General features: G+C 73.6%; 359 protein-coding genes, 8 tRNA genes, 1 other RNA gene, 11 pseudogenes and 2 riboswitches (2 of these 381 running past the window's edge). Of the genes and pseudogenes, 167 read left to right on the forward strand and 212 right to left on the reverse strand.

Features of this window, described 5'->3' with window-relative positions:
• Nucleotides 1–140, forward strand: partial view of a type I methionyl aminopeptidase gene (gene map / locus O7609_RS04730; protein ID WP_269733651.1) — the 3' portion only. It extends 718 nt beyond the left edge of the window; the window shows 140 of its 858 coding nt (coding positions 719–858); its start codon lies off the left edge, out of view; it ends in the stop codon at nucleotides 138–140.
• Between the two features lie 213 nt (nucleotides 141–353).
• The gene (locus tag O7609_RS04735; RefSeq protein ID WP_269743112.1) at nucleotides 354–1,280 is read left to right on the forward strand and encodes a hypothetical protein; all 927 of its coding nucleotides are present in this window, start codon (nucleotides 354–356) and stop codon (nucleotides 1,278–1,280) included.
• 72 nt (nucleotides 1,281–1,352) lie between these two features.
• Here the strand turns inward: O7609_RS04735 and O7609_RS04740 are convergent, their stop codons facing one another.
• Both O7609_RS04740 and O7609_RS04745 read right to left on the reverse strand, forming a co-directional pair.
• Nucleotides 1,353–2,024 carry a response regulator gene (locus O7609_RS04740; protein ID WP_269733653.1) on the reverse strand — a complete coding sequence of 224 codons (672 nt, stop codon included), beginning with the start codon at nucleotides 2,022–2,024 and terminating at the stop codon, nucleotides 1,353–1,355.
• 18 nt (nucleotides 2,025–2,042) lie between these two features.
• Complete coding sequence (locus O7609_RS04745; RefSeq protein WP_269743113.1) at nucleotides 2,043–3,236, reverse strand: sensor histidine kinase; 1,194 nt, start codon at nucleotides 3,234–3,236, stop codon at nucleotides 2,043–2,045.
• Between the two features lie 271 nt (nucleotides 3,237–3,507).
• Here O7609_RS04745 and O7609_RS04750 point away from each other — a divergent pair, with 271 nt between their 5' ends.
• Nucleotides 3,508–4,026: a peptidoglycan-binding domain-containing protein gene (locus tag O7609_RS04750; protein WP_269733655.1), complete on the forward strand. Its 519-nt coding sequence runs from the start codon at nucleotides 3,508–3,510 to the stop codon at nucleotides 4,024–4,026.
• A gap of 152 nt (nucleotides 4,027–4,178) precedes the next feature.
• On the opposite strand, the gene O7609_RS04755 is transcribed toward O7609_RS04750, so the two are convergent.
• Both O7609_RS04755 and O7609_RS04760 read right to left on the reverse strand, forming a co-directional pair.
• Nucleotides 4,179–4,907, reverse strand: coding sequence for a bifunctional DNA primase/polymerase (locus O7609_RS04755; protein ID WP_269733656.1), 729 nt, complete (start codon nucleotides 4,905–4,907; stop codon nucleotides 4,179–4,181).
• Between the two features lie 167 nt (nucleotides 4,908–5,074).
• A complete protein-coding gene (locus tag O7609_RS04760; RefSeq protein WP_269743114.1) occupies nucleotides 5,075–5,689 on the reverse strand; it encodes a TetR/AcrR family transcriptional regulator in 615 nt (204 codons plus the stop codon).
• 146 nt (nucleotides 5,690–5,835) lie between these two features.
• Here O7609_RS04760 and O7609_RS04765 point away from each other — a divergent pair, with 146 nt between their 5' ends.
• A complete protein-coding gene (locus tag O7609_RS04765) occupies nucleotides 5,836–6,012 on the forward strand; it encodes a DUF6243 family protein (protein WP_269733658.1) in 177 nt (58 codons plus the stop codon).
• Between the two features lie 131 nt (nucleotides 6,013–6,143).
• Entirely contained in the window at nucleotides 6,144–6,953 is an 810-nt protein-coding gene (ddaH, locus tag O7609_RS04770) for a dimethylargininase (protein ID WP_443072058.1), read from the forward strand.
• Between the two features lie 135 nt (nucleotides 6,954–7,088).
• Here the strand turns inward: ddaH and O7609_RS04775 are convergent, their stop codons facing one another.
• From O7609_RS04775 to O7609_RS04790, 4 genes are all read right to left on the reverse strand, one after another.
• Nucleotides 7,089–8,066, reverse strand: a complete 978-nt coding sequence (locus O7609_RS04775; RefSeq protein WP_269743115.1) for a small ribosomal subunit Rsm22 family protein — start codon at nucleotides 8,064–8,066, stop codon at nucleotides 7,089–7,091.
• A 41-nt stretch (nucleotides 8,067–8,107) separates the two neighbouring features.
• Nucleotides 8,108–9,187, reverse strand: a complete 1,080-nt coding sequence (locus O7609_RS04780; RefSeq protein ID WP_269733660.1) for a serine hydrolase domain-containing protein — start codon at nucleotides 9,185–9,187, stop codon at nucleotides 8,108–8,110.
• Nucleotides 9,169–10,548 carry a multidrug effflux MFS transporter gene (locus tag O7609_RS04785; RefSeq protein WP_269733661.1) on the reverse strand — a complete coding sequence of 460 codons (1,380 nt, stop codon included), beginning with the start codon at nucleotides 10,546–10,548 and terminating at the stop codon, nucleotides 9,169–9,171. The genes O7609_RS04780 and O7609_RS04785 overlap by 19 nt, the downstream gene beginning before the upstream one ends.
• 144 nt (nucleotides 10,549–10,692) lie before the next feature.
• On the reverse strand, nucleotides 10,693–12,327 hold the full coding sequence (locus O7609_RS04790; RefSeq protein ID WP_269733662.1) for an alkaline phosphatase D family protein: 1,635 nt from the start codon (nucleotides 12,325–12,327) through the stop codon (nucleotides 10,693–10,695).
• 109 nt (nucleotides 12,328–12,436) lie between these two features.
• Between O7609_RS04790 and O7609_RS04795 the strand changes: the two genes are divergently transcribed.
• From O7609_RS04795 to O7609_RS04805, 3 genes are all read left to right on the forward strand, one after another.
• Nucleotides 12,437–13,243 (forward strand): SDR family oxidoreductase, encoded by an 807-nt coding sequence (locus tag O7609_RS04795; protein WP_269743116.1) that lies wholly within the window; start codon nucleotides 12,437–12,439, stop codon nucleotides 13,241–13,243.
• Nucleotides 13,244–13,445: 202 nt separating this feature from the next.
• The gene (locus O7609_RS04800) at nucleotides 13,446–14,864 is read left to right on the forward strand and encodes a glycoside hydrolase family 5 protein (protein WP_269743117.1); all 1,419 of its coding nucleotides are present in this window, start codon (nucleotides 13,446–13,448) and stop codon (nucleotides 14,862–14,864) included.
• Nucleotides 14,865–14,937: 73 nt separating this feature from the next.
• On the forward strand, nucleotides 14,938–15,183 hold the full coding sequence (locus O7609_RS04805) for a hypothetical protein (protein WP_269733665.1): 246 nt from the start codon (nucleotides 14,938–14,940) through the stop codon (nucleotides 15,181–15,183).
• Nucleotides 15,184–15,270: 87 nt separating this feature from the next.
• On the opposite strand, the gene O7609_RS04810 is transcribed toward O7609_RS04805, so the two are convergent.
• A complete protein-coding gene (locus O7609_RS04810; protein WP_269733666.1) occupies nucleotides 15,271–16,161 on the reverse strand; it encodes a PhzF family phenazine biosynthesis protein in 891 nt (296 codons plus the stop codon).
• Nucleotides 16,162–16,240: 79 nt separating this feature from the next.
• Between O7609_RS04810 and O7609_RS04815 the strand changes: the two genes are divergently transcribed.
• A complete protein-coding gene (locus O7609_RS04815; protein ID WP_269743118.1) occupies nucleotides 16,241–16,399 on the forward strand; it encodes a hypothetical protein in 159 nt (52 codons plus the stop codon).
• Nucleotides 16,400–16,484: 85 nt separating this feature from the next.
• On the opposite strand, the gene yaaA is transcribed toward O7609_RS04815, so the two are convergent.
• Complete coding sequence (gene yaaA / locus O7609_RS04820) at nucleotides 16,485–17,306, reverse strand: peroxide stress protein YaaA (protein ID WP_269743119.1); 822 nt, start codon at nucleotides 17,304–17,306, stop codon at nucleotides 16,485–16,487.
• Nucleotides 17,307–17,370: 64 nt separating this feature from the next.
• Here yaaA and O7609_RS04825 point away from each other — a divergent pair, with 64 nt between their 5' ends.
• The 3 genes from O7609_RS04825 to O7609_RS04835 all read left to right on the forward strand — a co-directional run bounded on the left by O7609_RS04825 (nucleotide 17,371) and on the right by O7609_RS04835 (nucleotide 19,940).
• Nucleotides 17,371–18,822, forward strand: a complete 1,452-nt coding sequence (locus O7609_RS04825) for an RNB domain-containing ribonuclease (protein WP_269743120.1) — start codon at nucleotides 17,371–17,373, stop codon at nucleotides 18,820–18,822.
• 25 nt (nucleotides 18,823–18,847) lie between these two features.
• Nucleotides 18,848–19,254: RNase P RNA component class A (gene rnpB / locus O7609_RS04830), an RNA gene on the forward strand.
• An 80-nt stretch (nucleotides 19,255–19,334) separates the two neighbouring features.
• Nucleotides 19,335–19,940, forward strand: coding sequence for a hypothetical protein (locus O7609_RS04835; protein WP_269743121.1), 606 nt, complete (start codon nucleotides 19,335–19,337; stop codon nucleotides 19,938–19,940).
• Between the two features lie 180 nt (nucleotides 19,941–20,120).
• On the opposite strand, the gene O7609_RS04840 is transcribed toward O7609_RS04835, so the two are convergent.
• The 5 genes and pseudogenes from O7609_RS04840 to O7609_RS04860 all read right to left on the reverse strand — a co-directional run bounded on the left by O7609_RS04840 (nucleotide 20,121) and on the right by O7609_RS04860 (nucleotide 24,265).
• Nucleotides 20,121–21,041, reverse strand: coding sequence for a protein kinase domain-containing protein (locus O7609_RS04840; RefSeq protein ID WP_269743122.1), 921 nt, complete (start codon nucleotides 21,039–21,041; stop codon nucleotides 20,121–20,123).
• A 103-nt stretch (nucleotides 21,042–21,144) separates the two neighbouring features.
• Nucleotides 21,145–21,366 (reverse strand): annotated as a pseudogene (locus tag O7609_RS24695) (protein kinase domain-containing protein); the annotation flags it as partial.
• A gap of 147 nt (nucleotides 21,367–21,513) precedes the next feature.
• Nucleotides 21,514–22,659, reverse strand: a complete 1,146-nt coding sequence (locus O7609_RS04850; protein ID WP_269733672.1) for a bifunctional RNase H/acid phosphatase — start codon at nucleotides 22,657–22,659, stop codon at nucleotides 21,514–21,516.
• Between the two features lie 8 nt (nucleotides 22,660–22,667).
• Nucleotides 22,668–23,411 (reverse strand): zinc ribbon domain-containing protein, encoded by a 744-nt coding sequence (locus O7609_RS04855; protein ID WP_269737014.1) that lies wholly within the window; start codon nucleotides 23,409–23,411, stop codon nucleotides 22,668–22,670.
• Nucleotides 23,408–24,265 (reverse strand): Nif3-like dinuclear metal center hexameric protein, encoded by an 858-nt coding sequence (locus tag O7609_RS04860; RefSeq protein ID WP_269743124.1) that lies wholly within the window; start codon nucleotides 24,263–24,265, stop codon nucleotides 23,408–23,410. Before O7609_RS04860 ends, O7609_RS04855 begins: the two co-directional genes overlap by 4 nt.
• 245 nt (nucleotides 24,266–24,510) lie before the next feature.
• Between O7609_RS04860 and O7609_RS04865 the strand changes: the two genes are divergently transcribed.
• Both O7609_RS04865 and O7609_RS04870 read left to right on the forward strand, forming a co-directional pair.
• Complete coding sequence (locus tag O7609_RS04865; protein WP_443072059.1) at nucleotides 24,511–25,929, forward strand: hypothetical protein; 1,419 nt, start codon at nucleotides 24,511–24,513, stop codon at nucleotides 25,927–25,929.
• 114 nt (nucleotides 25,930–26,043) lie between these two features.
• Nucleotides 26,044–26,196, forward strand: coding sequence for a hypothetical protein (locus O7609_RS04870; RefSeq protein WP_269733674.1), 153 nt, complete (start codon nucleotides 26,044–26,046; stop codon nucleotides 26,194–26,196).
• A gap of 28 nt (nucleotides 26,197–26,224) precedes the next feature.
• Here the strand turns inward: O7609_RS04870 and O7609_RS04875 are convergent, their stop codons facing one another.
• Nucleotides 26,225–27,088: a MaoC/PaaZ C-terminal domain-containing protein gene (locus O7609_RS04875; protein ID WP_269733675.1), complete on the reverse strand. Its 864-nt coding sequence runs from the start codon at nucleotides 27,086–27,088 to the stop codon at nucleotides 26,225–26,227.
• 193 nt (nucleotides 27,089–27,281) lie between these two features.
• Here O7609_RS04875 and O7609_RS04880 point away from each other — a divergent pair, with 193 nt between their 5' ends.
• The 3 genes from O7609_RS04880 (at nucleotide 27,282) to O7609_RS04890 (ending at nucleotide 29,857) form a co-directional block, all read left to right on the forward strand.
• On the forward strand, nucleotides 27,282–27,923 hold the full coding sequence (locus O7609_RS04880) for a class I SAM-dependent methyltransferase (protein ID WP_269733676.1): 642 nt from the start codon (nucleotides 27,282–27,284) through the stop codon (nucleotides 27,921–27,923).
• A gap of 1 nt (nucleotide 27,924) precedes the next feature.
• On the forward strand, nucleotides 27,925–28,830 hold the full coding sequence (locus tag O7609_RS04885; RefSeq protein WP_269733677.1) for an N-acetylmuramoyl-L-alanine amidase: 906 nt from the start codon (nucleotides 27,925–27,927) through the stop codon (nucleotides 28,828–28,830).
• A 220-nt stretch (nucleotides 28,831–29,050) separates the two neighbouring features.
• The gene (locus O7609_RS04890; RefSeq protein WP_332330036.1) at nucleotides 29,051–29,857 is read left to right on the forward strand and encodes a hypothetical protein; all 807 of its coding nucleotides are present in this window, start codon (nucleotides 29,051–29,053) and stop codon (nucleotides 29,855–29,857) included.
• A 79-nt stretch (nucleotides 29,858–29,936) separates the two neighbouring features.
• On the opposite strand, the gene O7609_RS04895 is transcribed toward O7609_RS04890, so the two are convergent.
• The 3 genes from O7609_RS04895 to O7609_RS04905 all read right to left on the reverse strand — a co-directional run bounded on the left by O7609_RS04895 (nucleotide 29,937) and on the right by O7609_RS04905 (nucleotide 33,200).
• Nucleotides 29,937–31,004 (reverse strand): prenyltransferase, encoded by a 1,068-nt coding sequence (locus tag O7609_RS04895; RefSeq protein ID WP_269733679.1) that lies wholly within the window; start codon nucleotides 31,002–31,004, stop codon nucleotides 29,937–29,939.
• Complete coding sequence (locus O7609_RS04900) at nucleotides 31,001–31,741, reverse strand: class I SAM-dependent methyltransferase (protein WP_269733680.1); 741 nt, start codon at nucleotides 31,739–31,741, stop codon at nucleotides 31,001–31,003. Before O7609_RS04900 ends, O7609_RS04895 begins: the two co-directional genes overlap by 4 nt.
• A gap of 109 nt (nucleotides 31,742–31,850) precedes the next feature.
• Nucleotides 31,851–33,200 (reverse strand): glycosyltransferase family 4 protein, encoded by a 1,350-nt coding sequence (locus tag O7609_RS04905; RefSeq protein ID WP_443072060.1) that lies wholly within the window; start codon nucleotides 33,198–33,200, stop codon nucleotides 31,851–31,853.
• 362 nt (nucleotides 33,201–33,562) lie between these two features.
• Between O7609_RS04905 and O7609_RS04910 the strand changes: the two genes are divergently transcribed.
• From O7609_RS04910 to O7609_RS04935, 6 genes are all read left to right on the forward strand, one after another.
• The gene (locus O7609_RS04910; protein WP_269743125.1) at nucleotides 33,563–34,222 is read left to right on the forward strand and encodes a TetR family transcriptional regulator; all 660 of its coding nucleotides are present in this window, start codon (nucleotides 33,563–33,565) and stop codon (nucleotides 34,220–34,222) included.
• A 102-nt stretch (nucleotides 34,223–34,324) separates the two neighbouring features.
• A riboswitch (cobalamin riboswitch) is annotated at nucleotides 34,325–34,417 on the forward strand.
• A 163-nt stretch (nucleotides 34,418–34,580) separates the two neighbouring features.
• Nucleotides 34,581–35,846, forward strand: a complete 1,266-nt coding sequence (locus tag O7609_RS04915) for a prenyltransferase/squalene oxidase repeat-containing protein (protein ID WP_269733682.1) — start codon at nucleotides 34,581–34,583, stop codon at nucleotides 35,844–35,846.
• A complete protein-coding gene (locus tag O7609_RS04920; RefSeq protein WP_269733683.1) occupies nucleotides 35,846–36,541 on the forward strand; it encodes an SCO2322 family protein in 696 nt (231 codons plus the stop codon). The genes O7609_RS04915 and O7609_RS04920 overlap by 1 nt, the downstream gene beginning before the upstream one ends.
• Nucleotides 36,538–37,707: an energy-coupling factor transporter transmembrane component T gene (locus tag O7609_RS04925; RefSeq protein ID WP_269733684.1), complete on the forward strand. Its 1,170-nt coding sequence runs from the start codon at nucleotides 36,538–36,540 to the stop codon at nucleotides 37,705–37,707. Before O7609_RS04920 ends, O7609_RS04925 begins: the two co-directional genes overlap by 4 nt.
• Nucleotides 37,704–39,413: an ABC transporter ATP-binding protein gene (locus O7609_RS04930; RefSeq protein WP_269733685.1), complete on the forward strand. Its 1,710-nt coding sequence runs from the start codon at nucleotides 37,704–37,706 to the stop codon at nucleotides 39,411–39,413. Before O7609_RS04925 ends, O7609_RS04930 begins: the two co-directional genes overlap by 4 nt.
• On the forward strand, nucleotides 39,410–40,396 hold the full coding sequence (locus tag O7609_RS04935; RefSeq protein WP_269733686.1) for an ECF transporter S component: 987 nt from the start codon (nucleotides 39,410–39,412) through the stop codon (nucleotides 40,394–40,396). The genes O7609_RS04930 and O7609_RS04935 overlap by 4 nt, the downstream gene beginning before the upstream one ends.
• Here O7609_RS04935 and O7609_RS04940 read toward each other — a convergent pair.
• Nucleotides 40,368–42,401, reverse strand: coding sequence for a bifunctional glycosyltransferase 87/phosphatase PAP2 family protein (locus tag O7609_RS04940; protein ID WP_332328032.1), 2,034 nt, complete (start codon nucleotides 42,399–42,401; stop codon nucleotides 40,368–40,370). The two genes, O7609_RS04935 and O7609_RS04940, sit on opposite strands and share 29 nt — an antisense overlap.
• A gap of 159 nt (nucleotides 42,402–42,560) precedes the next feature.
• Here O7609_RS04940 and O7609_RS04945 point away from each other — a divergent pair, with 159 nt between their 5' ends.
• The gene (locus O7609_RS04945; protein ID WP_269733687.1) at nucleotides 42,561–42,887 is read left to right on the forward strand and encodes an antibiotic biosynthesis monooxygenase family protein; all 327 of its coding nucleotides are present in this window, start codon (nucleotides 42,561–42,563) and stop codon (nucleotides 42,885–42,887) included.
• A 7-nt stretch (nucleotides 42,888–42,894) separates the two neighbouring features.
• Here O7609_RS04945 and O7609_RS04950 read toward each other — a convergent pair whose 3' ends face one another.
• Nucleotides 42,895–43,491, reverse strand: a complete 597-nt coding sequence (locus O7609_RS04950) for a GNAT family N-acetyltransferase (protein ID WP_269743126.1) — start codon at nucleotides 43,489–43,491, stop codon at nucleotides 42,895–42,897.
• An 87-nt stretch (nucleotides 43,492–43,578) separates the two neighbouring features.
• Nucleotides 43,579–44,202, reverse strand: coding sequence for a DedA family protein (locus O7609_RS04955; protein WP_269733690.1), 624 nt, complete (start codon nucleotides 44,200–44,202; stop codon nucleotides 43,579–43,581).
• 182 nt (nucleotides 44,203–44,384) lie between these two features.
• Between O7609_RS04955 and O7609_RS04960 the strand changes: the two genes are divergently transcribed.
• Complete coding sequence (locus O7609_RS04960) at nucleotides 44,385–44,993, forward strand: superoxide dismutase family protein (protein ID WP_269733691.1); 609 nt, start codon at nucleotides 44,385–44,387, stop codon at nucleotides 44,991–44,993.
• Between the two features lie 73 nt (nucleotides 44,994–45,066).
• Here O7609_RS04960 and O7609_RS04965 read toward each other — a convergent pair whose 3' ends face one another.
• Nucleotides 45,067–45,744 carry a GmrSD restriction endonuclease domain-containing protein gene (locus O7609_RS04965; RefSeq protein WP_269743127.1) on the reverse strand — a complete coding sequence of 226 codons (678 nt, stop codon included), beginning with the start codon at nucleotides 45,742–45,744 and terminating at the stop codon, nucleotides 45,067–45,069.
• 201 nt (nucleotides 45,745–45,945) lie between these two features.
• A pseudogene (locus O7609_RS04970) lies at nucleotides 45,946–46,425 on the reverse strand (Type 1 glutamine amidotransferase-like domain-containing protein); the annotation flags it as partial.
• A gap of 369 nt (nucleotides 46,426–46,794) precedes the next feature.
• On the opposite strand from O7609_RS04970, the gene O7609_RS04975 reads away from it, so the two are divergent.
• The 3 genes from O7609_RS04975 to O7609_RS04985 all read left to right on the forward strand — a co-directional run bounded on the left by O7609_RS04975 (nucleotide 46,795) and on the right by O7609_RS04985 (nucleotide 51,044).
• Nucleotides 46,795–47,379, forward strand: a complete 585-nt coding sequence (locus O7609_RS04975) for a TMEM165/GDT1 family protein (protein WP_269733693.1) — start codon at nucleotides 46,795–46,797, stop codon at nucleotides 47,377–47,379.
• A gap of 309 nt (nucleotides 47,380–47,688) precedes the next feature.
• The gene (locus O7609_RS04980) at nucleotides 47,689–49,752 is read left to right on the forward strand and encodes an MDR family MFS transporter (RefSeq protein WP_269733694.1); all 2,064 of its coding nucleotides are present in this window, start codon (nucleotides 47,689–47,691) and stop codon (nucleotides 49,750–49,752) included.
• A 74-nt stretch (nucleotides 49,753–49,826) separates the two neighbouring features.
• Nucleotides 49,827–51,044, forward strand: coding sequence for a choice-of-anchor A family protein (locus tag O7609_RS04985; RefSeq protein WP_269733695.1), 1,218 nt, complete (start codon nucleotides 49,827–49,829; stop codon nucleotides 51,042–51,044).
• A 121-nt stretch (nucleotides 51,045–51,165) separates the two neighbouring features.
• Here the strand turns inward: O7609_RS04985 and O7609_RS04990 are convergent, their stop codons facing one another.
• From O7609_RS04990 to O7609_RS05010, 5 genes are all read right to left on the reverse strand, one after another.
• Complete coding sequence (locus O7609_RS04990; RefSeq protein WP_269733696.1) at nucleotides 51,166–51,825, reverse strand: TetR/AcrR family transcriptional regulator; 660 nt, start codon at nucleotides 51,823–51,825, stop codon at nucleotides 51,166–51,168.
• A 10-nt stretch (nucleotides 51,826–51,835) separates the two neighbouring features.
• Nucleotides 51,836–52,834: an NADPH:quinone oxidoreductase family protein gene (locus O7609_RS04995; protein WP_269743128.1), complete on the reverse strand. Its 999-nt coding sequence runs from the start codon at nucleotides 52,832–52,834 to the stop codon at nucleotides 51,836–51,838.
• Nucleotides 52,835–53,240: 406 nt separating this feature from the next.
• Nucleotides 53,241–53,771, reverse strand: a complete 531-nt coding sequence (locus O7609_RS05000; RefSeq protein ID WP_269733698.1) for a flavoprotein — start codon at nucleotides 53,769–53,771, stop codon at nucleotides 53,241–53,243.
• A gap of 467 nt (nucleotides 53,772–54,238) precedes the next feature.
• Nucleotides 54,239–54,751 (reverse strand): hypothetical protein, encoded by a 513-nt coding sequence (locus O7609_RS05005; protein WP_332328035.1) that lies wholly within the window; start codon nucleotides 54,749–54,751, stop codon nucleotides 54,239–54,241.
• A 119-nt stretch (nucleotides 54,752–54,870) separates the two neighbouring features.
• A tRNA-Val gene (locus tag O7609_RS05010) sits at nucleotides 54,871–54,942 on the reverse strand.
• 152 nt (nucleotides 54,943–55,094) lie between these two features.
• On the opposite strand from O7609_RS05010, the gene O7609_RS05015 reads away from it, so the two are divergent.
• The gene (locus O7609_RS05015; protein ID WP_269743129.1) at nucleotides 55,095–56,360 is read left to right on the forward strand and encodes a hypothetical protein; all 1,266 of its coding nucleotides are present in this window, start codon (nucleotides 55,095–55,097) and stop codon (nucleotides 56,358–56,360) included.
• A 20-nt stretch (nucleotides 56,361–56,380) separates the two neighbouring features.
• Nucleotides 56,381–56,602 carry an FmdB family zinc ribbon protein gene (locus O7609_RS05020; RefSeq protein WP_269733700.1) on the forward strand — a complete coding sequence of 74 codons (222 nt, stop codon included), beginning with the start codon at nucleotides 56,381–56,383 and terminating at the stop codon, nucleotides 56,600–56,602.
• 39 nt (nucleotides 56,603–56,641) lie between these two features.
• Here O7609_RS05020 and O7609_RS05025 read toward each other — a convergent pair whose 3' ends face one another.
• The 3 genes from O7609_RS05025 to O7609_RS05035 are packed head-to-tail and all read right to left on the reverse strand — an operon-like array spanning nucleotide 56,642 to nucleotide 61,115.
• Nucleotides 56,642–57,451, reverse strand: a complete 810-nt coding sequence (locus O7609_RS05025) for an HAD family hydrolase (RefSeq protein ID WP_269733701.1) — start codon at nucleotides 57,449–57,451, stop codon at nucleotides 56,642–56,644.
• Complete coding sequence (locus O7609_RS05030; RefSeq protein ID WP_269743130.1) at nucleotides 57,448–59,892, reverse strand: phosphoribosyltransferase; 2,445 nt, start codon at nucleotides 59,890–59,892, stop codon at nucleotides 57,448–57,450. Before O7609_RS05030 ends, O7609_RS05025 begins: the two co-directional genes overlap by 4 nt.
• A gap of 23 nt (nucleotides 59,893–59,915) precedes the next feature.
• Nucleotides 59,916–61,115, reverse strand: a complete 1,200-nt coding sequence (locus tag O7609_RS05035; protein WP_269733703.1) for an HpcH/HpaI aldolase/citrate lyase family protein — start codon at nucleotides 61,113–61,115, stop codon at nucleotides 59,916–59,918.
• Nucleotides 61,116–61,337: 222 nt separating this feature from the next.
• Between O7609_RS05035 and O7609_RS05040 the strand changes: the two genes are divergently transcribed.
• The gene (locus O7609_RS05040) at nucleotides 61,338–62,240 is read left to right on the forward strand and encodes a TerD family protein (protein WP_269733704.1); all 903 of its coding nucleotides are present in this window, start codon (nucleotides 61,338–61,340) and stop codon (nucleotides 62,238–62,240) included.
• Nucleotides 62,241–62,301: 61 nt separating this feature from the next.
• Here the strand turns inward: O7609_RS05040 and O7609_RS05045 are convergent, their stop codons facing one another.
• The 6 genes from O7609_RS05045 to O7609_RS05070 all read right to left on the reverse strand — a co-directional run bounded on the left by O7609_RS05045 (nucleotide 62,302) and on the right by O7609_RS05070 (nucleotide 67,893).
• Nucleotides 62,302–63,297 carry a zinc metalloprotease gene (locus tag O7609_RS05045; RefSeq protein ID WP_269733705.1) on the reverse strand — a complete coding sequence of 332 codons (996 nt, stop codon included), beginning with the start codon at nucleotides 63,295–63,297 and terminating at the stop codon, nucleotides 62,302–62,304.
• A 543-nt stretch (nucleotides 63,298–63,840) separates the two neighbouring features.
• Complete coding sequence (locus O7609_RS05050) at nucleotides 63,841–64,602, reverse strand: Tellurium resistance (protein WP_269733706.1); 762 nt, start codon at nucleotides 64,600–64,602, stop codon at nucleotides 63,841–63,843.
• Between the two features lie 135 nt (nucleotides 64,603–64,737).
• Nucleotides 64,738–65,886, reverse strand: coding sequence for a DUF475 domain-containing protein (locus O7609_RS05055; RefSeq protein ID WP_269733707.1), 1,149 nt, complete (start codon nucleotides 65,884–65,886; stop codon nucleotides 64,738–64,740).
• A 200-nt stretch (nucleotides 65,887–66,086) separates the two neighbouring features.
• The gene (locus O7609_RS05060) at nucleotides 66,087–66,662 is read right to left on the reverse strand and encodes a TerD family protein (protein WP_269733708.1); all 576 of its coding nucleotides are present in this window, start codon (nucleotides 66,660–66,662) and stop codon (nucleotides 66,087–66,089) included.
• A gap of 194 nt (nucleotides 66,663–66,856) precedes the next feature.
• Nucleotides 66,857–67,324, reverse strand: coding sequence for a peroxiredoxin (locus tag O7609_RS05065; RefSeq protein WP_269733709.1), 468 nt, complete (start codon nucleotides 67,322–67,324; stop codon nucleotides 66,857–66,859).
• Nucleotides 67,325–67,452: 128 nt separating this feature from the next.
• Complete coding sequence (locus tag O7609_RS05070) at nucleotides 67,453–67,893, reverse strand: DUF3052 domain-containing protein (RefSeq protein WP_269733710.1); 441 nt, start codon at nucleotides 67,891–67,893, stop codon at nucleotides 67,453–67,455.
• A gap of 438 nt (nucleotides 67,894–68,331) precedes the next feature.
• Between O7609_RS05070 and aceE the strand changes: the two genes are divergently transcribed.
• The 4 genes from aceE to O7609_RS05090 all read left to right on the forward strand — a co-directional run bounded on the left by aceE (nucleotide 68,332) and on the right by O7609_RS05090 (nucleotide 74,119).
• Nucleotides 68,332–71,064 (forward strand): pyruvate dehydrogenase (acetyl-transferring), homodimeric type, encoded by a 2,733-nt coding sequence (gene aceE / locus O7609_RS05075; protein WP_269733711.1) that lies wholly within the window; start codon nucleotides 68,332–68,334, stop codon nucleotides 71,062–71,064.
• 108 nt (nucleotides 71,065–71,172) lie between these two features.
• On the forward strand, nucleotides 71,173–71,847 hold the full coding sequence (locus O7609_RS05080; RefSeq protein ID WP_269733712.1) for a TetR family transcriptional regulator: 675 nt from the start codon (nucleotides 71,173–71,175) through the stop codon (nucleotides 71,845–71,847).
• An 88-nt stretch (nucleotides 71,848–71,935) separates the two neighbouring features.
• On the forward strand, nucleotides 71,936–73,150 hold the full coding sequence (locus O7609_RS05085; protein ID WP_269743131.1) for an alpha/beta hydrolase: 1,215 nt from the start codon (nucleotides 71,936–71,938) through the stop codon (nucleotides 73,148–73,150).
• Nucleotides 73,151–73,195: 45 nt separating this feature from the next.
• Nucleotides 73,196–74,119 (forward strand): DUF4429 domain-containing protein, encoded by a 924-nt coding sequence (locus O7609_RS05090; protein ID WP_269743132.1) that lies wholly within the window; start codon nucleotides 73,196–73,198, stop codon nucleotides 74,117–74,119.
• A 162-nt stretch (nucleotides 74,120–74,281) separates the two neighbouring features.
• Here the strand turns inward: O7609_RS05090 and O7609_RS05095 are convergent.
• Both O7609_RS05095 and O7609_RS05100 read right to left on the reverse strand, forming a co-directional pair.
• Nucleotides 74,282–75,223, reverse strand: a pseudogene (locus O7609_RS05095) (aldo/keto reductase).
• Nucleotides 75,224–75,324: 101 nt separating this feature from the next.
• A complete protein-coding gene (locus O7609_RS05100; protein ID WP_269733715.1) occupies nucleotides 75,325–75,876 on the reverse strand; it encodes a MerR family transcriptional regulator in 552 nt (183 codons plus the stop codon).
• Between the two features lie 71 nt (nucleotides 75,877–75,947).
• Between O7609_RS05100 and O7609_RS05105 the strand changes: the two genes are divergently transcribed.
• The gene (locus tag O7609_RS05105) at nucleotides 75,948–76,760 is read left to right on the forward strand and encodes a serine hydrolase domain-containing protein (protein WP_269743133.1); all 813 of its coding nucleotides are present in this window, start codon (nucleotides 75,948–75,950) and stop codon (nucleotides 76,758–76,760) included.
• A 78-nt stretch (nucleotides 76,761–76,838) separates the two neighbouring features.
• Here O7609_RS05105 and O7609_RS05110 read toward each other — a convergent pair whose 3' ends face one another.
• Nucleotides 76,839–77,513 (reverse strand): pirin family protein, encoded by a 675-nt coding sequence (locus O7609_RS05110; protein ID WP_269733717.1) that lies wholly within the window; start codon nucleotides 77,511–77,513, stop codon nucleotides 76,839–76,841.
• Between the two features lie 78 nt (nucleotides 77,514–77,591).
• Here O7609_RS05110 and O7609_RS05115 point away from each other — a divergent pair, with 78 nt between their 5' ends.
• The 5 genes from O7609_RS05115 (at nucleotide 77,592) to O7609_RS05135 (ending at nucleotide 82,513) form a co-directional block, all read left to right on the forward strand.
• Nucleotides 77,592–78,797, forward strand: a complete 1,206-nt coding sequence (locus O7609_RS05115; protein ID WP_269743135.1) for a PucR family transcriptional regulator — start codon at nucleotides 77,592–77,594, stop codon at nucleotides 78,795–78,797.
• A gap of 94 nt (nucleotides 78,798–78,891) precedes the next feature.
• Entirely contained in the window at nucleotides 78,892–79,821 is a 930-nt protein-coding gene (locus O7609_RS05120) for an ACP S-malonyltransferase (protein ID WP_269733719.1), read from the forward strand.
• 13 nt (nucleotides 79,822–79,834) lie between these two features.
• Complete coding sequence (locus O7609_RS05125; RefSeq protein WP_269733720.1) at nucleotides 79,835–80,839, forward strand: ketoacyl-ACP synthase III; 1,005 nt, start codon at nucleotides 79,835–79,837, stop codon at nucleotides 80,837–80,839.
• 78 nt (nucleotides 80,840–80,917) lie between these two features.
• Nucleotides 80,918–81,166: an acyl carrier protein gene (locus O7609_RS05130; protein WP_219092272.1), complete on the forward strand. Its 249-nt coding sequence runs from the start codon at nucleotides 80,918–80,920 to the stop codon at nucleotides 81,164–81,166.
• Nucleotides 81,167–81,247: 81 nt separating this feature from the next.
• Nucleotides 81,248–82,513: a beta-ketoacyl-[acyl-carrier-protein] synthase family protein gene (locus O7609_RS05135; protein ID WP_269733721.1), complete on the forward strand. Its 1,266-nt coding sequence runs from the start codon at nucleotides 81,248–81,250 to the stop codon at nucleotides 82,511–82,513.
• A 209-nt stretch (nucleotides 82,514–82,722) separates the two neighbouring features.
• Here O7609_RS05135 and O7609_RS05140 read toward each other — a convergent pair whose 3' ends face one another.
• Nucleotides 82,723–83,217, reverse strand: a complete 495-nt coding sequence (locus O7609_RS05140) for a DUF3145 domain-containing protein (protein ID WP_269733722.1) — start codon at nucleotides 83,215–83,217, stop codon at nucleotides 82,723–82,725.
• Nucleotides 83,218–83,480: 263 nt separating this feature from the next.
• Between O7609_RS05140 and O7609_RS05145 the strand changes: the two genes are divergently transcribed.
• Both O7609_RS05145 and O7609_RS05150 read left to right on the forward strand, forming a co-directional pair.
• Nucleotides 83,481–84,413 carry an SGNH/GDSL hydrolase family protein gene (locus O7609_RS05145; protein WP_269733723.1) on the forward strand — a complete coding sequence of 311 codons (933 nt, stop codon included), beginning with the start codon at nucleotides 83,481–83,483 and terminating at the stop codon, nucleotides 84,411–84,413.
• Nucleotides 84,414–84,579: 166 nt separating this feature from the next.
• Nucleotides 84,580–85,605 carry an alcohol dehydrogenase catalytic domain-containing protein gene (locus tag O7609_RS05150; protein ID WP_269733724.1) on the forward strand — a complete coding sequence of 342 codons (1,026 nt, stop codon included), beginning with the start codon at nucleotides 84,580–84,582 and terminating at the stop codon, nucleotides 85,603–85,605.
• 68 nt (nucleotides 85,606–85,673) lie between these two features.
• Here the strand turns inward: O7609_RS05150 and O7609_RS05155 are convergent, their stop codons facing one another.
• The gene (locus O7609_RS05155) at nucleotides 85,674–86,099 is read right to left on the reverse strand and encodes an organic hydroperoxide resistance protein (RefSeq protein WP_269733725.1); all 426 of its coding nucleotides are present in this window, start codon (nucleotides 86,097–86,099) and stop codon (nucleotides 85,674–85,676) included.
• 99 nt (nucleotides 86,100–86,198) lie between these two features.
• Nucleotides 86,199–87,215, reverse strand: coding sequence for an NADP-dependent oxidoreductase (locus O7609_RS05160; RefSeq protein ID WP_269743136.1), 1,017 nt, complete (start codon nucleotides 87,213–87,215; stop codon nucleotides 86,199–86,201).
• Nucleotides 87,216–87,307: 92 nt separating this feature from the next.
• On the opposite strand from O7609_RS05160, the gene O7609_RS05165 reads away from it, so the two are divergent.
• The gene (locus O7609_RS05165) at nucleotides 87,308–87,739 is read left to right on the forward strand and encodes a MarR family winged helix-turn-helix transcriptional regulator (RefSeq protein ID WP_257578886.1); all 432 of its coding nucleotides are present in this window, start codon (nucleotides 87,308–87,310) and stop codon (nucleotides 87,737–87,739) included.
• A gap of 129 nt (nucleotides 87,740–87,868) precedes the next feature.
• On the opposite strand, the gene O7609_RS05170 is transcribed toward O7609_RS05165, so the two are convergent.
• Nucleotides 87,869–89,077, reverse strand: coding sequence for a helix-turn-helix domain-containing protein (locus O7609_RS05170; protein ID WP_269743137.1), 1,209 nt, complete (start codon nucleotides 89,075–89,077; stop codon nucleotides 87,869–87,871).
• Nucleotides 89,078–89,082: 5 nt separating this feature from the next.
• On the reverse strand, nucleotides 89,083–89,532 hold the full coding sequence (locus tag O7609_RS05175) for a hypothetical protein (protein WP_269744405.1): 450 nt from the start codon (nucleotides 89,530–89,532) through the stop codon (nucleotides 89,083–89,085).
• A 298-nt stretch (nucleotides 89,533–89,830) separates the two neighbouring features.
• On the opposite strand from O7609_RS05175, the gene O7609_RS05180 reads away from it, so the two are divergent.
• From O7609_RS05180 to O7609_RS05240, 13 genes are all read left to right on the forward strand, one after another.
• Nucleotides 89,831–90,778, forward strand: a complete 948-nt coding sequence (locus O7609_RS05180) for a DUF3068 domain-containing protein (RefSeq protein WP_269733728.1) — start codon at nucleotides 89,831–89,833, stop codon at nucleotides 90,776–90,778.
• Nucleotides 90,779–91,090: 312 nt separating this feature from the next.
• The gene (locus O7609_RS05185) at nucleotides 91,091–92,308 is read left to right on the forward strand and encodes a glycosyltransferase family 4 protein (RefSeq protein ID WP_269733729.1); all 1,218 of its coding nucleotides are present in this window, start codon (nucleotides 91,091–91,093) and stop codon (nucleotides 92,306–92,308) included.
• Nucleotides 92,309–92,313: 5 nt separating this feature from the next.
• Entirely contained in the window at nucleotides 92,314–93,054 is a 741-nt protein-coding gene (locus O7609_RS05190) for a class I SAM-dependent methyltransferase (RefSeq protein ID WP_269743138.1), read from the forward strand.
• Complete coding sequence (locus O7609_RS05195) at nucleotides 93,038–97,333, forward strand: alpha-(1->3)-arabinofuranosyltransferase domain-containing protein (RefSeq protein WP_269743139.1); 4,296 nt, start codon at nucleotides 93,038–93,040, stop codon at nucleotides 97,331–97,333. The genes O7609_RS05190 and O7609_RS05195 overlap by 17 nt, the downstream gene beginning before the upstream one ends.
• A complete protein-coding gene (locus tag O7609_RS05200) occupies nucleotides 97,333–98,652 on the forward strand; it encodes a condensation protein (RefSeq protein ID WP_269733732.1) in 1,320 nt (439 codons plus the stop codon). Before O7609_RS05195 ends, O7609_RS05200 begins: the two co-directional genes overlap by 1 nt.
• Entirely contained in the window at nucleotides 98,652–99,395 is a 744-nt protein-coding gene (locus tag O7609_RS05205; protein WP_269733733.1) for a class I SAM-dependent methyltransferase, read from the forward strand. Before O7609_RS05200 ends, O7609_RS05205 begins: the two co-directional genes overlap by 1 nt.
• A gap of 2 nt (nucleotides 99,396–99,397) precedes the next feature.
• Entirely contained in the window at nucleotides 99,398–100,510 is a 1,113-nt protein-coding gene (locus tag O7609_RS05210; protein ID WP_269733734.1) for a DMT family transporter, read from the forward strand.
• Nucleotides 100,500–100,712 carry a Trm112 family protein gene (locus O7609_RS05215; protein ID WP_269733735.1) on the forward strand — a complete coding sequence of 71 codons (213 nt, stop codon included), beginning with the start codon at nucleotides 100,500–100,502 and terminating at the stop codon, nucleotides 100,710–100,712. Before O7609_RS05210 ends, O7609_RS05215 begins: the two co-directional genes overlap by 11 nt.
• Nucleotides 100,709–101,497, forward strand: a complete 789-nt coding sequence (locus O7609_RS05220; RefSeq protein ID WP_269733736.1) for an FkbM family methyltransferase — start codon at nucleotides 100,709–100,711, stop codon at nucleotides 101,495–101,497. The genes O7609_RS05215 and O7609_RS05220 overlap by 4 nt, the downstream gene beginning before the upstream one ends.
• Nucleotides 101,494–101,967: a GNAT family N-acetyltransferase gene (locus O7609_RS05225; RefSeq protein WP_269733737.1), complete on the forward strand. Its 474-nt coding sequence runs from the start codon at nucleotides 101,494–101,496 to the stop codon at nucleotides 101,965–101,967. Before O7609_RS05220 ends, O7609_RS05225 begins: the two co-directional genes overlap by 4 nt.
• Before the next feature lie 104 nt (nucleotides 101,968–102,071).
• Complete coding sequence (locus O7609_RS05230; RefSeq protein WP_269737020.1) at nucleotides 102,072–102,656, forward strand: Uma2 family endonuclease; 585 nt, start codon at nucleotides 102,072–102,074, stop codon at nucleotides 102,654–102,656.
• Nucleotides 102,657–102,695: 39 nt separating this feature from the next.
• Nucleotides 102,696–104,654, forward strand: coding sequence for a DNA primase (gene dnaG, locus O7609_RS05235; RefSeq protein WP_269743140.1), 1,959 nt, complete (start codon nucleotides 102,696–102,698; stop codon nucleotides 104,652–104,654).
• 280 nt (nucleotides 104,655–104,934) lie between these two features.
• Nucleotides 104,935–106,065, forward strand: coding sequence for an RNA polymerase sigma factor (locus tag O7609_RS05240; protein WP_443072061.1), 1,131 nt, complete (start codon nucleotides 104,935–104,937; stop codon nucleotides 106,063–106,065).
• Nucleotides 106,066–106,133: 68 nt separating this feature from the next.
• Here the strand turns inward: O7609_RS05240 and O7609_RS05245 are convergent, their stop codons facing one another.
• The 3 genes from O7609_RS05245 to O7609_RS05255 form a co-directional block, all read right to left on the reverse strand.
• On the reverse strand, nucleotides 106,134–107,585 hold the full coding sequence (locus O7609_RS05245; protein WP_269733739.1) for an FGGY family carbohydrate kinase: 1,452 nt from the start codon (nucleotides 107,583–107,585) through the stop codon (nucleotides 106,134–106,136).
• A gap of 185 nt (nucleotides 107,586–107,770) precedes the next feature.
• Entirely contained in the window at nucleotides 107,771–108,178 is a 408-nt protein-coding gene (locus tag O7609_RS05250) for a rodlin (RefSeq protein WP_269733740.1), read from the reverse strand.
• 190 nt (nucleotides 108,179–108,368) lie between these two features.
• A complete protein-coding gene (locus O7609_RS05255) occupies nucleotides 108,369–109,199 on the reverse strand; it encodes an SAM-dependent methyltransferase (RefSeq protein ID WP_269733741.1) in 831 nt (276 codons plus the stop codon).
• Between the two features lie 186 nt (nucleotides 109,200–109,385).
• Between O7609_RS05255 and O7609_RS05260 the strand changes: the two genes are divergently transcribed.
• The 3 genes from O7609_RS05260 to O7609_RS05270 all read left to right on the forward strand — a co-directional run bounded on the left by O7609_RS05260 (nucleotide 109,386) and on the right by O7609_RS05270 (nucleotide 116,019).
• Nucleotides 109,386–111,554, forward strand: a complete 2,169-nt coding sequence (locus O7609_RS05260; RefSeq protein ID WP_269733742.1) for a SpoIIE family protein phosphatase — start codon at nucleotides 109,386–109,388, stop codon at nucleotides 111,552–111,554.
• Between the two features lie 127 nt (nucleotides 111,555–111,681).
• Nucleotides 111,682–113,439, forward strand: a complete 1,758-nt coding sequence (locus tag O7609_RS05265) for an ATP-binding SpoIIE family protein phosphatase (RefSeq protein ID WP_443072062.1) — start codon at nucleotides 111,682–111,684, stop codon at nucleotides 113,437–113,439.
• A gap of 984 nt (nucleotides 113,440–114,423) precedes the next feature.
• On the forward strand, nucleotides 114,424–116,019 hold the full coding sequence (locus O7609_RS05270) for a M4 family metallopeptidase (RefSeq protein WP_269733743.1): 1,596 nt from the start codon (nucleotides 114,424–114,426) through the stop codon (nucleotides 116,017–116,019).
• A 222-nt stretch (nucleotides 116,020–116,241) separates the two neighbouring features.
• Here O7609_RS05270 and O7609_RS05275 read toward each other — a convergent pair whose 3' ends face one another.
• A complete protein-coding gene (locus O7609_RS05275; RefSeq protein WP_269733744.1) occupies nucleotides 116,242–116,487 on the reverse strand; it encodes a hypothetical protein in 246 nt (81 codons plus the stop codon).
• Between the two features lie 305 nt (nucleotides 116,488–116,792).
• Between O7609_RS05275 and O7609_RS05280 the strand changes: the two genes are divergently transcribed.
• The 3 genes from O7609_RS05280 (at nucleotide 116,793) to O7609_RS05290 (ending at nucleotide 119,558) form a co-directional block, all read left to right on the forward strand.
• Nucleotides 116,793–117,719: an NADP-dependent oxidoreductase gene (locus O7609_RS05280; RefSeq protein ID WP_269733745.1), complete on the forward strand. Its 927-nt coding sequence runs from the start codon at nucleotides 116,793–116,795 to the stop codon at nucleotides 117,717–117,719.
• 142 nt (nucleotides 117,720–117,861) lie between these two features.
• Complete coding sequence (locus tag O7609_RS05285) at nucleotides 117,862–118,821, forward strand: AraC family transcriptional regulator (protein WP_269743141.1); 960 nt, start codon at nucleotides 117,862–117,864, stop codon at nucleotides 118,819–118,821.
• Between the two features lie 83 nt (nucleotides 118,822–118,904).
• A complete protein-coding gene (locus O7609_RS05290) occupies nucleotides 118,905–119,558 on the forward strand; it encodes a LuxR C-terminal-related transcriptional regulator (RefSeq protein WP_269733747.1) in 654 nt (217 codons plus the stop codon).
• Between the two features lie 158 nt (nucleotides 119,559–119,716).
• On the opposite strand, the gene O7609_RS05295 is transcribed toward O7609_RS05290, so the two are convergent.
• From O7609_RS05295 to O7609_RS05315, 5 genes and pseudogenes are all read right to left on the reverse strand, one after another.
• On the reverse strand, nucleotides 119,717–119,953 hold the full coding sequence (locus O7609_RS05295) for a hypothetical protein (RefSeq protein WP_269733748.1): 237 nt from the start codon (nucleotides 119,951–119,953) through the stop codon (nucleotides 119,717–119,719).
• A gap of 10 nt (nucleotides 119,954–119,963) precedes the next feature.
• Nucleotides 119,964–126,911: a polymorphic toxin-type HINT domain-containing protein gene (locus tag O7609_RS05300; RefSeq protein ID WP_269743142.1), complete on the reverse strand. Its 6,948-nt coding sequence runs from the start codon at nucleotides 126,909–126,911 to the stop codon at nucleotides 119,964–119,966.
• Between the two features lie 108 nt (nucleotides 126,912–127,019).
• Complete coding sequence (locus O7609_RS05305; protein ID WP_269743143.1) at nucleotides 127,020–130,670, reverse strand: LamG domain-containing protein; 3,651 nt, start codon at nucleotides 130,668–130,670, stop codon at nucleotides 127,020–127,022.
• Nucleotides 130,671–130,723: 53 nt separating this feature from the next.
• A complete protein-coding gene (locus tag O7609_RS05310) occupies nucleotides 130,724–132,076 on the reverse strand; it encodes an FG-GAP repeat protein (protein WP_269744311.1) in 1,353 nt (450 codons plus the stop codon).
• Between the two features lie 63 nt (nucleotides 132,077–132,139).
• Nucleotides 132,140–132,895: pseudogene (locus O7609_RS05315) on the reverse strand (D-Ala-D-Ala carboxypeptidase family metallohydrolase); the annotation flags it as partial.
• A gap of 547 nt (nucleotides 132,896–133,442) precedes the next feature.
• Here O7609_RS05315 and O7609_RS24700 point away from each other — a divergent pair.
• Both O7609_RS24700 and O7609_RS24565 read left to right on the forward strand, forming a co-directional pair.
• Nucleotides 133,443–133,700 (forward strand): annotated as a pseudogene (locus O7609_RS24700) (peptidoglycan-binding domain-containing protein); the annotation flags it as partial.
• A gap of 75 nt (nucleotides 133,701–133,775) precedes the next feature.
• Entirely contained in the window at nucleotides 133,776–134,336 is a 561-nt protein-coding gene (locus O7609_RS24565) for a peptidoglycan-binding domain-containing protein (RefSeq protein WP_443072228.1), read from the forward strand.
• 76 nt (nucleotides 134,337–134,412) lie between these two features.
• On the opposite strand, the gene O7609_RS05325 is transcribed toward O7609_RS24565, so the two are convergent.
• The 3 genes from O7609_RS05325 to O7609_RS05335 all read right to left on the reverse strand — a co-directional run bounded on the left by O7609_RS05325 (nucleotide 134,413) and on the right by O7609_RS05335 (nucleotide 137,005).
• A complete protein-coding gene (locus O7609_RS05325) occupies nucleotides 134,413–135,456 on the reverse strand; it encodes a helix-turn-helix domain-containing protein (RefSeq protein WP_269733752.1) in 1,044 nt (347 codons plus the stop codon).
• A gap of 277 nt (nucleotides 135,457–135,733) precedes the next feature.
• Nucleotides 135,734–136,273, reverse strand: a complete 540-nt coding sequence (locus O7609_RS05330; RefSeq protein ID WP_269743145.1) for a hypothetical protein — start codon at nucleotides 136,271–136,273, stop codon at nucleotides 135,734–135,736.
• Nucleotides 136,274–136,342: 69 nt separating this feature from the next.
• The gene (locus O7609_RS05335) at nucleotides 136,343–137,005 is read right to left on the reverse strand and encodes an NADPH-dependent F420 reductase (protein WP_269743146.1); all 663 of its coding nucleotides are present in this window, start codon (nucleotides 137,003–137,005) and stop codon (nucleotides 136,343–136,345) included.
• A 305-nt stretch (nucleotides 137,006–137,310) separates the two neighbouring features.
• On the opposite strand from O7609_RS05335, the gene O7609_RS05340 reads away from it, so the two are divergent.
• Nucleotides 137,311–138,303, forward strand: a complete 993-nt coding sequence (locus O7609_RS05340; RefSeq protein ID WP_269733755.1) for a phospholipase — start codon at nucleotides 137,311–137,313, stop codon at nucleotides 138,301–138,303.
• Between the two features lie 324 nt (nucleotides 138,304–138,627).
• Here O7609_RS05340 and O7609_RS05345 read toward each other — a convergent pair whose 3' ends face one another.
• The 7 genes from O7609_RS05345 to O7609_RS05375 form a co-directional block, all read right to left on the reverse strand.
• Nucleotides 138,628–139,023, reverse strand: a complete 396-nt coding sequence (locus O7609_RS05345; protein WP_269743147.1) for an ArsR/SmtB family transcription factor — start codon at nucleotides 139,021–139,023, stop codon at nucleotides 138,628–138,630.
• A 97-nt stretch (nucleotides 139,024–139,120) separates the two neighbouring features.
• Nucleotides 139,121–140,284 carry an acyl-CoA dehydrogenase family protein gene (locus O7609_RS05350; protein WP_269743148.1) on the reverse strand — a complete coding sequence of 388 codons (1,164 nt, stop codon included), beginning with the start codon at nucleotides 140,282–140,284 and terminating at the stop codon, nucleotides 139,121–139,123.
• A 19-nt stretch (nucleotides 140,285–140,303) separates the two neighbouring features.
• Entirely contained in the window at nucleotides 140,304–141,116 is an 813-nt protein-coding gene (locus O7609_RS05355) for a maleylpyruvate isomerase family mycothiol-dependent enzyme (RefSeq protein WP_269743149.1), read from the reverse strand.
• Entirely contained in the window at nucleotides 141,113–141,775 is a 663-nt protein-coding gene (locus tag O7609_RS05360) for a cutinase family protein (protein ID WP_269743150.1), read from the reverse strand. Before O7609_RS05360 ends, O7609_RS05355 begins: the two co-directional genes overlap by 4 nt.
• Nucleotides 141,772–142,197 carry a hypothetical protein gene (locus O7609_RS05365; RefSeq protein WP_269743151.1) on the reverse strand — a complete coding sequence of 142 codons (426 nt, stop codon included), beginning with the start codon at nucleotides 142,195–142,197 and terminating at the stop codon, nucleotides 141,772–141,774. The genes O7609_RS05360 and O7609_RS05365 overlap by 4 nt, the downstream gene beginning before the upstream one ends.
• Before the next feature lie 63 nt (nucleotides 142,198–142,260).
• Nucleotides 142,261–143,385, reverse strand: coding sequence for a serine hydrolase domain-containing protein (locus tag O7609_RS05370; RefSeq protein WP_269743152.1), 1,125 nt, complete (start codon nucleotides 143,383–143,385; stop codon nucleotides 142,261–142,263).
• Nucleotides 143,386–143,490: 105 nt separating this feature from the next.
• Nucleotides 143,491–143,859: an ArsR/SmtB family transcription factor gene (locus tag O7609_RS05375; RefSeq protein ID WP_269743153.1), complete on the reverse strand. Its 369-nt coding sequence runs from the start codon at nucleotides 143,857–143,859 to the stop codon at nucleotides 143,491–143,493.
• Nucleotides 143,860–143,966: 107 nt separating this feature from the next.
• On the opposite strand from O7609_RS05375, the gene O7609_RS05380 reads away from it, so the two are divergent.
• From O7609_RS05380 to O7609_RS05445, 14 genes are all read left to right on the forward strand, one after another.
• On the forward strand, nucleotides 143,967–145,430 hold the full coding sequence (locus tag O7609_RS05380; RefSeq protein WP_269743154.1) for an NAD(P)-binding domain-containing protein: 1,464 nt from the start codon (nucleotides 143,967–143,969) through the stop codon (nucleotides 145,428–145,430).
• 39 nt (nucleotides 145,431–145,469) lie between these two features.
• Nucleotides 145,470–146,939: an MFS transporter gene (locus O7609_RS05385; RefSeq protein WP_269743155.1), complete on the forward strand. Its 1,470-nt coding sequence runs from the start codon at nucleotides 145,470–145,472 to the stop codon at nucleotides 146,937–146,939.
• A gap of 80 nt (nucleotides 146,940–147,019) precedes the next feature.
• Complete coding sequence (locus O7609_RS05390) at nucleotides 147,020–149,563, forward strand: molybdopterin-containing oxidoreductase family protein (RefSeq protein ID WP_269743156.1); 2,544 nt, start codon at nucleotides 147,020–147,022, stop codon at nucleotides 149,561–149,563.
• Nucleotides 149,564–149,973: 410 nt separating this feature from the next.
• Entirely contained in the window at nucleotides 149,974–151,119 is a 1,146-nt protein-coding gene (locus O7609_RS05395) for a glutamine amidotransferase-related protein (protein ID WP_269743157.1), read from the forward strand.
• Complete coding sequence (locus O7609_RS05400) at nucleotides 151,116–151,892, forward strand: SDR family oxidoreductase (RefSeq protein WP_269743158.1); 777 nt, start codon at nucleotides 151,116–151,118, stop codon at nucleotides 151,890–151,892. Before O7609_RS05395 ends, O7609_RS05400 begins: the two co-directional genes overlap by 4 nt.
• A 53-nt stretch (nucleotides 151,893–151,945) precedes the next feature.
• Nucleotides 151,946–153,265 (forward strand): 3-phosphoshikimate 1-carboxyvinyltransferase, encoded by a 1,320-nt coding sequence (gene aroA, locus O7609_RS05405; protein WP_269743159.1) that lies wholly within the window; start codon nucleotides 151,946–151,948, stop codon nucleotides 153,263–153,265.
• Entirely contained in the window at nucleotides 153,262–154,809 is a 1,548-nt protein-coding gene (gene gpmI / locus O7609_RS05410) for a 2,3-bisphosphoglycerate-independent phosphoglycerate mutase (protein WP_269743160.1), read from the forward strand. The genes aroA and gpmI overlap by 4 nt, the downstream gene beginning before the upstream one ends.
• 3 nt (nucleotides 154,810–154,812) lie before the next feature.
• On the forward strand, nucleotides 154,813–161,769 hold the full coding sequence (locus O7609_RS05415) for a type I polyketide synthase (protein WP_269743161.1): 6,957 nt from the start codon (nucleotides 154,813–154,815) through the stop codon (nucleotides 161,767–161,769).
• A 33-nt stretch (nucleotides 161,770–161,802) separates the two neighbouring features.
• Nucleotides 161,803–162,957: a ketoacyl-ACP synthase III family protein gene (locus O7609_RS05420; protein WP_269743162.1), complete on the forward strand. Its 1,155-nt coding sequence runs from the start codon at nucleotides 161,803–161,805 to the stop codon at nucleotides 162,955–162,957.
• Nucleotides 162,954–164,072: a phosphonopyruvate decarboxylase gene (gene aepY / locus O7609_RS05425; protein ID WP_269743163.1), complete on the forward strand. Its 1,119-nt coding sequence runs from the start codon at nucleotides 162,954–162,956 to the stop codon at nucleotides 164,070–164,072. Before O7609_RS05420 ends, aepY begins: the two co-directional genes overlap by 4 nt.
• 119 nt (nucleotides 164,073–164,191) lie before the next feature.
• On the forward strand, nucleotides 164,192–165,139 hold the full coding sequence (locus O7609_RS05430) for a phosphate/phosphite/phosphonate ABC transporter substrate-binding protein (protein WP_269743164.1): 948 nt from the start codon (nucleotides 164,192–164,194) through the stop codon (nucleotides 165,137–165,139).
• 47 nt (nucleotides 165,140–165,186) lie between these two features.
• Nucleotides 165,187–165,942: a phosphonate ABC transporter ATP-binding protein gene (gene phnC, locus O7609_RS05435; RefSeq protein ID WP_269743165.1), complete on the forward strand. Its 756-nt coding sequence runs from the start codon at nucleotides 165,187–165,189 to the stop codon at nucleotides 165,940–165,942.
• Nucleotides 165,939–167,678 (forward strand): phosphonate ABC transporter, permease protein PhnE, encoded by a 1,740-nt coding sequence (phnE, locus tag O7609_RS05440; RefSeq protein ID WP_269743166.1) that lies wholly within the window; start codon nucleotides 165,939–165,941, stop codon nucleotides 167,676–167,678. The genes phnC and phnE overlap by 4 nt, the downstream gene beginning before the upstream one ends.
• Nucleotides 167,679–167,835: 157 nt before the next feature.
• Complete coding sequence (locus O7609_RS05445) at nucleotides 167,836–168,189, forward strand: ArsR/SmtB family transcription factor (RefSeq protein ID WP_269743167.1); 354 nt, start codon at nucleotides 167,836–167,838, stop codon at nucleotides 168,187–168,189.
• 31 nt (nucleotides 168,190–168,220) lie between these two features.
• Here the strand turns inward: O7609_RS05445 and O7609_RS05450 are convergent, their stop codons facing one another.
• Nucleotides 168,221–169,522, reverse strand: a complete 1,302-nt coding sequence (locus tag O7609_RS05450; protein ID WP_332330037.1) for an MFS transporter — start codon at nucleotides 169,520–169,522, stop codon at nucleotides 168,221–168,223.
• A gap of 419 nt (nucleotides 169,523–169,941) precedes the next feature.
• Here O7609_RS05450 and O7609_RS05455 point away from each other — a divergent pair, with 419 nt between their 5' ends.
• The 3 genes from O7609_RS05455 to O7609_RS05465 are packed head-to-tail and all read left to right on the forward strand — an operon-like array spanning nucleotide 169,942 to nucleotide 173,270.
• Nucleotides 169,942–170,778 carry a phosphate ABC transporter substrate-binding protein gene (locus O7609_RS05455; RefSeq protein ID WP_269743169.1) on the forward strand — a complete coding sequence of 279 codons (837 nt, stop codon included), beginning with the start codon at nucleotides 169,942–169,944 and terminating at the stop codon, nucleotides 170,776–170,778.
• Between the two features lie 21 nt (nucleotides 170,779–170,799).
• Entirely contained in the window at nucleotides 170,800–172,593 is a 1,794-nt protein-coding gene (gene pstC, locus O7609_RS05460; RefSeq protein ID WP_269744312.1) for a phosphate ABC transporter permease subunit PstC, read from the forward strand.
• Nucleotides 172,581–173,270 (forward strand): phosphate ABC transporter ATP-binding protein, encoded by a 690-nt coding sequence (locus tag O7609_RS05465; RefSeq protein WP_269743170.1) that lies wholly within the window; start codon nucleotides 172,581–172,583, stop codon nucleotides 173,268–173,270. Before pstC ends, O7609_RS05465 begins: the two co-directional genes overlap by 13 nt.
• A 199-nt stretch (nucleotides 173,271–173,469) precedes the next feature.
• On the opposite strand, the pseudogene O7609_RS05470 reads toward O7609_RS05465, so the two are convergent.
• The 3 genes and pseudogenes from O7609_RS05470 to O7609_RS05480 all read right to left on the reverse strand — a co-directional run.
• Nucleotides 173,470–173,623, reverse strand: a pseudogene (locus O7609_RS05470) (thioredoxin-disulfide reductase); the annotation flags it as partial.
• A 423-nt stretch (nucleotides 173,624–174,046) separates the two neighbouring features.
• A tRNA-Ile gene (locus O7609_RS05475) sits at nucleotides 174,047–174,120 on the reverse strand.
• Nucleotides 174,121–174,299: 179 nt separating this feature from the next.
• Nucleotides 174,300–174,372, reverse strand: a tRNA-Asn gene (locus O7609_RS05480).
• A 157-nt stretch (nucleotides 174,373–174,529) separates the two neighbouring features.
• Between O7609_RS05480 and O7609_RS05485 the strand changes: the two genes are divergently transcribed.
• Nucleotides 174,530–174,832 carry a YtxH domain-containing protein gene (locus O7609_RS05485; protein WP_269733757.1) on the forward strand — a complete coding sequence of 101 codons (303 nt, stop codon included), beginning with the start codon at nucleotides 174,530–174,532 and terminating at the stop codon, nucleotides 174,830–174,832.
• A 42-nt stretch (nucleotides 174,833–174,874) separates the two neighbouring features.
• Here the strand turns inward: O7609_RS05485 and O7609_RS05490 are convergent, their stop codons facing one another.
• The 3 genes from O7609_RS05490 to O7609_RS05500 all read right to left on the reverse strand — a co-directional run bounded on the left by O7609_RS05490 (nucleotide 174,875) and on the right by O7609_RS05500 (nucleotide 178,659).
• Nucleotides 174,875–176,134, reverse strand: a complete 1,260-nt coding sequence (locus O7609_RS05490; RefSeq protein ID WP_269733758.1) for an NAD(P)/FAD-dependent oxidoreductase — start codon at nucleotides 176,132–176,134, stop codon at nucleotides 174,875–174,877.
• 128 nt (nucleotides 176,135–176,262) lie between these two features.
• Entirely contained in the window at nucleotides 176,263–177,612 is a 1,350-nt protein-coding gene (locus O7609_RS05495) for a deoxyguanosinetriphosphate triphosphohydrolase (protein ID WP_269743171.1), read from the reverse strand.
• Between the two features lie 183 nt (nucleotides 177,613–177,795).
• Nucleotides 177,796–178,659 carry a sirohydrochlorin chelatase gene (locus tag O7609_RS05500; RefSeq protein ID WP_269743172.1) on the reverse strand — a complete coding sequence of 288 codons (864 nt, stop codon included), beginning with the start codon at nucleotides 178,657–178,659 and terminating at the stop codon, nucleotides 177,796–177,798.
• Nucleotides 178,660–178,821: 162 nt separating this feature from the next.
• Between O7609_RS05500 and O7609_RS05505 the strand changes: the two genes are divergently transcribed.
• Entirely contained in the window at nucleotides 178,822–180,966 is a 2,145-nt protein-coding gene (locus O7609_RS05505) for a molybdopterin oxidoreductase family protein (RefSeq protein WP_269743173.1), read from the forward strand.
• Between the two features lie 75 nt (nucleotides 180,967–181,041).
• On the opposite strand, the gene O7609_RS05510 is transcribed toward O7609_RS05505, so the two are convergent.
• The gene (locus O7609_RS05510; protein WP_269743174.1) at nucleotides 181,042–183,804 is read right to left on the reverse strand and encodes a SpoIIE family protein phosphatase; all 2,763 of its coding nucleotides are present in this window, start codon (nucleotides 183,802–183,804) and stop codon (nucleotides 181,042–181,044) included.
• A gap of 655 nt (nucleotides 183,805–184,459) precedes the next feature.
• Here O7609_RS05510 and O7609_RS05515 point away from each other — a divergent pair.
• Entirely contained in the window at nucleotides 184,460–185,647 is a 1,188-nt protein-coding gene (locus tag O7609_RS05515) for a GDSL-type esterase/lipase family protein (RefSeq protein ID WP_269743175.1), read from the forward strand.
• Nucleotides 185,648–185,729: 82 nt separating this feature from the next.
• Here the strand turns inward: O7609_RS05515 and O7609_RS05520 are convergent, their stop codons facing one another.
• Nucleotides 185,730–186,179, reverse strand: coding sequence for a VOC family protein (locus O7609_RS05520; protein ID WP_269733764.1), 450 nt, complete (start codon nucleotides 186,177–186,179; stop codon nucleotides 185,730–185,732).
• A 177-nt stretch (nucleotides 186,180–186,356) separates the two neighbouring features.
• Here O7609_RS05520 and O7609_RS05525 point away from each other — a divergent pair, with 177 nt between their 5' ends.
• Nucleotides 186,357–187,508 (forward strand): S8 family peptidase, encoded by a 1,152-nt coding sequence (locus tag O7609_RS05525; protein ID WP_269733765.1) that lies wholly within the window; start codon nucleotides 186,357–186,359, stop codon nucleotides 187,506–187,508.
• Here O7609_RS05525 and O7609_RS05530 read toward each other — a convergent pair.
• Entirely contained in the window at nucleotides 187,492–187,920 is a 429-nt protein-coding gene (locus O7609_RS05530) for a gamma-glutamylcyclotransferase family protein (RefSeq protein ID WP_269743176.1), read from the reverse strand. The two genes, O7609_RS05525 and O7609_RS05530, sit on opposite strands and share 17 nt — an antisense overlap.
• Nucleotides 187,917–188,237, reverse strand: a complete 321-nt coding sequence (gene cutA, locus O7609_RS05535) for a divalent-cation tolerance protein CutA (protein WP_269733767.1) — start codon at nucleotides 188,235–188,237, stop codon at nucleotides 187,917–187,919. The genes O7609_RS05530 and cutA overlap by 4 nt, the downstream gene beginning before the upstream one ends.
• A gap of 87 nt (nucleotides 188,238–188,324) precedes the next feature.
• On the opposite strand from cutA, the gene O7609_RS05540 reads away from it, so the two are divergent.
• Entirely contained in the window at nucleotides 188,325–188,738 is a 414-nt protein-coding gene (locus O7609_RS05540; RefSeq protein ID WP_269743177.1) for a VOC family protein, read from the forward strand.
• A gap of 3 nt (nucleotides 188,739–188,741) precedes the next feature.
• Here the strand turns inward: O7609_RS05540 and O7609_RS05545 are convergent, their stop codons facing one another.
• Nucleotides 188,742–189,470, reverse strand: coding sequence for a helix-turn-helix domain-containing protein (locus tag O7609_RS05545; RefSeq protein WP_269743178.1), 729 nt, complete (start codon nucleotides 189,468–189,470; stop codon nucleotides 188,742–188,744).
• Nucleotides 189,471–189,475: 5 nt separating this feature from the next.
• Nucleotides 189,476–190,432, reverse strand: a complete 957-nt coding sequence (locus O7609_RS05550; protein WP_269743179.1) for an AraC family transcriptional regulator — start codon at nucleotides 190,430–190,432, stop codon at nucleotides 189,476–189,478.
• Nucleotides 190,433–190,547: 115 nt separating this feature from the next.
• On the opposite strand from O7609_RS05550, the gene O7609_RS05555 reads away from it, so the two are divergent.
• The 10 genes from O7609_RS05555 to nirD all read left to right on the forward strand — a co-directional run bounded on the left by O7609_RS05555 (nucleotide 190,548) and on the right by nirD (nucleotide 202,054).
• Nucleotides 190,548–191,441, forward strand: a complete 894-nt coding sequence (locus O7609_RS05555) for an NAD(P)H-binding protein (protein WP_269733771.1) — start codon at nucleotides 190,548–190,550, stop codon at nucleotides 191,439–191,441.
• A 170-nt stretch (nucleotides 191,442–191,611) separates the two neighbouring features.
• A complete protein-coding gene (locus O7609_RS05560) occupies nucleotides 191,612–193,606 on the forward strand; it encodes an ATP-binding protein (protein WP_443072063.1) in 1,995 nt (664 codons plus the stop codon).
• Entirely contained in the window at nucleotides 193,603–194,049 is a 447-nt protein-coding gene (locus O7609_RS05565; protein WP_269733773.1) for a roadblock/LC7 domain-containing protein, read from the forward strand. The genes O7609_RS05560 and O7609_RS05565 overlap by 4 nt, the downstream gene beginning before the upstream one ends.
• Nucleotides 194,046–194,423 carry a DUF742 domain-containing protein gene (locus O7609_RS05570; protein ID WP_269733774.1) on the forward strand — a complete coding sequence of 126 codons (378 nt, stop codon included), beginning with the start codon at nucleotides 194,046–194,048 and terminating at the stop codon, nucleotides 194,421–194,423. Before O7609_RS05565 ends, O7609_RS05570 begins: the two co-directional genes overlap by 4 nt.
• A gap of 73 nt (nucleotides 194,424–194,496) precedes the next feature.
• Entirely contained in the window at nucleotides 194,497–195,042 is a 546-nt protein-coding gene (locus tag O7609_RS05575) for an ATP/GTP-binding protein (protein ID WP_269737024.1), read from the forward strand.
• Entirely contained in the window at nucleotides 195,039–196,430 is a 1,392-nt protein-coding gene (locus tag O7609_RS05580) for a cytochrome P450 (RefSeq protein ID WP_443072064.1), read from the forward strand. Before O7609_RS05575 ends, O7609_RS05580 begins: the two co-directional genes overlap by 4 nt.
• Nucleotides 196,427–197,671: a cytochrome P450 family protein gene (locus O7609_RS05585; protein WP_269743180.1), complete on the forward strand. Its 1,245-nt coding sequence runs from the start codon at nucleotides 196,427–196,429 to the stop codon at nucleotides 197,669–197,671. Before O7609_RS05580 ends, O7609_RS05585 begins: the two co-directional genes overlap by 4 nt.
• A gap of 77 nt (nucleotides 197,672–197,748) precedes the next feature.
• Nucleotides 197,749–199,068 carry an NAD(P)/FAD-dependent oxidoreductase gene (locus O7609_RS05590; protein WP_269743181.1) on the forward strand — a complete coding sequence of 440 codons (1,320 nt, stop codon included), beginning with the start codon at nucleotides 197,749–197,751 and terminating at the stop codon, nucleotides 199,066–199,068.
• 2 nt (nucleotides 199,069–199,070) lie between these two features.
• The gene (gene nirB / locus O7609_RS05595; RefSeq protein ID WP_269743182.1) at nucleotides 199,071–201,671 is read left to right on the forward strand and encodes a nitrite reductase large subunit NirB; all 2,601 of its coding nucleotides are present in this window, start codon (nucleotides 199,071–199,073) and stop codon (nucleotides 201,669–201,671) included.
• The gene (gene nirD / locus O7609_RS05600) at nucleotides 201,671–202,054 is read left to right on the forward strand and encodes a nitrite reductase small subunit NirD (protein WP_269733778.1); all 384 of its coding nucleotides are present in this window, start codon (nucleotides 201,671–201,673) and stop codon (nucleotides 202,052–202,054) included. Before nirB ends, nirD begins: the two co-directional genes overlap by 1 nt.
• A gap of 112 nt (nucleotides 202,055–202,166) precedes the next feature.
• Here nirD and O7609_RS05605 read toward each other — a convergent pair whose 3' ends face one another.
• Nucleotides 202,167–202,640, reverse strand: coding sequence for a protease inhibitor I42 family protein (locus O7609_RS05605; protein WP_269733779.1), 474 nt, complete (start codon nucleotides 202,638–202,640; stop codon nucleotides 202,167–202,169).
• Between the two features lie 152 nt (nucleotides 202,641–202,792).
• Here O7609_RS05605 and O7609_RS05610 point away from each other — a divergent pair, with 152 nt between their 5' ends.
• The 3 genes and pseudogenes from O7609_RS05610 to O7609_RS05620 all read left to right on the forward strand — a co-directional run bounded on the left by O7609_RS05610 (nucleotide 202,793) and on the right by O7609_RS05620 (nucleotide 205,425).
• On the forward strand, nucleotides 202,793–203,071 hold the full coding sequence (locus tag O7609_RS05610; RefSeq protein ID WP_269744406.1) for a hypothetical protein: 279 nt from the start codon (nucleotides 202,793–202,795) through the stop codon (nucleotides 203,069–203,071).
• Nucleotides 203,011–203,463: pseudogene (locus tag O7609_RS05615) on the forward strand (AAA family ATPase); the annotation flags it as partial. The gene O7609_RS05610 and the pseudogene O7609_RS05615, both read left to right, overlap by 61 nt.
• A 479-nt stretch (nucleotides 203,464–203,942) precedes the next feature.
• Nucleotides 203,943–204,115, forward strand: a riboswitch (cyclic di-AMP (ydaO/yuaA leader).
• A gap of 65 nt (nucleotides 204,116–204,180) precedes the next feature.
• The gene (locus tag O7609_RS05620) at nucleotides 204,181–205,425 is read left to right on the forward strand and encodes a transglycosylase family protein (RefSeq protein ID WP_332328043.1); all 1,245 of its coding nucleotides are present in this window, start codon (nucleotides 204,181–204,183) and stop codon (nucleotides 205,423–205,425) included.
• Between the two features lie 361 nt (nucleotides 205,426–205,786).
• On the opposite strand, the gene ppdK is transcribed toward O7609_RS05620, so the two are convergent.
• On the reverse strand, nucleotides 205,787–208,531 hold the full coding sequence (ppdK, locus tag O7609_RS05625) for a pyruvate, phosphate dikinase (protein ID WP_269733781.1): 2,745 nt from the start codon (nucleotides 208,529–208,531) through the stop codon (nucleotides 205,787–205,789).
• A 750-nt stretch (nucleotides 208,532–209,281) separates the two neighbouring features.
• Here ppdK and O7609_RS05630 point away from each other — a divergent pair.
• Complete coding sequence (locus O7609_RS05630; protein WP_443072065.1) at nucleotides 209,282–210,844, forward strand: MGH1-like glycoside hydrolase domain-containing protein; 1,563 nt, start codon at nucleotides 209,282–209,284, stop codon at nucleotides 210,842–210,844.
• Here the strand turns inward: O7609_RS05630 and dusB are convergent.
• The 5 genes from dusB to O7609_RS05655 all read right to left on the reverse strand — a co-directional run bounded on the left by dusB (nucleotide 210,790) and on the right by O7609_RS05655 (nucleotide 215,216).
• A complete protein-coding gene (gene dusB, locus O7609_RS05635) occupies nucleotides 210,790–211,923 on the reverse strand; it encodes a tRNA dihydrouridine synthase DusB (RefSeq protein ID WP_269743183.1) in 1,134 nt (377 codons plus the stop codon). The two genes, O7609_RS05630 and dusB, sit on opposite strands and share 55 nt — an antisense overlap.
• A gap of 45 nt (nucleotides 211,924–211,968) precedes the next feature.
• Nucleotides 211,969–212,397 (reverse strand): Fur family transcriptional regulator, encoded by a 429-nt coding sequence (locus O7609_RS05640; RefSeq protein WP_269733783.1) that lies wholly within the window; start codon nucleotides 212,395–212,397, stop codon nucleotides 211,969–211,971.
• Between the two features lie 95 nt (nucleotides 212,398–212,492).
• Nucleotides 212,493–213,377 (reverse strand): metal ABC transporter permease, encoded by an 885-nt coding sequence (locus O7609_RS05645; RefSeq protein WP_269733784.1) that lies wholly within the window; start codon nucleotides 213,375–213,377, stop codon nucleotides 212,493–212,495.
• Complete coding sequence (locus tag O7609_RS05650) at nucleotides 213,374–214,162, reverse strand: metal ABC transporter ATP-binding protein (protein ID WP_269733785.1); 789 nt, start codon at nucleotides 214,160–214,162, stop codon at nucleotides 213,374–213,376. The genes O7609_RS05645 and O7609_RS05650 overlap by 4 nt, the downstream gene beginning before the upstream one ends.
• 19 nt (nucleotides 214,163–214,181) lie before the next feature.
• Nucleotides 214,182–215,216, reverse strand: a complete 1,035-nt coding sequence (locus O7609_RS05655; protein WP_443072066.1) for a metal ABC transporter substrate-binding protein — start codon at nucleotides 215,214–215,216, stop codon at nucleotides 214,182–214,184.
• Nucleotides 215,217–215,392: 176 nt separating this feature from the next.
• Between O7609_RS05655 and O7609_RS05660 the strand changes: the two genes are divergently transcribed.
• On the forward strand, nucleotides 215,393–216,775 hold the full coding sequence (locus O7609_RS05660) for a glycine--tRNA ligase (protein WP_269733787.1): 1,383 nt from the start codon (nucleotides 215,393–215,395) through the stop codon (nucleotides 216,773–216,775).
• Nucleotides 216,776–216,865: 90 nt separating this feature from the next.
• On the opposite strand, the gene O7609_RS05665 is transcribed toward O7609_RS05660, so the two are convergent.
• The 4 genes from O7609_RS05665 to O7609_RS05680 all read right to left on the reverse strand — a co-directional run bounded on the left by O7609_RS05665 (nucleotide 216,866) and on the right by O7609_RS05680 (nucleotide 219,448).
• A complete protein-coding gene (locus O7609_RS05665) occupies nucleotides 216,866–217,363 on the reverse strand; it encodes a YcxB family protein (RefSeq protein WP_269743187.1) in 498 nt (165 codons plus the stop codon).
• A gap of 11 nt (nucleotides 217,364–217,374) precedes the next feature.
• Nucleotides 217,375–218,199 carry an isoprenyl transferase gene (locus O7609_RS05670; protein WP_269733789.1) on the reverse strand — a complete coding sequence of 275 codons (825 nt, stop codon included), beginning with the start codon at nucleotides 218,197–218,199 and terminating at the stop codon, nucleotides 217,375–217,377.
• A 138-nt stretch (nucleotides 218,200–218,337) separates the two neighbouring features.
• A complete protein-coding gene (gene recO, locus O7609_RS05675; protein WP_269733790.1) occupies nucleotides 218,338–219,087 on the reverse strand; it encodes a DNA repair protein RecO in 750 nt (249 codons plus the stop codon).
• A 106-nt stretch (nucleotides 219,088–219,193) separates the two neighbouring features.
• On the reverse strand, nucleotides 219,194–219,448 hold the full coding sequence (locus O7609_RS05680; RefSeq protein WP_269733791.1) for a protealysin inhibitor emfourin: 255 nt from the start codon (nucleotides 219,446–219,448) through the stop codon (nucleotides 219,194–219,196).
• A 239-nt stretch (nucleotides 219,449–219,687) separates the two neighbouring features.
• Here O7609_RS05680 and leuA point away from each other — a divergent pair, with 239 nt between their 5' ends.
• Both leuA and O7609_RS05690 read left to right on the forward strand, forming a co-directional pair.
• Nucleotides 219,688–221,406, forward strand: coding sequence for a 2-isopropylmalate synthase (leuA, locus tag O7609_RS05685; protein WP_269743188.1), 1,719 nt, complete (start codon nucleotides 219,688–219,690; stop codon nucleotides 221,404–221,406).
• Between the two features lie 194 nt (nucleotides 221,407–221,600).
• Nucleotides 221,601–222,305 (forward strand): TerB family tellurite resistance protein, encoded by a 705-nt coding sequence (locus tag O7609_RS05690; RefSeq protein ID WP_443072229.1) that lies wholly within the window; start codon nucleotides 221,601–221,603, stop codon nucleotides 222,303–222,305.
• 51 nt (nucleotides 222,306–222,356) lie between these two features.
• Here O7609_RS05690 and era read toward each other — a convergent pair whose 3' ends face one another.
• The 7 genes from era to O7609_RS05725 form a co-directional block, all read right to left on the reverse strand.
• The gene (era, locus tag O7609_RS05695) at nucleotides 222,357–223,289 is read right to left on the reverse strand and encodes a GTPase Era (RefSeq protein ID WP_269733793.1); all 933 of its coding nucleotides are present in this window, start codon (nucleotides 223,287–223,289) and stop codon (nucleotides 222,357–222,359) included.
• 145 nt (nucleotides 223,290–223,434) lie between these two features.
• Nucleotides 223,435–223,785 (reverse strand): cytidine deaminase, encoded by a 351-nt coding sequence (locus O7609_RS05700; protein ID WP_269733794.1) that lies wholly within the window; start codon nucleotides 223,783–223,785, stop codon nucleotides 223,435–223,437.
• Between the two features lie 87 nt (nucleotides 223,786–223,872).
• Complete coding sequence (locus O7609_RS05705; protein ID WP_269733795.1) at nucleotides 223,873–224,643, reverse strand: hypothetical protein; 771 nt, start codon at nucleotides 224,641–224,643, stop codon at nucleotides 223,873–223,875.
• Between the two features lie 74 nt (nucleotides 224,644–224,717).
• Nucleotides 224,718–226,031: a hemolysin family protein gene (locus tag O7609_RS05710; RefSeq protein ID WP_269733796.1), complete on the reverse strand. Its 1,314-nt coding sequence runs from the start codon at nucleotides 226,029–226,031 to the stop codon at nucleotides 224,718–224,720.
• A 13-nt stretch (nucleotides 226,032–226,044) separates the two neighbouring features.
• Complete coding sequence (gene ybeY, locus O7609_RS05715) at nucleotides 226,045–226,542, reverse strand: rRNA maturation RNase YbeY (RefSeq protein ID WP_269733797.1); 498 nt, start codon at nucleotides 226,540–226,542, stop codon at nucleotides 226,045–226,047.
• 45 nt (nucleotides 226,543–226,587) lie between these two features.
• Nucleotides 226,588–227,619: a PhoH family protein gene (locus tag O7609_RS05720; RefSeq protein WP_269733798.1), complete on the reverse strand. Its 1,032-nt coding sequence runs from the start codon at nucleotides 227,617–227,619 to the stop codon at nucleotides 226,588–226,590.
• A 146-nt stretch (nucleotides 227,620–227,765) separates the two neighbouring features.
• Nucleotides 227,766–228,884, reverse strand: coding sequence for a carbohydrate kinase family protein (locus tag O7609_RS05725; RefSeq protein ID WP_443072067.1), 1,119 nt, complete (start codon nucleotides 228,882–228,884; stop codon nucleotides 227,766–227,768).
• On the opposite strand from O7609_RS05725, the gene O7609_RS05730 reads away from it, so the two are divergent.
• On the forward strand, nucleotides 228,871–230,169 hold the full coding sequence (locus O7609_RS05730) for a family 4 glycosyl hydrolase (protein ID WP_269733800.1): 1,299 nt from the start codon (nucleotides 228,871–228,873) through the stop codon (nucleotides 230,167–230,169). The genes O7609_RS05725 and O7609_RS05730 overlap by 14 nt on opposite strands.
• A gap of 54 nt (nucleotides 230,170–230,223) precedes the next feature.
• On the opposite strand, the gene O7609_RS05735 is transcribed toward O7609_RS05730, so the two are convergent.
• The 7 genes from O7609_RS05735 to hrcA form a co-directional block, all read right to left on the reverse strand.
• Nucleotides 230,224–230,862 carry a maltokinase N-terminal cap-like domain-containing protein gene (locus O7609_RS05735; RefSeq protein ID WP_269733801.1) on the reverse strand — a complete coding sequence of 213 codons (639 nt, stop codon included), beginning with the start codon at nucleotides 230,860–230,862 and terminating at the stop codon, nucleotides 230,224–230,226.
• A 28-nt stretch (nucleotides 230,863–230,890) separates the two neighbouring features.
• Nucleotides 230,891–231,799, reverse strand: coding sequence for a ribonuclease Z (locus O7609_RS05740; protein ID WP_269733802.1), 909 nt, complete (start codon nucleotides 231,797–231,799; stop codon nucleotides 230,891–230,893).
• A gap of 16 nt (nucleotides 231,800–231,815) precedes the next feature.
• The gene (locus O7609_RS05745) at nucleotides 231,816–232,169 is read right to left on the reverse strand and encodes an HIT domain-containing protein (protein WP_269733803.1); all 354 of its coding nucleotides are present in this window, start codon (nucleotides 232,167–232,169) and stop codon (nucleotides 231,816–231,818) included.
• Between the two features lie 238 nt (nucleotides 232,170–232,407).
• Nucleotides 232,408–233,145, reverse strand: a complete 738-nt coding sequence (locus O7609_RS05750; RefSeq protein WP_269733804.1) for a 16S rRNA (uracil(1498)-N(3))-methyltransferase — start codon at nucleotides 233,143–233,145, stop codon at nucleotides 232,408–232,410.
• A complete protein-coding gene (locus O7609_RS05755) occupies nucleotides 233,142–234,245 on the reverse strand; it encodes a nitronate monooxygenase (RefSeq protein ID WP_269737028.1) in 1,104 nt (367 codons plus the stop codon). The genes O7609_RS05750 and O7609_RS05755 overlap by 4 nt, the downstream gene beginning before the upstream one ends.
• A 67-nt stretch (nucleotides 234,246–234,312) precedes the next feature.
• Nucleotides 234,313–235,440 carry a molecular chaperone DnaJ gene (gene dnaJ / locus O7609_RS05760; protein WP_269743190.1) on the reverse strand — a complete coding sequence of 376 codons (1,128 nt, stop codon included), beginning with the start codon at nucleotides 235,438–235,440 and terminating at the stop codon, nucleotides 234,313–234,315.
• Nucleotides 235,441–236,457, reverse strand: a complete 1,017-nt coding sequence (hrcA, locus tag O7609_RS05765; RefSeq protein WP_269733806.1) for a heat-inducible transcriptional repressor HrcA — start codon at nucleotides 236,455–236,457, stop codon at nucleotides 235,441–235,443.
• Nucleotides 236,458–236,657: 200 nt separating this feature from the next.
• Here hrcA and O7609_RS05770 point away from each other — a divergent pair, with 200 nt between their 5' ends.
• From O7609_RS05770 to hemW, 3 genes are all read left to right on the forward strand, one after another.
• A complete protein-coding gene (locus O7609_RS05770) occupies nucleotides 236,658–237,413 on the forward strand; it encodes an MBL fold metallo-hydrolase (RefSeq protein ID WP_269733807.1) in 756 nt (251 codons plus the stop codon).
• A gap of 116 nt (nucleotides 237,414–237,529) precedes the next feature.
• Nucleotides 237,530–238,381 (forward strand): DUF3097 domain-containing protein, encoded by an 852-nt coding sequence (locus tag O7609_RS05775; protein WP_269733808.1) that lies wholly within the window; start codon nucleotides 237,530–237,532, stop codon nucleotides 238,379–238,381.
• An 82-nt stretch (nucleotides 238,382–238,463) separates the two neighbouring features.
• A complete protein-coding gene (hemW, locus tag O7609_RS05780; protein WP_269733809.1) occupies nucleotides 238,464–239,696 on the forward strand; it encodes a radical SAM family heme chaperone HemW in 1,233 nt (410 codons plus the stop codon).
• Between the two features lie 262 nt (nucleotides 239,697–239,958).
• Here the strand turns inward: hemW and rpsT are convergent, their stop codons facing one another.
• Complete coding sequence (gene rpsT / locus O7609_RS05785) at nucleotides 239,959–240,225, reverse strand: 30S ribosomal protein S20 (protein WP_269733810.1); 267 nt, start codon at nucleotides 240,223–240,225, stop codon at nucleotides 239,959–239,961.
• A gap of 220 nt (nucleotides 240,226–240,445) precedes the next feature.
• Between rpsT and lepA the strand changes: the two genes are divergently transcribed.
• Both lepA and O7609_RS05795 read left to right on the forward strand, forming a co-directional pair.
• Nucleotides 240,446–242,314 carry a translation elongation factor 4 gene (lepA, locus tag O7609_RS05790; protein ID WP_269733811.1) on the forward strand — a complete coding sequence of 623 codons (1,869 nt, stop codon included), beginning with the start codon at nucleotides 240,446–240,448 and terminating at the stop codon, nucleotides 242,312–242,314.
• 385 nt (nucleotides 242,315–242,699) lie between these two features.
• The gene (locus O7609_RS05795) at nucleotides 242,700–244,592 is read left to right on the forward strand and encodes an AMP-dependent synthetase/ligase (RefSeq protein WP_269733812.1); all 1,893 of its coding nucleotides are present in this window, start codon (nucleotides 242,700–242,702) and stop codon (nucleotides 244,590–244,592) included.
• A gap of 105 nt (nucleotides 244,593–244,697) precedes the next feature.
• Here O7609_RS05795 and O7609_RS05800 read toward each other — a convergent pair whose 3' ends face one another.
• Both O7609_RS05800 and O7609_RS05805 read right to left on the reverse strand, forming a co-directional pair.
• A complete protein-coding gene (locus O7609_RS05800) occupies nucleotides 244,698–245,162 on the reverse strand; it encodes a pyridoxamine 5'-phosphate oxidase family protein (RefSeq protein ID WP_269733813.1) in 465 nt (154 codons plus the stop codon).
• Between the two features lie 142 nt (nucleotides 245,163–245,304).
• Nucleotides 245,305–245,550 carry a hypothetical protein gene (locus O7609_RS05805; protein WP_269733814.1) on the reverse strand — a complete coding sequence of 82 codons (246 nt, stop codon included), beginning with the start codon at nucleotides 245,548–245,550 and terminating at the stop codon, nucleotides 245,305–245,307.
• A 70-nt stretch (nucleotides 245,551–245,620) separates the two neighbouring features.
• Between O7609_RS05805 and holA the strand changes: the two genes are divergently transcribed.
• Nucleotides 245,621–246,613, forward strand: a complete 993-nt coding sequence (gene holA / locus O7609_RS05810; protein ID WP_269733815.1) for a DNA polymerase III subunit delta — start codon at nucleotides 245,621–245,623, stop codon at nucleotides 246,611–246,613.
• Nucleotide 246,614: 1 nt separating this feature from the next.
• Here the strand turns inward: holA and O7609_RS24570 are convergent.
• The 13 genes and pseudogenes from O7609_RS24570 to O7609_RS05875 all read right to left on the reverse strand — a co-directional run.
• Nucleotides 246,615–249,071: pseudogene (locus O7609_RS24570) on the reverse strand (ComEC/Rec2 family competence protein); the annotation flags it as partial.
• Between the two features lie 5 nt (nucleotides 249,072–249,076).
• A complete protein-coding gene (locus O7609_RS05820; RefSeq protein WP_269743191.1) occupies nucleotides 249,077–250,234 on the reverse strand; it encodes a ComEA family DNA-binding protein in 1,158 nt (385 codons plus the stop codon).
• 287 nt (nucleotides 250,235–250,521) lie between these two features.
• A complete protein-coding gene (locus O7609_RS05825; protein WP_269733817.1) occupies nucleotides 250,522–251,367 on the reverse strand; it encodes a DegV family protein in 846 nt (281 codons plus the stop codon).
• 87 nt (nucleotides 251,368–251,454) lie between these two features.
• The gene (locus tag O7609_RS05830) at nucleotides 251,455–252,057 is read right to left on the reverse strand and encodes a hypothetical protein (protein ID WP_269743192.1); all 603 of its coding nucleotides are present in this window, start codon (nucleotides 252,055–252,057) and stop codon (nucleotides 251,455–251,457) included.
• Between the two features lie 116 nt (nucleotides 252,058–252,173).
• On the reverse strand, nucleotides 252,174–255,044 hold the full coding sequence (gene leuS, locus O7609_RS05835) for a leucine--tRNA ligase (protein WP_269733819.1): 2,871 nt from the start codon (nucleotides 255,042–255,044) through the stop codon (nucleotides 252,174–252,176).
• A 319-nt stretch (nucleotides 255,045–255,363) separates the two neighbouring features.
• Nucleotides 255,364–255,436 (reverse strand) — tRNA-Ala (locus O7609_RS05840).
• A 109-nt stretch (nucleotides 255,437–255,545) separates the two neighbouring features.
• Nucleotides 255,546–255,779 (reverse strand): hypothetical protein, encoded by a 234-nt coding sequence (locus O7609_RS05845; protein WP_269733820.1) that lies wholly within the window; start codon nucleotides 255,777–255,779, stop codon nucleotides 255,546–255,548.
• A gap of 208 nt (nucleotides 255,780–255,987) precedes the next feature.
• Nucleotides 255,988–256,060: transfer RNA gene (locus O7609_RS05850), tRNA-Ala, on the reverse strand.
• 192 nt (nucleotides 256,061–256,252) lie between these two features.
• Nucleotides 256,253–256,888: a histidine phosphatase family protein gene (locus O7609_RS05855; protein WP_269733821.1), complete on the reverse strand. Its 636-nt coding sequence runs from the start codon at nucleotides 256,886–256,888 to the stop codon at nucleotides 256,253–256,255.
• Nucleotides 256,888–257,304, reverse strand: a complete 417-nt coding sequence (gene rsfS / locus O7609_RS05860) for a ribosome silencing factor (RefSeq protein ID WP_219091544.1) — start codon at nucleotides 257,302–257,304, stop codon at nucleotides 256,888–256,890. Before rsfS ends, O7609_RS05855 begins: the two co-directional genes overlap by 1 nt.
• A 153-nt stretch (nucleotides 257,305–257,457) precedes the next feature.
• Nucleotides 257,458–259,275 carry an LCP family protein gene (locus O7609_RS05865; protein ID WP_269743193.1) on the reverse strand — a complete coding sequence of 606 codons (1,818 nt, stop codon included), beginning with the start codon at nucleotides 259,273–259,275 and terminating at the stop codon, nucleotides 257,458–257,460.
• 13 nt (nucleotides 259,276–259,288) lie between these two features.
• Nucleotides 259,289–259,924, reverse strand: coding sequence for a nicotinate-nucleotide adenylyltransferase (gene nadD / locus O7609_RS05870; protein ID WP_269733823.1), 636 nt, complete (start codon nucleotides 259,922–259,924; stop codon nucleotides 259,289–259,291).
• 41 nt (nucleotides 259,925–259,965) lie between these two features.
• Entirely contained in the window at nucleotides 259,966–260,136 is a 171-nt protein-coding gene (locus tag O7609_RS05875) for a hypothetical protein (protein WP_219091608.1), read from the reverse strand.
• Nucleotides 260,137–260,305: 169 nt separating this feature from the next.
• Here O7609_RS05875 and O7609_RS05880 point away from each other — a divergent pair, with 169 nt between their 5' ends.
• Nucleotides 260,306–261,406, forward strand: a complete 1,101-nt coding sequence (locus tag O7609_RS05880) for a M48 family metallopeptidase (protein WP_269733824.1) — start codon at nucleotides 260,306–260,308, stop codon at nucleotides 261,404–261,406.
• 81 nt (nucleotides 261,407–261,487) lie between these two features.
• On the opposite strand, the gene O7609_RS05885 is transcribed toward O7609_RS05880, so the two are convergent.
• The 5 genes from O7609_RS05885 to proB form a co-directional block, all read right to left on the reverse strand.
• Nucleotides 261,488–262,606, reverse strand: a complete 1,119-nt coding sequence (locus O7609_RS05885) for an SCO2583 family membrane protein (RefSeq protein WP_269733825.1) — start codon at nucleotides 262,604–262,606, stop codon at nucleotides 261,488–261,490.
• A 54-nt stretch (nucleotides 262,607–262,660) separates the two neighbouring features.
• Nucleotides 262,661–263,251 carry an SCO2584 family spore wall biosynthesis protein gene (locus O7609_RS05890; protein WP_269733826.1) on the reverse strand — a complete coding sequence of 197 codons (591 nt, stop codon included), beginning with the start codon at nucleotides 263,249–263,251 and terminating at the stop codon, nucleotides 262,661–262,663.
• 121 nt (nucleotides 263,252–263,372) lie between these two features.
• Nucleotides 263,373–264,677: a glutamate-5-semialdehyde dehydrogenase gene (locus O7609_RS05895; RefSeq protein ID WP_269737029.1), complete on the reverse strand. Its 1,305-nt coding sequence runs from the start codon at nucleotides 264,675–264,677 to the stop codon at nucleotides 263,373–263,375.
• Nucleotides 264,678–264,821: 144 nt separating this feature from the next.
• Nucleotides 264,822–265,214 (reverse strand): hypothetical protein, encoded by a 393-nt coding sequence (locus O7609_RS05900; RefSeq protein WP_269744314.1) that lies wholly within the window; start codon nucleotides 265,212–265,214, stop codon nucleotides 264,822–264,824.
• 272 nt (nucleotides 265,215–265,486) lie between these two features.
• Nucleotides 265,487–266,563: a glutamate 5-kinase gene (proB, locus tag O7609_RS05905; protein WP_443072230.1), complete on the reverse strand. Its 1,077-nt coding sequence runs from the start codon at nucleotides 266,561–266,563 to the stop codon at nucleotides 265,487–265,489.
• Nucleotides 266,564–267,063: 500 nt separating this feature from the next.
• Here proB and O7609_RS05910 point away from each other — a divergent pair, with 500 nt between their 5' ends.
• The gene (locus tag O7609_RS05910) at nucleotides 267,064–269,253 is read left to right on the forward strand and encodes a hypothetical protein (RefSeq protein ID WP_269743194.1); all 2,190 of its coding nucleotides are present in this window, start codon (nucleotides 267,064–267,066) and stop codon (nucleotides 269,251–269,253) included.
• Between the two features lie 12 nt (nucleotides 269,254–269,265).
• Here the strand turns inward: O7609_RS05910 and obgE are convergent, their stop codons facing one another.
• The 11 genes from obgE to O7609_RS05965 all read right to left on the reverse strand — a co-directional run bounded on the left by obgE (nucleotide 269,266) and on the right by O7609_RS05965 (nucleotide 283,030).
• On the reverse strand, nucleotides 269,266–270,711 hold the full coding sequence (obgE, locus tag O7609_RS05915; RefSeq protein ID WP_269733829.1) for a GTPase ObgE: 1,446 nt from the start codon (nucleotides 270,709–270,711) through the stop codon (nucleotides 269,266–269,268).
• Between the two features lie 162 nt (nucleotides 270,712–270,873).
• Nucleotides 270,874–271,131 carry a 50S ribosomal protein L27 gene (gene rpmA, locus O7609_RS05920; RefSeq protein ID WP_219091535.1) on the reverse strand — a complete coding sequence of 86 codons (258 nt, stop codon included), beginning with the start codon at nucleotides 271,129–271,131 and terminating at the stop codon, nucleotides 270,874–270,876.
• 14 nt (nucleotides 271,132–271,145) lie between these two features.
• Nucleotides 271,146–271,466: a 50S ribosomal protein L21 gene (rplU, locus tag O7609_RS05925; protein WP_191207956.1), complete on the reverse strand. Its 321-nt coding sequence runs from the start codon at nucleotides 271,464–271,466 to the stop codon at nucleotides 271,146–271,148.
• Nucleotides 271,467–271,747: 281 nt separating this feature from the next.
• Nucleotides 271,748–275,482, reverse strand: a complete 3,735-nt coding sequence (locus O7609_RS05930) for an Rne/Rng family ribonuclease (protein WP_269743195.1) — start codon at nucleotides 275,480–275,482, stop codon at nucleotides 271,748–271,750.
• A 241-nt stretch (nucleotides 275,483–275,723) separates the two neighbouring features.
• Nucleotides 275,724–276,482 (reverse strand): TIGR03936 family radical SAM-associated protein, encoded by a 759-nt coding sequence (locus O7609_RS05935; RefSeq protein WP_269743196.1) that lies wholly within the window; start codon nucleotides 276,480–276,482, stop codon nucleotides 275,724–275,726.
• Between the two features lie 121 nt (nucleotides 276,483–276,603).
• Nucleotides 276,604–277,161, reverse strand: a complete 558-nt coding sequence (locus O7609_RS05940) for a GNAT family N-acetyltransferase (RefSeq protein ID WP_269733832.1) — start codon at nucleotides 277,159–277,161, stop codon at nucleotides 276,604–276,606.
• A 98-nt stretch (nucleotides 277,162–277,259) separates the two neighbouring features.
• The gene (locus tag O7609_RS05945; RefSeq protein ID WP_269733833.1) at nucleotides 277,260–277,883 is read right to left on the reverse strand and encodes a hypothetical protein; all 624 of its coding nucleotides are present in this window, start codon (nucleotides 277,881–277,883) and stop codon (nucleotides 277,260–277,262) included.
• The gene (locus O7609_RS05950) at nucleotides 277,880–279,385 is read right to left on the reverse strand and encodes an ATP-binding protein (protein WP_443072231.1); all 1,506 of its coding nucleotides are present in this window, start codon (nucleotides 279,383–279,385) and stop codon (nucleotides 277,880–277,882) included. The genes O7609_RS05945 and O7609_RS05950 overlap by 4 nt, the downstream gene beginning before the upstream one ends.
• Before the next feature lie 2 nt (nucleotides 279,386–279,387).
• Complete coding sequence (locus tag O7609_RS05955) at nucleotides 279,388–280,071, reverse strand: response regulator transcription factor (protein ID WP_269733834.1); 684 nt, start codon at nucleotides 280,069–280,071, stop codon at nucleotides 279,388–279,390.
• A gap of 47 nt (nucleotides 280,072–280,118) precedes the next feature.
• Nucleotides 280,119–281,750: a murein biosynthesis integral membrane protein MurJ gene (gene murJ / locus O7609_RS05960; RefSeq protein WP_269733835.1), complete on the reverse strand. Its 1,632-nt coding sequence runs from the start codon at nucleotides 281,748–281,750 to the stop codon at nucleotides 280,119–280,121.
• Nucleotides 281,751–281,866: 116 nt separating this feature from the next.
• Entirely contained in the window at nucleotides 281,867–283,030 is a 1,164-nt protein-coding gene (locus O7609_RS05965; RefSeq protein ID WP_269737032.1) for a lipid II:glycine glycyltransferase FemX, read from the reverse strand.
• Nucleotides 283,031–283,268: 238 nt separating this feature from the next.
• Here O7609_RS05965 and O7609_RS05970 point away from each other — a divergent pair, with 238 nt between their 5' ends.
• Nucleotides 283,269–284,438: a L,D-transpeptidase gene (locus tag O7609_RS05970; protein WP_269744316.1), complete on the forward strand. Its 1,170-nt coding sequence runs from the start codon at nucleotides 283,269–283,271 to the stop codon at nucleotides 284,436–284,438.
• A 159-nt stretch (nucleotides 284,439–284,597) separates the two neighbouring features.
• Here the strand turns inward: O7609_RS05970 and O7609_RS05975 are convergent, their stop codons facing one another.
• The 9 genes from O7609_RS05975 to folC all read right to left on the reverse strand — a co-directional run bounded on the left by O7609_RS05975 (nucleotide 284,598) and on the right by folC (nucleotide 295,848).
• Nucleotides 284,598–286,523, reverse strand: a complete 1,926-nt coding sequence (locus tag O7609_RS05975; protein ID WP_269743197.1) for a TIGR03960 family B12-binding radical SAM protein — start codon at nucleotides 286,521–286,523, stop codon at nucleotides 284,598–284,600.
• A gap of 161 nt (nucleotides 286,524–286,684) precedes the next feature.
• Nucleotides 286,685–287,872, reverse strand: coding sequence for an FtsW/RodA/SpoVE family cell cycle protein (locus tag O7609_RS05980; RefSeq protein ID WP_269743198.1), 1,188 nt, complete (start codon nucleotides 287,870–287,872; stop codon nucleotides 286,685–286,687).
• The gene (gene mrdA, locus O7609_RS05985; RefSeq protein WP_269733838.1) at nucleotides 287,872–290,028 is read right to left on the reverse strand and encodes a penicillin-binding protein 2; all 2,157 of its coding nucleotides are present in this window, start codon (nucleotides 290,026–290,028) and stop codon (nucleotides 287,872–287,874) included. Before mrdA ends, O7609_RS05980 begins: the two co-directional genes overlap by 1 nt.
• A 16-nt stretch (nucleotides 290,029–290,044) precedes the next feature.
• Nucleotides 290,045–290,794, reverse strand: a complete 750-nt coding sequence (gene mreD, locus O7609_RS05990; RefSeq protein WP_269733839.1) for a rod shape-determining protein MreD — start codon at nucleotides 290,792–290,794, stop codon at nucleotides 290,045–290,047.
• Nucleotides 290,795–290,797: 3 nt separating this feature from the next.
• On the reverse strand, nucleotides 290,798–291,904 hold the full coding sequence (mreC, locus tag O7609_RS05995; protein WP_269733840.1) for a rod shape-determining protein MreC: 1,107 nt from the start codon (nucleotides 291,902–291,904) through the stop codon (nucleotides 290,798–290,800).
• Between the two features lie 131 nt (nucleotides 291,905–292,035).
• On the reverse strand, nucleotides 292,036–293,055 hold the full coding sequence (locus O7609_RS06000; RefSeq protein ID WP_219091778.1) for a rod shape-determining protein: 1,020 nt from the start codon (nucleotides 293,053–293,055) through the stop codon (nucleotides 292,036–292,038).
• Between the two features lie 313 nt (nucleotides 293,056–293,368).
• Nucleotides 293,369–293,782, reverse strand: coding sequence for a nucleoside-diphosphate kinase (gene ndk / locus O7609_RS06005; protein WP_269733841.1), 414 nt, complete (start codon nucleotides 293,780–293,782; stop codon nucleotides 293,369–293,371).
• Between the two features lie 186 nt (nucleotides 293,783–293,968).
• Nucleotides 293,969–294,298, reverse strand: coding sequence for a DUF4233 domain-containing protein (locus O7609_RS06010; RefSeq protein WP_269733842.1), 330 nt, complete (start codon nucleotides 294,296–294,298; stop codon nucleotides 293,969–293,971).
• Nucleotides 294,298–295,848, reverse strand: coding sequence for a bifunctional tetrahydrofolate synthase/dihydrofolate synthase (gene folC, locus O7609_RS06015; protein ID WP_443072068.1), 1,551 nt, complete (start codon nucleotides 295,846–295,848; stop codon nucleotides 294,298–294,300). Before folC ends, O7609_RS06010 begins: the two co-directional genes overlap by 1 nt.
• A 109-nt stretch (nucleotides 295,849–295,957) precedes the next feature.
• Here folC and O7609_RS06020 point away from each other — a divergent pair, with 109 nt between their 5' ends.
• Nucleotides 295,958–296,446, forward strand: coding sequence for a ribose-5-phosphate isomerase (locus tag O7609_RS06020; protein WP_269743199.1), 489 nt, complete (start codon nucleotides 295,958–295,960; stop codon nucleotides 296,444–296,446).
• 56 nt (nucleotides 296,447–296,502) lie between these two features.
• Complete coding sequence (locus tag O7609_RS06025; RefSeq protein ID WP_269733844.1) at nucleotides 296,503–297,324, forward strand: Fpg/Nei family DNA glycosylase; 822 nt, start codon at nucleotides 296,503–296,505, stop codon at nucleotides 297,322–297,324.
• Here O7609_RS06025 and O7609_RS06030 read toward each other — a convergent pair.
• Nucleotides 297,312–298,544 carry a GNAT family N-acetyltransferase gene (locus tag O7609_RS06030; protein WP_269733845.1) on the reverse strand — a complete coding sequence of 411 codons (1,233 nt, stop codon included), beginning with the start codon at nucleotides 298,542–298,544 and terminating at the stop codon, nucleotides 297,312–297,314. The genes O7609_RS06025 and O7609_RS06030 overlap by 13 nt on opposite strands.
• Nucleotides 298,545–298,657: 113 nt before the next feature.
• Between O7609_RS06030 and O7609_RS06035 the strand changes: the two genes are divergently transcribed.
• Complete coding sequence (locus O7609_RS06035) at nucleotides 298,658–299,812, forward strand: PP2C family protein-serine/threonine phosphatase (protein WP_269733846.1); 1,155 nt, start codon at nucleotides 298,658–298,660, stop codon at nucleotides 299,810–299,812.
• Nucleotides 299,813–299,819: 7 nt separating this feature from the next.
• On the opposite strand, the gene O7609_RS06040 is transcribed toward O7609_RS06035, so the two are convergent.
• Nucleotides 299,820–300,980, reverse strand: a complete 1,161-nt coding sequence (locus tag O7609_RS06040) for an acyltransferase family protein (RefSeq protein WP_269743200.1) — start codon at nucleotides 300,978–300,980, stop codon at nucleotides 299,820–299,822.
• Nucleotides 300,981–301,323: 343 nt separating this feature from the next.
• On the opposite strand from O7609_RS06040, the gene O7609_RS06045 reads away from it, so the two are divergent.
• The gene (locus O7609_RS06045) at nucleotides 301,324–301,518 is read left to right on the forward strand and encodes a hypothetical protein (RefSeq protein WP_269733848.1); all 195 of its coding nucleotides are present in this window, start codon (nucleotides 301,324–301,326) and stop codon (nucleotides 301,516–301,518) included.
• A 64-nt stretch (nucleotides 301,519–301,582) separates the two neighbouring features.
• Here O7609_RS06045 and O7609_RS06050 read toward each other — a convergent pair.
• Nucleotides 301,583–301,653: transfer RNA gene (locus O7609_RS06050), tRNA-Gly, on the reverse strand.
• A 115-nt stretch (nucleotides 301,654–301,768) separates the two neighbouring features.
• Here O7609_RS06050 and O7609_RS06055 point away from each other — a divergent pair.
• From O7609_RS06055 to clpX, 5 genes are all read left to right on the forward strand, one after another.
• A tRNA-Pro gene (locus O7609_RS06055) sits at nucleotides 301,769–301,845 on the forward strand.
• Nucleotides 301,846–302,106: 261 nt separating this feature from the next.
• Nucleotides 302,107–303,519, forward strand: coding sequence for a trigger factor (gene tig, locus O7609_RS06060; RefSeq protein ID WP_269733849.1), 1,413 nt, complete (start codon nucleotides 302,107–302,109; stop codon nucleotides 303,517–303,519).
• 265 nt (nucleotides 303,520–303,784) lie between these two features.
• Complete coding sequence (locus O7609_RS06065) at nucleotides 303,785–304,390, forward strand: ATP-dependent Clp protease proteolytic subunit (protein ID WP_219091777.1); 606 nt, start codon at nucleotides 303,785–303,787, stop codon at nucleotides 304,388–304,390.
• Nucleotides 304,391–304,475: 85 nt separating this feature from the next.
• Complete coding sequence (locus O7609_RS06070) at nucleotides 304,476–305,156, forward strand: ATP-dependent Clp protease proteolytic subunit (RefSeq protein ID WP_269733850.1); 681 nt, start codon at nucleotides 304,476–304,478, stop codon at nucleotides 305,154–305,156.
• Nucleotides 305,157–305,306: 150 nt separating this feature from the next.
• A complete protein-coding gene (gene clpX / locus O7609_RS06075) occupies nucleotides 305,307–306,593 on the forward strand; it encodes an ATP-dependent Clp protease ATP-binding subunit ClpX (protein WP_269733851.1) in 1,287 nt (428 codons plus the stop codon).
• Between the two features lie 82 nt (nucleotides 306,594–306,675).
• Here clpX and O7609_RS06080 read toward each other — a convergent pair whose 3' ends face one another.
• The 4 genes from O7609_RS06080 to O7609_RS06095 form a co-directional block, all read right to left on the reverse strand.
• On the reverse strand, nucleotides 306,676–307,863 hold the full coding sequence (locus O7609_RS06080; protein WP_269743201.1) for a VanZ family protein: 1,188 nt from the start codon (nucleotides 307,861–307,863) through the stop codon (nucleotides 306,676–306,678).
• A gap of 168 nt (nucleotides 307,864–308,031) precedes the next feature.
• Nucleotides 308,032–309,021: a hypothetical protein gene (locus O7609_RS06085; protein ID WP_269733853.1), complete on the reverse strand. Its 990-nt coding sequence runs from the start codon at nucleotides 309,019–309,021 to the stop codon at nucleotides 308,032–308,034.
• Between the two features lie 153 nt (nucleotides 309,022–309,174).
• Nucleotides 309,175–310,125 carry a hypothetical protein gene (locus O7609_RS06090; protein WP_269743202.1) on the reverse strand — a complete coding sequence of 317 codons (951 nt, stop codon included), beginning with the start codon at nucleotides 310,123–310,125 and terminating at the stop codon, nucleotides 309,175–309,177.
• A gap of 146 nt (nucleotides 310,126–310,271) precedes the next feature.
• The gene (locus tag O7609_RS06095; RefSeq protein WP_269733855.1) at nucleotides 310,272–311,327 is read right to left on the reverse strand and encodes a hypothetical protein; all 1,056 of its coding nucleotides are present in this window, start codon (nucleotides 311,325–311,327) and stop codon (nucleotides 310,272–310,274) included.
• 136 nt (nucleotides 311,328–311,463) lie between these two features.
• Between O7609_RS06095 and O7609_RS06100 the strand changes: the two genes are divergently transcribed.
• The gene (locus tag O7609_RS06100) at nucleotides 311,464–314,094 is read left to right on the forward strand and encodes a valine--tRNA ligase (RefSeq protein ID WP_269743203.1); all 2,631 of its coding nucleotides are present in this window, start codon (nucleotides 311,464–311,466) and stop codon (nucleotides 314,092–314,094) included.
• Between the two features lie 102 nt (nucleotides 314,095–314,196).
• Here the strand turns inward: O7609_RS06100 and O7609_RS06105 are convergent, their stop codons facing one another.
• Nucleotides 314,197–314,796, reverse strand: a complete 600-nt coding sequence (locus O7609_RS06105; protein ID WP_269733857.1) for a biotin transporter BioY — start codon at nucleotides 314,794–314,796, stop codon at nucleotides 314,197–314,199.
• A gap of 264 nt (nucleotides 314,797–315,060) precedes the next feature.
• On the opposite strand from O7609_RS06105, the gene O7609_RS06110 reads away from it, so the two are divergent.
• Entirely contained in the window at nucleotides 315,061–316,488 is a 1,428-nt protein-coding gene (locus O7609_RS06110; RefSeq protein ID WP_269733858.1) for an amino acid permease, read from the forward strand.
• A gap of 141 nt (nucleotides 316,489–316,629) precedes the next feature.
• Nucleotides 316,630–317,274, forward strand: a complete 645-nt coding sequence (locus O7609_RS06115) for a superoxide dismutase (RefSeq protein ID WP_269733859.1) — start codon at nucleotides 316,630–316,632, stop codon at nucleotides 317,272–317,274.
• Nucleotides 317,275–317,422: 148 nt separating this feature from the next.
• Here O7609_RS06115 and O7609_RS06120 read toward each other — a convergent pair whose 3' ends face one another.
• The gene (locus O7609_RS06120) at nucleotides 317,423–318,052 is read right to left on the reverse strand and encodes a mycothiol-dependent nitroreductase Rv2466c family protein (protein ID WP_269733860.1); all 630 of its coding nucleotides are present in this window, start codon (nucleotides 318,050–318,052) and stop codon (nucleotides 317,423–317,425) included.
• Nucleotides 318,053–318,220: 168 nt separating this feature from the next.
• Between O7609_RS06120 and pepN (O7609_RS06125) the strand changes: the two genes are divergently transcribed.
• The 3 genes from pepN (O7609_RS06125) (at nucleotide 318,221) to pepN (O7609_RS06135) (ending at nucleotide 324,615) form a co-directional block, all read left to right on the forward strand.
• Entirely contained in the window at nucleotides 318,221–320,824 is a 2,604-nt protein-coding gene (gene pepN, locus O7609_RS06125; protein WP_269743204.1) for an aminopeptidase N, read from the forward strand.
• Nucleotides 320,825–320,952: 128 nt separating this feature from the next.
• Nucleotides 320,953–321,960 (forward strand): hypothetical protein, encoded by a 1,008-nt coding sequence (locus tag O7609_RS06130; protein WP_269733862.1) that lies wholly within the window; start codon nucleotides 320,953–320,955, stop codon nucleotides 321,958–321,960.
• Nucleotides 321,961–322,044: 84 nt separating this feature from the next.
• Nucleotides 322,045–324,615, forward strand: a complete 2,571-nt coding sequence (pepN, locus tag O7609_RS06135) for an aminopeptidase N (protein WP_269733863.1) — start codon at nucleotides 322,045–322,047, stop codon at nucleotides 324,613–324,615.
• A 167-nt stretch (nucleotides 324,616–324,782) separates the two neighbouring features.
• Here pepN (O7609_RS06135) and O7609_RS24705 read toward each other — a convergent pair.
• From O7609_RS24705 to O7609_RS06180, 10 genes and pseudogenes are all read right to left on the reverse strand, one after another.
• Nucleotides 324,783–324,992: pseudogene (locus tag O7609_RS24705) on the reverse strand (LysR substrate-binding domain-containing protein); the annotation flags it as partial.
• Nucleotides 324,993–325,029: 37 nt separating this feature from the next.
• Nucleotides 325,030–325,161 (reverse strand): annotated as a pseudogene (locus O7609_RS24710) (LysR family transcriptional regulator); the annotation flags it as partial.
• A 159-nt stretch (nucleotides 325,162–325,320) separates the two neighbouring features.
• A complete protein-coding gene (locus tag O7609_RS06145; RefSeq protein WP_269737304.1) occupies nucleotides 325,321–325,557 on the reverse strand; it encodes a hypothetical protein in 237 nt (78 codons plus the stop codon).
• Between the two features lie 59 nt (nucleotides 325,558–325,616).
• Nucleotides 325,617–327,740, reverse strand: coding sequence for a 4-alpha-glucanotransferase (gene malQ, locus O7609_RS06150; RefSeq protein ID WP_269733864.1), 2,124 nt, complete (start codon nucleotides 327,738–327,740; stop codon nucleotides 325,617–325,619).
• Entirely contained in the window at nucleotides 327,740–328,018 is a 279-nt protein-coding gene (locus tag O7609_RS06155) for a hypothetical protein (RefSeq protein ID WP_269733865.1), read from the reverse strand. The genes malQ and O7609_RS06155 overlap by 1 nt, the downstream gene beginning before the upstream one ends.
• 241 nt (nucleotides 328,019–328,259) lie before the next feature.
• On the reverse strand, nucleotides 328,260–328,805 hold the full coding sequence (locus O7609_RS06160; protein WP_269733866.1) for a MarR family winged helix-turn-helix transcriptional regulator: 546 nt from the start codon (nucleotides 328,803–328,805) through the stop codon (nucleotides 328,260–328,262).
• Between the two features lie 47 nt (nucleotides 328,806–328,852).
• The gene (locus O7609_RS06165) at nucleotides 328,853–329,596 is read right to left on the reverse strand and encodes a sulfite exporter TauE/SafE family protein (protein ID WP_269733867.1); all 744 of its coding nucleotides are present in this window, start codon (nucleotides 329,594–329,596) and stop codon (nucleotides 328,853–328,855) included.
• A 34-nt stretch (nucleotides 329,597–329,630) separates the two neighbouring features.
• Complete coding sequence (locus O7609_RS06170; protein ID WP_269743205.1) at nucleotides 329,631–330,668, reverse strand: N-acetylglucosamine kinase; 1,038 nt, start codon at nucleotides 330,666–330,668, stop codon at nucleotides 329,631–329,633.
• The gene (locus O7609_RS06175) at nucleotides 330,659–331,969 is read right to left on the reverse strand and encodes a family 4 glycosyl hydrolase (RefSeq protein ID WP_269743206.1); all 1,311 of its coding nucleotides are present in this window, start codon (nucleotides 331,967–331,969) and stop codon (nucleotides 330,659–330,661) included. Before O7609_RS06175 ends, O7609_RS06170 begins: the two co-directional genes overlap by 10 nt.
• 165 nt (nucleotides 331,970–332,134) lie before the next feature.
• Nucleotides 332,135–333,097, reverse strand: coding sequence for a mechanosensitive ion channel family protein (locus O7609_RS06180; RefSeq protein ID WP_269737035.1), 963 nt, complete (start codon nucleotides 333,095–333,097; stop codon nucleotides 332,135–332,137).
• Nucleotides 333,098–333,305: 208 nt separating this feature from the next.
• Between O7609_RS06180 and O7609_RS06185 the strand changes: the two genes are divergently transcribed.
• The 8 genes from O7609_RS06185 (at nucleotide 333,306) to O7609_RS06220 (ending at nucleotide 344,605) form a co-directional block, all read left to right on the forward strand.
• Entirely contained in the window at nucleotides 333,306–333,845 is a 540-nt protein-coding gene (locus O7609_RS06185) for an HNH endonuclease (RefSeq protein ID WP_269733870.1), read from the forward strand.
• 172 nt (nucleotides 333,846–334,017) lie between these two features.
• Nucleotides 334,018–335,466 carry a hypothetical protein gene (locus O7609_RS06190; protein WP_269733871.1) on the forward strand — a complete coding sequence of 483 codons (1,449 nt, stop codon included), beginning with the start codon at nucleotides 334,018–334,020 and terminating at the stop codon, nucleotides 335,464–335,466.
• A gap of 17 nt (nucleotides 335,467–335,483) precedes the next feature.
• On the forward strand, nucleotides 335,484–336,695 hold the full coding sequence (locus tag O7609_RS06195) for a glutamate ABC transporter substrate-binding protein (protein ID WP_269743207.1): 1,212 nt from the start codon (nucleotides 335,484–335,486) through the stop codon (nucleotides 336,693–336,695).
• An 85-nt stretch (nucleotides 336,696–336,780) separates the two neighbouring features.
• A complete protein-coding gene (locus tag O7609_RS06200; RefSeq protein ID WP_269733872.1) occupies nucleotides 336,781–338,187 on the forward strand; it encodes a hypothetical protein in 1,407 nt (468 codons plus the stop codon).
• A complete protein-coding gene (locus O7609_RS06205; protein WP_269743208.1) occupies nucleotides 338,184–340,715 on the forward strand; it encodes a serine/threonine-protein kinase in 2,532 nt (843 codons plus the stop codon). Before O7609_RS06200 ends, O7609_RS06205 begins: the two co-directional genes overlap by 4 nt.
• A 278-nt stretch (nucleotides 340,716–340,993) precedes the next feature.
• The gene (locus O7609_RS06210) at nucleotides 340,994–342,118 is read left to right on the forward strand and encodes a PP2C family protein-serine/threonine phosphatase (protein WP_332330038.1); all 1,125 of its coding nucleotides are present in this window, start codon (nucleotides 340,994–340,996) and stop codon (nucleotides 342,116–342,118) included.
• A 29-nt stretch (nucleotides 342,119–342,147) separates the two neighbouring features.
• The gene (locus O7609_RS06215) at nucleotides 342,148–343,530 is read left to right on the forward strand and encodes a vWA domain-containing protein (RefSeq protein ID WP_269733875.1); all 1,383 of its coding nucleotides are present in this window, start codon (nucleotides 342,148–342,150) and stop codon (nucleotides 343,528–343,530) included.
• A 25-nt stretch (nucleotides 343,531–343,555) separates the two neighbouring features.
• Nucleotides 343,556–344,605 carry an FHA domain-containing protein gene (locus O7609_RS06220; RefSeq protein ID WP_269733876.1) on the forward strand — a complete coding sequence of 350 codons (1,050 nt, stop codon included), beginning with the start codon at nucleotides 343,556–343,558 and terminating at the stop codon, nucleotides 344,603–344,605.
• Here O7609_RS06220 and O7609_RS06225 read toward each other — a convergent pair.
• Complete coding sequence (locus O7609_RS06225) at nucleotides 344,544–345,617, reverse strand: methyltransferase domain-containing protein (RefSeq protein WP_269733877.1); 1,074 nt, start codon at nucleotides 345,615–345,617, stop codon at nucleotides 344,544–344,546. The two genes, O7609_RS06220 and O7609_RS06225, sit on opposite strands and share 62 nt — an antisense overlap.
• A 78-nt stretch (nucleotides 345,618–345,695) precedes the next feature.
• Here O7609_RS06225 and O7609_RS06230 point away from each other — a divergent pair, with 78 nt between their 5' ends.
• The 3 genes from O7609_RS06230 to O7609_RS06240 all read left to right on the forward strand — a co-directional run bounded on the left by O7609_RS06230 (nucleotide 345,696) and on the right by O7609_RS06240 (nucleotide 348,106).
• Nucleotides 345,696–346,427, forward strand: a complete 732-nt coding sequence (locus O7609_RS06230; RefSeq protein WP_269733878.1) for an ABC transporter ATP-binding protein — start codon at nucleotides 345,696–345,698, stop codon at nucleotides 346,425–346,427.
• Complete coding sequence (locus O7609_RS06235) at nucleotides 346,424–347,617, forward strand: ABC transporter permease (RefSeq protein WP_269733879.1); 1,194 nt, start codon at nucleotides 346,424–346,426, stop codon at nucleotides 347,615–347,617. The genes O7609_RS06230 and O7609_RS06235 overlap by 4 nt, the downstream gene beginning before the upstream one ends.
• An 87-nt stretch (nucleotides 347,618–347,704) precedes the next feature.
• Nucleotides 347,705–348,106, forward strand: coding sequence for a globin (locus O7609_RS06240; RefSeq protein ID WP_269733880.1), 402 nt, complete (start codon nucleotides 347,705–347,707; stop codon nucleotides 348,104–348,106).
• Nucleotides 348,107–348,190: 84 nt separating this feature from the next.
• Here O7609_RS06240 and O7609_RS06245 read toward each other — a convergent pair whose 3' ends face one another.
• The 7 genes from O7609_RS06245 to O7609_RS06275 form a co-directional block, all read right to left on the reverse strand.
• Complete coding sequence (locus tag O7609_RS06245) at nucleotides 348,191–348,859, reverse strand: hypothetical protein (RefSeq protein ID WP_269743210.1); 669 nt, start codon at nucleotides 348,857–348,859, stop codon at nucleotides 348,191–348,193.
• Complete coding sequence (locus O7609_RS06250; protein WP_443072069.1) at nucleotides 348,819–349,256, reverse strand: acyl-CoA thioesterase; 438 nt, start codon at nucleotides 349,254–349,256, stop codon at nucleotides 348,819–348,821. The genes O7609_RS06245 and O7609_RS06250 overlap by 41 nt, the downstream gene beginning before the upstream one ends.
• 1 nt (nucleotide 349,257) lies before the next feature.
• On the reverse strand, nucleotides 349,258–350,922 hold the full coding sequence (gene ettA, locus O7609_RS06255) for an energy-dependent translational throttle protein EttA (RefSeq protein WP_269733883.1): 1,665 nt from the start codon (nucleotides 350,920–350,922) through the stop codon (nucleotides 349,258–349,260).
• A 140-nt stretch (nucleotides 350,923–351,062) separates the two neighbouring features.
• A complete protein-coding gene (locus O7609_RS06260; RefSeq protein ID WP_269733884.1) occupies nucleotides 351,063–352,541 on the reverse strand; it encodes a TQXA domain-containing protein in 1,479 nt (492 codons plus the stop codon).
• 177 nt (nucleotides 352,542–352,718) lie between these two features.
• The gene (locus O7609_RS06265; RefSeq protein ID WP_269733885.1) at nucleotides 352,719–353,126 is read right to left on the reverse strand and encodes a single-stranded DNA-binding protein; all 408 of its coding nucleotides are present in this window, start codon (nucleotides 353,124–353,126) and stop codon (nucleotides 352,719–352,721) included.
• 226 nt (nucleotides 353,127–353,352) lie between these two features.
• Entirely contained in the window at nucleotides 353,353–355,695 is a 2,343-nt protein-coding gene (locus O7609_RS06270) for a GTP-binding protein (protein ID WP_269733886.1), read from the reverse strand.
• On the reverse strand, nucleotides 355,692–357,278 hold the full coding sequence (locus O7609_RS06275; RefSeq protein WP_269733887.1) for an ATP-binding protein: 1,587 nt from the start codon (nucleotides 357,276–357,278) through the stop codon (nucleotides 355,692–355,694). The genes O7609_RS06270 and O7609_RS06275 overlap by 4 nt, the downstream gene beginning before the upstream one ends.
• 304 nt (nucleotides 357,279–357,582) lie before the next feature.
• Here O7609_RS06275 and O7609_RS06280 point away from each other — a divergent pair.
• A tRNA-Arg gene (locus O7609_RS06280) sits at nucleotides 357,583–357,658 on the forward strand.
• Nucleotides 357,659–357,798: 140 nt separating this feature from the next.
• Here O7609_RS06280 and O7609_RS06285 read toward each other — a convergent pair.
• Together O7609_RS06285 and O7609_RS06290 are read right to left on the reverse strand one after the other, a co-directional pair.
• Nucleotides 357,799–358,197 (reverse strand): DUF2267 domain-containing protein, encoded by a 399-nt coding sequence (locus O7609_RS06285; RefSeq protein ID WP_443072232.1) that lies wholly within the window; start codon nucleotides 358,195–358,197, stop codon nucleotides 357,799–357,801.
• A 91-nt stretch (nucleotides 358,198–358,288) separates the two neighbouring features.
• Nucleotides 358,289–358,717, reverse strand: coding sequence for an Hsp20/alpha crystallin family protein (locus O7609_RS06290; protein ID WP_269737038.1), 429 nt, complete (start codon nucleotides 358,715–358,717; stop codon nucleotides 358,289–358,291).
• A 160-nt stretch (nucleotides 358,718–358,877) separates the two neighbouring features.
• Between O7609_RS06290 and O7609_RS06295 the strand changes: the two genes are divergently transcribed.
• The gene (locus tag O7609_RS06295; protein WP_269743211.1) at nucleotides 358,878–359,606 is read left to right on the forward strand and encodes a type III effector protein; all 729 of its coding nucleotides are present in this window, start codon (nucleotides 358,878–358,880) and stop codon (nucleotides 359,604–359,606) included.
• Nucleotides 359,607–359,668: 62 nt separating this feature from the next.
• On the opposite strand, the gene mnhG is transcribed toward O7609_RS06295, so the two are convergent.
• The 9 genes from mnhG to O7609_RS06340 all read right to left on the reverse strand — a co-directional run bounded on the left by mnhG (nucleotide 359,669) and on the right by O7609_RS06340 (nucleotide 368,420).
• Nucleotides 359,669–360,115: a monovalent cation/H(+) antiporter subunit G gene (mnhG, locus tag O7609_RS06300; protein WP_269733953.1), complete on the reverse strand. Its 447-nt coding sequence runs from the start codon at nucleotides 360,113–360,115 to the stop codon at nucleotides 359,669–359,671.
• Nucleotides 360,112–360,378 (reverse strand): monovalent cation/H+ antiporter complex subunit F, encoded by a 267-nt coding sequence (locus O7609_RS06305; RefSeq protein ID WP_269733954.1) that lies wholly within the window; start codon nucleotides 360,376–360,378, stop codon nucleotides 360,112–360,114. The genes mnhG and O7609_RS06305 overlap by 4 nt, the downstream gene beginning before the upstream one ends.
• Nucleotides 360,375–360,911, reverse strand: coding sequence for a Na+/H+ antiporter subunit E (locus O7609_RS06310; protein WP_269733955.1), 537 nt, complete (start codon nucleotides 360,909–360,911; stop codon nucleotides 360,375–360,377). The genes O7609_RS06305 and O7609_RS06310 overlap by 4 nt, the downstream gene beginning before the upstream one ends.
• A complete protein-coding gene (locus O7609_RS06315) occupies nucleotides 360,908–362,458 on the reverse strand; it encodes a Na+/H+ antiporter subunit D (RefSeq protein WP_269743212.1) in 1,551 nt (516 codons plus the stop codon). Before O7609_RS06315 ends, O7609_RS06310 begins: the two co-directional genes overlap by 4 nt.
• On the reverse strand, nucleotides 362,455–362,886 hold the full coding sequence (locus tag O7609_RS06320) for a Na(+)/H(+) antiporter subunit C (RefSeq protein ID WP_269733957.1): 432 nt from the start codon (nucleotides 362,884–362,886) through the stop codon (nucleotides 362,455–362,457). Before O7609_RS06320 ends, O7609_RS06315 begins: the two co-directional genes overlap by 4 nt.
• Entirely contained in the window at nucleotides 362,883–365,726 is a 2,844-nt protein-coding gene (locus O7609_RS06325; protein WP_269743213.1) for a Na+/H+ antiporter subunit A, read from the reverse strand. Before O7609_RS06325 ends, O7609_RS06320 begins: the two co-directional genes overlap by 4 nt.
• A 152-nt stretch (nucleotides 365,727–365,878) precedes the next feature.
• Nucleotides 365,879–366,889, reverse strand: a complete 1,011-nt coding sequence (gene ligD / locus O7609_RS06330) for a non-homologous end-joining DNA ligase (protein WP_269743214.1) — start codon at nucleotides 366,887–366,889, stop codon at nucleotides 365,879–365,881.
• The gene (locus O7609_RS06335) at nucleotides 366,886–367,278 is read right to left on the reverse strand and encodes a DNA polymerase ligase N-terminal domain-containing protein (RefSeq protein WP_443072070.1); all 393 of its coding nucleotides are present in this window, start codon (nucleotides 367,276–367,278) and stop codon (nucleotides 366,886–366,888) included. The genes ligD and O7609_RS06335 overlap by 4 nt, the downstream gene beginning before the upstream one ends.
• Before the next feature lie 17 nt (nucleotides 367,279–367,295).
• Nucleotides 367,296–368,420, reverse strand: a complete 1,125-nt coding sequence (locus O7609_RS06340; RefSeq protein ID WP_269733960.1) for an enolase C-terminal domain-like protein — start codon at nucleotides 368,418–368,420, stop codon at nucleotides 367,296–367,298.
• A gap of 57 nt (nucleotides 368,421–368,477) precedes the next feature.
• Here O7609_RS06340 and ku point away from each other — a divergent pair, with 57 nt between their 5' ends.
• Together ku and O7609_RS06350 are read left to right on the forward strand one after the other, a co-directional pair.
• Nucleotides 368,478–369,425 carry a non-homologous end joining protein Ku gene (gene ku / locus O7609_RS06345; RefSeq protein ID WP_269733961.1) on the forward strand — a complete coding sequence of 316 codons (948 nt, stop codon included), beginning with the start codon at nucleotides 368,478–368,480 and terminating at the stop codon, nucleotides 369,423–369,425.
• Nucleotides 369,426–369,658: 233 nt separating this feature from the next.
• A complete protein-coding gene (locus tag O7609_RS06350; RefSeq protein WP_269743215.1) occupies nucleotides 369,659–370,570 on the forward strand; it encodes an alpha/beta fold hydrolase in 912 nt (303 codons plus the stop codon).
• A gap of 42 nt (nucleotides 370,571–370,612) precedes the next feature.
• Here the strand turns inward: O7609_RS06350 and O7609_RS06355 are convergent, their stop codons facing one another.
• Nucleotides 370,613–371,815, reverse strand: coding sequence for a sensor histidine kinase (locus O7609_RS06355; RefSeq protein WP_269733963.1), 1,203 nt, complete (start codon nucleotides 371,813–371,815; stop codon nucleotides 370,613–370,615).
• Nucleotides 371,812–372,486, reverse strand: a complete 675-nt coding sequence (locus O7609_RS06360; RefSeq protein ID WP_269733964.1) for a response regulator — start codon at nucleotides 372,484–372,486, stop codon at nucleotides 371,812–371,814. The genes O7609_RS06355 and O7609_RS06360 overlap by 4 nt, the downstream gene beginning before the upstream one ends.
• A 213-nt stretch (nucleotides 372,487–372,699) precedes the next feature.
• On the opposite strand from O7609_RS06360, the gene O7609_RS06365 reads away from it, so the two are divergent.
• Both O7609_RS06365 and O7609_RS06370 read left to right on the forward strand, forming a co-directional pair.
• Entirely contained in the window at nucleotides 372,700–374,391 is a 1,692-nt protein-coding gene (locus O7609_RS06365) for a sigma-70 family RNA polymerase sigma factor (RefSeq protein WP_269733965.1), read from the forward strand.
• A gap of 518 nt (nucleotides 374,392–374,909) precedes the next feature.
• On the forward strand, nucleotides 374,910–375,881 hold the full coding sequence (locus tag O7609_RS06370) for a recombinase family protein (protein ID WP_269743216.1): 972 nt from the start codon (nucleotides 374,910–374,912) through the stop codon (nucleotides 375,879–375,881).
• Here O7609_RS06370 and O7609_RS06375 read toward each other — a convergent pair.
• Genes O7609_RS06375 through O7609_RS06405 form a run of 7 tightly spaced genes read right to left on the reverse strand, consistent with a single transcriptional unit; the run spans nucleotide 375,871 to nucleotide 408,784 of the window.
• A complete protein-coding gene (locus tag O7609_RS06375; RefSeq protein WP_269743217.1) occupies nucleotides 375,871–376,674 on the reverse strand; it encodes a thioesterase II family protein in 804 nt (267 codons plus the stop codon). The two genes, O7609_RS06370 and O7609_RS06375, sit on opposite strands and share 11 nt — an antisense overlap.
• Nucleotides 376,671–387,482, reverse strand: coding sequence for a non-ribosomal peptide synthetase (locus tag O7609_RS06380; protein WP_269743218.1), 10,812 nt, complete (start codon nucleotides 387,480–387,482; stop codon nucleotides 376,671–376,673). Before O7609_RS06380 ends, O7609_RS06375 begins: the two co-directional genes overlap by 4 nt.
• Complete coding sequence (locus tag O7609_RS06385; RefSeq protein ID WP_269743219.1) at nucleotides 387,479–393,193, reverse strand: type I polyketide synthase; 5,715 nt, start codon at nucleotides 393,191–393,193, stop codon at nucleotides 387,479–387,481. The genes O7609_RS06380 and O7609_RS06385 overlap by 4 nt, the downstream gene beginning before the upstream one ends.
• A gap of 9 nt (nucleotides 393,194–393,202) precedes the next feature.
• Nucleotides 393,203–396,580 carry an amino acid adenylation domain-containing protein gene (locus tag O7609_RS06390; protein ID WP_269743220.1) on the reverse strand — a complete coding sequence of 1,126 codons (3,378 nt, stop codon included), beginning with the start codon at nucleotides 396,578–396,580 and terminating at the stop codon, nucleotides 393,203–393,205.
• Nucleotides 396,577–399,903, reverse strand: coding sequence for a type I polyketide synthase (locus O7609_RS06395; protein WP_269743221.1), 3,327 nt, complete (start codon nucleotides 399,901–399,903; stop codon nucleotides 396,577–396,579). Before O7609_RS06395 ends, O7609_RS06390 begins: the two co-directional genes overlap by 4 nt.
• A complete protein-coding gene (locus tag O7609_RS06400) occupies nucleotides 399,900–407,021 on the reverse strand; it encodes a type I polyketide synthase (protein ID WP_269743222.1) in 7,122 nt (2,373 codons plus the stop codon). Before O7609_RS06400 ends, O7609_RS06395 begins: the two co-directional genes overlap by 4 nt.
• Nucleotides 407,021–408,784 (reverse strand): fatty acyl-AMP ligase, encoded by a 1,764-nt coding sequence (locus tag O7609_RS06405; protein WP_269743223.1) that lies wholly within the window; start codon nucleotides 408,782–408,784, stop codon nucleotides 407,021–407,023. Before O7609_RS06405 ends, O7609_RS06400 begins: the two co-directional genes overlap by 1 nt.
• A gap of 436 nt (nucleotides 408,785–409,220) precedes the next feature.
• On the opposite strand from O7609_RS06405, the gene fabG reads away from it, so the two are divergent.
• Entirely contained in the window at nucleotides 409,221–409,970 is a 750-nt protein-coding gene (gene fabG, locus O7609_RS06410; protein ID WP_269733974.1) for a 3-oxoacyl-[acyl-carrier-protein] reductase, read from the forward strand.
• A 46-nt stretch (nucleotides 409,971–410,016) separates the two neighbouring features.
• Here fabG and O7609_RS24575 read toward each other — a convergent pair whose 3' ends face one another.
• The 4 genes from O7609_RS24575 to O7609_RS06430 form a co-directional block, all read right to left on the reverse strand.
• Complete coding sequence (locus O7609_RS24575; RefSeq protein ID WP_332328047.1) at nucleotides 410,017–410,667, reverse strand: helix-turn-helix transcriptional regulator; 651 nt, start codon at nucleotides 410,665–410,667, stop codon at nucleotides 410,017–410,019.
• Between the two features lie 166 nt (nucleotides 410,668–410,833).
• Nucleotides 410,834–412,231, reverse strand: coding sequence for a cation:dicarboxylate symporter family transporter (locus tag O7609_RS06420; RefSeq protein ID WP_443072071.1), 1,398 nt, complete (start codon nucleotides 412,229–412,231; stop codon nucleotides 410,834–410,836).
• 180 nt (nucleotides 412,232–412,411) lie between these two features.
• Nucleotides 412,412–413,164 (reverse strand): helix-turn-helix domain-containing protein, encoded by a 753-nt coding sequence (locus tag O7609_RS06425; protein WP_269733976.1) that lies wholly within the window; start codon nucleotides 413,162–413,164, stop codon nucleotides 412,412–412,414.
• 101 nt (nucleotides 413,165–413,265) lie between these two features.
• Complete coding sequence (locus tag O7609_RS06430; protein ID WP_269733977.1) at nucleotides 413,266–414,603, reverse strand: cation:dicarboxylate symporter family transporter; 1,338 nt, start codon at nucleotides 414,601–414,603, stop codon at nucleotides 413,266–413,268.
• A gap of 236 nt (nucleotides 414,604–414,839) precedes the next feature.
• Here O7609_RS06430 and O7609_RS06435 point away from each other — a divergent pair, with 236 nt between their 5' ends.
• The 3 genes from O7609_RS06435 to O7609_RS06445 all read left to right on the forward strand — a co-directional run bounded on the left by O7609_RS06435 (nucleotide 414,840) and on the right by O7609_RS06445 (nucleotide 418,304).
• A complete protein-coding gene (locus O7609_RS06435) occupies nucleotides 414,840–415,589 on the forward strand; it encodes a response regulator transcription factor (protein ID WP_269733978.1) in 750 nt (249 codons plus the stop codon).
• Nucleotides 415,580–417,043, forward strand: coding sequence for a sensor histidine kinase (locus tag O7609_RS06440; RefSeq protein WP_269733979.1), 1,464 nt, complete (start codon nucleotides 415,580–415,582; stop codon nucleotides 417,041–417,043). Before O7609_RS06435 ends, O7609_RS06440 begins: the two co-directional genes overlap by 10 nt.
• 64 nt (nucleotides 417,044–417,107) lie before the next feature.
• Nucleotides 417,108–418,304, forward strand: a complete 1,197-nt coding sequence (locus tag O7609_RS06445) for a helix-turn-helix domain-containing protein (protein WP_269733980.1) — start codon at nucleotides 417,108–417,110, stop codon at nucleotides 418,302–418,304.
• Here the strand turns inward: O7609_RS06445 and O7609_RS06450 are convergent.
• From O7609_RS06450 to mgtE, 3 genes are all read right to left on the reverse strand, one after another.
• A complete protein-coding gene (locus O7609_RS06450) occupies nucleotides 418,301–418,774 on the reverse strand; it encodes an ASCH domain-containing protein (protein WP_269733981.1) in 474 nt (157 codons plus the stop codon). The genes O7609_RS06445 and O7609_RS06450 overlap by 4 nt on opposite strands.
• A gap of 23 nt (nucleotides 418,775–418,797) precedes the next feature.
• Nucleotides 418,798–419,631: a metallophosphoesterase family protein gene (locus tag O7609_RS06455; RefSeq protein WP_269733982.1), complete on the reverse strand. Its 834-nt coding sequence runs from the start codon at nucleotides 419,629–419,631 to the stop codon at nucleotides 418,798–418,800.
• A 74-nt stretch (nucleotides 419,632–419,705) separates the two neighbouring features.
• Nucleotides 419,706–421,073 (reverse strand): magnesium transporter, encoded by a 1,368-nt coding sequence (mgtE, locus tag O7609_RS06460; RefSeq protein ID WP_269733983.1) that lies wholly within the window; start codon nucleotides 421,071–421,073, stop codon nucleotides 419,706–419,708.
• Between the two features lie 625 nt (nucleotides 421,074–421,698).
• On the opposite strand from mgtE, the gene O7609_RS06465 reads away from it, so the two are divergent.
• The 9 genes and pseudogenes from O7609_RS06465 (at nucleotide 421,699) to O7609_RS06505 (ending at nucleotide 430,695) form a co-directional block, all read left to right on the forward strand.
• The gene (locus O7609_RS06465; protein WP_269733984.1) at nucleotides 421,699–422,616 is read left to right on the forward strand and encodes a lysozyme; all 918 of its coding nucleotides are present in this window, start codon (nucleotides 421,699–421,701) and stop codon (nucleotides 422,614–422,616) included.
• 100 nt (nucleotides 422,617–422,716) lie between these two features.
• Entirely contained in the window at nucleotides 422,717–423,388 is a 672-nt protein-coding gene (locus tag O7609_RS06470) for a peptidoglycan recognition protein family protein (RefSeq protein ID WP_269733985.1), read from the forward strand.
• Nucleotides 423,389–423,441: 53 nt separating this feature from the next.
• On the forward strand, nucleotides 423,442–425,289 hold the full coding sequence (locus O7609_RS06475; protein ID WP_269743224.1) for a glycoside hydrolase family 3 protein: 1,848 nt from the start codon (nucleotides 423,442–423,444) through the stop codon (nucleotides 425,287–425,289).
• Nucleotides 425,286–426,623 (forward strand): exo-beta-N-acetylmuramidase NamZ family protein, encoded by a 1,338-nt coding sequence (locus O7609_RS06480; RefSeq protein ID WP_443072072.1) that lies wholly within the window; start codon nucleotides 425,286–425,288, stop codon nucleotides 426,621–426,623. Before O7609_RS06475 ends, O7609_RS06480 begins: the two co-directional genes overlap by 4 nt.
• Before the next feature lie 28 nt (nucleotides 426,624–426,651).
• Nucleotides 426,652–428,454 (forward strand): serine hydrolase, encoded by a 1,803-nt coding sequence (locus tag O7609_RS06485; RefSeq protein ID WP_269743225.1) that lies wholly within the window; start codon nucleotides 426,652–426,654, stop codon nucleotides 428,452–428,454.
• A 97-nt stretch (nucleotides 428,455–428,551) separates the two neighbouring features.
• Nucleotides 428,552–428,734: pseudogene (locus O7609_RS06490) on the forward strand (ABC transporter ATP-binding protein); the annotation flags it as partial.
• A 147-nt stretch (nucleotides 428,735–428,881) separates the two neighbouring features.
• A complete protein-coding gene (locus tag O7609_RS06495) occupies nucleotides 428,882–429,433 on the forward strand; it encodes a SigE family RNA polymerase sigma factor (protein WP_269733988.1) in 552 nt (183 codons plus the stop codon).
• A complete protein-coding gene (locus O7609_RS06500; RefSeq protein WP_269733989.1) occupies nucleotides 429,426–430,010 on the forward strand; it encodes a hypothetical protein in 585 nt (194 codons plus the stop codon). Before O7609_RS06495 ends, O7609_RS06500 begins: the two co-directional genes overlap by 8 nt.
• A gap of 124 nt (nucleotides 430,011–430,134) precedes the next feature.
• A complete protein-coding gene (locus tag O7609_RS06505) occupies nucleotides 430,135–430,695 on the forward strand; it encodes a hypothetical protein (RefSeq protein ID WP_269743226.1) in 561 nt (186 codons plus the stop codon).
• 138 nt (nucleotides 430,696–430,833) lie between these two features.
• Here O7609_RS06505 and O7609_RS06510 read toward each other — a convergent pair whose 3' ends face one another.
• Together O7609_RS06510 and O7609_RS06515 are read right to left on the reverse strand one after the other, a co-directional pair.
• Nucleotides 430,834–431,394: a GNAT family N-acetyltransferase gene (locus O7609_RS06510; RefSeq protein WP_269733991.1), complete on the reverse strand. Its 561-nt coding sequence runs from the start codon at nucleotides 431,392–431,394 to the stop codon at nucleotides 430,834–430,836.
• A 207-nt stretch (nucleotides 431,395–431,601) separates the two neighbouring features.
• The gene (locus tag O7609_RS06515; protein WP_269743227.1) at nucleotides 431,602–432,204 is read right to left on the reverse strand and encodes a DUF1203 domain-containing protein; all 603 of its coding nucleotides are present in this window, start codon (nucleotides 432,202–432,204) and stop codon (nucleotides 431,602–431,604) included.
• A 321-nt stretch (nucleotides 432,205–432,525) separates the two neighbouring features.
• Between O7609_RS06515 and O7609_RS06520 the strand changes: the two genes are divergently transcribed.
• Nucleotides 432,526–433,677 carry a DUF3103 family protein gene (locus tag O7609_RS06520; RefSeq protein ID WP_269733993.1) on the forward strand — a complete coding sequence of 384 codons (1,152 nt, stop codon included), beginning with the start codon at nucleotides 432,526–432,528 and terminating at the stop codon, nucleotides 433,675–433,677.
• Between the two features lie 214 nt (nucleotides 433,678–433,891).
• Here the strand turns inward: O7609_RS06520 and O7609_RS06525 are convergent, their stop codons facing one another.
• Entirely contained in the window at nucleotides 433,892–435,025 is a 1,134-nt protein-coding gene (locus O7609_RS06525) for a winged helix DNA-binding domain-containing protein (protein ID WP_269733994.1), read from the reverse strand.
• A gap of 329 nt (nucleotides 435,026–435,354) precedes the next feature.
• Here O7609_RS06525 and O7609_RS06530 point away from each other — a divergent pair, with 329 nt between their 5' ends.
• Both O7609_RS06530 and O7609_RS06535 read left to right on the forward strand, forming a co-directional pair.
• Entirely contained in the window at nucleotides 435,355–436,119 is a 765-nt protein-coding gene (locus tag O7609_RS06530; RefSeq protein ID WP_269733995.1) for an RNA polymerase sigma factor, read from the forward strand.
• A 65-nt stretch (nucleotides 436,120–436,184) separates the two neighbouring features.
• Nucleotides 436,185–438,056: a M48 family metallopeptidase gene (locus tag O7609_RS06535; protein ID WP_269743228.1), complete on the forward strand. Its 1,872-nt coding sequence runs from the start codon at nucleotides 436,185–436,187 to the stop codon at nucleotides 438,054–438,056.
• Here O7609_RS06535 and O7609_RS06540 read toward each other — a convergent pair.
• The 4 genes from O7609_RS06540 to O7609_RS06555 all read right to left on the reverse strand — a co-directional run bounded on the left by O7609_RS06540 (nucleotide 438,019) and on the right by O7609_RS06555 (nucleotide 447,014).
• Nucleotides 438,019–442,821 (reverse strand): DNA repair ATPase, encoded by a 4,803-nt coding sequence (locus O7609_RS06540; RefSeq protein WP_269733997.1) that lies wholly within the window; start codon nucleotides 442,819–442,821, stop codon nucleotides 438,019–438,021. The two genes, O7609_RS06535 and O7609_RS06540, sit on opposite strands and share 38 nt — an antisense overlap.
• Nucleotides 442,822–442,983: 162 nt before the next feature.
• Nucleotides 442,984–444,963 (reverse strand): flotillin family protein, encoded by a 1,980-nt coding sequence (locus O7609_RS06545; protein WP_269733998.1) that lies wholly within the window; start codon nucleotides 444,961–444,963, stop codon nucleotides 442,984–442,986.
• A gap of 56 nt (nucleotides 444,964–445,019) precedes the next feature.
• Complete coding sequence (locus tag O7609_RS06550) at nucleotides 445,020–445,685, reverse strand: OB-fold-containig protein (protein WP_269737040.1); 666 nt, start codon at nucleotides 445,683–445,685, stop codon at nucleotides 445,020–445,022.
• Between the two features lie 219 nt (nucleotides 445,686–445,904).
• Nucleotides 445,905–447,014, reverse strand: coding sequence for a PucR family transcriptional regulator (locus O7609_RS06555; protein WP_269743229.1), 1,110 nt, complete (start codon nucleotides 447,012–447,014; stop codon nucleotides 445,905–445,907).
• A gap of 314 nt (nucleotides 447,015–447,328) precedes the next feature.
• On the opposite strand from O7609_RS06555, the gene nhaA reads away from it, so the two are divergent.
• Entirely contained in the window at nucleotides 447,329–448,732 is a 1,404-nt protein-coding gene (nhaA, locus tag O7609_RS06560) for a Na+/H+ antiporter NhaA (protein WP_269734000.1), read from the forward strand.
• Here nhaA and O7609_RS06565 read toward each other — a convergent pair.
• Both O7609_RS06565 and O7609_RS06570 read right to left on the reverse strand, forming a co-directional pair.
• The gene (locus O7609_RS06565; protein WP_269734001.1) at nucleotides 448,716–450,038 is read right to left on the reverse strand and encodes a hypothetical protein; all 1,323 of its coding nucleotides are present in this window, start codon (nucleotides 450,036–450,038) and stop codon (nucleotides 448,716–448,718) included. The two genes, nhaA and O7609_RS06565, sit on opposite strands and share 17 nt — an antisense overlap.
• A gap of 45 nt (nucleotides 450,039–450,083) precedes the next feature.
• A complete protein-coding gene (locus O7609_RS06570; RefSeq protein ID WP_269743230.1) occupies nucleotides 450,084–452,183 on the reverse strand; it encodes an FUSC family protein in 2,100 nt (699 codons plus the stop codon).
• A gap of 292 nt (nucleotides 452,184–452,475) precedes the next feature.
• On the opposite strand from O7609_RS06570, the gene O7609_RS06575 reads away from it, so the two are divergent.
• Both O7609_RS06575 and O7609_RS06580 read left to right on the forward strand, forming a co-directional pair.
• Nucleotides 452,476–452,676, forward strand: a complete 201-nt coding sequence (locus O7609_RS06575) for a helix-turn-helix transcriptional regulator (RefSeq protein ID WP_269734003.1) — start codon at nucleotides 452,476–452,478, stop codon at nucleotides 452,674–452,676.
• Between the two features lie 145 nt (nucleotides 452,677–452,821).
• The gene (locus tag O7609_RS06580) at nucleotides 452,822–453,040 is read left to right on the forward strand and encodes a heavy-metal-associated domain-containing protein (RefSeq protein WP_269734004.1); all 219 of its coding nucleotides are present in this window, start codon (nucleotides 452,822–452,824) and stop codon (nucleotides 453,038–453,040) included.
• Nucleotides 453,041–453,447: 407 nt separating this feature from the next.
• Here the strand turns inward: O7609_RS06580 and O7609_RS06585 are convergent, their stop codons facing one another.
• Nucleotides 453,448–454,767 carry a citrate synthase gene (locus tag O7609_RS06585; protein ID WP_269734005.1) on the reverse strand — a complete coding sequence of 440 codons (1,320 nt, stop codon included), beginning with the start codon at nucleotides 454,765–454,767 and terminating at the stop codon, nucleotides 453,448–453,450.
• A 168-nt stretch (nucleotides 454,768–454,935) separates the two neighbouring features.
• Nucleotides 454,936–457,176, reverse strand: a complete 2,241-nt coding sequence (gene recD2 / locus O7609_RS06590) for an SF1B family DNA helicase RecD2 (RefSeq protein WP_269743231.1) — start codon at nucleotides 457,174–457,176, stop codon at nucleotides 454,936–454,938.
• Nucleotides 457,177–457,402: 226 nt separating this feature from the next.
• On the opposite strand from recD2, the gene O7609_RS06595 reads away from it, so the two are divergent.
• Nucleotides 457,403–458,341 carry a ribokinase gene (locus tag O7609_RS06595; protein ID WP_269737041.1) on the forward strand — a complete coding sequence of 313 codons (939 nt, stop codon included), beginning with the start codon at nucleotides 457,403–457,405 and terminating at the stop codon, nucleotides 458,339–458,341.
• A 225-nt stretch (nucleotides 458,342–458,566) separates the two neighbouring features.
• On the opposite strand, the gene O7609_RS06600 is transcribed toward O7609_RS06595, so the two are convergent.
• The 3 genes from O7609_RS06600 to O7609_RS06610 all read right to left on the reverse strand — a co-directional run.
• Entirely contained in the window at nucleotides 458,567–459,508 is a 942-nt protein-coding gene (locus O7609_RS06600; protein WP_269734007.1) for a carbohydrate ABC transporter permease, read from the reverse strand.
• Nucleotides 459,505–460,491 (reverse strand): carbohydrate ABC transporter permease, encoded by a 987-nt coding sequence (locus tag O7609_RS06605; RefSeq protein ID WP_443072233.1) that lies wholly within the window; start codon nucleotides 460,489–460,491, stop codon nucleotides 459,505–459,507. The genes O7609_RS06600 and O7609_RS06605 overlap by 4 nt, the downstream gene beginning before the upstream one ends.
• Before the next feature lie 192 nt (nucleotides 460,492–460,683).
• Nucleotides 460,684–461,373 carry the 3' portion of a sugar ABC transporter substrate-binding protein gene (locus O7609_RS06610; protein ID WP_269743234.1) on the reverse strand. The gene runs 552 nt beyond the window's last position, so the window shows 690 of its 1,242 coding nt (coding positions 553–1,242); the start codon falls outside the window, past its right edge — the gene reads right to left on this strand; its stop codon occupies nucleotides 460,684–460,686.

Genomic DNA, 461,373 nt, shown 5'->3' on the forward strand with positions numbered 1-461,373 from the left:
TGCTGACGCTGGGCACCCACGAGTGGGACATGTGGGAGGACGGCTGGACGGTCGTCACCAAGGACCGCAAGCGCACGGCCCAGTTCGAGCACACCCTCGTCGTCACGCCGGCCGGCGCGGAGATCCTCACCCTCCCCTGACGCAGCCGGGCCGGCGGAAGCGCCACCCCGCGGCGCAGCCGGCCACCCCCGGCCCGGCGGGTCGGCCGGTTCCGTCGGGCCGACCCCGCGCCGGTGCGCGGGGCGGGGACGGGTAGGGTGCCGCCTGCGAGGACGGAACCGGGGGCTCGGGGAGGGCACGGGCACATGTGGGCGTGGGTGCGTGCGGCGGCGGTCACGACCGCGTTGGCCGGCATGCTGGTGGGACTGACCGGCTGCATGACGGTGCACGGTGAGACGGCGGTCCTGCCGGCCACCACCGAGGCCGAGGCCGAGAAGGTGCTGGAGAACTTCGTCGACGTCCGGAACACCGCGCACCGCTCGTTCGACGCCGACCTGAGCACGACCGTCCAGCACGGCCCCCTGGGCGACAGCGAGCGGGCCGCGCTGACCGCGCTGAAGGCCGTGCACCCCGAGGGGGACGAGGAGTTCAAGCCGCTCGAACTGCGGGACGCGGAGTTCCACATCCCGCGGCAGGCGGGCTGGCCGAAGTACTTCCTCGCCTCCGCCCCCGGGCAGGTCGGCGACGTCCGGGCGCACTGGCTGGTCATGTTCTCGCGGGACGGCGTCGAGGCCGACTGGAAGGCGTCGTACCTGTCCGTCGTCGAGCCGGACGCCGCCCCCGAGTTCGCCGCCGACGAGGACGGCCACGCCCGGCCCCTGCGCAAGGACGCCACGGACCCGCTGGCGGTCGAGCCCGCCCGACTCGGTAAGTCCTACACGGAGTTCCTCCAGAAGGGCGAGGGCGAGGCCTTCGCGCCCGGCCGCTTCACCACCGAGCGGCGCAAGACCCGTGCCGAGTCCGCCAACCGGCCGGCGGCCCGCAACGAGTGGGCGGACACCCCGGCGGACCCCGAGCGGTACCCGGTGATGGGCCTGTACACGCAGGACGGGGGCGCGGTCGTGTTCTTCGCCGTCCACCAGCACACCAAGCAGACCGTGGCCGAGGGCTACACCCCGGCCGTCGACCCGCTCGTCAAGCCGCTACTCAAGGGGGAGGCACGGCAGACGCTGACCAAGGCGTACCTGTACCAGCAGCTCGTCACCGTGCCCGAGGCCCAGGACGCCCAGGTCGACTTCCTAGACCAGCGCGCCGGTCTCATCTCCGCCGAGGGCTCCTAGGCACTGTCGCCGAGGGGCGTCTCTTCGGCGCCCCTGGGGCCGTGCCGCGGTGGGCGGGGACGGCACGCGCGGTCAGCCCCCGGGGACCACGAGCCCCGTCTCGTACGCGAGCACCACGGCCTGGGCCCGGCTGGCCAGGTTCAGCTTCGTCATCGCGCGGTTGAGATGCGTCTTGACCGTGGCCTCGGATATGACCAGCCGCTGAGCGATCTGCCGGTTGGACAGGCCCCGACCGGTCAGCCGCAGCACCTCCGTCTCGCGGGCCGTGAGCTGGTCCAGCTCCGGGTGCCCGCCGACGGGCTCCGTGGCCGGGGCCGTGCTCGTGAACGCCTCCACCAGTCGCCGCGTCACGCTCGGCGCGAACAGGGTGTCGCCACCGGCCACCGCGGCCACCGCCGTCAGCAGGCGTTCGGGGCCGGTGTCCTTGAGCATGAACCCGGAGGCTCCGGCACGCAGTGCCCGGTAGACGTAGTCGTCGAGGTCGAACGTGGTCAGGATGAGGATGCGCGGTGCCGGGTCCGACGCTGCGGCCAGGATGCGCCGGGTCGCCTCGATGCCGTTCATCCCGGGCATCCTGATGTCCATGAGGATGACGTCCGGGCGGCACCTCGCGGCCTGGAGCACCGCCTCGGGGCCGTCCGCCGCCTGGCCGACGACCTCGGTGCCGTCCGCCGCTTCCAGCAACCCCACGATGCCCGCCCGGACGAGGAACTGGTCGTCGGCCACAAGGACCCGGGTCGTCATGGTCGGCGCCTGTCCCCTTCAGCCTTCGGCCCTCTCCTCCGGTGCCGGTGTGGCGGAGGTCGGCAGCGCAAGGCGCACCTGGAAACCCCCCTCCGGGCGGGGTCCGATGGTCACGGTGCCGCCGTAAAGCTTGGCGCGTTCGCGCATGCCGATCAAGCCGTGGCCCTCGCCGGTCCCGGTTCTGGCCGAATCCGTCCGCTCTCCGTCGTCGGTGACGCTGACGTGAAGGCTGTGCGGCCGGTAGCGGACGCGTACCTCCGCGCGGGCGGGGCGTGCGTGCTTCAGCACGTTGGTGAGGGCCTCCTGCACCACGCGGTACGCGCACAGCTCCACGCCAGGCGGCAGCGGCCTGGCTTCGCCCTCGACGATCAGGTCCACGGGCACTCCCCCGGCACGCACCCGCTGCGCCGCCTCCGCCAGCGAGCTCAGCCGCGGCATCGGGGCGTACGACTCGGGGTCGTCGGAGCCCCGGCGCAGCAGGGTCAGCATCCGGCGCATCTCCTCGAGCGCCTCGCTCGAGGTGTCCGCGATGGTGCCGAGTGCCCGGCGGGCGGTGGCGGGGTCGGTGCGGTAGACGTACCGGGCCAGGCCGGACTGGACGGAGATCACCGACATGTGATGGGCGATCACGTCGTGCAGCTCGCGCGCTATGCGTGCCTGCTCGTCGGCGACCGCCCGGCGCGCCTTCTCGTCCCGCTCCGCCCTGAGGTGCGCGGCGAGTTCCGCCAGCCGCTCGCCGCGCCGCTCGGCCTGGTGCGCCGAGCGGCCGAACCGCACCAGGACCGCCGGGACGACGACGCCCATCGCCGCGGCCGCCGGGACCGAGCCGTGGGGTGAGACGAACGCGGAGTACGTCCAGATCATGCCGAGTACCGCGGCGACGGCGACGGCGACGGCCAGCCGGCGGGCGGCGGCGACGGTGTACAGGGCGAGCAGCGCGACGAGGCTGTTGACCACCGGCCAGTATCCGAGGGCGATGTACGCCGCCCACAGGGCGAGGACGCCGGCGGCCACCGCGACCGGGGCACGGCGCCGGACACACAGCAACAGGCCGACGGCGGTGCTGAGCGTGTAGCCGACGGCGTCGAGCGGCGGATATCCCTCAAGGGTGTCCTGTTGGCCCATCAGCAGCGCACAGCCCAGCATGGCCAACGCGATGCCGATGTCGACGGCCAGGGGGTGCCTGCGCATCGAAATCCGCGGCAACTGCATCGCCGCAGCGTATCCGGGGGCGGCCGGGCGCGGCGTCACACTTCCGCGGTACCGCCGAAGTCGTAGGGTCCGGGCCGGTACCGCGAGTCTCACGCCCCGGCTCCACCCCGTGCCGGACGCGGTGCCGCGCACCGCGCCCTAGTGTCAGGGCTGTTCACGGGGGCGGCTGCCATAGCGGGAGCGGGGGGACGGCCGCCCTCGTGACGAGCCGCGGGCCCTTCGGGCGCCCCATCCGGGGGCACTCGCCCGCGGCCCGGGAGGAGGGGAAGAGATGTCACTGCGCAGGAAAGCCGCCTCGGCCGCCGTCGTGATCGCCATCGGCGGCGCGGCGGCCCTCGCATCGTCGCCGGCGGTCGCGAGCAACAGCTACAACGGGAACGCCTACATCAAGGGCGGCGGTTGGTTCGGCGACGACTGGGGTGACGAGGGCGTCCTGACGACGAGCACGAACGCGAACTCCAACGCCACCTGCCTGTGGCAGAAGGTGCTGTGGGCGGACGGGTTTCTCCCGTGGAGCGGGATCGACGGGGTGTTCGGCAAGAACACGCGGGCCGCGACGGTCGCGTGGCAGCAGTACCACGGGCTGCCGGATGACGGTGCCGTCGGCAAGGACACCTTCGGTATGGCCGACGGGGGGCTGCTGGACACCAACGGCAACGGTGCGGTCGACACGTTCGGCGGATACGCTGGCTCGTTCAACGTCTGGCGGGACTCGCAGGGCCGCTACGCCTTCTACGACGGGAGCGGGAACGCCCGTCGCGCGGGGTACGACTACCGGACCTGCAGCTGACGCGGCCCACGGTCCTCTCGCCGTACCGTCCCGGCAGGCGCGTGGGCGTGTAGGCGCAGGGGCCTGATCTCTCGGCCCGCCCGGAACTCTCTTCGGGCGGGCCGTTCCGCGTGCCGGCCGGGTGGCGGCGGCTGGGGGGAGAGAAAGACGGCTCAGCGGACGGGCCAGGCGGCGGAGCCGGGGACGTCCTGCCCGGCGGCGGAGTCGGCATAGGCGGCGCAGGCGTCCGTCAGCGCCTCCAGCAGGGTCAGCGGGTCGGGCAGGGGGCGTTCGGGGGCCCGTACCCAGGCGACCTCGGGGGAGGTGACGCCGGGCAGCCTGGCCGGCGGGAGGAGGACGTAGCTGCCGCGGCAGTGCCAGCGCATGCCGGGATGCTCGTCCATCGTCTCCGGGTGACAGTCGAGCTCGCAGGGCCACCACTCGTCCTCGTCCTCGGGGGTCCCGCGGGTGGCGGTGAAGAAGAGCATCCGCTCTTCCCCGAGCACGGCCACCGGGCCCGTCTCGACGCCCTCGCGGTCGAGTCGCTCCAGGGCGGCGCGCCCGGCCTCGTGGGGGACGTCCAGCACGTCGTGGGTGATCCCGGTCGCGGTGATGAAGTTGGCCTGCGGGCGGCCGCGGGCCCAGCGCAGGACGGTCTCCGGGTCGCTGCTGGCCTGTGTCAGCCAGGCGAAGGAGACGGGGTGCCGGGCGGGGGTGGGGCAGCCGATGCGTTCGCACGAGCAGCCGTAGCCCTCGGGGTGGGCGGCGACGGCGAGCGGGAACCCGGCGGCGGCGGCACCGAGCAGCAGAGCCTCCCGGGCGCGGGCCGCCTCTTCGGCCCGGCTCTCGGCGCCGCGCGAGCGGCGGCGCAGCCACCCGGAGAGTTTGCTTTCCCGTTCCATCCGCTCTCCTTCGCTGCCGTGGCGCCCACATCCCGCTGAGTCCCGCGAGGACCACTGAATCCTCCGAGGATACGGAACGTCGGGCCATGTCCGGGAATCCGGGGCCATGACCACCGGCTCCGCCGGGTCCCGTACCGGGTTCGGCCGGGTCCCGCGGTGGTTTCCGGTCAGGCGTCGCGCGGGCGCAGCCCGGCGAGGACGGTGTCGACGAGCGCGTCGGCGAAGGCGTGGGTGAGCGGGCCGCCGCGGGTGAGCCAGCGCTGGAAGAAGGGGCCGGTCAGCAGGGCGACGGCGAGGTCCAGGTCGACGTCGGAGGCGAGCTCTCCGGCCTCCCGGGCGGTGCGCAGCCGGTCGCGGTAGGCGGCCAGGCCGGGCCCGGTGAGGCGCTCCGCGAACTGCCGGGAGAGTTCGGCGTCGGCGGCCCCGGCGACGGCCAGGGCGCGGTAGGGCGCCTCGAAGCCGGGGTCGGTGAACTCGTCGGCGGTGGCCCGCAGGACGGTCTTGAGGTCGGCGGCGAGGTCGCCGGTGTCGGGCAGGCCCGCGGCGTACTCCGGGTCCTCGACGCGGGCGGTGAAGGCGTCCAGCAGAATCGCCGCCTTGGAGGGCCACCAGCGGTAGATGGTCTGCTTGCCGACGCCCGCCCGGGCGGCGATGGCCTCGATGGTCAGCTTCTGGAACCCGGCCTCGCCGACGAGTTCGAGGCTGGCTTCGAGGATGGCGCGCCGCGAGCGCTCGCTGCGGCGGCTGGCGTCGGGGGTGCGCGGGGTTGGCGTCGGGGGCATGGGGACACCGTAGCAACGAAGGAGACGAGACGAACCGTCTTGACAAGACGGACCGTCTCGTCTCACAGTGGATCCGTCCGGAACGTACGAACCCCGGACCGGAACGGACGACGACGGCACGGACGGACGACGATCAGGAGGCCCCGATGAGCAAGGGACGCGACGGAAAGCCGCTCGGCGTCGGAGGTCAGCGCACCCGCCTCTCGCGCAAGGCCCTCTCGGGCGCCGGAGGCGCCGGCGGGCCGGGCGGACCGCCGGGAACGCGGGACGTCATGGCGGCGCGGCGGGAACTGCTGCGCAGACTCCGGGAGGAACGCGGGTGACCGCCTGGGGCACCGGCCACCCGGGGGGTTCTCCGGGGCGGCTGTGAATCCCCCGGAAGGATCATGCGGAACTCGTGCCCCACGGTGGACGATGTGGCCACCAGTCCACGGCGACCCCGTGAGGAGCTCTCGTGTACGCAGCCAGACGCTATCTGATGTGCCGACCCGTGCACTTCCGAGTCACCTATTCCATCAACCCCTGGATGGACCCCGGCAAGCCCGTCGACCTCCCGCTCGCGATCGCCCAGTGGGAGGCCCTGCGGGACCGCTACCGCGAGCTCGGCCACACCGTCGAGGAGCTGGAGCCGGACCCCGCGCTGCCGGACATGGTCTATTCGGCCAACGGCGCGACGGTGGTGGACGGCCGGGTGCTCGGCGCCCGGTTCGCCCACCCCGAGCGGGCCGCCGAGGCCGCCGCGCACCGCGCCTGGTACCGGGCGCGAGGCTTCACCGAGATCCACGAGCCCGAGCACGTCAACGAGGGCGAGGGCGACTTCGCGGTGACGAGGTCGTGGCTGCTGGCGGGCCGCGGCTTCCGCAGCAGCCCGCTGTCCCACCCGGAGGCCCAGGAGTTCTTCGGCCGCCCGGTCGTCGGCCTCGACCTGGTGGACCCGCGCTACTACCACCTGGACACCGCGCTGAGCGTGCTGGACGACGGGTCGGACAGCGAGGTCATGTACTACCCGCCGGCCTTCTCGCCCGGCAGCCGGGCCGTGCTCGCCCGGCTGTTCCCCGACGCGATCATCGCCGAGCGGGCCGACGCCCTCGCGTTCGGGCTCAACGCCGTCAGCGACGGCCATCACGTGCTGCTCCCCCAGGCCGCCTCCGGGCTGTTCGAGCCGCTGCGGAAGCGCGGCTACGAGCCGGTCCCGGTCGACCTGACGGAGCTGCTCAAGGGTGGTGGCAGCGTCAAGTGCTGCACCGCGGAGCTGCGCGCGTAGGGCTCCGCGTGCCCGGAGCCCGGCGCACCTCCCGTGCCGCCGGGCCCCGGGCACCTGGGCCCCGGAGCGCCCGGTCGGGCCCGGCCCCGGCTTTGGCTCTGGCCCTTCCCTGGCCCCGTCCCGGCCCCGGCCAGGTCAGTCCGCCGGTGGCCAGGTGTCGCCCCAGTCGGTGTCGCGGGCCGCGCGGTAGGCGTCCCGGTCCCGCTTGGTGACGGTCGTCCGGCCGAGCCCGTCGGCGGGCGTGCACAGCTCCAGCAGCACCTGCCCCTTGCGGATCTGCGGCCGGCGGACGACACGGGAGTGCCCGGCCCCGCCCTCGGGGGCCAGCTCCGGCCGCACCGCGGCGACATAGCTGAACTTCTCGTCCTCGTAGGGCAGCGTCCCGCCCTTGACCCGGCGGTGCAGGGAGGAGCGGCTGACCCGGGCTGCGAAGTGGCACCAGTCCTCGCCCGGCACGATCGGGCACTCCGCGCTGTGCGGGCAGGGCGCGACGACCCGCAGCCCCGCCTCGACGAGCCGTTCGCGGGCGGCCCTGATCCGCAGGTACCCCTCCGGCGTGCCCGGCTCCACGACGACCACGACCCGTCCGGCCCGGGCCGCGGACGCGACCACCGCCGTCCGGTCGGTCTCCGTCAGCTCGCCCAGCACGTAGGAGACGGTGACGAGGTCGGTCTCCGCCCGCTCCCCGTCACCGCCCAGCCTGCCGCGCCGCCAGCGCACGTCGGGCAGCGCGGTGCGGGCGAGTTCGGCCCCGAGCGCGAGGGCGGGCTCGGCCCAGTCGAGCACAGTGCTCGCGCACGTCCCCGGCCAGGTTCCGGCCACCGCCCAGGTCGCGGCGCCGGTGCCGCCGCCCAGGTCGGTGTGGGTGGCGGGGGCCCAGCCCGGCAGCCGGGCGGCCGTGGCGGCCAGCGCGGCGGCCGCGGCACCGTGGGTGGCCGGCATCCGGTAGGCCGCGTAGGCGACGGCGTCGGCCCGGTTCCGCAGGACGGGGGCGTGGGTCTGGGTGGCACCGCGGTAGCTGGCGATGAGCCGCTCGACGGCCGCCGTGGCCTGCCGGGGCGGCAGACCGGTCAGCAGCGCGTCCAGCGCAGCGCGGAGGTTCTGCTCGTACACGCTGTAAGGGTAGGCCGGACGGGTGGGGCCGGCGGCGCCGGTCAGCGCACGGCGCGGGCCAGATGGCTCGCGGCCACGGCCCGGGGCCCGCTGTCGGGGCGCCGCGGCCGGACGGGGTGGACGGTGGTGGCGAGGAGGACGAGGAACGTGTCCGTCGCGCGGTCCAGCACGAGGCTCGTGCCGGTGAAGCCCGTGTGCCCGGCGGCGCCGCGCCCGGCCAGCTTGCCCATGAACCAGGGCTGGTCGACGGCGAAGCCGAGCCCGGGGGCGTCCAGCAGCAGCCCCACCGACTCCGGGGCGAGCAGCCGGACGCCGTCGACGGTCCCGCCGGCCAGCAGGGCCCGGCACAGCGTCGCGAGGTCGCGGACGGTGGAGAACAGGCCCGCGTGCCCGGTGACGCCGCCGAGCGCGTGGGCGTTCTCGTCATGGACGACGCCGCGCAGCATGCCCCGGTCGGCCTTGGCCACGGGACGCCGCTGGTCCTCGGTGGCGGCGGCCTCCGGTACCGGGCCGAAGCGGGTCGAGGTCAGGCCGAGCGGGCCCGTGACACCGTCCCGGACCAGGGTGTCGAGCCGCCGTCCGCTCGTGCGCTCCAGCACGGCCTGGAGGGCGAGCAGGTTGAGGTCGGAGTAGCAGGGGCCGCCGCGGGTGGGCGGTTCGGCCCACAGGAGTTCCAGGCCGTGTCCGTCGTGGAAGGGCAGCTCGGGACGGAGCCCGGAGGTGTGGGTGAGCAGCTGGCGCGGGGTGATGTGCCCCTTGCCCGCGGCACCGAACTCGGGCACGTGCGCGGCCACGGGCTCGTCCAGCGCGAAGGCGCCGCGCTCGAGCTGCTGGACGGCGACGACCGCGGTGAACAGCTTGGTGAGGGAGGCGAGGTCGAACGGGGTGTCCGGGGTGGCCGGCACCGGGTGGGCGGCCGGTTCCGTGGCGGAGGCCCAGCGCACCGCCCAGCCCGTCGCGTGCTCGACCACCAGGTGCGGACCCCGCCCGGCGGCCACGACGGCCCCGCCGCACCAGCCGCGGGCGGGCAGGGCGTCCACGGCGGCCACGAGGCCGGCGAGCTCCACGGCGTCCAGCCCTGCCTGCTCGGGCGTGCCGGGCGTCAGCGGTCGGCGCGCCACGGGCGGCACATCCCCACGAAGCAGACGGCGGCGAGTGTCAGGGTGGCGACCTGGACGACGGCCATCGGCACGGCCGTGTCCTCGCCGGCGACGCCCACGAGCGGGGAGGCGACGGCGCCGACGAGGAACTGCGCGGTCCCGAGCAGCGCGGAGGCGGAACCGGCGGCGTGCGGTGCCCGCTGAAGGCCCTGCGAGTTGGCGTTGGGCAGCACGAGGGCCATGCCGGACATCAGCACGAACAGGCCGGTGGCGATGGCGGACAGCCCCGGCTCGCCGAACGTCCCGGATGTCATCAGCAGCAGGGCGAGGGCCGCGGCGCCGGTGATGCCGAGACCGAGCAGCAGGACGCGGTCGAGGTCGAAGCGGCCGACGAGCACCTTGCCGTTGAGCTGGCCCACGGCGACGAGTCCGATGGAGTTCACCATGAACAGCAGGCTGAACGTCTGCGGGGAGGCGCCGTAGATCTCCTGGACGACGAAGGGCGAGGCCGCGATGTAGGCGAACAGCCCGGCGAAGGCCAGCGAGCCCGTGAGCAGGTAGCCGCTGAACACCCGGTCGGCCAGGAGGCCGCGCATGGCCCGCAGGGCCGTGGGCAGGCCACCGCTGTGCCGCCGGTCCCGGGGCAGGGTCTCGGGGAGGAGGTTCGCGGTGACGACGGTGAGCGCGAGGCCGACGACGGCGAGGACGAGGAAGACGCCGCGCCAGTCGGTGACCCGCAGCAGCTGGCCGCCGAAGACGGGCGCGAGGACCGGGGCCGTGCCGGAGATGAGCATGAGGGTGGAGAAGAACCGGGCCATGGCCAGCCCGTCGAACAGGTCGCGGACGACGGCCCGGGCGATCACTATCCCGGCGGCACCGGCGAGCCCCTGGAGGAGGCGGAAAAGCGTCAGCGTCCCGATGGTGGGGGCCACGGCGCAGGCGACGCTGGCGACGACGTAGCACACCATGCCCACGAGCAGCGGACGGCGGCGCCCGAACTGGTCGCTCATCGGGCCGACGACGACCTGGCCGAGGGCCAGCCCGAGCAGGCAGGTGGTGAGGGTCAGCTGCACGCCCGCCGCGCTGCTGCCCAGGGCCTCGCCGACCTGGGGCAGCGCCGGGAGGTACAGGTCCATGGAGAGCGGCGGCAGCGCGGTGAGGCTGCCGAGGATCAGGGTGAGGAGGAGACCGGCCCGCTGGTTGCGGGTGAGCCGCGGCCCCTCCGCCGCGGCCGGGGGGCTCGCGGCGTCCGGGGAGCCAGGGGTGGCTGGGGCGCTCGGGGCGGTCGGGTTGCTCCCAGCGGCTGGCAGGCTCGGGGCGGTCGGGTCGTCGGGGCTCGTGGGGGCGGGGGCAGCCGGGCAGGACGGGCCGGGTTCGGACATGCACCTCTCCGGAGATTGTTGACGGCTCACACATTCTCCCAGGCGCCCGGCCCGGCCCCGGCCACCACGCGCATGCCTCCGCTCACAGCGGCGCCCGCCGCCGGTGCGCCGATGTGAGCCGGGCCTTCCGGCGACGCCGGGCCGTCAAGCCGGGCGCAGGCCCGGCTCTCCGGCGGCCGAGACGAGGGACGCCGCCGTCGTCACGGGTGCGCCGGGCGTGGTGACGTGCGGGACCGTGCGGTAGTCGGCCCGCAGCCGCCGCTCGTCCAGCGTGAGGACGACGTAGCCGCGCCGCCCGTCGTACAGCCTCAGATGCGGGTTGGCGGCGGTGAGGCGGTCCCAGTTGCCGGGGCGTTCGCGGCCGTCGCCGCCACTGGAGACGGAGGAGGTGACCACCTCCACACCGGCGGTGCGGGAGGCCGGGTCGTCGGCGTCCCGCTTGATGTCCAGGCCGTAGTGCACGTGGACGTCGCCGGTCAGCACGGCCAGGTTCTCGATCCCGGCCGCGTCCGCCGCGCGCAGGACCCGCTCCCGGGCCGCGGGGTAGCCGTCCCAGGCGTCCATCGACAGCGGCGAGGGGCTCTCGACGCGGCTGCGACGCCGGGAGAAGACGACCTGCTGGGCGAGGACGTTCCACACCGCGTCCGAGGCGTGCCAGCCCTCGGTGAGCCAGCGCTCCTGGGTCGCGCCGAGGAGCTGCCGCGCGGGGTCCTCGGACTCGGGGGTGGGCGGCTTCCAACCGTCCCCGTTCACCTGGTCGTCGCGGTACTGCCGGGTGTCGAGGACGTCGATCTGGGCCAGCCGGCCGTAGTGCAGCCGCCGGTAGAGGGCGAGGTCGGGGCCCTCGGGGCGCTGCGGCCGGCGCAGCGGCATGTTCTCCCAGTACGCGCGGTAGGCGGCGGCCCGGCGCAGGAGGAACTCCTCGGGCGGGACGCCGTTCTCCGGTAGGGCGTCGGCGTAGTTGTTCTCCGTCTCGTGGTCGTCCCAGGTGACGATCCACGGGGCGGCGGCGTGCGCGGCCTGGAGGTCCTCGTCGCCCTTGTAGAGCGAGTAGCGCAGCCGGTAGTCCTCCAGCGTGACCGTCTCGCGGCGGAAGAGGCCGGGCAGCCGCGCCTCGCCGGTGTAGCCGCGGGCTCCCGCGGCGGCGTCCACCGCGTACTCGTACAGGTAGTCGCCGAGGTGCAGGACGGCGTCGAGGTCCGGCTCGGCGGCCAGGTGCCGGTAGGCCGTGTAGTAGCCCTGGTCGTAGCGCTGGCAGGAGGCCAGGGCGAAGCGCACCGCCCCGGGGGCGGAGCCGGCCGCCGGGGCCGTGCGGGTACGTCCGACGGGGCTGAGGTGGCGCCCGGCGCGGAAGCGGAACCAGTAGTCGGTGCCGGCTTCCAGACCGCGCGGCTCGGCGTGGACGGCGTGGTGGTACTCGGGGTGGGCGACGACGGTGCCGCGGTGGGCGATGCGGCGGAAGTCCGCGTCGTACGCCAGCTCCCAGTGGACCGGGACGGGTCGGGCCGGCATGCCGCTGTCGGGCTCGAAGGGCTGCGGCGCGAGGCGGGTCCACAGGACGACGGAGTCGGGCAGGGGGTCGCCGGAGCCCACACCGAGAGTGAAGGGCTCCCGGGTGAAGCGCGGCTCGCGGGCGGCGGCCGCCGCCCGCGAGGTGTCGGGGAGGTTGGTGCCGAAGGCGAGTGCGGTGGCGGCACCCGTGACCGTCAGAAACCGGCGGCGGCCCAAGTGACGGGCAGCGGCCCTCAGTTCGCTGTCTGCGCTCCCAGAGTGCGTCATGAGGACGAGTGCAGCGGGCCAGAGCGGCGCGGCGTTGGCACGTACGCGTCACCGGAGTGGCCATCGGGTGACGCCGGGAAGCGCTCGGCACCTCGCGTACGCTGCGGACATGACGGACATCAACGAAACGTTGAAGCGTGGTGGGCGAGAGCCGGCCACGGGCGCATCGCGCAGCGCCGTGGTGACGGGAGCCGGCTCCGGCATCGGCCGCGCCGCGGCCCTCGCCCTGGCGGAGGCCGGCTGGTCGGTGACGCTGGCCGGGCGCCGGGCAGCGGCCCTGGAGGAGACGGCCGCCCTGGGTTCCGCCGAGGCCGCCGGACGCATGGCGGTCGTCTCCACCGACGTCACCGACCCCGGGGCCGTGACGGCACTGTTCGACACCGCCCTCATCCGCCGGGGCCGCGTCGATCTGTTGTTCAACAACGCCGGCACCTTCGGCCCCGCCGTCCCGCCCGACGAACTCTCCCACGCCGACTGGCAGTCCGTCGTCGACGTCAACCTCACCGGCGCGTTTCTCTGCGCCCAGGCCGCGTTCCGCGTCATGAAGCGCCAGCGCCCCCAGGGCGGGCGCATCATCAACAACGGCTCCATCTCCGCCCAGACCCCCCGCCCGCACTCCCTCGCCTACACGGCGACGAAGCACGCGATGACGGGCCTGACGAAGTCGCTCTCCCTGGACGGGCGCCCCCACCGCATCGCCTGCGGCCAGATCGACATCGGCAACGCCGCCACCGAGATGACCGAACGCATGCGCAGCGGCATCCTCCAGGCCAACGGCTCGACGGCCGTCGAGCCCGTCATGGACGCCGCCGACGTCGCCCGCACCGTCGTGCACATGGCGGAGCTCCCGCTGGAGGCGAACGTCCAGTTCGCCACCGTCCTGGCGACGACGATGCCGTTCATCGGCCGCGGCTGAGCGCAGGACGGTTTCCGGCGGCCGGTTCCGGCGGGCGCGCTCCGGCGGGGCGCGCTCCGGCGGGGCGCGCTCCGGCGGGGCGCGCTCCGGCGGGCGGCGGCGCGCGAAGTTTGTCACGACGGACTCTTGATGGCCCGTCCGGCGGCCTGGTGGGATCTCCGGCACCGAGGAACCACCGTACCGACGTACCGGAGGTCCGCCCGTGTACCGACGCCTGATCGCCGCCCTCGCCGCGCTCCTGTGCTGCGTCGTACTCGGCGCGGGGACCGCACCCGCGACCGCCGCCGGCCAGGACCCCGGGCCGCGGGGGCCGCCCCGTCTCACCGACGACCGCGGCCGGGTGCTCACCCTGCGCGGCTGGAACGTCGAGGACAAGGCGAACCGGGGCGAACAGGCGCTCTCCGCCATCACCGAGCGCCACTTCAGGGACCTGCGCGACCGGGGCTTCAACTTCGCGCGGCTGCTGGTCTTCTGGGACGATCTGGAGCCCCGGCGCGGCCACTACAGCGAGGCCTACCTGAACAAGATCGAGCGCGTGCTGGACTGGGCGCACCGCTATCGCATCCATGTGCTCATCGACGCGCACCAGGACGTCTTCGGGCCCGCCTTCGGACACCGCGGCATCCCCGAGTGGGCCACCAGGACCGACGGCCTGCCCTTCGAGCCGCACCCCGACGACTGGTTCTCCGAGTACTTCGAGCCCGCCGTGCAGCGCGCGTTCACCCACCTCTACACCGACCCCGACCTACAGCGGTCCCAGACCGGGATGTGGCGGGTCCTGGCCGAGCGGTTCGCCGGCCATCCGGCCGTCCTCGGCTACGACCTGATCAACGAGCCCATGGGGGAGATCCGGCCGGGCGAGGACCTGCCGACGGCGGCCCGGCGCATCGAGGCCGAGTACCTCACCCCGATGTACAACCGCCTCGCGGACGCGATCCGCTCCGTCGACGAGGACAACTGGATCTTCTTCGAGCCCACCCCCATCGTGGGCGAGGGCGTGCCCACGGGGCTGGGCCGCGTCCACGACCCCAAGGCCGTCTACGCGCCGCACTTCTACAACACCGCGATGGAGGCGGGCACCGACTACGACCCCGAGGCCGGCTGGATCGAGGCCTACGAGGCGGCCGTGACCGTCTACCCCGAGCGGTACGGCGTGCCCATCGTCGTGGGCGAGTGGGGGCCGCTCAACACCACCCTGCCCAACATGGGCCTCTTCTACCGCGACGCGCTCGTCTCACTGAACCGCTACAGCTCGGGCTGGGCGGGCTACGTCTGGTGCTACGGGGCCGGCTACTGCGCCGTGGACGAGGAAGGCCGCTTCCGCGCCAACAAGGAGCAGACGGCGGCCCCCTACGCCCCGGCGGTGGCGGGCACCATCAGCGCGGAGGAGCAGGCGCCGGACACCGGCGCCTACCGGCTGGTGTACCGGGCGGGGCGCGGCCTCACCGAGGTGCGGGTGCCGCCGCGCCGGGGCGGCTGGCGGGTCCGGGTGACCGGTCACGCGGGCACGCCGACGCCCTCGCTCCCCTCGGACCGGGCGGCGACGGCACGGGTGCACGCCCGGCCGGGCGCGACGGTGACGGTGGTCGTCACGCCCCGGAGCGCGTGCCGGGCCGGGTGACGGCGGGCCGCGCCCGCCACGATCGGCGGCTTCCGGCATGCGCGCTGCGGTGAAGCGTGCTCACAGTGGACCCATGGACACGGAACGCCCGGACGAGCCGCGCTACCGGGTCGTGGTCGGGTCGTTCGGCGACGGCGACCACGGCTACCGGCTCGTCTGGCTGCGCGGCGTCGGCTGGGAGCCCGTGGCCGAGAAGGACCTGGAACGCCGCGTCCGCGAGGTCTTCCCCGACATCGACCTCTCCGACCCGGAGCAGGTGCACTGGGTCGGAGCGGACGAGTCCTGGCCGGCCGCCCCCCGCCCGGAGGACGAGGGCTGATCCACGGCCCTCCAGCCACCCGGCGGCGGGCGCCGGCGCCGCACGTGGCCCCCCGTGTGCGCGGCGCTCACGGCATGGGCGGGGCGGTCACGGTATGCGCACGGCCGGGCCCGAGACGTGGACGCGGGTGTCCCCGTGCCGCAGCTCCACCGTCAGGACGCCCGGACGGCCCAGCTCCGTTCCCTGGTGCAGGGTCAGCACCGCGCTGTCCGGCGCGAGGCCCAGCTCCCGCAGGTAGCCGCCGAGCGCCGCCGCCGCGGCCCCCGTGGCCGGGTCCTCGACGACGCCGCCGACCGGGAACGGGTCCCGGACGTGGAAGACCGTGGCGTTCTCCGGATCGCGCCACACCAGCTGGAGCGTCACCAGGTCCAGCCGGAGCATGAGGGCTTTGAGCCGCTCGAAGTCGTACTCCAGCCGGGCGAGACGGTCACGGGTGCCGGCGGCCAGCACCAGGTGGCGCGCTCCGGCGTAGGCGATGCGCGGGGGCAGCGCGGCGTCCAGCTCCCCGGCCCGCCAGTCGAGCGCGGCCAGCGCCTCCGCCAGGTCCTCCCCCGCCATCTCCTCCGTGTGCGGAGGCACGCTCGTCAGCGTGGCACGCAGCTCCCCCGACGGGCTCCGGACCACCCCGACGGGCACGGCGCCCGCCCGCGTCTCGAACAGCAACTCCCCCGGGCCGGCCCGCTCGGCGACGGCCACCGCCGCGGCCACGGTGGCGTGGCCGCAGAACGGCACCTCCGCCAGCGGGCTGAAGTACCGGACGGTGAACGTCCGGCCCGGCCCGTCCGCCTCCGGGGCGGGGGTCAGGAAGGCCGTCTCCGAGTAGCCGACCTCGGCGGCGAGGGCGAGCATGGCCGCGTCGTCGAGCCCCGCCGCGTCGAGCACGACGCCCGCCGGGTTGCCTCCCCGCGGATCGGCCGAGAAGGCGGCGTACCGCAGGACTTCGGTCTCTTGCCGGTGCGGCTGTGCGAGGTTCCCCATGCCCTCCCCAACCGTCCGGCACAGCCCCCTATTCCGGTCGCGCGGCCACCCCTTCGGGTGACGTGCGGGTGAACGCGGCATGATGGGCGACACCACCGGCGCGGGGCTGCGCAAGGCCGTGCTCAAGGCGATCGGCCCCAAGGCGCCCGGCCGCACCGGGGCCGTCGACGTCGACCAGCTCGTCTGGCGCGCCGGCTTCCTAAAGCGCCTCCCGGAACGCCTGCCCGTCCTCTGGTGACGGCCCGGGCCCGGTCACCCGAACGGGCCCAGGCCCACCGAGGCGGCGCCCCACCGCCCCACCGAGGCGGCGCGGGGCAGCGCCCTCAGCGCACGTCGGTGACGATCACGTCCAGCCGGGCCGGGCGGCCCGCCCGTTCCGCCGGCTCCAGCTCCACCCGGTGACCGAGATCGCCCAGGGCCTCGGCCAGCTCGGCCGCCGAGGCGGGCTCGGTGCCCTCGGTGAGCAGCGAGCGCACCAGGCGCCCCTTCGTCGCCTTGTTGAAGTGGCTCACCACCGAGCGCTTCTCCACCCCGTCCACCAGCTGCGACTGGAGCACCCGCACCGCGACCGTCCGCTCGGCCAGCTCGCCCTTCGGCTTCCACATGGCCGCGTACGCCGACGAGCGCAGGTCCAGCACCAGCCCGTCCCCGGCCGCCCCCGGCAGCACCTCGGCCAGCGGACCGCGCCAGAACGCCCCCAGACCGCCGAGGCCCGGCAGCTTCACCCCGCCCGAGCACCGGTACGACGGAATCGGATCGTCCACCCCGACGGCGCCCCACAGCCCGGAGAACACCAGCAGCGCCCGTCCCGCCCGACGCCGCGCCACGGCGTCGAGCGAGCCCAGGCCCAGCGCGTCGTAGAGCACCCCGGTGTAGATCTCCCCCGCCGGACGCACCGGCGCCTCGCGCAGCCCGGCGTTCTTGGCGATCTCCCCGCGCAGGCCCTCGCTGAGCCCCAGCACCTCGCGGGCCTTGGCGTCGTCGCCGTCCACCGCCTCCGCGCACAGGGCCACCAGCTCGGCGAGCACCCGCTCCCGCGCCTCCGTCAGCCCCGGCAGGGACAGCGCGTCCAGCCGCAGCGGCTCCCCGGCCCCACCGGGCGCGGGCGGGGCCTTCCCCTCGGACGGCGGCAGCAGCACGAGCACGGTCTCTTCTCCTCACGGTCCGACAAAAGCGGCGACCAGCAGCCTACGGCCCTAGGCTCGCCGTATGCCCAGCCGCCATCTCCAGGTCACCGGCGGTGACGGTGCCGCCCTGCGCAGCGCACTGGACGACCTGCGCCACCGGACCGGCGTCCCGCACGCCTTCCCCGCCTCCGTCCTCGCCGACGCCGTGCGGGCCGCCCGCAGCCCCCGGCTGCCCGCCGAGGACGCCACCCACCTGCCGTTCTTCAGCCTCGACCCGACCGGCGCACGGGACCCGGACCACGCCCTGTACCTCACGCACCGGCCGCACGGCGGCTACCGCGTCCGCCACGCCGTCGCCGACATCGCCGCCTTCGTCACCCCGGGGCGCCCCCTGGACACCGAGGCCCACCGCCGCGTCACCACCCTGGCCTACCCCGACCTGCGCGTCCCCCTGTTCCCCCACCGGATCGGCGAGGACGCGGCCGCCCTGCTCCCCGACGTGCCCCGCCCCGCCCTCCTGTGGACCCACGACCTCGACGCCGACGGGGTCCCCACCGCCACCCACGTCCGCCGTGCCCTCGTCCGCTCCCACGCCCGGCTCGACCACGCCACCGCACAGCAGCGGATCGAGGAGGGCACCGCCGAGGAGTCCCTCGCCCTGCTGCGCGTCGTCGGCCGGCTCAGGGAAGGGCAGGAGCGCGCCCGCGGCGGTGTCTCCCTGCCTCTGCCCGGGCAGCAGGCCGTCCCGCACGGCGACGCCTACCGGCTCGCCTTCCGCCCCCCGGCCCCGACCGAGGTGTGGGCCGCCCAGCTCTCCCTGCTCACCGGCATGGCCGCCGCCGAGCTGATGCTGCGCTGCGGCACCGGCCTCCTGCGCACCCTCCCCAGCGCCCCGCACGGCGCCGTGGCCCGCCTCCACCGCGTCGCCCGGGCCCTTGACGTCCCCTGGCCCCGGCACACGTCCTACGCCGAGCTGATCCGCTCGCTCGACCCCCGCGAACCCCGGCACGCCGCCTTCCTCCAGGAGTGCACGGCGCTGCTGCGCGGCGGGAGCTACACCGTGCTCGGGGCCGGCGCCCCGCCCCCGGACCACACCGTGCACGCCGCCGTCGCCGGGCCGTACACCCACTGCACCGCGCCCCTGCGCCGTCTCGTGGACCGCTACACCGGCGAACTGTGCCTCGCTGCCGACGCCGGCCGGGAGGCCCCCGAGTGGGTGACCGCCCACCTGGCGGCCCTGCCCGCCGCGATGGCCGCCGGGGAGCGCCGCGCGGCGGCCGTCGAGCGGGACTGCGCGGAGCTGCTGGACGCCGCCGTGCTGTGGAACCACGTCGGCGAGGTCTTCGACGGCCACGTCGTCGACGTCGACGAGGACCACCCGCACGAGGGCACGGTCCATCTCGCGTCCCCACCCGTCCCCGGCCGCGTCTCCGCCCCGCCCGACGGGCCGCCCCTCCCCCTCGGCGAGCCCGTGCGCGTCCGCCTCCTGCACGCCGATCCCGGCAGGTCACCGGTGCGCTTCGCCCCGGCGTGACCGCGTAGGATGGCGGCACGGCAGACGAGCCGTGCGGGCGGTCGCGGTGTGGCCTCGCAGCCACGTCGAGGAACGTCCGGACTCCGCAGAGCAGGGTGGTAGGTAACACCTACCTGGGGCGACCCACGGGAAAGTGCCACAGAAAGCAGACCGCCGGAGCCTTCAGACGGCATCCGGTAAGGGTGAAACGGTGGTGTAAGAGACCACCAGCGCCCAGGGTGACCTGGGCGGCTCGGTAAACCCCACCCGGAGCAAGGTCAAGAGGGGCCGCCGCGAGGCGGCCCTGCGCGGACGCACGAGGGCTGCTCGCCCGAGTCCGCGGGTAGACCGCACCGAGGTCGATGGTGACATCGGCCCCAGATGGATGACCGCCTCCCGAGGGCCCGCGAGGACCCCCGGAGACAGAATCCGGCGTACAGCACGACTCGTCTGCCGCTCTCCGCTCCAGCGCGGTGCGGAACCGACCGCCACCGGGCCGTCGCTCCGCCCCGACCCCCACGGGCCGCGCCAGCATGCGCGCGTTCAACGCGCTGCTCCCCGAGGTCAGTCCCTACCGGATCGATGCGTCCCTGCCGCCTGAACCCTTCCTCGGGCCTCACGACGCCGCGGTGGTCATGCTGCTGGCGAATCCCGGCCGCTCCGTCGAGGACCAGGCGGTCTACGCCCGCCGGGGCATCACCGAACGGGCCCTGGCCAACGCCGCCTCCACGGACGGCATGCCCATGCACTACCTCGATCCCGCCCTCGGTCTCGAGACCACCCCCGGTGGCCGGTGGTGGCGTCGTACCCTGGGCGGCCTCCGGAGTCTCGGCTACACCTACGGCCAGCTCGCCGCGCGCGTCCTGGCCGTGCAGTTCCACGGCTACCGCGCGGAAGCGTGGAAGCCGCTGCCCATCACCCTGCCGTCCCAGCGACACGGCTTCCGGCTCGTGCGCAAGGCCATCGAGCGGGACGCGGTCATCGTCCTGACCCGGGCCAGCGCGCAGTGGCTGGTGGCCGTGCCCCAGCTGGCCGACCACAGGCATCTGCTGCGGACGAACTCCACCAGGAACCCGGCCCTGAGCGACAGGAACCTCAGCCACAAGGGGTGGGAGAAGGTCCGCCGGGCCCTGCGATAGTGCCTCATCAGGCAGGCAACGCCTGGTAGCCGGGGGCGTGGTCCACGCAGGGGAACTGTCGCCTGCTGCCCGGCATCGGCGCATGCCGGGCAGCGGAACTCACGGCCGCCCGCGCCGTCCGCATCGAGGTCGACGAGCACGGCCGCGTCGACCTCGACGGCCTGGCCGCCTACCGAGGCGCTACGGCTGGGGGCTGGGGCGGCGGGTGCGGCGGTCGCGGTAGACGTACGTGGCGATGGCCAGCGCCGTTGTCAGGTAGAAGAGCCATGTGCCGTAGAAGAGCTGGTCGGTGATGTCGTCGTAGTGGGGCGGGGAGGACGTCGCCTGCCAGCCGAGGCAGAACACGGTGAGCAGCACTGCGCCATAGCCCGCCAGTCGCTGCGGGAGCCGGGCGTGTGGGGCGAGTGCCACGGTCATGGCCAGGACGGCCGCCACCCCGACGAACGCTCCGAGCGTGGTGACGACTCCCCAGGCCGAGTCGTTCCACAGGATGACGTCGTCCTCTTCGGGTTCCAGGATCTGGATGGCGAAGAACCGGATGACGGGTCTGCTCCAGTCCGCGTCTCCGTAGCCCGGCAGAAACAGGACGATCGCGTACAGCACCAGCAGGACCGCGGGCGGGACGAGCCGTTCCCGCTTCTCCGCCCGGGTCATCGGCGTGCCTCGCGGCGTCGCCGGCCTAGCCGGCGCACGCAGTTGTTCGGCGCATTCGGCGGCGCTGGGCCGCTGCTCGAGCTGGGCCGAGGTCATCCGGGCAAGCAGGGAGCGCAGCGGCTCGCCGATGGCGGAGCGGACCTGGGGCATGAGCTGGGCGACGGGCAGGCGGTGGCCGGTGAGCTTCTCGACCAGGACGATGCCCAGCGCGTAGACGTCGGAGGCGGGCGTCGCGGCTCGGCCCTGCAACTGTTCGGGTGCCATGTAGGCGGGCGTACCGAAGTACCTCCCGGTGGCGGTGGCGGTACGGGTGAGGGAGTCGTCGTCACGGGCTATGCCGAAATCCATCAGCACGGCGCGCCCGTCCGGGCAGACCATGATGTTGGCGGGCTTGACGTCCCGGTGCACGATCCTCGCCTCGTGGACGTGCGCGAGGACGTCCGCCACGCGCGCCGGTCTCCACAACCGACTCCACGTGGGCGAACTCCCACGTGACACCGTCCAGCAGCTCCATGACGAGGTAGGGCAGGGGCTGTTCGTCATGCTCGGCCGTTCCGGCGTCGTGGACGGTGACGATGCTGCCGTGGCGCAGTGCGGCGAGCGTGCGGGCCTCGCGCGCGAACCGTCTGGCCGCCTCCGGGTACTGCCGGACGCCGGTGACGAACTTGACGGCGACCCGGCGGCCGAGCGTGGCGTCCACCGCCTCCCACACCTCGCCCAACCCGCCTCTTCCCAGGAGGCGTTCAACCCGGTAGCGGCCCCCGACGGTCATGCCCTCACGCACCCGGTTCCCCCTGTCACCCAGGTCGGCTAGGCCGCCACCTTAGAGCAGGGGGCCGCGTCCCGTGTAGGTCCCACCGAGGTGGCCTGGGTGGGCTGGGCCGCGTGCGCCGTGGACGAGGCCCCGAGCGGGCCGGGGTCAGCGGAGGTGGGAGGTGTCGTTGAGGAGGCGGAGGGAAGCGTTGCCGTCGGCGTAGTAGGCGACGGCCGAGAGGGACGCGGCGGACAGCTCCATGCGGAACAGCGACTCCGGCGGGGCGCCCAGGGCCAGCCGGACCAGGGTCTTGACCGGGGTCACGTGGGTGACCAGGAGAACCGTGCGGCCGGCGTAGCGGGCGACGAGCTTGTCGCGGGCGACGGCGACGCGGCGGGCGACGTCGGCGAAGGACTCGCCGCCGCCGGTCGGGGCGACGGTGTCGGAGGCCAGCCAGGCGTCGAGGTCCTCGGGGTGGCGCTCCCTGACCTCGGCGAAGGTGAGCCCTTCCCAGGCCCCGAAGGCGGCCTCGCGCAGCCCGTCCTCGGTGCGGACGTCGAGGCCGAGCCGGGCGGCGACGGCGGCGGCCGTCTCCTGGCAGCGGCGCAGCGGGGAGCTGACGACGGCCTGGACGGTGCCGCGGGCGGCCAGCGCGGTGGCGGCGGCCTCGGCCTGGCGGCGCCCGGCCTCGGAGAGCTCCGGGTCGTCGCCGCCGCTCCCTGAGAACCGTTTCTGCGGGGTCAGGGCCGTCTCCCCGTGCCGCAGCAGCACGAACGTCGTGGGGGCGCCCAGGTCCGCCGACCAGCCGGGCGGCGGCGCGGCGGGGGCGGTGACGCCGACGTCTTCCCGGGAGGGGGCCGCTGCGGGCTCGGGGACGCCGGAGGGGCGCCACTGCTCGCCTCGCCGCCCGGCGTCCATGGCCTCGTTGGCCAGCCGGTCGGCGTGGCTGTTGCGGGCGCGCGGCACCCACTCGTAGCGCACGGCGTCGAGCGGGAAGATCTCGCGGGCCTCGGCCGCGAGCGGGCGCATGGCCGGGTGCTTGATCTTCCAGCGCCCCGACATCTGCTCGACGACGAGCTTGGAGTCCATGAGGACGTGCACCGAGGCCTCGGGGTCAAGCTCGCGGGCGGCGTGGAGCCCGGCGACCAGGCCCCGGTACTCGGCCACGTTGTTGGTGGCGTGGCCGATGAACTCCGCCGTCTCGGCCAGCACTTCACCGGTGACGGCGTCCTTGACCACCGCACCGTAGCCGGCCGGGCCCGGGTTGCCCCGGGAACCGCCGTCGGCCTCGATGACGAAGCGTCGTCCCATCGCCCGTGTCACAGCCCCGACTCGGGGGTGCGCACCAGGATGCGGCGGCAGTTCTCGCACCGCACGACGGCGTCCGGCGCGGCCTCGCGCACCTCGTTCAGCTCGGTGATGTTGAGCTCCAGCCGGCAGCCCTCGCAGCGGCGCTGGTAGAGCCTGGCGGCGCCCACGCCGCCCTGCTGCCCGCGCAGCTTGTCGTAGAGCCCCAGCAGATCGGCCGGTACGGCGGCGGCCACGACCTCGCGCTCCTTGCGGACGGCGGCGACCTCGCCGTCGATCTCCTCGCTGGCGGCGGTGCGGCGGGCCTTGGCGTCCTCGGCCTTCTCCTGGACCGCGGCGACGCGCTCGGTCAGCTCGGCGACGCGCCCCGCCGCGGCCTCGTTGCGCTCCATGACCTCCAGGACGACGTCCTCCAGCGTGCTCTGCCGCCGGGCCAGGGAGGCGATCTCGCTCTGCAGGCTCTCCAGGTCCTTGGGGTTGGTGACCATGCCCGAGTCCAGCCGCTCCTGGTCGCGGGCGGCACGCTTGCGCACCTGGTCGACGTCCTGCTCGGCCTTGGTCTGCTCGCGTGCGGTGTCGCTCTCCTCGGTCTGGGCGGCCACCAGCAGGTCCCGAAGCTGCGTCAGCTCCTCTTCCCGGGTGCGGACTTCGCCGTGCTCGGGAAGGGTCTCGGCTCGGTGGGCGAGCTGCGTGAGCCGGATGTCCAGGGCCTGGACGTCGAGAAGGCGGATCTGGTCGGCGGGCGCGGCGTTCAGTTGGGGGCTCCTGAGTGGTCGGGGTGGACCCCGGAGGCCGCGTGGGCCGTCCAGGGATCGGTGACGGCGTGCGAGACGTGCGTGCGCAGATCCCAGCCGTTGCGCTGCGAGACGGCGTCGAGCTGGGCCGCGGCCTGCTCGCACCAGGGCCACTCGGTGGCCCAGTGGGCGGCGTCCAGCAGGGCGAGGTGCGAGTGCTCGCGGGCCTCGGAGGCGGGGTGGTGGCGCAGGTCGGCGGTGAGGTAGGCGTCGACGCCGGCCGCCCTCACGGCGTCGAAGAGGCTGTCCCCGGAGCCGCCGCACACGGCGACGGTGCGCACGACGGCGTCCGGGTCGCCGGCGGCGCGGACGCCCTGCGCGGTGGCGGGGAGCCGCTCGGCGGCGTACTGGGCGAAGGCGGCGACGGAGAGCGGGGTGGGCAGTTCGCACAGGCGGCCCAGGCCGCGGCGGCCGGCCGGATCGTCCGGGTCGGGCACGAGCGGGCCGGTGACGCGCAGGTCGAGCGCCTCGGCGAGCGCGTCGGAGACGCCGGGGTCGGCGCGGTCGGCGTTGGTGTGGGCCACGTGCAGCGCGATCTCGTGCCTGATGAGCGTGTGCACGACCCGGCCCTTGAAGGTGTGGGCACCGACGGTCGTGGTGCCCCGCAGGTAGAGCGGGTGGTGGGTGAGGAGGAGGTCGGCGCCGAGGGCCACCGCCTCGTCGGCCACCTCCTGCACCGGGTCGACGGCCACCAGGACCCGGGACACCTCGGCGTCCGGCTCTCCGCAGACCGTGCCGACGGCGTCCCACGGCTCCGCCCCGGCGGGTGGCCAGAGGGTGTCGAGCGCGGCGATGACTTCGGATAGTGCGGGCACGGGAAAAGGCTACCGCCCGCACCCGGGCCTCCGGCCAGGGCGCTGCCCCGGTACCGGACGGGCGGCGGAGCGGAGCAGGCGTCGGGGCGGGGACCGGAGGGGGACGGGACAGCCGTCGGCAGCACACAACGCCGCGGCGAGTGCGGCAAACCCCGCCATAGCCACCCGAACGAATGAAGCCGGACACCTCTCCCCGTTCGGAACGACGTTCCATCCCTAGCGTCGGGACCCGGAGGTGATCGCAGTTGACAGTCTGCGCAGTCGGGTCCGGAACGGTGGAGGAACGCGGCACGGTCGCGGAGGGCGACGACGCACCGGGCGGTGCGGCGCCGCGGGGCGGCTCGGCAGACAACCCGAGGACCGGCAACCCGAGGACCGGCAGCCCGACGACGGACAGCCCGACCACCGACAGCCCGACGACGGACACCGCGACGCCCGGCACCGCGACGCCCGACACCCCGGTCATCCCCCCGCCGCCGCCCTACCGGCCCCTGGCCTGCGTGCTCTCGGCGGACGGCGGCTACGCGGCGCGGCTCGCCGCGCCGGGCGGGGCCGGGCGCTGGTGCCCGGAGCGGTGGACGCTGGACGGCCCCGAGCCGTACGCCGTCTCCCTCCCGGGCAGCCAGCCGGAGGACCCGCACAGCCAGCTCCTGCCGCTGGCCGACGGGCGGGTCCTGATCCTGCGCCGGGCGGACGGACGGTACCGCCCCTCGCTCCTGTACCCCGCGGGCCCGGGCACCGGTGAGGTGCCGCTGGGCGCCGTGGCGGCGGAGCAGCTCGCCCTGCTGCCCCCCGCTCCGGACGGGTCGAGCGCGTGGGCGCTGGCGGCCGGCTCCGGGACGACCGCGGTGTGGCGGCTGACGGGCGGGGCCGAGGGGCCGCAGCGCGTGGCGGTGGTGCCGGGGCACTGCGCGGACGGCGTCTGGCTGGGCCGGGACGGGCGGCTGCTGGCGCTCAACCGGCGCGGCGCGGACGGGGTGGTGAAGGCCGTCGTGGTGGACCTGGGCCGGGGCGGCGCGGTCTCACCGCTGCTGGAGATCGCGGAGGGCAGCAACGACCGGCTGCTGCTGGCCGATCCGGACAGCGGCCTGCTGCTCCTGCGGTCCGACGCGCCCGGGGCCGACCGGGTCGGCTGGGGCGTGCTGGGCAGCCACCGGCCGGTCCGCTTCCCCGCGGCCCTGCACCAGAGAGACGTCACCGTCACGCCGTTCGCCGTCCAGCCGGGGCAGGCGCTGCTGCCGGAGCGGTGCGCGGTGGCGCTGCGGGTCGAGGGCGCCCCCCGCTCGGGTGAGCCGTGCGGGGCCGAGCTGCCGTGGTTGGCGGTGTGGCGGCCGGGATGGCGGGGGCTGAGTTACGTACCGGCGCCGAACGGCTGGCTGCGCACGGGCCGGTTCACCGCCGGCGGCGAACTGCTCCTGCCGTACGCCGCGGAGGGCGTGCGCTGCGGGCTGGCCAGGCTGCGGCTGGAGGAGCGCGAGGACGGGCCCCGCCGCGAGTCGGCCCCCGGGGCCGGGAAGCACCGGGCGGCCGGGTCCCGGCCGAAGCCGGGGCGGGGACAGGAACCGGGGCAGACGCAGGAGCAGAGGACACCGGAGCCGGACGCACAAGTGACGTGTAAACCCGTTCCGTTGGGGAAGGCACCATTGGCCATGGCGGCACGCTGAGGTGCCCGCCGTCGTCCGCCCCCCGGCGGGCAGGACCGGCCCTGCGGTCCGACGCGACGACTAAGATCATCTCGGCCGCAAACGATCAACCCAGCACTTCGGAGCCCAACCAGCATGTCCGACCAGCACACCGACACCAACGGCGAGCAGAGCGCGGCACCGGGCCGTCACCGGGGCCGGGCGGCGACCGCCGAGGACTCCGGGACCCCGCCGCACGGGCGGCACCGCAGGCCCGGCGACGACGGGGACGGGGCCTCGGCGAACTGAGACCCACGGGCGGCCCGGTGGCCGGACGTCAGGTGTGCTCGATCACGGTGTCCGTCAGGGCGGGCGCGTCGTCACGCTCCGCCGTCGTGACGGAGACCTGGATGCGCCCGGCGTCCAGCCGCCAGGCCCGCACCCGCAGCGTCTCGCCGGGGAAGACGACCCCGGCGAACCGGGTGCCGTATCCCGTCACCCGGGAGACGTCGCCGTCCAGCGCGGCGTCCACCACGGCTTTGAGCGTCATTCCGTAGGTGCACAGGCCGTGCAGGATCGGCCGGTCGAAGCCGGCCAGCTGGGCGAAGTCCGGGTCGGCGTGGAGGGGGTTCCAGTCCCCGCTGAGCCGGTAGAGGAGGCCCTGCTCCTCCCGGACGACGCGGTCCAGCGTGAGATCGGGGGCCCGCTCCGGCAGCGGGAGGCGTTCGCTCGCGCCGCGCTCCCCGCCGAACCCGCCCGCGCCGCGCACGAAGAGGCTCGTGTCGCAGGACCACAGCGGCCCCGCGTCGTCCTCGACGTCCATGCGCAGGACGACGACGGCCGCCTTGCCCTCGCCCTTGTCGTGGAGGGCGGCGACGCGGGAGCGCTGGGTGGCCGTGCCCCGGACGGGGACGGGCCGGTGGAGCTCGATGCGCTGCCCGCCGTGCAGGATGCCGGCCAGGTCGACGTCGATGCCGGGCGCGTCGATGCCGTCGACGAACGCCATGCCGCCGCCCGCCACGGTGACGAAGCTGGGCAGGACGTGCAGCCTGCTCTCCAGCGTGTAGCGCAGCTCGGCCGGGTCCGTAGCGGGGACTCCGGCTCCCAGACCCAGGTGGTAGAGCAGGACGTCCTTGTGGTCCCAGGCCAGCGCGGTGACCTTGGGCGGGGCGGCGAGCGCGGTGGCGGCGTCGATGGGCATCTGGCGTGTCTCCCTTGGGGCGGACCCGGGGCGTGTGGACGCACAGGAACGTGTTTCAGTTTCTTGTCGACTCCCTGTATAACGCACCGGGTTCCGCCTTGGGAACAGCCCGTCGCCGGCGGCCGTCCGGCGACCGCGTGGACGGCGGCACCCGGGCCCGCGGCGCACGCGGCCATGCGGCAGCATGGGCGGCATGACGACACCCAAGCCGGAGATCATCGCCGCGTTCGAGGCAGCGCAGGGCTTCATGCCCCGGGACGAGGGCCTCGCGCTCTACGCGGCGGCCGCCGACGCGGCCCGGCTCGGGCACCCGCTGCTGGAGGTCGGCACATACTGCGGACGGTCCACGATCCTACTCGCCGACGCGGCCCGGCAGGCCGGGGTCACCGCCGTCACCGTCGACCACCACCGGGGCAGTGAGGAGCAGCAGCCCGGCTGGGAGTACCACGACCCGGAGCTGGTGGACCCCCGGGTGGGCCGCATGGACACGCTGCCCGCCTTCCGCAGGACCCTGCACGCCGCCGGACTGGAGGACCACGTCCTCGCCCTCGTCGGCCGCTCCCCGCAGGCGGCGGCGCTGTGGCGCACGCCGCTCGGCCTCGTCTTCGTCGACGGCGGCCACACCGACGAGCACGCGAGCGCCGACTACACGGGCTGGGCCCCGCACCTGGTACGGAACGGCCTCCTGGTGATCCACGACGTCTTCCCCGACCCGGCCGACGGCGGGCAGGCGCCGTACCGGGTGTACCGGAGGGCGCTGGAGTCGGGCGCGTACACGGAGGAGCCCGGCACCGGTTCGCTCCGCGTGCTGCGCCGCACCGCACCCGGGAGCTGAGGTGTCACCGGCCCGCCGTGCCCTGCTCGTCGCCGCCGTCCTGGTGCCCTGCTGCGTGCTCGGCCTCGTGGGATGGCTGGTGGCCCGGCCCGCTCCCGAGAGCGCCGGACGCGACACCGAGCGCCCCGGACGGCCCGGCAAGGCGGCCTCCGAGGCGCCGGGGAAGCCGAGCGGGCCGTCGGCGCCCGAGCCGTCGGCGGACGGCGGCCCGCTGGCCGGCACCGTCGTCCTGATCGACCCCGGCCACAACCCCGGCAACCGGAACCACCCGGAGGCCATCGGGCGCCAGGTCGACGTCGGCACCCACCGCAAGGACTGCGACGCCGTGGGCGCCGAGACGAACGCCGGTTACCCCGAGGCCGAGTTCACCCTGGACCTGGCCCGCGGGGTGCGCGACCGGCTGGAGGCGCGCGGGGCGACCGTCGTCCTCACCCACGACGGCGACCGGCCGCACGGACCGTGCGTCGACGAGCGGGCCCGCATCGGGAACGAGGCCGGAGCCGACGCCGCCGTCTCGCTGCACGCGGACGGGGCGGCCGAGGGCGAGCGCGGCTTCCACGTGATCCTCCCGGCGGACGTGACCGCGGGCGCGGCGGACACCCGGAGCATCACCGGGCCCTCCCGGCGCCTCGGCACCCACCTGGTGGAGCACTTCGCCGGGGCCACCGGCACCCGTCCGGCGGCGTATCTGGGCCCGGACACGGCCGAGTCGGGGCTCGACGTGCGCGCCGATCTCGGCGGACTGAACCTCTCCACGGTGCCCAAGGTCTTCCTCGAGTGTGGCAACATGCGGGACACCGACGACGCCGCCCTGCTGACCGACGACGGTTGGCGGACCCGCGCGGCCGACGGGATCGCCCGGGGCGTCACCGCCTTCCTCACCGATCGTGACGCGGACGCCCCGTAGCAACTGGCAAGGGGGAAAAGGCTTTTTGACGCCGCCGCGAGGCCACCGCGGGCGTCTGCGACATCCGGACTCCGCCCATCCCCGAATTCGGGGGGTCGTCCGCACGCTGACCAGAGTGTCCGTACGATGGGGGCCGCCCCCGTGATGACCGGACCATGACGACGAGATCGACAAGGGATCTGACGTGAACAACCGCTCGCTCCAGCGAGGCGATGCAGTGGTGATCGGAGCAGCGGTCCTGCTGTTCATCGCCTCATTCCTCGACTTCTACAGCTTCCCCGGCCAGTTCGGGCAGGACGACGACAGCCGCAACGGCTGGTCGAACTACTTCTGGCCGGTCATGCCGACCATCTTCCTGGGCGGCCTCCTCGCGACGGTCTTCATCGTCGTCTCCCGCTTCGTGAACTCGGAGCTGCGGGTCGCGGGGCTGAAGCTCGACCAGTGGGGCATCGCCTTCAGCGTCATGGCCGTGTGGGCGGGCTTCTGGACGCTGCTCGCCAACCCGATGGGCATCGAGGAGGCGCTGGACGTCGGCGCCGGGCAGGTCATGGGCTTCATCGCGGTGATCATCATGGCGGCCGGTGCCATCGCCACCGTCTACCTGCCGCCGCTGCAGGCCGCGCTCATCCCGGCCGGCGGCATGAAGCAGCCGCAGGCCTACGGCCAGCAGGGCGCCTACGGCTACACCGGTGCCCCGCAGCAGACCGGTCAGCCGCAGGCCGGCTACGGCTACCCTGGCGGCCCGCAGCCGGGCCCCCAGGACCAGTCCTTCGGCGGTCAGCCCGGCGCCCAGCCGCAGCCCCAGCCCCAGCAGGGCGCGGCCGACCCGAACTTCCAGCCGTTCTGGTTCGCGGTTCCGGTCGCCCGTCCGCTGACCGGTGAGGACGGTTCGCCGACCCCGATCGCCGAGCTGGCTCCGGGTACCTGGTACCTGGCGGTCGAGCAGCGCGGTCAGGCCCTCATCGCGCAGACGCAGGACGGCCGTCGCGGTCTCCTGGCCGACACCTCCGGCATCCAGCGCGGCTGACGGTCCCGCTCCACGGCGAGACCCCCGCCACCGGGCTTGCGCCACGGTGGCGGGGGTCTCGCCGTCCCGCAAGGGGAGTTCAGCAGCAGGAGGCGGTCAGACCGACGGGGGTCGCCGGGGCGGTGAAGACCTCGACGGTGGCCGGGTCCCCGCCGAGGGCCGCGACGGCCAGCAGCAGCGCGCCGGCGGTCCAGGCCGTCTGCTCCCGGGGCCACACGGCCTCGTCGGCGAAGACGTACCCCGTCCAGTACATGCCGTTCGGGGCGCGGAGGTGGGCGATCGAACGCAGGATCTCCACGGCGCGGCCGGACTCCCCCATCACCCACAGGGCCAGGGCGAGTTCGGCGCTCTCGCCGCCCGTCACCCAGGGGTTGGGCGTCACGCAGCGCACGCCCAGGCCGGGGACGACGAAGCGGTCCCACCCGGACTCGACGCGCTCCTTGGCCGCCGTGCCCGTGACCGCCCCGGTGAGCACCGGGTAGTACCAGTCCATCGAGTAGCGGGACTTGTCCGCGAAGCGCTCGGGATGGTGCGCGATCGCGTGGCCGAGCCGTCCGAAGGCCAGCTCCCAGTCGGGCTGCGGCTCCTCGCGGTGCTCGGCGATGGCCAGGGCGCAGCGCAGCGCCTGGTACACGGAGGAGCAGCCGGTGAGGAGTGCGTCGGTGAGCACGGTGCCGTCCGGCTCGCGCTTCCAGGCGACGGTGCCGTCGGGCTGCTGGAGGGAGAGGACGAAGCCCGTCGCGGCGGCCACGACGGGCCACATGCGCTCCAGGAACGTGTCGTCGCCGGTGGACAGGTAGTGGTGCCAGACACCGACGGCGACATAGGCGCAGAAGTTGGACTCCCGGCCGGTGTCGGTGGGTTCGCGGGCGTCGCCGTCGGCGTAGGCGGCGTACCAGGAGCCGTCGGGGAGCTGGTGCTCGGCGAGCCACAGATAGGCCGCCGCGGCGCGGGCGTGCTCGCCCGCGGTGTCGAGGGCCATGGCGGCCTCCACGTGGTCCCACGGGTCCAGGTGGTGGCCGCGGAACCAGGGGATGGCGCCGTCGGGGCGCTGCTCGGCGGCGATTCCGGCGACCGTGGCGGCCGCCTGCTCCGCGGTGAGGACACCCGGCAGGACGAGGAGTTCGGTGCGCTCCGGGCTGGTCACGCAGTCGTCTCCGGGGTGCGGGGGAGGTGGGGCTTGGTGGCGTAGGCGACGAAGCTCTTGCCGATGAGGGGATCGAGGGCCCGTTCCGCGAGGCGGGTGGCGAGTGGCTTCTTCATGATGTCCCAGACCAGCAGCTTGTGGTAAGCGCGCACGGGGAGCGCCTTGTCGTTGTCGACGCCGAAGGCGCACTTGAGCCACCAGTACGGCGCGTGGAGGGCGTGGGCGTGGTGGCTGCCGTAGGGGCGCAGTCCGGCCTCCCGCAGCTTGGCGAGCAGTTCGGTGGCCCGGTAGATGCGGATGTGGCCGCCCTCCACCTCGTGGTAGGCGTCGGACAGCGCCCAGCAGACCTTCTCCGGCCCGTAGCGCGGCACCGTCACGGCGAGGCGCCCACCGGGGCGCAGGACGCGGACCATCTCGGCGAGCACGCCCTTGTCGTCGGGAATGTGCTCCATGACCTCGGAGATGATGACGACGTCGAAGCTGTCGTCCGGGAACGGCAGGGCGAGCGCGTCGCCCTCCATGGCGGTGGCGGTGGCGGAGGCGGGGGCCTCGCCGGCCTCCTCCATCGCGGCGAACCAGGTGGCCACCTCGCGGATCTCCTCGGCGTTGCGGTCGAGCGCCACGACGTGCGCGCCACGCCGGTAGCACTCGAAGGCGTGACGGCCGGCGCCGCAGCCGAGGTCGAGGACGCGGTCGCCCGGGGCGAGCGGGAACCGGGAGAAGTCGACGGTCAGCACAGGGGGTTCTGCTTTCGGTCCGGGGGCAGGACAGGGCGGGCTGGTCGGGGGCGGTGCCCCGGGCGGGGCGTGGGTCGTGGGCCGTGCCGCGGGCGGATACGCGCCGCGGTCAGCGGTGGGCCGCGGCGGTGCGGGAGCGGTCGACGGCCTCGCGGTAGTGCTCGGCGGTGCCGATGGCCGCCTGCCGCCAGGTGAAGCGGCTCAGGACCCGGGCCCGCCCCGCGGCGCCGAGCCGCTGTCGCAGCGGGGCGTCGGCCAGCAGCCGGGTGAGCGCGGTGGCGAGCGCGCCGGGGTCACCGGGCGGCACCGCGAGGCTGGTCTCGCCGTCGGGCCCGGCCACCTCGGGCAGGGCGCCCCCGGTGGTGGCCACGAGCGGGGTGCCGGTGGCCATGGCCTCGGCGGCGGGCAGGGAGAAGCCCTCGTAGAGGGAGGGGACGCAGGCGATCTGGGCGCCGCGCACCAGGTCGGCGAGCTCCTGGTCGCTGATGCCCTTGACGAACTCGACGGGCCGGTGGCCGCCGGGCCCGGGGGCGTCCAGCCCGAAGCGCTCGACCGCCTTGGCCACCGGGCCGCGTTCGGGGCGCCGTCCGACGACGACGACGTGGGCCTCGGGGTGCTCGGTGCGGACCTTGGCCAGCGCCTCGACGAGGTGCACGAGCCCCTTGAGCGGGACGTCGGCGCTGGAGGTCGTCACGATGCGCCCCGGCACCTCGGGCACCGACGGGTCCGGACGGAACAGCTCGGTGTCGGCGCCGATGTGGACGACGTGCACCCGGCCCTCGGCCACGCCCAGGTGGTCGACGATCTCCTGCCGGGAGGAGCCGGAGACGGTGAGCACCGAGGGGAGGCGGCGGGCGACGCGGCGCTGCATCCGGGTGAAGCCGTACCAGCGGCGCACGGACAGGCGGCGCCGCAGGGTGGGCGCGGCGGCCAGGTCGAGCTTCCGGTCGACGGTGATGGGGTGGTGGATCGTGGTGACGAGCGGGGCTCCGAGTGCCCCGGTGCCGCCCAGCAGGCCGTAACCGAGGGTCTGGTTGTCGTGGACGACGTCGAAGTCACCGCGCCGGGCGGCCAGGTGGCGGCGGGCGCGCAGGGAGAAGGTCAGCGGCTCGGGGAAGCCGCCGGTCCACATGGTGGCGACCTCCAGGGCGTCGACCCAGTCCCGGTACTCGCTGAGGCCGGGGGTGCGGAAGGGGTCGGCGGCGCGGTAGAGGTCGAGGCTGGGCAGCTCGGTGAGGGTGACGCCCTCGTCGACGACCGGGTAGGGCTGGGCGCCGATCACCTCGACCTCGTGCCCCAGCCGGACCAGCTCGCGGGAGAGGTGCCGGACGTAGACGCCCTGGCCCCCGCAGAACGGGTTCCCCTTGTAGCTGAGCAGCGCGACGCGCAGCGGGCGGCCGGATTCCGTACCGCCCCGCCGGGGCCCGGTCGCCGCGTCCCGTATGGCCTCTGCGGTCACTCGCGGTCCCCTTCTCGCCGGACTTTCGCGGGAGCGTAACGGCTCGCGCCGAGGTAGAACAAGTTTCAGCTGTTCGGCTCCTCGCGGGAGCGCCTCTGAATCTACCGGCCGGTCACTTGCGCGTTACGGGCGGGCGCGGTGATTCGCACCACGACGTACCTCCTGACAGGATGCACGGGCCGGGGGCGGCCCGCCGCCGGCGCACCCGCCGTCCGGACCACCACGACGAGCCCGGCTCACGACCACCGCAGCCGACGAGCCCGGCTCACGCACCGCAGCCCACGCGTCCAGCCCAGACGACCGCAGCCCACGACGACAGCAGCCCACGCGCCCAGCTCCGTGAGACCGACGCCGAACACGCCATGAACCCACCGCAGCCAACACCCCCGCCGACACCCCCGCCGGCCCGCCCGACCGGGACCCCGCCGGCCGGGGCCGTCCCGGCGGAACCGCCCGCGCTGACCGAACGCCAGGAGGAGCGGCGCCGCCGCATCCTGAGGGCCGCGACGCAGTCGGCCCGCAGGGGCGGCTTCGACGCGGTGCAGATGCGCGAGGTCGCCGAGACCGCGCAGGTCGCCCTCGGCACGCTGTACCGCTACTTCCCGTCCAAGGTGCACCTGCTCGTCGCGATGATGCAGGACCAGTTGCGGCACCTGCACACGACCCTGCACCAGCAGCCGCCCGCGGCGGACGAGCCCGCGGCACGGGTGGCCGAGACACTGAAGCGGGCGTTCCGGTCACTCCGGCGCGAACCGCACCTCGCGGACGCGATGGTCCGGGCCCTGACCTTCGCCGACCGGTCGGTGAGCGCGGAGGTGGACACCGTCCTGCGGCTCACCACCGCGATCATCCTGGACGCCACGGGCCTGGAGGGAGAGCCGACGCCGCAGCAGCTCTCGACGGTCCGGGTCATCGAGCACACCTGGCTCCTCGGCCTCATCAACTGGCTGGCCGGACGGGCCTCGCTCGAACAGGTGGAGGCCGACCTCGCGACGGTCTCCCGGCTCGTCCGCGACGTCTGACCAGGCCCCGAGGACGCCTGTGGCCGAGGCGGTGTGACCGGCGGCATCCCGGCGCGGTGCCGGAGCGCCGTTAGAGTGTCCGGTGCAAACCCGCCCTGGCCGGGGAAAGACCGGTGCGAATCCGGCACTGACCCGCAACCGTGAGCGGTACCGCACGGCCGCCCGTGGCGTGCGGAACCGCGAGTCGGAACACCCGCGCCCAGGCGCCTCTCCCATGAGAGGCCCAAGGCTCCCGGCTGCACGCCCCGGTGTGCCGCCGGCTCCGTCGAGGTCTGCGGATGCCGAGCCCCCGGTGCCGCGCGCCCAGCGCGGCCCGCCGTGGTGCCCGGTGTGCGCGACCGCCACCGAAAGGCATCCGATGTACCTGCGCCGCTGCGCCACGGCCCTGGCCGCCGTCACCGCCCTGAGCGCGTCGGTGGCCCCCGCCGCCCTGGCCGACGCCTCCCCCGCGCCGTCCCCCTCGCCCTCCGGCTCGCTGCCCGCCGGGCTGTTCGGGACGGCCGACCCCCAGTACGACGGGGTGTGGCGGCAGTCCATAGCCCTGCTCGCCCAGGACGCCGCCGGCTACGCCCCGGCGGACTCGGCCGTCGAGTGGCTGGCGGCCCAGCAGTGCGACGAGGGCTCCTTCCTCCCCTACCGCGCCGACGGCGACGCGGCGTGCGGCACGGACCGGCCGGGCGACACCAACGCCACGGGCATCGCGGTCCAGGCCCTCGCCGCCGTGCGGGGCGCGGACAGCGAACCGGTCAAGGACGCGGTGGCGTGGCTGGAGTCGGTGCAGAACGAGGACGGCGGCTGGGGCTACAACGCCGGCGAACCGACCGACGCCAACTCCACGGCCGTCGTCATCGGAGCGCTCACCGCCGCCGAGCGCCAGCCCGGGGACGTCACCCGGGAGGGCGCCTCCCCCTACACCGCCCTGGACGGCTTCCAGCTCGGCTGCGACGCGGCGGACGAACAGGCCGGTGCCTTCGCCTACCTGCCCGGCGAGAACGGTGAACTGGTGGCGAACGGGCTGGCCACGGCCGCCGGGGCGCTCGCGGCCTACGGCCAGGGCCTGGCCGCCGACCCGGCGCAGGGCGACGCGGGCAGGCCCACCCTCCCGGACTGCGGCGCGGACGACCGGTTCGACCGGGGGGTGTCGGCGCAGGCCGCGGCGGCCTACCTCAGCGCGGCGATGGAGCGCAACGGCGGCTACCTGCTGTCGGCCGCCCCGGGCGCCGAGCCCCAGCCCGACTACGGCAGCACCGCGCTCGCCGTCATCGCCCTGTCCGTCGGCGGGTTCCATGCCGCGGCCGAGGAGCCGCTGAACTGGCTGGCCGAGCACCACACCGAGTGGCAGGGGCTGCCGCAGCAGCCCGCCGGGCTGGGGCAGTTGCTCCTGGCCGTGCGCGCCGGCGGCGGCGACCCCGAGGACTTCGGCGGCAGCGACCTCATCGCCCAGCTCAACGCCACCGGCCCGGAGCCGCGGCTGATCGAGGACGAGGGCTCGGGCATGCCCTGGTGGGCCGTCGGCGCCGGACTCGCCGTGGGCGCCGGTCTCGGCGTGGTGGTCGTCGTCCTGCGCAAGCGGCGCGGCGACGCGGCGGGCGACGGGGCTCCGGCCGAGGGGAACGCGGGCTGATGCCGGCGGCGCGCGCCCTCGCCGTGGCGGCGCTGGGTCTCCTGGTGCTCCTGACGGGCGCGGGGCCGGCTCACGCCGACGGCTACCGGTACTGGTCCTTCTGGACGGCGGAGGAGGGCTCCTGGGTCTACGCCACCCAGGGCCCGGCGACCCTGCGTCCCGCCGACGGCGACGTCGTGGGCTTCCGCTTCACCGTGAGCGCGAGCGCCGGCGAGGGCGCCCGGCCCCGGCAGCGCGCCGACTTTAAGGCCGTCTGCGCGGACACCGCGCCGCGCGAGGGCCGCAAGCGGGTGGCTCTCGTCATCGACCCCGGGACCCCCGAGGACGCGCCCGGCGGCGAGACGCCGCCGCGGCCGTGGCGGGTGTGCGCCTCGGTCGCGCCGGACGCCTCGGTGGGCGACGCGCTGGCCGCCGCCGCCCCGCCCCTGCGCTACGACTCCTCCGCCCTGCTGTGTGCCATCGCCGGATACCCCGAGACGGAGTGCGGCGCGCGGCTCGGCGGGACGGAGGGCGGCGCCGACGGTGCGCGGGACGGCGGGACGGACGCGGGGGACGCCGCCGAGGAGGACCGGAACGAGGCGGACGGGGACGACGGCGGTTCCGGGTTCCCCTGGGCGATCGTGGGCGAGGTACTCGTCGTCCTCGCGCTGGGTGCCGCGGGGGTGTGGCAGGCGAGGCGGCGACGGGCGTCATGACGCGGGCTCTCCTCACCGCACTGCGCGCGCCCTCCGCGCGCCGGGGCAACGCCCTGCACGCCGGGGCCTGGTGGCTCTGGGCGCTGGGTCTGGCCGCCGCCGCGTCCCGCACCACCAACCCGGTGGTGCTGGCGCTGCTGGTGGCCGTGGCCGGGTACGTCGTCGCCGTCCGGCGCACCGACGCGCCCTGGGCGCGCTCCTACGGCGTCTTCCTGCTGCTCGGCCTGGCGGTCCTCGTCACCCGGCTGCTCTTCGCGCTCGTGCTGGGCTCCCCCGTGGGCGGCACGACGGTGCTGTTCACCCTGCCGGAGATCCCGCTGCCCGAGTGGGCCCAGGGCGTGCGGATCGGCGGCCGGGTCACGGCGGAGGGCATGTACTTCGCGTTCCGCGACGGCATGCGGCTGGCCGCACTGCTCGCCTGCGTGGGTGCCGCCAACGCGCTGGCGAGCCCGGCCCGGCTGCTGAAGTCGCTGCCGGGCGCGCTCTACGAGGCCGGGGTCGCCGTCGTCGTCGCGATGACGTTCGCCCCGCACCTCGTCGCGGACGTGCGGCGGCTGCGGTCCGCCCAGCGGCTGCGGGGGCGCCCGGACACCGGCGTGCGCTCGATCCTGCGCGTCGCCCTGCCCGTGCTGGAGGGCGCCCTGGAACGCTCCGTCGCCCTGGCCGCCGCGATGGACGCCCGGGGGTACGGCCGCACGGCGCGGGTCTCCCCCGCCGTGCGCCGGGCCACCACCGGGTGCACGCTCGGCGGGCTGCTGGGCGTGTGCGTCGGCGCCTACGGGCTGCTGACCGCGGACGGCGCCGCCTTCGCCCTGCCCGTGCTCGGGATCGGCCTCGCCGCCGCCCTGGCCGGGCTGCGGCTCGGCGGGCGCCGCACGGTCCGCAGCCGGTACCGGCCGGACCGCTGGGGCGCCCGGGCCTGGCTCGTGGCAGGCTCCGGGGCGGCCGTCGCCGCCGGGGTCATCGCGCTCGCCGCCGCCGACCCCACGGCCCTCAACCCGCCCGCCGTCCCGCTGACGGCCCCCGAAGCGCCCCCGGCGACGGTGACCGTGTGCCTGCTGGGCCTGCTGCCCGCCGTCGTCGCCCCGCTGCCCGACCGCGCCCCGGGCCGGGCCGCGCGCACCGCCACCACCGAGAAGCCGAGGCCGGGGAGGGCCGCGCCGTGATCCGATTCGAGAACCTCCGCGTGACCTACGCCGAGGCCGCGGCCGACGCAGTCACCGGGCTCGACCTCACGGTCCCGGAGGGCGAGCTCGTGCTCGTCGTCGGGCCGTCCGGGGTCGGCAAGTCGACCGTCCTGAACGCCGTGTCCGGGCTCGTGCCGCACTTCACCGGGGGCACCCTCCACGGCCGCGTCACGGTGGACGGCCGCGACACCCGCACCCACAAGCCGCGCGAACTCGCCGACGTCGTGGGCACCGTCGGCCAGGACCCGCTGGCCCACTTCGTGACCGACACCGTCGAGGACGAACTGGCCTACGGCATGGAGTCGCTCGGGCTGCCTCCCGCGACGATGCGCCGCCGGGTCGAGGAGACCCTCGACCTGCTGGGCCTGGTCGAGCTGCGTGACCGCCCCATCACCACGCTCTCCGGCGGACAGCAGCAGCGGGTGGCCATCGGCTCGGTGCTGACGACCCATCCGAGGGTGCTGGTCCTGGACGAGCCCACCTCCGCCCTCGACCCGGCCGCCGCCGAGGAGGTGCTGGCCGTCCTCCAGCGCCTCGTCCACGATCTGGGCACCACCGTGCTGATGGCCGAGCACCGGCTCGAACGCGTCGTCCAGTACGCCGACCAGGTGCTGCTCCTGCCCGCGCCCGGGGAGCCCGCCCGGCTCGGGCCCCCGGCCGAGCTGATGGCCCACTCGCCGGTGCGGCCCCCCGTGGTGGAGCTGGGGCGGCTGGCGGGCTGGTCCCCGCTGCCGCTGTCCGTCCGGGACGCCCGGCGCCGTGCCGGGGACCTGCGCGAGCGGCTCGCGCCCCCTGCCGCCCGACTCCCGGCGGACGCCGCGGAGGCGGACGGTGGTTCCGGTGGCGCCGGTGGTATCGGTGGTTCCGGTTCCCGGCGCGATGGCGGTCCCGGCGAGGGTTCCGGCCAGGACGGCGCCCGGGGCGCGCCGGTCGCCGAGGTCGCGCGGCTGGGCGTGCGACGGGGCCGCGCCACGGTCCTGCACGACGTCTCGCTGACCGTGCGGCCCGGCGAGACCCTCGCCCTCATGGGCCGCAACGGCTCCGGCAAGTCCACCCTGCTCGGCTCGCTCGTCGGGCTGCACCCGCCCGCGGGCGGCACCGTCTCCGTCGGCGGGCTGACCCCGCACCGCAGCAAGCCCGGGCCGCTGCTGCGGCACGTCGGCCTCGTTCCCCAGGACCCGCGCGACCTCCTCGCCGCCGAGACCGTGGCCGCCGAGTGCGAGGACGCCGACCGCGACGCCGAGGCCCCGCGCGGTACGTGCCGCGCCCTCGTCGCCGAACTGCTGCCGGGCCTGGCCGACACCGTGCACCCGCGCGACCTCTCCGAGGGCCAGCGGCTCGTCCTGGCGCTGGCCGTCGTCCTCACCGCCGCACCGCCCCTCGTCCTCCTCGACGAGCCGACCCGCGGGCTCGACTACGCCGCCAAGCACCGCCTCACGACACTCCTGCGGGAGCTGGCCGCCCGCGGCCACGCCATCGTCCTGGCCACCCACGACGTCGAACTCGCCGCGGAACTGGCCGACCGCGTGCTCGTCCTGGCCCAGGGCGAGATCGTCGCGGACGGACCCACGGCCGAGGTCGTCGTCTCCTCGCCGGCCTTCTCCCCGCAGACCGCCAAGATCCTCGCCCCGCAGCCCTGGCTGACGGTGTCCCAGGTGCGGCGGGCCCTCCGGGAGGCGCCGTGAGCGGCGCGCACCGGGACCGCCCGGTACGGCTCGGCCCGCGGGCCGCGGCGGCGCTCGCCCTCGTCTCGGCCACCGGCCTCGTCGCGTTCGGCTGGCCCCTGCTGGCCGACTCCGCCTCCGGGCTCGCCCACTCGGCCGACGCACCCTGGCTCTTCGCCGCCCTGCTCCCGCTGCTCCTGGCCGTCGTCGTCGCCACCATCGCGGACTCCGGGATGGACGCCAAGGCCGTCGCCATGCTCGGCGTCCTGGCGGCGGCCGGGGCGGCCCTGCGCCCGCTCGGGGCGGGCACGGCCGGGCTGGAGCCCATGTTCTTCCTGATGATCCTCTCCGGCCGGGTCCTGGGCCCCGGGTTCGGCTTCGTGCTCGGCGCGCTGGCCATGTTCGCCGGCGCCCTGCTCACCGGCGGGGTCGGGCCCTGGCTCCCCTTCCAGATGCTCACCCTGGGCTGGGTCACCATGGGGGCGGGCCTGCTGCCGCGCCCGCACACCCTGCGCGGCCGCGGCGAGCTGTGGCTGCTCGCCGTCTACGGAGCACCGGCCGCCATGGCCTACGGCCTGGTCATGAACCTCCAGGGCTGGCCCTACATCGGTGGCCTGTCGACCGGTATCTCCTTCGTCCCCGGCGACCCGGCCGCCGAGAACCTCGCCCGGTTCACCGCCTACTGGCTCGCCACCTCGCTGGGCTGGGACGTGCCCCGCGCCGCCCTGACCGCCGTGCTCACCCTCGCCGTCGGCGGCCCGGTGCTGCGCACCCTGCGCCGGGCCACCCGCCGGGCGGCCTTCGCCGCGCCGGTCACCTTCGCCTCCGGTACGGCCGACGCCGTCCGCGAGCGCGGCGACGTCCCCGGACCGGCCGATGCCGTCGGGCCGGCCGGTGCCGAGCGGCCGGACGCCGAGCGCCCCGACGCCGGGCGGTCAGCCGACGCGGGCCCGGCGCCCGGTGCCGTCGGGCGCGTCAGCGGACGGCCGCACCCGGGTCGGTGAGCGGCTCCGCGCGCCCGGCCGGCGCCCGGGCGGCGGGCGGAGCCGCCACGGCACCGGCCCCGTGGGCGTTCGCCGGGGCCCCGGACTCCGCGGCGCCGGCCGTGTGGTGCCGCCACAGCGCCGCGACGCCGAAGCCCCCGGCCACCACCGCGGCGCCTCCGACCGCGTCCAGCAGATAGTGGTTGGCCGTGCCCATCACCACCACCGTCGTCAGCACCGGGTACAGGACGGCCAGCAGCCGCGGCCACAGCGCCGGCGTGACCCGGACGACCACGACGGCGGCCCACAGCGACCAGCCGACGTGCAGCGAGGGCATCGCCGCGTACTGGTTGGAGATGCCGGTCAGCACGCCGAAGTCGGGATCGTCGAAGTCCTGCGGACCGTGTGCGGTGTCCACGTAGCCCAGGCCCGGCATCAGCCGGGGCGGCGCGAGCGGGTAGAGCCAGAAGCCCAGGAGGCCGAGCAGGGTGGCGAACGACAGCGCCGTCCGCGCCCAGCGGTAGGTGGCCGGACGGCGCAGGTAGAGGACGCCCAGCAGGGCGATCGGCACCAGGAAGTGGAAGGCGCCGTAGTAGAAGTTCATCGTCTTCGTCAGCCCGTCGGAGGCCGCCACGAGTTGGTTCAGCCCGTGCTCCACGTCCAGCCCCAGCGGGCGTTCCAGCGCGAGGATCTGCGCGCCGTGGGCCTCGGCCGCCTCCCGGCCCCCGGCCGCGAGCGAACGCACGTAGGAGTAGACGAAGTAGCCGACGCGGATCAGCAGCAGCTCCAGCATGAGGTTGGGGCGGCTGAACACTCCCGAGGGCTCCGGACGCGCCCACACCGCGGAGCGCCGGGAGACGAACGGCAGCCCGCAGGCGGCGAGCAGGGCCGCCAGCAGCGTGACGTTCTCACCGAACGGCGCGAGCCAGGCGATGTGCGGCACGAGCGCCGCACCGTCCATCGTCAGGACCAGGACGACGAACACCGGCCACACGTAGCGGTCCCCCTTGCGCCGCCCCACCCGGCCCACGGCCGCGAGCAGCACCCACAGGTGCAGGTGCGGCCAGGCGACCGGGGAGACGGCCACCGCGGTGCACCCGGTGACGGCGGCCGCCAGCAGCCACTGGCCGTCCCGCGCGTAGTGCCCGGCGCGGCGCAGGCCCAGGGCCGCGGCCACACCGGCCAGCACCGCCCACAGTGCCGGCTCCAGCGGGCCGGTGAACCCGAGCCGCAGCAGCAGCCCGTGCAGCGACTGGTTGGCCGCGTCGCCCGGCGCCGCCCCCAGCCCCGCCCCGGCGAGGTGGTGCACCCAGTACGTCCACGAGTCCGAGGGCAGCGCGGCCCAGGCCAGCACGGTGCCGGCGGCGAAGGTGGCGCCGGCCCACAGCGCCGCCGTCCGGCGCCCGGGACCGGCGCCCCGGACCGAGGCCCACCACAGCACCGCGGCGAACAGCAGGAGGGGCGGCTCCAGCGCGGCGGCGAGGCCGAGCAGTACCCCGGCGAACCGCCCGTACCGGCCGGCGGCGAGGAACCCCGCGAGCGCCAGCAGGACCGGCACGAGCCCGGTGCCGCCTGCCGCGAAGGCGTCCCGCACCGGCAGCGACACCATGAGCAGGGTGACGACGGCGGGCAGCGGAAGCAGCGCCCAACGCCGGGAACGCGGACCGGGCAGGGCCAGGACGACGAGCATGCCGAGCCCGGCGACGAGCAGCAGGCCCAGCCCCGTCCAGACGACGCCGAGCCCGGGATCGTCCCCCGCTCCGGCCAGCGGTCTGAGCACCAGCCCGGCGAGCGGCGTGCCGGTGAACCGCCCGTCGGAGTACAGCAGGCCGTCCCCGCTGAGCGCACCGCGCTCGCCCAGCCACGCCACCAGGTCCGTCAACCGCCGCTCGGGCGGCAGCCGCAGCACCGCGACCGCCTGCCGCGTCAGCAAACCCGCCGCCAGCAGCCACAGCACCACCGCGGCCACCGGCGCCACGCCCTCAAGCGGCCGCCTCTCGGCCCGCTCCCCGATTTCCGCCGTCACACCCGCCCCGTTCGTACGTCCTGTCCGGCGCTATTCTCGCCGACGCCGCCCCGATCGTTTCCCCCGCGTTTCCCCCGAGAGCAGACGCGGCTCACGCGGGGACCACCTGAGCCACGGCGCACCCGGTCCGGACGGCCGCCGGTGGGGCAGGATGGGGTCATGAGCATCGTGAAGATCAACGTTCTGACGGTTCCGACCGAACAGCGTGAGGTGTTGGAGCAGCGCTTCGGCGCGCGGGCCGGCGCAGTGGAGAACTCGGACGGCTTCGAGTGGTTCGAGTTGCTGCGCCCGGTCGAGGGCACCGACCAGTACCTCGTGTACACCCGCTGGCGCGACGAGGCCTCGTTCCAGGCCTGGATGGAGGGCCCGATGAAGGCCGCCCACCAGCGCGGCGGCGAGGACGCCCCGCAGCAGAAGCCCGCGGCGGCCGGTTCGACGCTGTGGTCGTTCGAGGTCGTCCAGCAGGCCGCGCCCAAGCAGGGCTGACCCCCGCTCAGCCCGCCGGGCTTCCCGGCAACCGGGAGACCGCGCCCCGCGCGCGGTCTCCCGCCGTCGTCAGAGGCCGAAGGCGGGCGGGTAGGTGACGGGGCCGGCGGGGGGGCGGGGCCGCGGTGAGGGGGAGGGCGAGGAACGCCTCGGCGGGCCAGTCGTGGCCCGGGGGCGGCGTGATGCCGAACTCGGCGCAGGGCCGGAAGCCGAAGCGCGGGTAGTAGTCGGGGTGGCCGAGCACGACGACGGTGCTCTCCCCGGCTTCGCGGGCGGCGTCCAGGGCTGCCTGGACGGCGGTGGCACCCGCGCCGCTCCCCTGCCGCTCGGGCAGCGTGGCGCAGGGGGCGAGGGCCAGCGCCTCGGCGGTGCCGATGTGACAGCGGCTCAGCAGGACGTAGGCCACGGGCTCGCCGTCCGGCGTCTCGGCGAGCCAGGACAGGTGGGGCAGCCACGCGGGGCCGTTCCGCAGGGCGTCGACGAGTTCGGCCTCGTGCGGCGAGTCGAAGGCGGACCGCAGGATGCGGCGGACGGTGGCGGCGTCCAGGGTGTCGCCCGGCACCTCGGTGCGGGTGTGCCAGGTCTGCTGAGGGTCGTCGGGCATGGCAGGCATCGTCCCATGTGACGGCCTCGTCGGCGGTCTGCCGCTGGCCGGACGGGTCTGACGTCGGACGGGCCGGACGTCGGAGGATCAGCCGGGGGCGCCGTCGGCGTGGCCGCGCAGCAGGCGGGCGGCGATCGCGCCGGCCGCGCACAGCGCGGCGACGGAGACGGCGGCGCCGCCCCAGCTGACGCCGAGCACCCGGCCGCCGAAGTAGCCCAGGGACACGCTGTATCCGGCCCAGGCGAGGCCCGCCACGGCGGACCAGATGACGAAACCGTGGACGCCGCGGCGGGTCGCGCCGGCCGCGATGCTCGTCACCGTCCGGCCGGCCGGGGCGAAACGGGCGAGCACCATGAGAGGGCCCCCGCCCCGGCGCAGTGCGCGGCCCAGCCGGCTCTGCGCCGTCGAGAGTCTTCGTGAGCGGGCCACGAGGGCGGCGAAGCGGTCGCCGCCGCGCCGGGCCAGGAAGAAGGCGGCGACGTCACCGAGGACGGAGGCGGTGGCCGCGCACAGGATCAGGAAGAACGTTTCGGGCAGCCGGGCCCCGGGAGCCGCGCCGGACTCGGTGAACCCGGCGGCCGCCGCGGTGGCGGCGGTGACCAGCAGGACACCGCTGGGCAGCACCGGCAGGAACACGTCCAGCAGGACGGAGAGCACGACGAGGACGTAGATCCACGGCTCGTAGACCAACGTCCCCAAAGATTCCAGCACCTTCGCTCCCGGTCCGGCTCCTCGGACGGGAGCTGCCTTCCGCCGTACAGCGTACGCGCGGTTCCCCCACACGGATCGCAGGGGTTCGCGTGGCGCCGCACTCGTCGCGGATCTGCACCGGGGACGGGGCACAGTGTCCGCGATACCGCTCGAAGGGGACTCGAGAGACGAGGGAGAACGACATGGTCACTGGCCCGGCCACGGCGGCGATGGCCGCCGCGCTCGCGGTGCTGTCCACCACGGGGGCGAGCCCGGCGACGAAGGCGGCGCCCCACACACAGGGCGTGGTCCAGATCACCCGGGCCGCCGGCTTCGTCGCGGCGGAGGCGCACCCGGGAGCTACAGCCGTGACGTACGCGCCGGATCTCGTGCCCGAGGGCGCCGGGGTGCGGGTGCGTCAGCAGCTGGACGACGAGGGGATGACGGTGGCTCTGGCGGTCCACGGGCTGGAGCCGGACCACACCTTCGGGGCGCACGTCCACACCCGGCCCTGCGGTCCCGGACCGGCGGACGCCGGCCCGCACTACCAGCACGTCGTGGACCCGGTGCAGCCCTCGGGCGATCCGGCCTACGCCAACCCGTGGAACGAGGTCTGGCTTGACGTCACCACGGGTGCGGACGGCACCGGGACCAGCCGGTCCCGCAAGACGTGGACGTTCCGCCCGGGCGAGGCCCGCTCGGTGACGCTGCACCGGCACCAGACGCGCTCGGAGCGCGGTGAGGCCGGCTTCGCCGGGGAGACCGTCGCCTGCTTCTCGGTACCCTTCGTCCCGCGGGCGCCCGTGGCCTGACGGGGGAACGGCGGAGGAACGGCGGGGGCCCGGGGCCGCGTGGCACCCGGGCCCCCGCCGTTGCGCGCAGGCGTCAGCAGCCGTTGAGGACCGAGCGCAGGGCGGACTTCTCGGCCGGGTCGATCTTCATGTAGTAGTTGTACTTGACCCATACCCAGGAGCGGGCGTACAGGCACTGGTAGCTCGAACGCGGCAGCCACTCGGAGGGGTCCCGGTCGCCCTTGGATCGGTTGGAGCTCGCGGAGACGGCGATGAGCTGGGCGGCGCTGAGGTTGTTGGCGAAGGAACGCCGCTTGGAGTAGGACCAGGAGTGAGCGCCGGAGCGCCACGCCTCGGCCAGCGGGACGACGTGGTCGATGTCGAGGTCCGAGGAGTCGTACAGCGTGACGCCGTCGTACTGGGAGTACCAACGGCCACCGGTCGCACGGCACTCGGAGTCCGTCGTGACGTTGTAGCCGTCGCGCTGCAGGACGACCTCACGGGTGTTGCAGTTGTCGCCCTGCGAGATCCAGTGCGGGAAGAGGTCGCGGTCGTACCCGCTCAGCGAGTCCTCGCTGTCGACGGTGAGCACGTCGAGCATGTAGAGCGCCGTCGAGGTGCTCGGCGGGGTGGGGGGCGCGGCCTGTGCGGTCGGGGCCGTGGCCAGCAGTCCGGCGGAGAGGCCCGCCAGGGCCACGGAGGTGGCCAGGGCCAGTCGGGTGCGACGCGCGTAGAAGCGCGCCTTGAGGGCGGACAGGCGTATGCGGGGCATACGGACTCCCTGGGGTGAGGGGATGCGGCTGGTGGGGGTCGTACCGGTGGCGCCTCCGGCATGCTGCTGCCGCCGGGTAGCGCCCCGGCGGGCCGCAGGTAACAGATTGACGACATGAACACGTCAGTTCAAGACCCGCGCACACCCCGGCTTCCACCACGGCCCCCGAAACCGCGCGGAAGTACGCGCGGCCCGCGGACCTCACACCGGAGAGCCGGGGCGCCGGCCGACGTGGAGCACGCGACAGGGCACCGCCCGCTCCTCGACCCCGCCGCGCTCACCCCGCTTCAGCCGGTACAGCCGCGCACGCGGCCTGCGCGTCACCGCGTCGGTCAACAGACCGTCGGTGAAGAGGGCGCCGACACCGTCCTCCAGCGCCCACCCCGCCGGGAGCGCGCCCGCCTCCACGGCTGAGCGACAGGACGAGCGGCGGCCCGGCTCACCGTCGTAGCGGGGGCAGACCGAGCCGGGCAGCAGCCCCAGCCCGTCGGACAGACGTGTCAGCGGGCCGAAGGAATCCGTATGCGAGCCCTCGGCCCGGCAGTTGGCTCCGGCGCGGATGCCGCACAGCACCGTTCCGCGCGCGCAGGCCTCGCGCAGGATCTGGTCCACGCCGTGCGTGCGCCAGACGGCCCGGAGGTTCGCGGTGTTGCCCCCGCCCACGGAGACGACGTCCTGGGCCGGCACGCCGCTCCGGCACGACAGCCATGTGAAGCCTCCCACACCTGCACGGTCACGCGGACGGAGCGCCGGGCCCCTCCGAGGGGGCGCTGCCAGGCCGAAGGCGGCGCCCGCAAGCGCACAAGCCCGGCCACGGCCCGAAGCGGGGCCGGGGCGCATGGCCTAGGCTGGGGGGCCTGAAGGGGAGTAGCCCTCCGCCGGACCGTCGACATACTGGGCGGCTCACACACCGCCCCGGCGCCCGGAGCGCCACCGCGAACCACGCGGTGCGCCGGCGAGACCTTCGGCCGCAGTGTCCCGTACGCTGCCGCGCCGAAGCACGTCTCACCGCAGGCCTCGGCGCGGCCCGAGCCCACGAGGTATCCATCCGTGTTCAGTGTCACCGTCGCCGCCGTCGTGTTCGGCGTCGTCTTCCTCGCCGAGCTGCCCGACAAGACCGCCCTCGCCGGACTCGTCCTCGGCACCCGTTACCGCGCGTCCTACGTCTTCGCCGGGGTCGCGGCGGCGTTCGCCGTCCACGTCGCCCTCGCGGTGGCGGCGGGCAGCGTGCTGACCCTGCTGCCCGAGAGGGTGCTCGCGGCCGTCACCGGGCTGCTCTTCCTGGGCGGTGCGGCGATGCTGCTGTGGCACCAGGGCGCGGACGAGCAGGAGGAGTCGGTGGAGCGCCCCGCCGATCCCTCGTTCTGGAAGGTGGCGGGCAGCGGCTTCAGCCTGATCATGATCGCGGAGTTCGGCGACCTCACCCAGATCATGACCGCGAACCTGGCCGCCCACTACGAGGATCCACTCTCCGTCGGGATCGGCGCGGTGCTCGCCCTGTGGTCGGTGGCCGCGATCGGGATCCTCGGCGGCCGGGCGCTGATGCGCCGCGTGCCGCTGCGCCTGGTCACGCGCATAGCGGCGGGCGTCATGACCGCGCTCGGCGCGTGGAGCCTGTACGAGGCCCTCGCCTGAGGCCCCGGGGCCCGACGCCGGCGGGGCGCGACGCGCGGGGGCCGGGGGCGGGGCTCTCTCGCCGAGCGACCCGGAGGGCGCCGGGAGGGAGGACGGGGAAGGCCCCCGGACGACACAGAGCGGCCCCGCCCGCTGGTCAGGGATCCCACGTCGGTTGTGGGAACGGGCGGAGCCACTTTGTTTTGTCATCGTACAAAACAAAAACGGCCAGCGCCAGCCCTCCGCACGCCGGAGGGTCCACGGAGCACGCGCGCCGAACCGCCGTCGGCTCGACAGGACGGCGGGCGGAAGGTCCCCGACCATGGATCCATGACGCAAGCGCCGACCGCCGGGCCCACCACCGGCCAGGACAAGCGCACCCTCTACCTGGCCCTCAGCGCCCTCCTCATGGGCATGCTCCTCGCCGCGCTCGACCAGACGATCGTGGCCACCGCGCTGCCCACGATCGTCAGCGAACTCGGCGGCATGAACCACCTGTCCTGGGTCGTCACGGCCTACCTGCTCGCCGCCACCGCGGGCACCCCGCTGTGGGGAAAGCTCGGCGACCAGTACGGGCGCAAGCGCCTCTTCCAGGGCGCCATCGTCCTCTTCCTCGCCGGCTCCGCGCTGTGCGGAGCCGCCCAGAGCATGGGGCAGCTGATCGGCTTCCGCGCCGTGCAGGGGCTCGGCGGCGGCGGGCTCATGGCGCTGTCCATGGCGATCGTCGGCGACCTCGTGCCGCCCCGGGAACGCGGTCGCTACCAGGGCGTCTTCGGCGCCGTCTTCGGCGTCACCAGCGTGCTGGGCCCGCTGCTCGGCGGCCTGTTCGTCGACCACCTGACCTGGCGCTGGGTCTTCTACGTCAACCTCCCGCTCGGCGCCCTCGCGCTGCTCGTCATCGCGGCCGTCCTGCACCTGCCCGCGCGGCGCGAGCGGCACCGCATCGACTACCTGGGCACCGCGCTCATCGCCGGCGTCGCCGCCGCCGTCGTACTGGTCACCTCACTCGGCGGCACCACCTGGCCCTGGGGCTCGCCCGAGATCGTCGGGCTCGCCGCCCTCGGCGCCGTCCTGCTCCTCTGGTTCGTCCAGACCGAGCGCCGCGCGGCCGAGCCCGTGCTGCCGCTGAAGCTGTTCCGCATCCGCACCTTCACCCTGTGCTCGGTGATCGGCTTCGTCCTCGGGTTCGCCATGTTCGGCTCCCTCACCTACCTGCCGACGTTCCTCCAGGTGGTGCACGGCATCAGCCCCACCCTCTCCGGGGTGCACATGCTGCCCATGGTGCTCGGCATGCTCGTCACCTCCACCCTTTCCGGGCAGCTCATCACCCGCACCGGGCGCTGGAAGATCTACCCCGTCACCGGCACCGCGCTGACCGTCGTCGGCCTGCTGCTCCTGCACACCCTCGACGCGGACAGCGGCGGCTGGCGGATGAACCTGTACTTCCTCGCCTTCGGGCTGGGGCTCGGGCTCGTGCTCCAGGTGGTCGTCCTGGCCGCGCAGAACGCCGTGCGCTACGAGGACCTGGGCGTCGCCACCTCCGGGGCCACCTTCTTCCGCTCCATCGGCGCGGCCGTCGGCGTCTCCGTCTTCGGCGCGATCTTCGCCGCGCTGCTGGAGCCCCGGCTCACCGACGCCCTGGCCGGCCGGCCCCTGCCACCCGGCGTCACCCCCGACGGGCTGGCCGAGGACCCGCGCGGCCTGGGGCGGCTCGACCCGGCCGGGCAGGCTGCGGCCCGGGAGGCCTACGCGGACTCGATCACCGACGTCTTCCTCTGGGCCGCGCCGGTCATGGCCGTCGCCTTCGTGCTCGCCTGCCTGCTCCACGAGACTCCGCTGCGGGCCAGCGTCCAGGCCCCCGACACCAGCGAGACCCTCGGCCTCAACCCCGTCGAGCGCTCCTCGCGGGAGGAGCTGTGCCGCGCGCTCTCCGTGCTCAGCACCCGCGAGGGCCAGAAGGACCTCTACGCCCGGCTCGTCGCCGACGCGGGGCTGGAGCTGCGTCCGGCCGCGGGCTGGCTCCTGCTGCGCATGTACCGCGACGGCACCGTCGAGCCCGCCCTGCTCGCCGACCGGCTCCACATCGACCGGGGCGTCATCCTCGCCGGGGCCCGGCAGGCCGAGGAGCGGCACCTCGCCGACCGCGAGGGGCCCGGCCTGAGCCTCACCGCCCGCGGGCAGGACGCCGCGGCCCGGCTCGCCGCCGCCCGCGAGGACGCGCTCGCCGCACTCCTCGGCGACTGGTGGACCCCCGAGCGGCCCCGCGACCTCACTTCCCTCGTCCACGAACTCTCCCTGGAGCTGGGCGGCTCCGAGACGGAGACGCCGCACCGGGACGACGGCCGCCCGCCCCGCGGCCGGGCCCACGGCCCGGGCTGGGACAAGGGTTCGTGACGGCTTCATCACGGTCTCGCCCACGCGCCCAATCCACTTGACCGGCTCCTTGCGCGCTGGCGATCATGCCTCGCATGCGGCCCCTCCCCCCACGCGCTGCCCTCGTCCCCGCCTTACTGGCGGCCAGCGGCCTCCTCGTCGCGACGTCCGCACCCGCGGCCGCCGCCCCGGCCTGCGGCCCGCAGCTCGGCGCCGCCGGGGCGTTCACGGAGTTCGTGGAGGGTGACGCCGCACGCTTCGGCAGCACCGGGGGAGCCGTCGCCGTCGGCGGCGACGCCGACTTCACCCGTGGCTTCCGCCTCGCCGCCCACCCCGCCTCCGGCGACGTGCCCGACGACACCACACTCGTCGTCGGCGGCACCCTGCACAACGGCCCGGCGGGCAGCGCCACCTTCACCGTTCTGGAGCGTGGCACCACGGTCTACGGCGAGCTCGACGGCCGTCCCCCCGTCCTCAAGTCCGGCCTGGAGGCCGTCCAGGGCGGCTCCGCCGTCGACTTCGCCGCCGAGTTCCAGGGCCTGCGCGACCTCTCCGAGCGGCTGGACGCGCTCCCGGCCCGCGGCAGCGTCACCGTCACGACGGCCAACGGGGGCGCCGTCGTCCGGCTGCTGGGCGCCGACGAGGCCCTGAACGTCTTCCCGGTCAGCGCGGAGCAGCTGGCCTCCGCCCGCCGGGTCGAGCTCACCGTGCCCCGCGGCGCGACGACGGTCGTGAACGTCTCCGGGCACGTCTACGCCGACGGGGCCCCGCGCATCGAGTCCCGGCCGACGCCGGAGGGCTCCACCGAAGGGGACGGCGGCGACCGCGCGGGGGCCGGGGGCCTCGCGCCCGGCAAGCTGCTGTGGAACTTCCCCGACGCCGCGAAGGTCGTCCAGCCCGCCAAGGCCGACTGGCCCGGCACCCTGCTCGCCCCGCACGCCGACGTCGAGCTGGGCTCGGGCGGCCAGGTCAGCGGCACCGTGATCGCAGCCTCGCTCGACGGCCCCGGATCCGACACCCGCCGGGCGCCCTTCACCGGCTGCCTCGACACGCCGCTCACCCCGCCCACGAGCCCCTCCGGGTCCACCGGGTCCGCCGGGTCCACCGACGAGGACCTGGCGGGTACCGGCTCCGACGGCAACATCCACGGCCGCGCCCTGCTCGCTGCCCTCGTCGGCGCGCTGGCCGCCGGTGCCGCCGGGCTCTGGACCACCGCCGGCCGCCGCAACCGGGACCGCGGGCCCGGGCACGGCCCCGCCCGGGCCTGCGAGGGCGGGCGGCTCGACGTCAGCGCCGACACCGGGCGCGGCTGACTCCGCCGCCGCGACCCTCCGGCCCGCACCCTTCGGCGCCGGTCAGCTCCGGTCGGCGCCGGTCAGTTCCGGTCAGCGCCGGTCACCCAGGCCGGTCCCGGTCAGCCACCGTCGGCGCCGGTCAGTCCCCGTGGAGGCCCAGGTGTGTGACGAGCTCCGCCGGCAGCTCCGTCCTGATCCCCGGCTCCGCCGTCGTCACGAGGGCGGGCAGCGCCTGGGCCAGCAGCAGCACCACGTCCTCCCGGGGCATCGGACGCTCCCTCGCCCAGGCCAGGGCGGTGTCCTCGACGAAGCTGAACCAGCCGCGCAGCACCAACTCCGTCCGCGGCGTCCGGCTGACCGGCCCGAGGGCCGCGGCCGCCCGCTCCACGAACGCGCCCCGGATCTCCTCGTAGATCTCGACGACGTAGTCCGCGCCCCCGGCCGAACCGCGCAGCAGGGCGACGTACGGCTCCCTGCGGCGTTCGAGGAACCCCAGGTAGCCGTCGAGCGACTGCGTGAGCTGCTCGGCGAGCGGGGCCTCCGGATCCGGACGTGCTGCCCGCAGGATGCGGCGGGCGGCGGCCCGGACCACGGCGACGTAGAAGTCCCGCTTCGTGGCGAAGTAGTGGAACAGCAGCCCACGCGAGATCCCCGCCTGCGCCGCGATCTCGTCGATCGACAGCTCGTGGATCGGCCGTTCCGTCAGCATCCGCAGCCCGATGCCGACGAGTTGGCGACGCCGGTCCTCGGCACTCAGGCGCGCACGGGCGGAGACGGGCCGGGAGGGGGAAGCGGGCATGCCCGCCATTCTAGGAAGGGTCCTCGGAACCGCCCTGCGACGCCACCTCCAGCACGACCTTCCCCAGCGCCGTCCGCGCCTCCAGCGAGGCGATCGCCTCGGCCGCCCGCTCCAGCGGACAGCGCACCGGCTCCGGCACCGACACGGCCCCCGAGGCCAGCAGCGGCTCCAGCTCGGCCCACTGCTCGGCCAGGTAGCCGGGGTTCGCCAGCCACCAGCCGCCCCAGCTCACGCCGCGCACGTCCACGTTGTTCAGCAGCAGCCGGTTCACCCTGACCGTCGGGATCTCGCCACCGGTGAAGCCCACGACCAGCAGCCGCCCGGCCGGGGCCAGCGAGCGCAGGCTGTCGGTGAACCGGTCACCACCCACCGGGTCGACGACGACGTCCACGCCCCGGCCGTCGGTCAGCTCCCTGACCCGGGCGAGCCAGCCCTCGGTGAGCACGACGTCCGTCGCTCCGGCCGCCTTCGCGACCTCCGCCTTCTCCTCGGTGCTCACCACGGCGATCACCCGCCCCGCGCCCAGCGCCCCGGCCAGCCGCAGCGTCGACGTCCCGACCCCGCCCGCGGCGCCGTGCACGAGCACCGTCTCGCCGTCCCGGAGTCCGGCGCGCTCGCGCAGCGCGAAGTGCACCGTCAGGTCGTTGAACAGCAGCCCCGCGCCCGCGGTGAGGGAGACCGCGTCCGGCAGCCGGAACGCCATGTTCGGCGGCACCGCGGCCACCTCCGCCATGCCGCCGCCGAAACCGGTCAGCCCGACCACCCGGTCACCCGCCGCGAACCCGGAGCCCTCCGGCGCCCGGCGCACCACTCCGGCCACCTCGCCACCGGGCACGAACGGCAGCTCCGGCCGGTACTGGTACAGCCCCCGGGACAGCAGCACGTCGGGGAACGCGACCCCCGCCGCGTGCACGTCCACCAGGACGGCACCGGGATCGTCCGGCACCGCCGCCTCGCCCAGTTCCACGGCCTCCGGCCCGTCCAGCCGCGTGATCCGCACCGCCCGCATACGCCCCTCCGCTGTTCCGGTCTTATTGAGCAATGCTCGATAAAGTACCAAGCGCGTTCCCCGCTGTCCCCCCTCGCCGGGATCGCATCGGTTCACGGGAACTCACTCGCCGTACAGCCCCGCCGGCTCATCTCCAGCCTGCCCTGCGCATCACCCTCGTCGAGGACGTACGGCCCCCGCGCCCGCTTCGCCGCCCCACCGGCCAGGTCCGACAGCAGCCCCTGCCGCGACGTGGCGCGCCGGCCGGCGGGAGGCTGTGACGACGGTCCGCGCGGCGGGCTCGGTGCACGAGTCGTCGACGGCCGTCATGCCGTCGACCGTGAGCCCGGCAGCGGTCACTGTGCAGGTTCGGGTTGAGCGTCCGAGCCCGCCCGCGGTCGCGGTTGCCGTCTTCACGAAGCCACCCTCAGCTCAACGCCGCAGCAAGTGCCAGGTGCCACGGGTAACCTTCGGCGTCCCCTCGCCCCGGCGGGTCGGGCACGAAGCCGTCCGGCTCGCCGTACAGAACGCGCACCCCGGCGCCGCGCAGCGTCTCCAGGCTCAGGCCGAACTGCGGGTGGCTGGCGTAGGCGCTGTTGACGCACGGCATCACGACCAGCGGCCAGCGCTTCCCGATCGCCTCGACAGCATGCCCCGCAAGCCACGTCGAGGTCAGCCCGAGCGCGACCGCGTTGACCGTGTTCAGCGTGGCGGGGACGATCGCTGACACGGTCGCCTCAGGCCAGCTCGATGTTTCGCCCAACCGTCGCTGAGCGTGCCGCACCGGGTGCCCCGTCAGCTCCTCCAGGGCCGGGACGCGGTCGCTCATCCACTCGGCGGCCGTCGGCGTCAGCCCCACGCACACCTCCCACCCCTCGGCTTGCGCCGCTCGAACGGGTCGGTCGATGTACTGCACGGGCGGGGCCGCGCAACCGAGGAGGTACAGAACTCGCGTCATGGCCGGCAGTTCACCACACCCGGCCACCCCGACCGGGTGTGGCCGGACGGTACGCGGGTGCCGTTTCGCGGCGGAAGCACGGAGCGGAGTACGGCCGTTCAGTCCCTGCAACGGGGCCCGGCCTCAGCGCCGTACGGCCGCCACGGCATCGGTGTACAGCTCAGTCCTGCGGTACCGGACGACGAGGGCCGCGACATCACCTCGACGGCACGGCAGTCGCTGCGCATCGGAGACGGTGAGCGCCCGGTCCAACGCCGCGGGTTCCTGGTCCCGTAGCGGCGCCTCCCCAACCCGCAGAGGGCTGGCCCGACGTGCTCAGGCCCGGCCACCCTGCGGAGGCCGGGCCTGACGGGGCACCGCACCGGCTCGGAGCCGCCGCAACGCCTGACCGTCCGGGCCGCCCGCCGGTGCGCTGCCTGCCCGCGTGGCCGACCGGCGTGGGCTCCGGTCTTCGGCCACCCCCGCCGTTACCGGTCCGTGCCGTCGCGCGTCGGGGCTGTGCGCCGCTGCCGGAGCGCGTAGACCACTGCCACGATCGACATCAGCAGGAAGAACACGGCCGCTCCCCCCGACATCACCGCCAGCACGGCGGCCCCGCCGCCCCCCACGTCCGCTTCGCGCACGGCCACCCGTGGATCGCCGGTGTGGTAGCGGACGGTCATCTCGGCCCCGACCGAGCTCTTCCCACCACCGCTGCCCGACGGCAGGTCCGCCACCACGGTCCTGCCGTCGACCTCGAACTCGACCCGGCACCGGCCCAGCATGCACGAGCCCTCCGTATGCAGCGTCGCAGCAGCCCGCTCGGCGTCCTGGAAGGAGCGCAGATGCTGTGCCGCCGGAAGCATGACGAGTACCGACAGGGCGGCCGACAGGAGCGTGAGAGCCGACAGCGTCACCACCGCCGCGACCGGCCGCCCGCTGCCCGCGACCGCGTCCGGGTGCCGCTCGCCGGCTGTGCTCGCGCCTGGTGTTCCGTCCAACGCTCACCGTCCGTTCCGCCGGGAGTGCCGCGACGCCGCCCGGCCGGGGGCGCCCGCCGCTGCCCAGCATGCCGAAGACCCCCGGCGTGATGGTGATCGGCTGGGGGTCTTCGTACCGGTGGGCGCAACAGGGATCGAACCTGTGACATCTGCCTTGTAAGGGCAGCGCTCTACCGCTGAGCTATACGCCCGGGACGTGCGCGCGCCCCGTGGACGGGGCGCATGACGAGGGTAAAGGATAACCGCCGCCGTGCGGTGCCGTGGACGGTGCGGGTTGGGCGGGCGGTGGGACAATGGGCGCCGGGCCACTGTCGAGAGCCGGGGAGAGGATTGCGTGGCGGCGATGAGCGGGGGCGGCGTGACGCGACGGTGGGGCTTTGGCGGTGGGCGTGCGCAGCAGGCCCGGGCCGAGGCGCAGGCGGCCAAGGACGCGGCGGCGGCCGCGTTCTACGAGCTGGACACGGCGCAGCGCGAGTTGGGCATCTCGGTGGAGACGATCACCGCGGTGGACGGCTCACCGGCGGGGCGGCGGGTGGCCGGGGAGTTCGCGGAGTTCGGGCGCCGGGTGGACGAGGTGAGCCACGCCTACATCAGCGCGGTGGACCGGCACGACCTGGATCGGGAGGGGCTGGAGCCGGGGGCGGCGCAGGAGGCGCGCCGGGACCTGGAGGGGGTCAGGGGCGAGCTGGAGCGTGCGAAGGGTGAGCTGGAGCGCTTCGGGCGGGGGCTGGCCCCGCTGCTGGAGCGGGCCGAGAGCCAGCTGGCGCAGGTGGCGCCGGCGGTGGAGCGGGCGCGGCAGGCCCTGCTGGCGGCGACGCGGGAGCTGGACGCGGCCCGGGAGGCGGGGTTCGGGGCGGACGAGTTCGCGGCGCGGCTGGCGGCGCTCGGCCCGGAGCTGACGAAGCTGAACGAGGGCGCGGGGCGGCACGGCGTCGGGGAGACGATCCGCCGGGCGGAGGACGTGCAGCGGCGGGCGGGGGCGGTGCGCGAGGAGGTGCGGCGGCTGCCGGAGCGGGCGGCGGAGATCGACCGCAGGCTGGCGTCGCTGCGTACCCGGGCGGAGGCGCTGGCGACGCGGGCGGACGGGGTGGAGCCCGTGCTGAGCGAGCTGCGGAGGCGGTTCAGCGCGGCGTGCTGGGAGGATCTGCAGCGGGTGCCGGAGCAGGCGCGGGACGCGGCGGGGCAGGCGCGGCACAAGCTGACGGAGGCGGGGGCGGCCCGGCGGGAGCAGCGCTGGGCGGACGCGACGGTGCTGCTGGGCACGGTGCGGGCGCTGTTGAACAGCGGGGACAGCGCGGTGGCGGCTGCCTCGGAGCGGCTGGAACGGTTGACCGAGGTGGCGTTCAGCCACGAGCGGGAGACGGAGCGGGCGCGGTTCGCGCTGCGGGACGCGCAGAAGCTGGCGATGGCGGGGCGGAGCACGCCGGATCCGCGGCACGCCCGTCCGCTGGACGACGCCGTCGAGCGGTTGGACCGGGCGGTGGGGGCGCTGGAGGGGGGTGGCCGGCATCCGGACTACTGGCACTTCCTGACGGAGCTGGACGCGATCCGGGAGTCGGTGGCGGCGGTGGTGCGGGATATCAGGGAGAGCCGGGGCGGGGCGGGCTGAGCCGCGGTTATCCTGCGGGTATGCCGAGGTATGAGTTCCGTTGCCGCGAGTGCGGCACGTCGTTCGAGGTCAGCCGCCCGATGGCGGAGTCCGGTGCGCCCGCGTCCTGCCCGGAGGGGCACGCGGACACGGTGAAGCTGCTGTCGGCGGTCGCGGTCGGCGGCACGGCGTCGGCGGGTGCGGCGGCGGCCGCTCCGTCCGGGGGCGGCGGGGGCTGCTGCGGAGGCGGCTGCTGCGGCTGAGGCCCGGGACGGGCGCCGGGGACGGGGGCCGCCGGGAGCCTAGCCCGAGACGGCGTGCAGGGCCTCGCGGAGGATGCGTTCGCCCGCGCTCACCCCGCGCTCGGGCAGGGCGGTGATGTGGGGGGCGGTCCAGCCGGTGTCGGCGAGTTCGCCGTGGCCGGGGCGCCAGCCGGCGTCGGCGGCGAGGAGCAGGTCGGCGTCGAGGAGTGAGTCCCCGGCGGCGAGGGTGCGGGTGGCTCCGGTGCGCCGGGCGACCTCGGCGACGGCTGCGCTCTTGGTGAGCGGGCGCGGGACGGCGTAGACCTTGCGGCCCTGGACGGAGACGGTCCAGCCGCGCGGTGCGGCCCAGGCCTCCAGTTCCTTGACCCAGGTTGCCGGCATGAGGGCGCGGTCGACGACGAGGTAGGCGAAGAGGTCCTCGGCGGTGCGTTCCTTGAGCAGCCAGGCGGGGTCGGCCGTGCGACGGAGGTGCTCGCGGACCTCGTCGAGGGGTGCGCAGGCGTCGTCGAGGCGGGTGCGGACGGTGCGGTGCCAGTCGTGGTCGGTGTGGCCGTCGACGAGCAGGTGGCCGCCGTTGGCGCAGATGGCGAAGGGTGCGGTCGGTCCGGGCAGGTGGATGCGGCGGTACTGCTCGCGGGTGCGGGTGGTGGTGGGGACGAGGACGGCGCGTCCGGCGAGCTCGGCGAGCAGTGCGGCGGAGCGTTCGGTGAGGTAGGACAGGGGCGCCGCCTGGTAGACCTCGACGCACAGGAGTCGGGGGGCCTCGGCGTCGGGCATGGTGAGGCCGAGCGCGGCGGCGGAGTAGATGAGCGTGCGGTCGAGGTCGCTGGCGACGAGTACGGGGGTCATGAGACGGCCTTTCCGTCGCCGCCGGTGGCGCCGCGGGTGTAGCGGGGGTGGATGAGCCCGACGCAGGTGTAGGGCAGGTCGTCCGTCTCCTCGACGGGGACGCCGCGCTGGTGGGCGAGGAGGCGGACGTGGTCGAGGTCGGCGCCGGCGTCGCGGCGGGCGAGGACGCGCCAGGGGACGCGGCGCAGCAGCACCCGGGTGGTCTCGCCGACGCCGGGTTTGACGAGGTTGACGTCGCCGATCCCGTACTCCTCGCTGAGGCGCTCGACGGCGCGCCAGCCGTCCCAGGTGGGGGTGCGGTCGGCGGCGAGCAGGACGCGGGCGTCGGCGGTGGCCTCGGCGGTGACGTCGGGGAAGTGGGCGGCGACGGTGTCGAGGAAGTGGCCGGAGAGGTCGTCGGCGGCGAGGTCGCGGTAGAACTTGGCGCCGTGGAAGTCGCCGGGGCCGACGAGGTCGGTGCGCAGGACGGTGCGCGAGACGAGCCCGGAGACGGTGGAGTTGAGGCAGGCGGAGGGGATCAGGTAGTCCTCGCGGGTGCCGTAGGTGCGCACGCAGCCGCCGGGGTCGGCGAGGACGGCGAGTTCGGGTGAGAAGGCGGGGAACGGGCGCAGGGCTTCGGTCAGTTCGCGGGTGATGGCGCCCTTGCCGGTCCAGCCGTCGACGAAGACGACGTCGGCCGGGTCGTGGTGGGCGGCGAGCCACCGCAGGGCGGTGGTGTCGATGCCCCGGCCGCGGACGATGGAGACGGCGTAGTGCGGCAGCTCCAGCCCGTGGGCGTGCCGGGCCCAGCGGCGCATGAGGACGCCGACGGGGGTGCCGGCGCGGGCGAGGGAGACGAGGACGGGGCGCGGGCCGCGTTCGGCGAGGACGGTCTCGGTGACGGCTCCGACGGCGCGGGCGACCCGGGCGGCGGAGACGTCGAGGGCCGCGTGGAAGAGCCGCTGGTATTCGGGGCTGGGCCGGTACTCGACGGGCAGCGACTCGGCGTAGTGGGCGCCGCCTCGCTGGATGGCCTCTTCGCGCTCCTCGGTGGGCGCCTCCAGGGTGACGTCGGAGAGGTCCTGGAGGAGCCAGCGGCAGTCCTGGGCCGGGTAGGAGGAGAAGTCCGGGCCGTGCAGGGGCGGCGGCAGCGGGGCGGCGGAGGGCAGGGCGGCCCAGACGACGCGTCCGGTGCGGGCGGCGAGACGGGCCAGCAGGCCGTCGGACGCGTGGAGGGCCGGGGTGTCGCCCGCGGTGTCGGTGAGGAGGACGACGGCGTCGAAGGCGGGTTCCCGGTGGTGGCCGCGCGGGGGGACGTTGTAGGCGTACCGGGGGCCGGGGCCGTCGGCGGGGGTGTCGTGCGCGGGGAAGGTGATCCGGTGCCGGATGGCGTACCCGGGGTCGTCGACGGCGAGGACCGGGGAGCGGGTGGTGGTGGAGTACCTGACCTCGACGTCCTCGCCGACGCCGCCGCCTCCGCCCCCGGCACCCGCCGAGCCGGTGAGGGCGTCGGCGAGGCGCAGCGGGGCGTACATCAGTTCCTCGGTGCCGAGGACGAGGACGCGGCGGGCGCCGGGGGGCAGGGCGGCGGCCAGGCGGTCGGCGAGGGCGGGCAGGGCCGCTTCGAGCCGGGCGCGGTGTTCGGGTGTGAAGCCGTGGCGGCCGCCTTCGGGCAGTCCGGCGGGCCAGGGCAGCTCGACGCGCACGACGTCGCCGGGGGCGCTGGAGGCGTCGGGCGTTCCCTGGGCGGCGGCCGCCGGCGCGGACGCCTCCGCCTCGGCGATGAGGGCCGCGGCACGGTCGAGCGCGTCGGGCGGCAGGGTGAGCGTGCCGTCGGCGAGGGCCACGACGTCGATGCGGGCCCCCAGTTCCGCGGCGAACTTCTCCAGGGCCGCGGTGTCCTGGGCCGAGCGCATGTCGGTCAGGGCGACGACGACGTACCGGTCGCGGGCGTGGTGGCGGTGGAGCGCGGCGATGGTGTTGCGCACCGTGCGGCCGGTGGAGAACTCGTCGTCGACGAGGACGAGCGGGCCGTCGCCGGTCAGCAGCTCCGGGTCCGCGGGCAGCAGCAGGTGGGAGGTGTGGTGGGAGTGCTCCTCCTCGAACCCGGCGGCCCGCGGGCGGCCGGGGACCGGGCGGCGGGTGGAGTGGAGGTAGGGGGCGTGGCCGAGGCCGTCGGCGACGCAGTGTCCGAGGCCGGTGGCGGTCTCGGCGTAGCCGAGGACGACGGCGCGGGCGGTGTCGGCCTCGCCGAGAAGCTCCCTGACGCGGTGGCCGAGGCCGAGCCCGGTGCCGTAGACGACGTCGGGGCGTTGGGGGACGTGCTTGCCGAGCACCTGGGAGACGAGCAGGTGGGCGCGCTTGGGGTTGCGGCGCACGGCGAGTCCGAGGAGGTCGCGGATGCCCTCTCCGCTCAGCTCGACGCCGAGCCGTTCGGCCGTCCAGGTGCCTGTCCAGATCACGTGTTCGTCCCGTCCTGTTCCGTTCACCGGCGTTCGTGCGTGGCCGCGGCGAGGAGGTCGACGAAATCGACGCCCTCGCGGGCGACCCCGAAGACCTCGGCCCGCAGCAGGGTGCGCTCGGCCCAGGACCGGTGGGGTTTGACCTCGTTCATCTTGTTCGTGTACGCCGAGCGCAGCACTCCCCCGCCGTGGCGTTCGGGGTGCAGGATGTCGGTGGCGTCGCTGTACTCCTCGTGGGTGACGACGGAGAGGGCGTGCACCGGGGCCACGTGCGAGGGGTGGATGCACGTCTTGCCCTGGAGGCCGTTGGCGCGGTCGAGCTGGATCTCGCGCAGCAGCCCGTCCATGTCGTGCTCGATCAGCTCGGCGCGCAGTTCGTCGGCGCCGCGGCCGCGGAAGGGCGAGCTGCGAAGCTGCGGCTTGAACATGCGCTCGGAGAGGCGGAAGTACTCCCACACGGGGCCGGTGATGGTGCATCCGGTGCCGTCGTCGCGGCCGAGCACGTTGACGACGTCGGCGATGACGGTGGCGACGAGGCCGACGTCGTACGCGGTGATGTGCGGGGTGCGGCGCAGGCCGTAGACGGAGCAGAAGTCGGTGACGCCGAGCCGCAGGGCCAGCACGCGGTCGCGGTACTTGTCCACGGCGCGGGCGATGCCGGCCAGCGTCACGGCGCGCGTCTCCAGGTGGAGCAGTTCGGGGGACTCCAGGACGGGCATGGCGAACAGCCGGACGCCGTGCTCGCCCTCGGCGCGGGTGAGCGCCTCCAGGAACGGGACGCCGCGGTCCTCGGTGAACTTCGGCAGGACGAAGCCGGAGAGCAGGCCCACCGCGGGGCCGAGCTGTTCGGTGAGGGTGGTGATCTGTCCGGGTTCGCGGACCCGGACGAACAGCAGCGGCAGCGGCGCGGAGCTCTCGGTGGACCGCACGGCCCCCGTGGCTCCGCGGTGCAGGGTGCGGAGTTGGCGCACGAGGTTCTCCTCGGCCTCCGCCACCTCGCCGTCGGCTATGGAGTCCTCCAGGCAGAGCACCATGGAGACGACGCCGCGCCGGGCCAGCCGCCGGACGTCGTCGGCGAGCCGCGGGCGGGTGGCGGGGCTGTACAAGGTCGCCCCCAGCGCCACGGCGAGCGTCCGTGCCGTGGACTCGCGGGTGAACTCGACGGGTTCGTGGTGGAAGAGCGCCCGGCGCTCGGACGGTGAGAGGTGTCCGAAGTGGCGCATGGATCCCCCGTATCGCAGGTGCTCACCGGGTGGTGCGGCGGCCCCGGCCGGTTCATCGTACGTGCGGGACCCGTTCGGGAGTTCCCCTGACCGTGAATATCACGGTACCGCAGGGCGAATCCCCGGTTTCCGGACGGCGGGCTTGGCCGTCCTCGCCGGCCCGGGGACACCGGTGGCCCGTCCGGCTTGCCCTGCCGGTCACGGGCTCGGCAGGATGGCCGTATGACGCAGGTGATGGCGAAGGGCTCCAACATCGAGTTGCGGGCCGCCACCGTGCAGGCCGTGCTGCGCTGGTCGGGCGCTCCGGCCGGGTTGGACATCGACGCCTCGGCGCTGCTGCTGGGCGCCGACGGCCGGGTGCGGTCCGACGACGACTTCGTCTTCTACAACCAGCCGCGGCATCCCTCCGGGCTGGTGCGCCACCTGGCCAAGACCCGGGAGCCGGAGGGGCTCGCGGACACCGTGGAGGCAGACCTCGCCTCGCTCGACCCGACGGTGGACCGGATCATGCTCACCGCCTCGGCCGACGGCGGCACGTTCGCCGAGGTGGCCGGAGGGCTGCGGCTGCTGGTGCGGGAGTCGGCCGGGATGACGGCCATCGCGTCCTTCGACATCCGGCCGGAGACGGGGTCGGAGACGGCCCTGATCTGCGGCGAGCTCTACCGGCGCGGCGGCGGCTGGAAGTTCCGGGCGCTGGGGCAGGGCTACAGCAGCGGGCTGGTGGGCCTGGCGACGGCGTTCGGCGTCTCGGTGGACGAGGGCGGGGGCGCGGAACCGCAGGCCGAACCGGTGCCACGGCCCCGGGAGTCCGAGCCGCGGGCCGGGTCGGAGCACGGCACGGTGCCGACGCCGCCGCCGGAGCCGGACGTTCCGGAGCCGGAGCCGGTGCCGCCGCCCAGCCCGGAGCCGTCTCCCCCGTCCCCCGGGCCGGCCCCCGAGCCGGAGCCGCCGGGCCCGGTGCCGCAGCCGCCGTCCCCACCGCCGGAGCCGCCCGCGTATCCGCCGGTGCCGCCCCAGCAGCCGGGCGCCGGGCACCGCCCGGGTTACGGCTCTCCGCAGCCGGTGGGCGGCTCGGCGTTCACCCTGCCCCCGCAGGGACCGCAGTTCGCTCCCCGGTACGGCTGAGCACGGCCCGAGGGCGGCCCGGCCGGGCTCGGCCGGGCCGCCCTCGGGCTCTGGGTGAGCGTCAGGCGCGGTACGCCGTCCAGTGCTCGTTCATGCGCACGACCTGACCCTGCGTGAACTGGTACATGCAGGAGTCGTAGGTGTAGTCCATGAAGTTGTGGATGGGGTCGAGCCCTTCCTGGCGCTTACAGGAGTCACGGCCCTCGGGGCACTGGTAGGCCGGGTCCCGCTCCGCCGCGGTGTCGTCGACGTAGTCACCCTTGCCGTTGCAGCCGTTGCCCTGGAACGTGTGGTACAGCCCGAGCCAGTGGCCGACTTCGTGGGTGGCGGTGTCACCCTCGTTGTAGTTGGCCGTGGAGCCGCCGGGCAGGGACGAGTGGAGCAGGACGACGCCGTCGTCGGACGGGTTGCTCTGGTAGGAACTGGGGAAGGTCGCCCAGCCGAGGAGGCCGTCCGCGTCGGTGGAGTAGATGTTGAGCGACTCGGGGCCGCCCTGGCGCAGGGCGGCCTTCATCTCGGCCTCGGTCTGCGAGCCGTAGCCGGCGCTGAACCAGGTGGCGTTGTCCGTGAAGTCGGTGGCCTGGAGCGAGAACTGGAACGGCGAGGCGGCGTTGCCCTCGCCGACGCCGGCGAACGCGTCGTTGAGCACGTCGATCTGGGCAGCGACGTCCTGCTCGCTGATCAGACCGGTGTTGCCGTCGTGGATGACGTGCCAGTAGACGGGGATGGTGACGGACGCGGAGGCGGCCATGGCGCCCTGGCGGCCGTCGAGCCGCCGCTCCCCGAGCCGCTTGCGCAGGTCCTTGTCCATGGCCGCGGCCTTGGCGGCGGACACCTCGTTCGGCTCGGCCTTGCCGTTCCCGCCCTGCTCGTGGCCGGGGGCGGGCTTGCGGGCGTCGCTGTGGGCGCCGGGGGTCTCGACGCAGTCCTCGGCGGCGGGGGCCGCGGCGGCGGTCTGCCCCGGAGCCGTGAGGGGGGTGAAGGCCAGGGCGCCGGCCACGGCGAACGCGGCGGCGAGGGTTCTGCGCGAGCGGGCTGTGCGCAGGGAGCGTGCCATGAGCACTCCTTGTGGGGTAGGGCACGCGAGGGATTTCCTCGGTGCCGCCCCGGAGGCTATGGCCTGTTCATGTCATTCGGTCAGAACCGAACAGGCCCGATAAGCGAAGGGGTCAAAATGGACGCAGAGCAAAGAAGTTACAGCGTGGAAACATCCTGGTGCGGAATTTTCTTGACCGTTGAGCGGTTCACGCCATTTTCGACAGCGCGCCGAATGCACAGCGTGGACATGCCACGCACTCGGTAGCGGCCAGAAGGTGACTGAAAATCGCCTGTACGGTGACGCGCCTCCGTGCAGCACGACGCCGCCCCCGCGGAAGGACCGGCGGGGGCGGCGCCGCTGGGGCAGCGGCGGGCACGGCGTCGGCACGGACGGCGGGGGGACGGCAGGGAGCGGACGGCAGGGAGCGGACGTCGCGAGAGAGGTGCGCGAAGGACCCCGGAGGTCGGCAAGGGCGCGGGCGCGGCAAGGCGGCGTGCACGAGGCCCGGGGACAGCGGCAACCGGGCCGGGAGACGGGCGGACGCGGGACGGCTGGCCCGGGTCAGCGGCCCGAGGGCGACTTGTAGCCACGCCCCCAGGTCATGCCCCAGCCGTAGAGCCGGTCCAGGTCGGCCTGGAAGCCGTAGACGTAGCGCACCTCCCGGCGGGCCACCAGGTCGCCGTTGCGGTCCCGCTCGATCATCAGCACGGCGCAGGACCGCGCGTCGGGCGCCCGTTCGTCGAGCCCCACCTCCACCTGCGGGCCGTTGCTCGGCACGAGCGTGACGACGGCGTGGGTGCGGTCGAACGCCGGGGTGCCGTCGTAGATGTAGACGAAGAACAGGAGCCGCTTGATCTCCTCGACGTGGTCGAGGTTGACGTAGATGATCTCGCCGGAGCCGGTGCCGAACCGGTCGTCGCCGCTGAGCTTCACGTACGGCGGCTCGTGCATGGCGCCCAGGAAGCCGCCCAGCGGCTGGACGACGCCCTTGGAGCCGTCGGTCAGCTCGTACATGCAGGCCAGGTCCAGGTCGACGTTGACCATGCCCTGGGTGTGCGCGTTGACCGGTTCCGGCCTGAGCAGCTGGAGTGGATTGCGCAGGGAGAACCGCCGCCGCGTCCGTTCCTCCAGGTCGGAACTGCGCATCCGCCAGGAGAGGGTGACCCGCAGCGTGCCGCTGTCGGCGCCCTCCTGGGAGAGCGAGACGCGGGGATGCCTGCGCGTCAGCTCCACGGCATAGCTCAACGGGCCGCCGACGGTGTCGAACTTCGGCCCGCGCCCTCGGCCGACACCACTGCGCCAGTGCTCCCACAGGGAGACCATCCCTGCCCCCAATCCCGGTCCCGACTCGTCGATCACGAAGGGGGCGGCCGTCCGGTGCGGACGGCCGCCCCGCTCAGAGGCTTCCGCGATCCGGCCGCCGCGACACCCGCCGCGGGCGGCCGGATCGAGCGGTGCTCAGACTCCCGAGGTGACGCGCTCCTCCTGCGACGGGCTTCCGCCCCCGCCGCCCGCCTCACCGCGGTGGAGGCGGTTGTAGCGGACCGAGGACCAGAACGAGAGCCCGATGAGAGTGACCCCGATCAGGCCGGTGATGACCTCGTGGATCTCGTAGCGGATCGTGACCAGCAGGATGGCCGCCAGGGCGCCGATCGCGTAGTGGGCGCCGTGCTCCAGGTACACGTAGTCGTCCAGCGTGCCCTGACGGACCAGGTACACGGTGACCGAACGGACGTACATCGCGCCGATGCCCAGACCCAGCGCCATCCAGAAGATGTTGTTGGTGATCGCGAACGCGCCGATGACGCCGTCGAAGGAGAAGGAGGCGTCGAGCACTTCGAGGTACAGGAAGAGGAAGAACGCAGCCTTGCCGCCGACCCCGACGGCGGTGACCTTCTTCCCGGAGCGGCGCGCGGCCTCCTCGGCCTCGTGCTCGCGCTCCTCGTCCTCCTCCAGCTTGTTCTCGAAGAATCCGGAGAGCCCGCCGACGATGAGGTAGGTGATCAGACCGGCGATCCCGGAGAGCAGCACCGTCGTCGTCTTGTCCGCGTGGCCGGCGTACTGGTGGGCGTGCGGGGCGAGCGCGGTGGCCGAGGCGAGGAGGGCGATCAGGGCCAGGCACACCGACAGCGCGTTGACGCCGCTCAGCTTGCCGAGCGGGCGCTCCAGCCAGCCGATCCACCGGTGCTCCCGCTCGTCGAACAGGAACTCCAGGAAGATCATGAGCAGGAACATGCCACCGAAGGCGGCGATCGACGGATGCGCGTCGGTGACCATCTGCTCGTAGGTGTCCGGCTCGCTGATCGCGAGATCCACGGCCTCGACGGGACCGACACCGGCCGTGATGGCGACGATGGCCACGGGGAAGACGAGCCGCATGCCGAACACGGCGATGAGGATGCCGATGGTGAGGAAGATCTTCTGCCAGAAGGCGTTCATCTTCTTCAGCACACCGGCGTTCACGACGGCGTTGTCGAAGGAGAGCGAGATCTCCAGGATCGAGAGGATCGCGACGACGGCGAACCCCTCCCAGCCCCAGAAGAAGGCCGCGAAGGCCAGGCCTACGGCTGTCACGCCGAAGGACCACCCGAAGGTTCTCAGAACCACTGCTTACCCAATCTGTCGCACGGAGGTCTTCCGTGCCAGCCCCTAGGCCCGAGCACGGCTCACGGTCCGCGGCCCGGAACGCGTGAGGTTCACGCCGAAGTGTAGGAGGGCACCGCGAGGGGGTGACGCCTGCCCCGGGCACGGGGAAGCGGCGCCCCGGGCCGCGGTGCCCACCACGCCGTGGGCGTCGGCGCCGGGCGTCAGACGTTGACGCCGAAGTCCTGGGCGATGCCGCGCAGGCCGGAGGCGTAGCCCTGGCCGATGGCGCGGAACTTCCACTCCGCGCCGTGCCGGTAGAGCTCGCCGAAGACCATGGCCGTCTCGGTGGAGGCGTCCTCGGTGAGGTCGTAACGGGCCAGCTCCTTGCCGTCCGCCTGGTTGACCACACGGATGTAGGCGTTGCGCACCTGGCCGAAGCTCTGCTGCCGCGTCTCGGCCTCGTAGATGGAGACCGGGAAGACGATCTTCTGCACGTCGGCCGGGACGCCGGCGAGGTTCACCTTGAGCGCCTCGTCGTCCCCGTCGCCCACGCCCGTGGTGTTGTCCCCGGTGTGCTCCACGGAGCCGTCGGGGCTGGTGAGGTTGTTGAAGAAGACGAAGTGCTGGTCACTGAGGACCTTGCCCTGGCCGTCGGCCAGCAGGGCACTCGCGTCGAGGTCGAAGTCGGCGCCCGTGGTGGTGCGGGCGTCCCAGCCCAGGCCCACCAGGACGGCCGTCAGGTTCGGGGCTTCCTTGGTCAGCGAGACGTTGCCGCCCTTGCTGAGGCTGACTCCCACGCGTCCTCCAGAGGTGCGAGGCCGGGAGTTCCCACCCCGGCCGCTGTCGATGGGGTTTCGGGCTGGTGGCCGGCTCGGCGGGGGCCGACCGGGACCGGGTGCCGTCCGGGACGACAACGATCCGGGGCCGGTGCCGGTTCCCGAGCCGCCCAGAGGACGGCGGCCGGGAACCGGCCTACGGCTCAGGGGGGCCGTCAGCCCTGGGCGATGGCGTCCAGGGCGCGGACGTACTCCTGGAGGTCGCGCGCGTCGGGCAGACCGTTCACCACGGTCCAGCGGACGGCGCCCTCCTTGTCGATGATGAAGGTGCCGCGCACCGCGCAGCCCTTCTCCTCGTCGAAGACCTCGTAGGCCCGGGAGACGTCGCCGTGCGGCCAGAAGTCCGACAGCAGCGGGTAGCCGAGCTGCTCCTGCTCGGCGAAGACGCGCAGGGCGAACGGCGAGTCGTTGGAGACGGCGAGGAGCTGCACGTCGTCGTTGACGAAGCGCGGGAGCTCGTCGCGCAGGGCGCACAGCTCACCGGTGCACACACCGGTGAAGGCGAACGGGTAGAACATCAGGACGACGTTCTTCTCCCCGCGGAAGTCGCTGAGGGAGACCGTCTCGCCGTGCTGGTTCTTGAGCTGGAAGTCCGGGGCCTTGGTGCCGACCGCGATGGCCATGGGGCGTGATCCTCCGATGGGAGAAGACGATGGAACGTGCCTCGCCACACCCTATGCCCTGTGCCGCACGGACCCCCGTCCCACCCGGTGCGGGCCGGGGGAACGGGGGGCTTCGGCACCGCCGGGGCTCAGCCCTTGCCGGCGCGGCTCGTCTTCGGGGTGACCAGCCGGCTGCCCGTCCAGTCCTTGCCGACGTTCATGGGCTTCGTCTGCTGGAGGCCCGCCGTCTGCACGGCCTCGCCGATCTCGCTCGCCTCGACGTAGCCGTCCCGGCCCGTCTTCGGCGTCATGAGGCAGATCGGCGCCCCGTCGTCGACCAGCGAGATGGCGTCCACCAGCGCGTCCGTCAGGTCGCCGTCGTCCTCGCGGAACCACAGCAGCACGGCGTCGGCCAGGTCGTCGTACTCCTCGTCGACCAGCTCGGTGCCCGTGACGGCCTCGATGGCCTCGCGAAGTTCCTGCTCGGTGTCCTCGTCGTAGCCGAGCTCCTGGACCACCTGCCCGGGCTGGAAACCCAGCCTTGCGGCGGGGTTGGTCCGCTCCTCCGCGTGGTCCGCGGTCGCGCTCACGGATTGCCTCCTGTCTTGGTTCCTACGTCATGGGCCCCCGCGAGTACGCGAGGTACTTGGCCGTAGTCCACACGTGCGGGGCGGATCGCGCAAGTACCTGGCCGTTCAGTCGGCCCAAACGGTGACGTGTCGCCGCAGTTCGGACAGTGACGGCGACGCCGGACGGCGGCGGGGGCGCCGGTGGAACCGGCTCCACCGGCCCCCAGGGGACCCGGTAGGCCACGATTGCTCCCCTACCCGCTCATAAGCGAGACAAGACCCCCGTGGGCGTATCGTTGCGATTTGGCCGACCGGTGCGGCCGGCCGCGGCCGCCGACGCGCCGCCCGGCGCGGGAACCCACCGGTTACCTCCGAGTAGAGGTGACGTGGACGGGCCCGCGATGGACGATGGAGTCGGCGCGACACCAGCAGTGCACTACCGAGCAGCGAAGGAACAGCGTGGCTTCCGCATCCGATCGCAACCCGATCATCATTGGCGGCCTTCCCAGCCAGGTCCCGGACTTTGATCCCGAGGAGACCCGGGAGTGGCTCGACTCGCTCGACGCGGCCGTCGACGAGCGGGGCAGGGAACGTGCCCGCTATCTCATGCTCCGTCTCATCGAGCGCGCCCGCGCCCGCCGGGTGGCCGTGCCGGAGATGCGCAGCACGGACTACGTCAACACCATCGCCACCAAGGACGAGCCGTTCTTCCCCGGGAACGAGGAGATCGAGCGCAAGATCCTGAACGCCACCCGCTGGAACGCGGCCGTCATGGTCTCGCGCGCCCAGCGTCCGGGCATCGGGGTCGGCGGCCACATCGCCACCTTCGCCTCCTCCGCCTCCCTCTACGACGTGGGCTTCAACCACTTCTTCCGGGGCAAGGACGAGGGCGACGGCGGGGACCAGGTCTTCTTCCAGGGTCATGCCTCCCCGGGCATCTACGCCCGCGCCTTCCTGCTGGACCGGCTCACCGAGGCCCAGCTCGACGGCTTCCGGCAGGAGAAGTCGGCCTTCCCGAACGGCCTGTCGAGCTACCCGCACCCGCGCTCCATGCCGGACTTCTGGGAGTTCCCGACGGTCTCCATGGGCCTCGGCCCGATCGGCGCGATCTACCAGGCGCGGATGAACCGCTACATGGAGGCGCGCGGCATCGCGGACACCTCCCGCTCCCACGTCTACGCCTTCCTCGGCGACGGCGAGATGGACGAGCCCGAGTCGCTCGGCCAGCTCTCGCTGGCGGCCCGGGAGGGGCTGGACAACCTCACGTTCGTCGTCAACTGCAACCTGCAGCGGCTCGACGGGCCGGTGCGCGGCAACGGCAAGATCATCCAGGAGCTGGAGTCGCAGTTCCGCGGGGCCGGCTGGAACGTCATCAAGCTGATCTGGGACCGCTCCTGGGACCCGCTCCTGGCCCAGGACCGGGACGGCGTGCTGGTCAACCGGCTCAACACCACGCCCGACGGCCAGTTCCAGACGTACGCGACCGAGACCGGCGCCTACATCCGCGAGCACTTCTTCGGCGACGACCACCGGCTGCGGGCGATGGTCGAGGACATGACCGACGACCAGCTCCTCCACCTGGGCCGCGGCGGCCACGACCACCGCAAGGTGTACGCGGCGTTCAAGGCGGCCCGGGAACACAGGGGCCAGCCGACGGTCATCCTGGCGCAGACGATCAAGGGCTGGACGCTGGGACCGAACTTCGAGGGCCGCAACGCCACCCACCAGATGAAGAAGCTGACGGTCGACGACCTCAAGCACTTCCGCGACCGGCTGCACCTCCCGATCGCCGACAAGGACCTGGAGAACGGCCCGCCGCCCTACTACCACCCCGGCCGGGACTCCGAGGAGATCCAGTACATGCACGACCGCCGCCACTCCCTGGGCGGCTACGTGCCGACCCGGGTGGTGCGGGCGAAGCCGCTCGCGCTGCCGGGCGAGGAGGCCTACGCGGCGCTGAAGAAGGGCTCGGGCAACCAGCAGGTCGCGACGACGATGGCTTTCGTCCGGCTGCTGCGGGACCTGATGAAGGACAAGGCGATCGGCAAGCGCTTCGTGCCGATCGCCCCGGACGAGTACCGCACGTTCGGCATGGACTCGCTCTTCCCCACGGCCAAGATCTACAGCCCGCTGGGGCAGACGTACGAGTCGGTGGACCGCGAGCTGCTGCTCGCCTACAAGGAGTCGCCGACCGGGCAGATGCTGCACGACGGCATCTCCGAGGCCGGCTGCGCGGCCTCGCTGATCGCGGCGGGCTCGGCGTACGCGACGCACCACGAGCACCTGATCCCGGTCTACGTCTTCTACTCGATGTTCGGGTTCCAGCGCACCGGGGACCAGTTCTGGCAGATGGCCGACCAGCTCACCCGGGGCTTCGTCCTCGGGGCGACCGCCGGGCGGACCACCCTCACGGGTGAGGGGCTTCAGCACGCCGACGGTCACTCCCAGCTCCTGGCGTCGACGAACCCCGCGTGCGTCGCCTACGACCCGGCGTTCGGGTTCGAGATCGCGCACATCGTCAGGGACGGGCTGCGGCGGATGTACGGGGAGGAGTCGGAGGACGTCTTCTACTACCTCACCGTCTACAACGAACCCATCCACCAGCCCGCCGAGCCCGAGGGCGTGGACGCCGAGGGCATCCTGCGCGGCCTGTACCGCTACCGGGCCGGGGAGCGCGGCCAGCAGCCGGCCCAGATCCTCGCCTCGGGCGTGGCGATGGGCTGGGCGCTGGAGGCCCAGCGGATCCTCGCCGAGGACTGGGGCGTGCGGGCGGACGTGTGGTCGGCCACGTCCTGGAACGAGCTGCGCCGGGATGCGGTCGCGGCCGAGGAGCACAACCTCCTGCACCCGGAGGAGGAGCAGCAGGTGCCGTACGTGACCCGCGCCCTGCGGGACGCGGAGGGCCCGGTCGTGGCCGTCTCGGACTGGATGCGCTCCGTTCCGGACCAGATCGCCCGCTGGGTGCCGGGGACGTACCAGTCGCTCGGCGCGGACGGCTTCGGCTTCGCCGACACCCGCGGCGCGGCGCGGCGCTTCTTCCACATCGACGCGCAGTCGATCGTGCTCGCGGTGCTGACGGAGCTGGCGCGGGCCGGCCAGGTGGACCGCTCGGCGCTGAAGCAGGCCATCGACCGGTACCAGCTCCTGGACGTGCGGGCGGCCGACCCGGGTTCGGCCGGCGGGGAGGCGTAGGCCTCGCCCGGCGGGGGCGCGGCGCGCGGCCCCCGGTGCCCCACGCGGTGGGGGCGCCGGGGGCCGTTCCCGTACCCTGAGCTGCTCGAACACTCAGGAGGTGCCACCGTGACCGGACTGCGCGAGCGCAAGAAACAGCGCACCCGGGACGCGTTGCTGCGGGCGGCGAACGAGCTGTTCGTCTCGCGGGGGTACGAGGAGACGACGGTCGACGAGATCGCCGCCGCCGTGGAGGTGTCCCAGCGCACGTTCTTCCGCTACTTCTCGGGCAAGGACGAGGCGGCGTTCGCGATCCAGATGATGATCGAGGAGCGCTACATCGAGGCCCTGCGGGCGCGTCCGGCGGACGAGGCCCCGGTCGTCGCGCTGCGCCAGGCCGTCGAGGACGGCTGGGACGGCATCGGCGAGGCGATCGAGCGCATCGTGCCCATCGACCTGCACATGCGCATGTGGCACCAGATCGAGACGACCCCGGTGCTCACGGCCGAGCACCTGCGGCGCTCGCTGGAGCTGGAGCAGCGGCTGGCGCAGATCATCGCCGCGCGGGAGGGCCTCGACCCGCGCACCGACCCGCGGCCACGGGTACTGGTCGCCGCCTTCTCGGCGGTCGTCCACGTCGCCATGCACCAGTGGGCGCAGGGAGAGGACGTCACCGTCGAGAGCGCCCGGCAGGACGCGCGGCGCTGTCTGGACGAGCTGAACCCGGAGCTGTTCGCCGAGTGGGGCGGCACCCGCGCCGCCGCGGAACCGCGACGGATCTGCCGTTCGCGCCGGCGGAAGTGATCGCGGGCATCGCGGCCCCCTCAAACGTGAGGTACGTCACGGAGCCCCGTGATCACACCCACGCGTCTTCTAGGGTGTGGCTCCAGTGATGTCCTTTTCGCACCCGCACACTCCGGCCGCCGGCACCCCGGCCGCCGTGCCGTCCCCCGACGGCACGGCGGGCGGCTTCACCCTCTCGCGCTTCCTGCTGGCCGTGGCCGTCGTCTTCGTGCTGCTGGTGACGACGGGCTGGACGGCCCGGCAGATGCAGAACGGCACCCCCGGCGCCCGGACCGCGGCGTTGACGGCCTGGGAACAGGGCACGATCGCGGGCCGCGACCTGCCCGACGTCGACGCCGCTCCCACGCGGGTCGCCGCGTTCTTCGACGCGCTCACCCCCGGGCAGCGGCGGCGGCTGGCCGACCGGCACGCCCTGGTGGTGGGGAACCTGAACGGTGTCCCCGTGGGGCTGCGCTACCGGGCCAACCGGGTCGCGCTGACGGAGGCCGCCGAGCGGGAGCGCCGCCGGCACGCCGACGAGCGGCTGAGCCCGACGGGCCGGCACACCGCGGGGCGCAGGATGCACCGGTTCGACTCGATGCTGGAGGAGGGGCGGCAGATCCTGGCCTTCGACCCGACCGGACTCGGCCGGGCCGCGGAGGTCTTCGGCGATCTGGAGCGGGCGGAACGGATCTCGGTCGTGGTGCCGGGGGCCGACGTGGACCTGCTGACCTTCGAGCGCACCCGGATGAAGTACGCGGCGCCCGCCGGGATGGCCGAGGCGCTGCACGAGGAGCAGCGGGCGGCGGCACCGGCGATGCGGACGGCGACGATCGCCTGGGCGGACTACACAGCACCCCGGGGGACCAGCGTGGACACCGCGACCGGGGAGCTGGCCCGGGCGGGGGCGGGGCGGCTCCTCGCCCTGCTGTCCGCCCTGCCGGGCGAGGGCGGGGTCGCGCTGCTGTGCCACAGCTACGGGTCCGTCGTGTGCGGGCTGGCCGTGCCCGACGCGCCGGGCCGGATCACCGACGTCGCGGTCGCCGGCAGCCCGGGGGTGCGGGCCGGATCGGCCCGTGACCTGGGCAGAGAGGTCCGGGTGTGGGCGATGCGCACGTCCGACGACTGGATCGGCGACGTCCCGCATCTGAGCCTCGGCGGCCTGGGGCACGGCCCCGACCCGATGTCGGAGTCGTTCGGCGCGCGGCGGCTGACGACGGACGGCGCCGAGGGGCACACGGGCTACTTCGTGCCGGGCACCGGCAGCCTGGAGAACCTGGCGGCCGTCGGAACCGGGGCCTACCATTCCGCTGAACTGCGCTGATTCCGCCGCGCGGTACACGGGACGGGCGGGCTCCCGCCGCTTACGATGGGCCACATGGGTGATGTGCTGGCCGGAATCCACTCCGCCTGGGAGTTCGACACCGACTCCGTGCTCATCCGCTTCGAACGGGGGATTCGCACGCCGAAACTGTTCCAGGTGCTCCGTGAGCGCCGCGTGCCGTACGCGGCGCTGGCCGGCGTGGAGCTGAGCCCGGGCGCGCGGCGGGGCACGGTGGCGCTCCGGGTGGTGCTGCGCGAGGGGGCCGACCCGCTGCTGGAGGCCGCGGCCGGCCAGCTCAGGACGGGCTGCGACCCGTACCGGCTGGTCCTTCCGGCCGAGCGCGAGGCGCCGGCCGACTACTACGCCACGGAGCTGCGCGGCGTGCTGACCCCGGACGCCGGACACCCCGCCGACGAGCACCTGGTCCGGGCGCCCGAGCCGCCGTTGCAGTTCAAGGCGTACGACGGCAAGGCGGCGTTCGACGGCACGACGGTCTCCTTCCGCTGGTTCTGGACCGGGGCCTCCTCGGCGAAGTGGAAGGCCGGGGACCAGTTCTTCGACGTGAGCGAGCTGGAGGGTGTGGAGTGGCGCTCGCCGGAGGTGCTGGGCGGCCACCTCAGGCTGCTGCGGCGCGCCGGGGAGGGCCGGGACGTCCGCCCCGGCGAGCCCGACCAGGACCCGGCCGCCGTGGTCTTCGGGCTCGGGTACGGGCTGGTGCACGAGTCGCTGCCGCTGGCCGCCGCGGTACTGGCCGCCGTCCGGTCCGAGCGGGGCGCGGAGCGGGAGCAGCGGGCCGCGGGCGCCCGGGGCGGCTCCGGCGCCCGGAGCGCGGGGGCGCCGGGCGCGCTGCGGGCCGACCCGGCCGACATCGCCGAGCGCATACGCCACCTCGGCCGCCTGCACGAGGCGGGTCTGCTCACGGAGGAGGAGTTCTCCGTGAAGAAGGCGGATCTGCTCGCCGAACTGTGAGCGGCGCGCGCTGGGGAGGTCCGCGCCGGAGGCGCAGGCCGGCAAGCGCAGCCCACGGCACCGGGCGTCCCCGGGCAGAAGGGGCGCCCTGCCTGCGCGTCACAGACCCAGGGCGCGCTCCGGCCGGGTCCGCGGTGCCCGCGCCCCTCCGGGGCGGCGGAGCTACTCGCGCCCGGCGCTGGTGAACGCCATGTCCGCGTACCGGTCCCCGGCGACCTGGGCGGCCAGCGGCTCCAGCGCGGCCAGCTCGGCCGCCGTCAGCTCGACGTGCGCGGCCGCGGTGTTCTCCGTCACGCGCTCGGCCCGCCGGGTTCCGGGTATGGGCACGACGGTCAGCCCGTGGACCGTCGCCTGCCGGTGCACCCAGGCCAGGGCGACCTGCCCGGGGGTCAGGCCGCGGCGGGCGGCGATGGCCCGCAGCGGCTCCAGCAGCGCGGCGTTGGCGGTGGCGTTGTCCCCGGTGAAGCGCGGCAGGGTGCGGCGGAAGTCGTCGCTGGTCAGCTCCTGGTCGGCGCGGACGAAGGAGCCGGTGAGGAAGCCGCGGCCCAGCGGGGAGTACGGCACGAAGGCGACGCCCAGCTCGCGGGCGGCGGGCACGGCGGTGCGCTCGACGTCGCGGCTGAAGACGGATCACTCGGACTGCAGGGCGGCGATGGGGTGGACGGCGTGCGCGGCGCGCAGTTCGGGGCCGGTGACCTCGCTGAGGCCCAGGGCCCGCACCTTGCCCTCGGCGACGAGCTCGGCCATGGCCCCGACCGTCTCCTCGATGGGCGTTCCCGGGTCGCGGCGGTGCAGGTAGTAGAGGTCGATGACGTCGACTCCCAGCCGGCGCAGGCTGCCCTCGACGCAGGCGCGCAGGTAGGCACGGTCGTTGCGGATGCCGCGGGTGGACGGATCGTCGCGGTCGAGCACGATGCCGAACTTGGTGGCGAGGACGATCTCGTCGCGGTGGGCCCGGACGAAGGGGGCGAGGAACTCCTCATTGGCGCCGAAGCCGTACATGTCGGCGGTGTCGAGGAGGGTGACGCCGCGTTCGAGGGCGCGGGTGAGGGCGGCCTCGGCCTGGGCGGCGTCGGTGGGGCCGTAGGCGAAGCTCATGCCCATGCAGCCGAGGCCCTGGGCGCCGACGGCGAGCCCGCCGCCGAGCTGGACGCGGGGCAACGGGGGCTGCTGGGCGGCCTCGGGGGGCTGCGGGGCTGCGGGGTTCATCGGTCGGTTCCCTGCCTCTCCTGCGGGCCCTGCCGGGCACCGGCGTAGATGTCGATCTTGAAGTCGAGCACGGCGAGCGTCTCCTGGAGTTCGGCGACCCGGCGCCGGACGTCGGCGCGGGTCGCGACGAGCAGCTCCAGGCGCTCGGCGTAGGTGTGGGCGCCCGCCCGGACCAGCTCCGCGTAGCGGACCATGTCGGCCACGGGCATCCCGGTCAGCCGGAGCTTGCCCACCAGCGAGAGCCAGTCGAGGTCCCGGTTGGTGAAGCGGCGCTGCCCGGTGTGGGAGCGGTCGATGTGCGGCATCAGGCCGATCCGCTCGTACCAGCGCAGGGTGTGGGCGCTCAGGCCGGTCAGCGCGGCGACCTCGCTGATGGTGTAGCGGTCGGCGCCGTCGGGGCGCGGGTGCGGGAAGTCGTCGGCCGGGCAGGGTCGGCCCGGGGCGGCCCGGCCGTCGGGCACGGCGTCCGTCGCGGTGTCGGGCGCGGCGGCCGGCACGGCGTCGGGCGCGGTGTCCTGGGTGGTGTTCTCCGTCTCCAGCACGGTCATGAACGGAACGCTAGGACCTTGGAGTGCACTCCAGGCAAGCGTGTTCGGACCCGTCCCGTAACCTCGGTGCCATGGACAGCCTGCGGATGATCGACAACTGGCCGGTGACGACGGCGGCGGCCGTGGTGGTGCGAGGCGACGGCACGGTGGCCGGCGGCCACGGCCCGACCGGGCACCGGTTCGCGCTGGCCTCCGTGACGAAGCCGCTCACCGCCTACGCCGCGCTCGTCGCCGTCGAGGAGGGCGCGGTCGAGCTGGACGAACCGGCCGGCCCCCGGGGCTCGACGGTGCGCCACCTGCTCGCGCACACCTCGGGGCTCGCGTTCGACGAGCATCGCGTCATGGCGGAGCCCGGCACCCGCAGGATCTACTCCAACGCCGGTTTCGAGGTCCTCGGCGACCACGTCGAGAAGGCGGCGGACATCCCGTTCGCCGAGTACCTCCGGCAGGCCGTGCTGGAGCCGCTGGGCATGGCCGCCACCGAGCTGGACGGAACGCCCGCGGCGGCGGCCGTCTCCACCGCCGAGGACCTCGCCCGGTTCGCGGCGGAGCTGCTCTCCCCGACGCTGATCGCACGGCAGACGCACGCCGAGGCGACGAGCGTGGCCTTCCCCGGGCTGCGCGGCGTGCTGCCCGGCTACGGCAACCAGTCCCCCAACGACTGGGGGCTCGGCATGGAGATCCGCGGCGACAAGTCCCCGCACTGGACGGGGGCCTCCTCCTCCCCCGCCACCTTCGGCCACTTCGGGCAGGCGGGCACGTTCCTGTGGGTGGACCCCCGGGCCGGCGCGGCCTGCGTGGCCCTGGCCGACCGGGACTTCGGCGAGTGGGCGGTCGAGGCCTGGCCGCCCTTCACCGACGCCGTGCTGGCCGAGCTCGGCTGAGCTGGGCCGGGTCTCTGGGGATCACCCGAACGTGTCACGACGCGGGCGCCGTGTTCTCTCCGGCACGGCGGCGCGGCGTCACCCGTAGGACGGTTCGGCGTGCATCTCCCACACCAGCAGCTCGGCCCCGGTGGGCCCGGCCGTCGCCACGAGCCCCTCGGCGCCCTTGACGCGCGCGGCGTCCGCCGCAGCGAGCCAGGAGCCCTCCAACTCCAGGCTGCCCCGCACCACCTGGAGGTACGCCCAGGGGGCCGCGGGCAGGACGGTGTGCCGCCGGGCGGGCAGCCGGCGGACGTGCAGGACGGCCTGCGAGCGGTCCAGCGCGTAGGGGGTGCCGTCGGCGATGCCGCGGACGACCTCGTACTCCGGCGTGCCGCCGAAGGTGTCGGGCACCAGCCACATCTGCCAGAACCGCAGCGGGCCCGAGCCCTCGTTGCGCTCGGCGTGCCGCACGCCCGCGCCCGCACTGAGCCGCTGCAGGTCGCCGGGGCGCACGACGGTGCGGTGCCCGGCGGAGTCCGTGTGCGTGAGCTCGCCGTCCGTCACCCAGGTGACGATCTCCAGGTCCCGGTGGGGGTGCTCGGCGAAGCCCGCTCCGGCGGCCAGCCGCTCCTCGTTGCAGGCGACGAGCAGCCCGAAGCCCGTGTTGTCGGGGTCGTAGTGGCCGGAGAAGGAGAAGGCGTGCCGGGTGTCGATGCCCGCCGCGGCGTCCCCGCCCCGGTACCGGTCGGCCGCTCTGCGCACGTCAAGCATGCGCTCAACCGTACTGGCCGCGGTGGGGGCGGGAGGGCCCGGTCCCGGTACCGCGGACCGATAAGGCAGGCTTGTCCCGTGCCCGAACCTGCTGAGATCCCGCCGAACCACCTGTCCGACCACCCGCACGCCGCCACCCTGCGGCGGCTGCAGCAGCACTCCGGCAAACTGGCCGCCGCCGCCATCGCGCGCATGGACGAGCAGCTGTCCTGGTACCGGGCGATGCCCCCGGAGAACCGTTCGTGGATCGGGCTGGTCGCGCAGGCGGGCATCGCGGCGTTCACCGAGTGGTTCCGGCATCCGGAGACCCCGCGGGCCATCAGCACGGACGTGTTCGGCACGGCCCCGCGCGAGCTGACCCGGGCGGTCACCCTGCGGCAGACGGTGGAGATGGTCCGCACCACGATCGAGGTCGTGGAGAGCGCCATCGACGAGGTGGCCGCGCCCGGCGACGAGGCGGTGCTGCGCGAGGCCCTCCTCGTCTACGCGCGGGAGATCGCCTTCGCCACCGCCCAGGTGTACGCGCAGGCCGCCGAGGCGCGGGGCGCCTGGGACGCGCGGCTGGAGTCGCTCGTGGTGAACGCGGTGCTCTCCGGCGAGGCGGACGAGGGCGCGGTCTCCCGGGCCGCGGCCCTCGGGTGGAACTCCCCCGACCACGTGTGCGTGGTCCTGGGCAACGCGCCGGACGGGGACAGCGAGCTGACGGTCGAGGCCATCCGCCGGGCCGCGCGGTACGCCAAGCTGCAGGTGCTGACCGGGGTGCTGGGGAGCCGGCTGGTCGTCGTCGCGGGGGGCTCCGAGGATCCGCTGAAGGCCGCCAAGTCGCTCATCGGGCCGTTCGCCGCCGGTCCCGTGGTGGCCGGTCCCGTCGTCGGCGACCTGCTCTCGGCGCCGCGTTCGGCGCGGGCGGCGGCAGCCGGGCTGCGGGCCGCCGCGGCGTGGCCGGACGCGCCGCGTCCGGTGCTGGCGGACGATCTCCTGCCCGAGCGCGCGATGGCCGGCGACCCCACGGCGCGGGAGCTGCTGGTGGAGGAGATCTACAGACCGCTGGAAGAAGCCGGCTCCGCGCTCCTGGAGACGCTGAGCGTGTATCTGGAGCAGGCGAGCAGCCTGGAGGGCGCCGCCCGGATGCTCTTCGTGCACCCCAACACCGTGCGCTACCGGCTGCGACGTGTGACTGACGTCACCGGATGGTCGCCCTCCGATGTGCGATCCGCGTTCACCCTGCGTATTGCGCTGATTCTGGGGCGTCTCGCCGAGCGGACATCATCAGGTCGTCCTTGACGTGCGCCTTTGTGCGAGGTCCACAATTCCCTTCACCGTTCTTCGTCTCGGTCCCCACCGGCGGGGACCTTCGCCCTCAAGAGAAAGTGGAAGGGTGCTCGTACTCGTCGCTCCCGGCCAAGGCGCCCAGGCGCCCGGCTTCCTGAATCCCTGGCTCGAACTTCCCGGCGTCCCGGACCTGCTGAAGCAGTGGTCCGAGATCACCGGTCTCGATCTCGTGCGCTACGGCACCGAGGCGGACGCGGAGGAGATCCGCGACACGGCCGTCGCCCAGCCGCTGCTGGTCGCCGCCGGGCTGGTGTCCACGCGGGCCCTCCTGGAGGGCACCGACCCCGCGCGCCTCGGCGCCGTCGCGGGCCACAGCGTCGGTGAGCTGACCGCCGCCGCGACGGCCGGTGTGCTGTCGGACGACGACGCCATGGCGATCGTGACGCGGCGGGGCCAGGCCATGGCCGAGGCCGCGGCCGTCGTGGAGACCGGCATGTCGGCGGTGCTCGGCGGGGACGCCGACGCCGTCGTGGCGCACCTGGAGAAGCTCGGGCTCACGCCCGCGAACGTCAACGGGGCCGGCCAGATCGTCGCGGCCGGGACCGCGGAGCAGCTCGCCGCGCTCGCCGCCGACAAGCCCGAGAAGGCCCGGGTACGCGAGCTCAAGGTGGCGGGCGCGTTCCACACCCACCACATGGCCCCGGCGGTGAGCGCCCTGGAGCAGGCCGTCGCGGACGTCGCCGTCGGCACGCCCTCACCGCGCCTGGTGTCCAACAGGGACGGGCGGGTCGTCACGGACGGCCCGGACTTCGTGCGGCGCCTGGTGGGCCAGGTGGCCAGCCCCGTCCGCTGGGACCTGTGCATGGAGACGTTCCGCGAGCTGGGCGTCACGGCGCTGATCGAGGTGTGCCCCGGCGGGACCCTGACCGGGCTGGCCAAGCGTGCCCTGCCCGGCGTCACGACCCTGGCGCTCAAGACCCCCGAGCAGCTCGACGCAGCACGTGAACTGATCGCCGAGCACGGCACCGCCGAATAGGAGCACCGAGCCCATGCCCGCGAAGATCAAGCCCGCCCAGGGCTCCCCGTACGCGCGTGTCGTCGGCGTCGGCGGTTACCGCCCGACGCGCGTCGTGCCGAACGAGGAGATCCTCCGGCACATCGACTCCTCCGACGAGTGGATCCGGTCCCGCTCCGGCATCGCCACCCGGCACTGGGCGGGTCCGGACGAGACCGTCACCGAGATGACGCTGCACGCGGCGGGCAAGGCCATCGCGGACGCGGGGCTGACCCCCGAGCAGATCGGCGCCGTGATCATCTCCACCGTCTCGCACTTCAAGCAGACGCCGTCGGTGGCCACCGAGATCGCACACCGGCTGGGTGCCACCGGGGCGGCGGCCTTCGACATCTCCGCCGCCTGCGCGGGCTTCGGCTACGGTCTGACCATTGCCAAGGGTCTGATCGTCGAGGGCAGCGCGCGGCACGTCCTCGTCGTCGGCGTCGAGCGGCTCTCGGACCTCACCGACCTGACGGACCGCTCCACCGCGTTCCTGTTCGGGGACGGCGCGGGCGCGGTCGTCGTCGGCCCGTCCGACACCCCGGCCATCGGGCCGACGGTCTGGGGCTCCGAGGGCGACAAGCACGACACCATCACGCAGACCGTCCCGTGGGACGTCTACCGCGAGGGCACGCCGGAGAAGTACCCCGCGATCCGCCAGGAGGGCCAGACGGTCTTCCGGTGGGCCGTCTTCGAGATGGCCAAGGTCGCCCAGCAGGCGCTGGAGGCGGCCGGAATCACCTCCGACGACCTGGACGTCTTCATCCCGCACCAGGCCAACATGCGGATCATCGACTCGATGGTGAAGACCCTCAAGCTGCCGGAGCACGTCACCGTCGCCCGGGACGTGGAAACCACCGGCAACACCTCGGCCGCCTCGATTCCGCTCGCCATGGAGCGGCTGCTGGCGACCGGGAAGGCCAAGAGCGGCGACACGGCGCTCGTCATCGGCTTCGGGGCGGGTCTCGTGTACGCGGCGACGGTCGTTACGCTCCCCTAGTCGGTTACCCCCGCCGGTCGCCCGACCGGCCACTCTCACCGCAACACATCAGCGCAAACAGCAGAAGGAGCGCCCAACATGGCCGCCACGCAGGAAGAGATCGTCAAGGGTCTCGCCGAGATCGTCAACGAGATCGCCGGTATCCCCGAGGAGGACGTCGAGCTCGGCAAGTCCTTCACCGACGACCTGGACGTCGACTCGCTGTCGATGGTCGAGGTCGTGGTCGCCGCCGAGGAGCGCTTCGACGTCAAGATCCCGGACGACGACGTCAAGGAGCTGAAGACCGTCGGCGACGCGGTCAACTACATCCTCAAGCACCAGGACTGAGTCCCGCTCGTTATGCGTGTGTCGCCACCCGGGCCTGCCGGGTGGCGGGTCACAACCCCTACCCGTGGAGACAGGAATTCCGTGAACACGACCAATCGCACCGTGGTCGTCACCGGTATCGGCGCAACCACACCGCTGGGTGGCGACAGCGCATCGACCTGGCAAGGTCTGCGAGACGGCCGGTCCGGCGTCTCGCCCATCGACGCCGACTGGGCCGCCGAGATGCCCGTCCGCATCGCCGCCCAGGCGGCCGTCGACCCGACCGACGTGCTGTCCCGCCCGCAGGCCCGCAAGCTGGACCGCTCGGCGCAGCTGGCCCTCATCGCCAGCCGCGAGGCCTGGGCCGACGCGGGCTTCGAGGGCCGGGCCGGCGAGCCCGGTGCCGCGGTGGACCCGGCCCGTGTGGGCGTCGTCGTCGCCTCCGGCATCGGCGGCGTGACGACGCTGCTCGACCAGTACGACGTACTGCGGGAGAAGGGCGCCCGCCGCGTCTCCCCGCACACCGTGCCGATGCTCATGCCCAACGGACCGGCGGCGAACGTGAGCCTGGAGGTGAACGCCCAGGCGGGCGTGCACACGCCGGTGAGCGCATGTGCCTCGGGCGCCGAGGCCATCGGCTACGGCATGGAGATGATCCGCACCGGCCGCGCCGACATCGTCGTCGCCGGGGGCACCGAGGCGTGCGTCCACCCGCTGCCCGTAGCCGCCTTCGCCAACATGATGGCGATGTCCAAGAACAACGAGGCGCCCGAGCAGGCCTCCCGCCCCTACGACACCGCGCGCGACGGCTTCGTCATGGGCGAGGGCTCGGGGCTCGTGGTGCTGGAGTCCGCCGAGCACGCGGCGCGGCGCGGCGCGCGGGTGTACTGCGAGGCGGTGGGCCAGGGCCTGTCGTCGGACGCGCACCACATCGCCCAGCCCGAGCCGACCGGCCGGGGCATCGCCGCGGCCCTGCAGAACCTGCTGGACAGCACAAACCTCACTCCGGAGCAGTGCGTGCACGTCAACGCGCACGCCACCTCCACCCCGCAGGGGGACGTCGCCGAAATCAAGGCCCTGCGCAAGGTGCTCGGCGACAAGCTGGACCAGGTGGCGATCTCCGCCACGAAGTCGATGACGGGGCACCTGCTGGGCGGGGCCGGCGGCATCGAGACGGTGGCCACGGTGCTCGCGCTGTACCACCGCACGGCTCCGCCGACGATCAACATCGACGAGCTGGACCCGGAGGTGGACGCGGACATCGTGCGCGGCTCGGCCCGGGCGCTCCCCGAGGGCACGATCGCCGCCGTCAACAACTCCTTCGGCTTCGGCGGCCACAACGTCGTCCTGGGATTCCGCACGGTCTGACCGCGGCGGCCGGCACCGGGACGGCCGCAGAACACGGGGAAGGGGCCACACCCTCGGTGTGGCCCCTTCCCCGTGGGCCCGCCCCTCCGGGCTTCCGGCAGGTCGCCACCGGAGGCGCGGGGCTGGCGGAGCGGCCCCGGAAGAGGGCGAGTGCCCGTCGTCGTCACCGATCGGCCGTCACCCGTCGGCCCGTCGGCCTACGCCCGTCGTCAGACGACCTGGTGCAGCCAGCGCACCGGGGCGCCCTCGCCGGCGTGGCGGAAGGTCTCCAGCTCGTCGTCCCAGGGCTGGCCCAGCAGCCTGGACACCTCCTCGGCCAGGTCCGTCTCGCCCCGCGCCGCACGCTCCATCGCGGCCCGCAGCCGGTCCTCGGGAATCAGGATGTCGCCGTGCGGGCCCGTGACCGCGTGGAAGATCCCGAGCTGCGGGGTGGAGCTGTAACGTTCGCCCTCTGCTCCCGCGCCGGGCTCGGCCGTCACCTCGAAGCGCAGCAGGTGCCAGCCTCTGAGGGCGGAGGCCAGCTTGGAGGCCGAGGCCGGATCGCCCTGCCAGCTCAGCTCCGCCCGCCAGGTACCGGGAGCCGCGGGCTGTCTGATCCAGTCGAGGCTGACGCGGGTGCCGAGCACACCGGCCACCGCCCATTCGACGTGCGGGCACAGCGCGCGCGGCGCGGAGTGCACATAGAGAACGCCACGTGTTGTCACCGGGACCTCCCGTGCGGTTCGAAGTCCGCCGCCTGCCATTGTTCCCCATCAGCAACGGGGCCAGCAGCTTCTGGGTTACGAACAGTAAACACCATAGGCGATCATTCTCCTCAAAACGGACGACACATGACATGCCGTAAGTGTCGCAGCACTGATCGCTTCCGTTCCCCCGACGGGGAGGTCACCGCCGCCGCCGGCGGCACCGGGGCATCGCGTACCGTCGGGGAAAACGGTGGGAAAGCATCGCGGAACGAGGGCTGCTGATGACGCGTGGGACACGGCACCGGGGTGGACGCACGGGCCGGGCAGGCGTGGTCGCCGCGGCACTCGCCCTGCTCCTGGGCGCGGGCGCGTGTACGTCCGAAGCGCCGTCAACCGAGAAGAGCGACACCCGAAAGAGCTACGTGGAACGGAGCCCCTCGCCGAGTCCGACCCCCATCTGGGACACCAGTCCGGATTCGATAGCGGCGCTCGGCGACTCGATCACCACGGCCTTCGACGCCTGCTCACTGCTGACCGACTGCCCGGAGGTGTCCTGGGCGACGGGCACCTCGCCGGAGGTGGACAGCCTCGCCGACCGGCTCCTGGCGGACCCCGAGGGCCGCACGTGGAACTACGCGGTGGCCGGTTCCGTGATGGCCGACCTGCCGGGGCAGGCCGCACAGGCCGCGGCGCACCGGCCGGATCTGGTCACCGTGCTGATCGGGGCCAACGACGCCTGCGCCGACGACGTGGCCGGGATGACCCCCACCGACACGTTCCGGGCGGATTTCCGGGCCGCGCTGCGCACGCTCGAGGAGAAGTCGCCCTCGACGCAGGTGTACGTGGCGAGCGTGCCCGACCTGCGGCGGCTGTGGTCCTTGGGCCGGGACAACGCCCTGGCCGCCCGCATCTGGCAGTTCGGCATCTGCCCCACGATGCTGCGTGACCCGGCCGCCGTGGACGAGGCGGCGACCGCGCGGCGCCGGCAGGTCTCGGACCGCGTCGACGCGTACAACGACGTGCTCCACGAGGTCTGCGCCGCCGCCGAGCGCTGCCGCTACGACGGCGGGGCCCTACACGACTACCGCTTCACGCTGCGCGAGGTGAGCGGCTGGGACTGGTTCCATCCCGGCGAACAGGGCCAGGCCGTGCTGGCGGAGCTGGCCTACGCCGGGGTGACGTCGCCTCAGCAGCCCGGTACCGGGGGCCGGTAGCACAGCCCGGGGGCCGGTAGCACGGCCCAGCAGCCGGTAGCCCTGCCCAAGGCCGGCAGCACGGCCCGGGTGCCCGGCCGCGAAGGGCTCGTGGGCCGGGCGAAGGATGGCCGGAAGCCGACGGTGGGCCCGTACCCGTGTGCGGGGCCGACGCACAATGGTCCGCGTGAGTCCGCCCGTCCGCACCGCACGCGCCGTCGTCGTCGACAAGCCCGGAGCACATCGGCTGGTGAGCGGGCCGGTGGCCGAACCGGCCTTCGGCGAGGTACGGATCGCGGTCACCGCGGCCCTCGTGAGCACGGCCGACCGCGCGCTCTACGCGGGCACGGCCCCCGGCTGGCCCGACCCCTACCCCGTCACCCCCGGTGGCGAATGGTCGGGCACGGTGGAGGCGATCGGCGAGGGGGTGGCGGCCGGACTGCTCGGCCGGAAGGCCGTCGGCGAGCGGGCGCCCGGCGGCTGTCTCGCCTGCGCCCGCTGCCGGGAGGACGAACCGCACCTGTGCTCGGAGCCCTCCGGCCGGCCGGGCGCCGGGGCGTTCGCCGACGTGCTGAACGTCCCGGCCCGGCTGCTGCACGTCCTGCCCGACGACGCCGATCTGCGGGCCGCCGCCCTGCTGGGGCGGGCGGCCGTGGCGGCCACCGCCGTGCTGGCCGCCATGCCCGTCCCCGGGGAGCGGGCGGCCGTCGTCGGGGCGGGGCCGCTCGGGCTGCTGACGGTGCAGCTGCTGGCCGCCTCCGCCCCGGGGGAACTGGTGGCCGTGGACTCCCGGCCGCTCGCCGGCGAACGTGCCCTCACGCTGGGCGCGGGCCGGGCGGTGTGCCCCTCGGAGGCGGTGGAACTGCACGGCCGCTGCGACCTGGTGGTGGAGACGGCCGGGGAGGCGGAGAGCGCGTACGACGCCTGCCTGCTCGCGCGGCGCGGCGGCCGGGTGCTGCTCGCGGCGGCCCCGGAGCCGGGTGGCGCCCGGGGCCTGGACCCGGCGCGGCTGCTGGAGCAGGCGCTGACCGTGCGGTGCGCCCCCGGTGCCACGCCGGCGGCCTGGGCCCACGCCGTGCGCGCCTTCCGGCTGGGCCGGCTCAGCTCAGCGCCGCTGGTCAGCCACGAGTTCGGGCTCGCGGACTTCGACGCCGCGATGGCGACGGCCACGACCCGGGACCCTGGTACGGGAGCCGTTCTGCTGCGGCCCTGACAGGGCCCCGGGCATGCGGCGAGGGCCGCCACGGCGATGCCGTGACGGCCCTCGTTTCCACGCTCGGCTCAGACCGAGAGCGCGACCTCGATGTTGCCCCGGGTGGCGCTGGAGTAGGGGCACACCTGGTGCGCCTTCTCCACGAGGGCCCGCGCGGTGGCCTCGTCCACGTTCGGGATGGTCGCCTTGATGGCGACCTTCAGACCGAAGCCGCCCTGCGGCGTCTTGCCGATGCCGACCTCGGCGGTGACCGTCGAGCCGGATATGTCCGCCTTCTCCTGGCGGGCGACGACGCCGAGCGCGCCCTGGAAGCAGGCGCTGTACCCGGCGGCGAAGAGCTGCTCCGGGTTGGTACCGGCCCCGCTGCCGCCCATCTCCCTGGGCGGGTTGACGACGACCTCGAGCTGGCCGTCATTGCTGGCGACCTTGCCGTCCCGGCCGTTCTCGGCGGTGGCCACGGCCGTGTAGAGGACGTCGACGGGCTGGATGGACATACGGATCCTCCTGTTGGATGCGTCACCGGAGGGCTCGCGCCCACGACCCGCCCGGCGGGTCGCAGTCTAGAGCCTCACGCGGTGGGGGCTGGGGGAAGGTCAGTCGGCGAGACGGACGATCATCTTTCCGGTGTTCCGGCCGCGGAGCATGCCGAGGAAGGCGTCGACCGCGGTCTCGATGCCCTCGGTGGCGGTCTCGTGGTACTTCAGCTGGCCGGAGGCGATCCAGCCGGCGGTCTCCTCCGCGAAGCGCGGCATCAGCTCGTCGTGGTCGCTGACGAGCATGCCGGTGATGCGCAGCCGCTTGCCGATGACCTGGACGAGGTTGCGCGGGCCGGGCGCGGGCTCGGCGTCGTTGTACTGGGCGATGGCGCCGCACAGGGTGATGCGGCCCTGGGGCCGCATGGCGTCGATGGCGGCCTCCAGGTGGTCGCCCCCGACGTTGTCGAAGTAGACGTCGACACCCTCGGGTGCGGCCTCGCGCAGCTGCTCGCCGACGGGGCGCTCCTTGTAGTTGAAGGCGGCGTCGAAGCCGTACTCCTTGGTGAGCAGTTCGACCTTCTCGGCGGAGCCGGCGCTGCCGACGACCCGCGCCGCCCCCTTGATCCGGGCGATCTGGCCGACCTGGCTGCCGACGGCACCGGCGGCTCCGGAGACGAAGACGGTGTCGCCCTCCTGGAACGAGGCCACCTCCAGCAGGCCGGCGTAGGCGGTGAGCCCGGGCATGCCCATGACGCCGAGGTAGGTGCTCAGGGGCGCGAGGTCGGGGGAGACCTTCTGCGCGTGGGCGGCGTCCAGCGTCGCGTACTCCCGCCAGCCGAGGAAGTGCAGCACGTGGTCGCCGACGGCGAAGCCCTCGGCCTCGGACGCGACGACGACGCCGACGGCTCCGCCGTCCATCGGCCGGTCGAGCTGGAAGGGCGGCACATAGGACTTGACGTCGTTCATCCTGCCGCGCATGTACGGGTCCACGGACAGGACGAGGTTGCGTACCAGGATCTGCCCCGCCTCCGGAGCCGCCACGGGCTCCTCGCGCAGCGCGAAGTCGGCCGGGGTCGGCCAGCCGTCCGGGCGGGCGGTCAGGTGCCAGGCGCGGCCGGTGGTGGGCAGGGTCATCTGAGCTCTCCTCACGAGATTTACTTCATGACGTGAAACAACAGTGCACCTGGATATTTCATGTTGTCAAGTAAATGGCTATGCTGGTGCCCATGACCCGTCCCAAGCCCCCAGGCGACCAGCTCACGCTCGAGGTGCTGGAGCTTCTCGGCGACGTGGTGGCCCGGTACTACGAGGAGTACGACAAGGCAGCCGCCGAGTTCACGCTGACCGGCTCCCAGGCCCGGGTGCTGGCGCTGCTCGCGCTCGGCCCCCTGCCCATGCGCCAGCTCGCCCAGCGCCTCAAGTGCGAGCCGTCCAACGTGACGGGCATCGTCGACCGGCTGACCGCGCGCGGGCTGGTGGAGCGCCGGGCCGACGAGTCGGACCGGCGGGTCAAGCTCGCGGCCCCGACGGAGGAGGGCCTGCGGACGGCGGCGTCCCTGCGCGAGTCGCTCGGCGAGTTCGCCCGTGAGCCGCTCGGGCGGCTCGACGAGCCGAGCCGCCGCCAGTTGCGCGAGCTGCTCCGCCAGATGCTGGCGTAGGCCCGCGCCGTGCCCCGCGCTGGCGAGGTCCGCGCGAAGGCGCAGGGCTGGCAAGCGCAGTCCCGGCACCGGATCCGGCCTCGCCCGGGAGTGCCTCTTCCCGCGCCTCTGCGGGGCGCGGGGCGCGGATCAGCCCAGTTCGCCGCGGAGGCGGCGGGCCCGCAGGACGAGCTCCAGCTCGAAGCGGCGGTCGGGGTCGTCGACCGCGTCGCCCCACATCTCCCGGATCTGCCGCAGCCGGTAGCGGACGGTCTGCGGGTGCACCCCGAGCCGGCTGGCCACCTCGGGTGCCCCGCCCCTGGCCTCCAGCCAGGCCAGCAGCGTCTCCGCCAGCCGGCGGCCGTGCGTGGGCCCGCATTCCTCCAGGGGCGCCAGCAGCCGGCGGCCCAGATCGTCGATCAGCTCCTCGGGCGGCAGCAGCACTAGCGCCTCGGTGTGCTCGGTGCAGTCCAGCAGGCCGCCGGAGGGCAGCAGTCCGCGCTCCATGAGGGCCACCGCCGACTGCGCCCAGCGCAGGGACTTGGCGGCCTCGGCGATGCCCACCGGCGGGCCGATGGCCCCCGACCAGCCCGCCGTGGCCCGGCGCAGCAGCTCGCCGCGCCCGGCGGCGTCCGGCTCGGGAACGACCATGAGCGGCTGCTCGCGCTCCATGTCGAGCAGGACCTCGGGCCCCAGCGCCGGGGGCAGGGCCTCCCGGGCCGGGGGCACGAGCACGGCGACGGCCACCGACCGGGGGACGGGCCAGCCGATCCGGGCCGCGCGCTCCGTCAGGACGGATTCGAGCTGACCGCCGTGCCCGCCCTCGTCGAGCAGGAGGTCCAGCAGGCGGCGCTGGAGGCGGAGCCGCTCCCCCGCCTGCCGGGCCGCGGCCTCGGCGTAGCCGCGCACCGACTCGGCGACCAGGCCGTCGAGGTACTGGAAGCCCGACTCGGCCAGCTCGTACATCGCGGGTGCCGGGATGTCGGCCTGCTGGCCGATCTCGGCGAGCCGGCGCCAGGCGAGCCGGACGCCGAGCCGGTAGATCGCCTGGAGCGAGTCCAGGCTGCGGCCCTGGAGCAGCTCGCCGCGGCCGAAGTCCTGGAAGACCGTCGGGTGCACGTGGGGGCTGCCGAGCCCGGTGGCCAGGTGCTCGACGAAGTGCTCCAGTGCCCGGCGGATACCGACGAGCGACATCGGCTCGCCGGTCGACTCGTCGACCACGACGGGCAGGCTGGGGTACTCGGTGCGGATCTCCCGCAGGATGTCGCCCGCGAGCACGGGGATCTCCTCCCGCGCCCGCTCGGCGAAGGCCAGCAGCTGGTCCGCGGGCACCGCCCGCCAGGCCGATTCCACGGTCACCGCCGTCACGAGGAGCCGCCGACGTCCAGCGTGACGGACAGGGTCGGGATCTCCGTGGGCGTCGCGGACGTGTCGTCTTCGGGGCGGTCGGGCTTCTGCGAGGGGGTGTCGCCGTCGTTCCCGGCCTCGTCGCCGGGCGCCTCGGTGGCGCTGCCGCCGTCCTCACCGTTCCCGGCGTCCTCGCCCACGCCGTCCTCCGGGGCCTCGGACGGCCGGCCGGAGGAGTCGGCGGGAGCCGACGGCCTCGTCCCCTCGGCGGGGTCCGTGGTCTCGGAGGGTGAGGACGCGTCCGACGGGGAGGCGTCCACCTCGGGCTCGTGGTGCGGGAAGTGCACGATCGGCACGTTCGGCTGCTCGGGAGTGGCGTTCAGCATCGAGACGATGCCGACCCCGGCGCCGACCGCGAGCAACGCAGCGAGAACGCAGGTCAGAGCTGCGGCGAGGAGTCTGTGCATGGCGCGGGGGACCTCTCTGAAGACTGCACGGGACCAGCAGTCGCCCCCGACACCGGTTCGTGGTGTGAAGTCTGGAAGGGCATTGACGCGCTGTCAAGGGTTCGCTTACCGTCACCGGCCCAGGGGGGCCTGCCCGGACGACCGGGAGCGGGCCCACCACCGTTCGCGCCCCGGCCGGGACCGGCTTCGGGCGCCGCGCGTCACACCGCTCCGCGCGCACGTAGCACACCCCTCGCACGTCGCCACCGCACGCGGTACGGAGAACGCGCACCACCCACCTTCCACGGGAGCACCCGCCATGCGCCGTTCCGCCTCACCCCTCTCGCTGACCCTGCTGGGGCTCGGCGTGTTTCTGCTGGTCCTGGCCTCGATGCTGGCCTGGTACGTGGAACCGCGGGCCAAGCGAACCCCCATCGACACGGTCTCGACGACGGTCATGAAGGGCACGGGAAGCTACTTCGACCAGCAGTCCGTCACCGAGAAGAAGGACGAGCCCCTCACCGTCACCCGCCGCGTCCTCGGAAACGTCGCCGCCAGCGAGCGCCACGACGTGGCCGTCTGGGACGTCTCACAGACGATCGACACCGAGACGACACTGAAGCGGGAGGACCCGCGCAAGTCCTTCCAGTGGAAGACCGAGAGCTGGGTGACCGACCGGGAGACGAACAAGCCCGTCCACTGCTGCGGCGAGGCACCGGGGAAGTTCGCCGGCGAGGCCTACCTCAAGTTCCCCTTCGACGTCGAGGAGCGGGGCTACACCTGGTGGGACTCCAGCCTGGGTAACACCGTCGCGCTCACCTACGACCAGCGCGTGAAGGTGCAGGGCTACGAGGGGATGCGCTTCACCGGAACCGTCGACGCCACCAAGGTCGGCACCCGTCAGGTGCCCGGCATCCTGGTGGGTCTCCCGGAGACTCCGCAGGTCATGGCCGAGGAGTGGTACGCCAACACGAACCTCGAGTTCGTCGTGGACGAGGCCACCGGGCGCATCCTCAAGGCGACCACCGGCCCGAAGGTGACCCTCCGCGCCCCCGGCTCCTCGAAGGACGCCGTCACGCTCCTTAGGAGCGACGGGCTCACCTTCACCGAGAAGACCCAGGAGGAGCAGGTCAAGCTGGCCGAGGACGGCAGCGGCAAGCTGCGGATGGTCGGCACGACCGCCCCGGTCGGGCTGGGCTCCGCCGGGCTGCTGCTCGCCGCGGCCGGGACCGTGCTCCTGGTGCGCGGCCGGCGCCAGGAGGCGTGACCCAGCCCACATCACCGACGGGTACCCGCACCGGTGCTTTGCGCTCCGGTGCGGGTACCCGTCGGTAAACCCGAGGGTAATTTGTCACATGGGTGAGTAGCCGCATCGAACGTGGCGACGAAAATTGAGCCATCCGATCGCCAGCCACCGCCCCCGGCTCACGGCTCTCGGTCCATCACCGTCACCCCGGTGGACGCAATCCCCCGCGAGAACCCCTCGCGCCCGCAGCACCCCGCTCCCGTCCCACCCTCATCACCGCACGTCAGCCGTACCCGCAGCACCCACCGCACCCTCCCACGAGTGGAGCGCTCCATGCCCCAGCAGGTGCCCCCGGTGGCTCCCCACGCCGCCTCCGTCCCGCAGCAGCGGCTCGCCCCGCGTGCGGTCACGACGGCTGCCACCAGCCCCGCCGACGCGGTCCCCTCCCGGTATCCCCGCCGCATCGTCTTCCTCGCCCGCCGCGACATCGGCAATCCGGCCGCCGGCGGTTCCGAGCTGCTCATCGACCGGATCGCCTCCGGACTGTCCGCCCAGGGCCACGAGGTGACGCTCGTGTGCGGCGGGCCCGCCGCGGAGCGCGACTACCGGGTCGTCTCGGCCGGCGGCGACGCCGGCCACTTCCTGCGCGCCCGGCGCACCTTCACCCGCGAGGTCGGCGAGACCGACCTGATGGTCGAGGTGTGCAACGGCATGCCGTACCTCACGCCGATGTGGTACCGCGGACCGACGCTGAACTTCGTCAACCACGTCCACACCGAGCTGTGGGGCATGCGCTACCCCGCGCCCGTCGCCCGGATCGGACGCCGGCTCGAGCACTGGGCGCTGGCGCGCACCCACCGCGACAACCTGACGGTCGCCGTCTCCGACTCCACGGCCCGGGCCCTGCGGGGCATCGGCGTCCGCGGCGACCTGATCCGCATCGTCCACAACGGCGTCGAAGAGCCCTCCGCGCCGATCACCGCGAAGTCGGCCGAGCCGCTCTTCCTGGCCATGGGCCGGCTCGTCGAGTACAAGCGGATCGACCTGCTGCTGCGGCTGTGGGAGCGGGTGCGCCCGGTCACCGGCGGCCGGCTCGTGATCGTCGGGGACGGCCCGGAGCGGTCCCGGCTCGAAGCGATGGCCGGCGAGTCGGTGACATTCGCCGGGCATGTCTCCGAGGCGGAGAAGCACCGGCTGCTGTGCTCGGCCTGGCTGCTGCTGCACCCCTCGATGGTGGAGGGCTGGGGGCTGGTGGTCATGGAGGCCGCGGCCCGCGGCACCCCCGCCATCGGCTTCGACATACCCGGGCTGCGCGACTCCATCGCCGACGGCGAGACCGGCGTCCTGGCCCGCGGCGAGAGCACCTTCGCCTCCGCCTGGTGCACCCTCGGCCTCTCGAACCCGCGCCGCGCCGCCCTGGGCGAGGCCGCCCGCGGGCGGGCCGCCGAGTTCGGCTGGGCCCGCACGGTCTCCGCCTTCCGCGAGGTGGCGGGCGAGGCGTGGACGCGCGCCGGCGCCCCGCCGGGCAGCTACACCGGGACGCCGAGGTGACCGGTGTGAGAGACCCGTCCATCCGGCGGTCGGTGACGCTGTTCCGCGCCTTCATGAACGAGCCGAAGGACCCCGGGACCTGCTACGGCCTGCTCGCCCGGGACGCGGCCGACCAGATCGAGCGGTACACGCCCCTGAATGGGGCGACCGTCATCGACGTCGGCGGCGGCAGCGGGCACTTCACCGACGAGTTCCGGCGGCGCGGCGCGCGCGGCTTCCTCTTCGAGCCCGACCCGCACGAGCTGCACGGCCGCGGGCGCCGCCCCGAGGGTGCCGCGCTGGCCGACGGCTACCTGCTGCCCGTCGCGGACGGCACGGCCGACGTCACCTTCTCCTCCAACGTGCTCGAACACGTCGACGACCCGCAGACCTTCCTCAGCGAGATGGTGCGGGTCACCCGGCCCGGCGGGCTCGTCTACGTCTCCTTCACCAACTGGTACTCGCCGTGGGGTGGCCACGAAACCGCCCCCTGGCACTACCTGGGCGCCGAGCGGGCCCGCGCCCGCTACGCCCGGCGGCACGGCCGCCCGGCCAAGCACACCCTCGGCGAGAACCTGTTCGCCGTCCACGTCGGCCCCACCCTGCGCCACGTACGGTCCCGCGACGACGTCGAGATCCTCGCCGCGCGCTCGCGCTACTGGCCGTTCCTCGTCCATGCCATCACCCGGGTCCCGGTCCTCCGCGAGATCGCCACCTGGAACCTCCTTCTCATCCTCCGGCGGTGCCCCCATGACGACGACCACTGACCGCACGCTCGAACTGAGCGCCGTCGGGCCGGACCCGACCGGGCCACCCCGCTCACGGTGGTGGCTGCTGGGCGCCTATGTGCTGGTCCTGGTGGCCTTCGTGCTGGCGGCGCCCGGCAACATGACGTTCGAGACGAAGCTGGGCGTCGTCCGCGACCCCTGGATGTTCCTCGGCGAGCTGGGCAGCCTGTGGTCCGACCGCTCCAGCTTCGGCGGCATCGCCGACCAGTACATCGGCTACCTCTTCCCCATGCTGCCGTTCCACGCGGCGCTGTCCTGGCTGCCCGTGTGGCTGGTCGAGCGGCTCTGGCTGGCCCTCGTCGTCACCACCGCCTTCTGGGGCGCGCTGCGGCTGGCCGAGCGGTTCGGGGTCGGCACCAGCGCGACCCGGCTGCTGGGCGCCGCCACCTACGCCCTGTGGCCCACGTTCACCATCATCGTCGGCTCCACCTCGGCCGGTGCGCTGCCCGGCGCCATGCTGCCGTGGGTGCTGCTGCCGCTGGTGCCCCGGGCGGACGGCACCGCACCCATCGCCCGCGTCGCCGCGGCCCGTTCGGCTTTGCTCATCCCGTTCATGGGCGGCGTCAACGCCGCCTCCACCCTCGCCGCGCTGCTGCCGGTGGGGCTGTACCTCATCACCCGCACCGGCCGGCGGCGCGTCTCGCTCCTGCTGTGGTGGACTCCCGGCGTGATCCTGGCGACGCTGTGGTGGATCATCCCGCTGCTGCTGCTGGGCGCCTACGGCGAGGACTTCATGCCGTACGTCGAGCAGGCCACCGCGACGACGTCCACGATGTCGGCGTTCGAGATGCTGCGCGGCGCCGGCAACTGGGTCGCGTACCTCAACTTCGGCGAGGCCTGGCTCCCGGCCGGCTGGATGATGGCCACGGGGCTGCTCGCCGTCGCGGGCAGTGCGCTCGCCGCCGCCGTCGGCCTGGGCGGCCTGGCGCGGCGGGACATGCCCGAGCGCCGCTGGCTCGTGCTGACCGTCGTCACCGTCACCCTGGTCATGCTGGCCGGCTACGCCGGAGCGCTCGGCGCCCCGTTCGCCGAGGGTTTCCAGGGCTGGCTGGACGGCTGGCTCAAGCCGTTCCGCAACATCTACAAGTTCCAGCCCGGCCTCGCGCTCGCACTCGCCCTCGGCCTCGCCCACCTCACCGCGGTGCTGGTGGCCCGGCGCCGCGGGGCCCGCGCCGCCGGCAAGGACCGGGTCGGCTTCCTGCGCAGCGCCCGGCTCGTCCCGGCGCTGACCGCGCTGCTCGTCCTGCCCGGCCTCGCGCTGCCGTACGTGACCGGCGCGGTGCTCCAGCCGGGCGCGTTCGAGGACCTGCCGAAACACTGGAAGAACACGGCGAACTGGCTGGAGGAGAACTCCGGCGAGACCCGCGCCCTGGTGGTCCCGGCGACCGCGCACGGCGTCTACACCTGGGGCTCGCCCATCGACCAGCCGTTGCACGTCCTGGCCGACTCCCCCTGGGCCCAGCGCGACTACGTCCCCTTCGGGCCGCCCGGTGAGCGGCGCATGCTGGACGCCGTCGAGCAGGCCCTGCTGAGCGGCGGCGCCGTCCCCGGGCTGCAGCAGTACCTGAACCGGGCCGGGCTCCACTACGTCGTCGTGCGCAACGACCTCGACCCGGACCAGATCGGCTACGTGCCGCCGCAGACCGTCAAGCGCACGCTGGAATCCTCCGGCTACGAGAAGACCAAGGGATTCGGTCCGCTGACCACCGGCGGCCGCATCCCGGCGGACACGCCGATCATGCTCCAGGGCTTCTACCCGCGGCAGCAGTCCGTGGAGATCTACGCGCCCGCCGGCGCCTCCGCGCCGAGCATCCCCGAGCAGGTGCGGGCCCAGGACGTGGCACGCACCGCGCGGGTCAGCGGCGGCCCCGAGGCGCTGCTGCCGCTGTCGGCCGACCCGGCCTTCGGGGACCGGCCGGCCGTGCTGACCGGTGACGCCCACCCCGGCGTCGACGCGCCGGACCTCCACGTGACGGCCGACGGCCTGCGCCGCGCGGACACCCGCTTCGGCCTGCTCAACAACAACACCTCGTACACCTACACGGCCGAGGAGCGGAACCACCCCGAGAGCCTCCAGGACGCGGGCGAGGAACCGAAGCAGATCCTCCCCGTCGACGGGGTGCGCCACCAGACGGTCGCCACGCTGCGCGGCGCCCGGAGCGTCACCGCGTCCAGCAGCGGAAGCTGGCTGTTCCACCTGCCGCAGTTCGACCCCGTGCACGCCTTCGACGGCGACCCGATGACGGGCTGGGCCGAGGGCAGCGCGGACGACAGCAGCGGCCAGTGGATCCGGGTCGAGTTCACCGAGGAGACCGACATCCCCGGTGAGCTGGAGCTGACCCCGCTGCCGGACGACGGGCTGCGCCCGGCCCCGACCCGGGTGGAGATCGAGACCGACCGGGGCGAGGCCGTCGAGTCCACGCTGCGGCCCGGCGCCGGGAAGCAGACCGTGGCCGCGCCCGAGGGCCCGGCGACGTGGCTGAAGCTGAGCATCCTGGACACCGAGGAGCGCCGTCCCGGCCTGACCGGGGCCGGCTTCTCCGAGATCGCGATCCCCGGCGTCCAGGTCGACCGACTGCTCTCGCTGCCCGACGACGCGCCGGAGGACAACCCGGCCCGCTCCGAGATGGTGTCGCTGCACCGCGACGCCGACCCGGGCGCGCTGCGCCCCGTCGGCGACGAGCGGGCACTGCGCCGCCACTTCTCCACCCAGGCGGCCGGTGACTACACCTTCCGGGCCACCGCGCTGCCCGTCCCGGGCACGGCCTTCGACGAGCTGCTGGACACGGTCGCTCCCGGCACGGAGAACCGGCTCACCGCCACCGCGGAGTCGACGAGCCCCACCGGGCTCTCGCTGAGCCCGCGCAACCTCGTCGACGGCGACTTCACCACCGCGTGGATCGCCGGGAACGATCCCGTCATCACGCTGACCTGGCCGGTGAAGCGGGACGTCTCCTCCGTCGTCCTGTCCGCCGCCGGCGGCGTCTCGGCCCGGCCGACCGAGGTGACGATCACCTCGCCGGACGGCGCGGTCACCACCGCCGTCGACGAGAACGGCTGGGCCCGCTTCGAGACGATGAACACCGACCAGCTGCGGATCACCGTCACCAAGACGGCCGAGCTGACGGTCGCCAACCCGGTTGCCGGGGACAACCTCCAGCTCCCGGTGGGCCTCAACGAGATCTACGTGCCCGGGCTGGACGAGTTCCGGGTCAAGGCCCCGCTGAAGGACAGCCCGTTCGCGCTGGAGTGCGGCGAGGGACCGGTCGTCACGGTGGACGGCACCACGTACCGCACCAGCGTGTCCGGCACCGTCCGCGACCTCACCGACCGCCGTCCCGTCGAGGTCACCCTCTGCGGCGCGGAGGACGGGGCGATCGCCCTGGACGCCGGTGAGCACACCGTGGAGTCGCCCGCCGACCAGGCGCTGGCGATCACCGACCTGTCCCTGGCCCGCGGCGACACCGGGGCCGGCGGCACCGACCGCCCGGTCACGACCACCGACTGGGACGGGGACGAGCGCAGCGTCGAGGTGGAGACGGGCAACGCCTCCTACCTGCGCACCCACATGGCCTTCAACGAGGGCTGGGAGGCCACGCTGGGCGGGGAGAAGCTGGAGCCCGTCCGTCTCGACGGCTGGCAGCAGGGCTTCCTCGTCCCCGAGGGCGAGGGCGGCACGGTGAAGCTGGAGTACGGACCGGCCACCACGTACACGGTGGGCCTGTTCGCCGCGGGCGCCGCGCTCCTGGGTCTGCTCGCGCTCGCCCTGGTCCGCCGGCGCGACGTCGACGAGGAGGCCGGTGCCGCTCCGGTGCCCGCCCCGGGCTGGGTGCTCGGCGCGCTGGCGCTGACCGTGGTGCTGGCCCTGGTCGCCGGACCGTACGCGCTGGTCGTCCCGGCCGTGGCGGTGCTCGCCTGGTGGCGGCCCGGGCTGCTGGTCCCGGTCGCGTTCGGCGCCATGGCGCTCGCCGCCGTGTTCGCCCTCCCGTCCGCGGACTCGGGCTTCGCCGAGGGCACCGGCGCCTACGGGCACGCCGCCCAGGCGCTGGCCCTGCTGGCCCTGGTCGCCGCCGTGGTCACGGTCCCGGCGCGCAGGGGCCCGGGCGGCCGGCACCGGGAGCACGACGGCGGGGACGCCGGGCACACCGGGTACGGGCACCCGGTGCCGGCCCAGGGCACCGTGCCGCCCGCCCAGGCCCCCGGCGGTCCCGCCCGGCCCGGCGGCCGTCCCGGCGACACGCGGGAGGGTCCGGCCTGATGCCCACCGAACGCGTCCCCTTCCCGGTCGTGGACGAGATCTCCCGGCACGGGCTCGACGAGCGCGAGCCGGAGACCGTCCACATCGAGATCCACCTGCCGGGCCGGCTCGACGAGGAACGGCTGCGCAAGGCGGTGCGGGACGCGTTCGGGCGGCACCCGCGCATCCTGATGCGCCAGGCCCCCGCCCGGTGGTGGCACCGGGGGTACTTCTGGGAGCTGACCGGGGAGCCGGAGACCGAGGCCGTCCGCTTCCCCGGCGACACCCTGGAGGACGCCCGGCGCCGGGCGCTGGACGAGGAGCCCTCGCTCAGCGCCTCGCCGCCGGTGCGGATCGAGGTGGTGGACGCGCCCGAGGGCGAGGGCTGCGTCCTGCTGGCCACGCTCCACCACGCCGCACTGGACGGTCCCGCCTGCCTGCGGGTGCTCGCCACGGCGGCGGAGCTGTACGGCGGCGCGGACAACTCCCCCGCTCCGGCCCCCGTCCGCGCCCCCCGGCCGGGCGGCGGGCCCGCCCCCGCGGAACCCGTGAGCGGCTCGGTCCTCGCCCGCCCGGCCCGGTTCGGCGCCGACCACGGCGAGGGCCGCCCCGGGCCGGGCAACGGCATGCACATCGCGGACCTGCCGCTGCCCACCCGGCCGTCCGGCTCGCCCTACACCGTCAACGACCAGCTGCTCGTGGCCACCTGTCTCACGGTCCTGCGCTGGAACCGGGAGCACGGGCTGCCCGGCCGTCCGGTGCGCGTCACCATGCCCGTCGACGACCGGCCCAGGACCGCCGACATGCCCATCGGCAACGGCACCCGGCTGGTGGAGGTGCCCTTCGGCCTGCCCGCGGACGCGGCCGACGGCGACCCGGACGCCGTCGAGGCGCTGCTCCGGGCCACCGGGACCCGGACCCGGGCACTCAAGGCCGTGCCCCGGCCGCAGCTCGGCCGCAGCGGCGCGCTGCTGACGACCCCGGTCCTGCCCATCGGCGTCCGCGCGGCCACGGCCCGCGCGCTGCGCAGGGCGGCCGGGCCCTGGGCGTCCACGACCCTGCTGTCCAACCTGGGCCGGCTCCCCTACCCGATGGACTTCGGGGACGCGGGCCGCGCCACCGCCGCCTGGTTCTCCGCCCCCGCCCGCATGCCGCGCGGGGTCTCGGTCACCACGATCTCCACCGGCGGGCGGCTGCAGCTCGCGCTGCGCTGGTCCCGGGGGCGGCTGGACGACGCCGCGGGCCGACGGCTCGGCGAGCTGTTCGCCCGTACCCTGGCGGGAACCGGGTCCGCCGACGGCCCCACGGCCCCCACGCGCCCGAACGGGCAGGAGGCATGATGAGCCCACAGACCGACACCCTCCAGGAGCTGTACGAGGACCCGGCCACCCCGGTGGCCTCGGGCGCCGACCGCTCCCGCCGCCAGGCCGCCATCCTGGCCCGCGCGCTCGGTCCCGGCCCCGGCACCGTGCTGGACGTCGGCTGCGGCGACGGCACGGCCGCCGCCGTCGCAGCCCCGCTGCTGCCCGGGAAACGGCTGATCGGCAGCGACTGGTCCCAGGACGCCCTGCGCCGGGCCAACGCCCACCTGCGGGCCGTGCGCGGCGAGCTGGGCGCGCTGCCGTTCGCCACCGGCTCGGCCGACGCCGTCCTGTTCAGCGAGGTCATCGAGCACCTGGTGGACCCGGACTCCGCGCTGGACGAGCTCCACCGGATCCTGCGGCCCGGCGGCCACCTGCTGCTGTCCACGCCCAACCTCGCGGCCTGGTACAACCGCGGGCTGCTGCTCGCCGGGGTGCAGCCGGTCTTCTCCGAGGTGTCGATGCGCGGCATCCACGGCCGCCCCGGCTCCCAGGTCGTGGGCCACCTGCGGCTCTACACCGCGCGGGCGCTGCGCTCCATGCTCCCGGCCGCCGGGTTCGAGATCGTGCGGATGACCGGCGCCCCGTACCACGACGTCCCCGCTCCCCTGCGTCCGCTGGACCGGCTCGCCTGCCGGACGCCGTCGCTCGCCTCGATCCTGCTGGTGCACGCCCGCCGCCGCGACCGGGCGGGCGGGGGCGCCGAGGGGGAGGGCGGCTGACCGTGTGGGTGGGCGTCGCGGCGGCACTGCTGGCCAACCTGCTCTTCAGCACAGGCTTCGTGGTGGAGAAGCGCGCGCTGTCCGGGCTGCCCCCACTGACCGCCGGGCGGCCCTGGCAGGTCGTGGGGCACCTCCTGCGCAGCCCCCTGTGGCTCGTCGGGGCCGCGGCGCTGGGCCTCGGCTTCTTCGCCCAGCTCGCGGTCTACCGCACCCTGCCGCTGGTGGCGGCGCAGGGGCTGTTCGTCACCGGGCTGGTGATGCTTCTGCTGCTCTCGCCCGTGTTCCTCGGCGAGAAGTCCTCGGGCCGCGAGCGGCTGGCGATGATCGCCATCCTGCTGGCCCTGGTGATGATCGTGCTGTCGCTGCGGGGCGGCGGGGACACCATCAGCCACGCGGCGCCGACCCCGCTGCTCGTCGGCATCTGCGTCCCGGCGCTCGTCACCGGGCTCGCCGTGTTCGCCACGGCCGAGCGGCGCTCCCGGCGGCGGCACCGCATGCCCACCGCGGGGGTGCCCTACGGCGTCGCCGTCGGCTTCCTCTACGGCGTCAGCTCCCTGGCCATCAAGGGCGTGGCCGGGCTGCTGGAGGGCAACGATCTCGGGGGCTGGCTGCTCGACGTCCTGCGCTCGCCGTTCCCGTACCTGCTGATGTGCACCGGCTCCGCCGGCCTGGTGCTCTCCCAGACGGCGCTGCAACGGTGCCGCGCCTCGCTGATCGTTCCGGTGTGCACCACCGTGACGTTCCTGTTCACCGTCGCCGCGGGCACGATCGCGTTCGACGAACCCCTGCCGGAGGAACCGCTCCGGCTCGCGCTGCGGCTGGGCGGCGCGCTCCTGGCCGTCACCGTGCTGCTGGCGCTGCCCCGCCACGACGACCTCCCCGACACCGCGCAGCCGCAGGCCGCGCGGCCGGACGTCCCGAGGCCCGGCACGGCGCACAACCCGCAGACCACGCACCCGCGGGCCACGCGTCCCGACGCCGGCCCCCCGTACGCCGCAGGGCTCGACCAGCCCGAGGCCGACTGGCCCCGCCCCGTCCGACCGGACGAGCCCGGCCCGTGGCCCGCGTACGTCACCTCAGACCCTCACCCGGAAGGCACCTCCCATGTCTCCTGACGACCCGCTGCTCACCATCCTGGCCTGCCCCCTCGACAAGGGCACGCTGATCCTGCTGGAGCGCGAGGAGGCCCTCTACAACCCGCGGCTGCGCCGCCGCTACCCCATCGTGGACGGGGTGCCCCAGCTGCTGCCCTCCTCGGGCGAACCCGTGAGCGAGGACGAGCACACCCGGTTCAGCGACCGGGCCGGAGCCGTATGACCGTCGCCGCGCGCCTCGGTCCGCACCTGCCGGTGCGGCTCGTCGCGGGGGCCGCGGCCCGGCTGTACCCGCGTTTCGAGCCGGAACTGCGTCGGCTCGCCGACTTCGTGCCGCGCGGCGGCACCGCCGTGGACGTCGGCGGCTGGTACGGCCCGTGGTCCCGGGCGCTGGCCCGGCGGGCCGAGCGCGTCGTCGCCCTCGAACCGGTGCCACGGCTCGCCTCCGCCCTGCGGGCCACGGCCCCGGCCAACGTCGAGGTCGTGGAGGCGGCGGCGGACGAGCGCGAGGGCACCGCGACGCTGTGGCTGCCCTCCGGCGACGGCGGCGAGCGCGGCGTCTCCTCCCTCCTGCGCCGCGAGCGGGTGCACGGGAGCGCGCTGCGGATCGGCACGGTGAGCGTCGACGGGCTGGGCCTGGAGGACGTCCGGCTCGTCAAGATCGACGTCGACGGCAGCGAGCTCGCCGTCCTGCGCGGCGCCGCCCGGACCGTCGAGCGGGACCGCCCCGCGCTCCTCGTCGAGCTGGAGACCCGCATCCAGCCGCCCGGCCCCGTGCTGGAGCTGCTCGCGGGCCACGGCTACGAGGGCTGGGTCCTGCCCGCGGCGCACTGGATTCCGCTGGCCGCCTTCGACCTCGCCGGGCACCAGGAGCAGGTCGCGCACGTCGCCGAGCACGGCCTCCTGCGCCGGAGCCTGCTGCCGCGCCGGCGGTACGTCAACTCCGTGCTCTTCCTTCCCGAAGGCCACGGCCCCGCGGTCCCGGACCGCCGTAGGGTGAGGCCATGACCGCCATGGCCATCCCCACCGCCGTCGTTCCGCTCACGGACGTCTTCACCCTGCGCTGGGAGGTGCTGCGGCCCGGGCTGCCCCGGGAGTCCGCCCCGTTCCCGGAGGACGCCGGCCCGGGCGCCTTCCACGTCGCCGCCTACGGCCCCGGGCCCGCCGGCACCGAGGTGCTGGGCTGCGCCAGCTTCTACCCCGAGCCCTTCCCCGGCCCCGACGGCCCGCCCGGCACCGCGTACCGCATCCGCGGCATGGCCAGCGCCGCCTCGGCCCGCGGCCTCGGCTACGGCACCGCCGTCCTCGCGGCGGGCACGGCGGAGGCGGCGGCGCGCGGTGCCAAGGCCCTGTGGTGCAACGGCCGCACCGAAGCCCGCGCCTTCTACGAACGGCACGGCTACCGTGTGTACGGAGAGGAGTTCGTGATCGAGGGCGTGGGTCCCCACTACGTCCTGGCCCGAGAACTGTCCGATTAACGCCTCATCCGTCTGAATGATCACGGCTTCTGGGGCCGCTGCGAACGGCACTACGTTGAGTGACGTAAGCAACCGGGTGAGCATCGGAGGAAAGCGTGACCATCATGCTTGAGCAGCCGCATGCGCCGAACGACCTCGGTGTCGACGAGTACGAGGAGCTCCTGAGGGCAGCCGAGGAGCTGGACACACCCGATGGCTTCGAGGCCGAAGTCATCGGAGGAAGGATCGTCGTGTCACCTTGGTCACGGCCGTACTTCATGCGGGCGCTTCGCTTCATGCGGCAACGGCTGGAGGAAAACGCTCCCACGGGATACCTCGCTGACGTGGCCCCCTTCCTCTTCTCCTTTCCTGGAGCGAGACGAGCCTATGGTCCGGATCTCTACGTGGCGGAGGCCACGGCATTCGACTCCGACGCCGGTCACATGGATGGCAAGTCGCTCTGCCTTGTGGCCGAAATGACCTCACCGTCCACCAGGAGCGAGGACTGGCACGACAAGCTGGCCGTGTACGGGCGGCAGGTACCCGTCTACCTCCTCCTGGACATGCAAGCGCGGGAGGCTTCCGTGTTCTCGCGCCCTTCCGAGTCCGGCTATCGCACACGCCAGACCGTGCCTTTCGGCCAGACGCTGCACCTTCCGGCGCCCTTCGACTTCGATCTCGACACCTCGGAGTTCGGCCCCGTCGACTAGCCGGACGTGCCCGTCCCCGCGGACCGTAGACTTACCGGCGTGGCGGGAAGGATCAACGACGAGGACGTGCGGGCGGTGCGGGACGCGGTCCCGATCGACTCCGTCGTCTCCGAGTACCTCCAGCTCCGCCCGGCCGGCGGGGGGAACCTGAAGGGGCTGTGTCCCTTCCACGACGAGAAGTCGCCCTCGTTCCACGTGAGCCCCGCCAAGGGGCTCTTCCACTGCTTCGGCTGCCAGGAGGGCGGGGACACCCTGGCCTTCCTGATGAAGGTCGACCACCTCACGTTCTCCGAGTCCGTCGAGCGGCTCGCGGCGCAGGCGGGCATCACGCTGCGCTACGAGGAGGGCGGCTACGGGCGGGCGAGTCAGCAGGGCGAGCGCACCCGCCTGGTGGAGGCCCACAAGGTCGCCGTCCAGTACTACGCGGAGCAGCTCGACTCCCCGGAGGCCGAGGCCGCGCGCCGGTTCCTGGGCGAGCGCGGGTTCGACCAGGCCGCCGCCCTGCACTTCGGCGTCGGCTACTCCCCCGCCGGCTGGGACCACCTCACCCGCTTCCTGCGCGGGCGCGGGTTCACCGACAAGGAGCTGGTGCTCTCCGGGCTCGCCCAGGAGGGGCGGCGCGGGCCGATCGACCGGTTCCGGGGGCGGCTGATGTGGCCCATCCGGGACGTTTCGGGCGAAGTGGTCGGCTTCGGGGCCCGCAGGCTGCGCGAGGACGACAACGGGCCCAAGTACCTCAACACCCCGGAGACGCCGGTCTACCGCAAGTCGCAGGTGCTCTACGGCATCGACCTGGCGAAGCGGGACATCGCCAAGGAGGGCCGGGCCGTCGTCGTCGAGGGCTACACCGACGTGATGGCCTGCCACCTCGCGGGCGTGACGACGGCCATCGCGACCTCCGGCACGGCGTTCGGCGAGGGGCACATCAAGATCCTGCGGCGGCTGCTCATGGACAACTCCCGCACCGAGGTGATCTTCACCTTCGACGGGGACGCCGCCGGGCGGAAGGCCGCGCTGCGGGCCTTCGAGGACGACCAGAAGTTCGCCGCGCGCACCTCCATCGCCATCAGCCCCGGCGGCATGGACCCGTGCGAACTGCGCATCGCCCAGGGCGACACGGCCGTGCGGGAGCTGATCGACAGCCGGACGCGGCTCTTCGAGTTCGCGCTGCGCTCCGTCGTCGACGAGCACGACCTGGACTCCGCCGAGGGCCGCTCGGCCGCCCTGGAGGCCGCGGCGCCCATCGTGGCGCAGCTGAAGGACCCCTCGCTCCAGCACGAGTACGCGGTCCGGCTGGCCGGGCTGCTCGGGGTGCTGGACACGCAGTTCGTGGTGCGGCGCGTCGGCCGCATCGCCCAGTGGAAGCGGGCCGGCGGCCAGGGCGGCCCCGGCGGCCAGGACACCCCCGCTGGCCACCCGGGCGCGGGCCGGCGCGGGGCGGGCGCGGGGCGCGGCGGGCCGGTGCCGCCGTCCACCCCGGCGGTGGCGGGCCGCCCGGCCGGGCGCGGGCCCGCGCTCCATCTGCGCAACCCCGCGCAGCTGGTGGAACGGGAGCTGCTCAAGCTCGCGTTGCAGCATCCGCACCTGGTGGCGCCCGCGTTCGACGCCTACGGGGCCGACGAGTTCACCGCCGAGCCGTACGCCGTCCTGCGCGGCCTCATCGAGACGGCGGGCGGCACCGAGGCGGCCGACGACGGTTATCTGGACCGGGTGCGGGAGGCCGCACCCGACGACACCGTGCGCAAGCTGATCAACGAGCTGACGGTGGAGCCGCCGCGGAACCCGGGCAACGGGGCGCCGGACGAGGCCTACGCGGGCGAGCAATTGGTGGCGGTGCGGCTGGCGGCCGTCCGCGCCCGGGTGGCGGAGCTGGAGGGCGGGGCCCGGCGGCTGGACGCGCAGGGCCGCGCCGAGGAGTCGGCGGCGGTCTGGCAGGAGCTGTGGGTGCTGGAGCAGTACGCGACGGCACTGCGCGCCAAGGGCGCGGCGGCGCTCTAGCTTGATCTTCGACCGGTGCGGCGACGTCGCCCCGCTGTAGTCCTACTGCCGCGTCGCGTAGCGAAAAGCAGAAAAACTGTGCGCAGACCTCTACTGAGCGCAGTGTGTCGTACTCCACACTGTTGACGGTGTCTCAACCCGTTGTCGAGCGCGACGCACGCCGCGGACCGGTCGCGCTCTCTTCCCCGGGGACGGACGGCGGCGTTCGGGCCACCGTTGCCGTCCTCGTCTCGCACGCCGTTCCCGCAACTGGCAGCGATCACTCCTGGAGGTCGCCCTCGTGCAGACCCAGACCCTGACCGGCTCGGCGCGCCCGGCGGCGGCCGCCCGCGCCGTGTCCCCCGGCCGTCCCGCGACGCCGCCCGCGCACCCCGAGCACGTCCCCGGGCCGGGCACCCGGCCGCCGCTGGGGCTGGTGGAGCCGGTCCCCGCGGAGAGCCCCGGCCCGCCCCCGGTGCTCGTCCCGCAGGCCCCGTACGCCGCGTCCGGGACGCCGGGCAGTCCGTCGGCGGACCTCTTCCGGCAGTACCTGCGCGAGATCGGGCGCATCCCGCTGCTCAGCGCCGCCGAGGAGGTGGAGCTGGCCCGGCGCGTGGAGGCGGGGCTGTTCGCCGAGGAGAAGCTGGCCGACGCCGCCGCCCTGGACACCGAACTGGCCCTCGACCTGGACCGGCTCGTCGTCCAGGGGCGCCTGGCCAAGCGCCGGTTGATCGAGGCGAACCTGCGGCTGGTCGTCTCCGTCGCCAAGCGCTACGTCGGCCGGGGGCTGACCATGCTGGACCTGGTGCAGGAGGGCAATCTCGGGCTGATCCGCGCGGTCGAGAAGTTCGACTACGCGCGTGGATTCAAGTTCTCGACCTACGCGACGTGGTGGATACGCCAGGCGATGTCCCGGGCCCTGGCCGACCAGGCCAGGACGATACGGGTGCCCGTGCACGTCGTGGAGCTCATCAACCGCGTGGTGCGGGCCCAGCGCACGATCCTGCAGGAGCGGGGCTACGAACCAGCGCCCCAGGAGGTCGCCGCCCTGCTCGGGCTGACCGAGGAGCGGGTGAGCGAGGTGCTGCGGCTCGCGCAGGACCCCATCTCCCTGCACGCGCCGGTCGGTGAGGAGGAGGACGTCCACCTCGGCGACCTCATCGAGGACGGCGACGCCCCCTCCCCGGTGGAGTCGGCCGCGTTCCTGCTGCTGCGCCAGCATCTGGAGGCGGTGCTCTCCACCCTGGGCGAGCGCGAGCGCAGGGTCGTGCAGCTCCGGTACGGGCTGGTCGACGGGCGGCCCCGCACGCTGGAGGAGATCGGCCGGCTGTTCGGCGTCACCCGTGAGCGCATCCGGCAGATCGAGTCGAAGACGCTCGGGAAGCTGCGCGACCACACCTACGCCGAGCAGCTGCGCGGCTATCTGGACTGACGTGCCGGCCGCCCGGTGCCGGGCCGGTCGGCGGGGCGTGCGGCCCGGCGGGGCCGCACGCCCGGCGGTCAGGCGGGGAAGGCGCCGGGGTGGGTCTCGTCCCGCACGGCGCCGTACTGCTGCCGCACGGCCTGGCCGACGGGCAGTTCGTCGCCGGGGTCGCAGAGGGTGGCGACGGGCGCGGGCCACTGCGGCGGTGCGGACGGCGTGGTGTGGCCGTTCGCGACGGCGAGGGCCCAGGCGGCCTGCCGGGCGGCGCCGAGGGTCGTGTAGTCGGCGGGCTCGGGGACGACGACCTGGGCGCCGAAGAGCGCGGGGGCGATGGTCTGCACGGCGGACAGTTCGGCTGCCTGGCCGAGCAGGAAGACGCGGTGGACGGCCACTCCGCGCCGGCGCAGGACGTCCAGGGCGTCGGCGAGGCCGCAGAGCATGCCCTCGAAGGCGGCCCTGGCCAGGTGCTCGGGCTTCATCGACTCCCGGCGTAGGCCCGCCAACGTGCCTGCGGTGTGCGGGAGTTCGGGGGTGCGCTCGCCCTCCAGGTACGGGAGCAGGACGAGGCCGTAGGAGCCGGGGGACGACTTCAGGGCGAGCGCCGCGAGGCCCTCCAGGTCGCAGCCGAGCAGTTCGGCGGTGCCGCGCAGCACCCGCACGGCGTTGACGGTGCGCACGACGGGCAGGTGCATGCCCGTGGCGTCGGCGTAGGAGGTGATGGTGCCGCTGCCGTCGGCCAGGGGTTCGTGGTGGATGGCCGAGACGGAGCCGGAGGCGCCGAGTGAGACGACGGCGTCCCCGAGACCGAGGCCGAGCCCGAAGGCCGCGGCCATGGTCTCCCCGGTGCCGGCGGAGATCAGCAGGCCCTCAGGCGTCTGCCCCGCGGCGTCGGCGGGCCCGAGCACCTCGGGCAGGGCCACGTGGCGGCCGAGCGCCAGCTCGGCGAGGTCGGGCCGCCACGCGCCGGTGGCGGCGGACCAGTAGCCGGTGCCGGAGGCGTCGCCCCGGTCGGTGGTGCGACGGGCGGGGCGGCCGAGGAGCTGCCAGGTGAGCCAGTCGTGCGGCTGGAGGACGGCGGCGGTGCGGGCCGCGGCCTCGGGCTCGGTGCGAGCCAGCCGGCGCAGCTTGGTGACCGGGGTGCCGGACTGGGGGACGAGGCCGACCGCCTGCGCCCAGGCGGCCCGGCCGCCGAGGCCGTCGACCAGGTCGGCGGCCACCGTCTGGGCGGCGGGGTCGTTGCCGACGAGGGCTGGGCGTACGGCGTTGCCGGCCTCGTCGAGGAAGACGGCCCCGTGCTGCTGGGCGGAGACCCCGATGGCCTGGACGCCCTCCAGCAGGCCGCCGCCCGCCGCCTCACCCAGGGACAGCAGCCAGGACTGCGGGTCGATCTCGGTGCGGCGCCCGCCGTCCTGCGGGGGCGGGGCGGGATGCGGGGCGTACCCCTGTCGGATGACGGCACCGGTGTCGGCGTCGCAGACGATGATGCGGGTGTACTCGGACGAACTGTCCAGACCGGCTGCTATCCCCATGGGCACGATGATGCCGTATGGACGGGGGGACACGACCGAGCCCCCGCCCGTTCCCCGAAGGGGACGGGCGGGGGCTGACGGAGGAGAGTCGCGGAGCACCGGTCAGAAGGAGGTAGACCCCGGCCTCCGCTGGTCCTGCGGCTCCGGGTGGCCGGACCTCGTCCGGCCACCCGGCGTCCGGGACCTCAGCCCTCGGCGGCCAGAGAGGCGTTCTCCGACAGCAGGGACAGGTCCGACAGGATGTGCGACAGCGGGTCGTCGCCGTCGACCTGCGTGGAGTTCTCGGTGCAGGTCTGGTAGTTCTTGCTGGTCAGGATGTCCTCGACGTTGACACCGACGAGGCCGATGCCCTTGAGGGCGTCGACGTCCGGAACGGCGACGCACGGCTTGTTGAGGGAGCCGTTGACCAGGCTCATGTTCGGGCTCATGTAGCCGCCCGTGGTGGTGTTGCCGTAGACCTGCTTCGAGCCGTTGCCGCTGGCGGTCTCGTGGCCCCAGTCGTCCCCGGTCGCGAGGGCGGGGGACGCGGCGACACCGGTAACGCCGACGACGGAAGCCGCCACAGCAGCCGTAGCGAGCACCTTCTTGATCACGAGTTTTCCTTCCGAATCTGGAATGCCCCGCTGCCGGAGCAAACTGGTCAACTCGCGATCTGGGCAGAAGTTCTCTTGCTTCACTCGACCAGAGGATTGATCCGATGCTCGGATTAATCCTCCCCGGTCAGGCGCGTCGCAGGTGGAAACGTTTCTGTGCCCGAATTCCCCTTGCACGCGCCCAAACGTGTCAGGGCTTGCGGCCTACTCCGCCGTAGGAGTCCACGGCCACCGTCGTGCCGATCCGGGCCGGGTCCGGGCGCCACATCGGGCAGGAGACGACCCCCGGCTCGACGAGCTCGAAGCCGGCGAAGAACTCGGCGATCTCCTCCGGACTGCGCAGCTGGTACCGCACCTGGCCGCCCTCGTTGTGCTGGGCCTGGGCGGCGTTCAGCGTCTCGTCCGTGTTCGTGCCGTCGCAGATCACCAGGTAGCTGCCCGACGGCAGCGCCGCCACCAGTTCGGCGACGATGCCGCGCGCCTCGTCGCCGTCGATGACGTGGCCGAGGATGCCGCTGAGGATCAGCGCGACCGGCTGGTCGAAGTCGAGCGTCTCGCGGGCCTGGGCCAGGATGGCGGCGGGCTCGCGGAGGTCGGCGTCCAGATAGGCCGTCGCGCCCTCGGGGGTGCTGGTGAGCAGCGCACGGGCGTGGGCCAGCACGAGCGGGTCGTTGTCGACGTAGACGATGCGCGACTCCGGGGCCACAAGCTGGGCGATCTCGTGGGTGTTGTCCACGGTCGGCAGGCCCGTGCCGATGTCCAGGAACTGGCGGACGCCCGCCTCGTCGGCCAGGTGGCGGATGGCCCGGGAGAGGAACGAACGGAAGGCGCGTGCGTTGGCCGCGATGGCCGGGAAGGCCGCGGCGAACTGGTCCGCGGCGATCCGGTCGGTCTCGTAGTTGTCCTTGCCGCCGAGCCAGTAGTTCCACATCCGCGCCGAGTGCGGGACGCTGCTGTCGATGACCGGTGCCGGCTCCGCACCGGACGACTCGCCTGCGGCTATGGGTCCGCCGTCTGCCACGTTCCACTCCTGTACGCCCTGGCCAACGCCACGTGTGATCAACGGGCCCCAACGTACCGTCCCGCCCCGCGCCCGGCCAGCGGTGAGACCGCTCCCGCCGGGACGATCGCCCCCGGAACGCCGTGCGGATGGCCCCGATGTGGCGGATCATGGGGGCGCAGGCCGAAGGCGGGGTCAGGACGTGACATGGCACAAGCCCTGAGCGGAAAGTTCGCGGACGCGCTCGTGCGCCTGCTGGCCTGCCCCGACCCGGACCACCTGCTCGCGGAGGCGGCCATCGCGGTCGCCCCCGACCGGCGTCATGCCGCCGGGGTGCTGCACTGGCTGGACCAGGCGGGTTCCCTGACGCTCGTCGCGGCGGCGGGGCTGCCCGACGCCTACCTCGACGCCTACCGGGTCGTGCCCGTGGACTCCTGGATCCCGTGCGCACGCGCCGTCCGGGAGAACCGTCCGATCTACACGACCGTCGCCGACTACCCGCTCCCGGACGTGTACCCCGCCGACCTCGGGCTCCAGCCCATGGGGGCCGACGCCGAGTTCGTCTCCGTCCCGCTGCTGCTGGACAGCGTCTGCCTGGGCGCCCTGAGCCTGCGGGTGCCCACGGGCAGCGCGCTCGACTCGGCGAACGAGCATCGGCTCATGGCCCTGGCCACCGCCTGCTCACACCGCTGGGACCGCATGCGCCGCGGCAGCGGCGGCCTCGGCGCCGACACCACCGGGGAACACCGCCTCCCTCCCCCGGCGCTCGCCGCCGGCCAGCAGCGCACCACGATGCTGGAGAAGGCGCTGTCCAACGCCGGTCTCGGCATGTTCGACTGGGACTTCCCCTCCGGCCGCGTCGTCTGGGACGAGCGCAGCTGCCGTCTCTTCGGGGTGCGGCCCGAGGAGTTCGACGGCCGGATCGAGACCTTCGACGCCCTGGTCCACCCCGACGACCGGACCCAGGTCGAGGCCGCCGTCGAGGAGAGCCACGAGACCGGGCGGTACGAGGTCACATACCGGGTCACCCGCCCGGACGGCGCCGTCCGGTGGATCCACGCCGAAAGCCGCCTCGTCTACGACAGCGAGGGCAGGCCGCTGCGGATGACCGGCATCGCGCAGGACCGCACGGAGGAGCACGAGCGGGCCGCGGCCCGCCGGGCGCGCAGCGAGTTCATCCTCGCCCTCACCCGCTCGCTGGCCGCCGCGCTGTCCACCGAGGACGTGGTGTCGGCCGTGGCGGCGACGACGCTGCGGGAACTCGGCGGCGCCACGATGGCCGTCTTCCTGCGGCGGGAGAACGGCGTGATGCGGCTGGCCGGCTCCCGCGGCTACGACCGCGAGCAGGAGGAGCGGCTGCGCTCCCTCGGTGAGGTGATGAGCGGCCATCCGCTCTACGACGAGGTCTGGGAGGGCAACCCGCTCTTCCTCGAGTCCCAGCGGGAGTACCGCGAGCGCTTCCCCGACGCGGCGCTGGCCTCGCCCCGGGGCGGGGCCACCCACGCGTGGGCGATCCTGCCGCTGATCTCGGCCCAGGGGCTCGTCGGGACGTGCGTCTTCGGCTACAACCGCCCCCGCGCCTTCTCCCCGGACGACCGGACGGTCTACACCGCGGCGGCCGGCATCATGGCCCAGGCGCTGACCCGAGCCCGGCTCTACGACGCCCGCCGGGAGGACCTCACCGAACTGCAGGAGCTGATGCTCCCGGGCGCGCTGCCCGAGCTGCCGGGGCTGGAGGTGGCGGTGCGCTACCGGCCGGGCGACGAGGGGCTGGACGTCGGGGGCGACTGGTACGACGTCCTGCGCCTGCCCGAGGGCCGCGCGGCCCTCATCATCGGCGACGTCCAGGGCCACAGCGCCAGGGCCGCCGCGGTGATGGGCCAGATGCGCACGGCCATGCGCACCCGCGCGACGGAGAACCACGCCCCCTCCGAGCTGATGGCGGGGGCGAACCGCACCCTGTGCGAGCTGGACACCGACTTGTTCGCGACCTGCGCCATCGCGGAGGTGGACCCGGCGGCGGGGCGGCTGCGGCTGGTGCGGGCCGGTCATCCCCACCCCATGGTCGTCCGGGCGGACGGCACCGTGCGGGAGGTCGAGGTGCGGGGCGGCATGCCGCTCGGCTGCTTCCCCGACGACGAGTACCCCGTGGCCGAGACGGAGCTGGCCCCGGGGGACGCCCTGCTGCTCTACACCGACGGACTGGTCGAGGTGCCCGGCATCGACTACACGGCCGGCGTGCGACGCCTGGCCGAACGGCTGTCCCGCCACCACCGCGGCCCGCTGGAGGAACTGGCCGACCGCCTGGTCGCCCCCGCCGTCGCCCGCTCCCCCAAGGACGACATCGCGGTGGTGCTCCTGCGGCTGGGCGGCTGAGCAGATCCCCCGCACTTCCGGAGGCCGTTCCGGCCGTCGCGGGGCAGAATTGGGTAGCGCCGTGTTGCGGACAGCGGATGATCGCCTCGGAGGTGGTGCGGTGGCGCACGAGGGCAGGCCAGCGGCATTGCGGAGGTTCTCCGCGACGGCGCGTGGCGCCGCGGAGGCCCTGCGGCGCCGGCGTGCCGCCCTGAGCACGACGCCGTCCTCCCGCGACCGCCTGGCCTGGCTGAACGCGGCCGGCACCAGGATCGGGACGACGCTGGACCTGGAGCGCACCTGTCAGGAGCTGGCCGACTACTGCGTGCCGGAGCTGGCCGACGGCGCCGCCGTGGACCTGCTGGACGCCGTCCTGCGCGGTGAGGACCCCACGCCGGCGCCCGACGGGGAACTGCCCGTCCTGCGCGCCATCGCCATAGCGGAGGTCTCCGGTCTCGGCCAGCTGGAGCCGGACCCGGTGGGCGACATCTCCGTGAACCGCCCCGGCGGGCTCCTGGAGGACTGCGTGATCACCCGGGAGCCCCTGCTCGTCAGCCGCATCGCCCCGCACCAGTTCGAGCTGATCGCCCCCACCCGCAGCGCGGCCCGTGCCATGCGGCGCGCGGGCGTGCACAGCTATCTCGCGGTTCCGCTGGTGGCCCGTGGCGTGCTCCTCGGCATCGCGGACTACATCCGGGTGGGCAGTCGTCCGGGCTTCACCCGGACGGACATGGCCCTGGCGGTGGAGCTGGCCGCGAAGGTCGCCGTGGCCGTGGACAACGCCCGGCTCTACGGCCGCGAGCGGCAGGCCGTGGTCTCGCTCCAGCGCAGCCTGCTCCCGCGCGCCACCCCGGAGACGCCGGGGCTGCTGGTGGACACCTGCTACGCGCCGGCGAGCGAGCCGCACGGAGTCGGGGGCGACTGGTTCGACGTCATCGGCCTGCCCGGGGGGCGCACGGCCCTGGTGGTCGGGGACGTGATGAGCCACGGCCTGGCCGCGGCGGCCACGATGGGCCGGCTGCGGGCCGTGTCCCGCACCCTGATGAACCTGGACATCGAGCCCGGGCGGATGCTGGCCCGGCTGGACCTGGCCGCCCGCGACCTGGAGGAGGACCAGGTCGCGACCTGCCTGGTCGCCGTCTACGACCCGGTGGAACGCAGCTACACGATGGCCGCCGCGGGGCAGGTGCCGCCGCTGATGGTGGAGGCGGGCGGGCACACCCGCTATCTGGATCTCCCGGTGGGTGCCCCCCTGGGGTCCGGGGTGATCCCCTACGACTCGGTGACGGTGCGCGTCGAGGACGGGGACCGCCTGATCCTGTACACCGACGGGCTGGTCAAGACCCGCCAGGACGACCTGGACGAGTGCTTCGACCTGCTGCGGAAGACGGCCGGGGACCTGCTCGCGGCCCGTGAGCTCGTCGCCGACCAGCTCGTGCGGGCGGCCCCGACCGGTACGCAGCGGTTCGACGAGGCCGTCACCGTCATCTCCGCCTCCCGGCACGACGGGGCCGGCGTCCTGCTGCGGCAGTGGGAGCTGCCCGGTGACGGCTCGGCGGCGTCCACGGCCCGTCGGCTGGTGCGGGAAGAGCTGGCCCGCTGGCAGCTGGAGGACCTGGTCGACACGGTGGAGCTGGTGGTCAGCGAGCTGGTCGGCAACGCCTTGCGGTACGGGGAGGGCCCCGGCACGATGCGACTGCTGCGGACGAGCCGGCTCGCCGTGGAGATCTCCGACACCGGGCCCGATCTGCCCCAGATCCAGCACGTCTCGTGGAGCGACGAGGGCGGGCGCGGCCTCCAGCTCGTCAACCTGCTCTCGCGGCGGTGGGGTTCGTGCCGCACCGCCGGCACGGGCAAGGTGGTCTGGGCCGAGTTGGACGTGCCCCTGCCCCCGGGCGTGGACTGACGCGGGGACGGAACCGGGACACGCGCACGGAAAAGGGTCCGAGGCGAGAACGCCCCGGACCCACACGCATCAGCAGTCCTCGGTAGCCCGCCCTGACGCCATCCGCCCCAGTCGTCGCCGGGGTTCCGACGCCCACGGACTGCCGAGGGCCTAGCCGGAGCCTGCCAAGGGTCTCCTGCCGACGGACGTCTCCGCTGACGGTGCTGGCTCTCCGACCATCCGGCTTATCCACCAATGTGCACCTTTTTCCCCCGCGCGTCAACCCCTCCTCCCCGCTGGGCGCATACGCGACGCGGGCCGCCGGGTCAGTACCGGTGCGCGCCGAACGCGGCCGTCCACCGCCCGGCACGCGCCGCACTCGTCAACGCCTTCGCGTCCGGCGGCACCAACGCGTACCTCGTGGCCCGCTCCCCAGCGCGTCCGCCGGGGCGCCGCCCGCACGCACTCCACCAAACCGGCCCCGTCCGCCGATGCCTCCGCCACCGTGCCCGGTGGCCGGAACGCGCCCCGCCGGCGCCGTCCCGAACGCCGCGCCGTCCACGACACCCCGACGAGCCGGCGCGTCTGAGCCGTCCGGGGCGGAGCCTCCGCACACCCGCCCCGGACTCCCGGGCCACCTCACCCACCGTCCCCGGGGCCCCTGTTCGACCCACCGGCCGAGGCCGCACGGCGCCCCGACGAGTCGTCACTTTTGCAACCCGTCACCCCCTCCTTCCCGACTGGCTCTGATTTCCCATGAGTTGCCCTGCTTAGCCCGACCTATTGCACCGAATATCGGACGCTTTCCTTCACTGAACGGTCAAATCCTCGAGTCAACGCGCGTCAATTCGCGCTTTCCCGATGACATGAACACGACTGCGTGGCAGTGTTCCCCCGCGCCCCGGACCACAGTTCGAGGGGCGCGGCTCACAACCCGTTCTGCCTGGAACCGGCGGCTCCCCCGGCCGCCTGCTTTCCGGCCCCCACGCAGGAGGAGAACACCGGGTGACATTCACCAACAGGAAGCACCGGATATCCGCTCTGGCCGTCACCGCGGCCTTCGTCGCCGCCGGACTGACCGCGGGAACGGCGGGCGCCGAGCCCGGCGACACCAACGGGTTGAACAAGGGCGCGATGCCCGCCTCCCTGTCGGCCTCCGCCTACACGGACCTGGTCCGCGCCGCGGACTCCCCGGCCGCCAAGGCGAAGACCGCCCAGGAGATCGGCCTCGGCGCGCAGGAGGGGCTCGAGGTCAAGAGCGTCGTGAAGAACCGCGACGGCTCCACCCACACCCGCTACGCCCGCACCTACGACGGCCTGCCCGTCCTGGGCGGCGACCTCATCGTGCACCGCGACGCCGACGGCGAGAAGAAGGGCGTGACCAAGGCCGTCTCGGCCCGCGTCACGGTGCCCTCCACCCGCGCGGCCGAGGAACACAGGCCCGCCACCCCGCAGGCCGAGGGCAGCGTCGCCCCGCGCAAGGTCGTCTGGGCCACCGACAAGAAGGCCGTCCTCGCCTGGGAGACCGTCGTCGGCGGCCTGCAGGACGACGGCGCCCCCAGCGAGCTGCACGTCATCACCGACGCCCGCAATGGCAAGACGCTCGCCGAGTGGCAGGGCGTGCACAAGAGCACCGGCAGCGGCGACAGCATGTACGTCGGTGAGGTCCCCGTCGACACCGACGGCACGTCCGGCTCCTACACCATGACCGACACCGTCCGCGGCGGCCACCAGACCCAGGACGCGGACAACGGCAACCAGGTCTTCACCGACGCCGACAACCTCTGGGGCGACGGCACCCCGCAACACCCCCAGACCGCCGCCGTGGACGCCCACTACGGCGCCGCGCTCACGTGGGACTACTTCAAGCTGGTCCACGGCCGGGACGGCATCCGTGGCGACGGCGTCGGCGCCTCCAGCCGCGTCCACTACGGCGACGCCTACGTCAACGCCTTCTGGCAGGACTCCTGCTTCTGCATGACCTACGGCGACGGCGAGAACAACGAGAAGCCGCTCACCTCGCTGGACGTCGCCGCCCACGAGATGACCCACGGCGTCACCTCGCACACGGCGGGCCTGATCTACCGCGGCGAGTCCGGCGGCATCAACGAGGCCACGTCCGACATCTTCGCCGCCGCGGTCGAGTTCTACGCCGCCAACCCGGCCGACCCCGCCGACTACCTGGTCGGCGAGAAGATCGACATCCGCGGCAACGGCACGCCCCTGCGCTACATGGACCAGCCCAGCAAGGACGGCAACTCGCTGGACTACTGGAGCCGCGACGCCCGGCGCGTGGACGTCCACTACTCCTCCGGCATCGGCAACCACTTCTTCTACCTGCTCGCCGAGGGCAGCGGGCAGAAGACCGTCAACGGGGTGACCTACGACAGCCCCACCTACGACGGCTCGACGGTGACCGGCATCGGCGTCGACAAGGCCGCCACCATCTGGTTCAAGGCCCTGACCGAGCAGATGACGTCCCGCACGGACTACGCGGACGCCCGCGACGCCACCGTGACCGCCGCCACCCAGCTCTACGGCGCCGGCAGCACCGAGGTGGCCGCCGTCGAGGCCGCCTGGACCGCCGTCAACGTGAAGTGACGCCGTAGCACCCCTGGCGGGCCGGGCCCTCGGGCCCGGCCCGTCCTGTCTCCCGGCCCCGACCCCCCGGCCGGAGCACCAGGGCTGGCCCGTGCGTCCGTCCCGGCCGAGGATGCCGAGCAGGCGGCGGCGGTCGTGCGTCGGCGCGTTCCAGCCCCCCGGGGGCGGGCCCCTACCCCGCATCCACTCCGCCGGACGAGCGCCGGGGGCCGCGTGGGTGCGTCAGGCCCGACGGTGGCGGCGCAGCACCTGGTAGCCGTTCCAGAGCAGCATGCCGAGCGGCACGCCGCCGAGCGTCATGACGGCGATGGCGATCAGGACGTTCTGCACGCGCTCGCCGTCGGCGTCGGACGCGTCGGCCTCGCCGACGACCCGCCCGTCGATGACGACGTTGCACCGCACCGTCTCCGAGGGCACGCAGTCCGGCTCGGTCTGCCCCAGCAGGCTCACCCCGAAGCCGACCACCACCGCCGCCGCGACGGTGCCGAGGATCCACCCGACGACCTTGGCCCCGGCCCCGGCCCGGGCCCCGTTCCCCGACCGCCGCCCCCGGACGCCCCCGCTCCTGCCCGCGCAGCCACGAGCCCCTCCCCTCCTCGGCAACCACCCTGGCGGGACAGGGTAGTTGCCGAGCAAGAGACCCCCAACCACTCCGTCCGGGCACCAGGTAGACGATGAGACATTTTTTCGCGGCCCATGGATATTCATCCGCTCAACGGATCTTTCTAGAGTCGAAGACGTCAACCACCCCGAACTCTTGAGGAGTCGTCGTCATGCGTGCTGTTGTGCAGAAGTCCTTCGGTGGACCGGAAGTCCTCGAGGTCGCCGAGACCGACAAGCCCGCCCCGCTCGGCGGCGAGGTGCTCGTGCGGGTCCACGCCGCCGGGGTGAACCCCGTCGACGTGGCCGTCCGCTCGGGCATGCTTCCGCTGCTGGGCGAGCCCCCGTTCGGCGTGGGCTGGGACATCTCCGGTGTCGTCGAGGCTGTCGGCCCGGGCGCCCGGTTCCGCCCCGGGGACGAGGTCTTCGGCATGCCTTTCTTCCCCCGGGCCGCCAACGGGTACGCCGACTACGTCGCCGTCCCCTCCCGTCAGGTGGCCCGCAAGCCCGCCTCCCTCGACCACGTGGCCGCCGCCTCCGTGCCGCTGGCCGCGCTGACCGCCTGGCAGGGCCTGGTCGACGCGGCGGCCCTGGGTGAGGGGCAGCGCGTCCTCATCCACCGCGCGGCCGGCGGCGTCGGCCACTTCGCCGTCCAGATCGCCAAGGCCCACGGCGCCCACGTCATCGCGCTGACGAGCGCCGCCAACGAGGGCTTCGTCCGGGAGCTGGGCGCCGACGAGGTCATCGACTACCGCACCACCGACTTCACCGAAGCGGTGTCCGGCCTCGACGCCGTCCTCGACTCCAACTCCGAGGGCGAACGCTCGCTGAGCGTCCTGCGGCCGGGCGGGACGCTCGTCAGCATCATGGAGCACTGGAACACCGAGCTGGCCGCCCGCGTCGAGGCGGAGGGCCGCCGCTTCGCCGGGGTGAGCGTCGAGCCCGACTACGCCTCCCTGGAGGCGATCGCCGTCCTGATCGACAAGGGTCTCGTCCGCCCCCACGTCTCCGAGACGGTACCGCTGGAGGAGGCCGCCCGGGCCCACGAGCTGGTCGGCTCCGGCCGCACCCGCGGCAAGGTCGTCCTGACCGTGGCGTGACGACTCGGGCCTGTGTCGGGGGACGGCCGGGCGCCGCACGACCCCACGGTCGGCGGCCCCCGGCCGGGCCGGCTCCCGGCCGACGGGCCTATCGTGGGCACTCGCGCCGACGAAGGGCGGCGGGGACGAAGGGGGCGGACGGGTGGACATCCTGACCGAGGCGCTGGGATCGATGCGGACGGGGTCGCCCGCCTCCGTCCGCACGACGGGCCACGCTCCCTGGGGGCTGCGCCTGCCGCCGGTGGCCGGTGCAGGGTTCCACGTCGTCCTGTCGGGCGCCTGCTGGCTGGTGCCGCTGCGGGGCGCACGCGGTTCCGGGGCCGTCCGCCTCGACACCGGTGACGTCGTGTTCCTGCGGGACGGGCGCGGTCACATCCTGGCGGACCACCCCAGCACCCCGGCCCAGGACGAGAACGACTGCCGGTTCACCCCGGGCTCGCCGCTCGGCACGGTCACCCTCGGCGGCGACGGCCCGCCCACCAGCCTGCTGTGCGGCAACTACCACCTCGACCAGTCCCGCCCGCACCCGCTCGTGCACCAACTCCCCGAGCTCGTCCACCTCTCGACGGCGGACGGCCGGCACGCCGACCTCGCCGCCGCCGTCAGGCTCCTGCGCGCCGAGCTGGACCAGCCCCGCATCGGGGCGGCCGGGATCGTCCCGGCCCTCATCGACTCGCTGCTCCTGTACATCCTGCGGGCCTGGTACGAGGGCCAGCCGCCGGAGTCCGCCGAGGGCTGGGCGGCAGCGCTCCGGGACGCCGCCATCACCCCGGCCCTCGCCGCCCTCCACGCGGACCCGGCGGCGCCGTGGACGGTGGAAGGGCTGGCCGCGCGGGTCGGCCTCTCCCGCGCGGGCTTCGCCCGCCGCTTCACCGCCCTCGTCGGTGAGCCGCCCATGGCGTACCTGACGCGCTGGCGCCTGACCCGTGCCGCGCAGCTGCTCCGCGAGTCCCCGGCGTCCCTGGCCACCATCGCCGCCCGCACCGGCTACGGCTCCGAGTACGCCTTCGCCAAGGCCTTCAAGCGCGCCTACGCCCAAGCCCCCGGCGCCTACCGCCGCGCGTCCCGTGGCGGCCCCCGGCCCCTCGACCTCGCGGGGTGACCCGATCGTTCGGCGCCTGGAACCGGCGACAGGTAGGTTCCCCTAAGAACTTGAGGCTCGCAGCGAGGTGAAGGGGCGTCATGATGCCCGGTGACACAGTGCGGGTGGCCCTTCTCGACGCCCACCCCGTGGCCCTCGCGGGGCTCGAGGCCTGGTACGCGGCCTCCGGGAAGCCGATCACGGTGTGCGCCAAGGGTGGCGACGTCTCGCTGGCACTGGCCGGACCGGGCCGCGAGGCCCACGTCGTCGTGCTCGACCTGCACCTGTCCCCGGGGCGGTTCGCCTACGAGGAGCTGAAGACCCTGGTCGCCCAGGACCGCCAAGTGATCGTCTACGCCCCGCAGGACAGTCAGGCCGCGGCCCAGACCAGCCTCGACCTCGGCGCGTTCACTTTCCTCACCAAGGCCGAGGGGGAACGCCACCTGGTGGAAGCCACCCTCGCTGCGGCCGAGGGCGCCCCCTACACCTCACCGGCGCTTGCCGCCACGCTCGGCGGCGCTTCCCAACCAAGTCGGCCGATGCTCGCGCCCCGCGAGGTGGAAGTCCTCCTGGAATGGTTCCAGTCGGACTCAAAGACCGAGGTGGCGGCCGCGCTCGCCATATCCGTACGCACGGTCAACACGTACCTCGACCGCATCCGCGTCAAGTACGCCGACGCAGGCCGCCCAGCCCGCACCAAGGCCCACCTCATAGCCAGAGCCGTCCAAGACGGCCTCGTCGCCCTCGACGAGCTATAAGCCCTGCAGCGCCGACGCCATTGACCCCGACGGCCCGACCAACCTCACCCACCGCCTCCGCAGCTTCCTCCGCCAGGGCGTCATTCCCTGCATCCTGAAAATAAAGCCGGGTGTGTCGCTCACAACAAAAGCAACACACCCGGCAATGACTAGTCCGGTCAGACCAACCTCTTCGCCGCCTCCTCAATTGCCCATTGCACGAGCTTGGCACTCACAGGTTGATCAACGAGCCGTACAAGCAACTCCTCGGACCCTTCCCTTCGGAAAACCTCAAGGATTTCCACAATGACACCACGATCATCCCTGGAGCGAAACTCGATAATAATCTCATCCGAATCAACCGGCGAGAACTCCACGACTTGAATTTCACATCCGGGATGACTGTCGAAATCCACGAAATCGCTCCTAGTCGAGGAAACCCATGAAACCGAGCCTTCCATCGGTGACCCAATACCTGATTCCTCTGCGATCAGTGCTTCGCAGCTCCAGAAGGCTACTCTTGTACTTTCGTGAGTAGTAGTGCTCTACCGTGTCGAGGCTGGCAAATATCTCATCCTGCACCTGCCTGCCAAGGGCGTTCCACGCCTGCGGGTTACGCTTCCCCTCAGGAACCGGCCACCTACCAGGAACGTAGGATCTACGCCCTGGCCCTGAGTGCTTCTCAAGCGCGCGTCCCGCATACTCGTATTGCCCTCGCTTGTCCTTCGGGTCGATTTCGTGACCGCGTCCCCGTGCTTCTGAGAGAAGGTCATCGTAGATGTCGCCGCAGTTATGGACCAGGACCGGCGTAGCGCCCGCCAGGGCGTAGTACGTGTGGAGGTCGCTGACGGTGAGGTTGTGGACCGTGGCTTGCTGGGTCCAGCGCTGGACCGCGGTGATCTGGACGTAGGTGCCCGCGCTGGTCTGGAGCCACTGGCCGCGCTGGAGGTCGGTGGCATCGAGCCACTCGCTTAGCTCGGGGACCCAGAACGGGTGGCCGTCGGTCGCGGTGACGGAGGCTGTCTCCTCGTCCCGGTCGCCGTCGAGGTCGATGGTGACCTTGACGAGGTTCTTGGCACCCGAGCCGGTGATTTCCGCGGTGACCGTCTCGACTTCGGTTTCGCCCGTCTCCGGGTCGGTGGCAATGACCTTGTCGCCGAGTTCGACGTCCTCGATCGGCTTCGTGGAGCCGTCGGCCATCAGGACCTGGGTTCCGGGGACGAAGCTGTTGCCGGCGGGGCAGCTACCGCCTTCGGGGCCGTCCGGACTCTCAGCTCTGTCCGGGCGGTCCGGGCTGTCGGGTTCGTCGCCCCTGGAGGACCGGTTGTCCCTCGCTCGCTTCTTGGCCGCGGCGAGTTTGTCCTTGGCCTTGCTGAGCGCCTTGGAGTGCTTCCACATCCCCTTGACGCCGGAGGTCAGGTCGCCCAGCAGCCCCCAGACACGCTTGACCATGCGTGCGCCCTTGGCCCACTGCCAGGGTGCGCCGTACTTGGCGAGGATCTTGCCCGCCAAGCCGCCGACGAAACTGCCTGCGATGTTGAGTGCCGTCTCGCCGCACGCCGCCAGGTCACCGCTGGAGAAGCAGTCCATCGCGGCGTTGATGCCGAGGACGTCCTTGGCGATCTCGACAAGTTCCGCGGCCGCGTCGATCGTCTGCTGCCGGGCCGAGTTGTACTGGGTCTGGGTCCGGGTGACGTCTCGCTGGGCGTCTCTCTCATCCTCCGTAGGGCCGCTGTTGCTGCTCTTGTTCCTCCACCAGTCCATCGGCATCGGTGCATACCCCGAGCCCGCACCGATCCCGATGTACAGCAGACCCGACGGGTCGGAGTTGGTGACCGGGCTGTTGTTGGCGTAGGCGTAGCCGTTGACCTGTTGCGGGTCGGTGTAGTCGATGATCGGGTCGACCGAGATGAACTTGCCCAGCTCGGCGTCGTACTGGCGTGCCCCGATGTGGGTGAGGCCGGTCTGGCTGTCGATCGTGCCCCCGACGTAGCCCTTCTCGCCGGGCCACGTGCCCGTGGGCGTGCCCCGCTTCTGCCCGTAGGGGTTGAAGCGGCGCTGCGCGACCTGGCCGGTCTCGGAGTCGACCGCCAACTGGGCCGTGCCCTGGTGGTCGGAGGCCAGGAAGGACAGCTTGCCGTCGTCCGTGCGAACGGCGACGGTCTGGCCGCCGTAGGAGTAGTAGCGCGTGGCCTCGACCGTCGTGGAGCCGTTGGCCAGCCGCAGCTCCATGCCGGGCAGGTAGACCGTGGTCGAGGTGGCGTCGCGCCGCAGGACGCGACTGCCGCCGGCGTTGTAGACGTAGGTCGCCTCGTCGCCGCTCGCCTCGGTGGACTTGCTCAGCTTGCCCTCGGCGTTCCACTCCAGGGTCTGGGTGTCGCCACCGATGACGCGTTGCGTGGTGTTGCCGGTCGCGTCGTAGGCGTAGGTGAACTGCTGGTCGACCGTGGGGCCGTCCTCGACGACCTTGGTGACCGCGTGCGGGCCAGCGTCGCCCTCACCGTAGGTGTAGGTGCGGGTGACGTCCTGGGCCGGGTCGAGACCGGCGTCGTGGTGGACCTCCTGGGTGCGGTTGCCGATGGAGTCGACGGTGTACGACGTCCAGTAGGGCGCCGGGCCGCCGAGGGGGGCCGTGCCGGGAGACGCGTCGCAGGCGGTCGGGCTGGTGCCGCCCAGCTGGCCGCCGACGGTGCCGGAGCCCACCGCGGTCTGGGCGTCCGCCGACGGGGTCCACGCCTCGGTGAGACGCCGCCCGGTGTCGTAGGCGAAGCACTGGACGTCGGGGAAGGCGCCCGCGGAGTCCGCGATGGACAGGATGTTGCCCACCTGGTCGTAGGCGTAGTCCGCCGAGCGGACCGGGGGCTCCTGCGAGCCCAGGTCGAGCTGTGAGCGGGTCAGCCGGTCGGTGCCCTTCTCGTAGGAGAAGGTCTGCCACAACGTCTCGTCCCCCGCCATGTTGAGGGTGAGCTGCTGGAGCAGGCTGGTCGGCGAGTACCTGCTCTCCTCGACCAGGGGGACGTTGTTCACCGACATGCTGGACGCGCGCTGGAGCTCGTCGTAGTCGTAGGTGAGGGTCTCCGCTTCCAGGCCACCGACCGCGGGCATGCCCGAGCTCTGGAGGGTGCCGTCGCGGTTGTAGTTCTCGGTGAAGGTGTAGACGCCGCCGAGGGCACCCTCAGAGTCGGGGACCTGGTAGGCGGTCTTCAGCGGGCGGTAGTACTCGTCCACGGACTGGACGACGGAGGCGAAGTAGTCGCTGCCGCCGTTGACGTAGCGCAGCGAGGCGTACGGCTTGCCGAGCCAGCCCGCCTTGTCGTAGCGGGTCTCGGTCAGCTTGGTGCCGGTCTCCGGGTCGCCCTCCCAGGTGGAGGTGGCCCGGCCCAGCTGGTCGTAGACCGTGGAGGTCTTCGTGCCCCGGGCGTCGGTGGTGGAGACGAGCTGGTCCAGCTCGTCGTAGGCCATCGTGGCCGTCCCCGCGTCCGGGTCGACGCTCTTGACCTTGCGGCCGAGCTGGTCGTACTCGTAACTCCAGGTGTTGCCCTGGGCGTCGGTGACGGTTTCCAGGCTCCCGGCCGGGGTGAAGGTGTAGGACGTGAGGTCGTAGCCGTTGCCCGGTCCGGCCGCGCCACCCGGGTTCGGGGTGTCGCCGTCCCAGTGCCGGATCTCGGTGGTCTGGCCCGCCGCGTTGGTGACGGTGGTGGTGGGGACGCCGCCCTCGGGCGGGTCGACGTGGGTGTACTCACCGTCGTAGGTGGTGGTGGAGCTCCACTGCTCGGCCCCGGCGACCGCGAACGTCTGCTTCGTCGGGCGGCCCAGGCCGTCGTACTCGGACAGCGTCTGGGCACCGACCTCGCCGTCGGAGACCAGCAGCAGCTCCGAGGACGGGGCGCCGAGGGCGTTGTAGGTGGCGGTGGTCTTCCAGACCTTGCCGGTGCCGTCGTAGTGGGCGTCGGCGACCATGCGGGTGCCGTCGGGCCCCTCGGTCTGCTTCTGCCGGGGGCGGAGCAGGCCGTCGTAGAGCTGGTACTCGACGCCGTAGGTGCCGCCGATCTCCAGTTTCTCGGTCTTCACCGCGACGGGCTTGTCGGCCCGGACGTCGTAGGAGTACTTGATGCTCGGGGTCTGGGACGTGGCCCGGTCCGGCATCCACACCGAGACCAGGCGGCCCATCGGGTCGTAGGCCAGGTCGGTGCGCTTGCCGTTGGGGTCGGTCTGACCGCTGGACTGGCCCCAGGCGGGGGCGTAGTCGGTGGTGGTGACGTGCCCGAGGGCGTTGGTGACCTTCGTCTGCGAGATCAGACCGCCCACGTCGGTGTACTCGGTCGTGGTCGTCGCGCCGCCCGCGTCCGTCTGGGAGGTAGGACGACCGAAGGCGTCGTACGCGGTGGTGCCGGTTTCCTGGTAGGTGGCGGTGGTGCCGTCGTGGGACGTCAGCCGCTCGGTCGTGGTGGGGTCGCCCTTGGTGGGGGCGTCACCGAACGCGCCGCCGTCGTAGGCGGTGCGCTCGTCCGCGAGGACCTGGGTCGCGCGGTCCGGGGTGGCCGAGCAGGCGACGGACACTTTCTCGCTGCGCGAGGGGAGCTCGTACATGTTCTGCGCGGGGTTGTCCGCGTACCACATGCGGGTACAGGTGTCGTCCTCGGTGGTGGAGACGTCACCCAGTTCCTCGATCTCCGTCGCACGTCCGGTGCGGACGGAGGTGTCGAAGGTGGTGGTGGCCTTCGTCTCGCGCCAACTGCCGTCGGACAGCAGCTTGTAGCCGCGGTTGACGCGCGGGCGGACGATCGTCGCGTCGGTCGTCTTCCACGGCTTGGTCTGGGTGGCGGTGACGTGCTTCCACGGCTCGGAGATGGTCTTGGCCACCACCTCGCCGCCGTCGTACGTCGCGGCCTCCAGCTCGAAGCCGCTGTACTCCTTGTGCCCGGTGTAGGTCTTGCCGGTGGAGTCGGTGACGGTCTCGGTGCGCGTGCCGCCGCCGGGCTTCTTGTCGCCGTCGAGGCCCTGGAGGAAGGTGTAGTCGATCCGGGTGGGCATGGTCTGGCCGTCGCCGCTGGTGACGGTGACCTTGCCGTAGCCCTGCCACTGGTCCCAGGTCAGCATCTCCTCGTCGGTGATGCCGTCCTTCTCGCCGTGCCGCCAGCCGGCCGGGCCCTGGTAGTCGTACCGGGTCACGAGGTCGCGGGCGCCGCCGGTGCGGTCGGTCTGGATGATCTCGGCGACGACGTACTTGTGGAACCAGTCGGTGATCGGGTCGATGTAGCCGGGCGGGGCCCAGCGCACGGGGTAGCAGCGCTTGGTATGCTCACCGGGCTCGGGCAGCGCGTCGGCGGTGCACTCGGTGGGTGCGTAGTTGACGTCGAGCTGGGTGCCCGTCTCGGTGAGCACGTTGCTCAGCCGGAAGCGGTGGAAGGGGGCGATGTTGTCGCCGTCCTTGTCCACACGGTTGACGAGCTGCTCGCCCTGGAGTTCCAGGGAGGGCAGCGCGGACTCGCCGCCGACCTTGCCGGCGTGGTCGATCTTCGACAGCCACAGCGTCTTGGAGTCGTCGCCGTTGTCGGTGAACAGGTGGGTGAACGTCCAGGCGTCGACGTCCTGGTAGGCACCGTCGCCGGTGTGCATCTGGGTGGTGATGCCGGTCAGCCGCTTGCGGGTCCAGAAGGTGGCCGATGCCTGGCTGGCGTCGCACTTGGTGTCGGCCTTGCAGTAGCGGTCGACCGGGGTGTCCGGCCAGTGCGCGGCGTTGTCCTCGGTGAACTTGCCCGCCGCGCAGTCGAAGTCGGCCGTGGGCAGGCAGCGCTCGGCGGTGGTGAAGACGACGCGGGCCGCGGGGTCGCTGGTGAAGACCTCACCGTCGCGCTGGCCGTAGTCGATGCGCTTGAGGTAGCCGCCGCGCGTGTAGGCGGTGCCGTTGACGTCGGTCTTGCCGTTCAGCGCGTAGCGGTTGGTCTCCTTGCCGTACACGTACGACATCACGTTGCCGTGCGTGTCCTTGACGTAGTCCAGGTTCCAGCGCCACGCCTGCTTGCAGTGGGCGTCGGCAAAGGTGGCGTCGTAGCACGGCTCGCCGGAGTCGTCGCCGAAGACGGGTGTCGTCCAGGTGGAGTTGGTCACCTCGTCGCCGGAGGACCAGCCGGGACGGCGGTTGAGGCCGAAGTGGTACTCGGTGCCGTCGGTGGTGGTGACCTTCCAGTGCTCACCGTTGTCGTCGCCGTTGGTGGCGCCGGTGAGCTTCTCGATCCGGGCGCCGTTCTCGCCGGTGAGGTGCCACTTGCCGGTGTCGTCGTCCTTGATCAGCTCACCGGAGGCGCCGTCGAGCATGATGGTGGCGTTGTCGAACGCCCAGCACTGCTCGGCCGAGTTGTCGTGCCCGTCGTCCTTGCAGGGCTTGTAGCGGCGCTCGATGTAGCCGGGTTCGTAGGAGAAGCCCTCGCCGATCCAGGAGCCCTGGTTGTTGGTGGCCGAGGTGCGGCCGTCGACGGCCTGGGAGGAGTAGCTCAGCCCGATGCTGGGCTTGAGCCCGCCCGGGGTCGGGACCGTCCGGAAGGGGTAGTTCCAGGAGAACCCGCCGGAGGACTTGGCCACCGACCACTCCGCCGACGGCGAGAGCGGGGTGGCCTTGTAGTCGCCCTGCGCGGAGGAGTCGCCCGCGCTGACGGCCAGCAGGGGCGTGGGCTCGACGGCCTGGGTGGACAGGCCGTCCTCGGCGCCCTGCGCCTCGACGGTCGCGGTGAGGGTGCGCTCGCCGGTGTCGTTGCGGGTCGGCAGGGGCTTGGGGAGGTCGGGGCACTTCTCGCTGCCCGGGGTGGCGAACACGGCGCACTCGGGGAGTTCGACGAGCCGCAGCCGAGCGCTGTAGCCGCCGCCGTAGGCCTCGGCGAACTCGCTGTAATTCACGGAGAGTTCGACGGGCGCGGCGTCCGCCTCACCGTCGGTGCGGGTCACCTTCAGCAGCGCGGCGCTGCCCGTCTCGGCGGCCTGCTCGCGGCCCAGGGAGGAGACGCGGACGCTGGCCGGGTCGGCCGCGTCCGTGTCGGCGGTGGTGACGGTGACGGGGAGGCCGCCGATCACGGTGGGGTCACCGTTCCCGGCACCGACCCGGACGGTGGCGCTGGCGGCCTCGGGCCAGTCGGCGTCGCCGAGGGTCGTGACCGCGGCGTCCCGCGCGGGGTCGGAACCGCGCGGTTTCGCCTCGGCGTTCCTGCCCTCGGCCGGGTCGCCGAGGTCCTGGACGTCGGGCCGGCCGTCGCCGGAGTCGTCGAAATAGACGAGTTGCACCAGCCCCGTCGTCACCGCGAGGCTCAGCCCGATCGCGATCGGGCCCACCGCGCGGCGCGGTATGCGCCGGGTGAGCAATCGTCCTCTGAAGGACTTCACTGGGTTTCCACTCCCTGAGTCTGCCTGTGCAGGGCGTTGCGTGAGAGGGGGACGGCGGCCGGGCGGGCCGGGACCGTCGGGTGACGGCTCCGGCCCGCCCGGGCCGCGTCAGAGGTCCGGCGTGGCGGTCAGCGACGCCATGTGCCGGACGGCGACGGGGTCGGCGGCGCCCGCGTAGACCCGGACCTCGTCCAGGGCCCCCGCGAAGTACTCGCTGCCGCCGCCGGTGGCCGAACGGCCGACCTGCAGGCCGCCGGTGGCCGCCCACAGCGTGTCGTCGGTGGCGATCGCCGTGTCGGCGAGCTGGCCCTGGACGTACAGCCGCAGCTCGTTGGCGAACGCGTCGTAGACGACGGCGAGATGCTGGCCCGAGCCGCCCGTGGTGGGCAGCTGCTGGTCGTCGGTGACCTTCACCGTCGACGCCGTGGCCGCGTCCTCCTCGGCCACCTCCAGCTCCCACTGTCCGGTGGCCGCCTGGTAGCGCACCGCGAACCGGTCGGCCGCGGCGCCGGGCAGCGAGATCACCGTCTGGGACTGGGCCGGGTCCAGCGTGGTGGGCTGGGCCCGGACGGCGACGGTGAAGCTGGTGTCGCCGCCGACGGGCGGGGCGCCGGTGGCCGCGTAGGCGCCGGTGCCGTCCAGCTCCAGGTGCCCGTCGCCGACCAGCGCGGCCTCGTCGAAGAGCGGGTCGGCGGGCTGGTAGATCGCCGCGTTCCCGGCCAGGTTCAGCGGCCCGCCGCCCTCGTGGACGTTGGGCGAGGCGCCGTCGGTCGCGCCGTCCAGCATCCAGTAGCCCTTGCGCTGCGCCTTGACGGTCATCAGCTCGGCCACCTGTGCGGCGGGCAGCACGCGGGTGAAGGCCCGCACCTCGGCCAGGTCACCGTGGAAGTGGTCCCGGTAGCCGACGCGGTCGAGCGACCGGCCGATCTGCAGCGGACCGTAGGAGGTCCAGGACGAGTGGCGGCGGGCGCTGCCGCGGTCCTGGTCGTTCACGTAGAGCCGCAGTTCGGGGCCGCCGGTGGCGTGCGGGTCGTAGACGCCGGTCAGCAGCACCCACTGGTCCAGGACCGGGGTGACCCCGGCGCTGACCTCCCACCGGCCGAGCGAGTCGATGTCGGAGACCGGGGTGGAGAAGGTCCAGCTGCCGGCGGCGGCGTCGAAGCCGAGGACGAAGCCCGGCTCGCCGGTGCCGTCCTGGCTGACGACCGTCATGTCGCGGTCGAGGGAGGCCGGGCGCGCCCAGGCGCTGACGGTGAAGCCCTTGCCGGTGTCGACCACCGAGTTGCCCGCGTCCAGGTAGGCGCCGGCGGTGCCGTCCAGCCGGGCGGCGTAGTCCGCGTGGCTGCCGGGGCCCGGCACGCCGAGGGTCACGCCGTCACCCACGGTGGCGGGGTGGCGGCCGGACTCGTCGTGCGCGTCGGGCGTGCCCGGCGCGTCGGCCAGGTTCCACTGTCCGGCGGCCGGCTCGCCGTCGGTCACCAGGAACTCGTGCTGCGCCCGGGTGCTGGAGTTGTTGGCCTTGTCGTACGCCTCCACGGTGACCCAGTGCCGGCCCGCGGACTGCGGGGTCCACGTCACCGAGACCGCGCCGCCCGCCTGTTCGGGCGCGAGGCTCTGCATGGGCTCGCCGTCGAAGGCGTAGCGGTACTCCACGACGTCGCTGTCGGGGCCCGCGTCGTCGGGGTTCGGGGTGAAGGTGAAGGTTCCCGCGGTGCCGACGCCGTGGTGCCAGATCCCGTCGTCCGGGTACTGCTCGGAGTCCACGATCGGGGCGCCGGGGCGTGAGGTGTCGTAGACGAACTCGCAGCGCTGCGGGGTGCCGTCGCTGCTCCAGCCGCCCCAGGCGTCGCCGTCGTAGGCGCGGGCGGACCAGTAGATGACGGTGTTCTCCGGGATCGTCTCCTTCACCTCGTGGGCGAAGGTCGTCCCGGGGTTGGGTGCCTTGTAGACCGTGTCGTAGGTGTACGACTGGTCAGTGCCGGAGGCGTCCTGCCACGCCAGCTTGAACTGGACCTTCACCTTGTCCGTGTGGGACGAGGAGTGGTCCGGGTCGCGGGCCTCGGCCCGCAGGACGGGGGGCCGCTCGACGTAGGGACGGCCCTCGCCCCAGACACAGGCCCCACCGGGGTCGGACGACATCAGCGTGTGGTCGACCTGCCTGGGGACGGTGTTGTACTGCACCGACAGATACGCGTTGCCGCAGATCCGCTTCCACTCCGCGACCCGGCTCTCGTCCGCGGCACGCAGCCCGAGCGACAGCGATGACCAGTCGCCGTCGGCCGCCGCCTGCACCTCGTCGGTAAGCTCGCCGCCCTCGAAGTGGAGGTTGGCCTGGCTGGAGCAGGACGTCGGGGAGATCTTCTTGTCCACCGTCGCCAGGTGGTCGTCCCAGTCGTCGTGGGTGTTGGACCAGTCGCTGGAGGAGGTGACCTTGTAGTTCTTCCCGCCGATCCGGTAGAGGCGGATCGGTTCGGCGCTCGCGTCGGCCCAGTACACGTGGGCGACCCGGGCGGAGAAGGTGGCCTTGATGATCTGCTTGCCCTGGAACGCGGACACCGGCATGGTGAACAGCCCCCGGCGCACGCCGACGCCGTTGCAGCCCACCGGGTTGTAGTCCGTGGGGCACTTGCCGACGCCCTGGCTCCCGGAGTACTTCCAGGCCTGCGCGGAGGGCTTGCCCGACATGACGTTCGTCCACGCCGAGCGGCTGGCGGTCTTCTGGATCGGGTCGATGACGACGGGGAAGACCGTGTCCTTGCCGCCCAGCAGCTTCTGGTCGGGGATCAGGGCGAGTTCGCCCTTGCCGACCTCGACGTCGACCGGAGCCGTCCGGCCACCGTCTCCCGGGCCGCGCAGCGCGGCCTCCGCGGCGGCCCCGTCCACCTTGCCGGTCTCTCCCGTGGTCGCCGCGGTCGCCGCAGCCGTCTTCGGCGCGGCGGGGACGGTCGCGGGCTTCTCGGCCGCCGCGGGCTGAGACGTGGCGGTGGTCCGCGGTGCGGCGGAGTCCCACATCACCGGCTGGCCGGCCTCGAAGACCGTGCCGCCGACCGCCGAGTCCGTCATGCGCAGGGCGCCCGAGGCGTTCTCCTCGACCTTCACCCCCTGGGTGCCCATTCCCAGCTCGATCCGCTTCAGCGCGGGGTTCCGCGCCGCCTCGGGCGTCTTGACGACGAGGAAGTGCCCCATACCGTCGACCTCCGCCCGCACGAGCAGGTCGACACCGGGCAGCACGTCGGTGTAGGTGGCGGTGTCGCCCTCGACGCTCGGCTCGGGCAGTCTGCCGCCCGGCCAGGTCAGCGAGAACTCCCGGCCCGCCTTGCGCATGCGGGCGAACGGGCCGTCGCCGCCGTCGGAGAACTCCAGCTCGACGGTGGACGCCTTGGGCGACCACCCGCCGTCCTCGCGCTGGGTCAGGGTGGGGTCGACGTCCACCCAGGCGCCGTCCTTCACGGTCTGGACGGGCTCGGTGTACTCGACGGCGGTGAACGTGCCGTCCGGGTCGGCGAAGACCTTGCGGCTCTCCTGCCGCAGGGCCGTCACCTCCACCCGTTTGCCGCTCTTCTCCGCCTCGGCGCGGGCCTCGCGCTCGGCGTCCGTCACCCCGGCGTCGGCGGCGGCCTCGGCGACCGGCTGCTGGCTGGGCAGCGTGGTCATACCGGTGCCGAGGACGGCGAGGGCGGTGGCGGCGGTCAACGCGATGCGTACGGTGCCGCCGAGGCGTCCGCGTCTGCGGCCGCCGCTTCGTCTGGGTCTGGTCACGAGAGTGCTTTCCCGGGTCGTCACGGTGTCATCGCCTGGCCTGTGGTCGTGCATCAGCGCACCACCGCGCCGAACGCCTGCCGCTCGGCGGGCAGTCCGCCCTCCCCGGGCTTCCACGAGACGGCGGCTTCGGTGCCACCGACCAGCACGTTGCTCCAGGGCAGCGCGTGGACGCCGTGCCGCTCGGCCGTGCCGTAGGGGGTGGCCACGTAGAGGTGGTCGGTCGTGGTGTGGAGGCTGGAACCGACGTACTCCCGCAGGCCGTACGGTCCCGGCAGGCCCTTGCGGCCGGCCTGGATCCACTGGTCGCCCGCGCCGGGCACGCCCGTCATCGGGAAGACCTGGACGGCGCCGGTGTCGCGGATGCCGGCCAGGTCCTCGCCGGGCACGCCGACGGCGACGGTCACGGTCTCGGCGCTGTCCGCCGCGCCCGGTGCGAGGTTGGCCATCGCCAGGTGCTGGCCGAACTGGTCACCCGCCTCGCTGTCACCGATCACGTCCGCGACGTCCTGGCTGAGCTCCGCCCGCTGCTGGACGCCGCCGGACGCCGTCACCTCCAGCAGGACGACCCGGCCCGCGGCCTCGGCCCCGGCGACCTCCTCCCCCGGCACGCCCACGGCGAGCAGGGAGCGGCCGGCGGAGGTGCTGCCCGCGGGCCGGTACGTGGTCATGGCCAGCGCCGCGCCGAAGCGGTCGTTCGCCTCCGCGGCGCCTCCGACGCCCTCGGTGTTCTGCTCGACGCCCGCCAGCGGGGTGGGGATGCCGTCGCCGTTGATCGTGTGGCCGAGGAGCTGCACACCGCCGGAGAAGGTCTCCGTACCGATGGCCTCGCCCGGCGCGCCCACGGCCAGGTGGTGCCCGGTGGCCGCCACCGCGTACCCGAAGCGGTCGTTCGCCTCCACGATGCCGGGGACCCCGGGCTTGTCCTGGTTGACGCCCGTGTTGACGGTGCCGCTCAGGTAGTGGGCGTGGCCGGCGTCCACGACGGAGCCGAGGTCCTCGCCCGGTACGCCGATCAGCAGGTAGGGCGCGCCCTGAGCGGTCTCGCCGGCGGCCAGCGCGTAGCCGAACCAGTCCCCCGCCTCGGGCGCCGCACCGCCGATGCTGCCGCCGCCCTGGCCCTGCGTCAGCTCACGTGTGGCCTCGCCTGCGCCCAGCCCGTCGGCGCTGCCGTAGACGACGTGCACGGTTCCGGCGTCGGCCTCGCCCGCGACGTCCGCGTACGGGGAGCCGACCACCAGGTCGTCGTAGCCGTCCCGGTTCTCGTCGTAGACCGCCAGCGCGCTGCCGTAGCCCTCCCCGGGCTGCGGGTCGCCGGGGACGCTCGCGGAGCCGCGGGAGAGCTCGGCGGTGCCGCCGTCTCCGTAGACGATCCGGACCAGACCCGCCCCGTTCGTCCCGGACACCGCGGCCTCCGGGTCGGCGATGGCGGTGTCCTGGGTCCCGTCGCCGTCGAAGTCGGTCGTGGCGCACGCGGGCGCCGTCCAGGTGCGGTCGGCGCGGCCGTCGAGGTGCAGCCGCGCGCCGTGGCCGGCCTCACCGGGGGCGAGGATGCCGTTGAACCCGTGGTTGCGGGCCTGCTCGGCCAGGGTGCACAGCTCGTGCGGGTCGGCGGCCAGGTCGGCGGCGTCACCGTACAGGTGGCGGCTGTCGGCCTCCCCGCCCTGGGCCGTGTTGCAGTCCGCTGAGCGGAATCCGTCGGTGACGGTGATGGGCTGGTCGCCGAGGGAGTGGCGCAGCGCCTCCAGCTTCCACATCAGGCGCTTGGTGTTCTCCCGCGCCTCGGTGGCGGGGACGCTGCCGCCGCTGTAGTCGGCGTTACAGGTGTTGAGCTCGCTGAAGGTGAAGTGGGCGGGAGCGCAGTCGGCGCTCTGGAGCTCGTAGATCTTGTCGAAGGTCTCCGTGCCGGCGATGCCGTCGGCGGCCAGCCCGTAGGCGCTCTGGAAACGCTTGACGGCCTGGGCGGTGGCGGGGCCGTACTCGCCGTCGATGTCGAGCGTCCTGCCGTAGCCAGGGTAGCCCGCTACGCGGATCTGGAGTTCGGTCACGTCCGCGCCGGACATGCCCTGGTTGAGCGTGCGGTCCCAGGTGAAGCAGGTGTCCGCGTAGGCCACTTCCGTCGTCGCGGCGGTGCCCGCCGGCACGGCGACGGCGAGGACCACCACCGAGAGCAGCGCTCCCGCCGCCCGTCTGAGCCGGTGTCTCGAAGCTGATGTGTGTGCCATGAGGGGGTCAGCAACTCCCTTGGATCGGTGGGGACTGGTCCGTCGACGGACGGGTCCGCGCAGGGCGGACCGCGGTACCGGCGAAGCCGGCGGTGTGTGGACGTGCCGCCACCTCTCCCCGTCGGGCGCGACAGCCGTGGGCCGCGGCGGGGCCCGCGCCCGGTGGCTGGACGGGCGCGGTACGCGTGGCTGAGGTGGGCGAACGGCACGTCCGCTCACACCCGTTGGGCGGAGCGGACGCGGCGTGAGGAACGTACAGGTGGTTTTCGCGAGCTTGTGACGGTCAAACGACCCTCACCTTCACAGAAGTCTGTCGATACTCCGGTGTCCGCCCCCTCGCGGGACGCGTCCCGGCGGTGGACATCCCGTCCCGCGGTGTCCCATGTCCCGTCACCGTCCCGCGAGAGTGGACGTCTTTGCTGGTCAGAGCCTACGAATCAAGATCTTCATCCCGCGTTTTCCCGCCTTGCCATGGAGACGGCGGCGGTCCGGTCCGGGTCAACGACACTGAGCCGCGTTCCGAAGAACCAGAAAGAAAGAAGTCCGCATGAGACGCCTCCCGGCAGTGGTGGCCGCCGTACTGACCGCCGTACTCGCGACGCTGCTCTCCTCCCCCACCGCGCAGGCGGCCGACTGGCCCGTCGTCGGCAGCGGCAGCACCGGCCCGAACGTGACCGCCGTACAGCACCTGCTCACCGCGCAGGGCTACGGCACGGCCGCGGACGGTGTCTTCGGCAGCGGCACGACGGCCGAAGTCAAGAGCTTCCAGAGCGACCAGGGCCTCACCGCCGACGGGTACGTCGGCCCGGACACCTGGCCCGAGCTGGTCGTCACCGTCTCCGGCGGCCACGACGGCAGCGCGGTGAAGGCCGCGCAGGTCATGCTGAACAAGTACGGCTACGGCCTGGTCGTGGACGGCGACTTCGGCCCCGGCACCGACTCCGCCGCCCGGGACTTCCAGTCCGACCAGGGGCTCGCCGTGGACGGGATCGTCGGCCCCGACACCTGGCGCGCCCTGGCCTCCGGGTCCGGCTCCGGCGGCACCGACGAGAAGCTGACGCACGCCCAGGCGGCCGCCATGTTCCAGAGCGCGGGCATCTCCTGGTCCTCCTCCGGCAACTGCTCGAACCGGTACAACAGCAGCTGCACCTCGTTCGACCAGCTCCGCCGCACCAGCGCCGACGGCGTCATCGCGTTCCAGCGGGCGAGCGGCTGCACGGTCCACATCACCGGCGGCACCGAGACCGGCCACGCCAGCGGCACCTACAGCCACTGGAACGGCTACAAGATCGACTTCGCGCCGTACTCCTGCGTCAGCGACTACGTCACCGGGACGTTCGACTACCTCGGCACGCGCTCCGACGGCGCCGCGCTGTACGAGTCCGCCTCCGGCAACGTCTACGCCCACGAAGGCAGCCACTGGGACGCCACGTACTACTGAGGGGAACGGGGGTGGCCAGGCGCCTTTGGCCCCGCGGCCGCCCCCGTCCTCGGCGCCGCCTTCCGGTGAGAGCGGGTCAGCCGTCGCGCACCGACTCGTCCTCAGGCTCCACCGGAAGCGGCGACGCCCCGCCCTGGCGCGTGCAGATCTCGCGCCCGTCCAACAGCTCCGCACAGGCCCGGACCGCCGCCGGGTACGGCGCCTCCACCATCGGCGAGTAGGTGTCGCTGTCGTAGCTGATCGCCCGCTCCTGCGTCCCCCCGTCCGGACCGACGACGCGCGCGACGTCCCCCACCTGCGCATCGGTGACCCGGGCCCACGCGGCCCGGCAGGCGGGGCTCCAGCGCAACTCCACGTACGCGCCGTCGACCTTCTCGGCCGCCGCCGTCCAGACCCCGACGTGGCAGCCGAGCCGCTGCGGGTCCTTCGACCGGCACTCGAAGTCGGTGCAGCCGGGCAGTTGCAGATCCCCTGCCTGCGCGGCCTCGCTGCTCCCCGTGGGCAGCCAGCCCGCCACGAACCCGGCGGCGAAGCTGAGCGCGGCGACGCCGCCGATCACGGCTGCCCAGGGCCACCGGCGCCGCCGGGCCCTCGGCGGCGGGCCGGGCGTCACTTCCGTCCCCGGGGCCGGGGCCGGGACTTCGGCCTGAGCCGACGTCACTGCCTCGCCTCCGGACCGCCCCGCGCCCGGCGTCTGGGCCGGGGCTTCGTCCCGCGTCCCGGTCGGAGCGTCGCCCCGCGCCTCACCCCGCGCGCGGGCCGGAGCCTCGCTCTGCGCGTCGCCCCGCACCCCGGCCTGCGCGTCACCGCGCCCGTCGCCGCTCTCGCCCTCGGGCCGCTCCTGGTCCCCCTGTTCGGTCCCGGCTCCCGCTGACCGCTCCGCCAGAGCACGCAGAGCCAACAGCGACTCCGGAGGAACCCCGGTGGCTTCGGCGAACGCGGTCACGGCCTGCTCGGGCGGCAGGGCCTTGGCGTTGAGGTAACGCTCCCAGGACGACTTGCTGTAGCTGGTGCGGCGAGCCAGGGCCGCGAGGGTCAGACCGCTGGCCTTGCGCAGCCTCCGCAGTTCCCCTGACAGTTCCGGCGCCACCGTGCGCGCACTCCGGCGCTCCGCCCCCATGTTCCCACCTTCGCGTATCGCTCCGGCATGCGCGACGACAACATCCTGCCCCTTCACAGGGTCCTGCTATCGCGTCAAACGATTCTCATCCTAGCCACCAGCCCGACCACGCGACCAACGTGGTGCTCCGACCTGGCCGATGCCCCACGGCACCGGGAGTCGGGTCCACGCGAGGCTCCGCGGCGGCTCCGCCGAAGACGACGGGCGCCTCGCGCGCGCACCTTGCCCGTACCGACGAGGCACACACATGAGCAGGGGTGCTCACTCCGGGGCCTGACTACGAGCCCGTCCTCTCCAGCTCCGCGAGCCGGTCGAGAACCCGCCGCGAGAGCTCGGCCGCCGTCAGGCGGAACGGAGCCAGGCGGAACGGCGTCCAGCGGTCCCCGGAACCGGGCTTCAGCGACGCCGAGAATCTGAGGCGCCCTCTGCTGTTGGGTTCGCCCGCCATCTCGCCGAACGCGCGGCTCGGCACCAGCCACGCGGTCATGATCGCGCCGCGCTCCACGTCCACCGCGACGAACAGCATGTCCAGGTCGGAGCGGGCCGTGAAGGTCTGGGACCGCACGTTCGCCAGGAACCGGCCCTCCCGGACCTGTACGCCGGTGGACATGCGGGCCTTCACCTGTACCGCAAGCGTCGCCGAACTCCCGCGCCGGTGGAAGACGAGGTCCACGCCCTCGTCGTCGACCAGGGACGTCGAGACGTTCAGCTCCCCCTCCGTCGCGAGGATGCAGGAGGCGGCGACCAGATGCTCGGCGGCCTTCCCCATGCGTGCCGCGGACGGGCTCTTGTCGAGGTACGCCGCGTCGTCACTCATGGTGGGCAAACTACCCGACCCGGCGCGGCTGAACGACTGTGGGGCAGAACGAAGTTGACCGGCCGGCACTCAGCCGCTGAAGGCGGCCGGGCGCTCCGGAGCGGCCTCGGCGAGCGCCTTCACCACAGCCTCGGCGCCGGCCCGCAACCCGTAGACCGGGGTGCCGGGCTGCTGGCGCCAGGAATCGTCGGTGCCGCCGCCGTCCACGGTGTCGAAGCCCAGCTCGTCGACGAGCGCCCGTACGGTCGCCTTGGCCGCCTCGTCGTCACCGGCGACGGGCAGAGCCATGCGCTCCGGGCTCCCGGCGGGGCGGGGCTTGTCGAGGATGTCCTCGGCATAGGTGCCGTTGAACGCCTTCACCACGGGGTGGCCGAGGTGCCGCTCGACCCAGCGGCTCTCCGTGAGCCCCTCGTCCTCGACGGCGCCGATCCGGCCGTCGCGCTGCCGCGGGTAGTAGTTGCACGTGTCGAGGACGGCGAAGCCCTCGGCGGCGCCGTCGAAGAGGTTCTCCGGCAGGTCCGGGACGTTCTTGAACGGGATGGTGACGACGACGAGTTCGGCGCCGCGGGCGGCCTCGTGGGCGCGGACGGGCGCGGCGCCGGTCTCCTCGGCGAGTGCGCCGAGGGTCTCGGGGCCGCGCGAGTTGGCCACCCGCACCTCGTGGCCGAGGGCGGTGAGGCGGCGGGTCAGGTTGCCGCCGATGTTGCCGGCGCCGATGATTCCGATCTTCACGTGGACCTCCGGGGGCGCTGCTCGACGTCGGGTGGGACGAAGCACCGAGGGCCGTGCACGCACCCTCGGCGGCTTCAGTACCTTCAGGCGCGGGTTCCCCTCCCGCCGGGCGACATGCGTCCCGTCAACGGCGGCACGGACCGGGGGCAGTCGCCCACGGACGGCGACCAGAAATTACCCGTGGGTAATTTAACGTACAGTGCTGCGCGCGGAGCCGCGTACCGCCGGCTGTACGACAGACGGCCACCGCACGACAGACGGGCTGCCGGAACGGTCAGCCCGGGCAACGGAAAGGACCCGTCCCCATGGCCGCCCCACGTCGGCTGCGCACGCTCCTGCTCCCGCTGGCCCTGGTCGTCGCCACGGCCACGCTCGGCACCGGAGCCGCGAAGCCCGTGCCGCAGCACGTTTCGCCGAGGACCGCGCCCGGCCCCGCCGAGCAGCGCCCCACCTGGGCCATCGCCCACCGGGTGCTGACCACGGGCGGGGTGACCGCGGCACTCGCACACGGGGCCAACGCGTTGGAGATCGACGCCACGGCCTGGCGTGACGGCTGGTGGGCGGACCACGACGGCACCCTCACCAGCTACGGGGACTCCCTGCCCGACATGTTCGACCAGGTGGCCACGGAGCACCGGGCCGGACGTCACGTGTCCTTCGTCTGGCTGGACATCAAGAACCCCGACTGGTGCGACAGCGACGATCCCGAGTGGCGCCACTGCTCCGTCGCCGCACTGCGGGACCTGGCGCGCGAGAAGCTGGAGAGCGCGGGCATCCGCGTGCTCTACGGCTTCTACGGCGAGGAGGGCGGCGCCGGCTGGAAGGAGGCCCTCGGCGATCTGAACCCCAGGGAAGCCGTGAGCTTCAGCGGCGACTACCCCGAGGTCCGGGACGGCTTCGCCGAGCACGGTCCGGACCTCCCCGCCGACCAGCGGGTGATGGACAGCGGCCTGTTCGCCATGGCACTGAAGTTCGACGACATCCGGGAGGCGCTGGAGGCGGGCGGCCGGGCGCGGGACGCCGGCGAGCTCGCACGGACCGTCGGCTGGACGGTAGGCAAGGGGGACGGCGAGCGCGCGGGTGCCCTGCTCGACACCGCCGACGGGAAGGCCGCCGTCGACGGCCTGATCTACGGCAGACGGCTGTCGTGCTACCCGGACGGCGACAGCGGCCCGAGGGGCTGCGGCACGGACGACAGCGGGGTGCGGGAGTCGCTCTCCTACATCACCGACTACGTGGACACCCACCCGGAGACCCGCCGCATGGCCACCCCACGGGACATCCCCTTCGGCGGTTGACGCGGACGCACCCCGTCGGGTCGCCCGGAGCCGGGCCGGGCGACCCGGCGGCCCGTCCCGGCGCACCCTCGCGCACCACGCCCTCCGCCCGGCCTCTTCCGTCGTGCGTCGGCTCGGACGGGACGGAACGGGGCGGGACGCTCCGGGGTCACTCCTCGCGTTCGGCCTCCCGCGCGGCCACCCCATCCTCGTGCGCGGACACCGAGGTGAGGGCCGCCGACCGGTACATTGCTCGCCGTGCTCGACAGCGAACGGCTGCGAGACACCGTCAGCTGACAGCGCACCTGTCCGCGGCACGGCCGCAGCCGGGTGCCCTTGCGGAAGTCACTCCGAACGTCTCAGGCCCATAGTCCGGGTGAGCTGCGCGGGGAGGACCTCTGCGAGGGGTGCCAGGGCAGCGGGTACGACCTTGTAGTACACGGACGTGCCGCGGCGCTCGGATATCAGCAACCCCGCTTCCCGGAGCTTCTTGAGATGGTGGCTGACGGTGGGCTGGGAGACGCCCACGTCGGCCACCTCGCAGACACAGGCTTCCCCGCCCTCATGGGCGGCGACGTTGGAGAAGATGCGAAGACGGACGGGATCGGCCAGGGCCTTGAACACCGCCGCGACGCGGACCGCGTCGGCCGCGGAGAAGGACTCGGGGAGAATGGTGGGCACACACACGTCTTCGTCGGCCCGCTGGATCCCGACCTCGCCCGAAGTCTTCAATTTCGACATGTGTCAATGTTGACACCGGATCAGGACAAGTAACAACGGACCCCTTGCCCGCCGGTCAGGGAATGGCCGACGGGCAAGGGGTGGCGATGCTTGCCCGTCAGCCGCGCCGGGGCTCGGGGAGCACATAGCGGTTGAACATCAGTTCCCTGAGGACCGCGTCGCCGCCCTCAACGATGGAGACGTACCGGACGTCGCGGAGCAGCTTCCCGATCACATGCTCGCGGGTGAAGCCATGGCCGCCGAACATCTCCGAACCCTCGCTGGCGATCTGCCATCCGGCCCGTCCGCAGTACATCTTGGCGGCCAGTGCCGACCTGAGCGTGCCCTGCCGGACGAACGTCGATGCCGCGTCGGTGCCCGCCATGATGGCGTCGAACTCCCGGGCTGCCGCGCGGCACTGGCTCTTCATCACCTCGATCCTGGTCTCCATGTCCCCGAGGCTGTTCATGAAGACGGGGTTGTCGACCAGGTAGCCGTCGTAGAGGGGTTTGGCCTCCGCGTACTCCATGCACAGGTCACGGACGCGCCGGGAGACGCCAATGGCGGTGGTGGCGATGAGGATACGGCTGGCGTTGAGTGCTACCTCCAGCAACCGCAGCCCCGGGCCGTGCAGGGCGTTGGCGGCGGGGACCCGGCATCCTTCGAGGGCGACCTCGTAGGTGCCCGAAGCGCGGAGGCCGATCATCTCCCAGCGTTTGAGCTCGCGCACGCCAGGCGTGTCCCGCGGGACCAAGACGGCGAGGAACTCTCCCGGGTTCTCCGCAGACCTTCCGACGACGATGAGGAAGTCCGCGAACCCGGTATTGGTGGAGAAGTACTTCTCCCCCTCGATGACCAGTTCGTCACCGTCCCGCGAGATGGTGGTGCTGATCTTCGCCAGCTCGCTTCCGGCCACCCGCTCACTGCCGAGGGTCGCGCAGAAGCCGCCGTTCCCGGCCAGGGCCGTCAGATAGCGCTCACGGAGTTCTTCACTGCCGTAGAGCTGGACCATGCTGGTGCCGAGGATCGAGATGAAGAGTGTGAAGGCGGCGCCAGCGTCGCCGTAGGCCAGTTCGGAGACGATGTCCACGCTGTCTTCGAGGCTGATCCCCGACCCCCCGTACGCCTCGGGAAGCCACCAGTTGGCCAGGCCCTGGTCATGGAAGCTCTTGTAGAGGGGCAGCGGGGCTTCTTCGAACCCGTCGAGGTAGTCCTGTTGCCCGAGCAGTTCCCGTTGAGCGAAGGAGCGCACGCTGGGAAGCACGTCGTGTGAGGTGTTCACGTGAAGGGCCCCGCCTTGCTCAGATCCGGTAGAAGAGGTTCAGATAGCGGTCGGCGATGTCCCGGTCGCCTCGGCAGGTGCCGGTGTTGGCCCGGCCGAAGGCGGCCAGTACGAGGCTGGCGGGGTCGAACTCGAGCACCGTGGCCAGGTCGTCGACGCTTCCGGGAGTGAACTCGACGCCCGACTCGCTGACGGCGGCCCGCGTCTCCCCGGCGTTGGGGCCACTGGTGACACGAATGCCGATGGTGAACGGCTCTACGCCGACCGGGTCGTTGGTGTTCTGCCACATCAGGAAGCACACAGGGACGAGCATGTCGGCCGCGTCGGCCTGGAGGACGTGACTGCGGCCGAGCCCCTGGCGTATGTCCCAGGTGTGCACGATGTAGTCAAGCATCTGACAGACGGGCAGGAAGCACGCGGGTACCGGCCCCATGTACTTGTGCGGAACGAGCAGTTGGGTCCACTCGTCGTCGCCCAGCCCGTTCACGACATCGAGGATGCGGTCCAAGTCGCGGCGGAGCCGGGTCAGCAGTTCGTCCTGGCTCACGTCCCTCATGGCCAAGGCGTCCTTGTCCATGAGGGTGGACATGTCACGCACCCCGAGCGGCTCTCTGGACTCCGCCTCACCGCGTGCGGCGGCGAAGGAGTGCAGATAGACCTCCGTCGTGTCGACCATGTGCGCGATCACGTCGCGGACCTGCCAGTGTCCGGCCGCGGTCGGTGCCTGCCACACGGCGGGGTCCGAGGCCAGTTCGAACATGCCCTCGGCCTCGCGACGCCATATCTCGTCGAGGTTCTTGCGGCCCGCGGGCTCCATGAAATTCCAGCTCATGTCCGGTCTCCCGTTGGTTGGTGGGCGCCGAGCCGTCCCAGGGCGAACGTGGCGCCTTCTTCACGCATGGAGTTCGTCAGATAGGCCAGGTGGGCCACATAGGTTCCACCGTTGCCCTGGCAGGCGATGTCGCCGACGGCGCAGTAGTTCTGCATGCGGTCGGCGTATTCGGCCAGTTGGCCGACAGGGCGCGGGTTCTCGCTCTGCCGGTCCGCTTCGAAGGTGCCGGCGTTGAAGGGCTCGCCCGCGGTGAAGCGGGGGTCCCCGTAGAAGAGGACCGCGGCGACCCGGGACGCGGCGGCTGCGGAGAGTTCCGGGGCCGCACGTCCCATGTCACGCAGAGTAGGAGCGACGAGTGCCTCGCCGATCACCCAGGCCCCCTGCGAGTAGCCCATGAGCACATGGCGGCGTTCGGGGTACTCGCTCGCGGCGTCGTTGAGAAGCCGCACCAGGGTGTCGACTCCGTGGGGAACGCTGGCCGCGAACTCGAAGTCCGCGGGGTAATCGAGTTCGGTGTAGGTGGTGGGCACGGTGAGCCCCGCGCTGATCAGCTCTCCCACCGGCATGAGCAGTCTGCTGCCGCTCTGGGGCTCGGTTGTGCCTCGCACCGCGATGAGGGCGACGTCCGAGGACTGCACTTCCTGAGGTGAACCGGTCATGCGCTGGAAACGTTGTTCCCGGTCAGAGCGTTCTCGACGTCCTGACGTGTGAACGTTCCGCTGGCCACGATCCGCCCGTCGATCATGACCATGGGTGGGCGGGCGCTGCCGCGGGCGAGCTGGCTCTGGATCTCGGCGAGGATCTCCTGCGGAAGCGCGCCGGCCAAGGCGTCGGTCGCCGAAACCAACCGGGAGCGGGCCGTGGAACCGACGGCCGCGATGGCGGCGTCGACCGTGCGGACCGCCTGCTCCTCAGCCGAGGCGGCGGAGGGGTTGCAGCAACTGTCGCTGATGACGAGCACCTCGATGGGCGCGGCAGTGGCCGGTGCCGCCGTGGGGTTCTCGCCCGCGGCCGGTCCGCAGCAGCTCACGTTCGGAGCGGCCTCGTTCCCGGGGTCGGCGGAGGTGTCGTTCGCGGTCATCGGTTTCTCCGTTCGTCGTTCGGTGACTCGAAGTTGGTCGGATGGACGTACCGGGGAGGTGTGTCAGGCCAGGCAGCCGAGCGCGGCGTAGACCTCCTGCGCCACAGAGCGGGCCGCCTGGTCGGCCGGCCCCACGGTCAGCCTGTTCTTCGTCAGGGCGAAGGCGATGCCGTGTGCGGGGTCGGCGAAGGCCGCGCTGCCGCCGCTGCCGGTGTTGCCGAAGGATGTGGCCGAACCACCGGCCCAGGTCAGGCCGTGGAAGTAGCCGAGGGTCTTGGCGCTGTGGTGACCGAGCATCCGGTCGTTCCCCGAGAAGGCCAAAGCTGCCACCTGGGCGGCGCGCTCGGGGGAGATCAGCCGCACGCCGTCGACGTCGTCGAGCAGCGCGGCGTACATGCGGGCGAGCGCGGCGGCGGACATGGTTCCGGCGGCGGGGACGTCGGCCCGCAGGTATTCCTTGTCGTTGCCCAGCCCGGAGCAGGCGACGACCGGGCGCGGCGACGCCTGGAAGATGGGCGCCGTGTCCGGCATCGCCGCGATCGCGGCGTCCCAGTTGCCCGCTTCCAGAACCGCCATCCGAGGCAACTGACTCTCGGGGACGCCGAAGAACAGCGAGTCGGCCACGCCTAGGGGATGCGCCACTTGTTCGTACAACGCTTCGGACATCGGCTTGCCGGTGGCCCGGCGGACAACCTCACCGATGATCCAGCCGAAGGTCCAGCCGTGGTACCCCATCTCGGTACCCGGCTCCCACAGGGGCGCGAGGCCGGCGATGCGCTCGCACGTCTCGTCCCAGTCACACATGTGGGCGGGCAGTGTGTCCGGGGGCAGATGCGGAACGCCCGCCGTGTGGGTGAGTACCTGGCCCAGCGTGATGTCCTGCTTGCCGTGGGCCGCGAACTCGGGCCAGTACGCGGCGACCGGGACGTCGTAGCCGATGACACCCTGCTCCGCGAGGACGTGCGCGAGGGTCGCGGTGACCCCCTTTCCCGCGGAGAAGCCGTGGAAGAGGGTGTCCGTCCGCACGGCCGTGCGACTCAGCGGATCGGTGACCCCGGCCGCGGCGTCGGCGACGAGTTCACCTCTGTGGTACGCGGCCGCCTGGAGCCCTGTCTCATGGCCCGCCTCGACAAGTTCGTCCAGTACGCGCTGCACGCGCGGCTGCACATCACCGGTGTCGACCGTCATGAGACAAACTCCTCCCGTCACCCGGCGCCGACGCGCGGGCCTTGCGTAGTGCTGCGAGTCGTGCCGACCGGGCTAGGACGAGGCCTTCTGGGGCAGCGCCCCGCCCTACTCGCCTGCCCCGGCGGAGCCCTCTTGCCCCACGTCGGGGAGGGCGGCGAGCGTGGCGAGCAACTGAACTGGCTGGAGAAGGGCGTCACAGCAGAGCGAGTAGATGTTGCTGCGGCCCTTGGGGGTCGCGACGACCAGCCCCTGCTCACGCAGTGGCGTGAGGTGATGACTGACCAGCGTCTGCGCCATGCCGGTGGCCTCCGTGAGCTCTCGGACCGAACGGGGGTGCTCTGCGAGCAGCAGCATGAGCGTCAGCCTGGTCTCATCGGCCAGGGCCTTCAGCAACGGCGCCAAGCGCCGCGCCCGCTCTGCGGCCGAGGGCAGCGCAGACACGTCCCAGAGCTCGATGTCCAGTTCCCGTCCCATGACTCCATTGAACCACAGCTCATTGTCATCAACAATATCTACTGGTATTACTCGGGGATGCTGATGATTGGCGCGGCACGCGGGCCACGCCGGACGGAGAGGGCGCAATGTCGGACAGGCACAGTTCGAAGAAGACCGTCGCAGTGATCGGGGCGGGCCCGGTCGGGCTGGCGGCAGCGGCGCACCTGCTGGAGCGGGGGCTCGAGCCAGTCGTCCTGGAGGCCGGGGTCCAGGCCGCCGACGTGGTCCAGGAATGGGGGCACATCCGACTCTTCTCCCCGTGGCGGTACAACATCGACGCCGCCGCCCGGCGGCTTCTCCAGCAGACCGAGTGGAAGGAACCGGACACCGACGTCCTGCCCACGGGTGCGGAGCTCGTCGAGAACTACCTGCACCCTCTGGCTGGGACCCCGCAACTCGCCCCCAGGATCCACACCGACCGCCGGGTGCGGGCGGTGACCCGTACCGGGATGGACAAGGTCCGCAGCCTGGGGCGCGAGGAGCAGTCTTTCCTCCTGCGTACCACCTCCTCCACGGGAGAGGTCCACGACTTCACCGCCGACGCCGTGATCGACGCGTCCGGGGTGTGGGGCCAGCCGAACCCCCTCGGCACGGCCGGGCTGCGGGCCCCCGGCGAGGAGGCCGTCGGCCCATACCTCACGGGCGCCTTGCCGGACGTGCTGGGACGGGGCCGCGCCCGCTTCGCCGGCCGGCACACGCTCGTGGCCGGGATGGGCCACTCGGCGGCCAACACCCTGCTAGCACTCGCGGAGCTGGCGGACACGGCGGAGGGAACCACCATCACCTGGGTGGTCCGCGGCGCGTCGCCGACGCGGCTGTACGGCGGTGGCGACGCGGACGGCCTGCCCGCCCGCGGGGCGCTCGGCAGCCGGCTGAAGGAGCGGGTCGAACGCGGGGATATCACCCTGATCCCCGAGTTCACCATCACCGGCTTCGAGGTTCCGGCCGCATGCTGCGGCTCCCCGTCGGGCCCGCTGAGCGTGCGGGGCCAGACGCCTAAAGGGGCCATGAAGATCGACGTCGACAACGTCGTGGACGCCGTCGGGTTCCGCCCGGACCTGGAGATGCTGCGCGAGATCCGGCTGGGTCTCGACCCCGCGGTCGAGGCCCCCGTCGCCATCGGCCCGATGATCGACCCGAACGCGCACAGTTGCGGCACCGTGCCCCCGCATGGCGAACGCGAACTCGCCCACCCCGAGCCGGACTTCTACATCGCTGGCGTCAAGAGCTACGGGCGCGCGCCGACCTTCCTCCTCGCCACCGGATACGAACAGGTGCGCTCCGTGGCGGCGGCCCTCGCGGGCGACCGCGCGGCCGCCGACGCCGTCGAACTGGAACTGCCCGAGACGGGAGTCTGCACGACCGACCTGCCCTCGGCCGACGGTGCCACGGACGAGGGAGCCGGTTGCTGCGCCCCCGGGCCCGCCCCCGCGCAACAGGGATTCCCCACCGGGTTCGAGCACGGATACGCGGGTGACGCGGCCCGGAACGAGGCACAGTCCGAAGCCTCGTGCTGCGCCCCCGAGCAGGACTCGGAGCCGGGCAAGTAATCCGTTCCCACATCTCACAGAGAGAGCATCAGTTTCCTCATGTCTGAAACCGATACCGCGCAGGACGTGCGCTGGACCCCCAAGATGTGGGGGCTCCTCTCGGTGCTGTGCTTCGCCCTCCTCCTAGACGGTCTCGATGTCACCCTGGTCGGCGTGGCGCTGCCCTCCATTGGCGCAGACCTCGACATGTCCACGTCCGACCTGCAGTGGATCGTCAATGGCTACCTGCTGGGCTACGGGGCGCTTCTCCTGCTGGGCGGACGCACGGCGGACCTGGTCGGCCGGCGAACCGTCTTCCTCGTCTCCCTGACCGTGTTCGCCCTCGCATCGCTGATGGGCGGGCTGGTCGACGACGGAACGCTGGTCATCATCAGCCGCTTCATCAAGGGTGTGGCCGCCGCCTTCACGGTGCCCACGGGCCTGTCCATCATCACGACCACGTTCCCCGAGGGCCCGCAGCGGAACAAGGCGGTCGCGATCTACACGGCCTTCGGCGCTGCCGGATTCTCGTCCGGTCTGATCATCGGTGGCCTGATGACCGAGCTGCACTGGCGCTGGACGTTCCTGTTCTCGGTTCCCGTCGCCGCGGGCGCCCTGATCGCCGGTTTCTTCCTGATCCCGAAGGACCGGCCCAGCTCCACCGGACGCTACGACTTCCCCGGTGCCCTGACGCTCACGGCCGGCATGCTGCTGCTCGTCTACGCGGTCGTCGAGGCGCCGTCCGTCGGCTGGACCGACCCGCAGACGATCCTCGCGTTCGTCGGCGTGGTCCTCCTGCTCGGTGGATTCGCCATGGTGGAGCGCAAGGTGAGCAGCCCGCTGGTGCCGCTCGCTATCTTCCGGCGCGGCGCCCTGATGCGGGCGAACCTCTCGTTCATCGCGCTGCTGGGCTCCTACTTCAGCTTCCAGTTCCTGATCACCCTGTACCTGCAGGAGACGTTGGACTGGACGCCGCTGGAGCTCGCCCTGGCGCTGCTGCCCATCGGGCTGATCGTGGCGTTCGGCGCACCCATGGCCGGCAAGCTCATCGGCCGGTTCAGCACCGCGACGCTGATCGTCTTCGGACTCGCCTCGGAAGCACTGGGCTTCCTCCTGCTGCTCCGCATGGACACCGAGCCCTCCTACGTCACGATGATCCTGCCCACCGTGGTCCTGGTAGGCATCGGGTTCGCCTTCGTCTTCCCGTGCGCCAACGTGCAGGCCGTGACCGGCGTGGAGCCTCGCGAGCAGGGGCTGGCCGCGGGCATGATCCAGGCGTCCGGCCAGGTCGGCGCGGCCGTCGTCCTGGCGGTTACCACGGCGATCATCGCCACCGAGCCCACCGCCGGGACAGCGCCCTCTCCGCAGGAGGTCCTCGACCAGTTCCAGCCGGGGCTGGTCTTCGGTGCCGCAGTCGCGCTGGCGGGAACCGTGCTGGTGCAGATCAAGCGCCGCACACCACGAAACGCCGCGACGACTTCCGCGGGCACCGAGGCGGAGCAGGCCAAGGCCGAGAGCAGCGTGAACTGATGACTCACCGTTGGGGGCACGCCCGACGTGCCCCCAACGGTGAGCCCATCTCCACCACACCACGGGGGAAGGAAAAGCACATGTCGACTGAGATACCGCCGACCAGACCGTCACGCCGCGGTGTCGTTGCGACAGCGGGCGGTGCGGCGCTCAGCACCCTTGCCGCCGGACCCGCTGCCGCGCGTGAACGTCACACGCCGGAGGCGGCGTCCCCCCGCGCCGACGCGACCGCCCAGGCACCAGGCACGGTGCCCCGCGGTGACTTCGACTTCACCGACGGCTCCGCGGCTCTCACCCCCGACCGCACGGTTGCCACGGCATGCCAGTTCTGCAACGCCAACTGTCGCCTGCACGTCGACCTCAGGGCCGGCCGGATCATCGGCGTCCGCGGTGAGAAGAATGATCCGGTCCAGGACGGCAAGGTGTGCCTCAAGGCCGACCTGATGCCCGAACTCGTTTACAACGAGACGCGGCTGACGTCACCCCTGCGCCGCGTCGCCGGGAAGAAGGGCTCGGACGAATCCCGGTTCGAGGAGATCGGCTGGGACGAGGCGCTGCGGACGATCGCCGAGAAGCTGCTGGACCTCCGCGACCGCGGCGAGGCACATGCGATCGCCAACCGCACCACGGGCCGCATGCCGCGCGGAACGGACGCACTGGTCTCCCGCATGTTCGCGATGCTGGGGAGCCCCAACGACAGCGACGTCGGACCGGTCTGCAACGACGCGGGCGGCGACGCGCTCGCCACGACCTTCGGCCTGGGCGCCTTCACCAACGGCTACGGCGTCGACGCCGCCACCGGGGCCGAGGACCTCGGCGCGGCCCGGCACCTTCTCTTTCTCGGCACGAACCAGGCCGAGACTCACCCCGTCACCTTCGAGTACCTGCTCCGCGAGCGCCGGAAGACGAACGCGACCCTCACCGTCGTCGATCCGCGACTGACCCCCACGGGCAGGGAAGCAGACCGCTGGGTGGCCCCCAAGCCGCACACCGACTTCGCACTCGTGCTGGGCATGCTGCACCACGTCGTCGAAGCGGGTCTCTACGACAGCGCGTTCGTCGACCACTGGGTACTGGGCTTCGACGCACTGCGCGTACACCTGGCCAGACACCGATACACACCCGGATGGGCCGCGGAGGTCACTGGCGTGCCCGAAGCCACGATCGTCGAGATGGCCGAGGAGTACGCGCGGGCCAAGCCTGCCGCGATCTTCTGCAACGCGGGTATCTCCCACCAGCTCGGGGCCTTCGACACCTACCGGGTCCTCGCCTTCCTCGCCGCGGTCACCGGCAACATCGGCATACCAGGCGGCGGCTGCAACTTCATGCACAACACCTGGCCGGGGGCGTTGTCACTGCCCGAACTCACCGTCGAGACACCGGAACGACGCGAGACGCTTCCCGTCGGCCCCGACTACTTTGCCGAGTCCATCCTCACCGGCCGCCCCTACCGGCTCAAGGCCGTCATCACCCAGGGCAACCCGCTCGTTGCCTCCGCCAACTCCAGGAAGGTACGCGAAGCCTTCGAGAAGCTCGACTTCTACGTGTACACCGGCCTGTTCATGGAAGAGCCGGCGAAGTACGCGGACATCATCCTCCCCGTCTGCAGCGGGCTGGAGATGGAAGGCGTCTACATGCGCCGCGACGACCGCGCGATCCGCTGGCAGGACCAGGTCGTGCCCGCCGTCGGCGACTCCAAGCCGGACTGGGAGATCTGGGTCGAGCTGGCCCACGCCCTCGCCCGCCTGGACACGAAGCGGCCTTCAACGGACTGGACCAACGCCTTCCCCAGGGAATGGACCGACTACCAGAAACTCTGGGAGCAGTTCGTCGAGCACACACCCGGCATGGGCGGCATGAGCCGTGAGCGCATGCGAGAGCGGGCCGAGCCGCTGCGGTGGCCCTGCCCTGGCCCGGAACATCCCGGGGTGAGCACGCTCTTCGCCGACCACCCGAGCTGGTACGAGGCCGCGGAGTTCCTTGACCCCGTGAACAAGGGCAAGAGGTTTCTGACGCCCAGCGGGAAGATCGAGATCACCACCCGCGACCTGGACCGGCGGCTCAGGGAAGCCGGACACAGCGCGCTGCCCGTCTTCTACACCCACCCCGAAGTCACGGGCGCTCATCCCACCGTGCGTTACCGCAAGAAGACGTTCGTGACCAACCCGGTCAACCCGCACGCCGTCACCCATCCGGTGGAGCTGGGAGTACCGGGGAACGACGACGTGCATCGCAGGTTCCCGCTGATGGGCGTGACCGGCCGGCCCAGTGTGGTGCATTTCGCCGAAGTGACCCACTGGACGCGTACGGGCAAACAGCTCAACGGAGTCCGCCTGGTGCAGATTCACCCACGTACCGCGCGCCTGAGCGGCATCGGCAACGGGGACGAAGTCACCGTGGAGAGCCCACGAGGCACGGTGTGCGGCACGGCCCTCCTGTGGGAGGGAATCCGGGAGGACACGGTTTTCGTGCCGAACACCTTCAGCCCGTCCCAACAGGTCGGGGACCTCTTCGAAGCACGCCGGTACGAGCCGGTGAACGCACTGCCGGACGACGGCTACTACGACAATCTCTCGGGGCAACAGGCCTACAAATGCTTCGCCTGCCGGGTCGTCAAGTCCTGACGGCCCGGCTGACCGGCCGTCGACGTGAAGGCCCTCCGGGGCCCGTGGCTGCGCGCGAACGTGGTCCGCTCCCGCAACCACTCGCGATCTCGTCTGACCGACCTCGGACCGACTCGATATCGACATGAATCTAACTTGACAAGCATCGAAACAGCGGCGCAACCTGTTTCCGGGCAACTACACGCTGTTGAAAGGGAGTTGAACCTCACCGGTTCAGGCTTCCCCAGACGACACCAGCACGACCACAGACTTCATGACCATCACGGGGGGAGTGGGCAAGGCATGCAAGCGGCAGCTTCCGTCCGTGCCAGCGATTCCCGCCCCGAAGCCCTTGAGTTACCGCACCGTCACCGCTCCCCGCGGTCGCGGCGCGTCTTCATGCCCTCAAAGTCATCTGCATAAGAGTTCTCGTGTCCGCTGCGCGCAGGCCTCTTCTGGCCCTGGTAGGAGACCAGTACAACCACCAGGAACCGGCACACCCCCGGATCGAGCCGCTCATGCCCGCCCTGGGCGTCGAGACCGAGTGGGTGCCCACGTCCGAGATCGATGACAGCACGGACTTCACACGCTTCGACGGCATCTGGGTCGTGCCGGGCGCCCCTTACCACGCGCAGCAGGGCGTGCATCGCGCGATCCGCTATGCACGGGAGAACAAGGCGCCGCTCCTCGGGACCTGCGGCGGCTTCTACAGCGCCGTCCTCGAGTACTCCCAGAACGTGCTCCACCTGGCCGAGACGGAAGGGCTCGGGAACGACCTCTCCCCGATCGAGCGGCTGATCATTCCTCCCACCTGTACGGCGGACAACACCAACAAGGTCTCGCTGTTCCTTCGCGAGGGGTCGCGGCTGTCCGCGCTCTACGGCGGCCGCACCGAGATCGAAGAGATCCTCCAGTGCGACTACGGCATGGTCCAGGAGTTCCTCGACGCAGCGACGCAGGGGGACGTCAAGTTCAGCGGCTGGGACAAGGGCAACGCCCCCCGGGCGCTGGAGATCACGGACCATCCGTTCTTCATGGCCTGCCTCTTCCAGCCGGAGCTCTCCAGCGCACCTGGTGCGGTGCACACGATCGTGGCCGGCTTCCTCAGCGCGGCCTACGCCGCGGCCGGGCTGGAGATACCGGACTTCTCCGTTCCGCCCGCCGACGGCCCGCCCGTCGACTTCGAGCAGTACGAGCGCGCCCTCGACAGCGTGCGCAACGACCCGCGCACCCGTGCCGCCTTCACCGACACCTCCACCTTCTCCCAGGTCGGGATCGGCAGCGGACTGCGAGCGGTCACCAGGGCCAGCGGCGACGGCGACGTCCAGCTCCTGTCCGTGCACAACGTCTCGGCCGAGCCGCGGACGTTCACCCCGGCCGTCCACCTGCCCCAGGCGCAGGCATGGAACACGCCGGTGGTGTTCCTCAGCGGAGCGATGGACAGCTCCGCCGGCGAGGACGGCGCCCTCTCCTGCACGCTCGCACCGGGCGCCGTCGCCTGGCTCGGAGCCTTCCCGGCGGCCTCCGGCATGGTCCCGGCCGGGTTCACCGCGCTGACCGGGCAGGGGGCGGGATGAGCGAGGCACGTCAGCCGGTGGCGGTCGTCACCGGAGCCGGGAGCGGCATAGGCGCGGCCACCTCCCGCAGACTGGCCGCCGAGGGCCATCATGTGGTGCTCGCCGCCCGCCGCAGTCACCGCATCGAAGCAGTGGCCAAGGAGATCCGCGCGCAGGGAGGCAGCGCCGACCCGCACACCCTGGACGTGACCGACCGCGGCGCGGTCGAGGCCTTCGCCGCCTCGCTCGAGCACTGCGACGTCCTCGTGAACAACGCGGGCGGTGCCTTCGGCACCGAACCGGTGGAAGACGCGGACGCGGCCGACTGGCGCAGGATGTTCGAGGCGAACGTGCTCGGCTCGCTCCATGTGACGCAGGCCCTGCTGCCCAGGCTCATCGGGAGTGGCGACGGCACCGTCGTCATCATCTCCTCGACCGCGGGCTTCACCGTCTACGAGGGTGGCGGCGGCTACAGCGCCGCCAAGCACGGTCAGCACGCTCTGGCCGGCACCCTCCGAATGGAGCTCTGCGGGCGGCCAGTCCGGGTGGTGGAAGTGGCACCGGGCATGGTGCACACCGAGGAGTTCTCGCTGAATCGGTACCGGGGCGACGAGGAGAAGTCCGCCGCGGTGTACGCCGGCGTGGACCAGCCTCTCGTGGCCGAGGACATCGCCGACGTCGTCGCCTGGGCCGTCACCCGCCCCTCGCATGTGAACGTCGACTTCCTCGTCGTACGTCCCCGCGCCCAGGCCGCCCAGCACAAGGTGCACCGCGGTCCGGACGCACCCCGCTGACGGTCCTCCTGGCACAGCCCTGCCCCGCCCCACCTCACGGAAGACGAAGGAACATGACCTCTGAGTCCACGAGCCCGGTTCTGAAGCTCTCCGAGTACGAAGTCACACCCATCGGGCGTGTCGACGGCACGGTGCAGGTCCTCGGGTCGAAGAGCTACACCAACCGGCACCTGGCCATGGCAGGGCTGAGCACCGAACCCACCACCCTGCACAACGCCCTCCTCTCCCAGGACACCCTGATCCTCGCCGACGCGCTCCGCGCCTTCGGGCACGTCGACATCGCCGTCGACGAGGCCAAGAACACCGTGACCGTCACGCCCAACGGCAACAAGATGACCGCCCCGGCCGACTCCATCCACATGGGGAACGCCGGCACCCCCATACGCCTGCTGATCACCATGGCCGGTCTCGCCGAGGGGAAGACCGTGCTCACCGGATCGGAGCGCATGCAGGAGCGCCCGATGGGCCATCTGCTGGAAGCCCTCGCGCCGCTGGGTGTCAACGCCGTCGCGGTCAAGGGCAACGGCTCGCCGCCCATCGAGGTCGAAGGCCCCGCCCTGAGCGGCGGTCGCACCGACATCCACGGCACCGTGAGCAGCCAGTTCACGACCAGCCTGCTGCTCAGCGCCCCCTACGCGCACAAGGACGTCGAAGTCCACCTGCGGAGCGAACTGCTCTCCAAGCCCTATGTCGACATGACCATCGCCGCGCTGAAGCGGGCGGGCGTCACCGTGCAACGCCGCGGCTACGACTGGTTCAAGGTGGCGGCCGGCCAGCGTTACCAGGGCGGCGACATCACGGTCGAGCCCGACGCCTCCGGGATGTCCTACTTCCTCGCCGCCGCCGCGATTCTCGACGGCCGTGTCAACATCCCCGGGATCGACAGCACCTCCGTCCAGGGTGACGTCGGCCTGGTCGACGCCTTCGTGCAAATGGGATGCCGCGCCGACGCCGCGGACGGCTCCATCACCCTCGAGGGTACGGAAACGCTCCAGGGCATAGAGATCGACATGTCCAACATGCCCGACGTCGTTCCCACCCTCGCCGTCGTCGCCGCCTACGCCGAGGGCACCACACACATCCACGGCATCGGCAATCTCCGCTTCAAGGAGTGCGACCGGATCGACGCGGTGAGCACGGAACTGGCCAAGATGGGCGTCACGGTCCGCACCACGGCCGACACGATGACCATCGAGGGCGGTCAGCCCCACGGCGCGGCCATCGACACCTACGACGACCACCGCATCGCGATGGCCTTCGCCATCGCGGGACTGCGCACTCCCGGCGTGGTGATCAAGGACCCAGGCTGCGTCACCAAGTCGTTTCCGACCTTCTGGGAGCGGCTCGCCGATCTCGGTGAGGCAGCCGCATGACCGGATCGAAAGGCGTCCTGCTCGTTCTCGACGGGTGGGGAGAAGGCCCTCCCGGCTCGGACAACGCGCTCGCTGCGGCGAACACCCCGGTCCTCGACCGGCTCCGCAGTCAGTACCCGGGGCCCCTCCTCGCCGCGTCCGGGAGCGCGGTCGGTCTCCCCGAAGGCGTCGTGGGCAACTCCGAGATCGGCCACCTGGTCATGGGGGCCGGCCGGCCGCTGGAGTACGACAGCCTGCTGGTGCAACGTCAGGCCGAGTCCGGCGAACTGCGCACCCATCCGGAGCTTCGGCGGGTGTGCCAGGGGCTCGCCGAAAGAGGAGGCGCGCTGCACCTGGTGGGCCTGTGCTCGGACGGCCGCATCCACTCCGACATCGCGCACTTCGGCGAGTTGCTGCACGGAGCACAGGCATCGGGCTGCCCCCGCGTGTGGCTGCACGCCGTCACCGACGGCAGGGACGTAGCGGACGGCACCGCCGTGGACTACCTCGCACAACTGCAGAAGATGGCGGACGAAGCGGACGCCGGCGAGTACGCCACGGTGATCGGCCGGAACCTCGCCATGGACAAGAGCGGTCGGCGAGAGCTGACGGAGCGTGCCTGCTGGCTCATCGTCGACGCACAGGAGGCCCGGGCGGGCCACGACGCCGTGTCGGCGGTGGCCGGAAGCGCCAGTGACGGCGACATCCCTCCGACGGTCATCCGCGACTACCCTGGTGTCCGGGCCGGGGACGCGCTGCTGTTCGCCAACTTCCGCAGCGACCGCACCTCGCCGCTGGTCGGCGCCGTACACGACCGGCTCACCCAGAGCGGCCGCGCGGACGTGGAGTTGCTCAGCCTGGCCGAGTACGACACCAGGGCCAGAGTGACGGCTCTCGTCCACCGCACGGACGCCTCCGGCGGGCTGGCCGACGCGCTGGAGGCGGCTCGGGCACGGTCCGTGCGGATCGCCGAGCCGGAGAAGTTCGAGCACGTCACCTTCTTCATCAACGGCCGTGACGCGCGTCGACGCCCGTACGAGGAGCACATCCAGGTGCCGGGCACCGCGGGCGCCGACTACACGAGCCGGCCGGACATGAACGTCGCGCAGGTCGCGGACCGCGTGATCGAGGCCGCGGGCCGCGACGACGTGCCTCTCGTCATCGCCAACCTCGCCAACATCGACGTGGTGGGACACACGGGCGACTACGCGGCGACGGTGAAGGCCGCCGAAGCCACCGACTTGGCCGTCGAGCGCATCTGCGCCGCCGCGCGCGAGCAGGGCCGCTGGGTGCTGCTCGTCGGTGATCACGGCAACGCCGAGCAGATGGCGAAGACCGGGCCCGACGGTTCCCGACGCCCCTACGGCGGTCACACGCACAACCCCGTGCCCTGTGTCCTCGTGCCGTCCGCCGGGCAGCGGCTGGTGACCCGGCTTCCGGACACGTCCGAGACGCTGCCGTCAGTGGCTCCGACCGTCCTGGACCTGCTCGGCATCCCCATACCCGTGACCATCTCTGCGCCGTCCCTCCTCAGCACTTCTGGCCGAACTGAGACCAAGGACTGAACGATGCACACGACCTCAGGGCGCGCCACCCCGAGTGGCGCTGACGGCACGACCACGCAGCCCGCCGAGCCGATCGCCATCATCGGCATGGCCGGGCGCTTCCCCGGCGCGCCGGACGTCGACATCTTCTGGGAGCGGCTCTGCGCCGGCATCGACGCGATCAGCGAGATCCCCCCGGACCGCTACGACGTCAACGCGATCTTCGAGGAGGCACCGTCCGCCCCTGGCAGGACGAGCAGCAGGTGGGGCGGCTTCCTCGACCGTATCCGCGACTTCGACGCCCAGTTCTTCGGAATCTCGCCGCGTGAAGCCAGCAAAATGGACCCGCAGCAACGGCTGCTGATGGAGACGACCTACGAGGCGCTCGAAGACGCCGGTCAGGCCGCCGACCGGGCCGCCGGAACCAACACCGGCGTCTACATGGGGCAACTCGGCGGCGACTACTGGCACATGCAGTACCAAAAGCCGAACGAACTGGAGTTCTACGGTCTGATCGGTGCGGCGGCCCGCGCCATGACCTCGGGCCGGGTCGCCTACGCCTTCGATTTCCGCGGCCCCAGCGTCACCATCGATACCGCCTGCTCCTCCTCGCTGACCGCCGTACACATGGCAGCGCAGTCCATCCGCTCCGGCGAGACCACCATGGCCGTGGCCGGCGCCGCCAACGTCGTCCTGCTGCCCGAAGAGGGCACCGTCTACTCCGGCGCCCGCATGCTCGCCGACGACGGCCGCTGCAAGTTCGGCGACGCCTCCGCCGACGGCTTCGTCCGCAGCGACGGCGTCGGCGTCGTCGTCCTGAAGTCACTGGCCAAGGCCCGCGCCGACGGCGACCGGGTCCGGGCCGTCCTGCTCGGCAGCGCGATCGGCAATGATGGTCAGAGCAGCGGCTACCTGGTCACTCCCGGCGTCGAGGGCCAGCGGGACGTGCTCCTGCGTGCCTATGAGCAGGCCGGGGTCAGCCCCGCGGACATCGACTACCTGGAAGCGCACGGCACCGGCACGAGCGTGGGCGACAAGGTCGAGCTGGAGGTGTTCGGCCAGGTACTCGGCCCCGGTCGCGCCGTCGACAACCCGTGTCTGGTCGGCTCGTCGAAGACGAACATCGGGCACGCCGAAGCAGCCGCGGGCATGGCGGGGCTGATCAAGACCATCCTTTGCCTGGAGCATGGCGAGGTCCCCCCGAACCTCCACCAGCGCACGCCGAACCCAGCCATCCCGTGGGACGAGCTGCCCGTACGGCTGCCCAGAGAACGCACGCCGCTGCCGGAACGCGACCGCCCCACGCTCGCGGGCGTGAGCAGCTTCGGGCTGACCGGCGCCAACGCACACGTCGTGCTTTCGGCGTCGGCCGCCGACCAGGATGTCCGGCGCGGCGCGACGGACCGGGACGACTCCCGTGCCGAGCTGCTGGCGCTGTCGGCCATGAGCCCCAAGGCGCTCTCCGAGCTCGCCGTCTCCTACGCCGAGCTCCTCGACAACGGGGACGTACCCGCGCTGCGGGACATCTGTCACAGCGCCGGCACCCGACGCAGCCACTTCGACAGCCGGCTCGCGCTCGCCGCCTCCTCCCCCGCCGAGGCGGCCGCCACGCTGCGCGCGTACGCCGAGAACGGCGAGGCTCCTGGGCTCTCCGCGGTCGACTACGTGGAGGAGGAACGGCCACGAATCGCGTTCGTCTTCCCCGGCCAGGGCTCGCAGTGGATCGGGATGGGCCGGCAACTCCTGGACACCGACCCGGTCTTCCTGAGCACCATGCGGCGGTGCGACGAGGTGATCGCGGTGGAGAACGGCTGGTCCGTGATCGAGCTGCTACGCGGAGACGACGCCGACAGGTTCGCCAGGGTCGACGTCATCCAGCCCACCCTGTGGGCGATGGAGATCGCGCTCGCCGCGGTCTGGCGCTCGTGGGGCGTGGAGCCCGATGTCGTCATCGGTCACTCCATGGGCGAGGCCGCCGCGGCCTACGTCGCCGGAGCCCTCAGCCTGGAGGACGCCGGTGCGGTGATCTGCCGCCGCAGCCGCATGGCCCGTCGGCTCAGCGGGCACGGAACGATGGCCTGGGTCGAGCTCTCCGCCGCCGAAGCGACCGAAGCCATCGCCGGGTATGAGGACAAGGTCGCCCTCGCGGCCGCCAACAGCCCGACCTCGACGCTGCTCTCCGGCGACCGTGGCGCCCTCGCGGAGATCCTCGGCGCGCTTGAGGAGAAGGACATCTTCAACCGCTGGATCAACGTCGACTACGCGTCCCACGGACCCCAGATGGACGCGATCCGAGAGGACCTGCTCAGCGACCTTGCCGACCTGGCCCCGAAGGCCGGAACCATCCCGTTGCACTCCACTCTCCTCAACGAGACCGTCGACGGCTCTCAACTGGACGCCACCTACTGGGCGCGGAACATCCGCGAGCCGGTGGACTTCGTCGGCGCGGTGCGCGGAGAACTCGAAGCGGGCGAGACCGTCTTCGTCGAGATCAGCCCGCACCCGGTCCTCGCCGCCGCGATCGACGCGACGGCCGCGGAGCACGGGCAGCCCTCGCTGGCCGTCGGCTCCCTGCGGCGCGAGGACGACGAACGTGGCGCACTCCTCACCTCGCTGGCCAGACTGTACACCGCGGGCGTCCCCTTCGACTGGGACGCGGTGACGACGGGCGGCGCGTTCACTCCGCTCCCCAGCTACCCCTGGCAGCGCGTCGAGCACTGGCTGGAGGACTGGCCGACGACAGCGCCTCCGGCCGCATCCGCTCCGCGGCCTCCAGCAGTTGAGGCCGAGGACGAGCCGCCGGCCGTCCGCACCCACCCGCTGCTGGGTCGGGAAGTCCGGGCCCCGGGCGGGAAGCGGGTGTGGAAAGGCGGCGTCGACCTGGTCCGCAACGCCTATCTGTCAGATCACCAGGTCCAGGGAACGGTCGTGCTGCCGGGCACCGCGTACGTCGAGCTGGCCGCGGCGGCCGCCCGGGAGATCCACGGTCCGGGACCCATCGCCGTGACCGACGTGCGCTATCACGAAGCCGTCTTCCTCGACGCCGACGACCCCACCTCGCTACGGGTCACCATGGCCCCCCGGGCAGACGGAGGCCACGCCTTCCGGCTGCACGGACGCGCCGCGTCGGACGAGGGCTGGATCCTGCGCGCCGAGGCCGACGTCTCGGTCCTCGGTGCGCGGCCTGCCGCCCCGGAGCCGGTGGCCTCCATCCGTGGCCGCTTGCCCGAGCACCAGTCACGTGCCGCCTTCTACGCCCGGCATGCTGCCCGAGGCAACCAGTGGAACGGCTCCTTCCAGGGAATCGAAGCGGTGTGGCGTACAGACGGCGAGGCGCTGGCGGCCCTCGGCTGCCCGGCACCGCTCCTGGCCGACTGGGATCAGCACCAGTTCCACCCGGCGGTCCTGGACGCGGCGGCTCACGCCCTCGTAGCCGCCCGGCCCGACATCGAGCCGGGCGAGGACGGCGCCTTCGTCCTCGGCGGCATCTCGGAGGTCAGGCTGTACCGGCGCCCGGCCACCCGGCTGTGGAGCCACGTCCACCTGCTCGAAGGGGGCCGTCCGGACTCGTTCAGCGGAGACGTGGCCATCCTCGACGAAGCCGGAGACGTCGTTGCGGAGCTGCGGGGCCTGCGGCTGCAGTACCTTCTCGGGAAGGCGCCCGAGCCGCTCACCGCGCACTCGGGTCACCAACCCGAAGTGCCGGCGCCGGGCGCGTACGAGGACTGGCTGTACGGCCTCGACTGGCGTCCTCTCGGCCTCCCCGAAACCGCCAGCCGTTCCGGTGGGGAGGCGGGCAGCACCTGGGTGGTACTGACCGACTCCGGCCCCACCGGCCGGGAGGTCGTCAAGAACCTGGAGAACACCGGCAGCAAGGTTGTCGTGGTCACCGCGGCACGCGGGTACTCCACCACCGGTGGCGACCGGTACCGCATCGATCCCACGTCCAGGACCGACCTCGCCAAGGTCCTGATCGAAACCGTCCAGCGCGGCCCCGTGCGCGGCATCGTGCACCTGTGGAGCCTCGACGCGACCTGCTCCCGCGACGCCCTGCCCACGGAGATCAAACGGGCCGAGGACCTGTCCGTGGGCAGCGTCGTCAACCTCGCCCAGGCGATGGACGAAGTCGCCATGGAGTCGACGCCGAGGCTGTGGCTGGTCAGCCGCTCCGCTCAGCAGGTCCTCGCCCAGGACACGGTGGATTCGCCCTTCCAGGCACCGGTCTGGGGGCTGGGCCGCACCCTCGCCATCGAGCATCCGGACTGGCGGGCGAGCCTCGTCGACATCGATCACGAACAGGCCAGCACCGAGGCGCTCGTCAGCCATCTGCTGCGCGCGGACGAGGAGACGCAGGTGGCCCTGCGCGGTGGCCGGCGCTTCGCCGCCCGCCTGGTCAGGAAGGCGCTGCCGGCCTCCAGCCGTCCCTCCGCCGCCGCCTCGGGGACGGCTGTCCCCGGGCCGGGTGAGGTGACCATCGCGGTCACCCATGTGGGTCTGACGGCTCGCGAAGCACAGGCCGTCGCCGAGAGCCGCACCGTCAACATCGACTGTGCGGGTACCGTCCGGGCGACCGGTCCCGGGGTGGAGGGTTTCGTCGCGGGCGACGAGGTGGTCGCGCTCGTACGGGGCGAGGTCACCGAGTCCGTGACCGTTCCGACCGCACTCGTGGCCCACAAGCCGCGGCACCTCACCGCGGCGGAGGCGGCCACCCTGCCCTACAGCTGCGTGACGGCCTACCGAGCCCTGCACGACTGCGCACGGCTCGGCGCTGGCGAGCGGGTGCTGATCGACGACGGCACCGGTGAACTGGCGCCCGCCGCCGAGCAGATCGCCGCGTGGCTCTCCGCTGAGGCCTGCGACGTAACGACCGACCTCCCGCCCACCGGCGGGGGCGCCTCCTCGTACGACGTCATCCTCAGCACCCGGGGCGGGGCCATACCGCCGTCGACGGCCGAGCTGCTGGCTCCAGGAGGCCGGTATCTCGACGCGGGGGCGGCCTACGGCGCCGCGCCCCTCTCCCTCGGGGCCGACGCCCTCTCCACGAACCGCTCCTTCCAGGCGCTCGACGTACCGGAACTGGTCTCACAGGCGGCGGGCACCATCAAGCCGGCCCTGGACAAGGTCTGCGAACTCGCCGGTCAGGGCACCCTTCGGCCGCTTCAGGGCAAGGTGGTGCGCCCCGCGGAGGACGGCACCCGCCGGGGAGCCGCCCGCGGCGACACGCACTTCGACGTTCGCGGCGATGGAACCTACCTGGTTACCGGTGGGCTCGGCGGCATCGGCGGGCAGCTGGCCGAGTGGCTGGTTGAGCAGGGAGCCCGGCATCTGCTGTTGACGGGCCGCAGCGTACTTCCACCGGTCGACGCCTGGGACACCCTGGAACCGTCAGACCCGCGGCGGGAACAGACGGCGCTACTGCGGCGACTGGCCGCACTCGGGACAGACGTCGAATACGCCGCGGTCGACGCCGCCGACCTCGACGCGCTGCGGGCGGTGCTCGACGAGCGCGCGCAGGCAGACCTGCCGCGGCTACGGGGCGTGGTACACGCCGCAGGGACGATCGAGTACGCACCGGTGCGCGAGCTGCAGCCAGACCAGGTCCGCAGGGCGCTGCATGCCAAGGTGTCGGGTACATGGGCTCTCCACCGCCTGCTCGAGAACGAAGCGGTCGACTTCTTCGTGCTCTTCTCCTCTGGATCGGCACTCCTCGGCTCTCCGTTGCTCGGCGGTTACGCGGCGGGCAATGCCTTCCTGGACGCGCTGGCGGCGCACCGGACGTCGCGAAACCAGGCGGCGACCGTCGTCAACTGGGGTTTCTGGGACAGCGTCGGCATGATGGCGCGCAAGGCCCAGCAGGAGGGCCAGGACACAGTGCCGCGCGGCATGGACAACTTCAGCCCGGCGGAGGGCCTGGAAGTCATGCGGCAACTCCTCGGCAGCGGCACCCGGCAGGCCGCGGTGCTCAGGGTGGACTGGCGCACCTGGGCACGGGCCTATCCAAGCCTCGCTGCGACGCCGCAGCTCCGCGACCTGGTGGACCGCGAATCCACGCCGAAGCCGGACCGCGCCGAACCCGCCGTCACCGCCCGGGTGCCGGTAGCGCACCCGAGGTCCGTCCGGCTGACGCCGACGCCGACACCGACACCGACACCGACACCGGAGACTGCGGCACCGGTGGTGCCGGAAGTGCCCGGGAAACCGGCGCGGACGGCTCGGCCCGAGCCGCGGCAGGGGGCGCCCCTGCCTGCGGTGGAAACGACTCGCGAGGCAACCCGGCCACAAGCCGACACGACGGCGAACCGCTCCGGCGCGGAGAGCGGTGTCCAGGACGAACTGGTGGACATGGTGGCCTCGATCCTCAACACCTCACCGGACCGCATCAACACCACCCAACAGCTCAAGCGCATGGGCATGGACTCCCTCATGGCCGTCGAACTCCGCACCCGAATCGACCGCAAATACCAGGTCAACCTCCCCATCACCAAACTCCTCCGCGGCGGCACCATCACCAAAATCGCCGAACACATCCACACCGAGGGGCCCGGCACCCGGACGGCCCCGGCAACCGCACCGGCACCCGGCGATCCGGCACCGGGCCCATCACTGACTCCGACGCAGGTGTCCGCATCCGCACCCACACCCGAGCCGTGGCGGAGCGCGCCCGAGCCTGCGGTGAAGGTTCCCGAGGCGCCTCGGCCGCAAGCCACCGCCACGTCAGCCCAGCCCAACACGGACCACAGCACTCAGACGGGCCAGGGCGTCCAGGACGAACTGGTGGACATGGTGGCCTCGATCCTCAACACCTCACCGGACCGCATCAACACCACCCAACAGCTCAAGCGCATGGGCATGGACTCCCTCATGGCCGTCGAACTCCGCACCCGAATCGACCGCAAATACCAGGTCAACCTCCCCATCACCAAACTCCTCCGCGGCGGCACCATCACCAAAATCGCCGAACACATCCACACCGAGGTCTGACCGGGGTTCGAGGGGAGCGGAAGGCATCACGCTATGAAGACACCTGGAATACACATCGCCGGAATCGGCGTGTACCTACCGGAGATCATGAAGGCCGAGGACGCTGTGGAAGCCGGGCTCTACTCGCAGGAGGACTACGAGTGGTTCGGCTGGACGGGGGCGGCGGTCGCCGGTGACATATCGGCACCGGACATGGCCGTTCACGCGGCACGGCAGGCCATCGGGCGCTCCGGGCGGCCGGACGATATCGATCTCCACATCCATGCGCACAGTTGGCCGCAGGGCCCGTTGGGCTGGTCACCGCACGCCTATGTACTGAAGCACGCTACGAACCGCGACGTTCCGTCATTCCTCACCTGGCAGGCGTGCGCCGGTCTGGTGGGCGGAGTAGAACTGGCGGCCTCCTATCTGCTGGCCAGCCCGGACCGGTCGGGAGCACTGCTCACCGGGGCGGACAACTCCGGGCGCCCGGATTTCAACCGCTGGGAGTTCGGCCTGCAGAACGGGGTGATCGGAGACGCCGCCTCCGCAGTGGTGCTCTCCCGGCGCGGGGGGTTCGCCCGCCTCCTGTCGGTCAACTCGGGCTCCACGTCCGAGTTGGAGCAGCTCTACCGGGGCAATGAGCCGATCTACTCGCCGACCAGCGCGGGCGGCCAGCGGGTTGACTTCCGGGAGCGTCTGGGAGCCTTCGAGGACGACCTGGACGACACGGTGGCCCAGGTCGTCAGCCGGCAGGGAGAGCTCCGTGCCGAGCTCGCCCTCCGCTCGATGGCGGAGGCCGGGATCGGGCCGGAGGACGTCACCCGGGTCGCACACGTCTTCACGGGGCTGGAGAGCTATCTGAAGACGATCCTCGACCCGATGGGCGTCAGCGCGGACAAGGGCCTGCTGGAGTACGGACGACGGTTCGGGCACTTGACGGTCAATGACCAGATCGTCGCCCTCCACCATCTCGTAGAGAGCGGGACCGTCGGTCCCGGAGACCACGTACTGGTCGTCGCGCATGGCGGGGGCACGGCCATCACCTGTGCCGTGGTGCGCATCGACGAGCGCCCGGCCTGGGCACAGAACCCGCGCACGGTCGACACCCCTTCCGCCCGTCCGGCGGCCACAACACCTACCGCACCCGGCGTCGCACGATCCGTTCGGCTTCGCCCCGATCAGCTCGACGAGGACGGTGGACGATGATCGCAGCCGAGGACTTCTGCGCGGCGTTGGACGACCGGGGTTTCCGGTTCGCGAGCGGCGTTCCCTGCTCCTTCTTCGGCGGGCCGATCGCGCACCTGAGCCGGTCTCCCGGCCGCTACGTTCCTGCCGCGAACGAAGGCGGTGCGCTGGCCACGGCGGCCGGCGCGGCTCTCGCGGGGCGGCGTGCGTACGTGATGCTCCAGAACTCGGGGCTGGGGAATCTGATCAATCCGCTCACGTCTCTGGTGATGACGTACCGGATCCCTGTGCTGTCCTTCGTGAGTCTGCGCGGCTGGCCCGACCCTGCCCAGGATGAGCCGCAGCACGAGGTGATGGGGACGAAGACCGTCTCCCTGCTGGAGACCCTCGGACTGCCGTACTGGATGCTGCGCGCCGACTGCGACGAAGCCGGGTTGGCGGAGATCCTCACGGGCGTGGAGAAAGCGGTAGCGGCCGGGGAGGCGCCTTTCGTACTGGTGGAGAAGGGCTCGGTGGGCAAGTGCCAGACCGCGGCTACCGACGAGCCGGAGCGGCTGGACAGCCGCGACGCCGTACAGCTCGTCACGGAGCTCGCGGGCGACTCCCCCATCGTCGCCACCACCGGCTACACCGGCCGCGAACTCTTCGGCGTGGCCGACCGTCCGGCGAACTTCTACATGCAGGGCTCGATGGGCCATGCCGCGGCCATCGCGCTGGGAGTGGCCATGGCCGATCCCGGGCGTTCCGTCGTAGTCCTGGACGGGGACGGGGCGGCGCTGATGCATATGGGCACACTGTCGGCGATCGCCGAGCAGGCCCCGGGGAACCTCATCCACGTGGTGCTGGACAACGGTATCCACGAGTCGACGGGCGGCCAGTCGACGACGTCGAGCAGCACGCGGCTCGACGAGGTGGCGGTAGCGTCCGGCTACCGCACCGCCGCCCGGTGCCGGACGCTGGACGAGGCGCGTGAGCAGTTCACAGCCGCTCAGCGGTCCCCGGGGCCACACCTGTTGCTCATCCCCACCCGGCCGCGAACCGGGCCCATGCCGCCACGGGCCACCTCGACGCACTCGCCCGAGGAGATGCGCGACCGGTTCGCCGCGGCGCTGACGGCGACCACCAGCCGCGCCTGACCCAACCGCTCGGCTGATTCACCCGCTCACCCGCTCGCCCTCTCACCGGAGCGAGCGCCCCACCACAGCGCCGTGGGTGGCCTTGGTCACCAGCCGCCCACGGCGAGAGGAGACTGACCGTGCCCACGCGTTCCCGGCGCATACTGAGCGCCTGCGCCGTCCTGTCGATGCTTGCCCTCTCCGCCTGCGGCGCCAGCGCGGACAGCTCAGGCGACGACGCCGACGGCGGCCGTAATCCGGACAAGCTGGTCCTCTCCGCCATCCCGACGGAGAACTCGACCAGTCTGGAGCAGAGCTTCCAGGGCGTCATCGCGATGCTTGAGGAGGAGACCGGCAAGGACGTCACGTTCCAGCAGGCGACGAGCTACGCGGCGATCATCGAAGGCCAGCGCGCCAAGAAGATCGACATCGCTGTCTACGGACCCTTCAGCTATGTACTGGCCCGCAACTCCGGGCTCGACATCGAGCCCGCGGCCGCCCTCGTACACGCCAAGGGCGCCCAGCCCGGCTACCGCTCCCACGGGTTCGTGGCGGCCGGGTCGGACATCACGAGCCTGGCCGACGCCAAGTCGGAGAAGGTCTGCTTCGTCGAGCCCAACTCGACCTCCGGCTATCTTTACCCCTCGGCGGGCTTCATCGAGGCTGGGCTCGACCCGGCGAAGGACATCGAGCCGGTCATGGCGGGCGGCCACGACGCTTCCGTGCTGGCCCTGACCAACGGGCAGTGCGCGGTGGGCTTCGCGTACGACGCGATGGTCGAGCACCAGCTCATCGACCGGGGAGAGATCGAGAAGGGCGACGTCACCACTATCTGGAAGTCCGAGATCATTCCTGGGTCTCCCGCGGCGGTGAGCAGCGACCTCGACAGCGGCCTCAGGAAGAAGATCGTCAGCGCGCTGCAAGAGAAGGCGAACGTCGACTATCTGGGGTCGCAGGGCTTCTGTGAAGGCGACGACTGCGCTGTCGGTGACCAGGAGAACTGGGGTTTCGTGCAGGTTGAGGACTCCCTGTACGACGGGGTGCGCAAGGTCTGCGCGACCACCAAGGACGAGCAGTGCTCGGAGTGACCGCGGAGCCCGGGGAACCACACGGGGACGTCATCCATCTGCAGGGTGTGACCAAGCGTTTCAGCCCCGGGTCGGCGGCCCTAGACGACGTGTCACTCGATGTCGCCGCAGGTGAGGTCGTGGTGCTCCTCGGGCTCTCCGGCTCGGGCAAGTCGACCTTGCTGCGCCATCTCGACGGGCTCCACCGTGCGAGCAGCGGCACCGTGCGGGTGCTGGGGACCGACGTCGGCTCCGCCAAGCCCGGCGAGCTGCGCCGGCTGCGCCGCCGCGTCGGCTTCGTCTTCCAGCAGTTCCACCTCGTGGGAAGCCTGACCGTGCTGGAGAACGTGTGCACGGGCGCTCTGGGAAGGCTACGTGGCCCACGCCTGGGGCTGCCGTCCTATCCCAGGCAGTTGCGCCGCGAGGCTCTCGAACACCTGGACCGGGTGGGCTTGTCCGACCAGGCGCTGCAGCGTGCGGACACCCTCTCCGGGGGGCAGCAGCAGCGCGCGGCAGTCGCCCGGGCGCTGATGCAGCACCCCGAGATCCTGCTGGCCGACGAGCCGGTCGCCTCGCTCGATCCGGAGTCGTCCACACAGGTGATGCAGTTGATCAAGGACATCAGTGAGGAGCGCCGGCTGACCGTGGTGTGCAGCCTTCACCAGGTTGATCTGGCCCTGTCCTGGGGTGACCGCGTCGTGGGCCTCCGGGCCGGCGAGGTGGTGCTCGACATGCCCGTGAAGGGCCTGGACCGGGATGAGGTCATGTCGGTGTACTCCCGCGTCGGCGCGGATGCCGGCGCCGTTCTGGCAGGAACGGCATGAGCCAGGCGATGCGGCCCGCACCGGAGGCCCAGCCGCCGGTGCGGGTTCCGGCCAGGATCTCGTCCTGGCCCAGACCCACCCGCACCGCGGCCGTACTCCTTGCGGCCGGGCTGCTGTTCGCGGCGGTGTGGGCGTTCGTGGATCTCCGCATCAACGTGGGCACGGTTGCCGACAGCGCGGCGAACGCGACGGACTTCCTCTCTCGCACGCTGCCGCTGGACTTTCCTGATGCGGGTGAACTCGCCATCCTGAGCGGGCAGACGCTGGCGGTCGTGGTCTGTGCGACGTTGCTCTCCGTGCTCGTGAGCATCCCCGTCGCCGTGCTGGCGGCCCGGAACACGACGCCGCGCGGGAGCGCCTGGCTCGGGGCCCGGGCGCTGATCGTGGTGGCGCGTGCCGTGCCCGACGTCGTCCTCGCGATCATGTTCTTCCGGGTCTTCGGCCTGGGTGCCCTGGCCGGCGTTCTGGCCATGGGGCTGCACTCCGTCGGCATGGTCGGCAAGATGTACGCCGACGCGATCGAGCAGATCGACGAGGGTCCGCGCACCGCGGTCAGGGCCGGTGGCGCCGGGAAGCTGCAGGAGCTCGTCTCGGGAGTCCTCCCGCAGGTGCTGCCCTCCTTCACGGCCAACGCCCTGCACCGGTTCGACATCAACCTGCGCATCTCCGTCGTGCTCGGCTTCGTCGGAGTCGATGGTCTCGGGTTCGCCATCGCGTCCGCCTTCCGGCAACTGAACTACCCACGGGCCATGGCGCTGGCGCTGGTCGTGCTGGTTCTGTGTGTGGTCGCGGAGCTGATCTCGGGGGCGATCCGCAGTGCCCTGCTACCCAGCGCGGGGCGCGGGATCCGGCGGGGCCGGCGGCAACGGTCCGTCACACGTGCCGGCCGTATCTGGGCAGGCACCCTCACGCCCGCCCCCCGGGCTGGCGTGGCCTCCAGAGCTCGTCCGACGCCGGGTGTCAGTCCACCGTGGGATGCCAGGCGCTGGCGGCGGAGCACCTACGCCGCCATGACCGTCGCGGTGGTGCTGGCTTCGGTCTGGGGCACGGGAATCCCACCTTCCCAGTTCTTCGACGGCCTGGGCGATGTCCCCGAGACTCTGGGGCTGTTCTGGCCGCCGGACTCGGGAGGAATCATGCCGACGCTCCTCGCCGACCTGTGGATCACGGTGAAGATCGCGTTGGCCGCGACGCTGATCGGGGCCGTGCTCGCCCTGCCCGTCGGAGCATGCGCGGCACGCAATGTCGCACCTTCACCGGGCGTGGCTCGTACGTTCAGGACGGCCATCGTTCTGATTCGCGGACTCCCGGAGCTCGTCCTGGCCATCGTCTTCGTCGTGATCACCGGACTGGGCCCGGTCGCCGGGGCGTTGGCGCTGGGAGTCGGCGCCGTAGGGCTTCTCGGGAAGCTCGTGGCGGACTCCCTGGAGGAGGTCGACCCAGGTGTCGAACTGGCGCTGCGGGCCACCGGCGCGTCCAGGGTGCAGGTCTTCTGCTCGGCGACGCTGCCGCAGGCGGCTCCGGCCTTCGTCGGCCACGTCCTGTATCAACTGGACGTCAATATCCGTGCCGCTACGCTCCTCGGCATTGTAGGCGCGGGCGGCATCGGGTTTCATCTGCTCAACGCCTCGCGCGTGCTCGAATTCGGGGTGGTGACCACCATCACGGGGCTCGTGTTCGTCACGGTGATGCTGGTCGAACTCCTGGCACTCTGGCTACGCCGAGTGGTGAGCTGACCGTCGGCGGAAACCGGAATCCGGCCCGGAGGCACCTCTTTGGGTCCACGCATGAAATGGTCTACCTGGTCCGGCGATTTCGGCCATTGAGGGGTCCGTACGCGTCATTGTGTCATTCGTATTGCCGCTGACGTGGCGGCGGTGTGAACATATGGGGATGACAAGCGTGACCACAGCGTCGACTGAAGAAGGCGCGGTCGCCTGCTGCCCGCCGCTGACCTGCGGAGATCTCTCGGAATCCGATGCCGAGAAGATGGCTGCCATGTTCAAGGCCCTGGGCGACCCCGTTCGACTGCGGCTTTTCTCCCGTGTGGCGTCAAGGCTCGGCGACGAGGTGTGCGTGTGCGACATCGCCGACGTTGGTGTCTCCGCGCCCACCGTTTCCCACCATCTGAGGAAGCTGCGAGAGACCGGCCTGCTGACGTCGGAACGCCGGGGCACCTGGGTCTTCTACCGGGTACCGCCCGACGTGCTGGCGGCGATGTGCCGGATGTTCTCCGCTCCCGCCTGAACCGTCTCCGCGACCGGCGAACGCTGTCGGTTCACAAGGCCATCTCCCACGCCCGCGCGCAACGTTCGGCGACGCCGACGAGCAGACTGGCCGCCGCGGACACGGCCGCGAGCACGACGAACAGAGCGGCATAGCCACCCAGCGCCGCGGCGATACCCGCGCCTGCCCAAGGAGCAAGCGCGGTGGCGGCCAGGACGGGGGCGGCGAGAATGCCGCTGAGAGTCGCGTACGACTCGGCGCCCCAGCGGTCGGTAACCGCCGTGGCCTGGAGCAGTGTGACGATTCCCCTGACCATTCCGGCGATCAGGCTGCACACGATCAGAAGGAGCACGGGTCCCGGAAGGAGACCCAGCGCGAGGGTCGTCACCGCACCGGCCGTGAAGGCGATGACGGTCCGGGCGCGAACCGACGTGCGGCGGACGAGCCTGGCGTAGCACAGCCGCCCGAGAACCTGGCCGGCACCTCCGATACCCAGCGCCCAGGCGGCCACCTCGGGGCTCGCGCCGCGTTCGACGAACAGCGGAACAAGGTTGATCACACCAGCTGCGAAAGCGAACGATGCCAGGGTCATGGCTACGGCGAGGATCAGGAACGGCCGGGAGAGCGCCACCGAACGCCGGTGCCCGTGCACACGCCGGGCCGGACTCGCCCGCTCGGCCGGCCAGGGGCTGCGCAGACACAGCGCGTGCAGGGGCACGGTCACCGCCGCGAGGACGAGGGCGAGGATCACATAGGTCGTCCGCCAGGAGAAATGCCCGGCCAGAACGGCCGTCAGCGGTGCGAAGACCGTGCTCGCCAGTCCTCCCACGAGCGTGACCGTCGTGAGGGCGCGGGTCCGCTCGGTGCCGTCGAACCAGCCGGTCACCGCCGCGAACGCCGGAGGGTAGAGCACCGCCGACATCGACATGCCAACCAACAGCCAGGCAGCGGCGAACCACTGGAACTCCGTCGCGGCGGCCACCGCCAGCAGCGCCGGCACGGCGAGGAGGGAGCCTGAGGTCATGACGATGCGTGGGCCGCGCCGGTCCAGATAGCGCCCCAGCGGCAAGCCGACGACAGCGGAGACGATGAGCGCCGCGGAGAACGCGGCCGTCACCGAGGTCGCCGACCACCCCGTGTCCCGGCTGATCTGAGGGGCGAGGACCGGAAAGGCGTAGAACAGGACTCCCCAGCTCGTGATCTCCGTGGTGCACAGAGCCGGGACGGCGGTCCGTTTCCCGGGCCTGGAGGGCGCGCAGACTGCCCTCGCCTCGGGAGCACTGCGCGCCGTCACCCTGTGCGCGCTTGATTCGACCGTGGCAGCCCTCGCATGCGGCCCTCCCACAGGTGACATCTGTATCGATCAAGGTCGGCCCCATTCTTCCGCCTGATTAGATGTATGTCAATTCAAGGGCGAGGGCCGTGGACCGACACCGACCCCTGAACCGACCCACCGGAACCCGGCGGGTCAAAACGTCAGCGGCAGACTCCGTCGATCCGTCGACGGCGACTTGCGGCAAACCGCCCCCCCGCACCCTCTGAAGGCGTGAACTCCCTTATGTAGAAAGGAAGTTCACGAACTATTCCCCTAAGCGTCACTCTCTGCTTAGACTCCCATGGAATCAACGCCCATGCTTGAGGAGGATCTTGATGTTCCGCAAGATGTTGCCCTCGTTGGGACAGATACCGAGGGCAAACACACGGGGGATGTCTTGCGGCAGTTCCGCCGGAACGACGTCGGGAACACTGCGCCGGCGAACCTTAGCCGCAACGATGGTGCTGCTACTGGCGTCGCCGCTGGCGGCATGCGCCGAGGGGAACACAGCGGGCTCCGGTGCCATGAGAGTCAGCGGCTCCACGACAGTGGCGCCCGTAGCAACAGACGCTGCACAGGCACTCCGCAAGAAGGATCTTGAGATCACCGTTGCGACACAGGGCGGTTCGGCCGGAGGCATCTCCCAGCTCGGGGCCGGTCAGATCGATATCGGCATGAGCTCCAAGCCTCTCTCCGATCAGGATCGAGCCGCATACCCGGACGCGGACCTGCAACCGACTCAGATCGGTGCGGACGCCGTGGGCGTGATCGTCACCAGGGAGGTCGCGGACGCGGGGGTGGAGAGCCTCAGCAAGCAGCAGGTGCGCGGCCTATTCGAGGGAACGATCACCAACTGGTCCGAGGTCGGTGGGCCGGACCTCGACGTCTTCGTCTACGACAAGGAGCCGGGCAGGGGAACCCGTGAGGTTCTTGACAAATACCTTTACGGAGAAGAGAAGGCTCCGCCGCCCCCCTCGACGGACAACTTCGCCATCGTCGGCGGCAACCTGGAGACACGCAGCAAGCTGAAGTCCACGCCTGGAAGCGTCGCCCCGCTGTCCACAGGCTTCATCGAGGGCCATGACGACCTTGTTGCGGTGAAGCTCGACGGTGTCGCACCGACAGCGGAGAACATCGCGTCGGGCGGCTACCCGATGGCCCGCCCCCTCTTCCTCATCACCGACGGCAAGCCGAAGGGCCGCGTCAAGACGTTCATCGACTACGTTCTGTCCGACGAGGGCCAGGCGCTGCTGCCCAGGCACGGATACCTGCCCGTCGACATGCTCGGGTACTAGCCGGTGGCGACGACAACCCCGGTGCGGCCTTCCGCCGCCCCACCCGCTGCGTCGCGCCCACGTCCGTCCAGATGGGTATGGGGCTGGTTAGTCACCGGCGCCCTGTCCGTGGCTGTGGTGCTCCTCGTTCTGGCTGGGTATCTCTTCACCGGGGTCGGCCGGGGGGAGGTGGACTGGGGCGAACTGCTGACGTCCTCGTCCTGGAGCCCTCCGCACGACGCCTACGGCGGACTGGCCATGATCTTCGGGTCGGCCGTGGTGTGCGTGATCTCGCTGGCCCTCGCTGTCCCGGTGAGCTGGGCGGCGGCGGTCGCGCTGACGGAGTACCTGCCGTCACGGCTAGCTCGTGCCCTGCGCACCTGTGTGGAGCTGCTCGCAGCGGTGCCGTCCATCGTCTACGGGCTCATCGGCATCATGGCGATCCGCCCTCTGATCGCCGGGATTGCCGACGTTCCAGGAGGTGACAGCCTCCTGGCAGCCGGCATCGTACTGGCCGTCATGATCACGCCCACAGTTGTGGCGGTGAGCGTCGACGCCTTGTCCGCCGTACCGGACCGGATCCGTGAATCCGCCTACTCCCTCGGGCTGACCCGACGCGAGGTCGTACGGTCCGCGGTCATCCCGCTCGCCCGGCCGGGCATGCGTGCAGGAGTGCTGCTCGGGCTGGCCAGGGCGCTCGGAGAAGCGATCGCGGTCTACCTCGTCGTGGGAAGAGCCGACGGGCGACTCCCAGCGAGCCCCGGTGGTTTCCTTGATTCGCTGGTTCGTCCAGGCCAAACGCTGACGACCAAGTTAGCGGGCCCCGAGCCGGTGCTGGCAGGCACGTCAGGCTCGCACTTCGCCGCCTTGTGCGGGCTGGGCATCGTCGTCCTCGGCCTGGTCGCCGCGGCGACCGTCTGGGGCACTCGCGTGAACGCGGAGCGGTCAGCCGGCGAGCAGATCCGCAGACCCCGCGTCCTTACCGGATTCCGCGTCCAGCGTGACCGGTTGACCGCGACCTTGCGACTGGCGGCTCTACTGCTTCCGTGCGCGCTGCTCGTCGCGATGCTCACGCTCCTCGTCGTCCAAGGCACCGGCGCTTTCGACCCCTCGTTCTGGATGACTCCGGCGGTGGGCACGACTGGAGGCGGTGTACGCGACCAGATCCTCGGAACGGTGCTCTTCATGGTGGTCACGGGGGCCGTCTCGCTGCCGCTGGGGTTCGGAGCAGGCATTCTGATCGGCGTCTACGCCTCCAAACGGGCAGCGCGGGTCCTGCAGACGCTGACCGTCGCCGTGGGCGGAGCTCCGACCATTCTCCTCGGGCTCGCCGGGTTCGTTCTGCTGTCCAACGGCATGGGCTGGGGGAGATCCTGGCTCGCGGGGGTGGTCGTCCTCGTCCCCGTGGTCGTGCCCGTGGTCGCTTTGGCCTCCGCTGCCCGCGTGAGGGGCATGCCCGCCGACATGACGGAGAGCGCCATGACGCTCGGCTTGTCGCGGGCGCAGTACATCCGTTCCGTCGTCGTCCCCTACGCGTGGCCCGCCACCGTCACGGGGCTCCTGCTGGGCCTCGCTCGCGCGGCCGGGGAGACAGCGCCACTGCTGTTCACCGCCACCGTGTTCTTCGGAGCCGACCCGTTGCCGAGCGGGGTGGTGGATTCCCCCGTCCAGGCCCTTCCGACGCACATCTTCAACCTGTCGCAGGATTCCGGCGATCCACAATCAGTGGCGCAAGCGTGGTCGAGCGCACTGGTGCTGGTGCTGATCACGGCAGTACTCCTCAGCGTGGCGGTCATGCTGCGCAACCGCTCAGAAGGAGAGCGATGGACATCGTGATAGCCGCACGCGACCTGCGGGTACGCAGCGGCGACAGGACGCTCGTGGGACCGGTGTCGTTCGAGCTCGCGCACGGATCGACGACGGGCCTCTGCGGCCCTTCCGGCGCGGGCAAGTCCACGGTCCTGCGTGCGCTGGTCGACCTTCTTCCGCACGGCCTCACACGCGGGGGTGAACTGCACGTTCTCGGTCGTCTGGTCCGGTATGGCAAGGGCGATGCCGAGCTCAGGGCGAAGGTCGTCCTCGTCCCGCAGACACCGGTTGTCTTCGGAGGAAGCGTTCTCGACAACGCCGTATTCGGTCTCCGGCATGTGGTCAGGGCATCTCGCGCCACGCTCCGTGAGAGGGCTGAGGCGGCCCTGCGGGAAGCAGGTCTCTGGCAGGAGGTACGGGACAGACTCGACTCGCCTGCCGGAAACCTCTCCGCTGGTCAGCGTCAGCGGCTGTGCCTCGCCAGGGCCATCGCGCTGGAACCGGCTGCCCTGCTGCTCGATGAACCGACGAGTGCGCTGGACGAGCGGAGTCGCGACACGGTCGAAGAGTCCGTGGCGGCGTTGAGGGGGCGGCGTGCCGTCCTGCTGGTCTCTCACGACCCTGCTCAAGTCGACCGCCTCTGTGACACGACCGTGAACCTGGATCAGTCCCCGGCTATGGCCGCCGACGTCGCCGTCGTCTAACGCGTGAGCGAGGTGTGCGCGGATCGTCGCACCATGGTGGGCTCCGCCACCCTCCGGCCAACGAGGGTGGCGGATCCGAGGCTCATCTCGGACCTTCGATCTGTCCCCACTTGGCCTCGGGGACCGAGGATCGATGGAGGCGCTGCGGGCGCCCGCGCCATAGGCGAGGCGTCAGACGGGAGCTAAGGCCCGTTCGCCCTGCGGTATCGGTGTCGCTGCGGGCGGCGAGGTACCGCTCGGCGTCCAGGGCGGCGGCGCAGCCGGAGCCAGCCGCGGTGATGGCCTGCCGTAGGTGTGGTCGACGACAGCGCCGGGGCCGAAGAACCGGGGACGTTGGTACGGGTGGAGGGGGAGGCTGCCTGGCAGGGCGAGATCGCCGCCTTCCCCACCACGGGCCCGGCAGTCGAGTGACACCTGGGGGGTTGGCGCGCGGCCCCAGCCCGGCTCCGATCTGCTCGGGGTGATCACCATGACCGGCCGGGGACGTGACAGCGCTGCGAACGAGCTGGAGCTGGTCCGGGCAGAGAGTGTCAACGACCGCTGCCCGGAGGAGCGGCGGCCGGACTTTCGCTCATGGTCTTCGCCGTCGCCCGCTCGGAGCCCTCGGGCCCGGATGGCTGGGTGAGGGGCCCGCTGTCCACTGACCCCACCGCGTGTTCCCCTGTGCGTCCTCTGGATCTTGGTCTGAGCAGGAAGAAGGGCCGCCGCGTTACTCGCGGCGGCCCTTGTCGTTACTCCAGTGCAGGCCAGAAGCCTCCGGCCTCGTCCCCGAGGAGTGGGGCGGGTGGGACTCGAACCCACGGCCGACGGATTATGAGTCCGCTGCTCTAACCGGCTGAGCTACCGCCCCGTTCGGCGCGTCGAGGGCTCCCGCACGCGCCGTCTGCCGCAGCATAGCTCCTTATACGATCTCCCGCCCGGAGTGGGCCGCGGCCTTCGGCGAGGGAGACGACGATCACGCGGCGGACGGTTCCCGCCCCGCCGGTGGTCACCAAAAAGGGCCCCGCACGGGGCCCTTCGTGTGGTGCGCTCCCCCGACTGGACTCGAACCAGTAACCTGCCGGTTAACAGCCGGCTGCTCTGCCAATTGAGCTACAGGGGACTGCCCTGCTCGGGTCCACCCGCCGTTCCCCGGGGGCGCTCCCTCGCTGCGAGCAATACATTAGCGCATGCCAGGGCCTGGTTTGAAATCGGTATCCGCACCGGTGCGGGGCACCCTGGGCAGTGAGTGACGAACACCGACGGAAGGGTTGCCGAGCATGCGGTACCGACTGACGTTCCTGACCGGCCTCGCGATCGGCTACGTGGCCGGGGCGAGGGCCGGGCGTGAGCGGTATGAACAGCTCCGGAACGCGGCCCAGCGGTTCGCCGAGAACCCGGCCGTCCGGAACACCTTCGAGGCCGCCGCGGTCAGCGGCCGGGACGCGGCGGGCCGGGCGGCCGACCGCATGGGCGACCGCCTGCCGCACTCGGTGAGCGAGCGGATGCGCGCGATGTCGGGCGGCCGGGGTCCGGGCGGTGCGAACGGTGAGGCCGACGACTGGGGCACCAGCAACACCTGAGGGCGGTGGTGCGGGGCCGGCAGCGGCCCCGCACCACGCGGCTCAGGCGGAGGGCAGGTCGGTCAGGGGCGTGGCCGGGTCGGCGAGGCGCTGGGCGTCCACGGGGCGGCCGGAGCGGATGAGCGCCTGGATGGGCTCGACGACGTCCCACACGTTGACGTTGAGCCCGGCCAGGACCCGGTTCTCGTGCAGCCAGAAGGCGATGAACTCGCGCTTGCCGACGTCGCCGCGGCAGATCACCTGGTCGTAGGTGCCGGGCGGGGCCCAGCCGCTGTACTCCAGGCCGAGGTCGTACTGGTCGGAGAAGAAGTAGGGGATGCGGTCGTAGACGACGTCCTGGCCGAGCATGGCGCGGGCGGCGGCGGGACCGCTGTGCAGGGCGTTCGCCCAGTGCTCGACGCGCAGCCGGGCGTCGAGCAGCGGGTGCTGGACGGCGGCGGCGTCCCCGGCGGCGTGGACGGCCGGGTCGGAGGTGCGCAGGGCGGGGTCGACGGCGATGCCGCCGGTGACCGGGTCGAGCTCCAGCCCCGCGGCGTCGGCCAGGGCCGTGCGCGGGGCGGCGCCGATGGCGGCCAGGACGCCGTGGGCGGGGTACTCCTCTCCGTCACCCGTCCGGACGGCGAGGACCTGCCCGTCGGCGCCGACGATCTCGGTGAGGGAGGCGCCGAAGACGAGCCGGACGCCGTTCTCGCGGTGGAGGTCGGCGAAGAGGGCGCCCAGTTCGGGGCCGAGGACCCGGTGCAGGGGGGCGGGGTCGCGTTCGATGACGGTGACCTCGGCGCCGTAGCTGCGGGCCGCGGCGGCGACCTCCAGGCCGATCCAGCCGGCTCCGGCGATCACGAGGTGCCCGTTCTCCCGGCCGAGCCGGGTGAGCATGCCGCGGAGCTGGTCGGCGTGGGCGAGCCGCCGCAGGTGGTGGACGCCGGCGAGGTCGGTGCCGGGGATGTCCAGGCGGCGGGGCTCGGCGCCGGTGGCCAGGAGCAGCTTGTCGTAGTGCAGGACGGTGCCGTCGCCCAGCCGGACGGACCGGGTGTCGCGGTCGATGTGGACGGCGGGCTGGCCGAGGTGCAGCTCGATCTCGGCGCGGGCGTACCAGGCGGGCTCGTGGACGAGGAGTCCCGAGCGTTCCTCGGTGCCGAGGAGGTACCCCTTGGAGAGCGGGGGGCGCTCGTAGGGGTGGTCGCGTTCGTCGCCGATCAGTATGACGCGGCCGGTGAACCCCTCCGACCGCAGTGTCTGCGCGGCCTTGGCTCCTGCCAAGCCGCCTCCGATGATGACGAACGTCTCGTTCGCGTCCACCACGTTGGTGCCTCCTCGCTGCCGTCCGGTCGCCCCCCGGAAGGTTCACCTGGGAGCGTCCCGCATCACCGCGAACACGGGAAGGGCGCACACCTATTGTGCGGACCTGCCGGTCTGTGCTGGGGCGACCGTCACTTCGCCGGGCGTGTTCGTCCGGCGGGCGCCGCAGTGGGCACGGTGGTGGGCGCCGCGGTGGGCACGGTGGTGTGGCTTCCGGTGCGGGTGAGCCGGGCGTGCAGATCACGGGCGGAGCGGTCGGTCAGGCAGGCGATCTGGTCGACGACCGTCCGCACCCGGGCGGCGTCGTCGGACGCGCGGGCGTACAGCGCGCGGAACTGCGGGTCGAGGCCGTCGGGGGCGCGCAGGATGAGCACCTCGGCCAGCTCGGCGAGGACGACGCGCTGGTCGGCGCGGAGCCGGGCCTGGTCGGGGCGCTGCATGACGTAGCGGTCGGCGACGGCCTTGAGGACGGCGCATTCCAGCCGGGCGTCGCGGGGGACGACGAGGTCGGCGGCGTGACGGCTGAGGGGCCCGGTGCCGTGGGCGGCGCGGGTGGCGTGCTCGGCTGCGAGGCAGAAGCGGCCGATGAGCTGGCTGGTGGCGTCCTTGAGCCGGGCCTGGGCGGTGGCGGTGCCGTCGTAGCCGTGTGGCCACCACTCCTGGTCGAGGAGCCGGTCGAGGGCCTCGGCCAGTTCGGCGTCCTCGGTGCCGTCGGGGGCGTAGCGGTCGCGGGCGACGGTGAAGATCTCCCGCCGCTCGGGCTCGGCGAGCAGCAGGTTGGGGTCGAGGTGGCCGGCGTGGAGGCCGTCCTCGACGTCGTGGACGGAGTAGGCGACGTCGTCGGACCAGTCCATGACCTGGGCCTCGAAGCACGCGTGGTGGGCCGGGGCGCCGGCACGGAGCCAGTCGAAGACGGGCAGGTCGTCGGCGTAGACGCCGAACTTGGGCGAGGCGGGGTCGGCGGGGTGGCCGCCCTGTGGCCAGGGGTACTTGGTGGCGGCGTCGAGGGCGGCGCGGGTGAGGTTGAGGCCGACGGGCACGCCGTCGGCGGAGAATCGTTTGGGCTCCAGCCGGGACAACAGCCGCAGGGACTGGGCGTTGCCCTCGAAGCCGCCGCAGGGCTCGGCGATCTCGGCGAGGACCTGTTCGCCGTTGTGCCCGAAGGGCGGGTGGCCGAGGTCGTGGGCCAGACAGGCGACCTCGACGAGGTCCGGGTCGCAGCCGAGGGCCGCGCCGAGCTCCCGGCCGACCTGGGCGCACTCCAGGGAATGCGTGAGCCGGGTTCGGGGTGTGGCGTCCCAGGCGTGCTCGCTGCCGCCGGGCGCGACGACCTGCGTCTTGCCGGCGAGGCGGCGCAGCGCCGCGGAGTGCAGGACGCGGGCGCGGTCGCGCTGGAAGGCGGTGCGGCCGGGCCGCTTGTCGGGCTCCGGCTCCCAGCGCTCGGTGTCGACCGCGTCATACGTCCGGTACGTGCCGTGCATACCTCGACGGTAGCCCGGCCCTCGCCCGCCCGCCGCAGGCTGCCCCTGCGCTGCGGCCGATCGCGCCGTTCCCCGCGCCCCCCGCGGGGCCAGCCCCCGCGCTTGGGAGATCCGCGCCGGAGGCGCGGGGCTGGCAGCGCGGGGCCCGGCACCGGGCCCCGCCCGAGCGTCGTGGACGACGGACTACCCGGTCCGGGCCAGCATCACCGTGTGGACCGCGGGGGCGGCGGCGAGGGCGCGGCGGCCCTCGTCGTAGCGGTGGAGGACGAGACGGGCCAGCGCGGGGTGGGCCCCCAGCGGATCGGCCGCCGGTACCCGGGGACCGGCCTCGCGGGCGCTGCGGGTGGCGAAGAAGCCGGGGGCGGTGAAGTAGGAGGCCAGCGCGATACGGCGGTGCCCGGCCGCGCGGAGGGCGGCGAGGGCCTGCGGCACGGTGGGGGTGGCGGCGCAGGCGTAGGCGCTCAGGACCGGGATGCCGCCCAGCCGGCGGGAGAGCAGGGCGGCGGTGCGGTCGGCGTCGGCGGCGGAGCGGGGGTCACGCGAGCCGGCGGCGGCGAGGACGACGGCGTCGGGCCGCGCGCGGCCCGGGAAGGGCGTGCCGGTCAGGCGCTCGGCGAGCCGGGCGTGCAGGGCTTCGGCGAGGAGTGGGTGCGGGCCGAGGGGCGCCGTCTGGGCGATCCGCAGGTGGGGGGCCGCGGCGGCGGCCTCGGGCAGGTCGTGGTGGACGTGGTGGCCGCGGCCGAGGAGCAGCGGGACGCGGACAGCCCGGCCGGGGGCGTGCTCCGCGAGGGTGTCGGCGAGCAGTGGCTCGTTCAGCTCGACGTGGCCCAGCTCGACGCGCAGCCCGGGCCGCTGGGCGCGGACCTCGGCCAGCAGGGCGCGGACGGTGGCGAGGGCTCGCGGGTCGCGGGAGCCGTGGGCGACGGCGACGAGGGTGGGGCCCTGCGGACGGCGGCGGGCGCGGCGCGGCGTCGCGGCGCGGTCAGGGGCGGCGGGGCGGCTCGCGGCGAGGGAGCGGTGCGCGATGGGGTCGGGTCGTGCCGTCATGCTCCGCAAGTCTCGCCGGAGGCCGTTGCCGGGCGGTTGCGCCGGGGAAACGGCCGGTTGCGTCACCCTCACAGCGTACGCACGCCGGACGGGAGCGGCTTGTTACCAGGGCGGTAACACGGCGGGGGCGGCGAGGAAACACGGCCGACGCACGATGGCGCCATGAACGCAACGCCCGCCACGCAGCCCGCCTCGCCGCCCCGGGAGCCCGCCTGGACCCACTGCCCGTACTGCTCGCTGCAGTGCGGGATGGGGCTGAGGCCCACCGGTGTCCCGGAGACGTCGGGGCTGCCGGGGCTGGAGGTCACGGAGCGTACCGCGTTCCCCGTGAACCGGGGCGCCCTGTGCGGTAAGGGAAGGACGGCCACCGAGGTGCTGGCCGCCGGGTCACGGCTGACGGAGCCGCTGGTGCGCCGCTCCCCCGGCGGGCCGCTGGAGCCCGCGGGCTGGGACGAGGCGCTGGGCCGGATCGCCGGGGAACTGGTCCGGGTGCGGGAGGCGCACGGGCCGGACGCGTCCGCGATCTTCGGCGGCGGCGGGCTCACCAACGAGAAGGCGTACCTGCTGGGCAAGTTCGCCCGGCTGGTGCTCGGCACCTCGCAGATCGACTACAACGGCCGGTTCTGCATGTCCTCGGCGGCGGCGGCCGGCATCCGGGCGTTCGGGCTGGACCGGGGGCTGCCGTTCCCGATGGAGGACATCCCCACGTCCGGCTGCGTCATCCTGGTGGGCTCGAACCCGGCCGAGACGATGCCGCCCGCGCTGCGCTACTTCACCGAACTGCGGGAGAACGGCGGCAAGCTGATCGTCGTCGACCCGCGCCGGACCCGCACCGCCGAGCAGGCGGATCTGCACCTCGCCCCGCGCCCCGGCACGGACCTGGCGCTGGCGCTGGGCATGCTGCACCTCGTCGTCGCGGAGGGGAGGACGGACGAGGAGTACATCGCGGCGCGCACCACGGGCTGGGACGAGGCGCGGGCGGCGGCCATGGCGCACTGGCCGGAGCTGGTGGAGCGGATCACCGGGGTGCCGGTGCCGCAGCTGCGTGAAGCGGTGGCCCACTTCTGCGACGCCGGGTCCGCGATGGTGCTGACGGCACGCGGGCCCGAGCAGCAGGCCAAGGGCACCGACACGGTGGGCGCCTGGATCAACCTGACGCTGGCCACCGGCCGGGCGGGCCGGCCGCACTCCGGCTACGGGTGCCTGACCGGCCAGGGCAACGGCCAGGGCGGCCGGGAGCACGGCCAGAAGGCGGACCAGCTGCCCGGCTACCGGATGCTGACGGACCCGGCGGCGCGGGCGCATGTGGCCGGGGTGTGGGGCGTGGACCCGGACACGCTGCCCGGCCCGGGCCGCAGCGCCTACGAGCTGCTCGACGCCCTCGGCCGGGACGTGCGCTCGCTGCTGGTGCTGGCCTCCAACCCGGTCGTCTCGGCGCCGCGTGCCGCGCACGTGGAGGAGCGGCTGCGGTCGCTGGACTTCCTCGCCGTGTGCGACGTCGTGCTCTCCGAGACGGCCGCCCTCGCGGACGTCGTCCTGCCGGTGACGCAGTGGGCCGAGGAGGGCGGCACGCTCACCAACCTGGAGGGCCGCGTGCTGCTGCGCCGCAAGGCGCTGGACCCGCCGCCCGGGGTGCGCTCGGACCTGTCGGTGCTGAACGCGCTGGCCGCCCGGCTCGGCTGGGAGAAGGGCTTCCCGGAGGACCCGGAGGAGGTGTTCGACGAGCTGCGCCGCGCCTCGGCGGGCGGAAAGGCGGACTACTCGGGGATCACCTACCGCCGTATCGCGGAGGAGGACGGCGTCTTCTGGCCCTGCCCGGCGCCGGAGGAGGGCGGGACGCCGCACCCCGGCACGCCCCGGCTCTTCCTCGACCGGTTCGCGACGCCCGACGGCCGGGCCCGCTTCACGCCCGTCACGCACCGGCCCTCGGCGGAGGAACCGGACGCGGAGTACCCGGTGCTGCTGACGACGGGCCGGGTGCTGGCCCAGTACCAGTCGGGGGCGCAGACGCGCCGGGTCGCGGAGCTGAACTCCGCGGCGCCGGGCCCGTTCGTGCAGCTCCACCCGCAGCTGGCGGAGCGGCACGGGATCGCCGAGGGGGACACCGTCGCCGTCACCTCCCGCCGGGGGCGGGCGCTGGCCCCGGCCCGGGTGACGCGGGACATCCGCCCGGACACGGTGTTCATGCCGTTCCACTGGCCCGGGCAGGGCCGGGCGAACTCGCTCACCAACCCGGCGCTGGACCCGACGTCCCGGATGCCGGAGTTCAAGGTCTGCGCCGTCCGCGTGGAGCGGGCGGCGGGGTGAGGCCCCCGGCCGGGCACGGGGGCCCGGCCGGGTTGCGTGGGACGTCGGACCGGCCGGGCACGGGCCCGGCGGGGTTCACAACTCGATCTCGGGCAGCTCCCCGAACTCGGGCAGCATCGCCAGGTCCGGCAGCTGGCCGTCGGCGAGCTGCTGCTCCGTCCAGACGACCTTGCCGGTGAGCGTGTAGCGGGTGCCCCAGCGCTGGGCGAGCTGGGCCACGAGGAACAGGCCGCGCCCGCCCTCGTCCGTGATGGCGGCGCGGCGCAGGTGGGGGGAGGTGCTGCTGCCGTCGGACACCTCGCAGATCAGCGTGCGCTCGTACAGCAGCCGCACGTGGATCGGCTCGGTGCCGTAGCGGATCGCGTTGGTGATCAGCTCGCTGAGGACGAGTTCCGTGGTGAAGGTGATCTCGTCCAGGCCCCAGGCCGTGAGCTGGCGGCTGCACGCGCCGCGGACGGTGGCGACGGCGGCCGGGTCCATCGGCACGTCCCAGTCGGCGATGCGGGTGCGGTCCAGCAGCCGGGTGCGGGCCACGAGGAGGGCGATGTCGTCGCGGCGGTTCTTGGGCAGCATGCTGCCGAACACCGCCTCGCAGGTCTCCTCTGGGGAGGCGTCGGCGGCGCGGCGCAGGGTCTGGTGCAGCAGGTCCAGGCCGGCGTCGATGTCGCGGTCCCGGTCCTCGACGAGGCCGTCGGTGTAGAGGACGAGCCGGCTGCCCTCGGGCAGGTTCAGTTCCGCCGACTCGAACGGCAGCCCGCCCAGGCCGAGCGGTGGGGCGATGGGCACCTCGGGGAACTCCACGGTGCCGTCGGGGAGGACGAGGGCGGGCGCGAGGTGCCCGGCCCGGGAGAGGCGGCAGTGCCCGGAGACCGGGTCGTACACGGCGTACAGGCAGGTGGCGCCGGTGATGCCCTCGCCCTCGGGCTCGTCCAGGTCGATGCGGCTGACCAGCTCGTCGAGGTAGGCGAGGAGCTCGTCGGGGGGCAGGTCGAGAGTGGAGAAGTTGTGCACGGCGGTGCGCAGGCGTCCCATGGTGGCCGCGGCGTGCAGGCCGTGCCCGACGACGTCGCCGACGACGAGGGCGACGCGGGCGCCGGGCAGCGGGATGACGTCGAACCAGTCGCCGCCCACGCGGGCCTGCGCGGGCAGGTAGCGGTAGGCGACGTCCAGGGCGCTCTGGTGGGGCAGCGCGTGCGGCAGCAGGCTGCGCTGAAGCGTTTCCGCCATGGCGTGCTCGCGCGTGAACCGGCGCGCGTTGTCTATCGCGACGGCGGCCCGGGCGGCCAGCTCATCGGCGAAGGAGAGATCCTCCTCCCCGAACGGCTCGGAGTCCGCCGTGCGCCAGAAGTTGGTCATGCCCAGGATCACCCCGCGGGCCTGGAGCGGCGCGGTCACCAGAGAACGGACTCCGTAGGCCAGGGCGTTGCTCGCGCCCTGCGGGTCCTGGGCCCGCCAGGCGTCCGCGACCGTCAGATCGGCCTCCAGCACGGCGTGCCCGCCGGACAGGGCCGCGGCCATGGGAGTGTGGGTCGCGACGAACGCGATGGGGTCGCCGACGGGCTGGAAGGGGTGGTCGTCCGCGATCCCGCTCAGCGCCGAGCGGCGCATCTCCGTGGTCTGACCCGTTGGCTCCTCGCCCCGTAGCACCGGTTCCAGCAGCTCGACGGTGACGAAGTCGGCGAACCGCGGGACGGCGACGTCGGCCAGCTCCTCGGCCGTGCGGACGACGTCCAGCGTCGTGCCGATCCGCACCCCGGCGTCGTAGAGGATGCGCAGCCGCTCGCGGGCCACCTCCGCCGTTCCGGCCAGGGCGCTCAGCTCCGTGGTGTCGCGCAGGGTGGCCACCCGCCCGGGCTGCCCGCCGAAGGGGGCCGTGGGCCGGGTGTTGACGGCGACCAGCCGATCCCCGGACAGGTGCACCTCGTCCGTCACGGAACGGTCCGAGGCCAGCAGCTCGGCGGTGGCGTCGTTGAGCCCCAGCCCGGTGACGGGACGTCCCTCGGCGTCGTCGGGCAGCTCCAGCAGCCTGCGTGCCTCGTCGTTGGCGAGGACGAGGCGGCCGTCGCCGCCGACGATGACCACGCCCTCCCGGACGGCGTGCAGCACGGCGTCGTGGTGTTCGTACATCCGGGTCATCTCGGAGGGCCCGATCCCCCGCGTCAGCCTACGCAGCCTGCGGTTCACCAGCGCCGCGCTGCCGACGGCCAGGACGAGGGCCACACCGCCGGAGATCAGGATGAGGGGCAGTTGTCCCTGCACCGACTCACCGACCGTGTCGATCTCCACCCCGGCCGAGACCAGCCCGATCACCAGCCCCCGGTCGTCCGTGACGGGGACGACGGCTCGGGCCGCGTCGCTCGGGTCGCCGCGGAAGATCTCGGTGAACGCCTCCCCCTCGGCGGCCCGCTCGACCCCCTGCGTCCGGGTGCCGATGAGGTCCGGGTCGGTGTCGGCGTACCGCGTACCGTCGGTCGAGAGCACGGTGATGAAGTCGACCCCGGTGTCCCACTCGGACGCCTGCACACGGGGCTGGAGCACGCTCGTCGGATTCTCGGACTCCAGCGCCTCCACGATGCCCGGCGCGTGCGCGAAGGCCGCGGCGGCGGCCCGCGACCGCCGCTGCGCGTCGTGCTCGGTGTCGTTGCGGGCCTGCAGGACGACCCCGACGACCGCCGCGGAGATCAGCACCACGGCGACGAGGATCTGGAAGAACAGGACCTGGCCCGCGACGCTGCGTCCGCGCAGCTTCCACCACCGGCCTGCGCCCTCCCTCCCGGCGGCCAGGCCGGCGAGCACTCGGCCTGTGCCACGCCTCCGTGGAGCAGAACGCCCAGGCATACCCCATTTCTAGCACCAGATCCGACCCCCCGACTCCTGGAGCCGCCGCACGGGCTATCAGCCTCCCGGCGAGGGTCCTGGCCCGGCCGGCGCGGGCGGGCATCGGAGCCGGGGGCCCCGCCACGTGGACCGGCAGCGCAGTGTGCGCATCCCCCGGCCCGGCACGGCGGAGCCGGGGGAGGTGGTCGCCTGCGACGACGAACAGGGGTTCGTCCTGCCAGGGCCGGCGGATCAGGGCACGTCGGGGGCACTCGGTGCGAGCGAGAACGCGGGCGACCGGTCACTCTGCGCAGCCGATCAGGCCACTCGACGCCCGAAGGGCCCTTCGCTCGCCCCCGCGTCCGGCCCGGCAGTCACCCCGGGGCAGCCCGACGGTTACCCGGAGTGCCGACGGGACAGCCGTCACCACGGGCCCCGGAAGGCCCCGCGGGCGGGGAAATTGTCACGCGCACACCTTGCTTCCCCCCGGGCACGTGCAGGCCCGTGACAAAGCCCGGCGGCCGTCAACGGCGTAATCGAAACGACATCTGCAACTACCTTGCGGTAACAAAAAGCGGCGTGCCAGATTCCGCATGCCACCCGGCCGGGAGCACCCCCCATCCGCCTGCCAGGTGTCGGCCGCACGGCCGGCACGGCTCAACGCAGGAGTACCACCGTGTCCGGAATCCGCAGCACCGCCAGCACCCCCAAGCCGCCCGGCAGACGCCGGCGGCTCGCCGCCGCCGTCCTCGCCATCCCGCTCGCGTTCGCCGGGCTGACGACGCTGGGCGCCGGCCCCTCCGCCGCCAGTCCCGGTTCCGGGCCGACCGCGATCGTGTCGATGGGCGACAGCTACATCTCCGGTGAGGCGGGCCGCTGGAAGGGCAACAGCCTCGACAACTCCGGCAGCCGCGACGGCACCGACCGCGCCTGGACGGGCAGCTCCTACGACAAGACGCGGGTCTACGGAGAAACCGCGCTGGGCGGCTGCCACCGCTCCGACTCCGCCGAGGTCAAGAGCGCGACCGGCACCGCGCAGGCCCTGATCAACCTCGCCTGCTCCGGGGCCACCACGGAGAACGTCTTCCGGTCCTCGAACGGCGGCGTGGCCTACAAGGGCGAGGCTCCGCAGGCCGACCAGCTCGCGGCCGTCGCCGCGGCCTACGACGTGGAGACCATCGCCCTGTCGATCGGCGGCAACGACCTGGGCTTCGCGGACATCATCACGAACTGCGCCACCGACTACATCATCTGGTGGTCCTACTGCCACGACGACCAGCAGGAGGTCGTGGACTCCAAGATCGACGGCGTCATGGCGGACGTCACCAAGGCCGTGGAGGAGATCCGCGCCGTGATGTCGGAGGCGGGCTACGCGGCCTCGGACTACGAGATCGTCCTCCAGTCCTACCCCTCGCCGATCCCGCGGGGCGACGAGAACCGCTACGCGCAGAGCGGCTGGTCGCGGACCAACACCGGCGGCTGCCCGTTCTGGGACAAGGACTCCGACTGGGCGCGCGACTCGCTGGTGCCGCAGATCGCCGACCGCCTCCACGGCGTGGCGACGGCGACGGGCACCCGGTTCCTGGACCTCCGGGACATGCTCCAGGGCCGGGAGGTCTGCGCCCGGAGCAGCTCCCAGGTCACCGACTCGCAGGCGCCCTCGGCACGGACGAGTGAGTGGGCGCGCTGGATCGACAGCCAGTCCACCCAGGGCGACGTTCAGGAGTCGATGCACCCGAACTACTACGGTCAGCTCGCCCTGGGCCGGTGCCTGACCCTCGTCCACGGCTCCAGCGGCGACGCCGCCTGCCGCAACACGCCCGGCAAGGGCACGTCGGGGATGTATCTGGCCAGTCTGTCCTGACCCTCCCAGCCGCGACGGCGCCGGACCCGCCCCCCCCCGGGGTTCGGCGCCGTCGCCTTGGTGTGTGACGGTGCGGTGCGGCTCAGGAGAGCCGCGGGACCGGGGCCTCGCCGAACACCCAGGGGGCGAGGACGACGCGCCAGCCGTCCGGATCCGTGAACAGCACCGCCCCGCGCCGCGGCCAGTAGGGGTTCGCGGCCGCGACCGGGCGATGGCCGCGGGCTTCGAGACGTCCGGAGGCGGCGGCCACCGCCTCCGGGCCGCGCAGGTAGAGCACGAGCTGGTTCTCCGGATGGGGCTCGGGGACGCGGGGCGGATCGCCGTGCTGGGTGATCTCCATGTGCACCGGGGTGCCGGGCAGGCCGAACACGGCGCCGTCGTATCCGGCGTGCCCGGCGTCCCCGCGCCACGCGGCCAGGACGGGGAGCCCGAGGTCGTCGCGGTAGAAGGCCACGACGGCCTCGTACGCGGCGGTGGGGCGGGCGAAGCGGACGGCGCCGACGTCGAGGTGGGCGGGCCAGGCAGCGGTCATGGGCCCAGCCTGGACGCTCCGACAGGCGCGCGACAGCGGCCGGGGAACGATCCGCGGCCCGTCCCGGGGCGTAGGACCGGAAACTGACGCCCCGTACGCGGGAGGTCTGGACGGATCCCGCCCGGGCTGTCATGGTCACGCCGTTCGAGTGCGTCCCCCAGCGCAGAGGAGTTCCTCGTGGCACGGAAACGTACGGCGGCACTGTTGGCGGCGGCCCTCGCCGCCGTGACCCTCGGATTCACCCCGGCGGACGGGCGGCAGCAGCAGCGGGAGGCGGGGTACCTGGTCCTGCTCGACCGGGACGGCGTCCGGGCCTCGGCCGCGGCCCTGGAGCGTTCCGGGGCGGAGATCACCCGGACGTTCGACACCGTGCTGGACGGCCACGCGGTGCGCGCCACTCCGGCGGAGGCCCGCAGACTCGCGGCGCAGGACGGCGTGGCACGCGTCGTGCCGGACACCCCCGTGCACGCCGCCGGCCACCGCACCGTGCAGGAGAACGCACCCTGGCACCTGGACCGGCTGGACCAGCGGTGGCTGCCGCTCGACGGCCGCTACGCCTACCCGTCCTCGGCGGGCGCGGGCGTCACGGCATACGTGCTGGACACCGGGGTGCGCGTTACCCACGAGGAGTTCGGCGGCCGCGCGTCCCACGGTACGGACGTGGTGGACGGCGACTCCGTCGCCGACGACGGCAACGGCCACGGGACCTACCTCGCCGGGCTCATCGCCGGGGAGACGTTCGGCGTGGCGAAGGAGGCTGACGTCGTCGCCGTGCGGGTGCTCAACGACTACGGCGGCGGCACCGTGTCGGGCGTCATCGCGGGCATCGAGTGGGTCGTCGAGCACGCCGAGAGGCCCGCCGTGGTCAACATGAGCCTGGGCGGCGGCCCCAACGCCGCGCTGGACGAGGCCGTCCGGGGCGCCATCGCGGCGGGTGTCGGCTTCTCCGTCTCGGCGGGCGGCTCCAACGCGGACGCGAGCGGCTTCTCCCCGGCACGCGTCACCGAGGCCCTCACCGTCAGCGCGACCGACCAGAGCGACAACCGGGCGTCCTTCGCCAACTACGGCAGCGTCGTCGACCTGTTCGCCCCGGGCACGAACATCACCGGGCCCTGGCACACCTCGGACACCTCCATCGCCACGCTCTCCGGCACTTCGGGCCCGGCCGCCCTGGTGACCGGGGCGGCCGCGCTGGAGCTGGGCGAGCGGCCCGGGGGCGACCCGGCCACGGTGGCCCAGAACCTGAAGCAGGCCGCCACCCCCGGCGCCGTCGGCAACCCGGGGCCGGACACCACGGACCGGTTGCTGAACGTCATCGAGCTCGGCTGAGCCAGTCCCCCGAGACGATCGGCGTCCCCTCCTCGCACAGCCGCCGGGCCAGGGGCGGCGCGGCCACGTAGAGCCACACGCGCTCCGTGCCGCCCCCGACCCGCTCCGCCTCCGCCGTCACCCGCTCGTAGACGTTCGCCGTGCCACCGGGCACACAGTCCTCCAGCTCGTCCAGGACGTGCAGGATCTCGCCGTACCGCCCCGGGTCCGGCTCCACCAGGGTGCCGGTGACGACACCGTCCCCGGCCACGGCGTACGGGTAGCCGGGGCCCTCGTAGAGCACGAGGCCACGCACGGTGGCAGGCTCCTCGCGCACGGTGCGCCCGGCGAGGGCCCACGTGTGGTTGTGCTCTCCGGGCCGGAGGGTGCCGTAGACGAAGAACGGGAGGCGGGGCATGCCCGGCGTGCTCATGTGCCGGTCTCCTCGGCCACCCAGCGGGCGTAGGCCGCGCTCGCCCGGCGCACGGGCGTGGCGATGATCTCCGGCACGTCGTAGGTGTGGGCCTCGGCGAGGAAGGCCTCCAGCGCGTCGTAGCGCTCGGCCGTCGTCTTGAACAGCACCTGCCACTCCGGGTCGTCCTGCACCTCCCCCTTCCAGCGGTAGACGGAGGTGACGGGCCCGGCGATCTGCGCGCAGGCCGCGACCCGGCGGTCCACGGCCCCCGCGGCCAGCGCCCGCGCCGACTCCGCGCTGTCGGTGGTGGTCAGGACGGTCAGCAGTTCGGCCATGTCGGCACCGTATCCGGAACCGGGCGCCGCGCGCCGCGTCCGATTCGTTCAAGACCGGCGGCCCGGGAAGCGCCTAGCGTCGGCGGCATGCCACATACGACACGCATGACACCCCGGTTCGATCTCGTCGGCATGGTGACGGCCGACATGGCCGCGACGCTCGGGTTCTACCGCCGGCTCGGGCTGGACCTCCCCGCCGAGGCGGACAGCGCCCCGCACGCCGAGGCCGTCGGCCCCGGCGGGGTGCGGCTGGCCTGGGACACCGTGGAGGTGATGCGCTCGATGCACCCCGGCTGGGAGATGCCGAAGGACGAGGGCCGCGTCGCGCTGGCTTTCCGGTGCGAGGGTCCGGCGGACGTCGACCGCGTGTACGCGGAGATGACGGCGGCCGGGTACGCGTCCCGGAAGGAGCCCTGGGACGCGCCCTGGGGGCAGCGGTATGCGGTCCTCGCGGACCCCGACGGCACCCCGGTCGACCTCTTCGCCCCGCTCGGCGACTGAGTCTCAGCCCGGGCCCCGGAGCAGCGTGCCGAGCGGCACCCCGGCCAGGGCGCGCACGTCTCGGGCCAGGTGCGCCTGGTCCGCGTAGCCGGTCACGGCGGCGACCTCGGCGGGCGGCCGGCCCGCCCGGGCCCGCTCCAGGGCGCGCTGGAAGCGCAGGATGCGGGCGAGCGTCTTCGGGCCGTAGCCGAAGGCGTCCAGGGACCGGCGGTGGAGTTGGCGCTCGCTGAGCCCCGCCTCGCGGGCGACGTCCGCCACGCTCCGGCCGGCCGCGAGGGCGCGGGCCACCGCGGGGTGGAGCTCCCGGCCGGGGGCCTCGGGTGTGCGGGAGCGCGCGGCGAGCCCGTCCAGGGCCGCGAGCTCCTCCAGTGCCTCGCCCCGGTCGGCGGCCTCGGTGACGCGTTCGGTCAGCCGCCGCACCCGGGCGCCGGGCCACAGCGCGTCCAGCGGCACCCGCTGGTCCCGCAGCTCCCGGGCGGGGACGCCGAGGACGGCGGGGCCGGTGCCGGGGGCGAAGCGCAGCCCGGTCCAGGCGGTGCCGGGCCGCTCGGCGCCGGTCTGGGCCCGGGTGTCCGGGCCCGCGACCAGGAACCCGGCGGCTCCGTCGCCCTCCCGCCAGATGAGGTCCATGCAGCCGTCGGGCAGGACGAGGGCGGGGCCGGCGACCGGCGCGGCGGTGCGGGTCCACAAGACGGCGCCGCCGCCGAGGGTCGAGGGCCGCTCGCGGTACACCGGACTCAGCCCACCGCGGCCGGGGTGCCGGAGCGGTGGGCGCTCGGGGTGACGCCCCGGTGCCGCTTGAACGCGGAGCTGAGCGCGAAGGCGTTGGCGTAGCCGACCCGGCGGGCCACCGATCCGACGGTGGCACCCGGTTCGCGCAGGAGGTCGGCGGCCAGGTCCATGCGCCAGCCGGTGAGGTACGCCATCGGGGGCTCGCCGACGAGCTCCCCGAAGCGGCGGGCGAGCGCGGCCCGGGAGACGCCGACGGCCGCGGCGAGCCCGCCGACCGTCCAGGAGCGGGCCGGGTCCGCCTGCAGGAGCCGCAGCGCCGGTCCGACGACGGGGTCCGCCTGGGCGCGGTACCAGGCCGGGGGCTCGGCGTCCGGGCGGTCGAACCAGGCGCGGAGCGTGGCGATGAGGAGGAGGTCGAGAAGCCGGTCCAGCACGGCCTGCTGCCCGGGAGCGTCCTTGACGATCTCCTCGGCGAGCAGGGGCAGCAGCGGGCAGCGCCACTGCTCGGCCCGCATGACCAGCACCGGGGGCAGCGCGGCCAGCAGCCGTCCGCTGACCTCCCCGCCGAGCTGGTAGGTGCCGTTGACGAGGTGGACCTCGCCGTCGGTGCCCTCGCCCCAGGTGCGCACGCCGAGGGCGAGTTCGGCACAGAGCACGGTGCCGTCCGGCGCGGTGCAGGTGTCGTCGGGGTGGATGACGAGCCGCGGCGCCCGCGCGGCCTCCCAGGGCTCGTCGGCGACGACGTACGGGGCGGGGCCGCGGACGACGGCGATGTCGCCCTCGTCGAGCCGCACGGGCGCTCCGCTCTCGGGGGTGATCCAGCCGGTGCCGTGGAACAGCGTGTAGAGGGAGAGCGGCGCGCCGTCCTGCACGCGCAGGGACCACGGCGGGGACACGATCATCTGGTGGAAGAGGCCGCCCCGGGCCCGGGTTCCGTCCAGCAGTTCCGCGAGTACGTCCACGCGTCCAGCCTAGCCGGGGAACGCGGTGGCGTCGCCGGGTGAGCGAGACGCTCGCGTATGCCTTCGAGCTTTTCGGCCATGGATCGTCTCAGCGCTGGCCGGTTGACTCGTCGGCATGAACACCAACGACATCATCAGCGCATCCACGGACGACGCCACGAACGGCGGCCTCGTCCTCGTCACCAACGGCACCGGCCGCACCGGGCGGCGCCTCGTCGACCGGCTGCGGAGCGAGGGCGTCCCGGTGCGGGCCGGCTCGCGCTCGGGCCACCCGCCCTTCGACTGGCACGACGCGGCGACCTGGCCCGGAGCCCTGGAAGGGGTCTCCCGCGTCTACCTGGCCTACGCCCCCGACCTGGGCGCCCCCGAAGTGCCCGACGTGGTGCGCGACTTCACCGAGGCCGCGGCCGGTGCGGGGGTGCGGCAGGTGGTGATGCTGTCGATGCGCGGCCGGAACGCCGAGCGGCCGACGGAGGTCTCGGCGCGGGCCACCGAGCGGGCGGTGCGGGAGAGCGGCCTGACGTGGACGGTCCTGCGGGCGGCCTGGTTCTTCCAGAACTTCAGCGAACTCGACGCCTTCCGTGAACCGCTGCGCGGGGGCGGGCTGGCGCTGCCGACGGGGGACGGGCCGGAGGCGTTCGTCGACGTCGAGGACGTCGCCGACGTCGCGAGCGCCGTACTGCGCGCCCCCGCCGCCCACGCGGGACGCACGTACGAACTGAGCGGGGACCGGCTGCTGAGCTTCTGGGACGCGGTGGCCGAGATCGCCGCGGCCACGGGCCGGGAGGTGCGCGAACAGCGCCTGACGATGGCCGAGTTCGGCGCCTCGCTGTCTGAACTCGGGCTGCACGGGGCGGAGGTGGACCTCGTGTGCGAGCTTCTGGACCGGGTGCGCGACGGAGAGATGGCCTACGTCTCGGACGGCGTACGGGAGGTGCTGGGCCGCCCGCCGCGGGGCTTCGCGGAGTTCGCCGGGCGGGCGGCCGGACGAGGCACCTGGGACCGCTGACCGCCCACCCCGTCCGCGCCTCCGCGGGGGTGCGGACGGCCGTTCGACACTGGTGAAGCGTGGCCCGCATATGGAAAGTTACTCCTAGGATCTGACTGATCCTGACCAGTTGATCATTGCGGGACGTCACACCCGGCGTCTCACGGAGGGGCAGTGACGTTGAGGACGCCATGCTGAATCGGCCGGTGGAACGCACGGGGAGGCGGGGGAAACGCGCCAGGCCCCGGGAGACCTGGTGGGCCGTCACGGCGGCGGTGGCGATCGGCTGCGGCGCGGCGGGAGCCGCGCTGCCCGGGGCCGCCGGATGGCCGCGGGCCGTGCTCGCCGCGCTGGCCGTCACGGCCGTCGTGAGCGTGGCGGCGGCGCTACGGGCCCGAAGGGCGCTGGCCGCCGCCGGAACGGCGCGGGAGCGCGCCGAGGCCGTCGCCGGGGCGCGGGGCGCCGAGGTCGCCCATCTGGCCGGGGTCCGGATGCCCGCCATCGCCGAACGCGTGCGGACCGGGCACCGGCTCGACGGCGTCCCCGGGCCGCTGGCCGAACCCGCCGCCACCGGGGAGGACTTCGCCCGGGCGCTCGCCGCCGTCGTCGCCGGGCTCGGCTCCGACGAGGCGGTGCGCCGCGAACGCGCCCTGCGCGACTCGGTGCAGGCGGCCTTCGAGTCCGTGGCCCGCAACATGCACGCCATGGCGACGGTGCAGCAGCAGGTGCTGGACCACGTCGAGCAGATCATCACCGACTCCCGGCTCATGGGCGAGGTGATGAAGGCCGACCACGCGGCGGCGCAGATGACGCGCAAGGCGCAGACTCTGCTGGTGATGTGCGGCATCTGGCCCGCCCGCCGGGAGACGCGCCCGGTGACCCTGTACGACTGCGTCCGCGGGGCCCAGTCGCGCATCGTGGAGTTCGGCCGGATCGACGTGCACGGGGGCCAGACCCTCTACGTGGTACCGCCCGCCGTCGAGGGCCTGATGCACAGCGTCGCCGAACTGCTGGAGAACGCCACGGTGTTCTCCCCGTCCAGCACACAGGTCGTGGTGACGATCCGGGAGGTGGGCGCGGGCGCGGTGCTGGAGATCGACGACGCCGGCCTCGGCATGCCGCCGGACGTGCTGCACCAGGCCCTGGGCCGGTTGCGCGACGACCTGGACCTCGCCCAGCTCGGCGCCGTCCCCCGCCTCGGCCTCGCCTGCGTGGGCCGCTGGTCCCGCGAGCTGGGCTTCAACGTCGAGCTGACCGGAGCCTCCGCGTACGGCGGCACCCGGTCCGTCGTCTTCGTCCCGCACCGGCTGCTCACGGAGCCGCTGCCCGACGTCGCGCCCGTGCCCCGGCAGGCCCGCTCGCGCCCCGCGCCGCGGGACGCGCACGCGTACGCCGCGCCCGGCCCGGAGCCGGTGACCGCCGTCTCCGCCGGGCCCGGGACGGGCGCCGACGGTCAGGCCGCGGGCCCGTTCGCGGAGCGGGCGTCCGGGCCCGCCGAGCCGGAGCTGCCCCGCCGCCGCAGCCGCCGCCGGGCACCGGGCCGCGGACTCGACGGCACCCCGGCCGACCTCGGACTCGACGGCACCCCGGCCGGCCCGGGTCTCGACGGCACCCCGGCCGACCTCGGACTCGACGGCACCCCGGCCGGCCCGGGTCTCGACGGCACCCCGGCCGACCTCGGACTCGACGGCACCCCGGCCGGCCCGGGTCTCGACGGCACGCGCTCCGCTCCGGGCCCCGACGGCGCCGGGGCGCGGACGGGCCGGCCAGGCCCGGACGCCCCCGCCCGGCCGCAGCTCCCGGACACCGGGCCACTGCCGCCGGAGCACCCGGCCCCGGCGGACGAGCCGCCGCCCCGGCCGCCCGCGCGGGAGTGGTCCCCCGACGCCGCCCGGGCCTCGGTGGCCAGCGTCGTCTCCGGCTCCCGCCGCGGGCGGGCGCAGGCGGCCGAGGGCGACCGGTACCCCGGCCGGCTCCCCGACCGCCACGCCGACCCGCACGCCGACCAGCACTCCGGCCCGCGCCCCGGCGCCCCGGAGCCGGCCGGGCCGGGCGGCACCGGTCCGCAGGCCACCGCGCCCCGCGACGCGGCGGCGCACGACGCCGCGCCGCACGACGCCGGAGCGCCCGGCACGCGGGCGCGGGACACCCATCACACCGACCGAGACGAAGGGGGCCCGGCGTGACCGGAACCATCACGAGACTTCCCGACCTGGGCTGGATGCTGCGCCCGCTGACGGAGATCCCCGGCGTGCGGCACGCCGTCGTGCTCTCCGAGGACGGCCTGCACCTGGGCCACGCGTCGGCCGAGGGGCTGAGCGGCGCCGTGGTGGAACTCGGCCGCGACGAGGCCGAGTCGCTGGCCGCCGCCTGCGCCGCCATGACGATGACCAGCCGCTCCACCGCGTCTCTCGTCTTCGGCGAGGGCGCCGACGTCCGGCAGCTCATGCTGGAGTCGGAGCACGGCTTCGTCCTCTTCACGGCCGCCGGGGTCGGCGCTCACCTGGGCGTCGCCACCGACCTGCACGCCGACATCGGGCTCGTCGCCCAGCAGATGCAGCTCCTGGTGGCGAAGATCGGCGCCCACCTGAGCAGCCGACCCCGGGATGTGGTGGGCCCGCCGCGATGACCGGCGCACGGGAGGAGCGGACGACGTCGGCCGTCCGTCCCTACGTCATCACCGGCGGACGCTCCGGCGCCCCGAGCGCCGAACTGCCGTGGGAGACCCTGGTGATGGCGACGCGTCCGGCGGACGACGCCACCGCCCCGGGAGGCGTCCGGCTGCAGCCCGAGCACCGGCGCATCCTGGCGGAGTGCCAGGGCCTGCTGTCGGTGGCGGAGGCCGCCGCCCACCTGGGCCAACCGCCGTCGGTCGTGCAGGTGCTGCTGGCCGATCTCATCGACTGGGGCCTCGTCAAGGCCCGCCCGCCCGTCCCGGTCGCCGAACGCGCCGATGTGACCATGCTCAGAAAGGTCCTCCATGGGCTCGAAAGCCGCCTCTGACCCGCCGGCCGCCCACCGGCCACCGCCCGCGCACCCGTCGGCCGGGCAGGAGCAGCACTACGTGCGCTCCAGCGTGGCCGGTGCCGCGAAGATCCTCGTCGTCGGCCCGCTGGGCGTGGGCAAGACGACGCTGATCGGCACCGTCTCGGAGATCCGGCCGCTGTCCACCGAGGCCGTCATGAGCCAGGCCGGGGCGCGGGTCGACCACGGCGGCGAGCGGACGAAGACCACGACGACCGTCGCCCTGGACTTCGGCCGCATCACCGTCGACGGCGAGCTCGTGCTCTACCTCTTCGGCACCCCCGGCCAGCCGCGCTTCCTGCCCGCCTGGCGGGAGCTGGCCCGTGGCGCGCTCGGCGCCCTCGCCCTCGTCGACACCCGCGACCTGGCGGCGTCCTTCGACGCCCTCGGCCATCTGGAGGACATGGGGCTGCCGTTCGCCGTCGCCGTCAACGCCTTCCCCGACAGCCCGGAGCACGGCGAGCACCGGCTGCGCGAGGCCCTGGACCTGCTGCCCGAGACGCCCCTCGTCGTCTGCGACGCCCGGGAGCACCACTCCTCCGTGCGGGCGCTCATCGCCCTCGTCACCCACCTCATCAACGCCGCGGAGCCGCAATGACGAGTCCCCGTCCCGACCCCCGTCACGACCGGGCGGCCGCACCCGGCACGGGCCGCTGCCCGGCCACCGCGCTGTACGGGCCGCATCTGGACGGCGACGGGATGCCCGGGCTCTACGAAGAGCTGCGGCTGCGGCACGGTCCGGTCGCCCCGGTGACCGTCGCCCCCGGCATCGACGCCTGGCTGGTGCTCGGCCACCGCGAACTCCTGCGCCTCACCCGTGAGGAACAGGACTTCTCGCACGACCCGCGCCGCTGGACGCTGCTGCGCGAGGGCCGGGTGCCCGCCGACTCGCCGATCCTGCCCATGGTCGGCTGGCGGCCCGCCCTACTGTTCGCCGACGGCCAGCAGCACCGCCGCATGCGGGCGGCCGTCTCGGACGCCCTGTCCCGCATCAACGGGCACGAACTGCGCCGCACGGTGCGGGCTACGGCCGAGCGGCTGATCTCCACCTTCGCCGAGCGCGGCGAGGCCGACCTGGTCCCGCACTTCGCGCGCAAGCTGCCGATGGAGGTGATCACCCGGCTGCTGGGCCTGGACGAACGCACCGGGCAGCGGCTCGTGCACGCCATCGCCGGAACCGTCGGCGCCAACGCCGACTCGGCCAACGCCAGCCGCCGCATGGGTGAGATCCTCGGGCAGCTCATCGAGGACAAGCGGCGCTCCCCGGGCAACGACGTGACCTCGGCGCTGCTCGGCCACCCGGCCCGGCTGACCGACGAGGAGGTCCTGCACAACCTCGTGGTGATGTTCGTCGCCGGCAACCAGACCACGGTGAACTGGATCGCCACCACGCTGCGCATCCTGCTCACCGACCCGGCGTTCCGCTCCTCGCTCACCGGCGGTCATCTCACCGTGGACGACGCCCTCGACCTGGTGCTGTGGCGCTTCCCCCCGACACAGAACTTCCCCGCCCGCTACGCCACCCGCGACCTGAGCTTCGGCGGCCAGGACATCCGGGCCGGCGACATGCTGATCCTCGGCCTCGCGGCGGCCAACGCCGACCCCGGCGTGCTCCCCGGTGACGGCCGCCCGGTCATCGGCAACCGCTCCCACCTCGCCTTCGGCGCCGGGCCGCACGCCTGCCCCGCCCAGGACCCGGCGCGGCTCATCACCCGCACCGCGGTGGACACCGTCCGGCACCGGCTGCCGGACATGGAGCTGTCGGTGTCCGAGCACGAGCTGGCCTGGGTCAAGTCGCCCTGGACCAAGGGGCTGGCCGCCCTCCCGGTCCGCTTCACCGAACCGCAGCTCCCGGCCACGCCGCCCGCCGGCGCACCGTCCCACGCGGGACCGCCCCCGGCCACGCCGCCCGCGTTCGGCTCCCCGTCGCCCGTCCACCACCCGCCCATGCCGCAGCCGGCCCAGCACCAGGGAGAGACCCGATGACCCAGGACCACCCCGCACCGCACCGCCTCGACCCGCAGGGCGGCTGCCCTCACGCCGCCAACGCCCGGCTGCGCACCGAGCGGGGCACCGTCGTCCCCGTGCTGCTGCCCGACGACGTCGAGGGCATGCTCGTGCTCGGCCACGAGGAGCTGAAAGAGTTCCTGGCCCACCCCGACGTGGCCAAGGACGCCAAACACTTCGCCGCCCTGCAGAACGGCGAGATCCCCGAGGGCTGGCCGATGCGGACCTTCGCCACCGTGCGGAGCATGACGACGGCCGACGGCGCCGACCACCGCAGACTGCGTTCCCTGGTGAGCCGCGCGTTCACCGCCCGTCGGGTCGAGGCGCTGCGCCCCGGTGTCGAGGAGCTGGCCGCCACCCTGCTGGACCGGTTGGAGGAAGCGGCCGCGGAGAGCGAGGACGGCACCGTCGACCTGCGGCGCAACTTCGCCATGCCGCTGCCCATGGGCGTCATCTGCCGGCTGCTCGGGGTGGACGCCGAGCAGGGGGAGCGGCTGCACGCCTTGTCCAACCGCGTCGTCAGCACCAGCCTGGCCCCGGCCGAGGTGCTCAAGGCCAACCAGGAGACGGTCGAGGTTCTCGGCCAGGTCGCCGCCGCCCGCATGGCCGACCCCGGCGACGACCTCACCAGCGCGCTCATCGCCGTCCGGGCGGAGGACGGAGACCGGCTCAGCGAGCAGGAGCTCATCGGCACCCTGCTGCTCCTGGTCATCGCCGGCCACGAGACCACGCTGAACCTCCTGACCAACGCCGTCCGCGCCCTGTCCGCCCACCGCGACCAGCTCGACCTGGTGCAGAGCGGAAAGGCGAGCTGGGCGGACGTCGTCGAGGAGACGATGCGCTGGGACAGCCCGGTGAGCTACTTCCCCTTCCGCTACCCCACCCGCGACCTCACCGTGGACGGCACCGTGATCCCTCAGGGGACGCCCGTCCTGGCCGGGTACTCGGGCGCCGGCCGCGACCCGCGCGCCCACGGCGGGGACGCCGACGTGTTCGACGTCACGCGCGCCCAGAACCGGCACCTGTCCTTCGGCCACGGCGCCCACTTCTGCATCGGCGCGCCGCTCGCCCGGATGGAGGCTGCGATCGCGCTGGAGGCGCTGTTCACGCGCTTCCCGCAGCTCACGGTGGCCGTGGACGAGGCCGAGCTGCCCCGGCGCGGCAGCTTCGTCGGCAACAGCGTCCCCGTCCTCCCGGTGCGGCTCACACCGTCCCCGTGAGCCGGTTGAGGTCGGCGTTGCCCACGGGAAACAACCGGGAACCCACCGGGTAACAGCGGCGACGCACGCTGTGGGGCATGACCTCGAAACAGCGTGTGGTGGTGATCGGCGGCGGCATGGCCGGGGCCCGGCTCGTGCAGCAGCTCGGCCGGTCCGCGGACGCCCCCGGGCGGCCCCGGCACTCCGTCACCGTCATCGGCGAGGAGCGGCACCCGCCCTACAACCGGGTGCTGCTCGCCGAGGTGCTGGCCGGGCAGTACACCCCCGAGGTGATCGCCCTGCCCGCCCCCGGCCCCGAGGTGCGGCGACTGACCGGGGTGCGGGCGGTGCGCGTCGACCGCGCCGAGCGGCGGGTCGTCTGCGACGACGGCTCGGTGGTGGAGTACGACGCGCTCGTGCTGGCCACCGGCTCCAACCCGGTGCTGCCGCCCATCCGCGGCCTGTTCGACGACAGCCTCGCCAGCGTCCCCGAGGACGGGCTCCCCGACGGCGTCCACCCCTTCCGCACCCTGGACGACTGCGCGGCCCTCGCCGCCGCGGCCGGGCCCGACACCCGCGCCGTCGTCATCGGCGGCGGGCTGCTCGGCGTCTCCGCCGCCCGGGCCCTGGCCGCCCGCGGCGTGGCCACCGTCCTCGCCCACCAGGGCGAGCACCTGATGGAACGGCAGCTCGACGCGGGCGCCTCCGCCCTCCTGCACACCCATCTCACCGGGCTCGGCGTCGAGGTGCACACGGAGTGCCGCGTACGCGGCCTCAGCACCGGGCGGGACGAGCGCACCGGGCGCCGTACCGTCCGCTCGGTGACCCTGGCCGACGGCTACGCGCTCGGCGCCGACCTCGTCGTCCTGGCCTGTGGGGTGCGTCCGCGCACCGGGCTGGCGCAGGCCGCCGGGCTCAGCGTCGCGCGCGGCGTCGTCGTCGACGACGAGCTGCGCACCGACGACCCCCGGATCTTCGCCATCGGCGACTGCGCCGAACACCGCGGCACCGTATACGGGCTGGCCGGCGCCGCCCAGGAGCAGGCGGACGCCCTCGCCGCCGTGCTCGACGCCGCCCCGCGCGACGCGGCCGTGCCCGCAGCCGCCGGAGCCGCCCGCACCGGGCGCCCCTACACCGGCACCCGCGCGCTGACCCGCCTCACGCTGACGGGCCCCGGTCCGCTGGACCTGGCCGCCTTCGGCGAGACCGAGCCGCAGCCCGACGACGACGTCGTGCACCTGGCCGACGCCACCCGCGGCGCCTACCGCAAGGTCGTCGTCCGCGGTGACCGGCTGGTCGGCGGCATCCTCCTGGGCGACCTCGACACCGTCGGCGCCCTCGCCAGGACCTGGGAAGGGGACGAACCCCTGCCTTCCGCACCACTGCTCCACCTGCTCACGAACGATGGAGGCCTGTGACCATGCCCGAGCCGCGACAGAAGCCGACGATCGTCCTGATCGGCCACGGAATGGTCGGGCAGCGCTTCCTCGAAGCCCTGGCCGACCAGGGCGTCACCGGGCGCTCCCGGGTCGTCGTCCTGTGCGAGGAGCCGCGCCCCGCCTACGACCGGGTCCAGCTCACCTCCTACTTCTCCGGCGTGACGCCCGAGCAGCTCTCCATGACGGACGAGGCGTTCATCGCCGAGCACGGCATCGAGCTGTACGTGGGCGACCCGGCCGAGAGCGTGGACCGCGCCTCCCGCACCGTCACCGCCCGTTCCGGGCAGACGTTCACCTACGACGCGCTGGTGCTGGCCACCGGCTCCTACCCGTTCGTGCCACCGGTGCCGGGCAGGGACAGCGACGGCTGCTTCGTCTACCGCACCATCGAGGACCTGCTCGCCATCGAGGAGTACGCGACAGACGCCTCCTCCGGCGTGGTCGTCGGCGGCGGTCTGCTCGGGCTGGAGGCCGCGGGCGCCCTCAAGGGCCTCGGGGTGGACGCGCACATCGTCGAGTTCAACGACCGGCTCATGGCCCTCCAGGTCGACGCGGGAGGCGGCGCCGCGCTGCGCCGCAAGATCGAGGACATGGGCCTGAGCGTCCACACCGGCGTCGGCGGCAAGGAGATCACCGCGGGCCCCGACGGGCGCGTGACCGGCATGGTCCTCTCCGACGGCTCGACCGTCGACACCGACATGGTCATCTTCTCCGCCGGAGTCCGCCCCCGCGACCAGCTCGCCCGCGAGTGCGGCCTGGACGTCGGCGAGCGCGGCGGCATCGTCGTCGACGAGCGGTGCCGCACCAGCGACCCGGCCGTGTACGCCGTCGGCGAGTGCGCCAAGGCGGTGGACGGCATGGTCTACGGACTGGTCGCGCCCGGTTACGAGATGGCCGAGACGGCCGCCGCCGCCATCGCGGGCACGGTGGACGCCGAGGGCTTCACCGGCGCCGACACCTCCACCAAGCTCAAGCTGCTCGGCGTCGACGTCGCCTCCTTCGGCGACGCCCACGGCACCGCCGAGGGCTGCCTCGACGTCGTCTACGCCGACTCCCGCGCCGGCGTCTACAAGAAGCTCGTCATGGCGAAGGACGGCACGCTGCTCGGCGGTGTGCTCGTCGGCGACGCCGATGCCTACGGGCTGCTGCGCCCCCTCACCGGCAGCGTGCCGCCCGCCGACCCCGAGTCGCTCGTCCTCCCGGCCGGGGTCGGCGCCCCCGCCCAGCTCGGCCCCTCCGCGCTGCCGGACGAGGCCGTGGTGTGCAGCTGCCACAACGTCACCAAGGGCACGATCCGGGGCGCCGTCACCGAGCACGACTGCGCCACGGTGCCGGAGGTCAAGAAGTGCACCAAGGCCGGCACCGGCTGCGGAAGCTGCGTCAAGGTGCTCGGCCAGCTCTTGGGCGACGAACTCGCCGCCCAGGGCATCGAGGTGGACCCGGGCCTGTGCGGCTGCTTCGGCCAGACCCGCCAGGAGCTGTACGAGATCGTCCTCGCCCTGCGGCTGAGCTCCTTCCAGCAGCTCCTGGACGGCCACGGGCGCCCCGAGGCGCGCGGCGGCGAGGGCTGCGAGATCTGCAAGCCGGCCGTCGCCTCGATCATCGCCTCCCTCGCCCCCGTCATCGGCGCGGGCGGGTACGTCCTCGACGGCGAGCAGGCCGCCCTCCAGGACACCAACGACCACCATCTCGCCAACCTCCAGCGCAACGGCTCCTACTCGATCGTGCCCCGCATCCCCGGCGGCGAGATCACCCCGGAGAAGCTGATCGTCATCGGCGAGGTCGCCAAGGAGTTCGGCCTCTACACCAAGATCACCGGTGGCCAGCGGATCGACCTCTTCGGCGCCCGGGTGGACCAGCTCCCCGTCATCTGGGCCCGGCTGGTGGACGCCGGCTTCGAGTCCGGGCACGCCTACGGCAAGGCGCTGCGCACCGTCAAGTCCTGCGTCGGCCAGACCTGGTGCCGCTACGGCGTGCAGGACTCCGTGAAGATGGCCATCGACCTGGAGCTGCGCTACCGGGGCCTGCGCGCCCCGCACAAGCTCAAGTCCGCCGTCTCCGGCTGCCAGCGCGAGTGCGCCGAGGCCCAGAGCAAGGACTTCGGCGTCATCGCGACCGCCAACGGCTGGAACCTCTACGTCGGCGGCAACGGCGGCGCCACGCCCCGCCACGGCGACCTGCTCGCCCAGGACCTCTCCGACGCCGAACTCGTCCGGCTCATCGACCGGTTCCTCATGTTCTACATCCGCACCGCCGACCGGCTGGAGCGCACCTCGGTCTGGCTGGAGCGTACCGAGGGCGGACTCGACCACGTCCGGGACGTCGTCGTGCACGACTCCCTGGGCATCTGCGACGAGCTTGAGGCCATGATGGCCGAGCATGTCGCCGGCTACCGGGACGAGTGGGCCGAGACCCTGGACGACCCCGAGCGGCTGCGGCGCTTCGTCTCCTTCGTCAACGCCCCCGACGCCCCCGACCCCTCCGTGCGGTTCGTGCCCGAGCGCGACCAGACCAAACCCGACCTGGAGATCCTGGCCGGCCCCGACCTCCCCGTCCGCACCCTCGAAGGAGCGCAGAGCTGATGACCGACGTCCTCATCCCGGAAGGCTCGGAAGGCACCGCGGCCGACACGGCGACCCTCGTCCGCGTCGAGGTGCGCACCCCCGGCGGCTGGGCCGCGGTGTGCGACAGGGACCACCTCGTCACCGGCCGCGGCGTCGCCGCCCTGCTGCCCGACGGCAGTCAGATCGCCCTGTTCCTCGACCGCTCCGGCGTCGTCCACGCCATCGGCAACCGCGACCCGTTCACCGGCGCCTACGTCCTCTCCCGCGGCCTGCTCGGCTCCGTCGGCGGACAGCCCTTCGTGGCCTCCCCGCTGCTCAAGCAGCGCTTCGACCTCGCGACCGGGCGCTGCCTGGACGACGAGACGGTCGCCGTTCCGGCGTACGCCACCCGGCTGCGCTGACCCGAGCCCGGCGCCGCCCTGCCCTGTCCATATCCGGCGGCGCCGCACCTCTCCGGGCTCCCGCCGGGCCGTGAGCGGCCCGGCGGGCCCCGGCGCCACGCCGGGGCCCGGCTCACCCCCGCACCGTGATGGTGAAGGTCACCGCGTCGGCGCCCTCGGACTTCTCGTGTTCGGTGCCGCACCCGTCGCAGTGGCGGAGCCAAAACCGCGTGGTGCCCGCCGACGCGGCCCGGAACGTGTAGGAGTGCGTGCCCCCGGCCCCCGGCTCGGTACCGCCGCTCTCGTACCGGTCGTCGGTCAGCGTGACGACCCGCGGGTCGGGCTCGGGGTCGAGAACGGCCCACCTGTAGGGGGTGGACTGGTTCTCCTTCAGCGCGATGGTGAACGTCTCCCCGATGGAGACCTCCACCTCGGTCCGCTCCAGACCGTAGGTCGGTCCCGGTTCCGGTTCCGGCGTGATGTCGCTGGGACTCGTGACGGGGAGGGGTTCACTGTCACCGTCATCGCCACCGCAGGCCCCCAGGGCGAGCGTCGCGGCCAGCACGAGGCACGCGAAGGCCCTCGGCCGACGGGCTACGGCGGTCATGGTCCATCCGGGACGTGCTCGCCGCATGGTCCCCCCCCCCAAGCTCTCCGGCCGCACCCGGCCCGAACCAGCGGGAGGCGGCTTCGACACACCGCTGAGCAAGGTCCCATGCGGGCGGTCCCCGGAGCAAACGGCGGACTCGTGTGAAGGGGATGGACCGGGACGCGGAGATCCACCGGGCGACCGCGCGGTTGCGCGCACTGCGGCGCTTCGGGCTGGACCTGTGCCTCGGTCACATCGTCGGCGAGGACGACGGCGAGCGCCTGTACGTGGGGCGGCTCGGGCTGACGGACCGTACGGGGCGCCGGCTGCTGCTGGACTGGCGCTCCCCCGCCGCGGAGCCGTTCTTCGGGGCCACCCACGCCGACCGGAGTCCTGGCCGGAGCGGCTCCGGAGAGTCGGGCTGGACCGGGTCGAGCTCGCCTCCCTGACCGTCAACTACCGGACGCCGGAGGAGGTCATGGCGGAGGCGGAGCCGGTCATCCGGGAGGCGCTGCCGGACGCCAACGTGCCCACGTCCGTCCGCGGCTCCGGGGTCCCCGTCACCCACGGGTCCGTCTCGGAGCGGGACGCGATCCTCGACGCATGGCTCGCCGAGCACGCCGAGGGGGTCGCGTGCGTCATCGGCGACCCGACGTTCCAGGGCACGTCCCGCGTCCGCTCGCTGACCCCGGAGCTGGCGAAGGGGCTGGAGTTCGGCCTGGTCGTCCTCGTCGGCCCCGAGCGCCTCGGCGAGGGGATCGCGGGGGCGGTCGACCGCTACGTCGCGATGACGAGGGCCACCCAGCGGCTCGTCGTCCTGTCCGGCTCACCGGCGGTCTGAGGGACCCGGTCACGGGCCCCGGGGCCGGGGGCCGTGACCGTTCAGGTGGACGGGAACGCGGACCTGCGGGTGACACGGAAGGCGGACCGGAGGGTGGTCCGAGGGCCCGTCAGGACGCTCTGCGCGTTTGCGTAGGGAATCGCCCGATATAAGGGCTCGACACGACGATCAGGTGACAGGACTCACAACCCCCTCCGCTCCGCCGCTGCACTCCCCCCCCGGGCTTTTTGCCTCCCGAGTGCCAAATTCATCGTTGACCAGGGAGTTTCGGACATACGGAAAGATCCGGAACCTTACCCTCGGAATCAGCACCGGTGCACACGGTGCCGGACCGGGGCCCGAGTCCGGCGTGCCGGAACCCGGCGCTCGCGCGCGCTGCTTGTCTGGCGCAAACGCTTGTGATTACGGTTCGTCCGCCCCCGCATCGGATGCGGAGGCCCCGCCGCCGGGACGCCGAATCCTGCCGCCCGGCCGGGGGGACACCAGGAAGCCCAGGCGGCAGGAGCGGGGGAACCAGGTAAGCGCCGTACCGCGTATCCGTACCGGTGCGGCTAGGGGTGAAGCCACAGCCCGACGCGTGACGCGTGGGGACGTGGCCGGGCTACTCCGGCCCGAATCCGACAGCTCACCTCGCAGGCGTAGGAGAGGAACACACCTATGCCCCGTGGTCGTCATCGCCGTCCGCGCAAGCCCCTGATATCCCGTCACGTAGCCCGCGTGTCCCTGGCCGTCACCGCCGGTGGTGTCGCCGTTCCCCTCGCCGCCGCGGGCTCCGCGAGCGCCGCCGACGTCTCGGTGTGGGACAAGGTCGCCCAGTGCGAGAGCACCGGCAACTGGTCCATCAACACCGGCAACGGCTTCTACGGCGGCCTGCAGTTCCAGCAGTCCTCCTGGGAGGCCGCGGGCGGCACGCGGTACGCGCCCCGCGCCGACCTCGCCACCAAGGACCAGCAGATCGCCACCGCCGAGCGCCTGCTGGAGATGCAGGGCCCCGGCGCCTGGCCCACCTGCGGCCCCCGCGCCGGCCTGACCCAGGGCGGCCCGGCCCCCGAGATCACCCCGGCCGGCGCCTCGGCCGAGGGTGAGCGGAAGGCCGAGCAGGCCAAGGCCGAGCGGCCCGCCGAGAAGGCGGACAAGAAGGCGGAGAAGAAGCCTGCCGCCAAGGCCAAGACCGAGGCCGCCGCCGAGGACTACACCGTCGTCAGCGGCGACACCCTCTACGGCATCGCCACCACGCACGAGGTGGACGGCGGCTGGCCGGCCGTCTACGAGGCCAACCGCCAGGTCGTCGGCGCCGACCCCGACCTGATCTTTCCGGGTCAGCGACTGAGCCTGGACGTCACCCAGGCCGCCACGCCGACGCCGAAGCCGGAGAAGTCCGGGAAGAAGGCCGAAGCCGACAAGGCGGAGAAGAAGGCCGAGAGGAAGGCGGAGAAGGAGGAGCAGCCCGAGGCGGAGAAGCCCGCACCGGCTCCGGAGCCCGCCAAGGACGCGCCCAAGCCCGAGCCGAAGCCCGAGCCCAAGGCCGAGGAGCCCGCCGAGAAGGCCGCCCCGGCCAGCGGCTGGGTCCGCCCGGTCAACGCCTCGATGAGCACCCCCTACCGGGCCACCGGCTCCTACTGGGCCAGCGGCTACCACACCGGTGTGGACTTCTCCGCGCCGTCCGGCAGCACCGTCCGCGCGGTCGGTGCGGGCACCGTGGTCTCCGCCGGCTGGGGCGGCTCGTACGGCAACCAGATCGTCATCAAGCACGCCGACGGGCGCTACAGCCAGTACGCCCACCTCTCCTCGCTCTCCGTCTCCGCGGGCCAGAGCGTGAGCGGCGGCCAGCAGATCGGTCTCGTCGGCTCCACCGGCAACAGCACGGGTCCGCACCTGCACTTCGAGATCCGCACCGGTACCGGCTACGGCTCGGACATCGACCCGCTGGCCTACCTGCGGGCCAAGGGCGTCGCCATCTGACCCCGAGCCATCGGCTCACCCACGGCGGAACCGGCCGTGCCGCACCGCGGCGCGGCCGGTTCCGCCGTTCCGGGTCTCAGCGGGCGGACGCCGCCACCTCGGCCACCAGACGGCTGGTGACGGGGACGGGCACCCCGTGCCGGCCGGCGGCGCGTTCGTCCGAGGGGCGTCACCGACGAGGTGGGCGGCCCCTTCCGCGGCTGAACCGCCACCGGGGCCCCGGACTGACCGGCTGACGGGCCCGGGCGGAGCAAAGGGGGCGGTACGGCACCTCCGCACAGGTGCCGTACCGCCCCTCTTCCGGATGCCGGGACCGCCGCGCGGTGAGGGTTCGGCTGCGGCGGCCCCGGCAGGCGGTTGGTCAGCGGCTGTCGCTGCCCACGCTCTCCGCGGCGGCGCGGCCGGCCTCCAGCCGGGCCACCGGGATGCGGAACGGGGAGCAGGAGACGTAGTCCAGGCCGACCTCGTGGAAGAAGTGGACGGACTCGGGGTCGCCGCCGTGCTCGCCGCAGACGCCCAGCTTGAGGTCGGGCCGCGTGGCGCGGCCTGCGGCCACGGCGTCGGAGACGAGCTTGCCGACACCGTCCTTGTCGATGGTCTCGAACGGCGAGACGCCGAAGATGCCCTTCTCCAGGTAGGCCGTGAAGAAGCTGGCCTCCACGTCGTCCCGGCTGAAGCCCCACACGGTCTGCGTGAGGTCGTTGGTGCCGAAGGAGAAGAAGTCGGCGGACTCGGCGATCTGACCGGCGGTCAGCGCGGCGCGCGGCAGCTCGATCATCGTGCCGAGCGTGAGCTTCAGCTCGACGCCGTGCTCGCGCTCGATCTCGGCGATGACGCGCTCGGCGTCCTCGCGGACGATCTCCAGCTCCTGCACGGTGCCCACGAGCGGGATCATGATCTCCGCGCGCGGGTCGCCCTTGGCGGCCTTGCGCTCGGCCGCGGCCTCCGCGATGGCCCGCACCTGCATGGTGAACAGGCCGGGGATGACCAGGCCCAGGCGGACGCCGCGCAGACCGAGCATCGGGTTCTGCTCGTGCAGCCGGTGAACGGCCTGGAGGAGACGCAGGTCGTTCTCGTTGCCGTCCTCGCGAGCCTCCGCGAGCGCCACCCGCACCGAGAGCTCGGTGATGTCGGGCAGGAACTCGTGCAGCGGCGGGTCGAGCAGCCGGACGGTGACGGGGAGCCCGTCCATCGCCTCGAACAGCTCCTTGAAGTCGCCCTTCTGCAGCGGCAGCAGGGCGGCCAGGGCCTCGTCGCGCTCGGTGTCGGCGTCGGCGAGAATGAGCCGCTCGACCAGTTCGCGGCGCTCGCCGAGGAACATGTGCTCGGTGCGGCACAGGCCGATGCCCTGGGCGCCGAAGCGGCGCGCGCGGGCGGCGTCCTCGGCGTTGTCGGCGTTGGCGCGTACCCGCAGCCGGCGGACGCGGTCGGCGTAGGCCATGACGCGGTGCACGGCCTGGACGAGCTCGTCCGCGTCCTCGGCACCGGCGTGCATGCGGCCCTCGAAGTACTCGACGACGGGCGAGGGGACGACGGGGACCTCGCCCCGGTACACCTTGCCGGTGGAGCCGTCGATGGAGACGACGTCACCCTCGTCGATGACGATGCTGCCCTTGCCGTCGGGGGCCGGGGCGGTGAGCCGGCGGCGCTTGGTGTCGACTTCCAGGTCCTCGGCGCCGCAGACGCAGGTCTTGCCCATGCCGCGGGCGACGACGGCGGCGTGCGAGGTCTTGCCGCCGCGCGAGGTGAGGATGCCCTCGGCGGCGATCATGCCGTCCAGGTCGTCCGGGTTCGTCTCGCGGCGGATGAGGATGACCTTCTCGCCCGAGCGGGACCACTTGACGGCGGTGTAGGAGTCGAAGACGGCCTTGCCGACGGCGGCGCCCGGCGAGGCCGCGATGCCGCGCCCGATCTGGTCGGCCTGCGCGGTGAGGTCGAAGCGGGGGAACATGAGCTGGGCGAGTTGGGCGCCGTTGACGCGCTGGAGCGCCTCCGCCTCGTCGATCAGGCCTTGGTCCACGAGCTGGGTGGCGATGCGGAACGCGGCGGCGGCGGTGCGCTTGCCGACGCGGGTCTGGAGCATCCACAGCTTGCCGCGCTCGATGGTGAACTCGATGTCGCAGAGATCCTTGTAGTGCAGCTCAAGGGTCTCCATGATCTGCATCAGCTCGTCGTAGGACGTCTTGTCGAGCTGTTCCAGGTCCGCGAGGGGGACGGTGTTGCGGATGCCGGCGACGACGTCCTCTCCCTGGGCGTTCTGCAGGTAGTCGCCGTAGACGCCCTGCTGGCCGCTGGCCGGGTCGCGGGTGAAGGCGACGCCGGTGCCGGAGTCGGGGCCGAGGTTGCCGAAGACCATGGAGCAGACGTTGACGGCCGTGCCGAGGTCGCCGGGGATGCGCTCCTGGCGCCGGTAGAGCTTGGCGCGGTCGGTGTTCCACGAGTCGAAGACGGCGCGGATGGCGAGGTCCATCTGCTCACGCGGGTCCTGCGGGAAGTCGCGGCCGGTGGCGGTGCGGACGATCTCCTTGAACCGCTCGACCAGGGTGCGCAGGTCGCCGGCGTCCAGCTCCACGTCGGTGACGCCGCCCTTGGCCTCCTTGGCCGCCTCCAGCGCCTCCTCGAAGAGCTCGCCGTCCACGCCGAGCACGGTCTTGCCGAACATCTGGATGAGGCGGCGGTAGGAGTCCCAGGCGAACCGCTCGTCACCGGCCTGCGTGGCCAGACCGCCGACGGAGGCGTCGGAGAGGCCGATGTTGAGGACGGTGTCCATCATGCCGGGCATGGAGAACTTGGCTCCGGAGCGCACGGAGACGAGGAGCGGGTCGTCCTCCTGGCCGAGCCGCTTGCCCATCTGCTTCTCGAGCGCGTCGAGGTGCTCGGTGACCTCGTCCCGCAGGGCGGGCGGCTCGGTGCCGTTGTCCAGGTAGAGGCAGCACGCCTCGGTGGTGATCGTGAAGCCCGGAGGGACGGGCAGCCCGAGGTTGGTCATCTCCGCGAGGTTGGCGCCTTTGCCGCCGAGGAGATCCTTGAGGTCCTTGTTGCCCTCGGTGAAGGCGTACACGAACTTGGTGGGGTTCGTGCTTACGTGATCTTGAGTTTCCGGCACGGGACTCGCTCCTCGTGTACGGCTTGCCTGCCTGCCCTGACGGCGGGGAGCGTACCCATATCCAAGGCGAATGAGCAGAGGCAGCGGCACGTCGCACGGCTACAACCACCCATCCGCCAGCGGATCGAAAGTAAAGGCTCTCCCAAATGGCCGCACGGTATTCCTTCAGAGCTTGAACACAAAGTGACACTGCGAGACTGAAGACCGACGCGACCGCCACGCCGGGTGACCATGACTCGTGATATCGAGTGCCAGATACGTGGCACCGGGTGCCGCTCATTGGAGAACTGGAGCCTTCAGCAGAGCGCTCAGATGAGCGCAACATCTATCAGTCGTGGCGAGGATCACGACCCGGAGGGCCCGTCATCCCAGGATCCGGACGGAAGACATCCTTCCGCCACTCCCGCGTCGACCCCCCGTCGCCGCGCACCCCGGGCGGCACCGCACCCCGGAGCGCCGCCGACCCCCGCACCGAACGGCGGAACCACGCGCCGCCGAGAACGCACCGGCGGCACCGCCCGAACTGAAGGCCCCTCAGCGAGGCGGATGGGTGTTTTGTCAAGGCATCGCCGGTGTGACCTATTTACGCTTGTCCGCCCCAGGTAACGCCGCATAGCTTTCCGTGTTAATTGGACGTAACTCGGAGGTGCCACCGGCTTCGGCCGGGGCCCGGCCGGTGCGGCGCCCCGCGCGCAGCCCCGGTCCGGTGCCCGACCGGGCAGCCACCGGGGACCACCCACCGGAGCCCTCGTGGACCGCGTGACCGACACCGAGACCGCCCTGCTGACCGCCATACCGCACCAGACCGCCGCGCCGACCGCACCCGCGGGCCCGGCGGTCGGTCCGGCACGGCTCGCCCGCCGCGCCGCCCGCGTGCTGGCGTGCAGCTGGACGGGCGGCGCCACGGTGCCGGCCCGCAGCCTCTACCCCCACCAGTGGAGCTGGGACTCGGCGTTCATCGCGATCGGGCTCCGGCACCGCTCGGCCGTGCGGGCCCAGCGCGAGCTGGAGACGCTCTTCGCCGCCCAGTGGGAGGACGGCCGCGTCCCGCACATCGTGTTCAACCCCGTCGTGCCGCGCGGCGCCTACTTTCCCAGCCCCGACTTCTGGCGCTCCTCCACCGCCGGGCGGGTGGCGGGCGCCCCGCGGGACCGGGAGACCTCGGGCATCGTCCAGCCGCCCGTCCACGCGCTGGCCGCCTGGCTCGTCCACCGCGCCCACCCCGGGCTGTCCCGGCGGCGCGCCTTCCTCGACCGGCTCTACCCGCGGCTGAGCGCCTGGCACGCGTACCTGACCGGCCGACGGAACCTCGGGGGGCACGGGCTGGCCGCCTGCGTCCACCCGTGGGAGCCCGGCATGGACAACAGCCCCTGCTGGGACGCCCCGCTGAGCCGCGTCGTCCCGGCGGCCCGCGGCTCGTTCCGCCGCGCCGACCTGGACCACGGCGCCCCCGCCGACCGGCCGACGGACCTGGACTACGGCCGCTACGTCCGGCTCGCCGCCGACTACCGGGACTCCGGCTACGACGACTCCGAGGACAGCGCCCGCTTCGCCTTCGCCGTCGAGGACCCCGGCTTCAACGCCCTGCTGATCCTCTCCGAGCACGCCCTGGCCGACATCGCCCGGGAGCTGGGCCGCCCCCGGGACGCCGAGGGGCACGCGCTGCGGGCCCGGGAGCTGACCGACGCCCTGGTGCTGCGGCTGTGGGACCCGGAGTCCGGTCAGTTCCGCTGCCGCGACCTGGTGGGCGGCCACCTGGTCGACGAGCGCAGCGCGGCGGGCCTGCTGCCGCTGGCGGTGCCCGGCCTGCCCGAGGCCCTCGTCGACGCGCTGGTGCGCACCGCCGAGGGGCCGCACTTCCGGCTGGGCGACGGCATCGGCATGGTGCCCAGCTACGACCTGCGCGGCCGTGCCTTCGACCGGCACCGCTACTGGCGCGGTCCCGCGTGGTTCAACGTCAACTGGCTGCTGGAGCGCGGGCTGCGCCACCACGGCCGCACCGCGCGCGCCGACGCGCTGCGCACCGCCATGCTGGCGCACGCCGGGGAGACGGAGTTCGCCGAGTACCTGGACCCGCTCACCGGCCGGGCGCACGGTGCGCTGGACTTCGGCTGGACGGCGGCGCTGACCCTGGACCTGCTGGCCGCGACCGGCCGCGCCGGGGAGCCGGCCCACGACGCCGAGCCGGACCACGACGCGGCGCCGGCCGGGGAGACGTCCGAGGCCGGAGGGGCTGCCGGGGACGGGGCCGGCGAGGCTCAGCCGCCGGAGGTGTCCAGCTCGGCCTCGGAGCCCACCGTCGCGCAGGCGTAGGGGTCGTCGAGCCAGCCGTCGGGCAGGACGACGCGGTTGCGCCCGTGGGTGCGGCCCCGGGGGCCCTCCGCCCCGGCGGGCCAGGGCTGGCCGAGGTCCAGGCCGTCCAGGAGCTCGCGCAGCTCGTCCAGGGAGGCCGCGGTGGCGAGCCTGCGCCGGGCCTCGGAGCCGACGGAGAAGCCCTTGGTGTACCAGGCGACGTGCTTGCGGAAGTCGATGACGCCCCGGGCCTCGTCGCCCAGCCACTCCCCCAGCAGCCGGGCGTGCCGCACCATGACGTCGGCGACCTCCCGCAGCGTGGGGGCCGCGATCTGGTCCGCACGGCCCTCGAAGACGGCGACGAGGTCGCCGAACAGCCACGGCCGGCCCAGGCAGCCGCGGCCGACCACGACGCCGTCGCAGCCCGTCTCGCGCATCATGCGCACGGCGTCCGCCGCCGACCAGATGTCGCCGTTGCCCAGCACGGGGACCTCGGTGACGGCCTCCTTCAGCCGGGCGATGGCACTCCAGTCGGCGGTGCCCGAGTAGTGCTGGGCGGCCGTGCGGCCGTGCAGGGCGATCGCGGTGACGCCCTCCTCGACGGCGATGCGTCCGGCGTCGAGGTAGGTGAGGTGGTCGTCGTCGATGCCCTTGCGCATCTTCATCGTCACCGGGAGCCCGTTCGCGCCGGTGACGGCCTCGCGCAGGATGTCCCGCAGCAGGTTGCGCTTGTAGGGCAGCGCGGAGCCGCCGCCCTTGCGGGTGACCTTGGGGACGGGACAGCCGAAGTTGAGGTCGATGTGGTCGGCCAGGTCCTCGTCGGCGATCATGCGGACCGCCTTGCCGACGGTCACCGGGTCCACCCCGTAGAGCTGGATGGAGCGCGGGCGCTCGCTCGCGTCGAAGTGGACGAGCTGCATCGTCTTCTCGTTGCGCTCGACGAGGGCCCGGGTGGTGATCATCTCGCTGACGAACAGCCCCTTGCCGCCGCTGAACTCCCGGCACAGCGTCCGGAAGGGGGCGTTGGTGATCCCCGCCATGGGCGCCAGCACCACCGGCGGTGTCACGGTGTGGGGACCGATGCTGAGCTGCTGCGTCATCGAACGGATGCTTCTCCTGTCAGTGCCACCGGGGGCTGCCGGGGGCTACTTCTTCTGCCGCTTCGGCCGCGCCGCGCACTCGCCGCAGGTGCCGAAGATCTCCACGGTGTGTGCGACGTCCACGAAACCGTGCTCCCGCGCGATGGCGTCCGCCCACCGCTCCACCTGCGGGCCCTCGACCTCGACGGCCTTGCCGCACGAGCGGCACACCAGGTGGTGGTGATGGTCGTCGGTGCTGCACCGCCGGTAGACGGCCTCGCCCTCGTCGGTGCGCAGCACGTCCACCTCGCCGGCATCGGCGAGGGACTGGAGCGTGCGGTAGACGGTCGTCAGCCCGACCGAGTCGCCTCGGTGCTTGAGCAGGTCGTGCAGCTCCTGTGCACTGCGGAACTCGTCGACCTCGCTCAACGCCGCCGACACCGCGGCGCGCTGCCTGGTCGAACGGCCGCGGACTGGGGGACCTGCGGTCGCCACCGTTGCCTCCTTAAAACCACCCGTGCGGGCGAATCGGCTCGGCCTGGACGCGCCCAATTGTGCCAGGTCCCGGGGGAGCGGCCGGGCTCGGCCGGTCACGGGCCGGCCGGCTCCTCCTCCAGGATGCCCGACGGCGCCCGCCCGGTGTCCCGCTCCGCGCGCACCGCCCGTCTGCGGGCGACGACCGGGGTGACGGCGGCCAGAGCGGCGAACACTCCGATGGCCAGCAGCACGATCGTCGCGCCCGGCGGGACGTCGGCGTAGAACGAGACGACCGTGCCCGAAACCGCCACCAGCGTGCCGAGCGCCACCGACAGCCCGAGCGTCACCGCGAAGCCGCGGGTCACCTGCTGGGCGGCGGCGACCGGGATCACCATGAGCGCGCTGACCAGGAGCAGCCCCACGACCCGCATCGCCACCGTGACGGTGACGGCGGCCGTGACGGCGAGCAGCAGGTTGAGCAGCTTCACGGGCAGCCCGGTCACCCGGGCGAACTCCTCGTCCTGGCAGACGGCGAAGAGCTGGCGCCGCAGCCCCAGGCAGACGGCGAGCACGGCGCAGGACAGGATCACGATCGCGGTGACGTCCTCCGGCGCGACGGTGGTGATGGAGCCGAACATCGCGGTGAGCAGATCCGCCGTGGAGCCGCCGGGGGCCAGGTTGATGATCATCACGCCGCCGGCCATGCCGCCGTAGAACAGCATCGCGAGGGCCACGTCCCCGCGGGCCTTGCCGTACCAGCGCACCAGCTCGATCGCCACGGCGCCGGCCGCGGCGACCAGCACCGCCGTCCACACCGCGTGCGTGCTGAGCAGGAAGCCGAGCGCGACGCCGGTGAGGGCGATGTGGCCGATGCCGTCGCCCATGATCGCCTGGTGCCGCTGGACGAGGTAGATGCCGACCGCCGGCGCGGCGATACCGACCAGCAGCGCGGCGAGCAGCGCCCGCTGCATGAAGGCGTAGTCGAGGATCTCGATCATGAGAGCTGTCCCGTTTCGATCCTGGGCACGGCGGGCGCCACGTCGGCGACCTCGCTGTCGTGGGGGTGGCAGGCCAGGTCGTGGAGCTGCTCGGGACGCTCCACCCGTTCCACCCGGCCGTCCCGCAGTACGACGGACCGGTCGATGAGCGGTGCGAGCGGCCCCAGCTCGTGCAGGACGAGGAGGACGGAGGCCCCCGCCCGCACCTGGTGGCGCAGCGCCTCGGCAAGGACGCGCTGACTGGCCAGGTCGACCCCCGCGAGCGGCTCGTCCATGATCAGCAGCTCCGGTTCGCCGGCCAGGGCGCGGGCGATCAGGACCCGCTGGTGCTGGCCGCCGGAGAGCGCGCTCACGGAGTCCTTCACCCGGTCGGCCATGCCGACCAGTTCCAGCGCCGCCCGCACGGCGTCCCGGTCGGAACGGCGGAGCGGACCGAGCCCCCGGCGGGACAGCCGCCCCGATGTGACGACCTCGCGCACGGTGGCCGGGACCCCGGCGGCGGCCGTGGAGCGCTGCGGGACGTAGCCGACCCGGCGCCAGTCCCGGAAGCGCCGCAGCGGGGTGCCGAACAGCTCCAGCCCGCCGGCGGTGAGCGGGACCTGCCCGATGGCGGCGCGGACGGTCGTGGACTTGCCGGAGCCGTTGGCCCCCAGCAGCGCCACGACCTCTCCGCGGGCCACCTCCAGGTCGATGCCACGCAGCACGGGGCGGGCCCCGAGCGCGGCGTGCGCGGCGCGCAGGGCTATGACGGGCTCGTCGTCCTTCGAGGGGGCCGGGGTGTCCATACGGGGCTCCTTACGCGGCTTACTCGGCACCGAGGGCCTTCCGGAGGGCCTCCAGGTTGGCGCGCATCACGGCGAAGTAGTCGTCACCGCGCGACTGCTCGGTGATGCCCTCCAGCGGGTCCAGCACATCGGTCCTGAGTTCGAGGTCGCCGGCGAGGGCCTTCACCGTCCGGTCGCTGGCCAGCGTCTCGAAGAAGACGGTGCTCACGTTCTCGCGCTCGGCGACGTCGTGCAGCTCCTTCATCCGGGCACCGCTCGGCTCGTCCTCCGGGCTGAGGCCCGCGATGGCCTCCTGGTCGAGCCCGTAGCGGGCGGCGAGGTGGCCGAAGGCGGCGTGGCTGGTGATGAAGGTGTCGGTCGCGGCGTTCTTCAGGCCGTTCTCGAACTCGGTGTCGAGCTCCCCCAGCTTCCCGACGAGGGAGTCGGCGTTCTTGCGGTAGTCCTCGGCGTGGTCCGGGTCGGCCTCGGCCAGCGCCTCGCCGACACCCTCGGCGACCGCCGCGTACTGCACCGGGTCCAGCCAGACGTGCGGGTCCAGTCCGCCGTGATCGTGACCGTCGTGTCCCTCGCCCTCGTGTCCCTCGCCCTCGTCGTGGCCCTCGCCCTCGTGACCCTCGTCCTCGTCTGCGCCGTGGCCGGAGCGCGCGCCGTGCGGCTCCGCGCCGTGCTCCTCCTCACCGGCGTGCTCCGCGAGAGCACCGGCCTCCATGACGTGTTCGACGCCGGACTGCTCGACGGCGTCGTCCACGGCGGGCTGGAGGCCCTTGACGTACAGCACGAGCCCGGACTGGGTCAGCTCGGCCGTCTGCTGGGGGCTGATCCGCAGGTCGTGCGGGTCGGTGCCCGGCTTGGTCAGGGTGCTGACGGCCACGTGCTCCCCGCCGACCTCCTCGGCCAGGAACTCCATCGGGTAGAAGGAGGTGACGACCTTCAGCTTGCCGTCCTCGTCGGTGCCCGCGCCCCCCGTGCCGCAACCGGCCAGGGCGAAGAGGGCGAGGGCGCAGGCGCCCGCTGTCGCGGGGACGGATATGTGAGGGCGGCGTCGTGCGTTCATGACACTCATTTTCAGCAGTGTTGGAAACCGTTGTCAAATTCGAACAGTGTTCGCACGCCGGGTGACCGGCGCGCCCCAGCCCCTTCTCCGGTCCCCCACGGACCGATTTGGTCCGGGGACCGCACGCGCCGGTAACCTGAGTTATTCCGTCGTCGTTTCGTAACGAAGAGAGCACCGTGGCCGCCGACAAGATCGACACCATCGTCAGCCTCAGCAAGCGCCGTGGCTTCGTCTACCCCTGCAGCGAGATCTACGGCGGTCAGCGGGCCGCCTGGGACTACGGCCCGCTGGGCGTGGAGCTGAAGGAGAACATCAAGCGTCAGTGGTGGCGCGCGATGGTCACCGCCCGCGAGGACGTCGTCGGCATCGACTCCTCGGTGATCCTCGCGGCCGAGGTCTGGCAGGCGTCCGGCCATGTGGCCACCTTCACCGACCCGCTCACCGAGTGCACGTCGTGCCACAAGCGCTTCCGCGCCGACCACCTCGAAGAGGCCTACGAGGCCAAGCACGGCCGGCTCCCCGAGAACGGCCTGACCGACGTCAACTGCCCGCACTGCGGCAACAAGGGCACCTTCACCGAGCCCAAGCAGTTCTCCGGGCTGCTCTCCACGCACCTGGGCCCGACCCAGGACTCCGGCTCGGTCGCCTACCTGCGCCCGGAGACGGCCCAGGGCATCTTCACCAACTTCAGCCAGGTCCAGCAGACCTCGCGCAAGAAGCCCCCGTTCGGCATCGCCCAGATGGGCAAGTCGTTCCGCAACGAGATCACGCCGGGCAACTTCATCTTCCGCACCCGCGAGTTCGAGCAGATGGAGATGGAGTTCTTCGTCAAGCCGGGCGAGGACGAGCAGTGGCACGAGTACTGGATGGAGCAGCGCTGGAACTGGTACCGCGGTCTCGGCCTCTCGGAGGCCAACCTCCGCTGGTACGAGCACCCGAAGGAGAAGCTGTCCCACTACTCCAAGCGCACGGCTGACATCGAGTACCGCTTCAGCCTCGGCGGCTCCGAGTGGGGCGAGTTGGAGGGCGTCGCCAACCGCACCGACTACGACCTGGGCGCGCACTCCGCCGCCTCCGGCCAGGACCTGTCGTACTTCGACCAGGAGGCCGGCGAGCGCTGGACGCCCTACGTCATCGAGCCCGCGGCCGGTGTGGGCCGCGCGATGCTGGCCTTCATGCTCGACGCCTACGTCGAGGACGAGGCGCCCAACGCCAAGGGCAAGATGGAGAAGCGCACCGTGATGCGCCTCGACCCGCGGCTGGCCCCCGTCAAGGTCGCCGTGCTGCCGCTGTCCCGCAACGAGAAGCTCTCGCCGAAGGCGCGCGGCCTGGCCGAGACGCTGCGCGGCCACTGGAACATCGAGTTCGACGACGCGGGCGCCATCGGCCGCCGCTACCGCCGCCAGGACGAGATCGGCACGCCGTTCTGCGTCACGGTCGACTTCGACACGCTGGACGACAACGCCGTCACCGTGCGCGAGCGCGACACGATGAAGCAGGAGCGCGTCTCGCTCGACCAGGTCGAGTCCTACCTCGCCTCCCGCCTGATCGGCTGCTGACGGAAGCCGGGGCGCGTCGCGCCGCCCCGGCACCCGCGGCCCACGGCCCCCGGCCCGCCCCTGGCGGCCGGGGGCCGTGGCGTCGGCGGGTCAGACGCCCGCGGGGTGCTCGTCGAGGAGCCGGCGCACGGCAGGGAGACGACCGGCCCCGATCGCCCGCTTGGGCAGGATGAGAAACCCCTTGGCCCGGGCGGCCGGGTCGAACAGCATCAGGACCCGCTCGGACTCGGCGTAGCGCGGGAAGACGGACCAGGCGATGTCCGTCAGCAGGCCCCCGGCGGTGGCGTGAAAGCCCTCCGCGTCGAGGACCGCCCGCCACTCGCCCTGTTCCCGTGCGATGCGATGGCAGCTGCTCACCTGGTGGCTCCGCAGCGCCAGCAGGACGAGCCAGGCGGCCACGGGTCCGAAGCAGACGAGGAGCGCGGCCACGGGTCCGGCGGGCCCGAAGGCGAACCAGGCCGCGGCGGCCAGCAGCAGGACGACGGCCACCGTGGCCACGGCCCCGCCCCGGGAGGTGCGGGCGGGCCCCTCGCGGAGGCGGAGCCCTTCCGCGATCTCGGCACGCGTGACCTGGTACGTCAGCTCCACGCCGCCCGGCGTCACGTGCCGGTGTGCGGCCGTGCGGGGACCTCGTTGGGGACGGCGCCGCCGAAGCGGCGGTCCCGCTGCGCGTACTCCAGGCAGGCCCGCCACAGGTCGCGGCGGTCGAAGTCGGGCCACAGCACGTCCTGGAAGACCATCTCGGCGTAGGCGCTCTGCCAGAGCAGGTAGTTGGAGGTGCGCTGCTCGCCGGAGGGGCGGACGAACAGGTCGACGTCCGGCATGTCCCGGTAGTAGAGGTACTTGGCGAAGGTCTTCTCGTTGACCCGGCCCGGGTCGAGACGGCCCGCGGCCACGTCACGGGCGACGGCCGCCGCGGCGTCCGCGATCTCCGCCCGGCCGCCGTAGTTGACGCAGAAGTACAGCGTCATGGCCTTGTTGTTCTTCGTCTGCTCCTGCGCGATCTGGAGCTCGTGGACGACCGACTTCCACAGCTTGGGCATCCGGCCGACCCAGCGGATGCGGATGCCCATGGCGTCCATCTCGTCCCGGCGGCGGCGAATGACGTCGCGGTTGAAGTTCATCAGGAAGCGCACCTCGTCCGGCGAGCGCTTCCAGTTCTCCGTGGAGAAGGCGTACAGCGACAGGTTCTTGATGCCCATCTCCAGGCAGCCCTTGAGGACGTCGAGCACGACGGCCTCGCCCATCCGGTGCCCCTCGGTGCGCGGAAGCCCGCGCTCCCTGGCCCAGCGGCCGTTGCCGTCCATGACGACCGCCACGTGGCCCGGCACCAGCTCGGCGGGGATCTTCGGCGGGCGGGCGCCGGAAGGGTGGGGCTCGGGGGCGACGTAGCCGCGGGACGCGCGCGTCTGCCGGCTCAGCATGCTCAACTCCGTAGGATCGGCAGGAATCAGCCCGAGGGTATCGGTTGCCGTGCCCACCGGCCTAAAGCCGGCCGCCGGGCCGCCTGCCGCCTCCGGCCGCCTGCCCGGCTCCCCGCCAGGGCGCCGGGGGGGCGCCCGTCAGCCCTTCTCGACGTAGCGCAGGGACCGCAGCCCGCGCTCCAGGTGCCAGTGCAGATAGGCCGACACCAGGCCGCTGCCCTCCCGGACGTGGCGGGGCTCGGCGGCGTCGGCCGTCGGCCAGTCGCCGGTCAGCAGGGCGGCCAGGAGCCGCACCGCCTCCGGCGAGGGGACGACGCTGCCGGGCACCCGGCAGTCGGGGCAGACGGCGCCGCCCGCGGAGACGGAGAAGAAGCGGTTGGGCCCCGGCATGCCGCAGCGGGCGCAGTCGTCGAAGCTGGGGGCGTAGCCGCCCACGGCGAGGGAGCGCAGCAGGAAGGCGTCCAGCACGAGCCCGGGCGCGTGCTCCCCGGCGGCCAGCGTGCGCAGCCCCCCGACCAGGAGGAGGTACTGCTGGACGTTCGGCTCGCCCTCGTGGTCGGTGAACCGTTCCGCCGTCTCCAGCATCGCCGTCCCGGCGGTGTAGCGGGCGTAGTCCGCGACGACGCCCCGGCCGTAGGGGGCGATGGTCTCCGTCTGGGTGCACAGCGGCAGGCCCCGCCCGACGAGCTCGCCGCCACGCGCGAAGAACTGCACGTCCACGTGGGAGAAGGGCTCCAGCCGGGCACCGAACTTCGACTTGGTCCGGCGCACTCCGCGGGCCACCGCGCGCACCCGGCCGTGGCCGCGGGTGAGCAGGGTGATGATGCGGTCCGCTTCCCCCAGCTTCTGGGTGCGCAGCACGATGCCGTCGTCGCGGAACAGGGTCATGGGCCCATTCTCGCAGCCGCCGGCGGCGCGGAGAGCGGGACCGGGCCGCCGGGACCGGAGGGGCCGGTGTCGGGCGGACGGGCCGGCGGCCACGGGGCGGGACCGGTCAGCCGGCCTGCTGGAAGACCTCCGTGATCAGGTGGGCCTGGGCCGTCGTGAGCCGGGGGTCCGCGCAGTAGACGGCGGCGTCGTCGACCGTGATCTCGTAGCTGAATCCCTCGGGGCCGCCCACCGGGGGCGTGCCGTGGCCCTCGGCCACGGCCCTGCGGGCGAGGTCCGCCATCTCGGGGTCCGAGGTGGTCAGGGTGGCTCGGCGGGGCCGGCCGCCCTGACCACCGGTGCGAATGACCGTAATGTCCATCTCCTTACGGTAACCGACGCATCGCACAGCGCGAAGGCATGACAGGTCTCGCATACTGATACAGGCGCCGCACTCCCGCGGAGGCTCGGTTACGCTACGGAAACCATGCGATTCGGGCTGCTTCTCCTTAGCTGCCGCGGCGAGGGCCTGTAGTCGAGGCCGACTCCCTCCCCGCGGAGTTCGGTGCTGCCACCGTCGGCCTGCTGAGGAAGCCACTCCGCGACAGGAGCCCACACGTCATGACGAACCGCCAGCAGCCCTCCGGTATGCCCGTCCACAAGTACGGCCCCTACGAGGCCGTGGACATCCCGGACCGCACCTGGCCCGACCGGCGCATCACCAAGGCCCCGCGCTGGCTGTCCACCGACCTGCGGGACGGCAACCAGGCGCTGATCGACCCGATGTCGCCCGCCCGCAAGCGGAAGATGTTCGACCTGCTGGTGGCCATGGGCTACAAGGAGATCGAGGTCGGCTTCCCCTCCTCCGGCCAGACGGACTTCGGCTTCGTCCGCTCCATCATCGAGGACGGGGCCATCCCCGAGGACGTCACGATCTCCGTGCTGACCCAGGCGCGCGAGGAGCTGATCGAGCGGACCGTCGAGTCGCTGGTCGGCGCCCCGCGGGCGACGGTGCACCTGTACAACGCGACGGCCCCGACGTTCCGCCGGGTCGTCTTCCGCGGCACCCGGGACGAGGTGCGGCAGATCGCCGTGGACGGCACCCGCCTGGTCACGGAGTACGCCGAGAAGCTGCTGGACTACCGCACCGTCTTCGGCTACCAGTACAGTCCGGAGATCTTCACCGACACCGAGCTGGACTTCGCCCTGGAGGTCTGCGAGTCGGTCATGGACGTGTGGCAGCCGGAGGACGGCCGCGAGATCATCCTCAACCTGCCCGCGACGGTCGAACGCTCCACGCCCTCCACACACGCCGACCGCTTCGAGTGGATGTCCCGCAACCTGTCGCGGCGCGAGTTCGTCTGCCTGTCCGCCCACCCGCACAACGACCGCGGCACCGCCGTCGCGGCCGCGGAGCTGGCCGTCATGGCCGGGGCCGACCGGGTCGAGGGCTGCCTGTTCGGCCAGGGCGAGCGCACCGGCAACGTCGACCTGGTGACGCTGGGCATGAACCTGTTCTCCCAGGGCGTGGACCCGCAGATCGACTTCAGCCAGATCGACGAGATCCGCCGCACCGCCGAGTACTGCAACCAGATGGAGGTCCACCCCCGCCACCCCTACGCGGGCGACCTCGTCTACACCTCCTTCTCCGGCTCCCACCAGGACGCCATCAAGAAGGGCTTCGAGGCCATGGAGGCCGCGGCCGCCGAGGCCGGGAAGAGCGTGGACGACATCGAGTGGGCGGTCCCCTACCTGCCCATCGACCCCAAGGACGTCGGCCGCTCCTACGAGGCCGTCATCCGGGTGAACTCCCAGTCCGGCAAGGGCGGCGTCGCCTACGTCCTGAAGAACGACCACAACCTGGACCTGCCGCGCCGGATGCAGATCGAGTTCTCCCGCATCATCCAGGGGAAGACGGACAGCGAGGGCGGCGAGGTCACGCCGACGCAGATCTGGGACACCTTCTGCGACGAGTACCTGCCCACGCCCGAGCGCCCCTGGGGCCGGATCGCCCTGCGCAGCGCCCAGACGGAGACGACGAAGGACGGACACGACGCACTGACCGTCGAGGCCGTCGTGGACGGCGCGCCCACGGTACTGGAGGGCACCGGCAACGGCCCGATCTCCGCGTTCTTCGACGCCCTGGCCGGCAACGGGATCGACGTCCGGCTGCTGGACTACGTCGAGCACACCCTGAGCCAGGGTGCCAGCGCGCAGGCGGCCTCGTACATCGAGTGCGCGATCGACGGCAAGGTCCTGTGGGGCGTGGGAATCGACGCCAACACCACCCGCGCGTCGATCAAGGCCGTGGTATCGGCCGTCAACCGCGCCACGCGCTGAGGGAGTTGACGCCTCACCGGCGAGGCGGGCAGCATCGGTCCCGGCCCGGCGACACCCTGGCCGGGGCCTTTCCCAGATCCGGTTTTTTGTCCGGTACTGGAGGCTGACGGAGACACGTCCCTGTGGTTAACATCACGTCCTGGCGTGGCGACACCGGCGACGAGGCCGGGCGACGGAGGTGCGGCGTGAGCGGACTGCGCGTGGCGGGCGGGTACGGGGGCGAAGTCCCGGCCGCGGGCTGGGGGAGGCTGGGCACGGGCCTGCGCACGGGCGTCCGCACCGCCTGGACCACCGTCGCGGACGGCGAGTTCTTCTGCGCCTCCTGCGGCGGGGACCGCAACTACGAACGCCGCACGGGGCGCCGCCGTCTCGAACTGCTCGGAGTGCCGCTCCTGCGCCGCGGCGTCACCGCTCCCGTGCTCGCGTGCACGTCCTGCGGTACGCATTTCGGCCCCGAGGCCCTGGAGCGGCCCACCACGACCCGACTCGCCGCGCTCCTGCGCGACGGCGTGCAGTGCGTGGCGCTGGCCGTCCTGGCCACCGGGGGCAGCGACAGCGAGGCGGTGCGCCGCGCCGCCGTGGACTCCGTCCACGCCGCGGGCTACCCCGACTGCACCGAGGAGCGGCTGCTCGCCCTGTGCACGGCCCTGCGCGCCGACACCTCGGCCGAGTACGGCGTCGGCGTCGAGATCGAACTGCACGCGACCCTGGGCCCGTTGGTGCCGCACCTGGCGGAGCCCGGCCGCGTCGGCCTGCTGTTGCGGGGCGCCCGGATCGCCCTCGCGGACGGGCCCTACATCCCGGCCGAGCGGGCCGTGCTCTCCGCCCTCGGCAGCGCGCTCGACTTCACGGCCGAGGAGACGCAGGGGCTGCTCGCCGCCGCCCCCGAGCGGAGCTGAGCCCGCCCGCGGGCACGGTTGCGGCCGCCCTACGGCAGACCAGGGCGCGGTTCAGAAGCCCAGGCGGCGGAGCTGCTTCGGGTCGCGCTGCCAGTCCTTGGCGACCTTCACATGCAGGTCGAGGAAGACGGGGGTGCCCAGCAGCGCCTCGATGTGCTTACGCGAGCGGCTGCCGACCTCCTTGAGCCGCTTGCCGCCCGGGCCGATGACGATGCCCTTCTGGCTGGGCCGCTCGATGAACAGGTTGGCGTGGATGTCCAGCAGCGGCTTGTCGGCGGGGCGGTCCTCGCGCGGCAGCATCTCCTCGACGACGACGGCGATGGAGTGCGGCAGTTCGTCGCGCACCCCCTCCAGCGCGGCCTCCCGGATCAGCTCGGCGACCATGACCTGCTCCGGCTCGTCGGTGAGATCGCCGTCGGGGTAGAGCGGCGGGCTCTCCGGCAGCATCGGCGCCAGCAGATCCGCCAGCAGCGAGACCTGGCTGCCCGCCGTGGCCGAGACCGGCACGATCTCGGCCCACTCGATGCCCAGCTCCCGGCCCATCCGGTCGACGGCCACGAGCTGGGCCGCCAACGCCCTGGAGTCCACGAGGTCCGTCTTCGTCACCACCGCGACCTTGGGGGTGCGCTTGAGCTTGGCCAGCTCGGCGGCGATGAAGCGGTCACCCGGGCCGGTCTTCTGATCGGCCGGAAGGCAGAACCCGATGACGTCCACCTCGGCCCAGGTGGTGCGGACGACGTCGTTGAGCCGCTCCCCCAGCAGCGTGCGCGGCTTGTGCAGCCCGGGGGTGTCGACGAGGACGAGCTGCGCGTCCTCGCGGTGCACGATGCCGCGCACGGTGTGCCGGGTGGTCTGGGGCCGGTTCGAGGTGATGGCGACCTTCGTGCCCACGAGTGCGTTGGTCAGGGTCGACTTGCCGGCGTTCGGGCGGCCGACGAAGCAGGCGAAGCCGGCACGGTGCGGCGGGCGGGAAGGGCTGGTCATTCCCCCATTGTCCCTCCCTTCCGGGCTCGGTTCGCCGCCGGGTGCTTCGACCCGGTGCCGACGCCCGCCGACACCGGCGCGTCCTTCGGCTCACTCGCCGTGAGCGTCTCGGTCGCCTCGGCCCCACGTCCAGCGGAGAGGCCGGTCAGCCCGCGGTGAGGGTGGCGCGCAGGGTGCCGTCGGGGGCGGCCAGCAGGACCGGCGTCGTTCCACCCAGGTCGGCGACGGCGGCGAGGTCGGTGCCGGGCAGCGCGCCGGCGTCGGAGACGACCGCGGCGGCCTCCAGGGACCGCGCGCCGGAGGCCACGGCCATCGCGACGGCGGTCTGGAGCGCCGTCAGCTCCAGCGAGGGCAGCGTCACCGTGCTGGCGACGTAGGTGCGGCCGGTCTCGTCGCGGACGGCGGCGCCCTCGGGGACGGCGTTGCGGGCGCGGGCGCTGCGCGCCAGCGTGATGATCTTGCGGTCCTCGGGATCGATGGCCTGGGCGTCAGTCATGACCTTGAGCTTACTGGGGCCGTGGGCGGCCCCGGGCGGCCGGTGAGCGGGGGGACGGCCGGCCCGTCGCCGCGCCCGCCGGGGCGCTCACAGCCGGGTCGCGCCCGGGAAGGAGCCTGCGGGCGAGGGCGTGCCGCCCGCGGCGACGGTGCGCAGCTTCGTCAGCGCCAGCCGGGCGAGGGGCACGATGCCGCGGGCGTCGGAGTCCTCCCGCCCCGCGCGGGCGAGGTGCACGGTGTGGGCGCCGAGGCGGGCGTAGACGGCCTCGGAGACGACGGTGCCCGCGCGGCTCCCGGACTCCGTCCGCACGAAGCGCACGGCCACGCTCTCGTCCCCCAGCCGCGGCGCGTCCAGCGTCTCGGCGTGGTACATGACCTCGCGGCCGCCGGCGTCCGGGCCCTCGGTGACCGGGAAGGCGGGACACTGGCCCGCGGCGGCGCGGAAGGAGGCGAGGGCGTCCCGGGCGTCGGCGGCCCCCGTGTGCGTGCCGGTGCGCGCGACGACGAACGGGCCCACCTCGGTACGGGCGAACCGGGCCAGGCCGCCGGTGCCGGGCGGGTCCCGGAAGAGGGCCCGGCAGGGCCCCTCCGCGGGCTCGGGGACGCCGATGCCGCGCCTCCGGGCGGCGTCGGGGGTGTCGGCGGCCCAGCCGGCGGGGAGGTCGGCGAGGCTCAGCACGGCGAGCCGCAGCCGCTCCTCGCTCAGCGGTCCCGCCGCGAGGCCGGGCGTGCCCGGCTGTCCGCCGGGGCCGGTACGGCCCGCGCAGCCGACCGCCAGCGAGCCCGGCCCGGCCAGCAGGGCCAGGACGAGCGCGGCGCGGATCGGGCCCGAGCGAAGGTGCCGCAGGTACGCGTGCATGGGTCCATGGCGGCACGCGGGTGCGGCCGGGGCCAGGGGCGTTCACCCGGCCGGGTGAACCGGGGCGCTCCGGGCTACTCCCCGTCGTCGTCCCGCTGCTCGGCGTCGACGCGCTCGACCAGGACGCGGTCGATGCGGTTGCGCCGGCCCGCCGTGGACTCCGCGGTGAGCCGGAGCCCGGCGAGCCTGGGATCGGCGGGCTCCTCGGAGAGGTCGACCACCACCGCGGCGCCCGCGATGGGCACCCGGCCGAGGAGCTTGGCCAGCAGGCCGCCGACCGTCTCCACGTCCTCGTCGTCGAGGTCGGGCAGTCCGTACAGCTCGCCCAGGTCGCCGATGTCCAGGCGGGCGGTGACGCGGAACCGGCCGTCGCCCAGCTCCTCGACGGGCGGCAGCTCGCGGTCGTACTCGTCGGTGATCTCGCCGACGATCTCCTCGAGGATGTCCTCGATGGTGACGATCCCGGCCGTGGAGCCGTACTCGTCGATGACGACGGCCACGTGGTTGCGCTCGGTCTGCATCTCCCGCAGCAGGTCGCCGGCGTTCTTCGTGTCCGGGACGAACGCGGCCGGGCGCATCGCCGTGGACACCAGCTCGGACTCGGCCTCGCGGCTGATGTGGACCTTGCGGGCCAGATCCTTCAGGTAGACCATCCCGACGACGTCGTCCTCGTTCTCGCCCGTGACGGGGATGCGCGAGAAGCCGGAACGCAGGGCGAGGGTGAGGGCCTGCCGGATGGTCTTGAACCGCTCGATGGACACCAGGTCGGTCCGCGGCACCATGACCTCCCGGACGAGGGTGTCGCCGAGCTGGAAGACCGAGTGCACCATCCGGCGCTCCTCGTCCTCGATGAGCGACTCCGACTCGGCCAGGTCCACCATGGCCCGCAGCTCGGCCTCCGAGGCGAACGGCCCCTTGCGGAAGCCCTTGCCGGGGGTGAGCGCGTTGCCCAGGAGGATCAGCAGCTGGGGCAGCGGGCCGAGCACCCGGGCGAGCGGCAGCAGCACGTAGGCGGCGGCCGTGGCGGTGTTCAGCGGATGCTGGATGCCGATGGTGCGGGGGGAGACGCCGACGGCCACGAAGGAGACGAGCACCATGACGCCCATGGCGACCACGAGCGCCTGCCAGGGTTCGGCGAAGTAGCGCAGGCACGCGTAGGTGACGAGGACGCCGGCGGCCATCTCGGAGGCGACCCGCAGCAGCATGGCCAGGTTCAGGTAGCGGACCGGGTCGGCGGCGACGGCGGCGAGCCGGTCGCTGCCGCGCCGCCCGCTGCGCACCGCCTGCTCGGCCCGGAAGCCCGTCGCCCGGGAGAGCCCGGCCTCGGCGCAGGCGGCGAGCCAGGCGATCACGGTCAGGGTGACCGCGACGGTGAGGATCTCGGTCATCGTCCGCCCGGCCTCAGGTGAAGGTGGGGGCCGGTGAGGGCCCGGTGAGGCCCCGCTCGGTCCGCCAGCCGTCCACGATGGCCTGCTGGAGGCCGAACATCTCGGCCTTCTCCCCGGGCGCCTCGTGGTCGTACCCGAGCAGGTGCAGCACGCCGTGCACGGTGAGGAGCTGGAGCTCCTCGTCCGTGGTGTGCCCCGTCGGGGCCTGCTCGGCCTGGCGCGCCGCGACCTCGGGGCACAGCACGATGTCACCGAGCAGCCCCTGGGGGGCCTCCTCCTCGTCCTTCGCGGGCGGACGCAGCTCGTCCATCGGGAAGGACATGACGTCCGTCGGCCCCGGAAGGTCCATCCACTGCACGTGGAGGCGCTCCATGGCGGCGGAGTCCACCACGATCACCGACAGCTCGGACAGCGGATGGATGCGCATCCGGGCGAGGGCGTACCGGGCGATGTCGAGGAGCGCCTCCTCGTCGACGTCCTGCCCGGACTCGTTGTTCACGTCGATGGACATGTGCTCGCTGATGCTCTCCGTCGTCTCGGCCTGCGTACGCGCAGCTTACCGAGCGCCGCCCGCACCGGGCCCGCCGCCGTTGTTGCGGACGTCGTAGCGCTCGTAGGCGTCCACGATACGGCCCACCAGCTTGTGCCGGACGACGTCCGTGCTGGTCAGCTCGGCGAAGTGCACGTCGTCCACGCCCTGGAGGATCTCCCGCACCTGGCGCAGGCCGGACTTCGTGCCGCCCGGCAGGTCGACCTGCGTGACGTCGCCGGTGATGACGACCTTCGAGTCGAAGCCGAGCCGCGTCAGGAACATCTTCATCTGTTCCGGGTTGGTGTTCTGCGCCTCGTCCAGAATGATGAAGGCGTCGTTGAGCGTACGGCCGCGCATGTACGCGAGCGGAGCCACCTCGATCGTCCCGGCCGCCATCAGCCGCGGGATCGAGTCCGGGTCGAGCATGTCGTGCAGGGCGTCGTACAGGGGACGCAGGTACGGGTCGATCTTCTCGTACAGCGTGCCGGGCAGGAAGCCGAGCCGCTCGCCCGCCTCGACCGCGGGCCGGGTCAGGATGATGCGGTTGACCTGCTTGGACTGCAGCGCCTGGACGGCCTTGGCCATCGCCAGATAGGTCTTGCCCGTGCCCGCCGGGCCGATGCCGAAGACGACGGTGTGCTGGTCTATGGCGTCGACGTAGCGCTTCTGGTTCAGCGTCTTGGGACGGATGGTGCGCCCGCGGTTGGAGAGGATGTTCTGCGTGAGCACCTGGGCGGGCGTCTCGCTCAGGGCGCCGTCGCGCTCCTCGCGGAGCATCGCGATCGACCGCTCCACCGCGTCCTCGGTCATGGGCTGACCGGTGCGCAGGACGAGCATCATCTCGTCGAAGAGGCGCTGGACGAGGGCCACCTCGGCCTCGTCGCCGGTGGCACTGATCTCGTTGCCGCGCACATGGATGTCGGTCGCCGGGAAGGCTTCCTCGATGACGCGGAGGAGTCGGTCGCCGGAGCCCAGCACCGTGACCATCGGATGCTTGGCGGGAACGGCGAAGCGTGCCTGTGCCTGGGGTGCCTGGGAAATGGATGTCTGCGTCATGGGCCGGCTCTGGGCCTTGCTCATCCCTCTCGGTCGCGGCGATGCGTTGCGCTACCCAGGCTACGCCGACGGACCGCCACGCCCACGGGTTTTTCCCGCCCGGCCGCCCCCCGTGCCCTCCGGTACCGCCCGCAGGCGGCCCCGCGTCACCGGCGGGGGAAGCCGATCGTGGGGACGGCGCGGCGCAGCGGAACGACGCCCTCACCGTCGGTGAGCAGCCGGCGGAGGAAGGCGTAGCGGCACGCCGTGCCGGAGTCGGTGGCGGGGCAGGCGTGGACGCGGTGGCACCAGGCCGCGATCTCCGCCCAGCTCGGGGCGGACAGCGAACCGCCGAAGTGCCGCACCGACAGGGCCGCCGCGAGCCCGGCGAAGGCGAGCCGGTCGGCGAGGGGCCACTCGGCGAGGGAGGCCATGACGAACCCGGCCACGAACACGTCGCCCGCGCCCGTCGTGTCCAGGGCCTCCACGGCGATGCCCGGCACCTCGGCCGTCTCCCCCATCCGCCCGTCGGCCGCGTAGGCGCCCTCGGGGCCCAGCGTCACCACGGCGAGCGGCACGTGCTCGGCCAGCGCCCGGGCGGCGGCGCGCGGGCAGGTGGTGCGGGTGTAGCGGACGGCCTCCTCCGCGTTGGGCAGGAAGGCCTCGCAGTACCGGAGGTCGGGGAGGGCTGCGAGGTCCCAGCGGCCGGTGCCGTCCCAGCCGACGCCGGCGAAGACCCGGGCGCCCCGCCCCGCCGCCCGGGGGATCCACTCCTGGCCGAGGCCGGGCGTCAGGGAGGCCACCGCCGCGCGGGTCGGCGGCGGGTCGGCGGGCGGCGCCTGCCGGGGCGGCGCCTCGTGCCCGTGCGAGACCATCGTGCGCTCGCCCTCGTACGCCATGGACACCGTCACCGGGGAGTGCCAGCCCGGGACCGTGCGCGCCAGCGAGAGGTCCACGCCCTCGCCCTGGCTCAGCTCCTCCCAGCAGTACGCGCCGTACACGTCGTCGCCGAAGGCCGCCGAGAGCCAGGTGCGCAGGCCCAGCCGGGCGAGCGCGGTGGCCATGTTCGCGACGCCGCCGGGGCTGGAGCCCATGCCCCGCGCCCAGGACTCGGTGCCCCGCACCGGCGCGGAGTCGAGGCCGGTGAAGATGATGTCCAGGAAGACCGTCCCGGTCAGATACACGTCGCAGGCCGGGTCCTGCGGAGTCCGCACGGCGGCGAGTGGATCGAGCATGCCGCCAGTGTGCCGGACGGCCGGTACCGTCCGTCCCATGCGACTTTCCATTCTGGGTGGTGGCGGATTCCGGGTCCCGCTGGTGTACGCGGCGCTGGCCCGGGAGCGGAGCGGGATCGAGGAGGTCGTGCTGCACGACACCGACCCGGCGCGGGTCGGCGTCATCCGCTCGGTGCTGGCCGGGATCGACGACGGCCCCCGGGTCCGGGTCGCCGAGGGGCTGGACGAGGCCGTGCGCGGCACCGACTTCGTCTTCTCCGCCATCCGGGTCGGCGGCACGGCCGGGCGGGTGCGGGACGAACGGACCGCGCTGGCCGAGGGCGTCCTGGGCCAGGAGACCGTGGGGGCGGGCGGGCTGCTGTACGGGCTGCGCACCGTGCCCGTCGCCCGGGAGATCGCCCAGCGGGTGCGGGCGCTGGCCCCGGACGCCTGGGTCGTCAACTTCACCAACCCGGCCGGAGTGGTGACGGAGGTGATGTCCGCCGTCCTCGGCGACCGGGTCATCGGCATCTGCGACTCGCCGGTGGGGCTCGTGCGCAGGGCGGCCCGCGCGGCCGGGGCCGACCCCGACGCCGTCGGCTACGACTACCTCGGCCTCAACCACCTGGGCTGGCTGCGCTCCCTGACCCTCGACGGGCGGGAGCTGCTGCCCGGGCTGCTCGCGGACCCCGAGGCGCTCGGCTCCTTCGAGGAGGGGCGGCTGTTCGGCGCCCCGTGGCTGGCCGCGCTCGGCGTACTCCCCAACGAGTACCTGCACTACTACTACTTCCGGCGGGAGACGCTCACGGCCGCCCGTGCGGCCGGGGAGACCCGCGGCGAGTTCCTGGCCCGGCAGCAGGACGCGTTCTTCACCCGGGCCTCCCGGGACCCGGCGGCGGCCCCCCGGCTGTGGGAGGCCGCGCGCCGGGAGCGGGAGGAGACCTACCTCGCCGAGGCGCGCGCCGCCTCCGGCGGCTGGCGGCGCGACGCCTGCGACCTCGACGGCGGCGGCTACGACCGCGTCGCCCTCGCGCTGATGCGGGCCATCGCCGAGGACCGCCCGCGCAGGCTGGTCCTCAACGTGCGCAACGCGGGCACGATCGCGGCCCTGCCGGACGAGGCCGTCGTGGAGACCGTCTGCGAGGTGGACGCGCGCGGCGCCCGGCCGCTGCCGTGCCCGCCGCCCGGCCCCGCCGAGCTGGGGCTCATGCTCCAGGTGAAGGCCGCCGAGCAGGGGGTGGTCACCGCTGCCGCCGACGGCTCCCGCCGCACCGCGCTGCGCGCCCTCGCGCTGCACCCCCTGGTGGACTCCCCCGCCGTCGCCGACCGCCTGCTGGCCCGCGCGCGGTGGCCGTGACCCGCCCGGCCCGCCGGGGCGGGCGGGGCAGGCGGGGCAGGCGGGGCAGGCGGGCTACCGGCGGCGCAGGACGAAGAACGGCGCCCGGTGCGCTCCGTGCGGCGTCTCCCAGCGCGAGACGACGCGCCCGACGGCCTCCTCATCCTCTGCCGCGGGATCGAGCAGCCGCGCAACGGTGAGGACCAGCGGCCCGAGCGCGATGTCGGTGCCGTCCGGCCCGCTGCTGATCGCGGGCTCGGCGGGAGCCTCAACCTCGGGGGTGTCCGGGGCGAGGTGGCGGCCGACGGACGGATCGGGGGTGTGGCTCACGCGCTGCTGCTGGGCCTCCGCCCGGCCGTGCAGGAAGGCCAGCACCTGGCTGACGACCAGCGGGTCGTGGGCGCCGTCGTAGACCCATCGGCGGCCCAGCACACCGTGTTCGGCGGTACCGACGAGCGCCTTCTCCGCGCCCTCCAGCGGTGCCCCGCGGTAGGTGAGCGGAACGTGGTATGAGCGCGGGCGGGCCCCGGCCGTGTCGGTGACGACGAGGAATTCGATGCCGACCTCGCCCTGCGGGTCGTCCAGCCGGAAACCGCCCGACGTGGTGAGCTCGGGCCCCGCACCCTGCGGCACGAACCAGGGCTGCGCGGGGAGCCAGTTTGCGAGGAGGTCCACCTTGGTGGGCGTCAACGTCGTCTTGTGTATCAGTGACATGCCTGGCCAACCCGCCTCCGGACAGGCCCTATTCCCGTCGGCGCGGGAGCGGGACGCGGAGGAGGTCGCGGGCGACCGTCAGCTCGCCGGTGAAGCCCGCGGCGCGGGCCTGCCCGGCGAAGGCCGAGGCGTCCGGGTAGCGCTGGGAGAAGTGGGTCAGGACGAGGTGCCGGACGCCGGACTCGGCCGCCATGCGCCCCGCCTGTCCCGCCGTCAGATGGCCGTGCTCCTTCGCCAGGGCCTCGTCCCCGTCGGAGAAGGTGGACTCGATGACCAGCAGGTCGCAGCCCTCGGCCAGGGCGAACACGCCGTCGCACAGCCGGGTGTCCATGACGAAGGCGAACCGCTGGCCGCGCCGGAACTCGCTGACGTCGTCCAGGTGGACGCCGCCCAGCGTGCCCGCGCGCTGGAGGTGGCCGACGTCGGGCCCCGAGATGCCGTGGGCGGCCAGCCTCTCAGGCAGCATCCGGCGGCCGTCCGGCTCGACGAGCCGGTAACCGAAGGACTCCACCGGGTGGGAGAGGCGGGCCGCCGAGAGGGTGTAGGACGGCCTGCGGGCGAGGACGCCGTCGGCCGCGACGGGCTCCTCCCGCAGGGACACCGTCTCGCGGTAGGCGGTCGCGTAGCGCAGCCGGTCGAAGTACCGCTGCCCGCTCGCCGGGTAGTGCGCGGTCACCGGGTGGGGGACGCCGTCCAGGTTGACGCGCTGGATGACGCCGGCGAGGCCGAGGCAGTGGTCGCCGTGGAAGTGGGTGACGCAGAGCCGGTTCAGGTCGTGCGCGGCGACCCCGGCGCGCAGCATCTGGCGCTGGGTGCCCTCGCCCGGGTCGAAGAGCAGCCCCTCACCGTCCCACAGCAGCACGTAGCCGTTGTGGTTGCGGTGCCGGGTCGGGACCTGGCTGGCGGTGCCGAGCACCACCAGTTCACGTACGGACATGCGAGATGACGGCGACTCAGCCGGGCGGCCACTGCAGGCCGCGGCCCGCGAGGACGTGCGCGTGGGCGTGGAAGACGGTCTGCCCGGCGCCCGAGCCGGTGTTGAACACCACCCGGTAGGACTCGGCGTTGTCCTCCACGGCCACCTCACCGGCCTCTCGCAGCACGTCGGCGGCGAGCCCGGGGGCCGCGGCGGCGAGGGTGGCGGCGTCGGCGTGGTGGGCCTTGGGGATCACCAGGACGTGGGTGGGCGCCTGGGGGTTGATGTCCCGGAAGGCGACGGTCGTCTCGGTCTCACGCACGACCGTCGCCGGCACCTCACCCGCGACGATCTTGCAGAACAGGCAGTCCGCCTGCGGTTCTCCAGCCATGCCCGGACTCTACCGCGCGTCCGATTCCCCACTCGGTTCGCCTCCGGCCGCTCAGACCCGGTGTCGACACGCGTCGGCACCGGCGCGCCCTTGGCTCACTCGCGAGATCCGGGGGTTGCGCCCCGCAGGGGCGCGGGGAACCGGGCGGCCGGCCACAGCGCACCGCCAGGCGACGACGCGCGGACCCGGGCGTGCCAGGGCGGAGCCCCCGCTGACGGGAAGGCGAGGGAAAGGGGGGTCAGTCCCAGCGGCCGGTACGGCCCAGCAGCAGCGCCGCCGCCGCGGTGCCGGCGGTGGAGGTGCGCAGCACGCTCGGGCCCAGCCGGTAGGGCCGGGCCCCCGCCTCCGCGAAGGCCGCCAGCTCCGCCGGGCTGACCCCGCCCTCCGGGCCGACGACGAGGACGATGCCGCCCTCGGCCGGAAGCTCGGCGCGGGCCAGCGGGCTGCCGCCCTCCTCGTGCAGTACGGCCGCGAACGCGGCCTCGGAGAGCAGCGGCGCGAGCTGGCGGGTCGTCATGGGCTCGGTGACGTGGGGAAAGCGCAGCCGCCGCGCTTGCTTGCCCGCCTCGCGTGCGGTGGCGCGCCACCTGGCCAGGGACTTGGTGCCGCGCTCGCCCTTCCACTGGGTGATGCAGCGGGAGGCCGTCCAGGGCACGATGACATCGACGCCGGTCTCCGTCATCGTCTCGACGGCCAACTCGCCCCGGTCGCCCTTGGGCAGGGCCTGGACGACGGTGAGGGCGGGCCGCGGCTCCGGCTCGGTGCGCAGCTCCCGGACGTCGACCTCCAGCCGGTCCTTCCCGGTGGCGGCCGTCACCGTGCCGAGGCCGCCCGTTCCGGCGCCGTCGGTCAGCACGACCTCCTCTCCCGCTCGCAGCCGCCGCACCGAGACGGCGTGCCGTCCCTCCGGCCCGTCCAGGACCACGGGGCCGGTGCGCAGGCGCCCGGCGTCGACGACGAAGACGGGGGCCGTCACGCCAGGCCCCCCGGTGCGGGCGCCTTCCCGGCGGGCAGCCCGGCGCACGCCGCGGCCAGCTCCTCGGCCAGGAGGGCGACGAGCCGGGCCGCGGGCAGTTCGCGGGCGAGCCGGTGGCCCTGGCCCGCCCACAGCGCCATGCCCTGCGGGTCCCCGGCGGCGGCCGCGGCCCTGCGCAGGGGCGCGGTGAGGTGGTGGACCTGCGGGTAGGCGGCCGGGGCGTAGGGGCCGTGCTCCCGCAGGAAGCGGTTGACCAGGCCGCGCGCCGGCCGGCCCGAGAAGGCCCGGGTCAGCTCCGTGCGGGTGTAGAGCGCGCTCGTCAGCGCGGCCTTGTGCAGCGGGTGGGCGCCGGACTCGGGGCAGGCGAGGAACGCGGTGCCCAGCTGCGCGGCGTCGGCCCCGGCCGCGAGGACGGCCGCGATCTGGGCGCCCCGCATGATGCCGCCCGCCGCGACGAGGGGCAGCGGCACCGTCTCCGCGACCTCGGCCAGGAGCGGCAGCAGGGCCCGCCCCGCCCCGGAGGCGTCGGCGTGCGGATCGTCGTGGTGGACGCCCAGGTGTCCGCCCGCCTCGACGCCCTGCACGCACAGGGCCGCGGCTCCGGCCCGGTGGGCGGCCCGCGCCTCGGCGGGCGAGGTGACGGTGACGACGGTGAGCGTCCCGACGGCGGCCAGCCGCTCCAGGACCGCGGAGTCCGGGCAGCCGAACGTGAAGCCGGCCACCGGCACCGGGTCGTCCAGCAGGACGGCGAGCTTGCCCTCGTAGCCGTCGTCGGTGCCCTGCTCCGGATCGCCCAGCTCCGTCGCGTACCACTCGGCCTCACCGGCGAGCTGCTCGGCGTAGACGGCGATCCGGGCCGAGGCGTCCTTGCCCGGCGCGCCGGAGGCACCCGTCGGGCCGGGCGTCTCCGGCTGCCCCGGCACCGGGGCGGGCTGCGGGACGAACACGTTGACGCCGAACGGGCGCGCGGTGAGCCGCCGCAGCTCCCGGATCTCGGCGTACACGGCCTCGGGCGTCTTGTACCCGGCGGCGAGGAAACCGAGCCCGCCGGCCTCGCTCACGGCGGCCGCCAGCTCGGGCCGGGAAGCGCCGCCCGCCATCGGCGCCTGTACGACCGGATGCTCGAACAGTGCGCCGAACGGCGGCGGGGAGCCGGTCACCGGCCGGTCACCGGCCGCTCCAGGCGTCCTTCAGCCGGGAGAACAGGCCCTGCTGGCCCGGCTGGAACTGTCCCGTGGGGCGCTCTTCTCCGCGCAGCTTGGCCAGCTTGCGCAGCAGCTCCTCCTGCTCGGCGTCGAGCTTGTTCGGCGTCTGCACCTCGACGTGCACGATCAGGTCGCCGCGCCCGTTTCCGCGCAGGTGCGTCACGCCCCGCCCGTGCAGTGGGATGGACTGGCCGGACTGGGTGCCGGGGCGGATGTCGACGTCCTCCAGGCCGTCGAGCGTCTCCAGCGGGCATTTGGTGCCCAGGGACGCCGCCGTCATCGGGATGGTGACGGTGCAGTGGAGGTCGTCGCCGCGGCGCTGGAAGACGGAGTGCGGCTTCTCCCGGATCTCGACGTACAGGTCGCCCGCGGGGCCGCCGCCCGGGCCGACCTCGCCCTCTCCGGCGAGCTGGATGCGGGTGCCGTTGTCCACGCCCGGCGGGATCTTGACCGTCAGGGTGCGGCGGGAGCGGACGCGCCCGTCGCCCGCGCACTCCGGGCACGGGGAGGGCACGACCGTGCCGAAGCCCTGGCATTGCGGGCACGGCCTGGACGTCATGACCTGGCCGAGGAAGGACCGGGTGACCTGAGAGACCTCGCCCCGGCCGCGGCACATGTCACACGTCTGGGCCGAGGTACCGGGCGCGGCGCCCTCGCCGCTGCACGTCGTGCAGACGGTGGCGGTGTCGACCTGGATCTCCTTGGTGGTGCCGAACGTGGCCTCCTCCAGGTCGATCTCCAGCCGGATCATGGCGTCCTGGCCGCGGCGGGTGCGCGAGCGCGGTCCGCGCTGCGCGGCGCCACCGAAGAAGGCGTCCATGATGTCGGAGAAGTTGCCGAAGCCGCCGCCCGCGCCGAAGCCGCCGGCGGCACCGCCCGCCGGGTCCCCGCCCAGGTCGTACATCTGCTTCTTCTGCGGGTCCGAGAGGACCTCGTAGGCCGTGTTGATCTCCTTGAACCGCTCCTGGGTCTTCGGGTCCGGATTCACATCCGGATGCAGCTCCCTCGCCAGGCGGCGGAACGCCTTCTTGATCTCGTCCTGTGATGCGTCGCGCTGCACGCCCAGGATCGCGTAGTAGTCCGTCGCCACTTACGACTCCGCGAGAAACTGTCCGACGTAACGTGCCACTGCGCGTACCGCTCCCATCGTTCCGGGGTAGTCCATGCGGGTCGGTCCGACCACGCCGAGCTTGGCGACCGTCTGGTCGCCGGAACCGTAACCGACCGAGACGACGGACGTGGAATTGAGCCCCTCGTGCTCGTTCTCGTGCCCGATCCGTACGGTGACACCGGGATCGGTTGCCTCACCGAGCAGTTTGAGCAGGACGACCTGCTCCTCCAGCGCCTCCAGTACCGGCCGGATGGTGAGCGGGAAGTCGTGGCCGAAGCGCGTCAGGTTGGCCGTGCCGCCGATGACCAGCCGTTCCTCGGTCTCCTCCACCAGGGTCTCCAGCAGCGTCGCGACGACGGCGGCGACCGCGCCGCGGTCCTCCCCGTCGAAGGCGTCCACGAGGTCCTGGACCAGCCTTGGCACCTCGGTGAAGCGCTGCCCCGCCACCCGGCTGTTCAGCCGGGCCCGCAGGTCGGCGACCGAGGCCTCGCTCACCGGGTCCGGGCAGTCCACCATGCGCTGCTCGACCCGGCCCGTGTCGGTGATCAGCACGAGCATGACGCGGGCCGGGGCCAGCGACAGCAGCTCCACGTGCCGCACCGAGGAACGGGTCAGCGACGGGTACTGCACCACGGCCACCTGCCGGGTGAGCTGCGCCAGCAGCCGCACGGTGCGCCCGACGACGTCGTCCAGGTCCACCGCGCCGTCCAGGAAGTGCTGGACGGCGCGCCGCTCGGGCACCGACATCGGCTTGACGCCCGCCAGCCGGTCCACGAACAGCCGGTAGCCCTTGTCCGTGGGGATACGGCCCGCGCTGGTGTGCGGCTGGGCGATGAACCCCTCGTCCTCCAGCGCGGCCATGTCGTTGCGCACGGTGGCCGGGGAGACGTTGAGGTTGTGCCGCTCGGTGAGCGCCTTGGAACCCACCGGCTCCTCCGTGCCCACGTAGTCCTGGACGATGGCACGCAGCACCTGGAGTCGGCGTTCGCTGAGCATGGTGGCGCACCTCCCGTCCGGCCGCGACCGGGTCTCCTGCTGGGTCTTCCCTGGCTCTTTCCCGCCCCTGGCACTCGGCATCCCTGAGTGCCAATCCGGGACCAGTGTACGGCCGGGTACCACGCCCCGGGCAAGGGCGGCCGGACCCGAAGGTACCCCGCGTCGGGCGAAGTGGCACCGGTACGACTAGCGTCGGTCCTATGACGGCACAGGGAAACGCGCTGTGGGAGGAGCTCGCCCCCGGCGTCGTGCGCCGGCGCATGCCCGGCTGGGACGAGACGGTCGGCGCCGTGCGCGGACGGGACGGGGTCCTCGTCGTCGACACCGGCGCGTCGCTGCGCGCCGGAGCCGGGATCCGGCGGCAGCTGCGCGAGCTGTTCGGCCTCCCCGTCACCCACGTCGTCCTCACCCATCCGCACTTCGACCACGTCCTCGGCACCGCCGCCTTCGCCGGGGTGGAGGTCTACGGCGCCGTGGGCATGACCGCGCTGCTCCCCCGGCTCGCCGACGAGCTGCGCGCGGACGCCGTCCGGCACGGCCTCGCGCCCGAGGAGGCCGCGGACGCCGTCGACGTCCTGGTGGCCCCGCACCACCAGGTCTGCGGCGAGCTCACGCTGTCGTTGGGCGGCGGACGCCGGGTCATGCTGGCCAACGTCGGCCCCGGCCACACCGGGCACGACCTCGCGGTCCTCGTCCCCGGCCAGGCCCCCGGCGAGCCGGAGGTCGTCTTCTGCGGCGACCTGGTGGAGGAGTCCGGCGAGCCCCAGGCCGGCCCCGACGCCCACCCCGCCGTGTGGCCCGACGCCCTCGACCGGCTCCTCGCCCTCGGCGGCGAGGACGCCCTGTACGTGCCCGGCCACGGCGCCGTCGTCGACGCCGCCTTCGTCGCCGCCCAGCGCGACCAGCTCCGCCGCCGCCCGGCCCCGCCCCCGGCGCCCGGCCCCGCGCTCGGCTGAGCGCCGTCCGCGGGCGGGACGTCCGCGGGGGCGGGAGGCGAGCGGACCGTCGGCGAGCGGGGGCGTACGGGACGTCCGCGGGCGGGTGACGGGCGGACGGCAGGCAGAATGCGCGCATGCGCAGCGACGACCGTTACAGCAACGTGGACTTCACCGCGCCGTGGAAGCGGCGGACGGCCGCTCCCGAGGTGCCGGCCGACGCCGGGCTCGTCGTCGAGGAGGCCGCCACCGGCTTCTGCGGCGCCGTCGTCCGCTGGGAGAAGACGGCCGAGGGGCCGACGGTCACGCTGGAGGACCGCTTCGGCAAGCTCCGCGTGTTCCCCACGGCGCCGGGCGGCTTCCTCGTCGACGGCGCGCCGGTGACCCTGGTACGCCCGCGGCGCGACGCCCCGGCCTCCCGTGGCACGGGGCCGCGGCGCACGGCGTCCGGCTCGATCGCGGTGCCCGGGGCCCCGGCACGGGTCGCCAGGGCGGGCCGGATCTACGTCGAGGGGCGGCACGACGCGGAGCTCGTCGAGCGGGTGTGGGGCGACGACCTGCGCGTCGAGGGCGTCGTCGTGGAGTACCTGGAGGGCGTCGACGACCTGCCCGCCGTCGTCGAGCGCTTCGCCCCGACGGCCGACGCCCGCCTCGGCGTGCTCGTCGACCACCTCGTGCCGGGCTCGAAGGAGTCCCGGATCGCCGCGTCGGTGAGCAGCCCCCACGTCCTCGTCGTCGGCCACCCCTTCGTGGACGTCTGGGCCGCCGTGAAGCCCGCCTCCCTGGGCATCGGACGCTGGCCGGAGGTACCGCGCGGCCAGGACTGGAAGACCGGCGTGTGCCGGGCCCTCGGCTGGCCGGAGAACACCGGGGCCGCCTGGCGGCGCGTCCTGGCCGCCGTCCGCTCCTACCGCGACCTGGAGCCCGAGCTCCTCGGGCCGGTCGAGCGGCTCATCGACCACGTCACGGTCGGCGGCCCGACGGGCTGACCGACGCCCTCACCGCCGGCCCGGGCGACGGCCGGAACCACGCGCGGCCCGACGAGCCGGACCGATCACGGACAATGGACGCATGCCCTCCGCACTCCCCGACGGCGAAGCCGTGCCCGAGGACGGCGCCCTGCCCGCCGCCGCCCTGGCCGACGGCGCCGACCGCCCCCTCGGCTTCTACCTGCACGTCCCCTACTGCGCCACCCGCTGCGGCTACTGCGACTTCAACACCTACACCGCGAGCGAGCTGCGCGGCTCCGGCGGCGTGCTGGCCTCCCGCGACACCTACGCCGCGACGCTCGCCGACGAGGTCCGCCTCGCCCGCAAGGTCCTGGGCGACGACCCGCGTCCCGTCCAGACCGTGTTCGTCGGCGGCGGCACCCCCACCCTGCTGCCGGCCACGGACCTCGGCCGCATGCTCGCCACCGTCCGCGACGCCTTCGGGCTCACCGACGACGCGGAGGTCACCACCGAGGCCAACCCCGAGTCCGTGGACGCCGCCTACCTGGCCGAGCTGCGGGCCGCCGGGTTCAACCGCGTCTCCTTCGGCATGCAGAGCGCCAGGGAGCACGTCCTGCGCGTCCTCGACCGCACCCACACCCCGGGCCGCCCCGAAGCCTGCGTCGCCGAGGCCCGCGCCGCCGGCTTCGAGCACGTCAACCTGGACCTCATCTACGGCACCCCCGGCGAGTCGGACGACGACTGGCGCGCTTCCCTGGACGCAGCGATCGGCGCCGCACCCGACCACGTCTCCGCCTACGCCCTGATCGTCGAGGAGGGAACCGGGCTCGCCCGGCGCATCCGCCGCGGCGAGGTCCCGATGACGGACGACGACGTCCACGCCGACCGCTACCTCATCGCCGACGAGGCCCTCGCCGCCGCCGGATACGCCTGGTACGAGGTCTCCAACTGGGCCCGCACCCCGGCCGCCCGCTGCCGCCACAACGAGCTGTACTGGACGGGCGCCGACTGGTGGGGCGCCGGGCCCGGGGCGCACAGCCACGTCGGCGGTGTGCGGTGGTGGAACGTCAAGCACCCCGGCGCCTACGCCCAGGCCCTCGCCGAGGGCCGCTCCCCCGGCGCCGGCCGCGAGCTGCTCACCGACGAGGACCGGCGCGTAGAGCGCATCCTCCTGGAACTGCGACTGGAGGCCGGCTGCCCCCTCGGCCTCCTCGCCCCGGCGGGCGCGGCGGCGGCCCGCCGCGCCCTGGGCGACGGCCTGCTCCGCGAGGACGCCTACGCCGCGGGCCGCGCCGCCCTCACCCGCCGCGGCCGTCTCCTGGCCGACGCCGTCGTCCGCGACCTCGTCGACTGACACCCCGGCGACCGGCGACCGTTCGGCCGGTGGCGCCCAAGGGCCCCGCCCACGTTCCGGGCGACGACGAAGGCCCCGCTTGCCCTGGGGAGGGGAGGCGGGGCCTTCGGGTGGTGCTGGTGCGCCGCACCCGCGTGGCGAACGCAGGCCGCGTGCGGCGCGAGTCGTGCTTCCGCCGGTGGCCCGGAGCGGGCGGCTGATGAGAGGGCAGCCGGGGTCCGTCACCGGAACAGGGCGGAGGGAGCCGCCGAGGCGGCCGGGATCACTTCTGCAGAGCGGAGACCTGCTGGGCGAGCGCCGACTTCTTGTTGGCGGCGTTGTTCTTGTGCAGAACGCCCTTGCTGACGGCCTTGTCCAGCTTGCGGCCGGCCACGGCGACGGCGGCGGCGGCCTTGTCGGCCTCACCGGCGGCGACGGCTTCGCGCACGCGGCGCACGGCGGTCTTCAGCTCGGACTTGACGGCCTTGTTGCGCTGGCGGGCCTTCTCGTTGGTCTTGATCCGCTTGATCTGGGACTTGATGTTCGCCACGAAGGAGCCTTTTCAGGATCGGAGATGTCTCTTCCGTGCTTGCTGGCCGGTGGACCGGCCCGCGGGTCCGCCGGTGAAGAGGGCACACGGCGGCACGAAGCACAGTCGTCCACACTAGCAGTCGGGCTCCGCCCCTCCCTAATCGGACCAGGGCCGACGGACATGGGACGATGGGGGACGACGTACCGATCCGCAAGCCATGACCCCGACAGGACCCCGCGTGCCCGCGACCCCCTCGAACGTGCCCGAGCCCCGTCGTACCGACCCGGCGCTGATCCGCAACTTCTGCATCATCGCGCACATCGACCACGGCAAGTCCACGCTCGCCGACCGGATGCTCCAGCTCACCGGCATCGTCGACGAGCGCCAGATGCGCGCGCAGTACCTCGACCGCATGGACATCGAGCGTGAACGCGGCATCACGATCAAGTCCCAGGCCGTGCGGATGCCGTGGGCTCCCACCTCGGGGGACGACTCGGGGACCGCGCACATCCTGAACATGATCGACACCCCGGGCCACGTCGACTTCACCTACGAGGTCTCCCGTTCGCTGGCGGCGTGCGAGGGGTGCATCCTCCTCGTGGACGCGGCCCAGGGCATCGAGGCGCAGACTCTCGCCAACCTCTACCTGGCGATGGAGAACGACCTCACGATCATCCCGGTCCTGAACAAGATCGACCTGCCGGCCGCGCAGCCGGAGAAGTTCGCCGCCGAGCTGGCCCACCTGATCGGCTGCGAGCCCGAGGAGGTCCTGCGCGTCTCCGCCAAGACGGGCGAGGGCGTGGGGGAGCTGCTCGACGAGGTCGTGCGGCTGGTCCCCGCGCCGGTCGGCGTCAAGGACGCGCCCGCCCGCGCGATGATCTTCGACTCCGTCTACGACGCCTACCGGGGCGTGGTGACCTACGTGAAGGTCGTCGACGGCGAGCTGGGCCGCCGCGAGCGCATCCGCATGATGTCCACCGGCGCCGCCCACGAGCTGCTGGAGATCGGCACCAACTCCCCGGAGATGAAGGCCGCCGACGGCCTGGGCGTGGGCGAGGTCGGCTATCTGATCACCGGCGTGAAGGACGTGCGGCAGTCCAAGGTCGGTGACACGATCACGCAGTTCCACAAGGGCGCCGAGAAGGCGCTGCCCGGGTACAAGGACCCCAAGCCCATGGTGTTCTCGGGGCTGTACCCGCTGGACGGCTCCGACTACCCGGAGCTGCGGGACGCGCTCGACAAGCTCCAGCTGAACGACGCCGCGCTCGTCTACGAGCCGGAGACGTCGGCGGCCCTGGGCTTCGGCTTCCGCGTCGGCTTCCTCGGCCTGCTGCACCTGGAGGTCATCCGCGAGCGGCTGGAGCGCGAGTTCGGACTCGACCTGATCGCCACGGCCCCGAACGTCGTCTACCAGGTCGTCATGGAGGACGGCACGGAGCACATCGTCACGAACCCGAGCGAGTTCCCCGCGGGCAAGGTGGACCGGGTGCACGAGCCGGTCGTGCGGGCCACACTCCTGGCGCCCAGCGAGTACGTCGGCGCGATCATGGAGCTGTGCCAGACCCGCCGGGGCAACCTCCAGGGCATGGACTACCTCTCCGAGGACCGCGTCGAGCTGCGGTACACGCTGCCGCTGGCGGAGATCGTGTTCGACTTCTTCGACGCGCTGAAGTCGAAGACCCGTGGCTACGCCTCCCTGGACTACGAGCCCACCGGCGAGCAGAGCGCCGACCTGGTGAAGGTCGACATCCTGCTGAACGGCGACAAGGTGGACGCCTTCTCCGCGATCGTGCACAAGGACAAGGCCTACGCCTACGGCGTCCGCATGGCCGGGAAGCTGCGCGAGCTGATCCCGCGGCAGCACTTCGAGGTGCCGATCCAGGCGGCCGTCGGCTCCCGGGTCATCGCCCGCGAGACGGTCCGCGCGATCCGCAAGGACGTGCTGGCCAAGTGCTACGGCGGTGACATCTCCCGGAAGCGCAAGCTGCTGGAGAAGCAGAAGGAGGGCAAGAAGCGCATGAAGATGGTGGGCAGCGTGGAGGTCCCCAAGGAGGCCTTCATCTCCGCCCTCTCCAGCGACGAGGCCGGAGACAAGAGCAAGAAGTAAAGCCCCCGGACGACGCAGCGGGAGTGTGCCGGTTTTCTCCGGCGCACTCCCGTTTTCCGGTGCCCGGGCACCCGGGCAGTGCCCGGAATTCGGACCGCCCCACCGGGAGAACGGACCCGGGGTCGCAGCACGATCCGATTTCGACGTTTCGTACCCGTTGACCGAACCTCCGAAGCGGCGGCGGACGTCTGGCGTGATGCCCGGTGACGGGCCGACCGAAGGGACGAATCTCCAGGTGACGGGCTTCCCGGCAGCGTATCCAGGGGTAACGAAAGCGTTGCCGCGCTCCCGAAGTCTTTCCCCGGAGAGCCATCACCCCTAGGCTGATCAGCGCTTCAGTTACTCGTGAGTCACCCCCAGCACAACGCGGGCCACGGAGGATGTCGTGAGCGACACGCAATCCCTGATCGAAAACCGGCCGCCCTCCGTGGCGGCGCTCTTTCTCGAGCGCATCAAGGCCACCCCGGACGACGAGGCATACCGTTATCCGGTGCCGCCGGCCTCCGGCACGGGGCCGGACGAATGGAAGTCCTACACCTGGGCGGAGGCCGCCGACCGCGTCTTCGCCGTCGCCGCCGGCCTGATGGCACTGGGGGTGGAACCCGAGCAACGGGTCGCGATCGCCTCCAACACCAGGGTGGACTGGGTCCTGGCCGACCTGGGCATCCTGTGCGCCGGAGCGGCGACCACCACCGTCTACCCCGGCACGAACGCCGAGGAGACGGCCTTCATCCTGGCGGACTCCGAGAGCCGCGTCCTGATCGCCGAGGACGCCGTCCAGCTCGCCAAGGCCCGGGAGAAGCGCTCCGAGCTGCCGCACCTGACCCACGTGGTCGTCATCGACCCCGCCGGTGAGCCGGTCACGGCCGAAGGGGACCCCGAAGGCTGGGCGCTGACCCTCGACGAGCTGATGGAGCGCGGCCGGGCCCACCTGGAGAAGAAGCCCGAGGCCGTCCGGGAGACGATCGAGTCCCTGCGCTCGGACCAGCTCGCGACCCTCATCTACACCTCGGGCACCACCGGCCGGCCCAAGGGCGTGCGGCTGCCGCACGACAACTGGTCCTACATGGCCAAGGCCATCGCCATGACGGGCCTGGCGCGGCAGGAGGACGTCCAGTACCTGTGGCTGCCGCTGGCCCACGTCTTCGGCAAGGTGCTGACCGCCGGGCAGATCGAGGTGGGTCACGTCACCGCCATCGACGGCCGGATCGACAAGATCATCGAGAACCTGCCCGTCGTCCGGCCCACCTACATGGCCGCCGTACCGCGCATCTTCGAGAAGGTCTACAACGGCGTCGCCACCAAGGCGAAGGCCGGGGGCGGGGCCAAGTACAAGATCTTCCTCTGGGCCGCCGAGGTGGCCCGCGAGTACGCGAAGGTCACGCAGGACAACTTCCGCCGCACCGGCACCGCCTCCGCGCCCGCCGGGCTGCGGATGAAGCACGCGCTCGCGGACCGGCTCGTCTACAAGAAGCTGCGCGACGCCTTCGGCGGGCGGCTGCGGGCCTGCGTCTCCGGCTCGGCCGCCCTCGCCCCGGACATCGGCTACTTCTTCGCCGGCGCCGGCATCCACATCCTGGAGGGCTACGGCCTGACCGAGTCCAGCGCCGCCAGCTTCGTCAACCCCGGCGTGTCCTACCGCACCGGAACGGTCGGCAAGCCGTTGCCCGGCTGCGAGGTCCGGATCGCCGAGGACGGCGAGATCATGCTGCGCGGCCCCGGCATCATGCAGGGCTACCACGGTCTCCCCGAGAAGACCGCCGAGGTGCTGGAGTCCGACGGCTGGTTCCACACGGGTGACATCGGCGAACTGTCCGAGGACGGCTACCTGCGGATCACCGACCGCAAGAAGGACATGTTCAAGACCTCCGGCGGCAAGTACGTGGCGCCGACCGAGGTCGAGGGGCAGTTCAAGGCCGTGTGCCCGTACGTCTCCACCATCCTGGTGCACGGGGCGGACCGGAACTTCTGCACCGCGCTCATCGCGCTGGACGAGCCCTCGATCCTCGGCTGGGCGGCCGAGAACGGGCAAGAGGGCCGCGGCTACGCGGAGGTCGTCGCCTCGCGCGAGGTGCACGAGCTCATCCGCGGCTACGTGGACCAGGTCAACGCCGGGCTCCAGCGCTGGCAGACCATCAAGGAGTTCCGCGTCCTCCCGCGCGACCTGGACGTCGAGCACGGCGAGCTGACGCCCAGCCTGAAGCTGAAGCGCCCCGTCGTCGAGCGCGAGTTCGGCCATCTGCTGGAGGAGATGTACGAGGGGACGCGGGAGAAGTAGCCGTCGCACGCATGGAGCCGTGGGGGCCGGAACGACGTTCCGGCCCCCACGGCGTTTCCGTGTTCCCCTCTCCCCGGGGCGCCGGTGAACGCGGGCTCCCGGGCCTCACACCAGCCAGACGCCGTCCCGCATCAGCAGGCGGCCCGCGAGTTCGTTCTCCTCGCGCCAGGCCCGCAGGGTGCGGGGGCGGCAGCGGAAGAACACCCAGTCGGCGCGGCCCCGCGGGTCGAAGCCCGTCCGCGCGGCGAAGGACTCCCCCTCGGCTGCGGAGAGGCCGTCGGCGCCGACGGCCTCCGCCACGGCCCGGATCAGCACGACGTCACGCGTGAGCCCCACGCCGAGGGTGACCTGCCCGTCGCCCGAGAGGAGATTGCGGGCCGTCGGCGTAGTGCGCCGCGTGCACAGGATCAGCGCGCCGTCGTGGAAGGTGAACGACAGCGGCACCATGCACGGTTGACCGTCCCGGGAGGCGGTGGCCACCCAGACGTCGTTGTCGCGGGACAGCCGCCGCAACACGTCGCGCTTGCGCTGCTCGGCGGTGCGGGGAGGCTCGGACTCGGTGATCGTCATGCGGGCGACGCTACGGCGGGAGGCCGTCCCGGGCATCGGGCTGCGGCGCCGTCCCCACCCCTCCTGCGGTCCTAGGTCCCCGCGACGGCCCGGCCGGAGGCACCCACCGGACGCACGGGACGGGACGCCGGCCGGGGCGCGCTCACTCCCGCTCCAGCCAGCCCTCGTGGGCGGCGGCCAGGGCGTCGAGGGCGGCGGGCTCGCAGCGGCCGTCCGGGTCCTCCACCACCACCAGCCACTGGGCGTCCTCGGCGTCGTCCTCTCCGGCCAGCGCGTCCCGGACGAGCTGCGGCTCCTCCGGCAGGCCCAGCCGCTCGGCCAGTTCCTCGGCCACCTCTTCCGCGCTGTCCCGGTCGGGCAGGACGAGCAGGTGTCGTACATCGCTCACCCGGCCATTGTGCCGGGTCCCGGACCGGGGGCAGCAGCGGTGTCCGAGCGACGTGCGATGCTGGTCGGCGATGCCCCCGAAAGCGAAGAAACCCCCAGCGGAGCACGTCCTCGCTCCGTGCAGCGTCCTGGTCGGCCAGGAGGAGCTGCTCATCGAACGCGCCGTGCGCGAGGTCGTCGAGGCCGCCCGTGCGGAGGACGCCGACACGGACGTACGCGAGCTCGGCCCGGGCGAGTTGCAGCCCGGCACCCTGGCGGAGCTGACCAGCCCGTCGCTCTTCGCCGAGCGCAAGGTCGTCGTCGTCCGGCAGGCGCAGGACCTCTCGGCGGACACCGTCAAGGACGTGAAGGCGTATCTGTCGGCCCCCGCCGAGGAGATCACCCTGGTGCTGGCGCACGCCGGCGGAGCCAAGGGCAAGGGGCTGCTGGACGCCGCCCGCAAGGCCGGGGCCCGCGAGGTCGCCTGTGCGAAGGTCACCAGGCCGGGCGACCGCCTGGCGTTCGTGCGGGCCGAGTTCCGCGCGCTCGGGCGCTCGGCGACCCCGGAGGCCTGCCAGTCCCTCGTGGACGCGATCGGCAGCGACCTGCGCGAGCTGGCCTCGGCCTGTGCGCAGCTCACCGCGGACGTCGACGGCACGATCGACGAGTCCGTCGTGGGCCGGTACTACACGGGCCGGGCGGAGGCGTCCAGCTTCACCGTGGCCGACCGGGCGGTGGAGGGACGCACCGCCGAGGCCCTGGAGGCGCTGCGCTGGGCCCTGGCCACGGGGGTTGCCCCGGTGCTCGTGACGAGCGCGCTGGCCCAGGGGGTGCGTGCCATCGGCAAGCTGGCCTCCGCGCCACGGGGCATGCGCCCGGCCGACCTGGCGCGCGAGCTGGGCATGCCGCCGTGGAAGGTGGACCGGGTGCGGCAGCAGATGCGCGGCTGGTCGGCGGACGGCGTCTCCGTGGCGCTGCGTGCGGTGGCGGAGGCGGACGCCGCGGTGAAGGGCGGCGGCTACGACCCGGCCTACGCGCTGGAGAAGGCCGTGGTGACGATCGCCCGCGCCGCCCGCTCACGCTGACCCGCCCGGCGACGTCGACCGCGAGGGCGCCGTCCACGTCGGTGCGCCGTACCCGTGCCCCCGCCGCCCGCAGGGCGGTGAGCGTGACGGGGGCGGGGTGCCCGTAGTCGTTGCCCTCCCCGCAGGAGACGAGGGCGACAGCCGGCGACAAGCGGTCGAGCAGGGGCTGGTGCTGGTGCGCCGAACCGTGATGGGCCACCTTGAGCACATCCACCCGGGACAGCCCGGGGTGGCGCGCCAGCAGCCCGCGCTGGGCGGGCGGTTCCAGGTCGCCGGGCAGCAGGACGGTTAGCCCGGCCGTGCGCACCAGGAGGGTGATGCTGCTGTCGTTGGCGCCGAGACCGCGCATGCCGACGGGGGGCCACAACACCTCCCAGCTCAGCCCCTCACCGATACGGCGGCGCTCCCCCGGACGGGCCCGCAGCACCGGCACGCCGGCGGCCGCGGCCGTCCGGCGCACGAAGCGGGCCTGCCCGGAGGCGCCGCCGGGTGCCGTCGTCTGCACCGCTCCGACGGCCCGACCGCGCAGGGCGCCGGGCAGGCCGCGCACGTGGTCGGCGTGGAAGTGGCTGAGGACGATCAGCGGAACCCGGTCCACGCCCAGCCGACGCAGACAGCGGTCCATGGCTAAGGGGTCGGGGCCGACGTCGACGACCAGCGCGGTACCGGATCCGGCGGTGAGCACCAGCCCGTCGCCCTGGCCGACGTCGCAGGCCACGAGCCGCCAGCCCGGGGGCGGCCATCCGGTCACGGCACGGGTGAGCGGAACGGGACGCAGCAGTGCGACGAGGAGGAGGACGGCGGCGAGCGCGGCCAGCGAGGGCCGGTCGAGCGCCCGGCGGACGAACGCGAGGGCGGCCAGGGTGGCGACGGCCAGGAGGACGGCGCCCGCCCACCCGTCCGGCCAGGTCAGCTCGGCACCGGGGAACGCCGCGCCCGTGCGGGCCACGAGGGCGATCCACCGGGCCGGCCAGCTCGCCAGCCACAACAGCCCCTCGGCCACCGGTATCGCCACCGGCCCGGCGGCCAGTGCGGCCCAGCCGAGCACCGTGACCGGGGCGAGGGCCAGCTCGGCCAGCAGGTTGCACGGGATGCCCACGAGGCTGACCCGGGCGGCGAACACGGCGACCACCGGAGCGCAGACGACCTGCGTGGCGGCGGCGACCGCCAGGAGCTCCGCCAGCCGCCCCGGCAGACCGCGGCGCTGGAGCAGGCGGCTCCAGGAGGGCGCGAGGGTCAGCAGCGCCGCCGTGGCCAGGACGGAGAGGAGGAAGCCGTAGGAGCGGGCCAGGGCCGGGTCGTACAAGACGAGCAGCAGGACGGCGGCCGCGAGCGCGGGGAGCAGCGAGCGGCGGCGGCCGGTGGCGAGGGCCAGCAGGGTCAGGCCGCCGCAGACGGCGGCCCGCAGCACGCTCGGCCCGGGACGGCAGACGGTGACGAAGGCCAGGATCAGCCCGCAGCCCAGGACCGCGGTGCACCGCAGCGGCACCCCGAACCGGCCCGCGAGACCTCCCCGTTCGGCCCGTGAGGCCAGCCCCGGTGAGCCGATGAGTACGGTCAGCACCACGGCGAGCTGGCTGCCGCTGACCACGATCATGTGGGTCATGTCGGCCGCCTCGACGGCCTGTTGGAGGTCGGGTGGAATGCCGGAGGCATCCCCGACGACCAGGGCGGGCAGGAGCGCACGGGCGTCGGCGGGGAGGCCCGCCGAGGCCGTCCGCAGGTCGGCCCGCACGGCACCTGCCAGCCGCTGCACGGTGCCGGGGCCGCCGATGACGGCCGGCGGCCCCGCCCCCGACGGCCTGAGCACCGCCGTGAGTTCGCCGCCCTGGCCGGGCAGGGGTGGGGAGAGGCGGGCGGAGAGCCGGAGCCGGGTGGAGGGCAGCAGAGCGAGCCAGCCGCGCGGCGTGTCACTCAGGGTGACCACGAGCACGGGGCTGCGCACACGCGTCCGCCGACCGTCGGGTGCCGTGATCCGGGTGACCTCGGCGGGGACGACGACGGGGCGCGGCCCGCCGTCCGCCCGGGGCCTGGCGAGCCGTGGGTCCCCGGTGAGGGTCACCTCCACGAGCGCCCGCGCCCGCCGCTCGGCGAGCTCGGCCACCGGCCCGGCCCGTACGGCGGCCGTGTGCAGGGCGGCGACGGCGCCTGCGGCCGCCGCGCACAGCAGGGCCAGGGCCGCGGCGAGGAGGACGCCACGGGAGCCGGGCCGCCGGCGGGCCGACCGCCCGCCGCGAGTCGCGGCGACGAGCAGCCCCAGGGCGAGGAAGCAGCAGCAGCCGGCGCAGACGGCCGCCGTGCGCCCGTCGGCGCCCAGGGCGAGCGCGGCCGCCGCCCAGGCCGCGAGGGCGGGCGGCACGAGTCTGAGGTCCAAAGGCGCCTCCTGCCGTGGGTGTGCGGCGCCGAGCCGGTGGCCGGACGCCGCGTGCACGGCGGACCGCGCCCGGGCGGCCGGCAGGGCGTTCACGGCGCGACCCGGGGTTCGAGCTCGGCGAACCGGCTGTCCCCGATGCCGCTCACCTCGCGCAGCTGGCCGACGGAGCGGAAGCCGCCCCGCTCCGTGCGGTACTCCACGATCTTCCGGGCCAGGACGGGCCCGATGCCGGGCAGGCTGTCCAACTGCTCTTCCGTGGCCGCGTTGAGGCTGATCCGCCCGGCGCGGAGGCCGCTGCCGGGCGCCCCGGCGGCGCGGGGGCCGAGCGCCGTGCCCGGTGGGGGTGTGACGCCGACGAGGAGGTGCTCACCGTCGGCCAGTACGCGGGCCCGGTTGAGGGCCACCGTGTCCGTGCCCCGGCGGACGCCTCCCGCGGCCTCCAGGGCGTCCGCCACCCGCGCGCCCGCCGGAAGCCGGTGCACCCCTGGTTTCTCGACCCTCCCGGCGACGTCGACGAGCACATGCCCGTCCGCGCGGGGCGGCGGCTCGCCGGGTGGGGCCGACGGCCGCGGGAGTGGCCGCGAGGGCTCCTGGCCGGACGTCGCGGCGGCCGCCACCGGCACCCCGACCGGCTCCGGACGGCCGTCCCACCACGTGTGGACCGCGAAGCCGCCCGCCACGAGCAGCACGACGAGGAGCGCGGCCAGGGCTCTGGGCTCGACGGCACAACGGGTCTGCAGCCAGAGCGGCAGCCGTTCCCGCAGGGCCCAGCGGGCCGGGCCCGGCCCGGTGGGCCGCTCGGCCGACGGCGCGGGGGCGTCCTGCACGGCAGGCGGTGCTTCCACCCGAGCCTGGGGCAGGGCCGCCTTCGTTCGGGACGCCCCCGCCCGGACCGCCTCCGCTCGCGCCCCGGCCCGCGGCGGCGCGTCGGTGGCCGGCCCGTCGTCCGCGTCCGGCGACGCCGCCCGCACGCGTTCGGCGCGCTGGGCACCGCCTGGCTCGGGCGGGACGGGCTCACCCCGGTACTGGCTGGCGCGTACGGCCGATCGGGCCGCGGCGATGGCCTCAGCACGTGGCAGCGGCGCCCCGGGCGGGGGGCTCGGGGCAGCGGCGGGCAGTGGCGCGCCGGGGGGCGGCACGTCGAAGACAGCGGCGGCACGGGTCGCCGCCCGCCGGGCGTCGACGGCCCGCCGGGCGCGCGGCGTCCGCCCCGGCCCGGCCGTGTCACGAGGAGATCGCGAAGTCATGCGCCCGACGGTAGGGAGTGCGCGAGCGCAATGTTGATCTTGATGGGATCCGGTGGATTACCCGCCGGTTGTGGATATCCGAGCCACCCGCAGGAGCGAACCCTGTCCCCGGAGTTGACCACCGGACCCGTCACAGCGGAGCCCGTGAGCGCCCACCCGTCACCCGCATCCCGACACCCGCCCCCGTCGGCACGCGCTCGGCGCACGCTCCGCGCCCGCGGCCCCGTCACGCGCACACCCCGCGACCACGCGCCCCGCCACCGCCGAGCCCGCCATCGCCGAGCGGGTCAGTGCGGCGAGAGCACGGTGCCGAGGAGACCGGGGCCGGTGTGGGCGCCGATGACGGCGCCGACCTCGCTGACGTGCAACTCCCCCAGCCCCGGCACCCGCTCCCGCAGCCGCTCGGCGAGCTGCCCGGCCCGCTCCGGGGCGGCCAGGTGGTGGACCGCGATGTCCACCGGTGCCGTTCCGGCCCGGGTGACGGCCAGCTCCTCCAGCCGGGCGATCGCCCGGCTCGCGGTGCGGACCTTCTCCAGCGGCCCGATCCGCCCGTCCGCCAGCTCCAGCAGCGGCTTGACCGCGAGCGCGGAGCCCAGCAACGCCTGGGCGGCGCCGATGCGTCCGCCGCGGCGCAGGTAGTCGAGGGTGTCGACGTAGAAGAAGGCGGAGGTGGCGGCGGCCCGCTTCTCGGCGGCGGCGACGGCCTCGTCCACCGAGGCGCCCGACTCCGCCGCCTCGGCGGCGGACAGGGCACAGAAGCCCAGCGCCATGGCCACCACGCCCGAGTCCACCACGCGCACCGGCACCGGGGCGTCGGCCGCGGCGAGGAGGGCGGCGTCGTAGGTGCCGGAGAACTCGGCGGACAGGTGCAGCGAGACGATGGCCTCCGCCCCGGCCCCGGCCGCGTCCCGGTAAGCGGCGGCGAAGGTCTCGGGGCTCGGCCGGGAGGTGGTGACCGGCCGGTGCCGCCGCAGCGCCTCCGCCAGGGAGCGGGCGGAGATCTCGGTACCCTCTTCCAGCGGCTCGCCGTCCACGACCACGGTCAAGGGCACCGAGGTGATGCGGTGCCGCCGCAGCGCCTCCTGCGGCAGATACGCCGTGGAATCGGTGATGATCGCGACATGACGGGCCATGGCCCGGAGATTACTGCGTCCCGGGGCCCCTCGGCAGCCTGACCTCCGAGGTCGTGCGCCGACGAGGGGACGCCGGGCCGCCCGGTGTCAGGGCGCGGGCTCGCCGGAGGGCGGCACGTCCCGCTTCTCGGGCGCCTGAGCCGGAGGCTGCTCCCAGTGCCGCAGGGCACCGGACTCCAGGGCGATCTGATCGCGCAGCGAGCCCAGTTCCTCGGCCTGGTGGCGGCGGGCCCGGTCCTGGGCGGCGAACCGCAGGGAGTCGGCGGACTGGCGGATCTCCTCCGCGCGGCCCCGCAGCTCGGGCAGGCGGGCGGCGATGCGCGCGCGGTCGGGCTCGCGGTCCATCAGCGCGCCCATCTCGCGGTCCAGCCCCCGGGCGTGCTCGTGCAGCCGGTCGAGCAGGGCCACGGCCTCGGCGAGGGAGGCGTCCCCGGGCTGGCCGAGGGCGAGTTCGCGGCGGGTGCTGTCGATGGACGTCCGCAGTTCGAGGCGGGTGCGGGCGAGTTCCCCCGCCGGGCCGAACTGGGCGGAACGGGCCCGCAGCGCCGTGTTGTCGATGGTCTTGCGGACCTCGGTGCTCGCGCGGTCGACGCCTCGCCCCACGGCCCGTACGGCCTTGGTGGTGGCGATCACGCCGAGGGTCACGAGGACCAGGAAGATCAGGGCTCCCACCGCCACGGCGATCTCCATGGGGCACGCCTCCGTCCGTCGACTGCCGTCCCTCCCAGCCTAAGCGCTGCGGGGGCGGCGGGGACCAGTGCGTCCCCGGACCGCTCCCGCAGCGCGCCCCAAGGGCCTCCCCCGCCTCAGGCGGGGACGATGTTGACGAGCTTCGGGGCCCGGACGATCACCTTGCGGACGCCGGCACCGCCCAGCGCGGCGACGACGCCCGGCGCGGCGAGGGCCTGGGCCTCCAGCTCGGCCTCGGGGATCTCGGGCGAGACCTCCAGCCGGGCCTTGACCTTGCCCTTCACCTGGACGACGCAGGTCACCGTCTCGTCGACCACGTAGGCGGGGTCGGCGACGGGGAAGGGGTGGTGCACGACGCTGTCCTCGTGGCCCAGCCGCCGCCACAGCTCCTCCGCGATGTGCGGGGCCAGCGGGGCGATGAGGAGCACGAGGTGCTCGGCGACGACACGCGGCACCCGGTCCAGCTTCGTCGCGTGGTTGTTCAGCTCGGTGATCTTCGCGATCGCCGTGTTGAACCGCAGGGCGGCCATGTCCTGGGTGACGCCGTCGACGGCCTTGTGCACGGCACGCAGGGTGTCCTCGGCCGGCTCCTCGTCGACGACGGTGACCTCGCCGGCCGCCTCGTCGACGACGTTGCGCCACAGCCGCTGGAGCAGCCGGTTCTGGCCGACGACGGCACGGGTGTCCCAGGGCCGGGAGACGTCCAGCGGGCCCATGGCCATCTCGTACAGCCGGAGCGTGTCGGCGCCGTACTCGGCGCAGATCTCGTCCGGGGTGACGGCGTTCTTCAGGGACTTGCCCATCTTGCCCAGCTCGCGGCTGACCCGCTCGCCCTCGTGGAAGAAGGCGCCGTCGCGCTCCTCGACCTCGGTCGCGGGCACCGGGAAACCGCGCTCGTCCCGGTAGACGTAGGCCTGGATCATGCCCTGGTTGAACAGCTTGTGGAACGGCTCCACCGAGGAGACGTGCCCCAGGTCGTAGAGGACCTTGGACCAGAAGCGGGCGTAGAGCAGGTGCAGCACGGCGTGCTCGGCGCCGCCGACGTACAGGTCGACGCCGCCGTGCGGGGCGCCCTCACGCGGGCCCATCCAGTAGCGCTCGATCTCCGGGTCGACGAGCTGCCGCTCGTTGTGCGGGTCCAGGTAGCGCAGCTCGTACCAGCACGAACCGGCCCAGTTGGGCATCGTGTTGGTCTCGCGCCGGTAGCGCTTGGGACCGTCGCCCAGGTCCAGGGTGACGTTGACCCACTCCTCGTTGCGGGAGAGCGGCGTCTCCGGGGAGGTGTCGGCGTCCTCGGGGTCGAAGGTGCGCGGCGAGTAGTCCTCGACCTCCGGCAGTTCCAGGGGCAGCATCGACTCGGGCAGCGGGTGGGCGACGCCCTCCTCGTCGTAGACGATCGGGAACGGCTCGCCCCAGTACCGCTGGCGGCTGAACAGCCAGTCGCGCAGCCGGTAGTTGACGGTGCCCTCGCCGATACCGCGCTCCGCCAGCCAGCGGGTGATCTCGGCCTTGGCCTCGGGCACGCGCAGCCCGTCGAGCGACACCGCGGCGGAGGTGGAGTTGACCACCGGCGCCTCGTGGGAGTCGAACGCGTCGTCCCAGGTGGCCGGGTCGGTGCCGCGGCCATCGGTGGGCTCGACCACGCAGCGCATGGGCAGTTCGAAGGCCCGGGCGAACGCGAAGTCCCGGCTGTCGTGGGCGGGGACGGCCATGATGGCGCCGGTGCCGTAGCCCATCAGGACGTAGTCGGCGATGAAGACGGGAACGTGCTCGTCGTTGACGGGGTTGAGCGCGTAGGCGCCGGTGAAGACGCCGGTCTTGTCCTTGGCCTCGGCCTGCCGTTCGACGTCCGACTTGGCGGCGGCCTGGGCGCGGTAGGCGGAGACGGCGTCGGCGGGGGTGGCGTAGCCGCCCGTCCACACCTCGTGGGTGCCCTCGGGCCAGGCGTCGGGGACCAGCTCGTCGACGAGCGGGTGCTCGGGGGCCAGGACCATGTAGGTGGCGCCGAACAGGGTGTCCTGGCGGGTGGTGAAGACGGTGATGGCGTGCCCGGGCTTCCCGGCGGGGAAGCCGACGCGGGCGCCCTCGCTGCGGCCGATCCAGTTGCGCTGCTGCAGCTTGATGGCCTCGGGCCAGTCCAGCCCGTCCAGGTCGGTCAGCAGCCGCTCGGCGTAGGCGGTGATGCGCATGTTCCACTGGCGCAGCTTGGCCTTGAAGACGGGGAAGTTCCCGCGCTCGGAACGTCCGTCGGCGGTGACCTCCTCGTTGGCCAGCACGGTGCCCAGGCCCGGGCACCAGTTGACCGGGGCGTCCGAGGCGTAGGCCAGCCGGTAGTCGCCCAGCAGGTCGGCGCGTTCGGCGGCGGTCAGCTCCGCCCAGGGGGCCCGGCCCTCGGGCGTGGGCCGCTCACCGCTCTCGAACTCCTTGACCAGTTCGTCGATGGGGCGGGCCCGGTCGGCGTCCTCGTCGTACCAGGAGTTGAAGATCTGCAGGAAGATCCACTGGGTCCAGTGGTAGTAGTCCGGGTCGATCGTGGCGAAGGACCGCCGCTGGTCGTGGCCCAGACCCAGCCGGCGCAGCTGCGCCTTCATGTTGGCGATGTTCGCCTCGGTGGAGACGCGCGGGTGGGTGCCCGTCTGCACCGCGTACTGCTCGGCCGGCAGGCCGAAGGCGTCGAAGCCCAGGGTGTGCAGGACGTTGTGGCCGGTCATCCGCTGGAACCGGGCGTAGACGTCGGTGGCGATGTACCCCAGCGGGTGGCCGACGTGCAGTCCGGCCCCGGACGGGTAGGGGAACATGTCCATGATGAACTTCTCGGGCCGTGCTACCAGCTCGGGGTCGCCGGCCAGGTCCCCGGTGGGGTTCGGCGCCTGGTACGTGCCGTGCTTCTCCCAGAAGTCCTGCCAGCGCGCCTCGATGTCGGCGGCCAGGGCCGCCGTGTAGCGGTGCGGGGCCGCGCTCTCCGCGGGGGTGGTGGTCTGGGTCATGTCCTCAAGGCTCCATCGTCTCGTCTCTGCCCGCCGAAATGAAAAAGCCCCTCACGCATGAGGGGTAGCCGCGCCGCGTCGGCCCGTGGGAGGGCCCGTGGTCAGCGCGGCCGGCTAAGCAGAAGGCGTACGGCACGCATGCCGTCAGGGTACCGCAGCCGAGCGGCCCGGCCGGGCCGTGTCCCGCGGAGCGGAAAGCCGGCCACGTCCCCGTGGCCGGCCGGGAGAACACGGGCGGAGTCCGGGCCGCCCAGGAGCACCGAGGGGGGCGGAAACACGGAAGCGGGCCACTCGAACGAGTGGCCCGCTTCCCGATCTGTGGAGCTAAGGAGAATCGAACTCCTGACCTCTTGCATGCCATGCAAGCGCTCTACCAACTGAGCTATAGCCCCGGGTCTGGGCCTCCGCGGGTTTCCCCCGCGTCGGCGTCGCCTACTCTACACGGCCCGGGACACCGCTTGCCAAATCCGTTTCCCGGCAGCCCTCCAGGCCCTCGTGGACTCAGACCGTGACGAACGAGTAGAAGCGCTTGAGGGTGCAGTGCTCCTCCAGCAGACGCCCGTAGATGGGTTCGCCCTCCAGCTCGCGGTACGTCTCGATGGGATCGCCCTTGATGATCAGCGCCCTGGCGCACTCGACGCACCAGTACTGGTAACGGGCGTTGAGCGGTTCCATGTCGCGCACGATGGGCGTACCGCTGCCGCACCAGTCGCACTTTCTACTGTGGGCGCCCATCAGGCCCCGCAGCCGGGAGTCGGTCCGAGTGCGAGTCGGCCCTCGCGTGAACGGTGGATGCGCCTGGGCACCGCGGCGTCCCTCCCCTTTCGGGTCGTCCCCCTACTGCGGATGATTCTGCCACGTCACGTCGGAACGCAGGAGGCCGCCGATGACGACCGCACGCCGAAATCCCGCCCTCCGGAGGAGGACGGGATCTTGATGATTGTGGAGCTAAGGAGAATTGAACTCCTGACCTCTTGCATGCCATGCAAGCGCTCTACCAACTGAGCTATAGCCCCGCGCTCTCGGCTTTCCGGCCTGGCCGGCGCGCCGTGAACGAGTAGAACTCTACCTGGTGACCTGGCGGAACGCGAAATCCGGGTCGCCGCGATCCGACGCCGTCCACAGCTGGCCCGCGGGGCTTCCCCACCAGGGCCGCCGCATGACGACGCGGACCACGGCACCGTCCGGCCTGAACCGCCGGGCAGGCCTCAGTCGTCGTCGCCCAGGACCGGCTCGGGCAGACTGCCCGCGTTGTGCTCCATCAGCCGCCAGCCGCGCAGACCCTCACCGAGCACCGACCAGGAGCAGTTGGACAGGCCGCCCAGCGACTCCCAGGCCGACGGGTCCAACCCGAGCAGCCGGCCGATGGTCGTCCGGATCGTCCCGCCGTGGCTGACGACGACGAGGGTGCCGCCGTCCGGGAGCTTGTCCGCGTTGCGCTCCACGACGGGCGCGGCCCGGTCGGCCACCTCCGTCTCCAGCTCACCGCCGCCGCGGCGGACGGGCTCCCCGCGCTTCCACGCCGCGTACTGCTCGCCGAAGCGCTCCACGATCTCGTCGTGGGTCAGGCCCTGCCACTTCCCCGCGTACGTCTCGCGCAGGGCCTCCTCGTGCAGCACCTCGTGGCCGGTGAGGCCCGCCAGCTCGGCGGCCGTGGCCCGGGCGCGGACGAGGTCGGAGGAGACGATCGCGTCGGGCTTCAGCGCGGCGAGCAGCCGCGCGGCCCGGCGCGCCTGGTTCAGCCCCTCGGCAGTGAGCGGGATGTCCGTGGAGCCCTGGAAGCGCCGCTCGAGGTTCCACGACGTCTGCCCGTGCCGCCACAGGACGATCTTGCGGTCGCGCATCACCGCTCCTCCGCAGCGTCCGCCTCGGCGGCCCCCTTGCCGCGGGTGGCCTTGGCGTCCTCGGGCAGCTCCAGCTCGGGGCAGTCCTTCCACAGCCGCTCCAGGGCGTAGAAGACGCGCTCCTCGCTGTGCTGGACGTGCACGACGATGTCCACGTAGTCGAGCAGCACCCAGCGGCCGTCCCGCTCGCCCTCGCGGCGCACCGGCTTGGCGCCCAGCTCCTTCAGCAGCCGCTCCTCGATGCCGTCGACGATCGACTTGACCTGGCGGTCGTTGGGTGCCGAGGCGAGCAGGAAGGCGTCGGTGATGGAGAGCACGTCGCTCACGTCGTAGGCGACGACGTCGTGCGCGAGCTTGTCGGCGGCGGCCTGCGCGGCGGCGTTGATCAGCTCCAGGGAACGGTCCGTTGCGGTCACAGGTGCATGCTTTCGGTCGGGAGTACGGGGCGCGCACGACGTGCACGCCATCCCAGGGTCTCACGGCCGCCACGGGGCCCGTGCTCGGCGCGGGGGGTGACGTGCGCCCCCGCCGGTCCCGCGGTCCGGCGCCGGGCGGCGGGGCCGACGGGGTCAGTCCTCGTAGTTCTCGCCGAGCACGACGGTGACGTCGGCGTTGGCCGCCCCCTCGCCCTGCCGGACGGCGTCCTCGGGCAGCCCGAGCGTCTTCGCCACCCCCTCGGCGCGCTGCGCGTCCGTCTTCTCCGCGTAGGTGACCGTGCTGGCCTCCACCACGGTCTCCGACTCCTTCGCCGGGACGACGGTGTAGCCGCCGTTGATCAGCGTGATCTGGGCCGACTGGGCGGCGTCCCCGTCGCCGGTGGCATTGCGGACGCTGACGCGGACGGCGGCGTCCGGGTCGGGGTTCCGCACGGTGCCGCCGAGGACTTCCTTGACCAGGCCGTGGGCCGTCTCGTCGCTCAGCGTGCCGTTCTGCTCGACCGGCAGCAGCCGGGTGTCCAGCCGGTCCTTGCCGGCGTATGCGGCCAGCTCCGCCAGTGCGCCCCCGAGCTGCCCGTCCGTGAGCGACGGGTCCGGGACCTGGCCCAGCGAGACGACGGTCCGGGTGGCGGCCGCCGGGTCGGTGGAGAGCTTGCCCAGCACCGCCACCATCACCTGGCCGAAGCGGCCGAGCTGCTTCGTCTGCTCCTCGCCCGACGCCAGGTGCGTCGCGTACCGGATGGCCGCCCGGCCGTTCAGCTCCCGGTCCGCACCCTTCCCGACGAGGGGCGGCTCGCCCTTCTCGTCGGCGGGGATGGTGACGTCGGCGTCGAGCGTGACGCCCCCGACGGAGTCGACCAGGTTCTCCAGGAACGGGGTGTCCAGTCGCCAGGTGCCCTGGAACGTGGCGCCGAGCAGGGTTCCGAGGGCCTCGCGGGTCGCCCCGGCGCCCTGGCTGTCGAAGGACTTGCCCAAGGTGGTCGTGGAGCCGTCGGTGGTCGTCAGCGCGAGCGAGTTGGGCAGCAGCACGGCGGTTCCGCGCCCGGCCGTCTCGTTGTCGACGAGCAGCACCGTGGAGACGTTCTCGGTGTCGATGTCCCGCAGGTGGAGGACGATGACGTCGCGCTGCTCGGCGGCCTGCGTGGCCGCTTCCGTCTCCTCCCCGCCGAGGCCGGGGAGCCGTCCGGAGGACCACAGGTAGCCGACGCCTCCGACGAGGACCACGACGAGCGCGACGACGAGCGCGACCATGCGGTTGCGCCCGCGCCGCTTGGCCTCCTCGCGCCGCTCGGTGCGGCTCTCGCTGAACTTCAGCCAGTCGATGACGTCCTCGGACTCCGCGTCCTCCTCCTCGATGAAGGAGAACTGCTCGGTCCGGTACTCCTCGCCGCTCCCGGCCCCGGGCTCCGCCCCGGCCGGGGCGGCGGACTCCTCGTCGTGGCCTCCGGCGGCCTCCCCCGCCGGGCGCCCGGACTCCGGCTCGTACGGGGCCTCCGGCTCGTACGGCGGCTCGGGCTCGTACCGCGGATCGGACCGGTACGCGGGCTCCGGCTCGTACGGGGCCGCGTTCGGATAGGGGGACGCCGTTGCCTGGTCCGGGTACGGGGGCGGGTACGGCGAGGAGTCCGGGTACGAAGGGCCCGGGCCCTGGTCCGGGTAGGACGACGGGGCCGGGTAGCCCTCCTCGGGCTGGGGCTGCTGCGGTACCCAGGCCGTCGCGCCCTGCTGACCGGCGTAGGGGTCGTAGCCGTAGCCCTGCTGCCCGTAGCCGCCGGGGGCCGGGTACCCGTAGTCGTGGCCGTAGCTCTGCGGGACGGCCGGCACCTCGGGCTCGGAGCGCGTGTCGACGCCGTCGGACCCCTGGGCGTAGGGGTCGTGGTAGAGCGGCCGGCCGTACTCGTCGTACCCGGTGAACTGCTGCTGCCCGTACGGGTCCTGTCGGTCGTTCACGGCTGCCGCCCCTCTAGCTGTTCGGTGCGGACGGGTCCCGGTAGAGCCGGCGCTTGGCGATGTACCGCACCACACCGTCCGGCACGAGATACCAGACCGGGTCGCCGTTCGCCACCCGGGCACGGCAGTCCGTGGAGGAGATCGCCAGCGCGGGCACCTCGATGAGGGACACCCCGCCGTCCGGGAGCCCGGGGTCGGTGAGGTGGTGTCCGGGCCGGGTGACGCCGATGAAGTGGGCGAGCGAGAACAGCTCGTCCGCGTTGCGCCAGGTGAGGATCTGGGAGAGCGCGTCGGCACCGGTAATGAAGAACAGGTCGTCCGTGGGGTGCTCGGCCCGCAGCTCCCGCAGGGTGTCGATGGTGTACGTCTTGCCGGCGCGGTCGATGTCCAGGCGGCTGACGGAGAACTGCGGGTTGGACGCGGTCGCGATGACCGTCATCAGGTAGCGGTCCTCGGCGGGCGACACCCGCTGGTGGCTCTTCTGCCACGGCTGGCCCGTCGGCACGAAGATGACCTCGTCGAGGTCGAACCGCGCCGCGACCTCGCTGGCCGCGACCAGGTGGCCGTGGTGGATCGGGTCGAACGTCCCGCCCATCACGCCGAGCCGCCGTTTGCCCGGCTCCGGCTGCGGCCTTATGTGCTCTGCCATGCGCTGACCCTAACCGCTGTCCCGCCCGCCGGTCGCCGGGCTCAGCGGTCCCGGTTGAAGCGGGTGGTGATCCACAGCAGGAGCAGCAGCATGAGCAGGCCGGAGGCGCCGATGAGCCACGGGTTCAGGCTCGCGTGCGCGCCACCGTGTTCCTCGGAGCCCGACGCGAGCAGCGAGAGGGCGGGAGCGGAGCTGAGGATATTCATCGTCATCTGGACCTTGTCCGGGAGGGAAACGGGCAGGAGGTTCAGCACATCGTAAGCGGACGGGTTTCTCGCGGCTGGTGCACCCACCCCGTAGGCTGGGCCGAACCGGCCGGGGAGGCCGGCGAGCAGGGCCTGTGAGGGGACGGGCCGCCACAGACTCGACACAGGGGGCCGAATGAGCGACAGCCAGGGCAACACCGAAAATCTTCCCGGGCGCAAGCGGCGGCGCTTCCCGGGAATCTCCTCCCGCGCCTACGAACACCCCGCCGACCGCTCGGCACTGGTGGCGCTGCGCAAGCTGAGCGGCTTCGACACCGTCTTCAAGACGCTCAGCGGCCTGCTGCCGGAGCGGAGCCTGCGGCTGCTCTTCCTCTCGGACTCGGTGCGCGTCGGCGAGCAGCAGTTCCCGCACCTCCACGACATGCTGCGGGACGCCTGTCACATCCTGGACCTGGAGAAGGTCCCGGCGATGTACGTGACGCAGAACCCGCAGCCGAACGCGATGTGCATCGGGCTGGACGAGCCGGTCATCGTCCTGACCACCGGTCTGGTGGAGCTCATGGACGAGGAGGAGATGCGGGCGGTCGTCGGGCACGAGGTCGGGCACGCGCTGTCCGGACACGCCCTCTACCGCACGATCCTGCTCTTCCTGACGAACTTCGCCGTCAAGGTCGCCTGGATCCCGCTGGGGAACGTCGCGATCATGGCCCTGGTGACGGCGCTGCGCGAGTGGTTCCGCAAGTCGGAGCTGTCGGCGGACCGGGCCGGACTGCTCGTCGGACAGGACCTGGAGGCCTCCCTGCGCGGGCTGATGAAGCTCGCCGGCGGGCACCACCTGCACGAGATGAACATCGACGCGTTCCTCGCCCAGGCCGAGGAGTACGAGCACGCCGGCGGGGACCTGCGGGACTCCGTGCTGAAGATCCTCCAGGTGCTGCCGCGCACGCACCCGTTCACCACGGTGCGCGCGGCCGAGCTGGGCAAGTGGGCGCGCAGCCGGGACTACCAGCGGCTGATGGACGGCCACTACCCGCGCCGCTCGGAGGACGGCGACGCCTCCGTGTCGGGCTCCGTGCGGGACTCGGCGAACCACTACCGGGAGTCGGTCAAGCAGAGCAAGGACCCGCTCATGGGGCTCATCCGGGACGTCGCCGGCGGCGCCGGGGATCTGGGCGGCAGACTGCGGGACTTCGCGACGGGCGGCGGCCGCCGGCCGAACGGTTCCGGGAGCGGCGCCGGCACGGCAGCGGGCGAGAGCGCTTCGGGCGGCAACTAGACGCGAGCGGCCGCGAACCGAGCGCGCGAGTCCCCGAGCCCCGGCTGCGGCCCCGGCCCCGGGGCTCGCGCGTGGCGCGGCTCAGCCGCCGGGCGGGCCCGGCTGCGCCGTGTCGGCCAGCACACCGCAGAGCGGGGAGCCCACCGGCCGGTCGGCGAACGGGTCCGTGCCGGTGACCTCGGTGGCGTCGGCGGACTCCCCCGCCGTGAGCGGGCGCAGCAGGTCGGAGTGGGCGGTGCCGCAGGCCAGCGGGCCCGCCTGCATCACCACGTGCTGCACCGAGAGGCGCTTGTCCAGCAGGTCGCCCCGCTCCATCAGGAGCCGCACCTGGCGGCGCACGGTGACCAGCGACGAGCGGTCGGTGTCGGCCTCACCGGCGGGCCGGACGGCGTAGACGAAGACGTGGTCGGCCGTGACCTCGAGGGCGTCCTCGTCGCGCTGGGTGACGGTCATCGAGCCCCGGACCCGCACACCGGCATCGGACACGGTCACCCGCTGGCTGTCGAAGCGCACGAGCCAGCCGGTGGCGGGCGGGACGGTGGAGGGGTCCCCCGCACCGGTGACGCCCTCCGGGGCGGGGGCCCGCAGGCTGCGGTCGAGCCGCGAGCGCTGGTCGGCGACGAGGAGCTCGCGCACCGGCGTCGCGGTGCTGCCGCCGATGACGCGGGAGTCCACGGCGGAGGCGACGACGTAGTCTTTGGCCAGGGTGAGGGCCGTCATCACCTGGGTGTCGCTGAAGTCCCCGGTGGCGGTGGGCGAGGGCAGCGTCACCCCCGCGGCGCCCACCGGGAAGTCAGCCGCCTGGCTGTCGGCGAACAGGGCCTCGGGCGCGCCCTCGGGCACCGGGCTCCTGGGGCTGAGCGGGACGACGGTGGCGCGCAGCGGCTGGTCCCCGGCGGTGGAGGGCTGCTGGTAGGGGCTGGTGATGCCCAGGTAGATGGCGGTGGCGAAGGCGAGCACCACGAGCGCGACCAGCACGATCCCCTGTTTGGCCGACGAGCCGGGACCGAGGACCGCCATGCGCCGGGGCAGGCTCCGCACCGGGTGCTCCCGGTGTTCCGGGTCGTCGAGGCGTTCCTGCGCCGAGTACTCCTGTAGCCGCGCCTCGCGGACGAACGACTCGTCGAAGACCGTCGAGCCGAACTCGTCGTCACCGCGCCCCTCGGGCTTGCCGTCGGGAGGGTCTGCACGCCCGGTCATACCAACAGGGTAGGCCCCGCCGTCGCGGAGTAAACGCCCTGGCCGTGGAGGAGTTCAGGCGGTCGGGGAGATCCGGGGGGCGGCCGCCGCGGCGGCTCCGGGAGCCGGTGGGGCGGGAGCGCCGAGCGAGCCCTCCGGTTCGCTGCTGGCCGGTGGGCGGCTGGGCTCCTCGCGCTGCCCCGAGCCGGACCGCTGCACGGCGGCGAAGGCCGTGGCGACCAGGCCGATGCCCATGACCAGGGCGAGCAGCCAGGCGACCGGGCGGTACCAGCGGACGGCCCCCCGGCCGTCGGCCCGGCGGGCCCGGGCCCACTGGGCGTAGGCGCCGTCGGCGCGCGGGTGGCGGCCGGACGCTGCCGGGCCCCAGGACTCGTCGTGTCCGTAGCCGCTGTGGCCGCCGTAGCCCGGCTCGTCGGCGCCGGGGCCGGTTTCGGGGTAGCCGTCCTCGCGGGACGCCGCCGCCTCGGCCTCGGCGCGGGCCGCGGCGAGCCGCCGCTCGGCCGCGGTGGGCTCGTGCACGGGTGCCGCTCGGATGAAGTCCTCGTCGAACACCACGGAGGCGAAGGCATCCTCTGCCGCCCCGTGGTCGCGGTCGTCGGGCTCGCCACCGTCGTGGGGCGGGCGGCCCGTGGCCTCGTCCGACACCCCCTCAGAGTAGACGGGTTCGGACCGCGGAGGCGACGGATCGGTGGATCCGCGCCGCCTCCGCGCCGGACCGCGCCCGCCCGGGCGCCCACGGAACCGGCCGGGGACGCCGGGCGCCGGCTCAGCCGCGCACGTGCCCGTCGCCGGTGACGACGTACTTGGTGGAGGTGAGCTCAGGCAGCCCCATCGGGCCGCGGGCGTGCAGCTTCTGCGTGGAGATGCCGATCTCGGCGCCGAAGCCGAACTGGCTGCCGTCGGTGAACCGGGTGGAGGCGTTGACCATGACGGCCGTGGAGTCCACCAGGGCGACGAAGCGGCGGGCCGCGGCGGTGTCACGGGTGACGATGGCCTCGGTGTGACCGGAGCTGTAGCGGCGGATGTGGGCGACGGCGGCGTCCAGGTCGGGCACGACCGCGGCGGCGATGTCGTGGGAGAGGTACTCGTTCTCCCAGTCCTCCTCGGTGGCCGGAACGACGTCCGGACCGGCCTGCCGCCAGGCGGCGTCGCCGTGGACGGTCACCCCGGCCTCGGCCAGCGCCTTGAGTGCGCTGGGCAGGAAGGCGTCGGCCACGCCCTGGTGGACGAGGACGGTCTCGGCCGCGTTGCACACGCTCGGCCGCTGGGCCTTGGCGTTGACGAGGATCTCCACGGCCATGTCGACATCGGCGTGCTCGTCGACGTAGACGTGGCAGTTGCCGGTGCCCGTCTCGATCACGGGGACGGTGGAGCCCTCGACGACGGTCCTGATCAGCGAGGCGCCGCCGCGCGGGATGAGCACGTCGACGAGGCCGCGTGCCGTCATCAGCTCGGTGACGCTGTCCCGGCTCTGTCCCGGCACGAGCTGCACGGCGTCGGCGGGGAGCCCTGCGGAGGCCACGGCGTCGCGCAGGACGGCGACGAGCGCGGTGTTGGAGGCGTAGGCGGAGGACGAGCCGCGCAGCAGCACGGCGTTGCCGGATTTCAGGCACAGGGCGGCGGCGTCCACGGTGACGTTGGGCCGGGCCTCGTAGATGATGCCGACGACGCCGAGGGGCACCCGGACCTGCCGCAGCTCCAGGCCGTTGGGCAGCGTCGAGCCGCGGACCACCTCGCCCACCGGGTCGGGCAGGGCGACGACGTCGCGCACGTCGGCGGCGATGGCGGCGACGCGCTCCGGGGTCAGGGTGAGCCGGTCGACGATACCCTCGGCGGTGCCGGCCTCGCGGGCCCGGGCGACGTCCTCCGCGTTGGCGGCGGTGATCTCCCCGGTACGGGCCACGAGGGCGTCCGCGATGGCGAGCAGGGCGGCGTCCCGGGCGGTGCGCGGCAGCGGCGCGAGGAGGGCGGCGGCCTCCCGGGCCCGGTGGGCGGTCTCCAGCACGGGAGAGCCCGCGGCGGGCGCGGTGGCGGTGGCGGACCCGGAGGAGCCCGAGGACCCAGAGGACATCGAAGCGCTGGTCATGCGGCCAGCGTATGACAGGTGGGACGGCGTGCCCACGCGGTCGTCCACGGTGCGAGACATGGCACGGTCCCCTTCGGCTCGGCTGCCGCCCGGCGGTGGCGCGGCCGCGCGCCGCGGCCCCCGCCGGGCCTAGAACGGATGGACGCCGACCGGGGACGCGGGCGGCGGGCCGTAGCCCTCGGCGATGCGCTGGCGGTACGTCTCCCGGTCGATGACCTCCAGGCCGACGATCTCCCAGGGCGGTAGCTGCGCGCTCGCGCGGTGCTCGCCCCACAGTCGCAGCGCGACCGCCGCGGCGTCCCGCAGGTCGCGGGCCTCCTCCCAGTACCGGATCTCGGCGTGGTCGTCGGCGTAGCGGCTGGTCATGAGGAAGGGATGGTCGTGGGCGAGCTGTTCCAGGCTCCGGCGGACCTCGCCGAGCGGCACCTCGCGCCCGGAGACGCTGAGCGTGACGTGCCACAGCCGGGCCGCGTCCGGATCGACGGTCCGCTCCTCGCCGGACGCAGCCTGCTGCGGGGGCACGGTGGCCCGCGGCGCGGTGTGCTGCCCCGAAGAGACGTCACCGACGCTGGCCAGTCGTCTCACGGCGGCCTCCTTGTGCGTGCGGGTGCTGGCTTTGGTGCCGGGCTCCGCCGGCTCTCGCCGGGAGGCCCGGGCGGCCGTACTGCCGACCGCCGCACCACAGTTGACCAGTCCTCGGCCGCTCGCGTGGCCCTTTTCCCGAAGGTGTCCGTGGAAAGGCTGACGTCGCGGGGCCCTCGGGAACCCCGGAGGCGGGGGGTGGCGCGGACGGGTCAGGGGCGCAGCAACACCAGGTCATCGCGGTGGACGATCTCCCGCTCGTACTCCGGTCCGAGGTCGCGTGCGAGCTCACGGGTGGACCGGCCGAGCAACTGGGGGATCTCCCTGGCGTCGAAGTTGACGAGCCCGCGGGCGACGGGGCGCCCCTGGCCGTCCCGCAGCTCCACCGGGTCGCCGGCCGAGAAGTCGCCCTCGACCCGCTGCACCCCGGCGGGCAGCAGCGAGGTGCGCCGCTGGACGACGGCGTCGACGGCCCCGGCGTCGAGGACGAGGGCGCCGCGCGGGCTGGAGGCGTGGGCGAGCCACAGCAGCCGGTCCGCGCTGCGCCGGCCGGTCCGGTGGAAGAACGTGCCGGTAACCCGGCCGGCGAGGGCGTCGGCGGCGTGGCTGGCCGAGGTGAGGACGACGGGGATGCCGGCCCCGGCAGCGATCCGGGCGGCGTCGACCTTGGTGACCATGCCGCCCGTGCCCACGCCGGCCGAGCCGACGCTGCCCAGGGAGATGTCGGCGAGGTCGGCGGGACCGTTCACCTCCGCTACGCGGGTGGTGCCGGGGGTGCTCGGGTCACCGTCGTAGAGGCCGTCGACGTCGGAGAGCAGGACGAGCAGGTCGGCGCGGACGAGGTGGGCGACGAGGGCGGCGAGCCGGTCGTTGTCGCCGAAGCGGATCTCGTCGGTGGCGATGGTGTCGTTCTCGTTGACCACCGGGACGGCGCCCATGGCGAGCAACTGCTCCAGGGTGCGGAAGGCGTTGCGGTAGTGGCCGCGCCGGCTGGTGTCGTCGGAGGTCAGCAGCACCTGCCCGACGCGGCGCCCGTAGCGGGCGAAGGAGGCGGTGTAGCGGGCCACCAGGAGGCCCTGGCCGACGCTGGCGGCGGCCTGCTGGCGGGCCAGGTCGCGCGGGCGGCGGCGGAGGCCGAGGGGAGCGAGCCCGGCGGCGATGGCGCCGGAGGAGACGAGCACGACGTCCCGGTCGCCGTGCTTGGCGAGGACGTCGACGAGGGCGTCGACGCGGTCGGCGTCCAGCCCGCCCGCGGCCGTGGTCAGGGAGGAGGAGCCGACCTTGACCACGATTCTCCGGGCGCGCTCGACCTCGGGCCGGACGGCTTCGTCGCGTGCCTCGGCTGCCGCTGTCACGGAGACCCCCATGTGTGCGTCTGTCGGATGCGCGTGCTGCTCGCGCTCTACGGCCGCAATGTACGTCAGGTCGCTCTTGCCCCGCTCGCGCGGTCCATGGGACGGACGGCGCGTCCGGGTCGCGGGACCGCCCCGGACGGATGAGCGGGAACCCACCGGGGCGCGCGGTGGTGCGAGGGGAGCGCACACTGGAAAAACCCGGCGCATGGTGGTTCACCGGGAATTGTCAGGGGTTGTACCTTCGGATTACGGTCGAGAAGCATTCGGTTACGCAGCGGTGATCCTTCGGCCTCGCAGCCGCTGTCCCGCGCCCTCCGCATCCGCACCCTCCGCACCCTCCCGCGTCCCTCCGCACCCCTCCGCCTCCCGCCGGCGGAGCCGGACCCGCGTCCGCCGTCCGCCGGCGCCCCGCACGCCCTCCAGGAGCTTGACCCGTGCCTTCCGCCGGACTCCTCGCACACCGCAAGGGGCAGCTCTGCGCGCTCCTCGCCCTGCTGGGCCTGTACGCCGCCCAGCTCGTCGGCGCGCTGCTGCCGCAGGTGCCCCTGCTGATCGCGGCCTCCGCGGGCTGCCTCGGCCTCGATCTCCTCGTGCAGCAGCTGCGGCCCCGGCTGCTGGCGTTCCTCGGCCGCCTACGGTTCGACGTCACCGCCCGGCAGCTCGTGCGCGACCTGATCGTGCTCGTCGGGCTGCTGCGCCTGGCGGAGCCGGGCCGCTGGGAGCAGGCGGCGCTGGTCGGGGGCCTGCTGGCCGCCTACGTCACGCACTTCGCCTGCCAGCTCGTCGCCCTGCTGGTGCGGCGCGACCGGGCGCTGCCGGTCCTCACCCGCAACGTGGACGCCTCCGCGCTCGGGCTGAGCCCCGCGCCCCCGCGCATCCTGGCGCGCCAGCCGGGGCGACGGCTGCTGACGTTCATGGTGCCCGCGACGGCGGGGATGCTGACGGCCACGGCGACACGGGAGCCGCTGTGGGCGGTGGGCGGCGTCGCACTCACCCTCACGGCCCTCGTCCTCGGCACAGGCCGGCTGGCCCAGTGGCTGCTGGGCGACCGGCGGGCGCCGGACGAGCGGACGGTGCTCGCCTGGCTGGACGCCTGGCTCGCCGCGTACCGGCCGACCCACGCGATGTACTTCTCCGGCGGGGCCTCGTCCGCCTACCAGGCCAACATGTGGCTGGGCACCCTGGCGGCCGTGCGCGGGCGCCCGCTGATCGTGCTGCGCGAGCGGTTCATGATGCAGAAGATCGCCGCGACGGACGTGCCCGTCGTCTGCCTGCCCAGGGTGGCGCACCTGATGGTGCTCGAACGCTCCCCGCTGAAGATCATGATCCACCCGGCCAACTCCGGGAAGACGTCCCAGGTGCTGCGCATCCCCTCCCTCATGCACACCTTCGTCAACCACGGCGAGAGCGACAAGCTGTCGAGCTGCAACCCCTACGCGAAGGCGTACGACGAGGTCTGGGTCGCGGGCCAGGCCGCGCGGGAGCGCTACCGGCTGGCCGACATCGGCGTGGACGACCGGGACGTGGTGGAGGTCGGGCGCCCCCAGCTCGCCCCCATCCGCCCCGCCGCGGGCCCGCCCGCCGGTCCGTACGTGACCGTCCTGTACGCCCCCACCTGGGAGGGCTGGACGGACGACCCCGGCAACACGTCGATCATGCTGGCCGGGGAGCGGATCGTCCGCGCCCTGCTCGCCGACCCCGGGGTCCGCCTCGTCTACAAGCCCCACCCCATGACCGGCTCGGTCGACCCGCGCGCGGGCGCGGCCGACGCCCGGATCAGGGCGCTCGTCGCCGAGGCGAACGCGGCCCGCGCGGCCGAGTCGGGCCACCGCCGCCCGGCGCCGGAGGCACGGGCCGAGCTGGCCCGGCGCACCGCGGAGCTGGACCGGCTGGCCGACGGCGTCTTCCGGCCCGACGCGGACGACGTCGAGCGGATGCTCGCGCAGTCGGTGCCCGAGCCCGGCCGGGCCGAGGCCGTGGAGCGGACGCAGGAGGCCTGTGAGGCGGCGTACTGGGCCGCGGTGCCCGAGTGGGAGCACCAGGTGGTCGACGGCGCCGTCCCCGGGCTGTACGCGTGCTTCAACGAGACCCACCTGCTGGTCAGCGACGTGTCCAGTGTGGTGTCCGACTACCTGGCCAGCGAGAAGCCCTACGCGGTGGTGAACACCTCGGGGCTGGGCGAGGACGCGTTCCGGGCCGCCTTCCCCACCGTCCACGCGGCCACCGTTCTGCCGCCGGACGCCGAGGGGCTCGCCGAGCTGCTGGCCGTCGTCCGCGACCCGGCGCGGGACACCCTCGCCGAGGCCCGGGCCGAGCTGAAAACGCGGCTGCTGGGGCCCGACGAGCCGCCCTCCCTGGACCGCTTCGACGCCGCCGTGCAGGCCCTGTGCGCCCGCGCCGAGGAGCGGCGCACCCGACGTCCCGCGGACCCCGCCGACGCCGCGGAGGCACCCGCCCGCGAGGCGGGCCCGCCGGGGCGGGCCTCGGCGGTGCCGGGCGCCGCGGACACGACCGTGGCGAACACCGACGTGGACGGGCCCGCCGGGAACGCGGCGCAGGCCGGGAACGCGGCGGGCTCCCGGGCCGGAGAGCCCGCGAGCCCGGAGAGCTCCGTCAGCGCCTGAGCCGCCCGCGCCTCAGGCGAACGGGTCGAAGTCGTCGTACTCGCGCTGGGAGGAGTCGCCGCGCTCCGCCTCCCGGTCGCGGCGGCGCTGCGCCGCGGGACGGGCCTCGTCCATGCGGTGGTCCTCACCGCGCCGGCCCAGCATCTCGGCGCCGGCCATGACGGTGGGCTCCCAGTCGAAGACGACGGCGTTCTCCTCGTCCCCGATCGCGACGCCGTCGCCCTCCCGGGCCCCGGCCTTCAGCAGCTCCTCCTCGACCCCGAGGCGGTTGAGCCGGTCGGCGAGGTAGCCGACCGCCTCGTCGTTGTTGAAGTCCGTCTGCCGCACCCAGCGCTCGGGCTTCTCCCCGCGCACCCGGAAGAGGCCCTCGGCCTCGCGGGTCACGGTGAAGCCCGCGTCGTCCACGGCCTGCGGCCGGATGACGATGCGCGTGGCCTCCTGCTTGGGGCGAGCCGCCCGGGCCTCCTCGACGATGCCGGCCAGTGCGAAGGACAGCTCCTTCAGCCCCTCCCGGCTGAGCGCGGACACCTCGAACACCCGGTAGCCGCGGGCCTCCAGGTCCGGACGGACCAGGTCGGCCAGGTCCCGCCCGTCGGGGATGTCGACCTTGTTGAGCACCACGAGCCGCGGCCGGTCCTCCAGCCCCCGCCCGTACTGGGCGAGCTCCTGCTCGATGACGTCCAGGTCGGAGGCGGGATCGCGGTCGGACTCCAGCGTCGCCGTGTCGAGGACGTGGACGAGGACCGCGCAGCGCTCGACGTGCCGGAGGAACTCCAGGCCGAGGCCCTTGCCCTCGCTCGCACCGGGGATCAGCCCGGGGACGTCGGCGACGGTGTAGACGGTCGACCCGGCGGTCACGACGCCCAGGTTGGGGACGAGCGTGGTGAAGGGGTAGTCGGCGATCTTGGGCTTGGCCGCGGAGAGCACCGAGATCAGCGAGGACTTGCCGGCCGAGGGATACCCGACCAGCGCCACGTCGGCGACGGTCTTCAGCTCCAGCACGATGTCGCGCGTCTCACCGGGCACGCCCAGCAGCGCGAAGCCGGGGGCCTTGCGGCGGGCGGAGGCCAGGGCGGCGTTGCCCAGCCCGCCACGGCCGCCCTCGCCGGCGACGAAGGTGGTGCCCTCGCCCACGAGGTCGGCCAGCACGTTGCCCCGCTTGTCCAGCACGACCGTGCCGTCCGGCACCGGCAGGACCAGGTCCTCGCCGTTCGCGCCCATCCGGTTGCCCCCCGCCCCCGGCTTGCCGTTCGTGGCCTTGCGGTGCGGACTGTGGTGGTACTCCAAGAGCGTCGTCACGCTCTGGTCGACGACGAGGACGACGTCCCCGCCGCGGCCGCCGTTGCCGCCGTCCGGGCCGCCCAGCGGCTTGAACTTCTCCCGGTGCACGGAGGCGCAGCCGTGGCCTCCGTTACCCGCGGCGATGTGCAGCTCGACGCGGTCCACGAAGGTGGTCATGACGCATGCCTCCCGGCTGGTTCGATGCCCGTGCGGCCCGCACGGGGTGCTCACAGGCTTGGTAACACGCCGAGGGCGGAACCGCTTCCCGCGCTGCGCGCGCGAGGCGGTCCGCCCTCGGCAGAGTGCTGCTGGTCGTGCTCGTGTGCGACGGAAAAGTGGTTACTCGCCGACCGGCACGATGTTGACGACCTTGCGGCCACGGGCCGTGCCGAACTGCACGGCACCGGCGTCCAGCGCGAACAGCGTGTCGTCGCCGCCGCGGCCGACACCCGCGCCCGGGTGGAAGTGGGTGCCACGCTGGCGGACGAGGATCTCGCCGGCGCTGACGACCTGACCGCCGAACCGCTTCACGCCGAGACGCTTCGCGTTGGAGTCACGACCGTTCCGAGTGGACGATGCGCCCTTCTTGTGTGCCATCTGTTCTCAGTCCCTTACTTCGCCGGGGCGGGGATGCCGGTGATCTTCAGCGCGGTGTGCAGCTGACGGTGACCGATGCGCTTCTTGTAACCGGTCTTGTTCTTGTACTTCTGGATGTCGATCTTGACGCCCTTGTGGTGGTCCACGACCTCGGCCTGGACCTTCACGCCGGCCAGCACCCACGGGTCGCTGGTGACGGCGTCCCCGTCGACCACGAGCACGGTCGAGAGCTCGACGGTGTCGCCGACCTTGCTGCTGGACATACGGTCAACCTCGATGACGTCGCCGACAGCAACCTTCTGCTGACGGCCGCCGGTGCGCACGATCGCGTACACGCGGAACTCTCTCTCGCTCGTTGTGGGAAACCCCTGATGCCAGCCGCCGACCGCGGGCGCACCCGGTGGGCACGACCCGGAAGGTGTGGAGCGGCCTCTCCCCTCGGCCGGCAGGCCGGGTGGGAGGGAGGTGCTCAGGAGCGTGACGTGTGGAGTGACACGCCAGCGGTCAAGATTACGGGGCCTTGACCAGGCCGGTCAAACCGGCCCCGGCCGCCGCCCGTGCCCCCGGGGCGAACCCCGGGGCACGGCACCCACCGGGCGGTCCCGCCGCGGCGGGATCAGTCCTCGGCGGCGGCCGAGACCGACGGTGCGGCCGTCTGCTCGGCGGCCGCGGCCCGCTCGGCCGCCGTCTTCTTCGCCGTCGCCTTCTTCGCCGTCGACCGCTTGGCGGCGGCCTTCTTGACCGCCTTCTTCGCGGCGGCCGGCTCCTCAGCCTTGTCGGCCTTGTCGGCCGGCTTGTCGGCCGTCTTCGCCGCCGCCTTCCTGGCCGTCGTCTTCTTCGCGGCGGCCTTCTTGGCGGTCGTCTTCTTGACCGCCGCCTTCTTGGCCGTGGTCTTCTTGGCTGCCGTCTTCGCCGCTGTCTTCCTGGCCGTCGTCTTCTTGGCGGCTGCCTTGAGCTCCGGCCCGGCGGGAGCCACGGCACCGGCTTCGGCACCGGCTTCGGCCCCGGGCTCGGTGGACGGCTGGGCCGCCGGGACGACGATCGCCTCGGCGGGCTCACCCTCCGGGGCGCCCGTCGGCGCCGACACGCGCCGGGTGACCCGGCGGCGTGCGCGGCCGGTGGCGGCCTCCGGCTCCGGAGCCGGGACGGCCCCGGGCTCCGGGACGGCCTCTGGCTGGGGCTGGGGCTGCGGTGCCGCGGCAGCCGTCTCGGCCGCCGGGATCACGGTCACGGCACCCTCCGCGCCCTCCTCGGCGGCCTTCGGCGCGCCCGCGGGCACGGACACCTTCCGGCTCACCCGCCGGCGCCCCGAGGGCGCGGCCGGGGCCTCGGCGGGGGACGGCTCCGGTGCGGCGACGGGCTCCGGGGCCTCGGCCGCCGGGGCCGCCGGGGCCGCCGCCACGACGGTCACGGCTGCTTCCTCGGCAGCCTTCGGCGCGCCCGCCGGGACGGAGACCTTCCGGCTGCCCCGGCGACGGGACCGGGCCGGGGCCACGGCCGGCTCCGGCTCGGCGGCGACCGGCTGCGGCGCGGGCTCCGGCTCGACGGCCGCCTCGGGGGCGGGCCCGGGCGCCGGGGCGGACTCCGGCTCCGGCTCGGGTGCCGGGGCCGGAGCACCGGCCGGGGCGGTCGCCTTGCGGCTGGCCCGGCGGCGCTTGCGCGGGTAGCGGGAGGCGGCCTTCTCGGCCTCGGCGACGCTGCTGAACAGCTCCTCGTCGGGCTCGAAGGCGGGCTCGGGCAGGGCCTTCGGGGCTTCCTCGGCCAGCACCTCGGCCACGGGCTCGGGCTCCGGCTCGACAGCGGCCGGAACCTCGGCCGGGGCCGGCTGAGCCTCCGGCTGGGCCGCGCCCTTGCCCTTCTTCTTCCGCTTGCCGCCACCGCCGCCGCCGGCGGCGTGCGCCTGGTCCATGTGGACGAGGAGTCCGCGGCCGTTGCAGTGGGCGCACTGCTCGGAGAAGGACTCCAGCAGTCCCTGCCCGACGCGCTTGCGGGTCATCTGCACGAGGCCGAGCGAGGTCACCTCGGCGACCTGGTGCTTGGTGCGGTCCCGGCCGAGGCACTCCAGGAGCCGGCGCAGGACGAGGTCGCGGTTGGACTCCAGCACCATGTCGATGAAGTCGATCACGATGATGCCGCCCAGGTCGCGCAGCCGCAGCTGGCGCACGATCTCCTCGGCGGCCTCCAGGTTGTTCCTGGTGACCGTCTCCTCCAGGTTTCCGCCCTGGCCGGTGAACTTGCCGGTGTTGACGTCGACGACGATCATCGCCTCGGTCCGGTCGATCACCAGGGAGCCGCCGCTGGGCAGCCAGACCTTCCGGTCCAGCGCCTTCATCAGCTGCTCGTCGATGCGGTACGTGGCGAAGACGTCGACCTCCGACGTCCACTTCTGCAGCCGCTCCGAGAGGTCGGGCGCGACGTGCGACACGTAGCCGTGGATCGTCTCCCAGGCCTCGGCGCCGCTGATGACGACCTTGCTGAAGTCCTCGTTGAAGATGTCCCGGACGACCCGGACGGTCATGTCGGGCTCGCCGTAGAGCAGCGTCGGCGCGTTGCCCTTCTGGGCCTTCTTCTGGATCTCCTCCCACTGCGCCTGGAGCCGCGTGACGTCGCGCGCCAGCTCCTCCTCGCTCGCGCCCTCGGCCGCGGTGCGCACGATCACGCCGGCGTTCTCGGGCACGACCTTCTTGAGGATCTGCTTGAGCCGGGAGCGCTCGGTGTCGGGCAGCTTGCGGCTGATGCCGGTCATCGAGCCCTCGGGCACGTAGACCAGGTAGCGGCCGGGCAGCGACACCTGGCTGGTCAGCCGGGCGCCCTTGTGGCCGATCGGGTCCTTGGTGACCTGCACCAGCACCGACTGGCCCGACTTCAGCGCGGTCTCGATCCGGCGCGGCCCCCCGGAGACGCCGAGCGCCTCGAAGTTGACCTCACCGGCGTACAGCACCGCGTTGCGGCCCTTGCCGATGTCGACGAACGCCGCCTCCATCGAGGGCAGCACGTTCTGGACCTTGCCCAGGTAGACGTTGCCGACGTAGGAGGTGGACTGCTCCTTGTTGACGAAGTGCTCGACGAGGACGTCGTCCTCCAGCACCGCGATCTGGGTGCGCTCGCCGCTCTGCCGGACGATCATCTCGCGCTTGACCGCCTCGCGGCGGGCGAGGAACTCGGCCTCGGTGATGATCGGCACCCGGCGCCGGCCCTGTTCACGGCCCTCGCGGCGGCGCTGCTTCTTGGCCTCCAGCCGCGTCGAGCCCTTGATGGCCTGGACACCGTCGCCCTCGTCGGCCTTCTTCTTGCGCGGCTCGCGGACCTTGACGACGGTGCGCTCCGGGTCGTCCCCGGTGGGCTCGGCCGGGGCGGCGGCCTCGTCCCCGCCACGGCGGCGACGACGGCGACGGCGGCGGGAGCTGCTCGTCGAGGACGGGCCCTCCCCGGCGTCCTCGCCCTCCTCGGCTCCGGTCTCGGCGGGTTCCTCCGCGCCCTCGCCCGCATCCTCGGCGGACGGCTGCTCGGCGTCCTCGGCGGTCTCCGCCTCGCCACGACGGCGGCGACGGCCGCCCCGGCGCCGGCGGCGGGAGGGCCGCTCGGCGCCCTCCTCGGCCTCGTCGCGACCCTCGGCCTCGGGCTCCTCCGCAGGCTCGGCGGCCTCCGCCGCTTCACCCTGCTCGCGCTCGGGGGTACCCCGTTCGCCGCGCTCGGGGGCCTCGCCGCCCCGACGGCGGCGACGGCGGCGGGCCGGGGGCTCCTCGACCGCCGGCTCCTCCTCGACCTCCGCCTCGGCGGCCTCGGCCTCCGCGGCCGCGGCCACGGAGTGGGGCGTCTGGAAGGTGGGCTCGGTGAAGACCGGGGGCTGGAACAGCGCGTTCGAGGCGAGCGCGGGTGCGGTGCGGCCCTGCCCCACGGGCTCGGACGCGGCCGCCCGCCGCGCGCGGGGCTTCTTCACGGGGGCGGGCGCCGCGCTCTCGGCCTCGCTCGCCCCGGCCGGCTCCCCGGTCCCCGCGGCCGACTCCTCGGCCGTGGGCTCCTCGCTCGCGGAGGTCTCGGCGGCGGGCGGTGCCGAGGCCTTGCGGGTGGCCCGGCGCCGGCTGCGCTGGGGCTTCGCCTCGGCGGGGGCGGCAGGGCCCTCGGCCGTGGTCCCGGCGGAGGCGTCCGCGGCCGGCTCGGCGGCGGCCTCGGCACTCGCCTCGGAGGCGGTCTCCACCGTCACGGCAGCCTCCTCGGCGGCCGTGCTGGCGGAGGCGGGCGGCCCGGCGGGCCGCGACGCGGCACGACGCCGCCTGCGCGGCGGCAGCGTGTCACTCGGTGTGGTGTCGTCCGTGCCCTCCACGGGCGTGGAGTCTGTCGGTTCGTGCATGCGCGGGTTTCTCCCGTCACGCTCCCGGATGCCACGCCTGCGCTCGCCGCGGATACGCGGCATCGATTCGGTGTCGCGGTCCGGGGCGCGGGCGCCGCACGGGAGCTGTCGTCTCACTCGCCGGTTCCGGGCCATCCGGCCCGGCTACGGCGAAAGTCTGTCGGTGTGTGCGCCGGCCGTACGGCGGTACCCGGGTGGCTCCCTGGGTGCCTGGCACGTCGGCGGCGTCTCGACTCCGGCCCTACGCGGCGGGTCCCGGCGCCGTCGCGACGGGGGTAGCGTCGCGGTCGGGCGCCAACGGATCGGCCACCGTGCCGCTCTCCTCGTCCAGCGGCCCCTGCGCCAGCCTGGTCACCCCTGCGGGGACCGGCGGCGCCAGGCCGGCCGCTGCGCGGAGACCGGACAGGACGTCGTCGGGTCGTACGGCGGGTGTCAGGTGCCGCACTACCAGCCGCAGTATCGCACAGCCACCCTGTTCCGGCCTATCGGGTCCGCCCTCGGGCTCGTCGGCCACGGCCTCCAGCGAGGCCACCGCCGCACGGGCGTCGAAGGTGCGCAAGCCCTTCTTCGTCTCCCGGCTCACCTCGACGCTGGAGGCGTCCAGGAAGGCCCGGGCGGCCCGCTCGGCCTCGGCGGGCTCGACGCCGTCGAGCCGCAGCTCCCAGCGGGACGCGGTCAGCCGGTCCGCGAAACCGGAGGTGTGCGCCTCGACCGCGTCCAGCACGTCGAGCCCCGTCGGCAGCGAGGCGTCCAGGAGCCGCCGGAGGTGTTCCGGGTCGCGCCGTTCGGCGAGGGCGATCTCCAGGTACTCGGCCTCGCTCGCGGTTCCGGTGGGCGCGGCGTTCGCGTACGACACCTTCGGGTGCGGCGTGAACCCCGCCGAGTACGCCATCGGCACCTCGGCGCGGCGCAGCGCCCGCTCGAAGGCGCGCTGGAAGTCGCGGTGGCTGGTGAACCTCAGGCGGCCACGCTTGGTGTAGCGCAGACGGATGCGCTGCACCGCGGGTGCGGGCGGCGGGCCTTCGGGCTGTCGCTTCCCCAGGGGTCCTTCTCCTTGCTGAACGCGCCCCGCGGGGCGCTGGTCGTCCTGTCTCCAGCCTAATGGGCGGTGTGCCGCGGGCTCAGCCCGTGCGCTCGCGCGCGGTCGTCGGTACCCAGTACCGCAGCTTCTCCGCGCGCTGGTCCTCGAAGATCCCACCGCAGTTCTCGATCACCTTGCGGGAGGCGAGGTTGTCGCGGTCGCACGTGACGAGCACCGGGTCGACGCCCAGCTCGGCGGCGTACGGGAGCGCGGCGCGCAGCATGGCCGTGGCGTGCCCCCGGCGGCGGGCGGAGGGGCGGACGTCGTAGCCGACGTGACCGCCCCACTCCAGCAGCCGCCCGTTGAGCCGGTGGCGCAGGGCCAGCCGTCCGAGGTAGGCGTCGCCCTCGACCCACCACCAGGTGGTGGAGGGCACGTGCCCCGGTGGCCGGGGCGTCTCGGGCAGGGCGTCGGCGCGGACGGCGGCGACGTACGCGGCGAAGCCCTCCGAAGTGCCCCACCGCGGCCCGTACAGGCGGATGTCCCGGCCGACCATCGAGCCGTCCTCCACGGCACCGCGGCCCTCGGCGCGCAACTCGTCCATGGCCTCCAGGAAGGAGGCGTGGACGCGGACGGTCGGCAGGAGGAGCTCGGGCACGGGGCCATTCCACCACGGCCGCGCCGGGGCTGGCAGACCGGGCGGACGTCCCCGGGCAGGGCCGCGGGCTCCCTGGGTGTGCTGTCCGGACAGCACACCTAGCCACCCGCGGGCGGGCTGCTCGCGGCGGGGGCGGCGGTGGGCGTCGGGACGCCGCGGAGATCGACGTCCGCGTCGCAGACGGCCGGCGGGAGCGCCACGTCGGTCCCCCGCAGGCGCACCTCGGTCCGGCCCTCTGCGTCCTCGGTGAACGCGACCGTGCACACCACCTGCCGCACCCCCAGGTCGTCGAGCTCGGCGAGGGCGATCGGCAGCAGCACCTCCACCCCGCCCCCCGGGTGTGACGCCGACCGGGCGACGCCCTCGTAAGGGAACTCGGGCAGGCCGTCGGTGAGCCCGGCCCGCCGTTCCCTCGGCCGCGGCCCGGCGAAGAGTTCCGCGAGCGTCTGGGGCGTCGACACGCCCGGTCCGGGCGTGTCGACGAGCGACGGTCCCGGCGGGTCCGGCGCGCCGAGCGCCTCGTCCACGAAGCGGATCACGGGCATCAGCCGCCCGTCGAGCGAGCGGAGGAACAGGACCATCCCGTTGGGCGGGTACGGGTAGACCTCGACCTCGGCCGGGCCGCCCGCTTCGATCACACCGGTCTCCGGGACACCGCAGCCGCCGAGCAGCAGCGCGGCGAGGGCCGAGAGGGCCGGCAGGAAGGTGCGGCGGCGTCTCATGCCGGTGCCTCCCCCGCGTTCAGCGGTATCTCGACGGTGAAGACGGCGCCGGTTCCGCCGGGCCGGTTCGCGGCCCGGACGGTGCCCCCGTGCAGCCGGACGTTCTCCACGGCGATGGCCAGGCCCAGGCCACTGCCGGCCGAGCGGGTGCGGGCCGCATCGGCCTTGTAGAAGCGGTCGAAGATGTGCGGGAGGACGTCCGGCCGGATGCCCGGCCCCTGGTCGGCGACCTCGGTGACCAGCCATGCCGTCCCGTCGGCCCCGGTGGCGGTGCGCAGCGTCACGGTCACGCGTGCTCCGCCGTGCCGCAGCGCGTTGCCGACGAGGTTGGCGACGACGATGTCGAAACGGCGCGGGTCGAGCCGGGCGCGGATGCCCTCCGGCAGGTCGGTGACGATCCCGTCCGTCCAGCGCCGTCGCTCCAGCGTCTTGCGTACGGTCTCCGCGGCGTCGACCTCGTCGGTGTGCAACTCGGCCACGCGGGCGTCGAACCGGGAGATCTCCATCAGGTCCTCCACCAGCACCGCGAGCTTCCCGGTCTCCGCGCTGATCAGGCGGACGGCGCGCGCGGTGTCGGCGTCGAAGCGGCCCGCGTCCTCGTCGAGGACCTCGGTGACGGCGAGCATGCCCGCGAGCGGCGTGCGCAGTTCGTGCGAGACGTCGGAGGCGAAGCGGCGGGCGCGCGCCTCCGCCTGCCGCAGCTCGTCCACGGAGCGCTCCAGCTCTCCGGCGGACTCGTTGAACGTCCGCGCCAGGTCAGCGAGCTCGTCGCCGCCCCGCACCTGGATGCGGGTGTCGAGGCGGCCGCTGCCCATGGAGCGGGCGGCCTTGCGCAGCTCGCGCACCGGACGCAGCACGCTGCGGGCCGCGATCAGCGCGGGCACGAGGGCGATGGCGAGGCCGGGCAGCGCGCCGTCCCGGGCGGCGGCGACGAGCGCCTCCACGTTCGCCTGCTCCTCGGGCATGGGCATCACCGCGAACAGGACCAGCCCGGTCGGCAGCACCCGGTCCTTCTCGATCTCGTACACGACCGGCATGCCCATGGCCAGATACGGCACGCCGTCCTTGACGACGCGCTGGAAGCTGCCGCGCGGACCGGCGTGGACCCTGCGGCGCAGTTCGGCCGTGACCACCGAGGACCTCGGGTTCGTCGCGGAGGAGAAGCGGGCCGAGCCGTACTCCGCGTAGACGTACCACGGGTGCGGCCTGCCCTCGCGGGCCATGCGGCGCAGGGCGAACTCCAGGTCGGGCTCGTTCACCGGCAGATGAATGCCGAGGTCGCCCACGTGGGCGCGGAAGGAGGAGACCGCGGTGTCCTGGGCCGTCTGCAGGACGGCGTTGCGGGCCTCCCGGAAGGTGAGCGTGGCGGTCGTCCCGGCGCTGACGGCGGCCACCAGCAGGAATGCCAGGACGAGACGGGTCCGCAGGCCGAAGGGACGGCGGCGCCGTTCACCGGTGGTCCCCCCGCGGCGCGACCGCCCGCGCGGCCGCGGGGGCCGCAGCCTCACAGCGGTCCGAAGCGGTAGCCGAAGCCCCGCAGGGTCTGTATGTAGCGCGGGTTCCCCGGAACGTCCTCGATCTTGTTGCGCAGCCGCCGCACACACGCGTCCACGAGCCGGGCGTCGCCGTGATAGCTGTGCTCCCACACGTGCTCCAGCAGTTGCTGGCGGCTGAAGACCTGGCCGGGCGCCGCGGACAGGTGCAGGAGCAGCCGCATCTCGGACGGCGCGAGGGCGAGCCGGTCGCCGTTCTTGGCCACGGTGAGCCCGGAGCGGTCGATGGCCAGCTCACCGTGGAACTCCACCTCGGACCGCCCGCCGCCGGGCTCCTCCACCCTGCGCAGCACGGCCCGGATGCGGGCCTCGATCACCTCGGTGCGCGCCGGTTTGACGATGTAGTCGTCCGCGCCGGCCTCCAGGCCGACGACGACGTCGAAGTCGTCGCCGCGGGCCGTGAGCATGATGATCGGCAGCTGGCTGTCGTCCCGCACCCGGCGGCAGACCTGCACGCCGTTCATGCCCGGCAGCATCAGGTCAAGCAGCAGCAGATCGGGCCGGAACTCGCGCAGGGCGGCGAGCCCGGCCTCGCCGGTGCCGGCCGTGCGGACCTCGTGGCCGCGCCGGCGCAGCCCGAGTTCCACACCCTCGCGCACGGAGGGGTCGTCTTCGATCAGGAGTACGCGAGGCATGTCATCAGTATCCAGTCGGTCGGGTTCGGCCCGGCGCCGAGCCGGGGTCATGAGCGGCGGCGCAGCCGCGCGAGGGCCGTGCCGACGAGGGCGTCGATCCCGGCGAGCCGCAGCGGCCGGGCCAGCAGGAGGAAGACGGCGGCGATCGCCGCAGCCCCGGCCCCGGTCGCCACGAGTGCGCCACCCGCCTCCGCCCAGCGGGCGGCGCCGTACCCGAGGGCCGTCGCCGGCACGGCGGCGGCCAGCAACCGCGCCTGCGCGGCGAGGGCACGCACCGGCGTGCGGCGGGATCGCCCCGCACGCTCGCCCTCTGGCACGCCCCGCGGCGCGAGACGGCGCCGCAGGACGAGGGCGGTGACGGCCCAGCCCGCCCACAGCGCCAGCGAGTAACCTCCGGCGATACCGGTCACCGCCCAGCGGGCGGGCAGGACCACGTACGCCACCACGGCCAGGCCCGCGTTGAGACCCGCGATCACGAGGTTGAGGAAGAACGGGGTGCGGGTGTCCGACAGCGCGTAGAACGTGCGGGAGAGGACGTACTGCCCGCTGAAGGCGATCAGCCCGGGCGCGAACGCCATCAGCGTGCCCGCCATGACGGCGACCGCCGCCGCGTCCGTCTCGCCGTACTGGAAGACGAGCGCCAGCACGGGCTGGGCGAGGGCGAAGAGCGCGCAGGCCGCGGGCACGACGGCCGCCGCGCTGGTGCGCAGCGCGTAGGACACGTCGCGCCGGACCGCGGCGATGTCGGCGTCGGCCGCCGCCGAGCTCATCCGGGGCATCAGCGCCGTCACGAGCGACACCGTGATGATCCCGTGCGGGACGGACCACAGCAGGTAGGCGTTGTTGTAGGCGCTGAACCCGGCGCCGCCGTCGACGCCGACCGCCTGCGCGTGCAGGCCCGCCGCCGTCGCCAGCCGGGTCGTCACCCAGTACGCGGCCTGGTTGGTGAGCACCAGCAGCACCAGCCAGCCGGCGTTCCGCAACGGCCGGGTGAGCCCGCTGCCGCGCCAGTCGAAGCGGGGCCGGTAGCGGAAGCGGGCCGCGCGCAGGGCGGGCAGCAGGGCGAGGGTCTGGACGACGATGCCCGCCGTCGTCCCCCAGCCGAGCAGCGCGGTCCCGGTGGCGCCGAGCGTCCCGCCGTCGCCGGTGGCGAAGGCCGCGAGGTAGAGGCCGAAGACGGCGATGACGACGACGTTGTTGAGGACCGGCGCCCACATCATCGCGCCGAAGCGGCCGCGGGCGTTGAGCACCTGGCCGAGCAGCGTGAACAGCCCGAGGAAGAGGATCTGCGGCAGGCAGTAGCGGGCGAAGGCGACCGTCATGGCGGTCTGGCCGGGCGGGTAGTCGGTGTACGCGTCGACGATCGCGGGCGCCGCCCACACCGCGCCCGCGGTGAGCACCAACAGGGCGAGCACGCACACGGTGAGCAGCCGGTCGGTGTACGCGACGCCGCCGTCCCCGTGCTCCTTGGCCGCCCGGACGAGCTCGGGCACGAAGACGGCGTTGAGCGCGCCGCCGATCAGGAGCACGTACACGATCGTGGGCAGCGAGTTGCCGACGGCGTACCCGTCGGCGACCGTCCCGACACCGATCGCGGCGGCGACGACGGCGGACCGCACGAACCCCGTCGCCCGCGACACCATCGACCCGGCAGCCATGACGAAGCCGCTGCGCAGCACGGACGGCCCCCGGGACGGCGCCGCCCCGCCGGACGCGGGCCCCTCCGGCGCGGCTCCCTCCGGCGCGGACCCGTCCCGCGCGGACCCGTCCCGCGCGTCCGTTGCGGTCCGCGCCGTCACCGGTGCGCCAGGTACGTCTGGAACGCCCGGTACAGCGCGTGGTTGGCCGTGCCGTCCAACGGTCTCTCCCACTCCCCCAGGGTCTCGACGACGTCTCCGCCGGTCCCCAGCTTCCAACGCAGCAGCCCGTACGGGCGGTCGTCGGGGTCGAGGGTGGAGGGTACCCCGCGCATGTCGTAGACGTCGGCCCCGAGAGCCTTGGCGTCCAGCAGCATCCGCCACTGCAGCAGGTTGGACGGGCGGACCTCACGGCGGTGGTCGGCCGAGGCACCCGTCTGGTACCAGACGCGACCGCCGACGTGGACCATGGTGTGGGCCGCGAGGATCTCGCCCCCGTGACGGGCGAGGTAGAGCTTCATCCGGCCCGGCTCCTCCGCGTTGAAGGCCGCGTACTGGCGCTCGTAGTACGCGAGCGACCGGCCGAGCCGGAAGCCGTCCCGCTCCTCCGTGATCCTCAGCAGCCGGTAGAACTCGGGCAGGTCGGACGCGCCCCCGACGACCACCTCCACCCCGGACTTCCCCGCCCGCCGCACGTTGCGCCGCCACTCCTGGTTCAGCCCGGCCCACAGATCGTCCGGCGTGCGGCCGGTGAGCGCCACCTGGAAGACGTGCCGCGGCTGCGCGTCCCCGTCCTCCTCACCGCCGCACCTCTTCCAGCCGCGCGCCCGCAGCCGCTCCGCGACGGCCGCGCCCAGCGGGTCGACCTCGCTCGCCAGGACGTCCGCGAGCCGCCTGCCCGGACCGGTCGCCGCCTTCAGCCGGGACGCGCTCCAGCGGCGGTACGCGGGCGAGGGCCCGATCCGCACCGCGAACGCGCCCTCCGCGCGCAGGTACCGCAGCAACGGGTCGAGCCAGCCGTCGATGCCGGGGTCGGCCCAGTCGGCCACGGGACCCTCCGGCAGATAGGCGAAAAACTTCCGCGTGCCCGGCAGTTGCCGCAGCAGCACCAGAGCCACCCCGGCCAGCCGCCCGGACGCCGGGTCCGGCCCCCAGCCGACCAGCCGGCTCCGCCAGCCCTCCTTGACCTCCGCCCACGACGGACACTGCAGGAACGCGGCGCCCAGTGCCGTACCCTCACCGGACTCCAGGAACCGGCGGTACGCGGCCGCGGTGACGGGCCCTAGCGGTGTTTCCCGGCCGCGGACGGCCGTCACGGACAGCGCTGACACGGTGTGAGCCTCTCTCTGGGGGACCCCCGGATCTCCTGGGACGCCGAGGATGCTCACAGCCGTCCTTGACCGCTCCGCGCGGCGAATGTGACCGGACGATGACCGTTCCCCTCCAGTCGCCGTCACATCGCCGCAGCGCCGTTCACCTGCGCTTTCTCGCTCCTACAGTCCTCGTACAGCCACCTGGGACCACGACTCGTGATGGGGGAGACCCTTGGGCCACACACGTATGCGCGGAGCGGCGGCCGCGGCACTGCTCCTGCCGCTCGCCGCCTGCACGTCCGGCACCGGCGTGTCCATCGCCGACGACAAGCCGGGGGAGCGAGCGGGCGACGGCGGCCCGGCGACCGTCACGGTGACGCCGCACGGCGAGGACGCCGAGGCCGGTGAGCCCGTCACGGTCACGGCCTCGCGCGGCACCCTCGCCTCGGTCACCGTCACCGACGCGGAAGGCCACTCCCTCACCGGGCAACTCTCCGCGGACGGCACGCACTGGGCCTCCCGGCGCAAGGCCGTCCCCGGCACCTCCTACACCGTCACCGCCGTGACGACGACCGAGGCAGGCGGCAAGAAGACGGTGAAGTCCGCGTTCACCACCGCCGAGGCCGACCGGGTGAACAAGGTCGACTGGCGGCCCGGCGCCGGCGCGACCGTCGGCGTCGCCCAGCCCGTCTCCCTCGTCTTCGACCACCCCGTCACCGACAAGGCCGCCGTCGAGCGGCAGTTGCAGCTCACCACGTCCAACGGCACCGAGGGCACCTGGGCCTGGCTCAAGGACTACTCCGGCCGCGACCGGATCGACTGGCGGCCCGAGGAGTACTGGAACCCCGGCACCGAGGTCACGCTCACCGCCGAACTGAACGGCACCGACTCCGGTGAGGGCGGCTGGTTCGTCCGCGACTACTCGACCCACTTCACCATCGGGACCGACCAGGTCGTCACCGTCGACCTCGACCGCAAGCAGCTCACGCTGACACGCGACGGGCAGGAGGTCCGCACGATCCCCGTCTCCGGCGGCACCCCCGGCGGCGACAAGCGCTCCTGGCGCGGCACCGCCGTGCTGATGGCCAAGGAGGGCACCATCCGGATGAACTCCGAGACCGTCGGCCTCGGCGACGCGTACGACAAGATGGTCGACTACTCGATGCGGCTCACCTGGTCGGGCATGTACGCCCACGCCGCACCCTGGAACGACCGGTGGATGGGCAAGGCCAACAAGAGCTCCGGCTGCATCGGCATGAGCGACGCGGACGCCGCCTGGTTCTACGCCCAGGTCCGCCCCGGCGACCCGTTCGAGATCAAGGGCGAGGACACCAAGGGCGTCGTGACCCCCGGCAACGGCTTCGGCGCCTGGAACCTCTCCTGGACCGACTGGCAGGCCCGCAGCGCCCTACGCTGACCCGCTTCCGCCTGAAGCCCCATCCCCGCGTGCGCGGGGAGCAGTTTCAGCCACCTCACGTGAGGCGTCTGGCATCGGGGGCATCCCCGCGCACGTGGGGATGCCCCCGACCCCGGCCAGTTCATGTCCGTACTGGATGGCGTCGCCCACTGGTCACGGCTACTTCTTGACCGTGAGCGGGAGCAGCTTCTTGCCGGTGGGGCCGATTTGTATAGCCGTGTCCATCTGAGGGCAGACGCCGCAGTCGAAGCAGGGGGTCCAGCGGCAGTCCTCGACCTCGGTCTCGTCGAGGGCGTCCTGCCAGTCCTCCCAGAGCCAGTCCTTGTCCAGCCCGGAGTCGAGGTGGTCCCAGGGCAGGACCTCCTCGTAGGCGCGCTCGCGGGTCGTGTACCAGTCGACGTCGACCCCGTGGGCGGGCAGCGTCTTCTCGGCGCAGTCCATCCACAGGTCGTAGCTGAAGTACTCGCGCCAGCCGTCGAAGCGGCCGCCGGCCTCGTAGACGGCGCGGATGACGTCGCCGACGCGGCGGTCGCCGCGCGAGAGGAGCCCCTCGACGATGCCGGGCTTGCCGTCGTGGTAGCGGAAGCCGATGGAGCGGCCGTACTTCTTGTCGCCGCGGATCTTGTCGCGCAGCTTCTCCAGCCGGGCGTCGGTCTCCTCGGCGGACAGCTGCGGGGCCCACTGGAAGGGGGTGTGCGGCTTGGGCACGAACCCGCCGATGGAGACGGTGCAGCGGATGTCGTTCGAGCGGGAGACCTCGCGGCCCTTGGCGATGACCCGCGTGGCCATGTCGGCGATCTGGAGGACGTCCTCGTCCGTCTCGGTGGGCAGGCCGCACATGAAGTACAGCTTCACCTGGCGCCAGCCGTTGCCGTAGGCGGTGGCGACGGTGCGGATCAGGTCCTCCTCGGAGACCATCTTGTTGATGACCTTCCGGATGCGCTCGCTGCCGCCCTCGGGGGCGAAGGTGAGGCCGGAGCGGCGCCCGTTGCGGGTGAGCTCGTTGGCCAGGTCGATGTTGAACGCGTCCACGCGGGTGGAGGGCAGCGAGAGGCCGATCTTGTCCTCGGTGTAGCGGTCGGCCAGGCCCTTGGCGACGTCGCCGATCTCGCTGTGGTCGGCGGAGGAGAGCGAAAGCAGGCCGACTTCCTCGAAGCCGGTGTTCTTCAGCCCCTTGTCGACCATCTCGCCGATGCCGGTGATGGAGCGCTCCCGCACGGGCCGGGTGATCATGCCGGCCTGGCAGAACCGGCAGCCGCGGGTGCAGCCGCGGAAGATCTCCACGGACATCCGCTCGTGCACGGTCTCGGCGAGGGGGACGAGCGGCTGCTTGGGGTAGGGCCACTCGTCCAGGTCCATCACGGTGTGCTTGGACACCCGCCACGGGACGCCGGAGCGGTTCGGCACGACGCGCGCGATGCGGCCGTCGGAGAGGTACTCGACGTCATAGAAGCGGGGGACGTAGACGCCGCCGGTCTTGGCCAGCCGCAGCAGCACCTCGTCCCGGCCGCCCGGGCGGCCCTCGGCCTTCCAGGCGCGGACGATCTCGGTCATCTCCAGGACGGCCTGCTCGCCGTCGCCGACCACCGCGCAGTCCAGGAAGTCCGCGATGGGCTCGGGGTTGAAGGCGGCGTGGCCGCCGGCGACCACGATCGGGTCGTCCTCGGTGCGCTCGGCGGCGTCCAGCGGGATGCCGGCCAGGTCGAGGGCGGTGAGCAGGTTGGTGTAGCCGAGCTCGGTGGAGAAGGAGACGCCGAAGAGGTCGAAGTCGCCGACGGGCCGGTGCGCGTCCACGGTGAACTGGGGCACACCGTGCTCGCGCATCAGGGCCTCCAGGTCGGGCCAGACGCTGTAGGTGCGTTCGGCCAGCACGCCCGGGCGCTCGTTGAGCACCTCGTAGAGGATCATGACGCCCTGGTTGGGCAGCCCGACCTCGTAGGCGTCCGGGTACATGAGCGCCCAGCGGACCTCGGCCTCGTCCCACTCCTTGACCGTGGAGTTCAGCTCGCCGCCGACATACTGGATGGGCTTCTGGACATGCGGGAGGAGGGCTTCCAGGCGCGGGAAGACCGACTCGACAGGCATGGGTGACGTCCTCGGTGACGGGGTTGTGCTGCTGGGCTGCTCGTACGGGGCGACGGGGCGTGCGGGCGGGCCCGGTGGCCGACCGGCTCACCCCGGCGATCCTCCAGCGTAACCCGTCGGCGGGAGGCTTGTGGCGCCCGGCCGGGGAGGGCCCGGAGTCCTCAGGCCGAGAGGGGGCGCTGTATCCGGACGGACTGGAGCATGCCGATGGCGATCCACACGGCGAACATCGAGGAACCGCCGTAGGAGACGAAGGGGAGCGGCAGACCGGCGACGGGCATGATCCCGAGCGACATGCCGATGTTCTCGAAGGACTGGAAGGCGAACCAGGCGACGATGCCGGCGGCGATGATGGTGCTGTAGAGGTCGGTGGCGCCCCGCGCGATGCGGCAGGCCCGCCACATCAGCATGCCGAGGAGCAGCAGGATGCCGGCGCCGCCGACGAAGCCCAGTTCCTCCCCCGCCACCGTGAAGATGAAGTCCGTCTGCTGCTCGGGCACGAACTGGCCGGTCGTCTGGGAGCCCTCGAAGAGGCCGGTGCCGAAGAGGCCGCCGGAGCCGATGGCGATGCGTGCCTGGTTGGTGTTGTAGCCCACGCCGGAGGGGTCGAGGGCGGGGTTGGCGAAGGCGGCGAAGCGGTTGAGCTGGTACTCGTCGAGCAGTCCGAGGAGCCAGACGGCGACGGCACCGGCGGCGCCCGTGACGATGAGCCCGAGCACCCAGCGGTTGGCGGCGCCCGAGGCGAGCAGGACGCCCAGGATGATCACGACGCACACCATGACCTGGCCGAGGTCGCCGACGACGATGACCGGCAGGGCGGCGAGTGCGAGGGCCTGGACGACGGTGCGGTGGTCCGGGTGCTCCCGGTCCCCGGCGTCGACCTTGGCCGACAGGATGACGGCCATGCCCAGGATGATCGTGACCTTGATGAACTCCGAGGGCTGGATCTGCAGCCCGGGGGCCAGGTTCAGCCAGGCGCGCTCACCGTTGATGGTGGCGCCGAGCGGGGTGTAGACGAGCCCGATGAGCACCAGTGCGAGCACGTACAGGGCCGGCATGAAGGAGCGCAGCCGCTGGTGCCCCAGCCAGACGACCCCGATGGCCAGGGCGATGCCGATGGCGGTGTTGACCAGGTGCTTGTAGAGGAACTGCTGGGGGTCCCCGCCGGTCAGCTCGGTGCGGTTGCGGGTGGCCGACCAGACGAGCAGCGAGCCGACGGCGCACAGCAGCAGCGGTACGAGCATGAGCGGCCAGTCGAGCCGGCGTGCCAGGGAGTCGCGGGCGGTGAGGCGCGCCCACAGGCTCTTGGGCTGGCCGACGCCGCCGCTGTCGAAGGAGTGGACGCTCATCAGAGGAACTCCGCCTCACGCCAGAACTTGACCAGCTTGGGATCGGTGCGCTCGGGCTGGACGGTGCCGTTGGTCCCGATCTTCGGCAGTTTCTTCTGCGGCGTGGGCAGGAGTGCCTTCTTCGGGTCGATGGAGCCGTCGTCCTGGACGCCGTAGATCGCGTCGTAGATGTTGCGCACGGCGGGGCCGGAGGCGCCGGAACCGGTGCCGGCCTGGGAGATGGTCATGACGATCGTGTAGTCGTCGGTGTAGGTGGCCAGCCAGGAGGTCGTCTGCTTGCCGTAGACCTGGGCGGTACCGGTCTTGGCGTGCATCGGGACCTCGTCGTGCGGCCAGGTGGTGAACCGCCACGAGGCGGTGCCGCGGGTGGCGACGCCCTTGAGGGCCTCGTCGATCTGGGCGATCGTCTTGTCGCTGGCCGGGAGCTTGCCGTGGGCGCGCGGCTCGATCATCTCGACGTCGCGGCCGTCGGGGCTGATGACCGCCTTGCCGACGGTCGGGTCGTAGAGGGTGCCGCCGTTGCTGATGGCCGCGTAGCCGGTGGCCATCTGGATGGGGGTGACGAGGATGTCGCCCTGGCCGATGGCGTAGATGATGCTGTCGCCGGCGCGGAGCTGCATGCCGATCTTGCAGTTCTCCCGGGCGAGCTTGGTGACGTAGTCCTCCTTGCCCTCCTTCTTCTCGGCCGCCTTGGCCTGCTTGCACCAGCTGTCCTTGTTGGCCTCCCAGTAGTCCTGCTTCCACTGCCGGTCGGGGATGCGGCCGGTGACCTCGTTGGGCAGGTCGATGCCGGTCTTCTTGCTGAGGCCGAAGCCCTTGGCCGCCTTGTAGAGGTACTCGTTGGCGTCGCCGGGGCCGGCGTCCGAGCCGCCGTCCTTGCGCCACTCCTGGTGGCCGAGCCGGTAGAAGACGGTGTTGCAGGAGACCTCGAGCGCGCGGCCGAGCGTGATGGGGCCGTGCCCGGTGGACTCGAAGTTGGCGTAGCTGTGGCTGCCCAGGCTGTAGGAGGACGAGCACTGGTACTTGTCGTTGAAGGGGTAGCCCGCGTTGACGGCGCCCATGCTGGAGACGACCTTGAAGATGGAGCCGGGTGCCGCCTGTCCCTGGATGGCCCGGTTGAGGAGCGGGTAGTTGGAGTTCTCGCCGGTGAGCTTGGCGTACTCCTTGGCGTCGATGCCGCCGACCCACACGTTGGGGTCGTAGTCGGGCTGGGAGGCCATGGCCACGATCCGGCCGGTCTTGGACTCCATGACGACGACGGCGCCGGCGTCGGCCTCGTACGGCCGTCCGGTGATGGTGTCCGTCTGCTGGCGGGCGGTCTCCATGGCCTGGTGGAGCTGGTACTCCGCGACGGCCTGGACGCGGGAGTCGATGCTGGTGACGAGTGAGGAGCCGGCCACCGGCTCGTCGCTGTCGGCCATGCCGAGGACGCGGCCGAGCTTGTCGACCTCGTAGCGGAGCACGCCGGAGTCGCCGCGGAGCGCGGTGTCGTAGGAGCGCTCAAGACCGGAGCGTCCGACCTGGTCGGAGCGCAGGAGCGGGGAGTCGGTGTCCTTGGCCTCCGCGACCTCCTCGTCGGTGACCGGGGAGAGGTAGCCGAGCACCTGGGCGGTGTCGGCCTTGTAGGGCGCGGGGTAGCGGCGGACGGCGGCGGGCTCGGCGGTGATGCCGGGGAAGTCCTCGCCGCGTTCGCGGATGGTGAGGGCCTGCTGGGTGGTGGCCTCGTCGGTGATCGGGATCGGCTGGTAGGGCGAGCCGTTCCAGCAGGGCTGCGGCGTCTCGGCGTTGCACAGCCGGACCTTCTGGCCGACCTCTTCCTCGGTCATGCCGAGGACCTCGGCGACGCGGGCGAGGACGGCCTCGCCGTCGTCGTCCATCTTCATCAGCTCGGTGCGGCTGGCGGAGACGACGAGCCGGGTCTCGGTGTCGGCGATGGGCACTCCGCGCGCGTCGTAGATGGTGCCGCGCGGCGCGGGCTGGACGACCTGCTGGACGTGGTTGCCCGCCGCCTCCTCCTGGAACTCGTCGCCGTTGCGGATCTGCAGGTACCACAGCCGCCCGCCGAGGGTGAGCAGCAGCGAGAAGACCAGGATCTGAATGGCGATCAGGCGGATGGTGACGCGTGAGGTGCGCCCCGTCTCCGGAATGTTGCTCACAGGTTTGCCCCTCCCGTCACAGCCGCTTGGCTCCCTTGACGCGTCCCGCCCGGAGGCGGGTCGAGCGGTTCAGCAGCCCGCGGCCGCCCCCGCCTCCGCTGCTGGACGTCCAGCGTGTCCGGCCCGTGGACCAGCCGCTGGTGCGACTGCGTCTGCCGAACAGGCGGCGCGTCGGTCCGCCGGAGCCGGCGGTCGCGGTGGCGAGCGGCCGGTAGGCGCTCTCGGCCGCGGTGCCGGTCCCCCCGGCGGCGTCGGCGAGCGGATCGGGGTCGGCCCGGCGGGCCAGGATCATGACGAGCGGCACGGTGAAGGGTGCCAGCAGGAGGTCGTAGAGGGTCGCGGTGAGCAGCAGTCCGCCGAGCCCCACGTGGCGGGCGGCGCCGTCTCCGACGAGCGCGCCCACGCCCGCGTAGAGCAGTGTGGAGGCGAGTGCCGCGACGCCGACGACGAGCATGGGGGCGGTGGCGCTGCGGTGCTGCCCCGTCTCGGGCTTGGTCAGTCCGGCGGCGTAGCCGACGACGCAGAGCACGAGGGCGTAGCGGCCGACGGCGTGGTCGGCGGGTGGGGCGAGGTCGGCGAGCAGGCCGGCGGTGAAGCCGATCAGGGCGCCGCTGGTGTGGCCGTAGACGAGGGCCAGGCCGAGGACGGTCAGGAGCAGCAGGTCGGGCGTGGCCCCGGGGAGCTGGAGCCGGGCGAGGACGCTGACCTGGACGACGAGCGCGACGACGAGGAGGGTCCCCGACAGCAGCATGCGGTTGAAGCGCATCGACTACTCCACTCCCTGCTCGTCGGCGTCGGTCTCGCCGGCCACTTCCTCGGTGTCCCCGCCCACGTCCTGCGGGGCGGGGGGCCCGCCCGGATCGTCTCCGGGGGGCGGTTCCGCGTCCGGGTCCCGCGGGTCGAGTTCCTCCTGGCCGCCCTGGCCCTCCAGTCCGTCCTGACCCTCCTCGCCCTCTTCGAGCGGTTCGCCGTCCGGTCCGACGGTGACGGTGACGGTGGGTGTGGGTTCCGGTTTGGGCGGGTCGGGCAGGACCGTGTCGCGGGGGTCCTCGCGCGGCGGCTCGACGACGACGCCGACGATGTCGAGCCGGCTGAACCCGACGTACGGCTCGACGCGGACGGTGCGGGTGAGTGCTCCGGTGGCCGGAGGCACTTCGACGATCTTGCCGACGGGCACGCCGGGGACGAACGGCCGGTCGTTGCTGGAGCCGAAGGTCACCAGGCGGTCGCCCTTGTTCACGTCGGCCTTGCTGTTGAGGAGCTGCACGGTGAGCCAGCTGTCGCCGCGGCCGGTGGCGAAGCCGAGTTCGTCGTTGCCCTCCAGCCGGGTGCCGACGGTGAAGTCCGGGTCGGTGGCCAGCAGCACGGTGGAGGTGGTGGCGCCGACGGTGGTGACGCGGCCGACGAGCCCGTCGCCGTTGAGCACGGTCATGTCGGGGGTGATGCCGTCGCGCTTGCCGACGTCGATGGTGATCGTCCAGGAGAAGCCCTGGGCGGCGCCGATGGCGACGACCTGGGCGCCCTTGACGCCGTACTGCCCCGCGGCGGCCGTCTTCAGCAGCTTGTCGAGCTGGGCGACGCGGGACTTGCGCCGTTCGTCGGAGCCGAGGCGCGTCTTGAGTTCCGCGTTCTCCCGCTCCAGGGCGGCGAGCCGGTCGTGGCGGTCGCCGGACTGGCGGACGGCCGTTATGGCGTTGCCCACCGGGTCGACGGCCCCCGCGACGGCGTTCTCAACCGGCCCGAAGACGGACGCGGCGCCCTCCCGGGCGGTGTCGAGCGGCGAGTCCTCACCACTCCTCATGTCCACCGTGATCAGTGCGAACGCGATGGCCACGAGGAGGATGAGCAGAAGCCGGCTTTCTCGGGAGTCCCTCACGTGCGACGGCCGTGCCTTCCCCTTGTCGGAACCGTGTTATGCCTAAGGACCTTCGGGTGTTTCCGGTGGGCTGTCCACCGATGTCGCCCGGTCGGGGGCGCGTCGTACGCCCTCGGTGCGGCGCCCGCGGGTCACCTGCGCGGCTGCGCGTCCAGGACCTGCTGGAGGGCCTCGAACTCCTCGACGCACTTGCCGGAGCCGAGGGCCACGGAGTCGAGCGGGTCCTCGGCGATGTGGATGGGCATGCCGGTCTCCTGTCGGAGCCGCTCGTCCAGGCCGCGCAGGAGCGCGCCGCCGCCGGTGAGGACGATGCCGCGGTCCATGACGTCGCCGGAGAGCTCCGGGGGGCACTTGTCGAGGGTCGTCTTGACGGCGTCGACGATGGAGTTGAGCGGCTCCTCGATGGCCTTGCGCACCTCACCGGCGGAGATGACGACCGTCTTGGGCAGTCCGCTGACCAGGTCCCGGCCCCGGATCTCGGTGTGCTCGTCCTCGTCCAGCTCGGCGGCGGAACCGATCGTGATCTTGATCCACTCCGCGCTGCGCTCGCCGAGGAGGAGGCTGTACTCCTTCTTGACGTACTGGATGATCGCGTTGTCCAGCTCGTCGCCGGCGACGCGGATCGACTGGGCGGTGACGATGCCGCCCAGGGAGATGACGGCGACCTCGGTGGTGCCGCCGCCGATGTCGACGACCATGTTGCCGGTGGCCTCGTGCACCGGGAGGCCGGAGCCGATCGCGGCGGCCATGGGCTCCTCGATGATGTGGACCTGCCGGGCACCCGCCTGCGTGGACGCCTCGATGACGGCCCGCCGCTCGACGCCGGTGATGCCCGAGGGCACGCAGATCACGACGCGGGGCCGGGCGAGGTAGCGGCGCCGATGCACCTTCAGGATGAAGTACCGCAGCATCCGTTCGGTGATCTCGAAGTCCGCGATCACGCCGTCCTTGAGCGGCCGGACGGCGACGATGTTGCCCGGCGTGCGCCCGATCATCTTCTTGGCTTCGGCACCCACGGCGAGAATGCCGCCGGTGTTGGTGTTGATGGCGACGACCGAGGGTTCGTTGAGGACAATTCCGCGCCCTCTGACGTACACCAGCGTATTCGCGGTCCCGAGGTCGATCGCCATGTCACGGCCGATGAACGACATGTTGTTCGCCATGAGGATACGTCTGGCCTTCCAGCAGGAGCGAAGTGATGAGCAGGCAAAAGGGCAGGAAGAGCTGCGGATCGCGGAGGGTCTTCCGGAAGCCTCCATCGTAGTCGCGTTCACGCGCACGACGAGGAGCGGGTTCCTCCGCCATTGTGGTGCAGGCGACGACCGGTCCTACCCCTGATGACGTCGCGTCTGGGTGATTCGTTCCCCCAGAACCCGAAAGATATGCAGAAGGCGACCGGCGGACCGGTCGCCCCGGGGCGCGGAGCCCGGCCGCACCCGTCTGACGTGCCGTCAGAAAACCGAATCAGGCACCCTCGGGATAGAAGATCTTCATCTCCCGTTCGGCGGATTCGACGGAATCCGACGCGTGAATGAGATTTTCCCGGACAATTGTCCCGAAGTCCCCCCGAATGGAGCCCGGGGCTGCCTGGATCGGGTCGGTCGGGCCGGCCAGGGCACGCACGCCCTCGATGACCCGCTCCCCCTCGACCACCATGACGACCGACGGGCCGGAGGACATGAAGTCCAGCAGCGGCGGGTAGAACGGCCGCCCCTCGTGCTCAGCGTAGTGCTGCTCCAGGGTGGCCCGGTCCAGGGTCCGCAGCTCCAGCGCGGTGATCGTCCAGCCCGCCTTGGCTTCGATCCGGCCGACGATCTCGCCCACCAGGCCGCGCCGGACCGCATCGGGCTTGAGGAGGACGAGGGTGCGCTGGCTCATGGGCCGCTCCTTGCTTTCGGAGGTCTTCGGATGTCCGGGTCACCGGGGTGACGGAAGGTTCGGGCAGACAGGGGGTTCCCGGGCGAGGCCGTGGAACCGGCGCCCGACGCGCCCGGACGCGCTGAGGCTACACAACGGCCGGGCCCCCCGCGCCCCGCAGGGGCACGGCCGGGCCGTCGGCGGGGCTCAGGCGGCCGCGCGTTCGGCCTTGGCGCGGTCCACCGTCGAGCCGACCTTGATCGAACCCCACCACAGCAGGGTGAACACGACGCCGAGGACGAACATCGTCGGAACGACGAAACCGCTCGCGATCAGCGCGAACTGGAGCACCCAGCCGAGCTGGAGGCCCCCCGGCCTGCCCAGCATGCCGCACAGCAGCAGGCACAGGGCCATGGCGACGCCGGAGACGACCCAGACCGCGGTGGCGGAGTGGCCGGTGAGCCGCATGGCCACCAGGCCGGCGAAGCCGATGACGAGGAACTCCGCGATCAGGGTGGAGGCGCACAGCGTTCGCATCAGCGGTCCTTTCCGAGCAGCAGCCGGGCCTCGCCGACCGTGATCACCGATCCGGTCACCAGGACCCCGGCCCCCGCGTACTCGTGCTCTTCCTCGGCCAGCGTGATCGCGGCCTCCAGCGCATCGTCGAGGCGCGGTTCGACCCGCACGCGCTCCTCGCCGAACACCTCGACGGCCAGCGCGGCCAGCGCGTCCACGTCCATCGCCCGCGGCGTCGAGTTCCGGGTGACGACGACCTCGGCGAGCACCGGCTCGAGCGCCTCCAGCACCCCGCGCACGTCCTTGTCCCCGCTCGGCCCGACGACGCCGACGAGCCGGCTGAAGCCGAAGGCCTCGGAGACGGCCTCGGCCGTCGCCCGGGCCCCGGCGGGGTTGTGAGCGGCGTCCAGCAGCACCGAGGGGCTGGCGCGGACGAGTTCGAGCCGGCCGGGCGAGGTGACGGCGGCGAAGGCGGTGCGGATCGTGTCGGTGTCCAGGCTGCGCCCCTGTTCCGCCCCGACGCCGAAGAACGCCTCGACGGCGGCGAGGGCGACGGCCGCGTTGTGGGCCATGTGGGCGCCGTGCAGGGGGAGGAACACCTCGGGGTACTCGCCGCCGAGCCCGCGCAGGGTCAGCAGCTGCCCGCCGACCGCGACCTCCCTGCTCACCACGCCGAACTCCAGGCCCTCCCGCGCCACGGTCGCGCCCTGCTCGGCCGCCCGGCGCATCAGCACGGCCGCGGCCTCGACCGGCTGCTGCGCCATGACGAGGGTGGCGCCGGGGGCGACGATCCCGGACTTCTCGCGGGCGATCTCGGCGGGCGTGCCGCCCAGCTTGTCGGTGTGGTCGAGCGCGATCGGGGTGACGACCGAGACGGCCGCGTCGATGACGTTGGTCGCGTCCCAGCTGCCGCCCATGCCGACCTCGACGACGGCGACCTCGACGGGCGCGTCGGCGAACGCCGCGTAGGCCATGCCCGTCAGCGCCTCGAAGAAGGACAGCCGGTGCTCCTGGGCGGCGTCCACCAGATCCATGAACGGCTGGACGTCCTCGTAGGTGCGGATGAACGCCTCGGCGGACAGCGGGCTCCCATCCACACAGATCCGCTCCGTCATCGACTGCACGTGCGGGCTGCTGTACCGGCCGGTGCGCAGCTCGAAGGCGCGCAGCAGCGCGTCGATCATGCGCGCGGTGCTGGTCTTGCCGTTCGTCCCGGTGATGTGGACGGACTGGTAGGAGCGCTGGGGTTCGCCGAGGACGTCCATGAGCGCCCGGATGCGGTCGAGGCTGGGCTCCAGCCGGGTCTCCGGCCAGCGGCCGAGCAGCGCGTCCTCCACCTCGCGCAGGGCCCGGTCGGTCTCCGGGTCGGCGGGGCGGGTGGGCACGTCGGCGGCGGCGAGCGGGCCGGCCTGGGTGCGCAGCGTGCGGCTGCCCGCCTCGATCACCGCGAGGTCGGGGTCGCGCTGGGTCTCCTCCCCGACGATCTCCTCGAACTCCTCGAACGGGTCACTCCCGAACGGGTCGCCTTCCGCGTGTCCTGGGGGGCCGGGGTTGCCGGGGGTCTCGCTCACCCCGCCAGTCTACGGAGCGGCGCCCCCGCTCCACGGGGCACGGTCCCACCCGGGCGCGGGCGGCCACCCGGAGCGCGGAGGGACGCCGTCCCGTGCGAAAATCCTGCCCATGCGCGTCTACCTCGGCTCCGATCACGCCGGTTACGAACTGAAGAACCACCTGGTGGAGTGGCTGAAGGCCAACGGGCACGAGCCCGTCGACTGCGGCCCCCACGTCTACGACGCGGCCGACGACTACCCCCCGTTCTGCCTGCGCGCCGCCGAGCGCACCGCAGCCGACCCGGACGCGCTGGGCGTCGTCGTCGGCGGCTCGGGCAACGGTGAGCAGATCGCGGCGAACAAGGTGCGCGGCGTGCGGGCCGTGCTCGCGTGGAGCGAGCAGACGGCCGCGCTGGGCCGGGAGCACAACGACGCCAACGTGATCAGCATCGGCGGGCGGATGCACTCCACCGAGGAGGCCACCCGCTTCGTCGAGGTCTTCCTCGGCACCCCGTTCACCGGCGACGAGCGCCACCAGCGCCGCATCGACCAGCTCGCCGGCTACGAGACGACGCGCGAGCTCCCGCCGATCCCCGCGCACCACCCGCAGCAGGGCTGAGCCAGCCGGGAGCACCGGGGAACGCCGAGCAGCGCCGAGGAGCACAGCAGCCGACCATGCCCGAAGGTCACACGATCCACCGGCTGGCGGCCGACTACCGGGACCGCTTCGCGGGCCGTGCCGTGCGGGCGAGCAGCCCGCAGGGCACGTTCGCCCGGTCGGCAGCCCTGCTCGACGGCCACCCGCTGCGTTCGGCCGACGCCACCGGCAAGCACCTCTTCCTGGGCTTCGGCCCCGGCCTCGGCTGGGTGCACGTGCACCTGGGCCTGTTCGGCAAGGTGTTCTTCGGCTTCCCCGGCGATCCGGCCGGCACCGCGCCCCCGCCCACCGTGCGGCTGCGGCTCGCGGACGAGGCGGCCTACGCCGACCTGCGGGGGCCGACGCGGTGCGAGCTGATCACGGACGCGGAGAAGGCCGCCGTCGTCGCCCGGCTCGGCCCCGATCCGCTGCGTGCCGACGCGGACCCGGAGCGGGCCTGGGCGCGCATAACCCGCAGCCGCACGGCCATCGCCACGCTGCTGCTGGACCAGAAGATCGTCGCGGGCGTCGGCAACGTCTACCGGGCCGAGGTGCTCTTCCGGCACGGCGTCCACCCCTACCTGCCGGGGCGGGAGCTGACACCGGCGCTGTGGCGGAGGCTGTGGGACGACCTGGTGGGCCTCATGCCCGAGGGCGTGCGGACCAACCGCATCGACACCGTCCGCCCCGAGCACACCCCCGAGGCCATGGGGCGCCCGCCCCGCGTCGACGACCACGGGGGCGAGGTCTACGTCTACCGCCGGGCCGCCCTGCCCTGCCACGTCTGCGCGGCCCCCGTCCGGACGGCCGAGCTGGCCGGACGCAACCTCTTCTGGTGCCCCGGCTGTCAGAAGCCGTAGGCCGCCCAGGGCGCCCGGGTTCCGGCGAAGGCCATCGAGGCCGCGGCGAGCGCCCCCGTGCGCTCCTCCCGCACAAGCCCGGCCTCCGCCAGCTCGGCCAGGGTCACACCGCCCAGATACGCGGCGCCCAGCTCACGGACGGACAGCCCGAGCTCGGCGGGGGCGTCGGTGCGCTCGCACACCGCGCCACGCCCGTCCCCGCTCAGCCGCCAGCGGCCCGCGTTCCAGGGGCAGAACGCGTCCGCGACGTCGAGGACGACGTCGACGGGCGCGGTGTAGGTGCGCGCGGCCAGGGCGGCGCCGACCTCCACGGTGCGCAGGTGGAGCTGGTCGCCGAGCCGGAGCCGGCAGCGGCGCGGGTCGGAGACGAGGTGCTGGAGCGGATCGTCGACGGGGCGGTCGTGGACCGCGATCGACTCGGTGAGGTCGATCCCCGCCAGGTAGCGCCACAGGGCGGCCGTGGCGGCCGGGTCCAGGGCGTCGAGGTCGCGCAGCCGGACGCTGCCGTGCGGTCCGTCGTCGTCCCAGCGCGGGCGGAAGGTGTAGCGGGCATAGCCCACGAGCTCGCCGCCGCGTTCGGCCAGCACGCACTGGAGCGGCGAGGCGTCGCCCCGTTCGCCGGGCCGGACCCGGACCTGGCGCCGCTCCCACGCGGCGGACATGCGCCGCAGCATCCCGGGGCGGCCGGGCACCAGACGGGCGTAGAGCGCCTCGCAGTCCGGCAGGGACTTCTCCGGGTCCGCCAGGCGCAGCCGGACGTCGTCCGTACCGGGCGGGGCGGCGAAGCTCACCCGTGTCGTGTCGACCGTCGCGCCGAGGCAGCGGCTGGCGACGCCGTAGCCGAACCGGCCGTAGATCGCCGGCTCGGAGGCGCGGAGGACGGACAGCGGCTCCCCCGCCGCCCGGACGTCGTCGAGCTGTCGGCGCATCATGCCGGTCAGCACGCCGCGGCGCCGGTGGGTGGGGGCGACGCTGACCGCCGAGAGGCCCGCGGTGGGGACGGCGGCGCCACCCGGCACCGTCAGCCGGAAGCTGTAGTTGGCGGCCGTGCCGACGATCTCCCGTCCGTCCACCGCCGTGAGAGCGCGCTCGACCTCCAGGACGCCGCGCCAGGCGCGCCGCTCCTCCTGCTCCGCCGGATCCGCGCCGAAGGCCCGGACCACGGTGTCGAACCAGGCGTCCCACTCGTCGGCGCGCATCGCGCGGACCTCAGTCGTCATACGTCCTGCCTACCAAACCGCACCCATCCGAGCATCCGATTTTCGAACAGGAATACTTCGGACTGAGGTTGGGAATCGACGCAGGCCGGACACCCCGGATAAGGTCCCGAGCCATGGCAGGTCGCACCGGTTCGGCTGAGCAGGCGGCCCGGGTGGACCGCAGCCGCAAGGCGTGGCACCGGGCCCGGCTGCGGTTGCGCCGGTCGGGCGTCGACTCCTTCCGCGGCCACGGCTCGGACTGGCTGGTCTTCGGCGTGCTCCTCCTCGTCGTGACGTTGTTCACGTGGGGCACGGTGGTACAGCCGCTGTGGGTGGCTCCGGAGACGCTGGTCCTGCCCGTCATCGCCGGCGGGCTGCTGCTGCGCCCGGTGAGCCTGCTGACGCTGTACGCGGCTTCCGCCGTGGCCCTCATCGTCGAGTCCGTCGCGCTCGGCCCGTACACCGACGGCGCGGGCCGGGTCACGCCCGGCAGCGTGCTCGTGGTCGCGGCGGTCGGGCTGGCCGGGCTGCTGATCGCCCAGTTCCGGATGCGCGTCGGGGTTCCCTGGACCGGCGGCAGCACCATGCTCTTCGACCTGCGCGAACGTCTCGGTGTGCAGAGCCGGCTGCCCAAGCTGCCGCCCGGCTGGCACGGTGAGATGTCCCTGCGTCCGGCCGGGGGCCAGTCCTTCTCCGGCGACTTCGTGGTCGCCGCCCGCACGGGGGCGAACCGTCGCACCCTGGAGATCGTCCTCACCGACGTCTCCGGCAAGGGCATGGACGCCGCCTCGCGGGCCCTCCAGCTCTCCGGGGCCTTCGGCGGGCTGCTGGGCTCCCTGCCGGCACCGGGCTTCCTGCCCGCCGCCAACGCCTACCTGCTGCGTCAGGAATGGCAGGAGGGCTTCGCCACCTCCGTCCACCTCGTGCTCGACCTGGACACCGGCGACTTCGAGCTGATGTCGGCCGGGCATCTGCCGGCCATGCAGCTGAGCGCCGGGGCGGGCAAGTGGGAGGAGCACGCCGCGGACGGGCCGCTGCTGGGCGTGCTGGACGGCGCCGAGTTCCACCCCGCGAAGGGGCGGCTGCGCCGCGGTGACGTCCTCATGCTCTTCACCGACGGTCTGGTGGAGGCCGCCGACCGGGATCTGACCGAGGGCATCGACCGGCTGACGGGCGCCGCGGAGACCCACATCGCCACCGGGTTCCGCGGTGCCGCGTGGCACCTGATCGAGCGGGTGGCCCGGGACGTCAACGACGACCGGGCCCTGCTGCTGCTCTGCCGGAACTGACCGGCGGTCAGCGCGCCCCCGGGGTACTCACCCTTTCGGGTGAACGTGGCGCGGGGGTCCGGTCGAAGAACCACGCCATCCTGGGCTCCACGAGGGGCCGCACGGCCCGGTGGACGGCCGGGGTGCACAGCACCGTCATCATCGCGAAGGCCAGCAGCGTGATGACGGCGCAGCCGGTCGGCGAGGCCGCTCCGGGGAACGCGTACCAGTCGAACTGCCGGGCCAGCTGGATCGGGTAAACGTGCAGGAGGTAGCCGCAGACCGTCCCGGCGCCCAGGGCCGTGAACCACACCGTCCGGCGCGGCGTCCAGGCGAGCATGCAGGCGGTCAGCAGCACCGCGCAGCCGAAGACAGCGAACGTCATCACCACACCCACCCACCAGGGCGAGCCGAGTTCCTGGGCGGAGCGGTTGTGCAGCATCCACTCGTGGTTCATCCGGGGCACCGCCCAGTAGGCGACGGCGACGGCGCCGAGCAGCACGGGCAGGGCGACCGCCCGCGCCCCCGGCCGCTTGACCAGCTCGAAGTGCTCCGGCCTGAGCTGGAGGCCGAGCACGAAGAAGGGCAGGAACTGCAGGACCCGCATGAGGTCGAGCTCGTCCCCGATCCCCGGTGTCGCGGCGGCCGCGGCGGCGATCCCGAGCGCCACGGGCAGCGGCCAGCGCAGGGCCCGCCAGATCGGCGCGCTCAGCCGCCAGACGAACAGCGCGCACAGGAACCACAGGGCGTACCCGGGGCTGAAGAGGGACAGCGGCCGGTCCGGCTCGCCGATCTGGCGCATGAAGAGGGTGTAGACGACCTCGAAGACCACATAGGGCACGGCGACCCCGGTGACCAGCCGCCGGACCTGCTCGGGGCGTCCCTGGAAGCTCCGGGAGAGGTAGCCGGAGATCAGGGCGAACGCCGGCATGTGGAAGGTGTAGACCGCGATGTAGAGGGCCGCGACGGCCCGGCTCTCCGACGTCAGCGGAGCCCAGGCGTGCCCCATGCCCACCAGGACGATCGTCAGGAACTTGGCGTTGTCGAGGAACGGGTCCCGAGCCCTGACCGGTCTGCACTCCCTCCCCGCGGCGGGCGCGGGCTGGGCCGGGGCCGTCGACCACGTCGTGTCGGGCGTCTCGCGTACGGCGGCCGGCGATGCCGAGCGCCGGGAAGCAGCGTGGAACATCCACCGCACCATAGGCGCGAAATTACTCAGACGGAAACGACGGATGCCAGGTTGCCTCCGTTCATGAAAATTCTTCACTTCGTGCTCACACGGCGACCATCGAGACGCGACGGGATCAGGTTCACGGCATTTGATCCGATTTACTGCCTGGAGCGTGCCACGCGGCACCCTCCACCGTGCCCAGCAACCCGCCGTCGCAGCGGACTTCACACCGACGGCATGTCAACGGGCTCCTACGGTCACCCGGTTGGTGGCACGATGGGGGGTGCCGCCGAGGGTGCGGGCGCGCGGGCCCATCCCTCAGGCCGGCGGCGAGGCGTTCCGAACGAAGGTGTGATCAGTTGTGGCCATTTCGCTGTCCGTGGTCGTGTTGCTCGCGGTCATCCTCGTGGTGATGATCCGCGGCGGCTCCGTCAAGACGGGCCCGGCGATCGTCGCCGCGCTCTTCGGCTTCTTCCTCGCCTCCAGCGGCATGGCGCCGACCATCGAGAACTTCCTGGACTCGCTGGCGGAGTCCATCAGCTCCATCACGCTCTGACCGGCGACGGGCGGGAGAAACGGCGACAGCCCGGACCGTGACGGTCCGGGCTGTCGGCAGCGCGAGCGGGCGACGGGAATCGAACCCGCGTAGCCAGTTTGGAAGACTGGGGCTCTACCATTGAGCTACGCCCGCGAGCACCTCGTCAGCGGTCCTGGAGCAGGTCGTCGACGTGTCTTCCGACCCGGGCCAATGATCGCCGCGCGGCACGCAGTGCATCGTACGGCATGTACCCTACGTGTCGCACCGGCGGGGTGTGGCGCAGCTTGGTAGCGCGTCCGCTTTGGGAGCGGAAGGTCGTCGGTTCGAATCCGGCCACCCCGACCACGTAGTATGAAGACGCGCGTGCCTGTGTCGTGTCCGTGTTCCTCATGGGATGCCCCGCCTGCCGGGTCCAGCCGGATCCAGCCGGTTCTGACCAGCCCTGGTCGGCATCCTGCCGGAATCTCGTCGGGATGCGGGGCGCCAGAGTGACGACGGACCGGTGGAGCCGGTCCGGGCGGCACGTACACAGAGCGTCCGAGGAACGCGGTCAGCAACGCGTCCGAGGACGACCATCCCGAGCAGTCAGCCCCAAGGAGACCGACCGTGAAGAGCGCCGTGGAGAACCTGAACCCGACCCGGGTTCGGCTCACTGTCGAGGTGCCCTTCGAGGAGCTCAAGCCCAGCCTCGACGCGGCGTACAAGAAGATCAACCAGCAGGTCACGGTGCCCGGCTTTCGCAAGGGCAAGGTCCCGGCGCGGGTGATCGACCAGCGTTTCGGCCGGGGTGCGGTGCTGGAGGAGGCCGTCAACGACGCGTTGCCGAAGCTGTACCAGAGCGCCGTCGAGGAGGGTGAGCTGAACCCGCTCGGCCAGCCCGAGGTCGACATCACCGATCTCAAGGACAACGAGGTGCTGGCCTTCACCGCCGAGGTGGACGTCCGGCCCGAGATCGAGATCCCGGACTACTCGGGCATCGAGGTCACCGTCGATGCCGTCGAGGTCGGCGACGAGGACGTGGACAAGGCCGTCGAGCAGCTCCGCGAGCGCTTCGCCTCCACCTCCGCCGTCGAGCGCGCCGCCGCCGAGGGCGACGTCGTCAAGATCGACCTGGAGGCCAAGGTCGACGGCGAGGTGCTCGAGGACGGCGTGGCCAAGGGTATCGACTACACCATCGGCTCCGGCGAGCTGCTGGAGGGCATCGACGCCGCGGTCACCGGCCTGGAGGCCGGCGGCTCCGCCACCTTCACCTCCACCCTCAAGGGCGGCTCCGCGGCGGGCCAGGAGGCCGAGGTCAAGGTCGACGTCGAGACCGTCTCGGCCCGTGAGCTGCCCGAGCTGGACGACGACTTCGCCCAGCTCGCCAGCCAGTTCGACACCATCGCCGAGCTGCGCGAGGACAGCCGCAAGCGGCTGGAGCAGGGCAAGAAGTACGACCAGGCCACCGAGGCCCAGCAGAAGGTGCTGGACGAGCTGATCGGCCTGGTCGAGGTGCCCGTCCCCGACAAGCTCCTCGAGGACGAGATCAACACCCGCAAGCACAACCTGGTCAATCACCAGCTCGGCCAGATGGGCATGGACCTCGCGACCTACCTCAAGCTCCAGGAGAAGAGCGAGGAGGAGTTCGACGAGGAGCTCAGGGAGCAGGCGGTCAAGGGCATCAAGACCCAGTTCGTCCTGGACGAGCTGGTGTCCAAGGAGAAGCTGAACGTCAGCCAGGAGGAGCTCACCGAGCACCTCATGCGGCGTGCCCAGTCCTCCGGCATGACCCCCGACGCCTTCGCCCAGGCCGTCGTCGAGGGCGGCCAGGTGCCGATGCTCGTCGGCGAGGTCGCCCGCGGTAAGGCGCTGGCCCTGGTCGTCGAGTCCGTCACGGTGAAGGACAGCAACGGCGAGGTCGTGGAGCTGGACGAGGAGGACGAGACGGCCGAGACGGTCGAGGCGTCCGCCGAGGAGTCCGGCGAGGCCGCCTCCGAGAAGGCCGACGAGAAGGCCGACGAGGAGAAGAACGAGGGCTGACCGGCCCTGTGGGACCCGGCGGACGGGCCCGTGTGCACGAGCGCGCACGGGCCCGTTCGCGTACGGCGCAACGGCCCCGCCCTTCCCCGCCCGACCTGCCGGAACGCAGCCTGCGCTCACAGCGAACAGTTCTCGGAGCGGGATGGCGGTGCGGGACCAGCGCGTTAGGGTCCATGTACACGAAGACGCTAGTGACGGCACATGGAGCGCCCTTATCGGCGGCCCAGCCGTCCGGACACGAGCAGGTGGACACGTGACGCTTCCGATGCCTTCCGCCGCCGGTGAGCCCAACTTCGGTGGCGGGCTCGGCGACCAGGTCTACAACCGGCTGCTCAACGAGCGGATCATCTTCCTCGGCCAGCCGGTGGACGACGAGATCGCCAACAAGATCACCGCACAGCTTCTGCTCCTTGCCGCCGACCCGGACAAGGACATCTACCTCTACATCAACAGCCCCGGCGGCTCGATCACGGCCGGCATGGCGATCTACGACACCATGCAGTACATCAAGAACGACGTGGTGACGATCGCGATGGGCCTCGCCGCCTCGATGGGCCAGTTCCTGCTGAGCGCGGGCGCCCCGGGCAAGCGCTTCGCCCTGCCGAACGCCGAGATCCTGATCCACCAGCCGTCCGCGGGGCTCGCGGGCTCGGCCTCGGACATCAAGATCCACGCCGAGCAGCTCCTGCGCACCAAGAAGAAGATGGCCACGCTCTCGGCCCAGCACACCGGCCAGACGGTCGAGCAGTGGAACCGCGACGCCGACCGGGACCGCTGGTTCAGCGCCGAGGAGGCCCGCGAGTACGGCCTGCTGGACGCCGTGATCGGGTCCGCGGCCGACATTCCCGGCGGCGGTGGAACGGGCGCCTGAGCGCCGTTCACCGCCCCCGCAGGGCTTTCCCGCAACTCGCAGCCTCCCCCCTCCTCACGAGGATCACCAGGACGGTGGACACCCGATGAACAACTTCCCCGGCGCCGGTCTCTACGAGCGTCCCGACGGCCGCTACTCCGGCCCCTCCCCCGATGCCCGCTACGTCGTGCCCCGCTTCGTCGAGCGCACCTCGCAGGGCGTACGCGAGTACGACCCGTACGCGAAGCTCTTCGAGGAGCGGGTGATCTTCCTCGGCGTGCAGATCGACGACGCCTCCGCCAACGACGTCATGGCGCAGCTCCTGTGCCTGGAGTCGATGGACCCGGACCGCGACATCTCGATCTACATCAACTCCCCCGGCGGCTCGTTCACCGCGCTGACCGCCATCTACGACACGATGCAGTTCGTGAAGCCCGACGTGCAGACGGTGTGCATGGGCCAGGCGGCCTCCGCCGCCGCCGTCCTGCTGGCAGCCGGCACGCCCGGCAAGCGGATGGCGCTGCCCAACGCCCGTATCCTGATCCACCAGCCGTACAGCGAGACGGGCCGCGGCCAGGTCTCCGACCTGGAGATCGCCGCGAACGAGATCCAGCGGATGCGGACGCAGCTGGAGGAGATGCTCGCGAAGCACTCCACCAAGGCGATCGAGGAGATTCGCGACGACATCGAGCGCGACAAGATCCTCACCGCGGAGGAGGCACTCGCGTACGGTCTGGTGGACCAGATCGTCTCCACCCGCAAGAGCTCGGTCGGGCTGGCGGGCTGATTCGCCCGCTCACTCGGCACCAGGGTGCCCCCCTTGGGCTTCATCGTTGCCAAGGGGGGCCCATTCGAGGGCCTGGGCAAGGTACCTTCGAAGAGCAAGGACCAGGAATCGCCGGGGCCCCGGCGGTGACAGGCGAAGGGGAAGCACCTCGTGGCACGCATCGGTGATGGCGGCGATCTGCTCAAGTGCTCGTTCTGCGGCAAGAGCCAGAAGCAGGTGAAGAAGCTCATCGCGGGCCCTGGTGTGTACATCTGCGACGAGTGCATCGACCTCTGCAACGAGATCATCGAGGAGGAGCTCGCCGAGTCCTCCGAGGTGCGCTGGGACGAGCTGCCCAAGCCCCGGGAGATCTACGAGTTCCTCGAGGGCTACGTGGTCGGCCAGGAGCCCGCGAAGAAGGCGCTCTCCGTGGCCGTCTACAACCACTACAAGCGGGTGCAGGCCGGCGAGAACGGCGGGCCGCAGGGCCGGGACGACGGCATCGAGCTGGCCAAGTCCAACATCCTGCTGCTCGGCCCCACCGGTTCGGGCAAGACGCTGCTCGCGCAGACACTCGCCCGCATGCTGAACGTCCCGTTCGCCATCGCCGACGCCACGGCGCTGACGGAGGCCGGGTACGTCGGCGAGGACGTCGAGAACATCCTGCTCAAGCTGATCCAGGCGGCCGACTACGACGTCAAGAAGGCCGAGACCGGGATCATCTACATCGACGAGATCGACAAGGTCGCCCGGAAGAGCGAGAACCCCTCGATCACCCGGGACGTCTCGGGTGAGGGCGTGCAGCAGGCGCTGCTGAAGATCCTGGAGGGCACGACGGCCTCGGTGCCGCCACAGGGCGGCCGGAAGCATCCCCACCAGGAGTTCATCCAGATCGACACGACGAACGTGCTGTTCATCGTGGGCGGCGCGTTCGCCGGGCTGGAGAAGATCATCGAGGCGCGGGCGGGTGCGAAGGGCATCGGCTTCGGCGCGACGATCCGCTCCAAGCGCGAGATCGAGTCGGCGAACCACTTCGAGGAGGTGATGCCGGAGGACCTGGTGAAGTTCGGGATGATTCCCGAGTTCATCGGACGTCTCCCGGTCATCACCTCGGTGCACAACCTCGACCGCGAGGCGCTGCTCAAGATTCTCATCGAGCCGCGCAACGCGCTCATCAAGCAGTACCAGCGGCTGTTCGAACTCGACGGCGTGGAGCTGGAGTTCGACCGTCCGGCGCTGGAGGCCATCGCGGACCAGGCGATCCTGCGCGGCACCGGGGCGCGCGGGCTGCGGGCCATCATGGAAGAGGTCCTGATGTCCGTGATGTACGAGGTGCCCTCCCGCAAGGACGTGGCCCGCGTCGTCATCACCGCGGACGTCGTCCACTCGAACGTGAACCCGACGCTGGTGCCGCGCCACCGCGGCAACGAGTCCGGCCCCCGCGAGAAGTCGGCCTAGTCACTCCGGCGTAGGCGCTGCGCGGCCGCCCCGGGCCCTCCTGCGGAGGATTCCCGGGGCCGCCACGGCGCCGCGTCTCCCCCTAGACGGCCGTGCTGTCGGCCGGATCGCGCTCCCGGTCGCGGTCAGCGGCCGGACGCCGGTCCCGTCTGCTGGGGATGGCGACGTTGACCGTGCCGGACCAGCGCTCGTAGGGAGCCCGGCCGTCGCGACGCAGCAGGACCGCCAGCGGCGACCAGCCCCACACGACGACCGCGGAGAGCGCCGCGGCGTACGGGAGGAGCGCCCCGGCCGGCTCCGGCGTGTCGATCGCTCCCGTGTGCTCCGCCAGGGCCAGCCATGCCAGCGCCAGCGGCGCGTGGAGACACCAGGTGCGGACGGTGATGCGCAGCGCGCCGGGCCGGGTGCCGTCCGGGTGGGCGACACGCAGCAGCACGGCGCGCTTCCCCAGGGTGGACGCGAAGGCGAGGGGCACCAGCCAGAACCAGAACAGGCCGAGACCGGTGCCGATCGCGAAGGCGTGCGCACGGCCGGTGGACGGGTCGGTGGCGACGGCCAGCAGTCCCGCGGCCAGCGTCCACGTGACGAGCCAGCCCGCAAGGTCGGCCAGGAACGCCATGGCACGCCGGGGAAAGGTGACCCGGAGCCCGTACCGGGCGCGTTCGCGCTCCGGGTCGTTGACGGGGAGCACCCGGACCAGCGGTCCTGCCAACAGCCAGCCGACCACCGCTCCCCCGGTGTTGAGGATGAGGTCGTCCACGTTGAACTGCCGGTAGGGACAGGCGTAGACGAACCACAGCCCGGTGTACTGCGTGGTCTCGAAGAACAGTGAGGTGGCGAAGGCCAGCACACCGGTCGACAGCAGGCCCTGCCGCAGGTGGTAGCGCAGGTACACGCCGAGGGGGAGGAGCAGGACGGCGTTGAGCAGGCTGGTCCACGTGGGCACGAGGGTGACCAGGGTGGCGGGTGCCCAGTCTCCCCCCGAGGCCAGGGAGATGCTGGTGTAGAAGGCGAACGGCTCCAGCTGCGGGTGCTCCGCGTACCGGGCGGTGGAGCAGAATCCGTCCGTGTCGACCGGCAGCGGCATGACCGTCTGCAGCAGGGCCGCGATCAGGTAGAAGACGAAGCTGTAGAAGACCAGGACCGGCCAGCCCCCGGCCCGTCCGCGCCTGCGGTAGCCGCGGACGGCGACCGGTGCCATGATCAGCGCGGTGACCAGGGGGAACAGCGAGACGGCGGCCTCGATCGGCAGCAGATAGGTACGGAACACGACGGACGCTTTCTGCGGCACGTCAGGCCGCGGACGGCGGGGCCCGGTGGGGGAGGGAGAGACCGAGGGCAGCGGGCCACCGCCGCCCGGCACCGGGTCTGGTCGACGGACCCCAGCGTAGGGGCGGGCAGCGCGCCGCCCGCCCCACCGCCGTCGTCGTGACGGGCGCTACGCGACCCCGACGCGGGCCTCGGCGCGGAAGTCGGCGGCGAGCTGGGCTCCCGCGTCGATGGACATCGAGCCGAACACCGGGATGGGCACGACCATCCCCACCGTGCTGTAGTCCCCCCAGACGCACAGCGGTGCGGCGAACTTCACGCCGTCCTGCTCGTCCCTGATCTCCTGACACTTCATCACGGCGCCCTCGAAGCCCTCGGGTGTGAACGCGCGCGGATCGCCGACGAACTCGGTGGTGCTGCCCTCGTCCTTGGCCGCCTCACTCCTGACGAAGCGGAAGAAGTCGTCCACGGCCTGCTCGGGGTCGTTCACCTCGCCCCAGACCCCGCCGAAGAAGGCCATCTTCATGCTGGTCAGCGGGTTGTCCGAGGCGGAGTCGCCCGGCTCGGGCGCCGCGTCCTCGCTCAGGGTGCCGTACGTCCCGCGCACCGACGTGCCGTCCGAGACCCCGAGGCTCTGCATGACGGCCATGAACTTCTCGTCCTCGGTGCCGGCTTCCGCGGCGGCGTCCTCGTCCTCCGAAAGCCGGTACTCCCCCACGGTCTCGGGCGCGACGAGCCGGTGCGGGCCGTCGTCGGCGATGTCGGCCCCTCCCCCGTCACCGCCGCCGGTCAGAAGCACGATGCCGCCGATGACGGCACCGACCACGACGAGCGCGCCCGCCGTCAGCGCGATCGCCTTCCCCGCGCCGCCACGCCGGGGCTGCGGGGGCGGCGGATACCCACCCGCCTGGTAGCCGGGATGGACGCCGTAGGGCGGCTGAGCGGCCTGCCCCGGGTACCCGGCGGGCTGACCGCCGTAGCCCGGCTGCTGTCCGGGAACCTGCGGCTGCGCGTACGGCTGCCCGGGGTGCTGCTGCCCGTAGGGCTGCGGCTGCGGCTGCGGCTGCGGCTGCGGCTGCGGCTGCGGGGCGCCGTACGGGTTCGGCTGCTGCGGCGGCTGCCCGTACGGCCCCTGTGGTGGCGGCTGGTGCTGGCTCATGACGCTCCCCTCCCCACGCATGCCGTGTACATGCGCTGTCGCGTGGGGTCCATCTTCGCGGAACGCGCCCGCCGCGTCACATCCCGTACCCGTACGCGTGGGGCGGGCCCGCACCCCGGGCCAGCCCCACGCCGTCGAGCGTCTGTTCCGTCGTCAGCCGAGCGGGACGCGGGCCTCCTTGCGGAACTTCCCCGTGATGCTCGCGGCGTCGTCGACGGACGTGGAGCCGATGGGCTTCACGGGCAGCACCATGCCCACGGTGCTGTAATCGGCCCACATGCACACCGCGGTGCTCATGTCCGTGGGCACGTCAGCGCTGGCCTTGACCCGGATCTCCTGGCACTTCATGACCGAGCCGTCGGCCCCGTCGGGGGAGACGCCCTCGGGGTCACCCACGAGTTCGCCCTTCTCGGGGTCCTTGGACGCCTGCGCCCGCATGGCGCCGAAGAAGTCGTCCACGGCCCGCTCCGGGTCCTCCACGGAGCCGTAGAGGCCGGAGAACGAAGCGATCTCCATCGTGGCGAGGCTGCTCTCGTTGAGCGAGTCGGGGTTGCTCGTGTCCACGGTGTTGTACTCGCCCTCGACCGACTCGGCTTCGGAGATGCCGAGAGTGTCCAGCATGTCCTCGAAGTCGCCCTCCCCCATGGAACCGCCGCTGCCGTCCTGCAGCTTGTACGCGTCGACGGTCTCCGGGGCGACCAGCTTGTGCGGGCCGTCGTCGGCCGCCTCGCCCGCCCCGCCGTCGTCGCCCATGAAGACGATGAAGCCACCGACGAGTGCGCCGACGAGGACGACGGCGCCGAGGGACAGACCGACGACCTTGCCGGTGTTGCTCTTGCGGGGCGGGGGCGGCGGGACGTAGCCGCCGGGCTGCTGCGGCTGGCCGTACGGCGGGGCGCCGGGGGCCGGCTGGCCGGGCTGGCCGGGCTGGCCCGGGTAGCCGTAGCCCGGCGGGGGCGGGGGCTGCTGTCCCGGGTACCCGTAGCCGGGCTGAGCGCCGCCGGGCTGCCCGTAGGACTGTTGGGGCGCGGGGGCTCCGTAGGGACCCGGCTGCTGGGGCTGCTGGCCGTACGGGCCCTGCGGCGGCGGCTGGTGGTAACTCAAGACGCTTCCCTCCGTGCGCATGCTTCACGCATGCATTGACGCGTTCCCTACATCCTGGCCGAGACGTGCCGGAAGTCCCGCATCCGATACGGGAACCGCTCCAGAACCCTTACATCTGGAACGGTTCCGCTCGGGTGCGGCGGCACTCACCCGGCCTTGACGCGGACCTCGGCACGGAGGTCGGCCGCGATCTGCGCACCCTCCTCAACGCTGACCGACCCCTGCATCTTGATCGGCATGGTCACGACCACGGTGCTGTTGTCGGCCCAGGCACACAGGGGGACGTCCTGGGCGCCTTCGTCCAGCCCCTCGGTGCGCATGACCTGGCACTTCATCACCGCGCCGTCGAGGCCTGCGGGCTGCACAGCACGGGGCTCACCCACCAGGGTGTCCGCCTCGCTGTCCGCCGCCACCTGCTTCTCCATCTCGTCGAAGAAGCCGTCCACCGAGGCCTCCGGGTCCGCGACCGAGCCCCAGGAGCCGAAGACCATGAGCATCCTCAGGTCCTCCAGGGCGGTCGGGTCCTCGAAGGCGGAGGGGTCGTTGACGTCGACGGTGGAGTACATGCCCTGGACGCCCTCGCCGCCCTCGACCCGCATGGCCTCGACGGCCTCCTGGAAGTCCTCGTCTTCCGCGTCGAACGCGCTCTCGTCCTGCATGAGGCTGTACTCGTCGAGCACCTTCTGGGGCAGGACCAGCTTGTAGGGCGTGCCGTCGGCCGGCGGGTCGGCGGGGTCGTCCTCGGGCTTCGGCTCGTCGGGGGCGGGGCCGTCCTCAAGCCCGTCGGTCTCCCCCGGGTTGTCGGGCTCGTCCTCGTTCTCCTCGTCGCCCTTGCCGCCGGTGTCCGCGCTGTTCTTGCGGTCGCCGGCCTCGGTGTCGTCCTCGCCGCCGGTGAGCAGCAGGACGCCGACGACGACGGCCGCGACGAGCGCGAGGGCGCCGGCCGCGATACCGATGACCTTGCCCTTGCCGCCGGAGGAGGCCGGGGGCGGCGGGGCCGGGACGTAGCCGGACGGCGCGGGCGCAACGGCCGGGCCCGGGGGCGGCGGCGTGGCCGGGCCGGGTGCCGACGGCGGAGTGGCCGGGCCCGGGGCCGGCGGGGACGCGTCGCTCCCCGCCGGCGACGGGGGCGCCGCCGGCGGCGGAGTCGGCGGCTCGGGCGGCTCGGGCGGCTGCTCCGGCTTCGGCTCGTTCTGGCTCAAAGTGGTTCCTCCCCTGGGCGTGCGGACCGCACGTGCGTACGCGGTCCGTACATCATCGCGGCTGGGCCGGAGCGCACCGAACCGGGGCGCCAAACCGGTTCGAGACCATGACATACGCAGCCGTAGACTGGCCGCCGTGACCGAAACTCAGCACGGCCCCCAGGGCCCCCACAGCGCACCTGCCGATCTGCCGACCCAGTACGCGCCGGCCGAGGTAGAAGGAGAGCTGTACGAGCGCTGGGTAGAGCGGGGTTACTTCGAGGCGGACGCGAAGAGCGAGAAGCCGCCGTTCGCGGTGGTCATCCCGCCGCCGAACGTCACCGGCAGCCTGCACCTCGGGCACGCCTTCGAGCACACGCTGATCGACGCCCTCACGCGACGCAAGCGCATGCAGGGCTTCGAGACGCTGTGGCAGCCGGGCATGGACCACGCGGGCATCGCCACGCAGAACGTGGTCGAGCGGGAGCTGGCCAAGGAGGGCAAGTCCCGGCACGATCTGGGCCGGGAGGCGTTCACCGAGCGGGTCTGGCGGTGGAAGGCGGAGTCCGGCGGCCAGATCTCCGGGCAGATGCGCCGCCTGGGCGACGGTGTCGCCTGGTCGCGGGAGCGCTTCACGATGGACGAGGGCCTGTCCAGGGCCGTCCAGACCATCTTCAAGCGCCTCTACGACGACGGCCTGATCTACCGGGCCGAGCGGATCATCAACTGGTGCCCGCGCTGCCTCACGGCGATCTCGGACATCGAGGTGGAGTACGCGGACCAGGACGGCGAGTTGGTCTCGATCCGGTACGGCGAGGGCGAGGACTCGATCGTCGTCGCGACGACCCGGGCGGAGACGATGCTCGGTGACACGGCCGTGGCCGTCCACCCGGACGACGAGCGCTACCGGCACCTGGTGGGCCGGGAGATCAGGCTGCCGCTGACGGACCGGTCCATCCCGGTCGTCGCGGACGAGCACGTGGACCCGGAGTTCGGCAGCGGCGCCGTCAAGGTGACACCCGCGCACGACCCGAACGACTTCGAGATCGGCCAGCGGCACGGCCTGCCGAGCCTGACGGTCATGGACGAGCACGCGGTCATCACCGCGCACGGCCCGTTTCTGGGGCTGGACCGGCTGGAGGCCCGCTCGGCCGTCGTCGGCGCCCTGCGGGCGGAGGGCCGGATCGTCGCGGAGAAGCGCCCGTACCAGCACTCGGTCGGGCACTGCTCGCGCTGCAAGACGACGATCGAGCCGCGGCTGTCGATGCAGTGGTGGGTCAAGGTCGGCCCGCTGGCGCAGGCGGCCGGGGACGCGGTGCGCGACGGCCGGGTGGCGATCCACCCGAAGGAGATGGAGTCCCGGTACTTCGGCTGGGTGGACAACCTGCTCGACTGGTGCATCTCACGGCAGTTGTGGTGGGGGCACCGCATTCCGGTCTGGTACGGGCCGAACGGCGAGACGGTCTGCGTCGGGCCGGACGAGGAGCCGCCGGCGGGCGAGGGCTGGCACCAGGACACCGACGTCCTGGACACCTGGTTCTCCTCCGGGCTGTGGCCGTTCTCCACGCTGGGCTGGCCGGAGAAGACGGAGAGCCTGGAGAAGTTCTATCCGAACTCCGTCCTGGTCACCGGCTACGACATCCTCTTCTTCTGGGTCGCCCGGATGATGATGTTCGGTCTGTACGCGATGGACGGCACCCCGCCGTTCCACACCATCGCCCTGCACGGCATGGTGCGCGACCAGTTCGGCAAGAAGATGTCCAAGTCCTTCGGCAACGCGGTCAATCCGCTGGACTGGATGGACACCTACGGCTCCGACGCGCTGCGCTTCACCCTCGCCCGCGGCGCCAACCCCGGTGTGGACGTGCCGATCGGCGAGGACTGGGTGCAGGCGTCCCGCAACTTCTGCAACAAGATCTGGAACGCCACCCGGTTCGCGCTCATGAACGGTGCGACGGTCGAGGGGCCGCTGCCGGAGGCCTCGGAGATGTCGGCCGCCGACCGGTGGATCCTCTCCCGGCTGAACACGGTCGTCGCGGAGACGGACGCGTTCTACGACGACTACCAGTTCGCCAAGCTCTCCGACGGGCTGTATCACTTCGCCTGGGACGAGGTCTTCGACTGGTACGTCGAGCTGTCCAAGACGACGTTCGCCGCGGGCGGCCGGGCCGCCGAGGTGTCCGGGCGGGTCCTGGGCGAGGTGCTGGACGTCATGCTGCGGCTGCTGCACCCCGTCGTCCCGTTCGTCACGGAGACGCTGTGGACGACGCTGACCGGCGGCGAGTCCCTCGTCGTCGCGGAGTGGCCGTCCGACAGCGGGTTCCGGGACGAGGCCGCGGAGCGGGAGATCGAGACGCTCCAGCAGGCCGTCACGGAGGTCCGCCGGTTCCGCGCGGACCAGGGCCTTCAGCCCGGACAGCGGGTTCCGGCGAAGCTGGAGCTGGCGGGTACGCCGCTGGTCGCGCACGAGGAGGCCATGCGTGCGCTCCTGCGGCTCCAGCCGGCCGGTGCGGAGTTCTCCGCCACGGCCTCGCTCCCGGTGGCCGGGGCGACGGTGTCGCTCGACCTGTCCGGGGCGATCGACTTCGCCGCCGAGCGGCGCCGGCTGACGAAGGACCTGGAGGCCGCGCGCAAGGAGCTGGCACAGACGACGGCCAAGCTGGGCAACGAGGGCTTCCTCGGCAAGGCGCCGGACCACGTCGTCGAGAAGATCCGCACCCGGCGGTCCACGGCGGAGGCGGACATCGCCCGGATCGAGGCGCAGCTCGCGCAGCTGCCGGCCGGCTGAGCCGGAGCGCGCACGCGCACGCGAGCCCGCACCGTCACGAGCACGGCAGGGAGCCCGGTACCGAGTGGTACCGGGCTCCCTCGTCTCGCGACGCGCCTCGGCTCAGGCGCCGCGGTCGACCAGCCGCCAGGCCGTGGGCAGGGCGGCCATCGCGAGCGCGGCCTTGAGCGCATCGCCGACGAGGAAGGGCACGAGGCCCTTGGCGACCGCCTCACCGGCCGAGTAGTCGGCGGCCAGGGCCAGGTAGGGGACGCCGACGGCGTAGATGATCGCACTGCCGACCATCATGGTGCCGGCCGTGCGCAGCACTCCGCGGTCGCCGCCCCGCCGGGCGAGGGCGCCGACGACGACGGCCGCGAGCAGCATGCCGAGGAGGTAGCCGAAGGAGGGCATGGCCGCGCCGTGGCCGCCCTCGGTGAACCACGGCACGCCGGCGGTGCCCGCGAGGACGTAGAGGCCGATCGAGAGCAGGGCGCGCTGGGCGCCGAGCCCGGCGCCGACGAGGAGGGCGGCGAAGGTCTGTCCGGTGACGGGGACGGGGGTGCCGGGGAGGGGGACGGCGAGCTGTGCGGCGAGGCCGGTGAGCGCGGCGCCACCGAGGACCAGGGCGGCGTCGCGGGCGACGGAGCGGCTGAGCGTGGTGGCGGGCAGGACGTCGGCGAGGACGGCGCCGGGGCGCGGGCCCGCTGCGGCGGTGCTCATCGTGAGCCTCCTGGGACGAGGGGTACGGAGGGGACGCGTCGACGCTATCCGAAGTGTTCCGGGCGCGTACGGTGACGTTGGCGACAGTAATTGGTCGTTACAGTTATGCGGTTCGCACCTCACCCCGGCAACTTCGGGCCGTCCGTTCAGCGGGCAGTGATCTGCGCCATTGAAGCGCGGATGAGAAGTCCCTCACACTGACGAGGCTCCGGAATGCGACATTCCGTCGGCTTCCGCCCATCCCCCCACCCTCATTGGACCCCCATGGCTTCCTCCCCCACCCAAGAGGCCTCCGCCCGCGCCCGGTCCGTGCCCGCGGCGGACGGCACCGAGGCACCCGGTTCCCTCTCGCACGGCCTGAAGCAGCGCCATCTGTCGATGATCGCCCTGGGCGGGGTCATCGGCGCCGGACTGTTCGTCGGCTCGGGGAAGGGCATCGCCGCGGCGGGTCCGGCGATCGTGCTGGCGTTCGCGGCCTCCGGGCTGCTGGTCATGCTGGTGATGCGCATGCTCGGCGAGATGTCGGCCGCGCACCCGTCCTCCGGCTCCTTCTCGGTGCACGCGGAGCGGGCGCTCGGCCCGTGGGCGGGCTTCACCGCCGGCTGGATCTTCTGGGTGCTGCTGTGCGTCGCCGTCGCCGCCGAGGCCATCGCGGCGGCGGAGATCATGCTCACCTGGCTGCCGGGCACCGAGTTGTGGACGTGGGTGGCTCTGTTCATGGCCGTCTTCTGCACGACGAACCTTGCCTCGGTGCGGAACTTCGGCGAGTACGAGTTCTGGTTCGCCGCGCTGAAGGTGTTCGCGATCGTGGCGTTCCTGCTGATCGGCGGGGCCGCGATCCTCGGGCTGCTGCCGGGGACGGACGCGCCGGGGACGGCGAACCTCACCGGCAACGGCGGCTTCCTCCCCCGGGGCACGGACGGCCTCATCGTGGGCCTGCTCGCCTCGGTGTTCGCCTACGGCGGCCTGGAGACGGTGACGATCGCGGCGGCCGAGTCCAAGGACCCGGTGCGCGGCGTCGCCAAAGCGGTGCGGACGGCGATGTGGCGTATCGCCGTGTTCTACGTCGGCTCGATGGCCGTCATCGTCACGCTCATCCCGTGGGACGACGCGTCGCTGCTCAGCGGCCCGTACGCGGCCGTGCTGGACCACATCGGGGTTCCGGCGACCGGTGAGGTCATGAAGGTCGTCGTGCTGGTGGCGCTGCTGTCGGCGATGAACGCGAACGTCTACGGGGCCTCCCGGATGGCCTACTCGCTCGTGCGCCGGGGCGAGGGCCCGCGGTTCCTGGGGCGGATCTCCGGCGGCGTGCCGCGGCACGCGGTGGTCGCGTCGTCCGCGTTCGGCTTCTTCGCCGTGCTGCTGAGCCTCTGGTGGCCCCAGACGGTCTTCCAGTGGCTGCTCAACATGGTGGGCGCCGCGGTGCTCGTCGTGTGGGGCTTCATCGCGGTGTCGCAGCTGCGCACGCGCCGGAAGCTGGAGCGTGAGGCGCCCGAGCGGCTGGTCGTGCGCATGTGGGCGTTCCCGGTGCTGACCTGGGTGGCGATCGCCGCCATCACGGGCATCCTGCTGCTGATGCTGCGCGACGGCTCGACGCGGGTGCAGCTCGCCTCCACCGGCGGGCTGACGCTCGCGCTGACCCTCGTGGGTCTCGCGCGGCAGCGCCTGGCGGCCCGGGCCACCGACGGCTAGCCGAGTTCCAGACCCCACGCGTTCCGGAGGGGCGGCCCCGCCACGGGGCCGCCCCTCCGCCTGCCCGGACGTCTGTCACCGCTTGTCGCTGCTAACCTCTAATTGCAAGTCATACGCAAGAGCGGTTCGAGGGGATTAAGCATGGGCACGCTGTACACACTGCCGGAACTCCCGTACGACTACTCGGCGCTGGAGCCCGTCATCAGCGGTGAGATCATCGAGCTGCACCACGACAAGCACCACGCCGCCTACGTGAAGGGCGCGAACGACACCCTGGAGCAGCTCGCGGAGGCCCGCGACGAGGAGAGCTGGGGCGGCATCAACGGCCTGGAGAAGAACCTGGCCTTCCACCTGTCCGGGCACATCCTGCACTCGATCTACTGGCAGAACATGACGGGTGACGGCGGCGGCGAGCCGCTGGACAAGGACGGCACGGGCGAGCTGGCCGACGCGATCGCCGAGTCCTTCGGCTCCTTCGCGAAGTTCAAGGCCCAGCTCTCCAAGGCCGCGGCCACCACCCAGGGGTCGGGCTGGGGCGTGCTCGCCTACGAGCCCGTCACGGGCCGGCTCATCGTGGAGCAGGTCTACGACCACCAGGGCAACGTCGGCCAGGGCTCGGTGCCGATCCTCGTCTTCGACGCCTGGGAGCACGCCTTCTACCTGCAGTACCGCAACCAGAAGGTCGACTTCGTCGAGGCCATGTGGCGCGTCGTCAACTGGCAGGACGTCGCCGCCCGCTACACGGCCGCCAAGGAGCGCGCCAACAACCTGCTGCTGGCGCCCTGAGGCACCGGCACACCGGCTCCTGCCCTCGTGATCGTCTTCTCACCGCTCACCGGGCAGGCGTGAAGGGGCCTTCGCCGCATGGACGTGACGCGCGGCGAAGGCCCCGTGTCCACTGCGCGGAGCGTCCGCGCGGAGGGGTCCCGGCGGATCAGTCGAACTGCGGCTCCGCCTCCCGGGTGCGCTTGATCTCGTAGAAGCCGGGCGTGGAGGCCACCAGCAGCGTGCCGTCCCACAGCCGGCCCGCCGCCTCCCCCTTGGGCGCCGGCGTCACGACGGGGCCGAAGAAGCCCAGGGGCTCCCCCTCCGCGCCGGGCACGGCGATGACCGGCGTGCCCACGTCCTGGCCGACGAGGCCGATGCCCTCGGCGTGCGAGGCGCGCAGCGCCTCGTCGTACTCGCCGCTCTCCATCGCCCGAGCCAGCTCGGGGTCGAGCCCGGCGTCGGCCAGGGCCGCCCGGACCGTCTCCGCCGAACGCTCCTCACCCCGGACGTGGAAGCGGGTGCCGAGCGCGGTGTAGAGCGGGCCGAGGGCCTCCGAGCCGTACTTCTGCTCCGCGGCGACGCACACGCGCACCGGGCCCCAGGCCGTCTTCAGCAGCTCCCGGTACCCCTCGGGCAGCTCGTCCAGCTTGTTCTCGTTGAGCACGGCCAGGCTCATGACGTGCCAGCGGACGGAGACGGGACGGACCTTCTCCACCTCCAGCATCCAGCGGGACGTGATCCAGGCCCAGGGGCACAGCGGGTCGAACCAGAAGTCGGCGGGCGTCTTCTCGGGCACGTTCTCTCCTCGGTCTGCAGGTCGCTACCACTCCGGGTAACGCCGTGTGGCGCATGTCGCATTCCCGGATCCGGGAGAAGACGCGCCCTGCCCACGGGGGTGCCCCGCATGGCATGCTGACCCCCGTTGTTCGATATGCGAAACCCAGGTGTCACAAGGAGTCGGCCCGTGCCCGGAGAGAACCTGACCCGCGACGAGGCCCGGGAGCGGGCCGAGCTGCTCACCGTGGACGGCTACGAGGTGGTCCTCGACCTCCGCGACGCCGTGCGGCCGGCGCCGAGCGAGGGCCCGCGCACGTTCCGCTCCACCACCACGATCCGCTTCCGCAGCACGCGGCCGGGCGCGAGCACCTTCGTGGACCTGCTCGCCCCGCACGTCCACTCCGTCACCCTCAACGGCGCGTCGCTGCCGGTGGACCGGATCTTCGACGGCACCCGCGTCCAGATCGGCCCGCTCGCCGCCGAGAACGAGCTGACGGTGGACGCCGCCTGCGCCTACAGCCGCACCGGTGAGGGGCTGCACCACTTCCTCGACCCCGAGGACGGGGAGACCTACCTCTACACCCAGTACGAGCCCGCCGACGCCCGCCGCGTCTTCGCCAACTTCGAACAGCCCGACCTGAAGGCCCCCTTCGACTTCGTCGTCACCGCCCCCGCCGCCTGGACGGTGCTCAGCAACGGGGACCGCACCGGAGCCCCCACCGAGCACGACGACGGCTCCGCCACCTGGCGCTTCGAGCGCACCAAACCGATCTCCACCTACATCACGGCCGTGGTCGCGGGCCCCTACCACCAGGTGACCGACGTCTACCGGCGCCGCCTGCCCGACGGCACCGAGCTGACGATCCCGCTGGGCGCGCTGTGCCGCCGCGGGCTGGCCAAGCACTTCGACGCCGACGACATCTTCCGCGTCACCAAGGAGGGTCTGGACTTCTTCCACGACCACTTCGACTACCCGTACCCGTTCGGGAAGTACGACCAGGCCTTCGTGCCCGAGTACAACCTCGGCGCCATGGAGAACCCGGGCTGCGTCACCTTCCGGGAGGAGTTCGTCTTCCGCGGCAAGGTGACCGAGGCCTCCTACGAGGGCCGGGCCAACGTCATCCTGCACGAGATGGCGCACATGTGGTTCGGCGACCTGGTCACCATGGAGTGGTGGGACGACCTGTGGCTCAAGGAGTCCTTCGCCGACTTCATGGGCACCTTCGCGCAGGTGGAGGCCACGCGCTTCGACTCGGGCTGGGTCACCTTCGCCAACCGGCGCAAGGCGTGGGCCTACCGGGCCGACCAGCTGCCCTCCACCCACCCCGTCACGGCGGACATCCACGACCTGGAGGACGCCAAGCTCAACTTCGACGGCATCACCTACGCCAAGGGCGCCTCGGTGCTCAAGCAGCTCGTCGCCTACGCGGGCCGGGAGGCGTTCCTGGAGGGCGCGCGCCGCTACTTCAAGCGCCACGCCTACGGCAACACCCGGCTGGAACACCTTCTCGCGGTGCTGAGCGAGACCTCCGGGCGGGACATGGGCGAGTGGGCCCGTGCCTGGCTGCAGACGGCCGGCGTCAACTCCCTGACCCCGCAGGTGCGCTACGGCGAGGACGGGCGGATCGCCGAGCTGTCCGTCCTGCAGGGCGCCCCCGCCGAACGCCCGGCGCTGCGCCCGCACCGCGTCGCCGTCGGCCTGTACCGGCGGGCGGGCGAGGGGGCCCCGCTGGCACGGTACGCCCGCGCGGAGCTGGACGTGACGGGCGAGCGCACCGTCGTCACCGAGCTGGCCGGGGCCGAGCGCCCCGAGCTGGTGCTCGTCAACGACGACGACCTCACCTTCTGCAAGACGCGGCTGGACCCGGAGTCGCTGGCCACGCTGCGCGAGCACCTGGGCGCCGTCGAGGACCCGCTGGCCCGCGCCCTGTGCTGGTCGGCCGTGTGGAACCTCACCCGGGACGCACTGCTGCCCGCCCGGGACTTCCTCCGGCTGGTGCTGCGCTTCGCGGGGACGGAGAGCGACGTCGGCGTGCTCCAGATGCTGCACGCCTGGACGCTGACCGCCCTCGACCACTACGTGACGCCGGAGTACCGGGCCGAGGCGGCGCGGGAGCTGGGTGAGAGCGCGGAGGGCGAACTGCGCGCGGCGAAGCCCGGCAGCGGACACCAGCTCTCCTGGGCGCGGTTCCTGGCCGCGGTGGCCGAGGGCGAGGGGCACCTGGCGCTGCTGGAGGGCCTGCTGGCCGGCTCCGCGCGCGTCGAGGGCCTGGACGTCGACCAGGAGCTGCGGTGGACGTTCGTCGGGCGGCTCGCGGCGGCGGGCCGGGCCGACGCGGCGGTGATCGACGCCGAGCTGGCCCGGGACGACACGGCGTCGGGCAGGCGGCACCAGGTGCGCTGCCTGGCGGCCCGGCCGTCCGCCGAGGTGAAGGCCGGGGCGTGGGCGGAGGTCGTCGAGTCGGACGTGCTGTCCAACGCGCTGGTGGACGCCACGATCAGCGGTTTCGCCCAGGCCGGTCAGCGGGAGCTGCTGGAGCCGTACGTGGAGCGGTACTTCGCGGTCCTGGAGCGGGTGTGGGCGGAGCGGTCGATCGAGATCGGCATGTCCGTCGTGCGCGGCCTGTACCCGGCGCTGCTGAGCAGGCCGGGCACGCTGGCGGCCACCGACGCCTGGCTGGCCGAGCACGCCGAGGCGCCGCCCGCCCTGCGCCGGCTGGTGCTGGAGGCCAGGGACGACCTGGCCCGGGCGCTGGCCGGGCAGGCCTGCGACGCGCGGGCGGGCGGCTGACTCGCCCACCGGGACGGGTCCCCTAATCGGCAGTCGAACACCCGTACTTTAGGGCGGTCTTGTCCGGATTCGTCGACAGGCAGGTAACAGCCGTTAGGGGGCGGGGAGCGGCCGGGAATCGCCTCGGCATGAACGAGACTCCCCTCACTCCCCTCCCCCTCAGCGACCTGTCCGACGTCCGGCGCCGCGTCGTGACCACCCGCACCCTGCGCGAGCGGGGCGTGACGGCCTCGCTCGCCCAGGAGCGCTGCCGCGGCGGCGGCCCGTGGCAACGGCCTCTGCCGGGCGTGTACCTGCTGCACCCCGGTCCGGCGACGAGCGAGGAGCGGCTGCACGCGGTCCTGCTGTACGCCCGGCGGGAGCCCGCGCCGGGCACGGTGATGGTCACCGGCCTCGCGGCGCTGGCCCTGCACGGGCTGGCCGGGGCTCCGCCGCTGGCCTCGCTGGAGCGCATCGACCTCCTGGTGCCGCACACCCGCCGGCTGCGGTCGGCCGGGTGGGCGCGGATCGTGCGTTCCCAGGCGGTGCCCGAGCCGCAGGACGTCACCGGGGTGCCGGTGGCGCCGGTGGCCCGGGCGGTGGCCGACGCGGTGGGCCGGCTCACCGACGCCGTCGCCGTCCGGCGGCTGCTGACCGAGGCCGTGCGCGGCGGGTACTGCGAGGCACAGGCGCTGGTGCGGGAGCTGACCCGGGCGCGGGTGCTGTCCCGCCCGCAGGTCGTGGACACCGTGGACGCGCTGCTGGCCGAGGGCCGGGCGGTGGCCGAGGAGCGGCTGTACGCGGCGGTGCGCGAGCACGGGCTGCCCGACCCGTGCTGGAACGTGGAGCTGAGGCTGCCGGAGGGCCGGTCCCTGGGGTGGGTGGACGCGTACTGGCCCGCCCAGGGGGTCGCCGTCGAGCTGGACGCCCGGGCCGGGCGGTGGGCGGGGGCGGCGTACCCCGAGGACACCGAGACCGCGGAGCTGGAGTACGCGCGCAGGCGGCAGGTGTTGGAGCGGCTGGGCGTGGCCGTCGTCCGGCTGTGCCCGCTGCGGCTGCGCGACGCACCGCGGACGCAGGCGGCGGTGGTGCGCACGGCCCTGATGACGTGCGACGAGCGCGATCCGGCGGGCTGTGTCGTGGTCCGGCCCAGGTGAGCTGCGCGCTGCCGGGGCGGGCGTGGAAGGATGTCCGGACCGCCGGAGCAACGAAGCCCGAGACAACCGTGAGGGAGACACCAGGTGCCTGGGACGAATCTGACCCGTGACGAGGCGCAGGAGCGGGCGCGTGTCCTGACCGTGGACGCGTACGCCGTGGACCTCGACCTCTCCGGAGCGCAGGAAGGGGGCACGTTCCGCTCGGTGACCACGGTGCGGTTCGAGGCCGGCGAGGCCACGAGCACGTTCGTCGACCTCGTCGCCCCGGCCGTGCACGAGGTGCGGCTGAACGGCGAGGCGCTCGACGTGGCCGAGGTGTTCGCCGACTCCCGCATCGCGCTGCCGTCGGTGGTGGCGGGGGCCAACGAGCTGACCGTCGTCGCGGACTGCGCCTACACCAACACCGGGGAGGGCCTGCACCGCTTCGTCGACCCCGTCGACCAGCAGGCGTACCTGTACACGCAGTTCGAGGTGCCGGACGCGCGGCGGGTGTTCGCCTGCTTCGAGCAGCCGGACCTCAAGGCCTCGTTCCGGTTCACCGTGACCGCTCCCCAGGGGTGGACGGTGATCTCCAACTCGCCGACGCCTGAGCCCACCGGGACCGTGTGGTCCTTCGCCCCGACGCCGCGCATGTCCACCTACGTCACGGCGCTGATCGTGGGCCCCTACCACAGCGTGCACAGCACCTGGGAGGGCGACGGGCGCAGCGTCCCGCTCGGCCTGTACTGCCGCCCCTCGCTCGCGGAGTACCTCGACGCGGAGGCGATCTTCGAGGTGACGCGGCAGGGCTTCGACTGGTTCCAGGAGAAGTTCGACTTCCCGTACCCGTTCGAGAAGTACGACCAGCTCTTCGTGCCGGAGTTCAACGCGGGCGCGATGGAGAACGCGGGCGCGGTCACGATCCGCGACCAGTACGTCTTCCGATCCAAGGTGACGGACGCGGCCTACGAGGTGCGCGCCGAGACCATCCTGCACGAGCTGGCGCACATGTGGTTCGGCGACCTGGTCACCATGGAGTGGTGGAACGACCTGTGGCTGAACGAGTCGTTCGCCACCTACACCTCCATCGCCTGCCAGGCGTACGCCCCCGGCAGCCGGTGGCCGCAGGCGTGGACGACGTTCGCCAACCAGATGAAGACGTGGGCCTACCGCCAGGACCAGCTGCCCTCCACGCACCCGATCATGGCCGAGATCCGGGACCTGGACGACGTGCTCGTCAACTTCGACGGCATCACCTACGCCAAGGGCGCGGCGGTGCTCAAGCAGCTCGTCGCCTACGTCGGCATGGACGCGTTCTTCCGCGGCGTGCAGGCCTACTTCAAGCGCCACGCGTGGGGCAACACCCGGCTGTCCGACCTGCTGGGCGCCCTGGAGGAGACCTCCGGCCGGGACCTGGCCGCCTGGTCCGAGGCCTGGCTGGAGACGGCGGGCATCAACGTGCTGCGCCCCGAGATCGACGTCGCCGAGGACGGCACGCTGCGCGGGTTCGCCGTCCGCCAGGAGGCCCCGGCGCTGCCCGAGGGCGCGGTGGGCGAGCCGCGGCTGCGTCCGCATCGCATCGCGATCGGGCTCTACGAGCTGCGCGACGGCGCCCTGGTGCGCGACGAGCGCGTCGAGCTGGACGTCGACGGCGAGCTGACCGACGTCCCCCAGCTGGCCGGACGGGCCCGCCCCGCGGTGATCCTGCTCAACGACGACGACCTGTCCTACGCCAAGGTGCGGCTGGACGCGCGGTCCCTGGAGACGGTCACCGAGCACCTGGGCGACTTCACCGAGTCGCTGCCGCGCGCGCTGTGCTGGTCCGCCGCCTGGGACATGACCCGCGACGGCGAGCTGGCCGCCCGCGACTACCTGGAGCTGGTGCTGTCGGGCGTCGGCAAGGAGTCGGACATCGGCGTCGTCCAGTCGCTGCACCGGCAGGTCAAGCTCGCCCTGGAGCTGTACGCGGCGCCCGAGTGGCGCGCGGAGGGGCTCGCCCGCTGGTCGCAGGCCACCCTGGAGCACCTGCGGGCGGCCGAGCCGGGCAGCGACCACCAGCTCGCCTGGGCCCGGGCGCTGGCCGCCACGGCCCGCACCGACGAGCAGCTCGGCCTGCTGGAGGGGCTGCTGGACGGCAGCGCGAGCGTGCCGGGCCTGGACGTCGACACCGACCTGCGCTGGGCGCTCCTGCTGCGGCTGGCGGTCACCGGCCGGGCGGGCGACGACGCCATCGACGCGGAGCTCAAGCGCGACCCCACCTCGGCGGGCGAGCGGCACGCGGCCACCGCCCGGGCCGCCCGTCCCACGGCCGAGGCGAAGGCCGCCGCGTGGGCCGAGGTCGTCGAGTCCGACAAGCTGCCCAACGCGGTGCAGGAGGCCGTCATCGCGGGCTTCGTCCAGACCGACCAGCGGGAGCTGCTGGAGCCCTACACCGCGAAGTACTTCGAGGTGCTGGCCGAGGTGTGGAGCTCGCGCAGCCACGAGATGGCGCAGCAGATCGCGATCGGGCTCTATCCGACGCTCCAGGTCGCCCAGGGGACGCTGGACGCGACCGACGCGTGGCTGGCCGCCGCGGACGACAGCAGCGCGGCGCTGCGCCGGCTGGTCGGCGAGTCCCGCGCGGGCGTGGCGCGGGCGCTGCGCGCCCAGGCCGCCGACCGCGCCGCGGCGGCCTGACGGCCGTCAACCGGGCGGCGGCGTGTCCGCCGCCGCCCGCAGCGCGGACAGGGCGCGGCCCTCGGCGGGCCACGCCTCCGCGCTGCGGCGGTGCGCCGCGACGACGTGCCGGTGCGGACGGAGGCCGCGATGGCGGACCAGTCCGCGGCGCTGTGCGCCTGCCGCGGCACGAACCCGGCCGCCTCGCGGACGGACCGGGTGATGTCCGGCCACGGTCCGCTGTGCCCGAAGATCCACGGCTCCTCGGCCAGGTCGGCCAGTTCCAGGTGCGCGGCCCGGGCCAGCGGGTGCGTGTCGGGGAGCGCGACGTCGAGCGGGTCGGCGGGCAGGGAGATGCGGGTGCGGCGGTGTCGGAGCGGCCGGGGTGAGCCGGACACGTCGCCCGTGGGACTCCAGGAGCGGCACGCCGAGCTGCTCGGCCGGGGCCGTGCGCTGCTGTGAGACCGCGGAGGGCGTGAGGTGGAGCGTCTCGGCGGCCGCCGTCACGGTGCCCTTGTCCTTGAGGGTCCGCAGCACCCGCAGCTTCCTGATGTCCCATTCCGCCATGCCCGGCAACGTACTGCCTGGCCCGTCGGGCGGAGGCTCAGCCCGTCCTGCGGGCGCCCAGGGCGACACCACACAGCACGTCCCGCCGGTCCGGACACACGTCGAGGGCGCCTCCCGGCGGCACGGCCGGGAAGCGCCCTCGACGGAGGTGTTAGGAAGTCAGCTCTTCTTCTTGCGGGACTTGTCGCCCACCATGACGAGGCCGCAGATCAGCAGGAACAGCAGCAGCGGGGCACCCACGTAGAGGCCCAGCGTCTCGGCGACGCTCAGCCCCGTGCCCGGGTCGTCTCCGTCGTCTCGCGTCAGGGCGAAGGCGGGGGACGACGTCAGCAGCATCAGCGTCGTGGCGACGCCGACGATTCCGGCACGCGCAGCAACAGTCTCAGTCTTGACCACGTTCTTAACGTAGCGAACGACGCTCCGCCCCGCTCATCCGGGGTCGGCTTCCGGGTTGGCTACTCCTGGACGCCGTCCTCCTCCAGCGCGGTGCGCAGCCCGGTGAGCAGCGCGTGCAGCCGGGGCGAGGCGAGCAGTTCCTCCAGCGCGACGGGTCGCCCGGTGCCGTCCGCGACGGGCAGCCGCCAGTTCGGGTACTCCAGCGACGTGCCCGGGACGTTCTGCGGGCGCCGGTCGCCGACGCCGTCCGGCAGCCAGACGCCGATCAGCCACGCCGGGGTGGCGGCCAGGAAACGGTAGACGGCCCGGATCGCGGCCTCCTCCTCCGCGTGCCCCGGCGCCAGCAGCCCCAGCCGGGCGAACAGGGCCAGCCACTCCGCACGCTCGGCGGCGGCCGCCGCGCGCTCGGCGCGCGGCGAGCCCTGAAGCAGCCCGAGCCGGTGCTGCAGCCCGACGTGGTCCCCGGCGAGCCGGGCGGCGGTGCTGGGCAGGTCGTGCGTGGTGGCGGTCGCCAGGCAGGAGGCGCGCCAGCGATCCGGAGCCAGCGGCTTGCCGTCCCCCGTGTAGTCCCGCTCGAACCACAGCACCGAGGTGCCGAGGACGCCCCGGTCGGCGAGTTCCTCCCGCACGCCGTCCTCCACGGTGCCCAGGTCCTCCCCGATCACCGCGGCACCGGCCCGGTGGGCCTCCAGTGTCAGCACCCCGAGCATGGCCTGCGCGTCGTAGCGCACGTAGGTGCCCTCGGCGGGCGGGCGGCCCTCGGGCACCCACCACTGGCGGAAGTGCCCCATGACGTGGTCGACGCGCAGGGCCCCGGCATGGGCCAGCAGGCCGCGCAGCAGCTCACGGTAGGGGCGGTAGCCGGTGGCGGCGAGCGCGTCGGGCCGCCAGGGCGGCAGCCCCCAGCACTGGCCCGCGGCGTTGAAGGCGTCCGGTGGGGCCCCGACGGACATCCCGGCGGCCAGGGCGTCCTGCTGCGCCCAGGCGTCTGAGCCGGACGGGTGGACGCCGACGGCCAGGTCGTGGACGAGGCCGAGGGACATCCCGGCACCCCGCGCGGCCTCCTGGGCGCGGGCGAGCTGGCCGTCGACGAGCCAGGAGAGCCAGCAGTGGAAGTCCACCCGCTCCAGATGCTGGGTGCGGGCCCGGGCGGTGCGGGCGGAGCGGGGATCGTCCAGCCCGGCGGGCCAGGAGCGCCAGTCGGGCCCGTGGAGCTCGGCCAGCGTGCACCACAGGGCGTGGTCCTCCAGCTCCTGGCCGCCGTCGGCGAGGTAGGCGCAGTAGTCGGCCCGGCGCCCGGGGCTCAGCGGGACGGTGCGCAGCAGTTCCAGGGCGTCGAGCTTGAGCGCCCACACGGCGTCGCGGTCGATGTGGGCGCCCTTGTGGAGGACACCCCCGCGCAGCCGGGCGGCGCGCTCCGTCAGCCGCTCCATGCGGTCGCGCTCGGCGCCCGCGAGGTAGGCGTACTCGGGGACGTCCTCGACGCGCAGGTGCACCGGATCGGCGAAGCGCCGGGAGGAGGGCCGGTAGGGCGACGGGTCGGTGCCCTCGCCCCCGGCGGCGGGGACGGCGGCGTGCAGCGGGTTGAGCTGGACGAACCCGGCGCCCGCGGTCCGCCCGGCCCAGGCCGCGAGGTCGGCCAGGTCCGCCAGGTCGCCCATGCCCCACGAGCGGCCGGAGAGCACGGAGTAGAGCTGGACCATGAGACCGTGCGAGCGGCCCCGCGGACGCGGTAACCGCTGGGGGGCGACGATGAGGGGCGCCCGCGCCGAGCGCCCGTCCGGGGCCTCCGCTCGGAGGGTGTGGACGCCCGGGGGCACGGCGGCCGGGACGCTGACGGGGAGGCCGGGACCGGCGTCGTACTGGGCGCCGTCCTCCGTCTCGACCCGGAGCACGGTGCCCGGCGGCAGCGCCGGGAGGCCGGGCAGCCCCGGGCCGGTGTCGTGCGGGGCCTCGTCCTGCCCGGAGCGCAGGACGACGGTGGGTGGCAGCAGCCTGGCGGCGGCCTGCAGCTCGTGTGCCTCCAGGGCCTGGCGGACGGCTTCGGGCGTCGAGGCGTCGATGCCCAGGGCCGCGAGCACGGCGACGACGGAGTCCTCCGGTACGTCGACCACCCGGCCCGGGCCGGGGGCGTAGGAGGTGGCGACACCGTGTGCCGCGGCCAGCCGCGCCAGGCGGCCCATCAGATCTCCGTGGACTCCGTGCCGAAGCCGGCGCCGGTCGGCTCGCTGGTCAGCGGGAGCTCGGCGGCGATGGGGGGCTCGCTCGTCAGCGGGGCGACGTCGGCGAGCGGGGGCTCACTGGTCAGCGGCGCCTCGTAGCAGCCGCAGGAGCAGGAGCCGTCGAGGCCGGAGTCCGGGTGGGACAGCAGGGCCTGTTTGGAGGGATCACCCTCCTCCGCCCTGTCCTGCTGTCTGGGCAGGGTGATCAGGGCGGTGAGAAGGTCAGCGGACGTGGCCACGGCGGGCCTCCGTTCGTGGACGGCAAGCTGGACATTCGGTGGCCTACCCACTGTCTGCGCGGGCATCCGTCATCGGCACCGGAACGTGGCGCAGGTCACGTCACGATAGCACCGGCAATTTGCCGTTCAGGCGACGCCACGAGCGCACAGCACGCGGTGTCGGGGCCAGGACACCCAAGATTTTACGGCAGGGGGCCGGGGCCGCGCGCGGCGGACGCCGGCGCGCCGCCCCGGCACGGGCTCACGGCCGGAAGCCGGCGTCCCCCTCGACGTTGCGGATCAGGCGGCGCAGCAGCCGGATGACGGCGGCGTACTCCTCGTCGCCGATGCCGTCCCGCACCTGCCGCAGGGCCGGGGTCACCACGTCCGTCCACAGGTGGTCGGTCAGCGCGTCACCGGCCCCGGTGACGCGCAGCCGGCCCCCGGCCTCCGCGAGCAGTCCGCGCTCCAGCAGCTCGTCGACGGCGGTGTCGAGGACGGAGACGTCGACGTAGGGACGGCCCGCGCCGACCACCTCGGCCAGCTCCGTCCGGGTCAGGCCCCCGTCGGCCTCGCGGACGCGGTTCAGCGTCCACCAGTGCGGCTGCCGGACGCCCTCGCGGGCGAGGTTGTCGTTGAGGAACCCGGTGATCGCGGCGCTCGCGGCGCCCGTCCAGTAGCCCAGCGGCTGCCGGAGCAGCTCGGCCTCCGTGAACTCGGGGACGTCGGTGGACACGGTCCGGGGAGCCGTGAACCTCGTGGTGGCGGAAGGGACGGTGGCGGGCGGGGTGGCGGAAGGGCGTGTCATGCCGCCGAACGTAGGAAGTGAACCCGGGTTCAGGTCAACGGCGGAGCTCAGCTCGCCGGCAGCAGCAGCCACAGGCCCTTGCCCAGCGTGACCAGGCCGCCACCGAGCGCCAGTGCGAGGATGACCCGGCGGGCCCGCCCCTCCGGGGTGCGGGCCGCGATCAGGTGCCCGGCGACGAGCCCGGCGGCCAGCGTGCCCCCGGCGACCAGCCACGCCCCGCCGGACAGCGCGGGCGCGCCCTTGGCCGCGAGCGAGAAGATGTTGACCAGCAGCCCGTAGAACTGCGCGTTGGGTACGAACTCGCGGGCCGACCAGCCGGCGTTGACCGCGTACAGCGAGACGGCGGGGCCGCCGAGGCCGGCCGAGGAGTTCATGAAGCCGCTGGCCGCCCCGGCCGCGACCGCCCCCGTCGTGCCCCGCAGGGAGGGCAGCCGTACCCCGCGGACCAGGAGCAGCACCAGGGCGCTCAGCAGCGCGCCCATGGCCGTCAGCAGCACCGGCTCGGGCAGGGCGCGGGCGACGGCCGCGCCGAGCGGGACGGTCAGCGCCGCCGCGGCGACCAGGGGGACCATCGAGCGCAGCCGCACCCCGCGCCAGGTGGCCAGCAGCCCCAGGCCGCTGATGGCGATGCCCGCGCAGTTGGCCATCGTGACGCCGTCCATCGGGCCGACGAGCAGTACGAGAAAGGGGGCGGCGACGAGGCCGAAACCGATTCCGGCCAGCCGCTGGACGGCCGCGCCGAAGAACACGATGCCGCCGAGGAGCAGCGGGAACGTCGAACCGGTCAGCACCCCGTGAGGCTATGCCCCGGGCGGGTGCGGGGCGTCACCGGCCCCGCGCCCCGCCCAGACGCCGGCGCAGCAGGGCATGGGCCCCGGGGCGGGCGTCCGCGGCGTCCAGGGCGAGCAGGGCGGCCCCCAGCACGGGCGGCACCTCCACCACGGTGGCCTCGGCCCGGGGCGCCGCCTGCGCGAGCCCGCGCAGGACGCGCTCGTGCAGGGCGGGATGGCGCGCGGCCGCCACGCCGCCGCCCAGGAAGACGGGAGTGGGCGTGCCGAGCAGTCCGAGCCGGTCGAGCGCGACGCGGGCCATGGCGACGATCTCCTCGGCCTGCCGCTCCACGAGCCGACCCGCGACGGCGTCGCCCTCGGCGGCCACGGCGAACAGCACGGGCGTCAGCTCGTACCGCCGCTCGGCGGGCAGCTCCCCCAGGTGCAGGGCCTCGATCAGCTCGGGCATCCCGGCCAGCCCGAAGTGGGCGGGGAGCGCCTGGGCGAGCCCGGTCGGCGCGCCGCGGCCGTCCACCGCCCGGGCGGCGTGCCACAGCGCGGCCTCGGCCAGCCCGGCGCCGCCGCCCCAGTCCCCGGAGAGCCTGCCGAGGGCGGGGAACCGGTGCACGCGGCCGTCCGGGGCGCGGCCGACGCAGTTGATCCCCGCCCCGCACACGACGGCGACGCCGTGCCGCACCGAGCCGTCGTCGGGCAGGCCCGCGCGGAGCACGGCGAAGGTGTCGTTGACCACCTCGGCGGTGCGGGCCCAGCCGGCGGCGGCCACGGCCGCGCCCAGGGCGCGCTCCTCGCGGGGCAGGTCGGCGTTGGCCAGGCAGGCGGCGACGTGGACGACGTCCACGCCCGGCGGGGCCGCGGCCAGCGCGGCGCGGACGGGCCCGGCCAGCTCCGCCACGGCCTCCCCCGCGGCGTCCGGCCGGGCCGGAGCGGGCCGGAAGCCCGGCCCCCGGGCGGTGCCGAGGATCTCGCCGTCCACCCCCGCGAGCAGGACGTCCGTCTTGCTGTTTCCGGCGTCGACGGCCAGGACGGCGCCGCCGCCCTCGACAGCCGCGCCGCCGCGCGCGCTCAGGCCCACGGCAGATGCGCCCGGTTGTGGGCGATGAGCCGGTCGGTCAGGCCCTGCGCCCGCTCGTACTGGCCGACCAGCGGGTGGGCGAGCAGCGCGGCGAAGACTCGGTCCCGGCCGCCGTGCAGGGCGGCGTCCAGCGCCAGGCGCTCGTAGGCGGCGGTGTGGGCGATGAGCCCGGCGTACAGCGGCGGGACGCCGGGGGCGGGCAGCGGCTCGGCGCCCCGGGGCGTGACGCGGGCGGGCACCTCGACGACGGCCTCGTCCGGGAGGAAGGGCAGGGTGCCTCCGTTGCGCACGTTGACGGCCTGGACACTGACGGCCTGGACGTCGACGGCGTCCGGGTGGCCGGGGCCCTCCGCCGGACCGCCGCGGCCGACCAGGGCGGCGGCCAGGGCGACGGCGGCCTCCGAGTAGAACGCCCCACCACGCCTGGCCAGCAGTTCCGGCTTGGCGTCGAGGGCCGGGTCCGCGTACATCTCCAGCAGCTTCTCCTCCATGGCCGCCACTTCCTCGGCCCGCGAGGGCCGCTCCCCCAGCTCGGCCACGACCTCGTCGTGCGCGTAGAAGTAGCGCAGGTAGTAGGAGGGGACGACGCCGAGCCGGTCCAGCAGCGGGCGGGGCAGCCGGAGCCGCTCGGCGATCGGCCGTCCGTGTTCGGCCAGCAGCCCGGGCAGGAGGTCGGGGCCCTGCGGGCCGCCGTGCCGCACGGCCAGCTCCCAGGTGAGGTGGTTGAGCCCGTAGTGCTCCAGGTGCAGTTCCCCGGGCGGGAGGCGGAGCAGCTCGGCGAAGGTGCGCTGGAGGCCGATGGCGACGTTGCACAGCCCCACGGCCCGGTGGCCGGCGTCCAGCAGGGCGCGGGTGACGATCCCGACGGGATTGGTGAAGTCGATGATCCAGGCGTCCGGGGCGACCCGGCGCACGGTCTCGGCGAGCCGGAGGACGACGGGCACGGTGCGCAGGGCCTTCGCCAGCCCGCCCGCCCCGGTCGTCTCCTGGCCGACGCAGCCGCATTCGAGCGGCCAGGTCTCGTCCTGCCGCCGGGCGGCCTGGCCGCCGACCCGGAGCTGGACGAGGACGGCGTCGGCGCCCTCGGCCCCCGCGGCCACGTCCTCGGTGAGGACGACCCGGCCGGGGTGGCCCTGGCGGGCGAGGATGCGTCGCGCCAGCCCGCCGACCCGGGCGAGCCGGTCGGCGTCGGGGTCGATGAGGACCAGCTCGGTGACCGGCAGGGTGTCGCGCAGCCGGGCGAATCCGTCGACGAGTTCGGGGGTGTAGGTGGAGCCGCCCCCCACCACTGCGATCTTCACCCCTGGCACGATAGGACTAGACCACTGCGGGGTCAACGCCCCCCGCGACGCCCTCGCCCGGCCCGGGAGCCCCTGCCCCGCGCCCGGCCGAGCCCTCGTCCGCGGACCGCCGTGTCCCGTCCGCGCGCCCCGCCGGGATCTCGTCCGCGCCCGGCCGGGCCGCCGTCAGACGCCGGTCTTGCGCAGGGACAGCCGTGACGCCGCCTCGGCCGCGGCCTGCTGGGCGAGCCCCTCGTCGTCGACGAGCGGGATGCCCTGCGCGTCGAGGGCCCGCTTGACCCGCCAGCGCAGCTCACGCGCGGCGGGCGCGGCCTCGCCGGGCATCGTCCGCACCGAGACCCGCACGGTCATCGACTCCATGCCCACCGCGTCCAGGCCGAGCACCTCGACCGGGCCCCACAGCTTCTCGTCCCACGGTTCGCTCCCGGCCATCGCCCGGCCGGCCCCGGTGATGGCCTCGCGGACGGTGTCCAGGTCCTCCTCGGCCCGGACCTGCACGTCCACGGTGGCGGTGGCCCAGCCCTGGCTGAGGTTGCCGACGCGCTTGATCTCGCCGTTGCGCACGTACCAGATCTCGCCGTCGTCCCCGCGCAGCTTGGTCACCCGCAGCCCGATCTCCAGCACCGTGCCCACGGCCTCCCCGGCGTCGACGCGGTCCCCGACCCCGTACTGGTCCTCCAGCAGGATGAACATGCCGGTCAGGACATCGGTGACGAGGTTGCGGGCGCCGAAGCCGATCGCCACGCCCGCCACGCCGGCGCTGGCCAGCAGCGGCCCGAGGTCGATGTCGAACACCGACAGCATCGTGAGCGCGGCCGTGCCGAGGATGAGGAACGAGGCGACGCTGCGCAGCACCGAGCCGACGGCCGCCGAGCGCTGCCGCCGCCGCTCCGCGTTGATGAGGAGGCTGCCGAGCCCGCCGCCGGCCGCTTCCCCCTCCTCCCGGGACCGGTTCATCCGGTCGACCAGCCGCGTGATGGTGCGCCGCACGACCGCCCGCAGGACGAGGGCGATGACCAGGATGAGGAGGATGCGCAGCCCGGCGCCCAGCCAGGCCTCCCAGTTGTTCTGGAGCCAGCCGGCCGCCTCGTCGGCGTGCCGTTCGGCTTCTCTGATCCGCTCGTCCATCGTCTCGGCCACGTCCCCCAGAGTATGCGGGCGCCCACCGCCCGGACACGGCCGATCGGCGGCGGGGCACCACCTCGGGAGGGGATGTGGTGGAGAACACGCGCGGTGCGTTACGCGATCGTGGTGGCGCCACGCCCCCCGCGCGGGACACACTGAGGGGAGATCGTCCCGGCACGAGCCACGTGCCGCAGACGTACAAGGAGGCACCGTGCCGCATGTCCTGGTCCTCAACGCGTCGTACGAGCCGCTCGGTGTCGTACCGCTCCGCCGCGCGCTCATCCTCGTCCTCAACGACAAGGCCGTCAGCCTGGAGGACTCCGGCGCCCTGATGCACAGCGCGACCCACGTCCTGCCGGCCCCCAGCGTGGTACGGCTGAAGCGGTTCGTGCGGATGCCCTACCGCGGCCCGGTGCCGCTGACCCGGCGGGCGCTCTTCGCCCGTGACGGAGGGCGCTGCGCCTACTGCGGGCAGACGGCGACGAGCGTCGACCACGTCATCCCGCGCAGCCGCGGCGGGCAGCACGTGTGGGACAACGTCGTCGCGGCCTGCCGGCGCTGCAACCACATCAAGGCCGACCGCCACATCGCCGAGCTGGGCTGGCGGCTGCGCCACCAGCCCGCCCCGCCCACGGGGCTGGCCTGGCGCATCATCGGCACCGGGCATAGGGACCCGCGCTGGCTGCCCTACCTGCGGCCGTACGGCGCGGACGACGCACTGGCCCGGATCGACGGCAGAACCCCCGTCTGAGCCGGGCCTTCGTCGTGTTCCGGGGCCCTCCCGGGCCCCGGGGCGTGCAACCGTGTCGTCACGATCCCCCGTCCGCACGAGTACCGGCCGTGCGGGAAGTGACCTTCACCCGTCATACTGCTCGCCGTGACGGGGGAGGCTTGATGTGTGACCGAGGGGGAGGTCCCGTACCGTGACGCAGCCGCCGAGCGCGCAGCCGGCTCTCGCACCGCCGACGGCTCCGCCGGCCGTGCCGCCCCAGGCGGGGCCGCCGTCCGGCGTCGCGGGGCCCTCCGCACCGGCACCCGGGCAGCCCACCGGCCCGGCCCGGCACACCGCGTGGACGGAGAACTGGCGGCGGCTGCGGGCCGCGGCCACGACGGAGCCGGGGCGGCTGCGGGTCATCGGGGCCGTCCTCGTCGTCCTGGTGCTGACGTTCGGCCTGCTGACCTCGCTTCAGGTCAGCACCCGCGCCTCGGCGGCCGACGCCGTCATCGGCAGCAGCCAGCCGCTCAGCGCCGACGCCGCCGAGATCCACCGGCTGCTGGCCGACGCCAACACCACCGCCGCGAGCGGCTTTCTGGCCGGCGGCGAGGAGCCCCGCGCGGTGGGCGAGCGGTACGACGACGACATCCGGCAGGCCGCCGAGCTGATCACCCGGGCGGCCGCCAGCGGCGAGGGGTCCAGGACGGCCCGGCAGCAGCTCAGCACCCTCAACCGCGAACTGCCCGTCTACACCGGTCTGGTGGAGGCCGCCCGGGCCAACAACCGGCAGGGGCTGCCGATCGGCGGCGCCTACCTGCGCTACGCCGACGAGCGGATGCGCACGACGCTGCTCCCGGCGGCCCGCACCCTCTACGAGACGGAGTCGGCCCGCTACCAGCGGGACCACGACGAGGCCACGTCCTGGCCGTGGCAGGCCCTGCTGCTCGGGGTGCTGGTGCTGGGCGCGCTCGGCTGGGCGCAGCGCCGCCACTACCTGCGCACGAACCGGGTCTTCAACCGGGGGCTGCTCGGCGCCACCGCCACGGTGCTCGTCGTCCTGGGGTGGCTGGCCGTCGGCCACGGCACCGCCTGGTCCAGGCTCGGCGACGCGGAGCGGGACGCCGGGCGCTCGCTCCAGTCGCTCAACGAGTCCCTGGTGGCCGCGCTGGAGGCGCGCGGGGACGAGAACATGACACTGGTGGCGCGCGGTGCGGGCGCCTCCTACGAGGAGACGTACCAGGAGAGCATGCTGCGGCTCGTCGGCGAGGGGGCGCAGCGGCCGGGCAGGGCGCTGTTGGAGAGGGCCGCCCTGCTCGCGGACGACGAGACGGGCCGCGCGGCCGTCGACGAGGCGATGGAGCAGGCCCGGGAGTGGAAGGAACGCCACGCCGAGGTAAGGGAGTTGGACAACTCCGGCGAGTACGCCGACGCGGTGGCCAAGGCCATCGGCACCGAGGAGAGCACGGGGCAGGCGTTCGACAAGGTGGACGCCGCGCTGCGCGAGGCGATCAGACACGAGCAGGGGCAGTTCACCGGCGCGGCCGAGTCCGGCCGTTCGGCCCTGACGGGGCTCGCGGTGGGCGCCGGGCTGCTGACGCTGCTGGGAGCGGCGGGTTCGGTGGCCGGTATCGGCCGCAGGCTGGCGGAGTACCGGTGAGCGGGGAGGACGGTGCGATGACGACGACCGGGCGTACGGACGACGCGGGAAGAGGTACGGCCCCCTCCGGCGCGCCCCCCTCCACGGGCAGCTGCGCCCCGGGCCCCTCCGGCGCGGGCCCGGCCCACGGGACGCACGGCGCCGGCCCGGCCCGCGGGTCGCACGGCGTCGGCCGCTCCCGGGCCGCCGTGGTGGCCCCGCGGCCCCGGTCCCGGCCCCGGCGGGCCCTGGTGGTGGGGCTCGCGGCTCTCGCCCCCGCCCTGGCAGCCCTCCTGGCGGCGGGGGTGCCGGGCGAGGCGGCCCGGACCGGCACGTCGGCGGGGAGCGCGGCGGCGGACGGCCGACGCTCGCACGAGGCGGCGGCCCGGCCACCGGCGGCCCCTGCCGCCCCGAACGCCCCCGCCGCGCCGGAGACCTGCGAGGACGGCACCCCGGCCGCGGCCAGCCTGCGCCCTTCGGACGCGGCGGGCGAAGCGGTCGAGCGCGTCCGGCAGCGCGGTCAGCTCATCGTCGGCGTCGACCAGAACAACTACCTGTGGGGCTACCGCAATCCGCAGACGGGCTCCATCGACGGCTTCGACATCGACCTCGTCCAGGCCATCGGGCGGGACCTCCTCGGCCCCGACGCGAAGATCGTCTACCGGACGATCCCCACCGACCAGCGCATCCCGGCGATCCGGAACCGGGAGGTGGACATGGTGGTGCGCACCATGACCATCAACTGCGAGCGCCGGAAGCAGGTCGCTTTCTCCACCGCCTACTTCGTCGCGGGGCAGCAGGTGCTGGCGCCGCGCGCCTCCGAGATCACCGGGCACGACTCCTCGCTGCGGAACCGGCGGACGTGTTCGGCCAAGGGCTCCACGGCCGCGGCGGCGATCCGCGAGCAGGGCTTCGGCGCCGAACAGGTGCTGGTTCCGAACCAGTTGGACTGCCTGGTGCGGCTCCAGCTCGGTGAGGTGGACGCGGTGGTGACCGACAGCGCGCTCGCCGCGGGGCTGGCCGCGCAGGACCCGACGGTCGAGCTCGTGGGCGAGCCGTTCACCACCGAGCCCTACGGCGTGGCGATGAACCTCGAGGACGAGGACCTGGTGCGCCGGGTCAACAAGGTGCTCGACGACTTCCGTTCCGGTGGCGCCGACAGCGCCTGGCGAACGTCGTACGACCGCTGGCTGGCGGACGTCATGCCCGACCGGAAGCCGCGTCCACCCGCCCCGCAGTACCGGGACTGAGGCCCGGTACGGCACCGGCGGGGCAGGCGGACAGGTGGCCGGACACCGGGAACGGGCAGGCCCGACGAGAGCAGCGAGGTGATCGATGGGGGCCACGGAATCCTCCGGACCGGTGCTGAGCCGGGACGAGGTGGACCGGGCGCTGGCCCGGCTCGGCGCGGAGCACGAGGCGATCGAGTCGTCCCTGCTCGCCCTCCAGGACCACGCGGGGCGCAGGCTGCTGGAGGGCGCCGACCTGACCGGCGCCACCAAGCACCGCTGGGCCGCCGCCGAGGCGACGATCGGCCTGCTGTGGAGCCAGTTCGAGCGGTACACCGAGGCACTGCGCACCGCCCGCGAGATCCGGGGCAGACGCCGCTGGCCGGGGCGGGACGACCTGATCGCGCTGTCCGAGCTGCTGCGCGGCGAGGGCGTGACGGTCTCCGGGGACGGCGGAGCGCGCGGCGGCCGGCTGGCCGAGCGGCTGAGCATGGCCGAGCTCGTGGACCGCATGAACGCCGGGTACGCCCGGGCGCTGGAGGTGGTGGTGGCCGCCGACGCGGTGTGGTCGGCGCTGCCCGCCCGCATCGACCTGCTCGCCGCCGAGCTGGGCCGCATCCGTTCGCTCGCGCACTCCGTCGGCGCCCGGGCCGGCGAGCATCCCGCCGGGGACGAGCTGGAGCGGATCACCGCCGAACTCACCGCGCTGCGCGGCGAGGTGATCTCCGATCCGCTGGCCTTCTGGCTGCCCGCCGGGGGCAGCAGCGCGCCCGGCGGGGGCCGTCCGGACACCGAGCGGTACGACCGTGCCGCCCGCTCGCTGGAGGACGTGCGCCGGGAGATCGAGGCCGTCCTCGCCGTGCGGCAGGACGCCGACCAGCGGCTGCTGCGGCTGCGCGACGTCCTCTCCCGGGCCGACCGCACCCTCGCCGAGGCCCGGACGGCCCGGGGCGAGGTGCTGGCCAAGATCGCCGCCTCCGAGGTGCCCGCGGTCAGCGGCCCGGCGACGGCCCTGCACGAGCAGCTCGCGACCGCTGCCGAGTACCGCAGGCACGCCCGGTGGCACCGGCTGTCGCCCCTGCTGGACAGCCTGGAGCAGCGGGCCGACGAGGAGCTGGAACGGGCCAGGGAGCAGCTCGCGGCGGTGACGGCCCCGCTGGCCGTCCGGGCGGAGCTGCGCGGGCGGCTGGACGGCTACCGGGCCAAGGTCGCCCGGCACGGGCTGGCGGAGGACCCACTGCTGACCGAACGTTACGACGGCGCCCGGCGGATGCTGTGGAGCGCTCCCTGCGACCTGCGGGCCGCGGAGCAGGCCGTCCTGCGCTACCAGCGGGCCGCCGTGGAAGGGCTCGCGCAGCGTCCGCCGAAGGACGCGGACCCGGCTGACGACGCCCGGAGCACCGGGGCCGGCCGGCCCACCGGGGACGGCCGGCCCACCGGGGACGGCGGTGCCACCGGGAACACCGGCGCGGGCGCCGGGACGAACGACGTGACGGGGAAGGGCGGTCGATGAGCGGGCAGCGGACGTGCCAGCAGCGGAACTGCGAGGGGACGTACGAGGACGTCGGCGGAGGCGAGCTGTACTGCGACACCTGCGGGCTGTCGCCCGTCGTCGCCCCCGCCGCCCAGCGGCCGGGATCGACGCCGTCGGCCCGCTCCGAGGCCCACTCGGGCTCCTCCGGGTCCGGGCGGCTCGGCGGCTCCGGGCGGTCGGAACGTTCCTCCGGGCCGTCGTCCGGGCGGGCCTCCGCACGCTCGCAGTCCTCCCGGCGCTCGGTGTCCGGCCGGCTCTCCCGCTCGGTGACGGGCTCGCTGCGGGCGCCGTCGCTGTCCGTGCGCAGCTCCCGGGGTTCCTCCTCGGGCGCGTCCTCGCGGCACCGGCTGGGCGCGGGCCTGGTGACGGTGCCGGAGGTGCCGAGGGCCGACCCGGCCTCGGCCGTGCTGGAGAGCGCCGAGGTGCCCGAGCGCAAGCGGTTCTGCGGCAACCCCGACTGCGGCAGCCCCGTCGGCCGCTCCCGCGCGGGCCGCCCCGGCCGCACCGAGGGCTTCTGCACGAAGTGCGGCCAGCCCTACTCCTTCGTGCCCAAGCTGAACCCGGGCGACGTCGTGCACGGCCAGTACGAGGTGGCGGGCTGCCTCGCCCATGGCGGCCTCGGCTGGATCTACCTGGCCGTGGACCGGGCCGTCTCGGACCGCTGGGTCGTGCTCAAGGGCCTGCTGGACACCGGGGACCAGGACGCCATGGTCGCCGCCATCTCCGAGCGGCGCTTCCTCGCCGAGATCGAGCACGCGGGCATCGTCCGCATCTACAACTTCGTCGAGCACCTCGACCAGCGCACCGGCAGCCTCGACGGCTACATCGTGATGGAGTACGTCGGCGGCAAGTCGCTCAAGCAGCTCGCGGAGGAGCGGCGCGGTCCCGACGGCCGCCGGGACCCCATGCCCGTGGACCAGGCCTGCGCGTTCGGCATCGAGGCGCTGGAGGCGATCGGCCACCTGCACGGCCGCAACCTGCTGTACTGCGACTTCAAGGTCGACAACGCCATCCAGCAGCACGACCAGCTCAAGCTCATCGACCTCGGCGCGGTGCGCCGGATGGACGACGACGAGAGCGCCGTGTACGGGACCGTGGGCTACCAGGCGCCGGAGGTCGCCGAGTTCGGCCCCTCGGTGGCCTCGGACCTCTACACCGTCGCCCGCACCCTGGCCGTGCTGACCTTCGACTTCCGCGGCTACACCAACATGTACGTCGACAGCCTGCCGGACCCGGAGACCGTCGACGTCTTCCGGGAGTACGAGTCCTACTACCGGTTCCTGGTGCGGGCCACCGACCCCGACCCGCAGCGCCGGTTCGGCTCGGCCGCCGAGATGGCCGAGCAGCTGACCGGGGTGCTGCGGGAGGTCGTCGCGCTGCGCAGCGGTCGGCCCTGCCCGGCGGTGTCCACCCTGTTCGGCCCGGAACTGCGGGTCGTGAGCACGGAGTTGCTCTCGGCGGACGACGAGGACGCCGACCTGCCCGGCGTGCGCGCCCGCCGGGGAGGACGCCGCCGCCCGGTGCCCGCGCCCCTCGCGCCGCCGAGCGGGCCGGTGGCCATCACGCCCCTGGACCCGAGAACCGCGGCGCTGGCCCTGCCCGTCCCCACCGTGGACCCGGCCGACCCCAACGCCGGGTTCCTCGCCGGACTCACCGGTGCCGCCCCCGCCGACCTCTACGCGGCCCTGCGCGCCGCCCCGGCCGACTCGGTGGAGCTGCGGCTGCGCGCCCTGCGCGCCCAGCTCGAACTGGGCCCCGCCACCGGAGCCACGCGGCCGGTGGGCCTCACGGACCTGGCCCACCTGGCCGAACGGCACCCCGACGACTGGCGGGTGGTCTGGTACCGGGGCGTGGCCGCCCTGGTCAACGAGGACCGGGAGACGGCGGCCGTCGCCTTCGACGCCGTCTACGACGCGTTCCCGGGCGAGCCCGCGCCCAAGCTCGCCCTGGCGGTGAGCGCCGAACTGCTCGGCCAGCTGGACAACGCCGAGGAGTTCTACCGGCTGGTGTGGTCCAGCGACCCGAACTACGTCAGCGCCGCGTTCGGGCTGGCCCGGGTGCGTCTGGCCGTCGGGGACCGGGCGGGTGCCGTCACGGCGCTGGAGTCCGTTCCGGAGTCCTCCATCCACCATGTCGCGGCCCGGGTGGCGGCGATCTCCGCACGGCTGCGCCAGCGCGCTCCCGGCGAGCCGCTGCTGCCCGACGTCCAGACCGCCGCGGGCGAGCTGGAACGGCTGGAGACGCTCGGGCTCGACGCGCCGCGCCGGGAGCGGCTGGCCACCGAGGTGCTGGGCCGGGCCCTGGAGTGGGTGCTCGCCGGACGCCCCGCCGCCCCCGGAGCACCCGCGCGGAATCCGGTACTCCTCGGCAGCGAACCGACCGAGACCGGGCTGCGTCTAGGACTGGAGGGCTCCTGCAGACGGCTGGCCCGGCTGGCGCAGAGCGGGAGTGAGAGAATCTCGTGGGTGGAACGGGCCAACCGGCTCCGCCCCAGGACGTGGGTGTGAGGATGCCGCAGCTCGACCAATGCTCCACGTGCCCCAGTTGTGCCGAGCCGCTGGAGGAGGACGACCGCTTCTGCGGGGGCTGCGGGGTGAACCTCTCCGCCCCGCCGCCGACGGCCGCCCCGGCCTCGTCAGCCCCACCGGTTCCCCCTCCCACCCCGGCCGCCCCGGATCGACCGGATCGGCCGGAGGGGTCACCGGCACCGGGCGCGCCGCCGACGGTGCCCCCGCCCGCTCCACCGGCCGGGCCGCCGCCCCGGCCGCCCGTGCGCTTCGACGGCGTGCCCGAACCCGGCCGGGCCCCGGCCCCGGCCGTTCCGACGCCCACGGTGCCGGACTTCACCCTGGCGCCGCCCGGTCCCGCCCCGCACGGCGGCGCCCCGGCCGCGGCCCCGGGACCCGCGGCGGCCCCGCCGCCCGCGTCCCAGGCGGCCTCCCCGCGCCCCGCGCCCGACCCGCGTACCGGGCCCGTGGCGGCCCCGGCCGCCACGGCGCCGCACAGCGCCCAGGCCCGCTGCGCCGGGTGCGGGACGGGCACCTTCGACGCCGATGGCTACTGCGAGCGGTGCGGACGCGCCCAGCCGCGCGAACGGGACCATCTGGAACAGGAGTTGCCCGGCGTGGCGGCCGCGAGCGACCGGGGGCTGCGGCACCACCGCAACGAGGACGCCTTCGCGATCTCCACGGCGGCGCTGCCCGGAACGCGTCCCGCGGTCGTCGCCATCGTCTGTGACGGCGTCTCGTCCTCCAGCCGCCCCGACGAGGCCTCCGCCGCCGCCGCCGACGCGGCGCGCGGGGCGGTGCTGGACGCGCTGCCGCGCGGCGTCCAGCCGCCGCACGCCATGCACGAGGCGCTGGGCGTGGCCGCGCGGGCGGTGGCCGCGCTCGCCGACTCCGGGCAGGACGGCGACCGCAACGCCCCGGCCTGCACGATCGTCGGCTCGGTCGTCGCCGAGGGCCTCCTGACCGTCGGCTGGATCGGCGACAGCCGCGCGTACTGGGTGCCCGAGGATCCGGCCGCCCCGCCCGCCCGGCTCACCGAGGACGACTCGTGGGCCGCGCAGATGGTGGCCGCGGGGCTGATGAGCAAGGCCGACGCCTTCGCCGATCCGCGGGCCCACGCCATCACCGGCTGGCTCGGCGCCGACGCCGAGGACTTCGAACCGCACACCGCGTCGTTCCGGCCGGAGACCCCGGGGGTCGTCGTGGTGTGCACGGACGGCCTGTGGAACTACGCCGAGTCGGCCTGGGAGATGGCCGAGGCCGTCCCGGCCGACGCCCGCGCCCGGCCGCTTCCGGCGGCCCGGCATCTGGTCAGTCACGCCATCAAGGGCGGCGGGCACGACAACGTAACAGTGGCGGTCATCCCGTTCCCGGCCACCGCGCCGGGGGCAGGATCGACCTGAATGTGCAACTCCGGGGGGAGAAGCGAGCCATGGCCAATTTCGCCAAGTCCAACGTGCCGCGGTTCTCGGTCGACGTCTACCAGAACCCCTACCTGCCCGCGGGCGCCCGGGAGGTGGACGCCATCGTCACCGTGACGGCGACGGGCGGCGGGACCAGCGGCGGGCTGCCGCTGCCGAGTTCGGCCACCGCCGCGGCTCCGGCCGACGTCGTCGGCGGCACGGCCGCGGCGCCCCCGACGGCCGCCGTCGTCCTGATGGTGGACTGCTCGGGCTCGATGGACTACCCGCCGGACAAGATGCGCCACGCCCGTGACGCGACGCGGGCCGCGATCGACGCCGTGCGCGACGGCGTGGGCTTCGCCGTGGTCGCGGGCACCCACGTGGCCAGGGAGGTCTACCCGGGCGACGGACGCCTGGCCGTCGCCGGCCACTCCACCCGGGCCGCCGCGAAGGCCGCGCTGCGGAAGCTGGACGCGGGCGGCGGTACGGCGATCGGCACCTGGCTTCGGCTGGCGGACGAGCTGCTGGCCTCCTCCGAGGCCGCCGTACGGCACGGCATCCTGCTCACCGACGGGCGCAACGAGCACGAGGAACCCGAGGCGCTGCGGGCCGCCCTGGACCACTGCGCCGGGCGGTTCACCTGTGACGCGCGCGGCGTCGGCACGGACTGGGAGGTCAAGGAGGTCACCGGCATCGCGACGGCGCTGCTGGGCACGGCGGACATCGTGGCCGACCCGTCCGGTCTGGCCGAGGACTTCACCGGCATGATGGCCGCCGCCATGGGCAAGGAGGTCGGCGACGTCAGCCTGCGGCTGTGGACGCCGCAGGGCGCCGGGACCGCCTTCGTGAAGCAGGTGGCCCCCACGGTGGTGGATCTCACCGACCGGCGGGCCGAGGCGGGGCCGCGGGCCGGGGACTTTCCCACGGGCTCCTGGGGCGACGAGTCGCGGGACTACCACGTGTGCGTCCGCGTGCAACCGGCCGCCGTCGGGCAGGAGATGCTCGCCGCCCGGGTCTCGCTGGTACGGCCCCGGCGCGGCCACGCCCCCGAGGTGCTCGGGCAGGGCCTGGTCAGGGCGCTGTGGACGGACGACGTGGCCGCCTCCACGGCGATCAACCCGCAGGTCGCCCACTACACCGGACAGGCCGAGCTGGCGCGGGCGATCCAGCAGGGTCTGGACGCGCGCAAGGCGGGTGACCAGCACCGGGCCACGGCGAAGCTCGGCCGCGCCGTGCAGCTCGCGGCCGTCTCCGGCAACGGGGAGACGGCCAAGCTCCTCGCGAAGGTGGTCGACGTCGTGGACGAGGCGGCGGGTACTGTTCGACTCAAGGCGAGGGTCGCCGAGGCGGACGAGATGACGCTGGAGACGCGCTCCACCAAGACGGTGCGGGTCAAGAAGTCCGCCGACTGACAGCGCACGGAGGGGGAAGCCCGACATGTCGACTTGTCCGAACGGCCACCAGTCGGTGGCCGACGACTGGTGTGAGGTGTGCGGACACCGGATGACGGCACCCGCCGCACCCCCGGCCCCCGGCCCCGTCCCGCCGCCCCCGGCGCACCCCGGCGGCCCCGCACCAGGCGGACACGGGTACGGCTACCCGGCTCCCCCGCCGCCGCCCCCGGCCGGCGCCCCCGGTTACCCCGGCGGGCCGCCCCCGGCCGGGCCCGGCATGCCCGGCCCGGGGATACCCGGGGCCGAGGGCCCCATGCCGCCGGGGCCGACGCAGCAGACCGAGCTGTGCCCGCAGTGCCGTACGCCGCGTGAGCCCGAGGCTCCCTTCTGCGAGGAGTGCCGCTACAACTTCCTCACGCAGTCCCCCACGTCCTACGCGCCCCCGGCCCCACCGCCCGGCTTCCTCCAGCAGGCGCCGCCGCCCGTCTACGAGCGCTCCCGGCCCTCGCAGATGAACCGGCCGGCCGAGCCGATCCCGCAGCAGGCGCACCCGCAGCAGCACCCCCATCACCAGCCGCACGCCGGGCCCCAACAGGACCAGGGCGACTGGAACCTGGCCCCGCCCTCCGCCTCCGCCGCACCGCAGCAGCCGGGCGGCTACGGCTACCCGGGCACCCCGGCACACGGCACCGGCTGGATGGTCACGGTCGGTCCCGACCGGGAGTACTTCGCCGCGATGATGCAGCGCAGCGGACCGGAGGGCGCCTCGCTCAACCTGCCGGCCTACTCGCCCGAGCAGCAGGTGCCGCTCACCGGGCAGCAGATCTCCATCGGGCGCAGACGGCAGTCCACCGGGGAGGCGCCGGACGTCGACCTGTCCCGCCCCCCGGAGGACCCGGGCGTCTCGCACCAGCACGCGCTGCTCGTCCAACAGCCGGACGGCGGCTGGGCCGTCGTCGACCAGGACTCCACCAACGGAACGACGATCAACGGCGCCGAGGAACCGATCCAGCCGTTCGTCCCGGTGCCCCTCAGGGAGGGGGACCGGGTGCACGTCGGCGCCTGGACGACCCTGACGGTCCGTCGGGGCTGAGCCCGGAACCGTCCCGCAGGCCCTCGCCCTCGGCGGGCCCGGTGGGGCGCGGCAACGGCCAGCGATCCGGGCCCCGGGGCTCGTCGAGCCACGCCCAGGCGCCGTGGACGTCGGCGGTCACCCCGAAACGCGGCCGCTCCGGGTGACCGGCGCGCTCCCAGACCGCGTAGGTTTCCCGGCCGCTGAGCGCCGACGCGGTCAGGCCGCGCAGGAACTGGAACGCGTCGGAGCCCGCCGCCGTGGCCGGCACCCCGCCGTCGTCCCGCTCGCGCCGCTCCGTCGCGGCCGGCTTCCCCGGTGCCGCGGCCGCCGCACCGCGCAGGGGCACGAAGAAGGCCGGGGTGTCCAGGAACCGGCCCTGGGCCCGCGGCCCTTCCTCCCCCCGCTCGACGTGCAGCAGCACGAGCCCGGTGGAGAGCGGAGTGAGGACGCGCGCGCCGGACGCGCACTGCTCCAACCAGGCCCGGGGGACGGTGTCCAGGGCGCAGGTCGCGATGATCCGGTCGTAGGGGGCGCGCTCCGGCCACCCGCGGACACCGTCCGCCGTGACCACCGTGACGGGGAAGCCCGAGCGCCGGAGACGGGTGCGGGCGGCGCCCGTGATCTCCGGGTCGAGGTCGAGCGTCGTCACCCGGTGCGCGCCGAGCCGGTGCGCGAGCAGGGCGGCGTTCCAGCCGGTGCCGGTACCGATCTCCAGCACCGCCATGCCGTCGCGGACCGCCAGCTCGTCCAGCATCCGCGCCATCAGCGAGGGCTGACTGCTGGACGAGACCAGCTCGCCGTGCCGGAGCCGCGTGGCCAGCGGCACGTCCTCGTAGAGCCCGTCCCGCCAGCGCCGCCGGGCCGCCGGGTCCTCCGCGTCCCCCGAGCGCCGCTCGTACCCGCCGAAGCCCGGCAGGAAGTACTCCGGCACGAACAGCTCCCTCGGCACCTCCGCGAACGCGTCACGCCAGGCGCGGTCCGGCAGCGCCCCCTCGGCCTCCAGCAGCCACAGCAGTTCGTCCCTGCCCATGTCTCCACTCTCCTGCCCCCGGCCCGGGGGCGCGAGGGGGCCGGACTCCGTTCGAACGCGTGAGATAGCGTCCCCCGCATGACCACTGACGCGGCGATAACGGTCGAAGGGCTGCGCAAGCGGTACGGGGAGGTTCAGGCGGTCGACGGAGTCTCGTTCACCGTCGGGCGTGGCGAGTTCTACGGCATTCTCGGACCGAACGGCGCGGGGAAGACGACCACGTTGGAGATCGTTGAGGGGCTGCGCCGCCCCGACGAGGGCAGCGCGCGGCTGCTGGGCGAGCCGTCCTGGCCCCGGAACAAGCGACTGCTCCCCCGGATCGGCGTGCAGCTCCAGGCCTCCGCCTTCTTCGAACGGCTCACGGCCCGCGAGCAGATCCACACGTTCGGCGACCTCTACGGCGTCCCGCGGAAGCGCGCGGACGCCATGCTGGAACGGGTCGGGCTCGCGGAGAAGGCCGACGTACGGCAGGACAAGCTCTCCGGCGGGCAGGAACAGCGGCTGTCGATCGCCTGCGCCCTGGTGCACGACCCGGAGCTGGTCTTCCTCGACGAACCCACCACCGGACTCGACCCACAGGCCCGGCGCAACCTGTGGGACCTGCTCCGCGACATCCAGGCCGAGGGACGCACGGTGGTGCTCACCACGCACTACATGGACGAGGCCGAGACCCTCTGCGACCGGGTCGCCGTCATGGACAGCGGCCGCGTCCTGCGGGTCGGCCCGCCCGCCGAGCTGATCGGGGAGCTCGGCGCGGCCTCGCTGGAGGACGTCTTCCTCCAGCTCACCGGACGGGAGTACCGCGAATGACCGCGCAGCGCACCCCCGACGGCACGGAACGTACCGACGGCACCGACGGCACCGGCAGAACGGGCGGCGCCGGCGACTCCGGCGGCGCGCCCGCCCGGTCCTGGGCGGACCGCACCCGCTCCTTCCGCAGCCTGTCCCGGGCGATGGCGCTCGGCCTGCTGCGCGACCGGGCCGCCGTCTTCTTCCTGCTCGTCTTCCCGCTGATGTTCCTGGTGCTCTTCGGCACCCTGCTCAAGGACGCAGGCACCTCGGAGTCCCAGATCGTGCAGGTCGGCGACGTGGCCGTGCTGGACGACATGCCCGAGAAGCAGCGCGCGCAGCTCCGGGGCGTGCTGGAGGTGGAGAAGACCGACGGCTCCGAGGAGGCCTTGGACGAGGCACTGGAGGACGTCCGGCACGGAGACGTCGACGCGGCGGTCTTCGAGCGGGACGGCGAGGTCGAGCTGCGCTTCTCGGCCGCCGACCAGGTGCGGGCCGGAACCGTCCACTCCGTCCTCGACTCCGTCGTGCAGCAGGCCAACCAGGCCGCGACGGGCCAGCCGCCCGCCTTCCGGCTCACGGCACAGCGGGTGGAGGACGAGTCGGTCAAGCCGATCCAGTTCCTCACGCCCGGCCTGCTGGGCTGGGCCGTGGCGATGGGCTCCGTCTTCGGGCCGGCGCTCAACCTGGTGACGTGGCGCAAGAAGCGCATCCTGCGCCGCCTGTGGCTCTCCCCGGTCGGCGTCACGTCGGTCATCGGGGCCCGGGTCGGCATCAGCCTCGCGCTCGCCCTCAGCCAGTTCGCGATCTTCGTGGGGATAGCGACCCTGCCGTACTTCGGGCTGCGGCTCACGGGCGAGTGGTGGCTGTCCGTTCCGCTCGTGCTCACCGGCTCGCTGGCGTTCATGTCCATCGGCCTGCTGGTGGGTTCCTGGGCGAAGACGGAGGAGGCCGCCAACGGCCTGGCCCAGGTGATCGTGCTGCCGATGGCGTTCCTCTCCGGCGCCTTCTTCCCCCTGGACACGGCACCGGCCTGGGTGCGGACGGTCGCGGAGTTCCTGCCGTTGAAGCACCTGGCCGACGCGATGCAGGGCGTGCTGTCCCGGGGCGAGGGCTGGGCCACGGCGCTGCCGGTCATGGCCGGGCTGCTGCTGTTCGGCGCCGTCGTCACCCTGCTCGCCTGGCGGCTCTTCCGCTGGGACGACGCGTAGGGCGCGCGGTCCCGTCACCACGGGAGCGGTCCCGTCACCACGGGGGCGGGACCGCTTCCCCGCGCATCTGCGACCATGGGGTGCGTGATGGAGATTCCGCGAGGCACCTTGCAGACGCAGACGTTCTTCGAGCAGGTCGGCGGCGAGGAGACGTTCCGCCGGCTGGCGAAGCGCTTCTACGAAGGCGTCGCCGAGGACGAACTGCTCCGTCCCATGTACCCGGAGGAGGACCTCGGCCCGGCGGAGGAACGGCTCGCGCTCTTCCTCATGCAGTACTGGGGCGGCCCCCGCACCTACAGCGAGCACCGCGGCCACCCGAGGCTGCGGATGCGGCACGCCCCCTTCCGCGTCGACCGCGCCGCGCACGACGCCTGGCTGCGGCACATGCGGGACGCCGTCGACAGCCTGGACCTGCCCGCAGAGCTGGAGAAGCAGCTCTGGAACTACCTGGTCTACGCCGCCAACTCCATGATCAACACTCAGGGCTGACCGCCCCGGCGGCCCCGGCACCGTCCGTCGCGCGGGCGGCCACGCCCCCGAGTGAAGAGCGCGGAGGCCACGCGCCCGCGCGGCTCACGCGGGCGTGACGGAGAGCCCTGGGGGACGGACGGACCGCACCACGACCGAGCCGAGCGGCGTGGCCAGCCGCAGCCAGGGCCCGGCGGAGGACAGCCCGAGCGGCTCCGAGCCGCCGAGGAAACCCAGTGCGTAGGCCGCGTGCGCGGCGCGCAGCGGCAGCCCGGTGCGGCCGAGCGGCCGGGACCAGATCTCGTCCGCCAGCGCGTCGAGCTGTTCGCGGGTGCGCTCCGCCGGTGCCAGGACCTCGGCCCTGCGACGGAACTCGGCCACCGCGGCGGCGGCCACCGAGCGGACGGCGTCGGGCGGCAATCCGCCCAGCCGCTGCCAGCCCCCGCGCGGGGGCAGCACCCCGGCCCAGGGCGGGCCGGTGACGGGTGCGGGCACGGGCAGTGTGCCGGCCCGCTCGTCAAGCCGCTCCAGCAGCTCTCCGGCCGCCACCGTGGTGTCCAGCCTGAGCTCCGGGTCGTCGAGCCGGGCCGTGCGGACGGCCAGGACGTCGAAGCGCGCGGGGCGGGCGAAGAGCGCGAGAGCGCCGCCGCCCGCCTGGAGGCGGACGGCCGCCGTCTTCTCCCAGCGCACCAGGCGCTGGAGGAAGGCGGCGACTCCGGCCGCCTCGGCCGCGTCAGCGAGCCTGGGGATCGGCCGGGACATGGCTGCTGTCATCGAGGTAGGGCTCCAGGAAGGACCGCTCGGCCTCGCTCAGCCGGCGCGGGCGCCCTTCCTTCAGGTCGTACGCGACGACGACGGTGCTGGCCCGTGCGTAGACCGCCGTCGCGTCCTTGATCTCGTAGCCGACCGTGACCGAGGCACGGCTGATCTTCGTCACCCACGTCTCGATGTCCACCGGTTCGGGCCGGTGCACGAGGGGACGCAGGTAGTCGATCTCGTGCCGGGCCACCACGGCACCGCTCGTGAAGGCCTCGGTGTCGGCCTCCCGCGCCAGCCGGAACAGGAAGTCGATCCGGGCCTCTTCCAGATACCGCAGGAAGACCACGTTGTTGACGTGCCCGAACGAGTCCATGTCCGACCAGCGCAGGGGACAGGCGAAGTGGTGGCGCACGTCAGCCCCGCGTCAGCTTCTTGTACGTCGCGCGGTGCGGACGGGCCGCCTCCGGGCCGAGCCGCTCGATCTTGTTCTTCTCGTACGACTCGAAGTTGCCCTCGAACCAGAACCACCTGCTCTCGCCCTCGTAGGCGAGGATGTGGGTCGCGATGCGGTCGAGGAACCAGCGGTCGTGGGAGACGACCACGGCGCAGCCGGGGAAGTCCAGCAGCGCGTTCTCCAGCGAGGAGAGCGTCTCCACGTCGAGGTCGTTGGTCGGCTCGTCCAGGAGGAGCAGGTTGCCGCCCTGCTTGAGGGTGAGCGCGAGGTTCAGCCGGTTGCGCTCACCGCCGGAGAGGACGCCCGCGGGCTTCTGCTGGTCCGGGCCCTTGAAGCCGAAGGCGCTCACATAGGCCCGCGAGGGCATCTCGACCTGTCCGACGTTGATGTAGTCCAGCTCGTCGGAGACGACGGCCCACAGCGTCTTCTTGGGGTCGATGTTGGCCCGCGACTGGTCGACGTAGGAGATCTTGACCGTCTCGCCGACCTTGATGTTGCCGCCGTCCGGCTCCTCCAGGCCCTGGATCATCTTGAACAGCGTCGTCTTGCCGGCGCCGTTGGGGCCGATGACGCCGACGATGCCGTTGCGCGGCAGGGTGAAGGACAGGTCGTCGATGAGCACCTTCTCGCCGAAGGCCTTGGAGAGGTTCTCCACCTCGACGACGACGTTGCCCAGGCGCGGGCCCGGCGGGATCTGGATCTCCTCGAAGTCCAGCTTCCGGGTCTTCTCCGCCTCGGCGGCCATCTCCTCGTAACGGGCCAGCCGGGCCTTCGACTTGGCCTGACGCCCCTTGGCGTTGGAGCGGACCCAGTCCAGCTCCTCCTTGAGGCGCTTGGCCCGCTTGGCGTCCTTCTGCCCCTCGACCTTCAGGCGCGACTGCTTCGTCTCCAGGTACTTGGAGTAGTTGCCCTCGTAGGGGTAGGCCCGGCCGCGGTCGAGCTCGAGGATCCACTCGGCCACGTTGTCGAGGAAGTACCGGTCGTGGGTGATGGCGACGACGGTGCCCGCGTACTTGGCGAGGTGCTGCTCCAGCCACTGCACCGACTCGGCGTCGAGGTGGTTGGTGGGCTCGTCGAGCAGCAGCAGGTCGGGCGCCTCCAGCAGCAGCTTGCACAGGGCCACGCGCCGCTTCTCGCCACCGGAGAGGTTGGTGACGGGCCAGTCCCCCGGCGGGCAGCCGAGCGCGTCCATGGCCTGCTCGAGCTGGGCGTCCAGGTCCCAGGCGTTCGCGTGGTCGAGCTGCTCCTGGAGCTTGCCCATCTCCTCCATCAGCTCGTCGGTGTACTCGGTCGCCATCTGCTCGGCGATCTCGTTGAACCGGTCGAGCTTGCCCTTGGTGTCCGCCACACCGTCCTGGACGTTCTCCAGCACCGTCTTGGACTCGTCGAGCGGCGGCTCCTGGAGGAGGATGCCCACGCTGTAGCCCGGGGACAGGAACGCGTCGCCGTTGGAGGGCTGCTCGAGACCCGCCATGATCTTCAGCACGGTGGACTTGCCGGCGCCGTTGGGGCCCACGACACCGATCTTCGCGCCCGGCAGGAAGCTCAGGGTGACATCGTCGAGGATCACCTTGTCGCCGTGCGCCTTGCGCGCCTTGCGCATGGTGTAGATGAACTCAGCCAAGAGAAACCGTCCGGCAGTCTGGTAGGTGTGAAGATGCGGGGCCCCACAGGGGGTGTTATCCATCCTGCCGTACGGGACGCCTCGGGCGGAAACCGGCCGCCGGCCGTCCACCCGAGGGTGAGTGCTCCGCTACGTCGTGTCTATTTCTCGTCGCGCTCCGCTTCGGCGCCGTCCCCGGCGTCCGGGGCCGCGGCGGACCCGGCTCCCGGCTGCGGCTTGCGGCGGACCATGAGCACGGCCAGCCCGCCCAGAGCCAGCAGCCCGGCGGCCAGACCGACCAGCAGCGGCACGTTGGTACCACTGCCCGTCTCCGCCAGGTTGACCTCACCGTCGCTCCCGCCGACGGTGACGGGCTCGCTGTGGACCGTGAGCCCCGCGTCCTGCGGCTGCGCGGCGATCGTCTCGCAGTCCAGCACGCCGGTGAAGGTCCGCTCGAAGCCGCCCGGGCCGGTGACGGTGATGTCGTAGCGCTGGTCCTCGGCGACCGGCACCGTCGCCGTGTCCGTGGCCCCGCCGGGTATCTCCAGCTCCTGCTCGCCGAGCGCGAAGGCGAACGGCGCGTCGCCCCGGTTGACGACGGTGACGGCCACCGCGCCCCGGGCGCAGTCGCGCCGGGCGGAGACGGCGGGTGCCGCCCCCTCGGCCGCCCAGCTCGTGACGGCGGTCGCGGTGACCGCGGCGTCGCTCGACCCGGCCACGACGAGCGACTGACTCGCCGCGTGGGCTCCGGTGCCGACGAACGTCCGGCCGACCGGCACCGGCGTCGTCGCCTGGACCGTGAAGGCGCCGCCGCCGTCCTCCGCGTCATCGGGCACGTCGAACCACAGCCGCGTGCCGTCGCGGCCGGCTGTGACCGTCTTCCCCCGGGCGTCGACGACGCGGACGCCGTGCCGGGCCGCCTCGGGCCCGGGCGCGACGCTGACGGCCTGGGCCGTGGTGCGTATCGTCACCGGGCCCAGCAGCTCCCCGGGCCGCCCGGAGACGACGGGCGACTCCAGCCGCACGGCGGGCGCCGGTTCCTCCAGCTCGCGGGCCCGGCGCTCCAGGTGGTCGGCCAGCCGCTCCGCGTCCGGATGGACGGCGGTGACGTCGGGCCGCTCTCCCGACTCCGTGCGCTCCGAATACCGCCAGATGGCCACCTGGGTGCCGGCTGCCGCGGTCTCCGGGGTGAGCTGCCGGGCGCCCGCCTCCTCGGCCAGCTCGGCCAGGTTGTCGACCTGGGGGTAGGAGTGGCGCAGGATCCACCGGATCTTCCCGGCGTCCGGGTTGCCCTGCAGGGAGGAGGAGCGCCAGGGCACCTCCGCGTACCGCGCGTCCTGCTGGGTGGAGCTGTACATGTCGATGCCGTACGCCAGCAGACTGCCGCCCCCGGTCACCGACATCTCGAAGAGCCCCGCCCCCGTCTCGATCACCGCGCCGTCGTGCCGGATCACCGCGCGGTCGTGCACGTTCAGTCCGTCCAGCGTGGCATGGGCGCCTCCGTGCTGCGGTTCCCCGGCCCCGGCGTCCCCCGCCGCCGCCGTACCCGCCCCCACCGCTGTTCCCGCTGCCGCGAGCAGCCCCGTGAGCAGCCCCGCCACCGCGCGACGGGCGGCAGCCCGTCCGCGTATCGCTCTCATTGCTGTCCCCTCGTCAACCCCGTGGTCTGCGGAATCGTAGGGATCAAGCGCAACACGATTCCCGATTTTCACATTTGCTACGCGCACCGCAGCGCAATCGTTATCGCGGAAAGCCGCGAACGCGGACACTTCGCCGGCCGCCCCCGGCGGAGGCTTCCCCTCCGCCTCGACGCCCCGTCAGCCCGTCGGCACCGGGTCCGGCCGCGCCTCGCCGAACTCGGCACGCGGGGACGCCGCCCGCACCCAGGCCGAGGTACCGCGCGTCAGATCGTGGCCGACGGCGACGGCGTCGATCGTGGCGACCGTCCACCGCTGCCCCTCGCGCTCGCTGTCCTGAACCCTCAACCTGCCGTGGACGACGAGGGGTTCACCGATGCTCACCGACGCCGTCAGGTTGTGGGCGAGCGCACGCCACGCCCAGACGGTGTAGAAGCTCGTCGCCCCGTCTGCCCAGAGGTTCCGCTCGCGGTCGTACCGCCGGACCGTCGAGGCCAGCCGGAAACGCACCGCCGGACACCGGCCGTTGTCCCGGAAATCCGGCTTCGTCGCGACGTTCCCCACCACCGTCACCATCGTCTCGTTCATGCCGACGCGCCTCCCCGTCCACTTCTCGCCGGGCCGCCCGCGGGACCGGTCGCAGACCATGCTGGCGCGAACGGCAAATCCGTGCCGGAGCCTGTGGACTACTGGCCGGTTGTGGACAACCCGGCCGCGGCGAGACGCGAACGGGCCACCGCGACGACGAACCCGCCACCGCGCGGCGGCATCGCTCACGCGGTGGCGGGCTCGCCACGCCCCACGGGCCCGGGACTCAGCCGCCGTCCGTTCCCCCCGCGGCGATGACGTACTGGCCGCGCACCTCCCGGTAGCGCAGCAGCTCGGCGGCAACCGGCTCCAGCACCCGGGTCCGGCCGCAGGCTGCCGCCAGCCGCCGCAACCGCTGCTCCTGCGCGGCCCCGTACTCCTGGGCGGGCGCACGGGCCACCAGCCGGCACGCCCAGGCCAGCAGCGGCGAGGCCACCGCACCACCGGACAGCAGCCCGGCCGGCACCCACGGGTTGACGGCGAAGACGCCGAGCAGCGTGCCCAACAGCCAGCCCAGACCGACGCACTGCACGGCCAGCAGCGCGGCCTGCCCCGCCGCCGCGGCCGTCCACCAGCGCGGCCGGGCCGGTTGCGGCGGCAGCCCGGCGCCCGCGACCGCCTCGTCCAGCGCCGCCGGCAGCCCCTCCGCGCCGCGCCAGGCGGCCTCTCGCACGGTGCGCGCCCACGGTTCGGGCAGGCCGCGACTCGCGTCGTCGGCGAGCGTGCGCACGGCCTGGGCGACCACGGGCCGGGCCACCGGGTGCCCGGGCTCGGTGGCCTCCTCGGCCGCCGGGCCGCCCAGCGGCTCCCCGCGCCGCTCCGCCCGGCGGCGGGCGTACCAGTGGGCCAGCCCGGCCCACGGCGTGCCACACGTCCGGTCGGCGTGGCGCAGCCACGTCCGCTCGGCGGTGCGCCCGACGGCCGCGGCACCGGCCGCCGTTCCGAGTCGCTGCTCGAAGTCCGTGCGCACCCGGTCGGTCAGGCCCGGGGGCGGCTGGACGCCGTCGGTGATGTACACCGGCCGCAGCCCGGTCATGGCCAGGTCCACGTCGGCGGCGAGCCGACGGGCGGCGGCGGTGCGAGCGGACACCAACTCCGCCAGGACCGAACGCAGTTCCATGACCCCCTCGCCGGTGAGCGCGGAGAGTGCGAGCACCTCGGCGCCGGGTTCGCCGTGTTCGCCGAGGGCCATGCCGTCCTCGTCCAGCACCCGGCGCACGTCGCCGAGCACCTCCTCGGCGGCCTCGGCACCGAGCCGGTCCGTCTGGTTGAGCACCACGAGGGTCACCTCGGCGTGGGCGGCGAAGGCCTTCAGATAGCGCTCGTGCAGCACCGCGTCGGCGTACTTCTCCGGGTCCACCACCCAGATGACGGCGTCCACCAGACCCAGCAGCCGGTCCACCTGCTCCCGGTGCTCGACCACCGCCGAGTCGTGGTCGGGCAGGTCGAGCAGGACGAGCCCGCGCAGGGCGAGCTGCGAGGCGTCCCGCAGGTGGGCGCGGCGCCGGGCCCGGACGGGGACGCCGAGCCGCTCCAGCAGCCCCTCGGCTCCGGTCCGGTCGGTCGTCGTCTCCCAGACGCAGGCCACGGGGCTCGACGTCGTCGGCCGTCGCACGCCCGCGTCGGCCAGCTGGGCCCCGGCGACGGCGTTGAACAGGGTGGACTTCCCGCTTCCGGTCGGGCCCGCGATGGCCACGGTGGTGTACTCCCGGGAGAGGCGGCCCCGGGCCTCGGCTGCCTCCAGCACCCGGCCGACGTCGGCCAGTTCCTCCGCCTCCAGCCGCGCCCGGGAGAGGCCGACCAGCTCGCGCAGCGCGTTCAGCCGCTCCGCCAGCCCCGACTCGCGGCCGACGGTCCGGCGGACGTCCCCCGGCGAGGGGGCCTCGTCCGGGGCCTGCGGGAGCGGCCCCGCGGCGGCGGGCGTGAGGCCCGGCGGCTGCGGGGCCTCCCCGGCGGTCTCCGGGGGCAGGGCGGGCTCGGTGACGTTCGGCGGCAGCGGCCCGGGCCCCTCCTCCTGGTGTTCCGGGCCGACGGGGCCGCCCGGGGCCGGGGGCACCGGCGTCACGGGCGCGGGCTCCGGCGCGAACGGCAACGGATCGCCCGCCACCCCGCTCCCGTGCGGCCCGGGGCCACCGGCGGACGGCGCGGGCGCGGGCCCGGCCAGGGGCGCCGGGCCGGGAGCGGGCGCCGGGCCGGGCGGGCCGGCGGGCCGGGAGCCCGCCGGAGCCCCGGAGACGGTCCCGAACTGCACGGCGGACCCGGAGACCGTCCCCGCCGCGGGCCAGGACCGCGGCGCGGCTCCGGCGGCGGCCGTGGCCCCGGCGGGACCGGCCGCGGGCGCAACTCCCGGACCCGGTGCGGCCGCCGCACCCAGGCCCGTCCCGGCCGCGGCTCCCGGAACGGGCCCGGCGAGCCCGCCGCCCCGGCCCCCGTCGAGCACGGGGACGGGACAGGGGCGGGCGCGACGGGCGATGAGTCCGTCGTTCCAGCGCTGCGGCCCGGTCTCGGCCGGGGTCGTGCCCGTGCCGTCCTCGTGGGTCTCGCCCGGCGATCCCGTCACGTCGCTCACCTCTCCCTCTGCTCCCTCTGGAGTACGGACAGTGCGGCGATCAACTCGACCTGCTGCTCGGAGCCGACGTCGAGCTCCTCCAGTGGCGCCAGCCGCCGCGCGCGCTCGCCGCGCAGGGCGCGGTGGACGGAGGTCTCCAGCAACTCGGTGCCGCGTTCCCGGAGCCGGATGGTTCCCGGGACTCCGATGATCTTGTGCAGGGCCTCCTCCGCGGCCTGGCCGCGGTCTCCGCCGAGCAGAGCGGCGGAGAGGAGGGCGGCGACCTCCTCGGCCGTGTACGAGCCGCCGCCGTCGGCCCGGAAGGCCTCCTCGGCCAGCTCCTCCAGGCAGCGCCGCCAGTGGCGGACGACGAGCCCCATGCGGTCGGTGACGGTGGCCCCGCCCTCCGTCACCGACGTCGGTACTCCGGGGGCGCCGGGCTCCTTCTGCCAGGCGCGCGCGATCTGCTCCTCGGCCCCGCCGACGGCTCCGGAGAGCAGCGCGGCCAGCCCGTCCGCGCAGGCGTCCAGCAGTTCCTCGCCGCTGCTGTCGAGGGGGAAGCCGCGCCAGTGGGCGACGGTGTCCCCGGCGAGCAGCTCGCCGCCGGCGACCTGGCGGCGCACCCGCTCCCCCGCGGCGTCGTAGGCCTGCTCGACGTGGGTCATGAGGCGGACGGCGGCGGCGTGCTGGGCCGCGGCGGCCGCGGCCAGCTCCGGGACGCGGGCACGCAGCGAGTCGAGCGCGCCCCAGGCCGTCCGGTGGGCGGCCCGGCCGCGGGCCGAGGGGTCCTGGGCCCGGTGGGCGAGCCAGGCCCGCAGCGGCTCGACCGCCGTCGTCGGCAGCAGCCCGCGGCCGCCGCCGGCCGACTCGGGGAGCTCGGGGATCGTGAACCTCGGGACGTCGCCGAGTCCGGCCCGCTCCAGCAGGGCCGCGTACTGCCGGGAGACGTCGACGGCGATCTGGTGGGGCACCCGGTCGAGGACGGTGGCCAGGGTGACGTCGTACTCCTTCGCGGTACGCAGCAGGTGCCAGGGGACGGCGTCGGCGTACCGGGTCGCGGTGGTGACCAGGACCCACACGTCGGCCGCGCACAGCAGTTCGGCGGCCAGTTCGCGGTTGGCGGCGACCAGCGAGTCCACGTCCGGGGCGTCCAGGAGCGCCAGGCCGGCGGGCAGCGCGTGGGTGCACTCCACCACCAGCGTGCCGGGCTCGGCGGCGGGCTCCTCGCCGTCCTGCGGAGCCTCGCACCGCGTCAGCCCCGGCAGGACGCGGCCGTCCGCGAACCAGCGGCGGTCCTCGGGGTGGCAGGCCAGGACCGGGGTCCGGGTGGTGGGCCGCAGGACGCCCGCTTCGCTGACCCGGCGTCCGACGAGCGAGTTGACCAGGGTGGACTTCCCCACGCCGGTCGAGCCGCCGACGACGGCGAGCAGCGGCGCGTCCGGTTCGCGCAGCCGTGGAACGAGGTAGTCGTCGAGCTGGGCCAGCAGTTCGGCCCGCGACCGCCGCGCCCGTTCGGCACCCGGCAGGGGCAGCGCACAGCGGACGGCGGCCACGCGCTCACGCAGTACCGTGAGCGCCTCGAGCAGTTCGGTCCGTGCTTCCAAGATCGCCACAAGATGAAGAATGCCCAAATCTGACTGGTTTTTGAAGCCTATTCAGTCAGTTATGGTCCGATTTGACCCGTGTGGAATCGGACCCAGGGGACCCCATGGGCATAACGAGTGCACAACACCCGCCAGCCGCCCCGCGGAAACCGATGCGGGAATCGCACCCGGCTGCAATCATCGGAGCGCTTCACGGAACCTCCACACCGTGGCGCGCGCGTGAAGCATCCAGGAGCCACCGGGGCCGCCTCTATCCTTGGATGGGGAAGGTCCGGGGGCTCCACCCGATGCGCGACCATGACGGGCCCCCGTAGCTCAGCGGATAGAGCAGGTGCCTTCTAAGCACTTGGCCGTAGGTTCGAGTCCTACCGGGGGCGCCACCGGCTACCGGCTGGCGATGTTTTCGCAGGCCAGGAGCCATACGACCGGGCCGGCCCCAGAACCTGGACGCCGGCCCCGGCCGGGCGTGGAGCCCGAGCGGGGCCGTTGGGCCGAGTGCCCGGCGCCCGGAGCGCCGGGGTCAGGCGGCCTGGAGGAGTTCCGCCCGGCCGAAGAGGAGGTCGTAGCCGGGCGGGAGCTGCAGCAGGACGCGCCGGGTCAGGTCGTCGCCCGCAGCGTCGGCCGCCACGCTGAGCACGGCCCCGACATCCCAGGCGGCGGTCTGCTCGGTGGCACCTTCGATCCAGGCGGCGGTCGCCCGGACGAACCGCTCGGGCGACAGGGGTTCGGCGGCCTGGAGCGGATTGAGCAGGATCACGGCGAAGGTCTCCGGAAGCCGGGCGGCGAGCTCCGCCCGCACCTGGCCCACCAGGTGGGCGCCGAGCAGGGCCATCACGGTGCGGGCCGCACGCTCCGCCTCCCGGCGGCCGCCGTACTCGCCGCGTTCCCGCACCTGTTCGAGGAAGACCTCCCAGCGCATGGCCACCATCCCTCCTCCCTCGCGGGACGGGAGGGCGGGGAAGCGCGGCCCCGCCCTCCGGCCGGGTTCTCGCGCCGCCGCGGCGCCGGCCTCAGCCGCGGATCTCCTTGCGGCCGCCGCCGACGGCGATCTTGCGGGGCTTGGCCCGTTCGGCGATCGGGATGCGCAGCGTGAGCACGCCGGCGTCGTAGTCGGCGCTGATGCGTTCGGTGTCGAGCGTGTCGGCCAGCATCACCTGTCGGGAGAAGACGCCGAGGGGACGCTCGGAGAGCTCCATCTGCACGTCCTCGGACTTCACTCCCGGACGCCGCTCGGCCTTGACCGTCAGCATGTTGCGTTCGACGTCCACGTCGATGGCGTCGGGACTGACGCCCGGCACGTCCAGGGCGATCACGTACGCGTCGCCCTCGCGGTAGGCGTCCATCGGCATGGCGGAGGGCCGGGACCAGGTACCGCCGGTGTCCAGGAACTGCTGGGTGAGCCGGTCGAGCTCACGGAAGGGATCGGTGCGCATCAACATCACGTACACCTCCATCGCGGACAAGAGTGCCAATGCGCTGGCTCTGCCTCTCTTGTACCATGTCATCGAAACGACGACAACTACAGATGTCAACGAAGCGATGACGTGGCGCGTGCGCTACCGTGCCACCGTTCTGCCCGAACCGCCGAAGGAGACGTCCATGAGCGCAGCGGACCGATCCGGCCCGGACCGCCCGCACGGCGCGGCCCCCCACCTGTCCCTGGCCGCCGCCGAGGCGGCCCTGTCCGCCATCGACCGGGCCGTCCGCACCGCCCACGGCAGCGACGGGACGGCCACGGTCTCCCCGGCGGAAGCGCCCGATGGCCCCGGAGCCGAGCCGGGGGGTTCCGAGCAGGCGCTGGCCGCTCTGCTGCTCCTGCGGGAGCTGCGGGAACGGCTGGCCGCGTGGGAGCCCGCGCTCATCGAGGCGGCGCGCGGGGCGGGGGCGAGCTGGGCCGAGCTGGCTCATCCGCTCGGGGTCGCCAGCCGGCAGGCCGCCGAGCGCCGGTACCTGAGGGTCCGCCCGGGCGCCGCCGGAAGCACCGGAGAGCAGCGCGTACGCGCCACCCGCGACCGCCGGGCGGCCGACCGCACCGTCACGGCCTGGGCCCGGGGGAACGCCGCCGATCTGCGCAGCCTGGCCGGGCAGATCACCGCGCTCACCGACCTTCCCGGCCCGGCGCGGCAGATCCTGGCCCGTCTCACCGGAGCGCTCGCATACGACGACGCCGCAGGTCTCCTCGGCCCTCTCGCGGCCACCCACTCCCATCTGCTCCCCCGGCATCCGCACCTCGCCGCCCGGGTGGAGACCCTCACCGGCCAGGTCGACGCGCTGCGCCGGGACAGTGACGACGGCCGGGGGGCGGCCGGAGACCCGAAGGCGCCGTAGCCGCCGCACGGGCACGGTGACCCCGGCTCCCGTGCGCCGGCCGAGGCGTGGCGGAGACGGCGTCAGGCCCCGGTGACACCCCTGCCGTTGCCCGGGCCGTCGTCCGGGCCATCGTCCGCGACGCCGGGACTGCCGTTGCCCGCGCCGTCGGACCTGCCGTCGTCAGGGGCCGAGCGCTCCCTCGGGTGGCCGGCGAGTTCGTCGCGGGAGATCCTGTCGCGGTCCAACTCCCTGACGCGGTAGGACGTGCGCCCCACGATCTGCGCGGTCACCGGGACGGTGGCGAACTGGAAGAGCGCGACGAGCAGCAGCGTCGGGACGTCGCCCACGGGCACCTGGAACGCGGCTGCGTTCAGGGTGAGCAGGACGCCGACGGTCTGGGCCTTCGCGGCGGCGTGCAGCCGTGTGGAGGTGTCGGGGAAACGCAGCAGGCCGACCGCGGCGAACAGGCAGAACAGGACACCGGCGAGCACCAGCACGACGCTGGCGACGTCGAGCACGGCGCTCACCGGATGCGCTCCTTCGCCTCGATGACGTGGGCCGCGGTCACCGAGCCGATGAACGCCAGCAGGGACAGGACGAGCAGCAGCGGAAGGACGGACGTCTCCCCGTTCGCCGCGAGGTGGACGGCCATGCCCGCGACGATCATGGTGATCAGAGCGTCCAGGGCCACGATCCGGTCCAGGGCGCCGGGGCCGCGCAGAAGCCGCACCACGGTCAGCCCCCCGGCCGCGGCGAGCAGGGCCATCGCGAGGGTGTAGAACAGGGTCACGGCGTCTCCTCCGCTGCCTCGGGGCGCCGTCCCAAGGCCCGCACGACCCGCAGGTCGACGGAGCGCACCCGCCGCCGGACGCGTTCCGCGCCGGCGGCGTCCCGCACCGGGAGAGCGTGTACGTAGAGCGTGCGGCGGCCCCGGTCGATCTCCAGGACGAGGGTGCCGGGCGTCAGGGTCGTCAGGTTCGCCACGAGGGTGACCAGCAGGTCCGTGTCGGCGCGCAGCGGCACCTCGACGATCGCCACGTGGGTGCGCGGGCCGTGCCGTACCGCCTCCCAGGCGATCACCGCCGCGGCGCCCATCGCGCTCAAGAGCAGATGACCCACCAGCAGCACGACCCGCGCCGGGCGCACGGCGGCGGTCGTGACCGGGGGGAGCCGGAACACCAGCATGATCCCCAGCGCCACCAGGCCGCCGGAGGCGAGCACCGGTGCGCTCAGCGATCCCCACAGCGCCACCCAGACCAGCCAGAGCCAGCCGAACGTCCAGCCGTGGCGGGCGAGCTGCGGGGCCCGGTCGCGCAGGCTCATCCGTCCTCCCCACGAAGGACGGCGTTCCGGTACGCCTCGGGCCGCAGCAGGTCCTCGGCCGCCTGTTCCCCGACCCGGGTCAGCGGCTCGGCGAGGACGGCGACGAGCACGCCGGTGAGCGCCATCCCGGCCGTCGTCCCGAGCATGAGCAGGGAGCCCCGGCGGCGCGGGGACGTCGTGGGGCGGGCGTGCCCGGGGGCGCGCCGCCGTCCGGCCAGGGCGGAGTCGTGCCGCGGCGGTGGCCCGGTGCCGAAGGCGGCGTTCCAGATCTTGAGCATGGCGTAGAGCGTCAACAGGCTGGTGAGCAGGGCTGCCCCGGCGAGGGCGTAGCCGGCGCCACCGCCCTCGGCGGCCGCCCGCAGCAGCGCGAGCTTCGCGACGAAGCCGGAGAAGGGCGGGACGCCGGCCAGGCTCATCGCCGCCAGCCCGAACAGGGCGGCCACCGACAGGGTGGGCCCGGCCCGGGCGCGCATCCGGTGCAGGGCCGTGGTACCCGTCTGACGGACCGCCAGGGCGGCGGCGAGGAACAGCGCGGCCTGCACCAGGATGTGGTGGACCATGTACAGGAGGGTGCCGGTGAGCCCCGGCACGTCGAACAGCGCGAGCCCGAAGAGCATGAACCCGATGTGGCTCACCAGGGCGAAGGACAGCAGCCGGTTGACGTCGTCCTGGGCGATGGCGCCGAGGATGCCCGTGAGCATGGTCGTGACGGCCACCACCGCCAGCAGCGGCCACACCCCTTCGCGGGGGAAGACGAGGGTCTGCGTGCGCAGGAGCGCGTACATCCCGACCTTGGTCAGCAGCGCGGCGAAGACGGCGGTGATCGGGGCCGGTGCCGTCGGGTAGCTGTCCGGCAGCCAGAAGTGCAGCGGAACCACCGCCGCCTTGATTCCGAAGACGGTGAGCAACAGCAGGCCGAGCGCGCCGCGCAGGCCCTCCGGGAGCCCGGCGACGCGCTCGGTGAGCTGGGCGAGCGTGACCGTTCCGGTCGCCGCGTACAGCAGCGCGGTGGTGGTGAGGAGCAGCAGCGAGGAGGTGAGGCTGACCACCGTGTAGGTCATGCCCGCCTGGGTGCGCAGGGCGCCGCCGTCCATGGTGATGAGCACGTAGGACGCGCCCAGCATGACCTCGAAGGCGACGAAGAGGTTGAACAGGTCGCCCGAGAGGTAGGCGAGCGCGATCCCGGCCACCAAGACCTGGTAGGCGGGGTGCAGGACGGCGGCGGTGCCGGGGCGGTCCTCGGTGATGCCCTGTCCGATGGCGAACAGCAGGACGGCGAGAGCGACCAGGACGGAGACGGTCAGCAGCAGGGCGGACAGCCGGTCGGCGACGAGGGCGATGCCGAGCGGCGGGGGCCAGCCCCCGGCGTGCAGGACGACGGGGCCGTGGGCGTCGGAGCGGGCCAGCAGCGTGGCCGAGGCGGCCAGCACGGCGGTGAGGGTTCCCACGGCCAGCAGCCGCATGGGGACGCCCCGGAGCCCGGCGACGGCGGCGCACGCGGCGAGCAGCGGGAGCAGGACGGGGACGGCCGGGAGCACGCTGTTCACCGGGCCTCCTCGGGGGCGTCCCGGTCCTCCGCGGCGGCTCTGCGGGCCCGCGGGGTGCCGATGAGCCGGTCCTCCACGTCGTCCCGGACCTCGTCGTGGCCGGAGATCAGCCAGGACCGGTAGGCCAGGGCGAGGAGGAAGGCGGTGAGCCCGAAGGTGATGACGATCGAGGTCAGGGCCATGGCCTGGGGCAGCGGGTCGGCGTACTCGGCGGTGGCCTCGGGGCCGCCCGCCCCGCCGGCGCCGCCTTCGACGACGGGCGGGCGCCCGGGCGGTCCTCCGGCGACGAGCAGGAGCAGGTTGGTGCCGTGGCCGAGCACGATGAACCCCAGGACGATGCGCATCAGCGAGCGCTGGAGCATCAGGTAGAAGCCGGCCGTGAACAGTGCGCCGACGACGGCGGCCATCGTCATGTCGAGCGTGCTCACGAGCGGCTCCCTCCCGTCCGCTCGGCCTCGGGGGCCCGGTCCAGGCTCACGCCGACGGCCGAGAGGAGCTTGAGCGTGACGCCGAGGACGAGCAGGTAGACGCCCACGTCGAAGAACACGCTGGTGGAGAAGTGGACGTCGCCGATCCAGGGCAGTCGCGCGGTCGGGAGCGCGCTGGACAGCGGCTCGCCACCGAAGAGCCACGGCAGCAGCCCGAGCCCGGCCATCAGCGCCAGCCCGCCGCCGGCGAGCTGTCCGGCCCCCACGGGGGACGCGGCACCGAGATCCGCCCGGCCGCCCACCAGGTACCGCAGCACGAACGCCTGTCCGGCGACAAGCCCGCCGGCGAAGCCGCCGCCGGGGCCGTAGTGCCCCGAGAAGAGCAGGAACAGGGAGAGCACGAGCGCCGAGGGGAACAGCAGCCGGGTGATGACTTCGAGCAGCACGGAGCGCTCCCCTCCGGGCCTCTCGTCGGCGCCCGGCAGCCACCGCTCGCGCGGCTCGTCCTCGTGGGCCATGCGGGGCAACGGCCGGTCGCCGGCCTTCGGCTCGCGCCGCTCCGGGGCGCCCCGGCTCCACAGCCGGACGAGGCTCACCACGCCGATCGAGGTGACGAGCAGCACGGACACCTCGCCGATGGTGTCCAGGGCACGGAAGTCGACGATGATCGCGTTGACCGCGTTCTCCGCCCCGGTCTCGGCCAGGCGGCGCAGGTAGGCGCCGGCGGGTGCGGGGGCCGTCCGCGCCGACGTCGCCAGGAGCGCGAGTCCGCCGACGAGGCAGCCCACGGCCGCCGCGGCGGCGGCCCGTGCGACACGGGCCCGCCCCGCGGTGCGCCCGAGGGTGAACCGCGGGGGCAGCCGTCGCAGCACGAGGACGACCACGACCAGGGTCATGGTCTCCACCAGGAACTGAGTGAGCGCCAGGTCGGGTGCGCCGTACAGGAGGAAGAGCGTCGCGACGCCGTAGCCGACCGCACCGGCCAGCAGGATGCCCGTCAGCCGGCGGCGGGTGACCACGACCGCGGCCGTCGAGGCCAGGATGGCGGCGGCCACCGGCACCTCAAGCCCCACCGCCCACGGACTCGGGGCGTCCAGCGGCGGCAGACGGCGGACCAGGGTCACCCCGGGGACGAGCGCCACCGTCGTCAGCAGCACGGTCAGGTAGACGGGCAGGGAGCCGACCTCGGTGTGCCGGGTCAGCGCGGCGGCCGTCCGGTCCAGCCCGGCGACGGCCCGTTCCTGGAGGTGCTGGACGTCGGGCAGCCGGGCGCGGGGCGCTGCGGCACCGGGGCGCAGCCCGGACCGGCCGAGGAGGAGGTAGCCGAGCCCGCCGAGCGTCAGGGTGAGCACGGAGAGACCGGCCGCCGCGGTCGGTCCGTGCCACAGCGCGAGCTCGTACGGCTTCCCCGCTCCGGCCGGAAACGTGTCGGCGTAGGGGGCGAGAGCGGCCTGCGTGCCGCCGTACCAGAGGCCGGTGGCGAGCCCGGCGGCGGCCAGCAGCGCCGCCGGTGCCACGTATCCGGCGGCGGCGCCGCGGGCCCGTGGCTCCGCCGCCGGGCCGCCGAAGGCACCGCGCAGAAAGCGGACCGCGTAGGCGACCGTCAGGGCCGAGCCCGCCACCACGCCGGTGAGCACGAGCGGGTCCGCCACGAGGTCTCCGTGGGCGAACGCCTCATAGGCCGCCTCCTTGCCGAGGAAGCCGAGTGCCGGTGGCACCCCGGCCATCGAGGCCGCGGCGGCGACGGCGACCACGGCCACCGTCGGCAGCGTCCTCGCGGCGCCGGAGAGTTCGCGCAGGTCCCGGCTGCCGAGGTGGTGGTCCCAGAGCCCGACCACCAGGAAGAGCGCGGCCTTGAACATCGCGTGCGCCAGCAGCATGACTTCTCCGGCCAGCGCCGCCGTCCGGGTACCGGCCCCCAGCAGCACCACGAGCAGCCCCAGTTCGCTGACGGTGCCGTAGGCCAGCAGCCGTTTGAGGTCGGTCTCGCGCAGCGCGCGCCAGGCCCCGAGCACCAGGCTGACGAGGCCGACCGTGAACACCATGGGACGCCAGGGGGCGACCTCGGCCAGGCCGGGCGCGAGCCGGGCGACGAGGTAGACGCCCGCCTTCACCATGGCCGCGGCGTGCAGGAAGGCGCTGACGGGTGTGGGCGCGACCATGGCGGCCGGGAGCCAGCCGTGCAGCGGCATCTGCGCCGACTTGGCGAACGCCCCGACGAGCACCAGCACCACGGCCGCCGTCACCGCGCCGCCCCGCGGCGGCTCCGCCACCAGGCTCGCGACGCCGTAGCCGCCCGCGGCCTGCCCGAGCAGCACGAACCCCAGCAGCATCAGCAGCCCGCCGGAGGTGGTGACCAGGAGCGCCTGCCGCGCCGCCCGCCGCCGCACGGCCTGTTCTCCCCGGCCGGCGATCAGAAAGAAGGAGGCGATCGTCGTCAGTTCCCAGAAGACGTAGAGCAGGAACAGGTTGTCGGCCAGCACGAGGCCCGTCATCGCCCCGGCGAACGCGAGCAGGAGCCCGGCCGCGCGCCCCGGGTCGCGGGACAGGTGGTAGCGCGAGTAGACGAGCACGGCCGCGCCCACGCCCCCGATCACCCACACCATCAGCAGCGCCAGGGCGTCCAGCCGCAGCCGCAGCTCCAGGCCGAGCGCCGGGGCCCAGGCCACGGACTCCCCGACGGCCGTCCCGCCCAGCACACCGGCGGACCTGACGGACGCCCAGACGACGGTGGCGAGAGGTACACAGACGGCGAGAAGCCAGACGTCACGGCCCAGCCACCGCGCGCACCACGGCATCGCGACTGCTGCCGCCGCGTGCACGGCGAGCAGGACCAGCACGGCGCAGCCTCCCTCGTCAGCCCACCAGCATCATGACCCCGGCCGCGCCGACACGGCCGCCACCACGCGGAGCGGGTGCCGAATCGGTTCCGCTCAGCCGTCCTTCCGCAGCCCGGTCAGCCGGCGGGCGGCCCTGATGGTGTGGTCCGCGGTCATCCGGGCCTTCCCGTGGGGCGTTCGCGGCGCACGTCGCGGGCCGCCTTGTCGTCGCGCAGTCCCAGGTAACGGGGGTGCCGCAGCCGTCCGGCGGTGGTCCACTCCGTGAAGCCGATCTCCGCGACCAGTTCGGGGCGCACCCAGTGCGCCCCGCGTTCGCGCACGGAGTCGGCGAAGGGCGAGCGCTCGCGTCGCAGCCCGTCGAGCCGCTCGCGCAGGGTGCGCAGGGTGCGGTGGTCGAAGCCGGTGCCGACCTTGCCGGCGTAGCGCAGCCGGTCGTCCTCGTAGTAGCCGAGCAGGAGGGAGCCGAAGCCCGCCCGGCTGCCGGACGCCTCGGTGTAGCCGGCGATGACGAGCTCCTGCCCCTGGACGCACTTGAGCTTGAGCCAGTCCGGGGACCGGCGCGGGACGTAGGCGGCGTCGGCCCGCTTGGCGATCAGCCCCTCCCAGCCGCGGGCGCAGGCGTCGGCCAGCAGGTCCTGGCCGTTCCGGTTGCGGTGGACGGTGAAGCGCAGCGGGGGACGGAAGTCGAGCGCGTCGCGCAGGAGGGACTTGCGGGCGCGCAGCGGCAGCCGCCGGGTGTCGGTACCGTCCAGGCTCAGCAGGTCGAAGACGTAGTACAGGACGGCGATGCCGCTGGCCCGGGCCGCGCGCGGGCGGCTGATCCCCATGCGCTGCTGGAGCAGCGCGAAGTCCGTACGCCCGCCCCGCAGTGCGACGAGTTCCCCGTCCACCGTGAAGTCCGGGCGGCTCTGCCCGGCCAGGGCGTCCACGATCTCCGGGTAGGTGTCGTCGCGCCGTTCGCCGTTGCGGGACAGCAGCCGGACGGCGTCCCCGTGCCGCTCGGCCAGCAGCCGCACGCCGTCCAGCTTGCGTTCGAAGAGCCAGGCGCCGCTGAAGGAGCGCCGGTCGCTGAGCACGGCGAGCATGGGCGCGCCCGGGTCCTCCGGGGCGGGTCGCAGGAGTCGGCGGTGGCGGTCCGGGAGCCGGTCGAGGGGGCCGCTCACGACCGGTTTCCCGCTTCCTCGGCGACCTGCCGCAGGGTGTGCCCGGTGCGTGCCGAGCGCGCCCGCCGCGGGTCGGGGGTGCCGGCCCGCGAGGCGTACCGGTCGGCCTGCTTGACCAGCGGCCAGGCGGGATACTCGCCGCCGCGGACGCGGGTGAGCGCGTAGCCGCCGTGCAGCTTCCGGCCCGCCAGCCGGAAGGAGGCGTGCCCGTGCTCCAGCGCCTCGGCGAGCGGCACCGGCTCGCCGTCCTCGTCCGTGCTGAGGTTCTCGTAGGCGCCCTCGTCCCAGACGATCACGGCGCCCGCCCCGTACTCGCCCTCGGCGATGACGCCCTCGAACGCGCGGTACTCCGCCAGCGAGGCGTCCGCCGTCCCGCGGCTGCCCGGCATGGGGCTCCTCCCTCCGTTCAGCGCACGCGGTAGCGCGCGACCCGGCCCGGGACCAGCGTGAGCCCGTGCCCGCGGCGCGCGCGGTCCGGGCGCAGCACTCCGCCGGACTCCGGCCGCAGCACTCCGTCGAACAACAGTTCCTCGATACGGACGTGGTCGTGGAAGTACTCCAGGTGACGCAGGTGCCACACCGCCGCGCAGGCGTGCGCGCTGAGCTGCGGCGCGCAGTGGGCGGACAGGCTGACGCCCCGGGCGTCGCACAGGGCGGCCACGCGCCGGAACCCGGTGAAGCCGCCGCAGCGGGTGACGTCCGCCATCAGGCAGTCCACCGCACCGGCCTCCAGCATCCGCCGGAAGTAGTGCAGTCCGAAGCCGTACTCGCCGGCGGTGATCTCCAGCCCGGCGGGGGCCCGGTCGCGCAGCAGCCGCAGGCCCTCCAGATCATCGGAGCTGACGGGCTCCTCCAGCCAGCGCACGTTCTGGTCGGCGAAGTACCCGGCCCAGCTCAGGGCGTCCTTGCGGGAGTAGCCGCCGTTGGCATCCACGTACAGCTCGGTCTCCGGGCCGATCACCGAGCGGGCCGAGCGCAGCCGGGCCGGGTCGGCCGCCGGGTCCCGGCCCACCTTGATCTTCACCCGGGGGATGCCCTGCCGCAGCCAGTCGGTGAGCTGGGCGGCGTTCTCGGCATCCGACCACGACGTGAAGCCGCCGCTGCCGTAGACGGGCACGACCTCGTGCACCGCGTCCAGCGCGGTGACCAGCGGAACGCCCAGGAGCCGCGCCTTGAGGTCCCACAGCGCGGTGTCCACGGCGGAGACGGCCATGGCCGCCACGCCGGGAACGCCGATGTTCCGGCAGGCGTGCAGCATCGCCGTCCAGGTCCGTCCCGGGCTGAGCGCGTCCGAGCGGCGCGCGATCCCGGCCAGCACGTCGTCGACGAGGGTGGCGACGGCCTCGTGCCCGTAGGTCCAGCCGGTGCCGAGTGCGCCGAGCGCCTTGACCTCGACGACGACCACGGTCGTGGCGTCCCAACTGAGCGTGGCGTCGGACTCCGGGCGGGTGGTCGGGATGGTCCACGCGTAGGTGCGCACCTGCTCGACCGGCGCCCGCACGGGTACTCCGCCGCTGGGTGTGAGTGTCACGCGGGCGCGGGTACCCGCCGCCGGTGTCCGAACACGTTCCCACGGCGGGGAGTCGTCATGGCACGGCCCATGTGGAGTGGAGTGCTGTCCTTCGGCCTGGTCACCCTGCCGGTGCGGCTCTACACGGCCACCGAGGACCACACCGTGCACTTCCGGCAGCTCGAGCGCGGCACCTCCGACCGGGTGCGGCGCAAGCGCGTCAACGAGCGCACCGGCGAGGAGGTGGACTACGACGACATCGTCAAGGGCTACGAGGTCTCCGAGGGCGAGTACGTCGTCGTGGAGCGGGACGAGCTGGAGGAGATCGCCCCGGGCAAGTCCCAGCTGATCGACGTCCGGGGGTTCGTGGACCTGGCAGCGGTGGAGCCCGTCTACTTCGCGAACACGTACTACCTCGCGCCGCGCGAGGAGGAGTACGGCGACGTGTACGCGCTGCTGTGCGGCGCGCTGGCCGAGGCCGGCCGGGCCGGGATCGCCACGGTCACGATGCGCGGAAGGGAGCACCTCGTCGCTGTCCGGGCCCACGGCGACGTGCTCGCCCTGCACACCCTGCACTGGGCCGACGAGGTCCGCGACCCGCACGAGGAGCTTCCCGCCCTCCCCGCCAAGGCCCGCCCCGAGCGGCGCAAGCTGCGCACGGCCCGGCAGCTCGTCGACGCCATGGCCATCGAGTGGCGGCCCGAGGACTACCACGACACCTACGGGGAACGCGTGCTGCGGCTGATCGAGGCGAAGGCGGAGGGCGAGGAGGTCGTCCGGGCGGAGGAGGCCCCGCGGCCCACCAACGTCGTCGACCTCATGGACGCTCTGGAGCGCAGCGTCGAGCAGGCCCGCTCCGGCCGCCGGGAGCCCGGCGGGAAGCGGGCCCGGCAGGACGGCCGGGCCGAGCTGGCCGAGCTGACCAAGGACGAGCTGTACCACCGAGCGGCCGACGCGGGCGTGCGGGGACGGTCGAGGATGAGCCGTGACGAGCTCCTCGACGCGCTCACCGAGCCGGCCGCCTGAGCCGCGCGAGGGGCCCGCCCTCCAGAACGCCCCGGCTCCGCGAGCCGGGTGCTGCGGCCGGCCGCAGCACCCGCTCCTGTACGACTAGTTCCTCCGTTCGGGGTGCGGCCGGGCACCCCGGCCGAGGGCACTCGTTGGCCGGTCGGGACGCGCGACGAACCCGGCCGCCCCGGGCACGTCGGCGTCCGCCGGCCGCGTACGCGCGGGGATGTCGTCGTCGAAAGCGGTGGGAAGTGCCCGAACAGCTCGTTCACACGCTGCGCCACCAGGGATACACCTACGGCTGTCGCGTGGTGCCGCACCCGAGACCGCGGCTGGCTCCGGTGCTGCTCGTCGGGGGCGCCTTCCAGGACATGTACTCCTGGCGACGGCACGAGACGCTGCTGGGCCGGGCCGCCACCGTCATCACCGTCGACCTTCCCGGGTGGGGCGGCGCGGACGCGCTGTCCCCGTCGATCGGGACGGATCTGCTGGCCGACGCCGCGCACCGGGTCATCGAGCACACGGGCGCGGGCCCCTGCCACGTGGTCGGCGCGTCCTTCGGGGCGCTGATCGGCCAGCGGCTGGCGCAGCGCCACCCCGCCGCCGTGGCCTCGCTCGCGCTCAGCGGCGTCGCCGGGTCGTTGACGCCGGAGCAGGCGGACGACCTGGAGGAGCTGGAGAGGCTGCTGACGGCCGGCGCGCTCGCGGCCTTCGCCGAGCGCATGGTGGACTCCCTCAGCCCGCGCGTCCCGGAGCGGGCGGTCCGCCGGGGCGAGCCGGTGCGCCGCCTGCTGAGCGTCGACTTCCTGCGCGCCTCGGACGACGCGAGGGCGAAGATGATCGACAACCTCCGCCGGCTGCGGCTCGCGCGCATGGTGTACCCGGACCCCGTCCCGGACGTCCCGGCCGTGATGTTCACCGGCGAGCACGACAGGGCGACGCCGTCCGTGCACGGGCGGCGGCTGGCCGCCACCTACCCGAGGGGCCGCAGCGTCGTGATCACCGAGGCCGACCACTGCGTGCACCTTCAGCGGGACGCCGAGTACTGCCGGCTGCTGCTGACGCACTTCGGCGGCGGCGACGTCCGCGAGCTGCCGTTCTGCCGGACGCCGCACCCGGCCGGCGCGACGGTGCCCGCACGGCCCTCGGGCGCCCTCGCATGAGCGGAGCGCCCGCGGTGGCGCCCCTGCCGCCCGGGCGGCGGGTCAGCGGTGCTGCCGCGGGGCCCCGGACGACGTGGGCTCGGCGGTGACGGCGACGGGGTGCCGCTCGGGCGCGGACGCGGGCGCCTCGGGCGGCGGGGAGTCGGTGAGGGGGAGCACGGCGCGGACGGTGAAGCCGTCGGGCGTGCGCTCGGCGGCGAACGTCCCGCCCAGCAGCGTCACCCGCTCCTGGAGGCCGACGATGCCCTGGCCGCCCGAGGGCAGCCCCTCCGGCGGGAGGGTGGCCGGGCCGTTGCGGACGCGGACGAGCACCCGCTCCTCGTCCACCTCGACGTCCACCGTGGTGGACGCGCCCGGGGCGTGCTTGCGCACGTTGGTGAGCGCCTCCTGGACGGTGCGGTAGGCGGCGCGCTCGACTCCCTCCGGCAGCACCGCGTCGGCGGGGGCGTCGAGATGCAGGGTCGCGGGGACGCCGGAGGCCTCCACCAGGCGGGGCAGGTCCGCCAGCCGGGGCTGGGGGGCCAGCTCGGTGGGGCCGGCCCCGGAGGCGCGCAGCACCAGGACCATGCTGCGCAGCTCCTGGAGGATGGTGACGGCGGACTTGCGCAGGGTGCCGGCGACCTCGCGCGTCGCGTCCTGCTCCGCGGTCAGCTCCAGCGCGGTGGCCTGCACGGCGATCAGGCTGGCCTGGTGGGAGACGACGTCGTGCATCTCCCGGGCGATGCGGGCCCGCTCGCGGGCGACGACGGTCTCCGCGTGCAGGGCGCGCTCGTGGTCGCGCACGGTGGCCAGCTCGGTGATGCGGGCGGACAGGTCGTGCCGCGTCTGCCGCAGCAGGCCGATGACGGCGGGCAGGATGCCCAGCATGAGGGCGTAGATGAGGGCCTGCACGTTGTCGCTCGGGGTCGCCTCGACCAGGTGGTGGAGCGGCCAGGGCACGAAGCTCCCCAGCACGACGCAGGCGGTGGCGAGCCGCACGAGCCACGTGCGCCGTTCGACGTGGACGATGTTCTCCAGCGCGACCATCGCGGCGATGAGGGCGACGCCGGTGAGCAGCCCGGGCAGCGTCACCAGGAAGACGGTGCGGGGGAAGCGGCGGCGCAGCAGCAGGGCGCCGGCCGCGGCCAGCGAGAGCAGGCAGGACCACTCGGTGAGCCGGTCGTAGTACAGGACGGTCGCGACCACGGCCGTGCCCGCCAGGCCGACGTCCACGGCCCGGGCCCGGACCGTCGGGGAGAACCTCACGATGCCTCCGGGGTGAGCAGTCCGGCACGCTCGGCGACCACCGCGGCCTGGACCCGGTTGCTGACGCCCAGCTTGGTCAGCAGGACGCTGACGTGGTCCTTCACGGTGCTGGTGCTGAGCAGGAGCCGGGTGCCGATCTCGGCGTTGGACATGCCGTGGCCGAGCAGGGCCAGGATGCGCCGCTCCCGCTCGGACAGGGCGCCCACGGCGTGGACGGCCGAGGGCACGTTCTTGCGGGAGCCGTCGGTGCGCAGCCGCCGCAGCACGGACTCCGACAGGCAGCCCGCGCCGGTGGCCAGCGCCCGCACGGACCGGATGAGCATGTCCGGCTCGGTGTCCTTGAGCAGGAAGCCGCCCGCGCCCGCGTGCAGGGCCTCGCCGAGGTACTCGTCGGTGTCGAAGGTGGTGAGCATGGCCACGTGCGGCGGCCGGGGCAGCCGCTTGAGCTCCCGCAGGACGGTGAGCCCGTCGACGTCCGGCATCCGGACGTCGAGCAGCACGGCGTCGGGTTCGAGCCGACGGACGGTGGAGACGGCGTCCGCGCCTGCCACCGTGGCGACGACGTCCAGGTCGGGGGCGGTGCCGAGGATCATGGCGAAGCCGGATCTGATCAGCGCCTCGTCGTCGACGATGACGACACGCAGCAGTCGCTGGGGGGCCACTTCGGTCATTCGGTGCTCTCCGCCGTACTCGAACGCGCGTGTTCTCCGGTGCGTCAGCCTACGTGGACGCCGGGCGCCGTCTCCATGAGACGAGTCATAGCATCGCCGGTGCCGCGTTCCGGTCGCCGGAGGATTTTCCGTTATCGCGGGGGCCACGGCGCGGTCTCCCCTGTGTCGGAGAATCAGCCAGCAGCGGGCGCGGCCCGGGGAAGTGGGGCGGGTGTGGGCAGCGAGTGCGACGTCGCGGTGGTCAGGGCGGCTCAGGCGGGTGACCAGAGGGCGCAGGACGAGCTCGTCGCCGCCTGTCTGCCCCTCGTCTACAACGTGGTGGGCCGGGCGCTGAACGGGCACGCAGACGTGGACGACGTGGTGCAGGAGACGTTCGTGCGGGCCCTCCAGGGGCTCGGTACCCTGCGCGACCCGGAGCGCTTCCGGGCCTGGCTGGTCGCCATCGCCACCAACCGGGTGCGCGACCTGTGGCGGCGCCGGCAGGCCGCGCGGGACGAGAGCGGGCTCGGGCTCCAGGATGCCTGGGACGTCGCGGACCCGGGCGCCGACTTCGTCGACCTGACGATCATCCGGCTGGGCCTGGCCGGGCAGCGGCAGGAGGTGGCCGAGGCCACCCGCTGGCTGGACGCCGACGACCGCGCCCTGCTCTCGCTGTGGTGGCTGGAGGCCGCGGGCGAGCTGACCCGGGCCGAGGTGGCGGCGGCGATGGAGCTCTCGCCGCAGCACACGGCGGTTCGGGTGCAGCGGATGAAGGCCCAGCTGGAGACCGCCCGGGTGGTAGTGCGGGCGCTGTCCTCCGTGCCGCGCTGCGTGCTGCTGCAGGACCTGCTCGGCTCCTGGGACGGGCGTCCCTCCGCGTTGTGGCGCAAGCGGCTGGCGCGGCACGCCCGCGGGTGCACCGTCTGCTCGGGGCACGAGGCCGGACTCGTGCCCGCCGAGCGGCTGCTCGTGGCGCTGGGCCTGGTGCCCGTGAGCACCGGGCTGCTGGCCGGGCTCGGGTCGGCCGGGACCGACGCCCTCGCGGCCGCCCCCGCGCCGGGTGCCGTCCCCGGGGGCCCCGGCCCCGGGGACGCGCACAGGCCCGCGGTCGGCCACGGCTCCGGGGACGCGGAAGGCTCCCCGGGCGCCGACGGGGCCGCGGGAGCCGACGGAGCCGCGCGCGGGCCCGGAGTGGGCGACGGCGGGCGGCACCGGTCCACGGGAGGCGGGGGGCGGGCGCGGCGGCCGGGCGTGGTGACGGCCACGGTGGCCGCGCTCGTCGCCGGCGGCGCGGTCATCGGGCTGGTGACGCTGTGGCCGGAGGGGTCTACCCCGGTGACCCGCTCCGGGATACCGAGCGACGCCGGGCTGCCCGACACCGGGCCGCTGCCCTCGTCCCCCGAGGCGTCCCCCTCTCCCACGCCGAGCAAGTCCGCCTCCCCCAGCACCACCACGTCCCCGACGCCGACGCCCACGCCCGAGAAGCCCTCCCCCACGCCGAGCAGCCCGACGCCGCCCCCGGCGCCGGAGCCCCCCGCGCCGCCGTCCACGGGCGAGGAGGTCGAGAGTCTCGTCAACGCCGAGCGGGCCAAGGCGGGTTGCGGGCCCGTGCGGACGAACTCCCGGCTGACCGAAGCTGCCCTGGCGCACTCCCGGGACATGGCCGCGCGGAGCTTCTTCGACCACACCAACCCCGACGGCGAGGACCCGGGCGACCGCATCACCGCGGCGGGCTATCAGTGGTCCCGCTACGGCGAGAACATCGCGCGCGGTCAGCGCACGGCGAGCGAGGTCGTACAGGGCTGGATGAACAGCCCGGGGCACCGCGCCAACATCCTCAACTGCTCGTTCGAGGAGATGGGAATCGGCCGGCACACGGGCTCGGGCGGCCCGTGGTGGACGCAGGTGTTCGGCACGTCGCGCTGACGGGCCGGAGCGTCCCCGCGTTCGTTCACCCGCTGGAGCCGCGGCGCCCGCCCGTCGTCGCCCCCGGGCACCCACCTCGGTGGTGCCGGAAAGCCGCCGAAGAGCCGCGCATCCACATTCCTTTCGGCGGCAACGCCGTGTTGACCGGCAAGACGGCCGCCGGAGAAGCTGGCGTGATTCGTTCGGGAACCGAACCCGGCTCCCGGCACACGGAGAACGGCACCGGCCCGTCACGGGCATCCCCGGCGAGGGGCCGGCGCCGTGGGTGTGACCAGTGAAGGAGATTCACGTGCGCGCTCGACGTCCAGTACCACTCCGTACCGACCGCATACCGTGCCGCTTCGGAGTTCCTCCGGAAACCGGCGCCTCGGCCCCCGTCCGGCCGCCGCGCCGCACCTCCTGACCGCGCCGCCCGGCGCCGTGTCGCCCACGCACGGGCAGCCCGCCCGGTCCGTGTGGCGCGATTCCGCCGCTTCCTGTGCCGACCTCGGAAAAACTCAGGGGACAGAGGGATTTCGATGACGTTGACCTCGGGGGACCACCTCACTCTCACCTGCGCCCGCCATCCCGCCGGAGCGGGGCGGGCGCCCTACGGGTACCGGCCCAGCCTGCGCCCCGACCGGGCGGGGCTCGAGCCGGACCCGTACACCGCGCCCGTCGTCCGCCGCATCTTCCGGGAGTACGTGTCCGGCAGCGGGCTCCAGTCGATCGCGGAGCGGCTCACCGCCTGCGGCATACCGCGCCCCTCCGCCTACGACCCGCGCCGCAACCCGCACCACCGGGGCAGCGCGTGGTCCAAGCAGGCGGTGCGGGCCATCATCACCAACAGCCGTTACGCGGGCGAGCACATGGCGCTCGACCACCTGGAGGGCTGCTCCGGCTGCGGCGGCCTGTGCACGATGCAGCCGACGCCGCCCCTGATCCCGCCCGCCCTGTACCGCGACGTGCAGGACATCCTGGCGCAGCGCGGCCGGGGCGGGAGCGCGCGGGGCCGGGCGCAGGCCGCCGAGCCCCCGGCCGAGCCCCCGGCCGAGCCCGTCCGGGCGGGCTCGCGGTACCTGCTGCGCGGCCGGCTGCGGTGCGGCCTGTGCGAGCGGCTGATGCAGGGGACGCGGAACAACGGCGCGCCGTACTACCGTTGCCGCTTTCCCCGCGAGTACGCCCGGGCCAACGGGCTGACGCACCCGGTGAACGTGTACGTCCGCGAGGACCGGGTCGTCGAGCCGCTGTGGCAGTGGCTGCCCCGGTCACTGCGTTCGACGGTGCGGGAGTCGGCGGCGCGGCAGCCCCAGCGCACGGTCAACCGGCTCCTCGAACGGGTCGGCCGCCTCCGCGCGTTGATGGAGTGGGCCGAGGCGGACGACGTCGCCCGCGCCGAGCTGCTGAACGCGCTGCGGCTGCGGCTGGTGTACGAGGACGGGGACCGGACGGTGCGGGTGAGCGCCGAGGTGCTGCACGGGCTGCCCGTCCACGGGGTGCTCACCCTGTGACGGACGGACCGTGGACGGGCAGGGCGGCGCGCACGGCGGCCATGATCTCGGGGACGGTGTCCTGGACGAAGAAGTGGCCGCCGGGGAGCGTGCGCAGGTCGGTGCCGCCGGTCGTGTGGCGGCGCCAGCCCGGCAGCGAGGTGGGCGGGGTGATCGTGTCGGCCGCCCCGCCGAGCACGGTGAACGGGACGGGAAGCGGCGGCTTCTCGCGGTACTCGTAGGTGTGCAGCAGCGCGTAGTCGGCCCGGAGGGTGGGGATGGCGAGGTCCATCAGCTCCCGGTCGTCGAGGAGTTCCCGGGGTGTGCCGCCCATGGCCCTCAGCTCGTCGAGCACCTCCTCGTCGGAGGCGGCGTGCAGGGCGGTGCGGGTGACCTTCCGCTCCGGGGACGCGGTCGCCGCGAGGAACAGGTGCGCGGGCTGCGGGAGGCCGCGTTCCCGCAACGCCCGCGCCAGCTCGAAGGCGATGAGGCCGCCCATGCTGTGCCCGAAGAGGGCGAAGGGGCGGTGGAGTTCGCCGGCGAGGTCCTCCGTCAGGGCCCGGACGAGGGGCGGCAGCCCGAGGAACGGGTCCTCGCCCAGCCGCCGCCCGTGGCCCGGCAGTTCCACCGGGCGGACCTCGACGTGGGACGGTGCCCGCTCCTGCCAGCTGCGGTACATGGCCGCGCTGCCGCCCGCGCAGGGGAAGCAGTACAGCCGGAAGGCCGCCCCGGGGTCCGGCGTCCGGCCGCCCAGCCAGCGCCGGGCGGGCCGCTCCGGACCGGCCGGGGGCCGGTCGTGGGTGCGTGTCGTCATGGCGTGGTCTCCTCCCCCGCGGCGAGGCTCTCGTCCCGCAGCGCCCGGCGCACCTCGCCGACGGTCAGCTCCGGCCGCTCCGCGACCAGGGCGAGCAGCCGCGTCCACTGACGCATCATCACGGCCATGACCGGCGGTGCGACGCGCTCGGGCCGGTAGAGCCACATGCCGCGCATCTCGCCGTCCGTCTCGCGCATCATGAGGTAGAGGTCGACGGCGACGGGCCGCATCTCGGTGATCATCTCGGGGAAGACCCCGTCGTCGCCGACGTCCAGGGTGAGCGGCGACGCCCGCACTCCGTGCAGGTCGAGTCCGCCGTCCGCCGCGTTGAGCAGGTTGAACAGGATACGGAAGGCGTCGTTGCCGGCCGTGGCGCGCTCGTGGAGCATGGCTCGCAGGGGTACGTCCTGGTGGGCGTAGGCGTCCAGGGAACCCTGGCAGACCTCGGCGAGCAGCTCCGTGAAGGTGCGGTCGGCCGAGACGTCGGAGCGCACCAGGACGGGGCTGATGAAGAACCCGATCATGGAGGCCGTCTCGGGGCGTTCGCGTCCGGCCACGGGGAAGGCGGCGGTGACGTCCTCGCTGTCCGAGTAGGACGCCAGCAGGAGCTGGAAGGCCGCCAGCAGCGTCATGAACACCGTCGCGCCCTCGCGCTGGGCGGTGCGCCGGACGGCCGCCGTCACCCCGGCGTCGAGCACGAAGCCGTGGGTGAAGCCGTCCCGGACGGCGACGGCCGACCGCTGGTGCACGGGGGCGTCGAAGACGGGCGGGGCGGGCGGGTCGGCCAGCCGCTCGCGCCAGTACCGCACGTGCTCGTCGAGGGCGCCGTCGGCGAGGCGACGCTGCTGCCAGGCCGCGTAGTCGGCGTACTGGAAGGGGAGTTCGGGCAGCGCGGCCGGGCGGCCGCGCGTCCGGGCGGCGTACAGGGCGCCCAGCTCCCGGTAGAGGACGCCGTAGGCCCAGTGGTCCACGACGATGTGGTGCATCACGAGGATGAGGACGTGTTCCTCGGCCCCGGTGCGCACCAGGGTGCCCCGGACGAGCGGCCCCTCCGCCAGGGAGAACGGCCGGCCCACGGCCTCGTCCACGCGCTCGCGCAGTGCCGCGTTCCGCGCGGCGGCGTCGGCGGCGTCGACCTCGCACAGGGTCAGCGGCCAGGTGCCGGCGGGGTCGACGCGCTGGAGGGGCTCGCCGTCCTCGCGGACGACGCGGGTGCGCAGGGCCTCGTGGCGGGCGACGAGATCGTCGAGGGCGCCGCTCAGCGCCGCGACGTCGAGGGCGCCCGTCAGGAGGGAGGCGGTGACGACGTTGTGGTGGGGGTCCTGCGGGTCGACGGGCTGGTGCAGGATGTCGAGCTGCGCGAAGGACAGGGGCAGACCCCGGTCGCGGTCGACCCGCGTGACGGGCTCTTCCGCCGCGCCGCCCGGCCCGGTGACTCCCCCGGTGCCGGTCCCCGGTGCGCGCTCGGGGGCTTCCAGGGTGGCCGTGTGGGCGACGACGGCGCGCAGGACGGCGAACCACTCGGCCGCCAGCCGGTCGACGTCCTCGCGGGTCAGGAGGGCCGGGGCCCAGGACCAGTCCGCGACGAGGCGGGGGCCGTCGGGCCCGTCGTGGGTGACGGCGTTGAGCTCGACGGGGTGGGCCATGGGCGTCGCCGTGTCGCCGCCGCCGAGGGGCTCCTCCGGGTCGGCCGGGACCGGGGTCCACGGTTCGGCCTCGCCGGTGACGGCCACGCGCCCGAGGTAGTTGAACGCGATCTGCGGGGCGGGCAGGGCGGCGAGGCGGGGCGCGGTGTCCGGGTTGAGGTGGCGGAGCGGTCCGTAGCCGAGTCCGCCGTCGGGGACGTCGCGCACCTGCCGCAGGACGGCGTCGAGCGCGGCCGGGAGCCCGGCGTCCTCGGCAGCGGGCTCCCCCGCCTCGATCCGCACCGGGTGGACGCTGGTGAACCAGCCCACCGTGCGGGAGAGGTCGGCGCCGGGCAGGAGGCGTTCGTCGCGGCCGTGGCCCTCCACGTCGACCGCGAGCGCGCCGGGCCGCCCGCTGCGGCGGTGGTGCCACCGGCCGAGGGCGATGCCGAACGCGGCGAGGAGCACGTCCTGGACGCCGCCGCGCAGGACGGCCGGGGCGTGGCCGAGGGCCTGCGCGGTGATGTCGGCGGGCAGGGTGAGGGTGAGCCGTCCCGCCGTGCCCGCGACGTCCCGGGCGGGGTCGAGCGGGCCGTCGACGAGTCGCTCGGTGCCGGTGAGCAGCTCCGTCCAGCGGGGCAGTTCGGCGGTGCGGCGGGCGGACCGGGCGTCCTCGGCCAGCGCGGCGGCCCAGCGCCGCAGGGAGGTGGGCACGGGCGGCAGGGCCGCGGGCCGGCCGGCCGCCACGGCGGTCCAGGCAGTGCGCAGGTCGGGCAGGAGCACCCGCCAGGACACGCCGTCCACGACGAGGTGGTGCACGGTGAGCAGCAGCCGCCCGGTCGCGCGCGGTCCGGCGTCGAACCAGACGGCGTCGAGCATCCGCCCGTCGGCGGGGGCGAGCCGGGCGGCCGCCGCGGCGCGTTCGGCCGTGACCCGCGCGCGCAGCGCGGTCTCGTCGAGCCCGCGCACGTCCACCCGGCGCAGCAGCGCGGACGCGGACGCGGTGCCGGGCTCGTCGGCGTGCAGGGTCCAGGCGCCGTCGGTGACGTCGAGCCGGGCGCGCAGGGCGTCGTGGTGGTCGACGAGGGCCAGCAGGGCCTGGGCCAGCCGCGGCTCGTCGGCGTCGGCGGGCGTGTGGACGACGGCGGCCTGGCTGAACCCGTCGGTTTCGCCGCCGAGTTCGCGCAGCCAGTGGGTCATGGGGGTGGCGCCGACGGTGCCGGAGCCGGGGTCGTGGACGGCGGGGGTGTCGCCGTCGGCGGCCACGGTGGCGAGTTCGGCCACGGTCTGGTGGGTGAAGACCTGTCTGGCGGTGATGTGGAGTCCGGCCGCCCGGGCCTGGGCCACGACCTGCATGGCCTGGATGCTGTCGCCGCCGAGGTCGAAGAAGCTGTCCTCGGCGCCCACTTCGGACAGGCCCAGCACCTCGGCGAAGACGGCGGCCAGCGCCTCCTCGCGCGGGGTGCGCGGGGCGCGCGACCCGCCCGCCGCGGCGAAGTCGGGTGCGGGCAGGGCCCGTCGGTCGATCTTCCCGTTGGTGGTGAGCGGCAGGGCGTCCAGCACGACGACGGCGGCGGGTACGAGGTAGTGCGGCAGCCGCTCGGCGAGGAAGGCGCGCAGCACGGCCGGTTCGGGCCGCGCGGGAGCTCCGTCCCCGTCGCCGGCCCCGTCGCCCGGCTCGGCGACGGCGTAGCCCACGAGGTCCCGGTCGCCGGGGCGGTCCTCGCGGACGACGACCACGGCCTGGCGTACGGCCGGGTGGCCGGCGAGGGCGGCCTCGACCTCGCCGGGCTCGATGCGGAAACCGCGCAGCTTGACCTGGTGGTCGGTGCGGCCGAGCATCTCCAGCTGCCCGTCACCGCGCCAGCGGGCGAGGTCGCCGGTGCGGTACATGCGGGTGCCGGGCGGGCCGAAGGGGTCGGGCAGGAAGCGTTCGCGGGTGAGCTCTGGGCGGCGCAGGTACCCGCGGGCGAGGCTGGTTCCGGCGACGTACAGCTCACCGGGGACGCCGGGCGGCACCGGTTGGCCGCCGTCGTCGAGCACGTAGACGCGGACGTTGTGGACGGGGCGGCCGATCGGGGGCGTGCCCTCGCCGGTCAGGGGGCCGCTCATGGTGGCGCAGACGGTGGTCTCCGTGGGCCCGTAGGCGTTGATCATCCGGCGCCCGGCCGACCAGCGGGCGGCGAGTTCGGGCGGGCAGGCCTCGCCGGCGACGACGAGGGACAGCTCCGGGGGCAGGCTGCCCTCGGGCATGGCCGCGAGCACCGACGGCGGCAGAGTGACGTTGGTGACGCCGTACTCGGCGCAGGTGGCGGCCAGGGGTTCGCCGGGCAGCAGCCGGTCCCTGGCGACCAGCACGAGGGCGGCACCGGAGAGCAGGCCGTCGCAGATCTCGGCAATGGAGGCGTCGAAGCTGGAGGAGGCGAACTGGAGCAGCCGGCTGCCCGGTGCGTCGAGTCCGAAGCGTTCGATCTGTGCCGCGGTGAGGTTGGCGATGCCCGTGTGGGTGACGACGACGCCCTTGGGGGCGCCGGTGGAGCCGGAGGTGTAGATGACGTAGGCGGTGTCGGAGGGGTCGAGCGGCCGGGCGCGGTCCGCGTCGGTGAGGCCCTCGGCGCTTTGGTCCTCCCACGCCGCCAGGATCTCCGGGTCGTCCAGCAGGAGCAGCGGGACGTCGGTCTCCGGCAGCGTGGCGGCGGTCGCGGTGGTGGCGACGAGGAGGGCGGGGCGGGCGTCGCCGAGCAGGTAGGAGACGCGCTCGGCGGGGTACTCGGGGTCGACGGGCAGATAGCCGCCGCCCGCCTTGACGGTGGCCAGCAGGGCGGTGACGAGCGGGACCGAGCGGGGCGGGACGGCGACGGCGACGAGCTCCCCGGGGCCGACGCCCCGGGCCAGCAGCAGCCGGGCGAGCCGGTTGGAGCGGGCGTCGAGTTCGGCGTAGGTCTGCTTGCCGTCCTCGTGCAGGAGGGCGGGGGCGTCGGGGGTGCGCGCCGCCTGTTCCCGGAACAGCTCCGGCAGGGTGCGCGGCGGCCAGTCGCGCGCGGTGTCGTTCCACTCCACGAGGATGCGGTGCCGCTCCTCGGGCGTGAGCAGGTCGATGCCGCCGATGGCCCGCCCCGGGTCGGCGGTGACGGCGTCCAGGAGGAGCCGCAGCCGGTCCAGGAGGGTGCGTACGGTCGCGGGGTCGAAGACGTCGGTGTTGAACTCGACGGTGCCCTCGATCCCGGCGGGCGCCGCCCCGGCGCCGGGCGCCCCGGTCGCGGTGCCGTGCGTCTGCGCCGGGCCGTGCGTCTCCGTGAGGGACAGGACGAGGTCCATGCGCGCGGTGCCGGTGGTGGCGGCGAGCGGGCTCGCGGTGACGCCGGGCAGGTCGAGGGCCGCGGCGGGCACGTTCTGCCAGGCCAGCATGGTCTGGACCAGCGGGTGGTGGGCCAGGGAGCGGGCCGGGCTCAGCGCGTCGACCAGGAACTCGAAGGGCAGGTCCTGGTGGGCGTAGGCGTCCAGGCTGCGGTCCCGGACCCGGCCGAGGAGTTCACGGAAGGTGGGGTCGCCGGAGGTGTCGACACGCAGCACGGTGGTGTTGGCGAAGAAGCCGACGAGCTCCTCGGCGGCCTGGTCGGTGCGGCCGGCCACGGCGGCGCCCAGCGGGATGTCGGTGCCGGCGCCCAGCCGGGTGAACAGGGCGCCCAGCGCGGCCTGGACGACCATGAAGGGGCTCGCGTCGAGCTCCCGGGCGAGCCGCAGGACGCGGTCGTGCACGGCGGCGTCCCAGCGGAAGGCCAGGGCGTCGCCGCGGTGGGTCGCCTCGGCGGGATGCGGGCGGTCGGTGGGCAGGGTGACGCGTTCGGGGAGGCCGGCCAGTGCCTCGCGCCAGTAGTCCAGTTGCCGCGACCACAGGCTGTCGGGGTCGTTGCGGTCGCCGAGCAGTCCGCGCTGCCACAGGGTGTGGTCGGCGTACTGGACGGGCAGCGGCGCCCAGCCCGGAGCGGCGCCGGAGCGGCGGGCGGTGTAGGCGGTGGCCAGGTCGCGGCCGAGCGGGGCCATGGACCAGCCGTCGGTGGCGATGTGGTGCACGACCGCCACGAGGACGTGGTCCTCGGGGCCGAGGGTGATCAGCTCGGCGTACAGCGGCGGCCGGGCCGCCAGGTCGAAGGTGTGCCGGGCCGCGGCGGTCAGGGCCGCGTCGAGGCCCGCCTCGTCGGCCGTCGTCCGGTGCAGTGCGGGGCGGGCGTCCTCGGGCGGCAGCACGTGCTGCCGCGGCACGCCGTCGGTGCTGCGGATGACGGTCCGCAGGGACTCGTGCCGGGTGACGACGTCGGCGAGCGCGGCGCGCAGCGCCTCGGCGTCCAGGGCTCCGGTGAGCCGCAGCGCCATGGGCAGGTTGTAGGTGGGCGAGGGACCGTCGAGCTGGTCGAGGACCCACAGCCGCTGCTGGGCGAAGGAGAGCGGCAGGGGGTCGGGCCGCTCCTGGGGCACCAGGGGCGGGCGCGCGGTGCCGGCCCGGCCGAGGCGGCGGGCGAGGGCGGCCACGGTCGGCGTCTCGAACAGGGCCCGCACCTGGAGTTCGACGTCGAAGACGGCACGGATGCGGGAGATGAGCCGGGTGGCGAGCAGCGAGTGCCCGCCCAGAGCGAAGAAGTCGTCCTCCACCCCGGCCTCGGGGAGCCCGAGCACCTCGGCGAAGAGCGCGCACAGCGTCTCCTCCGTGGCGTCGCGCGGGGCGACGTAGACGGAGCCCAGCTCGCGGCGGGTGCCGTCGGGGGCGGGGAGGGCCTTGCGGTCGGTCTTGCCGTTGGGGGTGAGCGGCAGGGCGTCGAGCAGGACGAACGCGGAGGGCACCATGTACTCGGGCAGCCGCCGGCTCAGTTCGGCCTTGAGCCGGGGCACGAGACGGCGGGCCAGTCGGCGGTCGGCGCCGTTGACGTAGCCGCTCCAGCCGCCGGTGCGCGGCTCCGGCTCCGGAGCGGCGGGCAGCGGGGCGACGGGCGTGCCCTTCTCGTCGAGGGCGCGGGCGACGAGGTCGAGCGAGCCGTCGGGTCCGTGCCGGGACCAGCCGAGGTCGACGCGGTAGCCGGTCTCCTCGCCGAGCCGGGCCAGTTCCTCGGGGTCCGTGGCGTTTCCGGCTCCGGGTGCCGCGGCGAGCGCGGCGCGCAGTTCGGCGGCCGTGGCGGGGACCCGCTGCCCGGCGAGCGCCGCGGCCAGCGGGTCCAGCGCGGCGTGCGGGACGCCGGTGACGGCCAGGACGCGGGGGCGCTCCCGGGTCAGCCGGCCGCGCAGGGCGGACACGCTGAGCTCCTCCTCCCGCCAGTCGAGCCAGTCGGCGGGGGCGTGGTGCTCCGGCGCGTCCTCCGCGCCGTCGGGGGCATCGGTCGCCTCGGTCGCTTCAGTCGCTGCGTGCGTGGTGAGCACGACGTCGTAGCGGAAGAGGCGGAGCTCGTCGGCGAGCCGCCCGCGCTTGGGCAGGCAGCGGACGTCGGCGAGTTCGGGGAGACGGGCGCGCAGGGCGTGGAAGAAGCCCGGGTCGATGACGAGTTCCTCGTCCTCGGCCGCGTGCCGCCGGGCCCGCCGCAGCACCTGCTCGACGGGGGTGTCGTCGTCGGCGTGGGCGAGCTGTACGGAGGTGTGGAAGGTCTCCAGCAGCGGGAGGCTCCGCACGTCGCCGAGGAAGAGTGAGCCGCCGGGGGCCAGCCGCGCGAGCGCGCCCTCGATGACGCGCAGCAGATAGCGCTCGTCGGCGAAGTACTGGACGACGGAGTTGAGCACGACGCGGTCGAAGAGCTGCTCGGGCAGCCGGTCCAGGGCGTCGGCGGCCGCGGTGAAGAGCCGCACGTGGCCGAGGCCGCGCCCGGGGGCGTCGACGGCGCGGCGCAGCCGGCCGAGGGCGACCTCGGAGATGTCCACGCCCCAGTAGCGGGTGCAGTGCGGGGCGGCGCCGAAGAGGATGAGGCCGGTGCCGCACCCGATCTCCAGCACGGAGGCGGGTTCCGTGTCCAGGACGCGGCGCACGGTGTGGTCGACCCACTCGCGCATGTCCTCGGCGGGGATGGGCTCGCCGGTGTAGCTGCTGTTCCAGCCGCGGATGTCGAAGGCGGGGTCGACGTCGTCGGCGGCGGTGTCGTAGGCGGAGTCCCAGATGTCCCGCCACTGCTCGACCTCCTCGGCCCACCGCCGGCCGTCCGGGCCCGCAGCCTTCGCGGCGGCCCCCCAGCCCTCCGCGGCGTCGGCGTCCTCCGCCGCATCGGCGTCCGGGACGACGTAGGCCACCAGGCGCTGGTCGCCCGGGGTGTCCTCGCGGACGAGGGTCACCGCGTCCTTGACGACCTCCTGCCGGGTCAGGGCGTTCTCGATCTCGCCCGGCTCGATGCGGTGGCCGCGCAGCTTGACCTGCTGGTCTATACGGCCGAGGAACTCGATGCCGCCGTCCTGCCGCCGCCGGACGAGGTCGCCGGTGCGGTAGAGGCGCTCGCCCTCCTGGAACGGGTGGGGGATGAAGCGTTCGGCGGTCAGCTCGTCGCGGCCGAGGTATCCGCGGGCGAGGCCCTGTCCGCCGATGCACAGTTCGCCGGGCACGCCGAGCGGGGCGAGGCCGCCGCCCGCCTCCAGGACGTGCAGCTGGGTGTTGGCCACGGGCTGGCCGAGGGCGATGGGCTCACCGGGCCGGACCTCCGCGACCGAGGACCAGATCGTCGTCTCGGTGGGCCCGTACATGTTCCACAGCCGCACGCCGGTCGCCAGCAGCCGCCGGGCGGTCTCGGCGGGCAGGGCCTCGCCGCCGGCCAGGACGCGGAAGCCCGGGGCTCCGCTCCAGCCGGCGTCCAGAAGCATGCGCCAGGTGGAGGGCGTGGCCTGCATGACGGTGGCTCCGCTGTCGGCCAGGGCCGCCCGCAGCCGGGCGCCGTCGGCGGCGACGTCGGAGGGGACGAGGACGAGACGGGCGCCCTCGACGAGCGGCAGCAGGAGTTCGAGCATGGAGATGTCGAACGACAGGGTGGTGACGGCGAGCAGGACGTCGTCCTCGGCCAGGCCGGGCCGCTCCCCCATGGAGTGCAGGAAGTTGCCCAGGGCCCGGTGGGGGATCTGCACGCCCTTGGGACGGCCGGTGGAGCCGGAGGTGTAGATGACGTAGGCGAGGTCCTCGGGGCCGACGGCCGCCTCCGGCCCGTCGTCCGGCCCGGCGTCCGGTCCGGCCGCGTCCGCCTCCCCGGCGCCGGGTCCCTCGTCGAGCGCGTCCAGGCACACCGTCACGGCCCGCGTCTCGCCGAGCGCGTCGCGCAGATGGGTCTGGGTGAGCAGCACCGGCAGGGCGGAGTCCGTCAGCATGAACGCCAGGCGCTCGGGCGGGAAGCCCGGGTCCAGCGGGACGTAGGCGCCGCCCGCCTTCAGCACGGCCAGCAGGGCGACGAGCATGTCGGGAGACCGTTCGACGCACAGGCCCACCAGGACGTCCCGGCCCACGCCCAGCTTCCGCAGCCGGCGGGCGAGCCCGTCCGCGCGCCGGTCGAGCTCGGCGTAGGTGAGGGCGTCGTCCCCGAGACGCACGGCCTCCGCGTCCGGGGTGCGGGCGGCCTGGAGCTCGAACCGGCGGTGCACGAGGAGGGGTTCGGGCCAGCTGCGATCGGGGGTGCTGCCGAGCGCGCGCAGCCGCCGCTCCTCCTCCCCGCTGAGGAGGGGGACGTCGGAGACCGTGGCCCCGGGCTCGGCGACGAGCCGCGCGACGAGGCGTTCGAGCTGGGCCGACATGCGCTCGACGGTGAGGCCGTCGAACAGGTCGCTGTCGTACTCGAACCAGCCGCCGATGCCCTCGGGCCTCTCGAAGACCTGGAGTTCGAGGTCGAAGCGGGAGGTGGAGCTCTCGATCTCCATGGGCTCCAGCTTCAGCGCGCCGATCTCGAAGGCGGGCAGCGGGATGTTCTGGAAGACGAAGGACACCTGGAAGACCGGCGAACGCGAGAGGTCGCGCTGCGGGTGCAGCTCCTCCACCAGCCGCTCGAACGGCACCTCCTGGTGTGCGTAGGCGCTCAGGCAGGTCTGCCGGACGCGGGCCAGCAGCTCGCGGAAGGTGGGCGCGCCGCCCAGGTCGGTGCGGAGGGCGAGGGTGTTGACGAAGAAGCCGATGAGCGGCTCGATCTCCGGCCGGCCGCGGCCGGCGACGGGGACGCCGACCACGATGTCGTCCTGGCGGCTGTGGCGGTGCAGGAGCACCTGGAAGGCGGCCAGGGTCACCATGAAGGGGGTGACGCCCTCGCGCCTGCTCAGCTCCCGCAGCGCGTCGGTGGTTTCGGCGGAGAGCCGGAAGGGCCGGGAGCCGCCCCGCGCGCTGCGCACGGCCGCGCGGGGCCGGTCGGTGGGCAGGTCGAGGGCGGCCGGGGCGCCCTCCAGCGTGCGGCGCCAGAACTCGACGTCCCCGTCCAGCGCGTCGCCCTCCAGACGGCGGCGCTGCCAGGCGGTGAAGTCGGCGTACTGGACGGTCAGGTCCGGCAGCGGGGAGGGTTCGCCGGCGCTGAACGCCCGGTAGAGGGCGACGAGTTCCTGGAAGAACACCGAGGTGGACCACAGGTCGCCGATGATGTGGTGGATGGTGAGCAGCAGCACGTGCTCGTCGGGGGCCAGGCGCAGGAACCTCATGCGCAGCAAGGGACCTTGGCGCAGGTCGAAGGGCCGGGCGAACTCGGCCCGGGCCAGCTCCCGGATGCCGGCCTCGCCCCGGGGGCCGTGCAGGTGGCCGCACTCGACGACGTCGAACTCCGGCTCGGCGCCCTCGGTGACGACCTGGACGGGTTCGCCGTCGGCGCCCACGTCGAAGGTGGTGCGCAGCGACTCGTGGCGCCGGACGATCTCCAGCACGCTGCGCCGCCACACCTCGACGTCCAGCGGGCCGTGGACGCGGAGCGCGCCGGGCACGTTGTAGGCGGCGCCGCCGGGCATGAGCTGTTCGAGGAACCACAGCCGCTGCTGGGAGAAGGAGACGGGGAAGGTGTGCCGCCGCGGCCTCCCCGCCGTGCTCACGTTGTTCGCCTTGTTCGCGCTGCTCGCGCTGTTCGCGCTGCTCGCCTTCGCCGCCCGCTTCGCCCGCAGGCGTTCCGCGAGCAGGGCACGCTTCTCGGCCGCCGACAGGCCGCTCAGGTCGCTCGGGTCGCGCGGCTCGCTCACGCCGCTCACGCCGCTCTCGTCAGAAGTGCTCATCGTGCGTCGTCCCCGTCCTCGGTGTCGTCGGCCGCCTCGTCGGCCAGCAGGGCCCGCAGTTGGGCTTCGACCTCCTCGTCGGTGAGGTCGTTCACGTCCTCCTCCGCCGCGGCGGGCGGCTCGTCGCGGCTCAGCACCTCGATCGCGTCGTCGGCCGCCGCACCCGCGGTCCCGGCGGGTCCGTTCAGCAGCACGACCGTGTGGGCGACGGTGGGTGAGCTGAAGAAGTCGCGCATGCTCAGCTCGCGCCCGAACCGGGTCTGGATCTGCGCACCGATCCGGACGGCGGCGAGCGAGTGGCCGCCCAGGGCGAAGAAGTCGTCGTCGACGCCGATCTCCTCGACCCCGAGCACGTCCCGCCAGATGGCGGCGACGGCCTCCTCGTCCTCCCCGCGCGGGGCGACGAAGGGGGTGTCCAGCTCGGGGCGCGGGTGGGTCCCGACGGTGGGCGCCAGTCGCCCGGCCTCCTCGGCGAGCAGGGCCGGGGTGACGGCCCGGGCCAGCCGCCGGACCGCGGCGAAGTCCTTGCCGGAGACGAGGAGACGGGCCGGGACGCGCGGGGCGGCGAGCACCCTGGCCAGGGCCGCGGTGCCGTCCGCCTCGGCGATGCCCTCGCCGAGGGCCCGCAGGGTGCTGAACTCCTCCTCGGCCGGGTCCGCTCCGGCGTCCTCGGCGGTGACGCGGTCGATCTGCTCCCGCAGGCCGGTGACGTCGTTGATGCGCTTGATGGTGAAGTCCCCGATGCGCACGAGCAGCCGGCCCTCAGGGTCGAGGACGTCGATGTCGCAGGTCATGGTCTCGCCCGAGCTGTCGTCGGCCTCCCGCAGCTCCACGTAGCAGTGGATGGTCGGGGTCAGCCCGGCGTGGACGCGCAGGCTGCGGTAGGTGAAGGGCAGGTAGTAGGCGTCCGGGGTGTGGATGCGGGCGGTGCCCCCGGCGACGTCGAGCAGCGCCGGGTGCAGGGCGTAGTCCTCGGCGTCGGCGGCGAACGCGTCGTCGAGCCGCAGGGTGGCCAGCAGGCGGCGCTCCCCGGTGTGGATGGAGCGCAGGCAGCGCCAGCGGGGGCCGAAGCTGAACTCCATGTCGCTGCCGCGCTCGAAGCGGTCGAGCCGCAGCCGCCGGCTCAGCTCCGCCTCGGTCTCGATGACCTCGGTGACCTCGCAGCGCTCGCGCAGCTCCGCCAGGTCGCGGACGAGTCCGGCCGGGTCCTCGGCGGGCTCGTGGAAGGAGACGGAGCCGTTCGCGTGCTCCTGCCACGCGCCGTCGCCGCCGTCCGCGGTGCGGCTGCGGACGACGAAGCGCAGCCCGTCGTCGCGGCGTTCGACCGTGGTGAACACCTCGCGGGTCTGCCCGTCGGGCACGACGACGGGCACCATGAAGAGCACGTCGTGGAGTTCGACGTCCCGGCCCTCGGCCTGTTCGGCCGCCGCGGCCCGCACCAGTTCGAGGTAGGCCGTGCCGGGCACGAGGCCGTGGCCCATGATGCGGTGGTCGTCGACGATCCAGCTCTCGGCGGTGCTGAAGGTGGTGACGTAGGTCCGGGCGTTCTCCTCGGTGCGCACGAGCCGCAGCAGTGGGTGCCCGGTGGGCTCGCCCGTGGCGTCGCCGCCGAACCGGTCGAGCAGGCCCGCGGCCATGCCGACGCCGTTCCAGGTGTCCCAGGCGACCGAGGTGACCGGGACGCCGCCGTCCCGCCGCCGCCACTCGGCGTAGGCGTCGAGGAAGGCGTTGGCGCCGCAGTAGTCGCTCTGCCCGGGGCCGCCGACGACCCCGGTGAGGGAGGAGCACAGCAGCAGGAAGTCGAGCGGGTCCCCGGCGCAGACGCGGTCCAGGACGAGGGTGCCGTGGGTCTTGGCGGCGAACACCGCGTCGGCGTCCTCGGCGGTCTTGACGGACATCATGCCGTTCGAGGGCAGCCCGGCCGCGTGGACGACGCCGTTGACCGGGCCGCCCCCGATGCGGCGCAGTTCGGCCACCGCCCGCGCCGTCTCCTCCTCGTCGGTCACGTCGGCGCGCAGGACGACGACGCGGGAGCCGAGTTCCGTGAGGCGGCGCAGCCGGCGGATGCGGACGGCGGTGGGGTCGTCGGGGCCGTGGTCGGCGAGGTGGGCGTCCCAGTCGGCCTCGGCGGGGAAGGCGGAGCGGCCGAGGAGCCCGAGGACGGGGCCGGTCGCGGTGCGCGCAATGTGCTCGGCGTGGGCGAGGCCGACGCCGCCGAGACCGCCGGTGACGAGGTAGACGCCGCCGTCGCGCAGCCCGCTCTCCGCCGCGGCGGGGGCGGGCAGCGGGACGGGGTCGAAGTCGCGGACCCACCAGTGCCGGCCGCGCAGGGCGAGTTCCCGGTCCTCGGTCTCCCGGGCGAGCAGCCCGAGCACGGCGTCGACGGCCGGTTCGCCCGGCGCGGTCAGGTCCAGCCCGGTGACGTCGAGGCTGCGGCAGGTGGCGTCGGCGACCTCCTGCGGGAGCACCGTGCAGGCGCCCAGGAGGGTGGCGTTCTCCGGCTGGAGCGCCTCGTCGCCGGTGACGGCGTGCAGGCCACGGCACAGCACCTCGACGGCCACGGGGCCGGGCACTTCGGCGTCCCCGACGGCCTGGGCGAGGGCGAGGAGGCTGTCGAAGCCCGCGCGGCGGGCGGCGGAGAGGGAGCCGGCGTCGGGCCGCTCACCCGCGCCCGGCTCCGCCTCCAGGCTCCACAGGTGCAGGACGCGCAGGCCCGCGTCACCGGCCGTCGTACCGGCTTCCCGGAGCGCGGCGGCGAGGTGCTCCCGGTCCCGCGGGTGGGCGGTCCACGGTGTGCCCTCGCCCCGGACCAGCTCCTCGCCCGCGTGGACGCGCAGCACGCGCGAGCCGGCGGTCTCCAGCCTCTCGGCGAGCAGGGCGCCCAGGGGCGAGTCGGCGCCGAGCACGGCCCAGGAAGCGGGGCTCGGCGTCCCGGGGCGGAGGTCCTCGGGCAGGCGGCGCCACCCCGGGGTGAGGAAGAAGTCGTCCACGCCGTCGGCCGAGGCGGGACGGGACGGGCTCGCGGCTGCGGCGGCGTCCGCGTCGGGCTCGATCCAGTACCGCTTGCGCTGGAACGGGTAGCCGGGCAGCCGGATCAGCCGGCCCCGTTGCTCCGGGTCCGCGGCGCCCCACTGCACGGGCACGCCCGCGCTCCACAGCCCGCCCCAGGCGGCCCGCAGCACCTCACGGTCGTCGCGCCGCTCGCCCGGGTGGGGCAGCGAGCCGAGCAGCGCGCGTCCGGCGCCGAAGGCCCGGTGCTCGCGGGCGAAGGTGCGCAGGGCGTCCCCGGGGCCGGTCTCCAGGAGGACGAGCTCCGGGTCGGCCAGCAGCACGTCGAGGCAGTCGGCGAAGCGTACGGTCTCGCGCAGGTGGCTGCCCCAGTAGGCGGGGCTGGTGGCCTGCGCGTCGGTGATCCAGGTGCCGGTCACGTTGGAGCAGAACGGCACGGTGGGGGCGTTCAGTTCGACGGTGCGGACCTCGTCGACGAAGGGCCGGACCGCCCCGTCCATGCTCGGCGAGTGGAAGGCGTGGGAGGTGTGCAGCCGACGGGTGGCGACGCCGGTGACGGCGAGCTTCTGCCGCAGCTCCTCCACGGCCTCCTCGGGGCCCGAGACGACGCACAGCCGGGAGGAGTTGACGGCGGCCAGGCTCAGCTCGTCGCCCAGCAGGGCCAGCGTCTCCCGCTCGGGCAGGAAGACGGCGAGCATCGCGCCGGGCTCCATGGCCTGCACCAGGCGGCCGCGGGCGGCCACCAGCCGGACGGCGTCCTCCAGCGAGAACACGCCGGCCAGGCACGCGGCGGTGTACTCGCCGACGCTGTGGCCGACCATGGCGCGCGGCACGACGCCCCACGACTCCCACAGCCGGGCGAGGGCGTACTCGACGGCGAACAGCACGGGCTGGGTGACGGAGGTCTGCTCCAGCCGCCGGGCCGCGCTCTCCTCGCCGCCGGGGGGCGGGAAGACGAGGGTGCGCAGGTCCTCCCCGAGGTGGGCGCGGAAGAGCTCGGCGCAGCGGTCGAACACGGCCGTGAAGCGCGGCTCGTGGGCGTAGAGCTCGCGGGCCATGTGGACGTGCTGGGTCCCCTGGCCGGGGAAGAGGAAGGCGACCGGGGCCGGCCCCGCGGCGGCCGTCACGGCCTCGGCGGGGGTGAGCTCGTCCAGGGCGCCGGCGGCCACCTCCGCGGTGCGGGCGACGACCGTGCCGCGGCACTCGAAGGCCCGGCGGCGGGTGAGGGTGTGGGCGACGTCGGCGAGGTCCAGCCCGGGGTGGGTCCTCAGGTGCTCGGCGAGCCGCCCGGCCGCGGCGGCGAGCGCCTTCGGAGTGCGGGCCGACAGCGGCAGGACGTGCACGGCGTCCCCGGCGGCGCCCTTGGCTGCGTCGGGGGTGTCGGGGGTGGCCGGGGGTTCCTCCAGCACGAGGTGCACGTTGGTGCCGCCGATGCCGAAGGAGCTGACCCCGGCGCGGCGGGGCTCCGCTCCCCGGGGCCAGGGCCGGGCGGCGACGGCGAGGGCGAAGGGGCTGTCCTCCAAGGCGAGCCCCGGGGCCGGGTCACCGTCGAGGAGGCTCGGCGGGATCGTCTCGTGGCGCAGGGCGAGGACGGTCTTGATGAGGGCGGTGACCCCCGCCGCGGCGTCCAGGTGGCCGACGTTGCCCTTGACCGAGCCGATGGCGCAGTAGCCGCGGCGCTCGGTGTGCTCCCGGTAGGCGCGGGTGAGGGCGGCGATCTCGATGGGGTCGCCGAGCGCGGTGCCGGTGCCGTGGGCCTCGACGTAGCCGATGCTGTCGGCGTCGACCCCGGCCACGGCCAGCGCCTCCGCGATCACCTCGGCCTGGCCCTCGACGCTGGGCGCGGTGTAGCCGGCCTTGAGCGAACCGTCGTTGTTGACGGCGGTGCCGCGGATGACGGCGTCGACGACGTCGCCCGCGTCCAGGGCCTCGGGCAGCCGCCGCAGGACGACGGCGCCCGCCCCGTTGCCCGGGACGGTGCCGCCGCCCCCGGCCCCGAACGGGCGGCAGTGCCCGTCCTGGGCGAGGATGCCGCCCGGCTCGTACAGGTAGCCGGCGCGCAGCGGGGAGCCGACGCTGACCCCGCCCGCGACGGCGATGTCGCACTCCCCGGCCAGCAGGGCCTGGCAGGCCAGGTGAACGGCGGTCAGGGACGTGGAGCAGGCCGTCTGGACGGTGAGGCTCGGGCCCTTGAGATCGAGCTTGTAGGAGACCCGGGTGGCGAGGAAGTCCTTGTCCCCGCCCAGCATCACCTGGTAGTCGCCCGCGGACTCCCGGGCCCGGGCGGAGCGCATGACGTTGAACAGCAGGTAGGAGTTGAGTCCGGCGCCGGCGAACACGCCGACGCGCCCCTCGAAGGTGCGCGGGTCGACGCCCGCGGACTCCAGCGCCTCCCACGCGCACTCCAGGAACACCCGGTGCTGCGGGTCCATGATCTCGGCTTCCCGGGGGCTGTAGCCGAAGAAGGCGGCGTCGAACAGGTCGCCGCCGTCGAGGACGCCCTTGGCCCTGACGTAGTCGGGCCGCTCCAGCAGCGCGGGGTCCACGCCCGAGGCGCGCGACTCCTCGTCGGTGAGGGCGCTGACGCCCTCCTCGCCCCGCGCGAGCTGCCGCCAGAACGCGTCGAGGTCCGGGGCGCCCGGGAAGCGTCCGGCCATACCGGTGATCGCGACCTCGGTCAGGTCGTCGGCTGTGTCAGTCACTTCGGTCCCCTACTGCTTCCGTGGGCGTGCGCGTCGGGCGGCGGCTTGTTGACGTTGGCTGTGGGCCCGGCGGCGGCCGGCCGCCCGGGTCCGGGCACCGAGGCTTCCGCCGGCGCGGTCGGCGGCGGGCCTGCCGAGGTGGGCGGCGAGCGAGCCGACGGTCGGGTACTGGAACAGCTCGACCATCGAGATCTCCGTGCCCAGGCTCTCGATGAGCCGGAGGCGCAGCTCGGACATGCGCAGGGAGTGCCCGCCGAGGTCGAAGAAGTTGTCGTGGGCGCCGACCTGTTCGAGGCCGAGCAGCTCGCACCACAGGGCGGCGATGGTCCGCTCCAGCTCGTCGCGGGGCGCCACATAGGGGATGCGGGCGGCGGCGCGCCCGAGCTCCGGTTCGGGCAGCGCCTTCCGGTCGACCTTGCCGTTGGCCGACAGCGGCAGCTCGGGCAGGACGACGAAGGCCGAGGGCACCATGTACTCGGGCAGCCGCCGGGCCAGGAACCCGCCGAGCTCGTCCTCGGGCACGTCCGCGCCGGAACCGGGTCCGGTCCCGTCACCGGCGCCGGTGACGTAGGCGACGAGCCGCTGGTCGCCGCCCGCGTCGGGGCGGGTGACGACGACGGCCTCGGCGACGCGCTCGTGCCGGGTCAGCTCGGCCTCGATCTCCCCGAGTTCGACGCGCAGCCCGCGCAGCTTGACCTGGTGGTCCAGCCGGCCGAGGAACTCCAGGGCGCCGTCGGAGCGGAACCGGGCCAGGTCGCCCGTCTTGTACAGCCGGGGCCGGGTGCCGTCCGGCGCGGGCGGGTCGAAGGGGCTGTCCACGAACCGTTCGGCGGTCAGCTCCGGTCGGCCCAGGTAGCCGCGGGCGAGGTTGCGGCCACCGATGTGGAGTTCGCCCGCGACGCCGGTGGGCACCGGCCGCATCCGCTCGTCCAGGACGTACATCCGGGTGTTGGCGATCGGGTGCCCGATGGGCACCGGGCGGGGGTCGTCCTCGTCCCGGCGGCACGGCCAGGCGGTGACGTCGACGGCGGCCTCGGTGGGCCCGTAGAGGTTGTGCAGCTCGGCCGGGAGCCGGTCGAGGCAGCGCTCGGCGAGGTCGCGGGGCAGGGCCTCGCCACTGCACACGACGCGCCGCAGCCCCGTGCACTCCTCCACCCCGGGCTCGCGCAGGAACAGCTGGAGCATGGAGGGGACGAAGTGCACCGTCGTCACGGCCTCGGCGCGGATCGTGCGGGCCAGGTAGCCGGGATCGCGGTGGCCGCCGGGGCGGGCGACGACGAGGGTGGCGCCGGTCATCAGCGGCCAGAAGAACTCCCACACCGAGACGTCGAAGGAGAACGGCGTCTTCTGCAGCACCCGGTCGTCCGCCGTCAGCCCGTAGGCGTCCTGCATCCACAGCAGCCGGTTGCGGATCGCGGCGTGGACGTTCTGCACGCCCTTGGGCCGGCCGGTGGAGCCGGAGGTGTAGATGACGTAGGCCAGGTCCTCGCCGCCGACGTCGGACTCGGGGTCGTGCTCGGGTTCGCCGCCGAGGTCCAGTTCCTCGGTGCACAGCACCTCGGCGGCCGTCTCCGGCAGCCGCTCCAGCACGTCGCGCCGGGTCAGCAGCACCGGGACCCGCGCGTCGGCGAGCATGAACCCCAGCCGCTCCTTGGGTAGTTCGGGGTCCAGCGGCAGATAGGCGCCACCGGCCTTGAGGACGGCGAGCAGCGTCTCGACCAGCTCCACGGAGCGGTGCATGGCGACACCCACCGGCACGTCGCGCCCGACGCCGAGCGAGCGCAGCCGGTGCGCGAGCCGGTTGGCACGACGGTTCAGCTCCGCGTAGGTGAGGGTGACGCCCTCGAACCGCAGGGCGGGAGCTTCGGGCGTGCGGCGGGCCTGGTCCTCGAAGCAGGTGTGGATGAGCCCCTTGCCCGGCCACTCGGTCTCGGGCCCGGCCCCGGCGGCGAGCGTCCGGCGGGTCTCGGCCTCGTCGAGGAGCTCCAGCTCGGCGACGGGGGTGTCGGGCTCGCGGACGACGCGTTCGGCCAGCCGGCGGAAGTGCCCGGCCAGGCGCGCGACGGTGGCCTCGTCGAACAGCTCGCGGTCGTACTCGAACCAGCCGTTCACCCCGTCCTCGACGTCGAACAGCTGGAGTTCGAGGTCGAAGCGGGCGCCCTCGCTGCGCAGCGCCATGCGGGTCAGCTCCATGCCGCCCATGGCGAGTGCCGGCACGGGCTCGCGTCCGTAGGAGAAGCTGACCTGGCACAGCGGCGGCCTGCTCAGGTCCCGTTCGACGCCGAGCTCCGCGACGATCAGCTCGAAGGGCACGCTCTGGTGGGCGTAGGCGTCCAGGCAGGCGTCCCGCACCCGTTCCAGCAGCCCGCTGAAGGACGGCTCGCCGCCGAGCCGCACCCGGATGGGCAGGGTGTTGACGAAGTAGCCGATCACCGGCTCCAGTTCGGGCCGGTCCCGGACGGCGACGGGGACGCCGACGACGAGGTCGTCCTGCCCGCTCCAGCGGTGCAGCAGCAGCTGGAAGACGGCCAGCATCGCCATGTACGGGGTGACCTCGTGCCGCTTGGCGAGGTCGGTCAGCTCCCCGGCGAGCGGCCCGGTCAGGCTGAACGGGACGGAGGCGCCGTTGAAGGACTGCACCGCCGGGCGGGGGCGGTCGGTGGGCAGGTCGAGGTGGTCGGGGGCGCCGGCGAGGTGCCCGCGCCAGTGGGCCAGGTCCGGCGCCCAGTGCCCGTCGGCCCGCCGCCGCTGCTGCCAGGTGGCGAAGTCGCCGTACTGGATGTGGAGTTCCGGCAGCGGTGAGGGCTGCCCCGCGATGTAGGACTCGTACAGGGTGGACAGTTCGGTGAGCAGCACGCCCAGCGACCAGCGGTCGGAGACGAGGTGGTGCATGGTGAGGACGAGCACCCAGTCCTCGTCGGCCACACGCAGCAGCCGGGCCCGCAGCAGCGGGCCGGTGGCGAGGTCGAGGCCACCGCGCAGGGCCTCGGCCTGGACGAGGTCGGCCAGCGCCGCCTCGTCGGCCACCCGGCCGCGCAGGTCGTCGCAGGGCAGCTCCGGGTCGAGCCGCCCGTGCACCACCTGGACGGGCTGCCCGTCGCGCAGCGTGAACGCGGTGCGCAGCGCCTCGTGGCGGCGCACGATCTCGCCCAGCGCCCGGTGCAGCGCCCCGGTGTCGAGCCGTCCGCGCATCCGGACCGCCCCCGGCATCAGATAGGCGGGGTTCCCGGGGCGCAACTGCTCCAGGAACCACATGCCCTGCTGCATGACGGCCAGCGGGAACGTCGTCGTCCGGTCCTCGGAGCGGCCGCGCTCCCTGAGGAGCCGCTCGAACCGGGCGCGCTGCTCGGGGGTCAGGGCGGCGAGCCGGGCCTGCAGGTCGCTCATGCCGCCGTCCCTCCGTTCAGCCCGTCCAGCTCGGCGAGCAGCTCCTCGGCGACGTCCTCGAACCGCTCCACACGGGTGATCGGGACGTCGTCCGCGGCGGCGGGGCCGGCGGCAGGCCCGGGTTCGGCCGCCGGATCGGGCAGCTGCTCCAGGATCCGCGACGCGACGCCGCGCACGGTCATGCCCTTGAGGAAGGCGGCGATGGGCAGGGTGACGCCCAACCGGTCCTGGATGTCGTTGCGGATCTCCACGGCCATGAGGGAGTCGAGCCCGAGCCCGGTGAGCTGCTGGTCGGGCTCGATCTGCCCCTTGGAGCGCAGTACCGCGCGCACCGTGGTCAGCAGCCGGTCGGTGAGGAACCCCTCCCGCTCCTCGTCCGGCACGACCCGCAGCTCCTCCGGGGTGGGCAGGAGGCTCTCCCGGCCCCGCCTGCGCGGCGCGCGCGCCGGGGCGTCCCGCACCTCCTCGCCCTCGTCCCCGGGCCGGGACCCGTCGCCGCCGGTCCAGGAGAAGGCCGCGCCGGTGCCGCTCGGCCGCTGCCAGCAGCGGGTGCGGTCGAAGGCGTAGAGGGGGACGTCGGTCCTGGTGCGGGTGTAGTCGGCGTCGAAGCGGGCCCAGTCGAGGTCGACGCCGCCGACGTAGAGTTCGGCCGCGGCACCGAGCAGCCCCTCCCAGTCGTCCTCCTTGGGACGCAGGCTCGGCACCAGCCGCGCCCCGGAGCCCGGCGGCAGGGTGTCGCCGACGAGCCCGAGGAGCGTGGGGGCGGGGCCGACCTCCAGGAAGGTGCGGTAGCCCAGGTCGTGCAGCGTGGTCACGCCCTCGGCGAAGCGGACGGCCTCGCGGGCGTGCCGGCACCAGTAGTCGGCGTCCGGTGCCTGGTCCCAGGGCCACAGCTCGCCGGTGAGGTTGGAGACGACGGGTACCCGCGGGGGCGCGAACTCCACCTTCTCCACCAGCCGGCGCAGCGGCTCCAGGATCGGTTCGACGAGCGGCGAGTGGGAGGAGGTGGAGATGCGCAGCAGCTTGGTCTGCGCGCCCCGGGCCTCGAAGGCCGCGCAGACCTCCGCCACGGCCTCCCGGTCCCCCGAGACGGCCGTGTTGGCACGGCCGTTGACGGCGGCGACGGAGATCCGCTCGGCCGGATACCCGGCGACCACCTCGGCCACGTCGGCGGCCGGGGCGAACACGGCGGCCATCGCGCCCGTCTCGGCGAGGGTCTGGAGCAGCCGGCCGCGCTCGGCGATCAGGTGGAGGCCGTCCTCCAGGGACATGGCCCCGGCGAAGCAGGCGGCGGCGTACTCGCCGAGGCTGTGGCCGAGGACGGCCGCCGGTTCGACGCCCCACGAGCGCCACAGCTCGGCCAGGGCGTACTCGACGGCGAACAGCACGGGCTGGGAGTAGGCCATCTCGTCGACGCGGCCGGGCGCGGCGTCGTCGGAGTAGAGCACCGAGAGAAGCGGGGTCTCCAGCACCGGGCGGAGGATCTCGTCGCAGCGGTCGAGCACGCGCCGGAAGGTGGGCTGCGTCGCGTAGAGGCCGCGGGCCATGCCGGTGCGCTGCGGCCCCTGTCCGGTGAAGAGGAAGACGACGTCGGCGGAGTCGGCCTCGTCGTGGAAGAGGCCGTCGGCGGGCTCTCCCATGACGAAGCCGCGCAGCTTGGCGGCCAGTTCGGTCCGGGTGGCGCCGACGGCGGCGATGCGGTGGGGGAAGTGGGAGCGGCCGGTGTTGGCGGAGTAGCAGATGTCGGCCAGCGGGGCGGGGTCCTTCGCGGTGAGCCGCTTGGCGTGGCGCTGGGCGAGGGCCAGCAGGGCGGTCTCGCTCTTGGCGGAGACGGTCAGCAGGGACCGCGGCCGGGTGGTGTCCCCCCGGTCCTGGCCCGTGTCCCGGTCCTGGTCCGTGCCCCGGTCCTCGTCGTGGCCGGGCCGCGCCCCGGAGGGGGCCGGCGGCTCCTCGACGATCAGGTGGACGTTGGTCCCGCTGAAGCCGAAACTGCTCAGGCCCGCGAGCCGCCGTCTCTCGCCGCCCGTCCACGGGGTGAGGGCGGTGGGCACGGCGAACGTCGTGCCGTCGAAGGAGATGTGCGGGTTCAGCTCCTTGAAGTGCACCGTCGGCGGGATGGCCGCGTGCTGCAGGGAGGTGACGATCTTGATGAGCCCCGCCACCCCGGCAGCGGCCTCCAGATGGCCGAGGTTGGTCTTGGACGAGCCCAGGTAGAGCGGTTCGCCCTCGGGGCGGCCGTAGATCTCGGCGAGCGCCTCCACCTCGATGGGGTCGCCGAGCTTCGTCCCGGTGCCGTGGGTCTCGATGTAGCCGACGTCCGCCGGGTCCACGCCCGCCGCGTCCAGGGCGCGGCGCAGCACGTCGCGCTGGGCGGCGCCGTTGGGCGCGGTGATGCCGGAGCTGTGCCCGTCCTGGTTGACGGCCGAGCCCCGGATCACGCCGAGGACGCGGTCCTCGGCGGCCAGGGCGTCCGAGAGCCGCTTCAGGACGACGACGCCGCAGCCCTCGCTGCGCACGAAGCCGTTGGCCGAGGCGTCGAACGTCTTGCAGCGGCCGTCCGTGGAGAGCATGTCGGGGAACTGCGAGAAGGAGATGGCCGCCTGCGGGGTGAGCACCGCGTTGACGCCGCCGGACAGCGCCATGTCGCAGTCCCCGCTGCGCAGGCTCTGGCACGCCTGGTGGACGGCGACGAGGGAGGAGGAACAGGCGGTGTCGACGGCGAGGCTCGGGCCGCGCAGGTCGAGGAGGTAGGAGATCCGGCCGGGGAGGATGGAGTGGGCCGTGCCGGTGCTGGCGTAGGCGGTGATGTCGGCGGGGTGCCCGAAGACGTTGGCGGTGTAGTCGGTGCTGCACACGCCCATGAACACCCCGGTGCGGCTGCCCGCCAGGGAGTGGGGCGCGATCCCGCCGTGTTCCAGGGCCTCCCAGGCGACCTCCAGGGCCAGCCGCTGCTGCGGGTCCATGGCCATGGCCTCGCGGCGGGAGATGTTGAAGAAGTCGTGGTCGAACCGGTCGATGCGGTCGACGAAGCCGCCCCAGCGGGTGCTGGCCTTGCCGGGGGTCCGGGGCCGCTCGTCGTAGAACGCGTCGACGTCCCAGCGGTCGGCGGGCACCTCGGTGATGGCGTCGGTGCCCTCGCTCAGCAGCTTCCAGTAGCTCTCCGGGTCGGCGACGGAGCCGGGGAAGCGACAGCCGAGCCCGACGACGGCGATCGGCTCGGAGCGGGCCCGCTCGTACTCGGCGACCTGGCGCTGGAGCCGCTCCATCGTGAGGTAGGCGCGTTTGAGGGTGGCCGTCGATGTCGGCGTCTCCTGCGGCGTCATCGGGCGTTTCCTTCCTCGATCTGCGTCATCTTGGCCAGGAGCAGCGCCTCGATGTCGCTGTCGGCGAGTCCGTCGAGCTCGGCTGTCTCGGTGTCGGTCTCGGGTCCGCCGGGAGGTGGCGGTGCGGCGGCGGGATCCGGGAGGGGCGCGGCGGCGTCCGGCGTGCGGTCCGGGGCCTCGGGCGCGTCCGCGGGCTCCTCGGGGGCGTCCAGGGGGACGTCCATGCGTTCGGCGAGGTACGGGACGAGGGCGTCGATCGTCGGGAACCGCCAGGTGACGGTGGCGGACAGCCCGACGCCGAGCGTGGCCTCCAGATGGCGGCGCAGCTCCAGCGAGAGCAGCGAGTCGAAGCCCATGGTGGCCAGCGGTACGCCCGGGTCAACCGTGGCCGGGTCCACCGCGAGCACGCGGGCGGCCAGGTCCCGGCAGTGCCCGGCCAGCCGGGTACGCCGCCGGCGTCCCGGCGGGGTGGCGAGGAGCTCCTCGCGGAACGCCGCGGCGGCGCCACCGCCCCGGCCCGCACCGCCACCGCCGTCCGCGCCGTCGGCGTCCGCCGACCCGGCCGCGAGCCGGGTCAGCAGCTCGGGCAGCAGCCCGCCCTCGGCCGCGCTCCGCAGCCGCGGCAGGTCCAGGGGCAGGACGCTGACCTGGGCGGCGGTGCCGCGCAGCAGCCGGTCCAGGGCAGCGACGCCCTGCGCGGGGGTGAGGCTGCGGACGCCTTGGGCGTCGAGGGAGCCGCCTCGGTCGGGCCGGGCGGCGAGCCCGATCTCCGCCCAGGGCCCCCAGTCGATGCTGAGGGCGGGCAGCCCGCGGGCGCGCCGGTGCCAGGCGAGGGCGTCCAGGTAGGCGTTGGCGGCGGCGTAGTTGCCCTGCCCGGCGGAGCCGACGAGGGCGGCGGCCGAGGAGTAGAGGACGAAGAGGTCGAGCTCGTGGCCGAGGGTGGCGCGGTGCAGGTTCCACGCGCCCTCGGCCTTGGGCGCGGCGACGGAGCGCATGCGGTCCGCGTCGAGTTGCCGCAGGACGCCGTCGTCGAGAACACCGGCCGAGTGGAAGATCCCGGCCGGGGGCGGCATCTTCGCCTCGATCTCGGCCACCAGCCCGGCGACGTCCTCGTAGCGGGAGACGTCGGCCGCGCGGACGGCGACCTCCGCCCCGGCCGCGCGCAGTTCCCCGACGGCGCGGGCGGCCTCGGCCGAGGGCGCGCCGCGACCGGTCAGGACGAGGTGCCGGGCGCCCTGATTGACGAGGTGCCGGGCGGTGGCGAGGCCGAGCGCGCCCAGCCCGCCGGTGATCAGATAGGTTCCGTCGGCCCGGACCGGCGAGGCGTCCGGGGGCACGGCGAGGACGGGTTCGGCCTCGGGACGCAGGACGATCTTGCCGGTGTGCCGGGCCTGCGCCATGTGCGTGAAGGCGTCGGCGGCCCGCCGGTAGCCGAACTCGGTCACCGGCAGCGGGCTGAACGCGCCGTCGGCGAAACCCCGTCCGACCTCGCGCAGCAGCTCGGCGATCAGCTCGGGCCGGTGCAGGATCGTCCACTCCAGGTCGACGGCGAGGAGGGCGCGTCCCTGCTTCAGGGCACCGAGGCCGAGCGGGCTGTCGGCGTGGAGGTCCCGCTTGCCGATCTCCACGAACCGTCCGTGCGGGGCGAGGAGGGACAGGCTCCGGGTGAGGGCGCGCCCGCTGAGCGAGTTGAGGACGACGTCGACGCCCCGGCCGCCGGTGCGCTCCATGACCTCGTCGGCGAAGGAGAGGGAGCGCGAGTCCATGACGTGCTCGACGCCCAGGGCGCGCAGCAGGTCGCGCTTGGCCTCGGAGCCGGCGGTGGCGAAGACCTCCGCCCCGGCGCGCCGGGCGATTTGGAGGGCGGCCAGCCCCACTCCGCCCGTCGCCGCGTGGATGAGGACCCTCTCCCCCTCGGCCAGCCGGCCCAGGTGCTCCAGACCGTAGAGGGCGGTGAGGAAGGCCACGGGGACCGCGGCCCCCTCGGCGAGGTCCAGCGTCCCGGGCAGGGGGGCTGCCAGCCGGGCGTCGGTGGTGGCGTAGGCCGCCATGGCGGACTCGGCGAGCAGCATCACCCGGTCACCGGGCCGGTGGGGGGTGACGCCCTCCCCGACGGCGCTGACCCGCCCGGCGCACTCCGCACCGAGCGGCGCCCCGCCGGGCGGCATGCCGGGGTAGGTGCCCATGGCCTTGAGGACGTCGCTGAAGTTGAGTCCGGCCGCGCCCACCTCGATCTGTATCTCGCCGGGGCCCGGCTCCCGGCGCTCGCAGCGGGTGGCCGCGAGGCTGCCGAGCACGCCGGGGCGGGTCGGGAGGATGCGCAGGTTGCCGTCGGCCGCCGCGTCGAAGGGCCGCTCCCGCCACGCGGCCGCCTGCTCGGCGGCAGGCCGCCGGTGGGCGACGAGCCCGGGAGTGCGCAGGGTGCCCGCGCGCAGGGCGAGTTGGGCGGGCCCCGGCGTGCGCAGCACCTCTTCCAGGACGCGGCCCACGCCCGTGACCGGGGCGTCGGGATCGAGGTCCACGACGACGGGCCGCAGTTCGGCGTGTTCGACGGCGACGACCTTGGCCAGGCCCCACAGCGGCGCCTGGGCCGCCGTGGCCGGGGCCTGTTCGTCCCCGAGGTGCTGCGCGCCCCGGGTGAGCAGGACGAGCCGGGGTGTCTTCGCCGCCTCCAGCCGGTCCAGGCCCTGTACGAGGTGGAGCGCGGAGACGCAGCCGAGGTCGTAGCCCGCCCCGAGCGGCCCGGGCCCGGCGGGCGCGGAATCCGGGTCCGGATCCGGGTCGGCGAGGTCCAGGCCCCAGGCGTGGACGGCCCCGGCGCAGCGGCCGGCCCGGTTCGCCGTCGCCGCGTCGAGGACGGCGGCGAGGTCGTCGGGGTGGCCGGGCCGCGCCTCGAAGTGGCCGTCGTCCAGGTGCCGGTAGTGTTCGCCGGGAGCGACGGTGACGCAGGCGGTGCCCCGGATCGCCAGCCGCGAGCGCAGGTCCTCGGCGACTCCGCCGCCGTCGGCCAGCAGCAGCCACCAGCCGGCGTCGGCGGCCGGGCCCGCGGGCGTGTCTGCGGGGGTCCAGGTATCCCAGCCGAGTTCGAGCAGGGCGGAGTCGACCGGGTCGGTGCCGGCCGCGGGTTCGAGCCGCCGCAGCCGGATGCCGTCGAGCCGGCCGGCGGGTTCGCCGTCCTCGTCGTAGAGCTGGACGTTTCCGGTGACCAGGCCCTCGTCCTCCGCGTCGCGGTCGCCGTCCGGGCCGCCCTCGCGGTCGCCGTCCGGGCCGGACCGGGGGCGCGGCGCCGGGCCGGTCTCGACGTAGGCCCACCGCGGGGCGCGGGGCCGCGGCGGGCAGTCGAACGTGCCGACGGCCACGGGCAGGTGGGTGCCGCGTCCGGCCTCCTCCCCCGTCCCGCCGAGGGCGGCGGCCAGGGCGTGCAGGCAGGAGTCGAGCAGCGCGGGGTGGAGGAGGTAGCGGTCGCGGTCGCGCGCGACGTCCTCGGGCGGCCGGATGCGGGCGAGGGCCCGGCCCGCGCCGCGCCACAGGCTCTCCACGCCCTGGAAGCGCTCGCCGTACTCCAGCCCGTCGGCGCGCAGCGCGGCGTAGTGCGCGGCGCGGTCTACGGGCTCGGGGCAGGCCGCCCGGGCCTCGGCCAGCGGGACGCCCCCGGCCGCCGGGGCACCGTCGCTGACCGGGGCCCCCTCGGCCGCCGGGTCCGGTGCGGCGGGCCGCGGGCCGTAGCCGCCGTCGGCCGTCAGCTCCCAGTTCTCCTCCGGTCCTTCGGCCCCGGCCTCGCGGTGGTAGAGCCGGAAGGAGCCGGAGCCCGCGTCCCCGGGTGTGAGGACGAGTTGCAGGTTCGGCTCGTGCACCGTCTCGGCGGCCGTCGCCGCGCGCGTGAGCCGGACGTCGGTGAGGACGGCGTCGTCCCCGGCCAGGTCGCGGGCGGCGGCCAGGGCGGCGTCCAGGGTGAGGCTGGCCGGGAGCACGACGGTGCCCCGCACCCGGTGGTCGGCCAGGTAGGGGAAGCTCTCCAGGTCGACGTGGGCGGCCCAGTGGTGGGCGCGGGGCGCGGTGGCGGCGTGCAGGTGGCCCGTCAGCAGCGGGTGTCCGCCGCCGCGTCCGGCACCCGCCCCACGGCGCGGTCCGGCCTCGGTCCAGTGCCGGCGCCGCTGCCAGGGGTAGCGGGGGAGGTCGGTGGGGCGGCCGCGCAGGGCGCCGACGCGGGTGAGGTCCACCGGCCGCCCCGCGCAGTGGAGGGCGCCGAGCGCGCCGAGCAGCGCGGCGCTGCCGCCCTCGTCGCGGCGCAGGGAGGACACGACGGCGCCGTCGGTCTCGCGCTGTTCCATCCGCTCGGCCACGGAGGGGCCGAGCAGCGGGTGGGGCGAGATCTCGACGGCGGTGTCGTGGCCGGAGTCGACGAGCGCCGTCATGGCGCGGTCGAACTCGACCGGGCGGCGGAGGTTGGCGGCCCAGTAGGCGGCGTCGAGCGCCTCGCCCTCGATGGTCTCGCCGGTGACGCTGGAGACCATGGGGAGGGTCGTCGGGGCCGGGACGAGCCCGTCCAGCAGCGCGAGCAGCTCGTCGTGCTGCGGGTCCATGTGGGCGCTGTGCGAGGCGAAGTCGACGGACTCCAGGACCCGGCAGAAGTGCCCGGCCTCCTGAAGGCGTTCGGCGAGGGTGGCGATGCCCTCGGCGTCGCCGGAGAAGACGGTGGAGGTGGGCCCGTTGCTCGCGGCGAGCGAGACGCCGTCCAGCCCGAGCCGGTCCGGCCATGCGGCGGCGGCCTCGCGGGAGAGGGCGGCGACGGCCATCCGGCCACCGGTCGCGGAGCGGATGACCCGGCCGCGGTGCAGGGCGACGCGCAGGGCGGTGCCCAGGTCGAGGGCGCCGGCGACGTGGGCGGCGGCGATCTCGCCGACGCTGTGGCCGACGACGGCGTCGGGTTCGACGCCCCAGGAGCGCCACAGGGTGGCCAGGGCGATCTGCACGGCGCACAGGGCCGGTTGGCACACGTCGCTCTCGCCGAGCCGGGAGGCGTCCGGGGCGGCGAGCAGCTCGTCGAGCAGGGACCAGTCGACGTGCCGGCGCAGGAGCGCGTCGCAGCGGTCGAGGGTGTCGTGGAAGATGGGCTCGTTCTCCAGCAGTTCGGCCGCCAGCGGCCACCAGCGCGGGCCCTGGCCGGAGAACACGAACGCGGTCCTGTGGACGCGCCCGGGCCGGATGCGGCCGTCGACGAGCCCGGGGTGGGGCTCCCCGGCGGTGTGGGCGGCGAGCGCGGCGCGCAGCTCGTCCGGGGTGGAGCCGACGCAGGCGAGCCGGTGTTCGTGGGCTTCGCGGCGCAGGGCCGCGCTGTGGCAGACGTCGGCGAGGCGGAGGTTCTCCGCGGGCTCGGCCAGCAGCTCCCGGTAGCGGGCGGCCAGCTCGCCGAGGGCCTCGGGGGTGCGGGCGGAGAGGGTCAGCAGCCGGGCCCGGCCGGAGGTGTCCGGCCGGGCGGGGGCGGACGGCGGCGCCTCCTGGAGCACGAGGTGGCAGTTGGTGCCGCCGAAGCCGAAGGAGCTGACCCCGGCGGTGGCGACCTCCGCGTGGCCGGGGAACTCGCGGGTGGTGTCGGCGACGCGCAGGGCGAGATCGGCGAACGGGATGTGCGGGTTGGGCTCCCGGTAGTGCAGGCTCGGCGGGACGGTGCGGTGGGCCAGGACGAGCACGGCCTTGATGAGCCCGGCGATCCCGGCGGCGGCCTCGGTGTGCCCGATGTTGGATTTGACGGAGCCGACGAGGAAGGGCTCGTCGGCCGGGCGCCCGGCCCCGAGGACGGCGCCAAGCGCCTTCGCCTCGATGGGGTCGCCCAGCAGGGTGCCGGTGCCGTGGGCCTCCACGTACCCCACGTCCGCCGGGTCGACGCCCGCGGTGCGGTAGGCGTCGCGCAGCATGGCCTCCTGGGAGCGCGGGTTCGGGGCCATGAGTCCGTTGGTGCGCCCGTCCTGGTTGACGGCACCGCCGCGGATGACGGCGAGGACCCGGTCGCCGTCGGCCCGGGCCCGCGAGAGCGGCTTGAGCAGCACCATGCCGACGCCCTCGGCGCGCACGTAGCCGTCGGCGGCGGCGTCGAAGGTCTTGCACCGGCCGTCGGCCGCCATGGCGCCGCTCTTGCTGAAGTTGACGGCGGGGGCCGGGGAGAGGATCAGGTTGACGCCCCCGGCCAGGGCCGCGGTGCACTCGCCCGCCGCCAGGCTCGCGCAGGCCTGGTGCACGGCGACGAGGGAGGAGGAGCAGGCGGTGTCCACGGCGAGGCTGGGGCCGCGCAGGTCGAGCAGGTAGGACAGCCGGTTGGCCGCGACGCTGAGGGCGTTGCCCGTCATCGTGTAGGCGTCGATGCCGTCGAGGTCCTGGATGCGGGGGCGGCCGTAGTCGTTGTTGGCGATGCCGACGAAGACGCCGGTGGCGGAGCCGGCGAGCCGTCCCGGAGGCGTTCCGGCGTCCTCGAGCGCCTCCCAGGCCACCTCGGCCAGCAGCCGCTGCTGCGGGTCCATGCCGTCGGCCTCGCGGGGCGGGATGCCGAAGAAGTGGGCGTCGAACTCGTCGAAACGGTCGACGAACCCGCCCCACCGGCTGTTGGTGCGGCCCCGGGTCGCGGGGTCCGGGTCGAAGTGCTCGGCCACGTCCCAGCGGCTGGCGGGCACCTCGGTCACCGCGTCGCGGCCCGCGAGGAGCAGCTCCCAGAAGGCCGCGGGGCCGTCGACGCCGCCGGGGAAGCGGCAGCCGACGCCGACGACGGCGACGGGCTCGCCCGGTTCCGCGCCGGCGGGCCGGGCGGGCGGCGGGGCCGGGGCGGCGGCCCGCGCCGGGGCCTGTTCGCGGCCGAGGTGTTCGGCGAGGGCCTCGATCGTCGGGTACTCCCAGACGAGCGTGGCGGGCAGTTCGCGGCCGGTGAGGGTCTCCAGCCGTCCGACGATGCCGACCATGTCCACGGACTTGAGCCCGAAGGAGGCCACGGGCGTGCGCGGGTCCACTTCGGCGGGCGGGACCGAGAGCCGCCCGGCGACCTCCTCGGTGAGGACGGCGAGCACCTCGTCCCGGTCCGGCACGCGGGGCGCCGGGCCGGTCGTGCCGTTCCCGTGCGGGCCGTCGCTCATCACGCCTCCCCCCACCGCGCCACGGCGGTGAACTCACCGCTCAGGTACGCCTGGCGGCACGCCGAACGCTGCACCTTGCCGCTGGACGTCTTGGGGATGCCGCCGGGCCGGACGAGGACGATCGCCGAGACGGCCAGTCCGTGGTCCTCGGTGACGGCCGTGCGGATCGCGGCCAGGGCGCGCTCGGCCTCCTCGGCCGCCAGCCGGGGCCGGGTCTCCTGGAAGACGACGAGCCGCTCCTCGCCGTCCCGGTCGACGGAGAAGGCGGCGGCGCTCGGGCGCAGCACGGGGTCGGCGTGCTCCACCGACTGCTCGATGTCCTGCGGGTGCCGGTTCTCGCCGTCCATGACGATGACGTCCTTGCTCCGGCCCGCGATGTAGAGCTCGCCGTCGTACAGGAAGCCGAGGTCGCCGGTGCGCAGCCAGGGGCCCTCGCCGCCGTCCGCCGGCCGGGCGGCGAACGTCTCCTCGGACTCCTCGGGGCGCTTCCAGTAGCCGCCGGCGACGCTCGGTCCGCGTACCCAGATCTCGCCGACGTGGCCGTCGGGGAGCGGGGTGCGGGTCTCCGGGTCGACGACGGCCAGATCCTGGCCGGGCGCGGTACGGCCGCAGCCCACCAGCTCCTTCGCTCCGTCGGCCTCTTCGCCGGCCGGGACGGGGACGGCCCGGCCGCGGACGAACTCCTGCGGGTCCAGCCTGAGCCGGACGACGTCGGCGTCGCGGTCACCGGCGGAGGCCATGAGGGTGCCCTCGGCGAGGCCGTAGCCGGGGAAGAACATCTCGCGCCGGAAGCCCTGCGGGGCGAAGGTCTCGGCGAACCGGTCGAGGGTGGCGCCGCGCACCGGCTCGGCGCCGGAGAAGGCCACCTTCAGGCAGCTCAGGTCGAGTTCGGCCCGCTCCTCCTCGCGGATCTTCGAAAGGCACAGCTCGTAGGCGAAGTTGGGCGCCCCGGTGACGGTCGCGCGCAGGTCGCTGACGGCGCGCAGCCAGCGCAGCGGGCGCTTGAGGAAGGCCGTCGGCGACATCGTGGTGACGACGCGGCCGAGGTAGGCGGGGAGCAGCATCGTCCCGATGAGCCCCATGTCGTGGTAGGGCGGGAGCCACGTGACGATGCCGCCGTCCGGGTCGTCCTCACGGAACCAGGCGTCCGCGAGGCAGTCCAGGTTGTGGATGAGGTTGGCGTGGCTGACCATCACGCCCTTGGGCCGCCCGGTGGACCCCGAGGTGTACTGGAGGAAGGCGGTGTCCGAGGGCGTCGCGTCCGGGCGCCGCCAGCCGGCGGCGGCCGGGATCCCCTCGGCGTCGTCGACGGCCAGCCAGTCCAGGCCGCGCAGGCTCGGGGCGTGGGTGTTGATCTCCTCGGCCAGGGCGGCGACCTCGGAGGTGGCCAGGACTACCGAGGGCTGCGCGTCGGAGATGACGCTGACCAGACGCGGCAGGGTCCGCTTGAGGAGGGCCGGGTTCGGCGGGTACATCGGGACGGCGATGACGCCGGCGTAGAGGCAGCCGTAGAACGAGGCCATGTAGTCCAGCCCCGAGGGGCACAGCACCAGCGCACGGTCGCCGGGCGACATCCGCTCGCGCAGGGCGCGGGCGACGGCCCGGGCGCGGCGGTCCATGTCGCCGTTGGAAAGCGTGAGCGGCTCGCCCTCGCCGTCGGTCAGGAAGCGGTGGATGTGCCGGTCTGGGTGTTCGAGGAACGCCGCCCGCAGGTGGTCGACAAGCGTGGCGTCGGCGTTCCTTCCGTGACCGCTCTGCGGCATCACGACGGAGCCCCTTTCAGGCTGTGCACCACCGCGCGGGACGTACCGCGGCGGAGGGGGGACGAGAAGGCTTCGGGGTGCGCGGGTGGTGGGTCGGACCACATCGTTTCCGGCCATTCCCCGTGGAACGCGGACGACCGTACGTGGGCTCCGCGACACGGGAAAGAGAAACCCCCATCGGTCGCCGCCCACCGCCCGAAGCCCCCTTCGCCCATCTGCGTTCTTCCAGTTCCGAAGCGGTCTCCGCGCGTTGATCGGCCATGGGGGTTTCGCTTCCCGGCGCCGTCGGGGGCTGGTTAGGCTCCGGGCGCTCCGGGATCGGGCCACGGACGAACGACGCTCAGGGAGAGCGGAGTTTCGGCCCCGGTGGGGGTCACCCCTGCCCGCCCGCCGCCGCAATCCACGAGCCGCCGCAGTCCACGAGAGGGAGAACCCCATGACCCAGTCGTCGCCCGACCCGGTGGCGCTCGTCACCGGAGGATCACGCGGGATCGGACGGGCCGTGGCGCTGCGGCTGGCCCGGGACGGCCACGACGTCGCCCTGTGCTACGCCAGCAACTCCGCCGCGGCGCTGGAGCTGGAGAAGGAGATCCGGGAGCTGGGCCGCCGTGCGCACGTCCAGCGGGCCGACGTGGCGGACGCCGACGCGGTGACGGACCTGGTCGCCGAGACGGAGGACGCCCTGGGCCCGGTCACGACCGTCGTCGCCTCGGCCGGAGTCATCCGGGACACCCCGCTCGCGCTGATGGAGGACGAGGACTGGCACACCGTCCTGCGCACCAACCTCGACGGCGTCTACCACGTGTGCCGCTCCGTCGTGCAGGGCATGATCCGGCGCCGGCACGGCTCGATCGTGACCGTCTCCTCCGTCGCGGGGCTGCACGGGAACGCGACGCAGACCAACTACGCGGCGTCCAAGGCCGGGGTCATCGGCTTCACCAAGTCGCTGGCGCGGGAGGTCGGCCGGTACGGCGTGCGCACCAACGTCGTGGTCCCCGGGTTCATCGACACCGACATCACCGCCGAGCTGCCGCCCGACCTCATGGAGCGCGCCCTCCAGCACATCCCCCTGGGCCGCACCGGCCGCGCCGAGGAGGTGGCCGACCTGATCTCCTACCTGGTCTCCGGGCGGGCCGCCTACATCACCGGCGCCGTCCTCCAGATCGACGGCGGCATCCACGCCTGACGGCGCCCGTGCGGGCCGCGGCCGGCCGGACCCGCCGAAGTGGCGTTCAGTCCAGCCAGCCGCGTTCCACCGCGCGGGCGCCGGCCTCGAAGCGGCTCGCGGCTCCGAGGCGGTCCATGAGGTGGGCGACCATGCGGCGCACGGTGCGCTCGGACAGGCCGAGGCGGCGGGCCACGGCGCGGTCGGTGAGGCCCCGCACGAGCATGTCCAGCAGCCGGTACTCCGTCTCGGTCGGCTGCTGGTCACCGTCGGCCCGCACCGCCTCGGTGCCCTGCCGGACCAGTTCCCACAGCGCCCGCAGGGCCTTCAGAGTGGCCGCGTCCTCGACGACGGCGTAGGGGCCGCCGGGCGCGGGCCGGGAGGTGACGAGCGCGCCGTGGCCGGTGAGCAGCATGGCGCCGGGCGGCAGCCGGGGGTGGTGGCCGACGTCGATGCCGTGGGAGCGCTGCCCGGCGATGCGGGGGGCCAGGGCCGGTTCGCCGAGGGCGGCGGTCGGGTAGACGAGGCTCACCCAGCCCTCGCGGTCCCACAGCCGGGCGCCGCTGTCGTGCAGCACGTCGAGCAGGGGGTCGTGGAGGGAGGTGTAGTTCCAGTAGCAGTGCACGTCGCCCGGGCCCGCTCCGAGCAACCGGGAGGCGGCCCGGGCGAGTTCGCCGCCGGCGTCCAGCCAGCGCGCGGTACGGGCGGTCGAAGGCATCGTCGTCCCCCTTCCGGGTGCCCGGGTGCGGCCGTGCCGAGGTCAGTTCCGTCGGCGATGGTCACACGGATTCCCGCCGCCCGGCCCGCGGGAGGCCGAGCTGTCCGGTACCCGACAGCGGTAGCCGGTACCGGACAGCCCGGCCTCCGTCACGACGGCGAACGCGTCACCGCTTGCCCGGCGAGACGGCCGTCACCGGCTCCGCCGCCGGGGCCGCGGGCGGCTCGCTCTCCCGCGAGGGCTCCGGCCCGGCGGCCTCGTGGCCGTGGTCGGCGTCGAGCATGGTCGTCTCGTCGAAGGGGCTGCGCCCGGACAGCACCCGGCCGACCTGCTCCTTGTCGATCTCCTTCGTCCAGGTGCCCACCAGCACGGTGGCGACCGCGTTCCCGGCGAAGTTCGTCAGGGCCCGGCACTCGCTCATGAAGCGGTCGATGCCGACGATGAGGCCCACCCCGTCCACGAGGTCGGGGCGGTGCGACTGGAGGCCGCCGGCCAGGGTGGCCAGGCCCGCGCCGGTGACTCCGGCGGCTCCCTTGGACGCGATGATCATGAAGGCGAGCAGGGAGATCTGCTCGCCGACGGTCAGCGGGTCGCCCATGGCCTCGGCGACGAACAGCGAGGCCATCGTCAGATAGATGGCGGTGCCGTCGAGGTTGAAGGAGTAGCCGGTCGGCACGGTGACGCCGACGACGGGCCGGGACACGCCCAGGTGTTCCATCTTCGCGATGAGCCGCGGCAGGGCGGACTCGGAGGAGGACGTCGAGAGGATGAGCAGGAACTCGCGCCCGAGGTACTTGAGCAGCGCGAAGATGTTCACCCCGGCGACGAGCCGCAGGATCAGCCCGAGGACGACGAAGACGAACAGGAAGCAGGTCGTGTAGAAGCCGATCATGATGACGGCCAGCGACGTGAGCGCGTCCACGCCCGTCTCCCCGACCACGGCGGCGATGGCCCCGAACGCTCCGACGGGCGCGGCCCACATGATCATCGCCAGCACCCGGAAGACGACGCGCTGGAGATGGCCGATGCCGCGCACGATCGGGTCGCCCGCGGTGCCCATCGCCTGGAGGGCGAAGCCGACGAGCAGCGCCACCAGCAGCGCCTGGAGCACCTCGCCGCCGGTGAGCGCGGAGATCAGGGTGGTGGGGATGATGCCGAGCAGGAAGTCGGCCGTGCCCTCGCTGGCGCCCTCGGCCTTCGCCGCCCCGGCTTCGCGGACGTCGTCCGTCAGGTCGAGACCGCTGCCCGGGTCGATCAGGTTGCCCACGAGCAGGCCGATGGCGAGGGCCACCGTGGACATCGCCAGGAAGTAGCCGAGGGCCAGCCCGCCCACGGTGCCGACCTTGGCCGCGTTGCGCACCGAGCCGACGCCCAGCACGATGGTGCAGAAGATCACCGGCGCGATCATCATCTTGATCAGTGCGATGAACCCCTCGCCCAGCGGCTTGAGTTCGACGGCGACCCCGGGGGCCGCGAAGCCGACCAGCACCCCGGCGAGGACCGCGGCGATGACGGCGAGGTAGAGGTAATGCGTTCGGTCACGTCTCACTGTCGAAGCTCCCATCCGGCCGGTGACCGTATCCAGCGCAGCAGCATGCCTGTCCGAAGGCGGCGACGGCGGCCGTTGGCCGCTGTCCGACGCGGGTGTCGGATGCCGGACGGCCGCGGGACCACCGGGCGGGGCAGGGCCCGGGGCGTCCCCGGCGGGGCGCGGCCCGTGAAGCCACCGGACGGGGCGCCCGGATCAGGCCGGGCGGGCGCCGGTCTCCAGCCAGCCGAGCCGGGCGGCCCGCACCCCGGCCTCGAAGCGGCTGCGGGCGTCCAGCTCGCCCATGAGCCGGGCGACGACGCGGCCGACGGTGCGCTCGCACACCTGCAGCCGGTGGGCGATCTGCTGGTCCGTCAGGCCTTGGGCCAGCAGCACGAGCACGGACCTGGTCTGCCCGTCGTGGCGGCCCGGCTCCTCGGTACGCAGGGGTGCCGCGCCCTCCCACAGGCCGAGGAAGAGGTAGTGGAGCAGGTGGACCGTCTCCGGGCAGCCGGACACGGCGGGCCCGGGCGGCGCCGCCGGCCGCGCCCCGGGCTCCGGCGCCGTGGGGCCGACGAGGGAGACGTCGCAGTCCACGACGGCGAAGCTGACGGGGACGTTCCGGGCCATCCGCACCTGGGCGCCGGCCCGCGCCTGGCGCCGGGCGTACGCGGCGAGGGCGGGCGTCTCCAGCAGCCTCTCGTCCCAGAGGACGCTGACGCGCACCCAGCGCCGCAGCAGGTCCTGGAGCGGCTCCGCCTCGCGCCGCGGCGGTTCCGGCCTCGCGGTACCGGGGGCCCACACCAGGGCGACGTTGTGGCGGGCCGCGGCGAGCGCGGCACCGAGGGGATCCGCCTCGGCACCGCGCGCGGCCACGGGCGGGGACGCGTCCGGCCGCAGGGGCGCGTCCGGGCGCGGGGAGGCGTCCGGCCGCACCGGGGCCGGCTGGTGGGGCGAGAGCGTGATCATCGCGGGTCTCCCTCGGTTGGGGGCGGCTGAGGAGAGCGGACGGAGGCGTTCGGCTGTGGGGACCGGCGGCCACCGGGCGGACGGGATGACTGGCGGCGGGGTCAGTCGGAGATGTTGATCTGGACGACGGCCGGATCGTCCTCGGGACGTCGGTGGTCGGCCGGTCTCGGCGCGGTGAGCACCTGGTGCAGCCGCCGCCGGTCCAGGCGGCCGACCCACCGGGTGATGACCACGGCGGCGACGGAGTTGCTGAGCAGGTTGGTGAAGGCGCGGGCCTCCGACATCAGCCGGTCGATGCCGATGACGAGGGCCACGGCGGCCAGCGGCACCGAGTGCGCGATCGAGATGGTGGCCACGAGGGTGACCAGGCCCGAGCCCGTCACGCCCACCGCGCTCTTGGAGGTGACCAGGGCGAGGGCGAGGAAGAGGAGCTGCTCCCCGAGCGACAGGGGTTCCCCGGCCGCCGCGGCGAGGTAGACCGCGGCCGTCGTCAGGTAGACGCAGGTGCCCATGAGGTGGAGGGAGTAGCCGCCGGCGAGGACGGGGGCGGAGACGGCCCGGGGCGCGCCGGCCAGCTCCAGCTTGCGCAGGACCTGCGGGAAGACGGACTCGGAGGAGGAGGTGCCGAGCAGGACGAGGAGCTCGCTGCGCAGATAGCGGATGAGGAGCAGCAGCGAGAAGCCGTTGAGGCGGGCAAGCAGCCCGAGGCCGGCGAAGACGACGAACGCGCAGGCGAGGTAGAAGACGAGGACGAGCGAGGCGAGGCTGCGCAGCGGCACGAGTCCGAACCGGCTGACCGTGAAGGCGGCGCCGCCGAACGCGGCCAGGGGCGCGCCGGCGACCAGCAGGCGCACCGCGCGGAAGAAGATGTGGCCGAGCCGGTCGATGAGGTCGAGCACCGGCTTGCCACGCTCGCCGGACATCATCAGGGCGGTGCCGAACAGCGCCGCGACGAGCAGCACATGGAGGGCGTTGCCGCTGGTGAAGGCGGCGGTGAAGGTCTCCGGGACGATCCAGTCGAGGCTGAGCGTGCCGTCGGCGGAGTCCGCGGCCACCCGTTCCAGGGGTGCCACGTCACTCTCGCGGACCTGGGCGTCGTCCACCCGTCCGACGGGGAGCAGGAGGAGGAGGTTTCCGGCGAGCAGCCCGAGCAGCAGGGCGAGGGTCGTGGCCACCTCGAAGTACAGGAGGGCCTTCAACGACAGCCGCCCCAGGCGGCGACCCCCGCCGACGGCGACGATGCCGCTGACCACGGTGGTGAAGATGACCGGCGCGATGATCATCGTCATCAGGGACACGAAGGCGTCGGCGAGGAAGCGCGTCCGCACCGCGTACTCCGGCGCGAGCGCGCCGAACGCCGCCCCGGCCGCGAGGCCGATCACCACCCACAGTGTCAGCGTGCGGTGCCACGGCCGACGGCCCCCTGTTGCGGTCCCCATGCCCGTGCGGCCCCTTCCCCAGCGTCCCGGGGATCGCGCGCGGTACACCGGGAGTTCCAGACTCGGTCGGTCGCACGCTACGGGGCCCGTGCTAGGCCAGCGTGCGGGCAACTGCAAGCCAGTGTGAAACGCAGGTAATATCTGCGCTTCGCCACCCGGAGACCGGCAGTTGGAACAGCGGTCCGCCGCCCGGCGTTCGTCCAGGTGACCGGCGCGACGGAGGCACCAGGGGGATCATGAAGGCTCTGCTCGTCGAAGACGATCCGGACGTCGCCGAGGCTCTGGCGGAGGGCCTGCGGCTGCACGGCTGGGAGGTGGCCCGGGTGGCGACGGGAGCCGCCGCCCTCGCCACCCGGCCCGGCTGCGACATCGTCCTGCTCGACCTGAACCTGCCGGACATGGACGGCCTGGAGGTGTGCCGGCAGGTCCGGGCCCGGCTGCGGGTGCCCATCATCGCCGTCACCGCGCGCTCCGACGAGCTGGACAAGGTGCTGTGCCTGCGGCTGGGCGCCGACGACTACGTGGTCAAGCCCTACCGGCTCCAGGAGTTGCTGGCACGGATGACGGCGGTGCTGCGGCGGCTGCGGGACGCCGCTCCCCCGGCCCCCGAGCCCCCGGGCGGGGCCGAGCCGCCGCCGGAGCCCGGCACCGCCGCCCAGCCGGGGGAGGAACACCGCCTCGTCCGGGGCGCGCTGACGATCGACCTGTGGCGGCGCGAGGTCCGGCTGACCGACCGCACCGTGCCGCTGACCCGCAAGGAGTTCGACCTGCTCACGCTCCTGGCCCGGGCCCCGGGCCGGGTCTTCAGCCGGGCCCACATCCTCGAACACGTGTGGGGCGACCAGTGGCCGGGCACCTCCCGCACGCTGGACGCCCACGTCTCGGCGCTGCGGCGCAAGCTCGGCGCGGGCGGCTGGCTGCGCACCCTGCGCGGCGTCGGTTTCAGCTTCGAGGTCCTGTCGGGGGAAGACCTCCCGTGCGGCTGACGTACATCGCCCTGCTCGGACTCCTCGTCGGCACGGTCCTCGCGGTGCCGCTGGCGGCGACGGGCTGGCTGTACGCGCGGCACGTGCAGGGCGAGTCGGTGGCCGCGGTGGCCTCCGCCGCCGCGACGGCGCAGGCCCGGCTCGGCGGCGCCGGGCGGGCGAGCGCCCTGGACGGCCCGGGGGCCGCCGGGGCGCTGGAGCGGCTCGCGCGCCGGGAGGGCGTCGAGCTGTCGGTGCGCCGCACGGACGGTTCGGTGCTGACGACGGCCGAGGACCCTTCGCGGGCCCGTGCGGCCGTGGCCGCACCGCCGCCGGGCGGCGAGCCGCGGCGGCTGCGGAGCACACCGCCGCCCCTGCTGCCGCCCCGTGGCCCGTGCGCCTCCGCCCGGCTCGCCCTGGGCGGCGGCGGGGACGGCGGGGGCCCGGCCCTCCTCGTCCAGCGGCCCTGCGACGCGGCCCGGGACCGGGTGCTGACGGTGTGGGCGGGGCTGGCGGTCCTGTGGCCGCTGGGCCTCGGCTGCTCCCTGCTGCCCGCGGTGCTGCTGCACCGCCGCTCGGCACACGACCTGCGGCGCGTGCGGCGCACGCTGCGTGCCGTCGCCGACGGCGCCTACCACCTGCGCGCCGAGGCCCGCTTCCGGGGCCATGACGTGAACCGGCTCGCCGAGGACGTCAACCGGCTGGCCGCAACCGTGCAGAGCGTCGCCGAGGAGCAGCACCACGTCCTGGCCGACGTGGCGCACCAGTTGCGCAACCCGCTGATCGCCCTGCGCCTGCGGATCGAGACGCTCGCCGGGGTGGCGCCGGAGGCCGCGGGGGAGCGGCACGCCAGGCTGCTGGCCGACGTGGACCGGCTGGACCGGACGCTGACCGACATGCTGGAGCACGCCCGCGGCGGCCGGGCGCAGCCCAGCACCCAGGTCGTCGACGTGTGCGCGGTCGTCGAGGAGTGCGTGCGGGGCTGGGCCGCGGTCGCGGAGCGGCGGACGATCCGGCTGCGGCTCGACCGGCCCCGGCAGGCCTGGGCGCTGGCCCGCACGGGCGCGCTGGAGCAGGCCACGGACGTGCTGCTCGACAACGCGCTCACCTACGCCCCGGAGGGCAGTGACGTCCACGTCGGCATCACTCTCGGCACCCGGCTGGAGATCCGGGTGCGGGACGAGGGGCCGGGCATGACGCCCGCCGAGCGGGAGGCGGCGCTCACCCGCGGCTGGCGGGGCGCGGAGCACTCCGGCGGGGGCAGCGGCATCGGCCTGCCCATCGCGGCCAAGCTGGTCGCCTCCTGCGGTGGCCGCCTCGAACTGGGCGGCACCCCAGGCGAGGGCCTGTGCGCCACCCTGTACCTGGCCCAGGCCGCACCCGTTCAGCCCGGCGCCGGGGGCGAGGGCGGCGCGGAGGACGACAGGGACGGGAGGCTGGGCCGGCCCGCCGGTATTGGCGGACTGTTCACGTAAGTGTCGGCGGAAGCCGGTGCCCGGGTCACCCGGTGGACCGGGTGCGGCGGGCACTGTTTCGGGCATGAGGCTCAGCGAACGGGAGAACGGCCTGGCGCGGCACGTGGCCGACGCCGAGAGCGTGCTGCGCGACACCCGCCTCGGTGGTCCGACGGTGCCCGTGCTCGTTCGGGCCCTGCGGGCGCTGTCGGCCGCCGGGGAGCCGGAGCGGGCGGTGCCGTGGTCCACTGCGCTGCGCGACGAGTCGGTCCGGCGCGGCATCGCGGGCTGGGCGGCGGTGTTCGGCACCGTCCACGCCGAACTCCTCCTGCGCCAGGGCGACGTGCGCAACGCCGAGCAGGCCGCCGTCAAGGCCATGGGATGCCTGCCCGAGGGCGGCGGCGACGCGTTCGCCCTGGCCCCGGTGGCGGCCCTGGTGCTGGCCCGCACGGGCCTCGGGCGGCGCACGGCGGCCGGGCGGCTGCTGGACCGCCCGGTGCCGCCGGAGCTGCTCGGCTCCGCCCAGGGGCTGGCGTATCTGCGGGCGCGCGGGCGGCACTCCCTGGCCACCGGCCGGTTCCACGCCGCGCTGGGCGACTTCACGGAGGCCGGCCGGATCGCCCGCACCCGCTCGGCCGACCGCCCCTCGGTACTGCCGTGGCGGTCGGACGCGGCCCTCGCCCTCGTGCGGATCGGTGAGCCGGTGCGGGCCGAGCAGCTCGCCCGGCAGCAGCTCACGGGGCCCGAGGGGCATCTGCCCTGGGTGCGCGGGCTGGCGCTGCGCGCCTGGGCGGCGAGCGTCGAGCCCCGGCGCCGGACGGGCCTGTTGGAGCAGGCGGCCGAGGCGCTGGGCCGCTCCGGAGACCGGCTGGAGCTGGCCCGCGCCCTGGCGGACCTGGCCGCCTCGCTGCGCGAGCAGGGCGTCTCCGGCCGGGCCGGTGCCCTGACGCGCCGGGCGTGGGGGCTGGCGCAGAGCTGCGGAGCGGAGGCCCTGTGCGAGGAGATCGCGCCCGGCATGGCGGGACGCTCGCGCCCGGCCGCCCCCACGCCCGGCGACGGACACGGCCCCGGTCTCATCACCGCGGGCGCCCGGGCGCGTTCCCTGCTGAGCACCTCGGAGCAGCGGGTGGCGGCGCTCGCGGCGCACGGCTACACCAACCGGGAGATCGCGGGCCGGCTGTTCGTCACCATCAGCACCGTCGAGCAGCACCTCACCCGGGTGTACCGCAAGCTGGACATCTCCCGCCGCCAGGAGCTCCCGGTGGACCTGCGGATGTCCTAGGAGGCGGAAGTCCCGCCCGTGGGCCCCTGGGAAGGGTGCGGGGTGTCCCCGAGGGCCTCCACGAGCCGGAAGCGTTCGGCGATCACGGGGGTGGCGTCGGTGACGGTGAAGTGCGGGTCGCCGAGCTCCTCGCGCACCGCGTCGCCGTGCCAGAAGCGCTCGTGCTCGGCACGCCACTGGGCGACCGTCGTGTAGTCCTCGCCCTCGTCGAGGGCGTGTTGGAGGTCGACCTCCGCCACGGTGAGCCTGCGCACCCCGGTGACCTCGATGACGGCGACGGGCCGGTCCCGGGAGTCCACGACGGCCCGGCGCTCCCCGACGGCCGGAAGCGGCTCCTCGCCGGCGTCGTACGCGGCGGCCAGGCTCGTCGTCGACGTCTTGGCACCGGAGAGGATGGCCGCGACCAGCCGGTCGCGCAGCGGGCCGGGGAAGGCGAACTCGGCCCTGGGCAGCTCGTCGGGATGCGTCATCCGGGCAGCCTAACGGGCGGCCCTCAGGGCCGGGGGGCGATCTGCCGGGGCACGTTGCGCGGGTGACCGGGGCGCTGCCACTCGCGGGGGTAGCCGACGGAGACCTCCTCGAACGGGACGCCGTCGTGGCGGGTGCTGCGCGGGATGTGCAGGTGCCCGTAGACCATCGTGTGCGTGGAGAACCGCAGGTGCCAGTCGGCGGTGAGGTCCGTCCCGCACCACTGGGCGAACTGCGGGAAGCGCAGGATGTCGGTCGGCTCCCGCACCAGCGGGTAGTGGTTGGCGAGGACGAGCGGCACCTCGGGGTCGCAGGCGGCGAGCCGCCGCTCGGTGGCGGCGACGCGGGCCCGGCACCAGGCGTCGCGCGAGGGGTACGGGTCCGGGTGGAGGAGGAACTCGTCGCTGCACACCACGCCCGTGTCGTAGGCCTCTTCGAGCGCCTGCTCCTTCGTCCGCGCACCCGGGGTGCGCCAGCTGTAGTCGTACAGCAGGAAGAGGGGTGCGACGACGAGGGGACCGCCGGGGCCCGTCCACCGGGGGTACGGGTCCTCGGGGGTGAGCACGCCCATGCTGCGGCACAGCTCCACGACATGGCGGTAGCGGGCCTCTCCGCGCAGCTGCACCGGGTCGTCCTTGGGCGTCCACAGCTCGTGGTTGCCCGGCGTCCAGATCACCCGGGCGTAGCGGCCCGCGAGCAGCTCCAGCGCCCAGCTGATGTCGGCCATCAGCTCACCGACGTCTCCGGCGACGATGAGCCAGTCGTCCGGCGACTCGGGGTGCAACCCCTCGACGATCTTGCGGTTCTCCTCGTAGGCGACGTGCAGATCGCTGATCGCCCAGAGCTTTCCGTCCGGCATGATCCGAACCTACGTGCTGTGGGGTGCTCGCGTCACCCCTCTCCCGGACAGGGGGAGTTGGAACGGCCGACGCGTCAGACGCCGAGGACGGCCTTCGCGGTGAGGAAGTAGATGACGAGCCCCGTCGCGTCGACGAGCGTGGTGACCATGGGCGCGGAGACGACCGCTGGGTCGATGCGCAGCCGTTTGGCCAGCAGCGGCATGGTGCCGCCGATCGTGGCCGCCCAGGCGCAGATCAGCACCAGGGTGATGCCGACGACGACGGCGATCTTCACCCCGACGAACGCCGCCGCCACCACGACGCCGAGCCCGGCCAGCAGGCCGCCGAGCACGGTGCCGACGCGGCACTCGCGCCATATCACCTTCAGCAGGTCCGAGCCGCGCACCTCGCCGACGGCCATGGCCCGCACGCAGGCGGTGGCGGCCTGGGCGCCCGCGTTGCCGCCCGCGCCGATGAGCATGGGGATGAACATGGCCAGGGCCGCGACCTGTTCGAGCGTGCCCTCGAAGGCCCGGGTCACGGTGACGGTGAGGGTCGCCGCGACCAGCAGCAGGGAGAGCCACAGGGCACGGTAGCGGGCGAGCTGCCACACTCCCGCGGCCATGTAGTGGCCCGCCCAGGGCGCGGCACCGGCCTGCCGCGCCACGTCCTCGGTGTCGGCCGCCTCGATGACCTCGTCGGCGTCGTCGAAGGTGAGCAGGCCGACGACGCGGTCCTCGCTGTCCACGACGGTCAGGTTGAGGTCGTTGGTCTCGCGCATCAGCCGGGCGGCCTGCTCGGCGGAGTCGGTGGCACGGGCGAAGGGGGGTTCGCTGACGACGAGCGAGGAGAGCATCGTGTCGGGCGGGCTGAGCACCAGCTCGCGCAGCTCGACGATGCCGGTGAGGCGGCGGCCGCCGTCCACCACGGGGAGTGTGTAGACGGTCTCCGCGTGCGCGCCCTTCTCCCGGACGGTGCGCAGCGCCTGCTCGACGGTGAGGTCCTGCGGCAGCGCCACCACCTCGGGCGTCATGTAGCGGCCGACCGAGCCCTCGGGGTACCCGAGGAGGGCGGCGGTCATGCGGCGCTCGTGCGCGCTGAGCCCGGCGAGCACGCGCTTGGCCACCTTCGCCGGGGCCTCACGCAGCATCCGCGCGCGGTCGTCCGGGTCCATGCCCTCGACCAGCTCGCGGAAGGTGTGGTCGCGCAGGCCCTCCAGGATCGCCTGCTGGTCGACGGGTTCGAGCTCCTCGAAGACGTCGAGCGCCCGGTCCTTGTCGAGCAGCCGGAAGGCGACCCCCGCCGTCACGTTGTCCATGCGCGCCAGCTCGTCCGCGATGATGTGCGGAGGGTGGGTCTCCAGCCACTCCAGCGCGGTGTGGAGATGCTTGTTCTCCACTATGTCCTGGAGCGATTCGGGCAGGTCGGGGTGGAGTTCGTCCGTGACGGAGCTCTGCGGCATGGGAACGTCCTCAGCACTGCGGCGTGGTTCTGGTCGGGCATGGGGGCCTACCGCGGGGCACCACCGACCACTGTCGCACCGCTAGGGATGCGGGACGGCGGCGCCGCGCGGTGACCGACTGGGAGGTTCGCCGCATCTGCGCAGACCCACGGCGCCACCTCCTCCGACTCGCTCCGGCTCGCTTCCGCCCGACGGTCCGCGGTGTGCCGCGGACGGTCCGGCCCGGCACCCTCCCGGGCGCCGTTGCAGAATACCGCCGCCACGTCCCGGCGGCAGTCGACGCCCCGGCCGGGCGGGGCGCAGGCCGCCGCCGCCGGGAGGGGGCACCCGAGGTCTCCGGCGGGGTGCGGCGACGGCCGCCGGACCGGTGGGCGGGCCCCCAAGGACGCGCCAACCTCCCCTTCAGAGCGGAAAGTTTCGGCCAACCGGGCGGAAGCGCACCTGCTCAGCGTCGTCACCAGAGGACTGGACCAGAGTTTTGCGCGAAGCCCCTTTACGGCGGTCTACGCGCGTGCAGTAATCGTGTCGTGCTCATGGCGAATCCCAGCCCAGCCGAGGCAGTGATCGAGAGCACTGATCGTGTGCAGTCCCGGCCCACCCCCACGCCGTGCCAGGAGGCAGCGCCATGCCCGCGTACAGATCACCTTCCCCCCGCCGCACCCGTCGATCCCGGTCCCGGACGGCCGCGCTCCTCGGCGCAGTCACCGCCGTGATCGCCCTCGTCCTCACCCTCGCCGTCCCCGCCTCCGCCGCCGTCTCCGCCCAGCCGCCCGGGCCGGGCGAGCGCGTGGAGCCGGGCGAGGCCTACATGGGCGTGGGCACCCGCATCGAGCAGGGCCGCGGCCCCGGTCACGACGCCGCCGGGCAGGACGCCGACATCACCCCGACGGACACCAGCGGCGTCCAGGGCATCGACGTCTCGCACTGGCAGGGCTACATCAACTGGAACTCGGTCAAGGCCGCGGGCATCGACTTCGCCTACATCAAGGCCACCGAGGGCACCAGCTTCAAGGACTCGCGGTTCGGCCAGAACTACACGAACGCGTACTACGCGGGCCTCGTCCGCGGCGCGTACCACTTCGCACGCCCCAACTACTCCAGCGGCGCCACCCAGGCCAACTTCTTCGCCAGCAACGGCGGCGCCTGGTCCGCCGACAACCAGACGCTCCCCGGCGTCCTGGACATCGAGCACAACCCCTCCGGCTCGATGTGCTACGGGCTGTCGACGACCCAGATGCGCAACTGGATCTACGACTTCTACAACACCTACAAGTACCGGACCGGCCGCGACATCGTCATCTACACGACGGCGAGCTGGTGGAACACCTGCACCGGCTACTGGAGCGGGATGTACGACAAGGCGCCCCTGTGGGTCGCGCACTGGCACGTCTCCAGCCCCACCGTCCCGAGCGGCTTCCCGACCTGGACGTTCTGGCAGTACACCGCGACCGGCCGGGTCAGCGGCGTCTCCGGTGACGTCGACCGCAACAAGTTCAACGGCTCGATGAGCCGGCTGCTCGCCCTGGCGAACAACACCGCCTGACGACGCCCCCCACCTCATCCGTGACCGGGTGCCGTGGTGCGGAACGGCCGCGACCGGGCCGACCGCACCGCGGCACCCGGCACCACGCCAGGGAGTCCCCATGGACCTCGGAAACCTCAGCCGGCGCGGTCTGCTCGTCGCCGGGGCGGCGGGGCTGACCACCGCCGCCGGGCTGGCCCACGCCACGACCGCCTCAGCCGCCGGCGGACCCGCCGCGTCCGCCCTCGAACCGGACATCGACAGCACCCAGGAGTGGGGCGCGAACCCGCCGAACGGCTCGGTCACCGTCCTCTCCAAGCGTCCCGACAAGATCATCGTCCACCACACGGTGAGCGCCAACACGGAGGACTTCTCCCGCGCCCAGGCCCACTCGCACGCCCGCTGGGTCCAGTACATCCACCAGGACCGCAACGGCTGGACCGACACCGGCTACCACTTCGTCAACAGCCGCGGCGGCTGGATCACCGAGGGGCGGCACCAGAGCCTCAGCACCCTCCAGGCCGGCTGGGGGCTCGTCCAGGGCGCCCACACCTACGGCCAGAACAACCAGGCCATCGGCATCGCGAACGAGGGCTCCTACCACGAGGGCGCGACACCGCCCGACGCCCAGTGGGAGGTGCTGGTGATCCTGTGCGCCTACGTCTGCGAGCAGTACGGCGTCCCGCCACACCGCATCTACGGCCACCAGGACTTCGGCGACACCCTCTGCCCCGGCGTCCTCCAGGACATGCTGCCCCAGCTCCGCGAGGAGGTGGCCGCCGAGTTGAGCTGACGCCCCGCCCCCGTCCCTCGGTCCGTCACGCCACCGCCCGGAAGGAACACCCGATGCACGACGGCAGGCAGCAGCCGAAAGGCCGCTTCCGCAGATCGCTCACAGCCCTGGCAGCTGCCGGTGCCCTGCTCCTCACCGCCGCCCCGGCCCTCGCCGGGGACGGCGGCCCCGGGGACGCCGGGGCCCGTGACGGCGGCGGGGACGACACGGCCCGGTGGGTCGACGGGCAACTCGACCGGATGACGCTGGAGGAGAAGGTCGGTCAGCTATTCGTCACCTACGCCTACGGCGAGACGGCGGACACGACCGACCCCGACGACGTCGCCCGCAACCAGCGGTGGCTCGGCGTCGACAACGGCGCGGAGGCCGTGGCGGAGTACCATCTCGGCGGCGTCATCTACTTCGCCTGGTCGGACAACCTGCGTGAGCCGCACCAGGTCGCCGGGCTGTCCAACGGGCTGCAGCGGGCGGCTCTGGACAGCGGGACGGACGTGCCGCTGCTCATCTCCACCGACCAGGAACACGGCATCGTCACCCGGCTCGGCCCCCCGGCCACCCAGTTCCCCGGCAACATGGCCCTCGGCGCCTCCGGCCGGGCGGGCGACGCCCGCGAGGCGGCCAGGATCGCGGGCCGGGAGCTGCGCGCCGTCGGCATCAACCAGAACTACGCCCCCGTGGCCGACGTCAACGTCAACGCCGCCAACCCCGTCATCGGCGTCCGTTCCTTCAGCGGCGACCCGGACCTCGCCGCCGAGCTGACGGCGGCCCAGGTGAAGGGCTACCAGTCCGGTGGCGAGAACGGGGTCGCGGCCACCGCCAAGCACTTCCCCGGCCACGGCGACACCAATGTGGACAGCCACACCGACCTGCCCGTCATCCACCACACCCTCAAGGAGTGGCGGACCATCGACGCCCCGCCGTTCGCCGAGGCCGTGGAGGCCGGGGTCGGGGCCGTCATGACCGCCCACATCCAGTTCCCGGAACTGGACCCCTCCGGCGCCCCCGCCACCCTCTCGGAGCCCATCATGACCGGGCTCCTGCGCGAGGAACTGGGCTACGACGGCGTCGTCGTCACCGACTCGCTGTCCATGGCCGGGGTGCGCGAGACCTACCCCGACGCCGAGGTGCCCGTGCGGGCCCTGCGCGCGGGCGTGGACCTCCTCCTCATGCCGCCGGACCTGCCGACCGCCTACGACGCCGTCATGGACGCCGTGGCCTCCGGCGAGCTCACCGAGGAGCGCATCGACCGCTCCGTGCGCCGCGTGCTGACCCTCAAGCACGAACGCGGCATCGTGGAACGGCCCTTCGCCGACGTGACGAAGGTGGCCGAGCGCGTCGGACCGCCGCACCACCTGGCCGCCGCCCAGCGCATCACCGACCGCACCACCACGCTCGTGAAGAACGACGACGGGCTGCTCCCGCTCGCCGCGGACGGCCGCAGCGTCCTCGTCACCGGCTGGGGCTCCACGACGACGGCACGGCTCGCCGGGCACCTCGACGACCGCGGCGTGACCGCCACCGCGCACTGGGCCGGCTCCAATCCCGGCGCCGACGCCGTCGAGGCGGCCGTCGCGGCGGCCGAGGGCCACGACACCGTCGTCGTCACGACGCGCGGCACCGCCACCGCCCCCGGGCAGGCCCGGCTCGTCCGCGCCCTGCTGGAGACCGGGAAGCCCGTCTTCACCCTCGCCGTCGGCCGTCCCTACGACATCGCCCGCTACCCGGAGGCGGCCACCCACCTCGCCACCTACTCCTACGGGGCGGGCGCGCTGGAGTCCGCCGCGCGCGTCCTGCTGGGCGAGACGGCACCGCAGGGCACACTGCCCGTCATGATCCCGACCGCCGAGAACCCGGAGGAACCCCTGTTCCCGCTCGGCCACGGACTGGGGTACGAGCGGTGAGCGGCCGCGAGCACCCCGAGAAGCGCCGGGGCCCGCGACGCCGAAGCCTGTTGACGGGCTCCGCGGCGCTCACGGGCGCGGCGGCACTGGCGGCCGGCGCACCGGGGGCGTCGGCCGCCGCGGCCGCCGGCCGCGCCTCCTCGGCACCGGGCCGGGGGCCGCGCGTGCGCACCGGCTTCGAGACGCTGCGCCGCAGCGGGTACGCCTCGCTGGCCGGGCAGCGCGTCGGCCTCATCTCCAACCCCACCGGCGTCGACGCCGGGCTGCGGCACATCGTCGACGTCATGACCGAGGACGCCGCCGTCGACCTCGTCGCCGTCTTCGGCCCCGAGCACGGCTTCCGCGGCACCTCCCAGGCGGGCGAGGGCGAGGACTTCTTCCTCGACGAGAAGACCGGCCTGCCCGTCTACAACGCCTACAACAACGCCGGCCGGATGCGGGAGCGGTTCGCCGAACTGAGCCTGGACACCGTCGTGTTCGACATCCAGGACGTCGGCGCCCGGTTCTACACCTACATCTGGACGATGTACCTGGCCCTTGAGGCGGCCGCCGACCTCGGCCTGCGGTTCGTCGTCCTCGACCGCCCCAACCCGGTCTCCGGGCGCGAGGCCACCGGCCCGGTGCTGCACCCGGAGAACGCGAGCTTCGTCGGGCTGAAACCCATCGCCCAGCGGCACGGCATGACGGTCGGCGAGCTCGCCGGGCTGTTCAACTCGGTCTTCGTGCCGGAGGCCACCGGCGGACGGCGGGCCGAACTGCACGTCGAGCGGCTCGCGGGCTGGCGGCGGCGCGAGGGCTACGAGGCCACCGGCCTGCCCTGGGTCGCCCCTTCCCCCAACATGCCGAGCGTCGCCACCGCCCGGCTCTACGCCGGTACCTGCTACACCGAGGCCACCGCGCTCTCCGAGGGGCGCGGCACCACCCTCCCCTTCCACCTGCTCGGCGCCCCGGACGTCGACCACCGCTGGCAGGAGGCGCTCACCGCCCGGTCGCTGCCCGGCGTCCGGTTCCGGGAGGCCTACTTCAAGCCGACCTTCTCCAAGTGGGCGGGCCAGACCTGTGGCGGCGTCGAACTCCAGGTCACCGACCCGGACGCCTTCGACCCCGTCCACACCGCCCTGACCCTCATCGTCGAGCAGCGGCGCCTGTTCCCCGCCTACGGCTGGCGCGCGCAGGACGGCGGGGACAGCTACTGGCTGGACCGGCTGAGCGGCAACCGCGCGGTGCGCCTCGCCATCGAGGACGGCGCCGACGCGGACGACGTCACCGCCCTGTGGCAGGACGACCTCCGCGCCTTCCGGCGCCTGCGCGCACAGCACCTGCTCTACCGCTGAACACCCCCTCCCGGAGGCTCCCCCCTTCATGAAACGCAGACAGTTCCTCCACCTCGGTGTGGCAGCGGGCGCGGCCGGCGTCACGGGCCTGGCCGGCGCCGGACCGGCCCTCGCCACGCCTCCGATCACCGCCGCGCCCCCGGCCGCCCCGCCCGTCGCCGGACCGCCCACGATCACCCCGGCCGACCTCCGCTTCCCCGCCGTCTCCCGCCCCCTGCGCTACGGCAGCGCAGCCGAGGCGGGCCTCGTCGCCGCGCGGGTCCACCAGATCGCCGACGAGGCCGAGGCGTTCACGCGCCCCTCCCCCGACCGCCCCGTCCCGTCCTTCCCCGGCTTCGTCCTCCTGGCCGTGCGGGACGGTGTCGTCGTCGGCCACGAGGCACGCGGCCACGCCCTGCGCTACGCGAGCTGGGACGAACAACGGGACCGGGCCGTCGAGCTGCCGCCCGAGCAGTGGGTGCCCATGGCCGAGGACACCCTCTTCGACCTCGCCTCCGTCACCAAGCTGTTCACCTCCACCGTCGCCGTGCAACTCGCTGAGCAGGGTGTCCTCGACCTCGACGCGCCCGCCGCCCGCTACCTGCCCGAGTTCGCCGCCGCCGACCCGGCCAAGGGCGCCATCACCGTCCGGCAGTTCCTCACCCACCGCTCGGGCCTCGTCCCCTGGCTGGGCCTGTACGCGCTGCCCGACGACGCCGCCCGCATGGACGCCGTCTACACCTCCACCCTGCAACGCCCGCCCGGCACCGGATACGCCTACTCCGACCTCAACATGATCACCCTCGGCGCGCTCATGGAACGGGTGACGGGCTCGTCCCTGGACGCCCTGATCGCCGACCGCGTCACCGGGCCCCTGGGGATGCGCGACACCCGGTTCAACCCGCCCGCCGCCGAGCACCACCGCGTCGCCGCCACCGAGTACCAGCCGTGGACCGGCCGCGGCATGGTCCGCGGCACGGTGCACGACGAGAACGCCTGGTCCTTCGGCGGCGTCGCCGGCCACGCCGGGCTCTTCTCCTCCGGGTACGACATGGCCGTCTTCGCCCAGATGCTCGCCGACGGCGGACGCTACGGCCGCACCCGCGTCCTGTCCGAGGACTCCGTCCGCGCCGTCCTCACGGATCACGCGTCCTCCGGCCGCGGCCTGGGCTGGCAGGTGAACCAGCGTTGGTACATGGACGCCCTGACGTCCCCGGTGACGGCGGGCCACACCGGCTACACCGGTACGAGCGTCACCGTGGACCCGGTCACGCGCATGGTCTTCGTCCTGCTCACCAACCGCGTCCACCCCACCCGGGCCCGGGGCACCAACAGCGTCTACCGCCGCCGTCCCACCCGCGCCTTCGCCCACGCCCTGCCCGTCCGCCCCACCACGGGCCGCACCGCCTGGCGCGCCCACCCGGGCGAGGGCACGACGGCCACCCTGACCGCGCCCCTGGCCGTCCCGCCCGGCACCGCGGCCGTGGCCACCTTCCACCTCTGGTACGACACCGAACCCGACTACGACACCGGTGCCTTCGCGGCCTCGACCGACGGCGGCAGCACCTGGGCCCCGGTCCCCCTCACCCTGGCGACCGACGGCCACCGCTGGCGCACCGACGGCACCTTCCACGGCTACTCCGGCCGCCGCTGGCTCGACGCCTCCGCCGCCCTGCCGCCGTCCACCACCCACGTCCGCTGGTCCTACTCCGTCGACGGCGGCTACGCGGGCCGCGGCGTCCACGTCGACCGCCTCCGCGTCACGGCGGGCGGCCGCCCGCTCTTCGACGACACCCGCCCCGCCGACGCCGCCCGCCTGCGCGCCGAGTCCTGGTCACGCAGCCGGGCTTAGGGGTGTTTCGAAAGTCCCGCCTGGCTGAGGGCGCCTGGCACGCGCTCTCCCAGCAAACGCTGGGCGGTGCCCCAGCGCTTTCCTCGATCAGCCGGCCGCCACCGCCCTGCTCGGCGACCCGCCCGTGCTCGTCTTCGACGAGCCGGTCAACGGCATGGACCCGGAGGGTGTCCGGTGGGCCCGCCGCCTCTTCCGGCGGCTGGCCACCGAGGGGCGCACGGTCTTCCCCTCCAGCCATCTGATGTCGGCGAGGGAGAACACCGCCGGCCATCTCGCCCTCACCGTCCTCGTTCATACGCCGCCGTGATGTCTGACATGGTCAGGGCAGGGGGAGCTGCGTCCGCACTCGGGGGCCGCAGTTAGAGTGCGTTCCTGTGGTCAGGCCCTTCGAGCGGCACGGGGGCACGGTGCAGCTTGTTGGGGGAGTATGAGAGCGCCAGACGAACCGCGGGCCCAGGAGTCCGACGAGGAGGCGTTCGACGCCTTCTACACCGCGAGCGTCAGCCGGCTCATCGGGCAGCTCTACGCGATGACGGGCAACCTGGCCGAAGCGCAGGACGTCGTCCAGGAAGCCTTCGCACGGGCCTGGGAACGCCGGGGCTCGCTGGACCTGAACGGCGCCCCCGAGGCATGGGTGCGCACGGTCGCCTGGCGGCTCGCGGTGAGCCGGTTCCGGCGGATGCGCACCGCGCTCGCCCTTGTCCGCAAACAGGGCCCGCCCCCTTCGGTACCGCCGCCGGAGCCGCACCACGTGCTGCTGGTCGAGGCGCTGCGGAAGATCCCCGAGGCGCAGCGACGGGCCGTCGTGCTCCACCACCTGTGCGACCTCTCGGTCGACCAGGTGGCCGCCGAGACCGACTGCCCCGTCGGCACGGTCAAGGCACGGCTGAGCCGGGGCCGGGCGGCCCTGGCGCGGCTGCTGGCCGATACCGAACTTGATCCGCGGACGAGTGGGCTGTCGGAGGTGCGTCATGGCTGACGAGACCGGGCTGCAGGATTACCTGGCCGAGATCGCCGAGTCGGGTCGGCGGCACGCGGCGCCGATGGCCGCGGAGCGCATTCGGGCGCGCGGTGAGCAGCGTCGACGCCGCAAGCGGGCGGCCGCGGCCTCCGGCGGTGTGCTGCTGGCCGCGGCCCTGGCCGTGGGTGGCTTCTCCCTCGCCTCCGCCCCCTGGCAGCCGGAACCGACCGCCGCCGACCCGGCGCCGAGCACCTCGGCGTTCGTGCCGCCCTCGCCCGCCCCGGGCCAGGAGTACGCGAGCGAGCTGGGCTACGTGTACGACGCGGAGGCGCGGGGCGAGACCGTTCGGGTCACCGTCGAGCAGCTCCGCACCGTGGAGGGCTCGACGGAGCCGACCGGTGTGGTGCACACGCTGACCCTGCCGGGGAGAACGACGGTCGAGGCACGGGAGCTGACGGGCGGGGAGCCCACGGACGTGGAACTGGACCAGCTGGTGGAGAAGCTGGCCGGCGAGCCGCGGTGGATTCTCTCCATCGACTACGACAGCGAGGGCCGGGTTCAGTCGCTGCGGGAGGCCCACTGGCTCCCGCGGTGAGCCCGGCCGGGCTGCCGGAGCGGGGCGTCCGAGAATTTCTCGCATCCGCATGCAACCCACCGGCCGGGCCGGTGCGTAGAGGTCACGTATCCCGATCCACTCCTGACCCAGGGGAGCCTTGACCATGCGCATCTCACGCCGCCGCCCCGCCGTGCACTGCCTCGTCGCCGTCGCCTTCGGTGCCGTCGTCCTGACGGGGTGCGGCGACGACGGGACGGACGCCGCCACCCAGCCGTCGGCCTCGATGCAGCCTTCCGCGGCCGCGTCCTCGGACGACGAGAAGGACTCGGGCCCCGGAACGGACGACGGCACGTCGGCGCCCGCCGACCAGGCCCCCTTCGCGGGCACCAAGCAGTTCGTGCAGATCGAGGACGCCTGGACCGAGGGCGGCACGACCTACGTCTCGGTGCGGCCGGCGAAGAAGGAGGCCATGACGGAGCCGCACGAGGCGTGGATCGTGGTGCCGGGCGAGGGCCCCTACACCACGGTCCCCCTGGCGGAGGAGGCCCAGGTGCTGCTGTCGGTGCCGCTCGGCGACGACAGCCGGGCCGCTTCGTACTCGCAGGCCGAGTTCGTCAGCCGGCTGACGGCGCAGGAGGCCGACGCCCGTCCGCGCACCGGGTACGACCTGAGCTTCGACGGCGAGGGAAACGTGACCAGGCTCAAGTCGCTGTACACGTCCTGAGCGGGCGGCCGAGCCGCCCACACGTTCGCCCCGGGGACACGGGGGTGCCCCGGGGCGAACGGTGCTCCACGCACGCCGCAGGCCAGGGGCTCCCCGCTGCCCACCACTCCCGTCATGCGAGGGCGCCGACACTCACGCTCAGCCGGCGGACGGCGGCTGCCACTCCCGCCTGATCAGCCCGAACACCCAGGTGTCGGACACCTCGCCGTCCACGACGCACTCCTCCCGCAGCGTCCCTTCCCGCACGAATCCGATCTTCTCCAGCACCCGGGCGGACGCCACGTTGCGCGTGTCGGTCTCGGCCTGGACGCGGTTCAGGTCCAGCGTGTCGAACGCCCACGTCAGCACGGCGCGTGCGGCCTCCGTCGCGTAGCCGTGGCCCCAGACGGCCTCGTCGAAGCAGTAGCCCAACGACGCACTGCGGTGGCCCGGGTTCCATTCGTGCAGCCCGCACCAGCCGACGAAGGCCCCGTCGGCAGCGCGGTCGATGGCCACCCGCGCGCCGATGCCCTCCTCCGCCAGCTTCTGACACCTCGCGAGGAAGCGCTCGGCGCGGGCCGGTTCCGTCCACGGCGGAGAGTCCCAGTACCGCATCACGAGGGTGTTGCTGTGCAGGGCGTAGAGGGCGGTGGCGTCGGCGCCGGTGAAGGGCCGCAGTCGCAGGCGGTCGGTGTGGAGCGTGGGAGTGGCCAGAGTCATGCGCCCCATCCTGCGTCTTCACGGGGCGGGCGGAACACTGAATTTCCCGGCCGCGCGCAACGGACGACGTTCGGCACGGACGGTCTTGCCGATGGGATGGGCGGGGGTTGGGCACCCCGTCGGGTGGTGAACCCCCGCCCCCGAGCGGCCCAGTCTGCGAGGGGCCGAAGCGAGGGACGCCGTCCCGGGTCCCGGTCGGCCGGTTCGTCACGGACGCCCATTCGTCTGGCCCGCGGGCTCGGCAAGGACGTCGGCCATCGCCCGTTCCGGGTTCGTGCCGTCGTGGGTCGTGGAGGCCGGGTGGATCCAGCCTCGCTCGTCGTACGCCCGCAGCACCTGGGGGCGCCCGTACCGGTGCGGCGGGTAGCCGGTGAGGCCGGCGGGGCCCGTGTAGGGCTCGGCGTGGGCGAGCCCTGCCCCGACCTCGCGGTAGGGCCTGGCGGGCAGCCTGGGCCGGTAACCGAAGAGGAGCGGCTCCGCGCCGGGTTCGGCGTCGCACAGGCAGCAGCGGAGGGGCTCGTGTCCAGACTTCCGGCCCCGAATGCCTGGGACTGGCGGAATTCCGCCGTCGCGTTCAACGGTCGGTCCGGATTCGCGGTCACGTGAAGTCGGCTGCTCCGGGCGTCCTCGACGGCGTCGTTCCGGACCTGGCGGGCACACTTGAAGGGCGTGGCCAGGTCGGGCTGCTGGTCGAGAAGGCCCTTGACGGCGAAGAGCAGGATGCCGGCCACACCGGCGGTGGTGAGAATCGTCGGGATGATGGCGGAGCCCACGGTCGACTCGTGCTTCCCCTTCCGGGTGGCCTGACATACGCGCAGGCAGACTCAGCCTGCCGCGGAACACGCGGCCGAACGTCCCTGACGTACTTCGGCAGGCGCAGCCCCCGGGGGGACGGGGTCGAAGACCCGAACGCGGGCCCCGCGCTCCGCGCCCGCCGGATCGTCGGTATCCGGCCGATCCCGTCCGGACGCCACGTGCCCCTTGCGCCGGGATGTCTACATGTACATGCTATTTCCGCGAGTTCTACTCGCATAGATCCGTCACACTGCACGACTTCGTCCTGAATGCGCTCCCCCACCTTCGCCGACACCCCGTCCGAGACGCGGATGCCGCACGCTCCCAGGAGGACCCTTGAACAGACGTATGGTGCGACGCAACGCCGTGGCACTCACCCTCTGCACCGCCGTCGTCGCGCTGGCGGGCGCTACCACCCCCGCGGCCGGCGCAACGGCGCCCCCGGCGACTTCGACGGCCTCCTACGAGTCGGTGACCCGTATCGAGGAGCAGACGGCCAAGGCGGTCGCCATGTCGCTGGGAGATGCCCAGTGGCGGGAGGAACTTCGACTGGCCGTGCTGGAGTCGAGCGAGATCGGACTCCACTCGCTGACCACGAGCGCCAAGAGCGCGGCGGGCGGGGAACTGGCCCGGACGGTCGCCGCCGCCGACCGGCGGATCGCGGCGGCGAAGGGGCTGGACGGCCGGGTGAGTTCACTGCTGCGGCTGCGGCTCGGCACGGAAACCATGAGGCAGGAGCTGTCACCGGGCACGCAGCCGCTGGTGGCGGTCGCGACGCAGGACGACGACGCCATGACGGTGACGGCGTACGACAGCCGCGGCCGGGCGCACACCCTGGACGCGGCTGAGGCTCCACGACAGGCGGTCTACGTGATCGATCTGGACATGTCCCAAGCGGTGTCGGCGGGCCTGGACCTGCTCGCCGAAGAGCTGACGGACCACGGCCTGCACCCGGCAGCGAGCGACCGCAAGGCCCCCACGGACCTGGCGGCGGCGGGCGGCTTCTGGACGACCAAGGTGGACTCGGTCTACCTCAAGGACGACGAAGAACCGTGGATCTCGGGCGACGCGGAGATCTTCTCGCTGGTCAGCGGCTTCGGCTTGGACGGGAAGGTCCGGGTCGACCCGGTCGACATGCCCTACCTGGACACGGACGAGCGCACCTACTACCCCAACCAGGTACTGGTGAACTGGTCCTTCTACAAGTACAACCTCGCCGATGTCGTGATGATGGAGGACGACGGCGACACCAACTACCGCGCGCTCGCCACGGCCATCGCCGACGCCCTGCTGACCATCATCGACCAGGGTGCCTACATCCCCCTGGTGAACGCGGTCCTGGACGCCATCCCCGACTCCTGGTACACCAACGACCCCGACTACGTGGACTCCTGGTACACACTCGCGGTCGACACGGACGGCCACCGGAACGGTGCCCGTGGCAACGGCCGGATGAACTTGTCCCCGTACTGGGTCGACGAGCTCTGACCGCCCCCCAGCTCCCGGACACCACCACCGGGGCGGGCCTCGCCGAGCGGCGGCGGTCCCCGCCCCGGTGTGGCCCTCGATCGTGACGTGGAGCACGGGCGTTGCGCCGCGGGCCCGCGCCGCAACCGGCTCAGTGAGGGGAGCGGCGACCGGTGGCCGCGGAGACGGAGGCCCCCGCGCCCGCAGAGGTCGCCGGGTACCCCCTGAGCGGCGGCTACAGCAGCCGGACCTCGGCGGGTGTGGGGAGCTTGGGCCACCAGTGGTGGTAGCGGCGGTAGACCTCACGTTCACGGTCGCCGAGGAAGGCCGTGAGGGCGTGGGCCTCGGCGGCGAGGGCGTCCCAGGTGGCCGGTGACAGGCAATGGAAGGCTGTGGCCTCGACGCCGTCCTCCAGCGGGCGCCAGACGCCTGCGACCTGACCGTCCACCAGCAGGGTGGGCAGGAAGTCGCCGTTGCGGCGGACCACCAGGGGGCGGTAGGCGGGGGGTATGACGCGGCTGCGGTCGGCGTAGGCGAGCAGCGTGCTGTCCCACATGGCCATGAGCCGGGGCGGGGCGGGGGTGTCGGCGGGCGGGCGCGGGGCGTCCGGGACGTCGAACAGGGTGCCGCCGTCCGGGCCGTGAAGCTGTTCGACGGCACCGTCCAGGGCGCGCAGGGCCGCGCGGACGGGCCCCCGCTGCACCGTCGCGAACTGGGCCACGTCCGCGACCGTCGCGGGGCCGAAGGCGGCCAGGTAGCGCAGGACGAAGGTGCGCAGGGCGTCCTGGTCAACGGTGCGGCCCGTCGCGGCCGGTGAGGTTCCGGAGGCGACGAAGGACGGGCGGTGGCCGAAGGACCAGGGGGCGTCGGTGGGGGCGTGGTGGAGGGGTGCGTAGGCCCTCAGCCCCCACCACGCGCCCTCCTTCTTCCCCGGGCCGAGGCGTTCCTCGACCCAGGCCTGCATCTCGGCCGACGTGCGGGGGCGGTGGGCGAAGGCGAGCAGCTCGGGGACGAGCGTGTGAGCGTCCTCGGGGGTCAGCCCGGCGGCGGCGAAGCGGTCGCCGAGCCGGGAGCCGTAGAGCGTGGGCTGCATGGCCGCGCGGAGGACGGGGTAGTCGTCGGCGTGCACCGCGTGCAGGGTGAGGCGCAACAGGGTCGCCTTGACGACCGTGCCCGTGGCGAAGGCGGCGTCGAGGTCGGCCGGGGTGAGCTCGGTGACCCGGTTCCACAGGGCGAGGTAGGGGGAGGCGGGCTGCTGGGCCTGGAGCGCGACCACGCGGCGGACGGCTTCGGGCACGGTCAGCGGCTCGCGGTTCAGGAGGAGCTGACGGGCGAGGGTGGCCCGGTTGAGTTCGCGCGCGGTGATCACCGGACCAGGATTCCGCCTGCCGCGAGGCCCGTCAACGCCTGTCCGCCCGCGGTCGGCCGCACGTCCCGGAACCGGCGGTAAACGTTTCGGCTCCGCCGCCCTGTTATCCGTGACGACACCGTCCGAGGGAGCAGGCTGATGGTTGAGCAGATCGTGGCGACCGTGGGGATGGGAGCCGTCGCGGCGGGGGTAAGAGTCCTGGTGCACTGGCTCAGGGCCCGCGAGCGGGAGCGTGTGTTCTCCCGGGCGCTGCGGGCCCGCGACACCGATGTGACCGTGGAATACCGGGGTGCCAGACTGGCGGTCCGGAGTTCCCGAGGGGGGCGGCGATGACCGACGCGGTGAAGGCTGACGGCACCGTCGCGGACGAGGACGCGGAGCCCTTCGAGGCGTTCTTCGCCCGCACGTTCACGGGGATGCTCGCCAGGGCGCTGCTGCTGTGCGGGCATCGGCAGGACGCGGAGGACGCCGTCCAGGACGCCTACGCGGAGGCGTACCGGCGCTGGGAGAGGCTGCGCGGGTACGAGGCTCCTGACGCGTGGGTGTACCGGGTGGTGCGGCAGCGGTTATGGGCGGCGGGGCGGCGTAACGCGCGGACGCGGGCGGCCGGTCTGGAGGGGCTTCCGGTCCCGGCCGTGGCGGGGGTCGAGCAGACGGCGCACGCGCGCACCGTGCTCGCGGCCCTGGCCACCCTGCCGAAGCGGCAGCGCACGGTGCTGGTGATGCACTGCCTGAACGGGGTGTCGCAGCAGGACGTCGCCGAGGAGCTGGGCCTGAGCCGTGGCGGGGTGGCGGCCAACCTGTCCAAGGCCCGGCGGAGGCTGGAGAAGGTGTTGGGCATGCGGGAGCGCGCGGCGCGGGGCTCCGGTGGCGAGGACGACAGGCTCGTGCGGCCCGGGGTGCGGATGCGTGGCGAGGACCTGCGCCCACTGGGCCGGGCGGCGCACCGGCCGCCGCCGCAGGGCGACGGGCTGGCCGTGGCCCTCGCGGCGGCGGAGGCGTGGCTGCGGGCGTGCGCGGCGGCCGAGCCGGAGGCCGCCGCACGGGTGCGGGACACCGTCCTCGGTCAGGGCGGGGAAGGCGGGCCGGGGTGAGGGCCGCACGGCGGGCGGCGGTGCGGCCTGGGGCTGCGTGGCGTGGGGCGCTGGCCCTGGTTCTGGTGGCCGGTTTCTACGTCGTGTCCTGGGCGCTGGTCCTCTTCTACGCCGTGCTGGCCGTCGGCGCGCTGTGGATGGCGTTCGGGGCGCCGGGCCCGATGTCCTCGCCGACGCCGCTGTTCGCGGCGGCCTTCGGGCTGCCGGCGGTGCTCGCGATCCTGCGGGCCCTGCTGACGGCGGGCCGGGCGCCCGAGCCGCGGAAGGGCACGGTGCGGGTGGGCCGGAAGGAGTCGCCGGAGCTGTGGGAGACGGTGACGGAGCTGGCCGAGGCGGTCGGGGCGCCGGTGCCGACGGAGATCCGGCTGACGCTGGACGTGAACGCCTCGGTGAGCGAGGACACCCGGTCCGGGCTGCGGGTGGCCGGGCGGCGGATGGAGATCGGAGTGCCGCTGCTCGCGGGGCTGCGGGCGGACGAGGTGCGGGCGGTGCTCTGCCATGAGCTGGGGCACTACGCGCGGCGGCACACCCGGTTCGCTGCGACGGTCTACCGGGGTTCGGCGGCGCTGCACGCGGCGCGGGCGGGGATCGCGGACGCGGCGGTGCGCAATCCGGTGGTGGCCATGTACTCGGGCCTGCACTTCCGGGTGCTGGGCGCCTACGCGTGGCTGTACGACGCGGTGTCGCTGGCGGTGCGGCGGCGGCAGGAGTTCGAGGCGGACGCGGCGGCCGCCCGGGTGGCGGGCCCGGAAGCGATGGCCTCGGCGCTGACGTCGGTCCACGTCGTCGGGGCCGCCTGGGCGGACTTCCGGGAGCGCTTCCTGGACCCGATGGCTGGGCGGGGGCGCACGCCGGACGATCCGATGCGGGCGTTCGCGGCGATGCTGACGGACACCGAGTACGGGGAGGCGTTGGAGGAGTGGCGGCGGGAGCAGCCGGAGCCGCGGCGGACGCGGCTGGACTCGCACCCGCCGACGGAGGCGCGGCTGGCGGCGCTGGCCGTGCTGACGGTGGCCGGCTCCGGCGCCGGGACCGGCCCGCGTCCCGGCGCGGGGCTGTGCGGGGAGCCGCTGCCCGAGGGGGTGTGGCGCGCGCTGCTGCGGCCGCTGGGCGGGCGGGGCCCGGGCCAGCCGTGGGAGGAGTGGCTGGACGACGCCGTCGAGGTGCAGGCCATCGGCGCGGCGGAGGACCTGCGGGCGCCGCTGGCGCTGCTGGGCTCGGCGCCGGAGCCCTCGCTGGACGGAGTGCTGGGGCTGCTGGAGGCGGGCCGGGGCGCGGAGTTGACGGGCGCGCTGGCCGCGACGGACTGGGGGACGCGGCAGTGGGGCGCCCAGGGCACGGCGAAGCGGGCGGTCGGCGTGCTGGTGGGGCAGGCGCTGGTGACGGCGGGCCGGGCGTCGTGGAGCGTGCGGTGGGCCTCGCCGGGCGTGCTGGTGACGTACGACGAGGAGGCGCGGGAGGCTGCGGAGCTGTCCCGGGTCGCGCTCACGGACCGGGACGCGGCGGCGCGGCTGCGTTTTCAGCTGGTCCTGTGCGGGGCGAACGTCACGGTGCCGCTGGAGCGGACGGGCCGGGTGTCGCGGCTGCGGGTGCCGGGGCCGCCGCGCGAGGACGGGCGAAGGGTCGGCGGTGACAAGCGGGCGGTGAGCATCGGCGGCTTCGTCGCCGCCGTCGTCGTCGGGCTGGTCTTCTTCTCCACCCAGTTCGAGGAGGAGCGGCCGCCGTCGCCGGTGCCGACGCGGACGGTGGAGCCGTGGCAGCCGCCCAGCCCGGTACCGACGGGGCCGGGCGTCCCGGGCCGGCCGTGGGACCCGCTTCCACGGCCGGACTGCGAGCCGGGCGAGATCCCGGCCGGCGGCGGCTGCTACACGATCGAGCCGGTGCTGCCGACCTCGCTGCTCACCCCGCTTCCCTCGCCGCCCGCCAGCGGTCCTTGAGCTGCTCCCAGCGCTCGCGCTGCTCTGCCGTCAGCCGCCCCCGCAGCTCTGCGAGCTTGAGCAGGTTGGCCTCGGCGCCGGAGGTGAGGGTGCGGGCCTCGGCCTGGTAGTGGTCGTCGAGCAGGGCTTCGAGCTCGGCGTCGTTCATGACGGGGGCGATGCGCTCGGCGAGCTTGTTGGTGTTGCGGTAGGAGCCCTGGAGGCGGAAGGGCGGTTCGGTGCGGGTGGCGTCGTCCTGTCCGGCAGAGGCGATGTAGGCGGCGTTGACGGCGAGGACGGTGCGCCGGACGTGCAGCAGGTTCCGCAGGACGCCGAGGATCTGGTCGAGTTCGGCGGGGGCGTAGGGGTGGGCGAGCCGGTCCGGGGCCGCGGCGGGGTCGCCGGCGGCGAGGCGTACGAGGAGGTCGACGTCGGCGCGGTCGCGTCCGGTGAGCGGGGCGAGGACGGGGTTGGCGGTGAGGGCGTTCTCGACGTGGCTGAGGGCGAAGAGGTCGTCCTTGCCGGTGAGGACGTCGCCGAGGTTCCACACGTCGGCGCGGTTGGCGAGCATGTCGGGGACGCGGAAGCGGCTGCCGGACTCGGTGAAGGGGTTGCCCGCCATGGCGACGGCGAACCGCTTGCCGCGCAGGTCGTACGTGCGGGGGCGGCCGTCGGCGGTGGAGACGCCGTCGACGCGGCGCTGGGCGTCGCACAGCGGGATGAACTTCTGGAGGAGTTCGGCGGACAGGTGCTGGATGTCGTCGAGGTAGAGGCAGACGTTGTTGCCCAGGTCGAGCGCGAAGTTGATCTTCTCGACCTCGCGGCGGGCCGCGGCGTCGGGGGCGGCGGCCGGGTCGAGCGACGTCGTGGCGTGGCCCAGGGCCGGTCCGTCGGCCTTGACGAAGACGAGGCCGAGCCGGGCGGCGACGTACTCCATGAGAGTGGTCTTGCCGTAACCGGGCGGGGAGAGGAGGAGCAGCAGGCCCTGGCTGTCGGTGCGGCGTTCGCTGCCCGCGGTGCCGATCTGCTTGGCCAGGTTGTCCCCGATGAGCGGCAGGTAGGCCTCGTCGATGAGCCGATTGCGCACGAACGAGGCCATGACGCTCGGCTTCAGGTCGGCCAGGCGCAGCCGATCGCGCTCGGCCGCCAGCAGGGCGTTGCGGCGGCGGGTGTAGGCGCGGTGGGCGGGCACGTGGTGGGTGCGGAAGGCGGCGGTGCGCGCGAGGAACTCGTCGAGCCGCAGCGTGAGTTCGCCATCGCGCAGCCGGGGGTGGGCGCCGAGCAGCCCGGGGACGGTGGCCGTGAGCGGGGCGTCGACGTCGCGGCGGTCGAGGGCGGGCCCGCACAGCTCGACGGCGGCGGCCTCGGGGAGGTCGGCGGTGTCCAGGGAGCGGGTGGCGGCGAAGGAGGAGAGCCACGCCTCGGTGAGCTGGTGGCGGGCCGCGAGGTCGGCCCCCAGAGCGCGCAGATCCTCGGCGAACTCCTTGGCCCCGGTGGAGTCCTCGCCACCCAGCGCGGTGCGGAAGGCGGAGAGCAGGGCGCGGGCGGCGGCGCCGGTGACGAACCGCGGCCCGCCCAGGGCCAGCTCCTCGAAGAGATAGGTCCCGGCCTCCTCGGCCGCGCTCAGGGCGTGGCGCTCGGCGAAGGCGCCGACGGCGGCGTCGAGTTCGGCGGACAGCTCGGCGACGGCCGGGCCCGCGCCGAAGGCGGCCCGGGCGCGGCCGAGGGACTGGGCGCGGGTGGCCCAGGCGGCACGGGCCGGCTCGTCGGTGCCGTGGGTCCAGAACACCTGGGCGGCGGCGCGGGCGGCGGGCGGGAAGCGCAGCAGGTCGGCGGCGGCGTGCAGGCCGAGGACGGCGGTGAGGATCGCCGCCGCGTCGTGGTCGTGCACCCCGCGGTCGTAGCCCTCGTCGTGGCCGGCCTCCGCGGCCTCGCGGACGGCGGCGAGCAGCCCGCCCTCCCGGTCCGCGGCCTCGCGCAGCGCGGCCGGGCCGGTCTCGGCGAGGACGCGGGCGGCCAGGTGCTCGGCCCGGTACACCTCGGGCGTCTCGGAGGGCAGGGGAAGGTCCCAGAAGGCGCGGGTCGTCTCGAACCCGGCGTCCGTCACGGGCGCCCGGTAGTCGGTGCCCGTGACGGCGAAGACGAGGGCGCCGTCCTGCGGGACGAGCGTGAGGTCGACGGGCTGGCCGTTGACGGCGAAGCGGTGCCGCCCGAGCCGCACGGTGCCCTCGGCGTCGTAGAGGTCCACGCGGTCGCGCAGGGCACGGGCGGCCTCCTGGCGGGCGGCCTTGAGGCGGCCGTCCAGTTCCTCGGCGCGCACGGTGTCGCCGACAGAGCGCAACTCCTCGGCCGTGGCGCGGATCCTGGCCACCAGCGGGTCGCCGGCGAAGTAGGCGGCCACCTCCTCCTGCGTGCCGAGCGCGGCCGAGCGGCGGGTCACCGTGGCCAGGACCCGCCCGGCGGACTCGGCCAGCCGCTCGGCGTGCCGGGCCCGCTCGTCGAGGGCGGCCTGCTTGCGGGCGGAGAACGTCTCGTAGACCTCCTCGCGGCGCTCGGCGAGCCGGGCCAGGAAGTCGTCGAAGACGCCGAAGCGGGACTCCAGGTCCTCCAGGCGCAGCAACAGCCCGCCCAGGTGGTCGTCGCACTCCTCCGGCGTCGTGGAGGCGGCGAGCCCGGCCGCGACGGCCTGGCCGAACAGCGCGAACTCGGCGGCGAACTCGGCCCGCCCCTCACGCTCCAGCAGCTCCCTGCGACGGCCGTCCAGCACCGCCCGGGCCCGGTTGACGGCGCCCATGACGTCGCCGACGCGCTCCAGGAGCGCGGTGCGCACGGTGACGTCGGAGATCTCCAGCGTGCCGACGACGTCCGTGACGGCGGCCAGGCGCTCGGCATGCTCGGTGATCCGCTCGCCCAGCGCCTCGGCCTCGACGACGGACCCGGCCTCGCCGGCCTCGTCGGCGAGCGCGTCGACCGCGGTGCGGGGGCCGTCGAAGGCGTCGGCCCGGGCGAGGTCGCCCACGGCGCGGCGGCCGGTGGCGGCCAGCGACTCGGCCAGTTCCCCGGCGAGCGCCTCGACCCGCTCCCGGTCGGCGTGGCGCAGATCCCGCAGGGTCTCCACGCCGCCCTGGGCGCGGCGCAGTTCGGTCAGCAGGCGCACCCAGCCGTCGGCGCCATCCGGCATCTCGCCGCGGGCGCGGCGCACCAGGGCGGTGACGGCGGCGGCCTTCTCCTCCACCGCCGCCCGCGCCTGGGCCCGCAGCTCCTCGACGCGCCGGAACTCGGCGATCACCTGCGTCGCCGCCGAGCCCAGCTCGGCCAGCGGTTCGTGCATGCCCTCCAGGCCCTCGGCGTCGAGCCAGGGGAAGTCGTCGGCGACTCGGGCGCAGGCCGCGGCGATGTCCTCGAACACGGCGCTGGCCGGGGCCATCTCGTCGGCCATGCGGGCCACCGACAGCGCGGCGGCGATCCCGCGCACGAGCTCGGCGTTGCCGATGCGGCCGAGCGGCCCGGCCACCGCGGGCAGGGCGGCGGCGTACGCGTCGGAGACGTACGGCGTGCGCCACACCTGGACCGGGTGCAGGCGCGCCGGCTCGCTCTCGCGGGTGCGCAGCACGGCCAGGGTGCCGTCCTCGAACAGGGCGTGGCCCCGGGCCGGGATGGGGCTCGCGATCTCCTTGCGGATGACGTGGTAGGGCAGCAGCAGCGTGCGTCCCTCGGCAGGGGCGTGGAAGACGTAGAGCACGTCCTCGCCGCTGGGCGCGCGCAGCACGCTCTCGAACTCCATGCCCGCGGTGTCGGTGTCGAAGGTGCGGGCCGCGGCCCCGGCGGGGGCGGTGCTCAGGTAGTAGCCGCCGGGGAAGACGACGCCGTGGTCGTCGGGCAGCCGGTGGCAGGACAGCCCGACCGCGTCGAGCCGGACGACCTCGCCGGAGCGCTCGTTGTAGACGAGGTGGCGGTCGGCGGGCTCGTTGTAGGGGCGGACGCGCAGGAGCAGCAGCGGCCCGACGCGGGCGTAGGCCACGTCGGCGTCGGCCAGGGACTGGAGGGGTTCCGCGACGGGTTCGGCGTAGACGCCCTCGGCCGTCTCGGTGTCGTTCTCGGTCTTGAGGGTGAGGCTGCCGCCCACCGTGGACAGGTAGAGGGCACCGCCGTCGAGGGCGATGTGCGGGTGGCGGCCGGTGACGTGGTCGCCGCGGCCCGCGGTGACCCAGGTCAGGTCGTGGGCGGGCGGCAGGACGTGGTCCCGCTCGCCCTTGGCGTCGACGTACGCGGGCGTGCCGTCCGGCTCGACGCGCCAGCGCAGCACGCGGATGTCGCTGGCCCGGTCGCCGGTGCGGAAGACGGCGAGCAGCAGCGCCCCGACGCGGCGGAGCCGCAGCAGGCGGGCCTGCCGGTAGTACCGGTGCAGCTCGGCGAAGTCGCACCCGAAGCGCGGGTCGTCCAGCAGCCCGGGCAGGGCATCCGGCCCGGCCTCCGTGAACTCGCCGTCGACGAGGCGGTAGAGGGTGAACACGTCCGCGACGCCGGTCTCCCGGCCCGGGGCGACCGGGGTGTGGAACCCGGCCAGCAGCAGGCCGCCAACCTGCGCGAGGTCGCGGGGCACCCGCGGCCGCCCGGTGCGCAGCGTGCCGTTGTGGCCCAGCTCGACGCCGCCCGCGCCGAAGGTGGCGGCGCGGCGGGTGTTGAGGGCGTCGGCCCGCTCACCGAGGCTCTGCGCCGCGGTGGTCATCCGGCCGCGCAGTACGTCGTAGGTGGCGGTGTCCATGGCCTGGGCTGCGCCCGTCATGCGTATCGAACTCCTCGTGGTGGGCCCCCGCGCCCCGGAGGGGCGCGGGGAACTGCGCGACCGGCCGCGGCGCACCGTCAGGGTGCGCCGCGGGGGACGGGGCGGCGGCCCCGTCCCCGGGCCGGTCCGCGGAAACCGGCCCGGTCGGCGCCTGGTCGGCGCCTAGTTGGCGGCGGGGGCGGTGCCGTCGCCGCCCGCGGCGGCCAGCTTGGTGAGCAGGCTGGCGGCCGAGAGGTCGCGCAGACCGTCGGCGCCCAGCCCGGAGAGCATGGCCTTGACGTCTTCGGGGAACGTGGAGCCGCCGTCCTTGTCCAGCCAGCTCCCGGCGAGCGTCCGCACCGTCTCGCTGTTGCCGACGAAGGCGTCCACGCTCTTGCCCGCGGAGAGCGAGCCGACCAGCTTGTCGAAGAACACGGAGTCGCCGCCGACGATGTCGATGTTGGCCTTCTCCAGCCCGGCCCCGACGAGCCTGGCCTGCGCCTCCGCGATCTGCCGGTGGACGTCGATGCCCGCCACCCGGATCTCCTTCTCCGCCTCCAGGCGCAGCCGGTACTCCTCGTGCTCGCGGCTCTGCTCGTCCAGGACCGCCATGGCGTTCGCCTTCTCGGTCAGCCCCTCGGCCTCGGCCTTGAGCTTCTCGCGCATCGCCTCCGCCTCGGCCAGGCCCTTCTCCTTGGCCGCCTCGGCCTCGGCCAGCCCCATCTCCTTGGCCGCCTGCGCCTCGAACCGGCGGGTCTTGGCGATCGCGTCGGCCATCCGCTCCCGGACCTCGGCCTCGGCGAGCCCGCTCGCGGCCTGGTCCGCCTTCTTGCCCTCGGCCAGCCGCAGCGTGGCCTCCGCGTCAAGGTCGGCGGCCTTGCGCCGGGCCTCGGCCATGGTGAGCTCCTCGGCGGCGCGGTGCTGCGCGGCCTGCTCGGCCGCCTCCGCCGCCTTGATGTCCTTGACCAGCCGCTCCTGCGCCTGTGCCTCGGCGGCGATGACGAGCGCCTGCCGCTCGCGCTCGGCCTCCTCGACGGTGCGCAGCTTCTTGATCTCCTCCTCCTGCTGGGCGACCGTCTTCTCCACGGCGATGCGCTCGCGGACGACGTCGGCGATGTCCCGCTTCTCCGCCTCGACCTCCTTGTCGGCGGCGATGCGGCGCAGTTCGGTCTCCCGGTCCCGGGCGATGACCTCCAGCAGGCGGTCCTTCTCGATGCGCTCCCGCTCGACGGCCTCGACCCGCTCCCGGTTGAGCTTGGCGACGGCGACCTCGCGCTCGCGGTTCTCGTTCTGGATGCCGAGCGCCTCCTCCGTCTTGAGGTGGGCGGTGTGGGCGCGCAGCCGCTCCTCCGCCTGGACGCGGGCGGTCTCGGCCTCCTCGCGGGCGCGGACGGTGTCGATCTCGCGCTGCTGCCGGATCTCGGCGTCCACCTGCCGGCGTTCGAGCTCCAGGACGGCTTCCCGGGCGTCGACGTTCTGCCGGGTGATCTCCTTCTCCTCGTTGCGCTTGAACTCGTTCGTGCGCACGTGCTCGACGGCCGTCAGCTCGGTGATCCTGCGGATGCCCTGGGCGTCGAGGATGTTGTCGCTGTCCAGGCTGGACAGCGGTGTCTGCTCCAGGTAGTCGATGGCCGCGTCCTCAAGGGTGTAGCCGTTGAGGTCGGTGCCGATGAGCGCGATGATCCGGTCCCGCAGTTCGTCCCGGTGCGTGAACAGGTCGGCGAAGTCGAACTGCTTGCCGACGGTCTTGAGCGCCTCGGAGAACTTGGAGTTGAACAGGTCCTGGAGCGTCACGCGGTCGCTGGCGCGTTCGGTGCCGATGGCCTGGGCGGCCTTGATGACGTCCTCGCGGGTCTTGTTGACGCGGACGAAGAACGAGATGCGGATGTTCGCCCGGAGGTTGTCCCGGCAGATCAGGCCGTCGCTGCCGGTGCGGTCGATCTCGATCCGCTTCAGCGAGATGTCCATGACCTCGGCCCTGTGCAGCACCGGCAGCACCACCATGCCGGTGAAGGTGACCTCGACCTTGCGCATCTTCGAGACGATCAGGGCCTTGCCCTGCGGCACCTTGCGGAGGAGCTTGCTGACCATGAACAGCACGCCGAGCCCGATGAGCAGGCACACGGCGAGGAGCACGCCGAATCCTGTGGTGATGGCATCCATAGCGGTGGTTTCCCTTGTGCGGTGAAGAGTGTGGAAGAGCGGAGCGGAGGCGGCCGTCAGCGGCCGGTATCCGGCCGCGGCGCGGGATCGGCCCCGGGCGTCGGCTCGAAGGGGGCGACGCGGAAGAACTCGCCCTCGGCGTCGTAGTCGAAGACGAGCGCCGTACTGCCGAGCATCAGCCGGGCCGCGTCCGTGCCGTCGGCGCGCACCTGGACAACGGCCGTCGAGCCGTCCTCGGCGGCCACCTCGGCCTGTCCGAAGCGCCCGGAGACGTGGCCGGTGCGGATGGTGCACACCCGGCCGACGAGATCCGCGCGGTCCACGCCCTCCTCACGGGGCGTGAGGTGGCGCAGCGGGGCGATCAGGAGCCGTGTGCCCGCCCAGGCGAGGAAGACCGCCGCGGGCAGGACGAGGACGCGGAGCCAGAGGGCGTCGAAGAGCGCCGTGCCGCTCAGCGACATGAACCAGGCAATCACGATGAGAAGAGAGAGCGTCACGGTGACGGGAACGCCACCGAGCCCGAAGGCCGCGAACACCCCCGCGACCCCGACACCGTGACCGGCGTCCCCGGGGTCGGCGCCATCCCCTCCTTCTGTGGCGCCGAACCCGGGAACACCCCATCCCCCCAGGACAACCGCGAGCCAGTAGCCGACCACGACGACGAGCGCGAGGCCGAACAGGACGGCGGGGAACGCCGAAGCGGCGTCCAGGAAACCCCCGATTCCTCCCATCGCCCTTCCCCCTCCCGGCTGCGGTGTGCACTCATGGTGGCACTCGACGTGCACACGCCGCATTGCCTGATTCCGGCAATCTTTGGGCATGAACATGTGCCGAGGGCCGGTGCAACCGAGGACGGCACCGAGGACGGGACGCCTGACGGGACGTCACGTTCACGTCCGGTTCAGCTCGCGTACCGCGTCAGGGGTCTGACGGGGAGAAGGTCAGAGCTCGTGCTGGGGCCAGCCGAGGAGCCGGGCGCCCATCGCGGCCGTCTCCAGGGTGTAGCGCTGCAGCGCGTCGGCGGGGTCGTAGCCGGTGAGGGTGCGGATGCGGGCGAGGCGGTAGGTGAGCGTGCGCACGCCCACGCCCAGCCGGCGGGCCGCCTCGGCGTTGACGTAGCCGGACTGGGAGCACGCCATGAGCGTCTGCACGAGGGGCTCGGCGCCGCCGCGCGCCCCGGCGAGCGGGCCGAGCACCGTGTTGACGAGGTCAGCGATGGCGCTGCGGTCACGCAGCAGCACCGGGAAGACCAGCAGCTCCGAGGCGGTGAGCTTGACCGTGGGCAGGCCGAGCCGGTCGGCCACGTGCAGGGCCTCCACCGCTTCCTCGTAGCTGCTGACGACACCGCTGGGGCCGGTGTGCTCCCGGCCCAGGGCCACCCGTCGGGCCGAGACGTAGCCGGGACCCGGGCGTTCGGCCAGAAGGGCGAAGGCGTCCAGGACCGCGCGGTCGTCCCCGCTGGCCGCGATGCACACCAGCCGGCCGTCCTTCGTCGTGAGCAGCGCGTCGCGGTCGCCGAAGCGCGCCACGAGCTCCCGCTCGATGCGCCGGACGGTGGGGTGGACGTCGTCGTAGACCTCGTACCCCTCGGCGACGGCGACGGTGTGCGTGTGGGACAGCCGCAGCCCGAAGCGCTGGGCCCGCTCGGCGAGCCGGCCCAGGTCGCTGCGGCCGTGGAGGAGGTCGTCGACGAACTCGCGACGCTCGGCCTCCTCCTGCCGCACCGCGAGCCGGCGCGCCTGCTCGTGACCGTCCCCGAGCGCCCCGATGGCGCCCTCCAGCGCGGCGAGGATGGCGTCACCCGTGCGGGCCCGCTCGGCCGGACCGGCCGCCCGCATCACCCCCGGCAGGGTCCCCCACAGGGCGCGGGTCTCGCCGACGAAGAGGGTGACGACCTCGCGCAGCTTGTGTCCGTCCTCGGCGGCGCGCTCACCCAGAGAGCGGAAGGCGTCCAGCTCGTCGCGGTGCGGCAGCCGCCCCGTCGTGGAGACCTCGGCGAGCAGCCGCGGGTAGTCCCCCAGAAAATCCCCCGAAATGCCAGCGCGTCGCACGGTGCCTCCCCTGTCAGGCCCTCCCGGGCCTCACCCCTCGGTCTCCCCCCCCGGCCCCTCACCCCCGTCGACCGGGCCCACCGGAACCCACTCCGGCACTCTGACCAGCCTAGAGCCTGCGCGCCGACGGGTACCGGCCGGTAGAGCGACGCAGCTCACAGCGCGGCTTGCGGTAAAGCCGTGACGTGCGGGTACGGTGAGGGACACAACAAGTGCGTCAATAATTGATCAATGGTGTGCCGGGAAGTCTGGTCGGCAGTGCGATCCGTCGCGCTTTGTTCGTTCTGTGCCCGACCTTGCCCGGAGGCCGCCCCATGACGTCCACGCCACAGCAGAGCTCGCCGCAGCGCGCGTTCGCCCGGCCGCCGCTCAAGGAGCGGCGTCTGCTCGCCGACGCGCTGCGGACGGAGACCGTGGGCGGTCTCATGCTGCTGGGTGCCGCGGTCGTCGCGCTGGTCCTGGCCAACACCCCGCTCAGCGAGTTCTACGAGGACGTCAGCAAGGCCCACCTGGACATCCCGGCCCTCGGCCTGGAGCTCTCCGTCGCCCACTGGGCCTCGGACGGGCTGCTGACGCTCTTCTTCTTCGTCGCGGGCATCGAGCTCAAGCGCGAACTGGTCGTCGGTGAGCTGCGCAACCCGGCGGCGGCCGCGCTGCCCGTGGTGGCGGCGCTGTGCGGCATGGTCGTGCCCGCCCTCTTCTACGTGTCCGTCGCGGCGGCCGGCAACGGCGACATGAACGGCTGGGCCGTGCCGATGGCCACCGACATCGCCTTCGCCCTCGGCGTCCTCGCGGTCATCGGGACCAACCTGCCTTCCGGCATCCGCGCCTTCCTGCTGACGCTCGCCATCGTCGACGACCTCGGCGCCATCCTCGTCATCGCCCTCTTCTACACCTCCACGCTGAAGATGTGGGCGTTGGCCGGGGCGGTCGTCGGGCTCATCCTGTTCTGGGCGCTGCACCAGAAGCTCAACGTCCGCGGCTGGTACATCTACGTGCCCCTCGCTGTGACGATCTGGGTGCTGATGCTCAACAGCGGCATCCACGCCACGATCGCCGGTGTCGCCATGGGCATGCTGCTGCGCTGCCGGACCCGCCCGAACGAGGAGACCTCGCCCGCCGAGCACATCGAGCACCTCGTGCGCCCCCTGTCGGCCGGTTTCGCGGTCCCGGTCTTCGCCCTGTTCGCCGCCGGCGTCAGTGTCTCCCTCGGAGACCTCAGCGAGGCGGCCGGGGAGCCGGAAGCCCTCGGCGTGGCCCTCGGCCTGTTCGTGGGCAAGATCGTGGGCGTCTTCGGCGGCACCTACGTGGCCGCCCGCTTCACCCGGGCCGAGCTGAGCGACGACCTGTCCTGGTCCGACATCGTGGGCATCTCCATGCTGGCGGGCATCGGCTTCACCGTCTCCCTGCTGGTCACCGAGCTGGCGTTCGACGAGGGTTCGGCGATCACCGAGCACGTCAAGGCCGCCGTCCTCATGGCCTCCTTCCTCTCCGCCCTCGTCGCCGCCGTCCTGCTGAAGTGGCGCGACAAGCACTACCGGCGGATCTGGGACGAGGAGAACCGCGACGACGACCACGACGGCATCCCCGACATCGACCAGCGCGAGGAGGCTGAGCTCGCCGCCCAGGCAGCCGCCCAGCGCGCCGCCGAGCGCCGCGTCGAGGGCCCGGGAGAGGGCCCGGGCGAGGGCGGCGACGGGGTCAGCGGGAAGCGCTGACCTCCAGCCGGACGAAGCGCGGCCGGTACAGCGCCACGTCCCGGTGCACGGCCGAGGTCGAGCCCGTCACGTTGACGTCATAGCTCAGCAGCAGGTCCGCCCCGCCACCGCTGAAGGCGGGGTGGGCCTGCGGGTTGTAGGCCACCGCCCCGGCCGCCCGGCCGCCCTCGGGCAGCGGCGGCGTCAACGCGTCGGACGGGCCGTGCCAGGGCCCCTGCGGAGCACAGGCCCAGTACGAGGTCACGGTCGTCAGCCCCCGTCCGTCGGGCCCGCCCGCGTCCGTGGTGAGCAGGAGCCAGGTGCCGCCGCGCCGGGTGACCGTGTAGGTGTTGCTCGCGCCGCGGTCCGGGTCGGCCCACGGCGCGGCGCCGACGGGCAGCGCCCGGGCCGCCGCCGGATCGGCCCGCCAGCCCGCGCCGTCCCAGTACCGCCAGGCCGACCGGTCGGCCAGCGCGCCCACCGGCGCCCGGGCCACGTGCGCCCGCGACGACGTACCCCGCACGGTCCCCTCGTCGGCGCCGAACACGTACGTCCACCCGCCCTCGCGCACCGCCGACGTCCCGTACAGCACCCGCCGCGCCGGATCCCCGTCCCGGGGGACGTCGACGGGCTCGACGGACTCCAGCCTCAGCTCCGGCAGGCTCAGCGTGGCGACCTCCGTGGCGCGCGGCACCCCGAAGGCCCACGGCGGGCCGCCCGCCTCCCGCCGCCACAGCAGCACCCGCACGACCCGCTCCCGCGCGCCCGGCTCCCGCGGCTCGACGACGCCCTGCACCGGCCAGCGCCACACCTCGCGGCCGTCCCGCCCCGTCAGTCCGGGGAAGAACGCGCCGGGCCCCGGGCCCAGCAGGGTGCGCTCCAGCCGGCCGTCCGGCGACATCACGACGCCCGCGTTGCGCACCCACACCGGCGAGGGGTCCCGCGAAGGGCCGCCGGCCGGGATGGCCGGGTGCACCCGGTCCAGGAAGGTGTCGGCGGACAGCCACAGCGTCCGCCCGTCCGGCAGCCGCACCGAACGGCTGCCGTCGCCGCCGGTCCAGTCGTCCAGCCGGGCGTTGTCGTCCCCGTACCGGGCGAACTCGGCCGTCATCGCCTCGTCGGCGCGCCATCCCGTGACGCTCAGCTCCCGGCACGCGTCCGGCGTCCGGGGCCCGGTGCCGTCCTCGTCCGGTCCCGACATCAGCAGGGCGACGACCAGGGCGAGCGCCACCCCCGCCGCGAGCCCGGCGAGCAGCCTCGGCAGCGGGCCCGGCGGCGGGCCCGGTGACTCCCCACGGTCGGGACGGCGACGGCTGAGGCGGTCCATAGGCCGCCGAGGATAGGGCAACGGCCTCGCGCGCCGTGTCCCGGTTCAACGGTGGGGGTGCCGGGCCGGGTCCACCGCGGCGGCCAGCTCCCCCAGGGCCTCCGTCACCAGCTCCGCCACCCGCAGGGCCACACCGTCGGGGTGCTCGGCGTGCGCCTGCCACGCGGCGAGGGCGGCCCCCAGCGCCGTGAGGTCCAGGGGCGCGCCGGCGCGCAGGGCCGCGTCGGCGCGCCCGGCGGCGTCCCGCAGCTCCCGGGCGAAGGCGGCGGCCCCGGGGTCGTCCCGCGCGTCCGGGGGCGGCAGGTGCGCCTCCAGCAGCATCGCCGAGCGGCCCACCGTCCGCACGGCCGCCTGGGCGTCGGCGGCCCGGCGGCGGGGCAGTCCGCGGTGCCGCACCGGCTCGGCGTCGGCCCGCGCCACGGCCTCGTCCCACTCCAGCAGCGCGGCCCGGGCGTCCAGCAGCGCGTCCCGCACCTGCCGGGGACGGCGGCCGGCCGGGTGCCCGAAGCCGTCCAGCACGGCGACCGCGTACGCCAGCACGGCCGTCAGCCACTGCGCGAGGCGCTCGCGCAGCCGCGGCGTCTCCCAGGCCGGGTACACCGCGTAGGAGACGAGGGCCAGCGCACCGCCGAGCAGGGTGAGCCAGATCCGCTGCGGCACCGTCTGCGCCCAGTCCTCCCCTGCGAGGCCCAGCAGGAAGACCACGTACGCGCCGATGCACGCCGAGATCACCAGATAGCCGCTGCGCATCAGCAGGTAGAGCAGGAACACGCTGCCGACCGCGTAGACCGCCGCGAGGTACGTGCCCGGGGCCGTCAGGGCGATCAGCGCCCCGGCCAGTGCCACCCCCGTGACCGTGCCCGCGAGCCGGGCGGCGCCGCGGGCGACGGTCTCCGAGAAGTCCGGCCGCAGGACCATCACGGCCGTCAGCCCGATCCAGTAGCCGTGGCGGGTGGGCAGCGCCTCCCCGAGCAGATACCCGGCCGGGACGACGGCCGCCACCCGCAGCGCGTGCCGCAGGACCGGCGAGGAGCCCCGCAGCTCCCACCGCAGCGCCCGCAGCACGACCGGCAGCTGCCGGACCCCGCTCGGCCGCCGAAGATGGGGCCGCCGGCCGGCCTCCGTCACCTCCACCGGCTCCTGCGCGGCCTCCACCAGCTCCTCGCTCAGCGCGATGAGCCGAAGGGCCGCCCGGCGCGCCGGGCCGGGCGGCAGGACGGGCCCGTCGGCCGGCACCCGCAGCACCTCCAGCGCCTCACCCGGCAGCCGTACGTGCTCCCCGTACCGGATCGCCCGCGCCACCGCGTCCAGCACCGTGGCCGCGGCCTCCAGCAGCGCCCGCACGCGCTCCCGCGCCGGGCCCTCGGGGGCGCCCCCGACGACGGGGTCGGCGAGCGAGGCCAGCACCGGACGGAACCGGTCCGCCAGCAGCCGGTAGCCCTGCAACTGGCGCGGCCGGTGCCGGGCCTGGCGCGGGGTCACCGCGGCGGCGCGGCGGGCGCGGACGAGCGCCTGCGGGTCGAAGGGCGCCGTCGGGTCCTCCCGCAGCGTCCGGGCGTACCCCGCGACGGACTCCAGCGCCTCGGCCAGCGCCTCCCGGCGCGCCGCCCAGCGGCGGATCGGGAAGAGCAGGATCAGCGCCGCCTGCACCACCCCGCCCAGGCCGATGATCGCCGCGTGTCCCGCGGCCTCCGGCACGCTCGACGGCAGCGTCACGACGACGAGCATCATGGCCACCGTGAAGGCGCTGACCACCCCGGCGACCGCCCCCACCGCCCACGCCATGCCCGCGCCGAAGGCCCAGGCGGCCAGCATCGGGGTGAAGGCCCACGGGTGCCCGGCCAGCACGTAGCCGAGGAAGGCGCTCACCGACAGGCCGAGCGCTGCGCCCAGCGCCAGCACCGGACGGGGCCGCCAGCTCCGCTGGAACGTGGCGATCCCCGAGGCGAAGGCGCCGAAGGCCGAGGAGACGGCGAGCCCGGGCGAGCCGAGCCACAGCGTGAGCCCGAGGACCAGCGCCACGCCGCAGGTGCCGCGCAGGGCCAGCAGCGGCGCGACCGCGCCCCGCTCGATCCGCAGGCCCGAGCGTGCGGTGTCCTTCAGGGCCGCGGCCCACCGGACCGTGACGCCCGACGTTCCGCACATGATCACGAGAATACGGGGCCGGACGCGCTACCCGCCCGCCGCGCCCACTCTCCGTACCGCCCTCCGTTCCGGTCCACCTGCCGTCCCGCCCGCCGCGCCACGTCTCCCGGGTGGCCACGGACGGGTGATGACCGCTGCCGGTGTGCGGTGCGGTGTTCGTCACGACTGTCACCGTTACGCGGGTTCCCGGTCACGGAAGCCTGACAGCCCGGCAGTGGCGGCCCGGACCCTCGTTCGGCCCGGCACAGGCTGATGCCGCATCACCCGACACTCCTGTGGAGGTGCCCCCGACATGGCCGACCACCGTCTCTGGTCGTACAAGGAGATCGCCGCGCACATCCAGGTGCAGCCCGATACCGTCCGGTCCTACCGCAAGCACGGATTGCTGCCGCCGCCCGACCTGGTCGAGGGCGGTCGTCCCTTCTGGTACGCCGACACCATCCGCGACTGGGTCACCCGCCGCCCGGGCGCGGGCGGACGACGCGGCGCGTAGGCCGTGAGCGTGCGACGACGGAACCGGCACCCCCGGCCCAGGACGGGCCACCCAGGTGGGGTATACCCGATTTCATACGGGCGGGGGGTATACACTGAGGGCGTTCGAGCTCGGGAACCCGAGGACACCGCGCATTGGAGACACCATGAGCGAGACCACGATCACGTACCAGGTCAGCGGCATGAGCTGCGGCCACTGCGAGAAGGCCATCACAGAAGAGGTGTCCGCCCTGGAAGGCGTCACCGAGGTGAAGGCCGTCGCCGCCACGGGCCTGGTCTCGGTCACCGGCGCCGCGGCCCCCGACGAGGCGGCGGTCCGCGCCGCCGTCGACGAAGCGGGCTACGAGCTCGTCGGCCGCGCCTGAGACGCGGCCGAGGCACGCCGGGCGCCGAGGCGAACGCCCGGGCCGCGGGAAGGAAGGCGACCGGGAAGCAGGAAAACGCCCCCTCGCGAGTCCCCCCACGGGCCCGCGAACGGGGGCGCTTCCTTCTCCCGACCCTGACTCCCCCCACGGGATCAGAGCCGGGCGTTCGGCTGGGCTGCACGTTGACCGGAGGGCCGCTCAAGCACCCGGGAACGCCAGCCCGGACCACAACTCCGCCGGGTGTTGCAGTCACCCGGTTCGACCGCGCAGGAGGGTCCGGGGTTGTACGCCGATCATGTGACGTGCGTCACATGATCGAGCGAGGCGCGCGGACGAGCCCTGAGACACGCGCACGGCCCCGGTGCAGGTGGACCGGGGCCGTGTGACGGATGGAGCCGACGGGCTGGTTACCGCTGCTCGACCGGGACGTAGTCGCGCTCGACGACGCCGGTGTAGATCTGCCGCGGGCGGCCGATGCGGGAGCCGGGCTCCTTGATCATCTCGTGCCACTGGGCGATCCAGCCGGGCAGCCGCCCCAGGGCGAACAGCACGGTGAACATGCTGGTCGGGAAGCCCATGGCGCGGTAGATCAGGCCGGTGTAGAAGTCCACGTTCGGGTAGAGGTTGCGCGAGACGAAGTAGTCGTCGCTCAGCGCGTGCTCTTCCAGCTTCAGCGCGATGTCGAGCAGTTCGTCGGACTTGCCGAGCGCCGACAGCACGTCGTGGGCCGCCGCCTTGATGATCTTGGCGCGCGGGTCGAAGCTCTTGTACACCCGATGGCCGAAGCCCATCAGGCGGACGCCGTCCTCCTTGTTCTTCACCTTGCGGATGAAGGCGTCGACGTCCCCGCCGTCGTTGCGGATCCTCTCCAGCATCTCCAGCACGGACTGGTTCGCACCGCCGTGCAGCGGGCCCCACAGAGCGCTGATGCCGGCCGAGATGGAGGCGAACATGTTGGCCTGCGAGGAGCCGACCAGCCGGACCGTCGACGTCGAGCAGTTCTGCTCGTGGTCGGCGTGCAGGATCAGGAGCTTCTCCAGAGCGCTGACGACGACCGGGTCGAGGTCGAACTCCTCGGCCGGCACGGAGAACGTCATGCGCAGGAAGTTCTCGACGTAGCCCAGGTCGTTGCGCGGGTAGACGACCGGGTGGCCGACGGCCTTCTTGTAGGCGTACGCGGCGATCGTCGGCAGCTTGGCCAGCAGCCGGATCGTCGAGATGTGGCGCTGTTCCTCGTCGAACGGGTTGTGGCTGTCCTGGTAGAACGTGGACAGCGCGCTGACCACCGAGGACAGCATGGCCATCGGGTGGGCGTCCCGGGGGAAGCCGTCGTAGAAGCGTTTGACGTCCTCGTGCAGCAGGGTGTGCTGGGTGATCTCACCGCGGAAGGCCGCCAGCTCGTCCACGGTGGGCAGCTCGCCGTGGATCAGCAGATAGGCCGTCTCCAGGAAGGTGCCGCGCTCCGCGAGCTGCTCGATCGGATAGCCGCGATAGCGCAGAATGCCCCGCTCACCGTCGAGGAAGGTGATCGCGGACTTCACCCCCGCGGTGTTGCCATAGCCGGAGTCCAACGTGACCAGGCCCGTCTGGGCACGCAGCTTGGCGATGTCGAACCCCGAGTCCCCCACGGTGCTCTCCACCAGCGGGTAGCTGTACTCGCTGTCCCCGTGCCGCAGTACTACAGACTTCTCAACGTTGCCGCCGTTGTCGCTCACGTCATCCCTCACCGACGTCGTGCCTCTTGATGAATGTGCTCGAAGGTCGTTCGAGCTTCCAGAGGTGGATACCGAAGTGCCCTGACCAGTCCACTGTGTCCACTGTCGCTCAATTCATGCCGGACGGTGCACTCGGGGTCGGCCGAAGGCGCCTGTGTGGCACGGAGTGCCGCATGAACGCTACGCTTCGGCGCCCACCGCGCGCAATCGATGATCGAGCATTGTGTGCCGGCGCCCTGCCGACACCGTCCGGACCGCCTGTCCCAGCGCCCGGCGCGAGCCGACCAGCACGACGAGGCGTTTCGCCCGGGTGACGGCCGTGTACAGCAGGTTTCGCTGCAACATCATCCAGGCCCCGGTCGTGACCGGTATCACTACCGCCGGGTACTCGCTGCCCTGCGAGCGGTGGATCGTCACCGCGTACGCGTGGGCCAGCTCGTCCAGTTCGTCGAAGTCGTACTCGACCTCCTCGTCCTCGTCGGTGCGGACCGTGAGCGTCTGCTCCTCCTGGCTGAGCGCCGTGACGACACCGACCGTGCCGTTGAAGACCCCGGCCACCCCCTTCTCGTAGTTGTTGCGGATCTGCGTCACCTTGTCCCCCACCCGGAAGACCCGGCCGCCGAAGCGCTTCTCCGGCAGGTTCGGCCGCCCGGGTGTGATCTCCTGCTGCAGGAGGCCGTTCAACGTCCCCGCCCCGGCGGGGCCGCGGTGCATCGGGGCCAGCACCTGGACGTCCCGCCGCGGATCGAGGCCGAACTTCGCGGGTATGCGCCGCGCGGCCACGTCCACCGTGAGCCGGCCCGCCGCCTCCGTGTCCTCCTCCACGAACAGGAAGAAGTCGGACATGCCCTGGACCAGCGGCGGCGCCCCGGCGTTGATCCGGTGCGCGTTCGTGACGACACCCGACTGCTGGGCCTGCCGGAAGATCCGCGTCAGCCGGACGGCCGGGACCGGCCCGCCCTCGGCCAGCAGATCCCGCAGCACCTCGCCCGCGCCCACCGACGGCAGCTGGTCCACATCTCCCACCAGCAGCAGGTGCGCCCCGGGCGGCACTGCCTTGACCAGCTTGTTGGCCAGCAGCAGATCGAGCATCGAGGCCTCGTCGACGACGATCAGGTCCGCGTCGAGCGGGCGCTCCTGGTCGTAGGCGGCGTCCCCGCCGGGCTTGAGCTCCAGCAGCCGGTGCACCGTGGACGCCTCGGCGCCCGTCAGCTCCGCGAGCCGCTTGGCCGCCCGGCCCGTGGGCGCGGCCAGCAGCACCGACGCCCCCTTGGCCCGGGCCAGCTCCACCACCGAGCGGACGGTGAAGGACTTGCCGCAGCCCGGCCCGCCCGTGAGCACGGCGACCTTGCGGGTCAGGGCGAGCCGCACCGCGTCCCGCTGCTCGGGCGCCAGATCCGCTCCGGTGCGCCGGGCCAGCCAGGCGAGGGCCCGCTCCCAGTCCACGTCGGCGAAGGCGGGCAGCCGGTCCTCCGGCGTGGACAGCAGGCGCCGCAGCCGTCCCGCCAGCGAGCGCTCGGCCCGGTGGAACGGCAGCAGGTAGACCGCCGTCAGCGTGTCGTCCGGGGACTCCGGGTTCGGCCCCCGCTCACGGACGACGCCCTCCTCCTCCCCCGCCAGCTCGTCCAGGCACTCGATCACCAGCCCGGTGTCGACCTGGAGCAGCTTCACGGCGTCCGCGATGAGCCGCTCCTCGGGCAGGAAGCAGTGCCCCTGGTCCGCCGACTGGGACAGCGCGTACTGGAGCCCCGCCTTCACCCGCTCCGGGCTGTCGTGCGGGATGCCGACGGCCTGCGCGATGCGGTCGGCCGTGAGGAAGCCGATGCCCCACACGTCCGCCGCCAGGCGGTAGGGCTGATCCCGCACGACGCCGATCGAACCGTCCCCGTACTTCTTGTAGATGCGCACCGCGATCGACGTGGAGACGCCCACCCCCTGCAGGAAGACCATCACCTCCTTGATGGCCTTCTGCTCCTCCCACGCGGCGGCGATCTTCGCCGTACGCTTCGGGCCGAGCCCGGGCACCTCCACGAGCCGTCCGGTGTCCTCCTCGATGACGTCGAGCGTGGCCGTCCCGAAGTGGTCCACGATGCGCTCGGCGATGCGTGGCCCGATGCCCTTGATCAGCCCGGATCCGAGGTAGCGCCGTATGCCCTGCACCGTGGCCGGCAGCACCGTCGTGTAGTTCTCCACGGTGAACTGGCGGCCGTACTGCGGATGGGAGCCCCAACGCCCCTCCATCCGCAGCGACTCCCCCGGCTGCGCGCCCAGCAGTGCGCCCACGACGGTGAGCAGATCCCCGCCGTGGCCCGCGTCCTTCCGCCGCGAGGGCGCGACGCGGGCCACGGTGTACCCGGTCTCCTCGTTCGCATAGGTCACGCGCTCGAGGACACCTTCGAGCACGGCTGGCTGAAACGACATGTCACAGACCGTAACCCCCACCACTGACAGCGCGACACCCCGTCCGCGAGCCCGTGGACCACCGGGGCCCACTTGCCCGGCACCCCGGTCGTCGTCTTCAATCCGGGCGTAGTCGTTCGTATGCGGTTCTTCCCACGAACCCCCCGACGTGAAAGGCGTGTGCCATGGCGGTCCGGGTGACGACGGCGGCCCCGCCCGCCTCCCGGCAGAGCGCGGAGCGGTCCTCCTGACGGCCCCGGGTCCCGCGGCGGACACCCCGGGCACCGGGCTCGACGTCCTGGTCATCGGGTCGGCCAACGCCGACCTGGTCACCGTCGTCGAACGGCACCCCACGCCCGGCGAGACCGTCCTCGGCTCCGATCTGGCCCTCCACCCCGGCGGCAAGGGCGCCAACCAGGCCGTCGCCGCCGCCCGGCTCGGCGCCCGGGCGGGCCTGCTGGCCCGGGTCGGCGACGACGCGCACGGCCGGCTGCTGGCGGACTCCCTCGCCGCGTCCGGGGTGGCCACCGGCACCCTCCTGACCGGCGGGGCGCCCACCGGCGTCGCCCTGATCACCGTGGGCCCGGGCGGAGACAACACCATCGTCGTCTCCCCCGGCGCCAACGGGCACCTCACCCCGGCCGACGTGGCCGCCGCCCAGGACGCCGTGGGCGCGGCGGCCGTCGTCTCGCTACAGCTGGAGATCCCCCTGGAGACGGTGGCGGCCGCCGTCTACACCGCCGCCGCCGCCGGCACCCGCGTCGTGCTCAACCCCTCACCGCCCGCCGCGCTGCCTCCGGACGTCCTCGCCCTCTGCGACCCCCTCGTCGTCAACGAGCACGAGGCCCGGCTGCTCCTCGCCGGCACCGGGGCGGCCGACGGCGGCACCCCGGCCGACTGGGCCGCGGCGCTGCTGCGGCACGGTCCGCGCAGCGTCGTGGTGACCCTCGGCGCCGCGGGAGCGCTCGCCCGGGGCCCCGAGGGCACCGCACTCGTCCCGGCGCCCCGCGTCGAGGCGGTGGACTCCACGGGCGCGGGCGACGCCTTCACCGGTGCGCTCGCCTGGCGGCTCGCCCGCGGCGACGGCCTCGCCACCGCCGTACGGTTCGCGGTGCGCGCGGGTGCCGCCTCCGTCGCCCAGCCCGGCGCTCAGAGCTCCTACCCCTCACCGGGCGAGCTGCCCTGAGACCTGTCTGATGACTGATCGTGTGGGGGCGTGGCGAGTTGACGGATGCGGCGTGGGAGCGGACGTGTCGACGGCCGTGGGCTGCGGTGGCGCTATCACCGGCGGTTGGGCGAAGGGGTGTTGGGGTCTTTCCGGCCGGCGTTCCGGCCGTGGCCGCCGGCGTGTGGTGGCCGCTGGTGGGTGCCGTACGGCGAGGAGTCCGCTTTCCCCGGGGCCGTTCGGTAGCTATTCCTTGACGGCTCCGGCGTTGGCGTCCTGCACGAAGTAACGCTGGAAACAGAAGAAGAGAGCAGCGACGGGCAGGGTGGTCAGCAGGGCCGCCGCCAGTTTCAGCGGGTACTGCGTGCCGCCGCCGAGACCGCCGGAGACGAGGCGGGCGAGGCCGGTGGTGAGGGTCTCGTACTGGCTGGACTGGGTGGCCACGAGGAAGTGGGTGAACTCGTTCCACGAGCCCTGGAAGGAGAGGATCGTGAGGGTGATCAGGGCGGGGCGGGCCATCGGCAGGACCACCGACCAGAAGATACGGAAGACGCCCGCGCCGTCGACGCGCGCGGCCTCCTCCACCTCACGGGGGATCGATGCGAAGAACTGCTTCATGATGAAGATCCCCGCCGCGTCGACCAGCAGCGGCAGGATCATGCCGGTGTAGGTGTCGAAGAGCCCGAAGGTGTTGAGCACCAGGAAGCGCGGGATCAGCAGGGCGATGCCGGGCACCGCCATGACGGCGAGGATGAAGCCGAACAGCAGGGAGCGGCCGGGGAAGCGCAGACGGGCCAGGGCGTAACCGGCCATCGCGTCGAACAGCACGCGTCCGGTGGTGACCACGACGGTGACGAACGCCGAGTTGCCCAGCCAGCGCAGGAAGGGCACGCCGTCCCCGGCCTGGCTGAGGCCGAACAGGCGCTGGTAGGCGGCGGTCGTGGGAGTGGTGGGGATCAGCCCGAGAGGGTGGGCGGCGGCGTCCGGATCGGTCTTGAACCCGGTCACCAGCTGGATCACGAACGGCATGAGGTACAGGAGCCCGACGGCGGCCACCGCCGTGTAGCCGAGGATCCGCAGCGGCACCGGGAACCGGCCGAGCACGGGACGCCCCTGTGACCGTGCGGACTCGGCCGTCACGGTGGCGGGGGGCCTGGTGGTCGTCGCTGGCGCGGACTTGGGGGTCATCGTTTCCTCGTGGGGCGGGCGGTGCGCTCGCGGAGCGCGTATCGCTGCAGGCCGGTCATGGTGAGGATCAGTGCGAGCAGAAGGAAGGCGATGGCCGCCCCCTGACCGAAGTCGGCGTCACCGAAAGCACTTGAGTAGGACAGGAAGGCCGGTGTGAGGGTGGTGTTGCCGGGGGCACCCTGGCTCATGACGTAGACCTGGTCGAAGACCTGCCAGGTGCCGATCGTGCCCAGGGTGAGGACGAGGAAGAGGACGGGCCGCAGGGCGGGCAGCGTGACATGGCGCAGCATCTGGAAGCGGCCTACTCCCTCGATGGCGGCCGACTCCTCCAGTTCGCGGGGGATGTTCTGGAGGGCCGCGAGGAAGATCAGCATGAAGGTGCCGGAGGTCGTCCACACAGCGAGCACGATGATCGTGCACATGGCGACGGACGGCCCGGACAGCCATTCGAACCAGGACAGTCCCATGAAGGAGCGGTCGGCCAACGCACCCGAGGGCTGGTCGGAGTCGACGATCCCCAGGCCACCGAGCAGGAGGGAGAGGACCCCGCGTGGGTCGTTGAACCAGTTGGGGCCCTTGACCCCGATCCAGGAGAGCAGGGTGTTGACAGCGCCGCTGCCCTGGAACAGGAACAGGAAGATGGTGGAGACCGCGATCGAGCTGGTCACCGAGGGGAAGAAGAACGTGGTGCGCAGGACGCCCCGGACGCGCAGCATCCGCTGGTTGACGATGAGTGCCAGTCCCAGCGCGATGACGGTCTGCAGCGGCACGGTCAGCAGCACGTAGTAGACGTTGTTGCGCAGCGAGGTCGCGAAGAGGGTGCGGTCGAGGCCGTCCCGGGTGAGCAGGTTCCGGTAGTTGTCGAGCCCGACGAACGTCGCCTGGCCGCTGAAGGGATTGGACTGGCCGTCCCAGTCCAGCAGGCTCACCCACAGCGCCATCAGGGTCGGCAGGACCAGGAAGAGGCCGAGGACGACCACCATGGGGCTGACGAACAGCCAGCCCCAGACTCCTTCGGCGCGACGCCCCGCACGCGGGGCGAGCTTGGTGCGGGAGGCCGCCACCGGGCCGGGCCCGCCGGGCGCGTCAGCCGCGCCCGGCGGGTCGGCCACCTGGGATCCGCCACCGGTCACCGCGGAAGTGGTGCCACGGGGAGACAGGGGTGACATGGCGGCCTATTCGCCCTTCGCCAGGGCCTGTTCGCCGTTCCGCTGGAGGTCGGCGAGGATCCTCTCCGGGTCGCCGGTGCCCAGTCCCGCGAGATCGGTGTTGAACTGGGTGAGGACCTTGTCGAAACCGGCGAGGGTCACCGGACCCTGCGCGTGGGCGTTGGCGTCGACCCACGCCTTGGCGGAAGGGTTCTGCTGGGCGTACTCGGCCTGCGCGCTGGTGCGGGAGGGCATCACGCCGAAGGCGTCGGCGTTCTTCAGCTGCTGCGCGCTGCTGGTGAGGTACTCGACGAGCTTCACGGCCGCCGCCCGGTGGCTGCTGTCCTTGGCCACGCCCCAGCACTGGCTGAAGGCGAGCGTGCCCTGGCCGGCCGGGCCCGCGGGAAGCGGGACCACGGTGTAGTCAACCTCGGGGTAGTCGGCCTCCATGCCGCCGGTGAGCCAGTTGCCCTCGATGGTCATCGCGGCCTTGCCCTTGCCGAGGGCCTCGCCGCCCCAGTTGGTGTCGACCTGGCTGGCGTACTTCAGGGAGCCGGACTCCAGCAGCGACTGCACGTAGGTGAGCGCGTCGGCGTTCTGCGTACTGTCGGCGGTGATCTCCGTCTGGTCGGGATTGGTGATCCAGCCGCCGGCCTGCTTCATGAAGACGCCGAGACGTGCCCACTCGCCGTTGACGACCAGCCCGGTGACGTCGCC

Source organism: Streptomyces sp. WMMC1477, assembly GCF_027460245.1.
In the GTDB taxonomy this organism is placed as follows: domain Bacteria; phylum Actinomycetota; class Actinomycetes; order Streptomycetales; family Streptomycetaceae; genus Streptomyces.

Bases quoted from the DNA above. Each gene is read 5' to 3' on its own strand.
- O7609_RS04735 (WP_269743112.1), top strand. From the start codon at position 354: ATGCTGGTGGGACTGACCGGCTGCATGACGGTGCACGGTGAGACGGCG.
- O7609_RS04740 (WP_269733653.1), bottom strand. From the start codon at position 2,024: ATGACGACCCGGGTCCTTGTGGCCGACGACCAGTTCCTCGTCCGGGCG.
- O7609_RS04745 (WP_269743113.1), bottom strand. From the start codon at position 3,236: ATGCAGTTGCCGCGGATTTCGATGCGCAGGCACCCCCTGGCCGTCGAC.
- O7609_RS04750 (WP_269733655.1), top strand. From the start codon at position 3,508: ATGTCACTGCGCAGGAAAGCCGCCTCGGCCGCCGTCGTGATCGCCATC.
- O7609_RS04755 (WP_269733656.1), bottom strand. From the start codon at position 4,907: ATGGAACGGGAAAGCAAACTCTCCGGGTGGCTGCGCCGCCGCTCGCGC.
- O7609_RS04760 (WP_269743114.1), bottom strand. From the start codon at position 5,689: ATGCCCCCGACGCCAACCCCGCGCACCCCCGACGCCAGCCGCCGCAGC.
- O7609_RS04765 (WP_269733658.1), top strand. From the start codon at position 5,836: ATGAGCAAGGGACGCGACGGAAAGCCGCTCGGCGTCGGAGGTCAGCGC.
- O7609_RS04785 (WP_269733661.1), bottom strand. From the start codon at position 10,548: ATGTCCGAACCCGGCCCGTCCTGCCCGGCTGCCCCCGCCCCCACGAGC.
- O7609_RS04790 (WP_269733662.1), bottom strand. From the start codon at position 12,327: ATGACGCACTCTGGGAGCGCAGACAGCGAACTGAGGGCCGCTGCCCGT.
- O7609_RS04795 (WP_269743116.1), top strand. From the start codon at position 12,437: ATGACGGACATCAACGAAACGTTGAAGCGTGGTGGGCGAGAGCCGGCC.
- O7609_RS04805 (WP_269733665.1), top strand. From the start codon at position 14,938: ATGGACACGGAACGCCCGGACGAGCCGCGCTACCGGGTCGTGGTCGGG.
- O7609_RS04810 (WP_269733666.1), bottom strand. From the start codon at position 16,161: ATGGGGAACCTCGCACAGCCGCACCGGCAAGAGACCGAAGTCCTGCGG.
- O7609_RS04815 (WP_269743118.1), top strand. From the start codon at position 16,241: ATGATGGGCGACACCACCGGCGCGGGGCTGCGCAAGGCCGTGCTCAAG.
- O7609_RS04825 (WP_269743120.1), top strand. From the start codon at position 17,371: ATGCCCAGCCGCCATCTCCAGGTCACCGGCGGTGACGGTGCCGCCCTG.
- O7609_RS04835 (WP_269743121.1), top strand. From the start codon at position 19,335: ATGCGCGCGTTCAACGCGCTGCTCCCCGAGGTCAGTCCCTACCGGATC.
- O7609_RS04850 (WP_269733672.1), bottom strand. From the start codon at position 22,659: ATGGGACGACGCTTCGTCATCGAGGCCGACGGCGGTTCCCGGGGCAAC.
- O7609_RS04870 (WP_269733674.1), top strand. From the start codon at position 26,044: ATGTCCGACCAGCACACCGACACCAACGGCGAGCAGAGCGCGGCACCG.
- O7609_RS04875 (WP_269733675.1), bottom strand. From the start codon at position 27,088: ATGCCCATCGACGCCGCCACCGCGCTCGCCGCCCCGCCCAAGGTCACC.
- O7609_RS04880 (WP_269733676.1), top strand. From the start codon at position 27,282: ATGACGACACCCAAGCCGGAGATCATCGCCGCGTTCGAGGCAGCGCAG.
- O7609_RS04910 (WP_269743125.1), top strand. From the start codon at position 33,563: ATGAACCCACCGCAGCCAACACCCCCGCCGACACCCCCGCCGGCCCGC.
- O7609_RS04915 (WP_269733682.1), top strand. From the start codon at position 34,581: ATGTACCTGCGCCGCTGCGCCACGGCCCTGGCCGCCGTCACCGCCCTG.
- O7609_RS04920 (WP_269733683.1), top strand. From the start codon at position 35,846: ATGCCGGCGGCGCGCGCCCTCGCCGTGGCGGCGCTGGGTCTCCTGGTG.
- O7609_RS04925 (WP_269733684.1), top strand. From the start codon at position 36,538: ATGACGCGGGCTCTCCTCACCGCACTGCGCGCGCCCTCCGCGCGCCGG.
- O7609_RS04945 (WP_269733687.1), top strand. From the start codon at position 42,561: ATGAGCATCGTGAAGATCAACGTTCTGACGGTTCCGACCGAACAGCGT.
- O7609_RS04950 (WP_269743126.1), bottom strand. From the start codon at position 43,491: ATGCCCGACGACCCTCAGCAGACCTGGCACACCCGCACCGAGGTGCCG.
- O7609_RS04960 (WP_269733691.1), top strand. From the start codon at position 44,385: ATGGTCACTGGCCCGGCCACGGCGGCGATGGCCGCCGCGCTCGCGGTG.
- O7609_RS04965 (WP_269743127.1), bottom strand. From the start codon at position 45,744: ATGCCCCGCATACGCCTGTCCGCCCTCAAGGCGCGCTTCTACGCGCGT.
- O7609_RS04980 (WP_269733694.1), top strand. From the start codon at position 47,689: ATGACGCAAGCGCCGACCGCCGGGCCCACCACCGGCCAGGACAAGCGC.
- O7609_RS04985 (WP_269733695.1), top strand. From the start codon at position 49,827: ATGCGGCCCCTCCCCCCACGCGCTGCCCTCGTCCCCGCCTTACTGGCG.
- O7609_RS04990 (WP_269733696.1), bottom strand. From the start codon at position 51,825: ATGCCCGCTTCCCCCTCCCGGCCCGTCTCCGCCCGTGCGCGCCTGAGT.
- O7609_RS04995 (WP_269743128.1), bottom strand. From the start codon at position 52,834: ATGCGGGCGGTGCGGATCACGCGGCTGGACGGGCCGGAGGCCGTGGAA.
- O7609_RS05000 (WP_269733698.1), bottom strand. From the start codon at position 53,771: ATGACGCGAGTTCTGTACCTCCTCGGTTGCGCGGCCCCGCCCGTGCAG.
- O7609_RS05015 (WP_269743129.1), top strand. From the start codon at position 55,095: ATGAGCGGGGGCGGCGTGACGCGACGGTGGGGCTTTGGCGGTGGGCGT.
- O7609_RS05020 (WP_269733700.1), top strand. From the start codon at position 56,381: ATGCCGAGGTATGAGTTCCGTTGCCGCGAGTGCGGCACGTCGTTCGAG.
- O7609_RS05025 (WP_269733701.1), bottom strand. From the start codon at position 57,451: ATGACCCCCGTACTCGTCGCCAGCGACCTCGACCGCACGCTCATCTAC.
- O7609_RS05035 (WP_269733703.1), bottom strand. From the start codon at position 61,115: ATGCGCCACTTCGGACACCTCTCACCGTCCGAGCGCCGGGCGCTCTTC.
- O7609_RS05040 (WP_269733704.1), top strand. From the start codon at position 61,338: ATGACGCAGGTGATGGCGAAGGGCTCCAACATCGAGTTGCGGGCCGCC.
- O7609_RS05045 (WP_269733705.1), bottom strand. From the start codon at position 63,297: ATGGCACGCTCCCTGCGCACAGCCCGCTCGCGCAGAACCCTCGCCGCC.
- O7609_RS05050 (WP_269733706.1), bottom strand. From the start codon at position 64,602: ATGGTCTCCCTGTGGGAGCACTGGCGCAGTGGTGTCGGCCGAGGGCGC.
- O7609_RS05065 (WP_269733709.1), bottom strand. From the start codon at position 67,324: ATGGCCATCGCGGTCGGCACCAAGGCCCCGGACTTCCAGCTCAAGAAC.
- O7609_RS05085 (WP_269743131.1), top strand. From the start codon at position 71,936: ATGTCCTTTTCGCACCCGCACACTCCGGCCGCCGGCACCCCGGCCGCC.
- O7609_RS05090 (WP_269743132.1), top strand. From the start codon at position 73,196: ATGGGCCACATGGGTGATGTGCTGGCCGGAATCCACTCCGCCTGGGAG.
- O7609_RS05100 (WP_269733715.1), bottom strand. From the start codon at position 75,876: ATGACCGTGCTGGAGACGGAGAACACCACCCAGGACACCGCGCCCGAC.
- O7609_RS05105 (WP_269743133.1), top strand. From the start codon at position 75,948: ATGGACAGCCTGCGGATGATCGACAACTGGCCGGTGACGACGGCGGCG.
- O7609_RS05110 (WP_269733717.1), bottom strand. From the start codon at position 77,513: ATGCTTGACGTGCGCAGAGCGGCCGACCGGTACCGGGGCGGGGACGCC.
- O7609_RS05125 (WP_269733720.1), top strand. From the start codon at position 79,835: ATGCCCGCGAAGATCAAGCCCGCCCAGGGCTCCCCGTACGCGCGTGTC.
- O7609_RS05130 (WP_219092272.1), top strand. From the start codon at position 80,918: ATGGCCGCCACGCAGGAAGAGATCGTCAAGGGTCTCGCCGAGATCGTC.
- O7609_RS05145 (WP_269733723.1), top strand. From the start codon at position 83,481: ATGACGCGTGGGACACGGCACCGGGGTGGACGCACGGGCCGGGCAGGC.
- O7609_RS05155 (WP_269733725.1), bottom strand. From the start codon at position 86,099: ATGTCCATCCAGCCCGTCGACGTCCTCTACACGGCCGTGGCCACCGCC.
- O7609_RS05160 (WP_269743136.1), bottom strand. From the start codon at position 87,215: ATGACCCTGCCCACCACCGGCCGCGCCTGGCACCTGACCGCCCGCCCG.
- O7609_RS05165 (WP_257578886.1), top strand. From the start codon at position 87,308: ATGACCCGTCCCAAGCCCCCAGGCGACCAGCTCACGCTCGAGGTGCTG.
- O7609_RS05175 (WP_269744405.1), bottom strand. From the start codon at position 89,532: ATGCACAGACTCCTCGCCGCAGCTCTGACCTGCGTTCTCGCTGCGTTG.
- O7609_RS05180 (WP_269733728.1), top strand. From the start codon at position 89,831: ATGCGCCGTTCCGCCTCACCCCTCTCGCTGACCCTGCTGGGGCTCGGC.
- O7609_RS05185 (WP_269733729.1), top strand. From the start codon at position 91,091: ATGCCCCAGCAGGTGCCCCCGGTGGCTCCCCACGCCGCCTCCGTCCCG.
- O7609_RS05195 (WP_269743139.1), top strand. From the start codon at position 93,038: ATGACGACGACCACTGACCGCACGCTCGAACTGAGCGCCGTCGGGCCG.
- O7609_RS05200 (WP_269733732.1), top strand. From the start codon at position 97,333: ATGCCCACCGAACGCGTCCCCTTCCCGGTCGTGGACGAGATCTCCCGG.
- O7609_RS05205 (WP_269733733.1), top strand. From the start codon at position 98,652: ATGAGCCCACAGACCGACACCCTCCAGGAGCTGTACGAGGACCCGGCC.
- O7609_RS05215 (WP_269733735.1), top strand. From the start codon at position 100,500: ATGTCTCCTGACGACCCGCTGCTCACCATCCTGGCCTGCCCCCTCGAC.
- O7609_RS05220 (WP_269733736.1), top strand. From the start codon at position 100,709: ATGACCGTCGCCGCGCGCCTCGGTCCGCACCTGCCGGTGCGGCTCGTC.
- O7609_RS05225 (WP_269733737.1), top strand. From the start codon at position 101,494: ATGACCGCCATGGCCATCCCCACCGCCGTCGTTCCGCTCACGGACGTC.
- O7609_RS05230 (WP_269737020.1), top strand. From the start codon at position 102,072: ATGCTTGAGCAGCCGCATGCGCCGAACGACCTCGGTGTCGACGAGTAC.
- O7609_RS05245 (WP_269733739.1), bottom strand. From the start codon at position 107,585: ATGGGGATAGCAGCCGGTCTGGACAGTTCGTCCGAGTACACCCGCATC.
- O7609_RS05260 (WP_269733742.1), top strand. From the start codon at position 109,386: ATGGCACAAGCCCTGAGCGGAAAGTTCGCGGACGCGCTCGTGCGCCTG.
- O7609_RS05280 (WP_269733745.1), top strand. From the start codon at position 116,793: ATGCGTGCTGTTGTGCAGAAGTCCTTCGGTGGACCGGAAGTCCTCGAG.
- O7609_RS05290 (WP_269733747.1), top strand. From the start codon at position 118,905: ATGCCCGGTGACACAGTGCGGGTGGCCCTTCTCGACGCCCACCCCGTG.
- O7609_RS24565 (WP_443072228.1), top strand. From the start codon at position 133,776: ATGCTGAACAAGTACGGCTACGGCCTGGTCGTGGACGGCGACTTCGGC.
- O7609_RS05325 (WP_269733752.1), bottom strand. From the start codon at position 135,456: ATGGGGGCGGAGCGCCGGAGTGCGCGCACGGTGGCGCCGGAACTGTCA.
- O7609_RS05330 (WP_269743145.1), bottom strand. From the start codon at position 136,273: ATGAGTGACGACGCGGCGTACCTCGACAAGAGCCCGTCCGCGGCACGC.
- O7609_RS05340 (WP_269733755.1), top strand. From the start codon at position 137,311: ATGGCCGCCCCACGTCGGCTGCGCACGCTCCTGCTCCCGCTGGCCCTG.
- O7609_RS05345 (WP_269743147.1), bottom strand. From the start codon at position 139,023: ATGTCGAAATTGAAGACTTCGGGCGAGGTCGGGATCCAGCGGGCCGAC.
- O7609_RS05355 (WP_269743149.1), bottom strand. From the start codon at position 141,116: ATGAGCTGGAATTTCATGGAGCCCGCGGGCCGCAAGAACCTCGACGAG.
- O7609_RS05360 (WP_269743150.1), bottom strand. From the start codon at position 141,775: ATGACCGGTTCACCTCAGGAAGTGCAGTCCTCGGACGTCGCCCTCATC.
- O7609_RS05365 (WP_269743151.1), bottom strand. From the start codon at position 142,197: ATGACCGCGAACGACACCTCCGCCGACCCCGGGAACGAGGCCGCTCCG.
- O7609_RS05370 (WP_269743152.1), bottom strand. From the start codon at position 143,385: ATGACGGTCGACACCGGTGATGTGCAGCCGCGCGTGCAGCGCGTACTG.
- O7609_RS05375 (WP_269743153.1), bottom strand. From the start codon at position 143,859: ATGGGACGGGAACTGGACATCGAGCTCTGGGACGTGTCTGCGCTGCCC.
- O7609_RS05380 (WP_269743154.1), top strand. From the start codon at position 143,967: ATGTCGGACAGGCACAGTTCGAAGAAGACCGTCGCAGTGATCGGGGCG.
- O7609_RS05385 (WP_269743155.1), top strand. From the start codon at position 145,470: ATGTCTGAAACCGATACCGCGCAGGACGTGCGCTGGACCCCCAAGATG.
- O7609_RS05390 (WP_269743156.1), top strand. From the start codon at position 147,020: ATGTCGACTGAGATACCGCCGACCAGACCGTCACGCCGCGGTGTCGTT.
- O7609_RS05400 (WP_269743158.1), top strand. From the start codon at position 151,116: ATGAGCGAGGCACGTCAGCCGGTGGCGGTCGTCACCGGAGCCGGGAGC.
- aroA (WP_269743159.1), top strand. From the start codon at position 151,946: ATGACCTCTGAGTCCACGAGCCCGGTTCTGAAGCTCTCCGAGTACGAA.
- gpmI (WP_269743160.1), top strand. From the start codon at position 153,262: ATGACCGGATCGAAAGGCGTCCTGCTCGTTCTCGACGGGTGGGGAGAA.
- O7609_RS05415 (WP_269743161.1), top strand. From the start codon at position 154,813: ATGCACACGACCTCAGGGCGCGCCACCCCGAGTGGCGCTGACGGCACG.
- O7609_RS05420 (WP_269743162.1), top strand. From the start codon at position 161,803: ATGAAGACACCTGGAATACACATCGCCGGAATCGGCGTGTACCTACCG.
- aepY (WP_269743163.1), top strand. From the start codon at position 162,954: ATGATCGCAGCCGAGGACTTCTGCGCGGCGTTGGACGACCGGGGTTTC.
- phnE (WP_269743166.1), top strand. From the start codon at position 165,939: ATGAGCCAGGCGATGCGGCCCGCACCGGAGGCCCAGCCGCCGGTGCGG.
- O7609_RS05445 (WP_269743167.1), top strand. From the start codon at position 167,836: ATGACAAGCGTGACCACAGCGTCGACTGAAGAAGGCGCGGTCGCCTGC.
- O7609_RS05450 (WP_332330037.1), bottom strand. From the start codon at position 169,522: ATGTCACCTGTGGGAGGGCCGCATGCGAGGGCTGCCACGGTCGAATCA.
- O7609_RS05455 (WP_269743169.1), top strand. From the start codon at position 169,942: ATGGTGCTGCTACTGGCGTCGCCGCTGGCGGCATGCGCCGAGGGGAAC.
- O7609_RS05465 (WP_269743170.1), top strand. From the start codon at position 172,581: ATGGACATCGTGATAGCCGCACGCGACCTGCGGGTACGCAGCGGCGAC.
- O7609_RS05485 (WP_269733757.1), top strand. From the start codon at position 174,530: ATGCGGTACCGACTGACGTTCCTGACCGGCCTCGCGATCGGCTACGTG.
- O7609_RS05495 (WP_269743171.1), bottom strand. From the start codon at position 177,612: ATGCACGGCACGTACCGGACGTATGACGCGGTCGACACCGAGCGCTGG.
- O7609_RS05500 (WP_269743172.1), bottom strand. From the start codon at position 178,659: ATGACGGCACGACCCGACCCCATCGCGCACCGCTCCCTCGCCGCGAGC.
- O7609_RS05505 (WP_269743173.1), top strand. From the start codon at position 178,822: ATGAACGCAACGCCCGCCACGCAGCCCGCCTCGCCGCCCCGGGAGCCC.
- O7609_RS05510 (WP_269743174.1), bottom strand. From the start codon at position 183,804: ATGCCTGGGCGTTCTGCTCCACGGAGGCGTGGCACAGGCCGAGTGCTC.
- O7609_RS05520 (WP_269733764.1), bottom strand. From the start codon at position 186,179: ATGACCGCTGCCTGGCCCGCCCACCTCGACGTCGGCGCCGTCCGCTTC.
- O7609_RS05530 (WP_269743176.1), bottom strand. From the start codon at position 187,920: ATGAGCACGCCGGGCATGCCCCGCCTCCCGTTCTTCGTCTACGGCACC.
- cutA (WP_269733767.1), bottom strand. From the start codon at position 188,237: ATGGCCGAACTGCTGACCGTCCTGACCACCACCGACAGCGCGGAGTCG.
- O7609_RS05540 (WP_269743177.1), top strand. From the start codon at position 188,325: ATGCCACATACGACACGCATGACACCCCGGTTCGATCTCGTCGGCATG.
- O7609_RS05555 (WP_269733771.1), top strand. From the start codon at position 190,548: ATGAACACCAACGACATCATCAGCGCATCCACGGACGACGCCACGAAC.
- O7609_RS05560 (WP_443072063.1), top strand. From the start codon at position 191,612: ATGCTGAATCGGCCGGTGGAACGCACGGGGAGGCGGGGGAAACGCGCC.
- O7609_RS05570 (WP_269733774.1), top strand. From the start codon at position 194,046: ATGACCGGCGCACGGGAGGAGCGGACGACGTCGGCCGTCCGTCCCTAC.
- O7609_RS05580 (WP_443072064.1), top strand. From the start codon at position 195,039: ATGACGAGTCCCCGTCCCGACCCCCGTCACGACCGGGCGGCCGCACCC.
- O7609_RS05585 (WP_269743180.1), top strand. From the start codon at position 196,427: ATGACCCAGGACCACCCCGCACCGCACCGCCTCGACCCGCAGGGCGGC.
- O7609_RS05590 (WP_269743181.1), top strand. From the start codon at position 197,749: ATGACCTCGAAACAGCGTGTGGTGGTGATCGGCGGCGGCATGGCCGGG.
- nirB (WP_269743182.1), top strand. From the start codon at position 199,071: ATGCCCGAGCCGCGACAGAAGCCGACGATCGTCCTGATCGGCCACGGA.
- nirD (WP_269733778.1), top strand. From the start codon at position 201,671: ATGACCGACGTCCTCATCCCGGAAGGCTCGGAAGGCACCGCGGCCGAC.
- O7609_RS05605 (WP_269733779.1), bottom strand. From the start codon at position 202,640: ATGACCGCCGTAGCCCGTCGGCCGAGGGCCTTCGCGTGCCTCGTGCTG.
- O7609_RS05610 (WP_269744406.1), top strand. From the start codon at position 202,793: ATGGACCGGGACGCGGAGATCCACCGGGCGACCGCGCGGTTGCGCGCA.
- dusB (WP_269743183.1), bottom strand. From the start codon at position 211,923: ATGACGCAGCAGCTCAGCATCGGTCCCCACACCGTGACACCGCCGGTG.
- O7609_RS05645 (WP_269733784.1), bottom strand. From the start codon at position 213,377: ATGATCGAGATCCTCGACTACGCCTTCATGCAGCGGGCGCTGCTCGCC.
- O7609_RS05650 (WP_269733785.1), bottom strand. From the start codon at position 214,162: ATGGACACCCCGGCCCCCTCGAAGGACGACGAGCCCGTCATAGCCCTG.
- O7609_RS05655 (WP_443072066.1), bottom strand. From the start codon at position 215,216: ATGAACGCACGACGCCGCCCTCACATATCCGTCCCCGCGACAGCGGGC.
- O7609_RS05670 (WP_269733789.1), bottom strand. From the start codon at position 218,199: ATGCTGAGCCGGCAGACGCGCGCGTCCCGCGGCTACGTCGCCCCCGAG.
- recO (WP_269733790.1), bottom strand. From the start codon at position 219,087: ATGACCCTGTTCCGCGACGACGGCATCGTGCTGCGCACCCAGAAGCTG.
- O7609_RS05680 (WP_269733791.1), bottom strand. From the start codon at position 219,448: ATGGACATTACGGTCATTCGCACCGGTGGTCAGGGCGGCCGGCCCCGC.
- leuA (WP_269743188.1), top strand. From the start codon at position 219,688: ATGACGAACCGCCAGCAGCCCTCCGGTATGCCCGTCCACAAGTACGGC.
- era (WP_269733793.1), bottom strand. From the start codon at position 223,289: ATGACCAGCCCTTCCCGCCCGCCGCACCGTGCCGGCTTCGCCTGCTTC.
- O7609_RS05700 (WP_269733794.1), bottom strand. From the start codon at position 223,785: ATGACTGACGCCCAGGCCATCGATCCCGAGGACCGCAAGATCATCACG.
- O7609_RS05705 (WP_269733795.1), bottom strand. From the start codon at position 224,643: ATGCACGCGTACCTGCGGCACCTTCGCTCGGGCCCGATCCGCGCCGCG.
- O7609_RS05710 (WP_269733796.1), bottom strand. From the start codon at position 226,031: ATGACCGAGATCCTCACCGTCGCGGTCACCCTGACCGTGATCGCCTGG.
- ybeY (WP_269733797.1), bottom strand. From the start codon at position 226,542: ATGTCCATCGACGTGAACAACGAGTCCGGGCAGGACGTCGACGAGGAG.
- O7609_RS05720 (WP_269733798.1), bottom strand. From the start codon at position 227,619: ATGACGCAGACATCCATTTCCCAGGCACCCCAGGCACAGGCACGCTTC.
- O7609_RS05730 (WP_269733800.1), top strand. From the start codon at position 228,871: ATGCGACTTTCCATTCTGGGTGGTGGCGGATTCCGGGTCCCGCTGGTG.
- O7609_RS05725 (WP_443072067.1), bottom strand. From the start codon at position 228,884: ATGGAAAGTCGCATGGGACGGACGGTACCGGCCGTCCGGCACACTGGC.
- O7609_RS05735 (WP_269733801.1), bottom strand. From the start codon at position 230,862: ATGTCACTGATACACAAGACGACGTTGACGCCCACCAAGGTGGACCTC.
- O7609_RS05740 (WP_269733802.1), bottom strand. From the start codon at position 231,799: ATGTCCGTACGTGAACTGGTGGTGCTCGGCACCGCCAGCCAGGTCCCG.
- O7609_RS05745 (WP_269733803.1), bottom strand. From the start codon at position 232,169: ATGGCTGGAGAACCGCAGGCGGACTGCCTGTTCTGCAAGATCGTCGCG.
- O7609_RS05755 (WP_269737028.1), bottom strand. From the start codon at position 234,245: ATGGCGGGCGGCGCTTCCCGGCCCGAGCTGGCGGCCGCCGTGAGCGAG.
- hrcA (WP_269733806.1), bottom strand. From the start codon at position 236,457: ATGCTCAGCGAACGCCGACTCCAGGTGCTGCGTGCCATCGTCCAGGAC.
- O7609_RS05770 (WP_269733807.1), top strand. From the start codon at position 236,658: ATGACGGCACAGGGAAACGCGCTGTGGGAGGAGCTCGCCCCCGGCGTC.
- O7609_RS05775 (WP_269733808.1), top strand. From the start codon at position 237,530: ATGCGCAGCGACGACCGTTACAGCAACGTGGACTTCACCGCGCCGTGG.
- hemW (WP_269733809.1), top strand. From the start codon at position 238,464: ATGCCCTCCGCACTCCCCGACGGCGAAGCCGTGCCCGAGGACGGCGCC.
- O7609_RS05800 (WP_269733813.1), bottom strand. From the start codon at position 245,162: ATGACGATCACCGAGTCCGAGCCTCCCCGCACCGCCGAGCAGCGCAAG.
- holA (WP_269733815.1), top strand. From the start codon at position 245,621: ATGCCCCCGAAAGCGAAGAAACCCCCAGCGGAGCACGTCCTCGCTCCG.
- O7609_RS05820 (WP_269743191.1), bottom strand. From the start codon at position 250,234: ATGACTTCGCGATCTCCTCGTGACACGGCCGGGCCGGGGCGGACGCCG.
- O7609_RS05825 (WP_269733817.1), bottom strand. From the start codon at position 251,367: ATGGCCCGTCATGTCGCGATCATCACCGATTCCACGGCGTATCTGCCG.
- O7609_RS05830 (WP_269743192.1), bottom strand. From the start codon at position 252,057: ATGGAGATCGCCGTGGCGGTGGGAGCCCTGATCTTCCTGGTCCTCGTG.
- leuS (WP_269733819.1), bottom strand. From the start codon at position 255,044: ATGACCCAGACCACCACCCCCGCGGAGAGCGCGGCCCCGCACCGCTAC.
- O7609_RS05845 (WP_269733820.1), bottom strand. From the start codon at position 255,779: ATGGGCGCCCACAGTAGAAAGTGCGACTGGTGCGGCAGCGGTACGCCC.
- O7609_RS05855 (WP_269733821.1), bottom strand. From the start codon at position 256,888: ATGCGCGACCGCAAGATCGTCCTGTGGCGGCACGGGCAGACGTCGTGG.
- nadD (WP_269733823.1), bottom strand. From the start codon at position 259,924: ATGGCAGAGCACATAAGGCCGCAGCCGGAGCCGGGCAAACGGCGGCTC.
- O7609_RS05875 (WP_219091608.1), bottom strand. From the start codon at position 260,136: ATGACGATGAATATCCTCAGCTCCGCTCCCGCCCTCTCGCTGCTCGCG.
- O7609_RS05880 (WP_269733824.1), top strand. From the start codon at position 260,306: ATGAGCGACAGCCAGGGCAACACCGAAAATCTTCCCGGGCGCAAGCGG.
- O7609_RS05885 (WP_269733825.1), bottom strand. From the start codon at position 262,606: ATGACCGGGCGTGCAGACCCTCCCGACGGCAAGCCCGAGGGGCGCGGT.
- O7609_RS05895 (WP_269737029.1), bottom strand. From the start codon at position 264,677: ATGTCCTCTGGGTCCTCGGGCTCCTCCGGGTCCGCCACCGCCACCGCG.
- obgE (WP_269733829.1), bottom strand. From the start codon at position 270,711: ATGACCACCTTCGTGGACCGCGTCGAGCTGCACATCGCCGCGGGTAAC.
- rpmA (WP_219091535.1), bottom strand. From the start codon at position 271,131: ATGGCACACAAGAAGGGCGCATCGTCCACTCGGAACGGTCGTGACTCC.
- O7609_RS05930 (WP_269743195.1), bottom strand. From the start codon at position 275,482: ATGCACGAACCGACAGACTCCACGCCCGTGGAGGGCACGGACGACACC.
- O7609_RS05945 (WP_269733833.1), bottom strand. From the start codon at position 277,883: ATGAGACGCCGCCGCACCTTCCTGCCGGCCCTCTCGGCCCTCGCCGCG.
- O7609_RS05955 (WP_269733834.1), bottom strand. From the start codon at position 280,071: ATGCCTCGCGTACTCCTGATCGAAGACGACCCCTCCGTGCGCGAGGGT.
- O7609_RS05970 (WP_269744316.1), top strand. From the start codon at position 283,269: ATGCGCGGAGCGGCGGCCGCGGCACTGCTCCTGCCGCTCGCCGCCTGC.
- O7609_RS05975 (WP_269743197.1), bottom strand. From the start codon at position 286,523: ATGCCTGTCGAGTCGGTCTTCCCGCGCCTGGAAGCCCTCCTCCCGCAT.
- O7609_RS05980 (WP_269743198.1), bottom strand. From the start codon at position 287,872: ATGAGCGTCCACTCCTTCGACAGCGGCGGCGTCGGCCAGCCCAAGAGC.
- mreD (WP_269733839.1), bottom strand. From the start codon at position 290,794: ATGCGCTTCAACCGCATGCTGCTGTCGGGGACCCTCCTCGTCGTCGCG.
- O7609_RS06000 (WP_219091778.1), bottom strand. From the start codon at position 293,055: ATGTCGTTCATCGGCCGTGACATGGCGATCGACCTCGGGACCGCGAAT.
- ndk (WP_269733841.1), bottom strand. From the start codon at position 293,782: ATGAGCCAGCGCACCCTCGTCCTCCTCAAGCCCGATGCGGTCCGGCGC.
- O7609_RS06010 (WP_269733842.1), bottom strand. From the start codon at position 294,298: ATGCGAACGCTGTGCGCCTCCACCCTGATCGCGGAGTTCCTCGTCATC.
- O7609_RS06020 (WP_269743199.1), top strand. From the start codon at position 295,958: ATGCGCGTCTACCTCGGCTCCGATCACGCCGGTTACGAACTGAAGAAC.
- O7609_RS06025 (WP_269733844.1), top strand. From the start codon at position 296,503: ATGCCCGAAGGTCACACGATCCACCGGCTGGCGGCCGACTACCGGGAC.
- O7609_RS06030 (WP_269733845.1), bottom strand. From the start codon at position 298,544: ATGACGACTGAGGTCCGCGCGATGCGCGCCGACGAGTGGGACGCCTGG.
- O7609_RS06035 (WP_269733846.1), top strand. From the start codon at position 298,658: ATGGCAGGTCGCACCGGTTCGGCTGAGCAGGCGGCCCGGGTGGACCGC.
- O7609_RS06040 (WP_269743200.1), bottom strand. From the start codon at position 300,980: ATGTTCCACGCTGCTTCCCGGCGCTCGGCATCGCCGGCCGCCGTACGC.
- O7609_RS06065 (WP_219091777.1), top strand. From the start codon at position 303,785: ATGCCTTCCGCCGCCGGTGAGCCCAACTTCGGTGGCGGGCTCGGCGAC.
- O7609_RS06070 (WP_269733850.1), top strand. From the start codon at position 304,476: ATGAACAACTTCCCCGGCGCCGGTCTCTACGAGCGTCCCGACGGCCGC.
- O7609_RS06085 (WP_269733853.1), bottom strand. From the start codon at position 309,021: ATGAGCCAGCACCAGCCGCCACCACAGGGGCCGTACGGGCAGCCGCCG.
- O7609_RS06105 (WP_269733857.1), bottom strand. From the start codon at position 314,796: ATGAGCACCGCCGCAGCGGGCCCGCGCCCCGGCGCCGTCCTCGCCGAC.
- O7609_RS06110 (WP_269733858.1), top strand. From the start codon at position 315,061: ATGGCTTCCTCCCCCACCCAAGAGGCCTCCGCCCGCGCCCGGTCCGTG.
- O7609_RS06115 (WP_269733859.1), top strand. From the start codon at position 316,630: ATGGGCACGCTGTACACACTGCCGGAACTCCCGTACGACTACTCGGCG.
- O7609_RS06130 (WP_269733862.1), top strand. From the start codon at position 320,953: ATGAACGAGACTCCCCTCACTCCCCTCCCCCTCAGCGACCTGTCCGAC.
- malQ (WP_269733864.1), bottom strand. From the start codon at position 327,740: ATGGGCCGCCTGGCGCGGCTGGCCGCGGCACACGGTGTCGCCACCTCC.
- O7609_RS06160 (WP_269733866.1), bottom strand. From the start codon at position 328,805: ATGACACGCCCTTCCGCCACCCCGCCCGCCACCGTCCCTTCCGCCACC.
- O7609_RS06180 (WP_269737035.1), bottom strand. From the start codon at position 333,097: ATGGACGAGCGGATCAGAGAAGCCGAACGGCACGCCGACGAGGCGGCC.
- O7609_RS06195 (WP_269743207.1), top strand. From the start codon at position 335,484: ATGACGACGACCGGGCGTACGGACGACGCGGGAAGAGGTACGGCCCCC.
- O7609_RS06200 (WP_269733872.1), top strand. From the start codon at position 336,781: ATGGGGGCCACGGAATCCTCCGGACCGGTGCTGAGCCGGGACGAGGTG.
- O7609_RS06205 (WP_269743208.1), top strand. From the start codon at position 338,184: ATGAGCGGGCAGCGGACGTGCCAGCAGCGGAACTGCGAGGGGACGTAC.
- O7609_RS06215 (WP_269733875.1), top strand. From the start codon at position 342,148: ATGGCCAATTTCGCCAAGTCCAACGTGCCGCGGTTCTCGGTCGACGTC.
- O7609_RS06220 (WP_269733876.1), top strand. From the start codon at position 343,556: ATGTCGACTTGTCCGAACGGCCACCAGTCGGTGGCCGACGACTGGTGT.
- O7609_RS06225 (WP_269733877.1), bottom strand. From the start codon at position 345,617: ATGGGCAGGGACGAACTGCTGTGGCTGCTGGAGGCCGAGGGGGCGCTG.
- O7609_RS06230 (WP_269733878.1), top strand. From the start codon at position 345,696: ATGACCACTGACGCGGCGATAACGGTCGAAGGGCTGCGCAAGCGGTAC.
- O7609_RS06235 (WP_269733879.1), top strand. From the start codon at position 346,424: ATGACCGCGCAGCGCACCCCCGACGGCACGGAACGTACCGACGGCACC.
- O7609_RS06240 (WP_269733880.1), top strand. From the start codon at position 347,705: ATGGAGATTCCGCGAGGCACCTTGCAGACGCAGACGTTCTTCGAGCAG.
- O7609_RS06245 (WP_269743210.1), bottom strand. From the start codon at position 348,859: ATGACAGCAGCCATGTCCCGGCCGATCCCCAGGCTCGCTGACGCGGCC.
- O7609_RS06260 (WP_269733884.1), bottom strand. From the start codon at position 352,541: ATGAGAGCGATACGCGGACGGGCTGCCGCCCGTCGCGCGGTGGCGGGG.
- O7609_RS06265 (WP_269733885.1), bottom strand. From the start codon at position 353,126: ATGAACGAGACGATGGTGACGGTGGTGGGGAACGTCGCGACGAAGCCG.
- O7609_RS06285 (WP_443072232.1), bottom strand. From the start codon at position 358,197: ATGCGCTGGGAGGTCTTCCTCGAACAGGTGCGGGAACGCGGCGAGTAC.
- O7609_RS06290 (WP_269737038.1), bottom strand. From the start codon at position 358,717: ATGTTGATGCGCACCGATCCCTTCCGTGAGCTCGACCGGCTCACCCAG.
- O7609_RS06295 (WP_269743211.1), top strand. From the start codon at position 358,878: ATGAGCGCAGCGGACCGATCCGGCCCGGACCGCCCGCACGGCGCGGCC.
- O7609_RS06310 (WP_269733955.1), bottom strand. From the start codon at position 360,911: ATGAGCCTGCGCGACCGGGCCCCGCAGCTCGCCCGCCACGGCTGGACG.
- O7609_RS06335 (WP_443072070.1), bottom strand. From the start codon at position 367,278: ATGCCGGGCAGCCGCGGGACGGCGGACGCCTCGCTGGCGGAGTACCGC.
- ku (WP_269733961.1), top strand. From the start codon at position 368,478: ATGGCACGGCCCATGTGGAGTGGAGTGCTGTCCTTCGGCCTGGTCACC.
- O7609_RS06360 (WP_269733964.1), bottom strand. From the start codon at position 372,486: ATGACCGAAGTGGCCCCCCAGCGACTGCTGCGTGTCGTCATCGTCGAC.
- O7609_RS06370 (WP_269743216.1), top strand. From the start codon at position 374,910: ATGACGTTGACCTCGGGGGACCACCTCACTCTCACCTGCGCCCGCCAT.
- O7609_RS06375 (WP_269743217.1), bottom strand. From the start codon at position 376,674: ATGACGACACGCACCCACGACCGGCCCCCGGCCGGTCCGGAGCGGCCC.
- O7609_RS06380 (WP_269743218.1), bottom strand. From the start codon at position 387,482: ATGAGCACTTCTGACGAGAGCGGCGTGAGCGGCGTGAGCGAGCCGCGC.
- O7609_RS06390 (WP_269743220.1), bottom strand. From the start codon at position 396,580: ATGAGCGACCTGCAGGCCCGGCTCGCCGCCCTGACCCCCGAGCAGCGC.
- O7609_RS06395 (WP_269743221.1), bottom strand. From the start codon at position 399,903: ATGACGCCGCAGGAGACGCCGACATCGACGGCCACCCTCAAACGCGCC.
- O7609_RS06400 (WP_269743222.1), bottom strand. From the start codon at position 407,021: ATGAGCGACGGCCCGCACGGGAACGGCACGACCGGCCCGGCGCCCCGC.
- O7609_RS06405 (WP_269743223.1), bottom strand. From the start codon at position 408,784: ATGCCGCAGAGCGGTCACGGAAGGAACGCCGACGCCACGCTTGTCGAC.
- fabG (WP_269733974.1), top strand. From the start codon at position 409,221: ATGACCCAGTCGTCGCCCGACCCGGTGGCGCTCGTCACCGGAGGATCA.
- O7609_RS24575 (WP_332328047.1), bottom strand. From the start codon at position 410,667: ATGCCTTCGACCGCCCGTACCGCGCGCTGGCTGGACGCCGGCGGCGAA.
- O7609_RS06420 (WP_443072071.1), bottom strand. From the start codon at position 412,231: ATGGGAGCTTCGACAGTGAGACGTGACCGAACGCATTACCTCTACCTC.
- O7609_RS06425 (WP_269733976.1), bottom strand. From the start codon at position 413,164: ATGATCACGCTCTCGCCCCACCAGCCGGCCCCGGTGCGGCCGGACGCC.
- O7609_RS06430 (WP_269733977.1), bottom strand. From the start codon at position 414,603: ATGGGGACCGCAACAGGGGGCCGTCGGCCGTGGCACCGCACGCTGACA.
- O7609_RS06435 (WP_269733978.1), top strand. From the start codon at position 414,840: ATGAAGGCTCTGCTCGTCGAAGACGATCCGGACGTCGCCGAGGCTCTG.
- O7609_RS06445 (WP_269733980.1), top strand. From the start codon at position 417,108: ATGAGGCTCAGCGAACGGGAGAACGGCCTGGCGCGGCACGTGGCCGAC.
- O7609_RS06450 (WP_269733981.1), bottom strand. From the start codon at position 418,774: ATGACGCATCCCGACGAGCTGCCCAGGGCCGAGTTCGCCTTCCCCGGC.
- O7609_RS06455 (WP_269733982.1), bottom strand. From the start codon at position 419,631: ATGCCGGACGGAAAGCTCTGGGCGATCAGCGATCTGCACGTCGCCTAC.
- mgtE (WP_269733983.1), bottom strand. From the start codon at position 421,073: ATGCCGCAGAGCTCCGTCACGGACGAACTCCACCCCGACCTGCCCGAA.
- O7609_RS06465 (WP_269733984.1), top strand. From the start codon at position 421,699: ATGCCCGCGTACAGATCACCTTCCCCCCGCCGCACCCGTCGATCCCGG.
- O7609_RS06470 (WP_269733985.1), top strand. From the start codon at position 422,717: ATGGACCTCGGAAACCTCAGCCGGCGCGGTCTGCTCGTCGCCGGGGCG.
- O7609_RS06475 (WP_269743224.1), top strand. From the start codon at position 423,442: ATGCACGACGGCAGGCAGCAGCCGAAAGGCCGCTTCCGCAGATCGCTC.
- O7609_RS06485 (WP_269743225.1), top strand. From the start codon at position 426,652: ATGAAACGCAGACAGTTCCTCCACCTCGGTGTGGCAGCGGGCGCGGCC.
- O7609_RS06495 (WP_269733988.1), top strand. From the start codon at position 428,882: ATGAGAGCGCCAGACGAACCGCGGGCCCAGGAGTCCGACGAGGAGGCG.
- O7609_RS06500 (WP_269733989.1), top strand. From the start codon at position 429,426: ATGGCTGACGAGACCGGGCTGCAGGATTACCTGGCCGAGATCGCCGAG.
- O7609_RS06505 (WP_269743226.1), top strand. From the start codon at position 430,135: ATGCGCATCTCACGCCGCCGCCCCGCCGTGCACTGCCTCGTCGCCGTC.
- O7609_RS06510 (WP_269733991.1), bottom strand. From the start codon at position 431,394: ATGACTCTGGCCACTCCCACGCTCCACACCGACCGCCTGCGACTGCGG.
- O7609_RS06515 (WP_269743227.1), bottom strand. From the start codon at position 432,204: ATGTCAGGCCACCCGGAAGGGGAAGCACGAGTCGACCGTGGGCTCCGC.
- O7609_RS06530 (WP_269733995.1), top strand. From the start codon at position 435,355: ATGACCGACGCGGTGAAGGCTGACGGCACCGTCGCGGACGAGGACGCG.
- O7609_RS06540 (WP_269733997.1), bottom strand. From the start codon at position 442,821: ATGACGGGCGCAGCCCAGGCCATGGACACCGCCACCTACGACGTACTG.
- O7609_RS06545 (WP_269733998.1), bottom strand. From the start codon at position 444,963: ATGGATGCCATCACCACAGGATTCGGCGTGCTCCTCGCCGTGTGCCTG.
- nhaA (WP_269734000.1), top strand. From the start codon at position 447,329: ATGACGTCCACGCCACAGCAGAGCTCGCCGCAGCGCGCGTTCGCCCGG.
- O7609_RS06565 (WP_269734001.1), bottom strand. From the start codon at position 450,038: ATGGACCGCCTCAGCCGTCGCCGTCCCGACCGTGGGGAGTCACCGGGC.
- O7609_RS06570 (WP_269743230.1), bottom strand. From the start codon at position 452,183: ATGTGCGGAACGTCGGGCGTCACGGTCCGGTGGGCCGCGGCCCTGAAG.
- O7609_RS06575 (WP_269734003.1), top strand. From the start codon at position 452,476: ATGGCCGACCACCGTCTCTGGTCGTACAAGGAGATCGCCGCGCACATC.
- O7609_RS06580 (WP_269734004.1), top strand. From the start codon at position 452,822: ATGAGCGAGACCACGATCACGTACCAGGTCAGCGGCATGAGCTGCGGC.
- recD2 (WP_269743231.1), bottom strand. From the start codon at position 457,176: ATGTCGTTTCAGCCAGCCGTGCTCGAAGGTGTCCTCGAGCGCGTGACC.
- O7609_RS06600 (WP_269734007.1), bottom strand. From the start codon at position 459,508: ATGACCCCCAAGTCCGCGCCAGCGACGACCACCAGGCCCCCCGCCACC.
- O7609_RS06605 (WP_443072233.1), bottom strand. From the start codon at position 460,491: ATGGTGGTCGTCCTCGGCCTCTTCCTGGTCCTGCCGACCCTGATGGCG.